Origin of the sequence: Bradyrhizobium sp. CIR48 (genome assembly GCF_014198315.1) — a bacterium.
In the GTDB taxonomy this organism is placed as follows: domain Bacteria; phylum Pseudomonadota; class Alphaproteobacteria; order Rhizobiales; family Xanthobacteraceae; genus Bradyrhizobium.
This window is the reverse complement of sequence record NZ_JACIHG010000006.1, coordinates 1-433177: the sequence shown is the minus strand read 5'-3', so window position 1 is coordinate 433177 and position 433177 is coordinate 1. Positions and strand designations below refer to the sequence as shown.

The 433177-nt window shown below is 63.5% G+C and carries 361 protein-coding genes, 4 pseudogenes and 3 riboswitches; of the genes and pseudogenes, 123 read left to right on the top strand and 242 right to left on the bottom strand.

Annotated elements, in window-relative coordinates; all coding sequences use genetic code 11:
• On the bottom strand, positions 1–2952 hold a 2952-nt coding region (locus tag GGD66_RS21045), incomplete at its 3' end, for a LuxR C-terminal-related transcriptional regulator (RefSeq protein WP_183258867.1).
• A gap of 191 nt (positions 2953–3143) precedes the next feature.
• On the opposite strand from GGD66_RS21045, the gene GGD66_RS21040 reads away from it, so the two are divergent.
• Both GGD66_RS21040 and GGD66_RS21035 read left to right on the top strand, forming a co-directional pair.
• On the top strand, positions 3144–3455 hold the full coding sequence (locus GGD66_RS21040) for a nuclear transport factor 2 family protein (RefSeq protein WP_177237550.1): 312 nt from the start codon (positions 3144–3146) through the stop codon (positions 3453–3455).
• Between the two features lie 333 nt (positions 3456–3788).
• Entirely contained in the window at positions 3789–4577 is a 789-nt protein-coding gene (locus GGD66_RS21035; protein ID WP_018319900.1) for a Crp/Fnr family transcriptional regulator, read from the top strand.
• Between the two features lie 602 nt (positions 4578–5179).
• Here GGD66_RS21035 and GGD66_RS41580 read toward each other — a convergent pair.
• Positions 5180–5536, bottom strand: a pseudogene (locus GGD66_RS41580) (hypothetical protein); the annotation flags it as partial.
• 546 nt (positions 5537–6082) lie between these two features.
• A complete protein-coding gene (locus GGD66_RS21025; RefSeq protein WP_049814957.1) occupies positions 6083–6772 on the bottom strand; it encodes a response regulator transcription factor in 690 nt (229 codons plus the stop codon).
• Positions 6773–7719: 947 nt separating this feature from the next.
• Here GGD66_RS21025 and GGD66_RS21020 point away from each other — a divergent pair.
• Positions 7720–8064, top strand: coding sequence for an H-NS family nucleoid-associated regulatory protein (locus tag GGD66_RS21020; RefSeq protein ID WP_179731073.1), 345 nt, complete (start codon positions 7720–7722; stop codon positions 8062–8064).
• Between the two features lie 49 nt (positions 8065–8113).
• On the opposite strand, the gene GGD66_RS21015 is transcribed toward GGD66_RS21020, so the two are convergent.
• A complete protein-coding gene (locus GGD66_RS21015) occupies positions 8114–8335 on the bottom strand; it encodes a hypothetical protein (RefSeq protein WP_026202269.1) in 222 nt (73 codons plus the stop codon).
• Between the two features lie 329 nt (positions 8336–8664).
• Between GGD66_RS21015 and GGD66_RS21010 the strand changes: the two genes are divergently transcribed.
• Positions 8665–9762, top strand: coding sequence for a hypothetical protein (locus tag GGD66_RS21010; RefSeq protein WP_246788936.1), 1098 nt, complete (start codon positions 8665–8667; stop codon positions 9760–9762).
• 226 nt (positions 9763–9988) lie between these two features.
• On the opposite strand, the gene GGD66_RS21005 is transcribed toward GGD66_RS21010, so the two are convergent.
• A complete protein-coding gene (locus GGD66_RS21005) occupies positions 9989–10612 on the bottom strand; it encodes a GNAT family N-acetyltransferase (protein ID WP_143109202.1) in 624 nt (207 codons plus the stop codon).
• Between the two features lie 132 nt (positions 10613–10744).
• Between GGD66_RS21005 and GGD66_RS21000 the strand changes: the two genes are divergently transcribed.
• The 3 genes from GGD66_RS21000 (at position 10745) to GGD66_RS20990 (ending at position 17806) form a co-directional block, all read left to right on the top strand.
• Positions 10745–12619 carry an HAD family hydrolase gene (locus GGD66_RS21000; RefSeq protein ID WP_092263304.1) on the top strand — a complete coding sequence of 625 codons (1875 nt, stop codon included), beginning with the start codon at positions 10745–10747 and terminating at the stop codon, positions 12617–12619.
• Complete coding sequence (locus GGD66_RS20995) at positions 12606–12848, top strand: acyl carrier protein (RefSeq protein ID WP_018319893.1); 243 nt, start codon at positions 12606–12608, stop codon at positions 12846–12848. Before GGD66_RS21000 ends, GGD66_RS20995 begins: the two co-directional genes overlap by 14 nt.
• Positions 12849–13159: 311 nt before the next feature.
• Complete coding sequence (locus GGD66_RS20990; protein ID WP_183258865.1) at positions 13160–17806, top strand: DUF4082 domain-containing protein; 4647 nt, start codon at positions 13160–13162, stop codon at positions 17804–17806.
• A gap of 40 nt (positions 17807–17846) precedes the next feature.
• Here GGD66_RS20990 and GGD66_RS20985 read toward each other — a convergent pair whose 3' ends face one another.
• The 6 genes from GGD66_RS20985 to GGD66_RS41565 all read right to left on the bottom strand — a co-directional run bounded on the left by GGD66_RS20985 (position 17847) and on the right by GGD66_RS41565 (position 28488).
• A complete protein-coding gene (locus GGD66_RS20985; RefSeq protein ID WP_092261969.1) occupies positions 17847–18461 on the bottom strand; it encodes a transglutaminase-like cysteine peptidase in 615 nt (204 codons plus the stop codon).
• Between the two features lie 823 nt (positions 18462–19284).
• Entirely contained in the window at positions 19285–20601 is a 1317-nt protein-coding gene (locus tag GGD66_RS20980; protein ID WP_018322876.1) for an HlyD family type I secretion periplasmic adaptor subunit, read from the bottom strand.
• Positions 20598–22355 carry a type I secretion system permease/ATPase gene (locus GGD66_RS20975; RefSeq protein WP_092261968.1) on the bottom strand — a complete coding sequence of 586 codons (1758 nt, stop codon included), beginning with the start codon at positions 22353–22355 and terminating at the stop codon, positions 20598–20600. The genes GGD66_RS20980 and GGD66_RS20975 overlap by 4 nt, the downstream gene beginning before the upstream one ends.
• 270 nt (positions 22356–22625) lie before the next feature.
• A complete protein-coding gene (locus tag GGD66_RS41570; RefSeq protein WP_244550817.1) occupies positions 22626–25787 on the bottom strand; it encodes an Ig-like domain-containing protein in 3162 nt (1053 codons plus the stop codon).
• 640 nt (positions 25788–26427) lie between these two features.
• Complete coding sequence (locus tag GGD66_RS20965) at positions 26428–27546, bottom strand: hypothetical protein (RefSeq protein ID WP_183258864.1); 1119 nt, start codon at positions 27544–27546, stop codon at positions 26428–26430.
• Between the two features lie 270 nt (positions 27547–27816).
• The gene (locus GGD66_RS41565) at positions 27817–28488 is read right to left on the bottom strand and encodes a methyltransferase domain-containing protein (RefSeq protein ID WP_312014166.1); all 672 of its coding nucleotides are present in this window, start codon (positions 28486–28488) and stop codon (positions 27817–27819) included.
• A gap of 194 nt (positions 28489–28682) precedes the next feature.
• On the opposite strand from GGD66_RS41565, the gene GGD66_RS20955 reads away from it, so the two are divergent.
• The 3 genes from GGD66_RS20955 to GGD66_RS20945 all read left to right on the top strand — a co-directional run bounded on the left by GGD66_RS20955 (position 28683) and on the right by GGD66_RS20945 (position 32780).
• Positions 28683–29735 (top strand): glycosyltransferase family 2 protein, encoded by a 1053-nt coding sequence (locus GGD66_RS20955; RefSeq protein WP_143109138.1) that lies wholly within the window; start codon positions 28683–28685, stop codon positions 29733–29735.
• A gap of 572 nt (positions 29736–30307) precedes the next feature.
• Positions 30308–31426, top strand: coding sequence for a glycosyltransferase family 4 protein (locus GGD66_RS20950; protein ID WP_018316142.1), 1119 nt, complete (start codon positions 30308–30310; stop codon positions 31424–31426).
• A 34-nt stretch (positions 31427–31460) separates the two neighbouring features.
• Positions 31461–32780 (top strand): O-antigen ligase, encoded by a 1320-nt coding sequence (locus tag GGD66_RS20945; RefSeq protein ID WP_183258863.1) that lies wholly within the window; start codon positions 31461–31463, stop codon positions 32778–32780.
• A gap of 108 nt (positions 32781–32888) precedes the next feature.
• Here GGD66_RS20945 and GGD66_RS20940 read toward each other — a convergent pair whose 3' ends face one another.
• The 12 genes from GGD66_RS20940 to GGD66_RS20885 all read right to left on the bottom strand — a co-directional run bounded on the left by GGD66_RS20940 (position 32889) and on the right by GGD66_RS20885 (position 45905).
• Positions 32889–33875 (bottom strand): glycosyltransferase family 2 protein, encoded by a 987-nt coding sequence (locus GGD66_RS20940; RefSeq protein WP_183258862.1) that lies wholly within the window; start codon positions 33873–33875, stop codon positions 32889–32891.
• On the bottom strand, positions 33872–34603 hold the full coding sequence (locus GGD66_RS20935) for a bifunctional 2-polyprenyl-6-hydroxyphenol methylase/3-demethylubiquinol 3-O-methyltransferase UbiG (RefSeq protein WP_183258861.1): 732 nt from the start codon (positions 34601–34603) through the stop codon (positions 33872–33874). The genes GGD66_RS20940 and GGD66_RS20935 overlap by 4 nt, the downstream gene beginning before the upstream one ends.
• On the bottom strand, positions 34600–36045 hold the full coding sequence (locus tag GGD66_RS20930; protein ID WP_183258860.1) for a bifunctional 2-polyprenyl-6-hydroxyphenol methylase/3-demethylubiquinol 3-O-methyltransferase UbiG: 1446 nt from the start codon (positions 36043–36045) through the stop codon (positions 34600–34602). Before GGD66_RS20930 ends, GGD66_RS20935 begins: the two co-directional genes overlap by 4 nt.
• Before the next feature lie 16 nt (positions 36046–36061).
• Complete coding sequence (locus GGD66_RS20925; protein WP_183258859.1) at positions 36062–37201, bottom strand: DegT/DnrJ/EryC1/StrS aminotransferase family protein; 1140 nt, start codon at positions 37199–37201, stop codon at positions 36062–36064.
• A complete protein-coding gene (locus GGD66_RS20920) occupies positions 37198–38223 on the bottom strand; it encodes an NAD-dependent epimerase/dehydratase family protein (protein WP_049814763.1) in 1026 nt (341 codons plus the stop codon). The genes GGD66_RS20925 and GGD66_RS20920 overlap by 4 nt, the downstream gene beginning before the upstream one ends.
• Entirely contained in the window at positions 38196–39374 is a 1179-nt protein-coding gene (locus GGD66_RS20915) for a DegT/DnrJ/EryC1/StrS aminotransferase family protein (protein WP_183258858.1), read from the bottom strand. Before GGD66_RS20915 ends, GGD66_RS20920 begins: the two co-directional genes overlap by 28 nt.
• 122 nt (positions 39375–39496) lie before the next feature.
• Entirely contained in the window at positions 39497–39991 is a 495-nt protein-coding gene (locus GGD66_RS20910) for an acyltransferase (RefSeq protein WP_183258857.1), read from the bottom strand.
• 103 nt (positions 39992–40094) lie between these two features.
• Positions 40095–41570 (bottom strand): oligosaccharide flippase family protein, encoded by a 1476-nt coding sequence (locus tag GGD66_RS20905; protein ID WP_049814762.1) that lies wholly within the window; start codon positions 41568–41570, stop codon positions 40095–40097.
• Between the two features lie 52 nt (positions 41571–41622).
• Positions 41623–42687 (bottom strand): Gfo/Idh/MocA family protein, encoded by a 1065-nt coding sequence (locus tag GGD66_RS20900; protein WP_049814775.1) that lies wholly within the window; start codon positions 42685–42687, stop codon positions 41623–41625.
• A 40-nt stretch (positions 42688–42727) separates the two neighbouring features.
• A complete protein-coding gene (gene wecC, locus GGD66_RS20895) occupies positions 42728–43990 on the bottom strand; it encodes a UDP-N-acetyl-D-mannosamine dehydrogenase (protein ID WP_092261941.1) in 1263 nt (420 codons plus the stop codon).
• The gene (wecB, locus tag GGD66_RS20890) at positions 43983–45107 is read right to left on the bottom strand and encodes a non-hydrolyzing UDP-N-acetylglucosamine 2-epimerase (RefSeq protein ID WP_018316130.1); all 1125 of its coding nucleotides are present in this window, start codon (positions 45105–45107) and stop codon (positions 43983–43985) included. The genes wecC and wecB overlap by 8 nt, the downstream gene beginning before the upstream one ends.
• Positions 45108–45110: 3 nt before the next feature.
• The gene (locus GGD66_RS20885; RefSeq protein WP_183258856.1) at positions 45111–45905 is read right to left on the bottom strand and encodes a WecB/TagA/CpsF family glycosyltransferase; all 795 of its coding nucleotides are present in this window, start codon (positions 45903–45905) and stop codon (positions 45111–45113) included.
• A 192-nt stretch (positions 45906–46097) separates the two neighbouring features.
• Here GGD66_RS20885 and GGD66_RS20880 point away from each other — a divergent pair, with 192 nt between their 5' ends.
• Complete coding sequence (locus GGD66_RS20880) at positions 46098–46985, top strand: glycosyltransferase family 2 protein (protein WP_183258855.1); 888 nt, start codon at positions 46098–46100, stop codon at positions 46983–46985.
• 15 nt (positions 46986–47000) lie between these two features.
• Here the strand turns inward: GGD66_RS20880 and GGD66_RS20875 are convergent, their stop codons facing one another.
• The 9 genes from GGD66_RS20875 to rfbC form a co-directional block, all read right to left on the bottom strand.
• Positions 47001–48179, bottom strand: coding sequence for a hypothetical protein (locus GGD66_RS20875; protein WP_246788934.1), 1179 nt, complete (start codon positions 48177–48179; stop codon positions 47001–47003).
• Between the two features lie 18 nt (positions 48180–48197).
• Complete coding sequence (locus GGD66_RS20870; RefSeq protein ID WP_183258854.1) at positions 48198–49514, bottom strand: HlyD family type I secretion periplasmic adaptor subunit; 1317 nt, start codon at positions 49512–49514, stop codon at positions 48198–48200.
• A gap of 104 nt (positions 49515–49618) precedes the next feature.
• Positions 49619–51832: a peptidase domain-containing ABC transporter gene (locus GGD66_RS20865; protein WP_246788933.1), complete on the bottom strand. Its 2214-nt coding sequence runs from the start codon at positions 51830–51832 to the stop codon at positions 49619–49621.
• Entirely contained in the window at positions 51810–52127 is a 318-nt protein-coding gene (locus tag GGD66_RS20860) for a hypothetical protein (protein WP_183258853.1), read from the bottom strand. The genes GGD66_RS20865 and GGD66_RS20860 overlap by 23 nt, the downstream gene beginning before the upstream one ends.
• Positions 52128–52137: 10 nt before the next feature.
• Positions 52138–59043, bottom strand: coding sequence for a DUF4082 domain-containing protein (locus GGD66_RS20855; RefSeq protein ID WP_246788932.1), 6906 nt, complete (start codon positions 59041–59043; stop codon positions 52138–52140).
• Between the two features lie 113 nt (positions 59044–59156).
• Positions 59157–60044: a glucose-1-phosphate thymidylyltransferase RfbA gene (rfbA, locus tag GGD66_RS20850; protein WP_183258852.1), complete on the bottom strand. Its 888-nt coding sequence runs from the start codon at positions 60042–60044 to the stop codon at positions 59157–59159.
• A complete protein-coding gene (rfbD, locus tag GGD66_RS20845) occupies positions 59953–60942 on the bottom strand; it encodes a dTDP-4-dehydrorhamnose reductase (protein ID WP_183258851.1) in 990 nt (329 codons plus the stop codon). Before rfbD ends, rfbA begins: the two co-directional genes overlap by 92 nt.
• 7 nt (positions 60943–60949) lie before the next feature.
• A complete protein-coding gene (rfbB, locus tag GGD66_RS20840) occupies positions 60950–62008 on the bottom strand; it encodes a dTDP-glucose 4,6-dehydratase (protein WP_092261960.1) in 1059 nt (352 codons plus the stop codon).
• A 14-nt stretch (positions 62009–62022) separates the two neighbouring features.
• Positions 62023–62580: a dTDP-4-dehydrorhamnose 3,5-epimerase gene (gene rfbC / locus GGD66_RS20835; RefSeq protein WP_092261937.1), complete on the bottom strand. Its 558-nt coding sequence runs from the start codon at positions 62578–62580 to the stop codon at positions 62023–62025.
• Between the two features lie 349 nt (positions 62581–62929).
• On the opposite strand from rfbC, the gene GGD66_RS20830 reads away from it, so the two are divergent.
• From GGD66_RS20830 to GGD66_RS20820, 3 genes are all read left to right on the top strand, one after another.
• Positions 62930–65269: an AAA family ATPase gene (locus GGD66_RS20830; protein ID WP_092261959.1), complete on the top strand. Its 2340-nt coding sequence runs from the start codon at positions 62930–62932 to the stop codon at positions 65267–65269.
• A gap of 75 nt (positions 65270–65344) precedes the next feature.
• A complete protein-coding gene (locus GGD66_RS20825) occupies positions 65345–67357 on the top strand; it encodes a hypothetical protein (protein WP_183258850.1) in 2013 nt (670 codons plus the stop codon).
• Positions 67358–67465: 108 nt separating this feature from the next.
• Complete coding sequence (locus tag GGD66_RS20820; protein ID WP_210321618.1) at positions 67466–68935, top strand: exopolysaccharide biosynthesis polyprenyl glycosylphosphotransferase; 1470 nt, start codon at positions 67466–67468, stop codon at positions 68933–68935.
• A gap of 55 nt (positions 68936–68990) precedes the next feature.
• Here the strand turns inward: GGD66_RS20820 and GGD66_RS20815 are convergent, their stop codons facing one another.
• Positions 68991–69359: an H-NS family nucleoid-associated regulatory protein gene (locus tag GGD66_RS20815; protein ID WP_018316114.1), complete on the bottom strand. Its 369-nt coding sequence runs from the start codon at positions 69357–69359 to the stop codon at positions 68991–68993.
• A 694-nt stretch (positions 69360–70053) separates the two neighbouring features.
• Between GGD66_RS20815 and GGD66_RS20810 the strand changes: the two genes are divergently transcribed.
• Entirely contained in the window at positions 70054–70437 is a 384-nt protein-coding gene (locus GGD66_RS20810; RefSeq protein WP_018316113.1) for an H-NS family nucleoid-associated regulatory protein, read from the top strand.
• 128 nt (positions 70438–70565) lie between these two features.
• On the opposite strand, the gene GGD66_RS20805 is transcribed toward GGD66_RS20810, so the two are convergent.
• From GGD66_RS20805 to GGD66_RS20795, 3 genes are all read right to left on the bottom strand, one after another.
• A complete protein-coding gene (locus GGD66_RS20805; protein WP_246783312.1) occupies positions 70566–71642 on the bottom strand; it encodes a nucleotidyltransferase family protein in 1077 nt (358 codons plus the stop codon).
• Positions 71629–72846 carry a serine/threonine protein kinase gene (locus tag GGD66_RS20800; protein WP_183258849.1) on the bottom strand — a complete coding sequence of 406 codons (1218 nt, stop codon included), beginning with the start codon at positions 72844–72846 and terminating at the stop codon, positions 71629–71631. Before GGD66_RS20800 ends, GGD66_RS20805 begins: the two co-directional genes overlap by 14 nt.
• A 105-nt stretch (positions 72847–72951) precedes the next feature.
• Positions 72952–73173, bottom strand: a complete 222-nt coding sequence (locus tag GGD66_RS20795) for a hypothetical protein (RefSeq protein WP_245283133.1) — start codon at positions 73171–73173, stop codon at positions 72952–72954.
• A 684-nt stretch (positions 73174–73857) separates the two neighbouring features.
• Here GGD66_RS20795 and GGD66_RS20790 point away from each other — a divergent pair.
• Together GGD66_RS20790 and GGD66_RS20785 are read left to right on the top strand one after the other, a co-directional pair.
• Positions 73858–74073: a hypothetical protein gene (locus GGD66_RS20790; RefSeq protein WP_049814761.1), complete on the top strand. Its 216-nt coding sequence runs from the start codon at positions 73858–73860 to the stop codon at positions 74071–74073.
• An 851-nt stretch (positions 74074–74924) separates the two neighbouring features.
• Positions 74925–75122: a hypothetical protein gene (locus GGD66_RS20785; RefSeq protein ID WP_143109136.1), complete on the top strand. Its 198-nt coding sequence runs from the start codon at positions 74925–74927 to the stop codon at positions 75120–75122.
• Positions 75123–75153: 31 nt separating this feature from the next.
• Here the strand turns inward: GGD66_RS20785 and GGD66_RS20780 are convergent, their stop codons facing one another.
• The 10 genes from GGD66_RS20780 to GGD66_RS20735 form a co-directional block, all read right to left on the bottom strand.
• Entirely contained in the window at positions 75154–76155 is a 1002-nt protein-coding gene (locus tag GGD66_RS20780) for a formate dehydrogenase subunit gamma (protein ID WP_183258848.1), read from the bottom strand.
• Positions 76156–76194: 39 nt separating this feature from the next.
• On the bottom strand, positions 76195–76791 hold the full coding sequence (fdh3B, locus tag GGD66_RS20775; RefSeq protein ID WP_018316106.1) for a formate dehydrogenase FDH3 subunit beta: 597 nt from the start codon (positions 76789–76791) through the stop codon (positions 76195–76197).
• 12 nt (positions 76792–76803) lie between these two features.
• A complete protein-coding gene (locus GGD66_RS20770) occupies positions 76804–79746 on the bottom strand; it encodes a formate dehydrogenase subunit alpha (RefSeq protein ID WP_183258847.1) in 2943 nt (980 codons plus the stop codon).
• A 14-nt stretch (positions 79747–79760) separates the two neighbouring features.
• Complete coding sequence (locus GGD66_RS20765; RefSeq protein WP_026201605.1) at positions 79761–79970, bottom strand: twin-arginine translocation signal domain-containing protein; 210 nt, start codon at positions 79968–79970, stop codon at positions 79761–79763.
• Positions 79971–79999: 29 nt separating this feature from the next.
• Entirely contained in the window at positions 80000–80779 is a 780-nt protein-coding gene (locus GGD66_RS20760) for a molecular chaperone TorD family protein (protein ID WP_183258846.1), read from the bottom strand.
• Positions 80780–80916: 137 nt separating this feature from the next.
• Positions 80917–81552: a DUF3306 domain-containing protein gene (locus tag GGD66_RS20755; RefSeq protein ID WP_018316103.1), complete on the bottom strand. Its 636-nt coding sequence runs from the start codon at positions 81550–81552 to the stop codon at positions 80917–80919.
• Positions 81549–82064, bottom strand: coding sequence for a DUF3305 domain-containing protein (locus tag GGD66_RS20750; protein WP_183258845.1), 516 nt, complete (start codon positions 82062–82064; stop codon positions 81549–81551). Before GGD66_RS20750 ends, GGD66_RS20755 begins: the two co-directional genes overlap by 4 nt.
• Positions 82061–83068, bottom strand: a complete 1008-nt coding sequence (locus GGD66_RS20745; RefSeq protein WP_183258844.1) for a DUF6352 family protein — start codon at positions 83066–83068, stop codon at positions 82061–82063. The genes GGD66_RS20750 and GGD66_RS20745 overlap by 4 nt, the downstream gene beginning before the upstream one ends.
• On the bottom strand, positions 83065–83604 hold the full coding sequence (locus GGD66_RS20740) for a DUF6505 family protein (RefSeq protein WP_183258843.1): 540 nt from the start codon (positions 83602–83604) through the stop codon (positions 83065–83067). Before GGD66_RS20740 ends, GGD66_RS20745 begins: the two co-directional genes overlap by 4 nt.
• The gene (locus GGD66_RS20735; RefSeq protein WP_312014152.1) at positions 83601–84287 is read right to left on the bottom strand and encodes a biotin/lipoate--protein ligase family protein; all 687 of its coding nucleotides are present in this window, start codon (positions 84285–84287) and stop codon (positions 83601–83603) included. The genes GGD66_RS20740 and GGD66_RS20735 overlap by 4 nt, the downstream gene beginning before the upstream one ends.
• A gap of 218 nt (positions 84288–84505) precedes the next feature.
• On the opposite strand from GGD66_RS20735, the gene GGD66_RS20730 reads away from it, so the two are divergent.
• Together GGD66_RS20730 and GGD66_RS20725 are read left to right on the top strand one after the other, a co-directional pair.
• Positions 84506–86476, top strand: coding sequence for a 4Fe-4S binding protein (locus GGD66_RS20730; RefSeq protein WP_183258842.1), 1971 nt, complete (start codon positions 84506–84508; stop codon positions 86474–86476).
• 52 nt (positions 86477–86528) lie between these two features.
• Entirely contained in the window at positions 86529–86828 is a 300-nt protein-coding gene (locus GGD66_RS20725; RefSeq protein ID WP_038970411.1) for a hypothetical protein, read from the top strand.
• Between the two features lie 7 nt (positions 86829–86835).
• Here the strand turns inward: GGD66_RS20725 and GGD66_RS20720 are convergent, their stop codons facing one another.
• On the bottom strand, positions 86836–88125 hold the full coding sequence (locus GGD66_RS20720; RefSeq protein ID WP_177237461.1) for a c-type cytochrome: 1290 nt from the start codon (positions 88123–88125) through the stop codon (positions 86836–86838).
• Positions 88126–88649: 524 nt separating this feature from the next.
• Entirely contained in the window at positions 88650–89027 is a 378-nt protein-coding gene (locus tag GGD66_RS20715) for a hypothetical protein (protein ID WP_177237460.1), read from the bottom strand.
• Positions 89028–89623: 596 nt separating this feature from the next.
• Here GGD66_RS20715 and GGD66_RS20705 point away from each other — a divergent pair.
• Entirely contained in the window at positions 89624–90784 is a 1161-nt protein-coding gene (locus GGD66_RS20705; protein ID WP_183258840.1) for an iron-containing alcohol dehydrogenase, read from the top strand.
• A 92-nt stretch (positions 90785–90876) separates the two neighbouring features.
• Here the strand turns inward: GGD66_RS20705 and GGD66_RS20700 are convergent, their stop codons facing one another.
• The 7 genes from GGD66_RS20700 to GGD66_RS20670 all read right to left on the bottom strand — a co-directional run bounded on the left by GGD66_RS20700 (position 90877) and on the right by GGD66_RS20670 (position 97597).
• Positions 90877–91488 (bottom strand): TetR/AcrR family transcriptional regulator, encoded by a 612-nt coding sequence (locus GGD66_RS20700; protein ID WP_183235989.1) that lies wholly within the window; start codon positions 91486–91488, stop codon positions 90877–90879.
• Between the two features lie 118 nt (positions 91489–91606).
• Positions 91607–92611, bottom strand: a complete 1005-nt coding sequence (locus GGD66_RS20695; protein WP_183258839.1) for a nitronate monooxygenase family protein — start codon at positions 92609–92611, stop codon at positions 91607–91609.
• A 23-nt stretch (positions 92612–92634) separates the two neighbouring features.
• A complete protein-coding gene (locus GGD66_RS20690) occupies positions 92635–93822 on the bottom strand; it encodes an acetyl-CoA C-acyltransferase (protein WP_183258838.1) in 1188 nt (395 codons plus the stop codon).
• A 15-nt stretch (positions 93823–93837) separates the two neighbouring features.
• Positions 93838–94968 (bottom strand): acyl-CoA dehydrogenase family protein, encoded by a 1131-nt coding sequence (locus GGD66_RS20685; protein ID WP_183258837.1) that lies wholly within the window; start codon positions 94966–94968, stop codon positions 93838–93840.
• A gap of 24 nt (positions 94969–94992) precedes the next feature.
• On the bottom strand, positions 94993–96174 hold the full coding sequence (locus GGD66_RS20680; protein ID WP_183258836.1) for an acyl-CoA dehydrogenase family protein: 1182 nt from the start codon (positions 96172–96174) through the stop codon (positions 94993–94995).
• A gap of 13 nt (positions 96175–96187) precedes the next feature.
• The gene (locus tag GGD66_RS20675; protein WP_183258835.1) at positions 96188–96925 is read right to left on the bottom strand and encodes an SDR family oxidoreductase; all 738 of its coding nucleotides are present in this window, start codon (positions 96923–96925) and stop codon (positions 96188–96190) included.
• 42 nt (positions 96926–96967) lie between these two features.
• Entirely contained in the window at positions 96968–97597 is a 630-nt protein-coding gene (locus GGD66_RS20670) for a 2-hydroxychromene-2-carboxylate isomerase (protein ID WP_183258834.1), read from the bottom strand.
• A 236-nt stretch (positions 97598–97833) separates the two neighbouring features.
• Here GGD66_RS20670 and GGD66_RS20665 point away from each other — a divergent pair, with 236 nt between their 5' ends.
• Positions 97834–98346 carry a helix-turn-helix domain-containing protein gene (locus tag GGD66_RS20665; RefSeq protein ID WP_018316086.1) on the top strand — a complete coding sequence of 171 codons (513 nt, stop codon included), beginning with the start codon at positions 97834–97836 and terminating at the stop codon, positions 98344–98346.
• Positions 98347–98452: 106 nt separating this feature from the next.
• Here the strand turns inward: GGD66_RS20665 and GGD66_RS20660 are convergent, their stop codons facing one another.
• The 3 genes and pseudogenes from GGD66_RS20660 to GGD66_RS20650 all read right to left on the bottom strand — a co-directional run.
• The gene (locus GGD66_RS20660; protein ID WP_246788931.1) at positions 98453–100255 is read right to left on the bottom strand and encodes an AMP-binding protein; all 1803 of its coding nucleotides are present in this window, start codon (positions 100253–100255) and stop codon (positions 98453–98455) included.
• 108 nt (positions 100256–100363) lie between these two features.
• Positions 100364–101563 (bottom strand): ABC transporter substrate-binding protein, encoded by a 1200-nt coding sequence (locus tag GGD66_RS20655; RefSeq protein ID WP_183258832.1) that lies wholly within the window; start codon positions 101561–101563, stop codon positions 100364–100366.
• Positions 101564–102023: 460 nt separating this feature from the next.
• Positions 102024–102249: pseudogene (locus tag GGD66_RS20650) on the bottom strand (aldehyde dehydrogenase family protein); the annotation flags it as partial.
• Positions 102250–102328: 79 nt separating this feature from the next.
• On the opposite strand from GGD66_RS20650, the gene GGD66_RS20645 reads away from it, so the two are divergent.
• The gene (locus tag GGD66_RS20645; protein WP_183258831.1) at positions 102329–103153 is read left to right on the top strand and encodes an SDR family NAD(P)-dependent oxidoreductase; all 825 of its coding nucleotides are present in this window, start codon (positions 102329–102331) and stop codon (positions 103151–103153) included.
• Between the two features lie 57 nt (positions 103154–103210).
• Here the strand turns inward: GGD66_RS20645 and GGD66_RS20640 are convergent, their stop codons facing one another.
• On the bottom strand, positions 103211–103948 hold the full coding sequence (locus GGD66_RS20640; protein ID WP_246788930.1) for an efflux RND transporter permease subunit: 738 nt from the start codon (positions 103946–103948) through the stop codon (positions 103211–103213).
• Between GGD66_RS20640 and GGD66_RS20635 the strand changes: the two genes are divergently transcribed.
• Together GGD66_RS20635 and GGD66_RS20630 are read left to right on the top strand one after the other, a co-directional pair.
• Positions 103948–104115, top strand: coding sequence for a winged helix-turn-helix domain-containing protein (locus tag GGD66_RS20635; protein ID WP_183258830.1), 168 nt, complete (start codon positions 103948–103950; stop codon positions 104113–104115). The genes GGD66_RS20640 and GGD66_RS20635 overlap by 1 nt on opposite strands.
• Before the next feature lie 67 nt (positions 104116–104182).
• Positions 104183–104926, top strand: a complete 744-nt coding sequence (locus GGD66_RS20630; RefSeq protein WP_409362377.1) for a class I adenylate-forming enzyme family protein — start codon at positions 104183–104185, stop codon at positions 104924–104926.
• Between the two features lie 187 nt (positions 104927–105113).
• Here the strand turns inward: GGD66_RS20630 and GGD66_RS20625 are convergent, their stop codons facing one another.
• The 4 genes from GGD66_RS20625 to GGD66_RS20610 form a co-directional block, all read right to left on the bottom strand.
• The gene (locus tag GGD66_RS20625) at positions 105114–106091 is read right to left on the bottom strand and encodes a HEAT repeat domain-containing protein (protein WP_183258829.1); all 978 of its coding nucleotides are present in this window, start codon (positions 106089–106091) and stop codon (positions 105114–105116) included.
• A gap of 2 nt (positions 106092–106093) precedes the next feature.
• On the bottom strand, positions 106094–106327 hold the full coding sequence (locus GGD66_RS20620; RefSeq protein ID WP_007593252.1) for a ferredoxin family protein: 234 nt from the start codon (positions 106325–106327) through the stop codon (positions 106094–106096).
• A gap of 34 nt (positions 106328–106361) precedes the next feature.
• The gene (locus GGD66_RS20615; RefSeq protein WP_183258828.1) at positions 106362–108104 is read right to left on the bottom strand and encodes a fumarate reductase/succinate dehydrogenase flavoprotein subunit; all 1743 of its coding nucleotides are present in this window, start codon (positions 108102–108104) and stop codon (positions 106362–106364) included.
• Between the two features lie 104 nt (positions 108105–108208).
• The gene (locus GGD66_RS20610; RefSeq protein ID WP_183258827.1) at positions 108209–108982 is read right to left on the bottom strand and encodes a ferredoxin--NADP reductase; all 774 of its coding nucleotides are present in this window, start codon (positions 108980–108982) and stop codon (positions 108209–108211) included.
• 188 nt (positions 108983–109170) lie between these two features.
• Here GGD66_RS20610 and GGD66_RS20605 point away from each other — a divergent pair, with 188 nt between their 5' ends.
• The 5 genes from GGD66_RS20605 to GGD66_RS20585 all read left to right on the top strand — a co-directional run bounded on the left by GGD66_RS20605 (position 109171) and on the right by GGD66_RS20585 (position 113741).
• Positions 109171–109479 carry a gamma-butyrobetaine hydroxylase-like domain-containing protein gene (locus tag GGD66_RS20605; protein WP_183258826.1) on the top strand — a complete coding sequence of 103 codons (309 nt, stop codon included), beginning with the start codon at positions 109171–109173 and terminating at the stop codon, positions 109477–109479.
• 120 nt (positions 109480–109599) lie between these two features.
• Positions 109600–110376, top strand: coding sequence for a Crp/Fnr family transcriptional regulator (locus tag GGD66_RS20600; protein WP_092261903.1), 777 nt, complete (start codon positions 109600–109602; stop codon positions 110374–110376).
• A gap of 181 nt (positions 110377–110557) precedes the next feature.
• A complete protein-coding gene (locus tag GGD66_RS20595; RefSeq protein ID WP_183258825.1) occupies positions 110558–111979 on the top strand; it encodes an ABC transporter substrate-binding protein in 1422 nt (473 codons plus the stop codon).
• On the top strand, positions 111976–112872 hold the full coding sequence (locus GGD66_RS20590; protein ID WP_183258824.1) for an ABC transporter permease: 897 nt from the start codon (positions 111976–111978) through the stop codon (positions 112870–112872). The genes GGD66_RS20595 and GGD66_RS20590 overlap by 4 nt, the downstream gene beginning before the upstream one ends.
• Positions 112869–113741: an ABC transporter ATP-binding protein gene (locus tag GGD66_RS20585; protein ID WP_177237457.1), complete on the top strand. Its 873-nt coding sequence runs from the start codon at positions 112869–112871 to the stop codon at positions 113739–113741. The genes GGD66_RS20590 and GGD66_RS20585 overlap by 4 nt, the downstream gene beginning before the upstream one ends.
• A gap of 28 nt (positions 113742–113769) precedes the next feature.
• Here the strand turns inward: GGD66_RS20585 and GGD66_RS20580 are convergent, their stop codons facing one another.
• From GGD66_RS20580 to GGD66_RS20545, 8 genes are all read right to left on the bottom strand, one after another.
• Positions 113770–114897 carry a mandelate racemase/muconate lactonizing enzyme family protein gene (locus tag GGD66_RS20580; RefSeq protein WP_183258823.1) on the bottom strand — a complete coding sequence of 376 codons (1128 nt, stop codon included), beginning with the start codon at positions 114895–114897 and terminating at the stop codon, positions 113770–113772.
• Between the two features lie 48 nt (positions 114898–114945).
• Positions 114946–115983: a tagatose 1,6-diphosphate aldolase gene (locus GGD66_RS20575; RefSeq protein ID WP_183258822.1), complete on the bottom strand. Its 1038-nt coding sequence runs from the start codon at positions 115981–115983 to the stop codon at positions 114946–114948.
• Complete coding sequence (locus GGD66_RS20570) at positions 115980–116939, bottom strand: sugar kinase (RefSeq protein WP_183258821.1); 960 nt, start codon at positions 116937–116939, stop codon at positions 115980–115982. The genes GGD66_RS20575 and GGD66_RS20570 overlap by 4 nt, the downstream gene beginning before the upstream one ends.
• Positions 116936–118009 (bottom strand): ABC transporter ATP-binding protein, encoded by a 1074-nt coding sequence (locus tag GGD66_RS20565; RefSeq protein ID WP_183258820.1) that lies wholly within the window; start codon positions 118007–118009, stop codon positions 116936–116938. Before GGD66_RS20565 ends, GGD66_RS20570 begins: the two co-directional genes overlap by 4 nt.
• A 6-nt stretch (positions 118010–118015) precedes the next feature.
• A complete protein-coding gene (locus tag GGD66_RS20560; RefSeq protein ID WP_183258819.1) occupies positions 118016–119020 on the bottom strand; it encodes a zinc-binding dehydrogenase in 1005 nt (334 codons plus the stop codon).
• Positions 119021–119027: 7 nt separating this feature from the next.
• Positions 119028–119855: a carbohydrate ABC transporter permease gene (locus GGD66_RS20555; protein ID WP_183258818.1), complete on the bottom strand. Its 828-nt coding sequence runs from the start codon at positions 119853–119855 to the stop codon at positions 119028–119030.
• Positions 119856–119859: 4 nt separating this feature from the next.
• A complete protein-coding gene (locus GGD66_RS20550) occupies positions 119860–120747 on the bottom strand; it encodes a carbohydrate ABC transporter permease (RefSeq protein WP_049814758.1) in 888 nt (295 codons plus the stop codon).
• A 62-nt stretch (positions 120748–120809) separates the two neighbouring features.
• On the bottom strand, positions 120810–122111 hold the full coding sequence (locus tag GGD66_RS20545; RefSeq protein ID WP_092261892.1) for a sugar ABC transporter substrate-binding protein: 1302 nt from the start codon (positions 122109–122111) through the stop codon (positions 120810–120812).
• Positions 122112–122279: 168 nt separating this feature from the next.
• On the opposite strand from GGD66_RS20545, the gene GGD66_RS20540 reads away from it, so the two are divergent.
• Positions 122280–123320 carry a LacI family DNA-binding transcriptional regulator gene (locus GGD66_RS20540; protein ID WP_092261891.1) on the top strand — a complete coding sequence of 347 codons (1041 nt, stop codon included), beginning with the start codon at positions 122280–122282 and terminating at the stop codon, positions 123318–123320.
• Between the two features lie 9 nt (positions 123321–123329).
• Positions 123330–124064: an SDR family NAD(P)-dependent oxidoreductase gene (locus GGD66_RS20535; protein WP_092261890.1), complete on the top strand. Its 735-nt coding sequence runs from the start codon at positions 123330–123332 to the stop codon at positions 124062–124064.
• A gap of 39 nt (positions 124065–124103) precedes the next feature.
• Here GGD66_RS20535 and GGD66_RS20530 read toward each other — a convergent pair whose 3' ends face one another.
• From GGD66_RS20530 to GGD66_RS20490, 9 genes are all read right to left on the bottom strand, one after another.
• Complete coding sequence (locus GGD66_RS20530; protein ID WP_183258817.1) at positions 124104–125435, bottom strand: MFS transporter; 1332 nt, start codon at positions 125433–125435, stop codon at positions 124104–124106.
• A 76-nt stretch (positions 125436–125511) separates the two neighbouring features.
• Positions 125512–126318 (bottom strand): enoyl-CoA hydratase/isomerase family protein, encoded by an 807-nt coding sequence (locus tag GGD66_RS20525; protein WP_092261952.1) that lies wholly within the window; start codon positions 126316–126318, stop codon positions 125512–125514.
• Positions 126319–126347: 29 nt separating this feature from the next.
• Positions 126348–127892, bottom strand: coding sequence for an AMP-binding protein (locus tag GGD66_RS20520; protein WP_183258816.1), 1545 nt, complete (start codon positions 127890–127892; stop codon positions 126348–126350).
• Positions 127885–128403 (bottom strand): (2Fe-2S)-binding protein, encoded by a 519-nt coding sequence (locus GGD66_RS20515; protein WP_183258815.1) that lies wholly within the window; start codon positions 128401–128403, stop codon positions 127885–127887. Before GGD66_RS20515 ends, GGD66_RS20520 begins: the two co-directional genes overlap by 8 nt.
• Positions 128400–129215, bottom strand: coding sequence for a xanthine dehydrogenase family protein subunit M (locus GGD66_RS20510; RefSeq protein ID WP_183258814.1), 816 nt, complete (start codon positions 129213–129215; stop codon positions 128400–128402). Before GGD66_RS20510 ends, GGD66_RS20515 begins: the two co-directional genes overlap by 4 nt.
• Positions 129212–132220 carry a molybdopterin cofactor-binding domain-containing protein gene (locus GGD66_RS20505; protein ID WP_183258813.1) on the bottom strand — a complete coding sequence of 1003 codons (3009 nt, stop codon included), beginning with the start codon at positions 132218–132220 and terminating at the stop codon, positions 129212–129214. The genes GGD66_RS20510 and GGD66_RS20505 overlap by 4 nt, the downstream gene beginning before the upstream one ends.
• A 129-nt stretch (positions 132221–132349) precedes the next feature.
• Positions 132350–133189 carry a helix-turn-helix transcriptional regulator gene (locus tag GGD66_RS20500; protein WP_183258812.1) on the bottom strand — a complete coding sequence of 280 codons (840 nt, stop codon included), beginning with the start codon at positions 133187–133189 and terminating at the stop codon, positions 132350–132352.
• A 124-nt stretch (positions 133190–133313) separates the two neighbouring features.
• Positions 133314–134747 (bottom strand): UbiD family decarboxylase, encoded by a 1434-nt coding sequence (locus tag GGD66_RS20495; protein ID WP_183258811.1) that lies wholly within the window; start codon positions 134745–134747, stop codon positions 133314–133316.
• A gap of 28 nt (positions 134748–134775) precedes the next feature.
• Positions 134776–135396 carry a UbiX family flavin prenyltransferase gene (locus GGD66_RS20490; RefSeq protein WP_183258810.1) on the bottom strand — a complete coding sequence of 207 codons (621 nt, stop codon included), beginning with the start codon at positions 135394–135396 and terminating at the stop codon, positions 134776–134778.
• A 173-nt stretch (positions 135397–135569) separates the two neighbouring features.
• Here GGD66_RS20490 and GGD66_RS20485 point away from each other — a divergent pair, with 173 nt between their 5' ends.
• Together GGD66_RS20485 and GGD66_RS20480 are read left to right on the top strand one after the other, a co-directional pair.
• On the top strand, positions 135570–136538 hold the full coding sequence (locus tag GGD66_RS20485) for a LysR family transcriptional regulator (protein WP_183258924.1): 969 nt from the start codon (positions 135570–135572) through the stop codon (positions 136536–136538).
• Positions 136539–136749: 211 nt separating this feature from the next.
• Entirely contained in the window at positions 136750–137790 is a 1041-nt protein-coding gene (locus tag GGD66_RS20480) for a tripartite tricarboxylate transporter substrate binding protein (protein ID WP_183258809.1), read from the top strand.
• 129 nt (positions 137791–137919) lie between these two features.
• Here the strand turns inward: GGD66_RS20480 and GGD66_RS20475 are convergent, their stop codons facing one another.
• The 18 genes from GGD66_RS20475 to GGD66_RS20390 all read right to left on the bottom strand — a co-directional run bounded on the left by GGD66_RS20475 (position 137920) and on the right by GGD66_RS20390 (position 153498).
• Complete coding sequence (locus GGD66_RS20475; RefSeq protein WP_026201594.1) at positions 137920–138969, bottom strand: LacI family DNA-binding transcriptional regulator; 1050 nt, start codon at positions 138967–138969, stop codon at positions 137920–137922.
• On the bottom strand, positions 138966–139610 hold the full coding sequence (locus tag GGD66_RS20470) for a ThuA domain-containing protein (protein WP_183258808.1): 645 nt from the start codon (positions 139608–139610) through the stop codon (positions 138966–138968). Before GGD66_RS20470 ends, GGD66_RS20475 begins: the two co-directional genes overlap by 4 nt.
• Before the next feature lie 10 nt (positions 139611–139620).
• Entirely contained in the window at positions 139621–140718 is a 1098-nt protein-coding gene (locus tag GGD66_RS20465) for a Gfo/Idh/MocA family protein (RefSeq protein ID WP_183258807.1), read from the bottom strand.
• Positions 140719–140740: 22 nt separating this feature from the next.
• Positions 140741–141589: a carbohydrate ABC transporter permease gene (locus GGD66_RS20460; RefSeq protein ID WP_092261880.1), complete on the bottom strand. Its 849-nt coding sequence runs from the start codon at positions 141587–141589 to the stop codon at positions 140741–140743.
• Complete coding sequence (locus GGD66_RS20455; protein ID WP_092261879.1) at positions 141582–142523, bottom strand: carbohydrate ABC transporter permease; 942 nt, start codon at positions 142521–142523, stop codon at positions 141582–141584. Before GGD66_RS20455 ends, GGD66_RS20460 begins: the two co-directional genes overlap by 8 nt.
• Positions 142524–142525: 2 nt before the next feature.
• On the bottom strand, positions 142526–143785 hold the full coding sequence (locus GGD66_RS20450; RefSeq protein WP_183258806.1) for an extracellular solute-binding protein: 1260 nt from the start codon (positions 143783–143785) through the stop codon (positions 142526–142528).
• A 154-nt stretch (positions 143786–143939) separates the two neighbouring features.
• A complete protein-coding gene (locus GGD66_RS20445) occupies positions 143940–145025 on the bottom strand; it encodes a YeeE/YedE family protein (RefSeq protein ID WP_183258923.1) in 1086 nt (361 codons plus the stop codon).
• A gap of 106 nt (positions 145026–145131) precedes the next feature.
• Positions 145132–145575, bottom strand: coding sequence for a DsrE family protein (locus GGD66_RS20440; protein ID WP_183258805.1), 444 nt, complete (start codon positions 145573–145575; stop codon positions 145132–145134).
• Between the two features lie 8 nt (positions 145576–145583).
• The gene (locus tag GGD66_RS20435; RefSeq protein WP_183258804.1) at positions 145584–146489 is read right to left on the bottom strand and encodes an alpha/beta hydrolase; all 906 of its coding nucleotides are present in this window, start codon (positions 146487–146489) and stop codon (positions 145584–145586) included.
• A gap of 14 nt (positions 146490–146503) precedes the next feature.
• Positions 146504–146968: a hypothetical protein gene (locus GGD66_RS20430; RefSeq protein ID WP_409362376.1), complete on the bottom strand. Its 465-nt coding sequence runs from the start codon at positions 146966–146968 to the stop codon at positions 146504–146506.
• Positions 146965–147657, bottom strand: a complete 693-nt coding sequence (locus GGD66_RS20425) for a c-type cytochrome (RefSeq protein ID WP_210321615.1) — start codon at positions 147655–147657, stop codon at positions 146965–146967. The genes GGD66_RS20430 and GGD66_RS20425 overlap by 4 nt, the downstream gene beginning before the upstream one ends.
• On the bottom strand, positions 147641–148903 hold the full coding sequence (gene soxC / locus GGD66_RS20420) for a sulfite dehydrogenase (RefSeq protein ID WP_092261873.1): 1263 nt from the start codon (positions 148901–148903) through the stop codon (positions 147641–147643). The genes GGD66_RS20425 and soxC overlap by 17 nt, the downstream gene beginning before the upstream one ends.
• A gap of 6 nt (positions 148904–148909) precedes the next feature.
• Positions 148910–150601, bottom strand: a complete 1692-nt coding sequence (soxB, locus tag GGD66_RS20415; RefSeq protein WP_183258802.1) for a thiosulfohydrolase SoxB — start codon at positions 150599–150601, stop codon at positions 148910–148912.
• Positions 150602–150628: 27 nt separating this feature from the next.
• On the bottom strand, positions 150629–151450 hold the full coding sequence (soxA, locus tag GGD66_RS20410) for a sulfur oxidation c-type cytochrome SoxA (protein ID WP_092261871.1): 822 nt from the start codon (positions 151448–151450) through the stop codon (positions 150629–150631).
• Positions 151451–151479: 29 nt separating this feature from the next.
• Positions 151480–151806 (bottom strand): thiosulfate oxidation carrier complex protein SoxZ, encoded by a 327-nt coding sequence (gene soxZ / locus GGD66_RS20405; protein WP_092261870.1) that lies wholly within the window; start codon positions 151804–151806, stop codon positions 151480–151482.
• Between the two features lie 18 nt (positions 151807–151824).
• A complete protein-coding gene (gene soxY / locus GGD66_RS20400; RefSeq protein WP_183258801.1) occupies positions 151825–152277 on the bottom strand; it encodes a thiosulfate oxidation carrier protein SoxY in 453 nt (150 codons plus the stop codon).
• An 18-nt stretch (positions 152278–152295) separates the two neighbouring features.
• Positions 152296–152751 (bottom strand): sulfur oxidation c-type cytochrome SoxX, encoded by a 456-nt coding sequence (gene soxX, locus GGD66_RS20395; RefSeq protein WP_092261868.1) that lies wholly within the window; start codon positions 152749–152751, stop codon positions 152296–152298.
• A 129-nt stretch (positions 152752–152880) separates the two neighbouring features.
• Positions 152881–153498, bottom strand: a complete 618-nt coding sequence (locus GGD66_RS20390; protein ID WP_246788929.1) for a thioredoxin family protein — start codon at positions 153496–153498, stop codon at positions 152881–152883.
• Between the two features lie 140 nt (positions 153499–153638).
• Here GGD66_RS20390 and GGD66_RS20385 point away from each other — a divergent pair, with 140 nt between their 5' ends.
• Positions 153639–154265 (top strand): hypothetical protein, encoded by a 627-nt coding sequence (locus GGD66_RS20385; RefSeq protein ID WP_246788928.1) that lies wholly within the window; start codon positions 153639–153641, stop codon positions 154263–154265.
• 2 nt (positions 154266–154267) lie between these two features.
• On the opposite strand, the gene GGD66_RS20380 is transcribed toward GGD66_RS20385, so the two are convergent.
• Positions 154268–154999: a cytochrome c biogenesis CcdA family protein gene (locus GGD66_RS20380; RefSeq protein WP_183258799.1), complete on the bottom strand. Its 732-nt coding sequence runs from the start codon at positions 154997–154999 to the stop codon at positions 154268–154270.
• 101 nt (positions 155000–155100) lie between these two features.
• On the opposite strand from GGD66_RS20380, the gene GGD66_RS20375 reads away from it, so the two are divergent.
• The 3 genes from GGD66_RS20375 (at position 155101) to GGD66_RS20365 (ending at position 157012) form a co-directional block, all read left to right on the top strand.
• Positions 155101–155472, top strand: a complete 372-nt coding sequence (locus GGD66_RS20375) for a thioredoxin (RefSeq protein ID WP_183258798.1) — start codon at positions 155101–155103, stop codon at positions 155470–155472.
• Positions 155473–155507: 35 nt separating this feature from the next.
• Positions 155508–155858, top strand: coding sequence for a metalloregulator ArsR/SmtB family transcription factor (locus tag GGD66_RS20370; protein WP_092261865.1), 351 nt, complete (start codon positions 155508–155510; stop codon positions 155856–155858).
• Between the two features lie 74 nt (positions 155859–155932).
• Positions 155933–157012, top strand: a complete 1080-nt coding sequence (locus GGD66_RS20365) for a YeeE/YedE family protein (RefSeq protein WP_092261864.1) — start codon at positions 155933–155935, stop codon at positions 157010–157012.
• Between the two features lie 807 nt (positions 157013–157819).
• On the opposite strand, the gene GGD66_RS20360 is transcribed toward GGD66_RS20365, so the two are convergent.
• The 13 genes from GGD66_RS20360 to GGD66_RS20300 all read right to left on the bottom strand — a co-directional run bounded on the left by GGD66_RS20360 (position 157820) and on the right by GGD66_RS20300 (position 175796).
• The gene (locus GGD66_RS20360) at positions 157820–159139 is read right to left on the bottom strand and encodes a DUF3422 domain-containing protein (protein WP_183258797.1); all 1320 of its coding nucleotides are present in this window, start codon (positions 159137–159139) and stop codon (positions 157820–157822) included.
• A gap of 146 nt (positions 159140–159285) precedes the next feature.
• On the bottom strand, positions 159286–161598 hold the full coding sequence (locus GGD66_RS20355) for a TonB-dependent receptor (RefSeq protein ID WP_183258796.1): 2313 nt from the start codon (positions 161596–161598) through the stop codon (positions 159286–159288).
• The gene (locus GGD66_RS20350) at positions 161579–162658 is read right to left on the bottom strand and encodes a HoxN/HupN/NixA family nickel/cobalt transporter (protein WP_183258795.1); all 1080 of its coding nucleotides are present in this window, start codon (positions 162656–162658) and stop codon (positions 161579–161581) included. The genes GGD66_RS20355 and GGD66_RS20350 overlap by 20 nt, the downstream gene beginning before the upstream one ends.
• A 201-nt stretch (positions 162659–162859) precedes the next feature.
• A complete protein-coding gene (locus GGD66_RS20345; protein ID WP_246788927.1) occupies positions 162860–164785 on the bottom strand; it encodes a TonB-dependent siderophore receptor in 1926 nt (641 codons plus the stop codon).
• Positions 164786–165738: 953 nt separating this feature from the next.
• Positions 165739–167238, bottom strand: coding sequence for a tripartite tricarboxylate transporter permease (locus tag GGD66_RS20340; RefSeq protein ID WP_183258793.1), 1500 nt, complete (start codon positions 167236–167238; stop codon positions 165739–165741).
• Positions 167239–167250: 12 nt separating this feature from the next.
• On the bottom strand, positions 167251–167718 hold the full coding sequence (locus GGD66_RS20335) for a tripartite tricarboxylate transporter TctB family protein (RefSeq protein WP_092256024.1): 468 nt from the start codon (positions 167716–167718) through the stop codon (positions 167251–167253).
• Positions 167715–168521 (bottom strand): carboxymuconolactone decarboxylase family protein, encoded by an 807-nt coding sequence (locus GGD66_RS20330; protein WP_183258792.1) that lies wholly within the window; start codon positions 168519–168521, stop codon positions 167715–167717. The genes GGD66_RS20335 and GGD66_RS20330 overlap by 4 nt, the downstream gene beginning before the upstream one ends.
• A gap of 13 nt (positions 168522–168534) precedes the next feature.
• The gene (locus GGD66_RS20325) at positions 168535–169308 is read right to left on the bottom strand and encodes an SDR family NAD(P)-dependent oxidoreductase (protein ID WP_026201585.1); all 774 of its coding nucleotides are present in this window, start codon (positions 169306–169308) and stop codon (positions 168535–168537) included.
• Positions 169309–169319: 11 nt separating this feature from the next.
• On the bottom strand, positions 169320–170348 hold the full coding sequence (locus GGD66_RS20320) for an acyl-CoA dehydrogenase family protein (RefSeq protein WP_183258920.1): 1029 nt from the start codon (positions 170346–170348) through the stop codon (positions 169320–169322).
• Positions 170348–171559, bottom strand: a complete 1212-nt coding sequence (locus GGD66_RS20315; protein WP_183258791.1) for an acyl-CoA dehydrogenase — start codon at positions 171557–171559, stop codon at positions 170348–170350. The genes GGD66_RS20320 and GGD66_RS20315 overlap by 1 nt, the downstream gene beginning before the upstream one ends.
• A 57-nt stretch (positions 171560–171616) precedes the next feature.
• Positions 171617–172834 carry an ABC transporter substrate-binding protein gene (locus GGD66_RS20310; protein ID WP_312014151.1) on the bottom strand — a complete coding sequence of 406 codons (1218 nt, stop codon included), beginning with the start codon at positions 172832–172834 and terminating at the stop codon, positions 171617–171619.
• Between the two features lie 63 nt (positions 172835–172897).
• On the bottom strand, positions 172898–175024 hold the full coding sequence (locus tag GGD66_RS20305) for an acetate--CoA ligase family protein (protein ID WP_183258790.1): 2127 nt from the start codon (positions 175022–175024) through the stop codon (positions 172898–172900).
• A 1-nt stretch (position 175025) separates the two neighbouring features.
• Positions 175026–175796, bottom strand: a complete 771-nt coding sequence (locus GGD66_RS20300) for an enoyl-CoA hydratase/isomerase family protein (protein WP_092256041.1) — start codon at positions 175794–175796, stop codon at positions 175026–175028.
• Between the two features lie 188 nt (positions 175797–175984).
• Here GGD66_RS20300 and GGD66_RS20295 point away from each other — a divergent pair, with 188 nt between their 5' ends.
• Entirely contained in the window at positions 175985–176965 is a 981-nt protein-coding gene (locus tag GGD66_RS20295) for a tripartite tricarboxylate transporter substrate binding protein (RefSeq protein WP_183258789.1), read from the top strand.
• Between the two features lie 21 nt (positions 176966–176986).
• Here the strand turns inward: GGD66_RS20295 and GGD66_RS20290 are convergent, their stop codons facing one another.
• Complete coding sequence (locus tag GGD66_RS20290; protein ID WP_026201583.1) at positions 176987–177673, bottom strand: TetR/AcrR family transcriptional regulator; 687 nt, start codon at positions 177671–177673, stop codon at positions 176987–176989.
• A gap of 108 nt (positions 177674–177781) precedes the next feature.
• On the opposite strand from GGD66_RS20290, the gene GGD66_RS20285 reads away from it, so the two are divergent.
• Positions 177782–178666, top strand: a complete 885-nt coding sequence (locus GGD66_RS20285) for an SMP-30/gluconolactonase/LRE family protein (protein ID WP_183258788.1) — start codon at positions 177782–177784, stop codon at positions 178664–178666.
• Positions 178667–178678: 12 nt separating this feature from the next.
• On the opposite strand, the gene GGD66_RS20280 is transcribed toward GGD66_RS20285, so the two are convergent.
• Positions 178679–179593 (bottom strand): LysR family transcriptional regulator, encoded by a 915-nt coding sequence (locus GGD66_RS20280; RefSeq protein ID WP_183258787.1) that lies wholly within the window; start codon positions 179591–179593, stop codon positions 178679–178681.
• Positions 179594–179741: 148 nt separating this feature from the next.
• On the opposite strand from GGD66_RS20280, the gene GGD66_RS20275 reads away from it, so the two are divergent.
• The 3 genes from GGD66_RS20275 (at position 179742) to GGD66_RS20265 (ending at position 181742) form a co-directional block, all read left to right on the top strand.
• A complete protein-coding gene (locus GGD66_RS20275) occupies positions 179742–180833 on the top strand; it encodes an LLM class flavin-dependent oxidoreductase (protein WP_183258786.1) in 1092 nt (363 codons plus the stop codon).
• A 52-nt stretch (positions 180834–180885) separates the two neighbouring features.
• Entirely contained in the window at positions 180886–181380 is a 495-nt protein-coding gene (locus GGD66_RS20270) for a flavin reductase family protein (protein WP_177237087.1), read from the top strand.
• Positions 181381–181442: 62 nt separating this feature from the next.
• Complete coding sequence (locus tag GGD66_RS20265; protein WP_018316021.1) at positions 181443–181742, top strand: hypothetical protein; 300 nt, start codon at positions 181443–181445, stop codon at positions 181740–181742.
• 132 nt (positions 181743–181874) lie between these two features.
• On the opposite strand, the gene GGD66_RS20260 is transcribed toward GGD66_RS20265, so the two are convergent.
• Positions 181875–182870 (bottom strand): tripartite tricarboxylate transporter substrate binding protein, encoded by a 996-nt coding sequence (locus GGD66_RS20260; protein WP_183258785.1) that lies wholly within the window; start codon positions 182868–182870, stop codon positions 181875–181877.
• A 374-nt stretch (positions 182871–183244) separates the two neighbouring features.
• On the opposite strand from GGD66_RS20260, the gene GGD66_RS20255 reads away from it, so the two are divergent.
• Positions 183245–184381, top strand: coding sequence for a GNAT family N-acetyltransferase (locus tag GGD66_RS20255; RefSeq protein ID WP_092256063.1), 1137 nt, complete (start codon positions 183245–183247; stop codon positions 184379–184381).
• A gap of 27 nt (positions 184382–184408) precedes the next feature.
• On the opposite strand, the gene GGD66_RS20250 is transcribed toward GGD66_RS20255, so the two are convergent.
• Positions 184409–185632, bottom strand: a complete 1224-nt coding sequence (locus GGD66_RS20250) for an NAD(P)/FAD-dependent oxidoreductase (RefSeq protein WP_183236050.1) — start codon at positions 185630–185632, stop codon at positions 184409–184411.
• 465 nt (positions 185633–186097) lie between these two features.
• Here GGD66_RS20250 and GGD66_RS20245 point away from each other — a divergent pair, with 465 nt between their 5' ends.
• The 3 genes from GGD66_RS20245 (at position 186098) to GGD66_RS20235 (ending at position 190423) form a co-directional block, all read left to right on the top strand.
• Positions 186098–187444 carry a lipopolysaccharide biosynthesis protein gene (locus GGD66_RS20245; RefSeq protein ID WP_183258784.1) on the top strand — a complete coding sequence of 449 codons (1347 nt, stop codon included), beginning with the start codon at positions 186098–186100 and terminating at the stop codon, positions 187442–187444.
• Positions 187445–187682: 238 nt separating this feature from the next.
• Positions 187683–188858: a glycosyltransferase family 4 protein gene (locus GGD66_RS20240; RefSeq protein ID WP_183258783.1), complete on the top strand. Its 1176-nt coding sequence runs from the start codon at positions 187683–187685 to the stop codon at positions 188856–188858.
• A 29-nt stretch (positions 188859–188887) separates the two neighbouring features.
• On the top strand, positions 188888–190423 hold the full coding sequence (locus GGD66_RS20235; RefSeq protein ID WP_183258782.1) for a hypothetical protein: 1536 nt from the start codon (positions 188888–188890) through the stop codon (positions 190421–190423).
• Here GGD66_RS20235 and GGD66_RS20230 read toward each other — a convergent pair.
• The 7 genes from GGD66_RS20230 to GGD66_RS20200 form a co-directional block, all read right to left on the bottom strand.
• Positions 190406–192106 carry an FAD-dependent oxidoreductase gene (locus GGD66_RS20230; RefSeq protein WP_183258781.1) on the bottom strand — a complete coding sequence of 567 codons (1701 nt, stop codon included), beginning with the start codon at positions 192104–192106 and terminating at the stop codon, positions 190406–190408. The two genes, GGD66_RS20235 and GGD66_RS20230, sit on opposite strands and share 18 nt — an antisense overlap.
• A 67-nt stretch (positions 192107–192173) precedes the next feature.
• Positions 192174–192641 (bottom strand): MarR family transcriptional regulator, encoded by a 468-nt coding sequence (locus GGD66_RS20225; RefSeq protein WP_183258780.1) that lies wholly within the window; start codon positions 192639–192641, stop codon positions 192174–192176.
• 156 nt (positions 192642–192797) lie between these two features.
• Positions 192798–193745, bottom strand: a complete 948-nt coding sequence (locus GGD66_RS20220; protein WP_018316013.1) for an ABC transporter substrate-binding protein — start codon at positions 193743–193745, stop codon at positions 192798–192800.
• Positions 193746–193808: 63 nt separating this feature from the next.
• Entirely contained in the window at positions 193809–194849 is a 1041-nt protein-coding gene (locus tag GGD66_RS20215; RefSeq protein WP_018316012.1) for an ABC transporter permease subunit, read from the bottom strand.
• Complete coding sequence (locus GGD66_RS20210) at positions 194842–196365, bottom strand: sugar ABC transporter ATP-binding protein (RefSeq protein WP_183258779.1); 1524 nt, start codon at positions 196363–196365, stop codon at positions 194842–194844. Before GGD66_RS20210 ends, GGD66_RS20215 begins: the two co-directional genes overlap by 8 nt.
• A 130-nt stretch (positions 196366–196495) precedes the next feature.
• Entirely contained in the window at positions 196496–197941 is a 1446-nt protein-coding gene (xylB, locus tag GGD66_RS20205; protein WP_092256085.1) for a xylulokinase, read from the bottom strand.
• Positions 197942–197953: 12 nt separating this feature from the next.
• On the bottom strand, positions 197954–198877 hold the full coding sequence (locus GGD66_RS20200; protein WP_018316009.1) for a LysR family transcriptional regulator: 924 nt from the start codon (positions 198875–198877) through the stop codon (positions 197954–197956).
• 107 nt (positions 198878–198984) lie between these two features.
• Here GGD66_RS20200 and GGD66_RS20195 point away from each other — a divergent pair, with 107 nt between their 5' ends.
• From GGD66_RS20195 to GGD66_RS20145, 11 genes are all read left to right on the top strand, one after another.
• On the top strand, positions 198985–199308 hold the full coding sequence (locus GGD66_RS20195) for a Dabb family protein (RefSeq protein WP_038947956.1): 324 nt from the start codon (positions 198985–198987) through the stop codon (positions 199306–199308).
• Positions 199305–200384: a maleylacetate reductase gene (locus GGD66_RS20190; RefSeq protein ID WP_179731271.1), complete on the top strand. Its 1080-nt coding sequence runs from the start codon at positions 199305–199307 to the stop codon at positions 200382–200384. The genes GGD66_RS20195 and GGD66_RS20190 overlap by 4 nt, the downstream gene beginning before the upstream one ends.
• A 2-nt stretch (positions 200385–200386) precedes the next feature.
• Positions 200387–201751, top strand: a complete 1365-nt coding sequence (locus tag GGD66_RS20185; RefSeq protein WP_183258778.1) for an amidohydrolase family protein — start codon at positions 200387–200389, stop codon at positions 201749–201751.
• Positions 201752–201771: 20 nt separating this feature from the next.
• The gene (locus GGD66_RS20180) at positions 201772–202674 is read left to right on the top strand and encodes an NAD(P)-dependent oxidoreductase (RefSeq protein ID WP_183258777.1); all 903 of its coding nucleotides are present in this window, start codon (positions 201772–201774) and stop codon (positions 202672–202674) included.
• Positions 202675–202690: 16 nt separating this feature from the next.
• Positions 202691–203575 (top strand): intradiol ring-cleavage dioxygenase, encoded by an 885-nt coding sequence (locus tag GGD66_RS20175; protein WP_179731276.1) that lies wholly within the window; start codon positions 202691–202693, stop codon positions 203573–203575.
• A gap of 58 nt (positions 203576–203633) precedes the next feature.
• Positions 203634–205028 carry an FAD-linked oxidase C-terminal domain-containing protein gene (locus GGD66_RS20170; RefSeq protein WP_183258776.1) on the top strand — a complete coding sequence of 465 codons (1395 nt, stop codon included), beginning with the start codon at positions 203634–203636 and terminating at the stop codon, positions 205026–205028.
• Complete coding sequence (locus GGD66_RS20165; RefSeq protein ID WP_183258775.1) at positions 205025–206548, top strand: sugar ABC transporter ATP-binding protein; 1524 nt, start codon at positions 205025–205027, stop codon at positions 206546–206548. The genes GGD66_RS20170 and GGD66_RS20165 overlap by 4 nt, the downstream gene beginning before the upstream one ends.
• A complete protein-coding gene (locus GGD66_RS20160) occupies positions 206541–207491 on the top strand; it encodes an ABC transporter permease (RefSeq protein WP_092256105.1) in 951 nt (316 codons plus the stop codon). The genes GGD66_RS20165 and GGD66_RS20160 overlap by 8 nt, the downstream gene beginning before the upstream one ends.
• Positions 207488–208465: an ABC transporter permease gene (locus GGD66_RS20155; RefSeq protein ID WP_183258774.1), complete on the top strand. Its 978-nt coding sequence runs from the start codon at positions 207488–207490 to the stop codon at positions 208463–208465. Before GGD66_RS20160 ends, GGD66_RS20155 begins: the two co-directional genes overlap by 4 nt.
• Positions 208466–208509: 44 nt before the next feature.
• Complete coding sequence (locus tag GGD66_RS20150) at positions 208510–209484, top strand: sugar ABC transporter substrate-binding protein (protein ID WP_183258773.1); 975 nt, start codon at positions 208510–208512, stop codon at positions 209482–209484.
• Between the two features lie 73 nt (positions 209485–209557).
• Positions 209558–209845, top strand: coding sequence for a YciI family protein (locus tag GGD66_RS20145; protein WP_038970499.1), 288 nt, complete (start codon positions 209558–209560; stop codon positions 209843–209845).
• Between the two features lie 90 nt (positions 209846–209935).
• Here GGD66_RS20145 and GGD66_RS20140 read toward each other — a convergent pair whose 3' ends face one another.
• From GGD66_RS20140 to hydA, 13 genes are all read right to left on the bottom strand, one after another.
• A complete protein-coding gene (locus GGD66_RS20140) occupies positions 209936–210928 on the bottom strand; it encodes an ABC transporter ATP-binding protein (RefSeq protein ID WP_028142478.1) in 993 nt (330 codons plus the stop codon).
• Positions 210925–211914, bottom strand: coding sequence for an ABC transporter ATP-binding protein (locus tag GGD66_RS20135; protein ID WP_018315996.1), 990 nt, complete (start codon positions 211912–211914; stop codon positions 210925–210927). The genes GGD66_RS20140 and GGD66_RS20135 overlap by 4 nt, the downstream gene beginning before the upstream one ends.
• Before the next feature lie 15 nt (positions 211915–211929).
• A complete protein-coding gene (locus tag GGD66_RS20130; protein WP_018315995.1) occupies positions 211930–212853 on the bottom strand; it encodes an ABC transporter permease in 924 nt (307 codons plus the stop codon).
• A complete protein-coding gene (locus GGD66_RS20125) occupies positions 212850–213791 on the bottom strand; it encodes an ABC transporter permease (RefSeq protein ID WP_018315994.1) in 942 nt (313 codons plus the stop codon). The genes GGD66_RS20130 and GGD66_RS20125 overlap by 4 nt, the downstream gene beginning before the upstream one ends.
• A gap of 17 nt (positions 213792–213808) precedes the next feature.
• Positions 213809–215410, bottom strand: coding sequence for an ABC transporter substrate-binding protein (locus tag GGD66_RS20120; protein ID WP_183258772.1), 1602 nt, complete (start codon positions 215408–215410; stop codon positions 213809–213811).
• 141 nt (positions 215411–215551) lie between these two features.
• A complete protein-coding gene (locus GGD66_RS20115) occupies positions 215552–217222 on the bottom strand; it encodes an ABC transporter ATP-binding protein (RefSeq protein ID WP_183258771.1) in 1671 nt (556 codons plus the stop codon).
• Positions 217219–218067: an ABC transporter permease gene (locus tag GGD66_RS20110; protein WP_183258770.1), complete on the bottom strand. Its 849-nt coding sequence runs from the start codon at positions 218065–218067 to the stop codon at positions 217219–217221. Before GGD66_RS20110 ends, GGD66_RS20115 begins: the two co-directional genes overlap by 4 nt.
• Positions 218064–219098 (bottom strand): ABC transporter permease, encoded by a 1035-nt coding sequence (locus GGD66_RS20105; RefSeq protein ID WP_183258769.1) that lies wholly within the window; start codon positions 219096–219098, stop codon positions 218064–218066. The genes GGD66_RS20110 and GGD66_RS20105 overlap by 4 nt, the downstream gene beginning before the upstream one ends.
• A 28-nt stretch (positions 219099–219126) precedes the next feature.
• Positions 219127–220746, bottom strand: a complete 1620-nt coding sequence (locus GGD66_RS20100; protein ID WP_183258768.1) for an ABC transporter substrate-binding protein — start codon at positions 220744–220746, stop codon at positions 219127–219129.
• A gap of 107 nt (positions 220747–220853) precedes the next feature.
• Positions 220854–222290: an NAD(P)-binding domain-containing protein gene (locus GGD66_RS20095; protein WP_183258767.1), complete on the bottom strand. Its 1437-nt coding sequence runs from the start codon at positions 222288–222290 to the stop codon at positions 220854–220856.
• Complete coding sequence (locus GGD66_RS20090) at positions 222287–223036, bottom strand: SDR family oxidoreductase (protein ID WP_183258918.1); 750 nt, start codon at positions 223034–223036, stop codon at positions 222287–222289. The genes GGD66_RS20095 and GGD66_RS20090 overlap by 4 nt, the downstream gene beginning before the upstream one ends.
• Position 223037: 1 nt before the next feature.
• Complete coding sequence (locus GGD66_RS20085; RefSeq protein WP_183258766.1) at positions 223038–224012, bottom strand: NAD(P)-dependent oxidoreductase; 975 nt, start codon at positions 224010–224012, stop codon at positions 223038–223040.
• 16 nt (positions 224013–224028) lie between these two features.
• The gene (gene hydA / locus GGD66_RS20080) at positions 224029–225498 is read right to left on the bottom strand and encodes a dihydropyrimidinase (protein ID WP_183258765.1); all 1470 of its coding nucleotides are present in this window, start codon (positions 225496–225498) and stop codon (positions 224029–224031) included.
• 56 nt (positions 225499–225554) lie between these two features.
• Between hydA and GGD66_RS41170 the strand changes: the two are divergent.
• A pseudogene (locus GGD66_RS41170) lies at positions 225555–226205 on the top strand (aspartate/glutamate racemase family protein); the annotation flags it as partial.
• 9 nt (positions 226206–226214) lie between these two features.
• On the opposite strand, the gene GGD66_RS20070 reads toward GGD66_RS41170, so the two are convergent.
• The 5 genes from GGD66_RS20070 to GGD66_RS20050 all read right to left on the bottom strand — a co-directional run bounded on the left by GGD66_RS20070 (position 226215) and on the right by GGD66_RS20050 (position 232835).
• Positions 226215–226883, bottom strand: coding sequence for a flavin reductase family protein (locus GGD66_RS20070; protein ID WP_092256140.1), 669 nt, complete (start codon positions 226881–226883; stop codon positions 226215–226217).
• On the bottom strand, positions 226880–227812 hold the full coding sequence (locus GGD66_RS20065; protein ID WP_183258763.1) for an N-carbamoyl-D-amino-acid hydrolase: 933 nt from the start codon (positions 227810–227812) through the stop codon (positions 226880–226882). The genes GGD66_RS20070 and GGD66_RS20065 overlap by 4 nt, the downstream gene beginning before the upstream one ends.
• A 130-nt stretch (positions 227813–227942) precedes the next feature.
• Positions 227943–229238, bottom strand: a complete 1296-nt coding sequence (locus GGD66_RS20060) for an aminotransferase class III-fold pyridoxal phosphate-dependent enzyme (RefSeq protein WP_183258762.1) — start codon at positions 229236–229238, stop codon at positions 227943–227945.
• Between the two features lie 10 nt (positions 229239–229248).
• Positions 229249–230829 (bottom strand): hydantoinase B/oxoprolinase family protein, encoded by a 1581-nt coding sequence (locus GGD66_RS20055; RefSeq protein WP_183258761.1) that lies wholly within the window; start codon positions 230827–230829, stop codon positions 229249–229251.
• A complete protein-coding gene (locus GGD66_RS20050; protein WP_183258760.1) occupies positions 230826–232835 on the bottom strand; it encodes a hydantoinase/oxoprolinase family protein in 2010 nt (669 codons plus the stop codon). The genes GGD66_RS20055 and GGD66_RS20050 overlap by 4 nt, the downstream gene beginning before the upstream one ends.
• Positions 232836–233452: 617 nt before the next feature.
• Here GGD66_RS20050 and GGD66_RS20045 point away from each other — a divergent pair.
• From GGD66_RS20045 to GGD66_RS20035, 4 genes are all read left to right on the top strand, one after another.
• On the top strand, positions 233453–233926 hold the full coding sequence (locus GGD66_RS20045) for an AraC family ligand binding domain-containing protein (RefSeq protein ID WP_246788926.1): 474 nt from the start codon (positions 233453–233455) through the stop codon (positions 233924–233926).
• On the top strand, positions 233904–234017 hold the full coding sequence (locus tag GGD66_RS41560; RefSeq protein WP_312014150.1) for a hypothetical protein: 114 nt from the start codon (positions 233904–233906) through the stop codon (positions 234015–234017). Before GGD66_RS20045 ends, GGD66_RS41560 begins: the two co-directional genes overlap by 23 nt.
• Positions 234018–234121: 104 nt before the next feature.
• On the top strand, positions 234122–234814 hold the full coding sequence (locus GGD66_RS20040; RefSeq protein ID WP_092256158.1) for an O-methyltransferase: 693 nt from the start codon (positions 234122–234124) through the stop codon (positions 234812–234814).
• A 122-nt stretch (positions 234815–234936) separates the two neighbouring features.
• The gene (locus GGD66_RS20035; protein ID WP_246788925.1) at positions 234937–235605 is read left to right on the top strand and encodes a siderophore-interacting protein; all 669 of its coding nucleotides are present in this window, start codon (positions 234937–234939) and stop codon (positions 235603–235605) included.
• 30 nt (positions 235606–235635) lie between these two features.
• Here the strand turns inward: GGD66_RS20035 and GGD66_RS20030 are convergent, their stop codons facing one another.
• Both GGD66_RS20030 and GGD66_RS20025 read right to left on the bottom strand, forming a co-directional pair.
• Complete coding sequence (locus GGD66_RS20030; RefSeq protein WP_183258758.1) at positions 235636–237075, bottom strand: PepSY domain-containing protein; 1440 nt, start codon at positions 237073–237075, stop codon at positions 235636–235638.
• Between the two features lie 12 nt (positions 237076–237087).
• A complete protein-coding gene (locus tag GGD66_RS20025) occupies positions 237088–239436 on the bottom strand; it encodes a TonB-dependent siderophore receptor (protein WP_183258757.1) in 2349 nt (782 codons plus the stop codon).
• A 116-nt stretch (positions 239437–239552) separates the two neighbouring features.
• A riboswitch (cobalamin riboswitch) is annotated at positions 239553–239755 on the bottom strand.
• Between the two features lie 72 nt (positions 239756–239827).
• Here GGD66_RS20025 and GGD66_RS20020 point away from each other — a divergent pair.
• Positions 239828–240400, top strand: a complete 573-nt coding sequence (locus GGD66_RS20020; RefSeq protein ID WP_183258756.1) for a histidine phosphatase family protein — start codon at positions 239828–239830, stop codon at positions 240398–240400.
• Here the strand turns inward: GGD66_RS20020 and cobT are convergent.
• The 8 genes from cobT to cbiE all read right to left on the bottom strand — a co-directional run bounded on the left by cobT (position 240393) and on the right by cbiE (position 247595).
• Complete coding sequence (cobT, locus tag GGD66_RS20015) at positions 240393–241445, bottom strand: nicotinate-nucleotide--dimethylbenzimidazole phosphoribosyltransferase (protein WP_183258755.1); 1053 nt, start codon at positions 241443–241445, stop codon at positions 240393–240395. The two genes, GGD66_RS20020 and cobT, sit on opposite strands and share 8 nt — an antisense overlap.
• Positions 241446–241455: 10 nt before the next feature.
• Complete coding sequence (gene cobF, locus GGD66_RS20010; protein ID WP_183258754.1) at positions 241456–242205, bottom strand: precorrin-6A synthase (deacetylating); 750 nt, start codon at positions 242203–242205, stop codon at positions 241456–241458.
• Between the two features lie 47 nt (positions 242206–242252).
• Positions 242253–242930, bottom strand: coding sequence for an energy-coupling factor ABC transporter permease (locus tag GGD66_RS20005; protein WP_183258753.1), 678 nt, complete (start codon positions 242928–242930; stop codon positions 242253–242255).
• Positions 242931–242966: 36 nt separating this feature from the next.
• A riboswitch (cobalamin riboswitch) is annotated at positions 242967–243186 on the bottom strand.
• A gap of 45 nt (positions 243187–243231) precedes the next feature.
• Complete coding sequence (cobA, locus tag GGD66_RS20000) at positions 243232–243963, bottom strand: uroporphyrinogen-III C-methyltransferase (RefSeq protein ID WP_183258752.1); 732 nt, start codon at positions 243961–243963, stop codon at positions 243232–243234.
• Positions 243960–245270 carry a cobyrinate a,c-diamide synthase gene (locus GGD66_RS19995; RefSeq protein ID WP_183258751.1) on the bottom strand — a complete coding sequence of 437 codons (1311 nt, stop codon included), beginning with the start codon at positions 245268–245270 and terminating at the stop codon, positions 243960–243962. Before GGD66_RS19995 ends, cobA begins: the two co-directional genes overlap by 4 nt.
• On the bottom strand, positions 245270–246052 hold the full coding sequence (gene cobM, locus GGD66_RS19990; protein ID WP_183258750.1) for a precorrin-4 C(11)-methyltransferase: 783 nt from the start codon (positions 246050–246052) through the stop codon (positions 245270–245272). Before cobM ends, GGD66_RS19995 begins: the two co-directional genes overlap by 1 nt.
• Positions 246049–246417, bottom strand: coding sequence for a cobalamin biosynthesis protein (locus tag GGD66_RS19985; protein WP_183258749.1), 369 nt, complete (start codon positions 246415–246417; stop codon positions 246049–246051). Before GGD66_RS19985 ends, cobM begins: the two co-directional genes overlap by 4 nt.
• The gene (gene cbiE, locus GGD66_RS19980; protein ID WP_183258917.1) at positions 246414–247595 is read right to left on the bottom strand and encodes a precorrin-6y C5,15-methyltransferase (decarboxylating) subunit CbiE; all 1182 of its coding nucleotides are present in this window, start codon (positions 247593–247595) and stop codon (positions 246414–246416) included. The genes GGD66_RS19985 and cbiE overlap by 4 nt, the downstream gene beginning before the upstream one ends.
• A gap of 10 nt (positions 247596–247605) precedes the next feature.
• On the opposite strand from cbiE, the gene GGD66_RS19975 reads away from it, so the two are divergent.
• Positions 247606–248352, top strand: coding sequence for a cobalt-precorrin-6A reductase (locus GGD66_RS19975; protein ID WP_183258748.1), 747 nt, complete (start codon positions 247606–247608; stop codon positions 248350–248352).
• Here GGD66_RS19975 and cobJ read toward each other — a convergent pair.
• The 7 genes from cobJ to GGD66_RS19940 are packed head-to-tail and all read right to left on the bottom strand — an operon-like array spanning position 248328 to position 256235.
• Positions 248328–249062, bottom strand: coding sequence for a precorrin-3B C(17)-methyltransferase (cobJ, locus tag GGD66_RS19970; protein ID WP_183258747.1), 735 nt, complete (start codon positions 249060–249062; stop codon positions 248328–248330). The genes GGD66_RS19975 and cobJ overlap by 25 nt on opposite strands.
• Positions 249059–249790: a precorrin-2 C(20)-methyltransferase gene (locus tag GGD66_RS19965; RefSeq protein ID WP_183258746.1), complete on the bottom strand. Its 732-nt coding sequence runs from the start codon at positions 249788–249790 to the stop codon at positions 249059–249061. The genes cobJ and GGD66_RS19965 overlap by 4 nt, the downstream gene beginning before the upstream one ends.
• 2 nt (positions 249791–249792) lie before the next feature.
• Positions 249793–250422 carry a precorrin-8X methylmutase gene (locus GGD66_RS19960; protein WP_183258745.1) on the bottom strand — a complete coding sequence of 210 codons (630 nt, stop codon included), beginning with the start codon at positions 250420–250422 and terminating at the stop codon, positions 249793–249795.
• On the bottom strand, positions 250422–251585 hold the full coding sequence (cobG, locus tag GGD66_RS19955; RefSeq protein ID WP_183258744.1) for a precorrin-3B synthase: 1164 nt from the start codon (positions 251583–251585) through the stop codon (positions 250422–250424). The genes GGD66_RS19960 and cobG overlap by 1 nt, the downstream gene beginning before the upstream one ends.
• A complete protein-coding gene (cobN, locus tag GGD66_RS19950; RefSeq protein WP_183258743.1) occupies positions 251582–254830 on the bottom strand; it encodes a cobaltochelatase subunit CobN in 3249 nt (1082 codons plus the stop codon). Before cobN ends, cobG begins: the two co-directional genes overlap by 4 nt.
• Positions 254830–255864 (bottom strand): cobalamin biosynthesis protein CobW, encoded by a 1035-nt coding sequence (cobW, locus tag GGD66_RS19945; RefSeq protein WP_183258742.1) that lies wholly within the window; start codon positions 255862–255864, stop codon positions 254830–254832. Before cobW ends, cobN begins: the two co-directional genes overlap by 1 nt.
• A complete protein-coding gene (locus GGD66_RS19940; RefSeq protein ID WP_018315957.1) occupies positions 255861–256235 on the bottom strand; it encodes a DUF1636 domain-containing protein in 375 nt (124 codons plus the stop codon). The genes cobW and GGD66_RS19940 overlap by 4 nt, the downstream gene beginning before the upstream one ends.
• 94 nt (positions 256236–256329) lie before the next feature.
• Positions 256330–256551: riboswitch (cobalamin riboswitch) on the bottom strand.
• Between the two features lie 41 nt (positions 256552–256592).
• On the opposite strand from GGD66_RS19940, the gene cobO reads away from it, so the two are divergent.
• Positions 256593–257228, top strand: a complete 636-nt coding sequence (gene cobO, locus GGD66_RS19935; RefSeq protein ID WP_183258741.1) for a cob(I)yrinic acid a,c-diamide adenosyltransferase — start codon at positions 256593–256595, stop codon at positions 257226–257228.
• A 4-nt stretch (positions 257229–257232) separates the two neighbouring features.
• On the top strand, positions 257233–258681 hold the full coding sequence (locus GGD66_RS19930) for a cobyric acid synthase (RefSeq protein ID WP_183258740.1): 1449 nt from the start codon (positions 257233–257235) through the stop codon (positions 258679–258681).
• On the opposite strand, the gene cobD is transcribed toward GGD66_RS19930, so the two are convergent.
• Both cobD and cbiB read right to left on the bottom strand, forming a co-directional pair.
• Positions 258670–259635, bottom strand: a complete 966-nt coding sequence (cobD, locus tag GGD66_RS19925) for a threonine-phosphate decarboxylase CobD (RefSeq protein WP_183258739.1) — start codon at positions 259633–259635, stop codon at positions 258670–258672. The two genes, GGD66_RS19930 and cobD, sit on opposite strands and share 12 nt — an antisense overlap.
• 11 nt (positions 259636–259646) lie before the next feature.
• Entirely contained in the window at positions 259647–260588 is a 942-nt protein-coding gene (gene cbiB, locus GGD66_RS19920) for an adenosylcobinamide-phosphate synthase CbiB (RefSeq protein WP_183258738.1), read from the bottom strand.
• 121 nt (positions 260589–260709) lie between these two features.
• Here cbiB and cobU point away from each other — a divergent pair, with 121 nt between their 5' ends.
• The 3 genes from cobU to bluB are packed head-to-tail and all read left to right on the top strand — an operon-like array spanning position 260710 to position 262629.
• Positions 260710–261213 (top strand): bifunctional adenosylcobinamide kinase/adenosylcobinamide-phosphate guanylyltransferase, encoded by a 504-nt coding sequence (gene cobU / locus GGD66_RS19915; RefSeq protein ID WP_183258737.1) that lies wholly within the window; start codon positions 260710–260712, stop codon positions 261211–261213.
• Positions 261210–261992, top strand: coding sequence for an adenosylcobinamide-GDP ribazoletransferase (cobS, locus tag GGD66_RS19910; protein ID WP_018315951.1), 783 nt, complete (start codon positions 261210–261212; stop codon positions 261990–261992). The genes cobU and cobS overlap by 4 nt, the downstream gene beginning before the upstream one ends.
• Positions 261993–261996: 4 nt before the next feature.
• Positions 261997–262629 carry a 5,6-dimethylbenzimidazole synthase gene (gene bluB / locus GGD66_RS19905; protein WP_183258736.1) on the top strand — a complete coding sequence of 211 codons (633 nt, stop codon included), beginning with the start codon at positions 261997–261999 and terminating at the stop codon, positions 262627–262629.
• A 164-nt stretch (positions 262630–262793) separates the two neighbouring features.
• Here the strand turns inward: bluB and GGD66_RS19900 are convergent, their stop codons facing one another.
• From GGD66_RS19900 to GGD66_RS19890, 3 genes are all read right to left on the bottom strand, one after another.
• Positions 262794–264482: a ShlB/FhaC/HecB family hemolysin secretion/activation protein gene (locus tag GGD66_RS19900; RefSeq protein ID WP_183258735.1), complete on the bottom strand. Its 1689-nt coding sequence runs from the start codon at positions 264480–264482 to the stop codon at positions 262794–262796.
• A gap of 11 nt (positions 264483–264493) precedes the next feature.
• A complete protein-coding gene (locus GGD66_RS19895) occupies positions 264494–281473 on the bottom strand; it encodes a leukotoxin LktA family filamentous adhesin (RefSeq protein WP_183258734.1) in 16980 nt (5659 codons plus the stop codon).
• A 69-nt stretch (positions 281474–281542) separates the two neighbouring features.
• Entirely contained in the window at positions 281543–282292 is a 750-nt protein-coding gene (locus GGD66_RS19890) for a hypothetical protein (protein ID WP_183258733.1), read from the bottom strand.
• Between the two features lie 293 nt (positions 282293–282585).
• On the opposite strand from GGD66_RS19890, the gene GGD66_RS19885 reads away from it, so the two are divergent.
• The 3 genes from GGD66_RS19885 to GGD66_RS19875 all read left to right on the top strand — a co-directional run bounded on the left by GGD66_RS19885 (position 282586) and on the right by GGD66_RS19875 (position 287486).
• Positions 282586–283617 carry an ABC transporter substrate-binding protein gene (locus GGD66_RS19885; protein ID WP_183258732.1) on the top strand — a complete coding sequence of 344 codons (1032 nt, stop codon included), beginning with the start codon at positions 282586–282588 and terminating at the stop codon, positions 283615–283617.
• Entirely contained in the window at positions 283614–286307 is a 2694-nt protein-coding gene (locus GGD66_RS19880) for a hybrid sensor histidine kinase/response regulator (protein WP_183258731.1), read from the top strand. The genes GGD66_RS19885 and GGD66_RS19880 overlap by 4 nt, the downstream gene beginning before the upstream one ends.
• Positions 286308–286526: 219 nt before the next feature.
• The gene (locus GGD66_RS19875) at positions 286527–287486 is read left to right on the top strand and encodes a c-type cytochrome (protein WP_246788924.1); all 960 of its coding nucleotides are present in this window, start codon (positions 286527–286529) and stop codon (positions 287484–287486) included.
• 142 nt (positions 287487–287628) lie between these two features.
• Here GGD66_RS19875 and GGD66_RS19870 read toward each other — a convergent pair whose 3' ends face one another.
• Positions 287629–288102 carry a hypothetical protein gene (locus GGD66_RS19870; RefSeq protein ID WP_183258730.1) on the bottom strand — a complete coding sequence of 158 codons (474 nt, stop codon included), beginning with the start codon at positions 288100–288102 and terminating at the stop codon, positions 287629–287631.
• Positions 288103–288119: 17 nt separating this feature from the next.
• Complete coding sequence (locus tag GGD66_RS19865) at positions 288120–289031, bottom strand: LysR family transcriptional regulator (protein ID WP_183258729.1); 912 nt, start codon at positions 289029–289031, stop codon at positions 288120–288122.
• A 130-nt stretch (positions 289032–289161) separates the two neighbouring features.
• Between GGD66_RS19865 and GGD66_RS19860 the strand changes: the two genes are divergently transcribed.
• A complete protein-coding gene (locus GGD66_RS19860; protein ID WP_183258728.1) occupies positions 289162–290100 on the top strand; it encodes a ring-cleaving dioxygenase in 939 nt (312 codons plus the stop codon).
• Entirely contained in the window at positions 290097–290723 is a 627-nt protein-coding gene (locus GGD66_RS19855) for an alpha/beta hydrolase (RefSeq protein WP_183258727.1), read from the top strand. Before GGD66_RS19860 ends, GGD66_RS19855 begins: the two co-directional genes overlap by 4 nt.
• A 200-nt stretch (positions 290724–290923) precedes the next feature.
• Here GGD66_RS19855 and GGD66_RS19850 read toward each other — a convergent pair whose 3' ends face one another.
• On the bottom strand, positions 290924–291859 hold the full coding sequence (locus tag GGD66_RS19850) for a LysR family transcriptional regulator (RefSeq protein ID WP_183258726.1): 936 nt from the start codon (positions 291857–291859) through the stop codon (positions 290924–290926).
• Between the two features lie 97 nt (positions 291860–291956).
• Between GGD66_RS19850 and GGD66_RS19845 the strand changes: the two genes are divergently transcribed.
• The 3 genes from GGD66_RS19845 to GGD66_RS19835 all read left to right on the top strand — a co-directional run bounded on the left by GGD66_RS19845 (position 291957) and on the right by GGD66_RS19835 (position 293610).
• On the top strand, positions 291957–292832 hold the full coding sequence (locus GGD66_RS19845; protein WP_092256250.1) for an aldo/keto reductase family oxidoreductase: 876 nt from the start codon (positions 291957–291959) through the stop codon (positions 292830–292832).
• Between the two features lie 348 nt (positions 292833–293180).
• Complete coding sequence (locus GGD66_RS19840) at positions 293181–293339, top strand: hypothetical protein (RefSeq protein WP_177237098.1); 159 nt, start codon at positions 293181–293183, stop codon at positions 293337–293339.
• A gap of 118 nt (positions 293340–293457) precedes the next feature.
• Positions 293458–293610, top strand: coding sequence for a hypothetical protein (locus GGD66_RS19835; RefSeq protein ID WP_018315939.1), 153 nt, complete (start codon positions 293458–293460; stop codon positions 293608–293610).
• Between the two features lie 148 nt (positions 293611–293758).
• On the opposite strand, the gene GGD66_RS19830 is transcribed toward GGD66_RS19835, so the two are convergent.
• The 8 genes from GGD66_RS19830 to GGD66_RS19795 form a co-directional block, all read right to left on the bottom strand.
• Positions 293759–294964 (bottom strand): calcium-binding protein, encoded by a 1206-nt coding sequence (locus tag GGD66_RS19830; protein WP_092256252.1) that lies wholly within the window; start codon positions 294962–294964, stop codon positions 293759–293761.
• A gap of 240 nt (positions 294965–295204) precedes the next feature.
• A complete protein-coding gene (locus GGD66_RS19825) occupies positions 295205–296488 on the bottom strand; it encodes a hypothetical protein (RefSeq protein WP_312014149.1) in 1284 nt (427 codons plus the stop codon).
• A gap of 492 nt (positions 296489–296980) precedes the next feature.
• Positions 296981–298477, bottom strand: a complete 1497-nt coding sequence (locus GGD66_RS19820) for an ABC transporter substrate-binding protein (protein ID WP_183258725.1) — start codon at positions 298475–298477, stop codon at positions 296981–296983.
• A gap of 56 nt (positions 298478–298533) precedes the next feature.
• On the bottom strand, positions 298534–299538 hold the full coding sequence (locus GGD66_RS19815; protein WP_183258724.1) for an ABC transporter ATP-binding protein: 1005 nt from the start codon (positions 299536–299538) through the stop codon (positions 298534–298536).
• Positions 299535–300548 carry an ABC transporter ATP-binding protein gene (locus GGD66_RS19810; protein WP_183258723.1) on the bottom strand — a complete coding sequence of 338 codons (1014 nt, stop codon included), beginning with the start codon at positions 300546–300548 and terminating at the stop codon, positions 299535–299537. Before GGD66_RS19810 ends, GGD66_RS19815 begins: the two co-directional genes overlap by 4 nt.
• 2 nt (positions 300549–300550) lie before the next feature.
• Positions 300551–301444, bottom strand: a complete 894-nt coding sequence (locus GGD66_RS19805) for an ABC transporter permease (RefSeq protein WP_183258722.1) — start codon at positions 301442–301444, stop codon at positions 300551–300553.
• Entirely contained in the window at positions 301441–302391 is a 951-nt protein-coding gene (locus GGD66_RS19800; RefSeq protein ID WP_018315931.1) for an ABC transporter permease, read from the bottom strand. Before GGD66_RS19800 ends, GGD66_RS19805 begins: the two co-directional genes overlap by 4 nt.
• An 84-nt stretch (positions 302392–302475) precedes the next feature.
• A complete protein-coding gene (locus GGD66_RS19795; protein ID WP_183258914.1) occupies positions 302476–303897 on the bottom strand; it encodes an amidase in 1422 nt (473 codons plus the stop codon).
• Positions 303898–304023: 126 nt separating this feature from the next.
• Between GGD66_RS19795 and GGD66_RS19790 the strand changes: the two genes are divergently transcribed.
• Positions 304024–304911: a LysR family transcriptional regulator gene (locus GGD66_RS19790; protein ID WP_092256273.1), complete on the top strand. Its 888-nt coding sequence runs from the start codon at positions 304024–304026 to the stop codon at positions 304909–304911.
• 7 nt (positions 304912–304918) lie between these two features.
• Here GGD66_RS19790 and GGD66_RS19785 read toward each other — a convergent pair whose 3' ends face one another.
• From GGD66_RS19785 to GGD66_RS19715, 15 genes are all read right to left on the bottom strand, one after another.
• Positions 304919–305854 carry a carbohydrate kinase gene (locus tag GGD66_RS19785; RefSeq protein ID WP_183258721.1) on the bottom strand — a complete coding sequence of 312 codons (936 nt, stop codon included), beginning with the start codon at positions 305852–305854 and terminating at the stop codon, positions 304919–304921.
• 5 nt (positions 305855–305859) lie between these two features.
• On the bottom strand, positions 305860–307506 hold the full coding sequence (locus GGD66_RS19780; protein ID WP_183258720.1) for an FGGY-family carbohydrate kinase: 1647 nt from the start codon (positions 307504–307506) through the stop codon (positions 305860–305862).
• 40 nt (positions 307507–307546) lie between these two features.
• On the bottom strand, positions 307547–308320 hold the full coding sequence (locus tag GGD66_RS19775) for an SDR family NAD(P)-dependent oxidoreductase (protein WP_183258719.1): 774 nt from the start codon (positions 308318–308320) through the stop codon (positions 307547–307549).
• 20 nt (positions 308321–308340) lie between these two features.
• Positions 308341–309348, bottom strand: a complete 1008-nt coding sequence (locus GGD66_RS19770) for an ABC transporter ATP-binding protein (protein ID WP_018315925.1) — start codon at positions 309346–309348, stop codon at positions 308341–308343.
• A gap of 15 nt (positions 309349–309363) precedes the next feature.
• Positions 309364–310194 (bottom strand): carbohydrate ABC transporter permease, encoded by an 831-nt coding sequence (locus tag GGD66_RS19765; protein ID WP_018315924.1) that lies wholly within the window; start codon positions 310192–310194, stop codon positions 309364–309366.
• A 3-nt stretch (positions 310195–310197) separates the two neighbouring features.
• Positions 310198–311070 (bottom strand): carbohydrate ABC transporter permease, encoded by an 873-nt coding sequence (locus tag GGD66_RS19760; RefSeq protein WP_026201575.1) that lies wholly within the window; start codon positions 311068–311070, stop codon positions 310198–310200.
• An 85-nt stretch (positions 311071–311155) separates the two neighbouring features.
• Positions 311156–312469 (bottom strand): sugar ABC transporter substrate-binding protein, encoded by a 1314-nt coding sequence (locus GGD66_RS19755; protein ID WP_183258718.1) that lies wholly within the window; start codon positions 312467–312469, stop codon positions 311156–311158.
• A 325-nt stretch (positions 312470–312794) separates the two neighbouring features.
• Positions 312795–313745, bottom strand: a complete 951-nt coding sequence (locus GGD66_RS19750; protein WP_092256280.1) for a sugar-binding transcriptional regulator — start codon at positions 313743–313745, stop codon at positions 312795–312797.
• 7 nt (positions 313746–313752) lie between these two features.
• Positions 313753–314415, bottom strand: a complete 663-nt coding sequence (locus tag GGD66_RS19745; RefSeq protein WP_179737517.1) for an HAD family hydrolase — start codon at positions 314413–314415, stop codon at positions 313753–313755.
• A 72-nt stretch (positions 314416–314487) separates the two neighbouring features.
• A complete protein-coding gene (locus GGD66_RS19740) occupies positions 314488–316404 on the bottom strand; it encodes a nitric oxide reductase activation protein NorD (RefSeq protein WP_183258717.1) in 1917 nt (638 codons plus the stop codon).
• A gap of 10 nt (positions 316405–316414) precedes the next feature.
• Positions 316415–317224 carry a CbbQ/NirQ/NorQ/GpvN family protein gene (locus GGD66_RS19735; RefSeq protein WP_018315918.1) on the bottom strand — a complete coding sequence of 270 codons (810 nt, stop codon included), beginning with the start codon at positions 317222–317224 and terminating at the stop codon, positions 316415–316417.
• Between the two features lie 65 nt (positions 317225–317289).
• Positions 317290–318636 (bottom strand): cbb3-type cytochrome c oxidase subunit I, encoded by a 1347-nt coding sequence (locus GGD66_RS19730; protein WP_092256289.1) that lies wholly within the window; start codon positions 318634–318636, stop codon positions 317290–317292.
• A gap of 100 nt (positions 318637–318736) precedes the next feature.
• A complete protein-coding gene (locus GGD66_RS19725) occupies positions 318737–319189 on the bottom strand; it encodes a cytochrome c (RefSeq protein ID WP_018315916.1) in 453 nt (150 codons plus the stop codon).
• A 114-nt stretch (positions 319190–319303) separates the two neighbouring features.
• Entirely contained in the window at positions 319304–319564 is a 261-nt protein-coding gene (locus tag GGD66_RS19720; protein WP_177237115.1) for a cytochrome C oxidase subunit IV family protein, read from the bottom strand.
• Positions 319564–320142 carry a cytochrome c oxidase subunit 3 family protein gene (locus GGD66_RS19715; protein WP_183258716.1) on the bottom strand — a complete coding sequence of 193 codons (579 nt, stop codon included), beginning with the start codon at positions 320140–320142 and terminating at the stop codon, positions 319564–319566. Before GGD66_RS19715 ends, GGD66_RS19720 begins: the two co-directional genes overlap by 1 nt.
• A gap of 173 nt (positions 320143–320315) precedes the next feature.
• Between GGD66_RS19715 and GGD66_RS19710 the strand changes: the two genes are divergently transcribed.
• Entirely contained in the window at positions 320316–320483 is a 168-nt protein-coding gene (locus GGD66_RS19710) for a hypothetical protein (protein WP_092256296.1), read from the top strand.
• A gap of 99 nt (positions 320484–320582) precedes the next feature.
• Here GGD66_RS19710 and mmsB read toward each other — a convergent pair whose 3' ends face one another.
• The 19 genes from mmsB to GGD66_RS19615 all read right to left on the bottom strand — a co-directional run bounded on the left by mmsB (position 320583) and on the right by GGD66_RS19615 (position 340885).
• A complete protein-coding gene (gene mmsB, locus GGD66_RS19705) occupies positions 320583–321806 on the bottom strand; it encodes a multiple monosaccharide ABC transporter permease (RefSeq protein WP_092256298.1) in 1224 nt (407 codons plus the stop codon).
• Positions 321803–323380 carry a multiple monosaccharide ABC transporter ATP-binding protein gene (gene mmsA / locus GGD66_RS19700; protein ID WP_092256301.1) on the bottom strand — a complete coding sequence of 526 codons (1578 nt, stop codon included), beginning with the start codon at positions 323378–323380 and terminating at the stop codon, positions 321803–321805. The genes mmsB and mmsA overlap by 4 nt, the downstream gene beginning before the upstream one ends.
• 184 nt (positions 323381–323564) lie before the next feature.
• The gene (gene chvE, locus GGD66_RS19695) at positions 323565–324638 is read right to left on the bottom strand and encodes a multiple monosaccharide ABC transporter substrate-binding protein (protein ID WP_092256304.1); all 1074 of its coding nucleotides are present in this window, start codon (positions 324636–324638) and stop codon (positions 323565–323567) included.
• Between the two features lie 76 nt (positions 324639–324714).
• Positions 324715–325593, bottom strand: coding sequence for an SMP-30/gluconolactonase/LRE family protein (locus GGD66_RS19690; RefSeq protein WP_183258913.1), 879 nt, complete (start codon positions 325591–325593; stop codon positions 324715–324717).
• Positions 325593–326669, bottom strand: coding sequence for an aldose epimerase family protein (locus GGD66_RS19685; RefSeq protein WP_092256309.1), 1077 nt, complete (start codon positions 326667–326669; stop codon positions 325593–325595). Before GGD66_RS19685 ends, GGD66_RS19690 begins: the two co-directional genes overlap by 1 nt.
• Positions 326670–326671: 2 nt before the next feature.
• Positions 326672–327598, bottom strand: coding sequence for a Gfo/Idh/MocA family protein (locus GGD66_RS19680; RefSeq protein WP_092256313.1), 927 nt, complete (start codon positions 327596–327598; stop codon positions 326672–326674).
• Positions 327595–328359, bottom strand: a complete 765-nt coding sequence (locus GGD66_RS19675) for a FadR/GntR family transcriptional regulator (RefSeq protein WP_092256316.1) — start codon at positions 328357–328359, stop codon at positions 327595–327597. The genes GGD66_RS19680 and GGD66_RS19675 overlap by 4 nt, the downstream gene beginning before the upstream one ends.
• Positions 328356–329336, bottom strand: coding sequence for a galactofuranose ABC transporter, permease protein YjfF (yjfF, locus tag GGD66_RS19670; protein WP_183258715.1), 981 nt, complete (start codon positions 329334–329336; stop codon positions 328356–328358). The genes GGD66_RS19675 and yjfF overlap by 4 nt, the downstream gene beginning before the upstream one ends.
• Positions 329333–330325 (bottom strand): ABC transporter permease, encoded by a 993-nt coding sequence (locus GGD66_RS19665; RefSeq protein ID WP_183258714.1) that lies wholly within the window; start codon positions 330323–330325, stop codon positions 329333–329335. Before GGD66_RS19665 ends, yjfF begins: the two co-directional genes overlap by 4 nt.
• Complete coding sequence (locus GGD66_RS19660; RefSeq protein WP_183258713.1) at positions 330322–331866, bottom strand: sugar ABC transporter ATP-binding protein; 1545 nt, start codon at positions 331864–331866, stop codon at positions 330322–330324. The genes GGD66_RS19665 and GGD66_RS19660 overlap by 4 nt, the downstream gene beginning before the upstream one ends.
• Before the next feature lie 117 nt (positions 331867–331983).
• The gene (gene ytfQ / locus GGD66_RS19655) at positions 331984–332949 is read right to left on the bottom strand and encodes a galactofuranose ABC transporter, galactofuranose-binding protein YtfQ (protein WP_183258712.1); all 966 of its coding nucleotides are present in this window, start codon (positions 332947–332949) and stop codon (positions 331984–331986) included.
• A 379-nt stretch (positions 332950–333328) separates the two neighbouring features.
• Positions 333329–334501, bottom strand: coding sequence for a fumarylacetoacetate hydrolase family protein (locus tag GGD66_RS19650; protein WP_183258711.1), 1173 nt, complete (start codon positions 334499–334501; stop codon positions 333329–333331).
• A 95-nt stretch (positions 334502–334596) separates the two neighbouring features.
• Positions 334597–335655 carry a putative sulfate exporter family transporter gene (locus GGD66_RS19645; RefSeq protein WP_183258710.1) on the bottom strand — a complete coding sequence of 353 codons (1059 nt, stop codon included), beginning with the start codon at positions 335653–335655 and terminating at the stop codon, positions 334597–334599.
• A gap of 110 nt (positions 335656–335765) precedes the next feature.
• The gene (locus GGD66_RS19640; protein WP_018315898.1) at positions 335766–335984 is read right to left on the bottom strand and encodes a hypothetical protein; all 219 of its coding nucleotides are present in this window, start codon (positions 335982–335984) and stop codon (positions 335766–335768) included.
• 165 nt (positions 335985–336149) lie between these two features.
• Entirely contained in the window at positions 336150–336863 is a 714-nt protein-coding gene (locus tag GGD66_RS19635) for an ABC transporter ATP-binding protein (RefSeq protein ID WP_183258709.1), read from the bottom strand.
• Entirely contained in the window at positions 336860–337615 is a 756-nt protein-coding gene (locus GGD66_RS19630) for an ABC transporter ATP-binding protein (protein WP_183258708.1), read from the bottom strand. Before GGD66_RS19630 ends, GGD66_RS19635 begins: the two co-directional genes overlap by 4 nt.
• A gap of 2 nt (positions 337616–337617) precedes the next feature.
• The gene (locus tag GGD66_RS19625) at positions 337618–338637 is read right to left on the bottom strand and encodes a branched-chain amino acid ABC transporter permease (RefSeq protein ID WP_183230969.1); all 1020 of its coding nucleotides are present in this window, start codon (positions 338635–338637) and stop codon (positions 337618–337620) included.
• Entirely contained in the window at positions 338634–339536 is a 903-nt protein-coding gene (locus GGD66_RS19620) for a branched-chain amino acid ABC transporter permease (protein WP_091952957.1), read from the bottom strand. Before GGD66_RS19620 ends, GGD66_RS19625 begins: the two co-directional genes overlap by 4 nt.
• An 89-nt stretch (positions 339537–339625) precedes the next feature.
• A complete protein-coding gene (locus GGD66_RS19615) occupies positions 339626–340885 on the bottom strand; it encodes an ABC transporter substrate-binding protein (protein WP_179737500.1) in 1260 nt (419 codons plus the stop codon).
• A gap of 171 nt (positions 340886–341056) precedes the next feature.
• Between GGD66_RS19615 and GGD66_RS19610 the strand changes: the two genes are divergently transcribed.
• From GGD66_RS19610 to GGD66_RS19600, 3 genes are read left to right on the top strand one after another with little or no spacing between them, the layout of a single operon-like run.
• Entirely contained in the window at positions 341057–342550 is a 1494-nt protein-coding gene (locus GGD66_RS19610) for an AMP-binding protein (protein ID WP_183258707.1), read from the top strand.
• Positions 342547–343194: a TetR/AcrR family transcriptional regulator gene (locus GGD66_RS19605; RefSeq protein WP_183258706.1), complete on the top strand. Its 648-nt coding sequence runs from the start codon at positions 342547–342549 to the stop codon at positions 343192–343194. Before GGD66_RS19610 ends, GGD66_RS19605 begins: the two co-directional genes overlap by 4 nt.
• A complete protein-coding gene (locus GGD66_RS19600) occupies positions 343191–345101 on the top strand; it encodes an NAD(P)/FAD-dependent oxidoreductase (protein ID WP_183258705.1) in 1911 nt (636 codons plus the stop codon). The genes GGD66_RS19605 and GGD66_RS19600 overlap by 4 nt, the downstream gene beginning before the upstream one ends.
• Positions 345102–345176: 75 nt before the next feature.
• Here GGD66_RS19600 and ald read toward each other — a convergent pair whose 3' ends face one another.
• On the bottom strand, positions 345177–346292 hold the full coding sequence (gene ald / locus GGD66_RS19595) for an alanine dehydrogenase (RefSeq protein WP_183258704.1): 1116 nt from the start codon (positions 346290–346292) through the stop codon (positions 345177–345179).
• 145 nt (positions 346293–346437) lie between these two features.
• Here ald and GGD66_RS19590 point away from each other — a divergent pair, with 145 nt between their 5' ends.
• The 3 genes from GGD66_RS19590 to GGD66_RS19580 all read left to right on the top strand — a co-directional run bounded on the left by GGD66_RS19590 (position 346438) and on the right by GGD66_RS19580 (position 349934).
• Positions 346438–346917 carry an Lrp/AsnC family transcriptional regulator gene (locus GGD66_RS19590; RefSeq protein ID WP_026201569.1) on the top strand — a complete coding sequence of 160 codons (480 nt, stop codon included), beginning with the start codon at positions 346438–346440 and terminating at the stop codon, positions 346915–346917.
• Between the two features lie 80 nt (positions 346918–346997).
• Positions 346998–349352 carry an Orn/Lys/Arg decarboxylase N-terminal domain-containing protein gene (locus GGD66_RS19585; RefSeq protein WP_092256364.1) on the top strand — a complete coding sequence of 785 codons (2355 nt, stop codon included), beginning with the start codon at positions 346998–347000 and terminating at the stop codon, positions 349350–349352.
• A 6-nt stretch (positions 349353–349358) separates the two neighbouring features.
• Positions 349359–349934 carry a GNAT family N-acetyltransferase gene (locus GGD66_RS19580; RefSeq protein WP_183258703.1) on the top strand — a complete coding sequence of 192 codons (576 nt, stop codon included), beginning with the start codon at positions 349359–349361 and terminating at the stop codon, positions 349932–349934.
• A 3-nt stretch (positions 349935–349937) separates the two neighbouring features.
• Here the strand turns inward: GGD66_RS19580 and GGD66_RS19575 are convergent, their stop codons facing one another.
• The 3 genes from GGD66_RS19575 to GGD66_RS19565 all read right to left on the bottom strand — a co-directional run bounded on the left by GGD66_RS19575 (position 349938) and on the right by GGD66_RS19565 (position 351885).
• Positions 349938–350150 (bottom strand): hypothetical protein, encoded by a 213-nt coding sequence (locus GGD66_RS19575; protein WP_092256375.1) that lies wholly within the window; start codon positions 350148–350150, stop codon positions 349938–349940.
• A gap of 121 nt (positions 350151–350271) precedes the next feature.
• Positions 350272–350721: a flagellar basal body rod protein FlgC gene (locus GGD66_RS19570; RefSeq protein ID WP_183258702.1), complete on the bottom strand. Its 450-nt coding sequence runs from the start codon at positions 350719–350721 to the stop codon at positions 350272–350274.
• A gap of 114 nt (positions 350722–350835) precedes the next feature.
• Entirely contained in the window at positions 350836–351885 is a 1050-nt protein-coding gene (locus GGD66_RS19565; protein WP_038947133.1) for a hydroxyacid dehydrogenase, read from the bottom strand.
• Between the two features lie 253 nt (positions 351886–352138).
• Here GGD66_RS19565 and GGD66_RS19560 point away from each other — a divergent pair, with 253 nt between their 5' ends.
• From GGD66_RS19560 to GGD66_RS19550, 3 genes are all read left to right on the top strand, one after another.
• Positions 352139–352696, top strand: a complete 558-nt coding sequence (locus GGD66_RS19560; protein WP_018315879.1) for a thiamine pyrophosphate-binding protein — start codon at positions 352139–352141, stop codon at positions 352694–352696.
• An 8-nt stretch (positions 352697–352704) separates the two neighbouring features.
• Complete coding sequence (locus GGD66_RS19555) at positions 352705–353301, top strand: thiamine pyrophosphate-dependent enzyme (RefSeq protein WP_026201568.1); 597 nt, start codon at positions 352705–352707, stop codon at positions 353299–353301.
• A gap of 77 nt (positions 353302–353378) precedes the next feature.
• Positions 353379–353756: a VanZ family protein gene (locus GGD66_RS19550; protein WP_092256390.1), complete on the top strand. Its 378-nt coding sequence runs from the start codon at positions 353379–353381 to the stop codon at positions 353754–353756.
• Between the two features lie 45 nt (positions 353757–353801).
• On the opposite strand, the gene GGD66_RS19545 is transcribed toward GGD66_RS19550, so the two are convergent.
• The 10 genes from GGD66_RS19545 to GGD66_RS19500 form a co-directional block, all read right to left on the bottom strand.
• Positions 353802–354185 carry a DUF1236 domain-containing protein gene (locus GGD66_RS19545; protein WP_018315876.1) on the bottom strand — a complete coding sequence of 128 codons (384 nt, stop codon included), beginning with the start codon at positions 354183–354185 and terminating at the stop codon, positions 353802–353804.
• Between the two features lie 113 nt (positions 354186–354298).
• The gene (locus tag GGD66_RS19540) at positions 354299–355186 is read right to left on the bottom strand and encodes a 2-hydroxy-3-oxopropionate reductase (protein ID WP_018315875.1); all 888 of its coding nucleotides are present in this window, start codon (positions 355184–355186) and stop codon (positions 354299–354301) included.
• Positions 355187–355397: 211 nt separating this feature from the next.
• Positions 355398–356183, bottom strand: a complete 786-nt coding sequence (gene hyi / locus GGD66_RS19535) for a hydroxypyruvate isomerase (RefSeq protein WP_183230976.1) — start codon at positions 356181–356183, stop codon at positions 355398–355400.
• 11 nt (positions 356184–356194) lie between these two features.
• On the bottom strand, positions 356195–357979 hold the full coding sequence (gene gcl, locus GGD66_RS19530) for a glyoxylate carboligase (RefSeq protein WP_183258701.1): 1785 nt from the start codon (positions 357977–357979) through the stop codon (positions 356195–356197).
• Positions 357980–358132: 153 nt separating this feature from the next.
• Positions 358133–359935: an adenine deaminase gene (locus GGD66_RS19525; RefSeq protein WP_183258700.1), complete on the bottom strand. Its 1803-nt coding sequence runs from the start codon at positions 359933–359935 to the stop codon at positions 358133–358135.
• Between the two features lie 119 nt (positions 359936–360054).
• Positions 360055–361554: a tripartite tricarboxylate transporter permease gene (locus GGD66_RS19520; RefSeq protein ID WP_183258699.1), complete on the bottom strand. Its 1500-nt coding sequence runs from the start codon at positions 361552–361554 to the stop codon at positions 360055–360057.
• Positions 361554–362039 carry a tripartite tricarboxylate transporter TctB family protein gene (locus tag GGD66_RS19515; protein ID WP_018315869.1) on the bottom strand — a complete coding sequence of 162 codons (486 nt, stop codon included), beginning with the start codon at positions 362037–362039 and terminating at the stop codon, positions 361554–361556. Before GGD66_RS19515 ends, GGD66_RS19520 begins: the two co-directional genes overlap by 1 nt.
• Positions 362036–363004, bottom strand: coding sequence for a tripartite tricarboxylate transporter substrate binding protein (locus GGD66_RS19510; protein WP_092256416.1), 969 nt, complete (start codon positions 363002–363004; stop codon positions 362036–362038). The genes GGD66_RS19515 and GGD66_RS19510 overlap by 4 nt, the downstream gene beginning before the upstream one ends.
• A 106-nt stretch (positions 363005–363110) precedes the next feature.
• Entirely contained in the window at positions 363111–363953 is an 843-nt protein-coding gene (locus tag GGD66_RS19505; protein ID WP_177237117.1) for an IclR family transcriptional regulator, read from the bottom strand.
• A gap of 201 nt (positions 363954–364154) precedes the next feature.
• Positions 364155–366284, bottom strand: a complete 2130-nt coding sequence (locus GGD66_RS19500) for an acetate--CoA ligase family protein (RefSeq protein WP_179737468.1) — start codon at positions 366282–366284, stop codon at positions 364155–364157.
• Positions 366285–366633: 349 nt separating this feature from the next.
• Between GGD66_RS19500 and GGD66_RS19495 the strand changes: the two genes are divergently transcribed.
• From GGD66_RS19495 to GGD66_RS19470, 6 genes are all read left to right on the top strand, one after another.
• The gene (locus GGD66_RS19495; RefSeq protein WP_161966556.1) at positions 366634–367329 is read left to right on the top strand and encodes a GntR family transcriptional regulator; all 696 of its coding nucleotides are present in this window, start codon (positions 366634–366636) and stop codon (positions 367327–367329) included.
• 66 nt (positions 367330–367395) lie between these two features.
• The gene (gene oxc / locus GGD66_RS19490; protein WP_028143042.1) at positions 367396–369129 is read left to right on the top strand and encodes an oxalyl-CoA decarboxylase; all 1734 of its coding nucleotides are present in this window, start codon (positions 367396–367398) and stop codon (positions 369127–369129) included.
• 65 nt (positions 369130–369194) lie between these two features.
• Positions 369195–370472, top strand: a complete 1278-nt coding sequence (frc, locus tag GGD66_RS19485) for a formyl-CoA transferase (RefSeq protein WP_018315863.1) — start codon at positions 369195–369197, stop codon at positions 370470–370472.
• 281 nt (positions 370473–370753) lie between these two features.
• Positions 370754–370951 (top strand): hypothetical protein, encoded by a 198-nt coding sequence (locus tag GGD66_RS19480; protein ID WP_018315862.1) that lies wholly within the window; start codon positions 370754–370756, stop codon positions 370949–370951.
• 144 nt (positions 370952–371095) lie between these two features.
• Entirely contained in the window at positions 371096–371785 is a 690-nt protein-coding gene (locus GGD66_RS19475) for a hypothetical protein (protein ID WP_183258698.1), read from the top strand.
• A gap of 132 nt (positions 371786–371917) precedes the next feature.
• On the top strand, positions 371918–372361 hold the full coding sequence (locus GGD66_RS19470; RefSeq protein WP_091953031.1) for an SRPBCC family protein: 444 nt from the start codon (positions 371918–371920) through the stop codon (positions 372359–372361).
• 236 nt (positions 372362–372597) lie between these two features.
• Here GGD66_RS19470 and GGD66_RS19465 read toward each other — a convergent pair whose 3' ends face one another.
• On the bottom strand, positions 372598–373929 hold the full coding sequence (locus GGD66_RS19465; RefSeq protein WP_183258697.1) for an Hsp70 family protein: 1332 nt from the start codon (positions 373927–373929) through the stop codon (positions 372598–372600).
• Positions 373930–374316: 387 nt separating this feature from the next.
• Between GGD66_RS19465 and GGD66_RS19460 the strand changes: the two genes are divergently transcribed.
• The 16 genes from GGD66_RS19460 to GGD66_RS19385 all read left to right on the top strand — a co-directional run bounded on the left by GGD66_RS19460 (position 374317) and on the right by GGD66_RS19385 (position 394529).
• Positions 374317–374454 (top strand): hypothetical protein, encoded by a 138-nt coding sequence (locus GGD66_RS19460; RefSeq protein ID WP_018315855.1) that lies wholly within the window; start codon positions 374317–374319, stop codon positions 374452–374454.
• Positions 374455–374910: 456 nt separating this feature from the next.
• Positions 374911–375915, top strand: coding sequence for a tripartite tricarboxylate transporter substrate binding protein (locus GGD66_RS19455; protein WP_018315854.1), 1005 nt, complete (start codon positions 374911–374913; stop codon positions 375913–375915).
• A gap of 84 nt (positions 375916–375999) precedes the next feature.
• Positions 376000–376497, top strand: a complete 498-nt coding sequence (locus GGD66_RS19450; RefSeq protein ID WP_026201562.1) for a tripartite tricarboxylate transporter TctB family protein — start codon at positions 376000–376002, stop codon at positions 376495–376497.
• Positions 376498–376539: 42 nt separating this feature from the next.
• A complete protein-coding gene (locus GGD66_RS19445) occupies positions 376540–378039 on the top strand; it encodes a tripartite tricarboxylate transporter permease (RefSeq protein WP_028143032.1) in 1500 nt (499 codons plus the stop codon).
• A 405-nt stretch (positions 378040–378444) separates the two neighbouring features.
• Positions 378445–379734, top strand: a complete 1290-nt coding sequence (gene oxlT / locus GGD66_RS19440; protein WP_026201561.1) for an oxalate/formate MFS antiporter — start codon at positions 378445–378447, stop codon at positions 379732–379734.
• A gap of 260 nt (positions 379735–379994) precedes the next feature.
• Positions 379995–381329, top strand: coding sequence for an oxalate/formate MFS antiporter (gene oxlT / locus GGD66_RS19435; RefSeq protein WP_018315850.1), 1335 nt, complete (start codon positions 379995–379997; stop codon positions 381327–381329).
• 177 nt (positions 381330–381506) lie between these two features.
• On the top strand, positions 381507–381935 hold the full coding sequence (locus GGD66_RS19430; protein WP_018315849.1) for a CBS domain-containing protein: 429 nt from the start codon (positions 381507–381509) through the stop codon (positions 381933–381935).
• A 98-nt stretch (positions 381936–382033) separates the two neighbouring features.
• Positions 382034–383053, top strand: a complete 1020-nt coding sequence (locus GGD66_RS19425; protein WP_183258696.1) for a 2-dehydropantoate 2-reductase — start codon at positions 382034–382036, stop codon at positions 383051–383053.
• An 11-nt stretch (positions 383054–383064) separates the two neighbouring features.
• The gene (locus tag GGD66_RS19420) at positions 383065–383838 is read left to right on the top strand and encodes a fumarylacetoacetate hydrolase family protein (RefSeq protein WP_177237102.1); all 774 of its coding nucleotides are present in this window, start codon (positions 383065–383067) and stop codon (positions 383836–383838) included.
• Positions 383839–384578: 740 nt separating this feature from the next.
• Entirely contained in the window at positions 384579–385985 is a 1407-nt protein-coding gene (locus GGD66_RS19415) for a hypothetical protein (protein WP_183258695.1), read from the top strand.
• Positions 385986–386173: 188 nt separating this feature from the next.
• Positions 386174–386371: a hypothetical protein gene (locus tag GGD66_RS19410; protein WP_018315845.1), complete on the top strand. Its 198-nt coding sequence runs from the start codon at positions 386174–386176 to the stop codon at positions 386369–386371.
• Positions 386372–386418: 47 nt separating this feature from the next.
• Positions 386419–387069, top strand: coding sequence for a hypothetical protein (locus tag GGD66_RS19405; RefSeq protein ID WP_092256450.1), 651 nt, complete (start codon positions 386419–386421; stop codon positions 387067–387069).
• Positions 387070–388399: 1330 nt separating this feature from the next.
• On the top strand, positions 388400–389395 hold the full coding sequence (locus tag GGD66_RS19400) for a nitronate monooxygenase family protein (protein WP_183258694.1): 996 nt from the start codon (positions 388400–388402) through the stop codon (positions 389393–389395).
• Between the two features lie 25 nt (positions 389396–389420).
• Entirely contained in the window at positions 389421–390392 is a 972-nt protein-coding gene (locus GGD66_RS19395) for a zinc-binding dehydrogenase (protein ID WP_183258693.1), read from the top strand.
• A gap of 206 nt (positions 390393–390598) precedes the next feature.
• A complete protein-coding gene (locus GGD66_RS19390; RefSeq protein ID WP_018315841.1) occupies positions 390599–391972 on the top strand; it encodes a cation-efflux pump in 1374 nt (457 codons plus the stop codon).
• A gap of 226 nt (positions 391973–392198) precedes the next feature.
• The gene (locus GGD66_RS19385; protein WP_092256462.1) at positions 392199–394529 is read left to right on the top strand and encodes a PAS domain-containing sensor histidine kinase; all 2331 of its coding nucleotides are present in this window, start codon (positions 392199–392201) and stop codon (positions 394527–394529) included.
• A gap of 3 nt (positions 394530–394532) precedes the next feature.
• On the opposite strand, the gene GGD66_RS19380 is transcribed toward GGD66_RS19385, so the two are convergent.
• Positions 394533–395426 carry a LysR family transcriptional regulator gene (locus tag GGD66_RS19380; RefSeq protein ID WP_018315839.1) on the bottom strand — a complete coding sequence of 298 codons (894 nt, stop codon included), beginning with the start codon at positions 395424–395426 and terminating at the stop codon, positions 394533–394535.
• Between the two features lie 225 nt (positions 395427–395651).
• Here GGD66_RS19380 and GGD66_RS19375 point away from each other — a divergent pair, with 225 nt between their 5' ends.
• The 5 genes from GGD66_RS19375 to GGD66_RS19355 are packed head-to-tail and all read left to right on the top strand — an operon-like array spanning position 395652 to position 401629.
• Positions 395652–396128, top strand: a complete 477-nt coding sequence (locus tag GGD66_RS19375) for a formate dehydrogenase subunit gamma (protein ID WP_183258692.1) — start codon at positions 395652–395654, stop codon at positions 396126–396128.
• Complete coding sequence (locus tag GGD66_RS19370; protein ID WP_183258691.1) at positions 396125–397681, top strand: NADH-quinone oxidoreductase subunit NuoF; 1557 nt, start codon at positions 396125–396127, stop codon at positions 397679–397681. The genes GGD66_RS19375 and GGD66_RS19370 overlap by 4 nt, the downstream gene beginning before the upstream one ends.
• A gap of 10 nt (positions 397682–397691) precedes the next feature.
• The gene (gene fdhF, locus GGD66_RS19365) at positions 397692–400577 is read left to right on the top strand and encodes a formate dehydrogenase subunit alpha (RefSeq protein WP_183258690.1); all 2886 of its coding nucleotides are present in this window, start codon (positions 397692–397694) and stop codon (positions 400575–400577) included.
• Between the two features lie 4 nt (positions 400578–400581).
• On the top strand, positions 400582–401409 hold the full coding sequence (fdhD, locus tag GGD66_RS19360) for a formate dehydrogenase accessory sulfurtransferase FdhD (RefSeq protein ID WP_183258689.1): 828 nt from the start codon (positions 400582–400584) through the stop codon (positions 401407–401409).
• Complete coding sequence (locus tag GGD66_RS19355) at positions 401399–401629, top strand: formate dehydrogenase subunit delta (protein ID WP_018315834.1); 231 nt, start codon at positions 401399–401401, stop codon at positions 401627–401629. The genes fdhD and GGD66_RS19355 overlap by 11 nt, the downstream gene beginning before the upstream one ends.
• Here the strand turns inward: GGD66_RS19355 and GGD66_RS19350 are convergent.
• On the bottom strand, positions 401589–404573 hold the full coding sequence (locus GGD66_RS19350; protein WP_183258688.1) for a bifunctional [glutamine synthetase] adenylyltransferase/[glutamine synthetase]-adenylyl-L-tyrosine phosphorylase: 2985 nt from the start codon (positions 404571–404573) through the stop codon (positions 401589–401591). The two genes, GGD66_RS19355 and GGD66_RS19350, sit on opposite strands and share 41 nt — an antisense overlap.
• Positions 404570–406030 (bottom strand): ATP-binding protein, encoded by a 1461-nt coding sequence (locus GGD66_RS19345; RefSeq protein ID WP_092256474.1) that lies wholly within the window; start codon positions 406028–406030, stop codon positions 404570–404572. Before GGD66_RS19345 ends, GGD66_RS19350 begins: the two co-directional genes overlap by 4 nt.
• 283 nt (positions 406031–406313) lie before the next feature.
• Between GGD66_RS19345 and GGD66_RS42235 the strand changes: the two genes are divergently transcribed.
• Positions 406314–407567, top strand: a complete 1254-nt coding sequence (locus tag GGD66_RS42235; protein WP_179737435.1) for a site-specific integrase — start codon at positions 406314–406316, stop codon at positions 407565–407567.
• Positions 407568–408343: 776 nt separating this feature from the next.
• Here the strand turns inward: GGD66_RS42235 and GGD66_RS19335 are convergent.
• The 9 genes from GGD66_RS19335 to GGD66_RS19295 all read right to left on the bottom strand — a co-directional run bounded on the left by GGD66_RS19335 (position 408344) and on the right by GGD66_RS19295 (position 417806).
• The gene (locus GGD66_RS19335; RefSeq protein ID WP_179737433.1) at positions 408344–409747 is read right to left on the bottom strand and encodes an amidase; all 1404 of its coding nucleotides are present in this window, start codon (positions 409745–409747) and stop codon (positions 408344–408346) included.
• An 84-nt stretch (positions 409748–409831) separates the two neighbouring features.
• Complete coding sequence (locus tag GGD66_RS19330; protein WP_179737431.1) at positions 409832–410593, bottom strand: SDR family NAD(P)-dependent oxidoreductase; 762 nt, start codon at positions 410591–410593, stop codon at positions 409832–409834.
• A 46-nt stretch (positions 410594–410639) separates the two neighbouring features.
• Entirely contained in the window at positions 410640–411365 is a 726-nt protein-coding gene (locus GGD66_RS19325) for an ABC transporter ATP-binding protein (RefSeq protein WP_179737429.1), read from the bottom strand.
• Positions 411355–412074: an ABC transporter ATP-binding protein gene (locus GGD66_RS19320; protein ID WP_183258687.1), complete on the bottom strand. Its 720-nt coding sequence runs from the start codon at positions 412072–412074 to the stop codon at positions 411355–411357. The genes GGD66_RS19325 and GGD66_RS19320 overlap by 11 nt, the downstream gene beginning before the upstream one ends.
• Positions 412075–412076: 2 nt before the next feature.
• Positions 412077–413144 carry a branched-chain amino acid ABC transporter permease gene (locus tag GGD66_RS19315; protein WP_183232641.1) on the bottom strand — a complete coding sequence of 356 codons (1068 nt, stop codon included), beginning with the start codon at positions 413142–413144 and terminating at the stop codon, positions 412077–412079.
• Between the two features lie 13 nt (positions 413145–413157).
• Entirely contained in the window at positions 413158–414024 is an 867-nt protein-coding gene (locus tag GGD66_RS19310; RefSeq protein WP_018321010.1) for an ABC transporter permease subunit, read from the bottom strand.
• 93 nt (positions 414025–414117) lie between these two features.
• On the bottom strand, positions 414118–415359 hold the full coding sequence (locus GGD66_RS19305; RefSeq protein WP_026202469.1) for an urea ABC transporter substrate-binding protein: 1242 nt from the start codon (positions 415357–415359) through the stop codon (positions 414118–414120).
• A gap of 33 nt (positions 415360–415392) precedes the next feature.
• The gene (locus tag GGD66_RS19300; RefSeq protein ID WP_018321012.1) at positions 415393–416388 is read right to left on the bottom strand and encodes an acetamidase/formamidase family protein; all 996 of its coding nucleotides are present in this window, start codon (positions 416386–416388) and stop codon (positions 415393–415395) included.
• Between the two features lie 17 nt (positions 416389–416405).
• Complete coding sequence (locus GGD66_RS19295) at positions 416406–417806, bottom strand: amidase (RefSeq protein WP_183232640.1); 1401 nt, start codon at positions 417804–417806, stop codon at positions 416406–416408.
• A 428-nt stretch (positions 417807–418234) separates the two neighbouring features.
• Between GGD66_RS19295 and GGD66_RS19290 the strand changes: the two genes are divergently transcribed.
• Together GGD66_RS19290 and GGD66_RS19285 are read left to right on the top strand one after the other, a co-directional pair.
• Complete coding sequence (locus GGD66_RS19290; protein ID WP_018321014.1) at positions 418235–419410, top strand: transporter substrate-binding domain-containing protein; 1176 nt, start codon at positions 418235–418237, stop codon at positions 419408–419410.
• Complete coding sequence (locus tag GGD66_RS19285) at positions 419407–419994, top strand: ANTAR domain-containing response regulator (RefSeq protein WP_018321015.1); 588 nt, start codon at positions 419407–419409, stop codon at positions 419992–419994. Before GGD66_RS19290 ends, GGD66_RS19285 begins: the two co-directional genes overlap by 4 nt.
• Before the next feature lie 42 nt (positions 419995–420036).
• On the opposite strand, the gene GGD66_RS19280 is transcribed toward GGD66_RS19285, so the two are convergent.
• The 6 genes from GGD66_RS19280 to GGD66_RS19255 are packed head-to-tail and all read right to left on the bottom strand — an operon-like array spanning position 420037 to position 425364.
• Entirely contained in the window at positions 420037–420414 is a 378-nt protein-coding gene (locus GGD66_RS19280) for an NUDIX hydrolase (protein ID WP_183238268.1), read from the bottom strand.
• 3 nt (positions 420415–420417) lie between these two features.
• Positions 420418–421257, bottom strand: coding sequence for an endonuclease/exonuclease/phosphatase family protein (locus GGD66_RS19275; protein ID WP_183238266.1), 840 nt, complete (start codon positions 421255–421257; stop codon positions 420418–420420).
• Positions 421257–422066: a carbohydrate ABC transporter permease gene (locus tag GGD66_RS19270; RefSeq protein WP_183238265.1), complete on the bottom strand. Its 810-nt coding sequence runs from the start codon at positions 422064–422066 to the stop codon at positions 421257–421259. Before GGD66_RS19270 ends, GGD66_RS19275 begins: the two co-directional genes overlap by 1 nt.
• On the bottom strand, positions 422063–422983 hold the full coding sequence (locus GGD66_RS19265) for a carbohydrate ABC transporter permease (protein WP_018321019.1): 921 nt from the start codon (positions 422981–422983) through the stop codon (positions 422063–422065). The genes GGD66_RS19270 and GGD66_RS19265 overlap by 4 nt, the downstream gene beginning before the upstream one ends.
• Positions 422984–423040: 57 nt before the next feature.
• Positions 423041–424288, bottom strand: a complete 1248-nt coding sequence (locus GGD66_RS19260; protein ID WP_183258912.1) for an ABC transporter substrate-binding protein — start codon at positions 424286–424288, stop codon at positions 423041–423043.
• A 56-nt stretch (positions 424289–424344) separates the two neighbouring features.
• Positions 424345–425364, bottom strand: coding sequence for an ABC transporter ATP-binding protein (locus tag GGD66_RS19255; protein ID WP_183238264.1), 1020 nt, complete (start codon positions 425362–425364; stop codon positions 424345–424347).
• 222 nt (positions 425365–425586) lie between these two features.
• Between GGD66_RS19255 and GGD66_RS19250 the strand changes: the two genes are divergently transcribed.
• Positions 425587–426390, top strand: coding sequence for a DeoR/GlpR family DNA-binding transcription regulator (locus tag GGD66_RS19250; protein ID WP_018321022.1), 804 nt, complete (start codon positions 425587–425589; stop codon positions 426388–426390).
• Between the two features lie 114 nt (positions 426391–426504).
• Positions 426505–427617, top strand: coding sequence for a sugar ABC transporter substrate-binding protein (locus GGD66_RS19245; RefSeq protein WP_018321023.1), 1113 nt, complete (start codon positions 426505–426507; stop codon positions 427615–427617).
• Here GGD66_RS19245 and GGD66_RS19240 read toward each other — a convergent pair.
• Positions 427599–429104, bottom strand: a pseudogene (locus GGD66_RS19240) (glucan biosynthesis protein G). The gene GGD66_RS19245 and the pseudogene GGD66_RS19240 overlap by 19 nt on opposite strands.
• Before the next feature lie 435 nt (positions 429105–429539).
• Here GGD66_RS19240 and GGD66_RS19235 point away from each other — a divergent pair.
• From GGD66_RS19235 to GGD66_RS19225, 3 genes are all read left to right on the top strand, one after another.
• Positions 429540–430586, top strand: a complete 1047-nt coding sequence (locus GGD66_RS19235) for a transglycosylase SLT domain-containing protein (RefSeq protein ID WP_026202471.1) — start codon at positions 429540–429542, stop codon at positions 430584–430586.
• A 323-nt stretch (positions 430587–430909) separates the two neighbouring features.
• Positions 430910–432496, top strand: a complete 1587-nt coding sequence (locus GGD66_RS19230) for a lipopolysaccharide assembly protein LapB (RefSeq protein WP_018321026.1) — start codon at positions 430910–430912, stop codon at positions 432494–432496.
• Positions 432497–432526: 30 nt separating this feature from the next.
• Positions 432527–432910 carry a hypothetical protein gene (locus GGD66_RS19225; RefSeq protein ID WP_157644419.1) on the top strand — a complete coding sequence of 128 codons (384 nt, stop codon included), beginning with the start codon at positions 432527–432529 and terminating at the stop codon, positions 432908–432910.
• Positions 432911–433177 lie beyond the last annotated feature (267 nt).

Below are 433177 nucleotides of genomic sequence, written 5' to 3'. Positions count from 1 at the left end.
GCCAGCTTCAGTCAACTCCGGTGGCTTCGAAGCGTGCTGGGAGTTACCGCGGCCCGGGCTACCAAGGCCTGGCTCACCAGGGTCGGCTGCTTCCGGTGGTTTTGCAGAGCTTGAGTGCCCCGAATTGCCGTGCTCCACGCCATCTGCTTCTGCCGTCTTCGCTGCCCCTCGCGAAGCGTCCGAAGCGGGGGGATGATGCTCGTTGTCATTGCCGACGCCATTTCCCCGTATGAAGCCAGCTTCAGTCAACTCCGGTGGCTTCGAAGCGTGCTGGGAGTTACCGCGGCCCGGGCTACCAAGGCCTGGCTCACCAGGGTCGGCTGCTTCCGGCGCGTTTGCAAAGGTTGAGTGCCCCGAATTGCCGTGCTCCACACCATCTGCTTCTGCCGTCTTCGCTGACCCTCGCGAAGCGTCCGAAGCGGGGGGATGATGCTCGTTGTCATTGCCGACGCCATTTCCCCGTACGAAGCCAGCTTCAGTCAACTCCGGTGGCTTCGAAGCGTGCTGGGAATTGCCGCGGCCCGGGCTAGCAAGGCCTGGCTCACCAGGGTCGGCTGCTTCCGGTGGCTTTGCAGAGGCTGACTGCCCCGAATTGCCGTGCTCCACACCATCGGCTTCTGCCGTCTTCGCTGACCCTCGCGAAGCGTCCGAAGCGGGGGGATGATGTTCGTTGTCATTGCCGACGCCATTTCCCCGTATGATGCCAGCTTCAGACAACTCCGCTGCCGCCTTTGCAGACCCTGGCTCCGAAGCGTGCTGTGAACTACCGCCCGCTTCGGTGCTAGAGCCCCCGTTGATCGGCTCATTCTTCGATGTGAGATTTTCAACTGCCGTCACCGTCGCGCTATGAGCAAGCACGATCGGTGATACATGAGCCGACGGGGCGGACCCATCATCGTTCTCATCCGTTGTATTCACCGAATCGCTAGTGAAGGTTCTGAACCTGGTCGCTCCCCCTAAGCCGGTCCGAGCCTGCCCGAATTCGAACCTCAGGCCGTCATCGGCAAGAGTGTTCCAGACTGCAGCGGCTCCGAATGTGCTCTCGCTCGTCCCGATAATTATGTGGGTACTGTCCGCATCCAGAACAGCTTCGGTTGCGGTCGCCGATGTCAGCGCTTCTTCGAGCTGCTCCAAGGTGATCGCGACAAACGTGCCTTCCGGCTGGCCGGCGAAATCCGCCTCTGCAATGGAGACGATCCCCTGCAGATGGATTTCCAGCAGGCCCCGGTCCCCGACATCAAGAGTCCGATCGGTCGGATTCACGTAGACGATCGTTTCGTTGGTTGCGGGATTGTAGATCCAAGCGAGGGTATGCGGCGGTATAGACTTGCTTGCTGCTGTCATATGGAGCCAGGCAAGCGCTCCGAAAGCGGCAAGATTGATCCTGCTCGATCCAGATGCGAAATCGAAGCCGGAGTGGGAAGAGGTCGAATGGGAATCGATCGGGGAGCGAAAAACAACGTTTTCGCCAACGTTGCCGCCCATCAGTTGATCGCGGCCATCTCCGCCAATACCGGCATCGCGACCAGAGCCCAGTGAGCCAAGAGGTTCCTGCAGGTTGTCATCCGCAGCACCATGGCTCATTTGGCTCGAAGTGCCTTCTCCAGCGACGCGTTCGTCGCCGGTGGTCACAAGCGCGGCAGGCAGGCGCAAATCGTGCAAAGGGAAAGCCGGAGGCGAGCCGTCTACATCATTGGTATCAGCATCGGTTATTGCGGCCAGTTTTGTGTTCGCATTCTCGCCGGTGACCACCACGAAGCTGTCGATCGGCGCCTTGCCCGGGTCATGCGATTGCACGGCAAGATGGGGGTCGTTCAGTGCGTAGATCAACGCACCGGTCAGAGTGGCGAAGGTGCCATACCCTCCGTGAGTCAACGTCGGCGTTGACGCAAGCCGCGGGAATTGATGTTCCGCAGTCGGGTCACCAACGATCTGTGTGTCGCTGGCTCCCCGCAGTAATGGCGTAGGAAGATTGGGCGTGCTCGATCCAACTGGGCCGCAGTCTTTCCATGGTTTGGAGCCTACGGATTGCTCAGCCGGGCGCAGCCCTTCCGTTGCCGCCATCGGGTTCGTGACCAGGCTCGCCTTGGCGAAGAGGTCCCTCTCGGTGGGCGACTCGCCGGAGTCCCAGAGCACGAGGTGTCGGAGAATAGCTCTTTTCCAGGGCTCATATTCGGCATGCTCTCCAGCGCGACCGGCGCTATCGTCATCCGGATCCACATCGTTCGCTTCCGACGCCTTGAGTTCGTCCGCAATTGCGAACGCCAGAAACGCCAGCGCAGGCAGGCCGAAACCGGACGGGCGCTGCAACAACGCGAGGGTAGCGAGCACAGTTCTGTTGGAAATTTCAAGCTTCTGAAATATGTTGTACAGGTGTACTTTGACTGTCCCTGGGGAAACGTTTAGCTGGCGCGCGATCTCCTTATTCGACATTCCTTCTGAGACTAGCTGTACAATTTGACGTTCCCGGTGCGTCAACAGCTCCAGCATCGTTTCAATTTTGCCGCCGCCGTCAGTTCCCTCGCCGGCTGGAAAGAGATCGGATTGCTCGGGCGACACGCTGCGCTCTGTCATCAGCCGCAGTAATCGCAGCATAGTGGCCGAGGAAGCATGCTTCGAGATTGCGCTGGAGGCGCCAGCAGCAATAGCTGCGGCCAGATCGTGATCTGCTTCGGATTCGGTAAACAACACCAAGCGCGTGGAGAGATTCTCAGCTTTCGCAATCGCGAGGATCTCGGGTACCGTCAGATCTGGCAGGTTGTCAGCAACAAGCGTGACGTCGGGTGTCAAATTCCGAATTGCTTCGAGGCACCTTGTCCCATCGCTGCATGATGCGACAACGTCGAAGTCCTGCTGTGCCCCGAATACCGACTTCAGTCCCTGTAGAACGATCGGTTGTCGATCTACGATCAGAAGCCGGATCCGTCTCTGCTTCACAGACACGTCTAACATTGGAACTCTGCCTCGGCCCGGCCATCTATGTACTTCGGCATATGGCCGGGGCCAAGCGGGATTATTAAAATACAATTAATAGAATAGGGAAAGAGGGTAATAGAGTAGGGAAAGAGGGCCCAACGGCTTAAAAATGACCCAAAATCGCAAGCTTTTATGGTATTTAGGTGAGAAATATATCATTTGACCCAATGGCCATTGCGATTGACTGGCTTGACGCTTACCGCGCGGGCGACATCGAGGCGATCTTGGAAATGTATGCTGAAGGTGCCGTGGTTCGCTGCGGCTGCGGGGGCGTCAAGACCGTTACCGGCCACGAGGCACTTCGTGCCTATTGGATTGATCGCCTCCGAGAATATCCGGCGGGTACATTGAACGATCTCAATCCTTCGCACGACGGGACCATTATCTCGTACGTCACCAAGAGTGGTGTCATGAGTGCGCTCTTCTCGTTTGACGTTACCGGGAGGATCAAGGAGCTGGACTGCAGTCCCTGCCACTAGACCCGCGGCGCGATCCAAGCCCGCGTTGGGTCACGTGTTAGCCTTGCAGTGCAAAGCCGGCTTTCCCGTACGAACGCGTCGTTGCGAGCCCGTTGCGTGCCACTCCTTAGCGATGGCATGTCGAAGGACGATACGCCTTCAGCGTCTTCAACGCGGATATCAGTGGGCCATATGCCTACGTCGCGGCATGCGATTGTCGGGCCGCCCCCGCGCGCCATCGATCATGGGAACCATATCTGCGGTGGTCGGTTGGCTTGCTGTTGAGCTGCACTCCGCAGAGCAGCTCACATCGGCATGAGTTCTAGTGCCGAGTATCCGTCGGGAGCCAATCCCATGATGGACCATGCGACTAGAATTGGTAATCGTTTGTTAGCAGCGTTGCCGCCAGCGGATTTTGCTTTGCTAGCGCCTCATCTGCGGAAAGTCGTGATCGAACGCAATTCCGTGCTCATCCGATCGGGCGATCGGATCGAACATCTTCTCTTCCCCCTCAGCGGCGCGATCGCCGCGATCACGGAGCTGCCGAACGGGCAGACAGTTGCCACGGCGATAATCGGGCATGAGGGCGCTGTGGGTTTGACGTCAGCATTTGGCGCATCCGCCGCGCCCGCGACCGCGGTCGTCCGCCTATCCGGGGCCGCGCTGCAGATCTCGCCTGCGCAATTCCTGGCAGCCCAGCATCGCAGCCCCGCAATCGCATCCATGGTGCAGGTCTTCACGATGTCGTTGTTGACGCAACTCCAGCACGTGGCGGCCTGCAATGCGCTGCATTCCGTCGAAGCGCGCTTAGCGCGCTGGCTTCTCCACATCCACGATCGTGCGAATGAAGGTGACCTGCTCCCGCTGACGCAAGAAACATTGTCGGAGTTGCTCGGCGTTCGCCGCACCACCGTCACGCATGTCGTGTGCACAATGCGCGCGTCAAGAGCGCTGAAATCCAGTCGGCGCGGCCAGCTCGAGATTGATCGGCCGCGGCTCGAAGCCGTGGCATGCGAGTGCTACAAGGTCATGAGCCGCAGAATCGATCGGATAGTCTCGCACGGCGCGGTCGGGCTCATCCCTGGGGCTCCAGCGCGGCACCCCCGCTCACCCGGTAGCCGAATAGCCGGGACAGGCTCGTAGGCCGGTTCGCTTTCCCGAGCCATCCGCACGCACCGCTTCGGTCATCCATTTGCTTTGGGACGCTCGCTACAACACCGCGATTTATTGAAACCAAGCAGCACGGGCATGAGCTTCGCCTGTGCGAAGCTGGAACGACTGCCCGCGGTCCGAGCTCGACATGGGGGACTGTCCGCCTTGCGCAGCTTGCGCTGACGATTTTCTTCTCGACCTACCCGGTCTCTGAGCTTCTCGAGTTCTGCGAGCTGGGCGACAAGCGCTTCGAGACGCTCTCGAAGAAGGGCCGCAGGATTCTGCGCTCGAATGCGGGTATTCATGACACGCCTCCTGACCGAGTCTCCCGGGAGGCCGCTCGGCTGGCCAGATATGCTTTCGGCCTCGCGTTTGACCTGTCGGAGCACAAGGCCCCGGCCCGGCTTGGCCGCACGGCAGCCCATCGAGCTCCTTCATGGGATGAGAAGATCTTACCGGCTGGATTGGGTTGCGCTGGAAATTTGAGTACTAGCTCCGGGGCAATCGGCCTTGCGCTTTTCCTCGTCTTCTTCTGCGCAATCGACCCCACCATCTGCACTTGGAATTCCAGAGCCGCCGCCGGTTGCGAAGGGCCCTTTTGCATTGCCTCCGCCAGCACCGGCCCCGCCGCTACCGCCGGATCCGCCGCCGGATGTCCCTCCGGCACGAGAAGATCCAGCAGAGCTACCACCAGGTGCTCCCCCACCCCCTGATGATCCGCCGCTGGAGCCCTCCGGGGCGGCCGCGGACGACCGATCATTGTCGAAGAACGACTGGCCGCTGTCGCTTTGCCTCGGCCCGTGCAGGCCGCCCGAACGGGCAATGGCTTTTGAGGTCAGGGAGGTGGACAGAAGCAGCGTCATGGCAGGGGGCGTCACGGCTGCAAATCTTCCGCAGGTCTTCAAAAACTCCCGCCGGTCGTCATCCTCGTTGCCGTCACGGGTCACGATGCGCCTCCTCGATTTAAAACGATATTTAGATTATTATATATTAAATAGATTTTCAACCAAGAATTTTCTTTACCTGGCGAGAGGTTGCTGAACGTGCGCATGCTCGGGACCGAAACTCGGCAATTTGCCGCGCTTCCCCCGATTTTCCGAGCACACTCGCCCGACGCACCGATTTGAGTTGCTTCCCGGAATTTAATTTAGTTAAATTAATTAACCACCGGGCGGGGCCCGGTTACAATGGATCACTGCGATGCCACTGCAATTCTATCGGTCCGTCCGGGACATGGAGATCTGGAGTGCGAGCAGCCACGGCTTCTCGTTCGTGATCAGTTTCGAAAGCCCGGGAGGTCCGGGCTTTCACGGACGCTTCGGCTACCTGGCGAGTTGGCGTCCGCTCCACATCAACCAAGCCGCAATCAAGATTGGCGGCTCGCCCTTTCGAACGTTGTCCGAGGCCGAAGGGGCCTGCCTCAACATGATTGAGCATCTGGCACCGCGATAGGCCGCCCCTCGCGCAAACTCCCGAACGCGCGCCAGACGTACCCGTCAATTCGCGCTGGCGGGATCCTGACGCAACAGATTAGGGGAATCCGGCTCATCTGGCGCTGCATGCAGCTCCCTTCGCGAGATCGCCAATGCTGCGAGAACCGTACGATTGCTGATTTCCAGCTTCTGGAAGATATGATGAAGGTGGACCTTGATCGTACCGTCGGCAAGATTCAACCGACGCCCAATCTCCTTGTTCGATAGCCCCTCCGATACGAGCCGCATGATCTGCCGCTCCCGGTCCGTTAGTTGCGTCAGGGGCTTCACACCGGCGAGGTCGTCCTCGCTGATGTGCCCAGTGCTCGGCGAGGCCGCAGCTTGGCCCTGGGCAGCTTTCCGCAGGGTTGCGACCAGCATCTCCACGTCCGAATCCTTCGAGAGGACGATGCAGGCGCCGTCCAAGGTCAGCCTTTTTAACTCACTGTCGCCCGTGATACCGGTGAAGAAGATTACCGGAGCGCGTGCGCCGACGGCGTTTGGACGAGCGAGGATCTGCTGTCGACTGAAGTCGGGCAGTGCAGCATCGACAAGCGCCACGTCCGGTGCAAGAAATCGAATTGCCTCGATACAGCTTGCGCCATCGCCGCAGGAAGCAACGACCGCAAAATCACGCTGCGCCGCAAGAACGCTCCTAATTCCTTGCAAGACGATCGGGTGTCGATCAGCGATAACAATTCTGATGCGGCGCATGCTTCCCTTGCCTGTTGCTAACAACCCCCCTTGCGGCCGTTTAATCCCACTCTCCTTTTGAGACGCGCGGGTTATAGCCAGCCAGCTCCGTCAATAATGTCGCAGGTCTTAGATCGGAGACAGCACCTGACGGCAACGCTCGATGGCCACACTATCGTAACTCGCCCAGAGAATGCGTGCAGCACCGTAAGAATGCGGTGCTCGATCCAAAATTCGAAACCGCGAATTCTACGAGGATAATGACATTCCGACTACAATTTCTGATGGTTTCAATCTGAAAATAATCGCCAGGAATGTCCATCGGCGTACTAAGGGGCGAGTCGCTATTATGGTCAACATCCAACTAACTTAGTTAGAGCCGAATATTACGAACGATATATAGGGACATTCACGATTCAAATCTAACATTCGACGAAGTTTCATTGAAGCGAGGCCGTTCGTGAACGCCCTCGCTCCGGGAAGGGAGGCGAGAAAAGTATTACTATTCATCAAAGCAACGGCTGGTAACAGAACAAGGCCGCGGTTGATCGTGGCACGTGTAGTACCGCTGGAAGTCCAGCAATGCGTTTGAAGCCGTATTTCGATAATTCAGCAACTTCAATGATTAGCACGGACGTCGTTGGCAATGAGTAGGTGTTCACATGTATTCTTCGGCAGTTTTGCGTCAAACACATAAGGCCCTCATCGTTCAATTCACCGAATTGCAGAACTTACGTAGTCGCGTATTGAAAGCAGAGGAGCGATTGCTCGCGCCCAAACGACGAGCCCACGGACGGAGGGCGTTTAGGAAGCGACCGCCCGGTCGGAGACACGGTCTCAACCGCTAGCACCAGGTACTGCGCTGCACACGAGCGCGGCCGCGCGGCCGGATCGCGCTTGCCCAACCCTGCTATGACCTGATAATGCCCGCTCTTGATTCGGTTGGGAAGTAGCTGGGGACGGCTTCCATGGAGAAGAGTGACTGGGCCAACTCGACCACGGCCGAGCTGTGGCGGCTTTACGATGAGGTCACGACCGTTCTCAGTCGGAGGATGACCGCGGAAAAGGCCAAGCTTGAAGAGCGGCTGCGCAAAATTGAGGGGACCGCCGTTTCGTCCCCGAACGGGGAACGTCCGCGCCGCCCCTACCCCCCGGTGTTGCCGAAATACCAGAACCCAAAGGACCCGGCCGAGACCTGGTCCGGTCGCGGCAAACAGCCCCGCTGGCTGAAAGCGCAGCTTCGAGCCGGTAAGAAGCTAAATGATCTCCTAATCGACCGCTCGTCGGCCCAAAGGCGCCGCCGGACCGGCTGAGCCTCCGATTCTCGGACGTGCGCTCGGAGCGGTGAGGCTTCCTTTGCCTTTAGCGGTTGCCATCCGGTTTCCCATTGGGACTGCCATCGCCACCGTTGTTGCCGTAGCCATTGTTGCCCTGCACAATTCGACCGCCGGAACTGGCGATGGCGGTGGAGGTCAGCGAGGTGGACAGCAACAGCGTCATAGTCGGAGGTGTGACGGCTGCAAATTTTCCACAGCTCTTCAAGAACTCGCGACGATCTTCACTGGCGGGGTCGAGGTGGGTCATCAGCATTATCCTGCAATCGTCGGTCAGCAAAATTAGACCGAAATTGGATCTACGGCAAATTAAATTTGTTAATTCAACAATTTCAAATTACCGAGTTCTCTACCACGTTGTACCATGGCAAGGTTCTGATTGAGGCGCTGCAGTCGCGTCCTTGAGGGCACCGCTGCACATTATTGACATCAATAAATAGATTTATTATTATAATAAATATATTATTTAACTTGCAATCAACTTCACTCATAAAGTCCGTTCGGCGCGCAGGGGCTCAGCGTAACTCGACCATATATTTACGCGCGTTGTTCCCAAGGTGGCAAAGCGAAAGGCAGTTCATGACAGCAACCGAGGCCGGAGCAGCGTTCAGGCAATTGCGATCCGGCTTCGATACGGCCTTGCGACCAGGATTCTCATTGCCGCGTCTCGGTGGCCTGATGAGCCGAGCCCTTGCGGGAACACTCTTGGACCTCTCTGAACTAACAGTTCTCACGGAGGCCGCGACCGGGGCCTACGCCGTGACAGCCGTCCTTGCGGCCATGGCCGGAGCCAGGCACGTCTATGCCTTCACGAAAGCTACACGGCACGGCACAGCAGCCGATGCCAGGCAACAGACGCTAGAGCTTGCAGATTCGGTCGGCGTGGCCGATCGCATCGACGTCTTGGAGCAGATCACCCCGGATATCCTCCAGCAAACCGATATTGTAACGAACAGCGGCCATCTTCGGCCCCTTACCGCCGCGCTCATTGATAAATTACCGAGGGACGCCGTCATCGCCTTGATGTTTGAGACCTGGGAATTTCGCCCCGAGGACCTCGACATGGAAGCATGCTTGCGGCGCGGAATTCCCATCGTCGGCGTGAACGAACGCCACCCGTCAGTCGATGTCTTCTCGTTTCTCGGTCCGCTGTGCGTGAAGCAACTCCACGATTGCGGCTTATCCGTTTACAAGAATCGCATTGCTGTGCTGTGCGACAATGATTTTGTTGGCTCGCTCCGCGCTGGTCTGGCGAACTCTGGAGCGAGCGTGGACACCTTCGACAACGCCCAGGCCATGTATCGCGACGAGTGGGATGCTGTCATCGTCGCGCTGCGACCAGCGGCTGAGCCACGCATCGGTTCGCCGGAAGCGACGCACCTCGCTGCTTGCGTGCCCGCTGGTGCCATTGTCGTGCAGTTTTGGGGCGATATGGATCGGACCGTATTGTCAGCAAATGGATTGGGCGTTTGGCCAACAGCGCCTCCGGCATCGGGGCACATGGGCATCCTCCTGTCGGAGATTGGCCCTGAACCGATCGTGAGACTGCAGGCAGGCGGCCTCCGCGCTGCTGAGTGGGTGCGGCGCAGTAGACCAGTTTCATCTGACGGAGTCGCGCAAATCGTCGTTCAGCCCCGATCGAGCTTTCGCCAATTCACGCCCGATCCTCGCCGATAGAGATCGACGAGCAGGAGCATAGCCTAGGCGAGAAACACCATGCGACGGATGTCGAATGCAACCGCAGGCGCAACAGTCAACGATGGGAATCCCGTCGGGGGCCGCGCAGGGTCCGTGATCCACGAGTGGCCATGAAGGGCTCCTGCGCCAGACAACACCCAAACTTCATCGTGAGATCGGTCGCCTCCAGAAGCGCAATGCGCTGCTCTCCCTGACTTGGGGACGATCAATCTTCCCGCGCATCGAGGAGCAGCGCCGACCAGGCCTGTTTCAACCGGGGATAATCTTCGCGTGTCATTCGAAATGTAATGACGTCGTCGCCGTTCCACCAAGCCTTCGGGGCAATCTTTTCGATTTGGAAACCAAGGCGAATATGGAAGTTCTTCGAGGCAACGTTCTTGCTTTGCACGCTGGCAAACACGACCGAGAGCCCTAGCTGCACGAACGCGAACGAGAAAAGCAGATCGAAGATCTCGGCTAGAAAAAGGCGCGCACCCGGATCGACGATCAACCGTGCCACATCGCCGCGTTTTGTCGCGAAATCCAGGTTTGCGAGGGCGATGCTGCCAGCCGGTTTCTTCGAGCGCTTGAATTCGGCAATGAAATAGTAGTCGTCCGCCCTAGCCTGGTAGCCTCGGAAAAACGCTTCCTGCTGAGCCAAAGTTAGCCTTTCTCGGGTCAGGAACTTGCCCAGAACGGGATCGTTCCGCCAAGCAACGATTTGCGCGGAATCCTCCAGCTGGATCTCTCGGAGGACCAGGTTATTTCCCTCGGGGAGCCGTTTGAGGTTCTCAGCCTTGGCGGAAAGCGTACACGAGCCCGACGGCTCTAACTCAATGTGGCCGGCCATGTATTTATTCAACCTCCACTTTAACATTTAAATATATTTAATTGACCCAAGGGATAGCATTATTTATTGTGAGCGCAAATCAAATGATGCTTTCCTTGGTGGAGGCTTGCCATTCTCGCTACTGTACCCGTCTTGCCCGACCGGCACGTAGATGATGCCGAACTCAAGTCCTTGGCGCTATCCGGCGATGCGGCGTTCTGGGGACACCTCGCCGCCCGCTCGCGGCAAGCGACGAGCTTTTCAGAACTGTTTTTTCTGTCGACGCTTCGAAAAAAGGCCAAGCTACCTGCGAACGAAAGTGTCCAGCCGAAACTCCGCCTCGCCTTGATCGGCGGCTACAACCTGTATCCGTTGCACGAACTGGTTGCGCATCTCTTGGTCACTCGTGGAGTCGAATGCGAACGCTTTCTCGGGGAGTACGATAATTTCGTCTCGGAAATCCTCGACGCCTCGAGCCGACTGTACGCCTTCAAGCCGGATCTCGCCTTCATTCTGCCGAACGCGAGCCACTACCGGTTTTCCGGCTCGCTGCTCGATGCTGTGGAGCATCAGCGCGAAGCTGCTGTCGGCGCCGCGGAGCATCTCCTCAACCTCGCGCAGACTTTCATCAAACGCTCGGGCGCGGCGGTGATTCTCGCCAATCTTGCGCTGCCCGGCGACCTCGATCTCGGCTCTTTTCGTTCACGCACGCTCGGTGCCGATTGGAGTTTCCGCAAGGCGGTGAATCTTGAGCTCGGGCTCCGGGCCCCGGCCGGAGTGCAAATCTGCGACGTCGAATTCCTCTCGGCACGCCGAGGGACCATGGCCGCGGAAGATTCGCGAGCGTGGTACGAATCGAAGCAGCTCGGCTCACCCGATTTCCTGGTGGACATCGCACAAGAGCTAAGCCACCTGATCGCCTCCCGCAAGCAAGGCCCCAAGAAGGTTCTGGCGGTCGATCTCGATAACACGCTATGGGGCGGTGTGATTGCGGAGGACGGCGTCGAGGGAATTGAACTTGGTGACACGTCTCCCCGCGGCGAAGCATTCAAGGCTTTCCAGAACCACCTCCTTGCCCTTTCCGAGCGCGGCGTCCTACTTGCGGTATGCAGCAAGAACGACGATGCGCGCGCCCGCGAGGTATTCGAGAAGCATCCCGAGATGGTTCTCCGGCTGGAGCACTTTGCAGCCTTCCAAGCCAATTGGAACCCGAAGTCCGACAACCTGCAGCGGATCGCGGATGAACTCCGCGTCGGCCTGGACAGCTTCGTCTTCGCCGATGACAATCCGGCCGAGATCGAGATCGTGCGTCAGTTTCAGCCTCAGGTCGAGGGCGTGCTCCTCGGGGCGGATCCCGCCGAATTCATCCGTCGCCTCCAGGCCGGGCGTCATTTCGAGCCGCGGAACGTCACCGAGGAGGATCTCGAACGGACGGCGCAGTATAGGCAGGAACGGCGACGTACGGAGCTCGCGGCGAGCGTAACCGACATGCCAGCCTACCTCGCCTCGCTGGAGATGCGAGGTACGATCAAGGAATTCGACCCGCTGGACCTGCCTCGCATTGCCCAGCTGATCGCGCGCAGCAACCAGTTCAACCTGACGACGGTCCGTCGATCCGAAACCGAGATCCAGGGGCTCCTGGGAAGACCGGACTACCGGTGCTTCACGATGCGGCTCGAGGATCGCTTCGGTGATTCCGGGCTCATCTCTGTGGTCATTGCGAAGATCGAGGGCGGAGTCCTCGTTCTGGATACCTGGCTGATGAGCTGCCGCGTGCTCAAGCGCCAGGTCGAGAACGAGATCATGAATGAGATTTTTCGGCTTGCAGAGGCCGCCGGCTGCGCAACGGTGCGCGGCATTTATCTTCCGACGGCCAAGAACGGAATGGTTGCCGGCATCTACGAGGAGTTTGGCTTCGTGCGTACGGAAGACTCCGCCGCCCGAAAGGAGTTCGAGCTCAAGGTGGAGAAGTATCAGGGGTGTTCGACAAAGATCCGCATAACCCGGAGGGCTTATGAAGCAAGCTGAAGTACTGACGAAGTTGCAGGAGGTATTCGACGGAATCTTCCTTGAGAAGGTCGCGGCCAAGCCCGAACTTTCGGCAGCCGACGTCGAAGAATGGGACTCGCTCATGCAGATCTCGCTGGTCATCGCTGTCGAGCAGAAATTTCGCGTGCGATTCCGCGTTGGCGAAGTCGAGGCGGCCCGGAACCTGGGTGAATTCGCCGACCTGATCGCGAAACGGATGGAGCCATAAGAACTGGAGTCGCGAGCGTTCGAGGCCGGGGGTAAGCGCGCAGCCCCCTGCATCCGAATTTGCAGCGATTGTTCCCCCCGGAATGGCGGGCGCAACTGGTGCACGGGTTGGTCACGCGCCTGCTTCTTTCAACTTCAAGAGAAATTGACGAGGGTCGCTTTTCCGACAACGAAAACAGTTTTGATTTAATTTATTTTGTGATATTTAATGTTTTAAATTCGAACGCTACGGCAGATTACTCCGGCGACTCATAAGTCGGCCGGCAATTTCAAATCATAGACCATTGTGCTGACTAGCCCGGAGTACAGAAAGTGGCCACCACCACTCTGTTCACCACCCAGACGCCGTCCATCACCAATGCCACCGACGGGACAGGGGCCGACTATGAGCTGGGGATGCGCTTCACCAGCGGCACGTCCGGCGTGATCCAGGCGATCCGGTACTACAAGGCCTCGAACGAGACCGGCACCCATATCGGCCACATCTGGTCGGCAACGGGTCAGGAGCTGGCGACGGTCACGTTCACCAACGAAGGCGCATCGGGCTGGCAGCAGCAGGCGCTCGCCATGCCGCTCACCATCGCGGCCGACACGACCTACGTGGTCTCGGTCAATATCAACAGCTATTACGTCTCCACCCCGCAGAGCTTCGCCTCGGGCATCAGCAATGGTGGCCTGAACGCTCCGGCCGGCGCCGGCGTCTTCGACTACAGCGCGGGCGTTTTCCCGACCGCCACCTATCAGAATACAAACTACTTCCGCGACGTCGCGTTCGCTGCGGGCTCGAAGAAACCCAACAATCACCCCGGTACGGTGAGCGTCAGCGGGACCCCGACGCAGAATCAGATTTTGACCGCGACGGTGAGCGATGCGGATGGAGTGCCGGGCACCGTCACCTATCAGTGGCAGAAAAGCACGAACGGCACCGCGTGGAGCAACATCGCCGGCGCGACGGCGAGCACGCTGACGCTCGGGCAGGCCCAGGTCGGCAGCTTCATACGTGTCACCGCCTTCTACACGGACCTGCTGGGCAGCAGCGAGACCCCGGTGAGCGCCGCGACCGCCACGAAGGTGGCCAACGTCAACGACGTCGGCATCGTTACGATCAGCGGCACGGCGACCCAGAACCAGACCCTGACGGCCAGCGTCACGGACCCCGACGGCGTCCCGGCGAGCATCACCTATCGCTGGCAGAGTAGCCCCGACGGCACCACCTGGACGAATCTGTCCGCCACGACCTCGAGCCTCACCCTCGACAGCAGCCTGGTCGGCAAGCGGATCCGGGTGAATGCCACCTACACCGACCTGCTCGGCGCCGGCGAGAACGCAACCAGCACCGCCACGGCGACGGTTACCGCTGCGAGTGCCACCACCACCCTGTTCACCACCCAGACGCCATCCAACACCAATGCCACCGACGGGACAGGGGCGGACTATGAGCTGGGGATGCGCTTCACCGCCGATAATTCCGGCGTGATTCAGGCGATCCGGTACTACAAGGCCTCGAACGAGACCGGCACCCATGTCGGCCACATCTGGTCGGCAACGGGCCAGGAGCTGGCGACGGTCACGTTCACCAACGAAGGCGCATCGGGCTGGCAGCAGCAGGCGCTCGCCACGCCGCTCACCATCGCGGCCGGCACGACCTATGTGGTCTCGGTCAATATCAACAGCTATTACGTCTCCACCGTGCAGGGCTTCGCCTCGGGCATCAGCAATGGTGGCCTGAACGCTCCGGCCGGCGCCGGCGTCTTCGACTACAGCGCGGGCGTCTTCCCGACCGCCACCTATCAGAATACAAACTATTTCCGCGACGTCGCGTTCGCGGCGGGCTCGTCGACGCCCAACAATCACCCCGGTACGGTGAGCGTCAGCGGGACCCCGACGCAGAATCAGATTTTGACCGCGACGGTGAGTGATGCGGATGGAGTGCCGGGCACCGTCACCTATCAGTGGCAGCAAAGCACGAACGGCACCGCGTGGAGCAACATCGCCGGCGCGACGGCGAGCACGCTGACGCTCGGGCAGGCCCAGGTCGGCAGCTTCATACGTGTCACCGCCCTCTACACGGACCTGCTGGGCAGCAGCGAGACCCCGGTGAGCGCCGGGACCGCCACGAAGGTGGCCAACGTCAACGACGTCGGCGTCGTCACGATCAGCGGCACGGCGACCCAGAACCAGACCCTGACGGCCAGCGTCACGGATCCCGACGGCGTCCCGGCGAGCATCACCTATCGCTGGCAGAGTAGCCCCGACGGCACCACCTGGACGAATCTGTCCGCCACGACCTCGAGCCTCACCCTCGACAGCAGCCTGGTCGGCAAGCGGATCCGGGTGAATGCCACCTACACCGATCTGCTCGGTACCGGCGAGAACGCAATCAGCGCGGCCACGACGACGGTTACAGCTGCGAGTGCCACCACCACCCTGTTCACCACCCAGACGCCATCCAACACCAATGCCACCGACGGGACAGGGGCGGACTATGAGCTGGGGATGCGCTTCACCGCCGATAATTCCGGCGTGATTCAGGCGATCCGGTACTACAAGGCCTCGAACGAGACCGGCACCCATGTCGGCCACATCTGGTCGGCAACGGGCCAGGAGCTGGCGACGGTCACGTTCACCAACGAAGGCGCATCGGGCTGGCAGCAGCAGGCGCTCGCCACGCCGCTCACCATCGCGGCCGGCACGACCTATGTGGTCTCGGTCAACATCAACAGTTACTACGTCTCCACAACCCAGGGCTTCGCCTCCGGCATTAGCCATGGCGGCCTGAACGCTCCGGTCGGCGCAGGTGTCTTCAACTACAGCGCGGGCGTCTTCCCCACCGCCGTCTATCAGAATTCAAACTATTTTCGCGACGTCGTGTTCGCTCCCTCCAACGTCATCGCACTACTCAACACTTCTACGATCTATGTCGGCGAAGCGTCCGGCACGGCCACCATCACCGTCGTGCGCTCCGGCGACCTCTCGTCTCAAAACACCGTAGAGTACACGACGAATGAGATCGGCACCGGCGGTACCGCGACTGCTGGATCGGATTTCATCCAGCCCACCTTCAATGGTCGGACGAACACCGGCCAGGTCGTCTTCGGACCGGGAGAGAGCACCAAGAGCTTCACTATCCAGATCGTCAACGATCAACTCACCGAGGGCAATGAGACGTTCGCAATCGGACTTCAAAATCCGGGCTCCGGATCCCTCGGAGCTCCACGCACCGTCCTCGTCAGCATCATCGACGACGACTCACCCGCCTCGATCGCAATGGCAGACGTCGTGTTGAGCGTTGCCGAGACTAGCCCAACGGCGACGGTCACGCTGCTGCGCAGCGGGAACGCCAGTCAAGCAGCCACGGTCGGCTTCACGACGAGCAGCGGCAGCGCAATCGCGGGGGCCGACTACACGACCACGACCGGTACGGTCACCTTTGCCGCCGGACAGGTGAGCCAGACCATCTCCGTGCCGATCATCAATGATACGACACCGGAGAACGACGAGACCTTCACCGTCACCTTGAGCAACCCAACCGGCGCCACACTCGGCTCCCAGGCGACGACGACCGTGAAGATCCTGGATAATGACAACCCCGCTCTCGGCAACCTGGTGGGCGAGACCGCGGTGTCGGGTCTGAACCAGCCTGCGGCGATGGACTGGACGCCCGACGGCCGCTACATGCTGGTTGCGCAGAAGGACGGCGTGGTGCGCGTGGTGGACAACGGCACATTGCGATCGACTCCGCTCATCGACCTTTCGAGCGAGGTGAATGATTTCGGCGATCGCGGGCTGCTGGGAATCGCGGTGAACCCGAATTTCGCAAGCAACCACTATGTCTATCTGCTGTACACTTACGATCCGCCCGAGACGACGACTCAGAGCGGGCTCGCAGCGGCCGATGGGGGTGGCAACAGACCTAGCCGTCTGGTGAGGGTGACAGTCGACCCCACCACGATGATTGCCGATCCGTCCAGCGAAGTGGTGCTGGTCGGCAAGAACAGCATCTGGGCCTATACCAGCCGTCCCGACGCAAACAGCGGCGGTGATCCCAGCATCGTTCCTTCGGGCATCGTCAACGGCACCACCATCACGGCTCCTGCGAGCCAGATCGAGACAGGAGCGCAGGACAACGATCCCGATAGGGCCGGCATCCAGAACCAGAACATCCGGGACTATCTTGCGACCGACAGCGATTCCCATTCGATCGGTGCCGTTCATTTCGGTCCCGACGGCTATCTCTACCTCACGGTCGGGGATGGCACGTCGTACAACTTCGTCGATCCCCGCGCAGTGCGGGTCCAGGACATCCACAATCTCTCGGGCAAGCTCTTGCGGATCGATCCTATTACGGGTGAGGGAGCGCCCGGCAATCCGTACTATCAGGCTGGCGACCCAAACAGCAATCAGTCGAAAGTGTTCTACTACGGCGTCCGCAACGCGTACCGCTTCAGCTTCGATCCCGTTACGAATCTGCCTGTGCTCGGAGACGTGGGCTGGAACAACTGGGAAGAGATCGATACGGGCCCTGCCGGCTCTAATTTTGGATGGCCATACTTTGAAGGTCCGGACAAAACCGCCAGCTACCAAAACCTGTCCCAGGCGATCACTTTCTATAATAACGGCAACCGCAACAATCTGTCAGACCCGCCTGCCGCCTTCCCGATCCTGTCTCTTAGCCACGGCGCACCCGACAACGCCCATGTAATCACCGCTGGAGATTTCTATAATCAGAATACGATGTTCTTCGACGACGTCTATAACGGAACAATCTTCGCTGCGACGTTGGATGCGAACCGGCAGATCGCAAGCGTTCAGTTGGTGGACAACGTACAAGGCATCGTGGACCTGCAGAAAGGGCCCGACGGCTGGCTCTACGGTGCCGATATATATGACGGTACGATCCGACGTTGGCTGGACTCGACGGCCGCCGCCGGGAACACGCTGGGCCTTGCGGCGTCCTGACGGCGGGCGAGCCTGCTCTCGCCTGTCGCCACCGCAGAAATCATGCTCCTGAGCGGCCAGTCGTCGCCCACATTCGGTTGTCGCGCGGCGTCTGCATCCGGATCCAACCGTACTGTGCCCGCGACCAAGGCTTTATCTCGGGCGTTAAATTATCGAGGACCAAATCGCCAGTCCTGGCACGCACCACGAGCACAAGGTGATGGTCTCCAGAACCTCGCACCACTTCGCTCAATAGCAGAACCCGCGCGGGCCAGCCACGTTGCAGCAGTTCATGACGCTTGCTCACTGCGTAGTCGTTGCAATCGCCGCGAGCCGGATTAATGAGCCACTCCTCATGTGCAAGGCCGAGTTCGTTAGGTTGCGGAACAATGGCCCGGTTCACTGCGCGATTGACTGCATCCAGTTCCGCCCACCGTTCCTTCGTCAACCGGATCGGCCCGCCGCGGAAGAAGCGTCGCGGACGACACTCGGCCTCATAGCGCAGGCAAAACACCGTGTAAGTGAGGGGCGGAAGAGCGGGACGCCCCAGCTCGATGTGTGCAAGGTCCGCACGGGGAGGCTTTGGCATGACCAGCAATGCTGCACGCGCCCACTGAACGCCCCCGATCACGAGAGCTATGGCGCCGGCGATGACCGGGCCCGAGGTTCGCTGAATCACCGCCCCTCCGTACGCTGGCCGGCGCGCCGCCTGACCACCAAAAGGGTATTTAATGACTTATTGTAATATATTTAATTTAAATAGCAATAATATTTAAATATCCGACTGAGCGCAAAAGACATAACAGTGAGGGCCGCAGAGCGTCCTACACGGGTGAGAATCAATAGAAGGGATGGCGCCGAGAGAGAGAGAGAGAGAGAGAGAGAGAGAGAGAGAGAGAGAGAGAGAGAACCTCAATCGCCCTCGGGGAAAGCCGCTACTGCGCGGCGGATGCTGGTCCCGCCGAGCGCGCGAACAATCATTTGCCATCGATATATTTTCATGCTGATTTAAATATTCGCCGGAGCTAGACCGTCGAACAGGCTTTCTCGGGCAGGACCTATCTCAATGCCGGTCGAGCTACTCGTCATTCTCGGAGCTGAGGCTGCAATACTCGGTTTCGTGGCCGCAATGAGCCTGCATACCAAGCGAATGGACGTATTGAGCGGACGATCGTTTCGAGCACCCCATCGCCCCTCCTGGAGAAAACAAGCGTCCGGCGCGGTCGCTCAATCGAAGGCCCACGATTTACTGCGTTTCACCGGGAGTTGGGCGGTCTCGTCACGTTCGCTCCACCCGATTTCTTGGATGCTGCGCCGGATATTTCAAATCAGGCTGCAGACGCCGGTCCGGATTGAGACGCCCGCTCGTTGGACCGGCACCCCCGCTTCCGGCGCTTGCGACCGCCCGCCCGTGCTTTCCAGCGCTGGTCGCGACGCCCAGGGGAATGGCGCCGGTCCCGAACACATGCAATCGAGCGCTGCTTCCATCTTGCACCAGCTCAGCGCTCCTTGAATGCACGCTCCGCTTGATCGTGCAGCGGCTTGAGCAGATAGGACAGCGCGGTCCGACCAGCCGTCTTGATGAAGACCTCGACCGGCATTCCTGGCAGCAGCTTGGCCGAACCGAGCTTCGCCAGCTCCTCCGGCTTCAACAGGATGCGACCGGTGTAGTAACTCGTGCCGGCACGCTGATCCTGCGTGATGTCTGCCGAGACCATGCTCACTTCGCCGTCGATCTCGGGCGTGGTCTTCTGGTTGAACGCTGCGAAGCGCATCGTCGCTGTCTGCCCCACATAGACCTGGTCGATGTCCTTCGGTGCGATCTTGACCTCGACGGCAAGCGAATCCGCGTCAGGCACGATCAGCATGATTTGCTCGCCGGGTGAGATGATGCCGCCGACCGTGTGGACGCTGAGCTCGTGGACGCGGCCGGATTGTGGCGCCCTGATATCGATCCGATGCAGTTGATCGACCGCCGCAGTCTTGCGCTCGCCCAGTTCGGAGAGTTTTGAGCGCGTTTCGATGAGGTCCTTGCCGACTTCCGTCCGCAGGTCCTGGTCGATCTGAATGCTCTGGAGGCCGATTTCGGAGATCTTGCCTTTCGATTGCGCAATCATGCCGGCCAACTGGCTGCGCTCGCCTTCGATGCGTGCGGAGTCGCGCTCGAGGGAATTGAGCCGCGTGATCGGCACCAGATTCTTCTGCCAGAGGCTGCGCACGCCCTCGAGCTCCTGGCGGATGAACTCGACTTCCTTCTGCTTGGCCTCGGTCTGCCCCGTATAGCCCTTGATCTCGTTCTCCAGCTGCGCGCTTCTCTCCTGCAACTGCGCTTTTTGGCCGCTCCTTGCCTGACGGCGGAGGTCGAACAGCTTCCGCTCCGCAGCGATTGCACGGCTCGCCTCGGAGTTGCTCTCCTTGGCTCGGTCGAGCAACACCTTGGGAAAAACGACCTGCTCGGCACCATCGCGCTCGGCCTCGAGACGAGACTGGCGCGCGAGCAGCTCATCGATGCTGTTCGTGACGATCGTCGCATTGGCGAGCGTCTGAGTCTCGTCGAGGCGGATCAAAACGTCGCCTGCATTGACCCGATCGCCCTGGCGCACGCGCAACTCACCCACGATCCCACCCGTGGAGTGCTGAACCTTCTTGACGCTCGAATCCACCACGACCACGCCCTGGGCGATCACCGCGCCCGACAATTGGCTCGTTGTCGCCCAACCGCCGATCCCAAATGTCACCAGACCGAACAGGATCATACCGACGATCATATAACGCTGGATGGATTGCAATGCCGGCGCCACCACCTGGCCGTTCATCGGTTGCCTCCTTGAGCTTCCGCGACCACCTTGAGCGGCACGGGATTTCGCAAGACCTTCTTGAGGACCTCCTCCCTCTTGCCGAAGGACTGAACCCTGCCTTCCCCGAGGCACAAGACATGATCGACGCCTTCAAGCGCCTTCGGACGATGGGCGACCACGACGACGATCCCGCCGCGACGGCGCACGTTCAGGATCGCCTCGGTCAGCGCCTCCTCGCCCTCGGCGTCGAGATTGGACGAGGGCTCATCGAGCACCACCAGGAACGGCTTGCCGTAGAAGGCGCGAGCGAGCCCAATGCGCTGCCGCTGCCCCGCCGACAGTGCTAATCCTCCCTCGCCGATCTTCGTGCCGTAGCCATCCGGAAACGAAAGGATGAGATCGTGCGCGCCCGCGGCATGCGCGGCCTCCAGAACAGCGGCGGCGGTCGCCTGCGGATCGAAACGCGCAATATTCATCGCGATGCTGCCGTCGAACAACTCCACGTCCTGAGGCAGGTACCCGATGTGCTTGCCGAGGGCGTCAGAAGACCAGTGATCGAGTGCGGCGTTGTCCAGCCGTATCCGGCCTCGAATGCCCGGCCATACCCCAACCAGCGCACGTGCCAGCGTCGATTTGCCGGATCCGCTCGGACCAATGATTCCAACCGCCTGCCCGCGCCGCAACTGGAACGACACGTCATTGACGGTGGGCTGCTCCGAGTTCGGAGCCCCGATATAGAGATGCTCGACGGTGAGAGTTTCAACAGGAGGAGGCAATGCCAGCCGCTCCTCCTCGCCGGGCAGAAGTTTCAGCAAAGCATCGAGCCGCCCCCCGGATTGCCGGGCAGCAACGAACCCTTTCCAGTTCGCAATGGCCATTTCGACAGGCGCCAACGCCCGCGCCGTGAGGATTGATCCGGCAATGATGATCCCGGCCGTCGATTCCTGGTTGATGACGAGGACTGCGCCGACGGCGAGAACCAGCGATTGCAAGATCGCTCGAAAGAGCTTGGAGACGCCTCCGAGCCCGTTAGCGACGTCGCTGGCCCGCTCATGGGCCGCGAGGTACTTCGCGTTGACATCCCGCCAACGCAACGCCGCCTGCTGCCGCATGCCCATGGCCTGCAGAACCTCGGCATTTCGCCGTCCCTCGAGCGCCAGTGCCGCTCGCGAGACTGCGAGACGCGAGGACGCCTTTGCCGGCCCACGCGTCCGGGTTTCCGTGAGCATGGTAATGCCGATCAACACCAACGCGCCGGCCAGCGCAGTGACGCCAATCCAGAAGTGAAAGAGGAAGCAAACGCCGAGATAGATCGGCATCCAGGGTAGATCGAAGAGCGCAGTCGGCCCGCCGCTCGACAGAAAGCTGCGGACCTGATCCAGATCCCGCACCGGCTGCAGGCCGTCGCCATCGGCCCTGGTCTTCAAAGGCAGACGAACAAGCGCGTCGAATATGCGAACGCCGAGCCTTTCATCCAAATACCGCCCGACCCGCGCGCTGATCCTGCTTCTGACGAAGTCGAGCCCACCCTGAAACACGTAGAGGACCGTGGCCAGAACCATCAAGGCGACCAGCGTCGGTATGCTGCGTCCGGGCAGCACGCGGTCGTAGACTTGCAGCATGAAAAACGAGCCGGTGAGCATGAGGAGATTGCTCATTCCGCTGAAGGCCGCGAGAGCCCAGAAAATCCGGCGGCAAGACCGCAGGAAAGCCGACATCTCCGACTGCGGTTCCTCATAGTGCTCCGCCGGTCCGGACCGACCAGCGAACATCCGTTGCCGCAGGGCCTCGACCGGCCGCCTCGCCAAGCCGATCAGTCGCGTGGGCCGCAGTTCGGCGTCATCCGCCCACTGTCGTCCGGACGCCCAGAGCTCTGATATGTGAAGAAGTGGAATCCGAATGAGATTCGCGGGCGGGGGGAATACCCCCCGCCGTCCAAAGTCAATCATGGTAGTCGCCCTTGAACCATGCCTTTGACGGAAGATCCCCCAAGAGATCCCCAAGGCAGTTGTTGAGTACTACTCGGTGTGGATGCCCACACCTTACGCGAAGTGGAAGTCCTGGCTGGTCAACGAACCGACCTTCATGTTCTTCAGCGTGAGCGTGTCGTCCCCCGTCGCGATGACGACGTCGCCGCCTGATTGGGTCGCGTGGGAGAGAACACTGGCAAAACTGTCGAACACGCTCTTACTGAACTCGATCGTGTCGTGAGCAGGTCCGCTGGCAACGAAGCCCTTGATGACATCGTTGCCGAAATTCGCGGCAAACGAGAAAGTGTCGGCCTTGCTGGTGCCAACGAACACGTCATTGCCTGAAGTGCTCGTCTGTGTGTTGCTGGTCGTTGAGCTCGAAGTAGCAATGGTCTGCGTGGTGCTCGTGGACGACGTAGCCAGGCTCGAAGTACCGACCTGTCCATCACCGTTGAGATCCTGATGGAAGCTTGTCTCAAGCGACTTGAGGCCAGAGTCCGTACCCGACACCGAGCCGCCCGAGGTGGAGCCGGTCAGGGTGCTGACATGGGAGACGTAGTTGCCGTCATTGTCGGTGTTCCACGCCGTGTATTGACCGGTGCTCGCCTCCTTCCAGGCAACCTGATAGCCCGTCGCCGTCTTCTCCGCGGCGATGGGAGCCCAGGTACCGTCCGACCCGTCGACAAAATCCACACCGCCATACTTCAGCGAGGGACCGGTCTCGGTGCTGGTGTTGAGGTAGTATTTGTCGCCACTCTCGACGAGACGTGTCGCACCAGCCGACTCGATTACCGTACCAGCGGTCGGCGTTGATGACGTCGGTGCGGCTGCACTGGAAGCACCGATCTGTCCGTCACCGTTGAGATCCTGCTGGAAGCTCGTCTCAAGCGACTTAAGGCCAGAGTCCGTACCCGACACCGAGCCGCCCGACGTGGAGCCGGTCAGGGTGCTGACATGGGAAACGTAGTTGCCGTCGTTGTCGGTGTTCCACGCCGTGTATTGACCGGTGCTCGCCTCCTTCCAGGCAACCTGATAGCCCGTCGCCGTTTTCTCCGCGGCGATGGGAGCCCAGGTACCATCCGACCCGTCGACAAAATCCACACCGCCATACTTCAGCGAGGGACCCGTCCCGGTGCTGGTGTTGAGGTAGTACTTGTCAGCATTCTCAACGAGCCGTGTCGCACCAGCCGACTCGATTACCGTACCCGCAGTTGGCGTTGGCGATGTCGGTGCGGTTGCACTGGAAGCACCGACCTGCCCGTCACCGTTGAGATCCTGCTGGAAGCTCGTCTCGAGCGACTTAAGGCCAGAGTTCGTACCCGATACCGAGCCGCCCGACGTGGATCCGGTCAGGGTGCTGACATGGGAGACGTAGTTGCCGTTGTTGTCGGTATTCCACGCCGTGTACTGACCGGTGCTCGCCTCCTTCCAGACAACCTGATAGCCCGTTGCCGTCTTCTCGGCGGCAATGGGAGCCCAGGTGCCAATTGACCCGTCGACAACATCCACACCGCCATACTTCAGCGAGGGGCCCGTCCCGCTGCTGCTGTTGAGGTAGTACTTGTCAGCATTCTCAACGAGACGTGTCGCACCAGCCGACTCGATTACCGTACCGGCAGTTGGCGTCGGCGACGTCGGTGTGGCTGGGAGCGTCGAGCTACCGGTGCTGGCCGTGACCGCGGTGGACGCCGCGCTGGTATTCCCTGCCGCATCCGTTGCCTTCGCGGTCAGGCTGTGCGAGCCGGCCGCAAGGACGCCGGAGGTATAGCCCCACAGGCCATTGCTGTCGGCGGTCGCGGTCCCGATCTGGGTCGTGCCGTCGAACACCTTTACGACGCTGCTCGCTTCGGCCTTGCCGGACATCACAGCCTGATTGGCGCTGTTCACCGTTTGGCTGACAATCGTCGGCGCAGCCGGCGCTTGAGTGTCGACGGTGACTGCCAACGCAGACGACGCCGCGCTGGTCTGACCCGACGAGTTGGTCGACGTTGCGGTGAGCGTGTGCTTGGCGTCAGTCAGGACCTTTGTGATGTAATCCCAGGCGCCTGCAGAATCGGCGGTCGTTGTACCGATCTGGGTCGAGCCATCATAAATCTTGACGGTGCTGTTTGCTCCCGCGGTACCCTTGAGCTCGAGCGTATTGTCGCTCGTGATGCGGTCGCCGGCGACACCGCTGTCGGCCGAGAAGGACGCGATGACAGGAGCGACAGGCAGAGTAGAACCGGTCGAATCGGAACCAGACGATGTGCTGCCTGACGAGCCATCAGCTCCTGCCGGCACCACCACTGGAGAAGATGTTGGCGCCGACTCGGTATTATTCGAATTGACCACCTGACCGGTGCGCATATCCATATTGTTGGAGAAGGACCAGCCGCTCGGAGCGGAGTAGAATGCCCCCCACGCCGCCTGCAGATCAAAGAAGTTGTCGTGCACGCTGCCACTGAGGGCAGAACTGTCGTCGTTATAGGAATTGGCATGAACCATATACGACATCGCTGAACCGGCGGATCCACCGGCCGCAATCATCGTGTTGTATGCCATGACGGCATCCTGGATCACCCCGCCCTGAGTATTGCTGTAGAACTGGAAGCCCTCGCCTCCCGAGGCTTGCGGCGTCTGATAGGTGGTGTTGAACTCGACATCCACCGAGCTCGCGGTACCACCGCCGAACTGCAGGAAGTTCAGATGGGCGCCGTCTTCAATCGCCCCTTGCTCGATCAGATTATATTTGTAGACGACGGAGAAGCTTGGGCTGCCGTTTGCCTGCGTGAATTCGACGATGTGCTGCGGAAATTCCTTGAACCAGTTGTACTCCATCGTGACCTGGCCCGAACCAGCGAAGCCGATGAACGATGTCGCGTTGCCGATGGCGCTGCCATCAAAGGTATTATGTGTGAGGGTGAGATTGGACGCTGCGGAGGTCCCGTAAACCAAATATGATCCCGGGTTGGTGCCAATCGCAAAATTGCTGTTTGAGATCGTCGCATTCGATCCAGCGACCGTCACCTGATAGCCGCCGTGAAGCGAAAAATCATACCCATCGAGCGTGATGTTGCTTCCGCTGATTGTGATCGTGCGGCTCGACGAATCTACCGAAACACCCGCCATCGAGATCGTCGCTGGATCCTTGAGCGATGTTGACGTCGTCCCAACTGCATAATCGACGCCGGCGACATTCCAGGTCGGCCGCACAGCATAGCCGTCAAGCAGGTTCGGAAGTTGCGAAGTTGCCATTAAGGAGAGTCCCCTATTCGAGTTTAATCTGGTCTGCCACGCACTGCGCGATCAAATAACCCCCATTTGAGTCCGCAGCGATTTCAGATCATGTAGAGCCAAGCTCGGATGCAAGGCGGCCTCCGTATGGCTCATCACCAAAGGCTTTTTTTGGACAACAACACGACTCAGCAAAGGTAATTCAGGGATCTAAAGTAGTGACTGCGCGTTCAAACTTATCCACCGAAAAATAACAATATACTGGAGTACGTATTTATTCGATTATTTACGCCAGATGAAGCACCTGATCATTCGCGTTCAACTACAAGACAAAGCTCGCGAATTCGCAACGGATCGAAATTTGCGAAAGCTGCGCGCGAAAGATCTGATTTAGTCATGCCAAGCGAAAATGATGGCAGTCGAACCAGCTCGCATCTGGCGCACAATGTCGCAGCCGATGAAGAAGAAACCTAGATCAGGAGTGAGCTGCACTACTGAGCACTGATCCATTGCACCGGCTCGGCCGCGGATCTAGGGGCGGCCAAAAAGAGCTAGACGCGCGCGTGCCGTGAGTTCGCGTCTCGGGATGCGTTGCGTCCCAGGCCGCGCATTTGAAGCGGGCCGGATTCGGCAGTCTTGTTGAAGATGCGCAAACGAACCATCAGCGCGACGTTGGCCGTGGTGGCGATGCTCGGTTTAATTTTGCGGATGACCTCGCATTATTCGAATTGACCACCTGGCCGGTGCGCATATCCATATTGTTGGAAAACGACCAGCCGCTCGGAGCGGAGTAGAATGCCCCCCACGCCGCCTGCAGATCAAAGAAGTTGTCGTGCACGCTGCCACTGAGGGCCGAACTGCCGTCGTTATAGGAATTGGCATGAACCATATACGACATCGCTGAACCGGCGGATCCACCGGTCGCAATCATCGTGTTGTATGCCATGACGGCACCCTGGATCACCCCGCCCTGAGTATTGCTGTAGAACTGGAAGCCCTCGCCTCCCGAGGCCTGCGGCGTCTGATAGGTGGTGTTGAACTCGACATCCACCGAGCTCGCGGTACCACCGCCGAACTGCAGGAAGTTCAGATGGGCGCCGTCTTTAATCGCCCCTTGCTCGATCAGATTATATTTGTAGACGACGGAGAAGCTTGGGCTGCCGTTTGCCTGCGTGAATTCGACGACGTGCTGCGGAAACCTCTTGAACCAACTGTACTCCATCGTGACCTGGCCCGAACCCGCGAAACCAATGAACGATGTGGCGTTACCGATGGCGCTGCCGTCAAAGGTGTTATGCGTGATGGTCAGATTGGACGCCGCCGAGCTCCCGTAGATCAAATATGATCCCTGATTGGCGCCAATCGCAAAATTGCTGTTCGAGATCGTCGCATTCGCTCCTGCGATGGTCACCTGATATCCGCCGTGAAGCGAAAAATCATACCCATCAAGCGTGATATTGCTTCCGCTAATCGCTATGGTGCGGCTCGATGCATCTATCGAAACACCCGCCATCGAGATGGTCGCCGGATCCTTGAGTGATGTTGATGCCGCTCCGACTGCGTAATCGACGCCGGCGACACTCCAACCCGGCCGCACGGCATACCGCCTTAGCACTTCCGGATGCTGAGGTGCTGCAGATGAAACCCTTTGCTCGCTGACATCGCAACGGTTGGCCGTGCATTCGACCTTGCCGCTGCTCTCTTGCGCAATGCGGACGTCATCTTCATCGGAAGACGCGACCATCATTAGCGCGGCGACCCAAACGAGCAAGGATTTCATTCTAAACGACCTCGGACGCGCCTGCTACCACTGATGCGACTCGCTCGCTCGCCATGAACAAAAGACGAGAAGCCCGATCAACAATTCGTTCGGGGGGCCTTGCATACGCAACATTGAACCGCGGTGCGGCTCAAGTTCTCTTGCGCCAACCGTCGGTTATTCGGCTCCGTCAGGAAGACGTCCTCTGTTGGTCAACACCGCAACCGCTCTCCTCTCTCGGCGATAAATCGACCTCTCTGAGCTGACCGTCCATTTACGCTCCCTCACATATCAAGAGCGCTTTCGTGCAGCCATAAGGGATTTAGTTACGCCGAGGATCTTCTCTGAGATGATCGACGCGTCGGGAAACAATGCAGCGAACATACGCTTGTCCAGCAGGGACGAGCTTTGTATCGTCTTCATCGCCTCGTCGACGGTCGCCGCTTTGGACCAGTAAGGGCCACACTTCCGAGCCATCACAAGCCGGAACTTTAGCGACTCGGGAAGCCAATGCAGAAAGGGCGTTCTCGCGTGCGGCTCGATCGGAAACCAATAGTAGGGAGTTTGCACGAAATAATTGGGAGCGATGCGCCGGATCTCATTCGCCATTGCCATCATGCTCGACCATTGACCGACGTGCTCAATGACCGAATTCGAATGGATCACATCAAAGCTATTGTCCGCGAATTCCGGCATATGGCAGGCGTCGCCCTGGCAAAATATGAAGCCCGCCTTCGGCGGCCCGCCGCCGTCCAGATTGAGTAGGGTTATTTCAGTCGGTCGGGCTATTAGGCGCCTCTTGTCCGACCAATAGGCTTCGACTCCGCCAATATCGAGAATACGCAACGGACGATCGGTCCTCGGGATCGAGTTCACCAGATCGAGAAAGATCGAAAACCGCGCCAGCCGGAAACGACTCGACGCAGCCTTCTCGTACCCGCTATGTTCAATGACTTGTGACACTTCGATCAATCGCCATTCCTTACAGCCAAGGGATCATAGGCCGTCTATTTAATCAATTCAATATTATATTGATTACCGCGCACATTTAATTTATCACGATATTTAACATGGCCAGCGGGGCGAGGCCGCCATTTCGACCCATGACGGGTGCGGCAAGGCTTGCGATGGCCGTCCATCACCCGAGCGAGGGAGCGATGTCAAATACCGGGCCAGAAGAAGCCACAAAGCTAGCGGTCCTCATCGTATCGTACGGAAACCCCGACGATGTGGATCGTTGCTTGAAGTCACTTGCCCAGTCCGACCTCGAGAATTTTGATGTTTTCATCTGCGAGAATGCCGGCCGGGAAGCTTATGCCTCCTTGATGGAGGTCATTGCACACGAACACGGCACATTGCAGCAAATGAAAGATTGCTCGAATGAGCTGGATCGACCGGGAGGGCGACTGGCCCGCGTGGCGAAATGTCGATTTCGATCCCGCTCCAATTTGGTCAGGATAGCGCTCGCAATTGATAATCTCGGCTACGGCGGCGGAGTTAATGCCTGGCTCGAGAGATTGCTCGGTCAACCCGGGTGGCACGCCGTGCTCGTTCTCAATCCGGATACCGAGGTTGTTGAGACGTGCCTATCACAGTTGGTGGCCAAAGCCGCCGAAGGATACGGCATGGTTGGCGGCGTTCTGGTGTTCGACGATTCCCCGAACAAGGTCGCCAATTATGGGCTTCGATGGTCCGCTCTCACGGGACGTGTGACAGCTCTTGGCCGAAACTCGCCTGCGGGACGTCGCCTCACACCGGAAATGGTTGAAAAGATCGATGCGATTAGCGGCGCTTGTGTGCTCGTGACAAGAGACTTCATCGCTGATGTAGGATTAATGATGGACGATTACTTCCTCTATATGGAAGACCTTGACTGGGGCCGGCGACGAGCCAACCACCGTATCGGAGTTGCTGAAGGGGCGCTGATACGCCATGTGGGAGGCACGACCATCGGATCGGCCGTAGACCCAAGAGATCAGTCCCATTTGTCGGTCTACCTGTCCGCCCGGAACGGTATCCTCTATTCCCGGCGTCGAGCCGGGTGGCGCTGGGTCTTTCACTCCGCGATTTGGATGCTGTACGCGCTGAGATACCTTCTGCTTGGTGCTCCAGCGGCTGCCATGCTTACGATCACGGGCTTGTGGCATGGAATGAACGGCAGAACGGGCCGGCCCGAAATTTCCTTCGATAGACGACACGGTTATCGCTAAAGGTGCCTGAACTGAACGTTCAATAGGCCCCGGCCGTTTGTGACAGAGCCAGGTTCTGGGCAAGCCATCTCCGCATCCGCCGAGGAGCGTTCGCATGTCGAATGCCCACGCAAGCCGCAGCAGCCCGCGACCTCTGTAACGATAGGTTTTGTTGCTCGCGCTTATTCATTAATCAGCGGCACACCCAAAAGTCCGTTTTATTAAATATTGAATATATGCTATAAATCGACAAGCACCATTTTAAATGATGACTCAGGATTTTCCCGGCCGAGGAGCCAATTGTGAGCCAATTTTCGGTATCCCGCTTTTCCCCGGTGGTCACGACCGCCCTCTGGGCACAGCGCCGCTCCTGGCTCATCCCGCGCATCCTAAGGCAAATGGGACTTGCGATGCTCTCGCGTCTTCAGGGTGGTCCTGCACCTCTCGAAGGTTGGAATTCGCCGCTGATCGTCCGCGAGAGCGGTGCCCGTCCCGCAATTGACTTGAACCAGGCCGCCGCGTGCCTCCCCTCACGTCTTGAAAGGCCAGACCGACTTCATCGACGACTATCATGCTTGATTTCGACGAGCGTCTTGGACGCCGGCGGAATCGATGAGTTCGTGGCATTTCTTGCTCGGCGGCTGCCCGACAGAGGCATCAGATCCACGGTCATGGTAACAGACCCGGCTGTATCCGGCGGGCGTCTCATGCGTGCGCTGCAAGAAGAAGGGATTGAGGTCATCCATGGATACCCATCTGAATGCCTTGGCTGGCTCAGGGAACAACGGCCGGACGTCATCAGCGCTCATGCACCTCCAGACTGGCTGGTCCAGGCGGCTCACGAGCTGGGAATACCGGTAGTAGAAACGCTGCACGCCGCTCCGACCCCAATTGGAACCGATTGGCGAGCAGAGGGGCCGAGAAGTCGCAATATTCGTTTTCTGATCGCCGTAAGCGACCTGGTACGACGGCAATATTTGCGCGGCAACCCGGCATTCAGCGCCGATGCGATTTACACGATACCCAACGGTTTCAATTCTACCCACCGGCAGATGACTGACCGGACCGCGGCAAGGAAGTGGCTGGGTCTTCAAGATGAGTTTCTGTTCGTATCGTTGGCCCGTCACGTCATGCAGAAGAACGCATACGGCCTGCTGGTCGCCTTTGCAGAGGTCGCAAAATTGTTCCCGCACGCACATCTTGTCCTGGCGGGTAGGGCGGATGATCCCGTCTATATGAAGCAGCTGCAACTCCTTCACAAGAAGATCCCCGAGCGCCATAGAATCCATCTTCGCGACAATATTTCCAACCCGTCCCCATTGCTCTCAGCGGCCGATTGCTTCGTTCTCAACTCCTTCTTTGAGGGATGGCCCCTCGCCCCAATGGAGGCTCTTTGTGCAGGCCTACCCGTTGTGATGAGCGATGTCGGGGGAGCCCGCGAACAAATTGGTCTGGACGGCAGACATGGCTGCCTCGTGCCCAACCCCCTAGAAAATCCCGAGGCCGTAACATGGGATAGTGTTGCGCGTGAGAGATTTCGGCCTCAGCGCAACAGAGCCGCCCTTGTCTCAGCGATGAATTCTATCATCGCAAATCGAGAGTATTGGGCGACTTCTCGCGCGACCCTCTCAAGTGAGGCGAAGGTCCGCTTCGACACAGAAGCGTGTATTCAGCGATACGCGCAAGTTCTCGAACGAGCCGTTGTATCCTGATTGCAGCTTATCCAGAACATTGGACGCGAGAGCAATGAAGTCACCGCTATCCCATTCGACACTTGCGAGTTGCGAACAACTGCGGCCGGAGCCCCGAAATGTAGGCGCCTTCGCGTGCTACGTTGTCCTCCTAGCAATCCTGTTTCCAGGAGGACTCGTCGCCGTCGACGTGTCTGGCGCCAAACTCACGGTCGGCAGGATTGCCATCCTGATACTGCTCATACCAGCCCTCGTCCGACTTACTAAGGCTGATCGCCACCTTATAGCAAGTGACTATCTCGCGGCCATAACCGGCATCTGGATGATCGGGGCGGCGGCTTATGTCGGAGGAGACGGCAGCCTATCATCCGCGTCGGCAGTGTGCCTGGAGTACGTCGGAGGGTACTTTGTGGCTCGAGGGCTGCTCTTCGGAGCCGCCGTTTCCACTTTCATTCGGGTGCTGAAGACATTCGTGATCATCGTCGTGTTCCTGGCACTCGCAGACAGCGTCACCGGAAGACTCGTGGTGCACACGACTCTGGCCGGCATTTTCCAGAGCGCCCCCCTGCTGCAGGCTGATTTTCGCGCGGACTTGCTGAGGACCGCATCGACATTTGACCACCCCATCCTGTTCGGCACGTTTTGCACTCTATCCGGCGCAATGTTGATGTCTTACGAACAGACCTTTGCAAAGCGAACATGGTGGGTGGGCGTGTGCCTTCTCGGATGCATACTATCAATGTCCTCTGCACCTTTGCTGTCGTTCATCATTGCCATAGTGGCCTTTGCATACGAATGCCTTATGAAGAATTATTCATCTCGTTGGAGCGTGTTCTGGCTTGCCGTTGCGGGAGGCATACTGGCTATCTTCATCATTGCCAATCATCCGATCGGCTGGATCATCACCCATCTGACACTCGATCCAGTGTCAGGATACTTCAGGTTGATGATCTGGGATCTGGCCCTACTGAAAATTGGCCAGGAGCCATGGACCGGATTCGCTTTTAACCCATTGAACAACGAAATATTGGACTACACCGTCGATTGCGTCTGGCTGCAGCTGGCGATACGCTTCGGCATTCCCATGATTGTGCTAGTGGCCCTCACCAATATTGCAGCTATTCTGCCGGCCAGGCGAAACGCCAGCAAGGTCACTAACGACCCGCCACATTGGGGATTTACGACAGCGCTTGTACTGACGATGCTCACCGGCCTGACAGTTCATTACTGGCACTTTCTTTGGATATTCTGGGCTCTTTGTCTAGGGCTTCGCGCGTCTCTTCGCGAGGCATCTATGACCGAATACCGAATGCCCGCCGACGAGCCGATGCCGTTGATGGCCGCTGACATTTCCCTAGTTCACGCGCGACGATAAGCGTGCCTGAATTGGGGCGCGACCATGCTCACAAGATTCCGTCAAATGGGAGAAAACTGCGCCCCGGGGCGCGTCCGCGCAGCACAAGGGCCAGGCAGGCTTTACCAACTATCGCGCGAGCATCTGTCGTACTCGATCGGCGGCCGGCTGTAGAAGCTGCCACGCACGACGGCCCAAACGCCGTTTGCAAGCCAGAGCCAACCAAGGCGGCGTTCCTTCGACCTTTGGGTCGATTTTCAATGCAGCCTCACAAAGCCGATCGGAAAGTCCCATTGCTCCTTCGTTGAAGGCACGGCTCGCACTTCTGACCGCGTCCAGCGCCAGTTCGTTGACGAACCAGGTCCGAAGATCGTCGACGTTTGCAAGCACCGGAGCGCAACTGCTAAGGAAGACTTCAAATGCCTCCTTTCGTTGCGCGAGATCCTGCTCCGGCGAGTACGTCGTTGACATATTGGCCGTATGCCGTCGATAAACAGCCTGAGCCCGGTCAATGAATCCGACCTCGGCGTGCGCGGCAAATCGCAACCACATGCCCATGTCCCCACTGTGCGTCAGTTGCGCTGAATATCCGCCCAGCTTTTTTTGTAAGCTCGTCCGAACCATTACAGTAGGCGCAATCACGATGTTCTTGGCCCGGCTGAGATGGATGAACTCAGTTCCAGATAATATCCGTGTTCCCTGCCCCAAACCTGCGGGAGCAGCTACGACTTCCCTTCGATCATCCTCTTGTACAATCGCTCGACCGAACACGAGACCGACAGAAGGGTGATCATCCATCATGCGGGCTGACCTCGCAAGGGAACCAGGCAACAGATAGTCATCCGCAGAAAGCAACACCAGGTAGTCGGCCGCCGCCCAGGCGATCCCTTCGTTGAACGTTGCGATGTGACCCCGATTAGATGCGTGTTTGAGAACGGTGACCCGTGAGTCCGCGCGAGCCAACTCCTGCGCAACTTCGGCCGTGTCGTCCGGCGACGCGTCGTCGATAATCAGCACGCGCAACGTCACACCGGATTGGGTCAGGACGGTTTGGACACAATCCCTTAGAAAATGCCCATATCGATAACAAGGGATGACTACATCTGTCGAGCTCACCGGCGTCCCTCCGTTACGCGCACGCTGCCCGCCCGCCTCCAATCGATTTTCGATTGTGCCGGAGCATCGCCGCGTCGTTGTCCGGCCATGATATATTGCTTGACGAGGTGGTGACGAAGGACCCCGAGCGAGAGACAGTCGATCAGCCTCGATTTTGGTCCTTCGATGCCGGCAACCAAACCATCTGTGACAATCAAATCAGCATCATTCAGAAGTTCGACGGCCGTTCCTTCGACAAAGAACCTTAAATGCGTCCGGTCAAGAATCCCGGAATCCCGATATGTAAATTTTCGCCGGAAGAGCAGCGGCAACGCTACACTCAAATGCGCAACGTTCGGCACCGAAACGATAATGCGGCCGCCTTCCGTTAGAAGCCCGCTGATCGATCGAAGCGTCCTCCCGGGATCCGGCAGGTGCTCCAGGACATCAAGCAGTAAGACGAGGTCGAACTGGCCGAGGTCGGAAGCACAATCATCGATATTGCCGATGACGACTGTATCCGCGTTTTCCTCCAACTCTTCCTTCAGCTCGCCGTTGACCTCGACCCCCACAGTCTTGACGTTTGGGTAGATTGATCTCAGCCAACGCAGCGTGTAGCCGCCGCCCGGCCCTACCTCCAAGATCCTCGATGCTCCATTTGGCAAGAGCGACCTAATTTCCTCGCGTGAATGCCTGTAATATTCGGTACGATCCGAGTTACAGGCGCGAGCGTCTTTTCTTTCTGTCATAGCGGCCCGCTCGCGTTTCCTACGCCTCTCTTCGAACCCCTGCGTTCATTCGGATCAGGCACTCTCTTTGCCAGCGCGACGACCTCCGAGGCAAAAAGGGCGGACAAACGATTTTGTTTGGATCCGTTGGCTCGAGGTGAATCGACTTTCGATGTCCTCTCCATCGAGAGCCCCGATTCGACACACCAACGTCGAATTACTGAGCTCGATGTGTTGTGAATTCTCGTCGTTTCGAAGCTAAGCCGACTATGGCGCGGTCCGCCTTTGCGCTGCCACCGATAACGGACATATGGCCTGTTCGGTGCCGTAATGAGGACTACTCCTCCGGGCAAGAGAGCATCGACAAACAGTCTCAGTAAATGCTCCGGACGATGTACGAACTGCAAAACGTTGAGAAACAAGATGCAGTCAAATCTCATTGAGGAAATCTTTGCACGAGCGGTATCGAGATCTCCCGACACCACCTGGAGCCCTCGCGCGGCTGATTTGTTGCTTATGACATCATCAAGTGGTACCGCTACCACCTGTTTCCCGGTCTCGAGCAGCCAGAGTTCATTAGCGCCGGACGCTGACCCGATCGACAGGATGCGTTCGGCGCTCTTGGGGATCAGGCTCAAGACCTCGCTTCTGATCGGTTCATAGCAATCCTTCGAATACATCTTGTGCCACAAGCTGGTCTCGGTATTCAGCAGGGGACGACGTCTTTTCTCCTGAGAGGCGATCAGCAACAACGCCGATATTTGAGAGCCTAGTTCGCGTTGGTCGACACCAAAATGGCCGATATACTTGTTCGGCAAATGATGCACCCAGAATTGCTCTATGTGCGATATGGGAATAAGTTTCCTGAAACCGCATTGGGTATACGGGTCGGTGGCAGCGCTGCAAAGAAGATCGTATTCTCCCTCGTGCGGTGCGACCAGGAAGCCGCCTGAAGCAATCGCTTTCGTCAGCTGTTGCCGGGTTAGTATGTAGCAGGCTGAGTGTTCGTTCGTGAAATGGGCGAGAGTATAGCCCCCCCTTACTCTGACCGATTCACAATCCCAGCGGAAATGACCATGCACCTCCGGAAAGTTGCGCTCCCCATCCGGACCATATTCAACCCGCAAGAATCCGACGATCTCGTCTTCCTTCAGGGCAGAGCCAACGTCCAGAAAGGCACTGATATTCTCTTCGGTTATTAGAATGTCATCTTCCGAGTAGATGAACAGATCGTACAGATTGAGCCGGTCCAGAAACAGCTTCTTATGCAAAAACGGAAGAGACCAGGGGTCTTTGGTTGGGAGCCCAACTAGACACTCGACAGCGGGCGGAACGGCCTTTTCGATATTTGAGAGAACTACCACGTCGACATCGAACTGCATGGATCGGTATTCATTGATCACCCGATCCAGGTACAGGTCATTTGCATGGCCGTAGCTGGCTATTGCGACCAGGATTCTCATAGATACGCCGCACTCATCATTGGGCTATCTCGGCCTTCAGCGCCTCAACAACACTCAACAGGTCCACGTCCGTCATCTGAGCGTAAAGGGGCAGCAGGATCGACCTGTCCTGCGCAAGTTCGGATTGACGAAGATCGTGCCGTTGCTTCGACTCGGCGTAAGGCGGCTCACGGTGCGAGCACATGATCCCGCGGCGGCTCGCGATTCCCTTGTCGAGGAGGTTTTGCATGACGGTGCGTTGGTCGAGGCGATCGGGGAGACGCACGCAATAGCTCTGCCAGTTCGATCTCGCCCAAATCGGTTCCGTAGGCAGTCGCAACCCTTCCAAATTGCCGAGTAGCTCGGCATATTTGGCGGCCACCGCGCGGCGCCGCGTCACCAGTTCTGCCAGCCGCTCGAGCTGTTTGCGACCGATCGCAGCCTGCATATCCGTCATTCGATAATTGTAGCCGACGAGGACGTACTCCTCGAAGATGACACGCTGTGATCCGTGACGCACGATATCCGGAACGCTCATACCATGCTGGCGCAGCAGCCTGAACTTGCGATCAAGCTCGGCGTCCGCGGTGGTGAGCATTCCACCCTCACCTGTCGTGATCACCTTCCGCGGATGAAAGGAAAAGCAGGCAATGTGTCCATGCGGCCTGCCGATCGCTTCCCATTGCCCGTTCACCCGGATCTGCGATCCGGCGGCACAGGCTGCATCCTCGATTACCGTGATCCCGTGGCGCCCCGCCACCGCCATGAGCGCGGCCATATCACAGGGCATACCCATCTGATGAACCGCGATGATCGCACGCGTGCGCTCGGTGATGGCGTCAGCCAGCCGGTCGCAATCCAAGTTGTATGTCTCCGGATCAATATCGATGAAAACCGGAGTGGCGCCCTGGCTGCGGATGACGTTGGCGGTCGCGATGAAGGAATGGCTGACCGTGATCACCTCGTCGCCGGTGCCGATGTCCAACGCCGCCAAAGCGAGCTGCAGGGCGGCCGTGCAATTCGCGACAGCGCAGGCGTGTGGAGCGCCGACAAGTGCAGCGAACTCGCGCTCGAACGCGGCCACCTGCGGACCTTGCGACACCCAGCCTGACAGCACGGCCACGCGCGCAGCATCAGCCTCTTCGTCCGCAAGCAACGGCGTCGCGATCGGGATCATGATGCCGCGGCCTGCCGCCGGCGGTCCGAAGCGAGATCGCGTTCCGATCGCCACCATTTCACGAGATCTGCGAGCCCCTGCTCAAGCGAAACCGTGGTGCGGAAACCCAACAAACGCTCTGCCTTGCCCGTCGATGCCAGTCGGCGCGGCACCGGATTGACCGAACGCTCCGGCGCGAATTCAGGCGTCAGGCCACGGCGTCCCATCACGGACGCAAGCGCCGTAGCCAGCTCCGTCAGGCTGGTTTCGGTGCCGCTTCCGACGTTAAAGACCTCATCGGTGATCTTTGACCTGGCCGCGAGGATGTTGGCGCGCGCGATGTCGCGGACGTGAACGAAATCCATGGTCTGATGGCCGTCACCAAAGATGACGGGAGGCAATCCGGCCTCCAGCCGCTCCATCCAGCGGATCAAGACCTCGGTGTACCGTCCGTGGATGTCCATCCGGCTGCCGTAGACGTTGAAATACCGGAATGCCACATAGTCGAGGCCGCATACATCGTTGAAGGCCCGCAGAAGGCCTTCGTTAAACGCCTTGGCGGCTCCATAGAGAGTTCGGTTGTTGTACGGATTCTGCCGCTCTGTTGTCGGAAATTCCTCGGCCATGCCATATACCGATGCCGAAGACGCCGCGATGATCTTCTCAATATCGTGCTTGATGCACAGCTCCAGCAGGTCGTAGGTGGCGTCCACCATAACCTCCTTGGCGAGGCGTGGTTCGGCCGCACAATGAGTGATGCGAAGTGCGGCCTGGTGGAAGACGATATCGGCCGCCTTGACCAATGCTTCCATCAGCTTGCGATCGCGTATGTCGCCGTGAACCAGTCTCACCGGTCCGCGCCCGAGCGCGCGCCGGAGATTTTCCGGCCGGCCTCTGACCATGTTGTCGAGAGCAACAATTTCAATGCAGCCCTCGTCGCAGAGCAGATCAACGATGTGGGACCCGATGAAGCCTGCGCCGCCGGTGACCAGAACGCGCTTTCCCTTGAGATCAATCAAGACGCTCTCCTGTTGTGGGACCATGTCATGACGCTTTGTGGATGCTCCGCTCGGGCGCCGGCCGCTTCACTGGGCCGCAACATCGCTGCGCTCCTCAATGTTGCGACAACCTCGGCTGCCTGTTCCGGCAGCAGCTCCGGATAAATGGGAAGAGAGAGGAAGTCGTTCGCCAGCATCTCGGTGACGGGGAGATCACCGGGACGGTAGCCGAGTTCTGCGTAGGCTCTTTGCAGATGCACCGGAACGGGATAGTGAATCCCGGCGCCTATTCCGGCATCGCGCAACAGCGACAGTGCGTGATCGCGCTCCTCCAACCTGACCGCATAGACGTGATACACGTGACGGGCGTGCCCTGGCGGCTGGGGACGCGCGAATGGGAGCTCAGACAGCAGTGCATTGTATTGCTCAGCCGCCGACCGGCGCGCTTCCGTCCAGCTCTCAATGTAGTCCAGCTTGACGTTCAATATCGCACTCTGAATCTCGTCCATACGATAATTATATCCGGGGATGGCGTGGTCGTACTTCGCCTCCTGCCCCCAATCTCGCAGCAGTGACACGCGGTGCGCGAATTCAGGCCTATGAGTTACGACGGCTCCGCCCTCGCCGAACGCCCCCAAATTCTTGCCAGGGTAAAAGCTGAAGCATCCCAGATCGCCAATCGAACCTGCTCGACGTCCCCGGTATTCGGCGCCATGCGCCTGCGCGGCGTCCTCGATGACGACCAGGCCGTGACGACGCGCGATGGCCATGATCGGATCCATGTCGGCCATCAACCCGTGGAGGTGAACCGGAAGGATCGCCTTGGTTCGTGGTGTTATCGCAGCTTCAATCAAGCCGGGATCCATCGTCCACGTTACAGGGTCAACGTCGACAAACACCGGCTTGGCACCGCTGTAGATAATGGCCGCGGTGGTCGCGACGAACGTCATGGATACGGTGATGACCTCGTCACCGGGTCCGACACCCGCCGTAAGCAAGGCAAGGTGAAGCGCCGAAGTGCCGGTGTTCACCGCGCGGCAATGGGCAGTCCGGCAATAACCCGCAAAGCGCCCCTCGAAGGCGGTCACCTCCGGCCCGAGCACAAAGTGCCCGCTCCCGATGACTCTCGCAACCGCGGCGTCGATTTCCGGCTTGATCTGGCTATATTGGGCTTTCAGATCCAGGAAGGGTATCAAGATTCAAGACCTTGGTTGGACCAAACATTATAATAAAATATTAACTCTCATAATCATATTAAATCAAGCATTAAATTGCGACGCATATATATCGCGCTTAAAAATGGTTTATGGAGCAGTTCTTACGAGCGACGATCGCTCAGGAGCGTATTTTCAGCTGCGGACAGGACCCGAGCGGGCACTCCCGCGACGATAGCGCCGGGCGGAACATCCTTAGTGACCACCGCACCGGCACCTACGGAGGCGCCCTCTCCGATCGTCACACCGCACAGGATGGTGGCATTCGAGCCGATCGAAGCCCCCCGACCGACCCGCGTGCGCTGCAGCGTCCAATCCGAAGCTTGCTGAAGACGACCGTCCGCGGTTGTTGCCTTAGGATATTTGTCGTTCGTGAACATCACTCCATGACCGACGAACACCTCATCCTCGATCGTAACGCCCTCGCAAATGAAGCTGTGCGACGATATCTTGCAACGCGCACCTATCTCTGCCCCCGCCTGGATCTCGACGAAGGTACCGATCCTGCTCTCGTCACCGACGACGCAACCATACAGGTTGACCAGATCCGGATGCACGATGCGCACGTCGCGGCCAAGCGCGGTGTCCTTTATTGGCATGTCAGCTCTCTCTCTCTCTCGCTCTCTCTCTCTCTCTCTCTCTCTCTCTCTCTCTCTCTCTCTCTCTCTCTCTCTCTCTCTCTCTCTCCAATCACGCCAGCCTTTACAGGACCGGGCGTGAGGGCAGCAGCCTGGGCGCCATCTCGGCAAGACCCGCTGCAGCATGACGAAGGTGCCCCAGCAGAGGATGCCCCGTCAGGATCAGTGCGCACCACCAGCAGAACGTGGCGACCACCAATGCTGTTATCAGGCCTGCGACGAAATTAAGAGCTCCTGCCTCGATCAACACCGCACAGACGGCTACGCCCGAAGCGGTCCCCATCGTGACGGCACCGCTCTTCAGCAGGGCCCGGCCAAACTCGCTTGGCCGCAGCGCCAGATGCGGACTGAGGTAGTAAATCGCCACCGCTGCCTGGAATGGCAATGTCAGCAACGCGCATGCTGCAACTACTTCCACGCCAAAAAAGGACGCAGATAGGAGGGCAAGCAGTGAGGGTGGCAACGAGATGAAGGACGAGACAAGCGCGTCGCGCACGCGTCCAACTGCCAGGAACACAGGATAGGTCAGACACGCAGCGAACAGCGCCAGATTTGCAATGCAAAGAATGCGCACCAATGGCACGACTTCGAGCCAGGCTCCACCAAGCCAGATCAGGACGATCGGCTTTGCCATAATCGCCACGGACGTGAGAAATGGCCACTGCACGGCGGAAAGCAGTTGGACCGCATCCAGATACACGCCTTTTAGATCTGCCCCAGCTGCACGTTTGGTCACAATGGCCGGCATGATAATCGGGTTCACGACTTGCGTGACAAGCCTGTCGAATACCTGGGTCAGGTTGATTGCCCTGCTATAGAGACCCACAGCCGTGAGATCGAGGATCTTCGCCAGAAAGAGCTGAGGCGCGAGGTTGTAGAAGACATTGATGACGCTGACGCCGCTGGAATAGAGACCGAATTCGATGACGTCTCGGTACTCGGACAGCGAAGGGCGTAACACGCTGAAATCGCGATGCCAGCTCAGCAGCATGCCCGCGAGAACGATGCTCCCAGCCACACCACCCCAGATTGGAGCCATGTAGCTGAAGTTCAGTACTGCCAGTCCGATCGAAACCAGCGCAACCGCCACGTTGCTCGCAAAATTGCAGATCGCAAGGGTGCCGAACTGCATGTCACGGCGGAACAAGGCGATCAACGTTCCGGAGACCGGTATAACGAGAAGATTCAGCGCAGAAACCTCAATACCCCGCCTTAGACTGTCTTGCGCAAAGAGCCGCGATACAACGTCAGCCGTGACTAAAAGAATCAGCGCAATTGCCAGTGAGATCCCCCAGGTGATGGTGAACGCCGTTCTAATAGTCCCGCGCGACAGCTCACGCTTCTGAATCAGGTAATTTGCCCCTCCAAATTCCTGAAAAGCGGCCGCGATCACGGCGGTAAGCGCATTGACAACCGCATAAACCCCAAACTCGCTCGGCGTCAGCAGGCGCGAAAGTACCGCGGTGGAGACGAAAAACAGCACAAGACCCGCATAGCGGTCCACCGCAGAGAACAAGACTGAACGCTGTACTGAATTCATCGCGGCTCCCGACGCCGGGCTTAGCTGGCGAACAACCACGACCAACCGCCAACTAAGCCGTGGCCCGAGCCCGCTCCGCTTTCACGCTCGGCAATTGCCGAATCGCGACTGGCTTGCCCTGTTCCGTGATCGATCGCGAAGCCGCTTCAAGCACCTCGATTACTCGCAGCCCAGACATGCCGCTGGAAATCGGCTGCCCGCCGTTGCGCGCGCAGTCGATGAAATGCTCAACCTCGGTCTGCAGCGCCTCCCTAGGCGAGATATGCGGAGCCCACATGTCGCCGGCGCGATATCCGATTCGAAATTGATGTGCACTCTCGGGGGGCCTATCGAGAGTAATTCCCTTGTCATAGACCTTGATCTTTTCGGTCGGCTCGAGATCGTCATAGACGATCATCTTTTTGCTGCCGCCAATGAACGTCTGGCGTACCTTGACAGGCGAGAGCCAGTTAACGCTCACGTGGGCCACACACGCGTTGGCGAAGAACAATGTGATGTGAGCCATGTTTTCGGGCGAACCGACAACATGGCACGACCCCGTCGCCGAAACCGCGACCGGCTCCTCATCGAGGATATGATGGATGATCGAGATGTCGTGCACCGCCAAGTCCCAGATCACATTTACGTCTTTCTGAAACAGCCCGAGGCTCGCGCGTGTGCTATCGTAGTAGTATACGTCTCCCAGCTCTCTCTTCAGCACGAGCTCACGAATCTTCTGAACCGCCGGCGTGTAGAGAAAGGTGTGATCGACCATCAGTGTCAATCCGCGCCGATCCGCCTCGTCGATCAGGCGCATCACCTGCTCTGAGCTCGGCGCAAGGGGCTTCTCGACCAACACGTGCTTGCCAGCCCGCAACGCCGCAATCGCCAGTTCGTAGTGCGTGTGCACCGGGGTAGCGATAGCAATTGCATCAATCGAGGCGTCCTTCAGCAGATCGTCATAGTGCGTGGTCGTTGCTACCGCGGGGTAAAGCTGCGCTATAAGCCCAAGCCTGCCCGGATCGAGGTCGCTCACGCTGACAACGCGGGCGGCAGGATTGGCTGAGAAATTTCGAACGAGATTGGGACCCCAATAGCCGTATCCCACGACCCCGATTCCAAGCTGGCTATCTCGCATGCTAACCTCGATCCATTCGGGGGTTACGGCCTTATGCCTCTTACGTCCGCGCTGGCATATCCTGCCATATGCCGCGCGTATCGATGACATCGAGATGCCGTCGCTCTGACAACGGCACCATTTTGAACTCATCGTGATCGACGAGTAGAATCGCGATTTCGCAACTGCGTAGAGCTTCCTCTATATTGACCAATGCGACATGGTAGTCGGCCAACTGAGGCGGTAGACGGCGCAGGTTCGGCTCGACGACCTTGATCCGTTCTCCGTACTTTGCCGCTAGATGCGTGGCTATCTCCATGGCCGGACTCTCGCGCAAGTCGTCGACATTGGCCTTGAAGGTCAATCCACAACAGGCGATGTTTGCATAAGGATGATCGTCGATCAGCGCGTCAGTACGCTCGATGATCTTCTGCGTTTTGGCGTTGTTGACTTCCCGGCTTGTTCGCATCACGCGCGCTAGATCCGGCGCCGAGTCGATGATGAACCAGGGATCGACCGCAATACAGTGCCCACCCACTCCCGGTCCCGGCCGCAAAACGTTTACGCGAGGATGGCGGTTGGCGATGTCGATCACCTCCCAGACATTGATGTCGAACCTCTCGCAGATCAACGACAGTTCGTTCGCAAATGCTATGTTGGTATCTCGGAAGGCGTTTTCCGTCAGCTTGACCAGCTCGGCTGCCCGCGCCGTAGTACCGACGCAAGCGCCGCGAACGAACATCTTGTAGAAGCGCTGAGCACGCCGCGTGCACGTCGGCGTAATTCCTCCAATGCACCGGTCGTTGTTGATAAGCTCGGTCAGGATCCGTCCCGGCAGCACGCGCTCTGGACAGTAGGCTACGTAGATCGCTCCGTCCTCCTTGCCGTTGACACCTATATGCAGGTCCGGCCTGCGTTCAATAATCCGCTTCGCCATGGCCTCGGTGGTTCCGATCGGCGATGTCGATTCGAGGATCACGAGATTGCCTGGAGCAAGGATATCCACGATATTGTCGACTGCGGCATTCACACTTGACAGGTCTGGACGGCTTTCGCGGTCGATCGGCGTCGGTACTGCGATGATAAAAACGTCGGCTGGCTGCGGCTTGCTGGACGTTGTGAGCGCACCGCTCGACACGACTTTGGAGACAAGTCCATCGAGATCGGGCTCGGCGATGTGAATCTTGCCCGATGCCACCGTATCGACGATACGTTCGTTGGTATCGATACCGAGCACCTGCATCCCTCGGCTCGCAATCAGCGCCGCGGTCGGCAGCCCGATATAACCAAGTCCAACGACATTGATCTTTTGGAATTCAGGCATCGAGAAGAACCTTCACGATACGGTCGCTTGCGTGCCCGTCACCAAACGGGTTATGCGAACGAGCCATGGCAGCATACGTCTCGTCATCGTCGAGCAGACGAAATGTCTCCGCAACGATTCGCTCGTAGTTCGCCCCGACGAGGCGCGCGGTTCCCGCTTCCACTCCTTCGGGACGCTCGGTCGTTTCTCGCATCACCAGGACTGGCTTGCCGAAAGTGGGGGCCTCCTCCTGGACACCTCCCGAATCCGTCAAGACCAAATATGATAACGAGAGCAGGCTCACGAAATCCGTATATTCCTGAGGGGAAATGAGAACGACCCGCGGATGATCCGAGAATCGAGACGCAAACAGGTCCCGGACATTCGGATTCGGATGTACCGGGAGAACCACGGCAACGTCCTCCCGTTGCAGAATGGTCTCCAACGCGTTCACGATGTTGACGACGCCGCCGCCGAAGTTTTCCCTGCGATGGCAGGTCACCAGGATGATGCGGCGATTGCCGTGGCGCTTTTTTATGCCGTCCCAGCGGCACGAGAGTCCTGGATCGGATTCGACCATGGCTTTCGCGAGGATGAGAGCGTCCACCACCGTGTTTCCGGTAACGTGAATGCGGTCACCGGAGACGTTCTCGGAACGCAAGGCTCGGGCCGCGCGCTCTGTTGGGGCAAAATGTTGATCGGCGATCGAGCCGACGATCTTGCGGTTCACCTCCTCGGGCCACGGTGCGAAGATGTCGCCGCTGCGCAGTCCGGCCTCGACGTGTGAGACCGGTATACGGTGATAGTAGGATGCCAATGCACCAGTCATGGCAGTTGCCGTGTCGCCCTGAACAATGACCCTGGTGGGCTTCACCTTTTCGAGAAGGTCGCCGATTTGTCCGAGCAACCGAGAAGTCAAGTGATCCAGCGTCTGATTTGTCGTCATGACGTTCAGATCGAAATCCGGGACCACTTTGGCCAACTTGAGGACTTGATCAAGCAGCTCTCGATGCTGTGCAGTCGCACAGATCGTTACTGAGATGTCCTTGCGCCGCTCAGCCTTCAGCCGGTTGATGACCGGAAAGAGCTTGATTGCTTCAGGCCGGGTTCCCAGAAGAATGAAGAAATGCTTGCGCACGCCTCACCCTCCGATCCGGCTCGGACCCGGCGGAAGGGCTCCGGGCGCACCAAGGGGGTGTCGAAGCCCCTGCCTGATGAGAGCTTGTGCCAGGACGCCCGCAAACAGCGCGTTTGTCTTGGCGTATCGCCACCACATCCGCCCGGGCTCCTGATAGATGCGATATACCCACTCGAGGCCCAGCTTCTGAAGCCGTACGGGCGCGCGCCGAACGGTACCTGCCAGGACATCGAATGCACCACCCACCCCCATGATAAAGGGCACGCCGAGATCATCGCGATGGGCGGCGAGGAAACGCTCCTTCCTGGGCGTCGGCATGCCGATGAAAAGACAATCGGCCGCGCTGGACTGGATGTCCCGGACGACGTCATTCTCCTGCTCGCGTTTGAAGTAGCCGTCGTGCCAGCCCGCAAAGACAAGTGAGGGATGCCTCTCGCGTGCGACTTGCAAAGCCCGATCCAGAACGGCGGAAGTGGCTCCCAAGAAATAGGGCTTAAAGCCTTCCTGGGCACATACCGCGAGCAACTCGGCAAGGAGATCTACGCCCGCCACCCGCGATGTTGCTGGAAGCCCCAGTGCTCGAGCGCCCCAAAGAATGCCCATGCCATCGATGCCGACAACATCGCTGTTGGCAACATCGGCCGCGAGTACGGGGTCAGATTGCATATTGACGAATTTGGCGACGTTCAGCGCCACATGTTGCAGCCGCTGGCGGCTGCGCATGGCTCTGTGCGCCAGCTCGACGGTTTCCGCCATCGTCAGCAGGTCGATCGGGCACCCCAGGAATGCTGCACGCATTGGAACCTATCTCCCAGAAAGATCGACCATATTTAAGTTGGCATTTAAGATTATTATTGAGATAATACGCGGACGCCATTTAATTGCAAGTTTTAAATCGCCCGAATTTGCTATGCGATGCGGAAAAACGAGGGCGCCCCAGCTACGAGTGAGACAGCAGATCTAACGGGAATTAAATGAAGGATTTAACCGATGATCTCGGTCGTTATTCCCCACCTCAACCAGCCTGACGCACTGGAAGCCTGTTTACGCAGCCTGGACGCACAGACCCTGAACCGGCGCTCGTTCGAGGTCATCGTGGTAGATAACGGCTCGGCAACGCCGCCAGCGGACGTCGTTGCCGGTCATCCTGGCGTACGGCTGCAGCACGAACGGCAACCAGGTCCCGGCCCTGCGCGAAATGCAGGCGTCGCCGCTGCCAAAGGCGAGATCCTCGCCTTCATCGATGCCGATTGCAGGGCCCATCAGGATTGGCTTAGCAACGTGATGAAATGGTCTTGCTTGTCGCCGGCTGGCACTGTCCTCGGGGGCGACGTTCGTATTTGGCGGCCGGAGAATGCGAGGCTTGATGCCATTGCGGCTTATGAGAGCGTCTTCGCTTATCGCTTCAAGCTCTATATCGAGCGCCACGGTTATTCCGGCACTGGCAATATGGCGGTGTTTCGCCACGACTTCGATCGCGTCGGCCCTTTCGCTGGCATTGATGTAGCCGAGGATATGGAATGGGGCGAACGTGCGCTGCGCGCCGGACTTCGATTTCGGTATACCCCTGAAATGATCGTCTTCCATCCGGCCCGAGGCTCTCTCCAGGAGCTCTACGCCAAATGGGATCGACACATTGCGCATTACCGCAACATGGCGGAAGGTAAACCTGTTTGGCAATTGCGCTGGCTCGCGCAAGCGTTGCTCGTCTTCGCATCTCTCGCGCCAAACGCCGTGACTGTGCTAACCAGCGACCGTCTACATGGTAGCGGCGTCCGCCTCAAAGCAATTGCCGTATTATGTGCCGTCCGGGCGCACCGCGCCATGACGATGCTTTCGCACCTACGGGGCCGGCGAGCAGTAGCTTGGAATCGTTAGTGCAACGGCAATTCTTCAGGCGCCGCCGAAGGCACAGTTGTTGGTCAGCTCCGGCAAGTCAGTACGCTGGCCGAATGACCACAGAATCCAGCCCAATTCGTAGCTACGGCACTCAAGCCGAACTTCCACGTCAGTGCCGTCGATCAGTCGGCCCCCGTTTCCGAGCCAGGCGTTCTTGATTGCGCGCAATACGCGCGGCGCCTTCGTTGTCAATTCGCCTTTGCGAACCTGCGAGCGGAGGGTCAGGCTCAGTTCAGGCACGAGCATGGCCCGGTCCAGCTGGTTCTGACCAAGTACCCAGTTGAACCCCTTGACCAGGGCGTCCCGCGATCCCCTCTGCCCAAAGCGCTCCGCCCATTCCAGCAGTGCCGGGGCCATTCCATACTGATGAACCGAGTAGACCTCATAGAAATCAAGGACGCGGCCGCTCATCGCGTCGAAAAACCAGGGCCATTCACCTTGTCGGCCTTGAAGCGCTATCAGATTGCGCACGCAAGTATCGGCCATGACAAGCGCGGACGCGTCTCCGGCGAATTCGCCATATTGATAGCAGGCGATCGAGAGATAGGTTTGCGTCGCAAATGACGAGAAGCGGCGGCGAAACCCGAACGGTGCATCGAAGAACAATCCCGATTCGCTGTGGAAGCGTTCCTTCAGGAAACGAAAAAGCGGCCCGGCGTAGCGCCACCACTCGTTCTCGCCTGCCCTCGCCTGAGCCACGACTCCCGTGAGCAGCATGCCAATATCCTGCGCACGAAAGCTCTTCCACCTGGACTCATCGGCGAGAATGGCCGTCAGCTCGCGTTTGACCGGCTCGGGCGTTTCGAGGCCGAGCTCGGCGGCGCTCCACAGCGCCATACCGAAGGCGTACTTGCGCATCGGAAGCCTCGTGAGTAGCGAAGCGTTGCGGCTGAATATTTCGGGCAGATCTAGACCACTCGGAATTCCAGCGACGCGCGACAACCCAAGTAAGACATTGAGCGTATAGAATACGTCGCTGTTCGGTATCGACTCGTTTGGCGAAGGACGTCCATCGAGATGGAAAATGTGCGACCACCGGCGATGTTCAGGTAACCAACAGCGTTCCAGCCCATTGAGCGCATAGTTCACCAGCGGTGAATTGTGCGAGAGCTTACTCGAAGCCGTGGGCACCAGGAGCTTCACCCCAAAATTTGGACTAATGATCATGGTCATTTACCATCCCTAGCCGGGTCAATATTCCCGGATGCTCTCATCCAATCCGCGCAGCAATGGATAGAGGAAATAGGAAATCACGGTGCGCTTGCCGACTTTCAGTTCGGCCGTCACCGCCATCCCCGGAATCAGTTGAATACGCTCAGGAGGAAGCCGAAGGTGCGTGTCCGACAAATCGACCAGTACGCGGTAATAGGGAGCTGGCGCACGGCGCGCACCTTCGGCCTTCGTATCCGGCGAGAACGTGTCCTGACTGATGACGCGGACTTCTCCCGTCGCAGTTCCATACTTTTGAAAAGGAAACGCTTCGAACTTGATCCGAACCGCTTGTCCAAGCGCCACCTGACCGATATCCCGCCCCTCGACGTTGACCTCCGCCTGAAGAGGCACGTCACGCGGAACAAGGACAAACAGCGTTTCCGCTTCGCGAACCACCGAGCCGACTGTCCGGTTCGCGATATCCAGCACCACGGCATCTGCCGGCGCCTGCAGGACGATCAACTGTCGACGAAGCTCGGCCTTCTTCAATTCCTCTGCTGCGCCGTTACGCTTCGGCACCGTCTCCACCAATTCCTGATAAGTGGTACGACGAAACTCCTCGGCGAAGACCTTCTGGTCGGCGCGGGCCTTGTCCAGCCGATGCGTCGTGTCGGCGATACTGCCACGAACACGCGCCAAATTGCTCTCGACCTCGAGCCGTGCATCGCGAGACAATAGGAAGTTCAGCCTCGAACCGACTTCCTTGTCCATCAGTGTGGTGCGCATGGCTTCAATTGAACGCATCGTGTCGAGACGCTGAAGGAGAACCGCCTCTTCGTTCTGTGCTGTCTTGAGATTGGCCTGAGCGGAAGCGATCTGCGCGTCGTAATTCTGGATCTGCGCTTCGTAAGCGGCCCTCCTCTGCAAGAACAACTTGCCCTGCAGGATCTGGTCCGCGTTCGCGAGCTCCTTGACGGCGTACTCGGCTCCATTCAATTCGGCGCCCAGCCGATCGATCGAGGCATCGAAACCGGCCACTCTGCCGCGCAATTGATCGAAATCCGCTTGCGAGAACGTCGGATCGAGGGTCGCCAGAACGTCGCCGCGGTTCACGCGGTCACCGGCCTTGACGTGGATCTCGCGTATGACCGACGTTTCTAGCGGTTGCACGACTAGGTTGGGACGTGTCGTGGTCAATTTTCCCTGCGCCGTGACGATCATCTCCACTTGCGAAACGGATGCCCAGGTGACCGCAAAGGCAATCAGTGCAAGTACGGCGTAGAGGGTGAGCCGCGCGAGCCGCGGAGGCGCTTGCTGCTCAACTTCGGTTGCATCGGACTGGAATTCGGCGATCACGGGTGCTTGCCTGGGCCCTGGCCTGAACCTTCGCCGTCGCTCGATCGTTCTGGCCGAAACCAGACCGTCCGGCTTTGCATCCGCCCGTGATTGTCTTGTCTCCTTCATGCGATCTGCTTCATCTGTTGGTTCCACAAAAGCCTGTAGATGGTGCATTTCGACAGGAGATGGTCGTGGCGATCCACGTCCACGATACGGCCGCGGTCCATCACCAGAATCTGGCTCGCTTCGGTTAGCATCGACAGCCGATGCGAGACGATGATGACGGTACGCCCAGCCGCCAAACGGCGCAGATTGCGCCTGATGATCATTTCGCTTTCGGAGTCGAGGGCACTCGTCGCCTCATCCAAAATCAAGATCCGTGGATTGACGATCAGAGCTCTCGCAATCGCGAGCCGCTGCTTCTGTCCGCCGGACAGGTTGGAGGCGTCTTCCTCAAGCATGGTGTCGAAGCCTCGGGGCAACCGCTCGATGAACTCGTCCGCACCTGCGAGCTGCGCCGCAGCGACCACCTCGGCAAAGGTCGCATCGCGTTTCGCGCACGCTATATTGTCGCGAACCGTCCCGCGAAACAGGAAATTATCCTGCAAGACGATTCCGAGGTTTCGGCGCAGGTGGGCCAGGTCGAGCTCCCTCGAGTCATATCCGTCGACGCGCAGCAGCCCCTGCTGCACCGGATACATGCCGGAAATCAGCCTTGTGAGCGTCGTCTTGCCGGAGCCGCTGCGGCCCACGATTCCGAAGATCGAACCTGGCACGATGGTGAAGGAGACGTCATCAAGCGCCGGCGCTCCCTCAGCTCCGTAGCGAAAGGAAACACCCTCGAACTCGATTTTGCCGACGAGGTCGGGCCGAAGCCCATCTTTCCTACCATCACGCTCAGGCTTCTGATTCATCACCTCGCCAAGCATTTTCACGGCAAGAGCCACTTCCTGGTACTCGTGCACCATTGTCACGAGCTGGACCAGCGGTCCGGAGACCCTCCCGGCTAACATGTTGAAAGCGACCAGCGCGCCGATTGTCATTTCCCCGGCGAAGACATCGAGTGCGCCGACAGCGATAATGCCAAGCGTCATGATCTTCTCGAGCAAGCCGGTGAGCGCCTGAGCACCTGCGGAGATTTTCTCGACGCCGAATCGCATGGCCACGGACTGCGCACAGCGGCTATCCCAGATCCGGCTCTGCACTGGTTCCATCCCAAGCGACTTCACCGTGCGCATACCGTGAACTGTTTCGACGAGAAGAGCCTGCCGCGCACCTTCCGCCTGGTAGAGATCGTACAGACGCCGCCGGAAAGGACCCATGAGCAGGCCGACAACAGCGCCGCTCGCGGCAGTGAAGGCCAGAACCATGAGCGTCAGCTTGACGCTGTAGAGTGCAAGTACCGGCAGGAAGACAAATAGCGAGAGCGCGTCGAGGGTCGTTAAGAATAGTCGCCCAGTCAGAAACTCACGGATTCGCGCCGCTTGTTGCATGTGCTTGACGAGGATCCCAGCTGCCATGTGTTCAAAGAAGGTGACCGGCAGCCCGAGGAGATGACCGAAGGTCTTCGTGGCAACTCGAATGTCGACCTTGTTGGTCGCATAAAGCAGCAAGTAGCGCCGCAAAAAGCCGAATATCGCATCAAAGACGAGCGCTACGCTCGCACCGCAAGCGAGTACGTAGAGCGTGGTGAAGCTCTCGTGAACCAGAACCTTGTCGATCACGAGCTGGAAAAAGATCGGGATGATGAGGCCCAACGCATAGAGCAGGACCGCGGCAATCGCGACGTCCCTAAAGAGTCGCCATTGACGAAGTAGCTCCGGTACGAACCACCGGAGGCCGAAACTCCTCCGACCATCCTGCGCAAACTGCTCGCGCTTGATCAGGATCGTGTCGCCGGCCCATTGGGCACAGAATCGGTCCCGGTCGACAACCAGGACCTCGTGCTTGCGGTCCGCGAGCGGGTCGAAGATGCTGACGACCTCCGCTCCCTCAGCTCCCCGCCCCGCATCAAGAACCACGATCCAGTTGCCATTGGTGAGTCGAGCCAGCGCCGGATAGGCTTCGCCGAGACGAATCAGCGAGCCCCAATCCAGTTTCGTGCCTCTCGCGCGTAGGCCAGCATCCTTCGCCATCTGCAATAGGAGATTCAACGAAAGCGGGCCGGCCACGGCGTAAGCGTGCTTCAAGCGCTCGACCGGCAGATCGATGCCATGATGACCGCAAATCTTGGACAGGCATTCCAACGCCGTTTGCGTTGCCAATCCGGGGGCATCCGCAACCTGCTCCTTCACGCCGCCAGCGTCGTCAATTTCAGCGGAAGTTTGATGAGACATTCAAAGGCCGTGTGTTGGACGCGAGCGCATCACGTGAACCCGAGGCACTATTGTGCGACTCGGCTGGATTCCGCCGGACCACGCCGGCGTCAACCAGGCCCTGAAGCGCCTTCTGCATCACATCGACCGAATTGGCGAAGGATTCGACCGAAAAGATCAACCGCTGAGAAAACACTCGTTTGGGGACATTGTTTGCGTCACGCTCCGTCGGTGAAAGACTGACCAGATCGACGCGGACGATGGTGCCACTGACGGTGATTTCTTCAATTCCGTCGGTATAAAGTTCGGCGTGCATTTTACGTCTCCTATGCTGCCAGCTGCGGCCTAAAAACTACGTCAACGCCATAGCTCGTCGCGTTGTAGGTGTTGGTCGGAAACAGGCTATCTGTCCCGTACGCAAACACGCCGTTGCCGCCGATTGATGCGGAGGATGGCGCTGATAGAGGTCCGTTGGTAATTGCGTTGGCGAGCAGGCCTGGATCGGCCGCGTAATTGCCGGCAGTGTGATAGGAGGCAACGTATGTAGTGCCCGGCATGATAGTCACAGGCGTGGCGAAATTGACCTGCTGCCAGCCGTTCGCCGTTTCATTGGTGAAGGTCGCAGTTGCCAGCAAAGACCCGGTGCCGCTCCAAAGATCCGCAACGTGGATGCCCGTGTTGGAAGGCCCCTTGTAAAAGCGAAGTCCGATGATATCGCCTGGGCTGGAGGTCTGAAATTTGATGCCCAATTCTACCGACTTTGGATCATTGGCCGCCACAATGCTGGGCTCCTGACTTGCGCTGAACAGGCGCACAGTTGTCGAAGACGCAGCGGTCACATTGAGAGCGACGGATGCACTGGCGATGCCGCCCTGGCCATCGGAGATGCTATAGTTGAAGGAAGCCGGTCCCGTATAGCCAGTCGTCGGAGTGAAGGTCACGCTGTTGCTTTGGACGTTGAAGCTGGCGGTGCCATTCACACCGTTGCTCGCGCCTGTGATCGTGAGCGTATCGCCGTCGGCATCGGTATCGTTGGCAAGAAGAGCCGAACTAGGGATCCCGAAGGGGACGTTCTGCGTGGCGTAGAAGCCGCTGTCGTTCGCAGCGACCGGTGACTGGTTGGCGCCACCACTCGAGCTTTTGAACAGGACATCAACCCAGTAGTTGGTTGCGTTATAGGTACTGGTCGGGAGCAGATTGGCTGTTCCGTAGGTGTAGACGCCATTGGTATTCGCAGGGGCTGTGAGCGGGCCGTTGGTGCGAGCGGTCGTGAAGTAGTTGGGACTGGAAGCATAATGGCCGTTGCTGTGGAAGCTCGCGACGTAGGTGGTGCCCGCCGCAATGGTCACGGGATTGCTGAACGTGACGGACTGCCAGCCGCTGCTGCTCTCGTTGGTGAAAATTGCGGTTGCCAGCAGCGTGCCGGTGCTGCTCCACAACGAACCCGTATGGGTGCCGAGGTCATTTGCGCTCTTGTAGTATTTGATGCCGGAAATCGTGCCTGCCACGGACGACGAGAAGTTCACTCCGAGGTTGACTTGGGAGGTGTCCGAACCCGACCCCACCGCCGGGGCATCGGAGCTCGAGAACAGGCTCACCGTCGAAGGAACTGCCGACACTGCGATATCGAATGTCTCACTGCTGGTGAGACTACCGAGATCGGTCGCAGAGACCTTGACGCTGAGCGTGCCGACGTCAACTGACGTTGGCATGCCGCTAAAACTTCGGCTCGACGCGTTGAACGTAAGCCAGGCTGGAAGCGGCGAGCCGTCAGCGGCGGTTGCGGTATAGGTGAGCGAGTCGCCGGCATCGACATCGGTGAAGGTGCCGGCGGGCAACGTCAGTGAGAACGCCGAGCCAACGGTCACGGCCTGGTTGGCGGTCTGGATCGCCAGTACCGGCGCGTCGTTGGCGCCATGAATGGTGACAGTAAGTGTGCTCGACGATGCAACGCCCGCGGCGTCCCGCATCGTATAACTGAAGACATCGGTCAGCGTATTGGTCGATTGCCGCAAGGCTTGCACGGCCGTATCGTTTTCGTTCACCGTGTAGGTGAAAGCACCCGAGGCGCCGAGCAAGAGGGCGCCGTGCGCGCCTGCGATAGCTGAATTGACAGTCCCGTTGGTCGAGCCGAAGCTGACAGCCGTGACGGTCTTTGTGTCACCGGAATCGGGATCGGTATCGTTGGTCAGCACGTTGCCGACGGCGGACGAACCGCCAGTGCTGTTGCCCGTGCCGCCTTTCTCGGTGGCGTTCGTGGTGTCAGCAACCGCGGTTGGCGGGTTATTGTTGTCGGCGGAGGAGCCGTTGAAGACGACATCGACCCAGTAGTTGGAGGATCTGAAGGTACTCGTCGGGAACGCGCTTCCCGATCCATAGCTATAGACGCCGTTGGCGCCAGCAGGAGCGGTTAACTGGCCGTTGGTGAGCGACGTCGCGAAATAGTTCTGAGTACCGGAATAATTACCATTGGTGTGATAGGACGCGACGTAGGTCGTGCCTGCCGTGATGGCGACCGGATTGGCGAAATTGACTTGCTGCCACCCGCTGGGTGTCTCGTTCGTGAAGGTGGCAGTTGCAAGCAGGGTTCCGGTCGAACTCCAGAGATCCGCAATGTGGGAGCCCGTATTCAACGATCCTTTGTAGAATCGCAGGCCGGTTATTGTCCCGTTCACGGATGCGGTAAACTTGACTCCGACTTCGACGGGACTGGTATCGCCGGAATTGGCGACGTTCGGCGCATCATTGGTGCCGAACAGGCTCTGCGCGGAGGCCGGATAGTTGACCTTGAGCGACACCTGACCGGATCCGCTTTGGCCGCTCGTGTCCGTGATCGTGTAGGTGAAACTTGCCGCCCCGGCATAGCCATTGGCGGGGGTAAAGGTCACGGTCTGGTTCTGCGAGTTGTAGCTTACGCTTCCATTGGCCGGGTTGCCGACGCTGGTAAGCGAGAAGGCCAGCCCGGACGGGTTGGTGTCGTTCGCTAGCAGCGTCGATGCCGGAATGCTCAGCACGCCATTTTGGCTAACGGTGAAGCCGCCGTCGGCGTTTGCTTGCGGCACGCTGGCAGCGGAGGAGCCGTTGAAGACGACATCGACCCAGTAGTTGGAGGATTTGAAGGTACTCGTCGGGAACGCGGTTCCGGATCCATAGCTATAGACGCCATTGGCGCCAGCCGGAGCGGTTAACTGGCCGTTGGTGAGCGACGTCGCGAAATAGTTCTGAGTACCGGAATAATTACCATTGGTGTGATAGGACGCGACGTAAGTGGTGCCTGCCGTGATGGCGACAGGATTGGAGAAATTGACCTGCTGCCATCCGCTGGGTGTCTCGTTCGTGAAGGTGGCAGTCGCAAGCAGGGTTCCGGTCGAACTCCAGAGATCCGCAATGTGGGAGCCCGTATTCAACGACCCTTTGTAGAAGCGCAGCCCTGTTATTGTCCCGTTCACGGATGCGGTAAACTTGACCCCGACTTCGATGGGGCTGGTATCACCGGAATTGGGGACGCTTGGCGCATCGCTGGTGCCGAACAGGCTCTGCGCAGAGAGCGGATAGTTGACCTTGAGCGACACCTGCCCGGACCCGGTTTGGCCGCTCGTGTCCGTGATCGTGTAGGTGAAACTCGCTGCCCCAGCATAGCCATTGGTGGGGGTAAAGGTCACGGTCTGGTTCTGCGAATTGTAGCTTACGCTTCCATTGGCCGGATTGCCGACGCTGGTAAGCGAGAAGGCCAGACCGGACGGGTTGGTGTCGTTCGCTAGCAGGGTCGATGCCGGAATGCTCAGCACGCCATTTTGGCCAACCGTGAAGCCGCTGTCGGCGTTGGCTTGCGGCGACGTCGTCCCTGAATCGGTGAAAACGACGTCGACCCAGTAATTCGCGGCCTTGACATAGGAGGTGTTGCCGGGGAAGACCGGGCCACTGCCATAGGCATAGACGCCGTTGAGGCTGCCACCGGGCGCGGTGAGCGCACCTTTCGTAAGGCCCCCATAATCGATGAAGTAGTAATCGGTTGAGGAATAGTGGCCAGTGTTCGTGTGATAGGAGGCAACATACGTGACGCCGGCCTGCACGTTGACGGGCGTCGCGAAATTAACCTGCTGCCAGCCGCTCGCGGTTTCGTTAGTGAAGGTGGCGCTCGCGAGCAGAGTGCCGTTTGAGGTCCAGAGATCACCAATGTGGGTGCCCGTATTCTGGGGCCCTTTGTAGAAACGGATACCGGTGATCTTGCCAGACGCGGTAGGGATGAACTTGACGCCAAGCTCAACTGAGTCGGAATCGCTGTTTGAGATCACCGCAGGCGTGTCGGTACTACTGAAGAGCGTCAGGTTGGATGACGGCGTGACCGTGTAGGTAACGCCCGCCCCCGGCGTTTCCAGGTTCAGGCTGTCGTCGATCGCCCTGGTTTTGAGACTATATGTCCCCTGACCGGTTGTGACGAACGTGTATGACCACGTCACGTTCGCCGCACCGACATTGCTGTTGGCCGGATGCCACGTTGTGCCACCATTCGTGGAGACTTCAACGCCGGCAATCTTTCCGCCAGCATCCGCGGCCGTCCCCGTCACTGTGATCGATTGCCCCTCCGCAACGCTCGCAGCTGAGAGATTGGTGATGCCAGAAGTCGGCGCCGTACCGTCTGTGGATTTGAACGCGGCCGCCAAGCTCGCTTGCAGCGTCGCTGGTTGAACCCCCATGTCGGCGAACAGGTTCACCATCGCCTGCTGTACATTGGGATCTACCGGAGTTGCCGGTCCGTCGTGGTCGCTAGCAAGCCCCCAAGACCAGTTGATTGAACCGGCCGAAAATATCAGTGCACCACTAATAGGATCTCGATGCAGGACAAGATTATGCGTCGCCGTGCCTGCACCGAAGGTGTTGCCATAATCAAGCAGATACTTTCCGTCCACCTGCACTGTTGAAGAGGATACATTGATCAATCCAGCTGGGCGAAATCCGTTATCCGGCGCGATGTCCCATTCAACGCCTAATAGGCCCGGCACGAGCGAGGCGGTCTGCCCGGATGACGTTTGCGCGACAGCTGTATTGCGCCAGAAGCGCAATTGGGTCATCGGGTACGGTATCGTGATCGTGTCATACCGGAACGCGTTGACAGCGAACAACGTACCAGTCAGGGAATTTGCGGGAAGAGCAGGGCCGAACCGCGGGTCGGCGAAATTGCCGGTCGCCTGCCCTGTTGGATCAATAAGGGCATTTGCGTGCGTGTCCTTGTAGCTAATCAGTGTGCGGTTGGCTGATCCGCTGCCGTCGATGCTGGGTGCCAACCTTGTTTTCCAAAAAATCTCGTTACCCACGAGAAACGCAAGGTTCACGCCAGCATGCGCCGCGGCCTCTACGTTGGCGCGCTGAGCTTCGGTCCAATACTCGTCATGCCCCGCATCCATGAACAATTTGTGATTAAGCAATAGCGAGCCGTTTGTCGCAGCATCGATTCCAGAGATGTAGGAGACATCGTACCCATTCTGCTCCAGCCAATAGATTGCCGCGATCTCCGCCGCGAACGGGGAGTCTCCTCCCTCGGCAAAGGTGCCGGTGCCATCACGCGTTACGAGGGGTCGATTGTAACTGACTGCGTAGGCTGATCCGTTGACGCCAGGACCGTTGCCGAAATACAGATTGGCCCCTCCCCAACCGTTGTAGGCTTGCCAGTCCTGATCGCTTGTCTGGAGCACGATGTCGCTGTGCGAAGCGTCATTTCTTATGATGAACGGGATCTGGAATATCTGGGTGCCGTTGACGACGTTGGCGATGTAGACGCCCGAGACTGCATCGGTCGGCACGCTCCAGGAGTCCGTCACGCTCCAGTTGCCGGCATCTACGAGGCCGGTCGACGAGTCACGTAGGGGGGCGGGCTGGACGACCGCGGCAGCGGCCTGATGCTGTAGGCTCGTAACCAGTCTGGCACCATTGCCACCGTAATAACCCAGCCGGTACACATCGACACGATAGTTCGGGTTGCCGGTTTGGTTGCTGATCTTGAATTGGACCGTTCCCCCAACATTGGTGCTGATTGCTGTTGTAAACCCTTGAGTCTGAGTCGAATTGTCTCCCGGCTGGATCTGCCAGACACTTTTCGGCGTACCCGGCTTCTGATTTTCCAGTACGATGGAGTTTGTGGGTGGATCAGAGACAAGGGTGCCCCCCTGCCCATCACTCTTGAAATTCCAATTCAGGTCCATCCCCGAGAACAGCAAAGTGGCACTTGCGGCACCGTTGCTAAAATCGACCGTGCTGATATTCGAACTGTTGTCATAGTGGACGGCTGCCGACATCGAGGATGTGAAGGGTAGATCTTTCAGGTCGATGAGGTTCCCCGGCGAAAGCGGCGCCCCAGGGGACGAACCTGCGATCAACCCGTGGAATTTGGCCGACTGATCGAGGACCAGCGTGCCAGCCTCCGTGCCGAACGACACGGTTATGCCGGAGAACGATCCATTCAAGAACTGCCCCGAAACCGAAGCTCCGATCTCCAGGATCGCCTTGTCTGCAATTTCGAAAGATCCCGTGCCTTTGACGTCGCCCTTAAAGTCCCCCGTAGCAATGCGATTGCCAAGGAACGCCCCAACTTCGACGGTCCCGTTGTTCAGTACATCGCCTTCGACGACAAAGGGCGACCCACCGATCGAAAGCGTCGCGCCTGCATCAACGACCAGGCTCCCGATATCAACACGGGCAGTGCTGGTGACGACATACGCTCCCGCCGCATCGAGGACCGCGGAGTCAATGATCCCTGGGACGCCGGCGCTCCAGTTCGTAGCGACATTCCAGACCCCGTCGCTCGAATTGGTCCAGTGTGTGGTGCTCGGGGTCGACACCGATGATGATGTCGGCGGCGTCCGCTCGTTTGCCACAGTTGGGATCGTCGGGGCCAAGCCCGGATGGCGGCTCGTCAAAGACGTCGAAGACAGCAGAGCAGACAATCGCGACTGGAAAGATGGGAAGAGACTGGGCAAGGCGCCGCGCAAGTCTGGCGGATCGCCCGAGCCGGCCCCAGACGACGCGCGGGCGAAATCGGCGACCCTAACCGGAAGCGGCAGACGCGAAGCCACGCTCGCTGAGGGATCAGCAAACAGTTGGCTCCAGAGGACGGATGGATCGGGGCCATCGAACGCATTCCAATACGCCGATTCTGGCCAAAAGGCGGGGGTAAGTTCCCCTGGCAAAATGGCCCGGGCTCCCCGACCAAAGACGCTCGCCTTTTGCACCAGCATGGCTAGACCGATTAATTAAACTAACCCTATCGATTTAATTCTATTTTAAATCGCCAGTCAATTCAATGCATATATCATTCAGGTGATTTACAATTATCGGCTTGGTAGAGCGGTCATTGCGAAGCGTAATGCGGCAGCCGAGTGATTTCGTTCAGATATTTGCCATAACCGCTCTTCTCCAGCGGCTGCGCGAGCGCGAGCACCTGATCACGATTGATGAAGCCGAGTCTGAAGGCGACCTCCTCGAGGCAAGCAATCTTCATTCCCTGCCGCTTTTCTAGGGTTTGCACGAACATCCCTGCATCGACGAGAGACTCGAACGTGCCGGTATCCAGCCAGGCAAACCCCCGTCCCATGCGCTCGACATGCAGCGCGTTGGCCGAGAGGTAGCGCATCTGAAGATCGGTAATCTCGAGCTCTCCGCGAGGCGATGGCTCGACGCGACGAGCGTAGCGGACAACCCGGTTGTCGAAAAAATAGAGCCCCGTAATTGCCCAGTTCGAAGGCGGTCGTTTGGGTTTCTCCTCGATCGATACAGGGCGGTCCGCCTCATCAAACGCGACCACGCCATATCGTTCTGGGTCTCGCACGTGATAAGCGAAAACCGTGGCGCCTTCCTCACGTCCCGCCGCCTTGGCAAGCAGTTCACTCAGGCCATCCCCGAAGAAGATATTGTCCCCAAGAACCATCGCTACACGATCGTTTCCGATGAAATCGGCACCAACGATGAAGGCGTCCGCGAGACCGGCGGGACGGGCTTGCTCGGCGTAGCTGAGCCGAATGCCCCATTGGCTCCCGTCGCCCAGCAACCGCTCGAACTGACACCGATCGGACGGCGTGGTAATAATCAGAATTTCGCGGACCCCTGCCAACATCAGCGTCGACAGGGGATAATAGATCATGGGCTTGTCATAGATCGGGAGCAACTGCTTGCTGACGACGCGCGTGATCGGATAGAGGCGCGTTCCGCTGCCGCCAGCCAGCACGATTCCCTTCAGCATTGGTTTCTCCTTCTCCCGCTAGCTGATCGAGACAGGCTTCGAGCGAATGGCGCCAGGGCGCCAGTCGAATCCCGAACACGCGTTCGGCCTTGGATGAGTCGAGGCGCGAGTTTCGAGGCCGACGCGCAGCGGTCGGAAACTCTTCCGTCGTGATCGCCTCGAGCGCCGGAATCCGCTCTCCGCGACGGGAGCGCGCGTCGAAGATCGCCTGCGCAAAGTCATACCAGTTCGTCTCGCCTCCGCCAGCAAGGTGAAAGATGCCGGCCGTCGCCCTGCGATCGTCCGTTACTGACCGTTCTGCGATCCGAAGCACGGCCTCCGCGAGGTCGAATGCACAGGTCGGATTTCCATGTTGGTCCCGAACAACCCTCACAATGGGCTGGCTCTCACATAGCCGCAGCATCGTTCGAACGAAGTTGCTGCCATAGGGAGAGTAAATCCACGAGCTCCTGATCACGGTCGCGAGCGGGTGCGCGGCCAAAACAGCAGCTTCGCCGGCGAGCTTCGAGGCACCGTAGACATTCAACGGCGCAGGAATGTCACTTTCGTCGTAGGCATCCGGTTTCGCACCGTCGAACACATAGTCGGTCGAGAGATGGATGAGTGGAATGTTCATCTGCCACGCGACATCTGCCAGCGCCGCCGCGCCATCGCGGTTGATGCTGAAGGCTTTCGCTGCTTCGGTTTCGGCCTGATCTACCGCGGTGTAGGCTGCCGTATTGATGATCGCAGCCGGCGCGACCGACGCGATGAGCTTGTCGATCCCCTCGCGGTCCTCCAGATCGAGCTCTCGACGCCCGAGGGCCACCACAGGCAGACCGCGCATTGCACCGAGATCAAGAAGACACCTTGCCAGCTGACCATTCCGTCCGGCAATGAGGATGGGGCGATCTGTCATCTTCACCTCAGTTTTGGGCAGCCAGGAGACCCAGACGCGTGCCGTCATAGACACCGCAGCGAGCACGCTCCCACCATGCGCGATTCTTGAGATACCATCCGACGGTTTCGGCCAAGCCCTCTTCAAAGGTTCTCGTCGGTCCCCAGCCAAGTTCGCGATGTGCCTTCGACGCGTCGATCGCATAGCGCGCATCGTGCCCCGGACGATCCGGCACGAACGTAACCAGAGATCGTCTCGCTCCCGCGCCCGGGGACAATCGATCCAGCACGTCGCAAATCTGGGTGACGACCTCCAAGTTGGATCGCTGGCTGTCTCCTCCAAGATTGTACTTCTCGCCCGGTTTCCCATCGTAGAGCAGTCTTATCAAGCCGGCGGCATGATCATCGACGTGAAGCCAGTCGCGAATATTTCTGCCGTCGCCATAGACTGGTAGAGGCTTCCGGTCGATCGCATTGAGGATTGTCAGCGGGATGAGCTTTTCCGGGAACTGGTACGGCCCGTAATTGTTCGAGCAATTCGATACGATGACCGGCAGACCGTAGGTTCGAAACCACGCGAGCGCGAGGTGATCCGAGGCGGCCTTGCTGGCCGAATACGGCGAACTCGGCCTGTACGGCGTGTCTTCGCGAAACAAGTCGTCGGGCCCTAGTGAACCGTAGACTTCGTCCGTCGATACATGGATGAAGCGGAATTTCTTGCGTCTCAGAAGCGGCAGGTGCTCATAGTAGGTCCTGGCGGCCTCCAACAGCGTGTAGGTGCCAACTATATTGGTGTTGACGAAGGCGTCGGGCCGGGTGATCGAACGGTCGACGTGGCTTTCTGCGGCCAGATGTATGACCGCATCCGGCTCGTAATCGGCGAATGCGAGATCCATAACCTCGCGATCGCAGATGTCGGACTGCAGGAACGCATAAGATTCCCGCGTCTCGATGCTCGCCAGCGCAACTGGGTTGGCTGCGTATGTCAACTTGTCGATGTTGATGACTGCGGCACCAGTCTGCAGCACCAGACGGCGACACACCGCAGAACCGATAAAGCCCGCTCCGCCGGTCACCAGGATACGCATTCTACTCGTCTCCACTACTCAAAAACGAAACCAAGCTGGTTGAACGCAGGAAGGGTTTGGTCCTTTGGTGACACCTGAGCCTGAGGGATCGTCACGGGCCACTTGATCGCTAGCGTCGGATCAGCCCAATAGACGCCGCCGTCGTGGCTCGGGGCATAGACCTGGTCGACCTTGTACAAGACGACGGTCTTGGGTTGCAGCGTACAGAAGCCATGCGCGAACCCCTTCGGAATGAACACCTGCTCACCACTTTCACTATCCAGCTGGATGGCGATATGCTTGCCGAAGTTGGGCGATGACCGCCGGAGATCGACGGCAATATCGAGAATGGCCCCGTTCAACACCCGTATGAGTTTCGCCTGGGCGAAGGGCGGTCGCTGGAAGTGCAGGCCACGTACCGTGCCGATCCGGTCTGAGCTGGACTGATTGTCCTGCAGGAAGTCGTGGAGGATACCCTTTTCGGCAAAGGCCGATCGCTGGAAGGTCTCACAGAAGTAGCCGCGGCCGTCGGCAAACCGATCTGTTCGAACTACTTTGACATCAGGGATCGCCAAGGATCGCAGTTCCAGCATTAGGTACTCCTGCCGGCCCTCACTTCAGAATCGGGTTTCCATGCGGAGGGCATAATCCCCGATGGAATTAATTCTTTGCCAGGCCAAACCGGCCCCTAACCATCGCATTATTTTTGATAAAAACACTGCATAGACCTTAAGTGACGGAAATATAATACTATTTTCCCACGATTTGGCCCAAAATGACGCGTTCATTGATTTTCGGTCTCGTTTCAATTAATAGATGATTCATTTAATTTGGCAAGTAGATTTTTATAAGGTATATAATCCCTCGCCGCTTGGTACGTCCTTCTTGAACGCTGGTCTGCTGGCGGGCGGCCTCAACGTGGCTCAGTCGGATAGGTACGTGATGCTCCAGAACAATCTTCAACACACGGATAAACTACGGCTGGCGGTGAACGGGCTTGCTCAACCCGTCCAGGCAGACAGCGGAGGGATCAACGACGTCATCAATTTCGCGATCGGGCTTCTGCGACGCCAATATCTCGTGATCCTTGTCACTGCTGGACTCATCACTGCGGCCAGCGTGCTCTATCTCCGGCTGGTATCTCCAACCTATACGGCGCAGGTTCAGATCCTGTTAGCCAATCCAAGGCCCCAGTTTGTCCAGCAGCAATCGCTCGTCGCCGAGCCGGCATACGATCTCGGTCAGATCGAGACCCAGCTTCAGCTCCTGAGATCAAGGGCAATTGCGGTTGCGGTGATCGATCAGTTGAAACTGACGGACGATCCAGACTTTAAGGCGTCGGGGCCATCTCTACAGTCGCTCTGGCAGCGAATCCGGTCATTTGCCTCGAATGGACCGAAGAAGGAAGCGCCCTCGGATACGCAGGGCGAACCATCGGACGCTATGGTAGACGCATTTCTCGGCCGACTTTCAGCGGGACGTGTCGGGTACAGCAACATCATTGAGATCAGTTTCAATTCGAGCAACGCGGTTCGAGCCGCGGAGATCGTCAACGCCGTCGCCAAGACCTATGTTGCGGACCAGCTCAACGCAAAGTTCGACGCAAATCGCAGGGCAACAAGCTGGCTGCAGGAGCGGCTGCGCGACCTCGGTGACCAGGCCCTCGCTGCACAACGTGCCGTCGACGTCTACAAGGCTCAGAACAATATTGTTTCTTTGGATGGAAAGCCCATCGACGAGCAGCAGATCACGGAGATCAACAATCGATTGGCTGCCGCACGCGCCCAGACCTCCGAGGCCACGGCCAAATTGGCTCGCTATCAAACTCTCCTTACCACCTCCGATCCGAAAAATCCGGCCTCAATGGCCAATCTGGATGCCGTCGGGGCCGATGCGCTGAACAGTCAGATCATCACGGGGCTGCGTCAGCAGTATCTAGAACTCATGAGACGCGAGGCCGAGTTGTCCGCCAGGGTCGGTCGCGACCACTTGGCAGTCGTTAATGTCCGCAACCGCGCGCGGGAGTTTCGCGTCTCCGTCTTCGACGAAGTCAGGAGACTTGCCGAAGTCAGCCGAAGCGAGTTCGAACTCGCCAAACAGCGCCAGGAAGAAGTCGAAAAGCAGCTGTCCAAGGCCGTTTCGCAGTCTCGTTCAGTCAATTCTGCCGAGTTGACTATCAAGGATCTAGATAGCCGGGCGAAGGGCTTGCGCAGCCTGTACGAGACCTTCTTGCAGCGTTACATGGGCTCCGCACAGCAGGAGACATTTCCTGTCTCAGAAACGCGGGTCCTTTTTCCCGCTTCGCCGCCGCCAAGCAAGAGCAAGCCAAAGACGAGGCTGGTACTGGCGCTGGGCATCCTTGGCGGTCTTGGAGTGGGCATCGGCTTGGCGCTCCTCAGAGACCTCATGGACCGCGTCTTCCGTACCTCCTCCCAACTGGAAACTGTGTTGGAATTGCCTTGCCTATCTATGGTCCCGTTGTTACCCGCCCGCAAGTCTCCGAAGCCGTCAGTTCGGCTCCTGAAAACCGACGATGATAACCAGCAGCGGATAGTTTCGTCTCCAACCGCAATTCACCGAACCGTGGTCGGGATGCCGCTATCTCGATATACGGAGGCAATTCGTTCTATCAAGCTGGCCATCGACCACAATCCGGCGAAAATCTCCTCCCAGGTCATCGGCATTACCTCGGCCCTGCCGAATGAGGGGAAGACCACGATTGCGGCCTCGCTCGCGCAATTGATCGGGCACACCGGCAAGAGAGCCATCATCGTCGACTGCGACCTCAGGAATCCCTCACTAACAGCTATCTTTGCGCCCAAGGCTGTCAGCGGAATCATCGAAGTTGCAAACGGCACCCGGTCCCTGGCGGACGCCATTTGGCGGGATCCGACAACCAACCTTGCATTTTTGCCCGCCGTGCGGCGGGGACCCCTGCTTCACACCAGCGAAATTCTTTGCGCGGACGCGATAAGCAAGCTGTTCGACCGTCTGCGAGCAGACTATGACTACGTCATCGTCGACCTTCCTCCCCTGACCCCGTTGGTTGATGTCCGAGCCACTTCTTCTCTCATCGACTGCTACATTCTGGTTGTTGAATGGGGCCGTACCAAAATAGATGTCGTGCAGCACGCGCTGCACACAGCACCCAACATTCACGAGTCGCTCATTGGGGCAGTGCTCAGCAAAACCGATACCAAGGCAATGGCTCGATATGACGGTCATCGGAGCTACTATTATCATGACAGCCACTACATCCGTTACGGACTTTCCGGCTCTTGAGGCTGTCTCGTAGCGGCCTCCGCGTTCTCCGGCCGGTGGATCGGCGGAGTGGCCGCACCACACGATGAGGTTCACATGATTATCCGCCTTGTCATGTTGGCCGAGTTCGTGGCGATTACCGCGGCGCTCGCGATGCCGGAAAGCCTGCAAAGCTGGGTGTTGGCATCCTTCGTACTTGCAACGGCCGCGCTGGTCGTAGCGATCTTTCCATCGTCCACCTCCCTCGGGCTCTCCAAGCTGCTCCGGCCCGGTCTCGTCGCTGTACTCGTGGCTCCGGCGCTCTGGATGGCGTTACAGGCAGTGCCGATGCCCATGGGCACATTCGGCAATCCCATTTGGGCCACTGCATCGGCCGCCCTGAACGAGTCGCTCGCCGAAATAGTCACGGTCGATACCAGGGCGACTATGGTCTCGCTCTCGCAGTATTGTGCAGTGCTCGCCGCGGCCCTCCTCACCGCGGTCATCGCGCTTGATCGATACCGCGCGGCGCAAGTCCTTCATATTCTCCTGTCGATAGCCACGATCGCCACTGCTATGTGGTTCCGTAAGGAAACAACTGGTATTGCCGGGCCCGATGGCTCAACCGTCGCTGTGCTCGGCGTTTTGCTTTCCTGTGCGACGGCAATACGAGCGTTCGATCAGCTACGACGGCACAGTCGGCCCGGAACAATCGCGCCAGCCCCGCTCCCGGCTCTGTTCGCGGCGATCATCGCAATGATCGTCTGCCTGGCCGCGCTTCTCAGCCGGGCCAACTCCACCGCCATCGTTTCTGCCCTCCTCGGATCAGGAATCTTGCTATCGGTATTCGCTATTCGCAGGTGGTTCTTGGGCTTGTGGGGTACCGCCGGCATTTTCGCAACAGCCGCAATATTCTCTATCGCCAGCGTCACGGTCATTCCGTTCAGAACGAACACCGATCTGACGATCGCCTTGTCAACGAGCAGCCAGATCGCGACAGAACGGATGCTGCAGGACGTCGCGCCGGCAGGATCCGGTGCGGGCGCTTCGGCGGTCCTCTTGCCGATTTATCGCGACGTTGGAACCGGCGCGACAACAGAAAGGCCAACCGCCGCCGCAGCCATTGTCATAGATATGGGCTGGGCCTTCCTTTGCGGCCTCGTAATTATAGCAATGCTCGGCGCCTGTATTCTGGTCAGGCGTTCCCTTTCTCGAGCTTACGATTACGTGTACCCGGCCCTGGGCGCGGGCGCTTCGATAGCGCTGACGATACTAGCCTTTGCCGATCACGGAATTCTGGGTTTGGGCGCGTCGCTTTTGGTCGCTGCGCTTTTTGGACTGGCGTTTGCTCAAAGCCTCCCCGGCGCGGGCCGAGACGCCATATCCGCGGAATGGAAGGCGCCTTCGGAGCGGATGGCCGGTCCGGCTCCGGCGCCGCTTCCAAAGTTCGCGTCATCATTGACCGCCATTTGGCCCCGCGCTGCCCTGATGCTGCTTGGAATCGTGCTGATCATGCAGGCAGTATGGACGGTCCCTCACGAGTGGTATCTCGGTGGTCAATCTTCTTTGTCGACAGCCCTATCGACAATAGCACCATGGCCGTACGGGATCTCGAAACCGGTTTCAGTTGCGGCGACACGTGAAGACTTATCTCTCCGAGGAGAAGCGAGATCCAGTTGGGATTTGACACCAGCTGCGGACGAGCAAAAGACGGATTCTCCAGCGGCTTCAAAAGCGTTTGCTCGTACATTGCGCTCTTCGCCCCTCCGCGGCGACATTTGGCTCTTGCTCGCGGCGGCATCGAAGCACAATTTGGCTCAGTCTAGCACGGCAGCGATGCTCAAGATGTCGTGGTACACCGCGCCCAACGAGTTGGATCTGCTTCCGTTGAGGCTGTCCATCGCACTCGCTACAGATGCAGTGCTACGGGACTTCGAGTTCCGTGACTTGATCAAACGAGACGTCAGCCTCGTCGTTACGCATCAGCCTATCGTGAGCCCAGTGCTTGCGGCCGCATACCGGTCGGCTTCGGCCGACGGAAAGGTCTACCTCGAGAGCCTGATTTCGGAGCTGGATCCGTCGTACCTCGACAAGATACACGCGCGGAACTCCCGACAGGGATCTCGATAAACCCCTCCGGGCGGCACGGAATGCTAGATAGCCAAGGTCGGTATTTTTTTCTTGATAAATTCAGTTAATTAATAATATATTAAATATTAACTCGCTGGTGCCCGAGAAATGAACTTCGTGAACCGACATTTTCCCGATCGGGAGGTTACGGATCGTGTCAGTCCCGGTCCGGCTGTGTCCCGCCAGCACAAATGGCCCCTCCGTTATGACTCGGTTGAATACGTGGCGCTCTGCGCGGATATTGCGACCATTTTGTTTGCGAGCGTCGCTTCCACATTGCTGCATCAGGCTAAAAATGGACAAGCCGCAGGCGACTTGGGCGCTGCAACTGGCTTGGCGCTAGTAAGCGCGGCCTATCTCGTTTGCGTGCTGAAGACCCAGGGCCTTTATCAGCCAGTTGAGCTCCTCGCCCTCCGAAACCAAATACGCGTCGTCTGTATGGCTTGGACGTCGTTGTTGCTCTTCATCTGGGCCGTGTCCGGCTTTGCGGTTCGCCCGGAGTCTTCTCAGCAAGCAGCCCCGCTTTTCGCCGTCTTGGGCCTCGGCTTGCTTATGGCCGAGCGGTGGGGGGTCAAGGCGCTTCTCGGAAGGGGACTCAGCGGCAGAAAGTTCGCCGAGACAAATATTGTTCTGATCAGCGATCAACCACTATCGAAGAACGCGGGGCTGTCTGAAGCGCTCGCCATGCACGGTTATAGCGTCAAGGGACGGTTCAGCTTGCCTCCAATGGGCTTTGGTCCGGTCTGTCGAAGGCGGCTCACCGCCCGTGTGATCGATTACATTCGCAGTTGCCAGCTTGAGCAGGTAGTGGTGGAAGCTAAGCCGGAACGATGGCACGAACTTCGGGCCCTCATTGCCGATTTACGGGTATTGCCGTTCCCGATCATGTTTGTGCCGGTCGGCACACCATCCGAATTGCTTCGACATCATACGCGAAGTCTTGGAAGCGCCGTTTGTGTAGAACTTCAGCCCGGCCCCCTCACACCGCTGGAATGCGCGACGAAGCGGATGATTGATATTATTGGCGCGGGACTCGCGCTGGCGATACTTGCGCCGCTGCTTGCGTTGGCCGCGGTCGCGATCAAACTGGATTCTCCAGGCCCTGTATTCTTTCGGCAGAAGCGCTGTGGCTTCAACGGCCGGACCTTCTTGATCCGCAAGTTCCGGACCATGCATGTGCTCGAGGACGGGCCCGTGATCCTTCAGGCCCACCACGCCGATCGACGTGTCACCCGCATCGGCAAATGGCTACGGCGGTCAAGCTTCGATGAACTGCCACAGCTGCTAAATGTTCTTGACGGCAGCATGTCGCTGGTGGGTCCGCGTCCCCATGCCTTGGCCCACGACGGGGAATTTGACAAGCTCGTGCGAAACTACGCGTTTCGCCGCAGGGTCAGGCCAGGATTGACCGGATGGGCCCAGATCCACGGGTGCCGCGGTGCAACACCCACAGCGTCCATGATCGAAGCACGTGTACAGTACGATCTCTGGTACATCGACAATTGGAGTCTTCGGCTGGATCTCGCAATCGTGTTGCAAACTCCGATGGAGGTCTTGCGGGGCCGCAACGCCTACTAGGGTTGATCCCCGCCCAAAGCCCCAGACTCCGCAACCCCGCTGGCGCAGCGAGGTTTCACGCCCGCTGCCGGAGCTTCGGAGCCGCTGCCCCTATGCGAAACTCTTCGATCCGACGGCCGGATTTCATGGCAGCAACCAACCACCGCGGCCGCTTGCCACGCCCTGACCAGGTTTCGGAAGTCTGGGGGTTACGATATTTCGGCAGCACGCGCGGATATTTGCGCCTCTGCTTGCCGGTCGGCGAGACGCCCGGCCCACCTGCTTCGGCCAACACAGCCATCCCCCCGCCGAGAACCGCCAGGCGTTTCTCGAGTTCCTGCTTCTCGGCCTTAATCCGATCCGACAAAATGCCGCTAATTTCCTCATGAAGCGACCATAGATCGTCGAGAGACATCGCTTCTAGTTCGAGCTTCTTGGTCGACATGCTAGCATCCTGTAGTTGCGCCCATTTAATATTGTCCCGGCCGGGTAATCAAGAACCAAGTGGTCAGCTTATTCAAAAATATGTGGAACCGAACGGCAGGTTCGTGCTCCACATAACTGCGCCGCCGGTTCTGATCAAGACAAAAAAATGAACTTATCCGCTGAATTTAATAGCGGCCGAAGTAACATTACGCGCCTTGCGTGCACCGACGTCTCGACTCAAGTGAAGAATGACACGTTGGGTCGGGCGTGGGATCGACCTCCCATGCCGCGCCCTCGAAAAACATATCCGGCACGCGGGCCGCGCTGCTTCGTTCTTACTGAAATGCGACCATGGACCCGCGGCATCCGGGATGCTGAGGGACTGCAATACGCCTGAGGGCTAGCCGTCGCAGCTGGATTTGCTTCAAAGCCTGGCTATCAGTCTATTCAGCCGCGGGAGCGATGAACCGGCTGATCGCCTCCTGAAGGCGCCCAGAGGGCAATCGATAACATCCGACCCCTTTCTTCGGAGGCATTAAAAATAACGAAAATAATCCTCGCAATAAATATTAAATAATATATTATTTATTTATCGTCACGCTAATTTGAAAAACCAGCCTTGGATCTATCCCCAGATTTGGCGCTCGGAAACGATACTCGGCGTGGAGATGACAAGATAGTCGGGGCGTGGGTCGAACGGTGACCAGAATCGTATGCGCAGGCAAGATCTCGAAACCATGGATTTTGAGGAACTTTGGCTCCTCCACGAGGAGCTAACAAAGATTCTTGCTGAAAAGATCACAGCCGAAAAGCGGGAGTTGGAGAAGCGCCTGGCGCAACTCAATCAACCGGAACAGGTCGGTGAGCCCGAGAGCGGGGCGGCAGAGATGGGCCTAGGCCAGCCTCCCCGCCGCAAATACCCAAAGGTCGTACCGAAATACTTCAACCCTCTCAAGCCGACAGAGACTTGGTCTGGACGTGGCAAACAGCCGCGCTGGCTGGTTGCCGCACTACAATCAGGGCACACATTGGAGGAGTTCAGGATTCACGAGAACGGTGAAGCCTCCGACCAGAATGCTGGTGGTCAGGGGCATTGATTGCCCTGCCACTGCAAATCCCGCATGCGCGAAATCGTTTGATCCACGGAAGCTGGCAGCCGCTCGGAACGCGGGCAATTGAAAGCGTTCGCTTCGGAGCTGCCGCCTTTACGGAGAAGCTTGTGATTCTAGGCCTTCCCTGCGCGCACCGCGACGGCCGCCTTCAACAGAAACTGCAGAGTTCCCATCCTCGGCAGGGACCACAATCCACGCCGGCGCGCAGTGGGTTGGATGGTGTCATTCGCCATCTTCCGGTAGTTTCCGAGATCCAGCATCATCATTGCGAGGAAGGGCACGCGTGTGGCCGGAAATCGTGCTTGCATCAACTGTCGCATGAACTGCAGACGGGGAATCAGCCGAGAGCGCAACTCTTGCGGAATCTCGACGCCAAGCAACTCAGAAAGAGCGAACAGCTGAGTTTCAACCGCGTTCTTCATCAATTCGCCTGACACAAGAGAGGCAAGCTCTTTCCAATCCAGGCCCTCAGCAGAATTGCTCATATCGCGCAATTCCACAAGGTGCCGCAGATCGAGATCGCCCAGCCAATAACCGTAGTCTTGAAATTGATCATGGATGATCAACATGAGCGCCCGGTAGGTGGGCGCGGGGATATACACGCGTCCGCGCCCCAGCGGCGCCGGCACACAATGGTTCAGCGGGTGCCCGAAGCTCTGGTAGAGGTACGCAGGACCTGGAGCTGCCCGCTGCAGGTCGATGGTCCCGACATCCTGCGAGCGATTTAGCTCGACATGCCATCTAGGGCTTTCAGGAGGGGTCTCATAGTCTACATCGTAGCCAATTGCGCATAGGGCGGAGACCGCCAATCTGGCGTCGTCCGGCATAACCATAATATCCAGGTCAGACATTAGCCGAACGCCTCGTCGCTCCTCGGGCGCGGTCACCAGGGTCGATGCCCCCTTGAGCATGATTGGCGTAATTCCCAGGTCGTTCATCGCAATGACGGCTTCTTCGAGTTGAGCGACGAGCCGATTGTTCCGCAGCACGTTCCGGCGGTGGATCTGGCGAATATATCCGCAGACGTCCTCCGAAAGGATCGGTGCAAATTTGTCTACAAAATCGATGAGCGCCGGCGTCGTCAGTGTCTGATTTGCGAGCGCGATTACGGACGTCCACTCGACATCGACAGGTGGCATGCCTCGCAGGCAATTGCAGAGGCTCGTCAGCGCCGCGCTATGCCTTGCCATTGCATAGATCCATAAGCACGCGCCGAGCCTCCACGGCCTCGCAATAGGTGAGTTGAAGCGAGCGCGCGCCCGCGATGATCCGCTTCAAGGCGAAAAAGCCGGCCTGCGAAAGTCTTCCGTCAGCAGCAAACGCATTATCGATGAGCCGCTTCATCGAATCCAGTCGATCTATCGCGGTTAGTTCGGCCGGACCGCTCGCGACACGGTTCAAGAAGATAATCCAGCTTGCGGAAAAGCTCTGGCGGTACGCATCCGCAATGGGTACGTATCGCACCAGAACGCCGTCGGAGCGGCAATGCGTCGCATCGTACCGGCCGCCATGTAGTCGCGAGAGCAAATCCCACGATCCCTCCTTGAGGGTGAGTGCAAACGGGATGCCGCAGATCGCTCCGTCCGCGCCAACCAGCGCAACGTCATCGCCGGCGTACCGAAGTCCGGCATCCACCAGCTGCAATGAGAGGGTAGACTTTCCAGCTCCCGGTTGGCCGCACAACAACAGGCCCATACCGTCCTTCACAAGAGAAGCGGCATGAAGGGAGAAGGTCCAGCGATCGCTTCGAATAAGCCGCTCGGTGATGTGAGCTTTGATCGTTGGGGCCAGAGCCTCGACTTGACATCTGGAGATGCTGGAATCCTCTCCGCGCAAGATCACTTGCTCGTCCAGCATCATTGCCTCGATCGCAATGTCGTCATCGCCGCCGGCGCTCTGGTCTGAAACACAAAACAGCGAACACAGCCGCCCCAACAGGTCCCGATTTGCAGCTCGGACCCCTATTCGGTGCCGGCCCAGTACCGCTGAGAAGGCACAATCGGTCCGCATTTGCCAGTCGACCTCGAGCAACGCTCGATCGATCCAGGCATCTACGACCTGTCGCGTGAACTGGCGCGCCGTGTGCTCGTCAACGCCTAGCGTCCCAAGCCCCTTACAGGCGTCTTCCAGAGAGGCGCCTTGCGCCAGCTTACACCAGATGAATGCCCCTATTCGGTCCAGTTCAAAGATCTTCTGCCCTGCTCCGCTGAAGAGCACTGATCGACCGTCCAGCAGTGCGAACACTGCGTCCGAAGCCGGTCTCAACACCATCTCTGCCGACGATCTTTCCAGCACGGCTCCAACCAATGTGAAGACATCTGCCTCGCTGTACCAACGAAGCGACGACAGCGCCTGGGATGCTATCGTCGCGGCCTCGGCAGCCCACGAAGTCAATCCGAACCGTCCGCGGCGCAGCAATTCCCGTCTGCCGGGCACAAGTGACCCAATCGGCCTCGTTTCGAAGCGACAATCCGGTCCGTCATGCCACAGCTGGCCGCCCTACCCCCTCCCTCCGGAGAAATGTTCAACACCTGCTCTCAAAGAAAGTGCGCTCGCGCTCAACCGATGAGCATCCAGGAGGTACCGATAGGCTTCGCGATCGGCACTGCGTTCTCGCAAAATGCGCTCCTTCTCGCCAATGCCTATCAAATCCGCGCGCATCTGGGCCAACTGCGGCGCATCGGGGGCGAAATCGTACTCGCTAAGAGTTAAATCCCACATTGTCTCCTCCAGCCGAACGAAACCTGGACGAGCTTAGCTTACGTGATCGGCAGCAATTAACAACGATATTTACAGCAGCGCCATATAATCAAAATTTATTTCATATTTGAACCGAACCTAACCACCCGTTACCAAAGCTAATTGGCGGCGCGCACCGGACTGATGGCAGGTAGTGAGGGATGGGCCGAGCGTGCGAAGGGCCCGACCTTTTCGATGACGACACCCGCCGCGACAGCCCACAAAATAAATCGGCCGAGAGTCGCAAACCGGACCGACAACACGAATTTAATTGCGCATTAAATGCGAAAAGATAATGTTAACGAGTTGCGTGAGGGGGAGTGAGACCAGTGATCCGGTTGGCCGATCTGTCCGTCAAGAGGAAGATATTTAGCAGAATATTTGGCACGAAGCCGCAGGGATTTGGACATGCTAATTGTGAGGGGCCTCCCAGAAGCCTTCGGTTGAAGCCGAAAGCCTCATTTCATAGGCCTGCCGGCTAAGCCGGCGGTATCCCGAGAATTCGCCAAGCAGGAATCCGGTCGGTTGGAGAAGCGTCGTCACGAGCAAGCTGCCCTTTGCTCGACAACGACCCCAGGTGCGATGCCCCCCAAGTAACCCGCACCGACGAGAGCGCACTCCAGCCGACCGGCCCCTTTTTCAGCAGTATGTTTCTGGGAGGGTCACATGGGTATGGTCATGGTCGAGTGTCCGCAAACGGGTCGCGCGATTCCTACCGGCATCAAATCCGATCGCGAGACTTTCCTGCGGAGCATCGTGTTTTTCGGCAATACTCTTTGCCCAATCTGTGAGGCCAATCACAACTGGTTCGCCCGCGAGGCCTGGGTCGAAGAATCAATCGCCCGGACGGTGGATATCCTTCGTGCGGCTCCTTCGCGCTGATGTAATGCCAAGGCCGTTTCAAAGCGCGCGTCCAAACTCCCTTTTCCGATGCAAGCATTTTGATGCAATGCACTAGAGTGCTCGAAAATATTTCTGCGTATCGTCGTAAAGCGAACGGACGACTCCGGGATCCATTGCTTAGAAATTATTGTCACGTCGTCACAAATTCGATCTTCCCGTCACGGATTCGGCAAGGCCTGTTGGGGTGTTATAGTGAGTACTGGGGTTTGCAGCCTGGCTGTTCTGCATCATACAGCGATCGAGCTCGTTAACCTGCTCGCTCAATTGAAGCGGCTCCGGGAGAGAGTACGAAGGGCGGAAGCACGGCGCTCGGGAGACAGACGACCATCGGCGTCGCGTGCGCGAAAGCCACGAGCAACGAGATATCGCACGCGAACGATTCCCAAGTTAGTGCATTTCTGATCACCATGCTGGCTGAATCAAAGACCAGCATGGATGCGCAACGCCTATTCGCCGCAAGCGTGCCGTGTCCTCTCTAGCCCGCCTTCGACAGGCGCCAATTGCCTTCGATGGTCCCTTTGGGGTCTACCGGTGCCCACATCGCGCCCACGAGAGCAAGGCCATACGGCCACTTGCACAGCGGCATACATCGCAGCTTAGACCCTGATTCCGGCTCTCATCACGACCAAAGCCGCATCACAACAGACAGCGCCGAACGTATTCGTGCGAGTCTGATCCAGCTCTTCCCGTTTCCTCGCTTCGTACTTCCGGCTTCGTTGGACGAGACGCGTCGATGACTTCGGAACCGCTAGCTGTGAAGTGGCTCACATTGCGTAAGACAATATACGTGTATCCGTTGTGCTGGGTGGACATGGCAGACGGAGATGCGCATGAAACGCCTCATGCTCTCGCTCATTGCAGCCTTGCTTCTCGCCGGAGCGGCCAGCAGCATGCTCAGATCGCACGCACTGTTCGATCAGAACGGCATGCCATCCATCCAAGAACTGCAGACGGGTCAGGCGAACAAGCTCCCTGAACAGGAGATGCAAGACCGTTCGATCTTGTTTGCGAAAGAACCGGCGCAATAGAGCGAACCACCCGCTTTCGCGGCTGTCCGTCTTACTCTGCCGCCTCGGTTGCGGGTCGTGACTGTCCGTCGTCGGGCCCCGCTCGTGCCGTCTCCTGGTCGAACCAGAGGCTATGGTGCTCGCGCGCCCAGTTAACGTCGACCTCGCCTGAGCCCATCGCCTCGAACGCACCTTCCATTCCGATCGTGCCAATATAGATGTGCCCGATCATCGCAGCGACAAACAGTACGGCCACAATGGAGTGGACGATCTGGGCCATCTGCATGGCCTCGATCCCGGTCATATAGAACGGGAACATGAGCGCGTACCCGGTGATTGCAACCAAGCCGCCGCCGATCACGACGATCCAGTAGATCATCTTCTGGCCGGCATTGAAGCGATAGGCCGGCGGATGATCGAGACCGATCAGGCCGCCGCCGCGCCTCGCCCAATCGACATCCACCTTGTTCGGGATATTGCCGCCGATCCACATCAGGAAGATCAGGACGACGCCGATGGTGAAGGGGAAGCTCAGATAGTTGTGGGCGTACTTGGCCCATTGCGACCATTCGGAGAAAGCTTCGAAGCCGATCAGCGGCAGCAGCAATGGCCGGCCGAACGTGATGTTCAGCCCGGAAATGGCCAGGACAATGAAGCAACTCGCGGTCATCCAGTGCACGAAGCGTTCAAACATGTTGAAGCGCACGATGGTGCGGCCCGACCGTCCGGCTTCGAGACGTACCATCCCGACGGAGAGATAGAAGATCACGATGATCGCGATCATGCCAAGGATGGCAACGCCCCCGACCCAGCGCAATGTCACGTTGCGGAACTCACGCCATTCCCGCCCCTGCGGCTGCTCGAGAACGCCCGACCGCTGATCGGGAATGCTGACGCGCCCCTGGATCCGGTTGAGCTCCTGCAAAAGCTGCTGCTCCTTGACCGCACTCGCGGTCGGATTGACCTGCTGAGCAGTTGCGGGCGCCGCCATGACCAAGAGGAGCAGCGCGCACGCGCCGAAAGCCAGGCGAATGATCCTTTCAATTGACGCCATCACGTCCTCCCGGTGTTGTGCGCCCTTCGGTTGTCCATTTCAGGACTCGATCGTCTCGCGATACGCGGTCTTCCAGCCCCACGCGCCCGAGCCGTAGCCGCGCTTCAAGACGCGCTCCTTGTAGATCTGGGCGATGATCTCGCCGTCGCCCGCAAGCAACGACTTGGTCGAGCACATTTCGGCACACAGCGGCAGCTTGCCCTCGGCGAGGCGGTTCGCGCCGTACTTCTCGTATTCCTCCTTGCTTCCGTCGGCCTCCGGGCCGCCGGCGCAGTAGGTGCATTTGTCCATCTTGCCGCGCGAGCCGAAGTTTCCGACCTTCGGATATTGCGGCGCGCCGAACGGACAAGCGTAGAAGCAATACCCGCAGCCGATGCAGAGATCCTTGGAATGCAGCACCACGCCATCGGCGGTGGTGTAGAAGCAGTTCACCGGGCACACCGCCGCGCAGGGCGCGTCGGTGCAATGCATGCAGGCCATCGAGATCGAGCGCTCGCCCGGCTTGCCGTCATTGATGGTGACCACGCGGCGCCGGTTGATGCCCCAGGGCACCTCATGCTCGTTCTTGCAAGCGGTGACGCAGGCATTGCATTCGATGCAACGGTCGGCGTCGCAGAGGAATTTCATACGTGCCATCGTCGTTGCTCCTTATGCCGCCGCGATCTGGCAAAGCGTGACCTTGGGCTCCTGCATGCCGGTCGCGGGATCGTATCCGTAGGTGGTGATGGTGTTCGCGCTTTCGCCAAGAACGATCGGATCGGTCCCTTTCGGGTAGGCGCTGCGAAGATCCTTGCCTCCCAGCCAGCCTCCGAAATGGAAAGGCATCCAGGCGACGCCCTTGCCGACGCGCTCAGTGACGAGCGCCTTCATCCTCGCCCTGGAATTGTTCTCGGCGCCCGTGACCCAGACCCAGCCGCCATCCTTGACACCGCGATCGGCAGCATCGGCCGGATTGATCTCGATGAACATGTCCTGCTGCAGTTCGGCAAGCCACGGATTGGTCCGCGTCTCCTCGCCACCGCCCTCATACTCGACCAGACGGCCCGAGGAGAGGATGAGCGGGAACTGCTTGGCAATCCCCTTTTCCACGGCAGCCTTCTGCACCGAGAAGCCGATATTGGGCATGCGGAACTGCTTGGCATCGGGCAGCGTCGGATATTTCTCGACGAGGTCGACGCGTGGCGTGTAGATCGGCTCGCGATGGACCGGAATCGGATCAGGCAGGCCGAATGCGTTCATGCGAGCCTTGCCATTGCCATAAGGCACGCAGCCGTGCTTGAGCGCGACCCGCTGGATGCCCCCTGAGAGATCGAGCGACCACGACACCGAATCCGGATTGGTCGGATTGACCTTCATGATCGTGGCCATCTCCGTTTCGGTGAGATCGGTGTCCCAGCCGAGCTTCTTCAGGCTCGCCAGCGTGAATTCGGGATAGCCGTCCTGGATCTCGGAATCCTTGGAATAGGATTTGTCGGCCAGCATGCTGACCTTGCGCGTGGTTCCGTCCGGCAGCTTCTCCTCGCGCTCGATACCGAACCGTGGTCGGAACGTGCCGCCGCCGTCCATCACCGCGAGATTGGTGTTGTAGAGCAGCGGCGTGCCGGGATGCCTGACTTCCGGCGAGCCCCAGCACGGCCACGGCAGGCCGTAATAATCGCCGCCGACTTCGGGATCGTCCTTCGGCGCGCGCATCGTCAGCATGTCGAACTTTGCCTGGTTCTTCATGTGCGCCTTGAGCCGCTCCGGCGACTGGCCGCAATAGCCGGTCGACCAGCTGCCGCGGTTCATCTCGCGCAGCACGTCTTCTGCTTCAGGCAGGTTGTTCTCGACCTTGATCTTCTTGAACATCTGGTCGGCGAAGCCGAGCTTCTTGGCCATGAGATAGATGACCTCGAGATCATCCTTGGATTCGAAGATCGGCTTCACGATCTGCTCGCCCCATTGCAGCGAGCGGTTCGAGGCGACGCGAGATCCCTTGCACTCGAATTGCGTGGCCACCGGAAGAATGTAGATGCCGTCCTTGCGGCCAGCCTCCACCGCCAGCGACGCCCAGGTCGTGGGATGCGGGTCGGCAATGACAAGCAGGTCCAGCGCCTTCAGGCCCTTGAGAGACTCCGGAATGCGGGTGATGCTGTTGCTGGCGTGTCCCTGAACGAACACGGCCCGCACGTTGTCCTTCTGAGCGACTTGATCTTTCGGCAGCGTCACCGCCTCGAACCAGCGGGTCAGCGGAATGCCGGGAGTTTCCATGATCTGCTTGGAATCAAAGCGCGACTTCAGGAACTCGTAGTCGACTTCCCAGACCCGCGACCAGTGCTTCCAGGCGCCTTCTGCAAGGCCGTAGTAGAACGGCAGCGTCACGATATCGAGCCCGACATCGGTCGCGCCCTGCACGTTATCGTGGCCGCGGAAGATGTTGGCGCCCATGCCCGGTCCGCCGACATTGCCGGTCATGAGCAGCAGGATGCAGCTCGCCCGCACATTGGCGGTGCCGACGGTCTTCTGGGTCTGGCCCATGGCCCAGATCAGCGTCGACGGCTTCTCGGTGGCGAACATCTTTGCCACCCGCTTGAGCTGTTCGCCGGGAATGCCGGTGACGCGCTCGACCTCTTGCGGATTCCATTTCTCCACTTCCTTGCGGAGATCGTCGAAGCCGTAGACGCGCTGCTTGATGAATTCCTTGTCCTCCCAGCCGTTCTGGAGGATGTGCCACATGATGCCATAGAGCACGGGAATGTCGGTACCCGGACGCATCCGCACGTATTCCGTCGCGTGCGCGGCGGTGCGCGTCATGCGCGGGTCGATGACGATGAAGTTGGCCTTTTGCAGCTCCTTGCCCTCGAGCAAATGCTGCAACGAAACCGGATGCGCCTCGGCCGGATTGCCACCCATGATCATCTGGGTCTTGGCATTGCGAATATCGTTGTAGCTGTTCGTCATCGCACCGTAGCCCCAGGTGTTGGCGACGCCGGTGACGGTGGTGGAATGGCAGATGCGTGCCTGATGATCGGTGTTGTTGGTGCCCCAGAACGCCCCGAGCTTGCGGAACAGATACGAGCCTTCATTGGTCATCTTGGCCGAGCCGAGCCAATAGACGGAATCCGGCCCCGATTTTTCGCGAACCTCGAAGATCTTGTCGCCGATCTCGTTGATCGCGGTGTCCCAGGAGACGCGCGTCCATTGCCCATTCACGAGCTTCATCGGATAGCGCAGACGCCGCTCGCTGTGCACCAGCTCGCGCACCGAAGCGCCCTTCGCGCAATGAGATCCGCGATTGATGGGGGACTCCCAGCTCGGCTCCTGGCCAATCCAAACCCCGTTCAATACCTCCGCGGTCACGGTGCATCCGACCGAGCAATGCGTGCAGATGCTCTTCTTGACGGCGGCGCCGGCGGTCAGCGGACCCGTCACGGCCGCTTCCGCCTTGCGCACGCCTGAAACCGGCAGGGTGCCGAGGGCTGCGAGCGCGCCACCCGCAAGACCGGACCGGCGCAGGAAGGTACGGCGATCGAGACCGGTGGTCTGGCTTGCAAGGGTGTTCGCGACAGAACCGCGGCGATTGGAATTCTGGTGGGTTCGCTTGATAAGCACGGGCGGCCTCCCTCTCAAGTCGGGTAGCGATTGACGCGGTAATAGGCCTTCACGTGGTCGGATTCCTTGTAGCGCGCCTTGCGCTTCTCATCGTTGTTCTCGCTGTCCGCTTGCGCGGAGCCGACCAGCGGCGTCGCGAGCGTCGCGCCCGCGCCGACCGTACCGATGCCGACCTTGCGCAAGAAATCGCGGCGTCCGACCTTGGCTTTGGTTTCTTCACTCATCGCATCTCTCCCGGACCGACGCGCGTCGATCAGTTGGCGAATGTGAATGCTTCCGTCTCGATCCCGATGAAGGTGCGACCGAGCGCGCCGACCGCCCGATAGAAACGGGCGTTCCCGGCACTCTCGATGTCGGCGAACAGCCGCGCCATCCAGGGCGACACATGTTTTTCGAAGAAGGCGCGCTGGGCATCGGGCGAGACGCCGAAGCGTCCGTCGGCAAGGCCCGACATGATCTCGCACAGGATGGCGGCGGAATCCTCAGGTTCGGAGTTGTTGGCAACCCGCTCGATGCCGAGCCCCGCCAGATCCGCACGCAGGCGCGACAATGGCCGTTCGTTGAGGAAGCCAGTGAGGTAATAGGAGGCGTAGGGCAGCAATTCGCCGCGGCCGAGCCCGACGAACAGGTCGAAATATTCGCGCTCGACTTTCGCCGCGACAGCGCTTGAGGCCGCCTCAGCCAGCGCAACATGCGCGCGCCCGAGCGGCGTCGCGTCGCCCGTCAACATGGAAAGCTGGTCGAGCAATCGTCGCGACGGCGGCGCAGACAGCAGCATTGCCAGCAGCGCGTATTCCAGCGCCCGCGCAGCATCGACGGGATCGACGAGCTCTGAGGAAACGGCTTGTTCGCTGTAGAGGTCGGGCCGCAGGTCGTTGCGAGGAACGCCGGTGGCGGTTTCGACCGCAATCACCCGTTGTGCGGGCACGCGCGTCCAGTTCGAGACGGACGGCTGGCTGATGCCGATTTTGCGCGCAAGCTGGGCGATGCCGCCCGCGGCATCGATCGCACGATCAAGCCCGTCATCACGCACGTGGACCTCCCATCCAAGAGTCCCGTCTGCTTGATTTTTGCTTTTCTAACAAAGCACTAGGAAGAAGCGTAATCCCGGTTCCACGAACCGTCAATCGCCCGCCCATAGCCCAAGCCTATAGTCTTTGGTCGTGCTGCTCAGTGCGGCAGTGCACCACCGTGCGTACGCGGCCTGACGGGCTCGGCAAAATCCGCAGGTCTGTCCGCCACCGTCAGTTGCGCTGCAGCAGGGATCGCTGGGCATTCCGCCTCGATCGGGGGCTCGACGACGTCGGATACGGCTGTCGAATCGGCTTGATGCAAATGCGCTGAAGAATCCGCAGTTTCAATCGACGCCTCGGGGAGGGATCGGACTGCCTCACGCACCCCGCCGACGATGCGATCGACGAGTGCGGCCAGTTCCTCCGAAGAGCAATCGAGCGGCCCAAAACCCGGCATCGCGGTCGGATCGTTGAAGTCCCACGCATTCTCCGCGAGCCCGATGAAGTCGCGAATGGCGGGATCGGCCGCCCAGGCGCGGCGAAGGGCCGCACGGCTCAACTCCTGCGGAATACCCTTGCGCAGGAACGCGGTGACGTCGGTCGCAGCGTTGATCTCGTCGATCGATGGCAGGCTTGAGAGGTCGAACTCGCTCTCGCCGTCCTTCGCGACGTCCTTTGCACCATCCTTGGCCTCGGGCGGCGGCGCGGGCTGCGCCTCGGCAGGCTTAGCCGGCTCCGGTCGCGACTCGCGCTTGCGGCGGGACCAACGCGCAAGGAACTCTTCCTCGCTCATTCCTGTCCGCCTTCATGTTCGCGCCGGGCGAGCGCCTCGGGGTCAGCCCGGCGCCGCTTGCGCTTGACGAACTCCCGCTCGACATGGTGCTCGACAACGAAGCTTTCAATCACCTCCCGCAGCACCTCCGGCATCGGCACCGCCTCGACGAGATTGTCGGCAGCCTCGGTAAAGCTCTCGCCTTCCGCGGGATCGGCGGTAACGGTCGTGACGACATAGGGCCAGGCGCCTTCCGAGGGCGACAGCACAATCCAGATGCTCGGACTGCCGGAGGCGAGATTGTCGCGATAGCGCGCAGTCTCGGACGGATAAAGATCCACGGTCGCGCTTCCGGCATAGAACAGCGTCGTGCCGTCCTGCTCGCGAAGCACGGTCCAGGGTCTCGTGGCGGGCTCGTCCGGCAGGATGGCGACGCCACGCCAGATGAAATCGACCCAAGGAGAGTCGGCCTTGCGCCGCTCCACCACGACACCGACCGGAATCGACAGCAATGGCAGCGCCGCGGGGCTCATGTCACCATCTCCAGACGTTTGACCGGCAAGCCTGTCAGCAGATTCTGGGGCTTCATGCGCAGTTTTTGATCCGCCGACATCGACAGGATCAGGTAGACCGGCTCGTCCTCGACATCGTCGAGCGCGAGCGCTGAATCGACAAAGGTGAGGCGGAACAGCGCGAGCACACGGTCGGCGCTGGGCCCGTCGAGCTCCTCGCCGTGCCAGAGACGATCACCGAGCCTTGTGGCATCGGCATCGAGCCCGACATACCAGGTGAGCTTTGCGTCCTGCAGTGCGCGCAGCGGTTCGATCGTGACGTCCAGACCGAGCAGATGAGAGAGCCAGCGCCTCATCACCTGCGCCAGGGCAGTCGGCCCCATACCGTCGGCCGTGAGGTCGAAGGCCATGTCGAACTGGTCGCTGCGCTGCCAATAGGCAGCAACATTCTCCGCGTTCAAGACATCGACCACCGCATCGGTCGTGGCGCCCAGCATCGACATCAGCGAGAGCACCGGAGTTGGGCTAATTCCGCCGACGATCTCCTCGTCGCCGAGCAGCAGGGCCTGCTCATGCGGCAGAATCCGCTGGGCCCGGAAGAACAGTTCGGCCGCGCGCAGCACGAACGGATCGTCGCAACCGTCGAGCGCATTGCGCAGGATGACGTGCACGAGCTGATTGACGAACAGCGGCGGCAGATCGTTCGCGCCTGCGCGCACCGTTGCAAGATAAGCGGCTTCGAGCGTCGGATGCCGCAACAGGAGATCGCGAAAGGCCAGCACGAACTGCCAGTTCTCCCGGGCGTCGGGGTCGGCAATACCGGCGATTTCGCCGGCGCTGACCGGTTGGCGCGGATCGGAGAGCAATTCCCGGTGCAGCCGGCGTTCGACCTGACACGCATCCTCCGGCGGCATCAGCTCGGGACGGGCAAAATAGGCCTTGAGGAATTCGTCGGTAACGCGGAGCCCACCGCCCTCGTCGCGATCGAGCAGATGATGGCCGCAGGCAATCCAGAAATCGTTCATCTGGCGGTTGGCCTCCGGCCCAGATCCACAAGCTTGAGATTGCCGTCAGGCTCGATGTCGTCCTCCAATTCCATGAACGAGAACGCCTTGCCGTGCCCCTGCCCTTCGCGCAGTTGCAGTCGGCGGAAGGACTCGCGAACCTCGCCGTCGCTTACGGCCCGGTGCACCGCAACAAGGGAGCTGATCGGATGGCTGCAGAGCGACTGCGAAAACGCTACCTCCTCCTCTGCGGCGCTCTTCGCGGCCGCCATATCCGGCGCGCCGAAACGATCGACCAGTTGCCCGGCAAGGAGATCGACCAGGCTGCGGTAATCGTCCTCGGTGGCCGGAACGATCTGCGCCAGCGTCGACCAGCCCCAGGATTGCACCCCGAGGAAACCGCCGCGGAAAGCCGCGCGCGCCTTTCCCTCGAGCATCGCAGCATCGCAATCCCAAAAGCGGAAAACGCCGGAGACAGCCCATTCGCCCGGCTCCGCCGCCACGTCGAACACGAATGTGTCGGAAGGATCGAGCGCGATGGTACGCAGGAGCTTCACAGCCGCGGCCCCCCGAGTGCCGGATCGAGCCAGGATGGGGTCGCGAGCGCCTGAACGAGGTCGCCACGCTCGATCGCGCCGATCCCGATCCGGCGCGTGAGGAGATCGCCGCGATCATCGATGCGCTGAACGGTCTGCCGCTCGCGCGGCATGCGGGACAGATATTCGCGCGCGACGCCGTCAAAACCGTCGGCCTGCCAGCCATCGAATGCCAGCATCAGGTGCCGGGCAAAGCTCTCTGTGATCTGCGCCGCGCCGGCCTCACCAAAGCCTTCCAGGTCGAGCGCCGAGGCGAGCGGATGAACACCAGGCTCGTCGTCATTCATGGCAATCGTCCGGATCATCGCGCCGAACACCAGCCACGGCGACGGCTCCTCCTCAACGGCCGCGAGAGGCCACCCCATGCGGCCGCCGCCGACCAGACCTCCGTCGATCCAGACGGCGTCCGGCCAGCCGATCGCGATCGACTTGCTCGGCGGCGCGTAGGCGCGCAGGGCATCAGTGAGCGCGACCATGCTGGCGTAGAACGCGCGTCGCGCGCTGCGCAGCGGCTCAGCCGGCTCGAGCACCACGGCGAACTCCGCCAGGTCAAAGCGCCCAACGTAGACGAGCGTGCCGGCGCCACTCTCCGGTGCAATGCGGCATGCTTGGGCAAAAGCGTCGCCACTCTCGCGCAACCGCACCAATGTGAACGGCGGCGGCAGATGGATCGGTTCCGCCACGGAAACGTGGCTGACAGGGGTCGACGTCAGGCCGTCCTCCGCTTTCCTTTTCTTCCCGATGAATAATGTCTATACGAGGCGAAGGGTCGGCGCGAGTCCGTCGTCGGCGCCCGAATGGCGGAGGGGTCAACCTGGAACAGCCATCGAAGACCGTCCTGGCCTGCTCGTGCGAAGACACGATGCGTCTTGACGTGGCCACGATCCGGCGAGGATGCCCCAACAGCGAGATCAGAGGCTTTCGCCATCTCTGCGGGCCCGAGCTCGATCATTTCCGTAACGCGGCCGCCGCTGGTGGCGCGCTGACGGTGGCTTGCACGCAGCAGGCGGCGCAGTTTGCTGAGGAGGCCGGCGAACGGCCTGATGCGATCAGCTTCGTCAACATTCGCGAAACGGCCGGATGGTCGCGAGACGGCGCACGGACCGGTGCGAAAATGGCCGCCCTGCTCGCTTCCGCCTCCATCCCGGCCCCCGACTATCCGCTGGTCACCCTGTCGAGCGACGGCGTGATCCTGATCTATGGGCGCGACGAAGCCGCGATCGAGGCCGGCCGGCTGCTTGCGGATCACCTCGACGTCACGGTCATGCTGAAGCAGATCAGTGACACCGTGCCGCAGGCGGCAACGGTCTTCCCGATCGTGAGGGGCACCATCCGCTCCGCAAAAGGGCACTTTGGCGCCTTCGAGCTCACGATCGACGACTATGCCAGGCCCCGCCCCTCCTCGCGCGATCGCTTCATGCTTGACGCTCCCCGAAACGGAGTGACGTCGCACTGCGATATCGTGCTGGACCTTTCGGGCGGAATGCCACTGTTTCCCGCACACGACCTGCGCGATGGGTATCTCCGCGCCGACCCGAACGATCCCGCCGCGGTGCTGCGTGCCGTGCTCGCCGCACGCGATCTCGTCGGCAGCTTCGACAAGCCGAAATATGTCGACGTTACGCCCGGTCTTTGCGCCCATTCGCGCTCGAAGCGCACGGGGTGCCATCGCTGCCTCGATCTCTGCCCGACCGGCGCAATCACGCCCGCCGGCGATCATGTCGCTGTTGACCCGAACATCTGCGCGGGCTGTGGGCAATGCGCCGCCGCCTGCCCGACCGGCGCTGCATCTTACACGTTGCCGCCTGCCGATACGCAGCTTCAACGAATTCGCGCCATGCTGCTCGCCTACCACGAAGCCGGCGGCGCCAACGCGGTGCTGCTGTTCCATGACGGCCCGCACGGCACACCGCTCATCGATGCTCTGGCACGACATGGCGACGGTCTTCCGGCGAACGTGCTTCCCTTTGTCGTCAACGAACTCACGCAGGTCGGGCTGGAAGCGATCGTCGGCGCATTCGCTTATGGCGTAACAGCCGTGCGCTTCCTGCTGCGCGCAAAGCCGCGCCACGATGTGACCGGACTATCGCAGACGATCGGCATTGCCGATGCGATCCTTGGCGGTCTCGGATTTGAGGGCCAGCGCGTCGCCACGATCGAGACCGACGACCCTGACGGGCTCGGCGGCCATCTGACCGGCATCGGCACGCTTGCGGCGGTTGCAACACCGGCGACCTTCAAGACCGTCGGCAAGCGGCGCGACCTCCTGCGCTTCGGCCTCAGCGAGCTGCATCGCCTTGCGCCAAAGCCGGTGGACGTGATTGCGCTGCCGCAGGGCGCACCAGTCGGCGCGATCAGCGTCGACACGGGCGGCTGCACGCTGTGTCTCTCGTGTGTCTCCGCCTGCCCGACCGGCGCGCTGCGCGACGACCCCGAGCGGCCCGTGCTGAAATTCATCGAGGATGCCTGCGTGCAGTGCGGCCTGTGCCAGACCACCTGTCCGGAAAAGGTCATCACGCTCAAGCCGCAGATCGATTTCCGCGCCGCCCGCGCACCCGCCGCGGTCATCAAGGAAGAGGAGCCCGCGCTCTGTGTCCGCTGCGGCACGGCCTTTGGCGTCAAAAGCACGATCGACCGGATCGCCGCCAAGCTCGAGGGGCGGCACTGGATGTATCCCGCCGGCGACAAACGGATCGAGGCACTCAGGATGTGCGCCGACTGCCGCGTCATCGTCATGAGCGAGCAGCAGTTCAATCCGTTCAAGGGCGTTCCCGAACGCACGCCACCGCGAACCACGGACGACTACCTACGTCAGCGCGAGGGCAAGGACTAGACAAGACCACCAGACATCTACGCAGGGGCAGGAAACCAGGGGAAGCATCACCATGTCTCGTTTGATCACAGCTCTGTCGACGTGCTTGATCTCCATCGCTTTCGCCGGCGCGGCGGCCGAGGCTGCCGCTCCTCCACTGACCAAGGCACAAAAGGTTGCCGTGAAACAGGCGATCGCCGCCTGCAAAGCCGAGGCCAAGGGCAAGAAGATCGCATGGCTGTCGCGTCGCAAATACGTCAATCACTGCGTCGCGGAAGCGCTCAAAGAGCACCCCAGCATCGACGTCATTCAGATCCTCAAGCAACATCCGGAGATGAGGGATCTTCCGATGGACAATTGGGATTCGATCTGAGAGGCAGCTATCGCGATGTCACGCGGCCAAGGAAATCGGTGAGCGCGCGGCGATCCTCGGGTGAGCCAATGCGCTGCTCCGGCATCTTGGTACCGGGGGTGTAGGCGTTCGGTCCAACCTCGAACAGCTTTGCAACCGTCTCCGGGGTCCAGACGATGTCCATCGTCTTCAGGGCATCGGAGAAGCGGTAGCCCGGCAGCGATGCGATCTTACGGCCAAACAATCCGGCAAGGGTCGGGCCTGCGCGCTGGACCTCCTTGTCCGACAGCGTGTGACAGGCAACACACGCCCGGAATACGTCGGCGCCATGATCGCCGGCATAGGCAGCAAGCGGATCGGCCGGTGAGCCCATCAGACTCGAGCCGACGGGATCACCAGTGCGTGCATTCCACCGCCTGATCTTGCCGTCCGCGCCCCCCGTCATCAGCGTCTCGCGATCCGGAAGAAAGGCAACCGACCACACCGGCAGCCCAGGCCCGACCAGCGTGCGTAGCAGGCTGCGCGACTTGCGATCGATGATCGCCACTGTGCCTCCGATGCTGGCCGCGGCAATCAGCTTGCCGTCGGCCGACATCGCCAAGGCCACCACTGGTGTTGGGCCGGCCGATACCTCGCCGCTGACCTTGCCGTCCATGGTCAGCATCCGCAGCATGCCGTCGACCCCGCCTGTGACGATTTCACCGTCCGGCGCCACGGCCACCACGTTGAGCGGAGCCGGCAACGTCACGACTTCAGGCTGGCCGTCCGACAACCGCCAGATGCGCAACGTAAGGTCATAGCCGGCGCTGACGAGCGACCTCCCGTCCGACGTGAAGGCGACACCGTTGACGTTCTGCGAATGCCCTTCGAGCACGCGCGACACGCCGTCCGACAGCGACCAGAGCCGCACCGTCCGATCCCATGAAGCCGACGCGAGCAGCGCGCCGTCGGGAGAGACCGCGAGTGCGACGATTGGACCGACGTGTCCCTCGAACACCCGGTCCGGCTGCCGCCTGCCCGCCATCCAGACCGCAATTCGTGCATCGGCACCCGCCGTGACCATGCGGCCGTCGCTCAGAAAGGCGACGGCATTGACTGCATCAGCATGATACCGCAGCACCTCCTCCGCTGTCTCCGCCTTTAGCGACCACCGAATGGCGGCTGAGTCGAAGCTGCCGGACAAGAGTCCGTTCCCATCGGGGGAAATAGCAAGAGCCCGCACGGGGCCGCCGTGTCCCGCCATGTCGGCGTGCACGGATGATACGGCAAAGATGGCCCACAAGGCTGCGGCGCCGCCCGCGCAGAAAGGTAGTTTCATTGACCCTCGCCGCGTCACGTTCACGCTCTCAGATTGCCAGAACAGCGGACGGAGGAGAATATCCTAACCGATCTACTTGGCTGGTGCCGTCGTGCTCTTGGACGATCCGTGAGGCGCGGCCTGCATTCCAGGCGGACTCTGACCTTGGGGACTCTCGGCGGGCGCGCCACCCGAACCTGTATTGATTGGGCCCGTCCAGCCTTGCGGCTGTGGTTGACCCTTCTCCTCGGGAGGGCTTGGTGGCGCAGATGAGTTGGTTTGCGCGGGTTGGGCGGAGGCGCTCTGGAAGAAGCAGAGTGCTGCGAAGCACAAGATCGTTGTTGGCAATTTCACGTCGGATCCTCCGGTGCGTGTACTCAACCGGGCAACACGGCCTTCCGTTCCGGAGCGTGCATTGCAATAACCTGACTTCCCGCCTCCTCCGCTTGAACGCCGGTGGTCCGAAGACTAGTCTCTTGCTGGTCACGTCAAGGACGACTGACATGCAGGGGCCAACGCGGCCATTTCTGCGGATGATGGCGCGGCTACGCGCTCTGCGCGCGCTTGATGGGCCGGAAGATCCTATTTCTTGGGAAGCCTCGCCCTTCCTGATCCTCGTTGCCATCGTGCTTGCGCTTCTTCTTGCGATATTGGAAGTCGACCTGAATAGCGCGGCGCTTCGGTCCGTAGGCTTGTTGGGCGATGGATTTTCCATCGATCCCATCTTGAAGAGCCCATAAGATCGCCTGTGCCTTGGTGCGATCAACGAGTTTGCTCGCGGCACGCCGTGTTGTATAAACACCTCGACGTTCGATCGAAGGAGGCTGCGGATGAAGGCTTTTCTTCTTGGCTGCGTCGCGGCCACGGTGATCGCGATTGCGGGAGTGGTGGTCTTGAATCGGGTCCAGGAGCCCGTCGCCCAAGCGTTTGCTACGACCGGGGTGCGTCTCTGAGACACTCAAATCTCGCAGAGCGTTAGGCCCCGTCGGCCGGTGCCATTCTCCACGCTTCTGCGTGCGAAAGACCCCAGGATCGTCTCGGCTTTCGAGACCGTCGGGGCATCCTCTATCGGCAAGACGGCACGCGAGGAGTTCGAGAGCATCGAGCAACACTCGTGCACAGGCCTTGGTGGTTGCGGTGCAAGGTATACTGCGAACGCCGAAGACCATCGCAGCGTTCGGCGTCAGCCTTTCTCGACCAGCCCTACCCGTTTTGCCCTTTCGGTGCACACGAAAGCTGAGTGCACATGCGTAGTGGCCTTCACTCAATTGGCATCAGGAACTGGCGCGGCCGAGTCCGCTGCAAGAGAACATGATGTGGCTGAGACTTTTCGACGGGGCAAGGGCGGCGAAGGGTGATGGAGTGCGAAGCCGGCAAGTCCTCGCCAGTGCGTCGCGTGGAACCTGGCGAAGGCAGTCTAACCCCGAGGTGGTGCGATATTTTTGAACCACTATTGCATGATACTCATAATATAAAAGACTATGTCGGCTTCGACCGCAGTTCCGATGGGAGGATAAAAATGCGCAGCACTGGAGCACACAATTTTCCGGCAATTGATCGCGTGATCTATGGCAGACCGGCGGCTGAGGCCATCAACGAAGAAGCGGAACGACTAAAGGCAACGCGCGTCTTCCTTATCGTCAGCCGCACCTTGAACACCAAGACCGGCGAGATTGAGAAAATCCGGCATACGCTCGGCGACAAGCATGCCGCGACCTTCGACGGAATCGCACAGCACACCACGCGCAAGCAAGCCGCCGAAGTTGCCCTCCACGCCAAGGAAGCCCACGCTGATCTCGTCGTGGCCGTCGGCGGCGGTTCTGCCGTTGACCTCGCCAAGATCGTCATCATGGCGATGGAGCACGATATCCGCGATGAAGCGGGCTTCGATCCGTTCCCCATGGGACCGGGCGTGAGCCATTCCCCGTTCCGCGCGCCTGCAGTCCGACAGATCGCCGTGCCATCAACGCTAAATGGCGGCGAATATAATGCCGCAGCGCTTGTCACCGATGAGCGTAACAAGCTGAAGCAAATATTCTTTCACCCCCACATGATGCCGGTGGCAGTCATCCTCGACCCTGCCCTCACGCTTCACACGCCTTCGAATCTCTGGATGGGATCGGGCACTCGCTCCATGGATCACGGCATCGAAGCATTGTGCTCGCCAGCTGGCACTCCCCTTGCTGACGAAGTGGTTCTGGCGGGTATCCGCAAGCTGCGCGAGGGAATGCTCCGGACCCTGCAGCAACCTGACGATTTCGAGGCGCGCCGCTTGTGTCAATACGGCTCATGGCTTGCGTCCTTTGGACTGCAGGCACGCGTTCCCATGGGCGCAAGTCACGGCATCGGCCACGTGCTTGGCGGGACTTTCGGGGTACCCCACTACTATTGCACGCCCGTCATCATGCCGAGCCTTCTTCGCTATAACAAGCCGTTCACCGATGACGCGCAGAAGCGTTTGGCGGCAGCTTTGGGTGCTCCCGGTGGGGACGCGGCAGACGCCTTTGCGGAGTTCGTCAGGCAACTTGGACTACCGGGCCGCCTCGCCGAGGTCGGCATCGGCGAAGACAAGTTCGGCAAGATCAGCGAAATCGCGATCAACCATCGCTTCGTCAAAGCCAATCCGCGCCCCTTCAACGACCAAGCCGAAATCGTCGATCTGCTGCGAATGGCTGCGTAGCCGCCACGGCTGCGGCCGATGGTGGAGGCACGGTCGTTTGCCTCCGCCATCGGCCTGCACCGCCCTGAAGCCAACATCGGTTAAGACAGGTCTCAATTGTCGGCCGAATGCGCTCTCTCGCAGTCGCACGCAACGGAATTACCCAAAGCCTGCCGTCCGGCCTCCAGCAGGAGGTCAGACAAACGCTTGTCGTCGACCGCACGCGCCAGCACGACCGAACCGACCATGGTCGCAATTGCGCCGGCAGCCGTCTGTCTCACATCCGATGACGGCCTCGCCGAGGTCAACCGCGCGATGATATCGATCATCTTGCCGAGCCCCCTTTCAAGGGTGCGCCGCGCCTCCGGACCCGACCGCCCGATATCGGCCGCCAAGGCCGGCAGCGCGCAGCCCCGCCCCGGATCGTCACGGTGGCGGGGACTCAGGTAAGACTCGACAAGTGCGTCGAATCCCTTCCCGGCGGGCAGCCCCTGCGTAAGACTGAGCCAATGCACGATCGTTCGATCCATGGCCAGGGCGAGCCCTTCGACGACCAACGCATCGCGCGATTTGAAGTAGGCGTAGAAGCTGCCATGCGTCAGATTGGCAAGCTTCATCAGGTCGGCCACACTCAAGCCATCGGCCCCGGCCTGGCGCAGGCCGCGGGAAGCGCTTTCGACGATGCGTCTGCGGGTATGCTGCCCATGGTCCTTTGCGTAACGCATCGCCTGCTCCGGGATGGCCCAAGATATTCGCTGATGACGGTCCCATCACGGCCGGAGCTTCCAGCCCGCGCAGAGACGACGAAATGTCGTCTGCAGCGCGGATCGCCAAGCCGTGGCTTCACGCGACCCGGAGATTGGCCCCGCTGTCGGCGTCAAGGAATCCCGTCAGCCTGCCCCTGATCAATCGCTCGGCGTCCGCCATGATGCGGTCGATCAGCTCCTTCACGGTCGGAATATCGCGAATGAGTCCGACGACCATACCGCAGCTCCAGGCGCCCGCGTCCATGTCGCCGTCGATCATCACCCTGGGATAGACGCCCGCCACCTGATCATGGATGTCGTCGATCTTGAGGCTCTTGCCCTTCTCGCGCTCGATTTCGAGCAGATTCTCGACGCCCCTGTTGTTCAGGACTCGCTCCGTGTTGCGGAGCGCGCGCATGACGAGCCTGGTGTCGAGCTCGGACGCTGCGACCAGCGCCTTCTTGACGTTCTCGTGCACCGGCGCTTCCTTGGTGGCGATGAACCGCGTACCCATGTTCATTCCCGCGGCTCCCATCGCCAGCGCCGCAACCAGGCTGCGCGCGTCGGCCATGCCGCCGGAGGCCACGAACGGGATCTTCAATTCTTCGGCCGCACGTGGCAGCAGGATCATGTTCGGCATGTCATCTTCGCCGGGATGACCGCCGCACTCGAAGCCGTCGACGCTGACGGCATCGCAGCCGATCTGTTCGGCCTTCAGCGAATGCCGGACGGAGGTGCATTTGTGGATCACCTTGATGCCGCCCGCCTTCAGCGCCGGCATATACTGTTCAGGGCTGCGCCCGGCCGTCTCGACGATCCTCACGCCGCCCTCCCTGATGGCAGCGATGTACTCCGGATAAGGCGGCGCGCTGAAGGTCGGCAGGAACGTCAGATTCACGCCGAACGGCCTGTCCGTCATGTCCCGGCAGCGCGCGATCTCCTTGGCAAGCAGTTCCGGCGTCCGCTGGGTGAGGCCTGTGATCAAGCCGAGCCCGCCGGCGTTGGATACCGCGGCTGCCATTTCGGCGAAGCCGACATAGTGCATTCCGCCCTGGATGATCGGATGTTCGATACCGAACAGTTCAGTAATCGCTGTCTTCACGAATGATCTCCCCGCGTTTCCGCTCAGTGGATGATTTCAAACAAGCCCGCGGCGCCCATGCCACCACCGATGCACATGGTCACCACGCCGTATTTCGCCTTGCGCCGCCGTCCCTCGATCAGGAGGTGGCCGGTGAGCCGCGAGCCGGTCATGCCGTAGGGGTGGCCGATCGCGATCGAGCCGCCATTGACGTTGAGCTTGTCCGGATCGATGCCGAGCTTGTCGCGGCAATAGATTACCTGCACCGCATACGCCTCGTTGAGCTCCCAGAGATCGATGTCGTCGATCCTCAAACCATGGCGCTTGAGCAGGCGCGGGATCGCAGCGACCGGGCCGACACCCATCTCGTCCGGCTCGACGCCGGCGGCAACGAAGCCGCGGAAGATGCCGAGCGGCTTCAGCCCCTTGCTGGCTGCAAACTTGCCGCTCGTGATCACACAGGCCGAAGCACCGTCCGAGAGCTGGCTGGCATTGCCCGCGCTGATGGTCTTGCCCTCGAACACCGGCTTGATCTTGGCAAGGCCCTCGGCCGTGGTTTCCGGACGCGGACCCTCGTCTTTCGTGAGCGTCACCTGTTCGTAGGTGACCTCCTTGGTGTCCTTGTTGACAACCGCCATCCTGGTCGTGAACGGCACGATTTCGTCGCTGAAGCGGCCGGCCTGCAATGCGGCACCGACACGGCGCTGGCATTCGAGACTGTACTCGTCCTGCTTGTCGCGGCCGATCCTGTACCGCTCGGCGACGACCTCCGCCGTATCGAGCATCGACATGTACATTTCGGGCTTCATCGCCATCAGCTCGTCGTCGACGGCGTGAAACTTGTTCATGTGCTCGTTCTGCACGAGGCTGATCGACTCGATCCCGCCGCCGATGGCGACTTCGACCCCATCAAGCATCACCGACCGCGCGGCAACGGCGATGGCCTGCAGGCCGGACGCGCATTGCCGGTCAATCGTGGTGCCGGCCACCGTCACGGGCAGGCCAGCGCGGATCGCGCCCTTGCGCGCCACATTCATCACCATGGTGCCTTGCTGCATCGCGCAGCCCATCACCACGTCTTCGACCTCGCCCGGCGCGATGCCGGCGCGCTTCACGGCTTCGGCCATCACATGCCCGGCCATGGTCGGGCCGTCCGTGTCGTTGAGCGCGCCACGATAGGCCTTGCCGACGGCCGTCCGGGCGGTGGAAACGATGACTGCTTCAGTCGTCATGCTGACCTCTTCTCTTTACGCGGCCGCATCCAGCTGCGCGTAGCGCAGCACGTGGAATGCGGGATCGCCGAACTGGATGTTGATGGAGGAGATTCGTTTGAAATAGTGTCCGACGTTCAGCTCGTCGGTCATTCCCATGCCGCCGTGAAGCTGCACCGCGTGGTCGGCTACGAACTTTCCGGCATAGCCAATCTTCGACTTGGCCCCGGAGGCGAGCCGCGACAGGCCTGAATCACCGGCGTTGAGGCTGAGATTGAGATGCTGCATCAGGGAGAGCGCCTCCTGATGGGCAATGAACATGTCGACCATGCGATGCTGCAATACCTGGAAGGAGCCGATGGTGGTGCCGAACTGCTTGCGGGTCTTCGAATAGTCCAGCGTTGCGGCATTCAACTCGCCGATCGCGCCGACGACCTCGGCGCAGAGTGCGCCGATCGCGCGGTCACGACAGGTTTCCAGCGCGGCAACGCCCTCGCCTTCTGCTCCCAGCAATTGACCGCGGACCTCGCGTAAACTGATCTCGGCGGCGCGGCGTCCGTCGATCGACTTGAAGCTCTGGAGATTGACACCCGCGGCATGGCGCTCGACCACGAACAGGCTGACGCCGCCGCGGTCGCGATTATCGCCGGCGGTCCGCGCCGAGACGATCAGATGATCCGCCCAAGGCGCTGCCATCACCATGGTCTTCTCGCCACTCAGAACGTAGTCGCCTCCCTCACGCCGCGCCTTGGTCGCGACATTGGCGAAATCAAACCGGGAGGCTCTCTCGGTCCAGGCCAGCGCCCAGATCCTGGAGCCGTCGATGATGCCTGGAATGAATCCCTGCTTCTGCTCGGACGTACCAAGCCGCTCGATCAGGCCGCCGGCGAGCACCACCGTTTCGACGAAAGGCTCGACGACGAGGTGACGGCCGAACTCCTGCATAACGATCATGGTCGACAACGGACCGCCGCCGAGGCCGCCGGCGTCCTCGGAAAACGGCGCAGCGAGCAGGCCGAGCTCGGCGAAGACCTTCCACCGCGTCCGGCTGAACCCCTCCTCGCTCGCCACGATCTTGCGTCGCGCCTCGAAATCATACTGGTCGCGCAGAAGGCGCTGAACGCTGGATCGCAGTAATTCCTGCTCTTCCGTGAACTGAATATCCATCCGATCCTCCCGATCCGCCTTTGCTTAGAGCCCGAGCACGGCTTTGGCGATGATGTTTCGCTGGATCTCGTTGGACCCGCCGTAGATGCTGAGCTTGCGCGCGTTCAGATATTTCTCGGACGCGGTGTGGCCGTAGTCCGGGCCCGGCATGAAGCGGTTGGAGCTGATCGGATGCTCGCGGATCGCAAGACCATAATTGCCGATGGCGCGGTGCGTGAGCTCGGTGATGTCCTGGAAGATCTCGGTGCCGCGGATCTTGAACAGCGACGCCGCCGGACCGGGATCGATACCACGCGCCATCTGGGCGACGACGCGCAGTTCGGTCGCCTCCAGCGCCAGCACGTCCAGCTCGACGCGGGCGATGTCGCGTAGAAATTCCAGATGCGCCGGATCGTCGGCCGGTATCTCGGCCTTCACGATCTGCTTCAGCTTCCGGAGATAACGGGTGGACCGGCCGATGCCCGCCATGCTGGTGCGCTCGTTGCCGAGCAGGAATTTGGCGTACGTCCAGCCCTTGTTCTCCTCGCCGACCAGGTTCTCGACGGGCACCCGAACGTTTTCGAGAAAGACGTCATTGACCTCGTGACTGCCGTCGATCGTGATGATCGGCCGCACGGTGACGCCGGGCGACTTCATGTCGATCAGCAGGAAGGAGATTCCGGATTGCGGCTTCACATTCGGATCGGTTCGCACCAGGCAGAAGATCCAGTCGGCGTGCTGTGCCAGCGTGGTCCAGGTCTTGTGCCCGTTGACGACGTAGTGGTCCCCCTCGCGCACCGCCTTGGTTCTGACGGTTGCGAGATCGGAGCCGGAGCCTGGCTCGGAATAGCCCTGGCACCACCAATCCTCGCCGGACAGAATTCGCGGCAGAAACTTCTTCTTCTGCGCCTCGTTGCCGAACGTGTAGATCACCGGCGCGACCATGGTCACGCTAAAGGCAAGCGGCGGCAGCGTTCCCGCCCGGGAGGTTTCCTGCTCAAAGATGAACCGCTGTGTGACCGTCCAGCCCGGCCCGCCATACTCCTTGGGCCACAGCGGCGCGATCCAGCCCTTCTTGTGGAGGATCCGGTGCCAGAGCAGTGACTGCTCCTTGGTCAGGTCGGTCTCCGGATTGGGAACGCGCATCTCCGCCGGATAATTGTCCGCGATGAAGGCGCGCACTTCATCGCGGAAAGCCGCGTCCTCGGCAGACAGCGCAAGCTCCATCGTAAGGGCCTCCTTACCACTTCTCGCCGAAGGGGCGGATTTCCAGCTCGAACGTCCACGCGCTCTTCGGCTGCTGATAAAGCTGCCAATAGGACGCAGCGACGGACGACGGCGGCATCAAGAGATCGGGATCGTCGAGAGCATTCGGACCGAGCGCCTCGAGCCGGCGCTGCCGCACCCATTCCGTATCGACGCCGGAATCGATGATGAGATGCGCGACGTGAATGTTCTTGGGGCCGAGCTCGCGCGCCATCGCCTGAGCCACCGCCCGCAGGCCGAACTTCGCGCTGGCAAAGGCGGCATAGCCGCTGCCGCCGCGGAGAGACGCTGTCGCGCCGGTGAAGAAGATGTTGCCGCCGCCGCGAGGCAGCATGAGCCGCGCGGCTTCGCGGCCGGCGAGAAAGCCGGAATAGCAGGCCATCTCCCAGACCTTGCGGAACACCCGCTCGGTCGTATCGAGGATCGGAAAGTTGACGTTGGCGCCGATGTTGAAGATGCAGACCTCCAGCGGCGCTTGCTGGTCGGCATCAGCGAGGAAGGAGATAACCTCCTCCTCCTTGCGGGCATCGAGCGAGCGCGCGTGGATTTCGCCTCCGGTGGCCTCGATCTCCTTGACGAGCGGCTCGAGCTTGGCGCCGTTCCGGCGCCCGGCAAACACCGTGAAGCCCTCAGAGGCGAACTTCTTGGCGATCTCGCCGCCGATATAGTCGCCGGCACCGATCACTGCGACAGTTGCGTTTCTCTTTTGCACGGATCGTCTCCCGGTTGAATTGAACTTCGTTAACTCGGCAGCTTATGCCGTCCTTGCGACTGGCCTCGTTTGCTCGAGGATGGACTCCTCGACGTCACGAAGCTGATCCTTGCCGAAGAACATCTCCTTGCCGACGAAGAAGGTTGGTGAGCCGAACGCGCCTCGGCTGACGGCATCGTTGGTCAGATCAATCAACCTCTTCTTGACGTCGTCCTGTTGGGCGCGAGCGATCAATCTGTCGATATCGAGCCCCGAAGCGATGAACGCATTCCGGAAGATTTCGAGGTCATCCATCTTCTTCGGCTCCTCCCACATATGGTGATAGGCCGCACGAAAATAGGACTCGAACACACCCTCGAACTGGGCCGCCACGGCACCCCGCATCAGCATCAGCGTGTTGACGGGAAAGAAGGGATTCTGGCGGAATTTCGTGACGTTGTGGCGGCGGATAAACCGCTGGGTCTCGAGCGCCTGATATTCCGGCTTGTTCTTGATCCCACGAAGCGAGTCGAACGGCGACATATTGCCCGTCGCCTTGTAGATGCCGCCGAGCAAGACCGGAACATAATCGAATTTCGCACCGGTGCGCTGCTCGATGCCCGGAATCGCCACCTCTGCCAGATAAGCGTTCGGACTGCCGAAATCGAACTGGAATTCAATCTTCAAGGTCATCTCGGCTCCTCCCGCGGAACATGTGCTTGCCCTGGCGATCCCGTCGCCGGCCTGACTTTCCTCAAACATACAGTTCTAAAATAGAACTGTCAAACCCTCCCGCAATCTGCTGCTGTCGTCTTGGCTGGAAGGGTATTGTTTGGAGTTTAGTACCTATCTAGAATGGCAAATCCCGCGCCGGCCTCCGCAACGATTCGAGACGAGGTCCGTGCCGCGGCGGCGACTGGAGTGCATGGATGAAGTGGAAGGAACTCGAGGAAGAGCCGTGCTCGATGGCCCGCACTATCGGCGTGATCGGCGACCGCTGGACTCTTCTGATCCTGCGCGAGTGTTTTCTGCGCACGCGCCGCTTCGAGGGATTTCAGTCGGCACTCGGAATCACGCGGCATTTGCTTGCCGAACGTCTGAAGAAATTGGTTCGGCAGGGCATTCTGCGCCGCATTCCCTACCAGGAATCCCCCAAAAGGCACGAATATATCCTGACCCAGAAGGGGCTCGATCTGTATCCGATCATGATGGCAATCGTGCATTGGGGCGATACTCACATGGTCGACGAGCGCGGCCGCCCCCTGCTGCACCAGCATCGCAAGTGCGGAAAAGATTTTGATCCGGTCATGGTGTGCTCCGAGTGCGGCGAGCCGCTGTCGGCCAAGGAGGTTCATACTCATCCCGGGCCGGGTGCTCGCAGCGCCCCGGCGGCAGTGGCGCCGACGACCTCGAAAACAAAGGCGCGCTCGCGGGCCGCCTGAGGCCTGCACCGAAGCCGTTCCGCGGCAAACAATCCCGCAGAAGGTACCGGCAGACGCGATCTGGCGGCAGGGAGTCCGTAACGGCCGCACAGCGACAAGCTCGCTCTTAGACCCGGATCACGTCGGCGCCAGCCTCAAGTGTGTAGAGACGCTCAACATGCTCGGATCGAACTTTCAGCACAGCGCGTTGGTTGACATAGGCCTTGTCGGTGATCTCTCCTGCCGCCATTGATGGCGGATCTTTCAGCAGAACGAAGGAGCAGATCCGTTCGCTGCTTCCGACAGTCTCGTTGTAGTCCCGAAAGCGATCCTGCAGGAATCCGACCACGGCGGGATCCGAGGTCAAATCCGCACCCGGAGTTTTCGAGATTCGCGCGGCCTCCGTGGGGTTCAACCAGCAGAGCAGCGCGCACGCCTCACGATTTTCGCCCGCGACCACCATGTCGAGCAAGACACCGCGCGTTGCGGCCAGGATTGCCGCGCGCATATTGCCGATCGAGACCCAGGTCCCATTCGCAAGCTTGAAGTTCTCGGAAATTCGACCGGTAAAGCGTAGCCCGAGCTCAGGCTTCTGCGGATCCAGAAACGAGACAGTATCGCCGATGCGATAAAAGCCTTCCTCGTCGAAGGCCATTTCCGTCAAATCCGGTCGCCCGAGATAACCCGGCGTGACGTTGGGTCCCTTGACCCTGACCTCGTAAGTATCCGAGACCGGAATGAGCTTGAGCCGCAGTCCCGGCGCGGGAAGACCGATCTCGCCGGGTCGATCTGTCGCCCAATGGGTCGTACTGATGGTCGGGGCGGTTTCGGTCGTACCGTAACCCGACATGACCGGAATTCGCCGGCCGGTCACCGAGAGTGTCAAGCGATAGAGCTTCTCCAGCGTGTCCTTTGAAATTGCAGCGCCGGCATAGCTCATTCGGTCCATCCGCTTGAATACACTGGCGCCCAGATCGAGATCCCTCTCGACCGCGTCACACAGGAGATTATAGCCGGCAGGCACGTTGAACATGGCGGTCGGCGACACTTCCTTGAGATTGGCGACCGTCTTGTGAAAGAGCTGCGGCAGCGGACGGCCGTCGTCGATATAGAGCGTACCGCCGTTCTTGAGGATGCCGTGAAGAATGACGTTGCTGCCCATCGTGTGGTGCCAAGGCAGCCACTCCACCTGGACTGGCGCAGCCGGAGGAGACACGAGCTGGCTGCCCATTTGCAGGGAGCTTGCCATCATGCGATGGGTGTTGAGCACGCCTTTCGGAAAGCCTGTCGAACCCGACGTGAAGAGTATCTTGGCGACAGCGTCGCACGAGACCGCACGAGATGCCCCGGCAAATCCGTCGCACGCGGTTTTGGCTGTCAGGGTCTGGAAGGGTACCGTGTCCGGCGCGCCATCGACACTGATCCAGGTCGCGGCCGCCAATTCCGGAATAGTGCGGCCTGCGGAAAACTCACGTCCGCTTTGGACGAACACGAAGCTCGGGCGCAGCACTTCGGCAATGTCCTTGAGACGAGCAAGTCCACCGGGCATCAGCGTGTAGTTTGGCGATATCGACGCCAGGATGACCCCGATTGACATCGCCGCAAACGAAACCACGGCGTTCTCGATCGAGTTTCCGGAGAGGATGGCCAGCTTGTCCGCTGGCTTTGCGCCCAGATCGAGCAAACTCTGGCCCACCGCCTGGACCTGAGACCATGCCTCGCCGTAGGTGATCTCGTCCCACCCGCCTTTCGCATTGCGCTGCGCGAGGAATATCCGGTCCGGCGTGGCGCTCGCCCAACTCGGCAAGAAGTCCGTGATACGCCAGTCACACGGCTTCCACTCGAGGGGCGAACTCAATATGAGCGCGCCATCTGGTCGGCGCTCGATTGAAACCTCGCGCGGCGCAAACGTCAGTGCCTTCGTCGACATCGAATTGATCTCCTGAAGTACCGGGATGGCGATCGCACCCGTTGCGCTCAAGTCGCGCAGGACGACGGCGCCGGCTCAATGCCGCTCCGCCCCTCGCCTGTTACCTGCTCATTCGGACCTGGCGTCCAGCACCTCTCCGAAGGCTTCCCAAGTCGATCCGGTCCATCGCTGCAGGCGCATCTGAGTCCAGATCATGTTCTCGGTTTCGCTGGTGCTGATCTTGATGCCCGGCAGTGCGGTCGGGACGACGAAGTCCCGGAGGTTCTTGGCCTGCGCCAGGATGTTCTTGCGGGACAGGTCATCCCCGCATTGCTTCAGGATTTGCTCGAGCAGGATGCCTTGCTGATAACCGGTGAGATAGCTGCCGTTGGTGATATCGACGCCGGGTAGATATTTGTCGATAAACGCCCGATAGGCTTGCATGCCGGGATCATCTTTCCACTTCGGATCCACGACATCCTTGTTGATGGTGCCGACGATCACGCCAGTCGACTTGTCGAGGCCGGCCGGCGTGAGCGTGCCCCCAACCGAACCGGACGGAAAGTTGATGATCACGGTCGCCTTCCAGCCGATCAAAGAGGCCTGCCGGATCGCCTGCGCAGCGAATTTCGGCGTGCCCGCGATCATCAGGGCATCCGCACCGGAGCTCTTCAGGTTGGTGATCTGCGAATCGACGGTCGGTTCAGTGACCTCGTAGGACGCGGTGACGACCCTGCGATCGTAGTCCTTGCCGAGAAACGCCTTGAAGGCGTTGACGTAGTCTTTTCCGAGGTCGTCATTCTGGTAAAGGATCGCATATTTGGCGTTCGGCAGGGCCTTCGTGAGGTATTTTGCGTAGATCTTTCCCTCGGTATCGTAGCTGACGAGGCCTGTCGTGATCAGCGGGTAACTGGCGACGTCGGTGAACTTGGACGATCCGCTGACGATCGCGATGCTGGGCACCCCTTTCGACTTCAGGTATTTTGACGTTGCCGAAATGGCGGGAGTGCCGAGCTGGCCGAACATGAATGCAACTTCATCGCTCTCAACGAGCTTGCGGACCTGCTCCACCGCCTTGGGCGGGCTATAGGCATCGTCATAGGCGACGTAATTGATCCTGCGGCCGCTGATGCCGCCGCGATCATTCAGGGACTGAATGTAGGCGATCAGCCCCTTGCCCACGAGACCGATCGATGAAGCCGGTCCGCTGAACGGAAACACCCCGCCAATCTTGATTTCGGTCGCCGTAACCCCGGGCTCGTCGGCCGCGAATGCCGGGCTGCCCAGCAGCACGAGCAGAACGGCAAGACTCTTCCATCTCGGCAACATCGGCATCCTCCCTGATGCGCACTCTTCCGGTGCGCCGTGTAATTTCTATGTGTCTCTAACGGCTCGCGAGGCGTCATGCCGTGCGAAATCGAGCGCGCTCGCCAGGCGTCGATGGCCAAGCGCGTCAACCGTTGCGGCTCTTGGATCGGCCGCCTCATTCTCCAAACTTACAGTTCTTTTTTAGAACTCGTCAAGCACTAGATGCATCTCCCCTTACAAAGGACGAGGCGCTTGGGATTTTGTGAGGAGTTATACGTTTGGTGCGGTAAATTCTGAGCCACCGGCTGGTATCGATGCCCAGTTACGGGGGATGCCCGCTCAGCCCGGATATCGCGCGTTACAATATCTGGTTACTTAATTCTATTATTGAACTTACAATTAAAGAAAAACCCGTGATTTGTCCTACCGCCGAACGATGAGCCTCGCCCAGGCGGCAACACGGAGTCTGGGACCATCGCACCTACAGACCGGTCTGGCTGATAAACTTGGTGTTGAGGTAGGCTTTCCATGGCCTCGGTGCCCCCTTCCGAGCCGTAGCCGGAATCCTTGATGCCACCGAACGGCACTTCGGGCAAAGCCAGACCGAAGCTGTTGATGGACATCATGCCAGCTTCAATCGCCGAACCGATCGCGGTTGCAGTCTTGGTCGAGCTGGTAAAAGCGTAGGAGGCAAGACCGAACGGCAGGCATTAGCTTCCTCGAGTGCAGGCGCTGGCGATCGGCCTCGACCTCGCGGCCGACTGACAATTCATAACGGAGAAGATCATGGCATCGCATGGCACTACGAAAATTCTGGCCGGCAAGGTTGCGCTGGTGACGGGCGCTGGACGCGGGCTCGGCCGCGCATTTGCGGAGAAGCTTGCCGCGCTCGGCGCTGACGTCGCCATCCACGGCATGCGCGAGAACGGGCCGGCGGAATATGGCGAGGGCACCACGCTGACCGCGGTGGCCGCGGAGATCGGCAAGGACTATGGCGTCCGCAGCCAACGCGTGCTCGGAGATCTCACGGAGGGAGAGGATATCGCACGCGTGATCGCCGAGACGGAAGGCGCGCTCGGCCCGATCGACATCCTCGTGCACAATGCCGGCGGCGATATCGCCGCTGCCGGCGGCAAGCCCGATCCAAACGACGCCGTGCACATCAGGGAAGCCGACGTGCGCGCGGTGCTGGAACGCAATTTGCTCTCGACCATCCTGACCTGCCAGGCGGTCGCGAAGGGCATGATGGAGCGGCGGCGCGGCCGCATCGTCACGCTCGGCTCGGTCGCCGCATTCAAGGGGCGCACCAACGGCTCGATCTATGCAGTGGCGAAGGCCGGCGTGACGCATTACACGCGTTGCCTCGCCGACCAGCTCCGCGCTTACGACATCGCGGTCAACTGCATCGCGCCAGGCGACACCCGCACCGGCCGATTTCTCGGCACCCGCGCAGTCGATCCGGGCCGGATGGTCGAGACCGGCACGCTCGACCGCATCGCCACCGTCGACGAGGTCGCGCGGGTCGTCGAATTCTTCGCCGGACCCATGGGCGCCTTCGTCTCGGGTCAGGTGCTGCGCATCGACGGTGGCGGCCAGGCATGGCCGGCGTGAGCTCCGGTGTGCATGCTCAAGGCCGACCCGACGCCTGGCTTCAAATGGATCACCGGTTCACCTAAAGCTTCTGCGAAGGCTTCTCCCGACCCAACGCTCGAGGTCGTCCATCACCGTGTAAAAGGCGGGCACGTATACCAAACTGAGAATTGTCGAGCTGAGTCCACCGATCACGGCGATCGCCATCGGCGCCCGCCTCTCGGCATCCGCTCCCATGCCCAGGGCTATGGGCAACATGCCGACGCTCATAGCTATGGTGGTCATCACGATCGGCCGAGCTCGTTTCCGAGCAGCGTCCAACAGAGCCTGCGTGCGATCAAGGCCACCATCGCGCCGGGCCACGATCACGTACTCGACGAGAAGAATCGAGTTCTTCGCCGCGATTCCCATGAGCATGAGCATTCCGATCATGACCGGCAAGGACATCGACATCCGCGTCATCAGCAACGATCCCAGAGCACCTCCGATCGCCAGTGGCAGCGCGGTGAGAATGGTCACCGGCTGAACGAAGCCATCGAAGAGCAAAGCGAGAACGACGAAGAGCAGAACGATGGCCGATCCAACCGCGAGCTTGAACCCATCGAACAGCTCCTGCATGCGTTCGGAATCGCCTGCGGGCTTGTAGAATACTCCCGCCGGCAGCCCCCTTATCGACGGCATCTGAGCCACCAAGTCCTCCGCCTCACCTACCGTCAGGCCACTCAGTTCCGCTTCGACCGTTTCGCTTCTGGTGCGATCGGTCCGCTCGATCTGGAGCGGACCCGAGCCAAAGCTGATATCGGCAATGGCGGACAATGACACGCGGGCGCGACGGAGACGTCCTCGACAGATCCATCGATGTGCTGATCAGTCGACTGCGGCGCAAACTTTCAGAGAATGGCGCGAACCACATTTTCAAGACGGTGCGCAATGGTGGCTATCAGCTCGCCGCCAAAGTCACGTATCTGGACGAGCACTCTTAAGGCTGCTGCCCCGCAGTCCTCCGGCCAGTGATGCTGGGTTTGAATTCCTGCTTGGTGCGACCGAGGCATGAAGCTGCGGGATCGCGCCGACATCCACGCCTCTGGTCGGCTCATCGAAGATGATCAGCGACGGCGGCGCGCCGATGCCGGTTGCCCCATCGAGATGCTGGCGGCGAAACTGCCGCATCTGCAGCTGCTCAACGCCTATGGGGCAACTGAGACAACCTCGCCCGCGACCATCATGCCGCGAACGCAGTGGCGCGGACATATCGACAGCGTCGGAATGAGCGTACCTTGCGGCCGGATCAAGGTCGTCGATGACACCGGTATCGAAGTTCCCAGGGGCACGCCGGGCGAGCTGTGGATCGCCGGACCGATGGTTGTCCCCGGATATTGGCAGCGGCCCGATGCGAACCAAAGCGAGTTCGTCGATGGGTTCTGGCGCTCAGGTGACATAGGCACGATGGATGCCGAGGGATTTGCGCGCGTGTTCGACCGCAAGAAGGACATGATCAACCGCGGCGGCTTCAAGGTGTTCAACGCCGAGGTCGAGAATGTCCTCTGCAGCCTGGATGGCGTGCTGGAATGCGCCATTGTCGGTCGTGCCGACCCGGTTCTTGGAGAGCGCGTACATGCGATCGTCGTCGTTTCCGAAGGAATCACGCTTGCGGAGACAGCCGTGAAGGAATTCTGCGCGGAGCGATTATCAGACTACAAGGTGCCGGAAACGATCACGCTGCGCACGACACCGCTGCCGCGCAATGCAAACGGCAAGGTTCTGAAAGCTGAGTTGCGCGAGAGCAAGACATGAAACCGCCCCGATTGTCAGGGGCCTGCAAATCTTGAGACGCCTGCTGACGTTACTGTCGGAAGACTTTCCTTGATCCAGGTGCGCACGTCGTGCAAGCTATTCGACAGGCGGCAGGTGATCGAATTGACCTGGCACGTGTCGCGGCCTGGCACAATGGTGCAATAAAGTTGTACTGGCCCTTTCCACCCTACGACCCCGCCTTCCCCTTGCGCGCAGCGATCTGCTGAAGCGCCCAGCGCGCATTCTTGCGCACGTCGGGATCGGGATCGTTGGCGATCACCACGAGGAATGCCTCGCCCTCGGGGGCGGCGATCTCGCCGAGCGCGGCAGCCGCCTCCTTCCGCAAATTCGCCTGCTCATGGTTGATGCAGTTACCGATCGGACGCAGGGCGCGCTCGACCTTCATCTTGCCGAGGCTGCGGATCGCCTTGAGCCGCACCTGCCAAAACTCGTCGGCAAGTGAGACGATAAGCTGATCGGCGGCGAGCGAACCATTGACGTTGAGCCCGAGCGTCTCGGCTGCCATCTCCCGGACCATCCAGTCCGCATCCCTGAGTGCGCGGGTGATCGTCTCGGCCGCCGGCTTCATCTGCGAGAAGGCGAGCGCGCTCACGGCGGCACGGCGTACATGGGCGTCGGGATCATGGATCAGCGCGGTGAGCGCCGGGATCGATTCTTCGAGCTTCAGGAAACCGATGACGCCGATCGCCTGCACGCGGACGGCCGCGTCACCATCCTGGAGCGCTTCCAGCGCGGGCTTCAGCGTGTCCTTGCGGCGCAACTCCTTGAGCGCGCGCAGCGCGCCCATGCGGACGAAGGCGTGGGCATGCTTGACCAGCGGCAGGATGATTTCGGCGCAGGCGGGATCCTTGAATTCGGCCAAACTGTCGGCTGCGGCCGACGCCACGATTCGCTCAGGATCGACGAGCAGCTTGACGAGTGCACTCGCCGCTTCCCGCCCGTCGAACTCGCCAAGCGCCATCGCGACCTGCTGGCGCACGCCCGCGTCGGGATCTGACACCATGTTGGCGAGATGCGCAACCGCAACCGGATCGCCGGAATGGCCGAGCGCAATGATGGCGACGCGCCGCTCGGCTGGATCTGCGGCTTGCAACCGCTCGTCGGCGTCTTCGAGATCGTCATAGGATTCGAACGGGCTCGACATGACTACCTCAAGAGATAGGGAATGTTCACGGTGACGGCGCCGGTCGGGCAATCAGCCTCGCAGGGCATGCAGTACCAGCACTCGTCATAGGCCATATAGGCCTTGTTGGTCATGTCGCTGATGCGAAGCACGTCGAGCGGGCAGACGTCGACGCAGACGGTGCAGCCCTTGTCGGCGATGCATTTGGCGTCGTCGACGACCACCGGGACCGATGTCTGATAGGACGCGAGAGGCATCGTTGATCTCCTGTTGCTTGTCGTTGGCGGTGGATCAGGCGGTCGCGCGGATGCGCTGCTTGTCGTAGAGATCCTTCTCGTCGTCCGCGATCGGGACGACATAGGGCTCAACCGCGCGCTTCTCACTGGTCATCCTGCCGTTCTGTTTGCTCAGCAAGGTGTGGCAGAACCAGTTCTCGTTGTCCTTCTCCGGGAAGTCCGTGCGCCAGTGATAGAGACCCCAGCGGCTCTCCTCGCGGTAGAGCGAGGCATGTACCGCCATGTCGGCGCAGTCCATGATCGACTGCACTTCAAGCGCGCGGAGCAGCTCGTGTGCGTTACGCGCAATCATGTGTTCCTGCATGTCTTGCCGCGCCTCGGCGAGGCGGCGCATGCCGAGCTCGTATTTGCGCGTGACCTTCGGCGGCTGGAGATAGTCGTTGACGAGACGGCGGGTCTTGTACTCGACCTGGTTCGGCGGAATACCGTCCTCGCGCCTGGTCGGCGCCATCACGCGGTCGCGCTCCCTGGCCACGTCGGCGGCATCGAACTCCGCGAAGTCGTGGCTGTCGGCGAACTCCATCGCATCGATGCCGGCCACTGCGCCGTTGGTGAAGGCCCCGAGCATGTAATTGTGCGGCACGCTCGCCATGTCGCCGGCGGCGTAGAGGCCGGCCACGGTGGTGCGCGCATTGTCGTCGACGAACACGCCGGAGGCGCTATGGCCGGAGCAGAAGCCTATCTCGGAGATGTGCATCTCGATCGAATCGTTGCGGTAATCGACCCCGCGTCCCTGCTGGAACAGGCCACGCGTCGGCCGCTCCACCTTGTGCAGCGTTGATTCGATTTCCGAGATTGTATCCGGGTGGAGATGCTTGAGCTGGAGGAACACCGGGCCCTTACCCGACAGCAGCTCGTTGTAGAATTCGAGCATCATCTGTCCGGACCAGTAATCACATTCGATAAAGCGCGATCCCTCGTTGTTGGCGGTAAAGGCGCCGAAGGGACCGGCGACGTAGGCGCAGGCGGGACCGTTGTAATCCTTGATCAGCGGATTGATCTGGTAGCATTCGAGGTTCGCAAGCGCGGCGCCGGCGTGATAGGCCATCGAATAGCCATCGCCGGAATTGGCAGCATTCTCGTAGGTTCCGAACATGTAGCCGGAGGTCGGCAGACCCAGGCGGCCGGCCGCGCCCATGCACAGGATCACGGCCTTGGCCTTGATCACCAGCATCTCTGCGGTACGCGTATTGACGCTGATCGCGCCAGCGATGCGCCCATCTGCCGACTTGAGCAGACGCGTCGCCATGTATCGATTTGAGATCAGGATGCGGGCACGCCGGAGCTGGCGGTAGAGCGCCTTTTTCACTGTCTCGCCGTTCGGCATCGGCAGCACATAGGTGCCGATATGATGCACCTTCTTGACGGCGTAGTCGCCGTTCTCGTTCTTCAGGAAGCGGATGCCGAAACTGTCGAGTTCTTCGATGATGCCGTAGCAGTTCTGCGCGTATTTATAGACCGCCTTCTGGTCGACGATGCCGTCATTGGCGATGGTGATTTCCTTGGTGTACTGCTCCGGCGTCGCATAGCCGGGAATGACGGCGTTGTTCAAGCCGTCCATGCCCATCGAGATCGCGCCGGAGCGCTTGACGTTGGCCTTTTCGAGCAGGACGACATTGGCCTTCGGATTCTTCAGCTTCGCCTTCAGCGCAGCCATCGGGCCGGCCGTGCCGCCGCCGATGACCAGCACATCGCAGGAAACCTCCGAAAGTCCGTCGACGATCTGATCTAGTGCCATCGCTTGCTCCTGGTTCGCCGGCATTTCCGGCGCCTTTGCATCAGATTTGTTCAGAGGGCGTCTCGGCGATAGCAATTAGTTGTCGCCGGGACGCGATTTGCGCCTCAGCGCTCGACGAAGGCTTTCTCGATTACGAAATGGCCGGGCTGGCTGTAGTTTCCTTCGACGAAGCCGTGCGCGGAGAACATCGCGGGGAGCTCCTCCAGCATCGCCGGGCTGCCGCAGAGCATGATGCGGTCGGTCTCGATATCGAGGCTGCCCTGCCCGATATCGTCGAAGAGCTGGCCCGAGGCGATCAGATCGGTGATGCGGCCACGATTCCTGAACGGCTCTCGGGTGACGGTCGGATAGTAGACGAGCTTGTCGCGGATCAGCGGTCCGAAGAACTCGTGATTGCGGAGGCCTTCGACCACGTGCTCGCCATAGGCGAGCTCGGAGACCTGGCGGCAGCCATGGGCGAGCACGATCGTCTCGTAGTTATCGTAGACGTCGGGGTCCTTGATCAGGCTGGCGAACGGCGCGAGCCCCGTGCCGGTCGAAAGCAGCAGGAGGCGCTTTCCCGGAATGAGGTTGCCGGTGATCAACGTCCCCGTCGCCTTGCGACCGACCAGGATGATGTCGCCTTCGCTGATCTTCTGGAGGCGCGAGGTCAGCGGACCGTCCTGCACCTTGATCGAGAAGAACTCGAGCGCTTCCTCGTGATTGGCACTCGCCATGCTGTAAGCCCGCATCAAGGGCTTGCCCTCGACCTCCAGCCCGATCATGGCAAACTGGCCGTTCTGGAAGCGAAAGCCGGGATCGCGCGTCGCGGTGAAGCTGAACAGGGACTCGGTCCAGTGCCTGACCGACAGAACCGTCTCTTTCTGAAATGGGCTCATCCGCCGTCTCTCCATGCCTCGTTTGCGCACAAGGTTTCGGAGAGACGAGAATCCGGCAACGCGGAAGTGAATTTCCCGGTCGATTAGTTTCACATTTCGCGGGCGATGATCGGAGAGCAGCCGGCGTTGGCAACTAGTTGCTATTCGCGCGCGTCCGCGACGACGTAGAAGGGGGTCGGAGATACGCCATGACCGCGACATTGGTAGCACCGACCGTGGCCGACTACGAAGCGAGCGCCGATCTGGCGACGCTACTCGTCCGCACCTCACAGGATGGCGCGCTGAGCGTCCCTGCCGAAAAACTTCGCCTCTCCTGCAAATGCGCCCACTGCACCCGCGCCCGCTTTGACGGCCGCTTCCCCGAGCAATTTCCCGGCATCGCCATCACCGAGATCGGCGACCTCGGCTATGGGCTGAACATCTCGTTTTCGGACGGGCATAACAGGGGGATTTATCCGAAGCCGTATCTGCTGAGTTTGGCGGGGGATGACCCATAACTGGGGTCGTCATTCCGGGGCGCCCGAAGGGCGAGCCCTGAATGACGCAGAAAGTTAATCACCCCCAATCTGGCACGGACATTGCTCCTCTTTAGAACGATTTGAACGTTCCGGAGGCAGATGATGTTGCAGGCGGCGAATGCGGTTCGCGGGGCTGTTCCCCCGGCAGTCCGGCCTGCAGGCAGCTCCTCGCTGCTGCTCACCGAGAACCAGCAATGGATCGGCGGGCCCCCGCCGCTGATGGACAAGCTCTCCCCACGCGAGCGGGAGCAGGTGCTGAAGCAGGGCCGCCGAAAAGTGCTCAACCGCGGCCAGACGCTGTTCAGCCAGGGCGGCAAGCATGACGGCATCTGGCTGATCGAGAGCGGCCGTATCCGGGTATTCTACACCTCCCCGCTCGGACGCGAGATTACGCTGGCCTATTGGCATGTCGGCAATTTCGTCGGCGGGCCGGAAGTGTTCGAAGGCACCGTGCATCAATGGTCCGGTGTTGCGTCCAGCAATTGCAGCGTCGTGCACCTTCCCGGAAAGGAGCTGCGATCCCTTGCCGTCGAGATCCCGAACCTTGCGATCGGCCTGATCGAAGGCCTGACGTTCAAGGGCAAATGCTATTCGGCTCTCGCGCAGATGCTGGGAACGCGCTCGATCACGCAGCGCCTTGCGCATTTGCTGCTGCATCTCGTCGAGCTCTATGGCGTCGAGGACGCCGATGGCAGGGTGATCGCGGCCGCCTTCACCCATGCCGACATTGCACACATGGTCGGGGCCACCAGGCAATGGGTCACGATCAGCCTGAAGCGGATGCAGGAAAAGGGAATCGTACAGACCAAGCGGTCACAGATCGTGGTCTGCCGGACGGACGTGCTGGAGGAGATGCGCGGCCACGCATCCGACTGACCGAATTTGCGACCATCGCCCCTGCACAGGCAAGCGGCTTTATAGTGCAGAACTGCTCAAGGAGTATGCAATCAGCTTTTCCCGGCAACTAATCGACTGCAGCGCTCATTCCGGATTTGCCCTGTCCGGGCCCTCACCCAATCATGGCAACCACAGCACATCCAACCGAATGAGGATGAGAATGGTCCGCCGTCTTCCCACGCTCTCGATCGCGACGTCGGCGACGTCGCTGGCCCTTCTGGTCGCGCAGCCGGCCTCGGCGGAAACCGTCACGCTCGGCATTGGAACGCAGGATACGACAACCAACACGGTGACCGCCGGTGTCGTCATCCGCCAATTGCACCTGCTCGAGAAATATCTGCCGAAAGACGGCAAATACAGCAACATCAAGTTCGAGCTGGAGTGGCAGAACTTCACCTCCGGCCCGCCCGTCACCAACGCGATGATGGCGAACAAGCTGCAGATCGGCATGATGGGCGACTATCCGCTGATCGTGAACGGCTTCACCTTCGAAAGTAACCCGGAAAGCAAGAGTCGGCTGATCGGTATCGCCGCCTACAGCCTGTCCGGCTCCGGCAACGGCATCGTCGTTCACAAGGACTCGCCCTATTATGATCTCGCCGATCTCAAGGGCAAGCTCGTCAGTGTGCCGTTCGGCTCCGCCGCCCATGGCATGGTGCTGAAGGCGATGCAGGACCGTGGCTACACGTCCGACTTCTTCCAGCTCGTCAGCCAGAGCCCGGAGGTCGGCTCGACCAATCTCCAGGAAAAGAAGATCGACGCCCATGCCGACTTCGTTCCCTTCGCCGAGCTGCTGCCGTTCCGCGGCTTCGCGCGGAAGATCTTTGACGGCGTCGAGACCAATGTCCCGACCTTCCACGGCATCGTGGTCCGCACCGATTTCGCCGAGAAATATCCGGAGGTCGTAACCGCCTATCTGAAGGCGGTCATTGCCGCCAATCAGTGGCTGCGCGACGATCCCAAGCTCGCCGCGGAAAAAATTCAGGAATGGACCGGCATCAGCAAGGAAGTCGTGTACATCTTCCTGGGACCCAGCGGCAACATGACCACCGATCCCACGGTCAAGCCGGCATTGATCGACGCCGCCACCGCCGACGTCAAGGTTCTGCAAAACCTCGGCCGGATGAAGGAATTCGATCCGAAGAAATGGGTCGACGATGGCTATATCCGCAAAGCCTATGCCGAGATGAAGCTCGATTACGACGCTCAGCTCGCGCGCACCAAGAATTACGAGATCGCCGGCGAGGACGCCTTCTGCAAGAAGCCGATCACCGATCCGCGCAAGGCCGGCGAGGTCTGGGTGGATGATGCCGGCATCATGCCGTTTGCGTCCGCGGCGTGCACCTTGGGGGCCTATGCCGACTTCAAGGCCAAGGGCAAGAAGATCAACGTGGCCTACGTCTTCGACACCACGCGCGGCATCAAGCTATTCGCCGACCAGGCCTTCTTTGCGGTCGGCGATGGCGACGTCGCGCCGTTCCTGCTGAAGAAGGACGCAGAAGCCTATGCCGCCAAGATCGGCGGCAAGGTGCTGGGCTTTGACGACGCGGTGAAGATGGCGATCGGCGGAGGCAAGACGTGAGCAGTCCCGCCATCCTCAGACATCCCGAGGACAGCATGCCGGCAACAGCCATTGCGGAGACGGGTCCGGAGCCCGTCGCCACCCCGCCCTCCTTCGGAACGCTCGCGCTGCGCTGGTATCGACTGAACCGCAGCGGCCTGCGCGCGATCGCGATCGGCATCACCTCGCTGCTGGCGTTCCTCCTGTTCTGGCACCTGCTCACGACCTATCGCGTCGTGTTCTTCGTGCGCTTCACCAACGTGCCCTCGCCGCTCGCGGTCTATGCCAGCTTCATCAAGGCGATCCACGATCCCAAATTCCTGATGCACATCGTCTTGAGCTGCCGGCGCATCCTCGTCGGCTTCTCCCTCGCAGCCATCGTCGGGGTGCCGCTCGGTCTGGTGATGGGTCGCTTCAAGCTCGTCCATGAGGTCATCTTCCCGGTCGCCGAAGTGCTGCGACCGATCCCGGCAATCGCGTGGGTGCCGATGGCGATCATGCTGTGGCCGACCAACGAGCAGAGCATCGTCTACATCACCTTCCTCGGCTCGTTCTTCCCGATCCTGGTGAACACACTTCACGGCATGACGCTGGTCGATCCCGTGCTAGTGCGCGCTGCGCAGTGCCTCGGCGCGAGGGAGCGCTCGATCTTCCGCGAGGTGTACTTTCCGGCATCGCTGCCGCACATCTTCACCGGCCTTACGGTCGGCATGGGCGTGGCCTGGGTATCGCTGATCGCGGCCGAGATGATCTCCGGCCAATACGGCATCGGCTACTTCACCTGGGAAGCCTATTCGCTGGTCCAATACGCCGACATCGCGCTCGGCATGATCGCAATCGGCGTTCTCGGCCTGGGATCGAGCCTGCTGATCCGGGGCGCCGGACAATTGGTGATGCCGTGGAGGGCGAAATGAGCGAGATCCCCGCCAAGGCACCGCAAGGCCATATCGAAGTCAGAAGCTTCTCCCTCAGCTATGACAGTATCGAGGGACCGGTCCAGGCCGTCACCGATACACAGATCCATGTGAAGCCAGGCGAATTCGTCTCGATCGTCGGGCCCTCCGGCTGCGGAAAGTCGACGCTGCTCAACGCGGTCGCCGGCTTCCTTAAACCCACCACAGGGATCGTCACCGTCGACGGCGAGCGTGTGAGCGGTCCCAGCGCCGAGCGCGGCATGGTGTTCCAGCAATATTCGCTGTTTCCCTGGAAGACGGTGCGGGAGAACGTCGAGTTCGGGCTGAAGATGCGCGGCATGCCGCGCTCGCAGCGCGAGCGCGCCGCCCGGACGCTGCTCGGGCTGGCGGGCCTGGAAGCCTTCGAGAAGCACTATCCGGAAAAGCTCTCAGGCGGCATGAAGCAGCGCGTCGGCATCGTCCGCGCGCTCGCCACGGGGCCGAAAGTGCTGCTGCTGGACGAGCCCTTCGGTGCGCTCGACGCCCAGACCCGCGTCATCATGCAGCAGATCCTCACCAATATGTGGCAGCGGCTGAAGATCTCGGTGCTGTTCGTCACACACGACATCGACGAGGCGATCTTCCTGTCCGACCGCGTCTACTGCATGACCGCACGCCCCGGCTCGATCAAGGCGGAGATCCCAATTCCGCTGGAACGGCCGCGGCAGCAATCGATGATGATGTCCTCGGAATTCTTGGCGCTGCGCCGCGGGCTGATGTCCCTGATCCGCGAGGAGAGCCTGAAGGCGATGGGCGGCGAGATCAACGACCTTGGCATGCGAGGATTGAACATCGAGCTGCACGGCCAGTCTTTGGCCGAGGTGCTTTAGGGGAAGAACACCCCAAACCCGCACTGATCTAGATGCTGCGATAGCGCTCGATAGCTGAGAGATCCGGCACTATTCCGAGCCCCGGGTCGTCACTCAGCTGAACCATGCCTTCACGCACGTCGATCAGGGAGCCGCAAAACAAATCGCGCAGCGGATTATCGTTGGCGTCGACCTCCAGCCAGCCATCTCCTCCGATACCGGCCAGCAGATGAGCCGAGGCAAGCAGTCCGATGCCGCCGCCGAGATAGTGCGGGCAAAACGTCTTGCGCACGTCGAGAATGTCACGCGCCAGCCCGGCACAGACCGTGAGCCCGCCCCATTTCGCGATGTCCGGCTGAACCACGCCGAGCACGTCCTCGGTCAACACCTGCCTGAAGCCTTCGACGCTCGAGATGTTCTCGCCGGCCGCAATCGGCATGTCCGCGCCTGCCCGCAGTCTTTGCCATTCTTCGCGTGGCCGATCGGCGCGGATGGGCTCTTCCAGCCAGCGCAGATCGAACCCGCCGAGCCGCTCCAGCATCTGAAGCGCCTGTTCGACCGACCAGCCCTGATTGGCGTCCGCCGCGAGCATGCCCGCGCCGACGATCTGGCGCAGGGCTGCGAGATTGGCGAGGTCGACGTCGGCGCCGAATCCGACCTTCAGCTTCAACGCGCGATGACCTCGCTCGACTGCGGTTTCGGCCGTCTGCGTGGCGCCGCCGGGATTGATGCCGCTGGCATAGACCTTGATCGTGCTGCCGTGCCCACCGAGCAGCCGCCACAGCGGCAAACGCCGACGGCGCGCCGAGAGGTCCCATAGCGCGAGATCGATGCCCGCGATCGCCTGCGCAAACGGACCGGGTTCGCCGCATTGCAGCGCCAGCACTTCGGTGCCCCCACTCAGGCTCTCGAAGGCTTGAGCCGGACCGTCGAACTTGCGCCCGACGAGACCGGGCGCGAGCACCTCGTTCACGAGCCGTGCGCGATGCTCCGCACCCGGCGCGGGAAAATTCGACCAGGCTTCGCCCCATCCCTCGACGCCATCTTCATCGACGGCACGAATGAAGACAGCGGGGCGGTTGAGCATGCGGCCGAACGACGTCACCACCGGCGTTGCCAACGGATAGCGATAGCAGAACGCTTCGATCGAGCGGATTGTGAAGCTGTCAGACGTCATGTTGCAGATCCTGCGATCGGGATCAGACCACGCGGAACGGCCATCAGCTCAATACGCGCGCGCGAAGTCCCCTTCCCGCTTGATATCAGTAAATACGGGAAAGCGCGCCTTCCACGGCGTTCCCTTGGCCTTTGTCAGCTCGTTGAGCCGTTCGAGCACACCAAGGCCGTCCTTGCGCAGGCTGGCGGCAACCGCCGCGCGGTCCGGGAAATTCTTCAAGACGGCATCGAGCCAGATCGTGCGGCCCGCCAAAAACCCGCCCGCGCCCGCGGCATAGGCAAAGTCGAGCACCCGTTCGAATTTCTCGGGCGCAGCACCGCCGGAGAGCAGCACCCAGGGGATGCTGCGCGCGCGGCAGATGTCGCCAATCGCATCGAACTCCGTCTGCGCGGCTTTCGCCTCGGCGCTGCCATCCCGGGCAGGCAGACTGTTGGCCGCCAGCGGGCTCTCCAGCTTCAGAAGGTCGACGCCATATTCCGGCTTGGCGAACTCGCGCACGCTCTCGATGACCAGACCTGGAAGTTTTCCGGGCGACTCCACGTAGTCGGCGGTGTGATTGGCGCTACCGAGGAACGGATAGACCAGCAGTTCCAGGACGTAGGGAATGTCGTGACGGGCGCAATCCTGCCCGATCTCGCGAACGAACCGCTTCTGATGCTCAATGACCGCAGCATCGGCGTCCGGCCGGTACCACGCCAGCACCTTGACGGCGTCGCCGCCCATGGCGCGGATCTTCTCAACGCTCCAATCGGTGATCGCCCGCGACTTGCGTCCGCCCGACGTCTCATCCACCCGGTGCTCTTCAAGGGTCATGATGAGACCGCAACGCGGCGGCAGAAGATCGATTGCCGCGGGCACCGCGAAATTCGGATCGAACAGCATCGAGCTGCAATGCGGCGCGAGGTTCTCGACGAGCAGACGCTTTGCTGCCGTCACGTCGGAATATTCGACCTGGTCCCGCGTAATCCCCTTTGCTTTCGCAATAGCATCAAACAGCGGCGGCCGCTGATCCAGCGCGACCATGCGAAAATGACCGTCCGCGTCGGCCAGACGCGCCAGGCCGCGGTTCTTTCCAATCGTTCTCATGGCTTCGTCCTCATGAATGCAAGACACTCGTTGATGGTGGGGATTCCGTTGCGTCCGCCTGCTCGGCGGCATTTCATCGCGGCCGCCGCAGCCGAAAATGCCATCGCGTCGCGCACGTCGAGACCGGCGCCGATCGCGAGGGCATAAGCGCCATGGAAGACGTCGCCGGCGCCGGTGGTGTCGACCACATCGACCGCGAAGGCCGCCTGTCGGTGCAGGCAGCCGTTCTCGTACCAGCTCACGCCCTCTTCACCGCGCGTGACGGCGATGATGCGACACCCGAAGCGGGCGAGCGCGGCGAGGGTTTCATCCTTTGCCGAGCCGCCAAAAGCCGTGAGCGCGGGCTCGGAGAAGATTGCATGGTCTGTCAGGGGCAACAGCCGCTCGAACACCTCGGCATCGGCCATGTCGCCGTCGAGCACCGTCGGGATCCCGCGCGCGCGGGCTTCGCGGAACAACGTCGCGGCCCCCTCGACCCAGCGCGGATCCGCCAGCACCGAGGATGCGCGGGCAACGGTCTCCAGCGGCAGCCAGTCGGCTGCTTCCGGATAGAGACCGCGGAAATTGACGATCTGCCGTTCGCCGGAATTGTCGACGATGACACCGGAGACGGACGAGCGGCCGTCCGCAAACAGCCGGAAATTCTCGATGTCGACGCCTTCCGCGGTGAAGGCCGACTTCATCTCGTGCCCGGCAGCATCATTCCCTGCCCGCCCCCAGAACGCGACGGATGCGCCGAGCTTTGCGACCGCAACGCTCGCATTGGCGGCCATGCCGCCGCCGAGCGTGCCGTACTCGACGGCCTTGATCTTCTCGCTTCCACCCGAGAACGGCCGGTCGACGCGCCAGACCTGGTCGAGCGCGGACAACCCGAGACAGATCACGTGCACGGGCCTCGCCTTGGACGCGACGTCCGCCAGCGCCGAGAGATCGCCGATGTTGACCAATGCGCTCACCGCACGACCTGTCCATTTGTGGCATCGAACAGATGCGTCTTGCCGGGCTGCGGTCGCAGATTGATGCGATCGCCGACCTTCGGTCGTAGCGACGGATCGACCCGCGCGATGGATGCCGCGCCGGCGAGATCGAAATGGATCAGCGTGTCCGAGCCGAGCGGCTCAACGAGCTTGACGTTCACTGTAATGCCGTCGGCAGCATCGGTGGCAACGGCAAAATGTTCGGGGCGAATGCCAAGCACAGCGCTGCCGGCATGCCGCAGCCCGTTTGCCGTCTCCTCGCCCAACGGCACCACCGTTCCGCCTTGCGAAAGGATCGCACGCTCCTGTCGCCATTCGACCGGGAAGAAATTCATGGCTGGCGAACCGATGAAGCCGGCGACGAACTGGTTGGCCGGCCGCTCGTAGACCGCCTCGGGCGTGTCGTATTGCTGGATCGTGCCGCTCTGAAGCACCACGATGCGGTCGGCCATGGTCATGGCCTCGATCTGGTCATGCGTCACGAAAACCATGGTGGTCTTGAGCTCCTGCGACAGCGCCTTGATCTCGGCGCGCACCTGCCCTCGCAGCTTGGCGTCGAGATTTGAGAGCGGCTCATCGAACAGGAAGGCTTTTGGATTGCGCACGATCGCACGTCCCATGGCGACACGCTGGCGCTGGCCGCCGGAGAGCTCCTTCGGCTTGCGGTCGAGATACGGCTCGATATGCAGCAGCGCCGCCGCGCGCTTCACCCGCGCGTCGATCTCCGCCTTCGGCGTTCCCCGTAGCTCCAGCGCAAAGGACATGTTGTCGTAAACCCGCATGTGCGGATAGAGCGCGTAATCCTGGAACACCATCGCGATGTCGCGCTGCGCCGCCTGCACGCCGTTGACGCGCGTGTCGCCGATGTAGAGGTCGCCGGAGGAAATGGGCTCGAGACCTGCGATGATCCGGAGCAAGGTCGACTTGCCGCAACCGGACGGGCCGACGAAAACCACGAATTCGTGGTCCGCGATCTCCAGATTGAGATCGGGGATCACAGTGAAATTGCCGTAGCGTTTGGTAAGGTTGCGGATCGAGATCGAGGCCATGATCGCTTAGTCCAGCGCCAGTACAGGCTTGATCAACTCGCCCTTGGCGAAGCGGGCGAAATTCTCGGGCAAAGCGGACAGGCCGAACTCGCCGTCGACGAGAACGCGGTATTCGTCCTTGTACCGGCGCAGCAGTTCGACGTTCGGCTCGAAATCCGAGACCGGGAAGTAGAAGGTCCGGATCATGTAGAAGTCCTTGCGGCGGAACACCTTGCCTTCCTCGATGGTCCAGGGCGCGGCGTTCTCGCCGACCAGCACCAGCGCCCCGCGCGGCAGGACGAGCTCGATGCCGAGATTGCGTGCCGCATGCGCACCAGAGCATTCCACGATGAGGGCGAACCGTTTCGATGTGTCGCCGACCGGATGCGGTTTCGCGCCGAACGATCGGGCGATATTCAAGCGTGCGGCGTTCGGATCGGCCACATGGATGTCATCATAGCCGAGACTGCGGAGTGCCAGCACGACGCCGAGACCGACAGGCCCCGCTCCCATCACGAGGACCGCACCTGCCTCGTCCGGCGGCACGACACGACTGACGAACCGAACGCCGTGGCCGGAGGTGCCGATGGTGTCGAGCAAGAGCGGCGCGAGGCTGTCCTCGATATCGTCGGGCACCGGCAGCAGGCAGTTTTCCGGCACCGGCACGTATTCGGCATAGCCGCCCGGCCTGTTCCAGCCGATCAGGCTCGAGACCTCCAGGCACATCTGGGTGTCGCCGCGTTTGCAGGCCGCACAGTGGTCGCAGTGCAGCGGGATATAGACGGCGCAGCGGCGGCCATGCAGGCGGTGGCCGGGCTGCTCGACCACGCCAAAAATCTCGTGACCGGCGGTGAACTCGGCGCCCTTGTGCCAGAGCTTGAAGTCGGAGCCGCACAGCGCGGTGCGCGAGACCCGCACCAGCACCTCGCTTGCCCCAACGTCGGGCATCCGCACCGGCTCGATGGTGATGCGTTCGTGACCATGGAACACCGCCGCCTGCATGATCGCGTTCGGACGAGGCATTTCGTTCATCAGATACCTAACCTTTCACCGCGCCGAGCGTCAGCCCGGACACCAGCCAACGCTGAACCAGAGCCGCCAGCACCAGCGGCGGCAATGCGATCAGCGTCGCCGCGGCCATCAGGGCGCCCCATTGCGTCGAGCCCTCGCCGATGAAATTGAAGGCGGCCGCGATCAGAGTCTTGGTGTCGCCATTGGAGAGCACCAGCGCAAACAGGAAGTAGTTCCACGAGAATACGAAGGCGAGTATGGCCGAGACGGCGATGCCGGACGCCACCAGCGGCAGCGCGATGCGCCAGAGGATGCGGGTGACCCCGCATCCATCGACCTGCGCCGCCTCGAACACGCTGCGTGGAATGGCATCGAACGACGGCAGCAGCACCCAGATCACGATCGGGAGTGTGATCACCGCGTGGCTGAGGATCAGCGCCGTGTACGACCCGATCATGCCGACCTGCCGGAACATGACGTACCACGGCAGCAGGAATAGCGTTCCCGGTGCCATGCGCGCCGCGAGCGTCAGGATCGCCGGCCACGAAATACGCGTCCAGGAGACGGCAAACGCGGCAGGGATTCCGAACAGGAGCCCAAGCGCGGTCGAGCCGACGGTGACGATCAGGCTGTTGAGGGCGTAGCTCAGGAACGGCGTCGTCTTGGTCAGCTCGACATAATTGTCCAGCGTCGGCGTGAAAATCAGTGTCGGCGGATAGGCCGTCACCTCGAAGGACGGCTTGAAGGAGGACAGCACCATCCAGACCGTTGGCGTCATGATGATCACGCCGGCCAGCACGAGCTGCACCAGGTTGAGCCAGCGTATCCAGCGGTCGGTGCTGACTGCGTCGGTCATGAGATCACCACGCTACCGCGCCGCGCAGGCGGTTGAAGGCGAGCACGGCGCCGAACACGATCGCGGTCAGCGTCAGCATCAACGCGCTGGCATAGCCGATGTTGAAAAACTCGAAGCCGACCCGGAAGCCGTAGATATTGAGCGTATTCGAGGCGTTGCCGGGGCCGCCCTGGGTCGTGATGTAGATGATGTCGAAGAAGCGCAGGAGATCGACGCTGCGCAGGATGGCTGCAGTGACGATGGTCGGCAGCAGCAGCGGCAGCGTGATGCGCTGGAAGGTCTTGAACGCAGATGCGCCATCGATCTGCGCGGCCTCGTAGACGCTCGGCGGCAGAGATTGCAGGCCGCCGAGCACGATCAAGGCGACGTACGGCGTCCATTGCCAGCTATCGATCAGCGCGACCGTCGGAATGACCCATGTCGGCGACGCCAGCCAGTCCGATGGCGGCAAGCCGAGCGATTGCAGGATGTAATTGGCCGCGCCCAGCGACGGATCGAGAATCACGAGCCACATCATGCCGGCGACCACCGGCGGCATCATGAAGGGCGAGATGAACAGCGAGCGCACGATCCCAGGAAGGCGCTTGGCATGAAACAGCACCAACGCAAGCCAGACGCCGAAGACGAGCTGCAGCACCAGCGAGAGCACGAACAATGCAATGGTGATCCACAACCCATGCCAGAACTCGACGTCGGAGATCAGCTTGGTGTAATTGGCAAGGCCGGCAAAGGACTGCTTGCCGGTCGAAGAGAAAGTCTGGAAGCCGAGCCAGATCGTATAGACGACCGGAAATGCGATCATCGCGACCGTGAAGATCACGGCCGGTGCCGAGAGCGCCGCCATTTCCAGCTTCTGCCGGTCCTGCGTGAGTGTCGCAGCCGTATCAGACATGTATTCCTGTCCTCGATCGAGTTAGGTGCCGGCCGGCGCGGACACCAGCCGGCACCAGGCGGTCAGTTCAGCGCGATCAGCGCGTCCAGCGCCTTGTCGGCGTCCGCACAAGCCTGATCGACGGTCTTCTGCTTCAGGATCAAATCCTGCACCGCCTGACCAATGAACTCGCGCGATTGCGGATTGGCGACGATGGGATAGCCGACTTCGGACGAGCCCTTGGTGGCGAGCACATCGAGCGCGGCCTGCCATTCCTTGCGCACCGGCTCCTCGTCGATCCATTTGCGATATTCGGGATCCTTGGCGACGGACGGACGCGGCGGGGCAATGCCCTGCAGGGCCATCTTCTTCTGCACCTCGGGGCTCGTCGCCCACTGCACGAAGTACCAGGCCGCATCGGGCTGCTTGCTGTGCGAGGACACCGCCATGCCCCAGCCGATCGTGGTCGGCACCTGGCCGGCCTCGCCCGCCGGGAACGGCAACAGGCCGGTGTCCTTCAGGCGCGCGCCGCCTTCCATCACCGTGCGCAATTCATTCGAGGATTCGAACGCCATCGCCGCGCGGCCGCCGCGATACAGCGCCGAAATCTGCTGGAAGCTATAATTGACGACGCCGGGCGGTCCGAAGTCGCGCAGCAACCGGCTATAGGTGTCGAGCGCCTCCTTGCCCTTGGCCGAGCACAGGCTCGACTTGCCGCTCGCGATATACGTGCCGCCGATATTGTGCAGCATGTTGCTGAAGGTGTAGGCGATCGCAGGCTTGAGGCCACGCGAGACGAACGGCGTCACCGTGCTGTCGCAGGTCTTGATCTTCTCGGCGGCGGCCTCGACGTCCTTGATGGTCTTCGGCGCCTCGAGGCCACACTTCTTGAAGATATCGGTGCGGTAATAGAAAATCGGGCCCTCGATGTTCATTGGCATGCTGGTCAGCTTGCCGCCGAACGTCGCGGCCTTCAGCAAGGCCTGGCTCAACCCCGCCGGATCGTAGTCCTTGGCGACCTCGTTCTTGGCCATCGCGGTGAGATCGCCGTACCAGCCGGCAGCGGCGAATTGCTCGCCTTCGCGCGAGGGCAGCGTCATGAACACATCAACCTCGTCGCTGTTCGCATTCATGACGGTGACCAGACGCTGGCGCATCTGCTGTTCCTGATAGCCGTCGACCTTGAGGGTCATGCCGGTCAGCTTCTCGAAATCGGCCTTATAGGTGAGCAGCGCCTGCGAAACCGGATTGTTGTTGGCGAGAAAGGTGACGGTCTTGCCCTTGAACTTCATCCAGTCGAAATCGGCTGCGCGCGCCTGCGCGCTGACGGCGGCAATCGCAAGAACGGGCAACGCGACGCGCGTCGCGAGCATCCTGACTTTCATCGAACTCTCCTCCCGCTGGCCGCATTATGCTGTCGGCACTTTCTGAAAACGGTTACATCCTAAGCGCCAACGCACCTCTGTCAAGCGATAGACAATCGATCCTTTGTGCGGCATTATCGCAATTATTCTGCTTACCTCGCTCGTGAGACGATATTGTAACGTTACATTATGAACGCACCGTCCGCCAAATTGACGAAGCAAGGCATCCGCGCCGTCGCGGCACGAGCCGGCGTGTCGACGGCATCGGTCTCGCGTGCGCTCAACAATCCCGATGCGGTGAGCCCGTCCCTGCGCGCGCGCATCGCGCAGGCAATCGAAGCCGTCGGTTACATCCCGCATGCGCCGGCCCGCATTCTGTCATCGCGGCGATCGCGTACGCTTGGCGCGATCGTGCCGACGATCGACAACACGATGTTCGCGCGCGGCATCGCCTCGCTGCAAAAATACCTCTCCTCGGTGGGTTACATGCTGTTTCTCACCACGAGCGGATACGATCTCGACGTCGAGCTGCAACAGGCCCGCAACCTGATCGGCCGCGGCGTCGATGGCCTCGTGCTGCGGGGCGACTGCCATCACGAGGGGTTGCGCAAGCTACTCGCGGACAATGCGGTGCCTTTCATCAATGTCGGGATCTATCAGCCCGACCGGCCCTACCCTTGCGTCGGCACGAACAACGAGGCCGCCGCCCATCGGGCGGCCGAGCATGTTATCGAGCTCGGCCATCGCCGGATCGGAATCGTTTCCGCGCTTCAGCGCAACAACGACCGCGCCGGCGCCCGCGTCGCCGGCTTTCGCCGCGCGCTCGCGGAGAACTGCCTGGAGCTGCCTCCGGAATGGCATGTCGAGGTGCCCTATACCCTGGACGACGCGCGCGAGGCGGCCCGCCATCTCCTCAACCTCAAGAATCGCCCGACGGCCGTGGTCTGCGGCAACGACGTCATTGCCTATGGCGTCCTGTTGGAAGCGGAGCGCAGCGGCTTTTCGGTGCCGCGTGATCTGTCGGTCGTCGGCTTCGACGACCTCGACTGGAGCCGCCATTTGCGACCGAGCCTGACGACGATCCAGGTCCCAACCGACGAGACCTGGCAGCGGGCCGGAGAATACCTGGTGCGCAGCCTCGCCGGCGAGCAGACCATCATGCATCGCGAGATCGACTTCTCGCTGGTGGTCCGGGAATCGACGGCTCCGCCTCCTGCAATCCCGAAGTGAGATCCTCCGATGAGTGCCAGCTTTTCTCTCACCCCCGGCTTTCATGCCGTCGTGATCGGTGGCGCCGGCGACATCGGCGCCGCGATCAGCAACCAGTTCTGCGACCTCGGGGCGACGGTGACCGCCACAGGCGTCAATGACGCCGATCTCGCACGCTCCCTGCTCAAGCCGCGCGCCGGACTTGCGCTCACGACGCTCGATGTCACGAGCGATGAAGCCGTCGGGTCACTCGCCGGGCAGCACCAACGCGTCGACGCGTTGATCAATTGTGCCGGCATCCTGGCGCGGGACAAGGAATACGAAATCGAGACCTTCATGAAAGTGCTCGACGTCAATCTCACGGGCACGTTCCGGACCTGCATGGCGTTCCGCTCGCAGCTGGCGAAGATGAAAGGATCGATCGTCAACATCGCCTCGATGAATGCAACTCTGGCTCTGCCGCGGATTCCTGCCTATTGCGCCAGCAAGGGCGGCGTCGTGATGCTGACCAAGGCGCTGGCCCTGGCGTGGGCCGAAGACGGCATCCGCGTCAACGCCGTTGCGCCCGGCTATGTCGAAACCGCGATCAATGCAGCCGGCCGCACCGACCGCGCCCATTATCAGCGCATCGCCGACCGCACCGCGTTCAAGCGCTGGGGCCAGCCCGAGGACATCGCCGGTGCCGTCGCCTTCCTCTGCATGCCGGCCTCGCAATACGCGACCGGAACGGTGGTCGCGGTGGATGGCGGGTTTCTTGCGGGGTAGTGGCTGGCGCGGCCGCAGGTGCAGCCGCGCCGATCCAGCTCAGCGGAAGTTGCCCTTGGTTTCGGGGATCACGATCGCGCCGATCAAATAGATCACGAACACGCCGACTGCGAAGGAGGCCAGCGACATCGGAATCTCCGCGGGGCTGCCGCTTACCAGCGAAACGAACGTCGGCATCATACCGCCCAGCGCAAAGCCGATGTTCCATGACAGGCCGGTGCCGCTGGCGCGGAGCGCCGTGGGGAAACGCTCGTTCAGGAAGATCAGCACCGGCGCATAGCCGGCATTGCCGATGAACGCGATGGCAAGCGCAAGAAGCGTGATCTGCGTGGTGTCCTTGGTCGCGGCGAGGTTCAGATAGCACAGCGGCAACAGCACCGCCGCCAGGACGCCGATCAGCAGGAACGTCTTCTTGCGGCCGATGAGATCGCTCAGCGCGCCGACCAGCACCGCGGCGAAGAACGCCGAGACGCTGGCGCCCATCAGGATCAGCGAGGAGGTCTGGTTCGGAACCGCGTTGATGACTTTCAGGAAGCTCGGCAGGTACCCCGACGTCAGATAATAACCGGCGCCGCCGCCGAAGGTAATGAGCAGGTTGATCAGCAGGACGCCGCGATACTCGCGGGATAATACGTCCTTAACTGGCGCCTTCGAGACCTTCGCCTGCTTGTTGCCCTGCTGGCGCTTGAGCTCCTTGAAGTAGGGAGATTCTTCAAGATTACGGAAGATGAACCAGCCGAGCAGCGAGCTCAGCAGACCCGAGAAGAACATGAAGCGCCAGCCCCAGACGGCAAAGGCATCTCCGGGGAATACCGAGGACGTGATCAGGAAGATGAAGGACGCCAGCAGCGCGCCAATGCCGGCGCCGCCGCCGCCGACCAGGCCCGACATCGCGCCGCGCCAATGCGGCGGCACCGATTCCGTACCGATCGTGTGGGTCGAGGCTACGACACCACCGACGAACACGCCCTGCACCAGGCGTAGGATCAGGAACACGATGGGAGCGATCACGCCGACCTGCGCAATGGTCGGCAGCAAGCCGAACGCGGCCGTGCTGATGCCGACGCCGATGATGGCGATCAGCATCGCCTGCTTGCGGCCGTGCACGTCGGCGTAGTGCCCGAACACCGCCGAACCGAGCGGTCGCATCAGCAGCGTAACGGCGAACGAACCGTAGACCGCGGCGAGCGACAGCGCCGCATTGCTCGACGGGAAGAACAGCGCGCCAACCACCGGCGCCACATAGAGCAGAATGAACAAATCGAACAGGTCGAGTGCCCATCCGAGCACTGATGCGATGATCGCATTGACCATCTGCTTGTTATCCGTCGATGCCCGTGCACCGGCGACCGGCATATCCATCTCAGCCATTTTGTTTTACCCTCCCCGTTTGAATAGGGCCGCGATCCGCGCCATTGCGAACCGCGGCAGCTTGTTGCGTCGCGTATCAGCGACCGGCGAATTTCGGCGGACGCTTGGCGTTGAAGGCCTCGACGCCTTCCCTGAAATCTTCCGACTGGCGCAGACGGCTGTAGCAATGGCCTTCGAGCTCGATGGCGATGGCTAGCGTCGAATCCTCGGTGTCGTTCAGGAGTTTCTTGGCGGTGCGCTGCGCCAGCGGCGAGAAGCTGCGGAGCTCGTCGACGAGCTTGTCCGTCGCCTTCTCCAGTTCGGAATCGGGCACGCATTCGGTGGCGATGCCCCACTCCAGCGCCTGCTTCGCCGAGATGCGCTTGGAGCGCATCACGATGTCCTTGGTGCGGGTGATGCCGACCATCTTCTGCAGCCGCGCCGACCCGCCGGAGCCCGGGATCTGGCCGAGCTTCTGTTCGGGCAGCGCGTACTGCGTGGTCTCCGAGGCGATACGGAAATCGCAGGCCAGCGACAGCTCGAAGCCAACGCCGAAACAATAGCCGCGATTGGCGACGATGACAGGCTTCGCGCAACGCGCCGGCGCGGCGATGTTCCAGGCGAGCTTGGAGACGTGCTCGGGGCTCGCTTCCATGAAGCCTCCGATATTGCCGCCGCTCGAGAAATGCTCGCCCTCTCCGCGCAGCACGATGATGCGCACGCGCGGATCCTCATCGAGAGTCTCGAAGGTCAGTCGGAGCTGGTCGCGCTGCGGCATCGCCACGACGTTGTAGGGCGGACGTCCCAGGATGATGTCCGCGCGCTCATGCGCCTCATCGATCTCGACCTTGAACCCATCGAGCTTGGCGAGCCGAGGATCGGCAAAAGTATAGGGTGACGGCATTTTCGCTTCCTTCTGTTGATGCGTGACGATCAAGCGGCGTCCGATGGCGGCCGGCGCTCGGTCTCGTATTCTCCGGCGACGAGCAGGCGCCGCAGCAGCTTGCCGACCGGCGATTTCGGAATCGCGTCGACGAAGACGTAGCGGCGCGGCCGCTTGAAATTGGCGAGGCCCGAGGTGCGGCAGAACTTCTCCAGCTCGATCTCGGAAACGTTGCGATTGCGCTTGACGAAGGCGGCGACGACCTTGCCCCATTTTTCGTCGGCGACGCCAACCACCGCGACCTCGTCGACGGCCGGGTGCAGCGACAGGCAGCTCTCGATCTCGACCGGCGAGACGTTCTCGCCGCCGGTGATGATCATGTCGTCGACGCGGCCCGTGACGAACAGGTCGCCGTCCGGATCGACGAAGCCGGTGTCGCCGGTGAAATACCAGCCCTCGCGCAGCGACTTGGCGTCGGCCTCGGGGCGGCGCCAGTAGCCCTCAAAGGCTTCGTCGCCCGCGAGCGTGGCGATGATCTCGCCCTCCTCGCCCACCGCGGCAAGCTCCGTCACCGAACGCGCGCCGATGCGCACGACCTTGACGTGCTGGTTCAGCCCGGCCTTGCCCGCCGAGCCGGGTTTTGCCGTAGCGTTCTGATCGATCGTGAAGGTGTAGATCTCGGAACTGCCGTAATGATTGACAAACAGCTCCGGCCTGAAGGCCTCGTTCAGCTTCTTCAGCAGGCCATCCGTCATCGAGGCGCCGGCAAAGCCGAGCTTGCGCACGCTGGAGACATTGGTCCGGGCAAAGGCCTCGTGATGGACGAGATCGTGATAGAGCGTCGGCACCAAATAAAGATTGGTGATCCCTTCTCGCTCGATCAGCTCCAGCGCCTGGCGGCTGTCATAGCGCGGCAGGCAGATGAAGCTGCCGCCGATCAGCGACATCGCGAGCAACGAGCGGACGCCCATGGTGTGGTAGAGCGGCATCACGCCGAGCGTGCGCTCGCCGCGGCCGTAGAGATTTTGCGCGACATGGGCGATCGCCGCGGCACGCTCGGCGCGATGACGCCGCGGCACTCCCTTCGGCCGCGAGGTCGTGCCCGATGTGTAGAGCATGATCGACCAGGCATCAGGGCCGACGCACGGCTCGGCGTCGGGCGCGCTGCCCCTGATCAGATCGGCAAAGCCGACCGCCTCGCCTGTGCCCGGATCGACCGACACGCGTAGCAGCCGGCCGGCAAGCGCCGAACCCTGCACCGCCTTAGCGGAGACATCCTGGTAGAAAACCGCGCGGGCTTCGGCGTTCTCGATGCAGAAGTCCAGCTCGTCGGCCTTGGCTCGCCAGTTGATCGGCGTGATTAAGAGTCCTGCGAACTGGCAGGCCCAATGCAGCGTCGCGGCCTCCCAGCGGTTTTGCAGCAGCGTGACGACGTGGTCGCCGGGCTTGAGGCCCAGGCGGCCGAAGGATGCGACCAAAGCAGAGATCTTGTCGTACCATTGCCGGTAGGTCAGGCGGAGATCGCCATCGACCAGCGCGATGGCGCGCGGATCGCGCGCGGCGCTGGCCATGAAGCTGCTGGCGAGATCAAGCATCTGACGTCTCTTTTTTCGATGAAGCGAGCTGGGCGGCGGCTTCGAGGGCCGCCTGGATGATCGGCGTGTAGCCGGTGCAGCGGCACAGATGCCCGCTGAGAAGATCGCGAATCTCCGCCTCGGTCGGCGCCGGGTTCCTGGCGAGATAATGATCGAGCGACATCAGGATGCCGGCGGTGCAGAAGCCGCACTGGAGCGCGTGGTGACGGCGGAAGGCCTGTTGCAGCACGCCGAGGCGATCGGCCGCGGGTGCAAGCCCTTCAACCGTCTTGATCTCGCAGCCGTCGACCTGCGCTGCCAGGGTGAGGCAGGAACGGGTCAGCATGCCGTCGACGACGACCGTGCAGGCGCCGCAGACGCCGTGCTCGCAGCCGACATGGGTGCCGGTGGCGCCCAACTGGTGGCGCAGGAAATCGGACAGTAGCGTCCGAGGTTCGGCTTCCCCCGCGACGGGCTCGCCATTCAGCGAGGCGTGGATGGGATGGCGGGCGTCGGATTTGAAACGGGTCATCGCAGAACCTCGCCGATCAGATCGCGGCCGATCATGCGCACGAGGTCGTGGCGATAGCGCGCGGTGGCATGGACGTCGTCGCGGGCGCCGAGCTCGTAGGCAAAGGCGTTGAGGGCATCGTCGACCGCGCTGCCCTCGAGTCGCGGCCAGTCCCGCGCGGTCGGGACGTCCGCAACGCCACCGACCGCGAGGCGGACGCCGGATGGCGTCTTCATCGCGGCGCAGGCCACGATGGCAAAATCGCCGTGCCGGCGTGCGACCTCGCGGAACGCGAAGCGAGATCCATTGATGACCGGAAGCGAGATGCCTTCGATCAGCTCGTCGTCGCTGCGCGCCGTCAGCATCATGCCGGCGAAGAAATCCTTGGCCGCGACGCGGCGACGGCGCCTGGCACTGCGCAAAAGCACCTCGCCGCCGAGCGCGACCAGCGCGAGCGGCATCTCGGCGCTGGGGTCGGCATGCGCGAGCGAGCCGCAGATGGTGCCGCGGCTGCGGGTCTGCATGTGACCGACGCAGGGCAGCGCCAGCGCCACCAGCGGCAATGCCTCGGCCAGATCCGGCCAGGCCAGCAGATCGGCCTGGCGCACGCCGGCACCGATGACGACGGCATCAGTTTTCCGCTCGATCTTGCGGAGCTCCGGGATCCGCATGATGTCGATCAGAAGCTTCGGCTTGGCCAGGCGCATGTTGAGCATCGCCATCAGCGACTGTCCGCCGGCGAGCACACGGGCATCGCCGCCTTGTTGCGCCAGCCCGTCGAGGACTTCGCCGACGGTCTCGGCGCGGAGATAGTCAAATGCGGGCGGCTTCATCGGCGCCCCCCGAACCGGCCGGCGACCTTCGCCAGCAGAGCCAACAGCGAGAAGCCGCCCGAGGCGCCACCGCCGCCGGCCCTGCGGGCAAGCGCTGCGAAGAACTGGCCGATGATCACCCGCGTCGCGCCGTCGAGCAGCCGGCCGCCGATGCTTGCGATCTTGCCGCCGATCGCGGCGTCATAGCTGTAGGTCAGCTTCGTCCCGCCGCTGCCGTCGGGCGCGAGCGTGACGCGCCCCTCAGCGCTGCCGAAGCCGAGCGCGCCGGTGGCGCCGCCGCGCAAGGTGACCGCGCGCGGCGGATCGAGATCGAACAGCTCCACGTCGGCGCGATAGCGCCCGGTGACAGGGCCGATGCCGAGCGTGACATCCGCGCGGAAATGCGTATCGGTGATCTTGTCGACGCGCTGGCAGCCGGGAATGATCGATTGGAGCGTGGCGGGATCCAGCAGCATGGCCCAAACCTGCCCGGGCGTCCCCCTCACCGAGGCCTGCCCTTCGCCGCGGAGCCGCCGATCTCCTTCGCGCGCAGGTGCCGCGGCCACGCCATCCGCGGGAGGCGGCGGCTCGGCGCCGCGCACCAGCTCGGCAAGCCGGGCGGGCACCAGAGGCAACGTGATGTCGGCAACGCCGAGCGCATCCGCGACCGCATTGGCAAGGCAGACCGGCGTCGACATGCAATTCCCTTCGCCGACGCCTTTCGCGCCGAGTGGCGTAAACGGCGACGGCGTCTCCATGTGGAAGATCTCGGGCTCCGGCACCTCGGTGGTGGTCGGCAGCAGGTAGTCCGCGAGCGTTCCCGTGAGGAAACTCCCGTCCTCGGCGTAGGCATATTCCTCGTAGAGCGCGGCACCGAGCGCCTGCGCGAAGCCGCCTCGGATCTGGCCATTGACCATGCCGGGATGCAGGATAGTGCCGCAATCGTGCATGGTGACGTAGCGGTCGATCCGCGTCTGCAGAGTAATGCGGTCGATCTCGACGCCGCAGAAGTCGAAGATGAAGCCATGGCACAGCGAGGAGTTGATGCGGTCGTCCTCGCCGGGCGGCGTCAGCTCCGGCGGTGTCCAGAACACGGTCTCACGGATGGTCTGGCCGGCATCGTCAGGCAGCGATCCCGGCGACCAATGACTGAGCGCTGCGACGCGCGAGAACGCGATCCGGTTCTCCGGATTGTGTTTTGAGGCCACGAAACCTTTCGCGAACACGATGTCCGCGGCCTCGACGTTCAGCTGGCTGGCAGCAATACGGGCGAGACGGCCGGCGACGCGCTCGGCCGCTATCTTGGCGGTGCCCGCCACCGCCGCAGCAAAACGGCTGGCATAGTTGCCCGACGCGATCGACCAGGCGTCCTTGGCAGTGTCGATCTCGGTGTTGACGCGGATGTCTTTCGGCTCAAGGCCGAAGACGTCGGCAACCACCTGCGACAGCACGGTGCGATGGCCCTGCCCCTGCGGCACGGAGGCGACGTGAACGGTGACGCTGCCGACCGGATCGAGGCCGACAGTGGCGGTCGCCTGCGCCCCGTTCTTCGGCCCGGCCTTGCGGCGCTCGGCGGCAGTCAGCACCGTTGTGATGTAACCCATATTGGAGACGCTGGGCTCCACCACCGCCGTGAAACCGATCCCGTAGAGACGCCCCTCTGCCCGCGCAGCGTCGCGCCGCGCCTTCAGTTCCGCGAGCCTGCCCTGCTCGACCGCGCGCGCGATCGCATCCTGGTAGTTGCCGGAATCGAGCAACGCGCCGGTTGCGGTACGATAGGGAAAGGCACCTGCCTCGATCAGATTGCGCTTGATGACATCGAGCGGATCGAGACCGAGTCCGATCGCGATGCGCTGCACCAGGCGTTCCAGCGCGAAATAGACCTGCGGCCCGCCAAAGCCGCGGTTGAGGCCGGTCGGTGTCTTGTTGGTGACCACGACGCGGTTGCGAATTCTGACGTGGTTGATGTCGTAGGCCCCCGTCATGTTGCCGTGCATGCGGTAAAGCGTGGCGGGCTCGGGCGCGCGCAGATGCGCGCCGCAATCCTCGACCTGGTCCCAGTCGAGCGCGAGAATCTTGCCGTCGGCCGCAACCGCCGCGGCCAATGTCGTCGCGCGGTTGGTCGCTGACACCGACGCGGTGAGATGCTCGAGCCGATCCTCGATCCACTTCACCGGCCGGCCCGTGACGCGCGCAGCAGCCGCGATCAGAACGATGTACGGAAACACGCCCTGCTTGACGCCAAAGCTGCCGCCGGAATCCGGCGGCGTGCGCAGCCGCAGCCGATTGCCCGGCACCTTCAGTGCACGCGCAATCACGGTGTGAATGCTGAACGGCCCCTGAAAATTCGCGAGAACCTCAAAGGCTTCCTCGCCGGCATCATGCGAGGCGACGACGCCATAAGTCTCGATCGGCGTGCAGGAGTTGCGGGGATAGCGGATGTCGATGGAGAAGCGATGCGGCGCATCCGCAAACGCTTTTTCAGGATCGCCGTAGCGGAACGCGCGGTCGCTGGCGAGATTGCCGGGAAAACCGTCGTGCAGGACCGGTGCACCCGGTGCTATCGCCCCGAGCGGGTCGACTGTGGCCGCTCGCGGGCGATACGCGACATTGATGAGTTCGGCTGCATCTTCAGCACGGGCACGATCAGTCGCCACGATCACGGCGACCGGTTCGCCGACATAGCGCACACGCTCGACCGCGATCGGCCAGCACTCGACCGGCGCCTTCACGCCGACGACGAGACTTGTGGTGACCGCCTTGATCTGCTCGCCGGTCAGGACCGCGGCAACGCCCGGCAGCCGCCTGGCCGCTTCAACGTCGATCGAAACAATATCGGCGTGGGCGTGCGGCGAGCGCAGGATCGTCGCATGCAGCGTGCCGGGCTGGACGCCGAGATCGTCGATGAAGCGGCCGCGACCGCTGAGCAGCGCGGCATCCTCGACGCGCTCGATTGAACGCCCGACCCACGGCTTGTCGCCACCCTGATCAACCGAATTTGCGGATTGAACCGCGGCCTGCACCATGTCCCGGCATACCTCCCGACGCGTTCTCTGACGCGACGGCGACGTTTGTCAGGACAAGAGGCGCGAGGGCCATACCGCCCGCTCTCACGACTTACCAAATCGTCTCATTCGAGAGCGTGCAGCGCAATATCAGCCCGCGAGGCGCGAGACGTTGCGAAACTCGCGCGGGCTGACACCGGCATGATCGCGGAAGAAGCGCGTAAAATGCGCAGGCTCCGGAAAACCAAAGCGCTCGCTGAGCTCGCCGAGCGGCGTGTCCTCGCGCATCACCGCGTCGAGCGCGCGCTCCATACGGACGACGTTGAGGTAAAGCTTTGGCGAAACGCCGAGCGAGGTCTCGAACAGGCGGAAGAACTGCGCGCGCGACAGGCCCGCGCCCTTCACGAACTGATCGACGTTGGCATAGGAATCGTTCACGCGCATCGCGTCCATCGCGCGGCGGATCCGCCAGTCGCAGCTCACCGCGGTCATGCCGCGGATCGAGGTCGGAAAGCTGCGCCAGGGCGTGAAGCGCTCGATCACCGCGATCATGAGGTCCGAAAGGGTCTGCTCGTGGGTTCGCACCGCATCGGGATTCGCCATCATTTCGGCCGCAAGATGCAGCGTGAGTTGCCGAATGCGCGGCGAGACTTCGCCCGAGGGCCGCTCGAAAAAGCCCGGCGCGCCACTCGCGGCCCATCCGGGCCGGAACTCCTTCAGCCATTCCGGCTCGATATAGAGCGCCATGATGAGCGTGCGCGGGCGATTGACGTCATGCACATAGGCATGCGGCTTCCAGCCGTCGACCAGAACGGCGGCCGTGTCCGTCAGCGGCGTGACTTGGTCGCCGACCAGAAACTGGGTGTCGGCGCCCTCGACCTTGAGCAGGACGTGGCAGTGATGATGAGCGTGGCGGACCAGCGAACGGTCCATGTCGAGCAGAGCGACCCTGCCGAAAGCGCCATGAGCGATGCGCAGGGCCGTCGACATCAGTTTCTTCCTCCCGGCGTTGCGCCGCAAAATGGTTGCCTTGCTGGTGCGGCACTATAGGCCGCCCCAGCTACATATTCCAACGGCGCAAACGGACGCAAGCCGCTTCCGGGCGGCAACCCGCTCACATCCGCGCCTCCGCAAGAAGGCGCGCGACCGCAGCGCCCGGATCGGCCTGCAGGGCTGTCGTCAAGTCGACGTCCTCCTCGCCCTTGACGCGGATGCGCTTGAAGGCGAGCTCGGACGCCCTGACCGGCGCGGTCGCGTCGAGGCCCATCTTGGCGCCGATACCGTCATCCGTGGTCGGATCAAGTTTTGAGCCGAGCGCGCCGGCGACGACCATGAGATCGCGGTCGGCCTGGAAGCGCGTCGCCACCGCCCATTCGATCTCCTCGGAGGAAGAGATATCGACATCCTTGTCGACCACAACCACTTGCTTGATGTCGTAATGCGCGCCGAAGGCGCACATCATGACGTTCTTCGGCTCGCCGTCATTGGTCTTGTCCATCTTGATCGCGAGATGGTAGCGGCAGGTGCCGCCGCGCGTGAGGCGAACATCGAGCACGGTCGGGAAGCTGCGGCGCAGATGCTGGAGCAGCGTCGCTTCGCGCGGCACGCCGCCGAGGATCAGGTGCTCGAAACCGCCGCCGACGATGGTGTGGAAGATCGGCTTTGCGCGATGCGTGATGGCATCGACTTCGATCACCTCGCGATTGGCGCGCGGGCCGTAATATTGCGGGAATTCACCGAACGGACCCTCCGGCTCGCGTACGCCTTGCAGAATCCGTCCTTCAATCACGATCTCCGCATGGGCGGGCACGCGAACCGAATTGGTGCGACATTTGACGACGTCCACGGGCGAGCCGAGCAGCGCGCCCGCAATCGCCATCTCGTCCTCGTCAAGCGCAGCAATCGCCTGCGAAGCCAGCAGCAGCGCCGGATGCGCGCCGATGACGATGGCGATCTCCAGCGCCTGGCCCAGCTCCTCCGCGAGACGATAGTAAGAGAAGGTATGCCGCGGCAGCAGCAGAACGCCGATACGATTCCTGCTGCTGACCTGACAACGATGAATCGAAACGTTCTGAACGCCGGTCCTCGGATTGCGGGCGATCAGCAGGCCGGCCGTAATATAGGGACCGCTATCGCGTTCATTGTGCTTCGGCACTGGAAGCTGTCGGAGCAGATCGACGTCGTCGTGAACGACCTCTTGCACTGGACCGTCGGGAACCTCGCGGGTCGGCAGCGGATTGCTTGCGGCAGCAAGGAATCGTGGCAGCAACTGGTCCTCGGTGACGCCGATGGAATCGGCGACCCAATCACGGCCGGCAAACAGGTTGGCGATGACGGGGATCTCGTGCCCGTCGGGGCGCGGGAACAGCACCGCGCTGTCGCGCTCCAGCCGCTTGGCGATGGCGGCGAGTTCATCGGTCAGCGCAATGGCCTCGCGGGCAATCGCGAGCTTGCCGCGCTCGGCGAGGTAAGCGAGCCAGGCACGCAGATCGGCCGGTGCGTTCGTGCTCTTCGCCGAATTTTGCCTCGCCGAATTTTGCATTCGCATATGAGCTATCTCTCCTCGGGCGTTCGGGTCAGGGCGCGATCTTGCGTAGCGACCGCGAGCGGCGCTTGAGCGCTTCGTCCTCGCCCCAGCGGCGCACCACGCCGATATCGATATCGAAGAGGTCGAGCACCCGGCCGACGGTGTGCTCGACCATGTCGTCGAGATTCTCGGGTTTTGCGTAGAAGGCGGGCACAGGTGGCGCGATGATCGCGCCCATCTCTGATAGGGCCGTCATCGTCCTGAGATGCCCGGAGTGCAGCGGGGTCTCGCGCACCATCAGCACCAGGCGCCGGCGCTCCTTGAGCACAACATCGGCGGCGCGGGTCAAAAGCGTCGTGGTGACGCCCGAGGCGATCTCGGACATCGAGCGCATCGAGCACGGCGCCACGATCATGCCGGCGGTACGGAACGAGCCGCTCGAGATTGCCGAAGCCATGTCGTCGATCGCATGGCTGACATTGGCGAGCTCCCTCACCTCCGCGATCTTCAGGTCGGTCTCGTAGGCAAAGGTCTGCTCGGCCGTCTTCGACATCACCAGGTGAGTCTCGACGCCAGCATTGCGCAGGAGTTGCAGCAGGCGCACGCCATAGGTGACGCCCGAGGCGCCGGAAATGCCGATGATCATCCGCTTGGGCGCTGCGTGCTGCATATGTCTGATTTCGCTCCCGTAGGCACGTACCCTCGAAGTCACGTGGCCGGCCGCAAAACTAGGCAATCTCTGCCATCACAACAAATAATGATTGATTATATCATTCATCATCAGAGATGATGGATCGCGAGCGAGTTGGCGAACGAAGGACTGGCCTCGTGGAACTCAGGCAGATGCAATATTTCCTGTGCCTGGCCGATGAAAAGAACGTCACGCGGGCCGCGCGCCGGCTCAACATCGTGCAGCCGGCGCTCAGCATGCAAATCGCCAAGCTCGAGGCCGAGCTCGGCCAAAAGCTGTTCGACCGCAGCGTCCAGGGCATGACGCTGACCAGCGCCGGCGAGGCGCTGGTGCGGCTGACGGCGCCTATCGTGCGCGATGCCGAGTATGCGCGCCAGGAGATGGCCCAGATCGGCGGGCGGATTTCGGGCCGCGTCTCGGTCGGCCTCATCACCTCGGTCGCGCAGAGCACCATGGCAAGCTCGTCGGCGACCGTCGCGCGCCGCTATCCCGAGATCATCCTCTCCGCGTGCGAAGGCTACACCGAAACGCTGGTCGACTGGGTCAACAGCGGCCAGCTCGATTTCGCGCTGATCAACGTGCCGCGCCGAAGGATGCCGCTCGCCGCGCATCACATCATGGACGAGGAAATGGTGTTCGCCTGCCGCAAGGACGGCCCGATCAAGCCGCCCGCAAAACTGCGCTTCGACCACATCGCGAATTTCGATCTGGTGCTACCATCCAAGCGCCACGGACTGCGGCTGATCCTCGATGAGCACGCCGCAGCCCTCGGCATCGACCTGCGGCCGCGCCTGGAGCTCGACACGCTGCCCGCCCTCTGCGACGTGATCGCGACCACCGACTTCGCGACCGTGCTGCCGACCATCGCGCTCCGGCAGTCACTGGCAAGCGGAACCATTCGAGCCCATCGTTTCGACGCGCAACGGATCGTTCGCTCGATCGCCTGGATGCATCACCCGCGGCGAGCGGTCTCGGTTGCGGCCAAGGCCGTGCTGGACGTCATCAGCCACGATCTGGCGCAGGCCGCGGCGGTGGCAAAGGAGTTGGCTGAACCTGGCTTCGGCGGCGCAGCCTCGTCATCCCGCAAGCGGCGTCACAAGGCTGGGAAGATGATTTCCTGAATTCCGAACGCTCATTCGGACAAGATGTCGCGCCCGTTGCAAAATGAGACGGGTTGGTAAGTTTCGAGACGAGCCGGCATGACGGTCACGTCAAGCCGCTAACTACGGTCCAGGCGCAGAAAATCGCGGCCTGGCGCTCCTCCCGGACATTCTTGTCACGGACGCTCCCAAGGCTTGCAGAACAAGACACGGTCGGGAGATTCAGTCCGAGATGGCAAGGTTCGGTCACAGCAAGATCACGGACGGCACAGCGCCGCGCGTTGAAGGATTTCACCCTGACCGCAGGTCTTTGCTCTCGCTCGGCCTGGGCGCAGCTCTCTCCGCCACCGGGCTGCGTCCTGCGCAAGCGCAAGACTACCCCGCGCGTCCGATCCAGGTGCTCGTGCCCTTCGCAGGCGGCAGCGCCAGCGACGTCATCACGCGCATCCTCCTTAACCGCATGTCGGCGTCATTGGGACAGGCCTTCGTGGTCGACAATCGCCCTGGAGCCGGCGGCAATATCGGTACCGCGGCCGCTGCACATGCCGCCCCGGACGGCTACACGCTGCTGATGAGCACCTCGGGCCCACTGGCCGCGAACCGATCATTGTACAAGGAGCTGCCCTACGATCCGCTGAAGGATCTTGCCCCGATCGGACTGTTTGCCACGCTGCCGAATGTCATTGTGATCAATTCGAGGCTGCCGCCGAAATCGCTGCGCGAACTGATCGAGTACACCAAGGCGCGCCCCCGGGAGCTGAACTACGGGACGGTCGGAGTCGGCTCGTCGCAGCACCTCGCGGCCGCCTATTTCGAGCAGCTCACGGGCACCGAGATAACCCACGTTCCTTACCGCAACATCGCCGCTTACACGCCGGACTTCATCGCGGGCCAAGTCCCACTGGGCTTCCAGCTCTTGCCGAACGTCATCGGTCTGATCAGGAGCGGCGACGCGCGCCCGCTCGCGGTTGCCAGCGACAAACGCATGACGGCGCTGCCGGACGTGCCGACCGCGGCCGAGGCTGGCCTGAAGGATTACGAGAGCGCGGCGTGGCTTGCCCTGCTCGCGCCCGCGGGCACCGGCACTGCCGTTATCGACAAGCTCTATGCCGCCATGATCGAAGCCATGAACGATCCGAAGGTGCGCACCCTCCTGGTGGAGCAGGGCGCCGAGCCCCTGGTGATGGACCCCCGAGGTCTTAAGGATTTCATGACCGCGGAAACCAAGAAATGGGCCGGGATCATCAAGAAGATCGGCATCGAGCCGATGTGACTTACAGCTTTTGGGTAGTCGTCAGCCCCGTCCGCGTGATCCGCTATCCGCGCTCTGCTCGCCCAAAGCTCGCTCGCTGACCGGCCCGCGCCTGGCTCAACGCTGCGGCGCTCGCGGTATGAGCTCGCGTTACGGCAGATTGTCCCGCAGAAAAATGTCGATGCGGATGCGCTCCTGGTCGGCGCTGATTGGCTCGCCCGAACAGTGCGCGAGCAGAATGCGTGCCGCGGAGCGCGCCTCGTGCCCGGGATCCTGATTGATCACGGCATCGAGGGTGCCGCGAACCAGGAAACGCCGTGTGTATTGGGTCAGCTCATGGGTAATCCAGACCACTTCGCGAGCGCGGCCCGAAGCCTCGAGCGCATCGGCGATGCCGCGGTTTCCGGCACCGCAGCAGTATATGCCGCGAAGATCTGCATGGCGCGCGAGCAGCGCGGCCGTGAGCTCCCGTGTGCGATCGCTATCGTCGCGGCCCTCGATGACCGGCAGCGCGGGCAGGTTTGGATACTCGCTGGACAGGATCTGGTGGAAACCGAACTGCCGTTCGGTGTGATCGCGCAGCGACAGCGACCCCGCGATCACCGCGACCGTCCCCTCGCGCCCGGCGAGGAAGCGCCCCATCAGCGTCGCGGCAGTGCGGCCTGCGGCGGGATTGTCGATGCCGACATAGTGCAGGCGGCGCGAACTTGGCGCGTCCGACACGAGGGTCACCACGGCGACCCCGCGTCCGACGAGCTCGTCGATCGCGGCCCGAACCCTGGGATGATCGAGCGCGATGACGGCAACGCCCTGGTAGGCCGGCGACAGGGTCTCCAGCGCGCCGGCAAGCACATCCGCATCGAACACATCGACATGGAGAATGTCGATGAAGCCGCGCTGACCGGCGAGCCAGTCCGCGGTGCGCAGGACCTGCTCGCTCAAATTGGTCATGAAGCTGTTGCTGCCGGTCGGCAGCACGAAGGCGAAGCGGAATGTTTGCCCACGGGCGAGCCGCGCCGCCGCGAGGTCGGCGCGATAGCCGAGTTTTGCCACCGCGGCCTCGACACGCGCGACGGTCTTGGCGCGCACGCCCTCGCGCCGGTTGACGACTCGATCGACGGTCGCAAGCGAAACGCCGGCCGCACGCGCGACGTCCTCGAGCGTGGCGCGAATCGCCGGCTGCGTCGCCCCACCCGTCATTCGCGCGCCGCCCACAGCATGCCGCGGGTCATCAGTGTCCGGATCTCCGGCACGTCGAGCTCGTAGGCACGGTGGCCGAGCGAGGAATAGAACACCCTGCCCGCGCCGTAGCGCTTCTTCCAGACCACGGGCATCACCACACCCTCGATCCACGGCGCGTGCTCGCCGGTGAAGGTCGTCGTCGCCAGCACCTCGTTGGCGGGGTCGACATGCATGTAATACTGCTCGGAACGATGTTCGAAACTGTTCAGGCCCTTCATGATGGGGTCATCCGGCTTCGTCAAGTCGACCTTGTAGTCGATGATGTTGCCGGGATGGGCAACCCACTGCCCGCCGCACATGAACTGGTAGTCGACCGAATCGCGGAACGCATCGCACATGCCGCCATGATGGCCGGCGAGCCCGACGCCGCTCCGCACCGCCGCGCAGAGATTGAGCGCTTCCGCCTTCTCGATCTTCGACATCGTGTAGATCGGGATGATCAGCGACATGTCGTGGATCTCGGGATCGGCGAATGCCGCCGTCGTCGTCTCGATCCGCACCTCGAAACCTTCCGCCCTCAGCCAGCCGCGAATCAAAGAGGCGCAGAGATCCGGATCGTGTCCCGGCCAGCCGCCCCATACAATCATTGCCTTGCGCATGGTCATTCCCTCAGTCGATCTGTCCCGTTTCACGTCCCGCCGGCAGCATCGCCGGCCGCTCGACGCTGCTCTCGATCTCGACGCGGCGCCCCTCATCGGCGGAGGTCTGGAACGCCTCCATCACCTCCAGCACGTGGAACGCAAGCGCGCCGCTGGCGCGGTGCGGTCGGTTGTTCAGGATCGCGGACGCCATGTCGGCGACCCCGATGGAGCGGAACTCGCCTTCGACATGGCCGTGCGTCAATGGCATTGCTTCCCATTCGCCACCGGTCCTGGCGAGGTGCACCTCGCCGCCGAAGCGGTTCGGGTCCGGCACCTGCAGGCTGCCCTTGTCGCCATAGATCTCGATCGGCGCGTGCCGGTGCTTCGGTACATCAAAGCTCATCGCGATCGAGATGACCGCTCCGCTCTCGAATTCAAGCGTGCCCGCGACATGGGTCGAAACCTCGACCGGGATCAGCGTGCCGTTCATCGGCTGGCTGGTGACCAGGCGCTCCGATTTCGGCCGCGCGGTTGAGCCCATCACGCTCGCGACCGGGCCGAGCAATTGCACGAGATCGGTGATGTAGTACGGCCCCATGTCGAGCATCGGCCCGCCGCCGCGCAAGTAATAGAAGCCCGGCGCCGGGTGCCAGCGCTCATGGCCGGGGCAGCCGAAGAAGGCACTGCCCGCCACCGGCGTGCCGATCGCACCGTCGTCGATCAGCTTGCGGGCGGTCTGATGCCCGCCGCCAAGGAACGTGTCGGGCGCGCAGCCGACGCGCAGGTTCTTCTGTGCGGCGAGATCGATCACCTTGCGGGCTTCGGCGGCGTTGATGCCGAGCGGCTTCTCGGAATGGACATGCTTTCCGGCATTCAGCACCGCGAGACTGACATCAGTGTGTGCCAGCGGCACCGTGAGATTGATGACGACCTCGACGTCATCGCGTTTGAGTAATTGATCGACCCGCATCGCCGGCAGCCCGAAAACGGCACCCTGCCGCTCCGCGACTTCACTGCGCATATCGGCGAGCGCCCTGACCTCCATGACCGGGAAGCGTTGCGCCGCCTTGAGGTAGGCAGTGCTGATGACACCGCAGCCGATGATTCCAATTCCGACTTTTCTCATTGTGATCTCCGTAAGGGTTCATTCATCCCTTGACCGCACCCGCAGTGAGGCCGGCAACGATGTGCTTCTGCGCCAGAAGGAAGAGAATGATCGTCGGCAGGATGGTCAACGTGATGAAGGCCAGGATCAGGTGCCATTCGGACGAATACTCGCCCTGATAGACCATGATGCCGAGCGGCCAGGGATAGAGCGCATCCGTGTTGAGCATCACCAGCGGCAACAGATAGGCGTTCCAGCTGTTGACGAAGGTGATGGTCCCGACGGTCGCCAGGATCGGCCGCGACAGCGGCAACGTCACATAGCGGAAGAACTTGATGTAGCTGCAGCCGTCGACCAGCGCAGCCTCGAGCAGTTCGTAGGGAATGTCCTTGAAGAACCGCCGTAGCAGCAGCACGCTCATCGCGAGGCTGAAGGCCACCTGCGGCAACGCAACGCCGAAATAGGTATCGAGCAGCCCGAGATCGCGCACCTTGATGAACAGCGGAAGCACCGCGGTCGCCGCCGGAAACAGCAGGCCGAGCGTGAGATAGCTCAGCAGCATCGAGCTGCCGTAGAACTTGACATGGGCAAAGGTGAACGCCGCCATCGATGCGGTGATCAGGGTCAACACCACCGCGAGCGACGATATGATCAGCGAGTTGCGCAGGAGCTGCCAGTAGCGCGCGGAGAACAGGATGTCGGAGTAATTCTGCCATTCCCATTGACGCGGCAAACCGAACGGGTTGACGCGCAATTCGCCGAGCGATTTGAAGCCGCCGAGCAACGTCGCGAGCAGCGGCACCAGCACGAAGATGGCCACGATGGCGAGGAACACGGCCTTGAACAGCACGGCAGGATCGACCGGGCTGCGGGAAATCTTCGCACTATTCATCGCGCATGAACCAACGCTTGTAGGTAAAGGCAAAGGTCACGCAGATCGCGAACAGGATGACGCCGATGGCGCTGCCATAGCCGACCCGCATGCGCGAGATGCCGTTGTTGTAGAGGAAGCTCACCATCGTGTTCGAGGAGTCCGCAGGCCCCCCGCGTGTCAGCGGCATGACGAGGTCGAACAGCTGCAGCGAGCCGACAATGGCGAAAAACACCGAGAGGCGGATCGTCGGATAGAGCAAGGGAATGACGACATGGCGCAGGGCTTGCCAGCGCGTCGCACCGTCAATGCGTGCCGCCTCGATCAGGCTCTTGTCGAGACTCTGGAGCGCCGCGATGAACAGCATCATGTGGAAGCCAAAATACTTCCACACGATCACGATCAGCACGGCCAGCATCGACGTGTCGGTCGAGGCCAGCAAATGCGGCGGCTCGGCGCCGAAGCTGCGCCAGATCGAGGCGACGAGGCCGTAATCGCCGTCATAGACGAAGCTGAAGATCAGCCCGGTCGCGATCTCGGCCAGGATATAGGGCATGAAGAACAGCATGCGCAGCGCCACCGACCCGCGAAAGCGTTCGGCGAGCATCAAGGCGAGCGTCAGCGCGAGCGGAAGCTGGATCGCGAGCGAGACCGCAATAATCAGCCCATTGTTGCGCAGCGCGAGCCAGAAGGCGCGCGTCTCCAGCACGAAGCGGTAATTGTCGAAGCCGATCCAGTTGGTCGGCCTGCCGAACCCGTTCCAATTGAAGGCCGAATACCAGGCGGCCTCGCCGATCGGCAGCACCACGAACAGCGTGAATAACAGCAGCGCCGGCGGCAGGAACAAGATCAGAACCGTGAAGCGGCCGTCCCAGGCCGGGCCGCGGACCGCGAGCGAAGAGAACGGTGTCCCCGCAACGCCAATCGCGGGCGAATTCGCGATACGCCGCGCCACCGTCAGTTGCCCTGCTTCCACGCCGCCTCGATCGCCTTCGCCGCATTCTGCGGGCTCATGCTGCCACCGGCGATCTCCGCGGTGACGTCGTTGACGACGCGGCCGACCGACGGACCAAGGCTCTGGTCATAGAAGTTCTGGTGGTAGTTCGACTTCGCCAGATTGGCCGCGATCAGCTTCATGAAGGCATTGTTGAGACCAGCGTCCGCGCCCTGCACCACCGGGATGATGAAGTTACCCGCCGCAAGCCGCGTCTGCACATCCTTCGAGACGAAGTATTTCAGGAAATCGACCGCCTCCTTCGGCGAACCTTTCGTGACCAGCCAGCCGGTAATGCCGCCGAGCGTGTCGGTCGGCGCGCCCTTGCCGCCGGCCACCACCGGGAAGTCGAACCAGCAGATCTTGTCTTCGCTCAATCCGACCTTGTCGGCGGCGAGAGCGCGCTGCAAATGATAGACAGTGCTGATCGCGAGCGTCATCGCCGCCTTGCCGTCGCCGAAATAGCCGACGGCCTGAGGATTCTTGAAACCAAGGAAGCCATTCTGGAACGGCTGGAGATCGACGAGTTGCTTGAACAGCTCGCCGGATTTCTGGAAGGTCTCGCCGGCGAAGCCGCTGTCCTCGCCGCGCAATGCCGCGTCGAATGCCGGCTTGCCGCCGATGCGCACCGCAAGATGGGTCCAGTAGAAGTGCAACGGCCATTTGTCGGCGCCGCCGACCACGATCGGCGTCACACCGGCGGCCTTCAACGTCTTCACCGCCGCAAGCAGATCGTCCCAGCTCTTGATCCCGGCAGGATCGACTTTCGCCTTGGCCATCAGCTCCTTGTTGCAGAGGAAGCCGACCTGCGATAGCGCGGTCGGCAGACCATAAACGCGGTCGTTGGCGGTGAACGCGGCGAGCGCGGCCGGCGTGAGACTATCGCTGTAACCCTTCACCTGTTCGGTGATGTCGTCGAGAACACCTGCCTCGATCTGGGTCTTCAGGACGCCGCCGGCCCAGCTGTAGATGATGTTCGGGCGATCCTTGGATTGCAGGATGGTCGGCAGCTTGGCCTTGTAGGCTTCGTTCTCGAGAAACTGCATCTCGACCTTGACGCCAGGATGGGAGGCCTCATAGGCGCGCGCGACCTCCTCCCAGATTTTCACCTGGGCCGGATTTGCCTCGATGTGCAGCCACTTTACGATCGTATCGGCTGCTGCGGCGTCGGCCAAAAGCAGGCATGCGGCAGCGGCGAGTCCCAGCTTCCTGAGCAGTCTCATCACATCTCCTCCCGACCGATCCTATTCTTTGCCGCGATCCTGCTCCCGATTTTTGAGGTACGCAACTAAAATTCTGATCTACGTACCTCAGAAGCAAGCACGCGCATTCGCCAAAACGCTCGATGTTGTGTTTAGCAATGCGACAATGTTGATTTCAGCCGCTCGCGGCCGGCAAGCCCGTCGTCTGCTGCGGCACGCCGGCGCGGTCGACAAGCAGATCCGTGAGTCCCGCCCCCAGCCACATGCCGCCGAGCACGAGCCAGGCGGTGAGTGCGAATACGGAGGCACCAGTCACGCCGGCGCCGACCGCGCAGCCGCCGGCGAGCATCGCGCCAAACCCCATCAGCACCGCCCCTAACAGGTAGCGCCGCATGCCGAGCCCGTCCGAGAATCCCTCAAGCTTAAGTTCATGCGCGCGCGCCGCGGCCAGAAACGAGCCGAGGAATACGCCGGGGACGATGCCGAGGTCGAAGCCGAGCCGAAGCTGCGCGCTGTTGAGCACCAGCATCAGCAACTCGGCCGACGGCCCGCTGAAGGTGAGGCTCTTCAAGGTCACCGGCGCGAAGGAAGCCTGCGACAGCTGGTAGGTGAAGAGCCAGCCGGCGACGACGGCCGTTCCGGTCGCAAGCGCGGCAAGGATCAGCCGGCGCGGCAACCGGCTGCGAAAGGCGAAGGCCAGCCCCGCAATCAGCCACAAACCTCCGAATGCAAGCTTCTCGGGCGTGCCGGCACCGAACATGGCCATGATGTCGCGCGACGGACCGCCATCGACCAGCCACAGGTTGGTCACCCATTCACGCGCGGGCGACAGCAGGCCGCGATAGGAGGCTTGCGCAGTCACCGCAAACACCAGCCCCGACAACAATGCCCGGAGATTGCCATTGGCCGAGAGCACCAGCAGCCGGCTGGCGCAGCCTCGCGCCAAAATCATCCCGCAACCGAACATCACACCGCCCAGGAGAGCGCCGGAGATGCTGCCCTGCTGCGCGAGCTGGCGCGCCTCGGATATGTCGAGCCAGCCGAGCGCGACCAGGCCTTGCGTACCCACCAGCGCCGCGGCAAAGGTCAGGAGCCATACGGCAAGACGGGGCCCGCCCTCGCCGCGGGAGAATTCGACCGCCGCGGCACGCAGACAGAAGCGGCTGCGCTGCGCGAAGAACCCGAACAGACCTCCGACCATGAGGCCGCCGAACCATGACAGCGGATCTTCACCCAAGAGATCGATGATCGACGTCAGCACGTCCGCCTCGGCTGTTGCTGCGAGCATGCAATTCTAGCGATCGCGTCGTCGCGACCCATGAGCCAGATCAAAGCTCGACGTCGCAGGATGCCGGAACACAGCGGCCTCAGGGGCGCAAATAGGCAAATCCCTGCTGTTGCAGCTCGACGAGCCGCACCACGCCGCCCTTCTCGGCCACCACGAAACCGGGCGTGAGATCGTCCAGCTTGACGCCCTGCGCCTTCATCGTATTGGCGCAGGCATCGAAGCCGACGCCGGCATCGACGAGCTTCGTCATCATCGCAACGGTGTGGTCCTGCGCCGCGAGCGCGTGGAAGGCACGCAGCGCCGGTCCGTGCACGACCAGCCTGATGTCGGCCTTGCCGGGTCCACCGACGCCGTCGACATGGTTTTGCAGATTGCCCAGAACGAAGACGACACGATCGGCATCGGCCAGATGATAGACGACGCGCTGTCGCGCGGCCGTTTCCGTCGCCGCGGACGCCTGGCGCACCGCGAACGCACCAAACAGCCCGGCAACGCTCGCGCCAAGCATGGATCGACGCTGCATGGTCCCTCCTATCGTGCCTGCTTGATGAACTCGGCGATTCGATCGGCAACGTCTTCCGCGAACAGGTCGCGGAAGAAATGATCGGCGTCCTCGATCTTGTCGAGATGCACCCTGCCCCCGCTCGAACCGGCAAGCGACGTGAAGGCGGCCGCCACGTCGGGCACGACGGTGTCCTTGGTCGCAGCGAGCACCAGCACCGGCAGCTTCACGCGCGCCACCAGCGCGGCCGTGTCCTGGCCGGCATCGGGACCGTAGAATGACGCAAAGGCCCGCGCGGAAACCACGGCATTGCGACAATAGACGAAGCCCGGCACGTCCATCCACTCCCCGCCCCGGCCCGCCGCAACCGCTTTCATCGCCAGCTCCAGAACCGGCTCGAGCGGCTTGCCATAGGTCTTGGCGTAGGAGGCGCGCAGATCGGCCTCGGCTTTTGCGGTCACCGGCGCCAGCACCACCCCACCCGCCACCGGCGAAGTCTCGTTCGCTGCAAGATACCGCGCCACCTGGTTGCCGCCGCGCGAATGGCCGAACGCGAAGACGAGCCGGGACACGCCCCTCGCCCGCGCGACCCAGGCGCCGATCTCCGCGACTGCATCCTCAACGACATAATCATGCCGTGCGGTACAGTCGTACATGCCTTTGCGGCGATCGAGCCCCAGCGACAGCGTATGGGCGAGCGAAGCGATGCCGCGCTGCTCAAGCGCCTTGGCAACGCCCTGAATGACCTCCATGTCCTTGTGCGCGAGCGTGCCGTGGGTCATTACGACGAGCGGCGTGTCGGGTGTCATCGCGGCTGGCGTGCGCAGTGTCGCGAGCGTGGTGCGGCCGTCGACCGACAGTTCGAGCTCCTGTTCGGTCGCATATGCGGACCCTGCGAACGCGAGCAAGACGGCCAGTCCTATCAACAATCGCATCAGCGGCTTTCTCCTCAGGGCCGGACAATCGTCCAGTTCTTCTCCGCCAAATCCATCAGCGCGGCAACCCCGACCTGCGTGACGCTGACGCCCTCAATCAGCGGCGGCCGCTTGTCCTCCTTCGCCGCCAGCGTCTCCAGCGTGTTGCCGCAGGCGATGAAGCTCACATTCGGCATCGATTTCAGGAAATTCACCAGGCGCTCCTTCACCGGCGAGCGGTCCTGAAGCAGCATGTCGAGGCCGCCGTTGAAGGCGACCACTGCGATTTCGACATCCTCGCCCTGCCCCGAATAATGCCGCGAGACGTTGGCCGCAACATCGAGCACGGCGCGCATCTTGACCGGGTCGTCGTCGCTGATCTGCAGCGCGAGCCTGTGAGGTTCGGCCGCCTGGGCCACGGCCGGATGGATTACGATGAGCGAGCCAACAGCGAGAGCCGCGTGCAGCACCGCGCGGCGGCTCGCCCGGCCGTGTCTCACTCCACACCCCGCGACTTCTTCTCCTTGCCGTCCTCGGGCGTCACGTCGATGGCGGCAGCGCGCCCCGTAATCTTCACCGGGGCGATGCAATTCTTCATGCAGGGGTCTTTCTGCCAGAACGACTTCTCGCTGGTGGCGCGGTCGTCCATCACGAACCCCTGCTCGTTCGGCATCTTGATCGTCGCAAGGGACTTCTTGTTCAGCTCGAAGTTCTGATCGGTGACGACGTCGTTCAGATAGAGGACGTAAGCGACCAGCGCATAATATTCATCGACGGACAGGGATCCCGTATTGCCATAAGGCATAGCGTGACGGACGTAGTCGAACACGGTGGACGCGTAGGGCCAGTACGAGCCGACCGTCTTGACCGGGTTGTCAGACGTCAGTGAGCCCTTGCCGCCGGCCAGCACCGGCCAGCGGCCGTTGCCCTCGCCGAACTCGCCGTGGCAGGACGAACAATTGTCCATGAACAGCTTTTCGCCCTGCATGGCCGTGCCCTTGCCGTCCGGCAGGCCCTGGCCGTCCGGGCGCACGTCGATATCCCAGCCGCTGATCTCGTCCGCGGTCGGCGCGCGGCCGATGTGATAGCGTGGACCGTTCTTGGCGTCCGCCTTCTGCTGCGCGAGCGCCGGCACGCTCAGCGCGCATGCGAGCAGCGCGGCTGCAGTGAACTTAAGCGACTTCGACATTCTCGACCTCACCATTGGCCTGCACATGCCAGGTCTGGATGCCATTGTTGTGATAGATGGAGTTGACGCCGCGGATCTTGCGCAGCTCCGCCTTGCTCGGCTGCACGTAGCCGGTTTCGTCCTGCACGCGCGATTGCAGCAGCAGCGGCTCACCGTTCCAGTCGAACTCGTAGTAAAAACGCGTCAGCGCCTTGTCGAGAACCGGCCCGTCGAGCCGCGCCGGCCACCAATTTCGGCCGCCGTCGAGTGACACGTCCACGCGCTTGACCTTGCCGTTGCCGCTCCAGGCCAGACCCGAGACGATGGTAAAGCCTTTGCCGTGCTTGATCGGTGCTTGCGGGCTCGGGCTCGTGATCACGGACTTGGCGTCCATCGACCAGGTGAAGCGGCGCGCCTTGCCGTTCGGCATGAGGTCCGTGTATTTCGACGTCTCCTCGCGAGTGTGCCAGGGCTGGTCGCCGACCTTGATGCGGCGCAGCCACTTGACCCAGAGATTGCCCTGCCAGCCTGGCACCACGAGCCGCATCGGATAGCCCTGTTCGGGATAGAGCGCCTCGCCGTTCATCTTGTAGGCGATGATGCAGTCGTCGAGCGCTTTCTCGATCGGCAGGCTGCGGTCCATCGCCGCCGCGTCGGCGCCTTCGACCAGCAGCCACTTGCCGCTCGCCTTGACGCCGGCTTCCTCCAGCAGGGTGCGCAGCGAGACGCCGGTGTACTGCACGCAGTGGATCATGCCGTGGGTGAACTGGCAGCCATTAAGCTGGGCGCCGCGCCATTCCATGCCCGAATTCGCCGCGCATTCCATGAAGTGGATGCGGTTGACGCGCGGATAGCGCTTCAACTCCTCCAGGGTGAGAATGAGCGGACGCTCGACCAGCCCGTGGATCATCAGGCGATGATCGGCCGGATCGATCTCGGCGATGCCGCCGTGATGCCGCTCGAAACAGAGGCCGTTCGGGGTGATGATGCCTTCGAGCTCATGCAGCGGCGTGAAACTCACCGAGGATTCGCGCGAGGCGGTCAGCCATTCGACGTCGCGCCGGACGACGTCCTTCTCGAATTTCGACGGCTTACCATACGGGCGCACCGCGACGCCCTCGCCGAGCGACTTGGTCCATTCCGGCACATTGGGCGGCTGGTTGGCGGGATTTCCGCCTGCGGCCGCCGGCCTTGCCAGCATCGAGGCTGCGACGCCGGCGCCGGCGGCCAGGAAGCTGCGACGGGATTGACTGTCCATCTTCGACATCGCTTCTTACGCTCCGGTAACTTTGACGGCCCGGTTGGGCTCGAGCCGAACGGTTTTCTGTCGCGTCAGGTAATTCGCGACGACGTCCCAGATCGGCGGCCCTTCGGTTCCTTCGTTGACGCTGGCCCAGCCGGCGACCTGATATTCCCTGGCGGGCTCGATCGGTGTGCCGGTCTTGAGGACCTGCATGTCGGAGATGCGCTGCCCCTGCGGCTTGGTGACGTCGATCGCGTAGGAAAGCCCGCCGATCCGCACCATGTCGCCGCCCTGCTGATAATAGGGGTCGACATTGAAGAGGTTATCGGCGACGTCCTCGATGATCTCCTTCAACCGCGAACCCGTCATACCCATGCGGTAAACCGCCGGATACGTGATCGCGGTCGCGTTGGTGACGTCCTCGAAAGTGATGTCCTGTCCGGGCAGCACGCTGGTGCCCCAGCGGAAACCGGGCGAGAGTGCGATCTCGGCATCGCGCTCCTGCAGCAGCGCCTGGCAGATCAGATCGTCGAACGTGCCGTTGAAATTGCCGCGCCGGTAGAGCAGCGAGTCGGTCTTGCCGAGTACCTTGGCCAGATCGGAGGCGAAGGGTTTGCGGACCTCGGCGATCTTCGCGGCCATCTCGGCGTCCGCCGTGATCACATCGGAGAACAGCGGAATGAGCTTGTAACGGAACGCTTTGACCTCACCGTCGCGGACGTCGAGATCGAGCCGCGAGACGAACTTGCCGGAGGAGCCCGATGCGATCAGCAGGGTCTTGCCTACCTTGACCGCCTCCGGCAGCGCGTCATGGGTATGGCCGGTCAGGATAACGTCGATGCCCTTGATGCGGCTCGCGAGCTTGCGGTCGACATCGAAACCGTTATGCGAGAGCAGCACGACGAGCTGCGCGCCGCCCTTGCGCGCCTTGTCGACTTGCGCCTGGACGTCCTCCTCGCGCACGCCGAACGACCAGTTCGGAATCAACCACCGCGGATTGGCGACCGGCGTATAGGGGAAGGCCTGGCCGAGCACCGCGATTTTGACGCCGCCGCGCTCGATCATGGTCGAGCCCTCGAACGCCGCCTCGTTCCATTCGGTGTCGCGGATGTTGAGACCGAGGAACGGGAAGCCGAGGCCTTCGATGGCCTGCTTGACCCGCTCGCTGCCGTAGGTGAACTCCCAATGCCCGGTCATGGCGTCGGGCTTGAGCAGTGCCATGCAGTCGATCATGTCCTGACCGCGCGTCTTCAGTGACGACCATGAGCCCTGCCAGGTGTCGCCGCCGTCGAGCAATGCGACCTTGTCGCCGCGCTCGGCACGGATCGCCTTGATCACGGTCGCGGCGCGATCGAGGCCGCCGATCCGGCCATAACTCTTGGCGAGCGCCTCGAAATCCTCCGAGGTCAGGGCGTAGGCCGCCGAGGAGCCGGGCGCGATGCCGAAGCGGGCGAGAAACTCCTTGCCGGTGACGTGCGGCGGAAGGCCCTTGGCCTCACCCACGCCGAGATTGGTCGAAGGCTCGCGGAAATAGAGCGGCATCAGCTGACCGTGGATATCGGTCACATGCACCAGCGTGACGTTGCCGAGCGGCTCGAAGGCCAACAATTCCTTTTCGGTCAAGCGCTGCTGGGCGAACGCACGGTTCAGGCTGGAGCCCACACCGGTCGAAAGTCCTGCCGTTGCCGCGGCAACCTGAATGAACTCGCGGCGAGAGATCATGCGCAACACTCCTGCAAGCTCAACGTTTCAGTTGCGCACCGACGGCGTCTCGACCGGAAGGCCGATGCCGCGCCAGGCCACATAGAGCTCGAGCGCGAGGAACTCGTCCGATAGCGGCTTGAACGGCTCGGCGCGCACGTCGAACATGCAGCCTTCGAATCGCTCATGCAGTGGCACCAGGCGCTGGTCGCGCAGCCGATAGGTCGGAAAACCGTTGGTCTGGCCCTGGCTCAGGAAGTCCGCGCGCATGAACTTGCCGTTGTTGCGCTCGTGGCAGGACTCGCAGGCGAGATCGAGTTGGCCGTAGCGCGTGTAATAGATCTGCTTGCCGCGCTCGAACCAGGGCGACATCGGCCCGTCGGTCTTCACCGAGACTTTCATGCCGCGCGATTGGTAGCGCACGAACGCTGTCATGTCGGTCAGCTCACGGGATTTGAATTTCCAGGGCTCGGCCTTCATGTGCTCGCTGCGGCAGATGTTGATGCGCTGTTCGAGATTGACCGGCTTCTTCAGCTTGTCGTCCCATTTCGGCATGGCGGCGCCGACGCCCTTCATGCTGGTCTCGGCCTCGCCGTGACAGCTCATGCAGGACTTGCCCTCGCTGCCCTCGACCTTCTTCCAGACGTCAGCCGCGCGCTCCACGGCGAGGAAGCCCGGATTCTCGAGATCGTCGTCCTGCAGCGCGCGGGTCTCCTTGCTGCGAAATTCGTAGCCGGAGATGATGGTCTTGAAGACGTGGCCGGGCGGCGCCGCGATGCCCTTGCGCTCGGCGTCCTCAGCGACCGCGAGCGTCGCAACCGACGCGGCGGCCGCGACCAGAGCGGCCAACCCAACATATCGTCGCGCCATTGCGTGCCTCCCTCAATGCGCGATGCGCATCATGCCTTGAACGCAATCTTCTCTTCAGCCGTGATCACCGTGCCATCGTCGTCCGTCCAGGAGAACTTGAACGTGCCGGCTTCGTCGACCCGCGCGTCGAACTGGACGTAGGGATTGGCCGAGATCGCAGGCTCGAGCGCGCAGGAGAACACCGGCTTTCCGTTGAACTCGCAGGCGAACTTGTTGATGATCTTGCGCGGAATGGCCTTGCCCTGCGCGTCCTTGCGCTGGCCGGATTCCATGACATGCGAGACCAGGGTCTTGATCTGGATCACCTCGCCTTTGGCCGCTTCCTTGGGAAGCTTGATGCGCGGTTTGTCTGCCATTGTTCCTCTCCTGACGCCCTAGCCGCCGCAGCCGCCGATGGTGACCTTGACGGTCTTCTGCTCCATGAACAGCGAACCGTCACTCATCTTCGCGACCGCAATCACGTTCTGCGTGGTCGCAAGCCGGATCCGGATCGAAGCTTCCGCCTTGCCCGACAGCGGCGTAAACGACAGCGTCGCCACGCCCGCATTGGGGTTGCCGTCGGCGATGATCAGAACGTCTTTCACATAGGCGTCTGCCGTCATCGGGCTCTCGATGTTGATCGAGAGCGGCACGGTGTTGCCGTTCTCCGCGATCTCCGGCAGGTCGAGCGCGATCTTGCCCTTGGCAGGCTGCTTGCCGCCGGTGAACGTCTCGATCCACTTCGCCGCATCGCCCGTCACCTCGGCATCGGCTGCGATGGGCATCAGCGTCAGCATGACGAAGCCGCCCCCGAGCGCAAATGCCTGCCGTCGATTGATGGCTCTCATTCCTGATCCTCCTCGCCGTCAGTTCAGCGTCTTGAGAAAAGCGATGACGTCCTCGACCTGCGCGGCCGTCAAAATGGACTTGCCGACGAACTCCGGGCGCACCCGGCTGAGGCCATCATTCCGGAAGAACGCCGGCATGACGGTGTCGGTAAAGATGCGCTTGGGGTCGGCGATGATGAGGCGCAATTGCTCCTCGGTGTAGCGGCCGGCCACGCCGTCCAGGGATGGACCGAACTCGCCGTGGAAATCCTCGGACTTCAGGCTGGTGACCTGGTGGCAGGCCAGGCAATTGCCGAGCGTGCGCGTCAGAAATACCTTCTTGCCGGCGGCGGCATTACCGGGCGCGCCGGTCAGGGATTTCGGCAAGGAGTCGTTGACGATATCGAGCCTGATCGGCTCCTTGTTCGGATCTTGCGCCAGAGCGCTTCCGGCCGACAGACAAAGTGCAAACGCAGCTGCAAGCGAGCGCCGCATGTTCCCTACCCTCGGATCGCGGGGTGACGCCCGCTCTTGGTCACAACGGACTCACAGTCCATCAAATTCAGTTATTATGATATGTTCATATAAACGCTGGCGTCAAGCGGAATTCGACGGCGTTCCGCATCAGCCGTTCGCGGCCAGGAAATCCCGGAACGAGCCGCGCTCGTAAGCGCGCTCCCGCACGAAACGAAACATCGCCAGGAAGTGCGGCGGCTTGAGATAGCCGGGTGCCCTCGCCACCTCGCGCGCCATTGCATCCTTTGTTTCGAGGCCATCGGCGGATGGTGGAAAGAACTGAAAGGTCGGCGTGAACCGGATCCCGTATTTCTGGGCGAGCTCTTTCTCTGTTAATTCCTGGCGGTCGAAGTCCGTCACCTTGCGCGCGCCGATCAGGTTGAGCTGCAGCACCTCGAAATTGTCGCGGATATAGCTGGCGATGCCGGCATCGGCGAAGTTCACAAGATGCGTCTCGCGGCAATAGGGGCAGCCGCGCAGCTCCCACATGATGGCAAGCCGCTTGCCGCCGGCCGCAGCGCCCTCCAGATCTTCGCGCAGATCAAGGAAGCTCTGCAGAAACCAGGGCTCGTGATAGAGCCCGTCTTCTCCGACGGCGGGCTCGGCCGCCGCCGCGCCGCGGCCGGCCAACGCCGCGCCTGCAGCGAATGCGAGGACGCCGCGTCGCGTCGGCGTGCGAAGCGAGGTCGGGGTTTCGTGCCTCGGAAGGTCTTGCGCGTTGCTCATTTTCATTATGATATTCGAATACACGAATGTGACAAGGAGATCCGATCTTGCGCTGCACCATCGTGCTGCTGGCATGGCTGGCCTCGAACGCGCTCGCGCTCGGCGCGGAAGCCGATAGACCTGCGGATTTCGCATCGGCGATGGCGCCGATCATGGCCAATCTGCGCACCGCCGCGAGCTATGCGCGCACTGGAAATTTCGCACTGGCGCAGATCGAGACGGACGAAGCGGTCGCCGGGTGGAAGCGGCTTGTGCCGAGCACATCCGGTCCCCCGCCCGCTTATGCGCCGGCCGAATTGACGCGATTTCTCGACGGAGGTCGCGAGAGACTCACGGCGATCACGGGCGCGCTGGACCGCGGAGACAATGTCGCCGCCGGCCGCGAGTTGCTTGCGGTTCGGCAGGCTTTTCACGCGCTCAGGCGTCACGCGGGCCTGTACGATCTCGGCGATTGCATCTTCGAGATCGCGCCCGCCATGGAAGCGTTGCGTATCGCCGCCACCAGGTACGGCGAACAGCCGGCATCGGCGAATGCCGAGGACACCGTCGCCGCCGCGAGCGCGTTCCGCGATCGGCTTCAACGCTGTAACGAATGGGCAAACAGCGAGATCGCCGCCCAAGGTGAATTCCGCCGCCTGATCGACGGCGCAATCGCCAGCAGCGGCGAGATCGCTCATGCCGCGATGGCGGGCGACGGCCCCCTCGTGCATCGTTACCTCATCGAACTGCAATCCTTTGCCCAGTTGCTCGACTTCCGTTACGGCTAGCCTCAGCCGATGCTGGTCAATGCAGGAAAATGCTCGAGCAGCCATTCCGAGACCACGGGCATCAATCCGGTCAGGAACATCAGACCGGTCACGACGAGGAAGACGCCCATCGACTTCTCGATCAGGCCGAGATGCCGGCGCACACGACCGAGCGCGGCAATGAAGCGGCCGGTGAAGGCCGCCGCGATCAGGAAGGGAATGCCGGTCCCGACCGAATAGGCGAGCAGCAGCAATGCGCCCCGCCCGGTCGTGTCCTCCGAGCCCGCCATCAGCAGCACGGCGGCGAGGATGGGGCCGGCACAGGGCGTCCAGCCAAACGCAAAGGCCAGGCCCATGACGAAGGCCCCCGCCACGCCGGCCGGGCGGTTGTCGACCTGCACGATCGCGCTGCGATAGAGCAGCGGAATCCGGAGCAGCCCCAGGAAATGCAGGCCCATGACGATAATCAGCCCGCCGGCGACGATGCCGAGCGTCGACAGGTGCGCGGAAATGAAGCGTCCCGCGATCGAGGCGGTCGAGCCGAGCGCGACGAACACCAGGGAAAAGCCCGCCACGAAGGCCAGCGCGGAGATCAGGATCCGCGGCCGCAGATCCGGGCTGTCGCCGCACAGATCCGTGACCGAGACGCCGGCCATGTAGCACAGGAACGGCGGCACCAGGGGCAGGATGCAGGGCGACAGGAACGACAACAGGCCCGCGACGAAGGCCGCACCCAGCGTAACGTCCAAGGTCATTTCCGCCCCATCCCTAGCACATATACGAGTTTAATGATATAAAGCGTCGATCGACGTTTGGAAAGCATCACGAGGAAGTCTGCAAAGGCCGGTTACGCAGCATGAACAGAATCATCGTTTTGCTCGCGCTCGCCGTCGGGCTCACGCTGCCCGCGACGGCATCGCGCGCCGCCGAGCTCGTCATGTTCGAGCGCGCCGGCTGCGCCTGGTGCGCGCGCTTCAACGCCGAGATCGCCCCGATCTACGGCAAGACCGACGAAAGCCGGGCTGCACCACTGCGCCGGGTCGACCTGAACAGCCCCCTTCCCGCCGATCTCGCCGGAATCGATCCGGGTCCCTTCACGCCGACCTTCGTCGTGGTACAAGAGGGCCGTGAGATCGGGCGCATTCGCGGCTATCCCGGCGATGCCTTCTTCTTCGGCCTGTTGGACCGAATCCTGTCAAACACGGGATCGGAACCCGGGAGGTCGTGACCATCTTGCGGATTTTCTGAGAGGAACTTGACGCGATGCCGTTGCCAAAGCTGAAGGATATCGAGGGCTCCGCCGAACTCGAGCAGATGATCGAGAAGGCGCGCGAGGCCAGCGACATGCTCAAGGCGCTGTCGCACGAGTCCCGATTGCTGCTGCTCTGCATCCTCTCCGAGGGCGAGAAGTCCGTGACCGAGCTCGAGCAGTTCCTTGGCGAGCGCCAATCGACCGTCTCCCAGCAGCTCGCGCGGTTGCGGCTCGATCGGCTGGTGACGACCCGCCGCGACGGCAAGACGATCTACTACAGTCTCGCCAGCGAGGACGTCCGCAAGATTCTCACCGCCGTTTACGACGTGTTCTGCGAGCCGGTTCGCCGGCGCCGCCGGTAGTTCTCCACGCTGGATTTTCGCGCCCCACCGGGGCAGACTACCCGCAAGGCAGAACCAAAAACGAAGCGGGAGGAATGCTGAGCCCTTCGACCATAGCGTTCGCATGCGGGCTTGCCGCCGGTGCCGTGCTCGGCGTTGCCGGCCGCGCGGGTCGTTTCTGTACGCTGGCGATGCTCGAGGACGCATTCTTCGGATCGGATTTTCGTCGGCTGAAATCCTTCGCGCTGGCCGCGGCAGTCGCCCTGCTCGCGACCCAGGCGCTCGCCGCGTTCGGCATTGTCGATCTGTCGCGGTCGATCTACCTCACGGCGTCGATCGGACTTGGCGGTGCGATCATCGGCGGGCTGATGTTCGGCGTCGGCATGGCGCTGGTCGGCACCTGCGGCTTCGGCACGCTGGTGCGCGTTGGCGGCGGCGATCTGCGCGCCATCGTGGTCTTTCTCGTGCTCGGCCTGTCGGCGCTCGCGACCATGCGCGGCATCACCGGCATGCTGCGCCTGATGCTGATCGAGCCGTTGTCGTTGCGGCTACCCGAGGGAAGCACCCAGACCTTGACGTCGCTGCTCGGCGCAGGCAGCGCGATGCGCGCGATCCTCGTCGTGGCGATGTCCGCCGCGCTCGCCTTCTGGGCCCTTGCAGATGGCAGGCTGATCCGGTCGCCGCGGCTGCTGGCCTCCGGCATTGCCGTCGGCGCCGCGATCGCGTTCGGCTGGTTTGCCACCGGATGGCTTGCCGACGACGAGTTCGATCCCGTGCGGGTCTCCTCGCTCAGCTTCGTGGCACCGCTTGGTGACGCCATTCTCTACGTCGCCACCTTCTCCGGCGCGCGGCTCAATTTCGGCATCGGCTCGGTTGCCGGCGTCGTCGCAGGCTCGTTTGCCGCCGCGATGCTCGCGCGCGGCTTCCGCTGGGAAGCGTGCGACGACGCACGCGAGCTGAAGCGTCACATGATCGGCGCGCTGCTGATGGGCATCGGCGGCATCATGTCGATGGGCTGCACCATCGGTCAGGGCCTCAGCGCGCTGTCGACGCTCGCGGTTTCGGCCCCCGTCACGATGGTGGCCATCGCCTGCGGCGCCCGCCTCGGGCTCGAGTTCACGATGACCGGCGAGTGGCTGCCGGCCGTTCGCAGACTGTTCGGGGTCTCGACCTGACTCGAAAAACGCGGATCGCCGTCGAACTGCCGGCCTCGTATCCTCCTGTAGTCCGGTTGCCCTTTCAAGCATGACGGCAGACACACCTTCGCATTCTCGCGGCTGATTTCGCCCGAGCTTTGCTTGGTCTCGCTACCCTCTAAGGCCAAGAGGGCGCAGGGAAGGCCGGGTGCTGGCGCGCACCCGCGGTCCGCTGCGCGAAATGCACACGCAGGAAGAACCGCACAGCAGCATACAGGTGGTGCCGATCACTCGGCCTTCCCTGCGCAGTGGCTGGACGGCTTATGCCGTGATCTCCCGGGAGCCGACCATTCCTTCTGGCCTCCCTCGCCCCGCGAATTTGGATGATGCAGTCTGCCCGGTTGGGCTCGCTCGCACCTTCGCAAGGACTTGACCGTGGCAACGACGGCCTGGACCACACGGTTTTGCCGTACGCGCGTTCGCTGGTCACCACATTATCTCCCGGCCTTGTCGACGTTGCCGAAAGAATGGGGCGAGACGAACTGAACAGCGCCGCTCATCCGCACGAAGCCTCGGGCTCACAGGGACTACCCGCCCTGCCCGCGCCTCTCGTGCCGACGCTGCCGCGTCCACCGCAAGCCCGGCTCGCGACAGTGACGACACATAGTCGCCCCTCTTGGGTGAGCCGGGATGCGCGACACATACGCCGAAACCGAATTTCGGTAAAGTGGAATATTTTTAGCGAAGCGGATTGACAGCGGGCGACACAGGCTCGGCCCCGGAGCCCGGATGAGCGTAGCGACATCCCGGATCGGCGCGGGAGCGCAAGGGCTCTCGTTTGCGCCCTCAGTCGTGAGCGCCGGACATTTCGTCGTGCTTCAAGTGCCGCCTGCGGATATTGCGGGTGACGATCCAGACCACCGCCACGGCGACCGGCACGAAGATCGCGGTTGCAAGCGAAGGCTCGACATGCAGGCCGCCGTCATGGGCACCCTTGGCGAGGTAGCCGAACAGGCTGACGACGTAATAGCCGATGGCCGCCACCGACAAGCCTTCGACCGTGCTCTGTAGCCTCAATTGCAATCGGGTGCGCTCATCCATCGAGCGCAGCAGATCGCGATTCTGCTCCTCGAGCTCGACATCGACGCGTGTGCGCAACAGATCGGCCGCGCGCGCGAGCTTGATCGACAGATCGGCCTGCCGGTCCTCCATCGTCGCGCAGGTGCGCATCGCAGGTGCCATGCGGCGGGCGAGGAAGGAGGACCAGGTCGGATAGCCCGCGATCTCGCCGCCTTCGATCACGGCGAGGCGCGCCTGCACGATGTCGTTGTAGGCGCGGCTGGCGCCGAACCGAAACGAGCTGCCGGCAGCTCCCCTTTCCAGCGAAGCCGCCAGTGCGGTCAGTTCCGTCAGGAGATGATTGTTGAGCTTGAGATCCTCGGCGCCCTGCATCTCCTCGAGCACTTCGACGAGCCGCCTACCGATATGATCGACAGTCGGCGCAAGCTCGAGCGCGGCGGGCAGACCGAGCAGCGCCAGCGTGCGATAGGTCTCGATCTCCAGCACACGCTGCACGAGGGCACCGAGCCGGCCGGGCGAGAGGCCGTCGTTGCAGACGAGAATGCGGACGAAGCCCTGATCGTCCGTGCGAAAGTCGGATGCGACGACGGCAGGTCCGCTGCGGACCGCGGCAATGGCGAGACTGCCTCTCTCGAACAGCTGCTGCGCACGCTCCAGCGCCGCCGAAGTCTGCTCGACCTCGAGCTTGACGGCGACCAGCAATTGGCCGGATTGGCGCAGAGACCGGATCAACGCGGCCGACTCTTCACCGATCTCGCCGAACCGGCGCGCGGGCGTCTGCGGGCTGCTCAGGATCCAGGTGAAGGTGCTGAACTCCGAGTGTTGCTCCCAGCGGAGCTGGGTGTCACCGATCATCACCTGATGATGCTTGGTTCCGGCGTCCGGCGGCGCCTGGCCGTGCGACATGCAGAATGCCACGAAGCTCTGCCGGTCCGCCTCAGCGACCTCGCCCTGGCCGAGAAAGGCAAAGCGCAGCACCGTGACCGGCGCTGTCAGCCTGGTGAATGGGCGGGCATGCACCTCGGCCAGCACCGCACCACGCTGCGGGTGCAGTTCGAAGTCGGCGAGATCGAGGTCACGGTTCATCGACGGTCCCCCTGCTGGGCTTTCAGGCCGCGACGTGTCGCCAACCTCGCCGTTCACTACCACAACACACCTCGCCTGCAACGCATCGCTCGTTGCGGGACCATTTTTTCGCGCGGAGACTCTCGCGGCCCATGGCCTGCCGCGACCTAGAACGTCCCGGCGATGGTAAGACGGAACGTCAACGGCTCCACGGGGTGCAGCACGTAGTCCATCACGCCGTTCTGACAGACTGAAGTTGGCGCAGTGCCCGATATGCAGAGGTTGTAAAGCGTATCGGTCTTGAGCAGCGAGCCATAGGCATAGCTGATCTGGTTCGCCCTCGTGTTGAAGAGGTTCAGCACGTCGAGCTGAAGGTGCCAGCCATTGTCGATGCGATAGCCAAGGCGGCCGTTGAAAATGCTGGTCGCAGAGGAACGGAATGCGTTGTCCTCCGTCAGCGGGCTCGACGCCAGATAGCGCCAGCGCAAGGTTCCGAACCAGCCGGTCCTCTCGCCCAGCGTGACGCCTGCCGATGCCACCATCGCCGGCGCGTTCGGAATGTAGTTGCCGGGCGCGTTACCGATCTGCGCCTCGGGATAGCCGGCGAGCGAGGCATAGACGTCCGCCTGCTCGCTGTCATAGCCGCGGAAGCGTGCATGAGTCATTGCGAGATCGGCATCGATGTCGATCCAGGATCTGGGCCGGTAGTGGTTGGTCCATTCGAAGCCGTAGCGGCGGCTGGCGCGGGTTGCCGACGTGTCCCCGGCATCGCCGGAGAACAGGATCTCGGAATCCTGATCCAGCATGAAGACGCTGAGCGAGGTGTCGAGGCCGGGAACGATCCTGCTGCGCACGCCGACCTCTGCACCCCTGGTGCGCACCAGGAGCGGCGATGGCGTCAGCCTCGTCGCGGGATCGCTGGGATCCTCCGTCGTGGTCGCGCCGCGGGCGTCGTTGGAGTGCATGCCGTAGCCGACGCCGAAGAAGAATTCGGTCTGGTTGAACGGGCCGAGCACCATCCTGAATTTCGGGCTGCCGAGCGCGGCGTCGGTGCGGCCGGAATTGTTGGCATTGAACCGCGACGTGACGTCGGCGGCATAATAGTCGCCGCGCCATCCCACCGTCGTCCTGAGCCAATCGGTCCATCTCACTGTGTTTTCGGCATATACGCCGACGCTGCCCTCGCCGACCTTGTCGCTGCGAATGTTGGCGAGGAAGCCGCGCTGGAAGGTGTTGGTGAGCGCGAGATCGATCGCATCATAGCGCGACTGCAGGCCAAAGCTGGTCTGCATCGGCAAGCCCGCCAACGAGCCGTTCAGCGTGCGCGAGATGTTGGCGCCCGCCATCAGGCGATCGTCGTGCTGGTGGAACTGGTCGCCGAGCACGGGATCGCTGAGGAAGTAGGTGAAATTGTTGAAGAGGTCGAGCTGGCTCTTCACGACATAGGCGTTGGCTTTCCAGGAGCCGAGGTCGTCGCTCTGCGCGATGCGGCCCGAGAGCGCGAAACGGTTGGTGTTGCCGCCGTCGCTTGGATCTTCCGAGCCGAAGCGATCGAGAAAGCCGGATGCGATCGCGCGCTGCGGGACCTGGTCCGTCGAATTCCATTTGTTGGCGTAGGCCATGCCGGTGACGGAGACGCCGTCGGTCGCGGTGCCCTGGCTGTAGCGCACGAGGCCGTTGAGCTTTCGCACATTGTCCGGGTTGTCCCACGGGCCGTTGTAGGTCCCGATCTCGCCGACCACGAGCAAGGAGCCGTCACCGACCTTCGCGGAGTCCATGCCGAGCAGGCGGCGATAGCCGAAGCTGCCGGCGGTCAGCTGCGCTATTCCCCTGGTGCGGTCGATCAGACCGATATGGACGCTGCCGGCCGAAGCGAAATCGCCTTCGTCGGCGAAGTACGGCCCCTTGCGCGCGTCCACTGCGGCGATGGTTTCCGGGATTAGCCAGTTGAGATCGGCATAGCCCTGGCCGTGCGCGTGGGTGCGCATGTTCACGGGGACGCCGTCGACAGTGATGGCAAGGTCGGTACCGTGGTCGAGATTATAGCCGCGCAGGAAATACTGGTTGGCTTTGCCCTCGCCGGAATGCTGCGTCACGATGAGACCCGGCACGGCTTCGAGCGCTTCGCCCGGCCGCGTGAAAGGGCGTGCATTGATCTCCTCGCCCGAGACGGAGATCTCGCTGGCCATGCCAAGCTGAACCTTTGCACCCGAGGCGACGCTGCGCACATCCGACGCTTGCGCCGCTGCCGGATACGCGGGGATGCGGTGGTCGGCCGGGGACGGCTTGCCGGCCCGGCGCGATGCGACCGGCTTCTTGCGCCCCGCCGTCTCGCCGCCGCCGACCTGGATTGCCGGCAGCTCGCGTGAGGTGCTCTCGCCCTGCGCCAAAGCGCGGCCATCATCCGCGAGCAGCACCAGGACCGAGAGTGTCGTCAGCGCGCCGCCGCCACGAAAGGGCTCATGCCGCTTCGGTTGCATCGGCGCATGCCAGAGCTTTCGTCGCGGCCCGGTGCCGGCCGTCCGCAAAGATGCGGCGATAGAGCACGACCGAGACGAGCCAGGCGATTGCAAACAGCGCGATCACGGCAAAGCCGACATTGGCGAGCGACTCGTTGAGGCCCTCGACCAGCGTCCACATCCCTCCGGACAAGTCGAGCCGGTCGGCGATCAGCCCGAGCGCCTCGATACCGCCGATGAACAGCGCGACCGCCACGGAGGCGCCGGTGATCGTGAGGTTGTACCAGAGCTTTCGCAAGGGATCGACGAAGGCCCATCGATAGGCGCTCACCATCAGCGCGGAGTCGGCGGTGTCGACCAGCGCCATGCCCGACGCGAACAGTGCAGGGAAAACCAGCACGTCGGCGACCGACGCGCCGCGCGCGGCTTCGGTTGCTGAGATGCTGAGCAGGCCGATCTCGGTCGCCGTGTCGAATCCCAGCCCGAACAGGAAGCCGAGCGGATACATGTGCCAGGGTTTCGTGACCAGGCGGAACAGCGGTCCGAGCAGTCGCGCGAGGAAGCCGCGGTTGGCGAGCAGCGTCTCAAGACCTTCGGCGTCGTGAACGCCCTGCTCCCGCGCCGCACGAAACGTCCGCCACAGGCCGGCGAAGATGACGAGATTGATGGCCGCGATCACGAGCAGGAACAGCGCCGACACCGACGTTCCGATGAGGCCGCCGATCTCCTTGAGCAGACTATCGCCGCCAAGGCTCACCACGCCGAGCGCGAGCAATATGGTCGCGACCACGACGACGGTGGAATGGCCGAGCGCAAAATAGAGGCCGACGCTACGCGGCGCGCCACCCGTCTGCATCAGCTTGCGCACGACGTTGTCGATGGCGGCGATGTGGTCGGCATCGACGGCGTGGCGCAGACCGAACACCCAGGCCAGCAGCGCAGTCGCCAGCACCGTCGGCCGATCGCCGAACAGCGCGAAGGCCCAGGCCCATGCGGCGATGTTGGCGGCGATCAGCCCCCCGAACAGCACCACCGTTCCGGGCTCGACCACCCGCGAAGTCCGCCTCACCGCCTGCTCCATCCACCTGATCCCGCAGTATGACGTTTATCAAGAACCCTCATACTGGCAAGAGCAAGAGCCGCGCCACTTTTCGGCCTGGCGGCCGAAAGGGCTCACCGAGACGGAAGTCACCTCGTTGATTCAATGGAGACTTTTCTAGTCCGGCGCATCACGGCGCCGGAGCGGAATGCTGGGCTGCGTTTCACGCAAGCGCGTGCGCGATCACATATCCACGGTCATCGACAGGAGATATGTGCGCGGTGCTCCCAGGAAGAACGTTCCGAACGAAGCCACGCTGGACCAGTAACTCTCACCGGTCACGTTCTGGATGTTTGCGCGGAAAACCGTCTTCTTGCCGTTGATCGCGGTGGTGTAGCGAGCGCCGAGGTCGAGCCGCGTCCACTCGGGAATCGGCTGCTTGTTCGCGGCGTCGACGAACTGCCTGCCCGTGTAGATCACGGCTCCATTCACGGTGAGCCCCCTCATCCACGGGAGGTCCCACTCCGCGCCGATATTGGCCTGTATGTTCGGAACGCCGATCGGCGTGTTGCCCACATTGGCCGCGACGGCGGTCTTGGTCAGGGTGCCGTCCAGCAGCGAAACGCCTCCGAGGATACGAACATCCGGCGTGAGCTCGCCGGATACGTTGAATTCGAGCCCGCGGACCCGTTGTTCGGCTGTCGCCGCGAAGCGCCCGGCGGAGAGCTCGCCGCTCGCCTTCGATATCTCGAAAGCGCTGAAGGTGGTTGCAATCCGGCCAAAATCCACTTTGATGCCGGCCTCGTACTGCTTGGCGACGTAAGGCTGCAGCACTTCGCCGAAATTGGACGCGTTCTGAGGAGCCACGTCGCCCCGGGCGAGACCTTCAACGTAGTTCGCGTACAGGGAAATATTGTCCACGGGCCGGACGACGAGGCCGACCACAGGGGTGACCGCGCTCTTGTCATAGGACGACGTCAGTGTCCCGACGTTGGAGAGGTAATTGTGCGCCTCGATGCCCTGGCGCCGGACGCCCAAAGTCAACAGGACGTGCTCATCGAGCACGGACAAGGTGTCGGCAATCGAGAGCCCGGTAAGCTCGCTGTCCGAGAGCCGGGGACGGTCGCTGATCTCGTTCGCGAACTGCGTCGGCGCGACAGTGGGACTGTAGATGTTCGAGGTGACCAGACTGCCATTGGTGAGCCGCCGGTGCAGCGCGTCGTGATAGACCGAGGCCTGGAAGGCGACGGCATGGTGGACGAAGCCGGTATCGAAGCGGGCGCGAACACCGCCATCATATGTGGTTCGATCGATGCTGAGGCCGAAGTACTGGGGCGTTGAGGTCGTATTGCCGCTCGTGCTGACGATGGTCGGAAGACCGAAGAACCGCTCGACGTTGGTCTTGGAGCCGCCGACATCCGCGAACAGCGTGACCTGCTCGGTGAGATCGTACTCGGTCCGCAGCAAGGCGGACTGGTCGTTGATGCGCGACCATTCCCAGGGCTGGGTCACGTTCAGCTTGCCGTCCGGCGCCTTCGGCACCTGCAGGCCGGGAGCCATCAGAAAGGGACGTGACGGCGCGTCGAACCGATCGGTCTGGGCGATGAGATAGAGCCAGGACCTGAACCGTTCGCCTTGATAGTCGAGCGCCAGCGATCCGACACCTGTCGTCTCGGATTGGCGGTCGATGGGCGTGTCGCCGCCGCGGACGCTTCCGCTGGCGCGTACGCCCCATTCCTTGCCATCGCCGTAGCGCCTCGCAACATCCCAGTGACCGCCGAAACGTGCGGTCGAGCCGTAGCTCGCGGTCAAGCGGGTCAAATCCTCTTCCGCGCGCTTGGGCACGACATTGATGACGCCGCCAACGCCGCCATTGGGCGCCATGCCCGAGAGCGCGGCCGAGGGACCCTTGAGCACTTCGATGCGCTCGACGTAGTCCGTGAAGATCCGATATGTCGGCGCGATTCCGTAAAGGCCCTCGAAGGCGAACTCACCGTTATTGCCTTCGTTGATCGGGAAGCCGCGTATGTTGAAGGAATCGACGATACCGCCGGTCGGGTGGGAACTTCGCACGGAGGGATCGAGGATCAGGGCATCCGCACCCGTTGCCGCCTGCTGATCCCGAATGAGCTTGTCCGTGTAGCTCGTCACGCTGAACGGTGACTTCATGGTGTTGGTATTTCCGAGCATCCCCAGTCGTGCGCCTTGAGCGACCTGCCCGCCGGCAAATGGCGGGACGACAGCCGGTTGCGATTGCACTGCGACCGTCGGGGCTTGCGGGGCGCGCCGTGAGGTCGATCGGACCCGCGCGTCGTTTCGCCTGGTTGGCGCACGGCGAACCGACTGTTGCGTCGGGGCTTCGACAGTCACGGGCGGAAGGGAATTACCGCCCTGGGACGTTTGGGATTGAGCAGGCGATTCGAACCACGTCAACCACGCCACACCACCCAGCAGCGCCGCACCGAAGCGAGCTACCGTCTTATCCCCACCCGCACGTCGCATTCCAGAAAGTCCTTCATCAATAGTGCGCAGCCCGCCGTGAAGCGGCTTCCGCGTCTGGCCAGCAACGACCATGGATCGAAGAGCAGCTCTTCGTATCCGAGCTCGGCCGGCATGCATGGCCCGTCAATCAGTTGCTCTGCAGACGCGCACGCGCGTTTGCTGCCTTCGTCTTGGCGGCAACATTCGAATGTCAGCGATCTGCATCGCCTCTTTAAAAAGACGCCATTGTGACGGCAACGCAAATGCGTGCGCGCGACTTAGAATGCCTCGATCATCGCCAACCGGGAGGAGAATGTCTGGAACGATTCAAATGCGCTTTCGATGATTGCAGATCGGTGCGGTCAAAATGCCGCAGGAAGATTCGCCGGGAGTGCGGTCGTCAGGAATGCTTCGGCGCCATCACTTCGTTGCTGTGGCCTTTATTGCGACGACATCTGCCGCTGACGCGCTCGATCTCAGCGAGATCATGATCCGGCTGATGGTGGCTGCAATGCCGATACGTCTGGGGTCGCGACAGGACTGACGGGGCTGCTCAGGTCGGCGAAAATTGCCGAGCGTTGCGACATTCTGGTTGTGAGACGCGCGATGTTGAGCTGGTGGATCCGGCTGGTGCCCTCATCTCATTCCTGCAGCGCCTCCTCGCGCCGCGCCCGGATCGTGGGTAGCATGATCAGGATAATCGCGATGGCGGCCGCGGCCAGGAGGCTCGCCGAGAGCGGCGATGTGAGCAGCACGGTGACGTCGCCGCGCGACAGCACCATGGCACGGCGAAAATTCTCCTCGATGGCAGGGCCCAGAGCCAGCCCCAGCAGCAGCGGCGCCGCCGGCAATTGCAGCTTGATCAGGACGTAGCCGAACACGCAGAACATTGCGGCCTCGTAGACCTCGAATGTTCCGCTGTTGATGGAATAGACGCCGATCGAACAGAACACCATGATCGCCGGAAACAGATATCGGTAAGGAATGATGAGCAGCTTCACCCACAGCCCGACGAGCGGAAGATTGAGGATCAGCAGCATCAGATTGCCGACCCACATCGAGACGATGAGGCCCCAGAACAGGGTCGGGTTCTTCGTCATCACCTCCGGGCCCGGGTGGATGTTGTGGATGTTCATGGCGCCGACCATCAGGGCCATCACGACGTTGGAGGGAACGCCGAGCGTCAGCAGTGGAATGAACGAGGTCTGCGCGCCTGCGTTATTCGCCGATTCAGGCCCTGCAACGCCTTCGATGGCTCCTTTGCCGAACTGCTGGGGATGCCGCGACAGCTTCTTCTCGAGCGTATAGGACGCAAAGGACGAGAGCACCGCACCGCCGCCGGGCAGGACGCCCAGCAACGTGCCCAGGGCCGTACCGCGCAGCATCGCCGGCACCATGCGGCGGAAGTCGTCGCGGGTCGGAAACAGATTGGTGATCTTCTGGGTGACCAGCGACAGCTTGTCGTCCTGCTCGAGATTCTTGACGATCTCGGCAAAGCCGAAGATGCCCATCGCCAACGGCACGAAATCGAGACCGTCGAACAGCTGGGGAATGCCGAAAGCAAAGCGCTGGCTGCCGCTGTTCAAATCGGTGCCGACGAGGCTGAGGAGCATGCCGAGCACGACCATGCCGATGCCCTCGATAAACGGGCCGCTCGACAGCACCGAGGCGAGGATCAGCCCCAGGATCATGAGCGCGAAGAATTCCTTTGGGCCAAACAGCAGCGCCGTCGCGGTCAGCGGGCCTGCAAGGGCGGCCAGCGCGAGCGTGGCCACGCATCCTGCAAAAAACGAGCCGATGGCAGCGGTGGCGAGCGCGACGCCGGCGCGGCCCTGCTTCGCCATCTGGTAGCCATCGATCGTGGTCACGACGGAGGAGGATTCGCCGGGCAAATTGACGACGATGGCAGTGGTCGAGCCGCCGTACTGCGCGCCGTAATAGATTCCGGCGAGCATGATCAGCGCGGCGTCCGGCGGCAGCGCATAGGTGATCGGCAGCAACATCGCGATAGTTGCGAGCGGGCCGAGGCCGGGAAGCACGCCGATCAAGGTCCCGAGCAGACATCCGAAGAAGGCGTAGAGCAGGTTGGCGGGCTGGGCGGCGGTCGCAAAGCCGATCGCCAGATTGTGGACGAGATCCATCGATCGGCCCGTTCAGTTGAGAAGGGACGGCCAGACGGGCAGCTGCAACCCGAGACCGTAGACGAAGACGGCAAGACACAGCGCAATGAGCACCGCCGCATTCGCCAGCGCGCCTGTCCAGGTGAACTCGGAGCTGGCCCGGCTCGACACCATGATCAGCACGAACAATGCGCCGACCAGACCGAGCGGAAACAGCAAGGCTGCGAACAGGACCACGGACCCGGTCACCCAGGCGAGCCCCTTGAAATCCCATTTGCGCAGCAGCTGCCGTTCCGCGGCGGGCTTCATGGCACTGAGAATCACGACGAGGCCGATGGCAGCGAGCACGATCGCGAGCAGGCGCGGGAAATAGCCCGGCCCCATTCGCGCGACCGTGCCCGCGGGGTAGCCGAGCGCCGCCACGAAGAAGAAGATTGCAAAGGCGAGGAACAGGGCGCCGGACGCGAAGGCCCTGTGATTGCGGATCGCCAATCCCTTCATGCTCGCTCTCCCTCGCCCGGCCCTTCCCCGCTTGTGCCGGCCATCGACGAACGCTCATCGAGGGCTTCCATCAGAACCGGCATGCCGATGGCGCAGGCATGAACGCCTAGATGCGCGGTCATCTGGAGAACCTGAAGCATCTCTCGCTGGCCGATGCCGAGCCGCAGGGCCCGTTTGATCTGCACACGCAGCCCTTGCGGGTTGAGCGCCGTGAAGCAGGCGTTCAATGCGATCGAGATCAGACATTGCGACCGTTGGTCGAGGCCCTCCCCGGCCGCTCCGCCCGCGAGGAGATCGAACAAGAGGGCAAAATAGCCGGGATCGTGTCGCAGCCACTGCTCGCAGAAGTCAGGCCAATCGCCGAACCGCGCGACATAGGCATCCCGCAGCACCCTCTGCTCGTCCGAGAGCTCGCCTTGATCGACCTCCAGGCCCGCGCTTGCCAGTTCTTCCGCGAGAATGGCGACGCCGACGTTGCAGCCGTCGAGCCCCTGGGCCGTTGCGAGACGGAATACATCGACGATCTCCCGCGCCGACGCCCCCTCCTGAAGCGCGAGGCGGAGGTGCAGTGCGAGCCCTGAGCGGAACAGATGCGTCGCTGAGCCATCGAGCGCGACATAGATCAGCTCCCGCATCTTGGGCGACAGCGGCCCCTTCTCCGCGGCGTAGCCCGCATACTTGCCGTAGGTCTGAAGAAATTCGGGATCGAGGCGCAGCAGGCCTTCCGTCCAGGGCCGCCAATAGCCGCGCGCCTTGATATAGGCCTCTTTCAGCACCTGCTGTTCCGGCGTCAGACTGGACATGGCGATCGCACCGTCAGGCAATGTTGGTGAGGGTGATCCCGCCGTCGACGGTGAGCACCTGTGCCGAGATGAATCCGCTGTCGTCGCCGGCGAGGAAACAGATCGCCTTGGCGATGTCGTCGACCGTGCCGAGCCGCCCCAGCGGAGTTCGTGCGATCCGGCGCGCATCGAGCTCGGCGTTGCGGTTGCGCATGGTTCCCTCGGTCGGAATCGCCGAGGGCGCCACTGCGTTGACACGGATGTTGCGCTCCCCGAGCTCCGCCGCGGCTGCGCGTGTGATGCCCATGACGCCGGCCTTGATGCCGCTGTAGACGATGCTGTTCTTGGCCGAAAGCAGACCGGCCACCGAAGCGACGTTGACGATCGCGCCGCCACGTTCGGCATCCATGACTTCCGCGGCCGCCTGGATACCCCACATCACCGACTTGAAGCCGATATTGAGCATGCGCTCGACGGTCTCCGGCGCGATGTCGGCGACCGATTGATAACGGACCCAGGCTGCGTTGTTGACGAGGATGTCGAACCGTCCCTGCCGCTCCGCCACTCCAAGCACCGCCTGCCGCATGCCGTCGCGACTGGACACGTCCTGCGTAACGGCCAACGCCTCGCCGCCGGAGGCCTTGATCGCATCGACCGTGCCGTTCACGAATTCCGGCTTCAGATCATTGACGCCGACAATCGCGCCGCGTGAGGCCAATTTGAGCGCAGTCGCACGGCCGATGCCGTTTCCGGCACCGGTGACGAGTGCAACGCGGCCCGCGAGCGTCTGATCCCTGGTCTCGGTCATGGTCATCTCCTTCATGCTCCTGCCTCAGTGAACGGAGCAATTTCCGATACGTAACGGCGGCCAAATGCGCTGATCAGGCCGCTGGCATCGCCCTGCGCTTGCAGCGTGCGGATCCGGCGCAAATGACGATGCACCGGAATGTCCCAGGTGAAGCCCATACCGCCATGGATCTGCAGCGCGCCTTCGCTGATCGAGCTGCCATAGGTTGCCGCGGCCAGGAACGCCGCATCGCGCTGAACGGAACCACTCCCCTCGGACAGGCTTCGCGTGATCGCATGACGAATGCTCTCCAGTCCCAGCTTCTGTCGCGCCAGCGCATGACGAATGGCTTGATTGTAGGACAGAGCGTGACCGAACTGCCGGCGCGTCGACGCATGCTCCTGCGCCAGCGACAGGCAGGCCTCGGCAGATCCCAGGATGGCCGCGGCACGCAGTACTTTGGCGTCTGAGCTGAGCATATCCCACGTGTTCGCCGGCAGGATCGAATCGATGGGGATGCGGACCCTCTGGAGACGCACCGCGTGTTCCGGCACAGTCAGATCGAGACCTGCCGCGTCTTCCACCACAACGCCTTCGGCATCGATTCTGACCAAGGCCGCAGCACCTTCGCCGATCCGGGCCAACAGATAGTCGACCTTGTCCGCGCAGGGGGCTCGCGCAACCCAGCCGCTCAGCACGACAGCTTCCCCTTCCCGCTCGGCGACAGCCTCGCCCTGCCACGCGATGGACACCAACGTCTCGCCCGAGATGATCGCGGTGGCGAGATGCGGCAGCGACTGTTGGAGCAGGCGGCCGGCAAAGAGCGTCTCGAGCAGCGGAAAGCCGAGCAGTCCGGAATGGGCGGCCGCGATCACCGGCACCGCGAAGCCGAGCGGCAGGGCAAGTCCCCCGACCTCTTCGTCCGCGATGACGCCGAGCAGCCCGTCACCGGCGAGATTGCGCGCCTGCGCCCGCATCTCCTGCCCCGCACAGGCGACGACCGCACGCGTCGCGGTTGCGGCGAATTCGGCGGGCTGAAGTCCTTCACCGGCCACGATCATCACTTGCCTCGCGAGAGCTGGAGGATCCGATCGGCGATGATACCGAGCTGTATCTCGGTCGTGCCGGCATAGATCGTTTCGGCGCGGGCCTGCAGATAGATCGCCTCGAACCGCCGCCGCGCCACCTTGATCGCCGCGAGCTGCGGCAACATGGCCTGCTGGAGCAGCTCCAGGGCGAGCGCGGCAAAGCGCTGATGCGATTCGCTCCAATAGAGCTTCGCAAGGCTGCCCCGCGCGCCGATCTTGTCACCATTGACGAGCGCCTCGACGGCGGTCTCGACATGTGCTTTCAGCACCTCGATCTCGACCGCGACCTCGCCGAGCCTGACGGCGTAGTGATGATCGTCGACCATCTGCGACAGCGCGGCGTCCGCCTTGCAGGCCGAAATCAGATGGCGCAGCTCGTTCTCGAAGCGCCAGGCGCGATACATGCGGTTGGTGGCGCGCTCGATCTCCAGCACGCGGATCGCCGCGGCCCAGCCCTCATCGGGCGCGCCGATCGCATCGGTCTGGGCCACCTCGACCTCGTCGAAGAAGACCTCGCAGAAGCTCTCGCGGCCATCGATCGACTTGATGGTCCGCACCCGCACGCCCTTCGCATCGAGCGGCACCGCGAACATCGCAAGGCCGCGATGGCGGTCCTCCAGCGGTCCGGTGCGGGCGAGCACGAGACAGCGTTGAGCCCGGTATGCGCCGCTGGTCCAGATTTTCTGGCCGGTGATGCGCCAGGCGTCACCGTCCCGGGTGGCGCGGGTGCGGAGCCCCGCCAGGTCGGAGCCGGCTTCGGGCTCGGAAAAACCCTGACACCAGATGTTGCGCATGTCGAGGATCGCGGGCAAGAAACGCTGCTTCTGCTCTTCGGTCCCAACTGCGAGAATGATGGGACCGGCAAGCTCCTTGCCGATCGAGTTGACGCTTTCGGGCATCGCGAGCGCACCGATCTCCTGATTGGCGACCAGGTGCTCACGCAAGGAGCGGCCGTGCCCGCCATAGGCCTGCGGCCAGGTGATACCCGTCAGCCCGGCGCGGTACATCGCCGCCTCCCAAGCAATGGACTGCTGAAGTGTGGGCGATGCGAATGCGGCGCTGTCGCTGCGGAAACTGGCGGGCAGATTGCCTTGCAGCCAGCGGCGCATCGCGCCGCGATAGGCTTCACCCGTCAGGTTCTCCGCCGCGACGGCTTGCATCGATACCGCTTCAACCACACTCATCGCACGCTTCCTGCTTTCGCCATATCTGCCGACATGTCCCGCCCGGCTGCCAGTCCTTCACTGCGACTTGAGAAGGTCGCAGGCGCTTTCCGATGCCGGCCGCCACGCATCCTCGGGCGCGATCGTGCCCGTGATGTCGTAATAGTCGTAGGTGTATTTGGATTCCGCCGGAGCCTTGATGCGCGCGACATAGAGCGGACGCATGACCTGGCCGTCAGCCCTGATGCTGACATTCTTCATTTCGAAGTCGTTGATCGGCGTGTTCTTCATCTGCCGCATCACGGCGTCACCGTCGTCGGAACTGGCCGCGGCGACCGCCTTCAGATAATGCGTGATGGCGCTGTAGGTGGCGGCTTTGCCCTCGTTAAGAAGCTGACCATTCGTCGCCTCGGCATAGCGCTTGGCAAAGGCCCGGCTCTCCGGCGTCATGTCCCAGTAGAACGGCGTCGTCAGCCGCACGTTCTGAAGATCCTTGAGACCAATTCCATGCGTCTGGCTGATCATGAGGCCGAGCGGAACAAGCAGTTGCGATTTGGTCAGCCCGAACTCCTGCGCCTGCTTGATCGCATTGGCGAAATCCGCGCCCGAATTGGCGAGCGCAATCGCCTTGGCGCCGCTGGCCTGTGCCGTCAGCAGGAACGAGGAGAGATCCGACGAGTTGAGCGGATGCAGCACCGAGCCCACCACCTTGCCGCCGCCCGCTTCGATGAACTTGGTTGCATCCGCCTGCCAGGCCTTGCCGAAGGCATAATCCACCGTCAGGAAAAACCAGCTGTCGATCCCTTGCGCGAGCAGGGCTTTCACGGTGGCCTTCGGCTGGGCATAGGTATCAACCACCCACTGCGTGGTCATCGGCGAGCATTTGTCGTTGGTGAAGAACGAGCCCGCGGTGCCGGCCAGAAGATAAGGCTTCTTGCGGTTCTTCATGATATCCTGCACGGCCAGCGCGATCGACGACGCCGAGCAGCCGACAATGGCGTCGACACCTTCATTGTCGACCCAGCGCAGCGCGATGGCGACGCCGATATCGGGCTTGTTCTGGTCGTCAGCGATCACGAGCTCGATCTTCTTGCCATTGAGCGTTCCGCCAAAGTCGCCAACCGCGAGCTTCGCCGCGGCGACCGAGCCGAGGCCGCAATTGTCCGCATAGGGGCCGTTCTGGTCGTTCATGATGCCGATCTTGACGACGTCGCCGGAGATGCCCTGTGCGGACAGCGGCGCATTCGTGAGCAGCAAGGCAATCATGCCGAGCGCAGTGATCGTCGATCTCTTCACCGTTTCCTCCTGCTTTGACGCGCTTCCTCTGGACCGGCTTCTGCCGGTTCTCTTCGTTTAGATTCAGTGTGGGACCGGCCGCTCTCCGTGCGGGATCAGCAGCGCATCGAGCGCCACGGCCCCCTCGCCCTCCGCCCGTAGCAGCAGCGGGTTGACGTCGATCTCGGCGATCTCATCGACATGCGCGGCGGCAAAACGCGACAACGCGGCAACGGCCGAGGCCGCAGCTGCGAGGTCGGCCCGCGGCCGGCCGCGCGCGCCGTCGAGCACCGCGAACGCCTTGAGCGATTTCAGCATCGCCATGGCCTGCGTCTCGCTGACCGGCGCCATCTCTACGGCGGAGTCCTGCAGGATTTCCGCGAAGATCCCGCCGAGGCCGACCATCACCACCGGTCCGAAGACGGGATCGATGCGGCTGCCCAGGATGAGCTCGGCGACGCCCTTGGCCATTGGCGCCACGATCACACCATCAATCGTTGCATGCGGCGCGCTAGTGGCGACGCGATCGCGCATCTGGGCAAAGGCCCGCCGGACCTCGGCTTCCGAGCCCAGGCCTAAGACCACACCACCGGCCTCGGTCTTGTGCGGCAGATCGGGCGAGGCAATCTTGAGCACCACGGGATAGCCGATCTCGGTGGCGGCACGCGCCGCCGCATCGACATCCTGCACGAGACGCTCGGCAAGGACAGGAACGCCGGCCTCAGCCAGCGCGCGCTTGGCTCCGAGCTCGTGGCGGAAGGCATCGGTCGGGAGCGGCCCCGCCAGCGCGACGGCCGCGGGCGCGTCCTGCGGACGCTTCGACACCGCCTGCAATCGCACCAGCGCGGCGATGGTTGCGCAGCAGCCGTCGAAACTTTCCACCGTCGGAAAGCCCAGTGCGTGCAGCTTGGTCAGCGCATCCTCCGGACCGTCGACGCACAGGATGACGGGACGGTGCGGAAATTGCGTGCGGATGTTGCGCAGCGTGTCCATATAGATGGATCGCAGGCGCGGCAGGTGCAGCGAGAACGGCAGCGGCAGGATCACCGCATCAGCGCTCTCGTCCGCCACGACGGCGGACATGATCTTCTCCAGAAGATCCGGACGGCTCGACATCTGCGCCGTGGCGTCGACCGGGTTGCGGGCCGATGCGAACGGCACCAGCTCAATAATCTGCCGCTGCGTCTCTTGTCGGAGTTCCGGCAGGGTCAGCCCGACCGCTTGTGCCGCATCCGCGAGCAGCACGCCGAAGCCGCCCGACGCCGTGAGGATCGCGATGCCCGGCCCCTTCGGCAGCCGGTCCGGCAGCAGGATCGATGCGGCGTGGCCGAGATCGATCAGCTCGTCGATGCTGCGGACGCGCACCGCGCCGCAACGGGCAAACAGTGCGTCGAATACGGCGTCCGATCCGGCCATTGCTCCGGTGTGCGACGCCGCGGCAGCCTGCCCAGCCGCCGACGTCCCGATCTTCATCCCGATGACCGGCTTGCCGGCATCACGCGCCTCTTCCAGCGCCGAGATCAGGCGGCCGGCGTCACGGCAGGCTTCGAGGCAGCACAGGATGACCTTGGTGGCGGGATCACGCGCCATCCAGGCGATGCCGTCGGCGATGTCGATGTCGCACTCGTTGCCCGTCGTGATGAAGCGGCTGACGCCGACACCGCGCTCGCTGGCGAGCTGCATGGTGTAGCTGCCGAGATTGCCGCTCTGCGACACGATTCCGAGCGAGCCGGCAACCGGCATGCTGTGCTCGAGCACGATCGAAAACGTCGCGATGCTCTTCTCGGCGATGCTGACCGCGCCGAGGCAGTTCGGCCCCAGCAGGCGCATGCCGCCATTGCGCGCGGCGACGCGCAGCCGCTCCTGCATCGCGCGGCCCTGCTGGCCGAGCTCGGCAAAGCCGGACGAGAACACGACGACGCTGCGGACGCCACGCGCGGCGCACTGCTCCACGGCCTCGCCCGCGCGCTCCGCGTCAACCGCGATGATGGCGAGATCCGGCGCCTCCGGCACCTCGGCAACGGAAGCATAGGCCTTCAGGCCCTGCACCATCGCGGCCTTCGGGTTGACCGGATAGATGCGGCCTGCGTAGCCGTGGCGACGCAACAGATCGACCGGCCGGCCACCGATCTTTGTCGCCTCTTGCGAGGCGCCAATGATCGCGATCGAACGCGGCGACATCAGCGCGTCGAGACCTTCGCCCGGCCGCATCTCAGCGCCCCTTGAACACCGGCGCGCGCTTCTCCAGGAACGCCATCCGCGCTTCCTTGGCGTCTTCCGTCTTCGACAGCGCCATGGTGATGTTCTGCTCGAAGCGATAAGCGTCGCGCGGCGGCATCAGCTCGACCATGTTCGCCGCGTTCTTGGCGTATTCCATCGCGATCGGGCTCTTGGACGCGATCTCCCGGGCGAGCTTCATCACTTCGGGAATCAGGTTTTCCTTGGTCGTGCAGGCCTCGATGATGCCGAGGCGGTAAAGCTCGGCGGCCGGCACGCGATAGCCGGTGAAGAACATGCGGCGCATCAGGGAGCGGCCGAACAAGGTGTTCAGCATGGCCGCACCGCCGGCGAGCCCCACATTGATCTCGGGCATGCCGAACACGGCCTCTTCGCTGGCGTAGAAGATGTCGCAGGAGGCCATCAGGCCAACGCCGGCCCCTAGCGCAACGCCGTTGATGGCCGCAATGACGGGCTTTGAGCATTCGCGGATGCAATTGCCGGTCTCGCGCGTGATCCGGTTGTGGCTGTGGAACGCACCGATCTTGGTCGGATCCGGACGATCCTTCAGATCCGCGCCGCTGCAGAACACCTTTCCGGCTCCGGTCAGGATTGCGACCCTGACGTCGCTGCGCTCGGAAATCTCGTCGAACACCGCGACGATGCGGTCGCGCATCGCGCGATCGAGCGCATTCACGGGAGGCCTATTCAGCGTCACCAGCGCGATGTGGTCGGACACTTCGAGGGTGACGATATCTCCTGACATGGCTTCCTCCTGGGCTTCTGCTTGCCTGGTTTGTCTTGCTTGTTATCGCCTGACCGATCGGTCAGCTTTTCGCGGTGATAGCACCGAACGTCGCAGCTGGCAATATCCTGCCGATGTCCTATTGACCGACCGATCGGTCAGCCGATAGATTCACATGCAATCAAAGAACGACCTTGAGGAGGACTCGCATGCCCAGGATCAGCCGACGCCAGGCGGCAACTCTGATCGCCGGCGCCCTCGCCGCTCCGCTTGCCGCACCTGGCATCGTGAGAGCGCGCTCCTCTCAGACGGTTTTCATCATTGTGCCTTATGCGCCCGGCGGCTCCATCGACAGCCTGATGCGCTCGATCGCGAAGGCGATGGCGGAAAACCTGGACCAACCGGTTCTGGTCGACAACAAGCCCGGAGCCAACGGCATCGTCGGATCGCAATATGTGGCGCGCGCGCCGAAGGACGGATCGGTTCTCTTGGCCGGCGGCACCGGCCCGATTTCGCTGAACGTCCTGCTGCGCAAGAACCTGCCCTACAAGCTCGCGGACTTCGCCTCCGTCGCCATGCTCTGCAACGGCCCGCTGTCGCTGACCGTCAACGCGCGGACGCCCGTCGCCGACGTGAAGGGCTTCGTCGCCTATGCCAAAGGGCGCGACAAGCCGCTGTTCTACGCCACCCTCGGTCCGGGCAGCGTCACGCATCTGTTCGGAATCATGATGAGCAAGTCGATGGGATTTGCCGTCACCGACGTCGCCTATCGCAACAATCCGGCCTCCATCATGGAAACGCTGTCGGGAGAATGCGACCTCAATTTCGCAACGCCCGCCGCAGTCATCGAGCACGCGCGCAGCGGTCAGCTTCGCATCCTCGCGGTCTCCTCGGACAAGCGCATGGCCAGCTTCCCGGAGATCCCCACCCTGGCCGAATCCGGCTATTCCGACCTGACGGCATCGTTCTGGACCGCGCTGCACGCGCCTGCGGGCACGCCGCGCGATGCGATCGCGCGGCTGAACGCGGCGGCCAACGCCGCGATGCAGAAGCCCGAGATCGCAAAACAGCTCGAGACCGACGGCTTGATGGTCGATACCGGCGCACCGGACCGGCTCGACGCGCAGCTGACCAAGGATGCCGCGCTCTGGGGACCGGTGATCAAGGCGCAAAACATCGTGTTGGAATGAGGCCCGGCCGCCAGCCGCCGCTCAGCGCGATTTGCGCCGGCCTGTCTTGAGCGGCTCCTTGGGTGGCACCGCTCCGGGAAGCTCGACCAGCTCGCCGCTTCGTAGCCCATTGAAGATCATGTCGAAGAAGATCTCCGCGATCTGCTCGGGGGTCGCGGACTTGTTGGGGTTGTACCAGCGATGCATCCAATTGAGCGAGGACAGGATCAGCCGCCCGGTCATGGGAACGTCGACCTTGCGGATTTCGCCGGCATCGATGGCTTCCTGGATCAGGCCGCGGAGAAAATTCTCGAAACGGTCGCGGCGCGTCAGCCGCTCCTTGTGCCTGTGGCGATCGGGATCGTTCCAGAAGGCGGTCGTGGAGGCGATCCAGGCCCAACGATAGCGCCGGAAGTATTCGGCCGTGGCGACCATGAACGCGCGGATCTTCTGCGAGGGCGCCCCGTCGGGAATGCGATCGCGCACGAACAGATAGAGCTCGAGCGTCGAGCCGACCGCCACGCGCGCGTAGATCTCGTCCTTGTTGGCGAAATGGTGGTAGAGCAGCGACTTGGAGATGCCGCAGGCGAGCGCGATATCGCGCATCGACGTTCCCTCGAATCCCTTGCTGGCGAACAGCCGCCCGGCTTCGGCAAGAATCTGCAGCACGCGGTCGGAGGCCTCGGCCTGGTTCGCAACGCCGTCCTTCATCGTTGACAGTTCAGTCATGAAGCCTGCAATCCATTCGGCGGCCCGGCGCCAACCAGAGAACCCTGGAATGAAACTAGTTTTTCACAGACCGATCGGTCAAGCCCGGCGACCCCCTCGAGAGGAACCATGAGCGCAATCCGGATTATGCGCCTCGGCGCGACAAAGGACCAACTCGGCGAGAGCCCCGTATGGGATGAGCGGCGGAAGCGCTTCTTCTGGATCGACGCGCTGGCCGGATTGATCCGCATGCGCGACCTCGCCACCGGGATGGCGGACGCGTTCAGCGTGCCTGCGCCGATCGGTTCGATGGCCCTGCGAGAGGATGGCGGCGCGGTGCTGGCCATGCGCCACGGATTTGCCAGTTACGATTTCGACAAGCGCACGCTGATCGAGGGACCGTCGATCGGGCTCGACCACCCGAAGCTGCGGCTGAATGACGGAAAGGCCGATCCCCATGGTCGCTTCCTGGCAGGCACGATGCACAGTGACCGCGCCCAGGATGAGACGCCGCTGGGCGGTCTCTACCGGCTGGACGCAACAGGCGCGGTGGAGCTGCTGGAGACCGACCTTGCCGTGAGCAACGGACCGTGCTTCAGCCCGGACGGCCGGACATTCTATCTCGCCGACAGCGCAAGACGGATGATCTGGGCCTATGACTACAGGGCGGAGGGTCCCCTCGCGAACAAGCGCGTCTTCGTCAAGACGGAGGCGCAGCAGTCGGGTTGCGACGGTGGAACGATCGACTCGGAAGGCTATCTTTGGTCCGTCCTCGTGCGCATCGGCAAGATCGCGCGGTTTGCACCTGACGGGACGATGGTGCGGACGATCGACATGCCGATCCGTCACCCGACCAGCCTCACCTTCGGCGGACCCGATCTCGACGTCCTCTACGTGACATCGATCTCGCGCAGCCACGCGCTCGCCGACGATCACCCGGATGCCGGCGGCCTGTTCGCGGTCGAAGGCCTCGGCGTGCGCGGGCTGCCGGCGCACAGATTTGCTTCGGGCTAAGCGCGACCTCGATTACTGCGATCGCTTGACCTGCTTCAGTACGTTCTCCGCCATGTAGTCCACGAACACCCTGATCTTCTCCGGCAGATAGCTGCTCTGGAGAAACGTCGCGTAGATGCCTTCATCGAAGGTGGAGTTCGTCACCCGGAAGCCCGGCAGCAGGCGGATCAGACGCCCGCTCTTCAACTCCTCCGCCACGGTGTAGTCGTCCAGCAGGGCAATGCCGTGCCCGGAAACGGCGTGATCGCACAGCACCACGCCGTTGTTGCTACTGAGGGACGAAGGCACGACGATCTCGCGCAGCCGGTTCTTGCGCATGAACTTCCAGACCACGTCGTCAGGACCCATCCAGTAGGTCAGGCAATTGTGGCGGGTGATGTCCTCCGGTTCGCGCAATTTCGGCATGCGGCCGACATAGTGCGGTGAAGCCACGAGAATCCGCTCGCTCCTCAGCAGCCTTCGCTGCATGAGGCCCGCGTCCTTCGCCGCCTGGATCTGGAAGTCGACGTCGAATTCATCTTCGCGAAGCTGGGGACGCCGCTCGGACAGGCGCAGCTCCACCTTCAGCTCCGGATAGAGCTTCTGAAAGCCCGGTATCAGGGGCGAAAGCACCTTGATGCCGAACAGCGTCCGCGAGTGCACCCGCAGGGTTCCACGCGGTGCAGTCTGAAGCGCAAGCGCCGCGGCTTCGGCATCTTCGATGCCGTGCAGCACCTGCTCGGTGCGCTGGAAGAAGATCTTGCCGGCATCGGTCAATCCGAGATGGCGCGTGCTGCGGTTCAACAGCTGCACGCCGAGCTGCGCCTCGAGCTCGCCCACGTAGCGCGACACCGACGCCGGCGAAAGTCCGACGCGGCGCCCGGCCGCGGAAAAGCTGCCCTCACGGACGGCGCTGACGAACAATTCCATGGCCTGAAGGCGATTCATTCGATCTTTTCAGATTTTGCAAAGGACATGCTCAGATTACGTCAATTGTTCGAAAAAGCTCAAGCCCCTAGCTTGCTGAGAACGCGTCGCAAAAGCGACGAGCGGCCGCAAGCGCGGCCGAGAAGCAATCCGGTGGAGGACGCAATCGATGGAATTCGGCGTATTCATTCTGGCGCAGCAGCGCGGCTATCATCAAAGCTCGCAGCTGGTCATCAACAACGCTGTCGAGCAGACGGTTACCGCCGAGCACGCCGGTTTCGACACAGCGTGGTACGCCGAGCATCATTTCAACAATTACAGCCTCTGCCCCTCGCCGCTGATGATGGTCGCGCATTGCGCCGGCCTGACCAGGCGCATCCGCCTCGGCACTGCGGTCTGCGTGCTGCCACTGTACAATCCGGCACGACTGCTCGGCGAGATCGGCTTTGCCGACACCGTCTCGAACGGCCGCCTCGATCTCGGCATCGGCTCGGGCTACCAGAAATTCGAGTTTGATCGCTTCGGAGTCGATCTCGACCATTCGCACGCGCTGTTCGCCGAATTCTACGACGTGCTCGAGGCCGGCATGCGCGAACGCATCTTCTCCTATGACGGCGAGCACCTGAAGATGCCGCCGACCGCGATCGCCGTGCGCACGGTGCAGAAACCGATGCCGCCGATCTGGGTCACGTCCGGCCATGGCGAGACTCTCGGCCGCGCCATCCGTGACAACCACAATCTGTTCGTCACCGCGCTGCTCAACGGCCTCGACGCCATCAAGGCGCTGCGCGAACGTCTCGAGGGGATCGCGGCTAACGAAGGCCGTTCCATCGACGACACGCATTTCGGCTTCCTGCGCTGCGCCTATGCCAGCGACAATGACAGTGAGATCCAGTCCTATCTGGACAATGGGCGCTTCCAGCGCCGGCTCTCCGAAAGCCTGAAATTCCGACGCGCCCAGAGCGACGACGGCTATCTGATCAAGGAAGAGGCCGGCCCGAACGATATGAGCCTGGAAACGATGCGCAGCAACCTGCCCGTCGGCAGCGTCAACCAGGTGATCGACCGTATGCTGGAAGAGATCAGCATTCTCAAGCCGACCCATATCGCGCTTCAGACCCAGCTCGGCGATTTCGATCAGCGCACGATGCTGCGCCAGATCGAATTGTGGGGCAGCAGGATCATCCCCGCGATCCGGAAAGAGCTGAAATCCGCCCCTGCGGGGCGCGGCACGATCGCGGGCGATACGGTTTCGGCATAGCGCGGCGCCAGGGCGAGCCCGGAGGTACGTCATGGGATGCCAGATCACTCAAATGACCGATGTCCGCTCAGTCGAAGCTGCCGAATTTCGCCTGGCCATGCGCAACCTAGCGAGCGGCGTGGCGATCGTGGCGACGGGAACAGGGACCGCACGGCGCGGGCTGACGGTCAGCTCCGTCACCTCGCTGTGCATGGAGCCGCCCTGTCTGCTCGTCGGCGTCAATGCGAGCTCCGAAACGCATGCCGCCATCCTCGCCAATGGCTGCTTTGGCATCAGCCTCCTCGGCAGCGGACAGGAAGATCTGGCGCTGCGTTTCGCCGGCGGCGCCAAGGGCATTGACCGCTTCGCGACGGCGCCATGGGCACAAGGCGTCCTCGACGTGCCGCTGCTCGAACCGGCGATCGGCGTCCTGGAATGCGTGCTGCATCATCACCAGATGGTCGGCACGCATGGTCTCTTCATCGGCAGGATCGTGGCGACGCGCGGCGGGGACGGCGACCCTCTCGTCAATTTTCAGGGCGCGCTGCGGGCCTTGCCTCAGGCATAGGCGGCTCGGGCGGTGCCAAATCGGCATCGTCGCCCAAGGGCCAGAACACGGGGAGCGGCATCGTGATCATCGAATGCTTCGACGGCGGAATTGTCCGGCTCACCGAGCCGTTCGACTTCCGCAACTTCAAGCTGGCGCTGCATGCCGACGCGAATTCCGAAACGCAGGGCTGGAAAGGGATCACGCTTCTCGACGATCGTGATGCGCTCGTCTCGATCGATCTGGTCCCGACGCTGGCGGGCCGCCCTGATGACGCAAGCTGGGATCGGCGCTATGCGGAGATGGTAGCCAAGGCGCGCCAGCATGGCTGGATCGATGCCGAGCGACAGGCGATCCGGGCTCATATCGAACGAGCGCGGTAAGGCTGGCAGTTTGATTCAGCGGGCAGACCTGATGGCACTGACCACCACCGGCAGAACATCCCGAAGAGCTCTCGCTCAGCGACGGCTTCCGTCGGCATTCGTTCCGGCTTCACACGCAGGCCTGGCGCGATCTCAATCGCGCTTGAGCCCGGTCGACCTGACGATGGGAGCCAGGCGGACCAGTTCGTCCTCGACCAGGCGCTGAAATTTGTCTGGACCCGAATCGATGTCCGGCTCCAGACCTTGTGAGCGATAGCTTTCCTGCAAGTGAGGATCGGCCATCGCCGTGCGGGTCGCCGCTGCGATCCGCTCCACGATCGTATCCGGGGTCGCTCTTGGAGCGAACAAGCCAAACCAGCCGGCGTATTTGAGGCCCGGCATGCCGGATTCAGCCACCGTCGGAATCTCCGGCGCGCTGCTCAACCGCTGTTCGCTCGTCACGGCGATCAGCCGCAGCTTGCCCGCAAGGTGCAACTGCAGGATCTGACTCGATACCACGGCAATGACGGCAGAGATCTGGCCGCTGACCAGGTCGTTGGTAGCGGGGCTCATGCCCCGATAGGGGATGTGGACGACGTCCGCTGCGAGGCCGGATTGCAGCCTGAACATTTCCCCGACGAGATGATTGCCGGTGCCGACGCCTGGCGTGCCGTAGGAGAGCTTGCCCGGGTGAGCCTTCGCAAAGGCTATCAATTCCTGCAGATCTTTCACCGTCAAGGAGGGATGAACCGCGAATGCGAGCGTGCTGGTAATCAGGCGATAGATGGCGCGGAAATCACGAACCGTGTCGTAGGCGGGTTGCGGCGACGATAACGGAATCATCACCTGCGTGCTGCCATTACCGAGCAAAATCGAATAGCCATCGGGAGCGCTCTGCGCCACCGCGGCGGATCCAATCGCACCACCGGCGCCGCCGATATTCTCGACATAGATCGGCCCCAGCAGCGAGCCCATCCTGTCCGCCCAGGGACGTCCGATCTGATCACCAGCGGCGCCAGCCGTATAGGGAATGACCAGCTTGATGGGACGGGAGGGATAATCGTCGGCGGCGGCACAGCCGGGCCATGCGGCCAGCGCCGTGATCCGCGCCGCCATATCGAACAGCTCTCGCCGTGAAAGGGGGGACATCTTCCGCATATTCCGAACTGAGCTGGTCATCATACACGAATGAGGGACCTTGGAAATCCGTGCAGGACGATCGCTGCCGCGCTTGGCGCAAGCGCACATTCACGACCACCACCGGCGTCAACGACGAGGTTTCGTTGGGGCGGGTGAACTTCAGCTGCCCGGAGCCTTGTCTGGCATCAGGCCGCCTCTGCACAATCTCATCCTGAGACCAAGCCCAAACGGCTCTGGAATTTAAGAATTTGGTAACGATACGAACGTGGTTGAGCGCGTTAATGCAAATCGCACGCCGCCGGTGTCTTGCCCGTAACGGCCTGCTATAAGGCGTAGCCACGGCTCGATCGACTTCGCGAATTATCCGGTTTCCCTGATTGCGCATGAACAAGCTTAGCAACACGTTCGACATCGTCATCGAGCAGGCGTTCGACTTTCTGTCTCCGGAATATGCCGAGCTGTTTGATCGCTCGGCTGCCACTGCGTTCCAGCATCCGATCTGGCTGCACAGCCTCTACACCAGGCTCGCGTCGGATGCGGGTGCGACACCTCTGGTCGTCGTGGTCCGCCACCGCGCGACGGGCGCCCTTGCGATGGTGCTGCCCTTGCTCCGGATCCGGCGCGGTCCGATCCGAACCGTCGAGTTCGCCGACCTCCGTGTCTCCGATTATCTGGCGCCGGTTTGCAGCCCGAAATTGTTTTCACAACTGCTCGACGACGCCGAAGCATGCGCGGAGATCCGGCGCCTCGTTCGTCCTTTCGATCTGCTCCGGATGACCAAGCTGCCCGACGGGCGGCTTCCGATCGAGAACCTCCTGGCTACATCCCGCCGCGTATCGATGGACACCAATGCCTACGCGACGGTGCTCGTCGCGCCGTTCGAGCAATGGCGGGCCAGTGCGATCGATCGCTCCTATCAGAAGGAGCTTGCAAAGAAATATCGTCAGCTCCAGAAGAAGGGCGCGCTGAGCTTCTCATGCTGCAACGACAGCGCCTCCGTGCTCGAAGCGCTGGATGTGATGAGGAAGTTTCGCGGACCGCGCTTTCAGGCGCAAGGCGACGGAGATCTGCTCCAGCGTCCCGAATATTTCGGCTTCTATTCCGACGTGGCCCTTCGTGGTCTCGGCTCCTTTGTGCGTCTCTATGCCATGAAGATGGATGGCGAAGTGATCGCCGCCGTGCTCGGCCTCTGCCATCAGGGCAGTTTCCTCATCATCATGAGCGCCTTCGACATTGCCGGGTACAAGAGCCAGTCGCTCGGCGCGCTGATGTTCGAGCAGGTCGCGCGGGATTGTATCGAGCGCGGCGATCAGATGCTCGATTTCACCATTGGTGACGAGCCATACAAGAAACTGTTCGGCGGACAGCCCTCGCCGATGTGGGCGATCACGAAAGCCGGCAGCACCGCAGGTGCCGTCGCCCTGTTCGCGCTGAAGCAGGCTCCCTGGCTCAAACTGGCGGCCAAGCGGCTGTCGGATTTGCGGCTCCTGCCCGCCCGCACTCCAACGCCCACGCGCTGAAAAACGGCAGGCGAAGGGCTACGGAGCTCAGGCGCGCAACGCCCCGCGAACTCGCCCGAGCCAGCCGGGATGCATTTGATCGACGCGGTGCGCCAGGCTGCGTCGCAGGAAGTGCAGCCGGCGCCGGACATCCCAGCCGATATCGTTGCGGGATGTCAGGGCCTGGCGGAAGCGCGCCATCTTCAGGGACTGCTGGTCCGCCGCGATCTTGTCGCGGTCGGAATAGAACTGCGGGATCTTGTCCAGGCCCATGCCTGGGGTCGCGAGCCACTTCGGAGCATATTCAGTGCACAGACGATCGACGTCCACCAGCAGGCGCGCGACGCCCGTGCCGGCGGCGGGACAATTGGTCTGGAACGCATCGCCGATGAGCACGATGCCGGGCTGGAGATGTCCCTCGACCACGGTCAGATCCATCACCCAGTTCTGGACACGGTCAGTGACGCGGAAATCGCCGAGATAGGGCCGCAATCCCGGCAGCAGACGCAGAACTGTCGCTTCCGGCTCACGACGCAGCTCGCGCATGATCGGATCGGTCGGGTCGCGGAACATGAAAAGATTGGCCCGCATGCCGGCGCGTACCGGAAACAGGCTGAGATAGTCGATGCCGTCGGCGGTGCGCTCGCCATAGCAGGTCAGCGCCTCGAAATCGAACGGCGCGCCATCGCGGCGGGCGATCGTGAAGCCGAACGAAACCGAATGGCGTTCGGCCAGAATCTGCCGCTTGATACCGAGTTTGTAACCGAGAGCCGCCGCCATGCCCGTGGCCAGAACGACGAGGCGCGCAGTCACGCGCCGTCCGGAGGCCAGCTCGAGATGCTGGACGTCGTCGCTGCAGCTGATCGCGGTGACCTCGTCGACGATCAGATCGGATGGATCGGGGATCCGGCTGCGCGCCATGGCGACGAGATCGGCATAGGGAAATCCGTAGGCCTGGCCGACGCTGACATCGACCACCTTGCCTTCCCGGATATTGAGCACCTGATCATATCGACAAGCGACATTTTCGAGCGCATCGAGGAAGCCCAGCTTGCGGAGCATCGCCAATTGATGGCCACCGATCTTTTCGACCCGGAACTCATCCGGATGGACTGCCCGCTTGTCGATCAGGGCGATGCGATGCCCTGCCCGCGCCAGCACGGCCGCCGCAAGCGATCCTGCGAGGCCGCCGCCGACGATCGCGATATCCGCAACGATCGTCGAAGTGCCAGCAGTGTCGATCGGCTCGGTCACAGTTCTATCCGCCGTCATGATCCAGGCTCCCACGGTCAACCAAAGCCGCACGTGCAATTCTCCGGCCTGATGTCGCATCGCAGGACCAAACGCGATCATTTCTCGGTATCGAGGTTAATGAAGCAGAGAGCCGGGCTACCCAGACGATAACCGGCACGCCTCTTGCTCGGGATTCTCGGTAAATTCCGGCTTCCGGCAGTTCTGCGGCCGATCCCGGCGAGCCATTCCGCATTCAAGCGCCTGATCTCGCCTTTATCGGCCGCCGATGCGGCACTATGCCGTCAGTCGGCCTGAGCTCGGCGCTGCTCTATTTGGGACAACGGGGACGGCGATGTTCCACAGTGGAGCAACCGGCATCATCGCGGTATCGAGTCGCGGGCGAGATCCTGGACGCCCGCATTAACACTCGCTGTTTTTCGGCATGCTAGGTTGTCACCGATATCGGAACATGTTTTTCAGGGGAGAGCAGCTCCTTAAACTTCCATGATTAAATCCATCCTCCAGCTCATGCGGCGCGATGTCACGCGCGGTGTCGTCGGTACCATCCTGCTCAAGGTTGGTAGCGGCGCGCTCGCGTTTGCGTTGTTTTCGCTGGCGGCGCGAACGATGTCGCCCGACGGTTTCGGTATCTTTGCAACCTGGCTTTCGGTTGCCCAGATCGCCGCCGTCGTGGGACTGGTCGGCCAGGAATCGTTGCTGGTGCGGTTCCTGAACGAGTATCAGGTCGGCGACAGGCCGGACCTCACCAAAGGTGTTCTCCTGTCGAGCTTCAAGATTACCTCGGTCGCAATGCTGATTGTGATCATCGGGATCGCCATCGCGGCGGACATGAGAGGCGACGGGTGGCTGCTCATACTTGCGGTGTCGGCCTATACGGCCGCGACTGCCGGAGTGATGCTTGGCAGCCAGATCGCACGCTCCCTGGTCAGCATTCTCACAGGCGAAGGAAATCGCGAGTTCTTCTGGCGAGTCATCGTCGTCCTGTTTCTGCTCGCCGTGCTGCTCGGTCATCGGCAACTCGATCCCGCCGAGTTGATGGCGGTGATGACACTTGCCATATCGGTGGGCCTGGTTGCGCAGATCGTTTCGATCGCGCGCGTGCTGCCGGATTTGCGCGGTACGCCGGCGCGCTCCGAAACGTCCCGCTGGCGCTCGAGCGCCCTGCACTTCTGGCTTGCATCCATCCTTGAAGCTGCAAACCAGTATTTCGACGTCATTCTGGTGTACTGGATGCTGGATCCGGTGACTGCCGGTATCTACTTTGCCGCATCGCGCCTTGCCAACATCTTCGCCATGCTGTCGGCAGCGCTATACACGTTCGGAGCCCGCCGGCTTCCCTCGCTGTATTTCAGCAAGAACCACCGGGAGTTCGAGCGAACCTTGCAGCTGATGGCGGAGGTGACCGCGCTATGCGTGATCGCCGGGCTGGCAACGATCTGGATCGGCGGCCCCTATCTCCTCAACCTGTTCGGACCTCATTTCACCGCGCAGCACTCGGTCTTGATCGTGCTCGCAATCGGGACGGCCATCCAGGCCGCAGGCGGCCCGTCTGCTGCGATCCTGCAACTGACCGGCCATGAACGAATCTACGTCCCCGTCGTTGCCGCCAATGTCGCGCTGCGGCTCGTGGGATTTCTCATCCTCATTCCCTGGCTCGGTGTGCTTGGCGCCGCGATTTCGGCGACCGTATCGCTGGCGTTCGCGACCATTGCCCTGAACGTCCTCTGCCGCCGCCGAACAGGGGTGGATCCTTCGATCCTCGTGCTGCTGCGCTTCTCCGCCTTGAAGCGCGGCAATTATGCAGTGCGCGGCGCCGACTCCAGCGACTAGGCCTCAATCACGCCCTCCCCCGGCAGTTCGCGATCACGCGCTGGTAGCGCTCGGGATCGATTGGTTAACGCGCTCGCTGCGCAGCATCCTGGAACCCGTGAAATGCCTGCGGGAGCGATGTCGGCGGCCAGGCCTGGCATTAACTCCGTTTGTTGCTAGTCGGTGTCCGCGCGATGCCCGCATGATAGGTACGGAGTTAAGAAGGTGAAGATTTCGTTTCTTTAGCGGGTCGGGATCGGTGCTCCACTATCAGCCGAACAAGGAATTGGGCGAGACGACCGCGACGGCACCCGCGCGGTCGAACGGCGGCGGACGAAAGCTGCACGTGCTTCTCGCGCAGACCCAGGCCGAGAACGCCGGTGCGCAGGAGATCTCCAGGCTTCTCGGCGCCGGGCTGACCGCGCGTGGCTACCGCGTCACCAATCTATTTTTCTTCCGCAAATCGGATTCCTTCGACGAGCCGCCCGATACGCTCTATTGCGCGCCGAGCCGACCCGGCAATCCGGTGGCACTGCTGCGGATGCTGTGGGCGCTCGGCCGCCATATCAGCACCATCAGGCCCGACGCCGTCCTGACCTTCCAGCATTTCGGCAACGTCATCGGCGGCGGCGTGACGCGCCTCGTCAGCCGCGCACCTGTCATCGCCAATCAGGTGTCATCCGCATTGTCGATGAGCTGGCCGGTCCGCACCGCCGACATCGCCATGGGCAGCCTCGGCTTCTTCGATCGCATCACGCTCAATTCGCAAGACATGGAGCGCGAATATTCGCGCTACCCCGCGGCCTACCGGTCGCGCATGGTGCATGTCCCGCACGGCTTCGATGACAAGGCCCTGATCCTGTCGAAGGAAGCCGCACGACAAAAATTCAGCCTGCCGCCGGATCGTATATTGCTCGGCTGCGCAGCGAGGCTGCATCCGCACAAGCGTCTCGACCTGGCGATACGTCTGCTGCCGGATCAACCGTCCTGGCACCTCGCGCTTGCCGGCCAGGGAGCCGACGAGGCCCGGCTGAAGCTGCTCGCGAGTGAATTGAAGGTGTCAGACAGGCTGCATTTGCTGGGGGAAATCCCGCCCAGCCGGATGGCGGAGTTTCTCGCCTGCCTCGACGTGTTCGTATTCCCGACACAGGCCGAGACCTTCGGTCTGGCCGCGGTCGAAGCTGCGAACGCCGGTGTTCCCTCCGTCGTCACCGATCTTCCCGTCTTGCGCGAAGTGTTGTCCTACGAAGGAAAGCCGACTGCGCTCTTCGTCGACGCCTCCGATCACGCGAAGCTCTCTGCAGCCGTCTCCGGGCTGTTGACGGACCAACATTTGAGCGACCAACTGCGACAAAACGCCAAAGGCCTGCGGCTGCGCTATTCGGTAGATGCCATGGTGGAGGAATACGTTCGAATTCTCGGCCAGGTCACTTGACCTGATACGTTGGAATAGATGGGCTCGACATGATCATCGAGTTTCGCTGTGAACGCGACTACGCGCGGCGGTGGATGGATCGCCAGACACTGTCGATCGACGGCCGGGACGTTCCGGTTCAAATCGCGTGGACGGCGACTGCAGAGCCGCGCCCCACAGGTCTCGACGCCCTGTTCGAGCTCGAACACCTGGTGTTGCACAAGGGCAAACACAGCGGCGCCAACAGGCTGAACATTGTTGCGGAACGGACGCAGGCGCCCACCGGGACGGCCGACGTGATCGTCGATTTCACCGGCGGCGCGCGCGATCCGAACGGCTCGGCCCGGCTGTATCTCCGTCCGCTGTTCAATGGAGTAGCAGGCGAAAACGCCGCGCTCGCCGCCATCCTGGCCGGCGACCTGCCGGTGATCGACATCGTCAACGAGATCGACGGCTCGGTCGTCGATCGCGGTCATCCTTCCGGCGAAATTGCCGCAGGCCTCAGCGGCGCACTCGAAACCGTCATGGCGCGAACGCTGACTATGGTGTCGGCGATCCTGTCGGGACGGCCGCGGATTGTGCCGCAACTGGCGCGTCCCGCCGGAGATGGCCCGCGCCGGGGCCCCGCCGGCTATGTCGCGCGCGGCCTTGCCGTGTCGATCGCCAAGGAGATCTATCGCCTCTGCTGCTACGCCCCGCATTGGCATATCGGGTGGCGTTTCAACGACGGCGCAGGCGTCTGGCAGACGGGCGACCTGTCTGGACCAGGCTGGAACATTCTTCCCGATCCCGGCAATCACTTCTACGCCGATCCCATTCCCGTCACGTGGCATGGCCGAACATTCGTCTTCTTCGAAGACCTCGATCACCGGGTTGGAAAGGGCATCATTTCGGCGATCGAGTTCGGTGACAATGGGCCGACCGGCGAGGTCGTGCCCGTGCTCGAGGAGCCCTGGCACCTCTCCTATCCCTTCCTGATCGAAGACGGCGGCGATTTGTGGATGATCCCGGAGAGCTCGATCCACGGCGACGTTGCCCTCTACAAAAGCGTTCGCTTCCCGGACAAATGGGAGCGACACGCGACGCTCCTGTCAGGCCTCGAGCTCGCCGACGTCACGATCACGCGGCACAACGGCCTGTATTATCTGTTCGGCGCCTGGCGCGATGGAACCGGCGGTTATTCGGACTCGCTGGCGATCTATTACGCCGAGCACCTGCTGGGACCCTGGTTGCCGCACGCCAGCAATCCGGTCCTGATCGACCGTGCAAGCACGCGGCCGGCGGGGAATTTCGTGACCATCAATAACCAATTGTGGCGCCCGGTCCAGAACTGTGCCGACGGATACGGTGCGGCGCTCGCGCTGGCGGAAGTAATCGAGCTGTCGCCGACGGCCTTCAAGCAGATCGTCCGCCATTCCCTCAAGCCCGGACCGGTGTGGCCGGGCAGAAAGCTGCACACCCTGAACCGCTGCGGCCGTCTCGAGGTGATCGACGGATCGCGCGTCCAACCCAAGACCCGCGCCTTCGCGAGCAAACTTCCGTCCGCCGTTCAGTCTCCGCGCACCAGTTCATACACCGCCGGCTGAAGCCGCCGGCGCGCCGTCGCTTGCGCCGTGCCCAAGCGCGCGGGCGAGGACACACCCGATCGTTCCGACCTGTGACGCGCTGCCACGCCAGGCCACGATCTGATCGGGACGTATCAAAGCAAGGTCGGCGTCATAGAGTTCGCGCAAGGATCCCGGCAGCGTGACGAGCTTCACATCCGCCCCGAGCACGCGGACGGCGTCGGCGACCGCAGCGGGCGCCGGCGCGACCTCGCCGAACTGGAGCAACGTCCATTCGAATCCGAACAAATCGTACAAGGACACGCCGTCCTCCAGCCACGCATGCGGTGCGCGTCCGCCAGGACAGGCGCTGGGAATGTAGACGTTCGCAGCATCAGGCGGCGGCCGGCTGCCGTCGGAGACGATGATTGGAGAACCGTCGTAACGCCCACCGAAGGTAACACCGGGGATGTTGAATTCGGCACGAGCGTGCTGCTCGAGATAGACGCCTGCCGTACGCCGCGCTTCGTTGCCTTCGTCCGTGGCGTCCTCGATGTCAGGCGCGGGCGCGAAGAGACCAAGGGAGTCCGCGAAGCGCCGGGCATAGTCGGTGTTGCGGAGCGCCACCGGACGCCGCTCGACCTCGTAGCTGTCGAGCAGCGATACCGGGCTTACTCCCTTGACGACGCTTGCCAGCTTCCAGCCGAGGTTGACCGCGTCCTCGATCGCAGTGTTGTAGCCGAGCCCGCCGGTCGGCGTGAACAGATGCGCCGCGTCGCCGCCGAGGAGAACCCTGCCCCGCTGCATGCCGTTCGCGACCAGCGCGTGACCTGCGGTCCAGGTCACGAAGGACAGCACCTCGCATTCGATGGGAGCGCAGCAGGCGCGCTGGAACGCGGCCTTGGCATCATTGATCGTGATCGCACTCGCGTCTTCACCCGGCCGCAGCTGGGTGTGAAACGCGAATTCGTCGCGTCCGTTCACCGATGCCATGAAGGCCCGGCGGTCACCATTGAAGCAATTGTACATCCACGCCTTGGCGTGCGGGATGCTGGCGTAGAACTCCGGCGAGCGGAGATACACCGCCAGCATGCGGCCGCCCATGAAATCGCGCTGCGTCCCGGTCTCGCCGCCGTAGACGATGCCGAGCGATTGCCGGACTTGCGAGCGCGGCCCGTCCGCCCCGACGAGGAAGTCGGCCCGGACCTGAAAGCGCCTGCCATCATCGAGACATTCGATCTCGCCGACGATGCCGTCACTGTTTTCGGTGTAACCGACGAGCCGGTGGCCATAGTTGAGCTGGATACCGGGAAGCCGCTCGGCATGGCGGCGCAGCACCGCCTCGACATATTTTTGCGAGACGCGATGCGGCAGCTCCGCTGCGCTCCAGGAACCCGACATGCCCTTGATCAGCTCGCCCGCGCGGGACGATGACGGCAATGCAAAACGCGCCAGCTCGTAACCGGTATAGCGGGTGAAATACGCAACGTCGGTCGGGTAGTCCGCGGGCAGGCCCTCGCGCCTGATCTCGTCGGCAAAACCCAGCCGCCGATAATGCTCCATCGAGCGCGCCTGCGTTGCGTTGGCTTGCGGATTGAATGCGGTGCCCGGCTTCTCGTCGACCAGGATCGCGGACACGCCGCGCCGGCCGAGCTCGTTGGCCAGCATCAGCCCGCAGGGTCCCCCGCCGACGATGAGCACCGAGGCCGTCAGACGTGTTTCCAATAGGCTTCTCCCCACCAGCACTATCTTGCATGGTAAGGCTGCCTGACGATATCGTCAAGTTACCTGACTAATCGGCATCGTCGAGCGTGTCGAACTTCGCCCCGTAGACCGTCAGCCCTTTCAGGATCGCGTCCATGGCGGATTTGCCGAGCTCGACGCGCATCTCCTGCTCGGCGATGTCGACCGCATCGCGGAACGCGTCGAGCCATTTGCGGCCGGCCGGCGTGAACATGACGATGCGGGCGCGCCGGTCGGTCGGATCGGCGATGCGATCGACCAGGCCGAGCTCGGCGCATTGATCGACCAGCTCGCCCATCGCCTGCTTGCTCATGGACGCACGGCGGGCGAGCTCGGTGAGCCGCGTCCCCTCCACGTCGAGATTGCGGGTGAGGCTGACATGGGCAATGCGCGTCTCGTCGTGTCCCCGCTCGCCCATCAATTCGAGGACGCGGCCTTCAAAGCGGCGAACCGCGTTGTTGAGCAGGCGGCCGATATTGGCATGCCGCCAGGCGGTACCGGATGTCCTGGATTTCACGAGATCGCTTCCGAATCGGCCGATCGAGATTCCGTGAGGTTAACACAAGAGGCGGCCTCGCGCGCTCGGACAGCCGATCGGCGCTATGACGCTATGGGGCGGCGTAATTCAAAACGCCGCCCGCCATTCTCGCATCTGCGCACCGGCGATGCGCGTTTACTGCGAACGATCCGAGGTCCAGCCCTTATACTCGGCGACGTTGTCCCGGGTCACGAGCTTGGACGGCAGCAGCTCAACGGTCGAGGCCGGTTTCTGGCCGTTGAGGATGCCGACACCCACCTGCACGGCCCGCCGTGCCATGAAGAACGGGTCCTGCGAGGCCGAGGCCTGGATCTGCGGCGACTGCGGATCTTTCAACGCGGCCTCGATATCGGGCGCGCCGTCGACCGCGGTGATGACGATACCGCTGCGGTTTTGCTGGCGCGCCGCAAGGTCGGTGCCGATCGCCTGCGGATCGTTGATGGCGAAGATGGCGTCGATCTTGGGGAAGCGGGTCAGATAGCCCTGCGCGACGGTGAGGCCGCCTTCGCGCGAGCCTTTGCCGTCCTGGTCGTTGGACAACACCTTGATGCCGGCGTTCTTCGAGAAGACGTTCTTGCAGCCGACGACGCGGTCGATCACCGCCGAGACCTGCGGCCCGTTCTCGATGATGACATCGCCCTTGCCTCCCAATTTGTCGACGATGTACTGGCAGGAGATCTCGCCGGCCTGCACGTTGTTCGTGGTCACGGTGGCATCGGCGCCTTCGGCCGCGGTGTCGACCGCGACGACGACGATGCCTGCCGCCTGCGCCTTCTTGATCGCCGGCCCGATCGCCTTGGGATCGCCCGGATTGAGCAGGATCAGGTCGACGCCGGCGGCAATGAAATTGTCGATCTGGGTGACCTGCTTGCCGAGGTCGTATTCGAAGCCGACGGTCGTGATCTTCACATTGGGATTGGTCTTCTTCGCCTCGAACTCGGCGCCCTTCGACAGCGCGACGAAGAACGGATTGCCCATCGACCCCAGCGAGACGCCGATTGACTTGAGCTCCTTGGCGAAGGATGGCGCGGCGCTTAGGGCAAGCGCCGTCGCGGCACCGGCGAGCGTGATCGTCTTCAACATTGGCTTCCTCCCTGGTCTGTCTTCATGTCAGGCACGGCAGACCAGTAGCCGCACCGGAACCTTTCACGTCCTGGCGGAGCCCTGCAGCCGATAGCGGTCGAGCGCGACGGCACCGATGATCACCAGGCCCTTGATCACGTATTGCCAGATGTCGGAGACGCCGACGAGGATCAGGCCGTTCGAGAGCACCGCGATGATCAGCGCGCCGACCAGCGTACCCCAGATCGAGCCGATGCCGCCGACGAATGAGGTGCCGCCGAGGATCACGGCGGTGATGGCGTCGAGCTCGTAGGACTGGCCGAGCTGCAGGCCGTTGGCGGCGTAGAGCCGCGCCGCCTGCATCGCGCCGCCGAGCCCGGCGAAAAGCCCGGAGACGCCGTAGACGAAGATCAACACCGCCCAGACCTTGATGCCGGCAAGCCGCGCCGCGCTTTCATTGCCGCCCACCGCGTAGATGTGCACGCCGAGCACCGTCCGGCGCAGCACCAGCCATGAGACGAGAATGACGAGCAAGGCTATCACCGAGAGCCATGGGATCGAGACGACGCCGGGAATGAGCGTCAGCGAGCCGTTGCCGATGAAAGCATAGGGAATCGAGGGATTGAACACCGTGGTGTCGGCGCCGAGCAGTCGCGCCAGGCCCCGCACGGCGGTGAGAGAGCCGAGCGTGACGATGAAGGGCGGCAATCGGAGCAGCGCGATCAGCGCGCCGTTGACGACACCGAAGCCAAGGCCGGTGAGCAGCGCGGCCGGCAGCCACAGCATCCCGAGCTCCGGCATCTTGGAGAGCGTCAGCCCGGCCATCGCGGAAGCCGCCAGGATCGAGCCGACCGAAAGATCGATGCCGCCGGTGAGGATCACGAAGGTCATGCCCGCGGCGAGCACGGTGTTCACCGCTGCCTGCTGCAGCACGATGCCGAGATTTTGTCCGGTGAAGAAGCGGCCCTCGGACAGGAAATGGAAACCGCCGCACAGGATCAGCAGCACCGGCAGCATGCCGAGCGCGCTGATCAGCACCCTCACCCGCTGGCGCTTTGACTCTGCGGCAGCACCGTTGGTCGTCGTCGATGCCGGCTTGGCCTGCGAAGCACCATTGTCAGGCATCGAGATGCTCCATCCCCGTCGCAAGCGCCATGATGTCTTCCTGGTTCAGCGCGACCGCCGCTTCACGCCTGACCTCGCCGGCGATGTGCCCGGCTCGCATCACGACGACGCGGTCGCAGATGCCGATAATCTCCGGCAGATCGGACGAGATGACGAGGATGGCGGTGCCGGCCTTGGCGAGATTGTCGATGATCGAATAGATCTCGGACTTGGCGCCGACGTCGACGCCGCGCGTCGGCTCGTCGAGGATCAGCACCTTTGGCGCAATGGCAAGAAGCCGCGACAGCAGCAGCTTCTGCTGATTGCCGCCGGACAGGCCACCGGCGGGGACGCCGACATTGGCGGCGCGAATGCTGAGCCCTGCGAAGGCTCGATCGGCGCGCTCGCGTGCCTTGTCACGATCCAGGAACCAGCCGAGCTTCGCATCGCGGCCGAGTACCGCGAGGTTGATGTTGTCCAGACACGACATGTCCAGAAACAGGCCGAGCGCCTTCCTGTCCTCGGTCAGATAGGCGATCCCGGCCTCGAGCGCCTCACCCGGTGTATGGATCTCGACCGGGCGCCCCTCCAGCTCGAGCCGGCCGGAGGTTTTTGGCAACGCGCCGATGATGAGATGCGCAAGCTCGGTGCGGCCGGCGCCGATCAGGCCGGCGAGACCCACCACCTCGCCAGCGTGCACGGTGATCGAGCAGCCCTTCACGCGAAATCCATCAGCCATGTCGATGGCGGCGAGCACGGGATGGCCGCGTCCTGCCTCGGGATCATGGTCCTTCTTGTAGAACGATGAGACGTCGCGCCCGACCATCAGCCGCACGATGGTGTCGGCACGGATCTCGGCCTTGTCGAGCGAGCCGACCAGCCGGCCGTCGCGCAGCACGGTGACGCGGTCGCCGAGCGCGTAGACCTCGTCCATGCGATGCGAGATGTAGATGATGGCGAGCCCCTCCGCCCTGAGCTGGCGGATCAGCGCGAACAGCCGCTCGCTTTCGGCGGCCGACAAGGAGGTGGTCGGCTCGTCCATGATCAGGATCTTTGATCTCGCATGCAACGCCCGCGCGATCTCGACCAGTTGCCGCTGGCCCATGGAGAGATGCGCCACCAGCGTCGACGGCTGGAAGTCAGCGCCGAGCCGTTTCAGGATCGGACCGACGGCCTCGCGCATGGCGCCGCGCGCCAGCAAGCCTGTCCGCGATATCTCCCGTCCCAGATAGATATTCTCGGCAACACTGAGATTGGGCGCGAGCGACAGCTCCTGATAGATGATGGAGATGCCCGCCGCGCGGCCGCCGAGCGGGCCTTCGATCCGGACCGGATGTCCTTCGATGCGGATCTCGCCGCCGGGATCGGGTCTGTAGGCGCCGGACAGGATCTTCATCAGCGTCGACTTGCCGGCGCCGTTCTCACCCATCAACGCATGAATTTCGCCGGCATAGACGGTGAGATCGACGGCACGCAGCGCCTTGATGCCGAAGAAGGATTTTGAGACCCCACGCATCTCGAGGATCGGATCGTTCATCGTGCCTCCCGGCGCACAATGCGTTTCCCACCCGCGTCTCAATCATTCTGTCAGCGCGGCTTGCGCATTAAACAAAAGGCCGCGGCACAGGGCAATACCGAACAGGCCGGAATGTAGCATCGAGGCGATGCTAGTGGCGCGGCCGATACAGTTCGCGCCACGCGGGAAGCCGCTCGGCATAAGCATCCGTCAGCCCAGCGTCAGGTTCGAACGTCTCGATGCGTTGCGGCCGCGTGCACACGGTTTCGATTGCCTCACCCGTGACAGCAAGTCGCCCCAATCTCGCCGCACCGAACGCGGCGCCGGTCTCACCTCCGGCGAAGCGGTGGATCGGAACGTTCAGCACGTTCGCCAACACCGAGAGCCAGAAGCCGGACCGTGAACCACCGCCAATGGCATCGGCTTCCGCAATCACAATGCCAGCATCGGCGAGTGCGTCGCGGCAATCGGCGAGCGCAAACGCAACGCCCTCGAGCACCGCCTGCACGATCATCCCGCGATCGGTGCCATGGCTCAAGCCATCGAGCATGCCGCGCACGACGGAATCGTCGTGCGGCGTCCGCTCACCCGCGAGATACGGCAGGAAGCTCACGGGCGAAGGTGCCCGCGGGCGCGATCCGAGCGGTGCCAGCAATTCAGCCTCGGTAACGCCGAACACGCGCGCGGCCCAGGCAAGGCAGGAGGCAGCCGACAGGATCGCGCCGGCTTGAATCCACATGCCGGGAATGGCGTGGCAGAACGTGTGCACGACGCGGTCGGGGTTGGCGGCTATCCTGTTGGTCGGGGCCAGCAAGGCACCCGAGGTTCCCAGCGAGATGAATGCGGTTCCCGGCTCGATCGCGCCGATGCCGACGGCGCCGGCCGGATTGTCGCCGGCGCCGCCCGCGATCACCGGCTGCCGGGTCATACCCCAGCGTTCCGCGAGCTCGCTGCGCAGCGTCGTTGCAGGCGCGCATCCCTCGACCAGACGCGGCATGTGATCGCGCGACAGTCCAGTCGCGGCGAGCGCTGCGTCCGACCAGTCGCGGCGCGCGGCGTCGAGCCACAGGGATCCCGACGCATCCGAGACGTCCTCGATGGCTTCGCCTGATAGCACCAGGCGCAGGTAGGCCTTTGGCAGCAGCACCAACTTCGTCGCTGCAAAGACTTCAGGTTCGTGCCTCGCGATCCAGAGCAGTTTTGGCGCGGTGAATCCCGGCATCGCCTTGTTGCCCGTCACTGCACGCAAGGCGGGCCAGCGCTGCTCCAGGACGCGACACTCGGCGGCGGCGCGTCCGTCGTTCCAGAGGATACAAGGCCGCAGCGGTCTCAAGCTCGCATCGAGCAGCATGGCGCCATGCATTTGTCCGGACAGCCCGATGCCCTCGACCGCCGCGAGTTCTCTTCCATGCGATACCTTCAGGGCATCGAGCGTGGCGAAGGTCGCCTCGATCCATTGCGCGGGATCCTGCTCGGAATAGCCTGATTGCGGCGAGGTGATCGTCAGCGGCCGGCTCTCGCTTGCAATCACGCGCTGGGCACCGTCGACGAGAATGGTCTTGACTGCGGAGGTGCCGAGATCGATGCCGAGATACATGGATGCTTCCGCTCACTTCGCCGCGTCGATCCAGATCCCCGGCTCCGAATGCTCGCGGATGTGGCTGACCAGGAAGTCGGAAAACACCCTGATCTTGGCGGGCAGCCGGACGCGGTTTTGATAGGCGATGTTCATGGTGAGCAGCGGCAGCTCCCAGCCCATCAGGACAGGCACGAGCCGGCCGGCCGCGATATCGCTCTGCACGATGTAAAGTGGCTGGATCAGGATGCCGAGCCCCGCGCGTGCCGCACCGCAGATGATCTGGCCATCATTGCTGTCGAGCGTCGGCGCGATCCGCACCGTCTGCGTCGTGCTGCCCTGGCTGAGCCGCAGCGAATAGGGATCGTTGGCGAGATTGTAGATCAGCATGTTGTGGCGGGCGAGATCGGCAGGGTGCTCCGGCCGGCCGTGCTTCTCCAGATATGACGGGGCCGCCGCGAGCACGCGGTGCATCTGGCCGATACGGCGGACGATGATGTTGGAGTCCGGCTCGTGCTCGCGCGTGCGGATCGCGACGTCAATGCCGGCCTCGATGAAGTCCAGGTAGCGGTTTGCGCTGATGATCTGCACGCTCAGATCAGGATAGAGCGCGCGGAAGGCGGGCAGCATCGGCGCGAGATAGATCATCGCAAAGGACAGCGAGCTCGTCACGCGCAGCATGCCCTTCGGCGACAGCGCGCGGTCGGAGACGGCATCCTCGGCTTCGGCGAGCTCGTTCAACAATGTGCCGCACCGCTGCAGGAGCTCCTGCCCTGCCTCCGTCAGCCATAGGCGGCGCGTGTTGCGCTCGATCAGCCGGACTGCGAGTCGTTCCTCCAGCGCGCTGAGGTGGCGGCTGGCGGCCGCGTTCGACATCCGCAGGATTTCGGCGGCCTTGGACAGGCTGCCGAGCTCGGCGGTTTTGGAGAAGACTTCGAGTTGGAGCAGCCGGTCCATTTTTGCGAAAATAGGAAAAGAGACTTACAAATTTTGGCCTTTATTTCCGATTTCTGCAAGGCAAAATAGCGCCAACAAAGCACAATGGCAGGCGAGGAAATCAGGAAATGTCGGGCCCGATCAGGCACATCGTGATGTGGCGGCTGCGCGGGGAAAGCCCCGAGGAGCGCTCCGCCGCCCGGGTCAAGGTCAAGACCCTGTTCGAGGGCCTCAAGGGCCGGATCGACGGCCTCACCCATATCGAAGTCGGCATGGACGTCAGCGCGGTCGACTACGCCTGCGACGTGGTGCTGTTCTCGGAATTCACCGACCAGGCCGCGCTCTCGGCCTATGCCAACCATCCGGAACATCTGCGCGTGCGCGAGGCGCTTGGCGACTTGCGGATCGGGCGCTTCCAGGTCGATTATCCCATCAAAGAGACCGGCGCATGATCGGTTCGTTCACCTTTGAAAACCTGCCCTGCCGCGTCGTGTTCGGCAGCGGTACGCTTGGCTCCGCGAAGGCCGAGGTCGAGCGGCTCGGCGGCAAGCGCGCCCTGGTGCTGACGACGCCGCAGCAGGAGGCGCAAGGCAAGAGCCTTGGGTCGGCGCTCGGCCCGCTCTATGCCGGACTGTTTTCCGGGGCCACCATGCACACGCCTGTTGAGGTTACGGAGCGTGCGCTCGCGGCGATGAAGGCGTGCGAGGCCGATTGCGTCGTCTCGCTCGGCGGCGGCTCAACCACCGGCCTCGGCAAGGCGCTGGCCTTGCGCACCGGAATCAACCAGCTCTGCATCCCCACCACCTATGCCGGCTCGGAGATGACGCCGATCGTCGGCCAGACCGAGAACGGCCTGAAGACCACGGTGCGCGATGCGGCAATCCTGCCGGAGACCGTGATCTACGATGTCGATCTCACCTTGACGCTGCCGGCTAGCCTGGCCGCGACATCGGGCATCAACGCTATCGCCCATGCCGTTGAGGCCCTCTATGCGCGGGATGCCAATCCCGTGACCTCGCTGATGGCGGAAGAAGGCATCCGCGCACTGGCCCGCGCCCTGCCTGCCATCGCGGCCAAGGGCGATGACCGCGAGGCCCGCACCGAAGCACTTTATGGTGCATGGCTATGCGGCGTCTGTCTTGGTACCGTCGGCATGGCGCTGCATCACAAGCTCTGCCACACGCTCGGTGGAACCTTCGACCTGCCGCACGCCGAGACTCACACCATCGTGCTGCCGCATGCGCTCGCCTACAACGCGCCAGCCGTGCCCGACGCGATGGCACGCGTCTCGCGCGCAATCGGCGCTGCCGATGCATCGCAGGGACTTTTCGAGCTTGCGAAGCGGTTGGGTGCGAAGACGGCACTGCGCGATATCGGGATGCCCGAGGGCGGCATCGACAAGGCGGCGGATCTTGCCGTCACCAACGCCTACTGGAATCCGCGCCCGCTCGAGCGCGGCGCCATCCGCGACCTGATCGCGCGCGCCTGGGCTGGCGAGCCGCCGGCCCCAATCAAGGCGGCGGCTTGACGATGCAGCGCACCTTGATCAGATCCGCGACCGTCATCAGCATGGATGACGCGATCGGCGACCTCGGCAACGGCGACGTGCTGGTCGAGGGCAACCGCATCGTCGAGGTGCGGCCATCGATCGACGTTGCGGCCGACACCGAGGTCATCGACGGCGCAGGGCGCATCGTCATCCCCGGCCTGATCAACGCGCATATGCACACTTGGCAGACCGGCCTGCGCGGCTATGCCGCGAACTGGACGCTGCTGGAATATTTCCGCCGCATGCATGCGGGCCTTGCGACCGTGTTCCGGCCCGACGACATTTACATCGCAACCCTCGTGGGCGCGTTGAACCAGATCAATTGCGGCATCACCACGCTGGTCGACTGGTGCCACAACAATCCGACGCCTGATCATACCGACGCCGCCGTGCGCGGCCTGATCGAGAGCGGCATTCGCGCCGCGTTCTTCCATGGCTCGCCAAAACCGGAACCAAAGCCCGGCGAGCCGCATTTCTCGGAAGTGCCGCATCCGCGCCGCGAGGTCGAGCGGCTGCTGGCCGGTCCCCTCGCCGACCGCGACGGCCTCGTCACGCTCGGGCTTGCGATCCTCGGCCCGCATTATTCGACGCTCGAGGTCGCCATGCATGACTTCCGCATGGCGCGCGAGCTCAAGCTGATCGCATCGATGCATCAGGGCGGCGGTCCGGCCAAGACACCCGGCGGTTGGGAGAAGCTGATCGAAGCCGGCCTCGTCGGCACCGGCATCAACATCGTCCATGGCAACGATCTGCCCGACGATCTGCTCGATCGTCTCGTCGATCTCGGCGTCTCCTTCTCGGTGACGCCCGAGAACGAGATGATCCAGGGCCATGGCTTTCCGATCACCGGACGGTTGCTCAGGCGTGGCGTGCGACCGACCATCGGCATTGACCTCGAATCCATCCTGGCCGGCGACCTGTTCTCCGCCGCGCGCATTGCGCTCTCGATGCAGCGATCGCTCGACAATGCGGAGTCCCGCAAGACCAGCGGCACCATCCCCGCAACGACCACGATCCCGGTGCGCGAGGCGCTGCGCTGGATCACGACGGAAGGCGCCCGCATGCTCGGCCGCGAAGATCAGATCGGCTCGCTGACACCCGGGAAACTTGCCGACCTCGTCATCATCAACGCCTCCGATCTCAACCTCGTCCCGGTGCACGATCCCGTTGCGACCGTGGTGATGCAGACCAGCCTCGTGAATATCGAGGCCGTCATGATCGGCGGCGCCTGGAAGAAGCGGAACGGCCGACTGCTGGCTGAGGGGTTGGAGACGAAGAAAGAGCTGCTGGCGCAATCCGGCCGGCGGCTGGTGCAGGACATCGAACGACAGGGACGCGCCGCCTGAGGCGCCAACGGACAACAACAATGACAGACACCTCGAAAAACATCGCTTTCATCGGGATCGGCAAGATGGGCCTGCCGATGTCGGCGCTCGTCACCAAGGCCGGTTATGCCGTCACCGCGTTCGACCAGAGCGCGGCGCGGATCAACGAGGCACGCGCGCAAGGTATTGCGATTGCCGCATCGCCGGCCGACGCCGTGAGCAGCAAGGCGGCTGTCGTCACCTCCCTGCCCGACGACACCGCGTTGCGCGGCGCGCTGCTCGGCACCACCGGCGTCATCGCCGCCATGGCGCCCGGCGCGGTTTTGATCGAAACCAGCACTGTCAGTGTCGAGGCTTCCACTGAAGTTGCGGCCGCGGCACAGGCCCGCGGCATTGCCTATCTGCGCGCACCGGTCTCTGGCAATGCCAGCATCGTTCATACGGGCGCGCTGACCTGCTTCGTCTCGGGGCCGAAAGACGCCTTCGAAAACGCAAAGCCGCTGTTCGCCGCCTTCACCCGCGCGCAGACCTATCTCGGTCCGGCCGAGGAAGCCCGTTACGCGAAACTCTCGGTCAATCTGATGATCGCGGTATCGGCGGCGATGATGGCGGAGAGCCTGGCTCTGGCGCGCAAGGGCGGCATCGCCTGGCAGGACATCTTGAAGGTGCTCGACGACAGCGCGGTGGCCTCGCCGATGGTGAAGTACAAGACCGCGCCACTGCGCAACCGCGATTTCGAATCCACTTTCTCCTGCAAGCAGATGGCCAAGGATCTCGACCTGATCCTGGGAGCCGGCCACGCCGTCGGCGTGCCGTTGCAGCTCGCGGCGCAAGTGCGCGAGACCTACGGCTCGCTGGTCGCACAAGGCGACGGCGACACCGACTTCATCGCGACCGTCAAGCACCTGGAACGGCTGTCCGGGCTCGGCGAGCCCAAACTCTGATCGGCGGAAGGCACATATGCGCAATTTCAACGAGAACACGATCACCGACGCGGTGCTGGAGCGGATCAAGGACGCTGGCGATCCGCGCATCAAGCAGGTCAGCGAAGCGCTAGTGCGCCACCTTCATGCCTTCGTCCGCGAGATCCGTCCGACCCAGAAGGAATGGGAGCTCGGCATCGACTTCCTGACCCGCACCGGCCACATGTGCGACGACAAGCGCCAGGAGTTCATCCTGCTGTCGGACACGCTCGGTGTCTCCATGCTGGTCGATGCGATCAACCACCCGGTGCCGGAGGGCGCGACCGAGACAACGGTGCTCGGCCCATTCTTCGTCCAGGCCGCACCGGAAAAGGACAGCGGCGCGGATATCTCCGGTCCGATGGAGGGCGATCCGATGCTGGTCACCGGCTCGGTGTCGACCGTCGACGGAAAGCCGCTCGCAGGGGCCGTCGTCGACGTCTGGCACTCCGACGATGACGGCTATTACGACGTGCAGCAGCTCGACGCCATCGGCGATCTCGCGATGCGCGCGCGCTTCCACACCGACGCCAATGGCAGATTTCATTTCTGGTCGATCAAGCCGGCCGCCTACCCCATTCCGCATGACGGGCCGGTCGGCGAGATGCTGGAGGCGCAGGGCCGTCATCCCTGGCGGCCAGCGCATGTGCATTTCATGATTTCCGCGCCCGGCTTTGAGCAGCTCGTGACACACGTGTTTGTCGCCGGCGACCAGTATCTCGATTCGGACGTGGTGTTCGGCGTCAAGGACAGCCTGATCCGTGAATTCGCGAGGCATCCGGCCGGCCGTGCGCCTGATGGTCGCATGGTGGACAGCGAGTATTTCCATCTCAACTATGATTTCGGCCTGAAGCAGGCCGCGAGCAACGCAAGAGCCGCTTAAGCTAGAGCGGCGACGGACCAGCAAGAGTCCGGCAACAGGGAGCAGACGGGAGCTGAGGATGGGACCGCGGGTCAGCGCAAGCATATTGGCCGAGCGCCTCACGGGCATGATCGGCCCGCGCGCGAGCGTTGCGCGCGGCGTGCTCGATCAGCACGGGCAAAGCGAGTCGCATTATCGCAATTTGCCGCCCGACATCGTCGTCTTCCCTGAGACCACGCAGGAGGTCGCGGAGATCGTCAAGCTGTGCGCGAGCGCGGGCATGCCGATCGTTCCGTTCGGCGCCGGCACCTCGCTCGAAGGCAATGCGGCCTCGGTCGCAGGCGGCGTCTGCTTCGACTTCGCCCGCATGAACAAGGTGCTCGCCGTGCACGACAGCGACATGGATGTCGTGGTGCAGCCTGGCATTACCCGCAAGCAGCTCAATGCGGAGCTGCGCAACACCGGCCTGTTCTTCCCGATCGACCCCGGCGCCGACGCCTCGATCGGCGGCATGACCTCCACGCGCGCCTCCGGCACTATGGCGGTGCGCTATGGCACCATGAAGGACAATGTCATGGCGCTGGAAGTGGTGCTGGCCGATGGCCGCGTGATCCGGACCGCGAAGCGTGCGCGGAAGTCGGCCGCCGGTTATGACCTCACCCGCGTGTTCGTCGGCGCGGAGGGCACGCTCGGAATCATCACCGAGATCACGCTGAAGGTGCATCCGGTGCCGCAGGCGATCTCGGCCGCGGTCTGCAGCTTCGACACACTCCATAATGCCGTCGACACCGCGATCTCCGTGATCCAGTCCGCGATCCCCGTGGCGCGCATTGAGCTGCTCGACGACGTCATGATGCGCGGCATCAACGCCTACGCCAAGCTCGGCTATCGCGAGGCCCCCACCCTGTTCTTCGAATTCCACGGCTCCGAGATCTCCGTCGCCGAACAGGCCGAGGCCGCGCAGGCGATCGCCGCCGACAATGGCGGCCACGGCTTTGCCTGGGCCAAGGCGCCGGAAGACCGCAGCCGACTCTGGCACGCCCGTGACAACACGCTCTATGCGGGCCTGGGCCTGCGGCCCGGCGCGCGCGCCGTGATCACCGATGTCTGCGTGCCGATCTCGCGGCTGGCGGAATGCCTGACAGAGACGCGGCGCGACGCCGACGAGCACGGCTTTACCGCACCGATCGTCGGCCATGTCGGCGACGGCAATTTCCACATGCTGATCCTGATCGACCCGACAAAGCCCGAGGAGGCCGAAGGCGCCAAGGCGCTGCAGGCCCGCATGGTCGCCCGCGCCATCGCCATGGACGGAACCTGTACCGGCGAGCATGGCATCGGGCTTGGCAAGATCGATTATCTCACCGACGAGCTCGGCGAAGCCGTCGACGTGATGCGATCCATCAAGACCGCGCTCGATCCGAATGGTCTGATGAATCCCGGAAAGATCTTTTCAGGCGGAGCCAAAGTATGAGCGACGCGCTCCCGATCGAGGTCACCTCGCCGACGCCGCTGCTGGAGCTGCGCGGCATCAGCAAGGAGTTCCCCGGCGTCAAGGCGCTGGATGACGTGTCCTTTGCCGTTCACCCCGGCGAGGTCCACATGCTGCTGGGCGAGAATGGTGCCGGCAAGTCGAGCCTGATGAAGGTGCTGTGCGGCGCCTACCGCGCCGATGCCGGCGAGTTCTACTACAAGGGCGAGAAGGTCGCGATCTCCTCGACCGCCGATGCGCAGAAGCTCGGCATTGCTGTGATCTTCCAGGAATTCTCGCTCGTCCCCTATCTCGATATCGCACAGAACATCTTCCTCGGCCGCGAGCCGAAAGGCCACATCCCCGGCACCATCGACCGCCGCAAGATCCTAGGCGACGCAAAGCGCGTGCTCGACACCATCGGCTTCGACATCGATCCCTCCACCATTGTCGACAAGCTCGGCGTCGCGCAGCAGCAGATGGTCGAGATTGCCAAGGCGATCAGCCAGAACGCCCGCATCCTCGTCATGGACGAGCCGACCGCGGCGCTGTCCGACCGCGAGACCGAGCTGCTGTTCGCCTTGATCGCGCGGCTGAAGGCCGACGGCGTCTCCATCGTCTATATCTCGCACCGGATGGCCGAGGTGTTCGCGCTCGGCGATCGTATCACCGTGCTGCGCGACGGCCGGCGCATCGACGGCGTCCGGCCCGCCGACGTCACGCCCGACCAACTGGTCCGCATGATGGTCGGCCGCAACGTCGACATGACCTATCCGCGCAATTTTGCCGACAAGCCCGGCGATCTGCTGCTCGAGGTCAAGGGTCTGACCGCCTCGACCGGCATCTCCGACATCAACATCGAGGTGCGCCGGGGCGAGATCGTCGGCCTGTGCGGCCTGGTCGGCTCGGGCCGCAGCGAAGTCGCGCGCGCCATCTTCGGCGCCGATCCCGTCAGCGCCGGCGAGATCATCTTCGACGGCAAGACCATCTCCGGCGAGCCTGACCTCGCCGCCCGCCGCGGTATCGCGCTGATCCCGGAGAGCCGCAAGAGCGAGGGCCTCGCGCTGCTGCGCTCGGTGAGCGACAATCTGGTGGTCTCGGCGCTGCGAAAACTGTTCCCGAGCGGGCTTTTCGATTCCCGTGGCGCGCAACGGACGTCCGACGGCCTGATCCGGCAATTGAGGATCGCGACACCGAGTGCGCGTCAGACCGTCGGCCTGCTCTCGGGCGGCAACCAGCAGAAGGTCGTGATCGGCAAATGGCTGGCGGCCGGCTCAAAGCTCTTCATCTTCGACGAGCCGACGCGCGGCATCGACATCGGCGCCAAGTCCGAGATTTTTGCGCTGATCGACCGCCTGGTCGCGGAAGGCGCGGCGGCACTGATGATCTCGTCCGAGCAGGTCGAGATCTGCCATGTCTGCGACCGCGCCTATGTGATGCGCGAGGGGCGCATCGCCGGCCACCTGAACCGCAACGAACTGACCGAGGAAAACATCGTGCGATTGGGGATGCATCATGCGTGAGGCCGCGGTCGTTTCACAGCCCAATCCGTTGCAACGCATTCCCGGCGTTGCCATCGTCCTGGTGCTCCTGATCACGCTGTTCAGCGTGATCGCGCCCGGCTTCCTGTCGGTCGCCAACCTCTCCAACGTGCTGGTGCAGTCGACCATCCTGACAATGCTCGCGCTGCCGATGACCCTGATCATCATGACCGAGGGGCTGGACTTGTCGATGGGCGCGGTGCTGACCCTGACCTCGCTCTGTGTCGCGATCGTGTCGCTGGCCACCAAATCGATGTTGCTGGGTTTCGGCGCCGGCCTGCTGGTCGGTGCGGCCTTCGGCGTCGCCAACGGCTGGCTGGTCGCCATCCTCGGCATTCCGCCCTTCGTCGCGACGCTGGGCACGCTCGGCATGGCCCAGGGCCTGTCGCTGATCGTCAGCGACGGCCAGAGCGTGGTCGGCATCCCCCACAGCGTCCGCGACATCTATTCGGCGACACTGCTCGGCATTCCCGTGCCGATCGTGATGGCGCTCGTCACCTACGCTGCGTTTCACGGCCTGCTCTATCACACCCGCTTCGGCACCTACATCTTCGCGCTCGGCGGCAACCGCGAGGCCCTGCGCTATGCCGGCCTCTCGCCGAACAAGCTGCTGATCGCGGTCTACGCGCTCGGCGGCGCCATGGCCGGCATCGCGGGCCTGCTGATGACCGCGCGGATGAATTCCGGCCACCCCACCGCCGGCCTTGGCCTCGAATTTGATGCCATCGCCGCGGTCGCCGTCGGCGGCACCTCGTTCGAGCGCGGCAATGGCTGGCTGCTCGGTACCCTGCTCGGCGTCCTCTCCGTCGGCGTGTTGCGCAACGGGCTCAACCTGATCTCGCTGCCCTCCTCCGTGCAGGTCGCAAGCGTCGGCGTGCTCGTCATCGTCGCGCTGTTCCTCGATGGTCTCAGGAGCCGGGCATGACCGACATCACGAAAGACGCCATGATGCCGCCCCGCTCATTCCTGTCGCAGGACGCGATCCAGGTGTTCTATCGCCTGCTCGCAGCTCTCCTGATCTGCGCGGTGCTCGCCGTGCTCAGCGATTCCTTCCTCAGCCTCGGCAACATCCTCAATGTGCTGAGACAAGCGAGCCTGACCTTCTTCATCGCCTCCGGCCTGACGCTGGTGGTGCTGACGGCCGGCCTCGACCTCTCCGTCGGCGCCAATGTTGCGCTGTCGGCCTGCATCGCCGGCACTGTGATCCACAAGACCGGTTCGCCCGCACTCGGTATCCTCACCGGGCTTGCCTGCGGCGGCATCGTTGGCCTGCTCAACGGCATCATGGTCACTGCGCTGCGCATCCCCTCCTTCATCGCCACCTATGGCATGCTGTGGGTGCTGAACGGCCTCACTTACTGGTACATGGCAGGCGAGACCCTTCACGGCTTCCCCGCGGGCTTCCGCCAGATCGGTAGCGGCTATCTGTTCGGCCTGCCGATCCCGGTCTATCTGCTGCTGGTGTTCCTCGGGATCGGGACGCTGTTTGCGCAGCGCACGATCTGGGGCCAGGAGATCTATGCGATCGGCGCCAATCCGGTCGCGGCCCGCCTCTCCGGTATCCCCGTCGCGCGCCGCCTGCTGCTGGTCTACGCGGTCTCGGGCACCATGGCGGGCCTTGCATCGATCATCTTCCTGTCGCGGCTCAATTCGGCCGAGGCCGACATTGGCGAGAGCCTGACGCTGCCCGCGATCGCGGCCGTGCTGATCGGCGGCACCTCGCTGTTCGGCGGCGTCGGCACCGTGTTCGGCACCTTCATCGGCGCGCTGATCCTGACGCTGGTGCTGAACGGCATGAACCTGCTCTCGGTCAGCGCCAACTGGCAGCCGCTGGTCACCGGCATCATCGTCATTCTCGCGGTCTGGCTCGACATGAAGACCCGCCGCCGCGCGAAGTAAGTGTTTTTCGATATCCAACAAGCAAAACGAGGGATGGAGGCAATATGAGACAGAAACTGACTTACCTTGCGCTGCCGCTGCTGATGGCGGCTGCGCTCACCAGCGAGGTGCGTGCCGACGGCGAGACCATCGCCGTCTTCACCAAGAACCAGACCAACCCGTTCTTCCAGACGGTGCGCGTCGGCGCCGACAACATGGCGAAGACGCTGAACGCCAAGACGCTGCAATACATCCCGACCAAGCCGGATTCGATCCCGGAGCAGCTGAGCCAGATCGAGGATGTCGTGGTGAAGAAGCCGAGCGCGATCGTGTTCACGCCGGTCGACTACAAGGCGATGGTACCCGGGGTCGAGAAGATCAACGAAGCCAAGATCCCCGTCGTCAACATCACCGACCGTTCCGCGGGCGGCAAGTTCCTCTCCTTCGTCGGCGCCGACGATTACAGCCTTGGCCTGGAGACCGCGCGGTTCCTGCTGAAGACGCTGGGCGGCAAGGGCAACATCGTCATCATCGAGGGCGTCAAGGGTTCGCTGACCAATGTCGACCGCGTCCGCGGCTTCAACGACGCGCTGAAGGAGACCCCCGGTGCGAAGCTCCTGGCCTCTCAGCCGGGCAACTACCAGCGGCTCCAGGCGCTCCAGGTCATGGAAAATTTAATGCAGTCGAATTCGCAGATCGACGGCGTGCTGGCGGCCAACGACGCCATGGCGGTCGGTGCGATCGAGGCGCTCGACGGCGCCAACCGCAAGGCCCAGGTGATCGGCATCAATGGCACCAAGGAGGCCATCGACGCGATCAAGTCCGGCAAGCTGCTCGCGAGCGGCGATTACAACGGATTTGCGCAAGGCTGCCTCGGCACCATGATGGCGATCCGGTCCCTGCGCAATCAGCCGGTCATCGCCGAGATCGTGCTGAAGCCGACCGTCATCACCAAGGACAATTTTGGGCCTTTCGACGTGCCGCTGGAGCAGCGGACCTGCCCGACCTTCGAGGATGCCGGCAAGCTCAGCGCGAAGTAAGTCCACCCATCACGTCCGGACGGCCGCCTCTCGCGGCCGTCCCAAGAACCAAAGTCAAGAAACGGAGACCACCATGCTGTTCGCCATTCACGCCGTCGACCGCGCCGGCGCGCTGCCGACCCGGCTTGCCAATTACGACGCCCACAAGGCGTTCCTCAGCGACACCTCGCGCTTCGGCGTCAAGATCGTGATGTCGGGGCCGCTCGTCTCCGACGATGGTCAAACGATGATCGGCAGCCTGTTCCTGATCGAGGCGCCCGGCCGTGGCGACGTCGAGGCCTTCAACCGTGCCGACCCCTTTGCCGCGGCCGGCATCTGGGAAAAGGTCACGATCACGGGGTTCCTGCGCCGGCAGGGTTGAAGCCGGCCCCATCAAAAATGCGAAAACAACCCCATGCACAGTAGAATGGGGTTGTTTTTGCTGACGAATTTCCGGCGCGAATCTCACCCTTCAGCCGCTCGTCGCCACAGCTCCGTCTTCGAGATGACAGGCCACCCACTGCTCGGTCCCAACTGCGCGAAGCACCGGCTCTTCGACCCGGCAGCGATCGAAGACGAGCGGGCAGCGGGTGTGGAAGCGGCATCCCTTCGGCGGATTGATCGGGCTCGGCACGTCGCCCTTGAGGATGATGGGATTGCGCTGGGCGCCGGGCTCGGGGAGCGGCACCGCGGACAGCAGCGCTCTGGTGTAGGGATGCCTTGGCGCGGCAAAGATCTCTCGGCGCGGCGCTATCTCGACGATCTTGCCGAGATACATCACGGCCACGCGGTGGGTCATGTGCTCGACGATCGCGAGGTCGTGGCTGATGAACAGCAACGCGAGGCCGAACTCGCTCTGGAGATCCTGCAGCAAATTGACGATCTGCGCCTTGACCGAGACGTCGAGCGCCGAGACCGCCTCGTCGCACACGATCAGCTCGGGCTCGGCCGCGAGCGCGCGGGCGATGCCGATGCGCTGGCGCTGGCCGCCGGAGAACTCGTGCGGCCTGCGGTTCAGCGCCTCGCGCGGCAGGCGCACGGTGTCCATCAGAGAGGTGACGCGGACCTCGAGATCCTCGGCGGATTTGGCGAGGCCGAAATTCCGGATCGGTTCGGCCAGGATGTCGCGCACCCGCATGCGCGGATTGAGGCTGGAGAACGGGTCCTGGAACACCACCTGCACGCGCCGGCGCATCTGGCGCATCGTGCCCGGATGTGCGTCGTCGATACGCTGGCCGTCGAGGATGACCTGCCCTGCGGTGATGTCGAACAGCCGCAAAATGGCGCGCCCGACTGTCGACTTGCCGCAGCCGGACTCACCGACCAGCGACAGCGTCTCGCCGCGCGCGATCTCGAAGGAGACGCCATCGACCGCATAGACGAATTCGGACTTGCGGCCGAACAGGCCGGACTTGACCGGAAAGTGCTTCTTGAGGTCGTTGACCTGGAGCAGCGGAGGGCTCATGCCGCGACAGCTCCTTTGGCTGCGTAGTGGCAGGCGGCGACGTGACGAGGGCCTTTCTCTTCGAGCCCCGGCGCATATTGACGACAGAGATCGGTCGCAAGCGCGCAGCGGCCGGCAAAGACGCAGCCGGTGATCGGCTTTCTGAGATCGGGCACCTGCCCGGGAATTTCGGCGAGCCGTCTTGCCGTGCCCGTCAGCGACGAGCCGAGCCGCGGCACCGCACCTAATAAGCCTTGCGTATAGGGATGCCGCGGCGCGCGGAACAGTTCTGCCACCGGCGCCTCCTCGACCTTGCGGCCCGCATACATCACCATGACGCGCTCAGCGATCTCCGCGACGACGCCGAGATCGTGGGTGATCAGGATGATGGCCGCGCCGACCCGTCGCTTGAGGTCCAGCATCAGCTTCAGGATCTGCGCCTGGATCGTCACGTCGAGCGCGGTGGTCGGCTCGTCGGCAATGAGAAGCTTGGGATTGCAGGCCAGCGCAATGGCGATCATCACGCGCTGGCGCATGCCGCCGGAGAGCTGGTGCGGATATTCGCGCACGCGGCGTTTCGGCTCGGGGATGCCAACCAGCGTCAGCATCTCGATCGCGTGCGCCTCGGCGGCCTGCTTGTCCAGGCCCTGATGGATCATCAAGGTCTCGCGGATCTGCCGGCCGACGGTCAGCACCGGATTGAGGCTCGTCATCGGCTCCTGAAAGATCATCGAGATGTCGTTGCCGCGGATCGCGCGCATCTCGCGATCGGAGAGTTGCAGCAGGTCTCTCCCTGCAAAGCGGATCGCGCCTGCGATCCTGCCCGGCGGCTCCGGGATCAGCCGCATCAAGGACATCGATGTCACCGACTTGCCGCAGCCGGATTCACCGACGATGGCGAGCGTCTCGCCCTCGTTGACATGGAAGGACACCCCGTCCACCGCGCGGTTGATGCCGCCGGGGGTACGAAAGTGGGTCTGGAGGTTTTCGACTTCGAGCAGCGCCATCGCGATCAACCCCGGTCAGAGACGCTTGGCCATGCGCGGATCGAGCGCATCGCGGAGACCGTCGCCGAGTAGATTCACCGCTAGCACGGTGACCGAGAGGAACGCCGCCGGAAAGAACACGATGTAGGGCTTGACCTGCCACAGCGCGCGGCCCTCGGCCATGATGTTGCCCCAGGACGGAATGGTCGGCGGCGTGCCGGCGCCGATGAAGGACAGGATCGCCTCGGTGATCATGGCGCTGGCGCAGATATAGGTCGCCTGCACCAGCATGGGCGCAAGCGTATTGGGCAGGATGTGGCGCAGGATGATCATCGGCGTTCGCGTGCCGCAGGCGATTGCGGCATCCACATAAGGCTGCTCGCGCAGCGACAGCACCACGCTGCGAACGAGGCGCGAGACGCGCGGAATCTCGGCAACGGTGATGGCGAGGATGACGTTGCCGACGCTCCCCCGCGTCAACGCCATCAGCGCGATCGCCAGCAGGATCGGCGGGATCGACATCAAGCCGTCCATGAACCGCATCAGGATGCCGTCGGCCCAGCGGATGAAGCCGGAGACCATGCCGATGGCCAGGCCGGCCACGGATGCGAAGATAGCGACCGACAGGCCGACCGTGAGCGAGACCCGCGCACCGAACAGTACGCGTGAATAGATGTCGCGGCCGAGTACGTCGGTGCCGAACCAGAAATCGGCCGACGGCGCCCGGGTGCGCTTGGCGGGGGCGAGCGCGGTCGGGTCGACCGTCCAGAGATAGGGCGCAAAGATCGCGATCAGGACGAGCGCCAGCAGCAGCGCGCCGCCGATCGCGACCGTCGGATGGCCGCGCAAGAACCCGACGAAGCCGCGCCGGATCGTGACCGGCCGCAGGATTTCAGGCAGTTGTGGCGCAAGAACGAGCCCGGCCGGAAGCGATTGCGGATTGACGGTCGTATCGGTCAATAGCGGATCCTCGGGTCAACGAGCGTGTAAATGACGTCGATCATCAGATTGACGAGGACGTAGACGAAGCTGAACAGCAGGACGATGCCCTGGATGACGGGATAGTCGCGGCGCAGGATGGCATCGATCGTGAGCCGGCCGAGGCCGGGAATCGCGAACACGCTCTCGGTCACCACCGCGCCGCCGATCAGCAGCGCGATACCGATCCCGATCACGGTCACGATCGGCACCGCCGCGTTCTTCAGCGCGTGAATGAACAGGATGCCGCCCTGCCCCAAGCCCTTGGCCTTGGCGGTGCGAATATAGTCCTGCTGCAAGACTTCGAGCATGGCGGCGCGGGTGATGCGCGCGACCAGGGCAATGTAGACGCAGCCGAGGGCGATCGCCGGCAGGATCAGGTTCTCGAGCCAGGGCCAAAAGCCTTGGTTGAGCGGCGTATAGCCCTGCACCGGCAGCCATTCGAGCTCGAGCGCGAAGATGTAGGCGAGCATGTAGCCGACCACGAAGACGGGCAGCGAGAAGCCGAACACGGCGAAGCCCATGATGACGCGGTCGATCAGGCTGCCGGCCTTCCAGGCCGCCACCACGCCGAGCGGCACCGCCACCACGATCGTGAGCAGCAGCGTGACGATCATCAGCGACAGCGTCGGTCCGAGGCGCTGCCCGATCATCGCCGAGACCGGCAGGTTGGTGAAGATCGAGGTGCCGAGATCGCCGTGCAGGATACGCCAGACCCAGCTTCCGAACTGGACCAGGAAGGGGCGATCGAGACCGAGGCTCTGGCGGATGCGCTCCACATCCTCCGGGCTCGCCTGGTCGCCCGCGATCACCACGGCGGGATCGCCCGGCGCGATGTAGAGCAGGCTGAACACGAACAGCGCGACGATGGCCATCACCGGCAGGGTCGCGACGATGCGACGGAGGATGTAGGAGAGCATCTGGCCTCAACGCACGATCATGCAGACTTCGACACGCCCCAGAAGAACGGCAGCGGCCCCTTGGTGATGCCGGAGACGTTCTTGCGCCAGGCCGTGTAGGTCAGGAAGAAGCCGGTCGGCGCATAGACGACATCCTCGAGCGCGGCCTTGTTGACCCGCCCGATCGCCGCCTTCTCCTCCTCGAGATTCTTGGCGTCGAACCAGGTCGTGATCTCCTTCTCGGTAGTCGGGCTATTGGGCCAGCCGAACCAGGCCTTCTCGCCATTGGCGCGGATGGCGGTGTAGGCGGCGGGCGTGATGCAGTCGGCGCCGGCATGCCAGCTGTGGAACATGTTCCAGCCACCCTGCCCAGGCGGCGTCTTCGCCGCGCGGCGCGAGCCGACCGTGCCCCAATCGGTCGCGACGAAGTCGACATTCATGCCGAGCCGCTTCAGGAGATCCGCGGTGACGTCGCCTTGCGCCTTGGTGATCGGCTGATCCTGCGCCACGAGGCACGTCACCGGCTGGCCGGAATAGCCGCTCTCGGCCAGCAGCTTCTTGGCCGCATCGAGATCGCGCTTGCCCTTCAGGATCTCGCCACCCAACTCGCTGTAGAGCGGGGTGTCCGGCGTGAAGAAGCCAGGCAGCGCCTTCCACAATGCGTTGTCGTCGCCGACGATCGCGCGCATGTAGTCTTCCTGGCTCATCGCCATCAGCACCGCGCGCCGCGCCCGCACGTCGTTGAACGGCGCGAACAGATGGTTCATGCGGAACGAGCCGATATTGCCGAGGGGATCGCCGATATCGACGCTGATGTTCTTGTTCTTCTTCAGCACGGGCACGAGATCGGCGATCGGGTTCTCCCACCAGTCGACCTCACCGTTCTGCAGGGCGGCGGCCGCGGTGGCCGGATCCGGCATCACGATCCATTCGATGCGATCGAGCTGCATCTGCTTGCCGCCTGCGAGCCACGACGGCTTCTCCTGGCGCGGCACGTAGTCGGTGAACTTCTCGAACACGGCCTTGGCGCCTGGCACCCATTCGCCCTTGGCGAACTTCATCGGCCCGGAGCCGACATACTCGGTGATCTGCTTGAACGGATCCGTCTTGGCAATGCGCTCAGGCATGACGAAGGAGCACGGCGCGTTGTTCTTGGCGAGCGCGTAGAGCATTTTCGGGAAGGGCTGCTTCAAGACCCATTTGAAGGTGCGGTCGTCGACGACGGTCAATTCCTGCTGGTTGGCGAGGATCATCAGTCCCATCGGATCGCGCGCAGCCCAGCGCGACAGGCTCGCGACGACATCCTTGCTCAGCACCGGCTCGCCGTCGTGGAACTTGAGACCGGGGCGCAGCTTGAACGTCCAGGTTTTGCCGTCGTCCGAAGTCTCCTCGGACTCGACCATCTGCCGCTGCGGCTGCAGCTGCGCGTCGATGCCGTAAAGCGTGTCCCAGACCAGCGCGGCGGCATTGCGCACGACATATTGCGTGCCCCAGATCGGATCGAAATTGGCGAGATTGGCTTGCGGCACGAAGCGGAGGGTGCGGGCTGATGCGCCCTGCGCGATCGCCGGGGCCGAGAGGCCCGTCAATGCCAGACCGCCCGCGCCAGCCAGTCCTTTCAATACGGTCCTGCGATCCATGAAGTCCTCCCGTTAATGCCGTGATGCCGGCCATCGTTGGCCAAGAGCAGGTGAAACCAGAACCCGTTGGCCTGCAAATGGTATGCCACTAACCGGACCTTCGCCAGCGGGATCTCAATGTCTTTTGGGCTGGCCCAGGCCTCACAGAGCTGCCGCCAGCATCTCGCCGGTCTCGATATGCGGGATGGCCTCGACCAGCTTGCGCGTGTAGTCCGTCTTCGGATTGTCGAACAGCGCCCGGCTCTCGCCCTGCTCGACGATTCCGCCATTGCGCAGCACGATGGTGCGGTCGCAGAGCATGCGCACCACGTTGAGATCGTGGCTGACGAACAGCAGCGCGATGTCGTTCTCGCGCCTGAGGCGATCGAGCAGTTGCAGCACAACCGCCTGCACCGAGACGTCGAGCGCGGCAGTCGGCTCGTCCAGCACCAGAAGCCGCGGCCGGCAGGCGATGGCGCGGGCGATGCCGACGCGGGCCTTCTGGCCGCCGGAGAGCTGGTGCGGAAAGCGCGGCAACAGATCCAGCGGCAGCCCGACCCGCTCCGCGCATTCTTCCACCCGTTCGCGCAGCGCCTCACCCGCCCGCATGCCGCCAAGCCGCATCAGGGGGTGGGCGATACAATCGAAGGCCGTAAAGCGCGGGTTGAGGCTCTCGTTCGGATCCTGGAACACCATCTGGATGTCTTTGCGCAAGGGCGAGCGGTGAAAGTCGCGCGAGGCCACGTGGCCGATCGAATGCCCGTCGAACACGATGTCGCCTTCGCTCTGGTCGATCAGCCGGCAGATCATCCGCGACGTCGTGCTCTTGCCGGACCCGGACTCGCCGACGAGACCGACGCTCTCGCCACCGGCCATCGTCATCGAGAAGTCGGCCACCGCAGCAGAGCCCTGGTCGAAACGCTTTGCCAGTTTTCGCACCTCCAGAAGTGGCGGCGTGCCGTGCGCGAGCTCCGCTCGGGGCTTGCCGACGACAGTCGCGTAGCGCTCCCGCTCGTCTTCCGTCACGAGATCTTCGATACGGGACGTCGCGGTCGGCGATGCCGCGACCAGGCGCCTGGTATAGGCGTGCAGCGGCGCGCTGAAGAGTGTCCTGGGACTCGCCTCCTCGACGATGCGGCCACGTTCCATCACGGCAATACGGCGGCAATAGCGCGCCGCAAGCCCGAGATCGTGCGTGATCAGGATCGTGGCCATGCCGCGCGCGGCAGCGATATCTGCCAGGAGATCCATCACCACCTTCTGCGTGGTGACGTCGAGGCCGGTGGTCGGCTCGTCCGCGATCAGCAGCGCGGGATTGCAGGAGATCGCGATCGCGATCATGACGCGCTGGCACATGCCGCCGGAAAGCTCGTGCGGATAGGCGTTCATCCGCGCCTCGGGCTCGCGGATCTGAACGGCGCGCAGCAAATCCAGCGCTTCTGCGCGCGCGGCATCCTTGGATATCTTCTTGTGGGTGAGGATCGCGTCCGCGATCTGCAGGCCGATGGCCCGGATCGGATTGAGCGCCGCCCGCGGGTTCTGGAAGATCATCGACATGGCGGCGCCCTGGAGCTGACGAAGGTCATCGCCCCTGAGTTTTGTCACGTCCTGCCCGCGAAACAGGATCTTGCCGCCGGTAACGCGGCCGGCCGCGTCGAGCAGCCGCGTCGTGGCAAAGCCGGTCACCGACTTGCCCGAGCCGCTCTCGCCGACAAGGCCAAGCATCTCGCCCTTCTCGACCGTGAGGGTCACGCCGCGCACGGCCTCGACCATGCCGCGTCGCGTCCAGAACGCGACGTGGAGGTCGTCAATGCTGAGCAGCGCCTCGCTCATGTGCGCATGCGGGGGTCGAGAATGTCCCGCATCCCGTCCCCGAGGAGATTGAAGCACAGCACGGCCATCATCAGCGCCAGACCCGGAAATGCGACCAGCCACCACCGCCCGGTCGAGATGAAGCGCGCGCCTTCCGCGACCATGATGCCCCATTCCGGCGTCGGCGGCTTGACGCCCAGACCGATGAAGGACAGGCCCGCGGCGTTGAGAATGGCCCAGCCGAGGTTGAGCGAGATCTGCACCGCCATCGCCGGCAGGATGTTCGGCAGCAGGAAGCGCAGCACCACTGAGAAATGGCTCTCGCCGCAGGCCCGCGCCGCCTCGACCCAACCGACATTCCGGCGGACATTGACCTCGGCCCGCGCGAAGCGGATGTAGAAGGGAAGATTGATGATCGCGGTTGCGATCACGATGTTCTCGATCCGGTTGCCGAGGGCTGCGACCATGGCCATCGCCAGCACGAACAGCGGAAAGGCCATCATCACGTCGACGAAGCGGCCGACGCCGCGATCGAGCCGGCCGCCGGCATAGCCACAGAACGAGCCGACCACGGCACCGATCGCGAAGGAGATGCCGACGGCCGAGACCGCAATGGCGAGATCAAGCCGCGCGGCAATGATGAGACGGCTGAACACGTCGCGTCCGAGCTGGTCGGTGCCGGCAATGTGCGCCGCGCTCGGCGGCAGCAACGCCTCCGAGACGTTGGAGGCTACGGGATCGTAAGGCACGATCCACGGTCCGAAGATCGCAACCAGCACGAACAGGATCACACCGGTGGCGGCAACGGCGGTGAGCGGGTTGCCGCGCAGGATCCAGACCGAATGGCGGAGGGTTGCGCTCGTCATCCGATCGAGACCCTGGGATCGGCGATGCCGTAGCAGATGTCCACGACCAGGTTGACCAGCACGAACAGGCTGGCCATCAGCAGCACAAAGCCCTGCACCGGCGCATAGTCGGAGGACAGCAGCGCATCGAGCGCGTAGGAGGCAACGCCCGGCCAGGAGAACACCTTCTCCACCAGCACATTGGCGCCCAGCATGGTCGAGAACACGATGCCGGCGATGGTGATGACGGGCAGGATCGCATTGCGCAGCGCGTAGGTCACGACCACCTTGCGCCAGGACAACCCGACCGAGCGCGCGGTGCGCACGAAGTCGCTGCCGAGCGAGACCAGCATCGAGGCACGCGTGATCCGCGCCAGCGGCGCGATCACGAACAGCGCCATGCTCACGGCCGGCAGGATCAATTGCTTGCAGGCCGCCCACCAGCCCTCGAAATCACCGGCGAGCAGGAAGTCGATCGAGAGAAACCCGGTATGCTGCGGCGGCAGCGAAGTAAAAACGTCGATCCGCCCCGTCGGATCGGGTGCAAGGCCGAGCAGATAATAGAAGACGTAGATCAGCAGCAGGCCCGACACGAAGGTCGGCACGCAGACGCCGAGCGCGCAGAACAGCCGGACGCCGTGATCGACGACTGAGCCCGGCCTCGAGGCCGCGACCACGCCGAGCGGCACCGCGGCGATCAGTGCAATCAGGAGCGCGGTGAAGGTGAGCTCGAGCGAGGCCGGCAGCCGCTCGCGCAGATCCTTCAGCACCGGCTGCCCGGTCATCATGGAGCGGCCGAAATTGCCGCGGCCGATGTCGGAGAGATAGAACACGAGCTGCTCCGGCACCGATTTGTCGAGCCCCATCTGCTTGCGGATCTGCTCGATCTCCTCCTTGCCGGCATTGGGCCCGGAGGCGAAGAACACCGCGGGGTCGCCGGGCAGGACGCGCATCAGGAGGAAAGTGAAGACCAGCACACCGAACAGCGCCGGCAGCGACGACAGCAGCCGCCTGCCCGCCCGTACCATCGTTGCACCAAGTCCGGTCCTCACCTTCTAGAGCTCCTTTGGACTGACGCTATCACTTGCGGCTGACGTCGCGATAGTCGACCTGGCGGTGGAACTCGTAGGTGTAACCCTCGATCGAGGACGCCATCACCGCATCCTGGTTTGGCTGCCACAGCATGATTTGCGGCATCAAATCGAAATGCATCGCGTTGAGCTTGCGGCCTGCTTCCTCGTACTTCGCCTTATCCGGCTCGAAGCGGGCTTCCTGCGCGATCGCGGCAAGGTCCGGGTTGTTGATCGAGCTGTAGTTCCAGCGCTGATTGCCGGTGTAGAAGTTGCGGTAGAAGTAGTCCGTGGACGGCAGCCAGGCGACGATGCCTTCGGTGTAAAAGGGCAGCTTCTTCTCGTTGATCTGCGTCGACATCTGCGCATCCGGCAGCTTCTGGATGTCGACCTTGATCCCGATCTTGCCGAGCGATTCCTTCACCAGCGCCGCCATCGGCTCGGCGGTCGAGGCCTGGCCGACATTGAAGCTGAAGGTGGTCGAGAAGCCCTCCGGCAGCCCTGCGGCCTTGAGATATTCCCTGGCCTTGTCGAGATCGATCTTGACGGGTTGCTGGAACGGATAAATCCCATTCAGCGGCTTGCCGTCCGGCCAGCTTGCACCGAACAGCGGCGCGCCGCGGCCGAACAGAGCGGCCTTGAACATGTCGTCATAGGGCAGCGCAAAGGCGACGGCGCGGCGGACATTGACGTTATCGAAGGGCGGGATCTGGTTGTTCATCGAGACGAAGGTGATCGAATTGTATTGCGGGGTCGAGATCACCTTCAGCTTGCCCTTGGCCTCCAGCGACTGCACGTCGCTGGCCTGGAGATCGACCACGAGATCGGCATCGCCGCGCTCGACCAGATTAGCGCGCGTCGCCGGCTCCGGCACTGATTGGATGATCACGCGCTTGAAGAACGCCGGCTTGTCGGGCGAACCGCGATTCCAGGCCTCGTTGCGCTTGACGATCACCTGCTCGCCCGGCTTGAACGTCTCGATCACATAGGCGCCGCTGCCGGCAGTGTGCTCCTTCAGCCAGGCGGTGGCCCAGGGATCATCCGCGGTCGCATGCTCCTTCGCCACCTTCGAATTGATGATCATGGGATAGACGGTGGCAAGGTTCGGCAGCGCGAGCTTGTCGGGCTTGGGCAACGTCACCTCGATGGTGAGGGGATCAATCACCTTGAACTGATCGGCCGACGTCAGGGAGCCCGTGAGCAGCTGCGCCTTGCCGAGGATCGGCGCGGTGACGCAGCGATCGAGCGACCATTTCACGTCCTCCGCCGTGACAGGCGAGCCGTCCTGGAATTTTGCGTCCTTGCGCAGGCGGAAGGTGAGCTTCAACCCGTCGGGACTGACGTCGTAGGATTCGGCGAGCTCGCCGGTGATCTTGTCGAGATCGAACACCCATTTGTCGTTGAGCTGCTTGCGGCCGAACGCCACGAGCCGGTCGTACGTGCTCATGCTCAGCGCGAACGATTCGCGGGTCGAACCGGGGATGTTGGGATCGAGCGTGTTGACGGATGCGCCGGTGACATAGCGCAGTGTCTCCGCCCGGGTTTGCGCCTGCGAAGGCGCGGTGGCGATGAGCAACAGCGCAGTGGCGGCGAGCACGGAGGACGCCGGCCTGAAAGACACAAAACGCATTCGTTTTCCCCAAGATTTCGACAACAACGTCAACAAGGCAGGTTAAGAAAGAAGCAAGTTGCGCGCCAGTCTCGCAGAGGCGCATCGTCGCGGCGGCGCATGGATAATCATCGCGCTTCTCCTATCTTTCCCGCCCTCCGCGTGACCACGGCCTGCGGCACGTCGTAGGCGCTGAGCGAGGCCCAGTGCCGCGCAACATCGGCGCGGAACAGGCCACGCGTCAGGCCGTGGACCAGCTTCGGCACGGCCGTCGTCATCGCGTTGATTGATGACCCCGACGGGCCGAAACTCATGGTCGAGGCGATGGCGAACAGATGGATGTCGGAGATCCAGGGCGTCTCGCCCGGCACGCGCTCGGTGAAGGCGTAATCGTCGGCGAGATAGGGGAAGCGGCCGAGCCGCGCGTTGCGCTCGTTGTCCGGCGGCTGATAACGGTCGGCCCAGGTCGCGATATTGCCAGAAAATCGACTGAGCTCGCCGCGCGCGGCAAAGTTCATATCGATGCCGGTGCCGCAGATGACGAAGTCCGCCGCGATGGCGCCAAGCGGCGTGTGCAATTCAATACCTTTTCCGGTCGCGCACGCGGCCTCGAGCGGCGCACCCTCATGCAATGTGAAATTGGCGTGGCGCGCGCAGCGGTCGTAGGTCGCTTGCGGAAATCCTTCCCGCATTTCCAGGATGGCGCGCATGAAGCGCCAACGCCAGGCATCGTCGAGATCGCTGAGGTGGCGCAGGAAGCCGCGGAAGGTCAGCGAGCGATAGGGCTGGATCACCTGGATCTGCTCGCGCCGACAGAGCAGGTGCACCTCACTGGCGCCCGCCTCCAGCGCCGTGGCCGCATTGTCGAACGCTGATGCGCCGGCACCGATCACGGCGACGCGCTTGCCGCGAAGCTTTTCGAAATCGATCTCGTCGGCGACGGTTGCGACCGAACGTGTAGGAAGATCGCGCAGCGGCTCGGGGATCATCCAGCCGCCCATGCCCTCCTGTCCCGTCGCCAGCACGATCTTGCGCGCATGGAGCGTCTCGACTTCTCCGGATCGTTTCACGATGGCAGCCAGCAGGCCATCGGCCGCCGGCGCAATCTCCAGAAGCTCGCAGCCGTTGCGCACAGGCAGGTCTATCGTGCGTCGCAGCCAGAGCAGATAGTCCGCCCAATGCTCGCGCTCGATCAGGCCAAGCCCCTGCCAGCTCTCCTTGCCGAAGCGGGCTTCATGCCAGGACTGATATGTCAGGCTCGGGATATCGAGGTCGGGCCCCGTATAGTCCTTCGGGCTGCGCAAGGTCGGCATGCGGGCATAGGTCAGCCACGGCCCCTCCATCCCCTCCGCGGCCTTGTCGAGCAGCAGGATGTTGCTGACGCGGGAGCGCATCAGACCGAAGCCGATGGCCACGCCGGATTGGCCAGCGCCGACGATGAGCACGTCCAGAGCGGGCTTGCCGTCCGGCCCCATCTTCGGTTCGAGCCAGGCGGCGCCGGGATGCGCGATCCTGGCGAGATCGGCGCGAATGCCCGCTTCGAGCTGTGTCAGCGCATCACTCATGCCGCGAGCCAACCTCCGTCGACCACCATCACCGTGCCGGTCGTGAACGAGGATGCGTCGCTCGCCAGATGCAGCGCGGTCTGCGCGATCTCCTCAGCCACGCCGAACCGCTTCATGGCATGGCGGTTGCGGGAGGCTTCGCGCACCTCGTCGGCATTGCCATGCCGGGCAAAGCTGCGGCGAAGCATCGGCGTGTCGATCGCACCCGGCGCGATGGCGTTGACGCGGATGCCGTCGGTGGCGAAATCCACCGCCATCGTCCGCGTCAGGCTGACGATGGCGCCCTTGGCAGCGATGTAGGCACTATTGCCCTTGCCGCCGGCGATCGCGAGCTGCGAGGCCAGCGTGATGATGGAGCCGCTGTTCTGCCGCTGCATCTGCGGCACCGCAGCCCGCGCCCACAGCCAGGTGCCACCGACATTGGTGCGGAACACGGCATCCCAATCGTCCGGGTCCGTGGTCAGCACCGTGCCGCCGACGGAAAATCCGGCCGCCGTCATCAGGATGTCGAGCCGGCCGTGCCGAGAGACGATGTCGCTTACGATGGTCTCGGCGAATGCGGCATCGCCGACATCGCCGATATGCGTCGTGGCCTCGCCCACCAAGCGCAACGTCTCTTCAAGCCCCGCGGCGTCGCGATCGACCAGAGCGAGATGTGCGCCTTCCTCTACGAACAGCTTTGCGCTGGCGCGGCCGATGCCCGAGCCCGCTCCGGTGATAATGGCCGTGCGCCCCTGCAGCCGCATGTCAGATCCCATCCTTGTGCTGCATCCACCAGGCACTCATCGCAGCGGCCGACTCCGCGCAGCCGAACCGGGCGCGCCAGCCGAACTCATCGGCCATCCGCTCGACCGACAGCGGCGCCCGATCCCCGCCGTGGAGCTTGATGAAGGTCTTTTCTCCAGGAGACGCGAGCCGACACACCAGCCCTGGATGCAACGCCGCAAAGGCCTCGCCCCATTGCAGCGCCGACCAGGCCGCACCACTGGAGATGTTGTAGAGCCGGTGGCGCGGCCGCTCGGCCTCGATCAGCACCGCCACCGCTTCGGCGGCGTCCGGCGCATAGGTCCAATCCTTGGTGCCCGGCGCGGGAAGGAGCGCCGGCTCACCACGCGCGAACTCGGCGAGAATCTGGAACTGGAGGCTTGGCGTATCGCGCACCTTCCCGATCCGTTCCCACGGACCGAACACCGCACTCAAACGTACGCTCAGGAAATCGCCGCCCCACAGCTCGGCAAGGCGTGCCACCGATCGCTCCGAGGTAAACTTGCTGATCGCGTAGAAGGAAACTGGATCGCAGGGCGTCTCCTCGTCCAATACCGGATGGCGCTGCCCCGCAGCACCATAGGCGGAAGCGGAAGAGAGGTTGACCACGCGTCGAACGCCACGGCTGTTCGCCGCGCTCAAGATCGGTATCTGAGCCATCACGTTGATCTCGAGGATATTCGAGGTGACGGACCGTTCGAGCTGGTCCCCGGCCGTTATGGCAGCGCCAAGGACGATCGCATCGCAACCGTTCTTTATGAGCGCGTCGATCCTCTCGACGTCTGTGATCTCGCCCTGAACAATCGTAAGCCGCTCCCGGTGATCGGCAAAGGACCGCTCCGCTCCCGCTGGAAGTTGCTTACGATCATACACTGTCACCTCGTGCCCGCGCGCGAGCAGCACCTCGGCGAGGTTGAGGCCGACAAAGCCGGTGCCGCCGAAGATGACGATCTTCATCGCGCGCGATCCACGATCACAGCAGTTTTGCCCCGAAATTCCGTTCCGGGTCCATGTCGGCGACCAGCCGGCCCGTCGACTTCGCCGCCTCGCCGCCGCTGCGCGCCAGGAATTTTCCGCTGCCGGCGCTCGCGAGGCACTTGTCGCCGTCGATGATGACCCGGCCGCGCGACAGCACCGACACCGGCCAGCCCTTCAGCTTGCGGCCCGCGAACGGCGTGTAGCCGGCGAGGTCGTGCATTATCTCGTCGGCGATCACGGTCTCGCGGTTCGGGTCCCAGATCGCGATATCGGCGTCTGCGCCGACCGCAATCGAGCCCTTGCGCGGATGCAGATTGTAGATCTTTGCCGGCGCGGTCGAAGTCAGCTCGACGAACTTTTCCAGGCCCAGCCGCCCCTTCGAGACCATCGCGTCGAACAGCAGCGGCAGCCGCAGCTCCAGCCCCGGCAGCCCGTTCGCGACCTGCTTGAAATTGGGGTTGGATCCGGCGCGCAGCTTGCCGGTCTCGTCGTAGCGATACGGCGCGTGATCCGACGAGATGGTCTGGAGATCGCCGAGCGAGAGCGCCTGCCACAGCGCCTCCTGGTCGGCATGCGTGCGCGGCGGCGGGCTGCACATCCACTTGGCGCCTTCCGAGCCAGGCTTGTCGAGATCGGCGGCGGTGAGGAACAGATATTGCGGACAAGTCTCCGCGAACACCTTCAGCCCCTGCCCGCGCGAGTCGCGGATCACCTTGGCGCCTTCGGCGGTCGAGACATGGAAGATCATGATCGGCTGGTCGATCAGCGCCGCCATGCCGATCAGCCGGGTGAAAGCTTCCGCTTCCGACACACGGGCATGACTGACGGCATGGTATTTCGGCATGGTGTAGCCGCGCGCGAGCAGCCGCTTGACCATCCAGGCGATGATGCCGTGGTTCTCGGCATGGGCGCACAGCATCGCGCCGGACTGGCGCGCCGCGAGCAGGATGTCGAGCAAGGGCTCGTCGTCGACCTTGAGCCGGTCATAGGTCATGAAGATCTTGATCGAGGCGTGGCCCTGCTTCACCAGCGCCGGAATGTGCTCTTCGACTGTCTCCTTGGTCGCGTCCGCAATGATCATGTGAAAGGCGTAGTCGATCACCGCGCCCTTCTTCGCCAGCGCGTGATAATCCTCCACCACCTGCGGCAATTTCATGCCGACATGCTGGGCGGCGAACGGGATCACCGTGGTGGTGCCACCGAAAGCGGCAGAGACGGTCGCGCTCTCGAACGTGTCGGCATTCATGATACCGGCGGCCGACAGCTGCTCGATATGGGCGTGACTGTCGACGCCGCCAGGCAGCACCAACTTGCCGCGCGCATCGATCTCGCGCCTGGCCGCCGGAAGCCCGCGGCCGATGGCCGCGATGGTCTCGCCGGAGATGGCAACGTCGGCCTCGAAGACATCGGTGGTCGTGGCGACGCGTCCGCCGCGGATGATCAGGTCGTAGGTGGGTTCAGTCATGAGGCACTCCGTGATAGGCTTTGGGCAAATGATCTCCATTTCGCAGGAAGACCATCATGTCCCGGCCACGCATTCTCGTCATCAATCCGAACTCCAACCCTGCAGTCACGCAAGGGCTGGAGGAGGCCTTGAGGCCGCTCGGTTTCGAGGGTGGGCCGGAACTGGTGTGTCAGACCCTGGCGGAGGGCCCGTTCGGCATCGAGAGCCAGGCCGACGTCGATAGCGTTACGATGCCGCTGCGACGGCTGGTGGAAAGCGACAACAGCTCTTCGGCCTTCGTCATCGCCTGCTATAGCGATCCCGGCCTTCAGGTCTGCCGCGAAGGCACGGAACGGCCGGTATTCGGCATTGCCGAGTGCGGCGTGCTGACCGCGCTCGCCCGCGCCGAAACGTTCGGCGTCATCGCCATCGCGCAGCGCTCGATCCCGCGCCACATGCGCTATCTCAGGCAGATGGGCCTGACCGATCGCCTCGCCGGCGAGCGGCCGCTCAACATGAGCGTTGCCGATACCGCCTCGGGCGAAGGCACGCTGGCGAAGATGATCGAAATCGGCCGTGCGCTGCGCGACCAGGACGGCGCCCGCGCCATCGTGATGGGCTGCGCCGGCATGGCGCGCCATCGCCGCCCGCTCGAAGATGCGCTGGGCGTTCCCGTGATCGACCCGACACAGGCGGCCGTCACGATGGCGCTGGGCACGGTGCAGTTTCTCGGCTCACTAGGCGTCCTTCAGCTCTTTGGCGTCCTGCCGCGCGCGCCATTGCGCGTGGCTCTCGCGCGTCAGCGAAAAGACATCCCGCTGGGTGGTGTAGAGATTGCCGAACATGCGGCCGATCGGCCGGTAAGCGTCGAGATCGACATACATGTTGGCCTCGTCGACCAGGCCCTCACGGGCGTGAATCCTGAGCACCTCGCCAACCAGCAGTTCCCGGTCGGGCGAGAAGTTCAGCACCACATGGCGCCGGCATTCCAGCGCAAAGGGCGCTGCCGCGAGGCGCGGCACTTTCACATCGACGGAGGGAAGCGTCGCAAGCCCGGTCGCCGCGACCTCGCTGTCGCCCGAGGGGAAATCGACCGCGCAATCGTTCATCGCGACCGACAGCGCCTCATCCACCATGTGCACGACGAACTCGCCGTCGCGATGGATGTTGCGGGTGGTATCCTTCGGGCTGTGATCCGGCTTGTGCTGAAGACCGAGCACGATCAGCGCGGGGCTCTCGGAGAACACGTTGAAGAAGCTGAACGGGGCCGCATTGACCGCCCCGTTCTCGTCCAATGTCGTCACCAGCGCGATCGGCCGCGGCACGATTACGCCGCAGAGCAGCTTGTAGCGATCGCGCGGATCAAGCTCGCGCAAGGAAATGCCATTATCCGACATCGGCGTCATTTCTCCGGCGGCGGCACCGCGCCGGTTTGGCTGGTGATCAGGCCGTAATGCTCGATCCGGCGATGCTGCGCGAAATTGAAGATCGTGGTCTTGCCAAAATTTGTGGCATCGAGATCGCAGGGATGGAGCAGGAGTTCATCGTCCTCCGTCCTGGCTTCAGTGACGATCTCGCCGTTGGGATCGACGATCAGGCTGCCGCCGAACAGCGGGTGGCCATCCTCATTGCCGGCCTTGGCGACCGCGACGACCCAGGTCGAATTCTGATAGGCGCCGGCCTGCACCGAGAGGCGGTTGTGAAACAGGCGCTTCTCGACGCCCTCCTCGCTTCGCTCCGCGTTGACGGAGGGCGTGTTGTAGCCGATCAGCACCATCTCGACGCCCTGCAGGCCCATCACGCGATAAGTCTCCGGCCAGCGCCGATCGTTGCAGATGGCCATGCCGATGATGCCACCCAGCTCGCGCCAGACGTTGAAGCCGAGATCGCCCGGCTCGAAATAGCGCTTCTCCAGATGCTGGTGCGAGCGCTTGGTGTCGTACTCCACATGGCCCGGCAGATGGACCTTGCGATATTTGCCGACGATCTTGCCGGACTTGTCGGTCAGGATCGCCGTGTTGAAGTGATGGCCGTCCGGTGTCAGCTCCGCATAGCCGAAGTTCATCGCCATCTGGTGCTGCGCTGCGCGCTCGAATAGCGGCTTCGTCGCCGCGTTCGGCATCTCGCGCTCGAACCAGATGTCGAACTCGGCGCGGTCCTCCGCGTACCAGCGCGGAAAGAATGTCGTCAGCGCCAGTTCCGGATAGACGATCAAATCGGCGCCCTTGCTCTTGGCTTCGTCCATCAGCGCGATCATGCGCCTGACCACGACCTCGCGGCTGTCGGCCTTCTGGATCGGCCCCATCTGGGCGGCGGCAACATTGACGATGCGCATCAGCGATTTCCCGGTGATCTCTTGGAGGAAGTGAAAGCTTCAACGAATTGCCGGCGCGTGCAGCATAACGCGGCATCGCCGAAGGTTTCCAGCCGGATGGGCCGGACAGTTTTTGTGGCGCGATCGGCGCTCATCGGTGCTCCTCGTCGGCGACATCGAGGCCATGATCGAGCGCGTCCAGAAGCTGGTCGGCCTCACGTTCGGACATGACGAGCGGCGGTGCCAGGAACAGCGAAATCTGCTCGCCGCTGGTTCCGATCACCGCGCCGGCTTCCAGCGCCCGCGTCGCGACGCGCGAGGCGATCGGCACTTCGGTGGTGTCGGCGTGCCAGGAGCGCCAGTCCGGTCCGTGCAGCTCCACCGTCCAGTGCAACCCCTGCCCCGCCACACGCTGGACGCTGGGATGTTTCCGCGCGATCGCGAGCAGGCGGCGGCTGAACAGCTCTTCGAGGCTCTTCACATGCTCGAGAATCTTCTCTTCGCTGATGACCTTCAGGTAGGCGCTGACGGCGGCCATGCTGATCGGGTGGCCCCGCAAGGTGCCGTAATTCTGCCAGCTCGTGCCATTCAACCGCTCGACGATCTCTTTCGACACCACGACCGCCGCCACTGCGGCCGCACCGCCGCCGAGCGACTTTCCGAGCGTCACGATATCGGGGCGACTTTCGGCGCCCTGAAACGCGAACCAGCGCCCGGCGCGGCCCGCGCCGGTGACGACCTCGTCGGCGATCCAGTATGAGCCTGCTTGTCGCGCGCAGCGCGCCACCTCGTCCTGATAGGCGCCGTCGTGATAGATGCCGCCCTGGGTGTAGTCGATGATCGTTGCGGCGGTATCCGACAACAAACGCGTGGCGTCGGCCAAATATTCGCGTGGCGGCTTGTTGCTGGCCGGCCCACCGTAGATCGCACCATCCGGCGCCGGCAGAATTCGCACCGGCGCCATCGGCGCCGGCAGCCTGGAGCCGCCGGAGTGCACCGCAAGGCCGCCATGCCATTGCGGCTGCACGGTCATGCTGCGCGACAGGCCCGTGATGCCGTGATAGGCACGCTCACGCGTCGCCAATGGAGAGCGTTGCGTCAGCGCCTGGCAGAGCGATAGCGCCATGTCATTGGCCTCGCTGCCGCTGATGCAGAAGCGCACCGCGCCGACCCATTCCTCTTCGCCGCCGAACGCCGTCGCCATCAAATCGTCGGCGGCCTGCTCGCGGCCGACCCAGGTCCAGCCCTCGTTGACCACGGGCGTATCCGCCGCGCGGCGGATCGCCTCCACCATCGCGGGATGACGGTGACCGAGACCGCCGCCGGTGTTGCTGCCGTCGATGAGCTTGCGGCCGTCCGCAAGATGAAAATAGACGCCCTCGCCGCCGACCACGGCCATGGGCGCGCTGTCGCCCGCGTTCAGCCCGGTTCGCAACAATTTGCTCATCGCAATCCCTTCACTCCGCAGCTTCAGCGCCGTAGCCGCCGCCGCCGCAAGTCTCGACGGTGACGAGATCGCCGTGCTGCAGCACGAGGTTAGATTTGCCGTCGATCGCGACGTTTGCGCCCTGCCTGACAAGCGAGATGCGACAGGCCTTGCCGGGTTCACCGCCCTGCATGCCGAACGGCGGAATCACCATCCGCTCGATGCAGGTGGTCAGATGCATCGACGGAGCCAGAATGCGGTAAGCGCGTACGACGCCATCGCCGCCGCGGAAGGCGCCAGCGCCGCCGGATTGCCGGCGGATGGCCTGCTGCTCGAGGCGGATCGCGTAGTTCGCCTCGATCACCTCAACCGGCGTGTTCGAGGTGTTGGACAGATGCACCCGGGTCGCCGAGATGCCGGCCCGATCGTGACGCGCGCCTTCGCCGCCGCCGTGGACCTCATAGAGCATCTTCCAGGAACCGTCCTGCCGCGGCTGCGCAAAGAACAGGACGCCCGCGGTGGTCGCGCCGCCCGCCGACAATCGCTCCGGAATGGTGTCTTGCATGGCGCGGAAGATCGCATCGACGATGCGCATCGACGTCTCGTGGTTGCCGGCGGCGACGGAGGCCGACCAACCCGGCTCCAGGATCGAGCCCGGGCGGGTGATAATGGTCAGGGGGCGCAGCGCGCCGGCATTCTGCTGCATGTCGCGCCCGCTCATGATGCGCGCGGCATAGGCGACGGCCGAACGCGCCATGAACGGCGTCGTGTTGCAGAAATTCGAGACGCGGTCACAGCTCCCCGAAAGGTCGAAGGTCGCCTCGTCGCCGGCAATGGTAATCTTGACGTGGATACGCGCGGGCGCGTCGTTCGCGCTGCCGTCGTCGAGGTGATCTTCGCCTTCGTAGATTCCGTCCGGCAAGGCGCGCAACGCCTCGCGCATCTCGATTTCGGAGAGATCGTGCAGGCGCGACTGTGTCGCGGTGAACACCGCCTTGCCGTGCTCGCGGCAGAGATCGACGATGCGCCGTTCGCCGGCTTTGGTTGCCGCGATCTGCGCGAGAAGATCACCCTCGCAGGATTCGGCGTCGCGGACGTTCGCCTTGAGCAGCTGCACGATCGGCGCGTTGACGCCGGCTGCGGTCGCGATCAGCACCGGCGGGATACGCATCGCCTCCTGGAACGTGTCGATGGCTTTTGCAAAATAGCTGCCGGGCCAGGTGCCGCCGATATCCGGCCAGTGCGCGAGGCTGACCGCGAACGCCACGATCTCGCCATCGACGAAGACGGGGCGCACGACCTTGACGTCGTTGAGATGATTGCCGCCGAGCGCGCCGACATTGTAGATCACGACGTTGCCGTCGTTCAGGCTGTCGCGCGGCACCACCTTCAGCAATTCGGGGACCGTGTAAGCCATCGCGCCAAGGTGGATGGGGATGTCGCGGCCCTGCCCGACCAGGCCGCCATGGCCGTCCGTGATCGCCGACGACAAATCGCCGGCCTCGCGCAGCAGCGGCGAGCGCGCCGACCGCGTCATCACCAGGCTCATTTCCTCGGCCGCAGCGGAGAGCCCGTGCCGGATGACCTCGACGACGAACGGATCGAGCTTCATGTTGCCCTCCGCGTCAGGAACAGATTGCCTGCGGCATCAGGCCTCGCCTGCCAGCCGGGCGGCACCACCACCGTCGACCACGCGTCTTCAATGATGGCCGGGCCGCGGACGGTGTCGGCCAGCGAGGCGCGGTCGATGATCCCTGTCGCGATGTCGTGGAAGCCATCGAACGAGCAAAGGCGTGTGCCTGACGACATCGCCCTCGCCGCCGTCGCCGGCCGACTCACCACCGTTGTCGACGGCCGGCGCGCCTGCACCCGCACGGATTCGATGACGCAGGGCTCGCTCGTCGCATAGCCGAAGAGTTCGTGATGCCGCGCCAGAAAATCCTTCTTGAGGCTGATCACGTCGAGCGGCAGTGCGAGCGGGACTGGAATGGCGTCATTCTGCGCCGCGTAACGCATCAGCGCCACCAGCTCGATCTCGATCTCCGCCTGTGCGACACCGTTGGCGATGAGCGGCGCCGAAGCATCGTCGATCAACGCTCCAATGCGCTCCGATACGCGTACGAGATCGATGCCGTCGAGGCCAGCGCGCAAGGTCTGCTGCTGCAGGAAGCTGAAGTCGGCGGTGAGACAGCCCAGCGCCGAGAACGCGCTCGATGCGCTGGGCACGACGACCTGCGCAATCCCGTAGAGATCGGCGAGCCCCGCGGCATGCATGGGGCCACCACCGCCGAAGGCGAGCAGCGTACAGTCGCGCCCGTCGATGCCGCGCTCGACCGTGACGCGGCGCAGCGCGCGGGCCATCGTCGCGTTGGCGACCTTGATGATGCCGAGCGCCGTTTCGGTCAGGCTCAGCCCCAACGCCCGCGCGATCGGCTCGATGACGCGCCTGGCCGCCTGGACGTCGATGCCGATCCGGTCGCCGAGTTTGGTTTCGGGATTGAGATAGCTGAGCACGGCGTTGGCGTCGGTGATGGTTGGCTCGGTGCCGCCGCGGCCGTAGCAGGCCGGACCCGGCTCGGAGCCGGCACTCTCCGGCCCGACGGTCAGACCACCCGGGCCGTTGCGCACGATCGATCCGCCGCCCGCCCCGATGGAGTGAACCGCGAGCATCGGCTGGCGCAGCGGCTTGTCGCCGAGCATGCGGCCGTCGGTCATCTCGGCCTGGCCGTCGACGATCAGGCACACGTCCGTCGTGGTGCCGCCCATGTCGAAGGTCAGCATGCGCGGCGTGCCGAGCTGGCGCGCGATGCTGACCGACGCCGAGACGCCGGCGGCCGGGCCCGACATCGCCATCACAAGCGGGCGACGCTTCACCGCGGAGATCGGGATCATCGCGCCGGCGGAATGAAACACCTGCAATCCTGGCCCGATCGGCAGCCGCTGCTCCAGCTCGCTCAGATATTCCACCGCAATCGGCATCGCGGCGGCGTTAAACACGGTCGCCGAGGTCCGCTCATATTCGCGTGCCTCGGGATTGACCTCGTGCGACAGCGAGACATGGGCGACGACATCCTTGAGGCGCTCGCCAAGCATTTTTTCGTGCACCGGATTGGCATAGGCGTGAAGCAGAGCCACCGCGACGCTCTGAACGCCGGCCTCCTTCAGCCAGGCCACCAAGCGCTCGATCTCCGCTTGTTCCAGCGGCTTCAGCACGCGTCCCTCGTGATCGAGGCGCTCGGCGAGCCCGAAGCAGCGCTCAGGTGGCACGAGCGGCGGCGATTTCGGCGGAACGTCGAGACGGTAGAGATCGCGGCGGCGATAACGCGCAATCTCGAGCACATCGGCAAAGCCCTCGGTCGCAACCAGCGCCACCTTCGGCAGCCGGCCCTCGACGATAGCGTTGGTCACGCGCGTGGTGCCGTGGACGAAGCGCCTGACCTCGCTTTTGCGCAGGCCCACCGCCTCGATCGCTTCCAGCATCGCCTGAACCGGAGCGCCGGGGCGCGACGGCACCTTTGCGATCCGCGCCTCCGATGAATCGCGCCGGATCGCGATGATATCGGTGAAGGTGCCGCCGATATCGGTGCCAACCTCCCAGTGATTTTCGGAGGAGCTCATGTGCGAGGGCGGCGACGGATGAGGTCCGAACCGGACGCCGGGCTGTTACCGTCCATCGCGACATCCAATGCCCAACCGAGAGCGCTCATCATGCATCCCTTGTCTTGCCATTGTCCGCGAGTGTGCGACAGAGCGGTCAGGTCGGGATAGAGCCAGAGTTGTCGCAAACCACCGGGCCGGCGCCGCGAGCCGCAAATTCGGTTGCACGTTTTGGTGCAGCTCTGCCCGCGCGGAGAGCATGCAGATGTCGACTGCTGGACACCAGCAGAGTGCATCGCACCACGGATTTTTCGGCGCAAACCGTCACGTCCGTTGCAGTGCAATCGCAACGTCAAAGATCATCTGTCTAATTTGCAGGCGATCGGACGCGAGGTTTGTATCCTATGAGCTATGCACGGCAGGCGGCACAGCCTTTCTTTATTGTACGGTCAGTAAGCGAGGATATCGTCTCGCAAGCAGCGCCGCGATCCGGTGGGACGAGCTCGTTAGAAACCATCGAGATTCGAACGTCCTGCGTTGAAAGTCGCGATCGCGGGCCAGATATTGCCTGAACCCGCCAGTCATGTTCGGATCGACCATCGCCTGCCATGCCCTTCTTCCGGCTCAACGACGACCATATGAACCCCGATGATCTCGGGGATTTCGATCCTGAAACCGTGCCGCGCGCCGTTGCCGCTTTCGGGGGCCAGATGGTCACCAAGGGCATGGAGCTGGCCATGCACGAGCATCGCAAGGACGAGCTCGTCCTGACCATGCGCGGCCTCGTCAGGCTGGAGGCCGGACACGGCGTCTGGATCGTCCCGCCGCGCTGTGCGGTGTGGATTCCCGGGCATGTTCCGCACAGCGTCAGCGTCGCCGGCGACGTCGAGATGCATTGCCTGTTCGTCGAACCGGAGGCGGTGCCGGCGCTGCCGCGGCAATGCTGCGCGCTGACGATCTCGCCCTTGCTCGAGCGTTTGCTGGTGCATGCCACCCACATGCCGGTGATGTACGATCTCGACGGCGCCGACGGCAGGATCGCCGCGGTGTGCGCTTCAGCGCCTCGACCAGGGCGCATCGGTCCAGGCGGTGGCGCTGGATCTCGGCTATGAGGGAGCCAGCGCCTTCGTCACCATGTTCCGCAAGGCGCTGGGCAAGCCGCCGGCGCGATATCTGGCCGAACGCCGCATCGGCGCACACTGACCGGAATTCGCAATCGATTGTCCCGTTCGCGGAATGCGGTCTGAGGGACCATTTCGTATCCAGGCTCCGAAGCGCCCGGCGGGCGCATTAAGGAGCCGACCGACATGGATTCACTCAGCAAGGGCGCCGTCGCCGACGTCCTCCTTCGTCTTCACCAGGAAGCGGAGGTCGCCGACGGACAACTGATGCAAACCTTCGCGAACGAAGCGAAGAGCCGAGATGAGATCATCAGCAAGACCATCGCCGCCGAGAGCCGTGATCTGAACGAAGTCTATCGTGGACTTGCGGACAATTTCCTGAGCGTCTCTCCGCGGTTCGGACGCTTCCTCTACATGTGCGTCCGTGCCACCAAGGCACAGCGCATCGTCGAGTTCGGCTCCTCGATGGGGATTTCCGCGATCTACATGGCGGCGGGCCTGCGCGACATCGGTGGCGGCCGTCTGATCGGGACCGATCTCGAACCCGGCAAGATCGAGCGGGCGCAAGCGAACCTTGCCGCCGCGGGGCTCGCCGACCTCGTCGAGTTCAGGCACGGCGATGCGCGCCAAACGCTCAGCTCCGGCCTCGGCGGCGAGGTCGACATGGTGATGCTCGATGGCGCTTTCACTCTCTATCTTCCCATTCTCAGGCTGCTGGAGCCGCACCTGAAGCGCGGCGCGCTCATCGTCGGCGAGAACGCGCTCGAGGAAGCTTCGGGCTATATCGACTACGTGCGCGATCCCGAGAACGGCTACCTCTCACTATCGCTGCCGTTCGAGCCGGGACGTGGCAACGAATTCACGATCAAAGCCAGATGATCGGCACGGCGGTGAACCCTGTGATGGAGCCAAACTTGAACGAGCCCGCTCACGAGCCACAAACGTCCGAGCCATCGCGGGCACCGCAGGGACGGCTCACGCGGATGTTGCTGCGATGGCTGATGCGTCCTGCACACGTTGCCGGCGTCAGGACGCTCTCGCCGCATTTCCGGCTCGTCGAGCTCGAAGGCGAAGCGCTGGAGAACGTCGCCTGGACGGCCGGCGACAAGATCCAGGTCGCGATGGGCTCGGGCCTGAGCGCGCGCACCTATACGCCGATGTCGTGGGACGCCGGCAACGGCAGAACGCGGCTGCTCGCCTTTGCACATGGCGATGGCCCCGGCAGCCGCTGGGCCAGCGGCTTGCGCGCGGGCAACGCCTGCCAGTTCTTTGGTCCACGCCGCTCGTTCGACCTCGCGGACCTCGGAGCGCCCATCGTTCTGTTCGGCGATGAAACCTCGTTCGGCCTTGCGGCCGCGTTGCGCGACAGCCTGCAGGCTGGCGGCACGCTCCATGTGTTCGAGGCCACCGATGTCGCGGAGTCGAGACTGGTGCTGGATTCCATCGGCCTCGGCCAGGCCAGATTAATCGCACGCAGCGCCGATGACACCCATCTTGCAACCGCCGAATCCGAGCTGCTGCGTCTTGCCGCAAACGGCGCACAGTTTGTCCTGACCGGCAAGGCACCCTCGATCCAGCGCGTCGGCCGCACCCTGAAGGCCGCCGGCGTCGCATCATCGCGGATCAGGGCGAAAGCCTATTGGGCACCGGGCAAGACCGGTTTGGATTAGAGAGGAACCGATGGAACGGCCGGCTGTCGGTCAGGACCCACGGGTCGGTCGGGGCCGCAGACGCCGCCAGCCAATCGCGAGCCCGGTGACGGAGAACACCAGTCCCAACGCACAGAGTCCGACGATGATGGTATCGCGCAGACGCGGGTGCGCCAGCAGAAAGGGAAAATCGAGGCTGTGGAGCGCGCTGTAGAGCCAGCGATAGGCCCGCCGCGATGAATCCAGTCTTTGCAGCACACTGCCGTCGGCACCGTCGATATCGAACCAGAGGTCGCCGCAGCGCGAACGGTAGACGGGCGCACCGGCAATAGCCGATTGCGCGGGGTAGTCGTCGTTGACAGCAAGAACGGACGCGGCGCCGCAGCCGGCAGCAAGGTGCGCCACGAGACTCTGGATCTCATGCACGTCCAGAAATTCCGTTGGTCCGTCGCGGGACGCGTCCCCTGCCTTGATCAAGACCTGATGGTCAAGGCTCATCCGATCGCGGCGATAGACGTTGCCGTTGAAGGCAAACCATTCGATCTCCCGAGCCGAGGGCGATATCGGCTGCCGATCGAGCAATGAGGCAGCCGCCCAATCAGGCGGCGCGTTCATCACGCCGGATTCGGCCAAGGTCAATTGTCCGCGCGAGAACAGCCGGCCGTGATCCATCGAGAGCCAGCCGCTGAGACTCCATGTCAGCACGAACGTTGTTGCCGCGAGGCCAATGACGTGGTGCAACGCGTGCCAGCCACGATAGGGCGAGGACATCCGGCGCCCTCGCAGCTTCACCCGCGCGATCCCGAGCACCGCACCAAGTATCGCCGCGATCAAGGCCAGCAATGACAGCGTCCAGACGACGCGATCCCACAGCGACCAGTCGCTTCTCAGGACCGTCGGATAAATCCAGTGCAGCACACTGCCGGCCCAATTCCAGCCTCGCTCGCGCCGCGTCGTATCCAGGACGATCTCGCCGGTGGGCGAGGAGACGTAGACTTCCGTCCCGGCAGCATCGCCTAGCGCCACACGAAACAGCGGCCGGTGGCGATCGAAGCCGTTCGGAACGCTCCACTGATCATAGTCCGAACGGGCAACGACCGCGGTCCGCACGGCATCGAGCCCGCGATTGCGCGCGTGCTCCCGCGCGATGGCAAGCGCGGCATCGGCAATTGCGACCGACGCATCCGCTCCGTCGGAGGCGCGGACCGCGCGCACGCGCGATGATCCCGACACAATGTAGACCGCAGCATCGCTCCGCTGGATCAGCCGGACGCGCACGGCGTCCGCGACCCCGCTCACAGCGACCGCCGCCGCAACCGGGATCCTCGCCGCTTCGCGATCCACCGGCGCAAGGCCGGCAAACCGTTCCGCTTCCGTCAGCGACGGAAACGGCACGAAGTGCATCACGATCCCCGTTGCGAACCACATCGCGAACAGCAGGCAGAACGCGATCCCGAGCCAGCGATGCGTAAGGACGATCGCGCCCATCATGCGTTCATGATCCTACCATTTGAACGCGGCCGAGAGCTCGTAGGTCCTGGGCGCGCCGAGCAGGATCTGGTCGGGATAGAACGGATCGCCCCAGATCGCATAGCGCTTATCGGTGATGTTGCGGACGCGGAAGGTCAGGCGGGCCTGGTCGACCGCGTTGAACACCGTCTTGGGAATGTCGACGAAGGCGTAGACGTCGGCGACGGTATACGCCTTCATCGTCACGACATTGGCATCGGTGTTGTAGCGGTCGCCGACATGACGGCCGGTGATGCCAAGCTCCACCGGCCAGGGCGTGAAGAAGCGCCAGGACGCACCGGCATTGGCGACGACGCGCGGCACGTTCGGCGGCGTGTTGCCGGAGAACGAGCCGCCGGCGAAATTGTAGTCGGCATAGCGGGCATCGACATAGGCGATGTTGCCCCACAGACGCAGCGGATCGATCGGACGAACCGAAGCGGCAAGCTCGACGCCCTTGGACTCCTGCCGCCCGGCGATGTTGAGCGCCATGCCGCCGGCCGCTGCATAAACGTTCTTGCGCACGATGTCGTAGGCCGAGAACGACCACTCCGCCCTGTTGTCCCAGAACAGGTGCTTGACGCCGGTCTCATAGGTACGCGCGGTCGTCAGGTCGAGCGGCTGGGTCGGCAACAGCAGGAAGCTGGTGTTCGCGGAGACGTCGGCGCCGGTGGCGTACTGACTGAAGAAGGTCAGGCCGGGCACGGCCTCCCAGGTGTAACCGATGCGGCCCGTCACCGGCGCCCAGTCTTTCGTGAACGGAAAGCCGGCTCTCACAAGCCCGGCGGAATCGGTCGAATTGCGGTCGAGCCCGATATGCTCGACGCGCAGGCCGCCGATCAGCGCGAAGGTCCGCGTCAGCTTCAGCCGGTCCTCGAACGACAGCGCCTCGTTGTTGATGCGCGCGGTCTGCTGCTGCGTCGTGAGCGAGCCGTAAAAGCCGCGGTTGGGATCGACCAGCGAGACATAATCGTTCGGGAAGTTTGCCGCGCCCGGCCTGACGAAGTCGAGATAGCTCGATGACAACGTCGTGACCAGCCGATTGTCGAAACCCGCGATATCAGCGTCCCAGATCAAATCGGTGATGTTGCCGACGAGGCGCTGGCTGTGCGCGACATAGAAGCGCTCGCGATACACCTGGTTGTTGGTGGAATCGAACGCCTCGATCTCGTTGTTGAACCAGGTGCGCTCGGCGCCGTAGCCATAGGCTTGACTCTTCAGCGTCAGGTCCGGCGCCAGCTTCAGCTCGAAGCCGCCGCGCAGCCACACCTCCTGCGCGACATTGCGATTGTCGAGGACGTTGTAGTTGGTATTGAAGGTGCGGTCGTCGATCGTGACCGCGCCAAGATCAGTCCTGTTGAAGTAGTTGCCGGAGACGATCCCCGTCGTCGCGTGCGAGCCGCTGAAGGCGATCGGCACCAGCGGCGCGCCCCAATAGGCTTTCGAACGGTCCTCGCGATACTCGATCGCGCCCCAGATCTTGAGACTGTCGGAGATGCGGTAATTGAGCTGGCCCGACACGTCGAGCATCTTGGTATTGGTGTCGTCGGCAAAGCCGTTGAGCGCGGAACGGCTGATGTCGAAGCGATAGTCGAGGCCTTGGACGTTGGTGCTGCCGCCCGAGCCGTAATGCGCGCGGAACGAATTCAGCGAATCCCAGGAGAAATCAGCTTCGTTCCGGATCGGTCCCGTGTGCGGCTGCTTGGTCACAAAATTGATCGCGCCGCCGGCGGCGCCTTCACCCGAGATCAGCGAGGCCGGGCCCTTCAGGAATTCCACGGCTTCCAGATTGGCGGTGTCCATGATCCGCGAGGTCATGTTCTGCGGGCCGATCTTGATGCCGTTGTAGAGCGTGTTGATCTGGCTGTTGGTGAAGCCGCGCATGGAGAAGGCGGAAGGTTCGGCCGGATTATCGCCGGCGGTGACGCCGACCGCGCCCTGGGCCACGTCGGACACAGTGCGATAGCCCTGCTCGCGCATGGTCTCGGCGGAGATCACCTCGACGGTCGCGGGCGTCTGTCGCACCGTCAGGCCGAGCCGCGAAGCGCTTTCGGCCACGGCGTTGCTGTTGAGCGGCGTCGGGGGTGCTGTAGCCGGTACGACGGGCTTCGGCATCGCTGCCGCGGCCGCCGGCCTGCGCGCTGCTGCCCGGCGCGTGCTCTGCGCCTCCCGGCCGGCAGGCTTGGCCTGCTTGCGGGATTGGGCCGGCGATACTTCGACGGGCGGCAGGGGTTCCCGGGCCTGCTGCGCCAGCGCAGCGGGCAGATCGAGCGCGGCAAGGGATGTGAGCGCGGCGGATGCGAGCAGGAATTTTCGCGGTCGTACGATACGGAAGGAAGACACGGTTTTCGGACCTCGGTATGACGTCAGTGGCACGTCACAGCGAACGAGGTCTCACCTTTTGGCTCTTCAGCCGTCCGATGAAGCCGAATGTCTGTACTCCCCGACCGACATCTTCGCGTGTGACCACGGCTGACGGCAGGTCTCCTGGCTCGCGGGTCATCACCACTTCGTCGCCTTCCCGGGACCGAGGACCCAGTGGCTTCTGACGAAGGATTATCCGCTCACAGTTGCGGGGGCAGCCACGGCGTTGGGGACAATGTTCCCGCACCGTATTCCCTTTTCATCCCCTCTCGGGGAAACCGTCGCGAGCATCTAGGATTACCATCACAACAGAGTCAATGTGCCAGTTGCGGCGTTATGGCCACAACGACCAACTTCCTTGGAGATGAGCATGGAAGGCGAGACCTTCCTCTGGTTGATACGGCACGCGCCCGTCGCGGGCGTCACAGGCGCCATCCATGCCGCCGACGCGCCGGCCGATCTCAGCGATCGCGTGCAACTGGACGCTGTGCGACGGCGCCTGCCACCGGATGCCGCCGGCTATGCCAGCCCGTCGCGGCGCACGATCGAGACGGCACGCGCGCTGGGACTCGAACCGAAGCTGGTCAGTGAATTCCGCGAGCAGGATTTTGGTGACTGGACCGGCCATCGCCATGACCAACTCGAGGCGACCCGCGGTGAGGCCTATGCGCAGTTCTGGAGCGATCCGGCTGGCGGACGGCCGCCGGGCGGCGAAAGCTTTGCGGATCAGGTCGCGCGTGTCCGGCTGGGTCTGTCGCGGATCGCAGCCGGATCGGCCACGCTCGTCGTGCATTCCGGCACCATCCGCGCCGCGCTCTGCATCGCGCTGGATCTGACGCCGCAGGCCGCCTTGCGCTTCGTGGTCGATCCGCTGTCGCTGACCCGGATCGATCGCCTCGCGGCCGGCTGGCGCGTCGTCTCCGTCAATCGGCGGATCAGTTAGGTCTGTCAGGCACATTGGCCTGCGCGAACGTCGCCATGCCGTTGTGAAGGCTACAGGCGAGCCGCACCAGCGGCAGCGCGATGGCGGCGCCCGATCCCTCGCCGAGCCGGAGATCGAGGCTGATCAAGGGCTGCACGTTCAGCGCGCGCAGCACCAGCCGATGCCCCTGCTCCGCCGATTGATGCGACGGCAGCAGGAACGGCCGGCACGACGGATTGAGCCGCACTGCTGCGAGCGCCGCCACCGAGACGATGAAGCCATCGATCAATACGGGAATACGGCGCTGCGCCGCCGCAATGATCGCACCTGAGATCGCCGTGATCTCGAGGCCGCCGACGGCACACAGGATTTTTTCGGGCGAGGCGCTGCCAACGCCGTGACGCGCGATCGCCGCGTCGATCACGCGGGCCTTATGTGCGCGGCCGGCCGCATCGACGCCGGTGCCGCTGCCCGCGATCTCTTCGGCGCTGATGCCGAGCAGGCCTGCAGCAATCGCCGCCGACGTCGTCGTGTTGCCGATCCCCATCTCGCCGAAGATCAAGAGATCGGGCTGATTGGCTTGCGCGCGCGCAACCGCGCGCTGGCCGACCTCGAAGGCATACGCCAGCTCGGCGGGTGCGAGCGCGGCTTCGACGCTGAAATCGCGCGTGCCATGGCGCGGCTTGTCGGAGATGACACCCGCCATCGCCTCTGTTGCCAGCGTGCCGGCATCGACGACGTCCAGGCTCGAGCCAAGCTCGCGCGCCAGCACCGAGATCGCGGCGCCGCCGGAGGCAAAATTCGCCATCATCGCGATGGTCACGGCTTGCGGATAGGCCGAGACGCCCTGCGCGACGATGCCGTGGTCGCCGGCGAAGACAATGATCGGCACCCGTGCGGCACGCGGCTGTTCGGTCGCCTGCAGGCCCGCAAGCTCGATTGCGAGCTGCTCCAGCCGGCCGAGTGCACCGGTCGGCTTTGTCAGTTGCGCCTGCCGTGCGATCGCGGCCTCGCGATGCACGGCGGAGACATCGGGGCAATTTCGGGTGACCCATTCGGGGAGCATGCTGCCTCGCTTACGGCCTGCGCTTGAGAATGTAGCTGTCCATGATCCAGCCATGCCGCTCGCGCGCTTCCTGCCGCGCCGCAACGATGCGCGGGCCAACCTCGGCGAGCACGCCGGACATGACGATCTGATCGGGCATGCCGAGATAGGCGCCCCAATAGATTTGAATCCCGGCTGGATCAAGCGACTGGAATGCCGTGCCGCCGTCGAGCATCACCACCACGGTATCCACACCCGCCGGCCAGCCGCCTTCGCGCAAACGCCGCCCCGTCGTGACCAGAAAGGGCTCGCCGATGTCGTTGAGCGGCAGCGCATGCGCCGCGCACAGCGTCTGGATCGAGGTGATGCCGGGCACGACCTCGATGTCAGGCAGGGGATTGAGCCGCCGCGCAATGCGCAGCGAGGAGTCATAGAGGGAAGGATCGCCCCAGATCAGCAGCGCAACCTTGCCCTCGCCTTCGAGATGGTTCGCAATCGCTTTCGACCAAGTCGCGGCAACCTCATCGTGCCAATCGTCCACGCCCTTGCGGTAGTCAGCTTCAGCGACGTCGCGTACGGGAAGGTCGAACTCAGCGATGGCTGTGTTATCGCTGGTGAGCACATCCGCGCAGATCGTCCGCCTGAGATCGGCGAGATCGGACTTCGCCGTTCCCTTGCGCGGGATCAGGACGAGATCGGCGGCGTTGATCGCTTGAACAGCGGCGCGCGTCAGCTGGTCGGGATCGCCGCAACCGATGCCTATCAAAGAGAGCGTGAGCATCGCGAAACGCGACGGGCGGCCCTGCTGGCCGCCCGTTCGCTTGTCTCTCAGGCCGCGTTATGCAGGCGCGGGGTGACGAGACCGGGCGCGGTGACGCCGCGCAGCGACTTCGCCAGTGCCAGCACCGCGAGATCGGCGAGTGGCTCGATCACGATGACCAGCGCATAGGACGCCGCGAACGTCGCGATGTTGGCGAGGTTGCTCATCGCAAAGCCCGAGCCATAGAGCGCCCAGAACGCCACCCAGGCGATCACGCCGGCCTGGTAGGTCGTCGAGAGCGCCAATGCCTGCCGATACTTCAAATCGACATAGGCGGCGTTCCGCGAGATGATCCGTGCGGCGATCGCCTGGATCGCGAACAGCGGCACCAGCAGCGTCGTGACGTTCATGCCGTATTGCGGGATGTCGACCGGCTCGAAGAATACGCCCTGGAGCAGCAGGCCAAATGCGAGGCCGAAAGCCGCGGGCGCTGCGCCGAACAGCAGGAACAGTGTCGAGCCGAGAATGAAGTGCACCTCGGAGACGCCGACCGGGAAGTGCGGCAGGATCTCGAAGAAGATGAACACAAGGACTGTGGTGGCGAGCGTCCGCGCTGCGAACGACGTGATGCCCTGCTCACGCACGGTCTCCACCGCGAGCTTCAGCGCAACGCCGCCTGCGGCGATGCCGGTTGCGTAACTCAACACGAGCTTGGCGCCCGTCACGACCCCGGGTTCGATATGCATGGCTCAATTCCTTCCTGCCGTCACACCCGACGGCCTTGGCCTCAAAACGTGCAGGGCCGGTCTCCTGGCTCGCGGTTCCCCCGGATTTCCGGCCTTCCCGGACCTTGCGGCCCAGTGGCTGATCGGAGTCCCTCACCGCTTACAGTCGCGGGGGCGGCTGGGGTTTTGGGCGCCGCAACTGGGTCCGCCCACCCCCATTCCCGATTATGCTCCGGCGCTTTGCGCCGCGTCGAGCACCATGCCTCTCTTGTGTGCCCCTTTCGCTGAGCCTGCGTCAAGGGGCGAACGGCGGCCAAGGCTGTCATGACGGATAATCCCCCGCCAGCGCCCCAAACAGGATCACGGCGGCCGTCGAGGCGGCGCCGCCGCGCGCAAGCTGCTCGGCAAGCTCGGCGATGGTGGTGCGGACCAGCCGTTCGTCCGGGCGGCCGAGAGATTCGGCGAACAGCGCGGGGGTATCCGCAGCGAGGCCGTGCGCGATCAACTTTGCCACAAGCGCGGGGAAGGTGCGCCGACCCATATAGACCACGGTCGTCGCCTCAGGATCGGCCAGGGCCGCCCAATTCAGATTCGGCGGCAACTCGCCGGTGACATCAGCGCCGGTGACGAATTGCACCCGGCGCGAGGTGTGGCGCCGGGTCAGGGGGATGCCGGCTTGCGCCGCGGCAACGCAGGCCGATGTGACGCCCGGGACGATCTCGTAGCCGATGCCGGCCTCACGCAGCGTCTCCAGCTCCTCCTCGAGCCGGCCGAAAATGCCGGCATCGCCCGACTTGAGCCGAACCACGCGCGCACCTGTTGCGGCATAGTCGATCAGCAGGCGGTTGACGTGGTGCTGCTTGGTCGAGGGACGCCCTGCCCGTTTCCCCACCGCGACGAGATTGGCGCCGGGCCGGGCGAGATCAAGGATCGCGCCGGAGGCGAGATCGTCATAGAGCACGACGTCGGCCTCGCGCAGCCGCGCGGCGCCCTTGAGCGTGAGAAGCTCGGGGTCGCCGGGGCCGGCGGAGATGAAGGAGACGAATCCGCTCACCGGTCCTCCGCGATCAGATGAAAGAACGTGCCGGTGGCGTGGCCGCGCTGCGAGCCGGTCTCGGCAATGACCGCGCCGGTTGCATCGTGCACGACTGCCAGCGGCGTATCAGGCTGGGCAAGAATGGTCGAATAGTGGAACTCATGGCCGCGCAGACGTGCACTGGGGCGATGTCCCGGCATCGGCGCGGCCAGCGTCGCGAGACGATAACCGAGATGCATGCGACGTTTGGCAAAGCTGGTCTCGAGGCCAAGCAGGCCTGTCATCTCATGGCGAACACCGTCCGCATCGGTCAAAGCGGTTCCCAGCACCATATAGCCTCCGCATTCGCCGTGCACCGGTCGCGTTTCGGCGAAGGCGCGCAGGCCGCTGCGAAAACGCGTATTGGCCGCGATCTTGCCGGCATGCAGCTCGGGATAACCGCCGGGCAGCCAGCACACATCGGCGCTCGCGTCGGGCGCTTCATCGGAGAGCGGCGAGAATGTCGAGATCTCCGCGCCCGCCCCGCGCCAGGCTTCCAGCATGTGCGGATAGACGAAAGAGAACGCCGCATCGCGCGCGAGCGCGATGCGCTGGCCCGGCGGCGTCACGTTCAGCCCATTCGCGGCGGGTTGTGGTGTCCAGGACGCAGCCGATCGCAGCACCGCATCGAGATCGACATGCTCGGCAACGAAGCGCGCGGCCTCGTCGATCAGCTTGCCGATCTCGGCCTGCTCCTCGGCCTGCACCAGGCCGAGATGCCGCTTCGGCAGGCTGATCTCGGCATGGCGCGGCAGCGCGCCGAACACGGCAATGCCGGCGTCGCTGAGCGCACGCCGCACGAGGTCTTCGTGGCGCGGGCTGGCAACGCGGTTGAGCACGACGCCGGCGAGCCGTACGCCGGGGCGATAATCACGAAGACCCGCGGCGATCGCCGCCGCGGTCTGCGCTTGTCCGGAAGGATCGATCACCAGCACCACCGGCCAGCCCAGCATCTCCGCAATGTCGGCGGTGGCACCGGTGCCGGAAACACCGCGCGCGGCGACGCCGTCGAACAGGCCCATCGATCCCTCGGCAAGCACGACATCGGCGTCCGCGCCGCGGCTGACGAGATGCGAGATCGCCCCGCGATCCATCGCCCAGCTATCGACGTTGACGGAAGCGCGCCCCGTGGCGGCGGCGTGGAAGGCGGGATCGATGTAATCGGGACCGCTCTTGAAGCACTGCACGTTCAAGCCGCGATGGCGCCAGGCGCGCGCGAGCGCCAGCGTCAGCGTGGTCTTGCCGACGCCGGAGGCCGGTGCGGAGATGACGAGGCCTGCCGCCATCACGAGCCCTCCGGAAAACGCGGCTCGGCGCCGACCGGCCGATAGCGGCGATCGTAATCGGCGGCGTAAAGGCGGCTCTCGTCGAAATCCGCAGCGCCGAGCGTCTTGCCGACCAGAATGATCGCGGTGCGCTCCATCTCGGTGCCGACGGCAGCATCGAGCGTAGCCAGCGTGGCGCGGATGATGCGCTGATCCGGCCAGCTCGCGCGCCAGACGATCGCGACCGGACACTCCGCGCCGTAATGCGGCGCGAGCTCGGCGACGACCTTGTCGAGCAGATGGATCGACAGATGAATCGCGAGCACTGCACCGGTCGCGGCGAAGGCTGCCAACTTCTCGCGCTCGGGCATCGCGCTGGCGCGGCCCGGCGTGCGCGTCAGCACAACTGTCTGGGCAAGGCCCGGCAGCGTCAGCTCGACCTCGAGCGCTGCCGCTGCGGCGGAGAAGGACGGCACACCAGGCGTCACAGTGAACGGAATGCCAAATGCGCGCAGGCGGCGGAGCTGCTCGCCCATCGCCGACCAGATCGAGAGATCGCCCGAATGCAGGCGAGCAACGTCCTTGCCCGCCGCATGCGCGGCGGCGATCTCGGCGATGATCTCGTCGAGCGACAGCGGCGCGGTATTGACGATGCGCGCGCCGGGCGGGCAATGCGCCAGCACGCCCTCGGGGACCAGCGAGCCGGCATAGAGGCAGACCGGACAGGCCGCGATCAGGTCGCGCCCCCGCAACGTCAGCAGATCGGGAGCGCCCGGCCCCGCGCCAATGAAATGCACCGTCATGCGCCGTCTCCTTCCGCGATCGCGGCCGTCGCCGTGCGATCCTGCGAGACAACGCGTGTCGAAATCAGCCGTGCACGAGGCCCGGCCGCAGCGAGAGCTGCTGCTTCGGCGACCGATCCGGTGCCGAACTTCTCCGTCACGAGATTGGACTGGGTCGGCGTGGCGATACCGGCCAACATGTCGGCTGGAACAGCCTTGATCGGCACACCGCACTCACGCGCGAGCTCCTGCAGCGGCTCCGCATCAGCCTTGTCGCTAACGGTTGCAATCGCCATAAGACCTTCGGGATCACCCGCCGCCAGCAGTGCTTCGCGCAGCGAAGCGAGACTGACATCTCTCCTGAACCCAAACCCGGCCACCTTCATCGGACCGTACTCCACTGCACCACCGGCCGTGCCGTCTCCCAGGAGCGGTAGCGGCCGAGCGGGCCAGCATAAGCGATGTCGACCCGCATCAGCTCGCCGCCGTAGCGCTGGTGCAGATCGCCGAGCAACGCTTCCGTCTCCAATGTGACTGAATGTGCAACCAGCCGCGTGCCCGGCGCAAGCCGCGACCAGATCTCGTCGAACATCGCGCTATCGAGGCCGCCGCCGATGAAGACCGCATCCGGTGCTTCCAGGGCAGCAACAGCCTCGGGCGCCCTCCCTTTGACGACGGTGATCCGGTGCGAAAGTCCAAACGCCGCTGCATTGCTGCGGATGTTTGCGGTGCGTTCCTCGCGCGCCTCGATCGCAGTCGCCGTCCCGCCGCACAGCGCCCACTCGACCGAGATCGACCCCGAGCCGGCGCCGATATCCCACAGTCGCTCGCCCGGACGCGGCGCCAGCGCCGACAGCGCCAGCGCGCGCACCGGCCGCTTGGTGATCTGGCCGTCATGGATGAACAGATCGTCTGACAGGCCCGAGCTGCGGGGCATGCCTTGCGTGCCCCTAGCCAGCAGCGCTACCGCAACCAGATTTCCAGCGATATCATCAGCAAAGAGATCGACGCGATGCTGATCAATGTATTCCCGTGGGCCGCCAAGTGCCACGAGGGTCCACAAGAGTGAAGCGCCCCATCCGCGTTCGGTCAACCATTTCGCGAGATCGTCGACCGCCGCTGCGTCGCGTACCAGGCAGATGATGCGTGCATCCCGCGCCAGATGCGGCACGAGACGCTCGAACGGCGCGGCATGAAGCCCGATGCAGGTCACGGACTCCAAACGCCAGCCCAGACGCGCTGCCGCGAGCGAGAAGGTCGACGGTGCCGGATGCGCGATCCACTCGTCCCCTCCGAGCTTCTCGGCAAGACCTGCACCGGCGCCATGCCAGAACGGATCACCGGAGGCGAGCACCGCCGTCGGCCTGCCGCGGCTGCTCAGAACGATATCGGCGTCGAACGGCACCGGCCACGGACGGCCGCGGCTGCCGACGCCGGCAAGCGCGAGATGCCGTTCACCACCGAAGACGGTTTCGGCCTCATTGAGCGCCTTTCGGCTTGCTTCGGACAGCCCGGCAAGGCCATCTTCGCCAATACCAATGATGGTCAGCCAGGGATCAGCCAAGGGATCAGCCATGACGCGCGCCCTCATTCTGGGCGGAACTGCCGATGCGAGCTTGCTCGCCGCGGCGATCGCGCGAGCAGGCATCGAGGCCGTCTACTCCTATGGCGGTCGCACCCGCGCGCCTGCGGATCAGCCGCTGCCGACCCGCATCGGCGGCTTCGGCGGCGTTAGCGGACTGGCCGATTACATCCGCCGCGAAGGCATCACGCACGTGATCGACGCGACCCATCCTTTCGCCGCGGAGATGAGCCGCAATGCGGTCGAGGCATGCGCGCAGACGAGCACGCCGCTGATCGCCCTCGAACGCGCGCCTTGGACCAGAATGCCCGACGACATCTGGATTGAAATCGCCAATGTCGATGCCGCGGTCGCCGCGCTGCCCGAGGCGCCCGCAAAAGTGTTCCTCGCCATCGGCCGCCAGCATATCGCGCCGTTCGCGAGTAAACCGCAGCACACCTATACGCTGCGGTTCGTCGATCCGCCGGAGGCGCCGCTGCCCTTCGCCGCCGATGTGATCGTGTCGCGCGGGCCGTTCACATTCGACAGTGAGCTTGATCTGATGCGTACGCGTGGCATCGGCTGGATCGTCGCCCGCAATTCCGGCGGCGATGGCGCGCGCGCCAAGATCGACGCGGCGCGCATGCTCGGCCTGCCCGTGATCATGATCTCGCGGCCGGAGCGGCCCGCGCGCCGACGGGTTGAGAGCGTGACCGAGGTGATGCAGTGGCTCGGTCATTCTACCCGCCTCGGCGCATAAACCCAGCGGCCGACGCGGCGCGTCTGCGAATTGCAGACGATCACCAGCGTCCGCATGTCGGCCATCTCGGGCCGGGCTTCGTTCAGCGTGACAGTCTCGATCCTCTCGTCAGAAGCGCTGATCGCGCGTGCAAAAATCGCGAGGCGCTCGCCGCAGCCGGCGTCCTTCAGCAGCGCAAGCGCGCGGCCGAATCCTTCGGGCCGGCTTGCCGAGCGCGGATTGTACATCGCAATCGAAAAATCGGCTTCGGCGGCGAGCCGCAGCCGCTTCTCGATGACTGCCCACGGCTTGAGATTGTCGGAGAGATTGATGGCGCAGAAATCATGGCCGAGCGGCGCGCCCACGCGTGCGGCCGCCGCCAGCATCGCGGTGATGCCAGGCAGCACGTGAATCGAAAGATCCCGCCATTGCGGCGCCTGTTCGAGCGCCTCGAACACGGCAGAGGCCATCGCGAAGACGCCGGGATCGCCGGAGGAGACGACGACGACCTGCCCGCCTTCGGACGCAAGCCGCAGGGCTTCGCTCGCGCGCTGCAGCTCCTCGCGGTTATCCGAGGGATGCAGCTTAAGCCCAGCACGCGGCGGCACGCGCGCGACATAGGGCGCGTAACCCAGAATGTCGGTTGCGGAAGCCAGCGCGGCCGTGACCTCGGGCGTCACCAGCGCATCGCTGCCCGGCCCGAGGCCCGCGATGGTCAGCGTGCCCGTCATTCGGCGGCGTCCAGCTGCCGGCCCTTGCCGTGCACCAGCACGATCGCGAAATAGGGACAGTCCGCGCCATCGACCTCGGCGAGCCGCACCACGCGCTCGCCCGGCATGGTGCCGCGCTCCACCAGCCAGGCATCGTCGAGCCGGCCGGCAGAGCTGAGCGCACGGCGCACCTTTGCGAGATTGCGGCCGGTCTTCATGACGACGAGCGCATCGGAATCGCGCATACGCCGCTCGAGCTCGTCTTCAGCCAGCGTCCCCATCAGCACCGTCGTCACGTCATCGCCGAGCGCGATCGGCTGTCCGACACCATTCCAGCAGCCGACCATGCCGGGAATGCCCGCGATCACCTCGATCTCGACGCGGCCCTGCAGGCGCGTGTGCAGATGCATGAAGGAGCCGTAGAAGTAGGGATCGCCCTCGCAAAGCACGACGACATCGACGGCGCGCGCCAGCCGCGCCAGACGCTCGGCCCATTCGTCATAGAAGCCGGCCAGCAACTGAACATATTCGGGACTGTCGAATGCGATCTCCGTGGTGACCGGATACTCCATCGGATATTCGGTGACATCAGCAGCCAGGATGCCTTCGACGATGCGGCGCGCCTGACCCGACCTGCCCTTCTTGCGGAAATAAGCGACGTGCCGTGCGGCGCGCACGGTGCGATCGGCGCGCACGCTCATCAGATCAGGATCGCCGGGGCCGAGACCGCAGCAGATGATGCGTCCCATCGCTATTCGCTCCGGCTCGCCAGCGCGTTCACGGCGGCAACCGTGATCGCGGAGCCGCCGAGGCGGCCCTGGACCGTCAGCGCCGGCACGGGCGGATCGGCCATCAGCGCGGCCTTGGACTCGGCCGCGCCGACAAAGCCGACGGGACAGCCGATGATCGCCGCAGGCCGCGGGCAGTCGCGGTCCTCCAGCATGTTGAGCAGATGAAACAGTGCGGTCGGCGCATTGCCGATCGCAACCACCGCGCCATCGAGATGCGGCCGCCACAGCTCCAGCGCCGCGGCCGAGCGGGTGTTGCGCATGGATTGTGCGAGTGCAGGCACGGTCTCGTCGCCAAGCGTGCAGATCACAGCATTGGCTGCGGGCAACCTTGCGCGCGTAATCCCTTCCGAGACCATGCGCGCGTCGCAGAGGATCGGCGCGCCCTTCTGCAAGGCGGCGCGCGCAGCGATCGCCATGCCCTGAGTGAAGCGGATATGCGCCTCAAGACCCACCATGCCGGCGGCATGGATCATCCGCACCACGATTTGCTCCTCGTCGGGCGAAAAGCGCGCGAGATCGGCTTCGGCGCGGATGGTCGCAAAGGACTGCCGGTAGATCGCAGCGCCATCGGTCTCGTAAGTGTGCGGCATCAGTTCCCTCCCACCAGGATGGAGGGATCGCTGACGATGTCGGCGCCGTTCAGGCCGCGCAACACCGGCTCGTCGCGGATCGAGCCGTCACGGACGAGATCGAATCCGGCACGGGTCGCCACCAGCGTGACCGCGGCCGTGCCGGAATGGGCACAGCCCTTGCCGCAGCCGGAGACGTGCAGCCGCGTATCGGCGGCGATGCGCGGGGCGAGCGCTGCTGCGAGCGCGCGCGTATCGGCATGGGCTTCGCGGCAGCGCGGTGCGCCGCTGCAGGCGATGACGCGCAACGCGGGATCGAACGGCTCGGTGATGAGGCCCGGCGCGCTCGGCATCTCGCGCTTGCCCTCGCTCATCACCATCCGCCAGGGCGTCATGCGCAGCGCATGACCGCACCCGGCGAACTGACGCAGCGTCGTGTGCAGCATCTGCCCGAACGCGACACCCACCATGGCGCCTTGCGGATAGTGCCCGGGGCGCGAGGCGGCCATCACGGGCGCGGGCTCGGTCTCGCCGCGCAGCGATTGAGGCAATGCCGCGCCGGAGGCGACGTGGGCCGCCATGCGCCCTCGGCCGCCCGTCGCGCCGCCGGAGACCAGGAACCAGCTTGCGAGCGCGAGCGCCGTGCTCACGGCCTCTCCACGTGCGACGGAGCGGCCGAGCTTTGCGCCGTCGGCCCGCACCAGCAGACCGCCTGTGCGATCACGCTCGATGCGTATGTCGGCGGAATCGCCGGCGAGCACGCGCGAGGTCCCGTCATCGATCGCGAAGCCGAACTTCGTTGGAAGCGCGAGCGCGTTATCCTCGAGCGCTTCTTCGAGCTCGGCTGCTAGCGATTGAGTCGCGTCGCCAGCGCGCCAGAACGGCGTGACGAGGATGTTGCGACGGGCTTCCGTCGCCGGATCCGGATCGAGCAGCGCCAGTCGCGCAAGGCCGTCGATCAACGGCCGATGGCCTTCTTCACTGACGCCCCTGATCTGCAGATTGGCACGGCTCGTCACGTCGATCAGACCATTGCCGTGTTGCCCGGCGAGCTCGGCAAGTCCTGTGATTTGTGGTGCTTCGAGCCGCCCACCGAACGGACGCACGCGCACCACGAGCCCGTCGCCCGAGAGCATCGGGCGCAGCGCGCCGGGACACCAGCCCTTGACCGTGGCCGCGCTCATGAGGCCTCCCGCAGCGCCGCCGCGATCGAATTGCGGCGCGTTTGCCAAAGCGCCGCATCGTGCAGGCGCGCGAAACAGGTTTCCATCGCGGCGAGAGCGGACGGATTTTCACGTGCCATGAAGACGCGGACGTCGTCATTGCCGAGCGTCGCATCATAGTAGAGATCGAACAGATGCGGCGGCACGGCACCGGCCAGATGAGCGAAAGCGGCCATATGCTCCAGCGTCGCAGTGATCTCGGCGGCGCCGCGAAAACCATGACGCATCATGCCGGCAATCCACGCCGGGTTGGTGGCGCGCGCTCGGACGACGCGCGAGATCTCCTCGGTCAGCGTGCGCGCGTGGGGCTGCTCGGGACGCGTCGTGTCGAGGTGATAGAGCGAGGGTCCTGCCGCGCCGAGATGCGCTGCAGCCGCCGCAACGCCGGCTTCATGCGCGGCATAATCGGCCGCGAGCAACAGATCAGTTTCCGGCAAGTCCTGGACATGGACAAAGCCATCAGCCGAAGCAAGGCGCTGCTCGATGCCGGCGCGATTTGGCTGCATCTCGCCGTCGGCCGAGAACGCCCAGGACGATGCCGACAACCAGGCTTCGCCCGCGGCTTCGCGTGTCTCGGGCGTGAAGGCATCGGGGATCGCCGATAGACCGACGCCGTATTGTCCGGGACGCGGCGCGAACACGCGGGAGGCGCGGTGGCGGTACGGATTCTCGTCGCCCTCGTCCTCGCGCGTCGCAAGCGCTTCGGAGGCGGCCTCGAACAATTGCGCAAGGCCTGAGAAGACGTCGCGGAAGAGGCCCGACACCCGCAACGTGACATCGATGCGGGGACGGCCGAGCTCGGCCGGCGCGACGATGTCGTATCCGATGACGCGGCCGGAGGCGTGATCCCAGCGCGGCGCAAGGCCGGCCAGATGCAGCGCCATCGCAAATTCCTCGCCCGCGGTGCGCATCGTTGCAGAGCCCCAGAGATCGACCACGAGGCCCTTCGGCCAGTCGCCATGATCCTGCAGATGGCGGCGCAGCAGCTCTTCGGCAAGCTTGATGCCCTGCGCATGCGCCGACGGCGTCGGCACCGCGCGCGGATCGACGGCAAAGAGATTGCGTCCGGTCGGCAACACGTCCTGACGGCCGCGATAGGGCGAGCCCGACGGTCCCGGCGCAACGCGCTTGCCGGCAAGTGCCGAACGCAACGCGTCGCGCTCCGCATCGCCGCAGGCGCCGCGGCCGAACACATGCAGGCCGTCGCCGAACTGGCTTTCCTTGAGATCGCAGACGAAGCGATCGATCCGCGGAATGGCTTCGGCGGGCGCGGCCGAGGCATCCAAACCGAGATCGTCCTCGAGGCCCGCCACGCGCGCCTCATCACGGATCGCTGCGATCAATCGCTGACGGCGCGCGGGATCGAGACCATCGGCGGTCGAATATTCGTCGAGGAGCTGTTCGAGCCGGCGCAAGCCTTCGGGCACGGCGGATGCGGTGAGCGGCGGCGGCAGATGGCCAATGGTGACGGCCCCCAAGCGCCGCTTGGCCTGCGCGGCCTCGCCGGGATCGTTGACGATGAAGGGATAGATGATTGGAAGATCGCCGATCAGGGCTTCCGGCCAGCACGCGGACGACAGCGCCACGGATTTCCCGGGCAGCCATTCCAGCGTGCCATGTGCGCCCATGTGCACGACGGCGTCACAGGCCTGCTGCCGAAGCCAGAGATAGAACGCGACATAGGCGTGACGCGGCGTGCGGGCGAGATCGTGATAATCGGTATCGCGCGTGGTCGCATCGCCGCGTTCCGGTTGAACCGCGATGATCGATCGGCCGCATTGGATCGCGGCGAAATGAAACGCGCCGTCGCGGCAGCTCGGATCACTCTCCGGCGCGCCCCAGGCTTGCGCAAGATCATCCTGCAAAACTTGCGGCAGGCGCGAAATCGCCGCGCGATAATCGGCGATGCCCCAGGTGAGCTGCTGCCTCAGCAGCGCCTCGCCGAGCGCATGGACCGGCGCAACATCGAAGCCGGCCTCAGCGAGATCGGACACCAACGCCTCGACCGAGGCCAGCGCATCGAGCCCGACCGCATGCGCGATCTGGTGCGGCCGGCCCGGATAGTTCGAGAGCACGAGCGCCAGCCGCTTCTCGGCAACCGGCTTCACCGCAAGGCTCCGCCAGGCCGCGACGCGCGCGGCGGCGGCTGTCACGCGCGCCTCATCGGCGCGATGCGCCAGGTGTGCGAACTGCAGATCGGGATCGCGCCCGGCTGCCGACTTGAAGCTCACCACGCCCGCGAACAGACGGCCGTCGACCTCGGGCAGCACCACATGCATCGCGAGATCGCCGGGCGACAGGCCGCGCAGCGACTCCGCCCAATCCTCGCGCCGGGCCGTGGAGAGCGCGACCTGGAACACCGGGCACGATGCGGCATCGAACGGCGTCGTGCCGTCGTCGCCAGCCGCGGAGAACGCCGTCGCGTTGACGATCGCGGCGGGAGGATTTTGCGCAAGATGCGCCCGCAACCAATCCGCGACGCCCGCGGCCTTCAGCGAGGTCACGAACACGCCGCAGGCTTCAAAGCCGCGCCCGCGCAGCGCTGCGATCAGGGCATCGACCGGGTCCGTGTCCGCAGCGGTGAGATATGAGCGATAAAACGTTACCAGCACACGCGGCTTGCCCTCGCCGTGCGCCGGTGCAGCAATGACGCCGCGGGCGGGATCGTAGAACCCCATCTCGGGCACGGTCGTCTCGCCGATAACAGGCCCGGCATAGAGTCCCGAGGCCAGCGCGAGCTGTGCGATCGCGGCTTGCGCGGCGACCGGTCCGCCGGTGTCGCAGAGCACCTTGAGCCGGCGCAGCGTCGAGACCGGCAGGGTCGAGTATGCATCGAGCCGCGGGTCGTCGCGGCCGTCGGCCGGCAGCACGGCCAGCACAATGCCACGGTCCTTGGCGAGCTGCTGGAGCACAGCCAGACCATACGGCCAGTAGGACTCACCACCAATCAGACGAACCAGAATGCCACGCGCCTGAGACAGCGTGCGCTCGATATAGGTGTCCACTGACAGCGGATGACGCAGCTCCGCGAGATTGGCGAGCCGCAGCGACGGCAGGCTCTCGCGGCCACGCCGCCAGCCGGCTGCGAACGCCGCAAGATCGGAATCCGAATACGAGAGCACCACGAGATCGGCCGGGTCCTGGCCGATATCCCTTGGCGTCGCGGTCTCCTCCAGACCGCGGCTCTCGCGGAAGACGACGTGCATCAGATACCTAGTCCTGCCTTGATGGCGGCCTCGTCGATATCGCCGTGCTCGCCGATCACGACGAGCTTCGACCGCCTGTGACCTGCGCCCCAGGGCTTGTCGAACTGGTGGCGCACGCGCTCGCCGACCGCCTGCAGCAGCAGCCGCATCGGCTTGCCCGCGACCGCGATGTAGCCCTTAGCGCGCAGCACGTTCTGCTCGCGCGCCAGCTTCTGGACGGATGCGACCAGCGCATCGACGTCGGCGACTTCCGGAAGGTCGACCACGACCGAGGCGAAATCATCGTGCTCGTGCTCTTCCTCGCCGTCATGATGCGAGGGACGCGCGGCGAGATCGTTCTCGGCGGCAGCGCCAAGACCGAGGATGACGCGCGCATCGATCGCACCGTCGGTCACGGGGAGCATCGGCACGCGGCGCGGCATCTCGGCGGTGATGGCAGCCTTGGCCGCTTCAAGTCCCGCCGCGCCAGCGAGGTCGGCCTTGGTCAGCAGCACGATGTCGGCGCAGGCGATCTGATCCTCGAACACCTCCGACAGCGGCGTCTCGTGGTCCAAATTCTCGTCCGCCGCGCGCTGCGCTTCGACGGCGTCAGGATCCGGCGCAAAGCGGCCAGCGGCGACAGCCTCGGCATCCGCGAGCGCGATCACGCCGTCGACGGTGATGCGCGAACGGATCTCCGGCCAGTCGAATGCCTTAAGCAGCGGCTTGGGCAGCGCCAGGCCCGAGGTCTCGATCAGGATGTGATCGGGCCGCACGGGCCGCGCCAGTAGTTTTTCCATGGTCGGAATGAAATCGTCAGCAACGGTGCAGCAGATGCAGCCATTGGCGAGCTCGACGATGTTCTCCTCCGGGCAATTGGCGTCGGCGCAGGATTTCAAGATCTCGCCGTCGACGCCCTCACTGCCGAACTCGTTGACGAGCACCGCGAGCTTCTTGCCGCCGGCATTGCTGAGCAGATGCTGGATCAGCGTCGTCTTGCCCGAGCCGAGAAAACCCGTGACCACCGTAACCGGGACTTTTGCGAGCGAGTTCATTCGGCGGCCTCCGGCACGACGGCAATGGGGGGAATGCGGGCAAGCGACTGCTTGCGGAATATTTCCGGCCGGCTGCGCCAGGGCACAAGGCCGTCAGGCGCGGCCGCATAGGCCGCGGCGCCCGCGACCACATCCTGCGCATTTGCATCCGAGAGGCGGCCATAGACGTAAGACCACCGGCCGGGCGCGCTCAGCGCGACCGAGCAACCCTGGTTGCATGCCGACAGGCATTCGACGGGAACCACATTGACACCCTCGGGCACGCCCGCGTCGAGGATCGCCCCATGCAGGCGCTTGCCGGGCGTCGCCTCGCCCTCGCCAGGCGTCTCGCCGGCACGGCAGGTGATGCAGACGTGAAGTGTGACGGTCATCGCCTCTTCCAGATAACAGCGGGAGGCGATGAGGCACACGGACCGCTCTTTTGGAGGCCCGTTTTCCCCGTCGCGGAACACCCCGTCCGCCGGTCCAAAACTCGTCCGCGCTGGCAGGTCTCCCGGCTTGCGGAGCAGGGTTTTCCCCTTCGATCCCCGCCTTCCCGATTCCCTGAGGGAATCAGTGGCTTCGGACATCTCTCCGGTCACGGTCGCGGGGGCGGCTGCATTTTGGACCCAAATCTTGCCGATTCGGACCCTATCGCATTCCCTCTTCGCCTGTCATAGGACAGGAACCAACGCCGGGCCACCATTTGCCGGTGGCCGCCACTTGTCAAGCCGAAGGACCGGGACCCGATGACGCCTGAACCGGATACAAAAACGGCCGAAGAAACCGACGCCCGCCACGCCACGAAAATGGCGAAGAAGAAGGCCGCCCGCGACAAGATCATGGCGACCAAGAGCGGCGAAAAGGGCCTCATCATCGTCCACACCGGGGCCGGCAAGGGCAAGTCCTCGTCGGCCTTCGGCATGATCGTCCGCTGCGTCGCGCACGGCTTTCCCTGCGCGGTCGTGCAATTCATCAAGGGCGCCTGGGATACCGGCGAGCGGCGCCTGCTCACCGGCCATTTCGGCGACCTCTGCCAGTTCCACGCCATGGGCGAAGGTTTTACGTGGGAGACGCAGGACCGCGCCCGCGACATCGCCGCCGCGCGCGCCGGCTGGGAGAAGGCCAAGGAGCTGATCCTCGATGAGAGCCTGCGCATGGTCGTGCTCGACGAGATCAACATCGCGCTGCGCTACGACTATCTCGACATCGCCGAGATCGTCGCGTTTCTGACCACCTCGAAGCCGCCGATGACGCATGTCGTCCTCACCGGCCGCAACGCCAAGGACGAGCTGATCGAGATCGCCGATCTCGTCACCGAGATGACGCTGGTGAAACATCCCTTCCGCTCCGGCATCAAGGCACAGGCCGGCGTCGAGTTCTGATTCGATGGCACGCGCGCTGATGATCCAGGGGGCCGGCTCGGACGTGGGCAAGTCGCTCATCGTCGCCGGTCTCGCGCGCGCCCTCACGCGGCGCGGCCTGCGCGTGCTCCCGTTCAAGCCGCAGAACATGTCGAACAATGCCGCCGTCACCGTTGATGGCGGCGAGATCGGCCGCGCACAAGCGTTGCAGGCCCTCGCCGCTGGCGTCGAACCGCACACCGACATGAACCCCGTGCTGCTCAAGCCCGAGACCGACATCGGCGCGCAGGTGATCGTCCACGGAAAGCGCATCGCGACCGCGCGTGCCCGCGACTATGCCGCGATGAAGCCCTCACTGATGGGCGCGGTGCTGGAGAGCTTTGAGCGGCTGAAGGCGCGGGCCGATCTGGTGCTGGTGGAAGGCGCCGGCAGTCCGGCCGAGGTCAATTTGCGCAAGGCCGACATCGCCAATATGGGCTTTGCGCGCAAGGCGGGCGTGCCGGTCGTGCTGGTCGGCGACATCGACCGCGGCGGCGTCATCGCCCAGCTGGTCGGGATCAAGACGGTGATCGACCCCGACGATGCCGCGATGATCCAGGGTTTTGTGATCAACAAGTTCCGCGGCGATCCCTCGCTGTTCGACGACGGCTACAGGCTGATCGAACAAAGAACGGCCTGGCTCGGCTTCGGCGTGCTGCCCTGGTTCGCGCGCGCCGGCGAGCTGCCGGCCGAGGACGCGCTCGGCCTCAGCGACGCGCGCAAGCCGGGCCAGTGCAAGATCGCCTGCCTGGCGCTGTCGCGGATCGCCAACTTCGACGATCTCGATCCGCTCAAGCTCGAGCCGGGCGTCGACCTCGTGATGGTGCGCCCGGGCGAGCCGATCCCGGGCGATGTCCGCCTCGTCATCATCCCTGGCTCGAAATCCACCCGCGGCGATCTCGCCTTCCTGCGCGCGCAAGGCTGGGACATCGATCTGCTCGCGCATCACCGCAGGGGCGGCCATGTGCTCGGTCTCTGCGGCGGCTATCAGATGCTCGGACGCAGCGTCGCCGATCCTGACGGCATCGAAGGCACTGCAGGCGACACGCCGGGCCTCGGGCTGCTGGACGTGGACACGGTGATGAGTCCGCAGAAGACGCTGACGCGTGTCGCGGCCGTGCATGCCGACACGGACCAGCCAATCCAGGCGTACGAAATCCACATCGGCCGCACTGACGGGCCGGACCGCGCGCGCCCGTTTGCGAAGCTGAACGGCGAGCCAGAAGGCGCGATCTCGCGCGATGGCCGCGTGCAGGGCAGCTATCTGCACGGCCTGTTCACGTCGGATGATTTCCGCAAGGCCTATCTGGCCAGGCTCGACATTCCCGCAGGTGGCGAGCCCTATCAAGCCAGGGTCGAAAGCGCGCTCGATGCGCTGGCCGATCACATCGAAAAGCATCTCGACGTGGAAGGACTGCTCGCGCTAGCGCGCTAGCACCTCGGCAAGCCGCGTCCATTCGGCTTCGCTGCCCGGAAGCCCGAGGCGCAGCCATGTCGGCCTTTGTGCAAAGACGCGCGACCAGATCTGGCTTCGTGCCAATCTCTCTTGCGCGGCGAGCGCGCCGGGCGTCTCGTAGAGACGGAACAGCGGCGTCCCCCCAAGCAGCATCCAGCCTTGCGCGTGCGCGATGGCATCGAGGCGAACACAGTCCCGGGCGAGTCGCGCTGACGTGGCCTCGGCCCAGGCGTCGTCACGCAACGCGCGACAGCCGATCGCGATCGCCGCTCCCGAAACCGGCCATGGACCCGACATCGACGCAAGCTTGCCTATGTCGGCGGCATTGCCGATCGCGAAGCCGAGCCGCAGGCCGGCAAGACCATAGAACTTTCCGAACGAGCGCAGGATCAGCAGTCCCGGCCGACCGGCTTCCGATGCAAGTGACAGCAGCGGAACGGCGTCGACAAAGCTCTCGTCGACGACGAGGCGGCCGACGCGCGGCAGCAGTGCGAGCAGATCCTTCGGTGCATGATGCTGACCGCCGGGATTGTTGGGATTGACGACGATGGCGAGATCCGCGCCTGCCAGCGCGTCGAGCTCGCTGGCCTCCTGGACATCCCAGCCTGCGGCCGACAGAACCCCTGCGTACTCGTTATAGGTCGGCGCGAGAATGCGCGCGCGGCCGGTCGGCACCAGTTGCGGCAGCAATTGAATGGCAGCCTGCGCGCCGCCCATCGCAACGATCGGTGCGCTGGTGCGATAGGCCTGCTGCGCCGCCTGATGCAGGGCGTTGAGGTCGGATCGCGAAGGCAGTGCGTTCCAATAGCGCGGATCGATCTCGGCCACGGGGTAAGGCAGCCGGTTGATTCCTGTCGACAGGTCAATCCAGTCTTCCGCGCGCCCGCCAAAATGCTGCTGTGCCAGATCCAGATTTCCACCGTGCTCGCGCATGCCCCGTTCTTTCACGCGAAGGCCAGGATCGCAAGGGTGCCAGCGAGCAGCACCATGGCGCGGCGGTAGACCGTCAGTGCCTCGGCGATATCAGCGGCGCGCGGATCGCGTGCGCCTTCGTTGAGCCAGGGCTCGTCGGTCGCGCTGCCGTGATAAATGCGAGGGCCGCTGAGCCGGACGCCGAGCGCGCCGGCCATGGCCGCTTCCGGCCAGCCGGCATTGGGCGAGCGGTGACGGCGTGCATCGCGCGTCATGCATGACAGCGCCTCCGATCGCCGCGGTGCCAGCAGCACGAACAGACATCCGGTCAGCCGCGCCGGAATGAAATTGGCGACATCGTCGATGCGCGCCGCCGCCCAGCCGAAGGCCTCGTGCCGTTCACTGCGATGGCCGATCATGGAGTCCAGTGTGTTGATCGCCTTGTAGCCGATGATGCCCGGCAGCCCGAGCAGCGCGCCCCAAAACACCGGCGCCACGATGCCGTCGGAGGCATTCTCCGCAAGGCTCTCGATCGCCGCGCGCGCGATCCCGGCTTCATCGAGCGCTGCGGGATCACGGCCGACGATGCGCGAGACTGCCTCGCGCGCGGCGGTGATGTCACCGGCCATCAGAGGATTCGCGACGGCGGCGACGTGGTCATGTAGCGAGCGCGAAGCGACCAAGGGCCAGGCCAGGATGCCGATCAGCACGATCTGGATCCAACCCGAGGAAAGCAAGGCCTGAAGCCTCCAGCCGAATGCGACGGAGAGCGCAATCACCAGAAGCGCGCCAGCGACACCAGCCGCGCGGCGAAATGCCGGCGGATCGGACGAGCGGTTCCAGGTGATGTCGATGGCACCGATCAGCCGACCCAACCAGGTCACGGGATGACCGATCCGCGCGAACAGCCACGACGGCCAGCCCAGGAGGGCATCCACCGCCATCGCCACCACCATCGCGCCCGCAAAGCCCACACACGCCTCCTGTCCCGCCCCTGTTGCGCAAAGCAAGTCCCAAGCGCAAGCCCCTACCCGCCTGATTTCGGCTTTGTCTTTGGCCGCGTTTGGTGATTAGTCAGGCCCACAGGAGACCTTTATGGCCGTCATCTTGATCACCGGCGGAGCGCGATCGGGCAAGAGCAAGCGTGCGGAAACGCGCACGCGCGCTTTTCCCGGGCAGCCCGTCTATGTCGCGACGGCCGAGGCACTCGATACCGAAATGGAGGCGCGCATCGCAAAGCACCGCGCGCGCCGCGGAACCGACTGGATCGAGCGCGAAGTGCCGCTCGATCTCGTGCCCGCGCTGATCGCAAGCGATGGCGGCGGCGCACGGCTGGTGGACTGCCTGACACTGTGGCTTTCCAACCTGATGCATGCGGAACGCGACTGGGAGCGTGAAGTGACCGAACTCGCGGCCGCCCTGCCCCGCCTGAAAAGCCCGGTCGTCCTCGTCACCAACGAGGTCGGTCTCGGTATCGTCCCCGACAACGCGCTGGCGCGCAGCTATCGTGACGCCGCCGGCATCATGAACCAGATCATCGCCGAAGCCGCCGACGAGGTCGAGTTCGTCGTCGCCGGTTTGCCCATGAAATTGAAATGATGCCGCGCGCCGAGCTCTTCAAGGACGTCGTCGCCGATCTCAGGATGGCAGCGTCGTTCGTCACGATCCTTCCCGTCGCATCGTCGAAGCCTGCAGGCGACGGCGCCGTCGCGCGCGCGACCTGGGCACTACCCGTCGCGGGACTGCTGGTCGGCCTTGCCGGCGCTTTCGTGTACAAGGTGGCCATCCGCTTCGGACTGACGCCGAACATTGCTGCCCTGCTTGCACTCGCGACGACCGCCCTCATCACCGGCGCGCTGCACGAAGACGGTCTCGCCGACACCGCCGACGGGCTCGGCGGCGGTCGCACGCGCGAGCGCAAGCTCGAGATCATGCGTGACAGTCGGATCGGGACCTACGGCGTCTGCGCGCTGATTGTGTCGTTCGGCCTGCGCTGGAGCGCACTCGCAGCGATCGCCGATCCCTTGCTGGTTGCATTTGCACTGTTGTCAGCGCATGCCGCCGCCCGCGCCGGCGTGCCGGCCTTCATGTCATTGGTACCGCCAGCGCGGCCTGACGGGCTGTCGGCGAGCGCGGGACCGCCGCCGGGCCGCAGCATCGCCGTCGCCTTCGCTCTTGGAACGCTCGCGCTCGCTCTCGCGTTGGGGCCGGGCAAGGCGCTGGTCGGCCTGATCCTGCTGTCGCTCGCCGGCCTGTTGCTGGCGCGGCTTGCCGTGCGCCAGATCGGCGGGCAGACCGGCGACATCCTCGGTGCCTTCGAGCAGATCGGCGAGATCCTCATTCTGCTGGTCGCGGCATCCTTCCGGATGGGAGGCTGATCTCATGGTCGAGTTCGACGACACCTTCCGTCAGCACTTGCGCGAGCTGTTCGTGTGGCGCCGCGACGTCCGCCGCTTTCGAGCTGACCCGCTGCCGGCCGGCGCCATCGATCGCCTGATCGAGACCGCTTGTCTCTCGCCTTCGGTCGGCCTGAGCCAGCCCTGGCGCTTCGTCACCGTCGATGATGTTGCACGACGTCGCGCCATCATCGACGATTTCACGGCGTGCAACGCCGACGCGCTGAACTGCTATTCCGGCGAACGTGCGGCCCGCTACGCCACGCTGAAATTGTCGGGCCTCGAACAGGCCCCCGGCCACCTCGCCGTGTTCGCCGACAAGGCCAGCGACATCGGCCACGGCCTAGGCCGCGCGACCATGCCGGAAACGACCGAGTATTCCGTGGTCGCTGCCATCACCGCGATGTGGCTCGCCGCACGCGCAGAGAGCATCGGCATCGGCTGGATCTCGATCCTCAATCCGAATCGTATCCACGCCGTTCTCGACGTGCCCGATACCTGGAAGTTCATCGCCTATCTCTGCATCGGCTATCCGGAAGTCGAATGCGACCAGCCCGAGCTGGAGCAGGCGAAATGGGAGCACCGGCGCGGCGCGGATGAGTTTACGTTGCGGCGTTGAGCGGATCGCGCTCCCAGCTCGCCAGTCAGATATCGGCAGTCGATCCATCCTCCGTCATTACGAGCGAAGCGAAGCAATCCAGAATCTTTCCGCGAAAAGACCCTGGATTGCTTCGTCGCAAGGGCTCCTCGCAATGACGGCGGAGAGAGCGGCACATCCTTCCGCTACGACCTGCTCCTGCCGGCCACCGCCGCCACAGGCGCGGGTGGCTCCGGCTTCTGGAACATCAGCAGCGGCCGGAAGATGACGCGGCCATAGGCCTCGTAATGGTTCTGGGTCGAGACCGCCATCTTCAGCGGCGTCGCGTAATTCGCCTCGAACGTCATGAACGACGCATAAGTCCAGGAGAAGCCGACGCCGACAGAGGCCATTTCGGTGACGCCGGGGAAGGTCGAATACACCGCACCCCAGTCGGTGAAGACGTAGGTGTCGAAACCCCTCAGCCATTGCGACCAGTTGTAATGCAGTTCGGCGTTGAGATAATAGCCGCTGTCGCCGGAGGCCGCATTGGAGGGATAACCGCGTACGGTGGTGGGGCCGCCGATCGAGAAGATCTGATCGCCCGGCAGCAGCTTCTCCTGCGTGTACTGCCAGCTCGCCAGCACATTGGCGCTGAAGTTCTGGGGCCCTGCAGCGCTCGTCGCGATCAGCGAGCCGGTATAGGTGTTGAACGCGCGGTTGTTGCCGAGCACATAGTCATGCCACGCGATGTAGTTCACTGCCGGCGAGACCGTGATCGAATAGGTGTTGCCGGACTTGGTCACCGAGATTCCGGCCGTGGTCTTGTCGTAGTGGTCGTCGGTGACGGCGACCGTGGCAAAGCGGCTGACGGTCTTGCCCTCGGTCAAGGCGGCGTTGAGCAGCACCAGCCAGTCCTGCGTCACCCAGACCGGCTGGCTGAAATTGACAGCGGCCTGGCTCGAGCGGCCGGTGACGTCGAGCGCGACGAACGGTCCCTGGACGATCTTGATCTTGCCTTCGGTATAGCTGACGCCGGCGCGGCCGCCCCAGGGATTGACTGGGATGCTGTAGGCGACGTTGCCGTTGAGATTGCCGTCGGAACGGACGCCGTAGAAGGTCAGGCGGTCGTCGACGCCGAACAGGCCGTGGCGCTTGTAGAAGGCACCACCTTCCCAACGCCCCGTGTTCTCGGAACCCTGGTTGTCGGTGAAGAGCTGCAAGGTGTCGACCGGCGGCTCGATCACCGCGAATTGGAGGTCGGTGAGGCCGAAGCTCGTGCCGGGCTGCAGCAGCGCCTTGATCTGGACGTCGTTGGTCCGGTTGAACCAGATCACGTCGCGGTTGAGCTTTGGAACGTCGAGGACCTCGCCTTCGGGCTCCTTCACGCGATCGAGGATGTAGTCGGTGCGGGTCTGCTTGTTGCCCTCGACCGTCGTCTTCTGCAGCCGGCCTTCGGTCAGCTTGACGCGGACGACGCCGCCCTTGGCGTCCTGCTCGGGCAGGGTCGCGATGCCCGTGACGATGCCGCGCGCGGCATAGACCGCATTGATGTCGGCAACGAGCTGCAACAGCGAGGCGATGTCGACGTCCTTGCCGACATACTTCTTCGCGATCTCATCCAGCTCCGCCGGCGTGATGAACTTGGACTCGTCGAACGTGACCTTGCGCAGGCGAAATTTCGGCCCGCCCGGCTTCAGGAGCTGGGACTTTTCCCGCTCGGCGCCGATCACCGCCGGCCCGGTGAGCTTGGGCGGCGCGCTCTGCTGTTCGAGCTGCCGCCGCTGCCGGTCGACGTCGTTCTGGATCACGCCGGGATTGATCGACTGGGCGCGCGCAGACGCGATGCAGCAAGCTGCAAGCCCGATCCCCAACGATGCCCCCAGAATCCGCATCCCGAATCCAATTACCATGCCTGTGCGAGACGGCCAACGGCCGGCTTCGCCGATTCAACCGCCGCATCCTTCCAGCCCGGACGTCCCGCACGCTGCCCCTTCTGGCGCAGCTTGCGCATGTCGCTGAGCCCTTCGATGTTGACGGCGGGGCCGGACCCGACGGCCTCGACCGGCCGTGGCGTCAGCAGCGCATCGAGCCGTGCCTGACCGGAGAGACCGAGCAGGTAGAACGTCCCCCCATCCTTCTTCGCCAGCCAGGTCTCGATGCTCTCTTTGCCCTCGCCGTCGACCGAGATGTTGCGCGCCATGCTGGCGCCGGTGAAGACATTGCAGCAGGTGTGGGTCGGGCCGTAATTGGTGACGGTCGCCGAGACGTCCCCGGTGTAGAACACCACATAGGCGTTGCTGATATTGGCGTTGCCGTTCTGGCTCATCGTGAACACGCCGCCCGGCTGGTAGAGCTGGAGCGTCGGCCAATTGGACGGCGCCGGCGTACGGTTGTTCAGGAGTATCTGCTGGGTCGCCGTGGTGAGCATGAGCTGGCCCGGCACGTAGCCGTTCAGGATCGAGACAGCCGGCGCATCGGTCCAGAAGGTTGCGTCCACCACCCTGAACTGGTTGACGATGATGTGGTCGGGGTCGATCGAGATGTTGGCGGACTTCGCGACGCCGCCGTTGTAGCCGGTGACGTTCAGGATCAGCGGGACCGCCGGGTTCGAACGAATCTGCTCGCCCTTGACGTTGATGGTATCAGCCGCGAGGTCGAGCTCCCGCACGACGCTGACCCAGTTGATCGTCAAATCACCCGACGAGGTCATCTTGACGATGTCGCCGCTGATCCGGTCAAGCGAGACCGGTCCGACCACATCGAAATGCGTATCGCCGTGCGCGGAGATCGATCCGCCGCGGAGCGAGCCGGTGTCGGACTTGATGTTGAGATCGCCGGCATCGCCCGGAATCCCCGTCGTGGTGAGTTGGCTGAAGACGACGTCGTTCACGGCATGCAGGGTCTGCGTGCCGCCGCTGATGGCGGTGCCGACGGTGATCCCTCCGGTCGTCGCGGTGACGTCGAGCGTGCCGCCAACGTTGAGATTATCCCAATGAACGACCGTGCCGCTGAGGACTGCGTTCCCGGTCGCGGCCGTGAGGTTATGGCCGGTGTTGGTACCCGCCGCGATCAGCCTCGCCGAGCCGTGGGCCGAGACCGAGCCGAGTGTCGGCACGCCGCCTGACATCACCGTCTGCGCGAGGATGAAACCGTTGTCCGCGGTGACGTTGATGCTGCCGGCATCACCGTTGATGCCCGTCGCCGTCAACGCGTTGAAGCTGACGTTGTCGTGGGCGCGGATGGTCTGCGTGCCGCCACTCTGCGCGGTCTGGAAGGTGATGCTGCCCTGGCTCGCCGTCGCGCCCAGCGTCGTCCCGACGTTGAGCGTGTTCCAGTTGATCGGGCCGCTATTAGCCGTCAGCAGGCCCGAGCCGGTCGTGGCGGCGAGCGTGTTGCCGGTGATGGTCGTGGCGGCGAGCAAGCTCGCCGAGCCGTGGGCCGAGACCGAGCCGAGCGTGGTCACGCCGCCCGAGGTCACGGTCTGCGCCAGGATGAAGCCGGTGTCGGCGGTGACGTTGATGTTGCCGGCATCGCCATTGATCCCCGTCGCCGTCAGCGCGTTGAACGTCACGTTGTCGCGTGCGCGGAGGGTCTGCGTGCCCCCGCTCTGCGCGGTCTGGAAGGTGATGCTGCCCTGCCCCGCGGTCGCGCCCAGGCTGGTGCCGGCATTGAGGACGTTCCAGCTGATCGGGCCGCCATTGGCGGTCAGCAGTCCGGAGCCGGTGGTGGCGGCGAACGTGTTGCCGGTGATGGTCGTGGCGGCCAGCAGGCTCGCCGAGCCATGGGCCGAGACCGAGCCGAGCGTGGTCACACCGCCCGAAACCACGGTCTGCGCCAGGATGAAGCCGGTATCGGCGGTGACGTCGATGTTGCCGGCATCGCCGCTGTTGCCGCTGGTCGCGAGCGACTTGAACGTCACGTTCTGGCTGGCATGAACCGTCTGCGAACCGCTGCTGTCGGCGGTGCCGATGACGATGCTGCCGTTGTTCGTGACGGCGCGGAAAGATCCGCTCGCGCCGGCCGCTGTGCCCGCCAGCACCTGGGCCAGCGTCAGCTCGCCGGTGCCGATGATGTCCACGCTGCCCTTCGCCGCGGACAATAGGCTCGCCTCGGCGTCGGTGAGGACCTTGACGTAGATGTCGCCGGCGCTTGCGCTCGCCGACAGGCGGGTGGCGCTGAGGACGAGCCGGTTCGCCGCGCTGCCGATGCCGTTCGACCCGCTCAGCGACACTTCGGCGCCCGCGCCGGAGGCGACAAACTTGGTCTGGCCGTCGCCATTGTCGATGATCGCGCCGAGCGAGGCGACGCCGCCGGCGGTGACGACGATCGAGGGCGCGTTGGAGGCCGCCGCATAGGACAGCGACGAATTCAGCTGGCCGATCGTCGCGTCGCCCGTGGTGGTCACCGAGATCAAGCCGGGAGCGTTGATGGCGGAATAGGCCCCCATCGACAGCGTCGCGGCAACCAGCGTCACTCCGCCCGTGTTGCTGGTGGCAAGCACCGGCGCCGCGCTGGTGCCGCCTGCGAAGGTCATGCCGCGATTGGCGAGCAGCTGCATCAGGCCGTCGCTGGTGATGCTGCTATTGATGGTCAGCGCGCCGCGCGCCACGTCCAGCGTCATCGCGCCGCCGGCCGTCAGGTCCCCATAGGCGCCGCTCCGGCCGATCGCGAGATCGCCCGTCACCGCGAGGATGCTGAGATCGCCGACCGCCGAGCCGGTCACAGCGCCCGAGATGTTCACCTGCAGCGGCTGGAAGGCCGAGCCATTGAAGCCGATCTTGCCGCCGGCGCGCAGATCGAGGTCCGTGCCGAGGATGTGAATCGCGCTCCGGTCGGTGAAATCGGCTTCGGCGTAGATGCTGCCGGTTGCGGCGAGCTGGATGGCATTGCCGGCGGCGATGTTGCCGAGGATGAGATCGCCGGTGGTCTGCTTCACATAGATGCCCTGCGCCGACGAGACCTGGTCGAGCTGGTCGTTGGCGGGATCGGCAAAGGCGATCTGGATCGCGTTCGGATTGCCAACGGGATTGGCGGTTCCCGAGGGAGCGCCGACATTGCCGCGCTCGGCGATCAGGGTCAGGTTGGCGATATCGCCCGAGATCACGGCGCCGCCCACATTGGCGGTGATGCTGTTGACGGCGTCGAGCTTGACGTCGCCGCGGCCGGTCACCTGGATGCCGTTGGCCTGCGCGGCCGCGATCGGGCCGTAATTCGCGGTGACGCCGCCGAGCGAAAGGCTGTTCTTGCTGCCGAGATAGACGTTGGTCAGCGCCTTCGCCGAGATCGCGATCGGATTGTCGACGACGACGAGGTTCTGCTGCGACAGGCTGACCGTATAGGTCGTGACATGGCTGGTCGGATCGGTGACCGCGCCGACGGTGAGCTGGCCGGGACCGGCGGTCGCCAGCAATCCTCTCTGCTCCGGCGTCAGCGAGGACGCATCGACGCTGGTGAAGGTGAACGTCTGGGGGGCCGCGGAATTGCCGACCGAGCCGCGCGGCGCGTAGAGCATGATCTGGTTGGCGCTGACATTGGCGACGACGTTCTCGTCGATCGGCGGCGGCGCCGCGCCGATCGAGGACGACGAGACGGTGTAGGCCAGCTGGCTCTGCGTCCACTGCGCACCCGCGGTGATGATGCCATAGACCCGCTCGGTCGATGCCAGCGTGTAGCTGTAGCTCGCATTGTACGTGTTCAGCGCGGTCTGCAGCGCGGTGTTGGTCGGCATGCGCTGGTTGGCGGTCGAGACGCCGTCGAACAGCTTCGTGAGCAACGTCGTCGACAGCGAGCTGCCGAACAGCGTGCCCAGCGGATCCGAAGGTGCGGTGCCGAGCAGGCTCGTCAGCGAGGTCTTGAGCTCGTCGGTGGTGATCTTGCCGAGCAGGAACTGATCCCGCAGGAACCGCGTCGTGGCCTCGGTCTTCATCTGCGCCGTCGTGACGTTCGCGGGGTCGATGCCGAGCTTGGCCGCCACCTGCGCCCGCAGCACCGTCTGCCCCACCGAGGTCGGGGCGTAGGTGCTGCCGTTCGGGAAGGCAATGTTCTTGAGCTGGAAATAGTCGTTGTAGGCTGACGTCACCATCGACTGATAGCTGTTGACGGCATTCGTGGCGGCGTTGCCGCTGAGCAGGTCGAGGCTGGCCCAGACGTCCTGCAGATGCTGGCTCTGCGCCTGGGTGAGACCGACTGACGCCCGGCCGTTGAGGATGCTGGCCTGGTTGCCGTCGGAGCCGGCAGCCTCCAGGAACACCGGACCGCCGGTCGACTGGATCGTGCCGAGCCGCAGATCACCCTTGGACTGGATGATGTAGGTACCGGTGGCCGAGGCACTGTCGAGCACGCCGCCATCGACGGCGCCGCCCGCCTGCATCGTCCCCGTCGCCTGGATCACCAGCGGATTGATGTTGGTCAGGGTGGACGCGCCGTTGACGACGGCGCTCCTCGCGCCGATCGCACCGGAGGTGGAGTTGATCTCGATGTTCTTGCCGATCACGACGGGTGTCGCGACGTTGTAGGCGGCGGCCGAGTTGATGTCGCCGGTCGCCGAGAGGAAGACGCTGCCCTGCGGCGTGGCGCCCGCCGAATTCACCTTCACCTGGTTGATCGACAGCGCGCCGACGGCCGAGATCGCGATGTCGCGGTCGATCGAGCTGGCGGTCAGGCTGCCGCCATAGAGCTGCACCTGGACGGGAGCCTTGGTGGTGCCGAGCGTGCCGATGCCGCCGTCACCCCGGAGCGAGACGCTCGTGCCCGAGATCACCGGGTTATTGGCATTGGCGCCGACCGTGATCGACGAGTTGACGCCGGTGGCGGCCAGCGTCGTCGTTCCCTGCTGGTTGTTGATCGACCCGTTGATGACGATGCCGGAGGTCGAATTGACCACGACGTCGCTGCTGCTGCCACCGGTGAACTTGATGTTGATCGGGTTCGACGCCTTGACCGTGTTGGTCAGGGTGAGCGTCAAATGATCATAGATCGCCTGGTACCAGTTGAACTGGGCGTCCGCGCCGCAGCACTTATCGGGGTGGGTGTTGAGCGGATTGATGTTGCCTTGCGCGTCTACCCCGTCCGCCCAGTGATAGCTGCCGGTGGCGGTGGTGACCTTCTGGTAGTTGCTGGCCTGCGTGCCCGAAACCAGGCTGATCGAGCGGGTCCAGTTCTCCCCGGTGGTCTGATTGGGCGTGAAGCGCCAGCCGTAGTCGAACTGCGTGCTGTTGGTCGGCCGATCCACTGTGGCGGTGTCGACCCACTGATAGAGCATGTTCGCCTGCGTCGCGTACTGGATACCTGCCGTACCAGTCCGGGCTGTCAGCATCGACGGATCGATCGCGGCCGCGGTGACGCTGTTGGCCTCATACTTCGAGACCTGCTGGTTGCTCGCCGCCTTGGGATCGTAGACCCACCACGTCGTTTTCCCTTTCAGCTGGTCGACGATCTCGACCACGCTTTGGGCGGTGGCGGTGGTATTGATGGCGTTGGTGACGAGCGCAAGCCCGCTGGTGTTGTTGACCGTGACCGTGCCGGCGCCGCCCTTGATCTCGATGTTTCCCTGGGTCTGGGTGCTGTCGGTCGAGGTCGAGATGATCTTGCCGTTCAGATAGACGTAGCCGCCGGCGCCCTGCGCCACGCCGTTCAGGATGAGCTGGTCGGTCAGAGCGTTGTACCTGACCCCGATCTTGGCGTCGCCGCCGGCCGACGCCGTCACGGAGCCCGAGATGTCGTAATAGACGCCGTTGCGCGCATTGGCCTGGGCCGCGGCAAAGTCCGCGCCGCCGTTGCGGTTCTTGAGGCCGTTGCTGCCATAGATGGCATCGTACGCCGCGGCGCCGATGTTGACCGAGTAATTGCTGCTGGATCCGGCCTGGATGGTGCCGTTGATGTTGATCACCGACGCCGAGATGATCACCGCCTGTCCGGTGATCGTCCGGGTGGACGTCGCGGTGGCCGGCGTATCCGCGGTCTTCGCCGTGATCGCATCCGGCTGGATGTTGATGACCTGGAAGAAGGCCGAGCAGCCCGCGCAGTTGAACGGCGTCTTGTACGGACCGCTGTCCGCGTAGACGTTCCGCCCGTCATAGGTCGTTTTCTCCCACGGCGCAGTCGAGATGACCTGACTGGTCGGCCCCTCGATCTGCTGGAGCGTGCTGACGCTCGGCACGCTGCCGGCGTTGGCGTTGCCGTTGCCGGGCGCGCCCTGGCCCATCGGCAGGAAGATCGACGAATAGAGCGAGGTGCCGTCGTAGAACGTCATCAGCATGCGCGCCGTGAAGATCGTGCTGGCGTCGGCGTTGCCGACCGGTGCATAGATGCCGCTACTGCCGCTGGCGCAGCAGTAATAGAAATATGGGTGATCCCCTCCCGAGCCGATATGCGGAGAGCTCGCGTAATCGCCATAGGCGCCGAGATAGGTCGCCGCCGTCATCACTGCCGTCAGCGCGTCTTCGGGCCTGTCTTCAGTGGTGGCCCATTGCGAGGTGACCGCGCTGCCGCTGTCGTAGAAGCTGCCGATGCCGCCGAGGAAGGTGAAGGTGCCCTTGGGCACGACGATCTGAACGGTCGCGGCGCTGAGCGACTGCGATGCGACCACGCTGCCGAGATTGTTGATGATCTTGAGCAGACCGTTTGCGTTATTGACGGCCCCGTTGAAATAGATGTCCGGCGTGCGGGTCAGCACGTTGCCGTTCTGGTCGATGCCCTGGCCGCTGTCGGGATCGAGGCGGTTGTAGGTGGCCGAGACGTCGATGGTCGGCGTGGCGCTCGGCATCGCGGTGAAGGTCACGTTGGAATGCGAGTCCGGGTCGACATGGTCGGTCTGGCGATAGGTGATGTTGCCTCCGCTCACATCCGTGACCGTGAGGTTGCCGAGGCTCATGAAGTCGAGGCCCTTGTTCTCGATCTTGATCAAGGGCGAGCTGCGGGCGATCACCGCCGGCGCGGCCGGATTCGTGCCGCTGTTTCCGGTCAGCTTCTGCGCGAGGATCGAGACGTTACCTGCCGATACCAGGATGTCGCCGAACGCGAAGGCGTTGCCGGGCGCGTCGGAGGTGAATGGCGCCTGCTTGATCAGGGTGTCGATCTGGCGCTGCACGTCGCCGGTCGGATCGGTGCCGGACGGCGACATGGTGGCGGGGTTCGTCGCCGTCGCCGCCGCGAGCTGGGAGCGAACCTGGGTTTCGCTCAGGCCGGTCAGCGTCACCAGCTGGTTGACCACGAGCTGGTAGGGATTGAAGTTGCCGACGATGGTGTACTGGACCGTCTGGTGGTTCCAGCTCATCGTCGGGTTGAAGTGATTGACGTCGGCGACGGATTCGAGCGTCAGCGCGGAGTACGGGCTGGTCGTGCTCAGGGTCGGCGTGGTCGCGCCGAGGTCGATCGTGAGGGTCACGTCGTTGTTGATGCCCGCCACAACCAGGCCATTGAGCGCGACGTCGCCAGTTCCGCTGGTGTGGCTGTGGTTGTCGCTGTTCTTGGCGCTGAAGATGTCCAGATACGGGTTGTAGTTGCTGCCATTGCCGGCGGCCGTGACCTGCCCCTGCGTGGCCCCGAGATAAATGTCGCGCGCGCCGAGCACGCTCGAGGTGGGCGCGAGCGTCAGGCTCGTGGTGTCGTCGGCATTGGCGGTGCCGCGGTAGAGCGTCGAGATCGGAATGGCGGTGTTGTTGTAGACGACCGTCGTTGCCGTCGCCTGCACGCTGCTGAAGACGAGGCCATCGCCGGACAGGCCCGCATACATGGTGATGTCGCGCCAGGCCACGATCTTCGCGCCGTCGCCGACATTGACGGACTGGTTGGCGTGGACCCAGCTGTTGGTGCTGGCGCCAACACCTGCGATCGCGCCGTAGAGGCTGGCATTGGCATTGTTGGCAGCCGCCATCTTCGCGGCCGTGCCGACATAGATCTTGCCGGCACTGAACAGCTCGCGGGCGTTGATGTTGACCGCCAGCGTGGCATTCGCCGTCATGTTGGATTCGGCGCCGCCGCCGGCGAAGAAGCTGGCCGTGGCGAGGCTCGCCGTGTCGTTGGTGTTCAGCGTGTTGTAGGCCTCGATGTTGATCACCGCGGTCGAGGTCCTGGGATCGTCGTTGAGGCTCAGCACCGTGCCGGCGCCGATATTGGTGGTAACGGTCTGGGTGACGGTCGACGTGCTGAGCGCGGCCGCTCCCGAGAACGAGCCGCCGGAGCCTGAACGCGCACCGCCGCCGGCCTGATTGACGATGTCGTTGGCGATAACGACCATGTCGCCGGCCGCCGAGTTGATGATCAGATGCGTCCCGACTTCCGCCGTGGTGGTGGAATCGACGTCATTCCTTGTCTTGCCGGCGGACACGCCGGCCGTGGAGGCCTGATAGGCGTCGCCGCTCGCGAGGTAATTCGTGGTGTGCTTGGCATCGATGCGGAAGCCTCCGAAATAGAGCGTGTCGTCCGTCGAGCCGCCATCGAACTGCGCATTGGTTACCGCGGTCGAGCCGGTGGTGGCGACCGCCGCCGCGCCGGCATAGGTGCCGCCCGCGCCGACCTTCGCGTTGGAGACGTTGGTGTCCGTGCCGGTGGCCTTGATCCAGAGGACGCCCGTGTAATTGCCGTGACTGAGGACGTCCATGTCCGCTGGCGCACCCAGATAGGCATAAGTGTGCGCGCTGGACGAGGTCTGCGCGACGGTAGCGCCGAGCGCGAGGAAGCCGCTCGAAAGGCCGGTTGCCTCGGCGTATTGGGCACTGTCGTTTTCAGCTTCGATGGTCACGTTCGCGTTGGGCAGCCTGATCCCCGTTCCGCCATAGGCATTGACGGTCGCGTTCTGCGAGGCCTTGGCGTAGCTGCCCTGCGCGCCGATCAGCGAGCCGCCGCCGCCGGCGAGCGCCTTGGCCCAGGTCGTCGTCCCGCTGGTCGGAACCAGCGCCTTGGCGCTCACGTCGAGCGCGCCGCCCGAGAAGCTGACGGCGTCGCCGACATCGGCGGTCACCGTGGCCCCGACCGTCGACTGGGCGATGGCGACGCCGACGGCACCGCCGCCGACGGAAACGCCGATCGCCTCGCTCGACAGGTTGGGCGCGATCGCCGCTGCCACCAGCGTGCCGATCCCGGTCGCGGACGTCGTGATCGAGGCGCTGGCGCCGATCTCGGCCAGCACCGAGGAGTTCTCGGTGGCCTCCGCATCCGCACCTGTACCGGCGATAATGCCGCCACCGAGGGCGGTTGCCGTTGTGCTCAAGGTGCCTGCGCCGGCTGCGCCAATCAGCAATTGCGAGGTGTTGATGGTGGCGCCGTCAAGAACCCGCGCTGCGACCGAGCTGTGCCGGCTTGCCGTCGCCACCGAAGCGCCGACGGCCGCGGCACCCGCGGAGACGCCGCCCGTGAAGACCACCTGGGTCGTGGAATCCTGCGCCATGACGGCAGCACCGGTCCCGCCGGTGCCGTTAACATTGCCGCCGAGCAGCGCCGTGACGGTGTTGGTGACATTGCCGACCGCCACGGCGGCCTGGGCGCCGAAGTAGAGAGCTGCCCCGCCGGCGATCGCCTCGGTGTCGATGGTCTTGCCGCTATAGGGACCGGTGTTGGCGTCCTGGACGACCGCGGCGACGGAGATTGACGGCGCCACGACAGCCAAAGGCGTATCCGCGGCGACCAGCACGCCGGAGCCGTTGCGTCCGTAATCACTGAGATTGGCGAGCACGGTGCTGTTGACGCTGGTGTAGCCGATGCCGGCACCAATGCCGACATTCTTGGCAAAGCCCGCGCCGAGCAGATACATCTTGGCTGCGTTGGCGCTGGTGGCCGAAACGTTGACTTGCGTGCCCGCGACATTGCCGCCCGCAATCTGCGCGACCACGACGTCGCTGCCGCCGCTCAGCACATTGCTGACGTCGTAGGTCGAGCTGACATTGGCACTGTTCGGATTGCCGGCGGTGCCGCTCGCGACGGCGCCACTGCCATGCGTGGTGCTGGTGCCGCTGTTCACGGACGCGATGGTGCCGCTGCCGCCCTGATTAAGCTGGCCGGTCTGTTGGCCCTGGGTGTCGGCGTCGGCGGTGTTGGTGCCGATGATGATGACGCCGACGGTCGCGCCGATGCCGACGCTGCCGCCGATGCCGGCGGTGACCGCGTAGGACAGCACCTCCTTGGTGCTGAGCGCATTGACGTTGATCGCGCCTGACGAGTTCAGATTGCTGTTCCAGCTCTCGGCAACGGTCCGGCTCTTGAACACGATGACGTTTGCGGCTGCGCCGACGCCGACGCCTCCCCCGCTGGCGCCGACCGCGAGCGCACCCGCGATCTCCTTGATCGCCACGTCCTCGTTCGCGTTGATCGTCACCGCGCCGGCTGTGCCGCCCGTCACCCCTTGCAGCGTGGTGTCATAGACGCCAGCGATGGTGGTGTTGTTGGCGACCTCGATGTTCGCCATGCCCGCGATCGCAGCCGTGCCGGTCGAGAGCGCGCCGCCGATCGCATAGGCCTCGAAACGGTTCTTGGTCTTGGCCTCGACGTCGAGCGCGCCGCTCAAATTGAGCGCGGTGGTGTGTGCGGCGCTGTTGCCTTGATAGTGGAACTCGTCGCCGACATAGGCCAGAGTCCGGTTCGAGGAGACCTGGACCAGGAACGCCGCGCCGATCGCGGCCTGGCTGCCATAGGCGCCCGAGCCGTTCGCGGAGAAAATACCGGTGTTGTTGGTGGCGTTCACCGTCAGTGACGCGGCCGTCAGCGCGCCGCCGTCGACATAGGCTTCCGTGGTCGCCTGGAAGACGTTCAGCCCGACCGAGCCGGTGTTGAAGCCGACGGCGATCGACGAGGCATCCTGCTCGGCATTGGCCTTCACGGTGACGGCGCCGACGGTCGCGCTCGACGACTGCACGCCGCCGACCGTGGCATTGGTGATATAGGCCAAGGTCTCGCGTGACATCGTCGTCGAGATGATCGTCGCGCCACCGCCGCCGCTGCTGCCGTAGGCGATGCCGGCACCGAACGCGCCGGAATAGGAGAAACTGGACGCGGCGACCTCGATCTGCGGCGCCAGCGTCGACGAGGCCAGGCGCGTGTCAATGGCCGCGCTATCGATATAGGCCCTCGTTGCTCCGCTCATCACGTTGGTGATGGGATTGATCATGATGGCGATGCTGGAGCTCGCAGCAAGCGAGGCGACGTTAGTCACGACCGCCTGGTGCGAGCTCGCGACCACGGCAAGGCCGCGCACGGTGTCCTGGTTCTCGGAGAGGTCGGGCGTGGTGTCGGTCGGCGCGTGGGCGGTGCCGAGATCGAACGCGTGGACGAGCGTGCCGTTGTTGACCGAAAGCGTATCGGACGAACTGGTTCCGAGCGCATCGACCTTGGTGTTCGCCCCGCTGATATAGGCCGCGGTGGTTCCCGTGATCTGGTTGGTCACCAGCGAACCTGCGCCGCCGGCCGCCCCCTTGCTGATCGACAAGGCGCCGGCGAACACGGCGGCCTTGTCGTTGTTGCCGGCGATCACGCCGACATTGTTGGCGGCGGTGACGTCGGCACCGTTGATGCCGTTGATACCGGCAGCGGTGATGCTGGCCGTGACGTTGGTCCCCATCAGATTAGTGGCGACCGAGCCGGCCAGCCCGACCTGCGAGGACATCGCAATACCGACGGCGACGGTCGAGATGCTGGCATTCGAGTTCGCATTGACCCCGACATTGCCCGAGGCGGTCAGCTTCGAGCCGGTGACGCCGGCACTGACATTATTGGCGATGCTGCTGTAGACCAGCGCGAGGCCCGCGGCGCTGCCTTGCGTCGAGGCGCCGGCGATCGCGGCGGTTCCGGTGATGCTGGAATTGTCGGTCGCGTTGACGGAAATGTTCTTGGCCGTGACGCTCGACTGCGTCGTGCTGGACAAATTGTTTCCGATCGCCGCCGAGACGGTGTTGGCGATCGAGCTGATCGTCGTGCCGCCGACGCCCGCAAACTGTCCGGTCGCAAGACCGAAGCCAATCGTGACCGCCTGGATCTTGGAGGAATCGACGGCGCTCACGCTGACAGTGCCGTTACTGCCGGCCGTCATCAGGACGTTGGCGATAGAGGCCGAATGCGTGGTGGCGATCGTGTTGTAGACAATGGAGGCGCCGACATTGTTCTTGCCGGCCTGGATCAGGCCCGCGACGGAGACGATGCTGGCGCCCGGACCGTTCCCCGTGCCGTCGTTGAGCGCGGCCGCGCTGAAGTCGATGCAGTTCTGCCCGCCCGTGCCGCCGGCGACCGTGCAGGTGTCGGTGGCGAGATGATTGTTGTTCGACTTCTTGACGAGATTGCCGAGCGCAGTGTCCAGCGCCGACACCGCGCCGCTGTCCGCCAGCACCGTCACGCGGCCGACATTGATGCTCACCGTCGAGCCGCTGTTGATATAGGCCGTCGTGGTGGGCGTGATCTCGCTGACGACGACCGCGCCGGCAAGACCGTTGGACGCCGCCCCGCCCGAAGCCGCGCCGGCCGCAATCACGCTGGCGCTGTCGGCCAGCACCAGCAGCGAGTCGTAGTTCGAGATCGAGGTGCTGCGGATATGCGCGTCGGTCGCGTTGCCGCCGGTGGGATCGCCGATCGACGCATAGGTCAGCCCGATGCCGACGCCGGCCTGGCCGCCCGAGATATAGAGCGAGCCGCCGCCGATCGCGATGTTCGTGGTCTGATAGGCGTCCACCTCGAGCGCGCGGTTGACGCCGCTCGCCTGCCCCGTGATCGTCGAGCTCTCGATATAGGCGTTGGCGCTGTCCGTGATGATGCCGACGGACGCCGACAGCGACGCCGCATTGGATTTCGATCCCGCCACGCCGATGGCGACGATGGTCTCCGAGCCGCCATTGAGCGCCTGCACCGTCACCGAACTCTGGTTGTTCAGGGTGGTGCCGTAGATGTAGGCGAGCGTCGCGTTGTTCGACATCGCCGCCGCGATCGCGCCGCCGATTGCGGCGCCCTGGGCGGATGCCCCGGCCAGATTGAGCGCCGCCGAACCGGAACCACTATTGAGCATGGTGTCGTTCAGTGCCTGAACGATCGTGTTGGTCGTGACGGTGCCCGCCGTCGTGTACTTGTTGACCGTCGTGTTCCTGATATAGGCGCTGGTGCCGAGCGCGACGTCGCCGATCGCCGAACTGCCGGCGAGATCGATACTGAAGCCGTCAGTGCTCGATCCCGAGGTCGAGCCGATCTTGCTCGCGGCCGTCGCCACGCCGGCGGCCCCGCCGGTCGCACCTGCACCGGCGGCTCCCGCCTTGTCCGAGAAACTGGAGGCCTGCGGCTCGGAGATCGAAGCCGCGACCGCGGCGGTAGTGATGCGTCCGGAGGTGGTCGCGCTGAGCGTGAGATTGTCGACGTTGACGGCGCCGCTGCCGCCGCGATTGCCGGCGAATGGATCATCGGCGCTGAAGGGACCGGGCCGGATATCGGAATGATTGTCGCCGATATAGGCCGACGTGTCGGTGTTCGCACCGAGATAGGCGACCGCCAACCCGACTGCCGAACCGCCGCTGGTGTTCCGGCTCATTGCGCCGGCCAGCGTGATGACCGATAGGTCCTGCTGCGCCAGGATTCCGACCGTCGGAGCGTACACGGTTGCCTGGCTCGATATCGACGCATGGGTCGTGTTGTTGAGGAAACCGAGCGCGGTGATGCCGTTGAGCGCCAGTGCGCCCGCAGCCTTGCCGGACGTCGGGGCGACGGCAATGAACTGATCAGCGGTGATGGCGTTGACGGCGATATCGTCCGCCGCTCGCACCGTTGCGCCGTCCGAAATGCCGGCGATGGTCTTGGTGTTGAACTGAACGAGATTGAGCGCGCCGCCGACCGCGGAGCCGCCCGACGTGTTGCCGGACAGGAAGCCGAGCGTACCGACATTGCCTGCCGCGTCGATCGACGCCATGGTCGTCGTCGCTGCGACCTGCAGGCTGGCGTTGTAGGTGTGGACGTCGCCATTATCCATGCCCACCGACCAGCCGGTGCCGCTGCCGCAAGCCGCGGCCGCGCAGGTCGTGGTCAGGTTCGCACCGCCCGCGACCCAGGCCGTCGTGTTGTTGTTCACGACGAAATGGTTCAACGAGCCGGCGATGCCGATGGTATCGCCGGCATCCGCAGTGGCGTTGGCGTAACTGGTTAGAATGTTGCCGCCGACACCGAGATTGCCGTTCAGGTGGCTCAGCACGGCGCCCAGGCCGTCCCATTTCAGCCAGGAGTTGGTGATCGGCATCTCGGTGGTGGCATCGACAGCGATATTCGCCGCGTTGATCAGCGTTCCGCCGCCGATATAGGCGTTCGAATTATGCGTGAAATTGCCCCAGGCGACGGCCGCGCTGATCGCCGTGCTCTCACCCGACACCGGGTCCTTCGTGATCGCGCTGGACGTTGCATTGCTGCGAACGCCGCGATCGATGACGTTGCTGGCGACAGCGACGTTGCCGCTGGCATAGATGCTCGGCGCGCCGCCACTCGGATTCTGCGCGATCGCAGCGGTCGCGCTCTGGGCACTGTTGGCCAGCGACAGCGCGCCTGCGACCTTGAAATCGAAGCTTAGCGGCACCAGCGATCCCATGTGGTCCCTGATGATCGACGTCGGCGAGGTGACGGAGCGCAGTCCTCGTTCGATCGCCGCAATCAGCGCGGGCAGACCGGCGATGGACGAAGCCATCGTGGAATTGCTTGTGGTGTCGGACGTCGCTTCGACCAGAACGGAGCCGTTCATCCGGTTGTTGACGTCGGTTCCGAGCGATGCGCCGAGCGTTGCGGTCGCAGACGTCGTGATGTCGCTAATGGCGAACGCCCCGCCGACGGCGCCGCTCGCGCCCGTCCCGGGCGCCGCTACCGACGTTGCGCTGGTCGAGAACGAGTTGTTGTTGATCGCGCGCACCTTCAGGGTGCTGCCGCTCGTATTCACCAGACCCGCCGCAAGATGCGCGCCCGTCTCGACATTGGCGGTCGTCGTCACCGAGCCCTTCGAATAGGCCACCGTCGGGACGATCTGCGCGCTCGTCGATGCCGCGAGGGCGGAGACGGCAATGGTCGCATCGTTGAGCGCCTTGATCTCGAGGTTGCCGCCGGCGTTGATCGTCGCGCCCGAGGCCACATTGGTCGTGACGTTGCCGTCGATCTTGCCGACGACCACACCGGCCGCGACCGGCGTGAGGCTGCCGAGCAAGGTGCTGGCGACCGCCGGATCCGACGCGGTCTCGGTGGCATGCGCGGAAATGGTGACATCGCCGCGACCGTTGATGTCGGCATGGCTGTTGATGTTGATGGTCGCCGTGGCGCTTGCCGCGACATAGCCGCCGTTGAGCCCGAGCAGCGAGGCGGCAAGTGTCGAGCCGACAAGGGCGAAATCACCGGCCACCGAACCGTTCAGGAAACTCGATACCGCCGTCGAGGTCGCGGAGATCGAGATGATGCCGCCGGTGATCTTGCCGTCGACCGTGATCGACGTCGCGGCGGTGGCTTGGCCGGACAGCTTGATGTCGCTCGCCGTTGCCGTCAGCGCGACGTTGCCGTCGGTGTAGCTGGTCCCACCGAAATTGACCGACTGCGCCAGGATCTGCGCACCATTCTTGATATCGATGTTCGGCGCGTCGATGATGATGTTGTTGGCGTTGCCGGTGGAATGGCCGGAGCCGTCGAGGCGGCGGGCATCGATCACTGCATGTGCGGCGAGTGTGATCGAATGATCGGCTTGGATGAGGTAGTTGGCACCGGCGCTGAGCCCGGCGAGCGCAGCCGCGATAGAGCTGTTCGACAGGGTCACGCCTGTGTCGCCCTGGGTGGCATCGCCGACCACCAGATCGATCGGATCGAACAGCAACGTGCCCGCCTTGCCGTTCGGCGCAGCAACGTTGACGGAAACGCCGCTGCCGACGTCGATGACGCCGTTGGCGCTGAAATCGACCAGGCCCGCGTTGCCGGCCTTGGCGCTGGCGTTGAACCTGGCCCCGCCCGCCACAGTCAGGTTCTGGGCCGCCTTCAGGCGGACCTCGCCGGCATCGCCGGTCTTGCTGGCGATGTTCAGCCTGGCGTTCTTGCCGATATCGATGTTGTTGCCCGCCTGCACCGTGATGTTGCTCGGCGTCGAGGTCTTGCTGTGCGCGGTCAGGCGGCCGTTGACGCGAGCGTTGTTGACGGCGCCGATATGGATCGAACCGTTGCTGACGGTGATCGAGCTGGCGCTGCGCAGGCCCTTGGAATTGACGGATGCCGCGAACTTTGCGGCGTGGTCGAGATTGGCAATGTCGCGCTGGGTCGCGCCGCCGACGAAGACGTTCTGCCCGGTCAGGCGCACGCCGTCCTGGGCATTGACGCGGCCGTAGATGCGGATATTGCCGTCGGGCGAGACCGGGAACGAGCCCGCCATGAGATTGCCGACCGCCGTGCCGTTGATCGCGCCGCCGGGACCGATCAGGCTGTCGGTGAACTCGCGCGTCGGGGTCGAGACGTTGAGGCTACCGACATTGACCACGCCGCTGCGGCCGACCACGAACCCCTTGGGGTCGGCGAAATAGACGTTACCGCCGATCGCACCGTTCATGTAGGAGTTCAGCGTGCCGTTGACGTAGACCGGCGCGTCGCGAACGATGTTGACGAGGTTTCGCGTCCCGGTCGGCAGTTGCAGGTTGACGGTGTTGCCCTGCCCGACGCTGAACTGCGAGAACGAGTTGAAGGCGTTGTTGCCCGAGACCGTCGACGTCGTGACGTTGGTGACGCTGCCGGAGGTCTGAAGGCTGGTCCCGGTCCGTCCATCGGGAACGATGACGTTCGCCGTCTGCGCCTGAAGGCGGACGCTGAACACCGGCAGGAAGACCATCTGCATCGCGCAGAGCAGCGACATCGAACGGAACCGCGCCAGCCGGCGCAGCGTCGTCCGCTCGTCATCGTTTCGCGCCGCAGATGGTCCGCGCATTTCAGATCCTCGTCATCGGCATTGGCGCCGATCCACAACCGGGTGGGAGAATGTCGTGCGATCCAGACATCAGAACTGGCCGGGCGGCAGCTTGAAGATATCGGGGCTCTTGGCGTCGGCCACGTAGAACAGCAGCAGGCTGGTCGGCGTCAGCACACGCTGGTTGTTCTCCTTGTTCTCGAACGTGCCCTGGAGCAGCAGGATCACCGAGCGATCCTTGGCGTCGCTGCCGCGGAACATCACGATGCCGCCGGCGACGGGCATGTTGACGGCGATGGAGTCCGGTTTGAAGCCTTCGCCCATGAAATGGGCGCGCAGGATGTTGGCGTTGGAGAACAGCTTCTCCGGCGTGATCGCCGCGTCAGTCCCCTTCGACCAGACCGCGCCGACCTGGATCAGCGACTTCGACTTATAGCCGAACACGTAGGAGAGCTCGGCGGTGCCGCCGTTCGGCAGCAAGTCGGGAGCCGAATACAGCAGGCTGTGCGTCAGCTCGGACGCGTTGTCCTGCGCCTTGATGGCGTCGGGCTTGGCGTTGAAATCCTTCGTCATCGCCGCGCGCACATCGGCCTCGTTCATGCCGAACTTGGCGGAGCGGAAACCGTCGATCGCCTTGATCTTGTCGTCCGCGGCCGGTGTCTCGGCTGAATTCGCCCCGGCGGCGACGGACGTGCCGGCTGCAGCGGGAGCGCCGGCCGCAGCGGCTCTAGGTGCCGGCGCAGCCTTCTGCTTCGGTACGGCGCCCTGGGCCGCGAGCGGTCCGGCTGCAATGGAGGTGAGCAGGCCGACGACGGCCGGAATGAGATAGATTTTGCGCATCGAAACCTTCGAAAAAACTGAAACAACGCTTCAAAAATCGGCAGCTGCGAAATCACCTTCCGCGAACCGTCGTCGCAACCGAGACGGAAAATGTTGCAACGCGACAAGGCGTTACAAGGCGTCACGAAGGAGACAGCGCTCGAAACAGCGACTCTTTGGCAGCGTAGGAATACGGTATCGGGCTGCCAAACGCTGCGAATGAGCATTCATAAGCGCATTTTTTCATCAATTGTGGATGCCGGCCGTTCGCGCTAAGCATCCGCTCCGGGGCAAGCCATCATGCAAAGAGTTTCATGACCGAACGGCCTTCCGCTCTCGCGGTCGATCGCCGCGGGTTCATTCGCCTTGCGAGCGCAACCGCCGCGGGATGGGTCGCGCTCGGCGCAACATCGGATCGCATGCGGATCGTCGCGTCGTTGACCGCATTGCCACTCGACGACGAGCTGACCCGGCGGAGCCTGATCGACAGCACGACCTCCCGCCTCGGTGGCCTCGTCGCCGGCTTGAGGCAGCGCGGCTGGGTCGAAGGCGCCAACTTCCGCCTCGAGCTCCGTTCGACCTTCGGCGGACCGGACCGGCTGAAGGCCGCGATTCAGGAGTTGCTGGAGCTGAAGCCGGACGTGATCCTGACGGGGTCGACGGTCGAAACCGCTGCGGTCCTTGCCGCCACCAGGACCATCCCGATCGTCTTCGCGACCGCCAACGATCCCGTCGGCAATGGCTTCGTCGAAAGCCTTGCACATCCCGGCGGTAACGTTACCGGCTTCACCAACAGCACCGCCGAGATGGGCGGCAAATGGCTGCAGCTGATCCGTGAAGCCGTGCCCGACCTCGCGCGCGTCGGTATCCTGTTCAACCCGGCGACCACCCCTCGCGGCGGGCGTTTCTTCCTCGACTCGATCGAGCAAGAGGCGGCCGGGTCCGGAGTGACCGCAATCCCCGCCCCCGTCAACGCGCCGACGGACATCGACGAAGCCGTCAAGCGCTTCTCCGAGCCGCCCAAGGCGGCGTTGATTGCGCTGGTCGACAGCTTCCTGGTCGTCAACCGGAAGGCGGTCGTTGAGGCGGCCGCCAAGTATCGCGTGCCCACGGTCTATCCATTCCATTACTTCATGGAGGCCGGCGGATTGATGAGCTACGGGCCGACGCTGGAAGTGCGTTCGGCCGACTATGTCGATCTCATCCTGCGCGGCACCAAGGCCGGCGACCTGCCGGTGCAATCGCCGCGGAAATACGAGCTGCTGATCAACCGCACGGTCGCCCGCACGCTGGGATTGACCATACCATTCACACTGCTCGCGCGCGCCGACGAGATCCGCGAGTGAACGAAACGGTCGACCAGGGACATTTGCGAACGCCTCCCGGCCGGCTGTTCCGCAAATATCTCTACTCGATCGTCGCCCTCGCCTTTGCCGCACTCGCCATCAACACCGGCTTCGACGTCTGGTTCTCCTATCGCGAGCAGAAGCAGCTTCTGGCGGCGACCCAGCGCGAGCAGGCGGCGTCCGCGGCGATTCAGATCGGTCAATTCATCGGCCAGATCGAAAACCAGATCAGATGGCTCTCGCGCCTGCCGCCGGAGCTGTCGACCAATGAAGACGAACGCCTGAACGCCATCCGTCTCCTGCGCCTCTCTCCGGCGATCGCGGAAATCGCCGAGCTCGACTCGCACGGGCTTGAACAGATGCGCGTGTCCCGCCGTGTGGCGGACAGGATCGGCAGTAAAGCCGACCTCTCCGCCTCGCCCGCCTTTCGCGGCGCCAATGAAAGCCGGGCCTATTACGGGCCGGTCTACTTCTTCGGCGACACCGAACCCTTCATGACGCTCGCCACCCGCGGAACTGGCCGCAACCCCAATGTGATCGTCGCCGAGGTCAATCTGCGTTTCATCTGGGACCTCGTCGCCGGGATCAGGGTCGGCAACACCGGCAAGGCCTACGTGGTGGACCGCACGGGAGTCCTGATCGCGCATCCCGATTTGTGGCGGGCCCTGCAGCGCAGCGATCTCTCCGGCTATGCCGACGTCCGCGCCGCACTCGACGGCGTGGGGCCGCCCTCCGGCGGCCTGGTCAAGGAGGACCTGTCCGGTCAGCGCGTGCTGTCGACCTATGCAACGGTCCCCTCGCTCGGCCTGCTGGTGTTCGTCGAGCTGCCGCTCAGCGAAGCCTATGCGCCGATCTACGCGTCGATTGGCCGTTCCACCTTTCTCCTCGTCGTCCTGCTGGCCGGTGCGGTGCTGGTCTCTCTCTTTCTCAGCCGCCGCATGACGGGGCCGATCCAGCTCCTGACGCAGGGCGCACGGCGGATCGGGAGCGGCGATCTCGGCCTGCGGCTCGCGATCAAGACCGGTGACGAGCTGGAAGCGCTCGGCGACCAGTTCAACCGGATGGCCGCGCATCTGCGCGATTCCTACGCGACGCTGGAGCGCAAGGTGATCGAGCGCACCTCCGAGCTGGAGAAAGCGCGCGATCAGGCTCTTGCCGAGCACGATGCCGCCGAACGCGCGCGTAGCGCGGCGGTGGCGGCCAATGAGACCAAATCGCGCTTCCTCGCCGTCGTCAGCCACGAACTGCGTACGCCGCTGAACGGCGTCATGGGCGTGCTGCAGCTGCTCGACGACGGCAAACTGGGCGAGGCGCAGCGGCGCCACCTCACGACCGCGGCGGCATCGGGTGAGACGCTGATCGCGCTGGTCGATGCCATCCTGGAATATGCGCGCCTGGAGGCCAGCGCCGAAACCCTGGAGCCGCGTAATTTCCACCTCGACCAGCTGATCGAAACGGCCGCCGACCTGATGCGGCCCCAGGCCTTCGGCAAGGGACTGACCTTCGACCTTGCCTGCGATGCCTCGGTCAGGACCTCGGTGCACGGCGATCCTGTCAGGCTCAATCGCATCCTGCTCAATTTGATCGGCAACGCCATCAAGTTCACGCCGTCAGGCGCGGTCGCCGTCAACGCAGCCGCCGAGCGCCGTGACGGTCATGTCCTGCTGCGCGTTACCGTTCGCGACACCGGCATCGGCATCGCCCCCGACATGCATGAGCGGATTTTTGAGGATTTCGTCCAGGCGGACGACAGCATCGCGCGGCGGTTCGGCGGCACCGGCCTCGGACTTGCAATCGCGCGGCGCCTCAGCCGTTTGATGCGCGGCGAGCTGACGGTGGAGAGCACGCCGGGCGCGGGCAGCACGTTCACACTTGAAGTACCGCTCGATCCGGCCGCCAGCGGCATCGCCCAAGGTTCGCTTCCGCCGCCATCGCGTCGGCTTCGCGTGCTGCTGGTCGACGACGACCCCGTCAATTGCGAGGTCGGCGAAGCCATGCTGAACCGGCTCGGCCATCATGCCACGGTCGCCAGAAACGGCGCCTCGGCCATCGAGCTCGCCCGCGATCAGGCGTTCGACGTCATCCTGATGGACCTGCACATGCCCGACATGGACGGCGTCGAGGCAGCATCGCGGATCGGCAAGCTCGGCCTGCCGAGAATGCCGCGCATCATCGCCGTCACCGCCGACGTGTCCTCCAGCGCGCGCGAACGGCTCGCCGAGGCAGGCATTGTCCAACTCGTCAGCAAGCCTATCCTGATCAACGCGCTGCGCGAGGCGATCGAGGACGACCCGGAGGTGGAGCCGGCCGCGGCGCAACTCGCTGCAGGTGCGTTGATCGACCGGCATTTCCTCGACGACCAGAAAGAACTCCTGGGCGCGACCCAAATCGCGAAACTCAACCAGCTTCTCCAGCAGACGAGCGAGCAACTGATCGGCGATATCGTCAAGGCCGCGGACATTGGCGATCACGAGAAGCTCGCGCGGTCCGCCCATCAGCTCGGCAGCGCCGCGAGCGCGCTCGGCCTCGTTAGCATGTTCGAGCGCTGCCGCGAGATCGAGCTGGCGGCAGCCACGATGTCTCCACCCGAGTGCCAGAGTGCCGCGCGTGAGCTCGCTGCGCTGCGAGCAGCCTCGATGAGCGCGCTCGACGATCTGCTCGGGCCCGCCGAGCAGCGGTCGGTCAGCTAGAATTGCTCAGGTCGAGCTCTTCGCGTTTGACCCTGAGCAGACCAAGACGGCTGAAATCGCACATTGACGTCTGCGAGTCCCCGGCGTTGAATGGTGTTTTCGATGTGGCGGAGGAGCTGCGGCGTCCCGTCGCCCGACAAGCGGTCGGTTAGCCGCTCCTGATCTTCGCCTTCGGGAAGTACAGTTTGGCTTCACCGACGCGCTGGGAGGTCGAGAGCCATGAGATTTCCAACTGCTCTATGTGTGTTCTCGTTGGCATTGCTCACCGCGGCGGGGGCGCGTGCGCAAATCCAGGAGGGCCCGCCAGCATGGGCCTACCCGGTCAACCCGCCCAATTTTCAACGCACGCCAGACGATGGCACGATCAGGCACGTTCCTGACAGCGCCGCCGGTTTTACGCTCACGCAAGTGCGCGATCTGTTCGCCGCGCCCGACTGGCATCCGGACGATCATCCACCAATGCCAGACATCGTGGAGAGGGGGAGAAAGCCAGAGGTGTTCGCGTGCGGCGTCTGCCACCGGGCAGACGGACCGGGCGGTCCTGAGAATGCCAGCCTATTTGGCCTCTCCGCGGAATACATCATTCAGCAAACGGCGGAGTTCAAGACGGGCCTGCGCACGAACTCCGCGCCTCGCGTCGCCACCGACCTGATGATCAAGTTGTCCAAAGCGGTGACAGATCAAGAACTCGCAGAGGCGGCAGCCTACTTCGCCTCCATCAAGCCGAGATCGAATATTGTCGTCGTTGAGGCCGAGGCGGTGCCAAAAACACAGGTGAGAGACCTGTTTCTGGCTCCGCTGGACGGCGCCGAGAAAGAGCCCATCGGCCAGCGCATCATCGAGATACCGGAAAACGTTGAACACTTTGTCAGCCGGGACTCGCGCGCTCGTTTCATCGCCTACGTCCCGGTAGGCAGCATTCAGAAAGGACGGACGCTGGCAACGAACAGCGATCCGCGCGTCCAGTGCGGGACCTGTCACGGTGCTGACCTCAACGGGACTGCCACCGCGCCGGGGCTTGCGTCCCGTTCGCCCACCTACATGTTCCGGCAGCTCTATGACTTCAAATCGGGCGCGCGGAAGGGCGCCAATAGCGAACTCATGAAACCGGTTGTCGAGAATCTCAGTGTCGACGACATGATCGCGCTGGTCGCCTTTTCAGCGTCGCTCAAGCAATAACATTCTTCGGGGGCTGTGCAGAATGGGCCAGCCGGCGCGCTTGGCGCGGTGGGTTCTTCGGCAGGTCGGCCGGCCGGCAATCTGCCGCCGGCCGGCTAACGCGCCGCGTCAACTTCCTTTGCGACCTGTGACCATTGCGCTGTCACGAACCGGACGTTTTAACGACGAGCTTTATGTTCAGCAGGTTGACGCCTTTGAACGGGTTCGGCGCGCTTTCGATCGTTCCCGTACCCGTGGCGTTCGCATAGGCACCTGTGCCCGACAAGATTGTGTATTCGCCCGTTGATTTGCCGTCCTTGGCCGAACCGGTGTAGCGCGCGGTAATCGAGCCTTCCTCGAACGTGTACGTGCTGTAGCCGAAGAAGGGGCCCGATCCTTTGAGCAAGTCCGAAGTATTGACGAACTCTTTCACTCCGATACGGCCATCGGTGAAGACAGCGACCCCAAAGAATTTCCCAGACACAACCGTCTGTCCTTCGACGTTTGCGGCCTCTATGACCTTGAGGTCGATCGGCTTCGTGATCAGCTTGAACTCGAGCACCCGCTCACCGGCCACGGCTGTTGACGCCGCGACGGCCGCGATAGATCGCTGCGAGCCGTTGCCGGGCAGAGTCATGGCTTCCCGACCCAGCCTCAGCCCGCCTGCGCGCCGGCTTCTTCATCGCGCCCAAACCGCTCGACGAGAAAGTCGATGAACAGCCGCACCTTCACCGACAAATGCCGCGTCGGCGGATAGACCGCATAGAGCGCGAGCGGCGGCGCGAAATAGTCTTGCAGGACGGCGCGCAGCTTGCCTGTCCGCAACGCGTCAGCGGCGATGAACTCCGGCAGCAGCGCGAGCCCCCTGCCCTTGATCGCGACGTCGCGCAGCACCTCGGCATTGTTGACGCAGAGCGACCAGGCCGGCTGGATCCAGTGATCGCCATCGGCGCCTGTTAGCTTCCACTGATTGCCGGTGAGCAGGAAGCCGTATGTCAGCGAGGCGTGCTCGCGCAGATCCTGCGGGTGCTTTGGCGTGCCGTGACGTGCGAGATAATCCGGCGAAGCGCAGATCATGCGCGCCACCGGCATGATTTTCCGCGCGATCAGGCTCGACGATTCCAGTTCCGCGATCCGCAAGGTCACGTCAAAACCGTCCTGGACGGGATCGAGCAGATCGTCGCTGAGCACGATCTGGAGCTGAAGCTCGCCATAGCGCGCCATGAAATCGGCCAGCACCGGCCCGAGCCGCATCGTGCCGAACGACATCGGCGCGTTGACGCGGAGCAGGCCGCGCGGCGCCGACTGGGCCTGCGTCACCGCCTGGTCGGCGGCCTCGATCTCCGAGAGGATGACGAGTGCGCGCTCGAAATAGCGCTGGCCGTTCTCGGTCGGGCTGGCATGCCGCGTGGTCCGGTTCAGGAGCTGCACGCCGAGGCTCTCCTCTAAGTCGGCGACGTATTTGCTGATCGCCGAACGCGACAGCCGCAACTGCCGGCCCGCTTCGGCAAAACTGCCGCTTTCGACCACTTTCACGAAGGCCCGGAGGCTGGCGACCTTATCCAAGGGCCGGCCCCGGTGATTGTTTCCAAATCATAGACATAGCCGTCATATTTGCATGGATTGTCTCCAATCCAAAGCGGAACGATATCTCCGGCCAGAGCAAGACGCTCCCCGAACACTCTGGAGGACGACAATGTCTGGACTGCACCATGTCACCGCGATTGCCGGCGACCCCATCAGGAATTTCCGCTTCTACACGCGGGATCTCGGCCTGCGCTTCGTCAAGAAGACGGTCAATTTCGATGATCCCGGCACCTATCACTTCTATTATGGCGACGAGACCGGCCGCCCCGGCACCATCCTGACCTTCTTTCCGTGGGCGGGCGTTCCGGCCGGGCGCCGCGGCGTCGGCGAGACCCATCAGACTGCCTTCCGCGTGCCGCAGCGCTCGCTCGGCTACTGGACCCAGCGTTTCACCGAGAAGGGCATCGCGTATGAGGCGCTCGAAAAGCGCTTCGGCGAATCCGTGCTGCCGTTCACCGATCCCGATGGCATGGCGCTCGCGCTGGTCGGCGTGCCGGGTGCGGAGAACGAGCCCGGCTGGAGCAATGGCGACGTGCCGGCCGAGCACGCGATCCGCGGTTTCCATGGCGTGACCTTGCTGCTCGACAGCGCGGCGAAGACGGCAGCCGTCCTCACCGACGTGTTCGGCTTCAAGGAGACCGGCCGTGAAGGCTCGGTGATCCGCTTCAAGGCGCCCGGCGATGTCGAGGGCAGCGTCGTCGACATCTACGAGGCCAAGGGCTTCCTGCGCGGGCATCAGGGCGGCGGCTCGGTGCATCACATCGCGTTCCGCGCGGCTGACGATGCCGAGCAGAGCAAGATGGCGCAAAGGCTCGTGAGCAATCACGGCCTGCATCCGACCGAACAGAGGGATCGCAATTACTTCCGCTCGATCTACTTCCGCGAGCCCGGCGGCGTGCTGTTCGAGATTGCGACCGACATCCCCGGCTTCGCCGTCGACGAACCTGTCGCGACGCTGGGGCAAGACCTCAAGCTGCCTGCTTTCCTCGAAGCACAGCGCAAGCAGATCGAGGACGTTCTGCCGAATCTGGAAGAGACCGTGTCATGACCGAGACTGAATTCATCCATCGCTTCGAGCCCGCGGCCAGCGCGGGCTCCCCTCCGCTGCTGCTGCTGCACGGCACCGGCGGCGACGAGAACGACCTGCTCGGGCTCGGTAAGATGATCTCGCCGGGGTCCGCCTTGCTCTCGCCGCGCGGCCGCGTGCTCGAGCACGGCATGCCGCGCTTCTTCCGCCGCCTCGCCGAAGGTGTGTTCGACGAGGACGACGTCCGCCGCCGCGCGAACGAGCTCGGCGACTTCGTCAACGAGGCTCGGCAGCGCTACGGCATCGCCGCGCCGGTCGCGGTCGGATTCTCCAACGGCGCCAACATCGCAGCCGCGCTGTTGCTGCTGAAGCCGGAGGTGCTGGCCGGCGCGATCCTGCTGCGCGCGATGGTGCCGCTGTCGGATCCGCCTACGGCCGATCTTGCCGGCAAGCCGGTCCTGCTGCTGTCCGGGCAGGCTGATCCGATCGTGCCGGCCGGCAATTCGGCCAAGCTTGCGGCTCTGCTCTCGCAAGCAGGCGCGAGCGTGACCCATAGGGTCCTGCCGGCAGGCCATCAATTGTCGCAAGCCGATTTGACACTCGCCCGCGACTGGATCGGCAACGTCCACGCCAGGGCAGCATGACCTATAGCGGCGCATCGTTTCCAAACGGTGCGCCGCCGCCTTCACTCGAACCGCCCGTCGTGGGTCGCACCCATACGGCCTTGATCGCGCCGAAGGGATGCTCGACTGTCTCACGTCGCGTCCGCATAGCGTCTGGAGTGGAATCGAGCAGTCTCTCAACTCTCAAGAAGCGAGCGTCTCGCTACTAGCAAACGCATTGCCTACGCGGTGGGCGTCGCGCCGAGCGCTGAGTGCGATGCTACACCCCTTACGAAGTCTATGAATGCGCGCAACGGCGCCGGCACGAGACGTCTGCCAGGATAGTATAGAAAGGGACCCGAAAAGCTTTGCCACCAGGGTTCGAGGACCGGCTCGAGCTGACCACTGGCGAGATGGGGACGAAGCCAGTCCTCGAAGAGGGTGACAATGCCGGTACCGGCGATGGCGGCGGCAACGGCGAGATCTGTCGCTGCCCCGACGCTGACCAGCAGCGGCCCTTTGGGTTCAACGCGAACCATTTCGCCCTCCCGTTCAAACTCCCAGGGAGCCACCATCGCGCCGGACGAAAGACGACTGCCAAGGCAAGCGTGGTTGACAAGCTCGCGAGGATGATTGGGCCGGCCGTAGCGATCCAGGTAGTTTGGAGAGGCAGCGGTTGCAAAGCGCTGAACGCGAGGACCGATTGGAATCGCCATCATGTCCTGCTCCAGACGCTCGTCGTATCGGATGCCAGCGTCACAACCAGCGGCCAGAACGTCGATAAAGTTATTCTCCGCAATCACTTCAAGCCGGATGTCAGGATAAGCGGCGAGAAAGGGCGGCGCGATGGTGGGCAGCACGAGGCGTGCCGCACTGACCGGTACGTTCAGACGCAGCGTACCTGCTGGCCTGTTGCGGGAGCTGTTGACAACATCGACGGCAGCTTCCACCTCGGCGAATGCTGGCCCGAGCCGCTCGAGGAGACGTTGACCTGCCTCAGTGGGCACCACGGTTCGCGTCGTCCGGTTCAACAATCTGACGCCGAGTTGCGCTTCCAGCCTGGTTACCGCTTCGCTGAGTCCTGACGCACTGGCTCCGCTCGACCGAGCTCCGTCCCGAAAGCCTCCGGCCCGCGCGACGGTCACAAAAGCGTTCAGTTCACCCAGATCGACTTTCACTGTTCGCTTCTCCGAACAACCCGTTCGGATTGTACCCGGTTATCGAGCGCGCGGGCAACGTCTACCTACCGGCCATTGGTTCTTATGGAGATGACCTATGCCCAACACCGGCCTAACTGCCAGCTTTGACCTCGGAGACCGCCGCGTGAAGCGGCTTGGCTACGGTGCCATGCAGCTTGCTGGCCCGCACGTGTTCGGTCCGCCCAGGGATCGCACCGCCGCATTGGCTGTGCTGCGAGCGGCCATCGCGTCCGGCGTGAACCATATCGACACAGCCGACTTCTACGGCCCACATGTCACAAACCAGTTGATCCGTGAGGCGCTGCACCCCTACCCCAGGGATCTCGTCATCGACACCAAAATCGGGGCTCGGCGTGGCGCGGACGCCTCATGGAATCCGGCCTTCTCGCGCGAAGAGCTCACCCAGGCGGTCCACGACAATCTGAAAAATCTCGGGGTCGACGCACTCGATGTCGTCAACTTCCGCGTCATGATCGACCGGCATGGCCCCGCCGAAGGCTCGATCGAAGCGCCGCTGAACGTCTTGGCCGATCTCCAACGTCAGGGCCTGATAAGGCATATTGGGCTGAGCAACGTGACCGCGACGCAGGTCGCGGAAGGACGCAAGATTTGCAAGATCGTCTGCGTTCAGAACCAATACAATCTGGCCCACAGGTCTGACGACTCCTTGATCGACGACCTTGCCCGGGACGGCACTGCCTACGTGCCGTTCTTCCCGCTCGGCGGGTTCACCCCCCTGCAATCGTCCACTCTAACCGATGTCGCCGCTCGCCTCGGCGCAACGCCCATGCAGGTCGCGCTTGCTTGGCTCCTTCGTCGCTCACCTAACATCCTGCTTATCCCCGGCACTTCGTCCGTCGCGCATCTGCGCGAGAATCTCGCCGCGGCCGAACTCGATTTGCCGGATGATGCGATCGATGAGCTGAATGGCCTTGCCGGGAGCCCCGGTTGAGGCGGTTTCCGGGCGCAGCATGGTGACAGTGCTGCCTCGTGCCAAATTGGGGCCGACAGTATGAAAATGGAAACGCTCAAGGACATCGGACGTCGCCATGCCCTCAAGACCCTGGCCGGCGCCGAGGTTGGGGTATGGCGCTGCGGCGGTTGGCGCAGCCGCTGCGGCCGGTGCTTACGGTTACTACAACTCCGGCTGCGACTATGACAGCTACGGACAGTATATTTGTCCGGGGCAGTATACTTACCGGTATTTGATCAGCCAAAGTTTAGGTCGGCGGTTCGAAGCCGCCGTACTCATGCCTCGGCCAGAGCGCCGCTTCGTCAGCGGCCATCGTGAGTTTGTAAGATGGCCAAGATGCCCACCCGTGGCGGCGTCTACAATCTGAGACTGGGACCTGAGTTGCAGCTTTTGCAGCAGCCGCTTCCGCTGTTCGCCAACTTGATCAGCTCTTCCGCCGATCTGAACCGCAATGGTGCGATGAACTCGGGGAGCAACAGCCGATAATGCTCCTTCCGTCACCGCGAGACTGTTCACTTTTGGCCACAGCCGCCATCGCTGATGCAATTCGCTTATGCGCAGCAAGCGCGGGACGAACCGATCATAATTCGATAGAAACGGTCATATGACCGACCAAACTGCTGACGTCCAGGCTGCTATGCAGTATTTGACCTGGGCACTGGAAAAGATCGAAACGGTGGGCAACCAGAAAGCAGCCCACCACGCCCGTATAGCCTTAGAGGCGCTGCGCAAGGGTTCAGCTGATAAGACTGAATAATCAGCTTCGGCCTGGCACAGCAAGCCCGCTTCGGGTCAGAAGCGGTCGTCCAAGCGCCGAAGTGGTAGCGCTGCTAGGCGGCCAAGATGCAACCCGAGTCTCGCCCCGCCGCAGGCGGGGCGAGATCGTTGCTTCCAGAGCAACTCGCTCAGATGAGGAAGTCGGTCTGGTGCAGGCTCGCCGCGTGGACGCCGTCGAGCGTGATGCTGTCGCTCGCCGATAGATGAATCACGGCGTCGCCGGCGGCATTGTCGCTGATCAGGCTCGACAGCGCCGTCCAGTCCGCAAACCCGTAATCGTGCACATTGATCAGGTCGTGCTCGGTCACCGTGCTGCCGACCGCCTTGTTGCCCTGATCGAAATCGGTGATCAGGTCATTGCCGGAGCCGGTGTTGAAGACGAAGGTGTCGCTGTTTCCGCCGCCGGAAAGCTGGTCATCGCCGGTGCCGCCGTTGAGAATATCCCTGCCGCCGGTGATCGAGCCCGGCGTCGCGGGGGCATAGTTCGCGGCATCACCATAGAGGTGATCGTTGGTTGCTCCGCCGGTGAGAATATCGTTACCGCCTTGGGCATTGCCGGACATGGTCCGCGCATCGCCGAAGAGCTCCGGGTTCGTATAATGGAGGCTGTCGACGCCATCGAACTCGATTGTGAGAATATCATCTCCCCCTTGGGCATTGTCGGTCAGCGAGGTCGCCGAATCTCCGTAGCCGAATCCAGCGGTCCAGACGACGTCGGTGCCGAAGGTAAAGGTGATGTTGTCGTTGCCACCATGCGCATCGCCGCCGATGGAGCCGATGGAATCGCCGCTAGCTGTCGCAAAGCCCTGCATGGTGTTCACAGTGATGTCGAGCGTGTCATTGCCGCCCTGCGCCGTGCCGCTCATGGAACCGCCGGCATCGCCGGCGTACACATGGTCGTAGCTTCGCCAGCCCACCGCGCTCGTGATGGTGTCACTGCCGCCGTGCGAATTGCCCGACATGTCGCCGGCGACATCACCGAAAACATGCACGTCGGTGTAAAGCGAATCGGCCCCGACACTGATCGTGTCGTTGCCGCCCCTGGCGTCGTCGGTCATTGCCCGGGCGTCGCCGACCACGAGGAAGGCATTCCAGCCGTAGCTCCCGGTAACGGTCAGGGTGTCGTTGCCGCCGCGGGAGTGGCCATGCAACGTCGTGTCGTCCTCGCCGAAGATCGTGACGTCAACTTCCGGCTGGGTGACGGTGACCGTCACGGTGTCGTTGCCGCCCCAGGCATCCGTGGTGGTCGGAAAATTCGGATCGCCGTAGAGGGTTTCGATCTGACCAAACTGGTCGAGCAGGACGTCGATGGTGTCGTTCGGCAGATATTGCATGGCGTAACTCCCATTTCATTGTCGGAAGCGGGGCTCACGTCGCTGGAATTTTTGCGCGACGTGCTGTGACCACGCTTCACGGAGACGAATTTAGTTCTGGTCGATGGCGGAGGTTTGCTGGAATTCGGGACAGAGTTTGATGGCGACGGGTTCGCTGCGCCGTGCGGCGAAACTCGTCATTGCGCAGCCGCGATGGCGCTCCGCGTCGCGGGGCGACACCGCCGCTCTTGCTCTGCGCCTTCAGATGATGAAGTCGGTTGGATGCAGGTTCGCCGTGTGAACCCCGTCCAGCGTGATTGAATCATTGGCGGAAAGATGGATCACGGCATCGCCGGCGGAGTTGTCGCTGATCAGTTTCGACAGCGCCGTCCAGTCTGCAAAGCCGTAGTCCTGCACGTCGATCAGATCCTGTTCCACCGCGGTGCTGCCGACGGCCTTGTTGCCCTGACCGAAGTCGACGATCGTGTCGTTGCCCGAGTCGGTGTTGAAGACGAACAAGTCGCTGTTTCCCCCGCCCCACATCCGGTCGTCGCCAGCCCCGCCGTTCAGCGTGTCGACGCCGCCGGTGATCGAGCCTGGTGTCGCCGGTTCGTAGATTCGCGCGTCGCCATACATGAAATCGCGGCCCGCGCCGCCATTGAGGACGTCGTTGCCGCCATGGGAATTGCCCACCATGGTCGGCGCATCGCCGTACATCTGCGCGCCGGCTTCCGCATACTGGCCGTCGAGCTTGACGGTGAGCACATCGTCGCCGCCTTGGGCGAAGTCCATCAGGGTTTCAGCCGAATCCCCGAACAAGGCTCCGCTCGAGATGGGGCTGCCACCGTTCAAGGTGACGGTCAGGTTGTCGTTGCCGCCCTGCGCGAGCCCCCTCAGGGAACCGATGGCGTCTCCGCTGACAGTCGCCCCGCCGTCCGTCGTGAGCACGGCGACATCGAGTGTGTCGTTGCCGCCGTGCGAAGTGTCCATCATTGAACCGCCGGCATCGCCGGCGAACAGGTTGGCGCCGCCGCGCCACGCGATTGAGCCGGTGATGTCGTCATGGCCGCCCTGCGCATTGCCCGACATGTCGCCGGCGACATCCCCGAACGCCGAGATCGTCGTGTAGATGGTGCGGCCGGCATCCGCGACGATGGTGTCGTTGCCGCCCTTGGAATCATCGATCATCGATTGGGTATCGCCGACCACGAGGGCGGTGTCCCAGCCGCCGTCGATGTCGGCGATCAACGTGTCGTTTCCGCCCTGGGAATGACCAAGGAGCATCGTGTGGTCGTCACCGAAGATCGTGAGTTTTGCATTGAGCGCGGCGACACTGGCCGTCACGGTGTCGTTGCCGCCCACGACGTCGGTGGATGCCGGAAAGCCGGGGTCTCCATACACGGTCGCGATTTGGCCAAATTGGTCAAGCGTGACGTCGTAGGTGTCGTTCGGCAGATGCTGCATGGCGTAACTCCCATTTTCATTGTCGGAAGCGGACCTGACGCCTGCAGAGCTTTCTTTTTTGCAAGACGCGTTGTTGACCACGCTTCACCGGGAGCGAATCTACCTTTGGTAGATGGCAGAGATTTGCAGGAATTCGGGAGAGAGTTTGATCGCGCGCATGGAACCGCGGCGGCGGCGTGCGGATCGTCACCTCAGATTGCGCATCCGTGAAGGTTTGATGACCTGCCGGCAAAAGCAGCCGAGCGAACGCCGGGGAATCTGCTTGCGACTCCACCAGGCGGCATCGGCATCTTCACGGCGTGCCTTGCCCGACAGCGGCCCGAACCACGAGACCGCGATGATGGAATATTGCCGGTGTTTTGCCCGACGGGTCAATGTTCCAGCGTATCGACCATTGAACGACGCAACGCACAAGCCATTGCGACGCAACGTGCAAGCCATTGAAATGACTATGCCCGGCTACTGTGCATGGGGTTGTTTTTTAGTTTTTTGTTTGGACGCGTCAAACGAATGGCCTCTCCCCGATGGGGAGAGGCCAAGATTGACGCGATACGCTCGACTTGATGGAGCGCCCTACTCCCAGGACCATGTCGAGAAATCGTTCTCGTACTGCGGGACGTCCTTCCAGACGCCCTTCAGCTTCTTGGCTGTAATGGTGATCAGCTGCGGCTGATAGAGGTAGGCGGAGACGGCGTCGGTGGCCAGCATGCGCTGGGCGTCGCCGAGCAGCTTGGCGCGAGCGGCCTCCTCGGGCGTCGACACGATCTGCTTGTAGAGTGCGTTGAACTTCTCGTTGTTGTAGCCGAGGTAGTAATCCGGCTCGGTGATCTTCACGAGATCGAACGGTTCGACATGGCTGACGATGGTGAGGTCGAAATTGTGCGGACCGTTGCCGGCGAACACCTGCGACAGCCATTGCGCCCATTCGACGTTCTCTATCTTGGCGACGATGCCGACCTTGGCGAGCTGGGCTGCGGCGATCTCGCCGCCCTGCCGCGCATAGGACGGCGGCGGCAGCTTGAGCGACAATTCGAGCGGCGTGGTGACGCCGGCTTCAGTGAGCAACTTCTTGGCCTTCTCGGGGTCGTAGGGATTGATGCCGGTGGTGTCGACATAGCCGAGCGCCCCCGGCACATAGAAGCTACCGATCGGCGTGCCGAAGCCGTCGACGGCGCCGTCGATCATGGCCTTGCGGTCGATCGCGGCGAGGATGGCGCGGCGGACGCGGACGTCGTCCAGCGGCTTCTTGCGATGGTTGATCGCGACGATGGTCTTGGCCCTGGAGCCGCCGACCAGCACCGTGAAACGCGGATCGGCTTTGAACTGGGCCAGGGCGCGCGCCGCGGCGACGCGCGGGAACGCATCGACGTCGCCCGACAGCAGCGCCGCCACCTGCGCGGCCGGATCGGAGATGAAGCGGATCGTCACCTTCGAAAGCTTGATCGCCGAGGCGTTGCGATAATCGGCCCACTTATTCAGCGTGATCGAGGAGCCTTTGGCCCACGCGCCTAGCTGATAGGGCCCGGTGCCGACCGGCTGCGTGACGTTGGTGGCAGCGCTCTTCGGCTCGACGATCGAGCCGCCCGCCTGGCCGAGCAAGAACGGCAGGTTCGGCTCGGAATATTTCACCGTGATCACGACCGTGTCGGCATCGGGCGCCTCGACCTTCTCGAAGGCCTGGTACAGGCTCTTGTCCTTGTTGGTGCTGGTCGGCGCGGCGTTGCGCTCGAACGAGAACTTCACCGCGGCGGAATCGAATGCCTCGCCGTTGTGGAATTTGACGCCCTTGCGCAGCTTGAACGTATAGGTCTTCAGGTCCGGCGAAGCGGTCCAGCTCTCCGCCAGCAAGGGCGAAACGGAGCCGTCCTCGTTGATCTTGGTCAGGGTCTCGTAGATGTTGTAGAGCGTGACCTCGGCGATCGCGGCGGCGGCGGCGTTGGTCGGATCGAGCCCCGGCGGCTCCAGCGCCATGGCCATGACGACGCTGTCCTTCTTGCTCTGCGCCAGCACCGGCAGAGGCGCCGCGACCAGCGCGGCGGCAAATGCGACGATGGATAGTTTCCTGAACATCTCGTAACTCCCCGGCCTGCTGTCTTCGTGAGCCTACGCCAATCCTGCTCCGGACACTAACCTTCCATGGCCGCCTGCGGCAACGCCATCACGGCTTCGGCCTTGTGGCAGGCGGCAAGGTGCCCCTCGCCCACCTTGCGTAACGCAGGCAGGGCCTCGCGGCAATGCTGGTCGGCGAGCGGACAGCGCGCGACATAGGGGCATCCGGCTGCCGCCGCCGATTGCGAGGCGATCGCCTGGCCCCCGCGCCGCCGCCGGCCGCCGCCGGCGCGCGCCCGCGGCACCGCTTCCAGCAGCGCCCGCGTATAGGGATGGGCGCAATGCTCGAACAGGTCGTCGGGCCGACCCTGCTCGACGATCCGGCCGAGATACATCACCGCGACCTCGTCGCAGAGATAGTCGACGACAGCGAGGTCATGGCTGATCAGGATGTAGCTCAGCCCGAACTGCTCCTGCAGATCCTGCATCAGGTTCAGCACCTGCGCCTGCACGGAGACGTCGAGCGCGGAGACCGGCTCGTCGGCGACAATCAGCTTCGGCTGGGTGATCAGCGCGCGCGCAATGGCGATGCGCTGGCGCTGGCCGCCGGAGAATTCGTGCGGATACTTCTCCATGTCGGCATCGCGCAAGCCGACCTGGCGCAGCACTGCGGCGACGCGCGCACGAAAAGTGGTGCGGTCGGCCTCTTCCAGCACAGTGAGCGGCTCGGCGACGATGCGGGCTATGGTCTGGCGCGGATCGAGCGAGCCGTAAGGATCCTGGAACACCATCTGAAAATCGCGCCGCGCGCGGCGCAGTTCGTCGGGCGGGATACGGTTGAGATCGCGGCCGAGCAGCGCGACCTGGCCCGACGTCGGCCGCTCCAACGCCATCACCAGCCGCGCGAAGGTCGACTTGCCCGAGCCGGACTCGCCGACGACGCCGAGGCTCTTGCCGGCGGCAACCTGCACGCTGACGCCATTGAGCGCGCGCACCTGGCCCGGCGGGCGAAACAGGCTCTCCCGCGGCAGGGCGTAGCGCTGCTCGAGATCCTTCACGTCGAGAAGGGGCGCAGCGATCATGCGGACAGCGCTCCGACGTTTTCAGCCATGGAGACATCCGTCCTGATGCAACGCACGACGTGCCGGGGTCCGACGTCGACCATCGGCGGAAGCGCGGCGCGGCATTGATCGATCACGAGCGGACATCGGTCGGAGAACGTGCACCCCGCCGCCAGATCCGCAAGCTCCGGTACGGTGCCCGAAATCGTCTTCAGCCGCGTCCCCTTGCGCGCGCCGAGCTTCGGCCGGGCGCGGAACAGGCCCTGCGTATAGGGATGCCCCATGCGGCGGAACACCTCGTCGGTCGGCCCGCTCTCGACGACGGTGCCGCCATACATCACCATCATGCGCTGCACGTTCTCGGCGATGACGCCGAGATCGTGCGAGATCAGGATCATCGACATGCCGCGCTCCTCGACGAGATCGGCGATGAGGTCGAGGATCTGGCCCTGGATGGTGACGTCGAGCGCGGTGGTCGGCTCGTCCGCGATCAAGAGATCAGGCTCGCAGGCGAGCGCCATCGCGATGGTGATGCGTTGGCGCTGACCGCCGGAAAACTGGTGCGGATAGGCGTCGACCCGCCGCGCCGGATCGGGCAGTCCGACGCGGTCGAGCAAGGCGATGGCTTCTTTGCGCGCCTGCGCCGCCGAGTGCTTCTTGTGACGTCGCAGCGGCTCGGCCACCTGATGCCCGATCGTGTGCATCGGATTGAGCGCGGTCATCGGCTCCTGGAAGATCATGCTGATGCGGTTGCCGCGCAGGCGGCAGTAATCGGCATCCGATAAGCCCGCGAGCTCGTTGCCGTCGAGCTTGATGCTGCCCGAGACCACGGCGCTATCGGGCAACAGCCCCATCAGCGACATCGCGGTGACCGACTTGCCGCAGCCGGATTCGCCGACCAACCCCAGCGTCTCGCCGCGCTTGAGGGAGAAGCTGACGCCGCGCACGGCCTGTGCCGGCCCGCGGCTGGTGTTGAGGCGGACACCGAGATTGTCGACCTCGATCAGCGGCATGGTGGAGCGCTCGCCCATCGTCATCGCTCCCGTGCCAGTCGGGGATCGAGCAGGTCGCGCAATCCGTCACCGAGAAGATTGAGGCCCAGCACCGCGATCGCGATCGCAGCGCCCGGATAGACCGCGAGCATCGGCGACTGGAACAGCAGCGTCTGCGCATCGTTCAGCATCCGTCCCCAGGACGGCTGTGGCGGCTGCGTGCCGAGACCGAGATAGGACAAAGCGGCTTCAGCCAGGATGGCGAGCGCGAACTGGATGGTGACCTGCACGATCAGGATCGACAGAATATTCGGCAGTACATGCTCGATGGTGATGCGGAAGGCCCCCTTGCCTGCCGCGCGCGCGGCCAGCACGAATTCGCGCGCCCAGATCGCGTTGGCCGAGCCGCGCGTCAGCCGGGTCAGCGTCGGGATCTGGAAGATGCCGATCGCGACGATCGAGGTCACCATCCCCGGCCCCACCACCGCGGCGAGCATGATCGCGGACAGCACCGCCGGAAAGGCGAAGGTGAAGTCGGAGAAGCGCATGATGATCTCTTCGGTCCAGCCGCGCCGGGCCGAGGCGATCAGTCCGAGCGTGACGCCGAAGGTGAGACCGATGCTGACGGCGATGACGCCGACCATGATGGTGGCGCGGGCGCCGGCGAGCAGCAGCGAGACGATGTCGCGGCCGAACGAATCGGTGCCGAGCCAGTGCGCCGCCGATGGCGGCCGCAGCTTCGAGGCGATGTCGATCTCGTAAGGAGACCATGGCGTCCACACCAGCGAAAGCAGCGCCGAGGCGAGCACCAGAAGGCTCAGCGAACCGCCGAGCACGAAACTGCGATGGCGCAGCGCGCGGCCCCAGAAGGACTTGGCCGGCACGCGGCGCGCCGCGACCGGCGCGTCAACCGGAGTGGTCAGGGGCGCGCTCACAGGTCGTGGACCTTGATGCGGGGATCGATGAAGGCATAGAGCACGTCGACCACGAAATTGACGATGACGACCATGGTCGCCAGCAGCATCACGCAATTGCGCACCACGATCAGGTCGCGGTTGGCGATCGACTGGAAGATCAGGCGGCCGAGGCCTGGCAGATAGAACACGTTCTCGATCACGATGGTGCCGGCGAGCAGGTTGGCGAATTGCAGCCCCATCACCGTCATGACGGGGATCATGGCATTGCGCAGCACGTGGCTCCACAACACCTCGCGCTTGCCGAGCCCCTTCGCGCGCGCCGTTCGAACAAAATCCTCGCGCAGCACTTCCAGCACGGCCGAGCGCGTGACCCGCGCCAGGATCGCCGCCTGCACCACCGCGAGCGAGATGGCCGGCAGCAGCAGCGACTTGACGCCGAGCCAGATGCCATCCTCCCAGCCGGAAAATCCCCCTGCCGAGAGCCATTGCAGCCGCACCGCGAACAGGAGCACCAAGAGGATCGCGAACCAGAAATTCGGCAGCGCGATGCCGACCTGCGTCAGCGACATCACGCCGACGTCGCCGAGCTTGTTGTGATTGGCGGCGGTATAGATGCCAGCCGAGAGCGCCAGCGTCACCGTGATCGTCATGGCCATGATCGCGAGCGGAATGGTCAGCACCAGCCGCTCCGCGATCAGGCTGGCGACCGGCGTGCCGTAGACATAGGAGTTGCCGAGATCGCCGACGAGGAGGCCCTTGATCCATTGCAAATAGCGAACCGCCAGCGGCTGGTCGAGCCCAAGCTTGACGGTGAGCGCGCGGACCGCGTCCGGCGAGGCATCCGCGCCCATCAGCATCTGCGCGGCGTTGCCGGGAAGCGCGTCCAGCACCAGGAAAATGATCAGGGATGCGCCGACCAGGGTCGCCAGCAAGGTCAACAGACGTCGGAGGACAAATACGCTCATACGCGCTCGGCTTCAGGGCTCAGCTGCGGCACGATCAACATGTCCGGACGCCGGAGGCAAGCCCTTTGCAGCATGCCCATCTCCTCAAGCCGGCCAGCGGGACAGAAGGTCGTGCGAGGCTTCGAACAGCGCGCTGACGCGCAGCAATTCCGCATCGGCGCGGAAGCGGCCGACGAGCTGAAGCCCGATCGGCAGGCCGTCGCGGCCGAAGCCAGAGGGCAGGCTGAGGGCGGGATGGCCCGTCATGTTGAACGGCATGGTCCAGGGGAACCAGTGCGGCCGGACGCTATCGAAATGCGCTCCGTCGATCTCGATGGAGCCGAACAAATCCTGCTTGATCGGCAGCGCGGTGCGCGTGAGCGTCGGCATCGCCAGGAAGTGTCCGCGCGCAAGCAGCGATTGCACGCGGCGGAACAGCGCGGTACGCGCGAACATCGCCTCCTGATAGTCGACGCCGCTGACCTCGGTCGCAAGCGCGAGCTGCTTGAGGAAGGCCTCGCTCAGCTCGTCCTTGTGGTCGGCTGCGAGTTTTGCAAACCGCGTGCGCCAGACCGTGTGGTTGATGGCGCGCCAGATCGGCTCGATGTCGAAACCGTCGCCGGAAAATTCCTCGAGCTCGGCGCCGAGCCCCGCCAGCCGGTCGAGGCTCGCCTTGAAGCTGGCTGCGACCTCGGCGGACACCGGACGGCCCGGCGGCGTCAGGCAATACAGGATCCGCTGCCCGCGCAGATCGCCGCGCGGCGCGGCCGTGCCGATGAAATCGGGCACCCGGACGCCGATCGACCAGGGGTCGCAAGCATCCTCGCCTGCCATCGCCTGCATCATCAACGCCGTGTCGGCGACGGTCCGCGTGGTCGGCGTGACATAGGTCTGGTTGCCGAACGCATCGAGCGCCTGACTATGGGGGATGACTCCGTTGCTCTGCTTCAAGCCGACCACGCCGTTGCAGGCGGCGGGAATTCGCGTCGAGCCGCCGCCGTCGGTCGCGATCGCGAGCGGCGCGATGCCGCTGGCGACGGCGACGGCCGCGCCGCCGCTGGAGCCGCCGGAAGACCGGCACCGATCCCACGCATTGCGGGTGCGGCCGAACAAAGGTGAATCGGTCAGGCACTTGCTGCCGAATTCCGGCGTCGTGGTCTTGCCGATCAGGATCGCGCCTTCGGCGCGCAGCCGCGCCACCGCGACGGCATCCTCGTTCGGCACATTGTCCTTGTAGGGAACGGCGCCGAAGGTGGTCTTGACGCCCTTGGTGTTGACGATGTCCTTGACGGTGACGGGGATGCCGTGGAGCAGACCGAGCGGCTCGCCGGCCATCATTTTGCGCTCGGCGACGCGCGCCTGCGCCATCGCCTCGTCGCCGCAGAGCGTGATGAAGCAGTTCAACTCGGGCTGGAGCGCCTCGGCGCGCGCGAGCACGGCACTGACGATCTCGACGGGCGAAATCCGCTTTTCGGCGATGAGGCCGCGCAGCTCGGTTGCGGACAGGAGACAGGGATCGCCATTCATCGTCGTCACATCACGCTCCGAAGCGGGCCGCCGTTGGCCCAAAGCATTGACAGCGAGAATGACAGTTTTGTTAACTCGCCGTCCAATACGATTTTGATGGCCAACCCATACGTTTTCGGTATGCCAATGGATCTTCGCCGCCTCCGCTATTTCGTCGCCGTCGCCGAGACACGCAGCGTCGGCAAGGCCGCCGAGCGGCTACGGATGGCTCAGCCTCCGCTGTCCGTCCAGATCCGCAAGCTCGAGGCCGAGATCGGTGCGCCGCTGTTCCGCCGAGGCACCCGCGGCATGGACCTGACCGAGGCAGGCCAGGCGCTGCTGGCGCGTGCGAGCGAAGCTCTGGCGCTGGCCGTCGACGGCGCCGAAGCTGCGCGCGCGGTCGCCGCCGGCAAGCGCGGGCGGCTCTCGGTCGGCTACATGTTCGTACTGGCGAATGCGATGCTGCCGCGGCTCATCCCGGAGCTGCGGCGGTCCATTCCCGGCGTCGATCTCGACTTTGCCGAGCTCAGCGCATCGACGCGCGAGGCCAGGCTGCTTGACCGCAGCGTCACGGTTGCGCTGTGCATGCCGGCCATCAACCATCCTGAGATCCAGGTGGCTCGGATCGGTGCGCAGCCATTCATGCTGGCAGTGCCGATCCGCTCGCCGCTCGCGCGTCTCGGCGCCGTGCCGATGGCGCGGTTGCAGGGCCGTCCGCTGATCGCGTTGCCGCCTCCGGAGCAAGATCCCGCCTCCTCCGCGGTCGCAGCCCTGCTGCGACGACATCAGATCGTGATGCCGATCGCGAGTCGTGTGGAGACGGTGCATTCGGCGATGAGCCTGGTTCTCGCCGGCGAAGGTCTTGCGATCGTGCCGGCCTGCGCCCAGCTCGGCGCGCCACGCGGCATCGTGTTCAGGCCGCTGCGCGATGCCGCCGATTCCATCGACATCGCGGTTTGCTGGCGGAGGGATTCCCAGAGCCCGCTGATCTCAAGGTTCATAAAATGCGCCGAGAAGGCCGTTGCGCGGATGTGAGGCGGCGCTACCAGCTCCAATTGATCTCATGGCTCCAGGGCGGATCGGCGCCCGGACGGGTGCAGGTCAGGCCGGCGCAATTGGCGGCAAAGGACAGGGCCAGGCGGAGCTCGACGGCGCTGATGTCCTTCAATGCTTGCCGGGCGAGCCTCCCCTGCTTGTGCAGGGCAAAGAGCAGCGCCGCCTGAAAACTGTCGCCCGCGCCGATCGTGTCGGCGACTTCGACCTTGGGCGCGGCGACCTCGATCTGCCCTGCCCCCGCGTGCCATGCGATCGCGCCGTTGTTGCCGCGGGTGATGACGACGAGGCGCGTGCCCTGCCCGAGCAGCGCCTTCGCCCGCTGCTCGTAAGGCTCGTCGCCGAAGAGATAGGCGAAGTCGACGTCGGACATCTTGATGAGATCGGCACAGCCAGTGAACTCGGCCATGCGCGCCAGGTAAGCCGGCTTGTCCTTGACCAGATTGGGCCGACAGTTCGGATCGAACGAGATCGTCGACGACGCCCGCGCGTCCGCGATCAGCGCTGTCGTCTCGGCCGCGCCCTGGTCGTTGACGAGTGTGGTCGAGCCGACATGAACGGCGTCCACATGCGCGAACGGAATCGTCCCGCGCCGGTAGGTCCAGTTCCGCGTCGCGGTTCCGGCGTCGTAGAAGGCATAATGCGATTCGCCCGCGACGATGCGGACGAAAGCGAGCGTGGTCTGGTGATCACTGCGGGTGGCGAGATTGAGGTCGACGTTGGAGGCCGCCGCATGATCTGCAATCATCCGCCCGAACAAATCGGTCGAGATGCCGCCGACGAATCCAGTGGGTGCGCCCAGCCGGGCCATGCCGATGGCGACGTTGAGACAGGAGCCGCCGACCGCCGGCATCACCGCCTCGCGTCCTTGCGCATTTCCCGTCGGCACGAAATCGATCAGCGCATCGCCGCAGGCAATCAGCATGTCCTTCAACCTCTCGCGATGTCGGCCATCGCCGCGCGGCTGCCGCGATCGACGTCGCGCAGGAGCTTATAGACCTCGCGCTTGCGGGCGTGAAACGCGGCCATGTCGGGCGCAGTCGGCTCGCTCTTCCGTCCCAGCGCCGACATTTTTGCCATGGTCTCGCCGATCGAGGCATAGGCGCCGCCGGCCACCGCTCCCAGCATCGCAGCGCCCAGCAGCACCGGCTCCCTGGTCTGCGGCAGCGCGACGGTGAGGCCGGTCGTATCCGCCATGATCTGCCGCACCAGCGGGCTGCGGCTCGCACCGCCCCCCATGATCATGATGCTGGAGCGAACGCCATGCGCGGCAAAAGCCTCGATCACCTCGGCGAGCCCATAAGCGAGCCCGCACAGGCCGGCGACGAACAGCCGCTCCATCGCGGCGATGTCGGTGTCGAGATCGAGGCCCGCGATCACCGCGCGCGTATCAGGGTCGGCGTACGGCGAGCGGTTGCCGATGAACTCGGGGAGAACATGGATGTCGCGGGCGAGCAGCGCGGCACGGCTGGCGCTGCCTGCGCGCGCGATGATACGGCGCTCGAGGAAGTCGATGAGGTCGAGACCCTCGCTGCGCGCCGCCGCGCTCGCCTCGGTATGGCCCGGATGCGATTTGAGGAGATGGTCGATTGCTGCGCCCGCGGCCGACTGGCCGCCCTCGTTAAGCCAGAAATCAGGAACCATGCCGGAGTAATAAGGTCCCCACACGCCGGGCACGAAGCACGGCTCCGTCGTCGTCGCCATGATGCAGGCCGACGTTCCCATAATGTAGGCAAGCCGGTCACTGACATCGCTCGCCCCGCCCGATCCGTCGCGGCCGCCGATCGCACCGATGCCGCCGGCATGCGCATCGATCAGCGACGCGCCGACCGGTATGCCCGGCGACAAGCCGAGCTCGGCAGCGGCCGTGGCGGTGAGCCCCGCGCCGAGTCGCGTGCCGGGGGCGACGATCTCGGTGCCGATGCGGGCGTATTTCTCATTGACGAAGTCGGACAGGCCAATGCGCTTGAAGAATTGCGCGCTCCAGCCGCCGCCGTCATGGGCGAGATAGTTCCATTTGCAGGTGACGGTGCAGGTCGAGCGCTGGAGCGATCCCGTCGCGCGCCAGGTCAGATAATCCGCGAGGTCGAAGAAGTGTCCGGCGGCGTCGAAGCTCGCGCGCAGGTGCCGCTTCAGCCATAATAGCTTCGGCATCTCCATCTCGGGCGAGATCGAGCCGCCGACATAGCGCAGCACGGCGTCCTCGGTCTCGTTGATCAGCCGCGCCTCGGCCGTGGCGCGATGATCCATCCAGACGATGACATTGCGTTGCTTGTCGCCGGATGCGCTGACCGTGAGCGGCTCGCCCTGCTTATCGAGGACAACCAGCGAACAGGTCGCGTCAAAGCCGATGCCGCCGACACTGTCGGGCGCGATGGCGGCTTCCGCCATCGCGGCCCGCACCGATGTCGCGCAGGCCTCCCAGATGTCCTGGGACGACTGTTCGACGATATCGCCGGCCTCGTGCCAGATGCGGATCGGATGCCGGGCGGTGGCCAAAAGCGTGCCGGCCTCGTCAAACACTCCGGCCCGCGTGCTCGTGGTCCCCACGTCGACGCCGATATACGCTCGCGGCATTGTCGCTCCCGGTCGCTTTCCGTCAGCTTTGACGGTGAACCTACCAGCAAGTATAGCCGCCATCCACCAGCACGATGCTGCCGGTCATCAGGCTCGCCGCTTCGGAGCTCAGGAACAATACGACCGAGGCGATCTCCTCGACCTGCCCCATCCGTGCCATCGGGGTTCCGCCGATCCAGGCGTCATACATCTTGGCGTTGCTCTTCACGAAGGCGTTGAGCGGGGTCTCGATATAGGTCGGCGCCACCGCATTGACGCGGATGCCGCGCGCGCCCCATTCGGCGGCCAGCGATTTGGTCAAATGATGCACCCCCGCCTTGGAGGCATTGTAGAAGCACTGCTCCTGCGGCTTGTTGACGATGAAGCCCGACATCGAGCCGACATTGACGATGGCGCCGCTCCCGGCCTTGAGCATGTGCTTGCCGAATTCGCGGCAGCACCAGAAGGTGCCGTTGAGATTGACGTCGATGACGTTGAGCCAGTGCTCGTCGGTAACGGTCTCCGCCGGGGTTTCGCTGCGGGCGATGCCGGCATTGTTGACGAGGATGTCGACCTTGCCGTGGCGGGCGACGAGCTCGTTCGCGACCTCCGCCACGCGCTTGGTGTCGGTCACGTCCATGATCGCGGTCTCCACGTCAAAGCCCTTCGCCTTCAGGCTGGCCTTGGCGCTGTCGGCGACCTTGCTGTCGCGGTCGCCGATGATGACCCTGGCGCCGGCTTCGGCCAGCGCTTCCGCGCAGCCAAGGCCGATGCCCTGCCCGCCGCCAGTGATGAACGCGGTCTTGCCGTTCAGCTTGAATTTTTCCAGGTACATGGTGGTCTTCCCGTTTCTTGTTAGTTCCGAAGCGCGTTGCCGCCGTCGTCGAAGCGATGGATGCGCGCGGGGTCCGGCACCAGCGACACGCGGTCGCCGGCATGCAGGCTCAGCTCGCCGATGTAGCGTGCGGTCAGCATGCCGAGCGGACCGGCATCGACGTAAAGGAAGGTGTCGCTGCCAAGATGCTCGGCCACCGCGATGGTCCCCTGCCAGCCTCCGGTGCCATCGCGGTCAATCTTGAGGTGCTCCGGCCGGACGCCGATGGTGGCCGCACCACGTTGCAGGGCGAGCTCGCCGGTGACGAAATTCATCTTGGGCGAACCTATGAAGCCGGCAACGAAGAGATTGGCCGGCCGCTCGTAAAGCTCCAGCGGCGAGCCATATTGCTCGATCTTGCCGCCGTTGAGCACGACGATCTTGTCGGCCATGGTCATGGCTTCGACCTGGTCGTGTGTCACGTAGATCGCGGTGGTGCCGAGCTGCTTCTGCAGCCGCGTCACCTCGATGCGCATCTGCACGCGCAGCGCCGCATCGAGGTTGGAGAGCGGCTCGTCGAACAGGAAGGCCTTGGGCTCGCGCACGATGGCGCGGCCGATCGCGACGCGCTGGCGCTGGCCGCCGGAAAGCTCGCGCGGCTTGCGGTCGAGATAGGGCGTGAGGTTCAGCGTCGCGGCGGCCGCCTCGACCTTGCGGTTGATCTCGTCCTTGGCGAGGCCCGCCATCTTCAGGCCGAAGCCGATATTGCCGCGCACGCTCATATGCGGATAGAGGGCGTAGGACTGGAACACCATCGAGAGCCCGCGCTTGGCGGGCGGCGTATCGACGACGTTCTTGCCGTCGATCAGGATCTTGCCGCCAGAGACGTCTTCGAGCCCTGCGATAAGCCGCAAGAGCGTGGTCTTGCCGCAGCCGGAGGGGCCCACGAACACCACGAAGGAGCCGTCGGCGATGTCGAGGTCGGCGCCCTTGATGATGTGCACCGGGCCGAAGGATTTCTGCACGCCCTGAAGTGTGATCTGACCCATGATCCGGCAGCCCTTCTACTTCACCGCGCCGAAGGTGAGCCCGCGCACGAGCTGCTTCTGGCTGAACCAACCGAGGACGAGAATGGGCGCGATCGCCAGCGTCGAGGCCGCCGACAGCTTTGCCCAGAACAGCCCTTCCGGGCTCGAATAGGAGGCGATGAACGTGGTGAGCGGCGCAGCGTTCGACGTCGACAGATTGAGCGTCCAGAACGCCTCGTTCCAGGCCAGGATCAAATTGAGCAGCATGGTCGAGGCCAGGCCCGGGATCGCCATCGGCGTCAAGACATAGACGAGTTCGCGGCCGATGGTGGCGCCGTCCATGCGCGCGGCTTCAAGGATGTCGCGCGGGATCTCCTTGAAATAGGTGAACAGCATCCAGATCACAATCGGCAAGTTTCCGAGACACAGGATGAAGACGAGGCCAATGCGGGAATCGAGCAGGCCGAAAGTCTTGTAGATCAGGTAGATCGGCACCAGCACGCCGACCGGCGGCATCATCTTGGTCGAGAGCATCCAAAGCAGGATGTCCTTGGTGCGCTTGGTCGGCGAGAACGCCATCGACCAGGCCGCGGGGATCGCGATCAGAAGCGCAATCAGCGTCGAGCCGCCTGCGATGATGACCGAGTTCATGGCGTGGTGGAAATAGTCGCTGCGCTCCTGCACGGTCGCATAGTTTTCGGTGGTCCAGTGGAAGAACAGGAAGGATGGCGGGATGGCGAAGGCCTCTAGCTCGGTCTTGAAGCTCGCCAGCACCATCCAGAGGATCGGGAAGAAGATCAGGAAGCCGAAGAACCACGCCCCGATTGTCGATATCACCACCCGCCGCGTCGTCGCCATCCGAGCCATGCTTCAAGCCTCCAGATTGCGGCCGACGATGCGGACGAGGAAGAAGGCGACGACATTGGCGATCACGACAGCAACGAGGCCGCCCGCGGAGGCGCTGCCGACGTCGAACTGGATCAGCGCCTGCGCATAGATCAGGAAGGCGATGTTGGTGGTTTGCAGGCCCGGGCCACCGCCCGTGGTGACATAAATTTCCGCAAAGACCGTGAGCAGGAAGATCGTCTCGATCAGGATCACCACGGTGATGGGCCGCGCCAAGTGCGGCAGCGTGATGTAGATGAAGGTCGAGACGGCGCTGGCGCCGTCCATCTCGGCGGCCTCCTTCTGCTCCTCGTCGAGCGATTGCAGCGCGGTCAGCAGGATCAGCGTCGCGAAGGGCAGCCATTGCCACGTCACGATCAGGATGACGGCAAACAGCGGTACGTCGTTGAACCAGTCGATCGGCGTCAGATGGAACAGCGAGGCGAGCCAGGCGAACAGGCCGGACACCGGATGCATCAGCAAATTCTTCCAGACCAGTGCGCTCACCGTCGGCATCACGAAGAACGGCGCGATCACCATCAGCCGGACGAAATTGCGTCCGATCACCGGCTGGTCCATCAGCAGTGCCAGCGGAATCCCGAGCAGGATCGTCAGCGCCAGTACCGAGCCGACCAGCACCAGCGTGTTCTGGAGCGAGGCCAGGAAGGCGGGATCGGTGAGGAAGTAGCGGAAGTTCTCCAGCCCGATGAATGATTCCGAGCCGGGATCGAGCAGGCTGTAATGCAGCGTCGAGAAATAGATCGTCAGCGCCAGCGGGACGATCATCCAGATGAACAGCAGCCCGACGGCCGGCGTCAGGAGCGAGCGCGCAAGGGTCTGCGTCTGCCGGGTTGCCATCAACGCTTCTCCGCTGGCGGGAAGAAGGCGGCCATCCATGACGCCGGATGGCCGCTAGTCTGAGCTCAGGAGGAAGAGCTCGGGTTCACTTGATGTAGCCGGCGCGCTTCATCTCGCGCTCGGTTGCCGATTGCGCCGCGGTCAGCGCGGCGTCGACGGTCATCGAGCCCGCAAGCGCGGCGGAGAATTGCTGGCCGACCTGGGTGCCGATGCCCTGGAATTCGGGGATCGCAGCGTATTGCACGCCGACATAAGGCACCGGCTTCACCGTCGGCTTGTTCGGATCGGCCGCGTCGATCGAGGCCAGCGTCAGCTTGGCGAACGGGGCGACCTTCAGATATTCATCGTTCTTGTAAAGCGAGGTCCGCGTGCCCGGCGGCACGTTGGCCCAGCCCTCCTTCGACGCCACGAGCTTGGTGTAGTCCTTGCTCGTCGCCCAGGCGATGAACTTCTCGGCGGCTTCCATCTTCTTGGAGCCGGCGGGGATCGCGAGGTTCCAGGCCCACAACCAGTTGGCGTTCTTGCCGAGCCCGGTGTTGGGCGCGAGCGCGAAGCCGACCTTGTCGGCGACCTTGGAATCCTTCGGATTGGTGACGAAGGACGCCGCCACCGTGGCGTCGATCCACATCGCGCATTTGCCGGCGTTGAACAGCGCCAGATTCTCGTTGAAGCCGTTGGAGCTTGCGCCGGGAGGGCCGGCTTCCTTCATCAGATTGACGTAGGTCGTGAGCGTCGTCTTCCATTCCGGCGTGTTGAACTGCGGCTCCCACTTCTCATCGAACCAGCGCGCACCGTAGGAATTGGCCATGGCCGAGAGGAACGCCATGTTCTCGCCCCAGCCGGCCTTGCCGCGCAGGCAGATGCCGTAGGTGCCGGCGCTCTTGTCGGTGAGCTTCTTGGCGGCGTCGATCACGAAATCCCAGGTCGGCTTTTCCGGCATCTTCAGGCCGGCCTTCTCGAACAGATCGGTGCGATACATCACCATCGAGCTTTCGCCGTAGAATGGCGCGGCATAGAGCTTGCCGTCGACGGAAACCGCATCCTTGATCTTGGGCAGGAGGTCGGCGACGTCGTAATCGCCGCCGAGATTGGCGAGCGGCACCAGCCAGCCCTTCTTGGCCCAGATCGGCACCTCATAGGTGCCAATGGTGAGAATGTCGAACTGACCGCCCTTGGTGGCGATGTCGGTGGTGACGCGCTGGCGCAGCACGTTCTCCTCCAACGTCACCCATTTCACGGTGATATCGGGGTACTTCTTGGTGAATTCAGCCGTCAGCCCCTGCATGCGGATCATGTCGCCATTGTTGACGGTGGCGATCGTCAGGGTCGTTTCGGCCATCGCGGGGACGGCCAGCAACAGAACATACGCGCCACAGACGGCGCCCAAGACATGTTTCACGGTGACCTCCCTCAAACTCGCGTTTTGAGCATATGCCCACGCATTGGGCGTATGTTCAACGCAAGGGAGGAGGATTGTCAAGCAGGCGCAGAGCCGTTTGCGCAACTTATGAGTGCTGCGGTGCGGGAGTGGTGCGAGCGAATGGAAGAGGATGGCGCGGCTTGTCCACCTCTCCCGCTTGCGGGAGAGGTCGGATCGCATCGAAGATGCGATACGGGTGAGGGCTTTCACCTCTTGGGGAGTCTTCCCAGCGGAAAGACCCTCTCCCCACCCCTCTCCCGCAAGCGGGAGAGGGAGCCGAGTCCCGCAGCCGCGCCAGTTCGCCCTACCGCTCCAAAATCGCCTGCGCGGTCGTCTCGTCGGTGATCAGGCCGCTGATCAGCCGCCCATTCAATGCCGCCGCGATGGCCGGCACCTTGGCCACACCGACCGCGGCGGCAATCGTCGTGGTCTTCGCCGGCACTTCGGGCGGGATGCTGGTGAGGCGCTTGTTGGTGCCGGCCTTGAGCAGGCGGCCCTTGGAATCATAGGCCCAGCCGGTGATCTCGCCGATGGCACCCAGCCGCATCATCTCGAACAATTCGTCACGGGTGACGAAACCGTCGACATGCACCTGCGCCTTCTGGTCCATCTGGCCGATGCCGACGAGGCGCAAGTCCGCCTTGGCCGCGACCGCCTTCACCTTGGCGATCGGCTCGATGCGGACCATCTTGTTGCGCTCGTCCTCCGACGACATCAGGAACGGCAGCGGCATCGGATAGTGCCGCGCACCGGTGCGGTCGGCGAGCCGGCCGACGGTATCATAGAAGCTCGCCGAACCATCGGCGGAGATGTTGCCGACCAGTGAGACGATCTGGTGATTGGGCCGGTCGATCGGCGTGACACGCTCGACTGCGGCGCGCACTGCACGGCCGGTGCCGAGCGCGACGATCACCGGCGTCTCCGAACGCAGCGTCGCATCGAGCAGATTGGCGCAGCGTTCGGCGATGCCGGAAGTAGCCTGCGGCGCAGCCGGATCTGCCGGCACCACCTCGCAGTGAGCGAGATCGAAACGCTCCTTCAGGCGCGCCGCAAGCTCCATGCAGGCGGCGATGGGGTGTTCGAGCCGGAAGGTGATGAGACGCTCGGCTAGGCACAACGAGACCAGCCGCTGCGCCGACGCCCGCGAGACCTGGAGCATCTTTGCGATCTCGTCCTGGGTGTGACCGGCGATGAAATACAGCCAGCCGGCGCGCGCGGCGTCGTCGAGTCGGGATTTGTCGTTCTCGGCGGCCATGCGGGCCTCACGCCTCCCAGAAATCGCTCATGCGCGCAAAGACCCGGTCGGCCCCCGCCTCGGACAATATAGCCCGGCCGTCGCGACCGCGATAATGGTTGCCGCCGACAAATCCCCAGACCGTCATGCCGGCCGCCTTGCCCGCCTGCACGCCGCTGACGCTGTCCTCGATCACCAGGGTACGCGCAGGTTGCGCGCCCATCTTCTCGGCCGCAAGGAGAAAGAGATCGGGCGCCGGCTTGCCGTTCCTGACCATTTGCGCGGTATAGATCCGCTCGCCGAAATGCGCCCGCAAGTCCGTGACGTCGAGAGAGAGCGAGACGCGGTCGATGTCGCTCGACGACGCCACGCAAAACGGCATTCGCAGGTCGGACATGATGGCGGCAACGCCGGGGATCGGCCGGAGTGAGCCCGCGAACGTCGCCAGCACATGCGACTTCAGGCGCGGCAGAAAGCCATCCGGCACGATCTGCCCGAGATCACGATAATGCTGCTCGATCGCCTTGGTGCTGCGCCCGAGAAAAAGCTCGAGCGCCTGCGTCTGGGTGAGCGCAATGCCGAATTCGGCCAGCACCTCGGACAGACACTGGCAGCTCAAAAGCTCGCTGTCGACGAGTACGCCGTCGCAGTCGAAGATGATCAGGTCGGGTTTTGACCGGAAGTCGTCCATCCGGCCATTCGATCATATACCCAGCTGATGAGCAATAGTTCGAGTGGGAAGCGTCGCCGGGGGCTTCCCCTGTTAGTGCGCGACCTGCCGGTAGATCGCCGGCAGCGCCGCGGGCAGCCGCTTGATGTTGCCGACGATGGCATAGCCGCCGCGCCCGAACAGGGTCGGGAAATAGGATTGCGCGGTTGCGTCCACCGTGACGCCGAAGGCGGCGATGCCGAGCCGGCGCGCCTCTTGCACCGACTTGCGGGTGTCTTCGAGCGCGAAGCGGCCCTCGTAATGGTCGACGTCGTTCGGCTTGCCGTCGGTGAGGACGAGCAGCAGCTTCTTGCGCTGCGGCTGGCGGGCGAGCTCGGCTGCGGCGTGGCGCACCGCCGCGCCGATCCGCGTGTAATAGCCCGGCTTCAGCGCGCCGATGCGGCGCTCGACCGTCCCGCTCATCGGCTCACCAAAGGCCTTGACCGTCTCGAGCCGCACCCAGGACCGCCGACGTGAAGTGAAGGTGAGGATGCTGTGGTGATCGCCGCAGGCCGAAATCCCATGGGCGAGCGCCAGCAGCGCCTCCTTCTCGACGTCGAGCACGCGGTAGCCATCGACCCAGGCGTCCGTGGACAGCGAGACGTCGACGAGCAGCGTGACGGCGAGATCGTGCCCTTGCGGGCGCATCGCGACGTGGATGCGATCGAGACCGCTGCTGCTGCCGGCGCGGAGGTCGCAGCGCGCGCGCACCAGCGCGTCGAGGTCGAGATCGTGTCCGTCGAGCTGGGCGCGCATCAATTCGTGACGCGGCCGCAACACCTCGAAGCGGCGGCGCACCTGGCGGATGTGCCGGCGCATGGCATCGTCGGGGGTCCAGCTCTCACCCTGCTCGGAGGCCGCACCCGCCAGCACGCGGCAATGATCGGGCAGATAGGCGCCGCTGCGGTAATCCCATTCGGGATAAGTGAGGTCCGCGTTCAATCGCGACGCATCGAGGGCCTCCGGCGGCAGATCGAGATCGAACTTGAACCGGCTCGCCGGCTTACCGGTGCGGCGGCTGAGCGTGATCTCCTCGAGATCGTCGGCCGCTTTCTGCGCATCGTCGTCTTCACTGTCGTCGGCCGGACGGTCGACATTGACCATCTCGGCCATCGCGAGGATCTTCTCGAAGCGGTTGAGCACGAAGGGATCGCGGCGGTTGGCATTGTCCTCGCGCTCGCGGACGGCAAAGCGCTTGCGATTGTCCTGGGCCTCGGGCTCGGCGCCCGGGGCACATTCGTCCTCGCCTGCATGCGCGGGCGAGAGCTCGCGCGTCCAGCAATCCCCCCAGAGCGGGCACGGCAGGATCGAGTGATAGCCTGGCGGCGCCTTGTCCGGCAGCGGGCCCGTTCCCATCATCGCCGGCCACAGACTACCCGCAGGCGCCTTGCCGGCGCCGAGCAAGGCCAAGACGATCTGCTCGACTTCCTGCTCGATGCGCGGCAAGGGGCGACGAGGCCGGGCCTCGGCGGTTGCTGCCGCGAGTTGGGTGTAATCGGCGACGAGCCCGGGGAATTGCGTGAGCACCCAGACCGCCGTCTCACTTGCCCGGCGCAACACCAGAAGATCCCGCCGCAGCGGATCGGCTTCCGTGATCGTCTCGATCGGTGCAGCTGCGAACCATGCCGCAAGCCAGCGATAGAGCGCCGCGTTCAAGGCGCGGTCGGGAAAGATCGAGATCCGATCGGGCAGGAAGATGGTCGCCGCGTCACGGCCCGGCTGCTCGAGGCGCTCGTCACCGAGGCCGATGCGCTGCCGCCAGCCGAGACGGTGCCCCGATTTTCGCGCGCCCGCGCTTGCGATCTGAACCCCGGTCTCGCCGCCGAGCGCGCGGAACATCACCGCGAGCCGGCCTCTCACCTCGGTCAGTGCCACGGCGTGACCATCGTGAACCGGATAGCTCGCGGTGCCGCCGACCATCCTGTGCCAGGCGCGGCCGACCGTCTCCTCCAGTTCGAGGAAGTCGAGCATGGGCGCGGCCTCACCCGATGACGGCGCGTGAGACGTCCAGCAGCGCCGCCTTCACGTCGGAATCGTCGGTCAGCGGCTCGATCATGCCGGCCAGCACGGCATCGGCAATCGGCGTGCCCGCGGCAATCAGGGTCGCGCAATAGACCACGAGCCGGGTCGAGACGCCCTCCTCCAGGTCGTGGCCCTTCAGCGCGCGCAGCCGACCAGCCAGCCCCACCAGCGGCCGCACGCGCTCCGGCGACAGTCCGCTTTCGGCGGACACGACGGCGATCTCCTGCTCGGGCGGCAGGAAGCCGAATTCGATGGCGATGAAGCGCTGGCGCGTCGATGGCTTCAGCGCCTTCAGCAGCGTCTGGTAGCCGGGATTGTAAGAGACCACGAGCATGAAGCTGTTCGGCGCCACCAGCTCCTCGCCGGTCCGCTCCAGCGGCAGGATGCGGCGATCGTCGGTCAGAGGATGCAGCACGACGGTGACGTCCTTGCGGGCCTCCACGACCTCGTCGAGATAGCAGATGCCGCCCTCGCGCACGGCGCGCGTCAGGGGACCATCGGTCCACACGGTGTCGCCGCCCCTGAGCAAATAGCGGCCGGTGAGATCGGCGGCAGTGAGGTCGTCATGACAGGCGACGGTGTGAAGCGGCAGGCCCAGCCGCGCCGCCATATGCGCGACGAAGCGGGTCTTGCCGCAGCCGGTCGGCCCCTTGAGCAAAACCGGCAGACGACGCCGCCAGGCATGTTCGAAAAGCTCGCATTCGTTTCCGGATGGAACATAGGCCGGCAGCTCGGGGGCCGAGGTTACCGTGTGAAGGGCAGCTTTCATGATGTCTCTCCGGATTTTCCAGGAAGCAGGCGGCCGCGGCGAACCGCGGCCGCCCTTTCTCTCGTTTACTCGGCCGGCTGCAGCGCAGCGGGAATGGTCGCCTGCCTCTCGCGGCCCGGCACCAGCACGGCCCAGACGAACATCAGCGCGGAGATCGCGACGAACACGCCGGAGCCGAGCCGGACCCAGTAGAACATCGCGAGCTGGTCCTGGACGTCCATGTAACCCTGGCCGAGCACGCGCTGCAGATGAACCTGGACCACGCCGGCAAAGGTCAGCGCGAAAGTCATGGTCATCATGGCCGTGCACATGATCCAGAAGCTCGTCATGGAGAGCCATTGGTTATAGGGCGCACGTCCCTTGATCTGCGGGATCGCATAGGCCATCACCGACAGGTTCAGCATCACATAGGCGCCGAAGAAGGCGAGATGGCCGTGCGCGGCGGTGACCTGCGTGCCGTGGGTGTAGTAGTTCACCGAGGACAGCGTGTGCAGGAAGCCCCACACGCCAGCACCGAGGAATGCCATCACCGAGCAGCCAACCGACCACAACAGCGCAGCGCGATTCGGATGCTTGCGGCCGGCCTTCCAGGTCATCTGCACGGTGAAGATCACCATGGTGAAGAACGGCGCAACCTCGAGCGTGGAGAACAGCGAGCCGATCCACTGCCAGTAGCCGGGCGCGCCGATCCAATAGAAATGGTGGCCGGTGCCGAGGATGCCCGAGAACAGCGCAAGTCCGATGATGACGTAGAGCCACTTCTCGACGACCTCACGATCGATGCCGTTGAGCTTGATCATGAGATAGGCGAGCACGGAGGCCATGATCAGCTCCCACACGCCCTCGACCCAGAGATGGACGACGTACCACCAGTACATCTTGTCGACGGCAAGGTTCGCCGGGTTGTAAAAGGCGAACAGGAAGAAGATCGCAACGCCCCACAGGCCGAACAACAGGATGTTGGTGACCGTGGTCTTGCGGCCCTTCAGCGCCGTCATCGTGACGTTGAACAGGAACATCAGGCAGACGACGACGATGCCGACCTTGATGATGAAGGGCTGTTCGAGAAACTCCCGGCCCTCGTGGTAGTGGAAGAGATAGCCGACCACGGCGACGCCGGCTGCGCCGAAGAACATCCAGAACTGGATCTTCGCCAGCAACGGGCTGTAGAGCTCGTTCTCGGTCTCTTCCGGGAGCAGATAGTAGGTCGCGCCCATGAAGCCGATCAGCGACCACACGATCAGCGCGTTGGTATGGATCATCCTGACGATGTTGAACGGCAGCAGCGTCGACAGCGTATTGGGTAGGACGTAGATGGTCCCGGCGAGCAGGCCGAACACGACCTGGGCCAGGAACAGGGTCAGCGCGCCGTAGAAATACAGCATCGCGACTTTCTGGGTTTGGTACTTCATCTCGGGTTCTCTCTGTCTTGAAAGAGGAAAGCTGTGCGCCTTGCTTGTTGTTTGAGCATGATCTCTTCGGAAAACCGCTTCACACTTTTCCGGATCATGCTCAGCCGGCCTTGTTCGGCGGCCAGCTCTGACGCTTGATCGTGCTGGTCCATTGCAGGAAGTCGGCGAGATCGTTGAGTTCCTGGTCGGTGAGGTTGAACTGCGGCATCTGCCGCCGGCCCTCTGCGCCCGAGGGCTGCGATTGCATCCAGGCCTTCAGCGTCTCGCGCGCGGCGGCCGGATCCTCGTTGCCGCCCCAGCGATCCCAGACGTTGCCGACCTCTGGGGCGAAATAGGCGCCCTCGCCCAGCAGCGTGTGGCAGTTGATGCAGGAGTTCTTCTCCCAGACATGCTTGCCGCGGGCGACCGACGACGTCAGCGTCTTCGCGTCGGTCGAGGTCGTCGCCATGTAGTAATGGCTGTGCGCCGTCAGCCCTATGAAAATGGCGAAGAAGAAGGCCGAACCGCCGTAGAAGACATTTCGAGCGGCCGACTTGGTCAGGCGTTCAGCCATTGCCAATCCTTTCCGTTTGATTCCTGAGAAAGATGCGATGCTGCGATTTATTGCCGATTGCCCGGGGGTACTCTTTGACGAAGCGCAAGCAGCGCGACGATGCGCAACCGCCAGTCAGATCAGAGCGACGATGGCGGATGCGAGCCAGGCGAACAGCACCACGATCACAACCCAGGCGCTGATGAGACCGCGCCAAAGCGCGGGCGCTGAGCGAAGATCGAGAAAATCGAGCACGATGCGACGGCCCTTGAGGGCAGCGAACGTCAGCAGCAAGGCATTGGCGAACAAGGGACGCAACACCAGCGGCGGGACCAGAATGGTCGCGAGCGCGAGGCCGATCAACGTGATCCAGGTGATGTCGAGACGATCCGGAATCACGGGTGCACCAGATAGATGATGGGAAACATGACGATCCAGAGCAGATCGACCATGTGCCAGAAAGCGGTTCCGGTCTCGACGCCCGACGCCCGGGCACCCCGGGAAACTACGGCCAGGATGACGATGCCGAGGCCGACATGCAGGAGATGGAAGCCGGTGAGGAGGAAGTAGAGCGTGAAGAACGGGCTGGTCTCCAGGCCGTTTCCTTGCGCGATCTCGCCTGCATATTCGGTCAGCTTGACCGCGATAAAGATGCCGCCAAGGGCCATGGCGCCGAACAGCCAACCGCGCGCGCGCCCTCTTTCGCCCGCCCGTGCAGCAGCCGTCGCCCGCGCGGCGGCCCAGCCACTGGTCACGAGCACGATGGTGTTGAGTCCCGCCAGATGCGCGTCAAGCGTGACCTGTCCGGCGGCGAAGAGCGCCGGGTGAAGCGCGCGGGCGATGACGAAAGCCCCGAGGAACAGCCCGAAGGCGGCGAGCTCGCTGAAGATGAGCACCCAGATCATGGGATCGCCGGGAAGATCTTCCAGGATTCCCCAACCAGTGCCTTGTTGCTCGCAATCCGTCGCCGACATCTGATTTCCAAATCAAGTCGCCGAACAGATAGTCCACCGGCGCGATTCCGACTTTGTCGCCGGACAAATAGTGCAACCGGCCAGGGACACGTTTGCGCTATCGCAACGTTCCGGCCGCCCCGCCGTCATAGGGTGGACATATAGAGCGGTTCCGCAAAACAGTGAGCGATGAGATGAGCGATGCACAAATCGGGCTGCTGACCGCGACCCCCATCATCATCGTCTTCGCGATCGCCCTGCGGCGAATGGGGGTACTGTCGACCGTGGCAACCGTATCGGCGGTGATCCTCTCCGTTGCGATCGCGACGGTGCTGTTCACGACGCAATCACCGCTGCCGTAGGGTGGGCAAAGCGAAGCGTGCCCACCATAGTGCCACAAGAGAAGATGGTGGGCACGGCGCTTACGCGCCTTTGCCCACCCTAGCAGACCGTCAATGCGGCTACCGCCGCTGGTTATACACGTCGATACACACCGCCCCGAGCAGCACCAGGCCCTTGATGACCTGCTGATAGTCGATGCCGATGCCGAGGATCGACATGCCGTTGTTCATCACGCCCATGATCATGGCGCCGACCACGGCGCCGCCGACGCGCCCTACCCCGCCATAGGCCGAGGCCCCGCCGATGAAGCAGGCAGCGATGACGTCGAGCTCGAAGCCGAGGCCGGCCTTTGGCGTCGCCGTGTTGAGGCGCGCGGCGAAGACGAGGCCGGCGAGTGCGGCGAGCACGCCCATGTTGACGAAGGTGAAGAAGGTCAACCGCTCCGTCTTGATGCCTGACAGGCTCGCCGCCTTGGCGTTGCCGCCGACGGCGTAAATCTGGCGGCCGACCACGGTCCGGCGTGTCATGAAACCGTAGAGCGCGATCAGGGCGCTCATGATCACCAGCACGTTCGGCAGGCCGCGATACGTCGCGATCAGGTAGGTGAAGTAGAGCACCGCACAGGCCAGCACGATGCTCTTGCCAAGAAAAAACGCGTAAGGTTCGACTTCGATGCCGTGCGACTGCTCGCGCGCGCGGCTCTTAGCGCTGGCATAGACCAGCGCTAGCGCCAGCACGACGCCGATCAGCATCGACGTCGGATGTAGTGCGCCGGGGTCAAGCAGAACTTCAACAACATTACCATTTGCGTCGAGCCGGAGTTCCGGAATGAAGCCCGACGACAATTTTTGGAAGGTCGCCGGGAACGGCCCGAGCGACTGGCCCTGCAACACCGCGAGCGCAAGGCCCTTGAACACCAGCATGCCCGCCAGCGTCACGATGAACGACGGGATCTTGAAATAGGCCACCCAATAGCCCTGCGCCGCACCGATGGCGGCGCCGAGCAGCAGGCAGGCAATGAAGGCGAGCGTGTAGTCGACCTTGTAGGTCACCATGAGAAGCGCGGCCACGGCGCCGATGAAGCCCGCGACCGAGCCGACCGAAAGGTCGATATGGCCGGTCACGATCACCAGCAGCATGCCGAGCGCCATGATGACGATGTAGCTGTTCTGGAGCATCAGGTTCGTCAGGTTGAGCGGCTGCAGCAGCGTGCCGCCGGTCATGACCTGGAAGAACAGCATGATCGCGATCAACGACATCAGCATGCCGTAGTTGCGCAAATTGTTCTTGATGAAGCTGCCGTGCCGGCGCTCCTCGGGCAGCGATACCGTCTTGTCGGTCATGGCTGCATTCCTCCCATTTCCGCGGCCGCGGGCGCTGCGTTCCCAATGTTTCGTTCGTTGCGCATGATGGCGCGCATGATCTTTTCCTGCGTCGCCTCGGCTCCGCTGAACTCGCCGACGAAGGCGCCGTCGTTCATGACGCAGATGCGGTCGCAGATGCCGAGCAGCTCGGGCATCTCCGAGGAGATCACCACGACGCCGCGGCCGGCCTCCGCCAGCTCGTTGATGATACAGTAAATCTCGTATTTGGCACCGACGTCGATGCCCCGCGTCGGCTCGTCCAGGATCAAGACCTTGGGATCGGTCATCAGCCATTTCGACAGCACCACCTTCTGCTGGTTGCCGCCGGAGAGCTGGCCGGTCTCCTGGTAGACGTCGGAGCAGCGGATGCGCATGCGGGTGCGATAGTCGCTGGCGATCTTCAGCTCGGCGATGTCGTCGATCACGCGGCTTGGCGCGACCTGGTCGAGGCTGGCGAGCGTGATGTTCTTGCGGACGTCGTCGGCCAGGATCAGGCCGAGCTGCTTGCGATCCTCGGTGACATAGGCAAGACCGGCGTCGATCGCCGCCGCGACGCTCGGCAGCACCATGTCTCTGCCTTCGAGCCGGATGCTGCCGCTGATATTGGTGCCCCAGGAACGGCCGAACAGGCTCATGGCGAATTCAGTGCGGCCGGCGCCCATCAGGCCAGCAATGCCGACGACCTCGCCGCGCCTGACGCCGAAATTGACGTTCTTGATCACCTGCCGCTCGGGATGGATGGGGTGATAGACCGACCAGTTCGCGACGTCGAGCACGGGCTCGCCGATCTTCACGCTGCGCTCGGGGAAGCGGTGCGCCATGTCGCGATTGACCATGCTGCGGATGATGCGGTCTTCCTGAATCGGCTCGGCGCGGCAATCGATGCTGTCGACGGTGCGGCCGTCGCGGAGCACGGTGATGTGGTCGGCGACCTTGGCGACCTCGTTGAGCTTGTGCGAGATCAGGATCGAGCCGATGCCCTGCTCGCGGAACGCCATCAGGCGTTCGAGCAGCGCGGCGCTGTCAGCCTCGTTGAGGCTCGCGGTCGGCTCGTCCAGGATCAGCATCCGCACCCGCTTGGACAGCGCCTTGGCGATCTCGACCAGTTGCTGCTTGCCGACGCCGAGATCGGTGATCAGCGTGTCAGGGGGTTCCTTCAGGCCGACCTGCGCCAGCAGTTCACGCGTGCGCCGGTACACCTCGTCGCGGTCGATCACGCCCAGCTTTGAAGGCGGATGCGACAGAAAAATGTTCTCCGCGATCGACATCAGCGGGATCAGCGCCAACTCCTGGTGGATGATGATGATGCCGAGCGCCTCGGAATCGTTGATGTCGCGGAAGCGCCGCTCCTCGCCATCGAAGACGATGGTGCCCTCGTAGCTGCCTGCGGGATAGACCCCGCTCAATACCTTCATCAGGGTCGACTTGCCGGCACCGTTCTCGCCGACGAGCGCGTGGATCTGCCCGGCGTGAACCGAGAAGTTGACGTCGCGCAGCGCCTGCACACCGGCAAAGCTCTTGCTGACGTTGCGCATCTCCAGCATGGCGGTCATCGTGTCATATCCCTCGATCGCTGTCGTTCACCTCTCCCCGCTTGCGGGGAGAGGTCGGATCGCATCGCAAGATGCGATCCGGGTGAGGGGGAGTCTCCGCGAGTCCCACTGCCACCTCGCTCGCGGAGGCTCCCCCTCACCCTTCCCCTCTCCCCGCAAGCGGGAAGAGGGGAAGGAAAGAGTATTACTGGAACTGCGCCTTCTTGTAGTAGCCGCTGTCGACCAGCACCTTCTCCCAATTGTCCTTGTAAACCACGACCGGCTTGAGCAGGTAGGACGGCACGGTCTTGACGCCGTTCTCGTAGGTCTTGGTGTCGTTGACCGTGACCTGCTTGCCGGCAAGCGCGGCGTCGACCATGTCGGCGGTCACCTTGGCGAGGTCGCGGGTATCCTTGAAGATGGTCGAATATTGGTCGCCGCGCAGCATCGCCTTGATCGAGGGCACCTCGGCGTCCTGACCCGAAATGATCGGCATCGGCTGATCGGCGCTGCCGTAGCCGACGCCTTTCAGTGAGGAGATGATGCCGATCGAGATGCCGTCATAGGGCGAGAGCACGGCGTTGATCTTCTTGTTGCCGTAGTAGGCGCTGAGCAGATTGTCCATGCGGGCCTGGGCGGTGGCGCCGTCCCAGCGGAGCGTCGCGACCTTGTCCATGCCCATTTGGCCCGAGGCAACGACGAGCTTGCCGCTGTCGATATAGGGCTTCAGCACGCTCATCGCGCCGTTGTAGAAGAAGTAGGCGTTGTTGTCGTCGGGGGAGCCGCCGAACAGCTCGATGTTGAACGGGCCTTTGCCGTCCTTCAGCCCGAGCCCCTGCTCGATCGACTGCGCCTGGAGCACGCCGACCTGGAAATTGTCGAAGGTCGCGTAATAGTCGACGTTCGGCGTGCCGCGGATCAGGCGGTCATAGGCGATCACGGTGATGCCTTTCGCCTTGGCCTGCTTGAGCACGTCGGACAGCGTGGTGCCGTCGATCGCGGCGATCACCAGGGCTTTCGCGCCCTTGGTCACCATGTTCTCGACCTGCGAGAGCTGGTTCGGGATGTCATCCTCGGCATATTGCAGGTCGGTGTTGTAACCGCGCTCCTTCAGCACCCTGACCATGTTGTTGCCGTCGTCAATCCAGCGCGCCGACGATTTGGTCGGCATCGCGATGCCGACGGTCGCCTTGTCCTGGGCGGAGGCGGTGAGGCCTGTGGCCATCGTCGCAGCGCCGGCCAACGCCAGTGCGAGGAATGTCGTCTTCAGTTTCAGCATGTTTTCACTCCCTTGGGTGTCAGACTGTTTCTTGATGTCGTCGAGAACGTCGTCGTCGTGGACTGCCTCTGGTCTCCTATGCGAGCTTGACGTCGGGCTCCGCGCGACCGCGCGCGGATGGCTCCAATAGAAAAGTGCAACCGGCTTGCGGATCGGCGGCACGCGCCGCCGCGTCCATATCCTGCCACGCTGACGTGACGAGGAGGCGCGACAGATCGGGGCCGACGAAAGCGGGACAGCTTGCCTGTTTTGCCGGCACGCTCAGCGAGCGCAGACGCTCGCCTTGCGGAGAATAGACATCGAGCCGGCTCGCGCCCCAGCAGGCATTCCAGATGTTTCCGTCGGCATCGCACACTGAGCCATCGAGGCCGCCGATGCCGGTGTGTCGCAGCAGCACCTCCGGCTCGCCGCGCGGCAGGCCGGTCGCGGGATTGAGCGGGACTGCGTAGAGCACGGCGCGTGCGGTGTCGGTGAAATAGCCAATGGCGCCGTCCGGCGAGAAGCAGATCGAATTGGGAATGCTGATGCCGGGAAACAGCGTCGAGATCTTCCCGCGATGGAACGCGTAGATCGCCCCCGCCTTCGGCTCGGCCTTCTTGCCCATGGTGCCGATCCAGAACGTGCCGGACTGGTGCACACGGCAATCATTGGAGCGCGTGGCAGGATTGTCCGCCTCGAGCGGACAGAACAGCGTCATCGCGCCATCGGCGAGCGTGCGGATATAGAGACCGTCCTCGGCGACGATCAGCTGGCGCTCGGCATCGATGCGCCCGAGCGCGCTCGCCATCCGGCCAAGCGCGTGGACGCGGATGCTGCCGCTGTCGAGTTGCGCCTCGAACAGCCGTCCCTCGCGAATGTCGAACCACCAGGCGGTGTCTGTGGTCACGTCATAGGTCGGGCCCTCGCCGAGATGACAGGGATCGTCCGAGAGAACTGATGTCGGCACCTGTTCCATCATGACGCCCTCACACCGAAGCGATAGACTGTGTGATGCCGATAAACTCCGCCGGGATCGAGGCGCGGGCTCGGGAAATCCGGCCGGTTCGGCGCGTCAGGCCAGATGTGCGGCTCCAGGCACATGGCATCCGATTGCCGGATCAGCTTGCCGCCCTTCCCCGAAATCGTGCCGTCGAGATAGTTGCCGGAATAGACTTGCAGGCCGGGTTGGTCGGTGAACAGCTCCATGACACGCCCCGAGCGCGGTGCCTCCAGCCGCGCCGCGAGCGCAAGCTCGCCGTCGCGCGCAAGGCAGTAGGTGTGGTCGTAGCCCCTGCCATTGCGCAATTGCTCATCGCCTTGCCGGATACGTTCTCCCACGGGTCGAGGCTCGCGGAAGTCGAACGGCGTTCCCGCCACCGCACGCGGCGGTCCAGGCAGCGGAATGGCGGTGGGGTCGATGGCGAGGAAATGCTCGGCGGCGACCGTCAGCCTGTGATCGAGAATGGGCGTGCCTGACGTCGCGCCTTCCAGATTGAAGAAGCTGTGGTTGGTGAGGTTGACGATGGTGGGACGGTCGGTCCGCGCCTCCATGCTCAACGACAATTCGGTCGGGCCGGTGACGCGATAGGTCAGGCAGACATCGAGCTGGCCGGGATAATTCTCCTCGCCATGCGGACTTGTGTAAGTGAGCGTCACCCCGGGCGCGGCGCCGTCGTCGAACTCCGCAATCTGCCAGAGCTTGCGGTCAAAACCGTCGAGGCCGCCGTGCAGCGCATTCGGGCCGTTGTTGACCGGGAGCTGTACCGTTTCACCGTCGAGCGAGAACTGTCCGTTGGCAATGCGGTTGGCGTAGCGGCCGACGGTGGCGCCCAAGAACTTTCGTTCCGCGAGATAGCCGGCGAACGCGTCATGGCCGAGCACGACGTCATCGTGACCGCCCTTCGCATCCGGCGCAATCAGCGCCTGGATCACCGCGCCGTGGGTGATGATCCGCGCCTCGAAGCCGCCCTCGCCGCGCAGCACGATGCGCTCGACTTCGCGGCCGTCGGGCAGTGTTCCGAAGATGTCTTTTGTGATTTTTGATGCGGCCATGTCTAATCCACAAACGGTTCGACCACGGTGCGCCTGCCGAGCAGGAACGCGTCGGCGACGAGGCGAAGCGGCGTCAGATCGACGTCGCTTGCGCCGGTCGCCGCGAGCTCGACGAAGCGCCGGTAGAGTCCGCGATATTCCTCATCGGGCGCCTCGGCAAGCACCTTGCCGTCGACCTCCATCCGCGCGCCACCGCTGGACAAAGTCATCCGGCCCTGGTCGGTTTCGACGACGATATCCCAGCTCTGCGGTCCGGTCTGGCGGAAATCGAACTCGGCGGTGACAGCAAGGCCATCGATGTCGGTCAGCGTCAGGTTCGCCGCAATCGGCGCCTGGCAATTGGCGGGAAACGCCAGCTCGGCCGCGGTGACGAACACAGGCTTCGGCAGGATCCTGGTCAGGATCGACAGCGCGTTGATGCCGGGGTCGAACACGCCGAGGCCGCCCGGCTCCCAGATCCAGCCTTGCCCGGGATGCCAGACGCGGACATCTTCCTTCCAGCTGATGTGCACCGACTTGATGCGACGCTCAGTGAGCCATTGCCGCGCGGGCTCGACCGCCGGCGCATGGCGTGAATGCCAGGTCGCAAACAGCGTGCGCTTTGCCTCCGCCGCCATCGCGATCAGCGGATCGAGCTCGGCGACACCGATGCCCGGCGGCTTCTCCAGCATGACATGCTTGCCGGCGGCGAGCGCCGCGGCCGCCTGCGCGCGCCTCACCTGCGGCGGCGTGCAGAGCGAGACCGCATCGATCGGCGGTCCCTTTTCCAGCAGCTCCTCGATGGTCGCGAAATGCGGCAGTCCCGGCAGCGAGGCGTTACGGCTGGCAATCGCCGCCAGCGCCGCGCCCGGCACGGCGGCGATCGCGCCGACATGCTGGTCACGCGCGATCTTGCCGAAGCCAACGATGGCGATGCGAAGTTCCGTCACGATCTCTCTCCAGATTCCACGGAGGCCGGTGCGCTCTCGATGACCGTGCCCTCATGGCGATGCATGCCGTTGTGAATGACGAAAATCATCGCCTCGGAGGCGGCCTCCGCATCGCCGACCGCAATCGCATCGACGATCTTCTGGTGCCAGAGCAGCACCGTGTCGCGGTCCTCCAATTCGACCGGCGCGCTCAGCAGGAACGAGGCGCGAAGCGCGGCCTCGATGACGTGGCCGATCGAGCGCATGAACAGGTTGCCGGAGGCGCGCGCCACGGCGACGTGAAGTGCGAGGTCGGCATCGGCAAAGCCGACCGAATCGGACGCTTCGAGCCGCATGCGCTCCATGCTGCGCCGAAGGTCGGCCAGATCCTCCTCCGACCGCTGCTTGGCCGCCAGCATGGCCGCGCGCGGCTCGACCGCGAGACGGATCTCGGCGAGGTCATTGAGGAAACGCTTGTCGATACCGGCGTCCAGATGCCAGGCCAGCACGTCGGCATCGAACATGTTCCAGGCGGCGCGTTCGCGCACGACGGTTCCGACGCGCGCCTTGGTGGTCAGCAGGCCCTTGGCGACTAGGGTCTTCACGCTCTCCCGCAGCACCGGCCGCGACACGCCGAACATCGCGATCATCTCGGCATCACCAGGCAAGCGCGTCCCTTCCGCGTAGCGGCCGGCGATGATGTCGACGCCGATCGAGCGGGCGACCTCCGCATGGTTGGAGTGAGCCCGCCGCGTCGGGATGACGACGATGCGCGATGTCATGTGGCGGCTCCTGCGCTCTTCGCCAGCGGCCGGCGCGCGAGCGCGACGAGACCCTGCTGCAAGGCAATGAAGGCGAACAGCAAGATGCCGGTCGCGATCTTGGTCCACCAGCTCGACAGCGTGCCGTCGAAATTGATGTAGGTCTGGATCAGCCCCTGGATCAGCACGCCGAGGAAAGTACCGATCACCGAGCCCTGCCCGCCCGTGAGCAGCGTGCCGCCGATCACGACGGCCGCGATGGTGTCGAGCTCGACGCCGACGGCGGAAAGCGAATAGCCGGCGCTGGTGTAGAACGAGAAGACGATGCCGGCGATGCCTGCGAGCAGGCCCGACAGCATGTAGATCTTCACCGTCATCTTGCCGACCGCAACGCCCATCAGGCTCGCTGTCGTCCGGCCGCCGCCGAGCGCATAGACATTGGCGCCGAACCGGGTGAGATGCAGCAGCAAGGCTCCGCCGATCACGATCGCGAGCATGATGATCGCAATCGCCGTCAACCGCCCGCCACCCGGCAATCGCAAGGCGAAGTCCGACACGGTGGAATAGATCGGCGCGGTGATCGGTATGGATTCGGTGGAGAGCAGGAAGCTCGCTCCGCGCGCCAGGAACATGCCGGCGAGCGTCACGATGAAGGGTGGCAAATCAAAGACATGGATCACCGCGCCCATCGCCGCACCGAAGGCCGCCGAGAGTGCGAGGACGGCGACGAAAGCAACCAGCGGCGGCATGCCCCAGCGCTCGATCGCGAGCGCAACAAAGACGGTGGTGAAGCCGATCACCGAGCCGACCGAGAGATCGATGCCGCCGGAGATGATGACGAAGGTCATGCCGGCCGCGACGATGCCGAGGAAAGCGTTGTCGGTGAGGAGATTGCCGACGACGCGGGTCGAGGCGATGTTGGGAAACTGCACCGCGCAGGCGGCGAAGCCCGCGACCAGCACGATCGCCGTGATGAGGGCAGGCGGCAGACCTCTCATGCTTTCGTCCTCCGCAGCCGCGCGGCGATGCCGGCAAATCCGGTCAGCTTGGGCGATTGCAGCAACAGCACCGTGAGCACCACCACCGCCTTGACCAGCAGGTTGAACTCCGGCGGATAGCCGGACAAAAGGATGCCGGTGTTCATGGTCTGGATGATCAGCGCGCCGAGGACGGCCAGCAAGAGGCTGAAGCGGCCGCCGAACAACGAAGTGCCGCCGATCACCACGGCCAGAATGGCATCGAGCTCGAGCCAGAGGCCGGCATTGTTCGCGTCCGCCCCCATGATGTCGGCCGCCGCGATCACGCCGGCCAGCGCGGCGCAGACGCCGCACCAGACATAGACCGACAGGATCATCGCACGGGTGCCGACGCCGGCAAGCTCGCTCGCCCGCGCGTTGCCGCCGGTCGCCTCGATCAGGAGCCCGAGCGCGGAGCCACGCACCACCGCGCCGGTCAGGATGAGCATGCCCAGGGCAATCACCACCGGTACCGGCAGGCCGAGCACCGAGCCATTTCCGAGCCAGACCAGATCCGGCGAGGAGAACGTCACGATGCGTCCCTCGGTGATGAGCTGGGCGATGCCGCGTCCCGCCACCATCAAAATCAACGTCGCCACGATCGGCTGCATGCCGAGCACCGCGACGAGGAAGCCGTTCCACAGGCCGCAAATCAAGCCCGCGCCGAGTGCTGCCGCCAGCACGACGGCCAGACTGTGAGTATCGGCGAGGCTCGCTGCGATCGCGCCGCAGATCGCCATGACGGCGCCGACCGAGAGATCGATGCCACGCGTCGCGATCACCAGCACCATGCCGAGCGAGAGCAGCGCCACCGGCGTGCCGCGGTTGAGCACGTCGATCAGGCTGCCGAACAGCCGGCCGTCCTGCAGGCGCAGGTCGAAGAATTGCGGCGACACCACGCGATCGACCGCGAGGATGACGATCAGCGCCAGGATCTGGGCAAGGCCGCGGCGCGGCAGCAGCGCTGTCATGTGTGGGCCTCAAGCGCAACAGCGACGCTATCGGCGGCAATGGCGGCGAGAATGTTGCCGACGTCGATCGCCTCGCCCGCGAGCTCCTCGATATGGGCGCGGTCGCGCAGCACGACGACGCGGTCCGAATAGGTCACGATCTCGTCGAGCTCGGAGGAGATCACGAGCAGCGAAAGCCCGTCGTCGCAGAGCTCGCGGATCAGGCGGATGATTTCGGCATGCGCGCCGACATCGATGCCGCGGGTCGGCTCGTCCAGCACGAGAAGCCGCGGCGAGGTCGCGAGCCAACGCGCCAGCAACACCTTTTGCTGGTTGCCGCCGGAGAGCAGGCCCACGGGGCGCTCCGGATCGGGCGGGCGGATGTCGAGCATCTTGACGTAGCGGCGCGCGAGCTCGTCCTGCTCGCGGCGCGACAGCGGCCGATGCAGGCCGCGCTTGGCCTGGAGCGCGAGCACGATGTTCTCGCGCACGGTGAGCTCGGCGACGATGCCGTCAGTCTTGCGCTCCTCCGGGCAATAGCCAAAGCCGTGGCGGACGCCGTCGCGGGGCGACTGCAGCCGCACCGGCGCACCCTCCACCCTCGCCTTCCCGACATCGGCGCGCTCGGCGCCGAACACCAGCCGCGCCGTCTCGGTCCGGCCCGAGCCGAGCAGGCCGGCGAGACCGACGACCTCGCCATGGCGCAGCTCGAGATTGAACGGCGCGACATAGCCGGCCTTGCCGTAATTCTCGAAACTCGCGCAGACCTCGCGCACCTTGTGCTCGCCCACTGATGCGCGCGCGCTGGTGGTCTCGGCCAACTCGCGGCCGAGCATCAGCCGGATCAGCTCGAGCCGGGGCAGCGAGGCGGTCTCGCGCTCCCCAACGAGGCGGCCGTTACGCAGCACCGTGATGCGATCGGAGATCTCGTAGACCTGGTCGAGGAAGTGGCTGACGAAGACGATGCCGATACCGCGCTTCGCGAGCTGCCGCATGATGCCGAACAGGATCTCGACCTCGTGGCGGTCGAGGCTCGCGGTGGGCTCGTCCAGGATCAGCACGCGCGCGGAGAGATCGACGGCGCGCGCGATCGCAGTGACGTGCTGCACAGCGACCGAATAGTTGCCAAGCGGCGCGGCCACGTCGATGTCGAGGCCAAACTCCGCAAGCAGCGCCTTGGCGCGGCGGCGCATCTCGCCCTCGCGCACGATGCCGAAGCGCATCGGCTGGCGATCGAGGAACAGGTTCTGCGCCACCGACAGGTTCGGCAGCAGGTTGACTTCCTGGTAGACGGTGGCAATGCCCGCTGCCAGCGCTGCCTTGGCCGAGCGCGGCGCGACCTCTTCACCGCCGATCCTGACGATGCCGGCATCACGCGGGAATACGCCGGTGACGACCTTGATCAGCGTGGATTTGCCGGCGCCGTTCTCGCCGAGCAGCGCATGGATCTCGCCGGCGCGCAGCGTGAAGTCGACCTCCTGCAGCGCGCGCACAGCGCCAAAGCTTTTGCTGATCCCGCGCACCTCAAGAAGAGGCAGAGCAGGATCGGGGCTGTTCTGCATGGCAAATTCACTCCCACGGGTGCCCGCCATTGAAGCGGACACCCAGCCTAGCCGTTCGTGCAGCGGTTTCGAAGGGGGGGGCCGAACCACTGGAAGCGGTCCGGCGCGGAGCCCGCCTCAGTAACCGAGGCCCTTCTTGCTGTCGTAGATCTTCTGCGGATCGTCGGCGGCAGTATAGAGCTTGGACTCGGTCTGGATCCACTTCGGCGGAACGGTGCCCTTGCCCTTGAAGGCCGCGACGGCATCCAGTGCCGGGCCCGCCATGTTCGGCGTCAGCTCCACCGTGGCGTTCGCTTCGCCGGCAACCATCGCCTTGAAGATATCGGGGACCGCGTCGATCGAAACGGTGAGGACGTCCTTGCCGGGCTTGAGGCCGGCTTCCTTCATCGCCTGAATCGCGCCCACCATCATGTCGTCGTTGTGGGCGTAGACTGCGCAGATGTTCTTGCCGCCGCCTTCGGCCTTGATGAAGCTTTCCATCACCTCCTTGCCCTTGGCGCGGGTGAAGTCGCCGGTCTGGCTGCGCACCACCTTCAGGTTCGCGTGCTTGGCGATGGCGGTGTCGAAGCCTTTCTTGCGGTTGGTGGCGACGCTGGCGCCGACCGTGCCCTGCAGCTCGACGATGTTGCAGGCCTTGGCGCCGACCGTCTTGGCCAGCCAATCGCCGGCGACCTCGCCCTCATGCACGCTGTCCGAGGTTACGGCGGTGAGATAGAGCTCCTTGCCGGAGGGATCGATGTCGCGGTCGAGCAGCACGACCGGGATCTTGGCTTCCTTGGCCTCCTTCAGCACCGAGTCCCAGCCGGTCGAGACCACGGGCGCAAGAAAGATCGCATCGACGTTCTGCGCGATGAAGGAGCGGATCGCCTTGATCTGGTTCTCTTGCTTCTGCTGCGCGTCGGCGATCTTGAGATTGACTTTGCGCTTGGCGGCCTCCTGCTTGGAGACCGACGTCTCGGCGGCGCGCCAGCCGGATTCCGATCCGATCTGCGAGAAGCCGATGGTGAGCTCGGCGGCATTCGCGGGCAGCGCGAGCAACAAGGCGGCCGTGGCGCTGGCCGCAAAGAGGGCTTTGAGGATCATCAGGCGAGTCTCCCAAGATGTTATCCGGGGCGCCGATTGGTAGCATGGCACCCGCAGGCCGGCCTTTGAGGCGGCGGGACGGACTATTTCACGGAAGATGGGTTCCGACTAGTCATATTATTTGACTATTTGGAGGAAATTGCGCCGAGCGGCGGCAAGCGGTTCTAAGACACGCCAAGCGCGATCTTGTTCCACAGGTGCAACGGGAAGATGAAGGAAGTTTGTGGTTGGGTCCAGCCGCAGACACCGTCATGGCCGGGCTTGTCCCGGCCATCGACGCCTCATCTCGCATGACGAAGAACGTTGATGCCCGGGACAAGCCCGGGCATGACGGCCTCATAGACGTTCGCTTGGGAGGTCAGCTGCGAGACGTGATGCGCTAAATCAGCTTCCGCTGCGCCAGGTTCTTCATCAGCGCACCGATGCCGAAGGTCCAGGGCTCGCACTCGTCGCTGGTGCGCATCCGGTTGACGAGCTTGCCGAGTTGCGGCGCTGCGATCGTGACGATGTCGTCGCGCTTGTGGGTGAACCCCTGCCCCGGCGCATCGCGATCCTTGACCGGCGCGAACATCGTGCCGAGGAACAGCACGAAGCCATCAGGGTATTGATGCACCTTGCCGATGGTCTGCTCGACCAGATCGGTCGGATCACGGCTGATCTTGCTGATCGAGGAATGGCCGTCGAGAACGAAGCCGTCCGCCCCCTTCACGTTCAGGCTGATGTCGAGCTTGCGCGCGTCGTCGAGCGTAAAGCTGTCGTCGAACAGGCGCAGCAGCGGTCCGATCGCGCAGGAGGCGTTGTTGTCCTTGGCCTTCGACAGCAGCAGCGCGGAGCGTCCTTCGAAGTCGCGCAGATTCACGTCGTTGCCGAGTGCGCCGCCGACGATCTTGCCGCGGCTCGACACGAACAGCACGAACTCCGGCTCCGGGTTGTTCCAGGTCGATTTCGGATGCAGGCCGGCATCCATGCCGGTGCCGACCGAGGACATGGTCGGCGCCTTGGTGAAGACTTCGGCATCGGGACCGATGCCAACCTCGAGATATTGGCTCCAGGCGTTCTGATCGATCAGCACCTGCTTCAGATGCATCGCCTGGTCGGAGCCCGGCTTGAGCTTTGACAAATCGTCGCCGATCAGCCGCGTCACTTCCTTGCGGATCGCTTCAGCAGAGGCCGGATTGCCCTTCGCCCGCTCCTCAATCACGCGCTCCAGCATCGAGATGGCAAAAGTCACGCCGGCCGCCTTCAGCGTCTGCAGGTCCACGGGCGCAAGCAGCCACGGCTGTTGGCGATCGCGCTGGTCTGGCGCCGTGTTGGCCACGATTGCGTCGAGATCGCCGATGCGCTCGCCCTTGGTCAGGCTCAGCGCCTTGGCTGGGTTGTCCTCTTCGCAGAGCGCGCTGATGGTCGGAAATCTTGCGGTGACGTCGAACACGCCATCGCCACGGACGGCGACCACGGCCGGACCGTTCGCCTGCGGCAGCCAGACGCGGCCGGCGAGTGTGCCGCGTGTTCCGTCCTCGGGGAGAAGGTCCTTCACCGTCAATGTCGTCATGGCCGCGCCCTCACTGTTTCTCGGATCAGCCGCAGCCGATCATATTGGCGAAGAGCAATAAACGTCTGGCGGGGGAAGTCCAGAGAGCGCGCCCCTCACTTGAACCAATGCACCAGTGCGATGCTGATGCCGAGCAGCAGCATCAGCGACAGCGTCACCGCGGCCGTCACCCGCCCGCCGACATTGGCGAGCACGCGCACGTCGACGCCAAGTCCGAGCGCCGCCATCGACACCACAGTGAGAAAACTCGTGATCTTGGTCACCGGCCCAACCACCGTCCCCGGCACGATCTCGAGGGAGCGCAAGGTCGCCAGCGCCAGAAAGCCGAGGATGAACCAGGGCACGAGGCGGAAGAAGCCGACGCTGGTCTTCTTGGCATCGCTCCGCCAGCGCGAGGCAACCAGCGACAGGCCGACGACGACCGGCCCGAGCATCAGCACACGCATCAGCTTCACGAGCGTGCCGATCTGCGTCGAGACGAGCCCGGCCGGGACCGTCGCGGCCAGCACCTGCGGCACCGCATAGACCGTGAGGCCGGCGAGGATGCCGTATTGCGTGGCAGACAATTGCAACAGCGGAATCAGCAGCGGCAGGCCGAGCACCATCATCACGCCAAGGATCGCGGTGAAGGAGATCGAGGATGCGATCTCGTCATTGTTGGCGCCGATAATCGGCGCCACGGCGGCGATCGCCGAATTGCCGCAGATCGAGTTGCCGCAGGCGATCAGGATCGACAGCCGCGTCGACAGGCCCAGCATCCGGCTAATGCCAAAGGACACGCAGAGTGCAATCACCACGACGGCTGCGATCGACGCCAGCAGCGCGACGCCGGAAGCCGCGATGGCGGCGAAGCTGATCGAGGCGCCCAGCAGCATGACCGCGACTTCGAGCAGCTGTTTCGCGCTGAAGGCGATGCCGGCCTGCCAGCGCGGCGCGGGTTTCCAGAAGCTGCGCAGGGCCATCCCGAGCAGGATCGCCATCACCAGCGCCTCGACATAGGGATGCTCGAACACCCCGAGCTCAGCCCTTTCTAGCAGGGCCGAGACACCGGCGACGGCGATACAGAGGAGGACGCCTGGAATCAGCGCGAAAATACGGCTTGCGGCGGTGGCCGGCTTGGCATCGGCCGGGCTGGATGCTTGATTCTGCGACACAAATCTCTCCCAGGGGAGAAAGATTTATACGCAGCGCCAGCTCAATGGGGAATAAGTTTTCGACATATCAGGGCCGAGGGAAGTTCTGTCCTCAACCCGGAATAACGGCCTCAGAAGATCAGGCTCTTGGCGAGCGAGGCCACACGGCTGAACCCGTCGTAGACGCCGGGTTCGAAGAACGCTGCACGCGCGAGCACGATTCCAGCCACGAGCGACCAGAACAGGCCAGTGCCGACCCGCAACAGGAGCTTTGACGCGCGCGACTTCGGCTGGGCATCCGTTGCGGACACCAATTGCTCGCCGAAGGGCTCAAATCCAGTGCGTTCCATAGCAGGCCAATCCATCAATTCGTGGCTGAAATGTCGTCTTTTCGACCCCAAACAGCAATGGAAGCGATTGGCTTTTTTGGTCCCCCGCGGGGAAACTCCTTCCGCCGGAATGACCCCGGACAACCGTTTTCTTCTTCGGGCCTATTCGGGCACCGCCCGCCCGGCTCAAAGGGCCAGATAACGCCGGCGGATCGCCTCATTGGCTTTCAGCTCGTCGATTCCGGCGGCGTAGACGATCTGGCCCTTGTCGATGATCGTGGCGTGGCTCGCTAGCCCCAGGCAGAAATGCATGTTCTGCTCGGCGATCAGCACGGTCGATCCGATGCTTCGAAGCTGCCGCAACAGCTCGCCGATCCGCTGCACGATGATCGGCGCGAGCCCCTCGCTCGGCTCGTCCAGCAGCAACAGCGCCGGATTGCCCATCAGCGTGCGCGCGATGGCCAGCATCTGCTGCTCGCCGCCCGAAAGACGGCCGGCAATGCGATGGCGCAGCGGCTCCAGCAGCGGGAAGACCTCATAGATGCGCTTGATCGGCCATTCGTCCTGCCCCTCCGCCCCCCTCTTCTTTCCGATCACGAGATTGTCCTCGACGGTGTGCTCCGGAAAGATCTGGCGATCCTCCGGCACGAAGCCGAGACCCGCGCGCGCGATCGTATGCGGCTTCTGGCCCGAGATCACCGCGCCGCGCAGGCTCACCCTGCCTCGCCGCGGCGGCACAAGCCCCATGATCGCTTTCATGGTCGTGGACTTGCCGGCGCCGTTGCGGCCCAGCAGTGCCATGGTCTCGCCCTGCCGCACCGAGAGGCCGACGCCGAACAGGATCTGGCTGGTGCCGTAATAGACGTCGAGATCGGCGACTTCGATGACGGGGGCGCTCATGCGGTCGCTCCCGCATGCTCGGTGCCAAGATAGGCCTCGATCACGGCGCTGTTGTTGCGGATCTCGTCGGGCGTGCCGGTCGCAAGAATGCGGCCATAGCAGAGCACGACGATTTTGGGCGCGATCTTGAACACGATGTCCATGTCGTGCTCGATGAAGACGACGGTGATCTTCTGGGTCTCCCAGAGCTCGCGCACCTTGTCGATCATGCGCCAGCGCTCTTCCGGCCCCATCCCGGCGGTCGGCTCGTCCAGCAGCAGCACTTTTGGTTCGAGCACCAGCGCAAGGGCAATATCGAGGAGTTTTTGATCGCCATGCGACAGTGTCGCGGCCGTGCGATGGCGTTTACCCGCAAGGCCGAACAGCTCCATCACGTGCTCGGCGCGGTCGCGTGTCTCCGCCAACGGAAAGCGCTTGTGCAGCACCGCCGAGCTGCGCTGGTCGGCACTGACCGCAGCGAGCATTGTTTCCTGCACCGTCAGCGACTTGAAGATGCTCGCAACCTGGAAGGCGCGGCCGATGCCGTGCCGGACGATCTCCGGCGGCGAGCGGCCGGCGAGATCGACGCCGTCGAGCAGCACCTGGCCGGTGTCAGGCTTCAACGCGCCGGTGATCAAATTGAAGAACGTGCTCTTGCCGGCGCCGTTCGGACCGATCACCGCGGTGAGCGAGCCGTCGGGGAAATCGAGCGAGACGTCGTTGGTTGCCTTCACGCCGCCAAAGGACTTTGCGAGGTTGCGGATCTCCAGCATCGCTAGCGGCCCTCGCCTGCGTCGCGCCGCTGCGAAAACCATTCCGCGACGAAATCCAACAAGCCTTTGCGCAGGCCCAGCGCGAAGAACAGGATGACGACGCCAAGCACGATGCCATGGTACTCGGTGAACCGCGTCACGGTGTCGTTGAGCAGCAGCAAGAGCACGGTGCCGACCATCGGCCCGAGGAAGGTTGAGACACCGCCGAGCATATTGATGAAGATGCCCTCACCCGAGATGGTCCAATAGGCGAATTCCGGATAGGCGCCGGAGACGAACAGCGCCATCACCATGCCGCCCATTGCCGCGAACAGCGCTGCCAGCACGAACACGGTGAGCTTGGCGCGCCAGACGTCGATGCCGAGGAAGCTCGCGCGCGCGGCATTGTCGCGGATCATGCGCAACGTGTAGCCGAACGGCGATTGCGCGATCTGGCGCATCGCGAGCAGGCCGAGGATCAACAGCGCGCAGCTCGTGACATAGAGATGGACGTGGTTGGCGAGATCAATGCCGAGAAAGACCGGTCGCGGAATGCCGCCGCGCAGGCCCTGGTCGCCGCCGGTGAAGGAAGCCCAGGACAGGATGGTCGAGTGGATCAGCATCTGGAAGGCGAGCGTGACGAAGGCGAAATAGATCTCCTTCAGCCGCACGCAGATGGCGCCGATGACAGCCGCAACGAGCGCCGTGATCGCCAGCGTCGCCACGAAGGCGACCGGAATGGGCACCCCAAGCTTCTGCATGATCAGGCCGAAACTGTAGGCGCCAAGGCCGAAGAACATGCCATGGCCGAATGAGGTCAGGCCGGTGTAGCCGACCAGCAGGTTGAGCGAGGTCGCGAACAGCCCGTAGGCGGAGCAGCGGATGACGAAATCGAGCAGCGCCTTGCTGCCCGTCAACAGCGGCACGCTCGCCAGCACGGCAAAGGCGACCAGCGCGATCAGGACGTCGCGATAACGTTGCAGCACCGAGCCACCGCGCACGGGTGCCAGCCCTTGCGCACGTCCGGCCTCCAGCTCGGTCATGCCGCCTCCTTGCCGAACAGGCCGGTGGGTTTCGAGACCAGCACGATCACCATGAACAGATACATCAGGCCTTCGGTGAACAGGGGAAAGCCGAGCGAGCCGAACGAGCGGATCAGGCCGAGCAGCAGCGCGCCGATCAGGGCGCCCAGGATCGAGCCCATGCCGCCGATCACGGTGACGATGAAGGATTCGATCAGCACCGAGAATCCCATGCCGGGCGTCAGCGAGCGCACCGGTGCGGCGAGCGCACCCGCGAGCCCCGCCAGCATGCCGCCGAGCGCGAACACGCCGCCATAGATCAAGCCGGTGTTGATGCCGAGCGCGGACACCATGCCGGGATTCTGCGCGGCGGCGCGGATCACCTTGCCGATCCGGCTGCGCGACAGCCCGATGCCGAGCACGATCGCTGCGACCAGCGCGACACCGATCAGCAGCAGGTAATAAGGTGGCACCACGCCGCCGGCGATGAACAGCGGCATCACCTGGAACGCGGACGGCATGCCCATCGACTTGAATTCCGGCCCCCAGATCAGGCGCACGACATCGTCGAAAATCAGCACGAAGGCGTAGCAGACGAGGAGCTGCATCAAGACGTCCGCGCCATAGACGCGGCTCATGAAGACCCGCTCGAAGATCAGGCCGAGAATGGCCGTGCCGGCCGCGCCCGCCAGCATCGCCAGCGCGAAGCTCCCCGTGAGCTGATAGGCGGTCATCGCGAAATAGGCGCCAAACATGTAGAAGGCGCCGTGGCTGAAATTGACCACCTTGAGCACGCCGAAGATCAGCGTCAGCCCAACCGCGACCAGGAACAGCAGCATGCCGATGATGAGGCCGCTGGTGGTTTGCGTCACCAGGCAGGCGGAACTGGAGAGGCAGCCGGCAAGCGCGTCGAGATCCACGAGAGCACTTTCATTATCGGGCGCCTGACACGGCGCGAAAACTCAAACGAAACGGCGAAGACGGTCACCCGTCTCCGCCGCACATCAGATCAGGTGTAGCCCTTGCTCTTCTTCCACTCGGCCTCGAGCTCGAAGATCGTCTTCCAGTCGCCGGCCTTGACCTCCGGCACATACGGCTCCTGCGGGATCGTGGTGCCCCAGCCGATGGCGTAGCCGACCAGCGTGTGATCGTCGCCGCGCATCGTCACGGTGCCGTCGGCACCGAACGGGCACTTGATGGTGAGGCCCTTCAACGCCTCCGCGATCTTCTTGCCGTCGGCGGAGTTCGCCTTCTTCGCGGCTTCCGCCATCAGCATGATGGCGGTGGCGTTCTCCCACGACCAGTTGGTCGGATATTCGTTGTACTTCGCCTTGTAGGCGTCGCCCCAGGCGGCATTCTCCGGCGTGGTCGGGAAGGTCTTGATGTAGCGGTTGCCGGAGTGGATGCCCTTGGGCAGGTTCTTCACGACAGTGAGCGCGGTGTAGTCGGCCATGTTGACCGCGAACACCTCCATCTGGCCGAACATCGCGTAGATGTTGGCCTGATCGATATAGGAGGTGAGATCGCCGCCCCACAGGCAGGAATAAAGCGCCTGGGGTTTGGCCTGAAGGATCTTCGTCACCACCTCGGTGTAGTCGGGCTGGAACAGCTTGGGCCAGGACTCGCTGATGATCTCGACTTCGGGCGCGAAGCGCTTCAGGTACAGCGTGAACTCCGCCGTTGTGTCGCGGCCATAAGCATAATCGGGCGAGCAGGTCGCCCATTTCTTCAGACCCTTGGTCTTGGCGATCGCCGCGGCATAGCTGCCGCCGATGATGGAATCGTGCACGCCCTGTCGCGCAGTGCGGAAGGCATTGGGAATGTGCTGCTTCGGGTCCGCAGTCAGCGACGAAGTTTCCGAATTGGTGTGGATGCAGAACACGCCGAGATCGCGTGCAACCTCATGCACCGCGAAGGCGCCAGACGAGGCTTCGGCGTCGATCAGCAGCTCACAGCCATCGGTATTCACGAGCTCGCGCGCGACGCGGGCGGCTTCCTGCGGCTGGCCCTTGGAATCGCGGATCACCATCTCGATCTGCCGGCCGGCCAGGCCGCCGGCGACGTTGACCTTTTCGACCTCGAGCATCACCGCATTGCGCGAGGACGTGCCGAGCTGGGCCACGCGGCCCGACAGGATCGTCGGCATACCGATCTTGATGGTCTTGGCTTGCGCACGCGCCACCCAAGGCGCGGCAACACTCATCGCACCGGCACCCATCAGCGCCAGCGTTGAACGGCGGCTGATGCCCGGCGTGCGGGTCCTCGTCATTTTTCCCTCCCTCTGTCGGGTCGGCGTTTCAAATCCCTGTCGGAGATCGTGTCGTCTCCGTATTCCGGAGGATTTCAGAGGGTGGGGGGTGACGTCAAGCCGAAGATGAATTACGAGTCAGAATTCATCCAGGGAGGAAGCGAGGCCGGTAACAGGCCCAAAGTCCGCAAAATGATCAATCTTTCGAGCTTCATCGCCTTTCATGCCCGGCGCACGCCCGACCGGCCCGCGCTGAAATATCGCGGCGAGGAGATTTCCTACGCGGCGTTCGATGCGCGTGTCCGGACGGTGGCGGGCTGGCTCGCTGCGCGGGGCATCGGCGCCGGCGATGTCGTGGCCGTGCTGATGAAGAACAGTGCGGCGTTCCTGGAACTCGTCTTCGCCGCCAGCCATCTCGGCGCGGTGTTCTTGCCGATCAACTTCCGCCTCTCCCGCGACGAGGTCGGCTACATCACTGGCAATGCCGGCGCGCGGCTTCTGATCGTCGACGAGGAATTGGCTGCGAATGCCGCGGGCACAGAGGTTGTCGTGCTCGACGAGGCCGCGCAGCAGAGCCTTACGCGTCTTGCTGGCGATGCGCCGCCCGCGCCGATGCATGTCCGCGCACCATCGGACCTGATGCGGCTGATGTATACCTCGGGCACGACCGACCGCCCCAAGGGCGTGATGCTGTCTTACGATAATTTCTACTGGAAGTCCGCCGACCAGACGATCGCGCTCGGCCTCAGCGCCGAGACCCGGCTGCTCGTCGTCGGCCCACTCTATCACGTCGGTGCGCTCGACCTTCCCGGCCTCGCCGTGCTCTGGCACGGTGGTTTCATTCGCATCGAACGCAATTTCGAGCCGGAGACGGCGCTTGCAGCGATCGCCGAGGACAAGCTCAACGCCGCCTGGTTCGCACCTGTGATGACCAGCGCGATGCTCACCTGCCCGACGCGCGAGCGCTACGACGTCTCCAGCCTGCAATGGGCCATCGGCGGCGGCGAGAAAACGCCGGAGCTGCGCATCCGCGCCTTCGCCGAATATTTCCGCAACGCGCGCTATATCGATGCCTATGGCCTCACCGAAACCGTCGGCGGCGACACCTTCATGGAGGCCGGCCGCGAGATCGAGAAAATCGGCTCGACGGGGCGCGCCATTGCCCATGTCGAGATCGAGATCCGCGACGAGGACGGCAGGGCCGTGCCGGCGAACGTCAACGGGGAGATCTGCCTGCGCGGTCCGAAAATCACGCGCGGCTACTGGAAGGATCCGGACAAGACGGCGTCCGCCTTCTTCGGCGACTGGTTCCGCAGCGGCGACGTCGGTTATCTCGATGAGGATGGCTTCCTGTATCTGACCGACCGCAAGAAGGACATGATCATCTCCGGCGGCGAGAACATCGCCTCCTCCGAGGTCGAGCGCGTCATCTATGAATTGCCTGGGGTGCGCGAGGTCGCGGTGATCGGCCTGCGCGACGCACGCTGGGGTGAACGGCCGGTCGCGATCGTCGTGCTGACCGAGGGCGCCAGGCTCGAGCTCCCTGCCCTCACCGAGCATTGCCGCGCGCGGCTCGCGAGCTTCAAGGTGCCGAAAGAGCTGATCATCCGCGACAGCCTCCCGCGCAATCCATCTGGAAAAATTCTCAAGCGCGTGCTGCGCGCCGAACTGGAGACCGTGGCATGACGCAAGGCCCAGCCACCGCGAAAGTCACAAAGCTCAACCGCGTCGAGCGCAACGCCTGGACCAAGCAGAAGATCTTCGAGGCCGCCACCAAGGTCGTCGGCAAGCATGGCTATGCCGAAGCCTCCGTCGCCCGCATCACCGAACAGGCCGGCGTCGCGCAAGGCACCTTCTACAATCATTTCGAGAACCGCCAGGAGCTGCTCGACCAGCTGCTGCCCAAGATCGGCCTCGACATGGTCGAGTTCATCCGCGTACGCACCGGCACGGCGGATGCGGCGCGGCAGGAGATCGAGCGCTTCGCCGCCTTCTTCGACTTCATCCGCGAGGTGCCGGAATTTTTGCGCATCCTCAACGAGGCCGAATTCTTCGCACCCATCGGTTACCAGAAACATCTCGACAACATCTCGGTCGCCTATGTCCGCATCCTCCGCCGTGCGCGCCTTGCCGGCGCCATCGCGGATTTCAGCGACGAGGAGTTCGAGGCGATCGTCCACATGCTGATGGGTGCGCGCGGCTATCTCAGCCGCCGCTACTCCTACTCGGCCGGCGGCGTCACCGCCGTGCCTGAGCACGTCATCTCCGCCTATCGCAAGCTGATGACGCGCGGCCTCTTCACCGGCTCCGGAGACCAGGACACGCCATGAACATCGAATCTCCGCACAGGCCGCTCGACCTTGCCTCGACCATCGCAGAAGGCGACATCCGCTGCCTCCTGATGGTGCTGGTGCATATGACCGGCGACGAGAAATGGCTCGCGGCGCCGTACTTGCCCAAGCGCGACATCCGCCTCATTCCCGATCCCGAGGCCGGCGTGCCCAAGGAAATCCAGGACGAGATCCGCGCCGCGGTGGTGAAGCTCTTCGCCAATGGCACGCCGAAGCCCGTCATCACCGACCCCGGCGACGAGCTGCTGCTGAAGATGATGCGCGGCTGCCTCGGCGAGAATGTCGCGCCGGAATACGCCCAGCTGATGCGCGAGGAGATGGGCTTTGTGCCGCGCGAGGCGCGCTGGACCCAGCGTCCTTCCGACGACAAGCTCGCGGAGCGGCACGTGCTGATCGTCGGTGCCGGCGTTTGCGCCATCGCGCTCGGCGTGGCGCTCGGTCATCTCGGCATTCCCCACACCATCGTCGAGAAGAACGCCGAGCTTGGCGGCACCTGGTGGATCAACCGCTATCCCGGCTGCGGCGTCGATACGCCGAACCATTCCTATTCCTATTCCTTCGGCTCCGGGAATGCATGGACCCGCTACTTTTGCCAGCGCGAGGAACTGCTCGGCTATCTTCAGAAGGTCGCCGACGAATACGGCATCCGCGAGCACCTGCGCATCAAAACCGAGCTGACCTCGTCGCGCTGGGACGAAGGCAAAAGGCGCTGGATCTCGACGCTCAAGACCGAGAGCGGCGAAGAGACCTTCGAATCCACCGCGATGGTCTCGGCCATCGGCCAGCTCAACGATCCCTCCCGCGCACACTTCGAGGGCGAGGACAAGTTCACGGGAACGATCCTGCATTCGGCGCTGTGGTCCGATGACATCAACATCGACGGCAAGCATGTCGCCGTGATCGGCACCGGCGCGACGTCGATGCAGCTGGTGCCGTCGATCGCCGGCCGCGTCGCCTCGGTCACCGTCTATCAGCGCAGCGCGCAATGGGCGCGGCCGGTGAAGGGCTATGCCGATCCGATCAGCGAGGGTGCGCGCTGGCTGTTGGCGCATCTGCCTTTCTACGTGCAATGGTACCGCTTCAACATGTTCTGGCGCTATGGCGACGGCCTCTTGCCTTTCCTGCGCAAGGACCCGACCTGGCCGCATCCCGAGCGTGCCGTCAACAAGGGCAACGACCGGCACCGCCAGGAGCTGACCGACTTCATCCTGTCGGAATTACAGGGCCGGCCGGACCTGATCGAGAAATGCGTGCCGACCTATCCGCCCTACGGCAAGCGCATCCTGCTCGACAACAACTGGTTCAAGACGTTGACGCGGCCGAACGTGGAGCTCGTCACCGACGCAATCGACCATTTCGACCAGCGCGGCATCGTAACCGCCGATGGCAATCACCGCCCTGCCGACGTCATCGTGGTCGCAACCGGCTTCAAGGTGACGGAAATGGCGGCGCGCCTCAACATCAGCGGCCGCAAAGGCAAGGATTTGCGCGAGGCCTGGAGCAACGACAATCCGACCGCGTTCCTCGGCCTCACCGTGCCCGATTTCCCCAACTTCTTCTGCATGCTCGGCCCCAACTCCGGCCCGGCGCATGGCGGCAGCGTCATCTTCCAGTCGGAATGCCAGAGCCGCTACATCGCCGCCTGCCTCGCCGAAATGATCGAGCACGACGTCGCTGCCATCGACGTCCGCCAGGACGTGCTCGACGACTACGTCCGTAAGGTCGATGTCGAGCACGAAGCGATGATCTGGACGCACCCGGGCATGAGCACCTACTATCGCAATTCGAGTGGTCGGGTGTTTTCGGCGATGCCGTGGCGGTTCGTGGACTATTGGCGCATGACCCATGATCCCGATCTGCGGCAGTACAGGCTGACGAAGGCGTGAACGTTGACCGCTCGGCAGAACCGGTGCACCCTCTCCCTTGTGGGAAAGGGTGAGACATCCGCGTACGCCGCGCCGCTAAGCCGCCAGCCCACTCTCCACCGGAGCAAACTCCAGCCCGAGGCTCTCCGCCACCGCCTTGTTGGTGATGCGCCCGCGATGGACGTTCAGCCCATTTCGCAAATGCGGGTTTTCCAGCACCGCGGCAAAGCCCTTGTTCGCGAGCATCAGGCCGAACGGCAGTGTCGCATTGTTCAGCGCCTGGCTCGACGTCACCGGCACCGCGCCCGGCATATTGGCAACGCAATAGTGCACGACGCCGTCCACCTCATAGGTCGGGTCGGTATGCGTGGTCGCGTGCGAAGTCTCGAAGCAGCCGCCCTGGTCGATCGCGACATCGACCAGCACCGCACCCGGCCGCATCGACTTCAGCATCGCGCGCGTGACCAGCTTGGGGGCGCTGGCGCCCGGCACCAGCACCGCACCGATCACGACGTCGGCGGTGAACACCTCGTCCTCGACCGATTCGATGGTCGAGAAGCGGGTACGCACGCGTCCGGCAAAAAGATCGTCCAGTTGGCGCAAGCGCGGGATCGAGCGGTCGATCACGGTGACTTCGGCACCGAGGCCTGCGGCCATGCGCGCCGCCTGCGTTCCGACCACGCCGCCGCCGAGCACGACGACGCGCGCCGGCTGCACGCCGGGCACGCCGCCCAGCAACAGGCCGCGGCCGCCGGCCGAGCGCTTGAGCGCGGCGCCGGCGGCCTCGATGGCGAGTCGGCCGGCGACTTCGCTCATCGGGGCGAGCAGCGGGAGTTGACCGTTCGCGTCCGTGACGGTTTCATAGGCGATCGCGGTGCATCCGGAGGCAAGCAGGCCCTTGGCCTGCTCCGGATCCGGCGCAAGATGAAGATAAGTGAACAGGATCTGGCCGTCCCGGAGCTGGGCCCATTCGCTCTTCTGCGGCTCCTTTACCTTCACGATCATGTCGGACTTGGCAAAGATGTCGCGGGCGCTCTCGGCAATGGTGGCCCCTGCCCGCCGATACACCTCGTCGGATGCGCCGATGCCGCCGCCGGCACCGGTCTCGACCGTGACCTGGTGCCCGGCCGCGACATATTCACGGACGGCGCCCGGGGTGAGCCCGACGCGATATTCCTGCACCTTGATCTCCTTGGGCACACCGACGCGCATCTTCCGGGCTCCTTTGCCGACGCCTTGATTCTGTTCCTCATCGTAGCGACGGGACCGGTTTGGTTTCGTGCAAATATCCGCTAGTTTCGGCAGGCGCGCGCCGGTTTCCGGCGCCAAGCTGCCCTTTCACGCTGGAAACGAAACATTGGCCCTCGACCGGAAAGACCTCGCGATCCTCGCGGAACTCACGACCAATGCGCGTGCCAGCCACACCGAGCTTGCCAACAAGGTCGGGCTCTCCAGCACGGCGCTGGCCCGGCGGCAGAAGGCTCTGGAGGACGAGGGCTACATCCAGGCCTACCAGGCCGCACTCGATCTCGCCCAGTTCGGCCTCACCATCACCGTGTTGGTGCGCATCGCGCTGGAAAGCCAGAGCGACGACGCGTTGAAGGCGTTCGAGGCGGAGGTGGTGAAATGCCCTTCCGTCGTGCGCTGCTTCCTGATGTCGGGAACCGACGACTACATCCTGATCGTGCTTGCCCGCGACATCCAGGATTTCGAGCGTATCCACCGCACCGAGCTGTCCCGCCTGCCGCGCGTCGCGCGCGTGCAATCGAGCTTTGCCCTGCGCGAAATCGTCAACCGCGCGGTGCCGACGGTGGTATTCGGCGAAGTGAAGCGCTAGCCGGGGCCATCCCGCCTCTTGTCATCCAACTGTCATCGAATGTGCAGAGAGCTGTATCTCCTGCACATTCGGGACAGACCATGGATTATTTCAAGCGCTTCAACTTCCTGTTCGCCGCACCAATGTTCGACGCCGACGATCTCGAAGGCGTCCGCTTCAACCAGATCATCGAGGAGATCCAGCGCTCCGGCTTCGAGGTGGTCCGGGCGCGCAAGCTCGAGGATGCCGAGATGGCGGTGCAGACCGACGCCGCGATCGGCTGCATGGTGGTGGACTGGGGCAAGAAGGGCCTGGAGGGCAAGACCTCGGCGCTGATCAATTTGATGCGCCGCCGCGGCCTCGATTTCCCGATCATCCTCCTGATCCGGCGCAAGCGCTTCGAGGACCTGCCGGTCGAGGTGCTCGATTTCATCGACGGCTATGTCTTCCTGTCCGAGGAGACGCCGACCTTCATCGCCAAGAATCTGATCAGCCGGCTCAAGCAATATGCCGAGACCCTGAAGACGCCGTTCTTTGGCGCCCTGGTCGACTATGCCGAGGAAGGCAACCAGCTCTGGACCTGCCCGGGGCACAATGGCGGCGTGTTCTACAACCGCAGCCCGATCGGCCGGGTCTTCGTCGAGCATCTCGGCGAATCCGTGTTCCGCGACGACCTCGACAATTCCGTGCTCGATCTCGGCGACCTCCTCACCCATGAGGGGCCGGCGCTGAAGGCGCAAAAGGAAGCCGCCCAGATTTTTGGCGCGGAGAAGACCTATTTCGTGCTCAACGGCACCTCGACCTCGAACAAAGTCGCGCTCGGCGCCCTCGTCACCGACGGCGACCTCGTGCTGTTCGACCGCAACAACCACAAGGCCGCCCATCACGGCGCCCTGATGATCAACGGCGGCGTCCCGGTTTACGTGCCGACCATCCGCAACGCCTGGGGCCTGATCGGCCCAATGCGCTGGGACGTGCTGGACGAGAAGACCTTGCGCGAGGCGATCCGCAATCACCCGCTGGTCACGGACAAGGAGGCCTGGCGCAAGGAGCGGCCGTTCCGCGTCGCCGTCGTCGAACAGTGCACCTATGATGGGACGATCCACAGCGCCGAGATGATCCTGAAGCGCATCGGCCATCTGTGCGAGTACATCCTGTTCGACGAAGCCTGGGCCGGCTTCATGAAATTCCACCCGCTCTATGCCGGCCGTTTCGCCATGGGGCTGGCGAACCTTCCGCCGGAAGCACCGGGCATCATCGCGACGCAATCGACCCACAAGCAGCTGGCCAGCTTCTCGCAGGCCTCCCAGATCCACATCAAGGACCGCCACATCCGCGGCCAGAAGCGCCGCGTCGAGCATCGCCGCTTCAACGAAAGCTTCATGCAGCACGCCTCGACCTCGCCGTTCTACCCGCTGTTCGCCTCGCTCGACGTCGGTGCGCAGATGATGAAGGGCCGCTCGGGCGAAGTGCTGTGGGACGACACGATTCGCCTCGGCATCGAGCTGCGCAAGAAGATCCGCGCGATGCGCAGGGAGTTCGAAGAGAAGGAGCAGAACGCCGATCGGCGCTGGTTCTTCGAGCCCTTCGTTCCCGACCGCGTCGCGATTCCCGATGTCGGCCGCCCGGGCGCCGTCCACAACGTCGCCTGGGAAACCCTCTCCACCGATGAGCTCGCCACCAACGCCGCGCTGTGGCAGCTCTCGCCCGATACCAACTGGCACGGCTTCCCCGGCATGGCCGAGGGGTTTGCCATGACAGATCCGAACAAGCTGACGCTGCTCACCCCCGGCTTCGACCGCTCAGGCGCCTATGCCGAGCACGGCATCCCCGCCCCCGTCGTGGCGCAATATTTGCGCGAGAACCGCATCGTCCCCGAGAAGAACGACCTCAACTCCCTGCTCTTCCTGCTGACCCCAGGCGTCGAGGCGAGCAAGGCCGGCACGCTGATCTCCGGCCTTGTCGCCTTCAAGAAGCTCCACGATGACAATGCACTGCTGGCCGACGTCATTCCGGAGTTCTATCAGCGTCGGCAGGCGCGCTATGCCGGCGTGCGCTTACGCGATCTCTGCGGCGAGATGCACCGTTTCTTCCGCGCCGCCGACGTCAGCGCGCTTCAGGCCCGGCAGTTCATGCCCGAGCACATGCCTGAGATCGCGATGTCGCCCCGCGATGCCGCGCGCTATCTGTTCAAGAACGATGTCGACTATTTGCCGATCGAGGCCATCGCGGGCCGCATCGCGACCACGCCCTTCGTGGTCTATCCGCCGGGCATCGCCACCATCGTGCCCGGCGAGCGGCTGACGGAACGGGCCAAGCCCATGGTCGATTATCTCAAGATGTTCGAAACCTGTTTCAACACGTTTCCGGGCTTCGACGTCGAGATCCAGGGCGTCTACAAGGAGATCGATGCCCAGGGGCGCATCGGGCTCTATACTTACGTCGTTGCCGAGTAGGTGCGAATGAACGAAACAGCTGCGCGCGCGAGTGACGAACCCGTCCTGGTCAGACCGTCACGCGACAGCGATGTCGAGGCGATGCTGGCGATCTACCGCCATCACGTCCGCAACGGCGTGGCGCGCGACATCGAAGGAACCGGTGCGCCCGAGCCGGATGATCTGCGCGACCGGCGCAAGAACCTCAAGCAGACCCGCCTGCCGCATCTGGTCGCGACGTTTCGCGGCGAGGTGGTCGGCTATGCCTACGCAGTGTTGTTCCGCAAGCGCCCGGCCTATCGCTACACGGCCAAGCATTCGATCTACGTCCACCACGAGCAGCTCGGCCGCGGGGTCGGACGGCTGCTGCTGCACGAGTTGATCGATGCTTGTGCGGCGGCCGGCTTCCGCCAGATGATCGGCTATATCGACGCCGACAACGCGCCCTCGCTGGCGCTGCACGAGAAGTTCGGCTTCGCGCGCGCCGGCCTGCTTTGCGGTGTGGCCTATCGCCACGGCCGCTGGTCCGACACCGTCATGGTGCAGCGATCGCTCGGCGCGGGGACCACGGCGCCCCCACCCTTCGTGGCGCCGGGCCGGTAGACCTCAGGACGGAAAGTCGGCCGCTCTCACATGGATGCGGTCGGCATGCAGCGACCAGTGATGCAGGGCCTGGTCCTTGCAGAACCTGGCCTTCGCCCGCTCCCTGGCCTCGTTCTCGTCGGAGGCGTCGATTTCCAGCGTACCCTGGCAAATCTCGCTCTGCCGGCCGTACTCGCCGAGCACATCTTTCATGAACTTGACGACATAGGTTGACATGGGACCTCCCTGCTGCCCCGGCCGCACTCTAATCCCATTTAAGCCGGACCGGGGAAGGAGATTTTGACGCGGATCAAGGACCGGCAAGGTTCCCGCCGCCCATCCGGGCGGCAGTCCGCCCTCATGTGGTGATGTCGAGAAGCGACTCTGTCGTTTCCGCGTAAGCCTGAATGACTTTCGCATTGGCAATGAAGCTGTACTTGGCGGCCGCCAGTTGAACGAATTCGCTGGCGATATCGACATTCGGCGCTGCGACCAGCCCATCCTGGTTTGCGAAGGGAGCGCTTGGGTCGGATTGCGCGGTATAGCTCGGCGATACCGTCGACACCTTCGCGATCGTGCCGCCCGGCGTCGAGCCGCTCGATTGGTCGACCTGATCGACGCGCAATGGCACGTAAGCCGCAGGAAACGTCGGAGCAATGCCCGGACTGCCTGTAACGGCCGACGGGCTCGACCCGCCCGACCCCGGCAGCGGGCCGGTCGTTTGAACATTCGCGATGTTGCTCGCGGCCACGTTCGCGCGCAAACTCGCCGCGGAAAGTCCGGATGTCGCAATCGAAAATATGCTCATGGACTTTCAACTACAGGACAAGTGATACGCGTTCACTTACCCGCTCGATAAGATGCGGCGCTTTGCCTTTCCGTCGTGGTAACCAATGATCGGAGCGCGCTGAGCCTTCGCGCCCTACCCCGGCGTCACGCCAAAAGCCTGCTTGAAGCGCTCCGCATAACGCGGCCAGACCTCGGGATTGATGATGCGCGGCGGGCGCTTGCCGTCGAGCGTGTCCAGCACCTGCTCGGCCGCGATCCGCCCCATGTTCTGCCGCGCTTCGATGGTCACTCCCGCGGTGTGCGGGCTCGCCAGCACGTTGTCGAACTGGAGCAGCGGATGCTCCGGCGGTGGCGGCTCCTTGGACCAGACGTCGAGGCCGGCACCGGCGATGCGCTTGTCGCGCAGGGCCTGGAGCAGCGCATCCTCGTCATGGATGAAGCCGCGCGCCGTGGTGATGAAATACGCATGCGGCTGCATCAGCCCGAACTCGCGCGTGCTGATCATGTTGCGGCTGCCCTTGTCGAGCGGACAGGAGATCGAAACGAAATCGGCGCGGCGCAACAGCTCGTCCAGCTCGACCTTCTCTCCGCCTCGCTCGGCCATCACCTCGGCCGACAAATATGGGTCGTAGGCCAGCACCTTCATGCCGAGCAGGCCCTTGCACAGCGCGGCGATGCGGCGGCCGACATTGCCGAGGCCGATGATCCCGACGGTCTTGTGCTCGACCTCGTTGCCGACCAGATCGTTGCGGTTGACGTCGCGCTCGCGGCGCAGACGGCGGTCGGACTGGATGATGCGCTTGGACAAGGTCAGCATCATCGCCAGCGCGTGCTCGGCAACCGAATGGGCATTGCCGCCGGACTGGTTGACGACCAGCACGCCCGCATCCGTGCAGGCCTCGACGTCGACAGGGTCGAAGCCCGCGCCATTGCTGGAGACCAGCAGCAGGTTCGGCGTCCGCCTCAGGAAGGTGGCATCGACATGGAAATGCGGGGCGAGCTCGTCCCGGGCGGCTCCGATCTGGTAAACGTGCGCCGCATTCAGGATCGGTGCGTAGACATCTTCGGGACTCCCGTTCTCGATGCGGTCGAGCCGGACGTCGGGCCGCGCCTTCAGGATGTCGACATAGATCGGATTGGCCAAATAATTGGAGTAGAAGACGCGCTTGCTGTTGACGGACATCAGGACCCTTCCGGCTCTCCAGGGAGATCCGCAAGGTCAGCGCGATGCGCGCCCGTCCGTGCCCCCTCCCGTTTTCTCGTTGTCGCCGCTTATGACATGGCGGCGCCGACCGCGGCAGGCCGTCCAGCGCAGATCACGGTGCGGCCCGGACATGTTGACAATCCCGCCTGCTCCGTCAAGTTCGACCGATCGCCGCGACGGCCAGAACCAAGAAGCATGCGCGGCCCAAGAAAATACGCCAAGGGAGAACGCAATGGCGATTGCGGAACAGCAGACGCAGGGACAGGCGTCCGGTGACCAGAGCTGGCACGGCATCGTCCTGCAAACCCTGAAGCGCAACGAGATCAGCCTCATTCCTTACGTGCCCGACCGGGTGCTGACGCCCCTGATCAAGAACCTGCACGCCGATCCTTTCTTCACCACCTTCGCCACTGCCCGCGAGGAGGAAGCCGTCGGCATCGTCTCGGGCGCCTGGATGGGTGGGCGGCGCGGCGCGGTGCTGATGCAGACCTCCGGCTTCGCCACCCTCGCCAATGTGCTCGCCTCGCTCGCGGTGCCCTACCAGATCCCGCTGATCATGTTCGTGTCCGAGCGCGGCACGCTCGGCGAGTTCAACTACGGCCAGTCCCTGGTCTGCCGCACCATGCGTCCGGTGCTGGATTCGCTGGCGCTGGAGCACCACACCATCACCCGGCTCGACGAGCTCGAATTCATCGCCGACCGTTCGATCAAGCAGGCCGTCACGACACAGGCGCCGGTGGCCCTGATCCTCAACCCGCTGCTCACCGGCGGCAAGGTTTTCGACAAGTGAGCGCCACCATGAACACTGGCAATACCAAGGTGATGAACCGGTTCGATGTGACCTCGCGCCTGATCGCAAAGCTCAAGCACGAGGAAGCGGTGATCGGCGGCATCGGCAACACCAATTTCGACCTCTGGGCCGCCGGGCATCGCCCGCAGAATTTCTACATGCTGGGCAGCATGGGGCTCGCCTTCCCGATCGCGCTCGGCGTGGCGCTGGCGCAGCCCGACCGCCGCGTCTTCGCGCTCGAAGGCGATGGCTCGCTGTTGATGCAGCTCGGCGCACTCTCGACGATCGCGACGTTGAAGCCGAAAAACCTCATCATGATCGTGATGGACAACGGCATCTATCAGATTACCGGCGCACAGCCGACACCCGCGGCCAGCGTCGCGGATATCGTTGCCATCGCCGCAGGCTCTGGCCTTGCGAATAGCGCCTGGGCTGCGGACGAGGAGGATTTCGAGCGCCTGGTCGATACGGCGATGTCCGCCGCCGAGCCGAGCCTGATCGCGGTCCGCATCGACGACAAGCCGGGCGTCGGCACCACAAGGCGCGATCCCGTACAAATCCGGGAGCGCTTCATGCACGGGCTCGGCGTGCGCGAGCCGCTTTAACTTTTTGTCATTAACTACACAGCGATCTGATGGAGGGACTGTACCGGCCCGCTGCCAATCTGTGCTAAGCGAACCGGATGTCCATTTTGATCCGTTCCTTTGCCTGGCTGCTCGCGGCCGCCGTTACTTTCGCCACCCTCGGTCCCCCTGGCCTGCGGCCCCATTCCGACCTCGGCCAGGACGGCGAACACGCTCTCGCATTCATCCTGGTGGGGCTGGCCTTCGGCCTCGCCTATCCGCGGCGGCGCCTGCTGGGTGCGGGGGCCGCAGTCGTGCTGATTGGCGTGCTCGAACTGATGCAATTTTGGGCACCCGGACGCCACGCCCGGCTGGAGGACTTTCTGGTCGACGCGCTGACGGCCTGCCTTGGCTTTGCGCTCGCGGCGATCACCGATTGGGTTGTGACACGCTTTCTCGCAAGCCCCTCTGCAGCAAGCGAAGGCCCCGCGGAGTAGAACTCCCCAGGGCCCTTTTCTCTCCACGCCTGTGGTCGGCCTGGATCAGTCGATGATCTTGACGACGCGACGCGTGCGCGGTTCGACGATCACGCGGCGATCGTTCACGACCGCATAGCGATACTCGGTGTAGTTCGGCACGGGGCGGAGCACCACGGTCGGCGGCAACGGCTCGCCCACCACGACGCGCTCCTCGACCACGACGGAGTCACTCCGCGGGATTCCGCCCAGCACCGCATTCGGAATCTCGAGGCCGGCTCCGACGGCCGCACCAACGGTGCCGCCAACCATCGCGCCGATCGGTCCGCCGATGTCGCCACCAGCACGCGCGCCGTCCCTGGCGCCTTGTTCGGTCGTCGACTGAGCAAAGGCTGCGCTCGACGCCAGCAGCGACGCTGCAGCCAACGTAATCGCAAGACGGGTTTTCATGTTGTTTTGTCTCCAGTGATTGTCCTGCGCCTTCAACCGCGGGGCCGGAGCATTGTTCCGGTTCCCCCGTGGCGAAGAGGCTTCAAAACTGGAGAGTGTTACCGCGTAACAGTTCAGGCCGCCGCGATCTCGTGGCCTGCCATCAGTTCCAATGCCCGCACCATCGCGGAATGATCCCAGCCCTTGCCGCCATGCGCGGTGCAGGCCGAGAACAATTGCTGCGCCACCGCCGTGCTCGGCAGCGACAGGCCGAGCGTGCGCGCGCCCTCGAGCGCGAGATTGAGATCCTTCTGGTGCAGCTCGATGCGGAAACCAGGATCGAAATTGCGCTTCACCATGCGCTCGCCGTGCACTTCGAGGATGCGCGAGGAGGCAAAGCCGCCCATCAGCGCCTTGCGCACCAGCGCCGGATCGGCCCCGGCTTTGGATGCAAATAACAGCGCCTCGCTCACCGCCTCGATCGTCAGCGCGACGATGATCTGGTTGGCAACCTTCGTCGTCTGCCCGTCGCCATTGGCGCCGACGTGAGTGACGTTCTTGCCCATCTTGTCGAACACCGGCTTCATGGTGCCAAAGGCCCGCTCCGGCCCGCCAACCATGATGGTGAGACTCGCCGCCTTGGCGCCGACCTCCCCGCCCGACACCGGCGCGTCGAGATAATCCGCCCCGAGCGCCTCGATCTTCTTGGCGAACTCCTTCGTCGCCAGCGGCGAGATCGAGCTCATGTCGACGACGATCTTGCCTTTCGAGATACCGCTCGCAACACCATCCTTGCCGAACAGCACCGCTTCCACATGCGGCGTATCCGGCACCATGATGATGACGGCATCCGCGCCCTCCGCGACTTCCTTGGCCGACTTGCAGGCGATGCCGCCCGCGGAAATCAGCTCAGCCGCAACCGGCGCAACATCGTGCAGGAGAACACGATGGCCAGCGCTAAGGAGATGGCCGGCCATCGGCCGTCCCATGGTGCCAAGTCCGATGAAGCCGATGTTGGTCATGTCTCATTCCTCCAGATTTAGGCCAAGTCGATCCACAAGCTCGGTGCACCTCTCCCGCTTGCGGGGGAGGTCGGCGCGTAGCGCCGGGTGGGGGCTCTATCCGCTTGGGGGCTTTCAGCGCATCTCGATCGAATCTTTTCGCGGAGATACCCCCACCCCAGCCCTCCCCCGCAAGCGAGAGAGGGAGCGCACCGTCGCTGTGGGTGCGTTCTCAGGTCTCAAAGGTCTGCGCAGCGTGCCAGGACAGCCCTTCCAGCGTCGTGGTGCGCGGCTTGTATTCGCAGCCGATCCAGCCGCGATAGCCGATCGCGTCGAGATGGCGGAACAGGAAGGGATAGTTGATCTCGCCGGTGCCGGGCTCGTGGCGGCCCGGATTGTCGGCGAGCTGGATGTGCGCGATCTCAGGCAGATATTCCTGCATGGTGCGGGCGAGATCGCCCTCCATGATCTGCATGTGATAGATGTCGTACTGGACGAACAGATTGTTCGACCGCACCTCGGAGATCAGCTGTATCGCCTGCTCGGTGCCGTTGAGGAAGAAGCCGGGAATGTCGAGCGTGTTGATCGGCTCGACCAGCAGCTTGATGTTCTCACGTGCCAGCGTCGAGGCCGCAAAGCGCAGATTGCCCACCAGCGTCTCGTTCAGCTCGCGTGGATCGGTATCGGCAGGCGCGATACCCACGAGGCAGTTGAGCTGCTCGCAATCGAGCGCCTTGGCATAGTCGATGGCGCGAAACACGCCGTCGCGGAATTCAGCTGTGCGATCGGGCAGGATTGCAATGCCACGCTCGCCCCCCGCCCAGTTTCCCGCCGGCAGATTGTGCAGCACCTGCGTCAGACCATGGGCTTCCAGCTGCTCGCGCAGCTGCGCCTTGTCGAAATCATAGGGGAAGAGATACTCGACCCCGGAAAAGCCCGCCGCCTTCGCCGCTGCGAAGCGGTCGAGGAACGGCATCTCGTTGAAGAGCATGGTGAGGTTGGCGGCGAATTTCGGCATGATGCTCTCCCCTATTCCGCCGGCTGCAGCACGCGCGTGGCGCCGACCTCGTCGAGCGGCAGGTCCAGCACCTCCTCGAACTCGACGATGTTGTCGATCTCCGTTCCCATCGCGATGTTGGTGACGCGTTCGAGGATGAACTCGACCACCACGGGCACGCGGTGCTTGGCCATCAATTCACGCGCGGTCGCGAACGCGGCCTGCGCGTCCTTTGGATCGGTGACGCGGATCGCCTTGCAGCCGAGGCCTTCGGCGACCGCGACGTGGTCGACGCCGTAGACGCCGATCTCGGGCGCGTTGATGTTCTCGAAAGAGAGCTGGACGTGATAGTCCATCTCGAAGCCGCGCTGGGCCTGGCGGATCAAGCCGAGATAAGAATTGTTCACGACGACGTGGATGTAGGGCAGATTGAACTGCGCCCCGACGGCGAGCTCCTCGATCAGGAACTGGAAGTCGTAGTCGCCGGAGAGCGCGACGATATCGCGATCCGGGCACGCCGCACGCACGCCGAGCGCGGCGGGCAGTGTCCAGCCGAGCGGCCCCGCCTGCCCGGCATTGATCCAGTTGCGCGGCTTGTAGACGCCGAGGAACTGGGCGCCGGCGATCTGCGACAGGCCGATCACGGTGACGTAGCAGGTGTCGCGACCAAAGGCCTTGGTCATCTCCTCATAGACGCGCTGCGGCTTGATCGGGACGTTGTCGAAGTGGCTCTTGCGCAGCATCGTCTTCTTGCGATCGCGGCAGGCCGCGGGCCACGCCTGGCGCTCGCGCAGCTTGCCCGACCGGCGCCACTCCCTGGCGACGGTGACGAACAGCTCGAGCGCGGCCTTGGCGTCCGAGACGATGCCGAGATCCGGATTGAACACGCGCCCGATCTGGGTCGGCTCGATGTCGACATGCACGAAGGTGCGGCCCTTGGTGTAGGTCTCGACCGAGCCGGTGTGGCGGTTGGCCCAGCGGTTGCCGATGCCGAGCACGAAGTCGGATTCAAGCATGGTGGCGTTACCGTAGCGGTGGCTGGTCTGAAGACCGACCATGCCGGCCATCAGCACATGATCGTCAGGGATCGCGCCCCACCCCATCAGCGTCGGCACCACAGGCACGTTGGCGATCTCGGCGAATTCCACCAATAGGTCCGACGCATCGGCATTGATGATGCCGCCGCCGGCGACGATCAGCGGCCGCTCGGCGACGTTGAGCATCTCCAGCGCCTTCTCGACCTGTTTGCGCGTCGCGGTGGGCTTGTAGACCGGCAGCGGCTCATAGGTCTCATCGTCGAACTCGATCTCGGCCAGCTGCACGTCGAGCGGCATGTCGATCAGCACCGGCCCGGGCCGGCCCGAGCGCATGACATGAAACGCCTGGCTGAACACGCGCGGCACCAGCGCCGGCTCGCGCACGGTAACGGCCCATTTCGTCACGGGCTTTGCGATCGACTCGATGTCGACAGCCTGGAAATCCTCCTTGTAGAGCCGCGCCCGCGGCGCCTGCCCGGTGATGCAGAGGATCGGAATGGAATCGGCAATCGCGGAATAGAGGCCGGTGATCATGTCGGTGCCGGCCGGCCCCGAGGTGCCGATGCAGACGCCGATATTGCCGGCCTTGGCGCGCGTATAGCCCTCGGCCATGTGCGAGGCACCCTCGACATGCCGCGCCAGAATGTGGTGGATCGAGCCGCGCTTCTTCAGCGCCGAGTAAAGCGGATTGATCGCGGCCCCGGGAACTCCGAAGGCGGTGGAGATGCCTTCCTTTTCCAGAATTCGCACGGCAGCATCGATAGCTCGCATCTTCGCCATATCGGACCTCGCTCGGTTCAAGTCAGCGAGCGAGATCATCGGGTGCGCGTGATGCGATCTCAACGAGATCGATTTTATTTTCCACGATGTGGCAGCCGCGGAAAAATCTTGGGCGTCTCAAGCGGTTAGATCGAGAGTCGCGTGAAACGCGGATCACTCGAACAGCGGCGCCAGCTCCATCTGCGGCACCAGCACGAGGCCCTTGTCGGTGATGCGAATTTCCGGAATGACCGATAGGGGAATCAAATTGAAGCCCATGTAGGGGATGGTGCAGCCGGCCTCGGCCCATTCCTTCTTCAGCGCCTTGACCTCTTCGGCCACCTCCGTGACGCGCTTGTCCGAGAGAAGCCCCGCGATCGGCAGCGGGACCAGCGCCCTTACCTTGCCGTCGGCGACGACGCAGACGCCGCCCTGCAGGTCCTTGATGGCCGCGATCGCGACTTGCATATCGGGCTCGTTGGTGCCGGCGACAATGATGTTGTGGCTGTCGTGTCCGACGCTGGAGGCGACCGCGCCGCGCTTGAGGCCAAAGTCCTTCAGCAGTCCATAAGCGACGTTGCCGGACGACTTGCCGTGGCGCTCGATGACCGTGACGAAGCAGAGGCCGTAGCGCGCGAACAAAGACGGCCAGTCTTTGGCGGGTTCGATCGCGACTTTGTCATGGATCAGCGTGATGCCCGGCAGCGCCGTCTTGATGGCATTGACGGTGCAGGCCTTCGCCGGGAGATCCGGCGTCAGCTTGACCTTCTTCGGCAGCTTCACCGTCGCGTAAGCCGCCTTTGGATATTGATAGCGGTGCGACAGCGCCTGATCGAGCAGCCCGGTGATCTTGCGGTTCTCGACCACGAGCTCGCCGCCATACCAGGTGCATTGTGGCTTGAGCTGGTCGTCCATCAGCACGAGGTCGGCGCGGCGGCCGCCGCCGAGGCCACCGATGTCGCCATCCATGCCGAAGCGCGTAGCGCCATGCAGCGAGCCCATCGACCAGGCCTGCTCCGGTGACATCCCGGCCTTCACGGCTTCGCGCACCACCCAGTCGAGGCCGAACATGAGCAAATCGTCGGCGTCGCGGTCGTCGGTGCACACGGCCGTGCGCTTGTGCGACGCACCGAGCTCGGTGATGGTGCGGATCGCCTGCGGCAGCGAATGCCATGGCGTCGTCGGCGGTCCGCCGCGCAGGAATACCCAAACACCGGCATCGAGCAGATCGTCGGCGATGTCGCGCTCGATCGCCTCATGGGTGTCGCTGACACCGCTCGCCGCATAGGCCGCGACGAATTCGCGGCCGTAGACGTGGCCGGACACCGGACGTCCCCGCTTCAAGGCGGCCGCAAGGATGGCATGGCTGCGCTCGTCGCCCATCGTGACAGGCACGAAATCCATCTTCTCACCAAGCCCCACGGCTTCGGGCCAGCGGTCGAACAGGCCGGCGATCTTGTCCGGTGTGAGGTCGCCGCCCGCCGTTTCCAATTCGGCCGACGTTGCCGGCACCGTGCTCGGCACCGTCAAAAAGATCGAGAGCGGCGCCTCGCGCGCGTCCTCCAGCATCGCCTCGACGCCGGCGACGTCCATGACATTGCCGATCTCGTGGCTGTCGCAGAAGATCGTGGTGGTGCCGTTGAGCAGCGCGGCCTCGGCATAAGCGCAGGCCGTCACCATCGAGGATTCGATGTGGATGTGCGGATCGACCAGGCCCGGCGCGACGATGCCGCCAGCGGCATCGTAGAGCGGCACGCTGGGCCAGACTTTCTTCGCCGCACCTGATGGCTTCACCGCCGCGATGCGCCCGCCGGTGATCCAGATCTCCCGACCGGGATGAATGCGTTCCGAATAGGTCGAGAGCACCCGCGCGCCGGTGATGACCAAATCTGGCGCGAGGCGAGCGGAAGCGACGTCGGCAAGGCGCCGGGTCATCGCATGCAGCGGGGCGACGGTGAAGCGGGTGAGTTTGGGCATCGGGACCCTCGCGATTGGACAGTCCAACGATGATCGACCCCGCAGGCCGGCGGGGGCAATTCAAATAAAGCGGCACCTTTGCTTACGCACTGGGCAAACGTGCCGCGTGGCGAGTTCCGCTAATCCTCGGTCGCTTTGAACCGGCCCAGCCCCTTCAGCACAAACGGCGCCAGCAGCGCGATCAGGGCCAGCGCCAGCAGCGTCGCCGAGATCGGGCTCTGCAGCAGCGTCATGGGATCGCCGAGGCTGATCGCGAGCGCCCTGCGCAACTGGCTCTCGGCGATCGGGCCTAGGATCAGGCCGACCACGACGGGCGCGATTGGAAAATCGAACCGGCGCATCAGGAAGCCGAGCACGCCGAAGCCGGCCAGCATCGACAATTCGACCACCGACGGCTTTGCGGCGATGGTGCCCATGGTCGCGAACACGAGGATGCCGGCATAGAGCCACGGCTGCGGGATTGCGAGCAGCCGCACCCAGAGGCCGACCAGCGGCAGGTTCAGCACCAGCAGCATGCAATTGGCAATGAACAGACTGGCGATCAGGCCCCAGACCAGGTCAGGCCGCTCGGCGAACAGCAGCGGTCCCGGGTTGAGGCCGTATTGCTGGAAGCCCGCCAGCATCATCGCGGCAGTTGCCGAGGTCGGCAGCCCGAGCGTCAGCAGCGGCACCAGCGTGCCGGCGGCGGAGGCGTTGTTGGCGGCTTCCGGCCCCGCGACGCCTTCGATCGCGCCCTTGCCGAACTCCTCGGGGTGTTTCGTCAGCCGCTTCTCGGTCGAATAGGACAGGAAGGTCGGGATCTCCGCGCCGCCTGCCGGCAGCGCGCCGATCGGAAAGCCGAACATCGTGCCGCGCAGCCACGGCTTCCACGACCGCTTCCAGTCCTCCCTGGTCATCCACAACGAGCCGCGCACCGGCTCGAGCTTTTCCTCGGTGTGGTGGCGGCGCGACGCGACGTAGAGCGCCTCGCCGACCGCGAACAGGCCAACCGCCAGCGTCGTCACCTCGACGCCGTCGAGTAATTCAGGAACGCCGAACGCAAGCCGCGCCTGTCCGGTCAGCTTGTCGATGCCGACGAGGCCCAGCGTCAGGCCGATGAACAGGCTGGTCAGGCCGCGGATCGGGGAATCGCCGAAGGTCGCGGACACCGTGACGAAGGCGACGCACATCAGCGCGAAGTAATCCTCGGGGCCAAAACGCACGGCGAAATCGACCAGCCACGGCGCGAGGAAGGCCAGACCGATGGTGGCGATGGTTCCGGCGACAAAGGAGCCGATCGCGGATGTCGCAAGCGCCGGCCCGCCGCGGCCGGCCTTGGCCATCTTGTTGCCTTCGAGCGCAGTCGCCATCGAGGCGCTCTCGCCGGGCGTGTTGATCAGGATCGCGGTGGTCGAGCCGCCATACATGCCACCATAATAGATGCCGGCGAACATGATCAGCGAACCGCCGGGGTCGAGCTTGTAGGTGACGGGCAGCAACAGCGCGACCGTCAGCGCGGGGCCGATGCCGGGCAGCACGCCCACGGCAGTGCCGAGGAACACACCGATCAGCGCGTAAAGCAGGTTCATCGGCTGAACGGCGACCGCCATGCCGTGGGCCAGCGCGGCAAAAGTGTCCATCACAGCAGTCGCTCCAGCGGGCCGGTCGGAAGGCTGAGCGTGAGCAGCCGGTCGAACGCGAGATAGATCAGGGTCGACATCACGAGGGCGATGATGGAATCTACCAGGATGGCGCGGCGGCCGAAGGCGGCCGACGTCGTCACGAACAGCGCCGACGTTGCCAGGATGAAGCCGCCGCCAAAGCCGATGATGGCGATCAGCAGCGCAAGGCCGATGAGGATCAGAACCACGGGCACCGGATCGGCGCTCTCGCGCGCCGGCAAATTGCCGCGCAGCGCGTCGATGAAATTGCCGATCGCGAGCAGCGCGAGGCCGCTGGCGACTACGACCGGCATCGCCTCGGGCCCCATGCCGTACATCGCGGTGGATGACAGGCCGCGGGCGTCGAAGACCAGCAACGCAGCGAGACCTGCGAGCAGTGCAGCGATGACGATGCCGGCGCGATCGACGCGCCGCGGCGGCTGGGCCGGATCGCCCGAGGTCATGACTTGACCAAGCCGACCGATTTCAGCACGTCGGTGACGCGCACGGTTTCCTTCTTCAGGAAGTCGGCGAAGGCGTCACCGCCGAGATAGGCGTCTTCCCAGCCCTTCTGCTTGAGGATTTCCTTCCAGGCGTCCGACTTCACCATCTTCTCGACCGCATCGCTCAAGGTCTTGCGCTGCTCCGGCGTGATGCCGGGAGGCGCCACCACCGAACGCCAGTTGGCGATCACGAGGTCGATGCCCTGTTCCTTGAAGGTCGGGATGTCGCTGCCGGAGATGCGCTTCTCCGAGGTCACGCCGATCGCGCGCAGCTTGCCGGACTTGATCTGCCCTTCATATTCGCTGAGGCCCGAAATGCCCGCGGTGACCTTGCCGCCGAGGATCGCAGCCAGCGACTCGCCGCCGCCGGAGAACGGGATGTAGTTGATCTTCTTGGCGTCGGCACCGACCGCGCCGGCGAACAACGCCGCCATCACGTGGTCCACGCCGCCGGCCGAGCCCCCGGCGAAAGTCACCTTGGCAATATCGGCCTTCACCGCGGCGGCCAGATCCTGCGCGGTCTTGATCGGCGAATTCGCGGGAACCACGATTACCTGGATTTCCTCGGTGAGGCGCGCGATCGGCGTCACCTGCTCGAGCGTCACCGGCGACTTGTTCATGGCGAGCGCGCCCACCATGACGAAGCCGTTGACCATCAGCTGGTTGCCGTCGCCCTTGGCGCCATTGACGAACTGGGCGATGCCGACGCTGCCGCCAGCGCCGGGAACGTTGGTGACCTGCACGCTGCGCGCGACGCCCGCAGCCACCAGCGCCTGCTGCATCGAGCGCGCGGTCTGGTCCCAGCCGCCGCCCGGGGCCGCCGGTGCCATCAGCTTGAGCTCGAGCTGCTGGGCAAGGGACGGCGTCGCTGCCGCAAGGGTCAGCGCGACGGCTGCGCCGGCAAGGCGCGCGGAAAATTGGAACATAAGGACGCTCTCCAGGCTCATGCGGACGTTTGCCGCATTGTGTCGTTTGGTCGCATATCAGCCAAAACGGCCGATGCTGTCCAGCGACAGTGCCCGGGTTCCCCAATTAGCGCGGTATCGGCATCACCCCGCCGAGCGCGACCGTCAGCTCGCCGGCGACCTCGCGCACGATTTGGCCAATCTCCGGCAGCCTGTCGTCGGTCAGGCGGCTGGTCATGCCTGAGACGGAAATCGCCGCGAGCGGCTCGGCGCAGTCGTTGTAGACCACTGCGGCAATACAGCGCAGCCCCATGCAGGCCTCTTCATCGTCGAGCGCAAAACCTTGCTTGCGGATTTTTTCGAGCTCCTTGAACAGGTCGCTCGGCCGCACGATCGATTTCTCGGTCAGCCGGGGCATGCCGTGATGGCGGATGACGGCGCCGACGTCCTCATCGGAATAGGTTGCGAGCACGGCCTTGCCGACGCCCGACGTCACCATGGGAACGCGACCGCCGACCTGGGTCAGCGAGCGCATGATCTCGCGGCTCTCCATGCGGGTCAGCACGATGATGAACTCATCGTCGACCACGGCGAGATTGGCGGTCTCGCGGGTGAGATCACGCAGCTTGCGCAAGTAGGGAATCGCCTGCGTGGAGAAATTACGCCGCCGCGCGAAGCTCGCGCCGACCGTGAAGGCGCGCGAGCCGACGTGCCATTTGGATTCGGCGCGGTCGAACTGCACGAAGCGGCGGCTTTCCAGCGTCGCCAGCAGGCGGTGCACCGTGGAAGCCGACAGGCCGGTGCGCACCGCCAGATCGCTGAGGCGATAGCCTTCGTCGTCCTCGGCCAGCGTTTCCAGGATCGACAGCGCGCGATCGACGGACTGCACGCCGCCGTCGCGCGTGTCGTTATCGGCCTCCGATGCCGATCGAGGCTCGAGCGATTTGCGCCGGATCACGTTCTTGCTCATCGCGACCTGCATTCGTTCTTCTTCCCCTCTCCCCGCTTGCGGGGCCGAGACGAGCTCCGCTCGCTCTGAGAGGGTCAGGGTGACGGGGAGCCTCCGCAAGGACGGCAGCAGTCAGACTCGCGGAGAGTCCCCCTCACCCGGAATTTGCTGCGCAAATTCCGGCCTCTCCCCGCAAGCGGGGAGAGGCGAAGGTCGTCATACTCAGAGCAGCCCTGCCCCGCGCGCCCATTTGTACTTAGCGCCGAGGACCTCGACCGGCAGCTCGGTCGAGTAGGCGTAGGCCGGAATGCCGTTCTGGTAGAGATATTCGGCGGCTTCCTCGACCTCAACGTCGCCCGCGAGCGAGGCGACGATCGGCTTCACGAAGCCTTTCGCCTCCATCTCCTTCTTCACCTCGACCATGTTGCGGGCGAACACCATCGGCGGCGTGACGATGGTGTGCCAGTAGCCGAGGATCAGCGAATGGATGCGCTCATCGGAGAGGCCGAGCTTCACCGTGTTGACATAGGTGATCGGCGGCTCGCCGCCGGTGATATCCACAGGATTTCCGGCAGCCCCGAACGGCGGGATGAACTTGCGGAAGGCCGCATCCAGATCCGCCGGCATCGACATCAGCGACAGGCCGTTGTCGACGCAGGAGTCCGACAGCAGCACGCCGGAGCCGCCCGCACCGGTGATGATCAGCACGTTCTCGCCCTTCGGCGTCGGCAGCACCGGCACGCCGCGGGCGAATTCGAGCAGTTGCCGCAAGCTACGAGCGCGGATCACGCCGGACTGCGCCAGGACGTCCTCGTAGATCTTGTCGTTACCGGCGAGCGCGCCGGTGTGCGACGAGGCCGCCTTGGCACCAGCCGAGGTACGACCGGCCTTGAGCACGACGACAGGCTTCTTCTTGGAGACGCGCTTGGCGGCTTCCGCGAAGGCGCGGCCGTCCTTGAGGTCTTCGCAATGCTGCGCGATCAGATTGGTGTTCGGATCCTGCTCGAAGAAGGCGAGCAGATCGTCCTCGTCGATATCGGATTTGTTGCCGAGACCGACGATGGCCGAGACGCCCATCTTGGCCGAGCGCGAGAAGCCGATGATGGCCATGCCGATGCCGCCCGACTGCGACGACAGCGCCGCGTGGCCCTTGACGTCGTAAGCCGTGCAGAAGGTCGCGCAGAGATTAGCGGGCGTATAGTAGAAGCCGTAGATGTTCGGCCCCATCAGGCGGATGTCGTACTTCTTGCCGACCTCGACGATCTCGGCCTGCAGCTCGGGCGCACCGGCCTCCGCAAAGCCCGACGGAATCAGCACCGCGCCCGGGATTTTCTTCTCGCCGCATTCGGTGAGCGCCGCCGCGACGAACTTCGCGGGGATCGCGAACACCGCCGTGTCGATCACGCCAGGCACGTCCTTGACGCTCTTATAGGCCTTGTAGCCGAGGATCTCGGCGGCCTTGGGGTGGATCGGGTAGATGTCGCCCTTGTAGCCGCCGTTGATGAGGTTCTTCATCACGGAATTGCCGATCTTGCCGTCCTCGGCGGAGGCGCCGACCACGGCGACTGCCTTGGGCTGCATGATGCGGCTCATCGCCGCGACAATCTCTTCGGTCGGGCGCGGCTTCGGCTTCGGCACATAGGCGAAGTCAACGACGATGCGCACATCGGCGGCGGTCGCGCCCTTCGCCGTCGCGAATACCGGGTTGAGGTCGAGCTCGACGATTTCAGGGAAATCGGTGACGAGCTGCGAGACCTTGACGATGACATCGGCGAGGGCGTTGCGGTTCACCGGCTCGCCGCCGCGCACGCCCTTCAGGATCTCATGCGCCTGGATGCCGTCGAGCATCGAGAGCGCGTCTTCCTTGGTCGCGGGCGCGAGGCGGAAGGTGATGTCCTTGAGCACCTCGACCAGCACGCCGCCGAGGCCGAAGGCGACGAGCTTGCCGAACGAGCCGTCGGTGATCGAGCCGACGATGACCTCGGTGCCGCCAGCCAGCATCTGCTGCACCTGGACGCCGTCGATCTTGGCATCGGCCTTGTATTTCCTGGCGTTGCCGAGAATGGTCTCATAGGCCTTCTCGGCTTCTTCGGCGGTCTTGAGGCCGACGATGACGCCGCCGGCTTCGGTCTTGTGGAGAATGTCCGGCGAGACGATCTTCATCACGACCGGGAAGCCCATCGACGAGGCCATCTTGCCGGCCTCGCCCGCCGACTTCGCCACGCCCTCCTTCGGCACCGGAATGCCATAGGCGTCGCAGACCAGCTTGCCTTCCGGGGCCGTCAGGCTGGTGCGGTTGTCCGCCTTGACCTGGTCAAGCACCTTGCGGACGGCTTCTTTGGAATTGGACATGTGGCTTCTCCCTTGACCTCAGTTCGTTCTTTTCAAAGCGCGCGCGTGGTTTTGCGGCTGCCCGTGATGCTTGCCATTCGCCGCGCTCTGTTCCATTCCGCGGAACGGAGCGGCATAAGCCAGACTACTCCGCCGCCGTGGATCAAAAATGGCTGGCGATGGCATTTGGTATGCCAGAAGCCAACTTGTCAAGCTGCAGCATTGCTTGGAACGCCGCAAAAAATAGCCAGCTTGACATTCTGGCATGTGGTATGCCAAAAACTTTCCCGTTAATAATCCTGTAAAAGACGACTCCCACTGGAGGAGATTCGTCGTGTCACTGCGGAAACCAACCAAGGCGTTGCCGAACATGGCCGAGGCAGATATCGCAATCGTTCGTATTGCCCCGGAGAGCAGCTTCAAGAACAAGGCGTATGACGCCTTGAAGGAAGCCATCCTCAGGATGGACATCTATTCGACGCCCGAGCCGGTGATGCTCGACGAGCGCGCGCTGTCCGAACGTCTGGGTGTCAGCCGCACCCCGATCCGCGAAGCGATCGCGATGCTCGAGCAGGACGGCTTCGTGAAGACGGTGCCGCGCCGCGGCATCATGGTGGTGCGCAGGACCAAGAGCGAGATCGTCGACATGATCCGCGCCTGGGCGGCGCTGGAGAGCATGGCCGCGCGCCTCATCACCACCACTGCGCGCAAGAAGGACATCACGGCGCTGCGCGACTACTTCAAGGACTTCGGCAAGGACCGCCTGCCCGAGGATCACGTCGAGGAATATTCGCGCGCCAATATCGCCTTCCACCAGGCGCTGATCTCGCTGTCGGAATCGCCGGTGCTGGTCGATCTCACCAACGACCTGCTGCTGCACGTGCGCGGTTATCGCCAGCTGACCATCGGACGCAAGGACCGCACCGCGACCTCGCTGCCCGAGCATCTCGGCATGATCGAAGCACTGGAGGCGCGCGACACCGAGCTCGCCGAGAAGCGCGCCCGCGACCACACTCTCGGCCTTGCCGCTTACGTCGAAGCGCACGGCCAGGAACTGTTCACGTAACCAAGCAACGTTCACCAGAAGGGCGAACAATTCGCCCCGCTATATGAGACCAGGGAGACAAGGCCCATGCTGAATACCGCGACCAAGTCCGAGGCACCGGGCACCGAGCAGGAGCTGACGGATGGCTTTCATCTCGTCATTGACGCGCTCAAGCTGAACGGCATCAACACCATCTATAATGTGCCGGGCATCCCGATCACGGATTTGGGCCGCATGGCGCAGGCCGAGGGCATCCGCGTGATCTCGTTCCGCCACGAGCAGAATGCCGGTTACGCCGCAGGCATCGCCGGCTACCTCACCAAGAAGCCCGGCGTCTGCCTCACGGTCTCCGCGCCCGGCTTCCTCAACGGTCTCACCGCGCTCGCCCACGCCACCACCAACTGCTACCCGATGATCCTGGTCTCGGGCTCGTCCGAGCGCGAGATTGTCGACCTGCAGCAGGGCGACTACGAAGAGATGGACCAGCTCGCGATCGCAAAGCCGCTGTGCAAGGCGGCCTATCGCGTGCTGCACGCCCAGGACATCGGCATCGGCCTGGCCCGCGCCATCCGCGCTGCGGTCTCGGGCCGTCCGGGCGGCGTCTATCTCGACCTGCCGGCAAAGCTGTTCGGCCAGGTGATGAGCGCCGATGCCGGCCAGAAGTCGCTGGTCAAGGTGATCGACGCTGCGCCCGCGCAGATCCCCTCGCCCGCTTCGGTCAAGCGTGCGCTCGACGTGTTGAAGGGCGCAAAGCGTCCGCTCATCATCCTCGGCAAGGGCGCGGCCTACGCCCAGGCCGACGAAGAGATCAAATCCTTCGTCGAGAAGAGCGGCGTGCCCTTCCTGCCGATGAGCATGGCCAAGGGCCTCCTGCCCGACACCCATCCGCAATGCGCCGGTGCGGCCCGCTCGACCGTGCTGAAGGAATCCGACGTCGTCATGCTGATCGGCGCGCGGCTGAACTGGCTGCTCTCGCACGGCAAGGGCAAGAGCTGGGGCGAAGCGCCCAAGAAGTTCATCCAGGTCGATATCGAGCCGCGCGAGATGGACTCCAACGTCGAGATCGTCGCGCCCGTGGTCGGCGACATCGGCTCGGTCGTCTCCGCCTTCAACCAGGCGATGGCTTCGGGCTGGACCGCCCCGCCTGCCGAATGGACCAAGGCGATCTCGTCCAAGCGCGAAGAGAACGTCGCCAAGATGGCGCCGAAGCTCATGAACAACAAATCGCCGATGGACTATCACGGCGCGCTCGGCGTGCTGAAGAACGTCATCAAGGAGTACCCCGAGGCGATCCTCGTCAACGAAGGCGCGAACACGCTCGACCTCGCCCGCGGTGTGATCGACATGTACCGCCCGCGCAAGCGTCTCGACGTCGGCACCTGGGGCGTGATGGGCATCGGCATGGGCCAGGCGATCGCGGCCGCGCTCGAGACCGGTCACCCCGTGCTCGCAGTGGAAGGCGACTCGGCCTTCGGCTTCTCCGGCATGGAGGTCGAGACCATCTGCCGCTACAACCTTCCGATCTGCGTCGTCATCTTCAACAATGACGGCATCTATCGCGGCACCGACGTCAACGGCGCCAACGCCGATCCCGCGACGACGGTATTCGTCAAGGGCGCTCGCTACGACAAGATGATGGAAGCCTTCGGCGGCGTCGGCGTGAATGCCACCTCGCCGGACGAGCTCAAGCGTGCCGTCAACGAAGCCATGAAGTCCGGCAAGCCGACGCTCATCAACGCGGTGATCGATCCGGCCGCGGGCTCGGAGAGCGGCCGCATCGGCAATCTCAATCCGCAGAGCGTTCTGCAGAAGAAGAAGTAAGTCCACCCCTCAACCCTTAATTCCCTGCGGTTGGCGGGGGCAGACACAGAGTACGGAGCAACACGATGACCAAAGCGCTTACGGGCGTTCGCATTCTCGACTTCACCCACGTTCAATCAGGACCGACCTGCACGCAGCTGCTCGCCTGGTTCGGCGCCGACGTGATCAAGGTGGAACGTCCGGGCGTGGGTGACATCACCCGCGGCCAGCTGCAGGACATCCCGAACGTGGACAGCCTGTATTTCACCATGCTCAACCACAACAAGCGCTCGATCACGCTCGACACCAAGAACCCCAAGGGCAAGGAAGTCCTCACCGAGCTGATCAAGAAGTGCGACGTGCTGGTGGAGAATTTCGGCCCCGGCGTGCTCGACCGCATGGGCTTCCCCTGGGAGAAGATCCAGGCCATCAACCCGAAGATGATCGTCGCCTCGATCAAGGGCTTCGGCCCCGGTCCGTACGAAGACTGCAAGGTCTATGAGAACGTCGCGCAGTGCACCGGCGGCGCCGCTTCCACCACCGGCTTCCGCGACGGTCTTCCGCTCGTCACCGGCGCGCAGATCGGCGACAGCGGCACCGGCCTCCACCTCGCGCTCGGCATCGTCACCGCGCTCTACCAGCGCACCGTCACCGGCAAGGGCCAGAAGGTTACGGCTGCGATGCAGGACGGCGTGCTCAACCTCGCCCGCGTCAAGCTGCGCGACCAGCAGCGCCTCGCCCATGGCCCGCTGAAGGAATACAGCCAGTACGGCGAAGGCATTCCGTTCGGCGACGCCGTGCCGCGCGCCGGCAATGATTCCGGCGGCGGCCAGCCCGGCCGCATCGTCAAGTGCAAAGGCTGGGAGACCGATCCCAACGCCTACCTCTATTTCATCACCCAGGCGCCGGTCTGGGAGAAGATCTGCGACGTGATCGGCGAACCCGGCTGGAAGACCCATCCCGACTACGCCAAGCCGCCGGCCCGGCTGTCGCGCCTCAACGAGATTTTTGCGCGCATCGAGCAGTGGACGATGACCAAGACCAAGTTCGAGGCGATGGAAATCCTCAACAAGGACGACATCCCCTGCGGCCCGATCCTGTCGATGAAGGAGATCATCGAGGACCAGTCGCTGCGCGCCACCGGTACCTTGGTCGAAGTCGACCACCCCACCCGCGGCAAGTACATTTCGGTCGGCAACCCGATCAAGCTGTCGGATAGCCCGAGCGACGTCGAGCGCTCCCCGCTGCTCGGCGAGCACACCGACGAGATCCTGCGCTCCGTGCTCGGCTTCAGCGACCATCAGGTCGCCGACATCCACAAGTCCGGCGCGCTCGACCCGCCGCAGAAGCAGGCCGCGGAGTAAGCGAACCTATCAGTGAACGACGAAAGGCCGCCGGTTTCGGCGGCCTTTTTGTTTCGGACCGAAGGAACTGAACCACACGCCGGCCGTTACTCCTTCGACCGGCATGCTCTCAGAAGTGCGAACGTGCCGCCTCCACGGCGAGTGACCAAACCTCGCGCCAAACCGCCCAACACTGAAGGATTGTCCACCCTCCCGTTCAGAGGGTGACTAATCCGCTCGCAAGCGGGTGGCGTCGCGTTCGGCGCTCGCGGGCCACGCCCATTGATCGAAGTGAGGTCGAAATGTTGAGAGATCAATCCTCTGATCGGGCCAGGCGTGAAGCCAACAAGGCGTTCAAGCCTGTCAAGACGCAGAAGCCCATGACTGACTATGCGAAACACCAGCACTCCCTCAACGAGAACCGCGAGCGGCTCAAAGCAGAGCGATTGGCCCGCGAGGCAAAGTCGAAAGAGCTGCTCGAAAAAGGCTTGCCCGAATAGGAAGCGTAGGTTTGAGGCGACTACGCGAAGCCTCCTCTGGCGAAACACTTAGGAGTTGAACGAGGAACGGCTGCGGAATTGTGGCTTCCGTTGACGCGGCGTAGACATTCGGGCTGATCTTGCTGCTCAGGATGGGAGGTCACCATGTCACTACTGGGCAAGGCCGCCGTCGCGATGTGGTGGAGCGTTCGCCCCGAGCAGCGCACCGAGTTCGGCGACTGGCATTCGCATGAACACTTCCAGGAGCGGATGAGCATTCCCGGCTTCCGGCGCGGGTCGCGCTGGACCAGCACGACGGACGCCGAAGGTTTCTTCGTGCTCTACGAGCTCGAACAATACGAGGTCCTCACGTCGAAGGGATATCTCGACCGGCTCAACGCGCCAACGCCGTGGTCGACCAGGATGATGCCGCATCATCTCGGCATGGTCCGCAGCCAATGCCGGATCGTCGCGAGCTTTGGCGGAGGTGTGGCGACCTCGCTTGCCACCATCAGGCTGTCGCCGGAAACCGGACGGGATGCGCAATTGCAGACGCGCCTGTCGGAAACGCTCAGCGCATTGGCGCTGCAGCCGGGGCTGACAGGCGCCCACCTCCTCTTCACCGACACGCCTCGCACGAGCGCGCCCACGACTGAACAACAGATCCGCGGCAAGGACGGCGCTGCCGACTGGATCGTGCTGCTCTCAGGCTACGATGCCGATGTGGTTGAGGCTGTGATCGCCAGCCCGCTTTCGCCAGGATCGCTTGGCGATCTCGGCGCACAGAACAATGCGACGATCGGCCGCTACAGGCTGGCATTCACGATGACGCCACAGGATGTCGCAGCGACCTAGCAACCCGGCCAGAAGGACCGTCGACAAAAAAACGAGATGCCATGTCGGATCGGCGCCTTCCCGGTCGTCCTCGTGACATGAATGGGCCATAGACGCCAATCTCGGGCCCATCAATCACTGAGGATAACAACCATGCCCAGCACGATCCGCCTGCATCGCGTTCTCGCCACCAGCCCGCAAAAAGTCTATCGCGCTTTCCTGGAGGCCGATGCGATGGCGAAATGGCTGCCGCCGAACGGCTTCACCTGCACCGTGCATCATTTCGAGCCCAAGGTCGGCGGCACGTTCAAGATGTCGTTCCGGAATTTCACGACGGGCAACAGCCATTCGTTCGGCGGCGAATATGTCGAGCTCGTGCCCGGCGAACGTCTCCGCTACACCGACAGGTTCGACGATCCCAACCTGCCCGGCGAAATTCAGGTCACCGTGATCCTGAAGAAGGTCTCGGTTGGCACCGAGATCGACATCACGCAGGCCGGCATCCCCGACGTGATCCCGCCGGAGGCCTGCTATCTCGGCTGGCAGGAATCGCTGCGCAATCTGGCGAAGCTGGTCGAGCCGGAGATCAATCAGTAGCGACGGCCTTGACGTCGTAGTGCCGTAGAGTGGGCAAAGGCGCAACTGCGCCGTGCCCACGATCTTCCGATACGGCGACAGACGCGTGGGCACGCTTCGCTTTGCCCACCCTACGGCACTGGTCGAGCCTATGCGCCGTTCTACCCACGCCGTCATTGCGAGCGTAGCGACAATCCAGAGACTTTCCGCGGAGGGATTCTGGATTGCTTTGCTGCGCTCGCAATGACGGAGAATCGTTAAGCCCCCGCCTTCGCCTCGAGCCCGCCGCCGGCAGTCCAGCGGTCCGGGTTGGGGCTGTGCCCGATCAAGGCGAGCCCATAGGCGATCGACTCGAACTGGTCGCCCGACATCAGCCGTTCGTTGCCGAACCGCTCGGCGAACAGTTTTCGGACCGCCGGTACGAAGGACGTGCCGCCGGTCAAGAACACCTTCTCGATCTCGTGCGCAGTGATGCCGGCTTCGGCCAGCACCTTGTCGACGGTGGCCCCGAGCCGGGCGATGTCGTCGGCAATCCAGGCTTCGAAATTCTTCCGCGTGATGGCCGCGCCGATGTCGACGCCGCCGCCCCTGAAGCGGAAATCCACCTCGTCCTGCGCCGACAGCGCGACCTTGGCATTTGACACTGCACGGTACAGCGAAAAGCCGAGGTCGAGATCGACGATGGTGATGAAATCCTCGAGCAGTTTTGGCTTCAGCGCGGTGCGCGCAAGTTCCCTCAGCTCGCGCAGATCGCCGTTGCTCTTCATCATCGCCAGTTGATGCCAGCGCGCGAGGTTGGTGTAATGGCCGCTGGGGATCGGCAGCACCTTGTCGAACGAGCGGAAGCTGGAGCCCTTGCCGAGCCGCGGCGAGACGACGTGGTCGACGATCCGGTAGTCGAACGTGTCGCCGGCAATGCCGATGCCGGCGTGGCCGAGTGGCTCGGCGCGAAGGCTGCCGCCCGCGCGCGAGAAGCGCATCACGGAGAAATCGCTGGTGCCGCCGCCAAAATCCGCCACCAGCACGGTGGCATCGCGCTCCAGCCTTCGGGCAAAGGAGAACGCGGCGCCGACGGGCTCGTAGACGTAGCGCGCGTGGCCGGCGCCCAGGCGCTCGAACGCGGCGCGGTAGCGCTGCATCGCCAGCTCTTCATCGGGATTGCCGCCGGCGAAGCGCACCGGGCGGCCGACCGTGACGGTCGAGGTCTCGAAGCCGAACCTGTCGCCGCCATGGCGCGCCAGCGTCCGCAGGAACGCCGCCAGAATATCCTCGAACTTGAATCGCTGCCGGAACACTTGCGTGGTGTTGAAGCTGCTGCTCGCCGCAAACGTCTTGAACGATTGCAGGAAGCGGTAGACGTGGCGTCCTTCGAGGAATTGCTCGATCGCCCAGGGGCCGCCTTCGGCCTGGGCACCGGCGCCCGGCCGGTCCTCCCAGAAGCACAAAGCCGATACATAGACGCTATGGCGCTGTCCGCCGTGGTCGAAGCGGATGGCCTCGACCCGGCGGTCGTCCGCGGCAAGGGCGACGACCGTATTGCTGGTCCCAAAATCGATGCCGATCGAGACGGCGGGCGAGGCGCTCGACATGAACCACTCTGACAGATGATTGGAAGGGGGCAGACCACTAGCGACTTTGACCTGCCCTGCCAAGCCTTGCCCTGCCAAGAAAGCCCTTGCCCTGCAAAGCCCTCGGCCATAGAGGCTCGCGTCAGGTTCGCGCCGGAGGGCACCGTTTTCCGCATGAATTTGCCTCTGATCGACATGCTTTCGGCGTCCGAAGATGGCGTCTAAGACGGAAAAGCCTCTTTGGTGGGCCTTTTAAGCCCAACCGGCCGGATTAACCCGGCATTATGCTGCAATGCGGGACTTTGTATGCTGCTATGCAAACAAACGCGTAGACAGTGGCATCTGGTATACATAGTTTCATCCCCAGACGAGACGCCAAGACCGATCGTCTCAAGAAATGGAATTCCAATGTCCAAGACCGCTTCCGTCGCTTTCGCCCCCTCCTCCTCGCTGTTCAGCCGCTTTATGGCTGCGGTCGATCGTTTCCTGATGGCGAGCGCCGCGATCTCGAACCACAACGGCGACCTGCCGCGTTTCGGCCTGTAAGAAAGGCCTTTCTCGCGCAGCCGAAACGGCGCGCGGCCGGCAATCGCAGGCGCAAAGTTTGATAATGGCCCCCTCGTCGGGGCCATTTTCTTTTGGTCCCGCTTCGCCCGCGGACACAACTGCGACGATTGGTCCGCCGATCTGGCCAGCTGTCCAATTGTGAGCCAGCTGGTATCTCGCATACCATTCGACAACCAAAAACGATTGCACGACCAAGGTGCTAGATGGGGATGCAGAGCGCGGGACAGGAACGGCCAAGGACATGGCACGTTTGCCAATCATGGCGGAGCCTTAGCCCAAAGGAGCGGATGTCGCGCCTTGTCCCCGCTCATAAACTTCTGGTTGGTGAGACTGCAATGGGAGATCGACCGCAAAGGTGACCCCAAGCGTGTGAATCCGGATGGGCTGACGCGAGCCGGCAAAGAACGGCCGCGTTTCGACAGGGAGTGAAACGAGATGAAGTCATTCGTTCTGAATGTCGCTTTGGCGGCAATGGCGATGTCGTGCGCAGGCAGCACCGCAAGTTTTGCGGCTTGGGAGCCGGTTCGTCCGGTCGAGTTCATCGTGCCCGCGGGCACCGGCGGCGGCGCCGATCAGATGGCACGAACCATCCAGGGCATCGTCACCAAGCATAATCTCATGAAGCAGCCGCTGGTCGTCATCAACAAGGCCGGCGGTGCAGGCGGCGAAGGCTTTCTCGACGTGAAGACGTCGTCGGGCAATCCGCACAAGATCATCATCACGCTCTCGAACTTGTTCACGACACCGCTGGCGACGGGGATTCCGTTCAACTGGAAGGATTTGACTCCGGTCGCGATGCTGGCGCTGGATGAATTCGTGCTCTGGGTGAATGCCGAAAAGCCGTACACCAGCGTCAAGGATTATGTCGACGCCGCGAAGAAGGCACCAAGCGGCTCGTTCAAGATGGGCGGCACCGGCTCGAAGCAGGAAGACCAGATCATTACGGTCGGCATCGAGAAGGCAATCGACGCGAAGTTCACCTACATCCCCTACAAGGGCGGCGGCGAGGTCGCGGTTCAGCTCGTCGGCAATCACGTCGATTCCACCGTCAACAATCCGATCGAGGCGGTCGCGCAATGGCGCGGCGGCAAGCTCCGTCCGCTCTGCGTCTTCGACGCCCAGCCGATGGCCTATGACGAGCCGATCGCCGAGGGCAAGGCCTGGAAGGATATTCCGACCTGCAAGTCGCAGGGCCTCGCAATGGAATATCTCATGCTGCGCGGTATCTTCATGTCGCCCAAGGCCACCAAGGATCAGGTCGAGTATTACGTCGAGCTGTTCAAGAAGGTTCGCGCCACGCCGGAATGGCAGGATTTCATGAAGAGCGGCGCCTTCAACACGACCTTCCTGACCGGGGCCGACTACGCCAAGTGGGTCGAGGCGGAGGAGAAGCGGCACGAGGGCTTGATGAAGGAAGCCGGCTTCCTCGCATCGAATTGAGCCACGGCATCGATGACGGCCGAGGATGCTGTCGTCCTCAGGCCGTCGGCGAATGCGACGACTGCATTTCTGCGCGGAGGTCTCATGACTGAACGATCCGGATCCGAATCTGGCCCGGCACACAAGACGATGGAAATCGGCATGGCGCTGTTGATCGGCGCCTTTGGTCTCGTCGTGATCTTCGGCAGCCTGAAGGCCGGCATCAACTGGGGCGCGGAGGGTCCGCGAGCCGGGTTCTTCCCCTTCTATATCGGCGCCGCAATCGTCGGCGCGAGCGCCATCAACCTGTGGCACGCGCGACGCGACGACGACGGCCGCCTGTTCGCGGAATGGGGACAGCTTCGCCAGGTCATGAGCGTCGTCGTGCCCACCGCGATCTATGTCGGCTCGATGCCGTTCATCGGCCTCTACATCGCCTCGATGGTCTTCATCGCCTGGTTCATGCGCTGGCTCGGCGGCTATCGCTGGCTGACGGTCATCGCGGTGGCGGTCGGCATGCCGGTGGTGACCTATCTCGTTTTCGAGCGCTGGTTCCTGGTCCCGCTTCCCAAGGGGCCGTTCGAGGAATGGCTCGGTCTGTAAGGGCCACGCATTCATTCAATTGCTGCTGCAGGACGTATCGATATGGAAGAGTTGGCCAATCTATTTCACGGCTTCGCGGTCGCCCTGCAGCCCTATAACATCATGCTGATGATCATCGGCATCACGCTCGGGGTCATCATCGGCGTGCTGCCGGGGCTCGGGGGCGCCAACGGCGTGGCGATCCTGCTTCCCCTGACCTTCAGCATGCCGCCGACATCGGCGATCATCATGCTGTCATGCATCTACTGGGGCGCATTGTTCGGCGGCGCCATCACCTCGATCCTGTTCAACATCCCCGGCGAGCCCTGGTCCGTGGCGACCACCTTCGACGGCTATCCGATGGCGCAGCAGGGCAAGCCCGGCGAAGCCCTGACCGCCGCCTTCACCTCCTCCTTCGTCGGCGCGCTGTTTGCCGTCATCATGATCACGCTGGTCGCGCCGCTGGTCGCGGGCTTTGCGCTGCGATTTGGTCCGGCGGAGAAGTTCGCGGTGTACTTCCTCGCCTTCTGCAGCTTCGTCGGCCTCAGCAAGGAGCCACCTTTCAAGACCATCGCGGCGATGATGATGGGCTTCGCGCTCGCGGCGGTCGGCCTCGATTCGATCACCGGGCAATTGCGGCTCACCTTCGGCGTCACCGAGCTGCTCAACGGTTTCGACTTCCTGATCGCCGTGATCGGCCTGTTCGGGATCGGCGAGATTCTGCTGACCATGGAGGAAGGGCTCGCCTTCCGCGGCGGGAATGCCAGCATCAACCTTCGCGTCGTGCTTCAGACCTGGCGCGAGCTGCCCACCTACTGGATGACCTCGCTACGCTCCTGCCTGATCGGCTGCTGGATGGGCGTCACGCCCGCCGGAGCGACGCCGGCCTCCTTCATGAGCTACGGCATCGCCAAGCGCCTGGCGCGGCGCGGCAACAATTTCGGCAAGGGCGAGATCGAAGGCGTGATCGCGCCGGAGACGGCCGCGCATGCGGCGGGCACCTCGGCGCTGCTGCCGATGCTGTCGCTCGGCGTGCCCGGCTCGCCGACGGCTGCCGTGCTGCTCGGCGGCCTCCTGATCTGGGGCCTGCAGCCGGGCCCGATGCTATTCGTCGAGCAGAAGGAATTCGTCTGGGGCCTGATCGCCTCGATGTATCTCGGCAATCTCGCCGGCCTCATCGTCGTGCTCACCTGCGTGCCGCTCTTCGCCGCGATCCTGCGCGTGCCGTTCGGCATCATCGCCCCGCTGATCCTGGTGCTGTGCGCGATCGGCGCCTATTCGGTGCACAACAGCACCTTCGACGTGATGCTGATGCTGGTGTTCGGCGTGCTCGGCTATCTCCTGAAGAAATGCAACTACCCGCTCGCACCTCTCGTGCTCGCCATCGTGCTCGGCGACAAGGCGGAGGAAGCCTTCCGCCAATCGCTGCTGGGATCGCAGGGCTCGCTCGGGGTGTTCTTCTCCAACGGCCTCGTCAGCACCATCATGGCGCTGGGTCTGGTCGCCCTGTTCTGGTCCGCGATCCAGGAAGGCTACAGCCGGCTCCGCATGTCGATGGCGTGAGGCGCGCGCCGGCGCAATCGCGTCGGCGGCCGCCGTTGAACCCGGCCATGCGGCCGAACTTCTGGAATACAGAATTCCACGACGCAGCAGTCACGGCATAGCCGCGCACCGATGTGCGAGGGGGCCGCGCGCTCGACCGACCCAGAAGCTGAAAATTGTGGATGCGTAGGTTCCCACCAGCTGCTTGCGGCTTCGCCGCAACGGGGAAGACTTCTCACGAAATCAATGCGTTGATCACAGGCCGAAAGCGAATTGGGCTTTACAATCGCCCAGCCATGGCGCATGTGATAAAGCCGCGATATTTCGCCGCACCCTCCAGTCCTTCGCTTGAATCTTGGCATAATGAATACCAGGATGCGACCAGCGCACGCATAAAAATGATCGGCGCCTTCGGGAGGGTTTTTTATGACAGACATGGTGCAGTCAACAGCGGCCCCAAGCGTCGCGCGCGTCAGCGACGCCTATCGCTGGACGCAGTTGGCAGTTGGCGTCGCCGCGATGGTGATGATCGCCAATTATCAGTACGGCTGGACGTTCTTCGTCCCTGACATCCAGAAGAAGTTCGGCTGGGATCGCGCGTCGATCCAATGGGCCTTTACGCTCTTCGTCCTGTTCGAGACCTGGCTGGTCCCGGTCGAAGGATGGTTCGTCGACAAATACGGTCCGCGCATCGTCGTGCTGGTTGGCGGCGTGCTCTGCGCCATCGGCTGGGCGATCAACGCCCAGGCCACCTCGCTCAACGGCTACTATCTCGGCATGATCATCGCCGGCATCGGCGCCGGCGGCGTCTACGGCACCTGCGTCGGCAACGCGCTGAAGTGGTTTCCGGACAAGCGCGGTCTTGCCGCGGGCATCACCGCCGCGGGCTTCGGTGCGGGCTCCGCGCTCACCGTCGCGCCGATCCAGGCCATGATCAAGGACAGTGGATTCCAGACCACCTTCCTCTATTTCGGCCTCGGACAGGGCATCATCATCTGCATCCTCGCCTTCTTTCTGCTCGCGCCGAAAGCAGGCCAGGTGCCGACCGTGGTGGCCAATGCCAACTTGCTGCAGACCCGGCGCAACTACCAGCCGACCGAAGTGCTGCGTCAGCCGATCTTCTGGCTGATGTACTTCATGTTCGTGATCGTCGGCGCCGGCGGCTTGATGGTGACGGCCAACCTGAAGCCCATCGCGGCCGACTGGAAGGTCGACAACGTGCCGGTCACGCTGATGGCGGTGACGATGACGGCAGTGACGTTCGCGGCCACGATCGACCGCGTGCTCAACGGCCTGACGCGTCCGTTCTTCGGCTGGATCTCCGACATGATCGGCCGCGAGAACACGATGTTCATCGCCTTCGGCATGGAAGGTTTCGGCATCTGGATGCTCTACCTCTGGGGCCACGATCCGATCTGGTTCGTGCTGCTCTCGGGCTTCGTGTTCTTCGCATGGGGTGAGATCTACTCGCTGTTCCCCTCGACCTGCACCGACACGTTCGGCGCCAAGTTCGCGACCACCAATGCCGGCCTGCTCTACACCGCGAAGGGCACCGCCGCGCTGCTGGTCCCGATCGGCAACTACATGCAGCAGTCGTCGGGCACGTGGGACAGCGTGTTCATCATCGCGGCCGGTGCCAACATCCTGGCTTCGCTGCTAGCGATCGCGGTGCTCAAGCCCTGGCGCAAGGTCGTGGTGGCCAAATCGACCATCTGACACGCTCCATCACAGCTCTTCATCAAGCAGACGCCCGGCCTCACGGCCGGGCGTTTTCGTTTTGGCGACGTCTTGCTGCGCCGTTCCCCTCCAATGGAACCGCAGATTTGTGACAATCCGCCGCAGTTAGGGCTTGCATTCTGGAATATGGTATACCAAGCTCCGTGCCGCGCTTGCGACGATAAGCCACAACATTTGCGACACTGGGTCATCTTGCCATCCAAAGTCGCGATCAATCAGGCGCGTTGGGAGGTTTCTTGATGATTTCCAGCACGGACGGCGCCGTCACGGCCGCGCCTCTTCGCACCGGTTTCCGTTGGCTCCAGCTCGTCATGGGCATCGTCTGCATGGCGATGATCGCCAATTTGCAATATGGCTGGACGCTGTTCGTCGATCCGATCGATGCGGCCCACCACTGGGGACGCGCCGCGATCCAGCTCGCCTTCACCGTCTTCGTCGTCACCGAGACCTGGCTGGTGCCGATCGAAGCCTGGTTCGTCGACAAATACGGCCCGCGCATCGTCGTCATGTTCGGCGGCGTGATGATCGCGCTGTCCTGGATTCTCAACTCCTATGCCGACAGTCTCACTTTGCTCTACGCGGCCGCGATCATCGGCGGCATGGGCGCGGGCGCGGTGTACGGCACCTGCGTCGGCAACGCGCTGAAATGGTTTCCCGACCGCCGGGGCCTTGCCGCCGGCGCGACCGCCGCCGGCTTCGGCGCCGGCGCCGCGCTCACCATCGTGCCGATCGCGACCATGATCGCATCGAGCGGCTATCAGCACGCCTTCTTCACCTTCGGCATCGGCCAGGGCGTGATCGTGTTCGTGCTCGCCTTCTTCATCCAGCCGCCGCGGCTCTCGATCCCGCCGAAGAAGAAGCAGCTCAACCTGCCGCAGACCAAGATCGACTTCACCCCGCCGCAGGTGCTGCGCAGTCCTATTTTCTGGGTGATGTATCTCGTCTTCGTCATGGTCGCATCCGGCGGCCTGATGACCGCGGCGCAGATCGGCCCGATCGCGCACGACTTCAAGATCGCCGACACCCCGGTCACGCTGGCCGGCTTCCAGATGGCGGCACTGACCTTCGCGATTTCGCTCGACCGCATCCTCGACGGTTTCGGACGCCCCTTCTTCGGCTGGGTCTCCGACACGATCGGCCGCGAGCACACCATGTTCATCGCCTTCGGCACCGCGGCGCTGATGCTGCTGACGCTGTCGGCTTACGGCCATGTCCCGGTCGTGTTCGTGCTCGCGACCGCGGTGTATTTCGGCGTGTTCGGCGAGATCTACTCGCTGTTCCCCGCGACCTGCGGCGACACCTTCGGCTCGAAATTCGCGACCACCAACAACGGCATGCTCTACACTGCGAAGGGCACCGCCTCCCTGCTCGTCCCGCTCGCCAGCGTGATCTCGGCGACGTACGGCTGGAAGGCCGTGTTCGTGGTCGCGGTCGCCCTGAACGCGACGGCGGCGCTGACGGCGCTGTTCGTGATCAAGCCGATGCGCCGCTCCTTCATCCTCGGCAAGGAAGTCGAGAGCGCGAACACCGCAACCGGCAGCGCCAAGACCACTGCAAAGACCGAGACGGCGTAGCCGCCACTTACATTGCAGGGATCAACCAGGGGGCGCAGCGATGCGCCCCTTTTCTTTTTCGCGCACGGCAAACGTCAGTATTACTGTCGCAAGATTTTTCGGATCGCCCAAACCAGCGCTTGACGATTGGCATTATGTATACCACACTTCTCGCAACATTCACCCAGGGAGGTTGCAATGCTGGTCGGAGACATTCTGCGCAAGAAGACGCCGCGCGTTGTCACGGTGCGAATGAACGAAACGGTAGGTATCGCCGCCAAGCTGATGCGCGCCAACAACATCAGCGCTCTCGTGGTCAAGGACGTGGTCCGCTCCGAGGGTAATACCGCCGTCGGCATGTTCACTGAGCGCGACGTGGTGCGCGCCGTCGCCGAGCACGGCGCGAACGCCGTCAACGTCAAGGTCTCGCAGCTCGTCTCGGTGCAGCAGCTGGTGTCCTGCAGCTCCAGCGATACGATCGAGCAGGTCCGGCATCTGATGAACCGGCATCACATCCGCCATTTGCCTGTCATCGACGATTACAGCCTCGTCTCCGTCATCAGCATGCGCGACATCGCAGCTGCCATGGACGAGGCCATCAACGGCAAGCCGCAAGCGGCAGCCTGAAGCGACGCACTCTTCCCCTGTGACTACCGGCCGGCTCGGACGCGTTCGAGCCGGACCGGATCTTTCGTCCCAAAATTCCGGTCTCCCGCGAGGATTTCATGAAGATCTGCATCTACGGCGCCGGCGCAATCGGCGGATATCTCGGGGTTCAGCTTGCGCGCGCAGGCGCCGATGTCAGCCTCATCGCGCGCGGCGCGCACCTTACCGCAATGCGCGAGCGCGGCCTGACGCTGCTCGCGGGCGAGGAGAAGCACACCGTGCATCCGCGCTGCACCGACGATCCCGCCGAGCTCGGCGCGCAGGACTACATCATCATCACGCTGAAGGCCCATTCCATCACCGGCGTGATCGAGAAGATGCAGCCGCTGCTCGGGCCGCACACCCGCATCGTCACCGCCGTCAACGGCATCCCCTATTGGTACTTCTACAAGCACGGCGGCCAATACGAGAATTCGACGCTGGAGAGCATCGACCCCGGCGGGCGGCAGTGGCGCGAAATCGGCGCCGAGCGCGCCATCGGCTGCATCGTCTATCCCGCCACCGAGATCGAGGCGCCCGGCGTGATCCGCCACGTCTACGGCAACAACTTCCCGCTCGGCGAGCCCTCCGGCGAGATCACCAGCGACGTGCAGCGCCTCGCGGATCTGTTCGTCGCGGCCGGGCTGAAGGCGCCGGTGCTCGACCGCATCCGCGACGAGATCTGGCTCAAGCTGTGGGGCAATGTCTGCTTCAACCCGATCAGCGCGTTGACCCATGCAACGCTCGACGTAATCTGCACCGATCCGTCTACCCGAGCGCTGTCGCGCGCGATCATGGTGGAGACACAAGCGATCGCCGAGACCTTCGGTGTCAAGTTCCGCGTCGACGTCGAGCGCCGCATCGAGGGCGCCCGCAAGGTCGGCGCGCACAAGACCTCGATGCTGCAAGATCTCGAGCGCGGCCGCCCGATGGAGATCGACCCGCTCGTCACCGTGGTGCAGGAGATGGGCCGCCTCACCGGCATCGCGACGCCCGCGCTCGATTCGGTGCTGGCGATGGTGACCCAGCGCGCCCGCATCGCCGGGCTCTATGACGGCGTTTCGACGCCGTCAGATCCCCGCGCACTGGCGGTGGCGTGATGGCGGGCGAGATGAAGCAGTGGCTGCGCTTCCGGAATAATGGCGCGACCGGTTTCGGCACGCTGACGTCATCGGGCATCAGCGTGCACGAGGGCGAGATGTTCGGCCGCAACACCGCGACCGGCAAGATCCTGGCGCTGTCGGAGGTCGAGCTGCTGGCGCCTTGCGCGCCCAGCAAGATCGTCGCGCTCTGGAATAATTTCCACGCGCTCGCCGCCAAGCTGAACCAGCCCGAACCGCCGGAGCCGCTTTATCTGCTCAAGGCCACCACCACCATCACGACGCCGGGCGCCGTGATCCGCCGTCCCTCCTATTACGACGGCAAGACCACCTATGAAGGCGAGCTCGGCATCGTCATCGGCAAGACCTGCGCGCGTGTCTCCCCCAGCGAAGCCAACAGCTTCATCTTCGGTTACACCTGCGTCAACGACATCACCGCCAACGACATCCTGACCAGCGACCCTACCTTCCCGCAATGGGCCCGCGCCAAGGGCATCGACGATTACGGCCCGTTCGGTCCCGTCATCGCAACCGGCCTCGATCCGGCCAAGCTGACCGTCCGCACCATCCTCAACGGCGCGGAGCGGCAGAACTACCCGATCTCCGACATGATCTTCTCGGCGCAGCAGCTGGTCAGCAAGATCTCCCACGACATGACCCTGCTCCCCGGCGACCTCATCGCCGTCGGCACCTCGGTCGGCGTCGGCGTGATGAAGGAGCCGGTCAACACCGTCACCGTCGCGATCGACGGCATCGGCGAGCTCACCAACGAGTTTCGGCTGTAGCCGCGAACACCGTCCCGTAGTCCGGATGAGCGCAGCGACATCCGGGACGGCTCTTCGCTTGGTCCCGCATGCGCTACGCTCGTGCGGGCTACTCACTTATTCTCGCTGCAGCGCGGCAAAATTGATCCGGCGCAAATCGCGCCAGCACGGCCGCCTTATCCTTCCCGGCAGTCAATTTCTGACGCCAGGGAGGATGCCATGACGAATGCAGGTAATGCACTTTTGTGGACAGCTCTGTACTTTGCTCTCGCGTTCGGTGCGATCTTCGCGGTCTGGTTCGCCGACAAGATGCGCTCGAACTTCCTCGGGAAATGATAGCGCGCACGGCGCCGCAGTCCGGATGAGCCAAGCGACATCCGGGACGATTCTTCGCATGGTCTCCCATGTCGCTCCGCTCATGCGGGCTACTAATGCTGCTCGCTCCGTCATGGCCGGGTTTGTTGTTTAGAGTCCGGGGACATGGCTGACACCTGTTCGGACACATCACTGACAGGTTGGCCGGGCCTTCGCCGCGCCGAAGCGGCTTCGGCCGCGCAGGCGGAACAAGCCCGCGCATGACGCGTGTGGGGGAACCTCTGTCCGGGAAAACCCGGCACTCCCGCGCCGCCTCCACCCATAGGCCAACGCAACCAGCCGTGGATCACGCCGCCCGAAACAGCCTACAAGCCTCCCCGCCCCTTGCGCTCGGTTCCGCTCTTGGCAATCATGGCGAAAATGTGCGCCGGCGTGAGGAATTCACGATGTGGCTGTTTTTCCTGGTTGCCTGGTTCGGCCTGTTGGCCATCGTCGCGGTCTTCGCCCAGCAGGCGCTCGGTCACGACTTCAGTCACCTGCCCGCCTGGTTCGCGGGCCTGCCGGTGCCGCAACGCGTCGCGACCGGAGTCTTCCCCGCCCTCGCTTTGGCCCTGATCGGCGCTTCAGCCTGGCGGCTGTCGCGCCAGGACCGCAGCCTGAAGACGCTGCGTGACCGGCTCAAGAAAACCCGCGAGGACGTCGTCGTCGCCCACGCCCTGCAAAACCATCTCGACGCCACCGTCCAGCATTTGATCGAGAGCGACCCGAGGGAGGCGGTCTCCGCGCTCCACGACAAGCTGGGCGAGACCGAGCAGCGCGCGCTGCTCCAGCAGGGGCGCAACCAATCCACCGACATGCACGACCAGCTCGCCGAAATCCGCAGTCGCCAGCAGCACCTGCGCGACATGGTCGGCAAAATCGCCGAGCAGCGCCGCGCGGTCGAGCCGGTCTTCACCGAGATCCGCGACCGCCAGAATCAGCTCGAACGCTCCCTGCACGATCTCGAGACCGACGATCGCAAGAACAACCTTGCCGACCGGCAAAGGGACATCGCGCGCGACGTGGCGGCGCTTCTAGGACGGGTGAACAGCGTCCAGGAGACATTTGCGACCCTCAACCAGTACAAGGAGGATCTGGCCAAATCCCACGCCGAGCTGGTGCCGCTGCGGTCAACCGACGCCGGCATCAACGCCCTGATCGGCGAGCTCAGCCTCGGCCACGAGCGCCTTGCCAAGACCATCGACGAGCTCGAGACCGGCGGCGAGACGCCGCTTCCCACCCGCGTCGAGACGCTGTCGAAGAACAAGATCGAGATCGAGCAGCGCCTCGCCCGCATCGACGACAGCTTCAACATTCTCAAAAGCATCCGGCTCGACTTCGAAGAGCTCGGCCAGCGCCAGGTCCAGCTCGAACGCTCGCTCGCCGACGTCGAGACCGACCCCGACGGCAAGACCCTTGCCGACCGGCAGAACGCGCTGAACGATTTCGTCCTGCAGTCGCGCCAGCGCCTCGGCGCCCTGCAGGAGACGCTGGCGACGCTGAACGCCTTCAAGGCGGAGCTGTCGAAATCGCAGGCCGACCTCGTCCCGCTGAAGGCGCCGGTGTTCGGCATCGAGGCCCTGATCGCGGAGGTCGGCAGCACCCGCGACCTCCTCGCCAAAACCGTCGGCGAGATCGAGGCGAACGGCGACGTCACCCTCGCCTCGCGCGTCGACGCGCTCACCAAGAGCAAGCGCGAGGTCGAAGACCGCCTCGCCCGCATCTTCGACAATTTCAACGCGCTCGATGCCTTGCGCAAGGACATCGGCGGCATCTTCTCGACGATCAGGAATAGCCTCAACCGGATCGGGTGAGTTGCCGCGTAGGACTGACAGCAGCACTCCGAAACATCCAGACACATCACATCTGCGCGCGTCAGAGATATGCCGCCAACATGTCCCGCGCGCGCCGCAACTTGGTCGCATTCGGCCGCCCTTCTGTGAGGCGTGTCTGGGGGGCACGGCACTGCCGTGTTTGGACCAAACCTTCTAGGGGTATCGCTGTGAAGAAGATTGTAATTGCTCTGGGTGCCACGCTTGCTCTGGTGACGGCTGCGAACGCTGCGGATCTGCCGCGCCGCCAGCCCGTGCCGGTCTATCCGGCCGAGCAGGCGCCGATCGGCAAGATGCCGATTGGCAAGAGCCCGGTTGGAAAGGCCCCGATCGGCAAGGCGCCCGGCCCGGTCGCTGCGCGTTACTGAAACGCAAGCAAGACTAGCGTAAGCGGCCGACAGTCGAGGGGCACAGCGTGACGAACAAACCTGATCGATCGGGACCCTGCATCCTTGCGGGGTTCGCCCTCGCGGCCATGATCGCGTGTACGACGCCCTCGGCCTCGGCCCACGAAGCGAACAAGCGCGTTGCTGACGCCAACGCGCTTGCCACGACCGACTCCACATCGCGGCCTCAGCCGCAAGCGGCGCGGCGCTCCGTCGCGCGTGTGGAGAAAGGTCCCTATTACGTCGACTTCCGCGCCCGCACGGCCGCGAGCTGGGGCCATGCCTTCGTCTGGTACGGCAAGACCAGCGAGAAGGCGGTCGAGGTCGCAGGCCTCACGCCCGCCGGCGACACGCTGGCTTACGTGCTCGGCCACATCACCTTCGTGCCGTCGGAGACCGGTGCGAGCTACGGCGATCTCGATCCGGAATATCTGACCGCGAGCTACCGCGTCTATCTGAACGAGGCCGACGCCAAGCGCGTGTTCGCCTACATCAAGAAACTGCAGGCGAGCTCGCCGGTCTGGAACGCCGAGACCACCAACTGCACCGGCTTCATCGGCGACATCGCCGAGTTCATGGGCCTGAAGGTCCCGTATCGCTGGCAGCGCCCGGAAAACTTCGTCAACAGCCTCAAGGACATGAACGGCGGCCGCCAGATGGTGCGGCTGTCGGCGGAGTAGCTGCCCTGTAGCGGCGGCCTCGTAGCCCGGATGGAGCGAAAGCGAAATCCGGGACCGCCTTCGCTCGTCGCACAGGCCCCGGATTGCGCTACGCTCCATCCGGGCTACGAACCCGCCGCCGTCACCTCCGGCGTCATTGCGAGGCAAGCCCTTGCGAAGCAATCCAGAGTGTTTCCGCGGAGGGATTCTGGATTGCTTCCGCCTTCGCCAAAGGCTTCGGCGGACAAGTCGCTGCGCTCGCAATGACGGTGGTTGACGCAGCGGTGCGCATAGCGCTCCGGCACGTTCGGAGCGCCCTCGCCCGTCGGGCAAAACACCCTGCCGATGTCCCCACTCCGCCTGTCAAGCCCGCCCGCCAAAATATTCCACTTTACCGAAATTCGGATTTGTCGTACACACAAGCCACCCTGGCCCGAGACAAGGGGCGGATCGCGATCGTCACGAACCGCGGGCCGGGGTGCGATGGACGCGACGGCGTCGGGCGCGAGCAGCAATTGCGGGGCGGGAAACCGTGAGCAAAGCGCTTCGCGCATACGACCCGGCGCCGACAGCGTCTTCGCATGGCTTCGGGCGTGAGCACGCGCCAGCACTCGAAGCGACATGCGAGGACGTGCGCGGACGGTCAAGTCGTGTGGTCCTGACGCCCGGGGTCTGTGCGTCAAGTCCTGCGGTGATGTGGCGGCCAACCGGTGCGCGCATCAATCATCCGCAAGGCGACGGGGGCAATAGTGCATCGCTCCCCGGGGAGAGCACGAAGTACGCCGTAAACCATCGCGCAGGGAAGGCCGGGCGTTCGGCGCACCTGTGGTCCACCCCGTGTGCATCTTTTTCGCGCACGGACTTACGGGTGCCAGCCGGCGCCCGGCCTTCCCTGCGCCCTTGTCTTTCATGAGGGCAACGCGATGAAGCAAAGCTCGGGCCGGGATGCCGCGAGAGCGCGAAGGCGTGTCTTGATTGGACAAGAATTGCACATGGCCCCGCGAGCGCAAATCTACAACCGTCACCCTGAGGTGCGCGCTCGGGGGCGCATCGCGCCACTGAGCAAGCCTCGAAGGGCGACAGCCCGGCTTTCGCAGCGTGGCCGCTCATCCTTCGAGGCTTGCTGCACCTTGCTTCGTACCGTGCAGCTCGCACCTCCAGCGACAACCGCTTCGCGGTTGCGCGGGGATGACGGAACAAAATTATCCGCCCCGCGGAATCATCCCCACCGCCCGCATGATCGCCCCGCCCCCACCGCACGCCCGCGCAATAGACATTTCCCGACCCGGGCGGCATCCTTGCGCCATCAACCGACAACAGAGCCTGCGGGCCATATCAGGGGGAACACATCATGTTGCAGACACGGTTCACGAAACTCGTCGGCGTCGAGCACCCGATCGTCCAGGGCGGCATGCAATGGGTCGGCCGCGCCGAGCTGGTCGCCGCTGTTGCCAATGCCGGCGCGCTCGGCTTCATCACGGCGCTGACCCAGCCGACGCCGGAGGATCTGACCAAGGAGATCGCGCGTTGCCGCGACCTCACCGACAAGCCGTTCGGCGTCAACCTCACCATCCTGCCCGCGATCAAGCCGCCGCCCTATGCCGAATACCGCGCCGCCATCATCGAGAGCGGCATCAAGGTGGTCGAGACCGCCGGCAACAAGCCGCAGGAGCATGTCGACGAGTTCAGGAAGCACGGCGTCAAGGTCGTGCACAAATGCACCAGCGTCCGCCACGCGCTCTCGGCCGAACGCATGGGCGTTGACGCCATCTCGATCGACGGCTTCGAATGCGCCGGCCATCCCGGCGAGGATGACACGCCCGGCCTGATCCTGATCCCCGCCGCCGCCAACAAGATCAAGATCCCGATGATCGCCTCGGGCGGCTTTGCCGACGCCCGCGGCCTCGTCGCCGCGCTGGCGCTGGGCGCCGACGGCATCAACATGGGCACGCGCTTCATGGCGACCAGGGAAAGCCCGATCCACCAGCTCATCAAGGAGAAAATCGTCGCCAATGACGAGCGCGAGACCGAGCTGATCTTCCGCACCATGCGCAACACCTCGCGCGTCGCCAAGAACGAGATCTCGACCAAGGTCGTCGCGATGGAGAAGGAAGGCGCCAAGTTCGAGGACATCCGCGAGCTCGTCGCCGGTGCCCGCGGCAAGATGGTCTACGCGACTGGGAATTCCGACGAAGGCATCTGGTCGGCCGGCCAGGTGCAGGGCCTGATCCAGGACATCCCGACCTGCGCCGAGCTCATCTCCCGCATCGTGCGCGAGGCGGAAGCGATCATTCGCAGCCGGCTGGAGGGCATGATCGTTCAGCCGCAACGCGAAGCCGCCGAATAATCACCGCAAGAAGCGAGAGCAATCCATGAAGGCTTACGTCTACGGCCCTGAGGGCGCTAGGATTTCCGACGTCGCTCAACCAAAGCCGAAAGGCAAGCAGGTGCTGGTGCGCGTCCGCGCCTGCGGGCTCAACCGCGCCGACACCGGCATGCGCAAGGGGCACGCCCACGGCGCGGCCGGCGGCGCCGGCACCGTGCTCGGCATGGAATGGGCCGGCGAGGTCGCCGAGCTCGGGCCGGATGCCAAGGGCGTCAAGATCGGCGACCGCATCATGGGCTCGGGCGGCGCGGCATTTGCCGAGTACACACTGGCCGATCACGGCCGGCTGTTCCGCGCGCCCTCGAACATGAACTTCGAGGAAGCCGCCACCCTGCCCGTCGCGCTCGCGACCATGCACAACGCCGTCGTCACCGTCGGTGGCGTGCAGGCGGGCCAGAGCGTGCTGATCCAGGGCGCCAGCTCCGGTGTCGGCCTGATGGCGATGCAGATTGCAAAACTCAAGGGCGCAAAGCTCGTGATCGGCTCGTCGACCGACGCCACGCGCCGCGGCCGGCTGAAGGAGTACGGCGCCGACCTCGCCGTCGACAGCTCCGATCCGAAATGGGTCGACGAGGTGCTGAAGGCGACGAACGGTGAAGGCGTCGACCTCATCGTCGACCAGGTCTCGGGCAAGGTCGCGAGCCAGAACCTTGCGGCGACCAAAGTGAAGGGCCGCATCGTCAATGTCGGCCGGCTCGGCGGCACCCATGCCGATTTCAACTTCGACCTGCACGCCGCGCGCCGCATCGACTATGTCGGCGTCACCTTCCGCACCCGCACCATCGAGGAGGTCCGCGAGATCTTCGAGGAGGTCAGGAAGGACATCTGGGGCGCGGTGGAGTCGCGAAAACTGCAGCTGCCGATCGACCGGGTGTTCGCATTCGACGACATCGACCAGGCGTTCGAGCACATGGAGGCGAACAAGCATTTGGGGAAAATCGTGGTGACGGTGCCGTAGAGCGCCGACAGCGGTCCCGTAGGGTGGGCAAAGCGAAGCGTGCCCACGATCTGTATCCATCACGGACGAATGGTGGGCACGGCGCCAACGCGCCTTTGCCCACCCTACGAGGCCGGAGCAAGACACGGATCGCTCCTGCAAATCACTAGCGACAACAGCTGTGGATCGCCGCTTGATGTTCACCCCCGGGCTGCTAAATCCCCGCCATGACCTCCCAGCACAACAAAACCTCGGTCGCCGCGATCTCGATCTTCGCCAGCGGCGGCATGGCGGCGGCCAAGTTCGTGGTCGGGATCGCGATCGGCTCGCTCGCGCTGATCTCCGAGGCGCTGCACTCCTCGATCGACCTGGTCGCGACCATCATCACCTGGGCGGTGGTGCGGGTGTCGGACAAGCCGGCCGACGAGGAGCACCATTACGGCCACGGCAAGCTGGAGAGCGTTTCGGCACTCGGTGTTACCGCCCTGCTCTACGTGCTCGCCGGTGGCATCCTGGTCGAGGCCTATAGCCGGCTGCGCGAGGGAACACCGCCGCCGACCATTTCGGCCGTGCCCTTCGTCGTGCTGGTGATCGACATCGTCGTCAATCTCTGGCGCGCCCGCGCCCTGCACCGCGCCGCGCGCGAGACCAGGAGCCAGGCGCTCGCCGCCGACGCGCTGCATTTCGCCTCCGACGTGATGGGCTCGTTCGCCGTGATCATCGGCCTGATCCTCGCCGCCCTCGGCTTCTGGTGGGGCGACGCCGCGGCGGCCGCCGCGGTCGCCGTGATGATCGCAGCGCTCGGCCTGCGCATGGCCGGCTCGACCGTGCAGACGCTGGTCGACCGCGCCCCGGAGGGCGCGCAGGAGAAGGCTACGGCCGCGATCCGAAGCGTCCCGGGCGTGATCGACGTGGAGCGGCTGCGGGTGCGCATGGTCGGGGCGACCACGTTCATCGACACCATCGTCAAGGTGCCGCGGACCTATCCGATCGACCGCGTCGAGGACATCAAGCACAACGCGCAAGCCGCCGTCGCCAAGGCGTTCGGCGACACCGACCTCTCCTTCACCGCCGTTCCCGTCGCACGCGACAACGAGACCGTGCGCGACCGCATCATGGTGATCGCGCGCAATTCGGGCCTCGCCGTCCACCACGTCACGGTGCACGATCTCGGCGCCAAGCTGATCGTCAGCATCGACCTCGAGGTCGACGCCGGGATGCAGTTAGAGGCCGCCCACGACGTCGCCAATACGCTGGAGCGCAACATCCAGGAGGAGTTCGGCGAGGACGTCGAGGTCGACGTCCACATCGAGCCGCTGGAACCGGAACTGCCGTTCGGGGTCGATGCCGCGCCGGAACGCGTCCAGGCCATCGCCGCCGCGCTGACCGAATATGCCGCCGGCGGCGAGATCCACGACATCCATAATGTGCGCGTCCGCAACACCGACGCCGGCGAGATCGTCAATTTCCACTGCCGCGCCGCGCCCTCGATGAGCGTGATCAAGGTGCACGAGCACGTCGACGCCATCGAGCGCGCGCTGCGGCGCGCGTTCCCGAGCGTGAAGCGCGTGATCAGCCACGCCGAACCGCCGCGTGCGTGACGGAGAGCGTGCGAGGAGTCACACGTTCTCGTTTCGGACTCCTCGCGCCCGTGCGTTTGCGGACGCGCGCTGCGCAAACTGCGCGTGGGATAAGAATAATTTCGCGTTAACGATTCATTGACTCTCGACACCCCGCGAAAACTGGATTCAAATCGCTGTGATTCGGAAGCGATGTGGGGCTGCCTCCGAACTTCAGTTGCAAGCAGGTTTTTAGGGGGCCGAAGGCATGTCGCGTGCAGACGCCGCGAACGCGTGCGTCCAATCCGATTCGATCAAGGGATTGGCGCAATCGATCGCGAAACCTGCCTATCATCGGCTCTTGATTGCAGAGCCGGCGCTTCGTCGCGCCGTGCCGACGCTCATCATCGCGTTCCTGATCACGATCTGCCTCGGCGCGTTCGTGCAGGTCGTCGATCAGACGCGTCAGAAGCGGCTGGTGATCCGGCACGACATCTCGGCGCTGGCCGACCTGCTCGCCGAACGCATCGACCGCCTGACCTCCGCCCGTCAGGAGCGGCTCAAGAACATCGAGAGCCTGCCGGCGCTGTTGCCGGATATGATCCCGTCCTGGGGCACGGCCTCGGGCCGCCACGTCATCGTCACCTCGGCCGGCGTCGATCGCCGTCTCCTCGCCCGCGTTCCGGTCGACAGTGACCCTTCCGGCAACGACCGCCTGCTCGATGCCATCACGACCGCACAATTGCTCGCAGCGCCGACGCGCGACGGCAACGTCTCCGACATGACGCTGCCGAGCGGCAATGCCGCGATGGCGACCTCGCGGCAGATCAAGTCGCTGCCCGGCTTCGTCACCGTGATCCAGGAGCGCAACGAGCCGATCTGGGGCTCGGACGCCGCGCTCTCGGTGACGCTGTCGGCGACCACCGGATTCGTCGTCCTGATCCTGGGCTTCGCCTTCCACTGGCAGTCCACCCGCGCCCGCGAAGGCGACCTCATCAACGACGCCGTGCGCGGCCGGATCGACACCGCGCTCAACCGCGGCCGTTGCGGGCTGTGGGACTGGGACCTGTCGCGCGGCCGGATCTTCTGGTCGCAGTCGATGTTTTCGATGCTGGGCCTCGATGGCCGCAACGAGCTCCTCACCTTCGGCGAGGTCAACGCGCTGGTGAAGTCCGACGACATCGACCTGTTCGCGATCGCCGACCAGCTCATCTCCGAGAAGATCGACCACATCGACCAGACCTTCCGGATGCAGCATGTCGACGGTCACTGGATCTGGCTCCGCGTCCGCTGCGAGAAGACGCGCGGGGCGACCGATTCCAGCGTGCACCTGATCGGGATCGCCGTCGATATCACCGAGCAGAAGAGCCTCGCCGAGAGGACCGTGGAAGCCGACCTCCGCCTGCGCGACGCGATCGAGACCATCCCGGAAGCCTTCGTGCTGTGGGACGCCAGCGACCGCCTCGTGCTCTGCAACTCGCACTTCCAGCGCCTGCACAAGCTGCCCGACACCGCCGTGATCCCCGGCACCTCCTACGAGACCGTGCTCGAGGTCGGCCGCATGCCGGAGGTGCGCACCCGCCACAACGAGACCGCTGCCCAAGGCCCCGGCGCGCGCACCTTCGAGGCGCAGCTCGACGACGGCAGCTGGCTGCACATCAGCGAGCGCCGCACCAAGGACGGCGGCTACGTCTCGGTCGGCACCGACATCACCCGCATCAAGGAGCACGAGCAGAAGCTCGTCGACAACGATCTGCGCCTGCGCGCCACCGTCATCGACCTGAAGCGCTCGCAGGCGGCGCTGGAGCGCCAGGCGGTCGAGCTCGCCGACCTCGCCGAGAAGTACCAGCGCGAGAAGACCCGCGCCGAGGAAGCCAACCAGACGAAGTCGAAATTCCTCGCCAATATGAGCCACGAGCTGCGCACGCCGCTGAACGCCATCATCGGCTTCTCCGAGATCATGGGCTCGGGCATGTTCGGCGAGCTCGGCAGCGAAAAGTACCAGGAATACTGCCAGGACATCCTGACCAGCGGCCACTATCTGCTCGAGGTCATCAACGACATCCTCGACATGTCCAAGATCGAGGCGGGCCGCATGAAGCTCGACATGGAAGAGCTCGACCTGTCGCGGACGCTGGCGGAATCCCTGCGGGTCGTCACCGGCCGGGCCCAGGACAAGCACATCACGTTAGATGCCGACATCGCAAAATCCATCTCCGTCGTCGCCGACCGCCGCGCCACCAAGCAGATCATCGTCAACCTGCTCTCCAACGCCGTGAAATTCACGCCGGACGGCGGACGCGTCGTGGTGCGCAGCCGGCAACTCGACGACCGGATCGTGCTGATGATCGCCGACACCGGCATCGGCATCGCGCCGCATTCGCTGGCGCGGCTCGGCCGCCCGTTCGAGCAGGTGGAGAGCCAGCTCACCAAGACCTATCACGGCTCGGGCCTCGGCCTTGCGATCGCCCGCTCGCTGGCGCAGCTCCACGGCGGCTCGATGCGGCTGCGCTCCAAGATCGAGGTCGGCACCGTCGTCCGCGTGACCCTGCCGCGCGACGCGATCAAGGCGGCGTCCGGGATTTCGGCGGCGGCGTGATCCCTACAGCTGCAGCGACGGCGCGACTTCCCGCGCGACATTGACCAGCGCTGCGATCAGCGGCGTCATCGGATCGCGCTGCGGGATCACCATGCCGATGCTGTAATTGACGTCGGGATCGGTGATCGGGATCGAGCGCACCGTGTCGGACAGGCCGAGCGTCTCGGCGAGCTTGGCCGGCATCACGCTCGCCCAGCGCCCCGTCTTCACATGCGTGAACAGCACCAGCAACGAGTTCGAGGTCAGCGTCGGCGTCGCCTCCGCGCCGACCGAACGCAGCGCGCGGTCGATGATGCGGCGGTTCTGCATGTCGGGCGTCAGCAAGCATAGCGGCACCTGCCCGACCTCCTTCCAGGTCACCGTCTCGCGATCGCCGAACATTCCGTCCGGCGACGTCAGCAAACGATAGCTCTCGTTGTAGAGCGGAATGGTCCGCACCTTGCCGATCGGCTCGTTCTCGATATAGGTCAGCCCCGCATCGACCTCGAGATTTTCGAGCAATCCCAGCACCTCCGATGAGGTCGTTGAGCGGATGCTGAAACGCACCTCGGGATGCCTTGCGCGAAACGGCGTCGTCAGCGCGGCGACCATGCCGAGCACGGTCGGGATCGCCGCGATGCGGATCTCGCCGGAGAGCTGATGCTTCAGCCCGTTGATCTCGTCACGCATCGCGCGGGCATCGCCGACGATCCGCCGCGCCCAGTCGAGCGCCCGCTCGCCTTCCGGGGTGAACCCCTGGAAACGGGAGCCGCGCTGCACCAGCATCACGCCGAGAATCTCCTCGAGCTGCTTGAGCCCGGTCGACATCGTCGGTTGCGTCACGCCGCAGACCTCCGCCGCGCGTCCGAAATGCCGCTCCTTCGCCAGCGCCAGCAATAGTTCAAGTTTGTCGATCAACCGGCCGTCCCCTCGAATTCCATCGTGGCATGCAAGCTAGCACGCCGGGCCTGCGCCAACACGCAAAAACCGGCAGCCGATCCAACTTCCATTACCAATTCGTATCGGTCGATTGCGGTTGCAAATCGATCCGAATTCGCAATCGCAGCACGGGACAGCTTTATTGATCTTCGAATGATTCCAACTAGTTTGCGCCCAAGGAAACGCTCTGGTTGAGAACGAAGAATGACAGCGGTTTTTGAGCCTTGGAACGAGACGCGCGGCGCCGAAATCATCGCCGAGCACGCCAACCAGGAGGGCGCGACGCTCGTCATCTTGCACGCGCTGCAGGAGGCGTTCGGCTACGTGCCGGAGGCCGCCATTCCCATGGTCGCGCAGGCGCTCAACCTGTCGCGCGCCGAAGTCCACGGCGTATTCACGTTCTATCATGATTTCCGCCACAAGCCGGCCGGCCGCCATGTGCTGAAGCTCTGCCGCGCGGAGGCCTGCCAGGCCGCCGGCGGCGATGCATTGGCGGCGCGCGCCGAAGCAAAGCTCGGCGTGTCGCTCGGCAGCACCACGGCCGACGATCGCGTCACGCTGGAGCCGATCTACTGCCTCGGCCTGTGCGCGACCGCACCGTCCGCGATGCTCGACGGCCGCCTCATCGGCAGGCTCGATCAGAAGCGCCTCGATGCGTTGATTGTGGAGGCACAGCGATGAGCTTGCGTCTGTTCGTCTCACGTGACGCCGGTGCAATCGCCGTCGGCGCCGACGAAGTTGCTCTGGCGCTGGAGCAGGCAGCAGCCGGGCGCGGCATCGCAGTCGAGATTGCCAGGACCGGCTCGCGCGGCATGTACTGGCTGGAGCCGCTGGTCGAGGTGGCGACGCCACAGGGCCGGATCGCCTTCGGTCCGGTTACTGAAGCCGATGTGCCCTCCCTGCTCGACGCGCTCGCGAACAACACGCCGCATCTGCTGCGGCTGGGGGCAACCGACCAGCTGCCCTGGCTCAAGCGTCAGACCCGCCTCACCTTCGCCCGCTGCGGCGTGATCGACCCGCGCTCGCTCGACGACTACCGCGCCCATGGCGGCTACAAGGGGCTGGAGCGGGCACTGCCGCTTGGCTCCGACGCCATCCTCAACGAAGTCACGGCCTCGGGCTTGCGCGGCCGCGGCGGCGCCGGCTTTCCGACCGGCATCAAATGGAAGACGGTCACGCAGGCCAAAGCCGACCGAAAGTTCATCGTCTGCAACGCCGACGAAGGCGACAGCGGCACTTTCGCCGACCGCATGATCATGGAAGGCGATCCCTTCCTGGTGATCGAGGGCATGACCATCGCCGGCATCACCGTCGGCGCGACCAAGGGCTACATCTACATCCGCAGCGAATATCCGCATGCGGTGGAAGCGATGAACGCTGCGATCCAGACTGCGAAGCGCGGCGGTTATCTCGGCGACAAGATCGGCGGATCCATCCACAGCTTCGACCTCGAAGTGCGGGTCGGCGCTGGCGCCTATGTCTGCGGCGAGGAAACTTCGCTGCTGGAGAGCCTCGAAGGCCGCCGCGGCATCGTGCGTGCAAAACCGCCGCTGCCGGCGCATCACGGCCTGTTCGGCAAGCCGACCGTCATCAACAACGTGCTGTCGTTCGCGGCCGTCCCCTTCATCCTCGCCGAGGGTGCCAATGCTTATGCGGATTTCGGCATGGGCCGCTCACGCGGCACGATGCCGATCCAGCTCGCCGGCAACATCCGCTATGGCGGGCTGTATGAAACCGCGTTCGGCGTGACGCTCGGCGAGCTCGTCGACGACATCGGTGGCGGCACGTTCACGGGCCGGCCGGTCCGCGCCGTGCAGGTCGGCGGTCCGCTCGGCGCCTATTTCCCTCGTGCCCTGTTCGACACGCCATTCGACTACGAGGCCTTCGCAGCGCGCGATGGCCTGATCGGCCATGGTGGCATCGTCGTGTTCGACGACAGCGTCGACATGCGCAGACAGGCGCGCTTCGCCATGGAATTCTGCGCCGTCGAATCCTGCGGCAAGTGCACGCCATGCCGGATCGGCTCGACCCGCGGCGTCGAGACCATCGAGAAGATCATCAACGGTGAGCGCGTCAGCGAAAATCTCGCGCTGGTCGAAGACCTCTGCAACACCATGAAATTCGGCTCGCTCTGCGCACTCGGCGGCTTCACGCCCTACCCCGTGCTCAGCGCATTGAAGCACTTCCGGGAGGATTTCATTCCGGCGCCGACCACGCTTCAGGCCGCGGAATAGGAGAACGACAATGTCTCTGATCGAAGAAATCGACTTCGGCACGCCGGCTTCCAAATCGGAAACGATGGTAACGCTGACCATCGACGGCAATGAGGTCACGGTGCCCGAGGGCACTTCCATCATGCGCGCAGCGATGGACGCGGGCCATCAGATCCCGAAACTCTGCGCGACCGACATGGTCGATGCGTTCGGCTCCTGCCGGCTCTGCCTCGTCGAGATCGAGGGCCGCGCCGGCACGCCGGCGTCCTGCACCACGCCTGTGATGAACGGCCTCGTCGTGCACACCCAGACCGAGCGGCTGAAGAAGCTGCGCAAGGGCGTGATGGAGCTCTACATCTCCGACCATCCGCTCGATTGCCTCACCTGCGGTGCCAACGGCGATTGCGAATTGCAGGACATGGCCGGCGCCGTGGGCCTACGCGACGTGCGCTACGGCTATGAGGGCGAAAACCACGTCTTCGCCAAGACACCTGGCAAGAGACACGGCTGCGACAACGACCATTGGATGCCGAAGGACGAGTCCAATCCCTATTTCACCTATGATCCCTCCAAGTGCATCGTCTGCTCGCGCTGCGTCCGCGCTTGCGAGGAGGTGCAAGGCACCTTCGCGCTGACCATCTCCGGCCGCGGCTTCGACAGCCGCGTCTCGCCGGGTATGAGCGAAAGCTTCCTCGGCTCGGAATGCGTCTCCTGCGGCGCCTGCGTGCAGGCCTGCCCGACCGCAACGCTGACCGAAAAGTCGGTGATCGAAATCGGCCAGCCCGAGCACTCCGTCGTCACCACCTGCGCCTATTGCGGCGTCGGCTGCACTTTCAAGGCCGAGATGCGCGGCGAGGAAGTCGTGCGCATGGTGCCGTACAAGGACGGCAAGGCCAATCGCGGCCATTCCTGCGTCAAGGGCCGCTTCGCCTGGGGCTACACCAACCACGGCGAACGCATCCTCAATCCGATGATCCGCGAACGGATCGAGGATCCCTGGCGCGAAGTGTCCTGGGACGAGGCGTTCTCGTTTGCCGCCGCCAAGATGCGCGGCATCCAGAAGACATACGGCCGCGATGCCATCGGCGGCATTACCTCGTCCCGCTGCACCAATGAAGAGACCTATCTGGTGCAGAAGCTGATCCGCGCCGGCTTCGGCAACAACAATGTCGACACCTGCGCCCGCGTCTGCCACTCGCCGACCGGCTATGGCCTTGCCACCACCTTCGGCACTTCCGCAGGCACGCAGGATTTCGACTCGGTCGAGGACACCGACGTCGTCCTTGTGATCGGTGCCAATCCGGCCTCCGCTCATCCGGTGTTCGCGTCCCGCCTGAAGAAGCGGCTGCGCCAGGGTGCCAAGCTGATCGTGATCGATCCGCGCCGCACCGAGATGGTGGAATCGCCGCATGTGAAAGCGCTGCACCTGCCCCTGATGCCCGGCACCAACGTCGCGGTCATGACCGCGCTGGCGCATGTCATCGTCACCGAGGGCCTCGTCAACGAAGCCTTCGTGCGCGAGCGTTGCGACTGGAGCGAGTTCGAGGAATGGGCGGCCTTTGTCGCGCAGCCCAAGAACAGCCCGGAAGCCACCGCCATCCTCACCGGCGTCAACCCGAAGGATCTGCGCGAAGCCGCTCGCACCTACGCCACCGGCGGCAACGGCGCGATCTATTACGGCCTCGGCGTCACCGAGCACAGCCAGGGCTCGACCACCGTGATCGCGATCGCGAACCTTGCGATGGTCACGGGCAATATCGGCCGTCCCGGCGTCGGCGTGAACCCGCTACGTGGCCAGAACAACGTGCAGGGCTCCTGCGACATGGGCTCGTTCCCGCACGAGCTGCCCGGCTATCGCCACATCTCCGGCGACGCAGTGCGCGATCAGTTCGAGGCGCTGTGGAACGTCAAGCTCAACCCCGAGCCTGGCCTGCGCATTCCCAACATGTTCGATGCCGCGGTCGAGGGCACCTTCATGGGGATCTACGTGCAGGGCGAGGACATTCTGCAGTCCGATCCCAACACCAAGCACGTGGTGGCTGCACTGTCCGCGATGGAATGCGTCATCGTCCACGACCTCTTCCTCAACGAGACCGCGAACTACGCCCATGTCTTCCTGCCCGGCTCGAGCTTCCTCGAGAAGGACGGCACCTTCACCAACGCCGAGCGCCGCATCCAGCGCGTGCGCAAGGTGATGACCCCGAAGAACGGCATGGCCGACTGGGAGGTCACCATCGGCCTTGCCAAGGCGATGGGTTTCGAGATGAACTACAGCCATCCTTCCGAGATCATGGACGAGATCGCGGCGCTGACGCCGACCTTCTCCGGCGTCTCCTACGCCAAGCTCGACGAGCTCGGCTCGGTGCAGTGGCCCTGCAACGAGAAGGCGCCGGAGGGCACGCCGGTGATGCATATCGACGGCTTCGTCCGCGGCAAGGGCAAGTTCGTCGTCACCGAATATGTCGCGACCGACGAGCGCACCGGCCCGCGTTATCCGCTGCTGCTCACGACCGGCCGCATCCTCAGCCAGTACAATGTCGGCGCGCAGACGAGGCGCACCGAGAACGTGGTTTGGCATGCCGAGGACCGGTTGGAGATTCATCCGCACGATGCCGAACAGCGCGGCGTGCGCGACGGCGACTGGGTGCGGCTGAAGAGCCGCGCCGGCGAGACCACGCTGCGTGCGGAGATCACCGATCGCGTGGCGCCCGGCGTCGTCTACACCACCTTCCACCATCCGGACACGCAGGCCAACGTCATCACGACCGACTATTCGGACTGGGCGACCAACTGCCCCGAATACAAGGTGACGGCGGTCGAGGTCTCGCCCTCGAACGGCCCGTCCGACTGGCAGAAGGCCTATGACGCCCAGGCGCGCCAGTCGCGGCGCATTGCGCCGGCCGAGGCCGCGGAGTAACCGCATGCATGTAGCTGTCCAGGCGATCGATCGCGGAATCTGGCGCAACGGCGTCGCGTCCGAAGGAACGCGGTTCATTCCGGAGGAGACGCCGCTGGCTCTGACCTATAATGGCGGCACTTACGCCGTCATGATGGGAACGCCGCAGAACCTGGAAGATTTTGCGGTCGGCTTCAGCCTGAGCGAAGGCATCGTTAAATCGGTCGACGACATCCGCTCGCTCGAAATTGTTCGCCTCGACGACGGCATTGAGCTGCGGATGTGGCTGGCGTCGGATGGCGCGGCACTGATCAGCGAGCGCCGCCGCCACGTCGCCGGTCCCACCGGCTGCGGCATCTGCGGTATCGAGTCCATTGCCGAAGCCGTGCGACCCGCTGCGGTCGTGCCGCAGGGGCAGAGCTTCACGCCGGAAGAAATCATGACGGCGATGCAGGCGATCGCGCCGCTGCAATCGATCAATCTGCAGACCCGCGCGGTTCATGCCGCCGCGTTCTGGTCCCCTGCCGGCCACATCGTCGCGCTGCGTGAGGATGTCGGCCGCCACAACGCGCTGGACAAGCTCGCAGGCGCCCTCGCGCGCAGCCGCACCGACGCAGGCGCCGGCATGGTGCTGCTGACGAGCCGAGTTTCGGTCGAGATGGTGCAGAAGACTGCGGCGATCGGCGCGCCGGTGATGATCGCGGTGTCCGCGCCCACCGCGCTCGCGGTGCGTACCGCGGAAGCCGCGGGCATCACGCTGATCGCCATTGCCCGCCAGGATGGGTTCGAGGTGTTTTCGCATGGTGACCGGATCGTCGGTCGCCATGCCACGGAGGTTGCCGATGTCGCCTGACCGCCTGATCTACATGGCCAACCAGATCGGCAAGTTCTTCGAGAGCCAGGGCCACGGCAAGGCCGTGCCGGGAATTGCCGAGCACATCAAGAAGTTCTGGGATCCCAGGATGAAGCGCGCGATCTTCGCCCATCTCGATGCCGGCGGCGCGGGGCTCGAGCCTGACGTCCGCGAGGCGCTCAGCTCGTTGAAGGCAACGTCCCTTCCAGCAGCGCCCTGAACACGCGCCTCACCTCGCTCTGCGTCTCCTTCACGCGCGCCTCCAGCGACGAGAAATCCGGCGCGTCGCCGGCCCGCGCCATCACGCGTTGCAGATCGGTGCCCGCGGTTTCCGGCTTGAAGCGGTCGCTGACGCACAGCCGCAGGATCTGCGTGAGGTCGTGATAGAGCCGTGCGGCCGCACGCAATATCTCGGTCTCCGATTGCGGGAGGACGCCGAGCCTGCATGCATTGTCGAGCACCTGCAACGTGCTGACGTCGAGGATCTCCGGCTTATCGTGCGCGTGCACGAGCTGGAGATATTGCGCGATGAAATCGATGTCGACCATGCCGCCAGCGGCATGTTTGAGATCCCAGCAATCGGCCTCGCCCTTCTCCTGGGCGATCGCGCGTCGCATGTCGGCGACGTCGTTGGCGGTGATTGCGGAATCGCGGCGGCGGGTCAGGACGCCGCCGATGACGCGTTCGATCCGCATCCGGAATTCGGGCGAAGCCGACACCACGCGCGCGCGCGTCAGCGCCATGTGCTCCCAGGTCCAGGCCTCGTTGGCCTGGTAATCCGCGAATGAGACGAGGCTCGAGGCCACGGGGCCGGCGCGCCCTGAAGGACGCAGCCGCATGTCGATCTCGTAGAGCACGCCATAATTGGTGCGCGTCGTGAATGCGCTGATCAGGCGCTGGGTCAGCCGCGCAAAATAATGCGCGCCCTGCAGCGATTTCGGCCCATCGGAGTCCGGATTGTCGCTGTCGAAATCGTAGAGCAGGATCAGGTCGAGATCGGACGAGGCCGTCATCTCGCGGCTGCCGAGCCGGCCCATCGCGATGATCGCGGTCTCCTGCCCCTTGATCCGGCCATGCTGGGCCGCGAAGCGGTCGGCAACGAGGCCATGCACGGTGTGGACGATTCCTTCGGCGACGTCGGCAAAGGCCGTGCTCGCCTGCTGCGCCGAGACGGTGCCGGAGAGAATGCGCGTGCCGATCAGGAACAGGCTCTCCTGCCCGAACAGGCGCAGCCGATCGAGGAACTCTTCGTATGAGCCGGCGTCCTGTACGGTCGCAGCCAACCGCCCCGACAATTCCTGCCTGTCCGGCATGGCGCCGAAGAAGCGCGGATCGATCAGGCCATCCATCAGCTGCGGCTGCCGCGCCAGCATCTCGCCGAGCCGCGGCGCTGCGCCGAGCACCAGCGCCACCAGCGCGACGAGCTCGCGGTTCTGGCCGAGCAGCGTGATCAGCCGGCCGCCGCGCTGGAGCGCCCCAAGGAATTGATCGAACGCGACGACGGCGCGATCCGGCTCCTCGGCATGGGCAAGGCCGTCGATGAGGGCCGGCACGAACTCGACGAAGGCGCTGCGCGTCACCTCATTGCGGAACACGCGATAGTCGCCGGTGATCCAGTCGCGCACCGTCTGCGCGACCGCGGCAGGCTTCTTGAATCCGAGCGTCGCGAGGTGCTGGAGCAGGCGCGGATCCTCGGGACCGACACGGTAGTCGAGCTCCGGCAGCTTTGCCGTGCCGGTCGGATCGTCGCCTTCGAACAGTTTTTCGTAGTGCCCCTGCACGATCTTGAGCTGTCGCAGCAGCTCGCCCGCGAAGGCCTCGCGATCCGCATAGCCGAAAAAGCGCGCAAAGCGCTCGACCGCGTCCTTGTCTTCGGGCAATGCGTGGGTCTGCTCGTCGGCGATCATCTGGAGGCGATGCTCGACCCGGCGCAGGAATTCGTACGCAATGGTCAGCTCGTCACGCGCCGCAACGGTGATCCAGTTGCTGGAGGCGAGAATGTCGAGCGCCTCGAGTGTCGGCCGCACCCGCAATTCCGGATGGCGGCCGCCGGCGATCAATTGCTGGGTCTGCGCGAAGAACTCGATCTCGCGGATGCCACCGCGGCCGACCTTGACGTTGTGCCCTTCCACCGCGACCTCGCTCTGGCCGCGATAGGTCTGCATCTGCCGCTTCATGTCGTGGACGTCGGCGAGGGCGGCGAAATCGAGATGCTTGCGCCAGACGAAGGGCGCGATCTCGGCGAGCAATGCCTCGCCCGCCCTGGCATCACCGGCGCAGGCACGCGCCTTGATCATCGCGGCGCGCTCCCAGGTGCGCCCTTCCCGCTCGTAATAATTCAGCGCGGCGTCACGGGAGATCGCGACCTGGGTCGAGGATGGATCGGGACGCAGGCGCAGGTCGACGCGGAACACATAGCCGTCATAGGTGCGCTGCTGCAGGATGCGCGCCATCCCCTGCGTGACCCGGACAAAGAACGGCTGCGGCTCGATGTCCGCTGCCAGCGTTGTCTCGTCGGGATCGAAGAACACGATGAGATCTATATCGCTGGAATAGTTCAGCTCGCCTGCCCCCATCTTGCCCATCGCGAGCACGATCAGGCCGCAGCCCTCCTCGGGCGCCTCGGGATTGGGCGGCGAGATCTTGCCACGTGCGGCTTCCTGCCGCAGCAGGTATTGGAGCGCCGCCTGCACCGAGGACACCGCGACATCGGTCAGCGCCGCCGTCACTCGCATCACCGGCCAGACCCCGCCGATGTCGCACAAGGCGGTCAGGAGCGCGGCCTCAGCCTTCATGCGGCGGAGCAGTCGCATCACCTCGGCCTCGTCAGGGGCCGCGAGCACCGCCCCCCTCGCCTCCGCGATGAGCGCCGTCAGATGCGCATCCGGATCGCATTCGAGCAACCGGATCAGGCGCAAGGCATCGGCGCGCACCAGATCGAACAGATAGGGCGAGAATTCCGCGACGCCGGCCAGGATGTTCCGGGCGAAGGGATGTGTCAGCAGCGTTTCGAGACGCGCCGATTGGGTCGGCTCGAGCTCGGACAGCCAGCTTTCAAGACGTCGTTCGTCGGTTGTGGAAGCGGCAATATGGGGAGCCTCCGCGAAGCGCGCGGCCAGCCTCTCACCATGCTTGTCCGCGTTTCCCGGCGCGGAGTGGTTCATGCCACCTTCTGTGGCACATCCGGTATTGGCGGAGCAACCCTGTCGCCGGCCCCGGCGCGCGCGGGCAGCGCCAGCGTTGCAACGAGACCGGGTTGGGCGTCGCCCAGCCTCAACTCGCCGCCGTGCAATGTCGCAACCGCAGAAGCGAGGCTGAGACCGAGGCCGGAGCCCGGCAGCGTGCGGCTCGCTTCCAGGCGAACGAATCGTTCGACGGCATGTGCGCGGTCGGCTTCGGGGATGCCGGGACCGCGATCGGTGACGCTGAGCAGCACCTTGTCGCCGTCGCGTCGGGCCTCGATGGTGATCGGCCTCGCGTCCATACTGACCACGGTTCCGCCGGCCTGCCCGACCGGCTTGCCGTATTTGATCGCATTCTCGACCAGATTGGCGAGCGCCTGGCTGATCAACTCGCGATTGGCGTGAACCGGCGTCGGCTCGGCCTTGACCTTCAAGGTCATGCCGTCGTCTTCGGCGAGTGGCTCGTAGAGCTCGTGGATGCCGTTGGCGACCTCGGCGGCGTCGAAATCATCCATGTTGCCGCGCGCCTGCCCTGACTCCGCGCGCGCGATCATCAGCAGCGCGTTGAAGGTGCGGATCAATCCGTCGGATTCCTCGATGGTCCGCTCCAGCGCCGCGCGGTAATCGGCTTCGCAGCCCGATTTCGCCAGCGCCTCCTCGGCGCGGTTGCGCAAGCGCGTCAGCGGCGTCTTGAGGTCGTGGGCGATGTTGTCGGAGACTTCCTTCAAGCCGGCCATCAGCGCCTCGATCCGCTCCAGCATGGCATTGAGATTTTCCGCGAGGCGGTCGAGCTCGTCGCCGCTGCGTCCCACCGGGAGACGCCCGCTGAGATCGCCGGTCATGATGCGCTGCGCGGTCCCGGTCATCGCGTCGATGCGCCTCAGCACGCGGCGCGCGACGAAGATGCCGCCGCCGAGACCGAGCACGACGACGATCAGGATCGACCATTGCGCCGCCTTGGCGACGATGCCGAACAGGCGACGCCGTTCGGCGAGGTCGCGGCCGATCAGAAGCCGGAAGCCGTTTTCCAGTTCGGTGACGCGCACGAGCGCGCGATGGTCGCGGTCGTCGGCGTCCTCGATCCGCCGGTAGGCCGTCTCCGACCAGCCCCGCGTCGCCATCACGCCGGGCGCCAGCGAGCCGACATTGCCGGCGATCGCCTGCCCCGTCGGCGTCGTCACGAGATAGAGGTTGGCGCCCGGGCGCAGCGCGCGGTATTCGATCGTGCGCACCAGGCGAAACATGCCGCCGCGGCCGTAGATCTCGTTGATTTCCGAGGTCTCGGCATTGACCGTCTGCGTGATTTCCTCGGTGATCAGCCGCCGCGTATTCCAGGCGAAATAGGCCAGCAGCGAAGCCGCGAACATCGCGAACAGCAGCAGATAGACCAGCGTCAGCCGGAACGCCGTGGTGCGGACGAGTTTACCGAATGCCGTCACGGATCATGTATCCAATTTCAGTAGCGCGTCTACTATCACCAAGCATCGTCACTCTTCGTATTCTACTTTATTTACAGCATCTTGGGTTTATAAGCTATCGTCTATCTTCGCTTAAAATCGCCGAACGCCAGGCGGCCCAGGCAAAAAAGTGGTAAGGAGGCACATACGTCCATTTGAAAGTATCCGTGACGGCCACACATCTGCACCGGTTCCCGTGGAATCACTGACCATGACGCAAAAAAGGATCCGTGACGGTAAGTGGTAAGCGAAAGGGAACGTTAAAGTGGCGCTCAATTCGAACCAAGTTAAATCCCTGCAAGCTGGCGTTCATGCGGACAGTGCGGGACTCTACCTGGTGGTACGCGCGAGCGGAGATCGGGTGTGGGCCTTCCGTTTCACCGACCCCGAGGGCAAACGGGCGCAGATGGAGTTCGCCAGGGCTGGCGACCGCGACAGCGCAGGGGGGGACGTTCTGACCCTAAGCAGCGCGCGCGAGAAGGCCCGCGATTACAAGGTTGCATTGAAGCGCGAGGGCATCGATCCGCGCGTCAAAAAGCGGGCCGCTGCTCAGAGCAGCAAGACGTTCAAAGAATTTGCAGACGAGCAGTACCCTGGTTGGTGCCGGGGCTTGTCCAAAGAGGAGTTAACCCAATGGCAGCGCTCCATCCGCGACGTGCCGAGCTTGCACGAGAAAAAGCTCCATGAGATCACCACCGAGCACGTCTTGGATGCTCTCAAAGCGATCTGGACCGTGAAGCCGGTCACAGCGTCGCGAACACGCCAGCGAATCGAGCGGCTGATGGACGCAGCCAAGGCGTTGAAGTTGCGCACGGGTGAGAATCCGGCCGCGTGGCGCGGCAACCTCAAACACCTGCTCCCGTCTCCCCGCAAGCTAAATCGCAAAAAGGGACATCGGTCCGCCCCTTACACGAAGATGAAGCAAATGATGACAGGGCTGCGCTCTGATCCCGGCAATGCCGCGCGCTGCACCGAAGTCGGCATCCTCACGGTCTCACGCAGCCAAGAAATCCGGCTCATGGAATGGACCGAGCTCGACTTCGAAGCAAAGACCTGGATGGTTCCAGCTGAGAAGATGAAGATAAAGGGCGACCTAGAACCCAAACCGCATCTCGTTCCGCTGTCAGATCAGGCCATCGAGATCATCCAATCGATGCGGCGCACAGATAAATACGTATTCCCCTCCGACCACGCTGAGGGACATCAGCCGTTCCGCGCGAACGCCCTTGTTGGAGCTATCGAGCGCACTGCCATCAAATCTACCATGCATGGCTGCCGCACGACCTTCCGAAACTGGGGCGCAGACAATAAGGAGCACAATTTCCGCCGTGAAGTGCTTGAGTTCTGCTTGTCGCATCGTGTCGGCGATGAGGCAGAACTGTCGTATTGGGACAGCGAGATGATCCAACGGCGACGCGAGGTGCTCCAGGCGTGGGCTGACTTCATCAAGCCGCGCAAAGATCCGTCCGGCCAACAGCCGGTCGGAAGGAAGCGGCAGAAGCTCAGACTTGTCGTGTAAAGAGGCGCACAAAGCTTTCAGCCAGCGATCTATTTTTGACACCAGAATAAGACCAGATCGTAGGAGGCCGGAATTCAAATCTCCTGGCTCTCTTCCCGATACGCTTGTGTTGCGCAGACTGGAATTCCGCGCGCTGAGATGATCTGTTGGAGACGCAGATCGATTCCTCGAGTTTTCCTGTGCCTGCTCAAGGCTCGTTCTGACAATTCACAGCCTTTGCGCCTGGTGAGATCGTTACAGAATTTTCTCCTGCCAGAATGACTCTCGTGCCAGTCGCCGACTTCCGGCGCTGCAATGCTGACTGCTCATGGGCGCAATGGCGCTACACCTCAGTTTGAGTTCCCGGAAGTGAGCACGGTATCTCGCGCCCACGCTGCTGGGCCGGGCCGGTCAATTCTATCCAGCGACGGCCAACGTCAGCTAGCGTGGGTCAGCCCAGTCCATCATGGGCGAGCTTCAGGTGGGGCCAGGCATTGTAAACCAACGCAACCATCTTCGATCGATCATTACCCTTATCGGCAAAGCTCTACTTTGGAAGCGGGTGAGAACGTCAAGGAAAAGTGAGAGCTATTCGTCGCAATTTTTCGATCTTGGATTCACAGGATAATTTGCGCCGTTCGTAATACTCGAATTTTTTTACCTATCGGGATCAATCAACTGAATTGTCTTACAAAGGTAGAGCAACTCGCCACCGCTTGTACTGCCACAGTATACTTCACATACCGCCAGTGATCAGGAAAGCGGTGGTCCAGTCCACGAGCCGAGCCGACACTGGCTCAATCGATCAGAGCGCGCCGGGTATGCCAGTCCGTCGCCGACTGGAAGGCATGCCCGGCGCGCGCGAGCACATCCTCCGACAGATGCGGGCCGACGAGCTGCATGCTGAGTGGCAGGCCGTCCGACGCCACGCCATTCGGCAGCGTGATGGTCGGGCTGCCCGAGAAGTCGAACACTGCCGTGAAGCGCAGGATGCTGAGCAGCACGTTGGGATCGGCGCCGTACTCGCCCATCCTGGTCAGCGTCGGGATCGGCACGGGCATGGTGGGGATCAACAGCAGGTCGATATCGCCGAACAGGGCGGTCAGGCTGCCGCAGAATTTCAGCCGCTCGTGATGGATCTGCGCGATCTCGACGCCGCTCACCGACCTGCCCTGCTCGATCAGCTGCGCCAGGTCCGGGCCGTATTCCGACTTCCGCGCGGGATAGGTTTCGAGATGCGCCTCCGCGGTCTCGATCGAACACATCGGAATCCACATGCTCACGAGCTTCTCGTAGGCCGGGAATTTGACATCGCGGATATCGGCCCCGAGCGCCGCGAGCGTCCGCTCGGCTTCCAGCAACGCGGCGACCACCTGCGGATCGACTCCGTCCTGGGTGTAGCTGCGGTCGACGCCAATCCGCAACCCCCGGACACCGTCGACGATCCCTGCGAGATAGTTCGGCACCGGCGCCTGCAGCGCGGTGGGATCGTTGACATCTGCGCCGGCGATGACGCCGAGCATCGCGGCCGCATCGGCCGCGCTCCGGCACATCGGCCCGACATGGTCGAGCGAGTCGGCCAAAGGAAAGACGCCGTGGCGGCTGACGCGTCCCCAAGTCGGCTTGATCCCGGTCAGCCCGCAAGTGGCCGACGGAAACCGGATTGAGCCGCCGGTGTCGCTGCCGATCGAGCCGAAGCAGAGCCCCGCCGACGTCGCCACGCCCGATCCGCTCGAGGACGAGCCCACCCAGTAATCGACGCCCCAGGGATTGAGCGGTGCCTGATCGTTCGGGTGATGGCTGGTGTAGGCCCCCTCGGTCATCTTCAACTTGCCGAGCGTGACGGCGCCGGCCTGCTCCAGCCGATCCACTATCGTGGCGTTGAAGGACGGAATGAACTTCGCGTGGATCGTGGTGCCACCGGCCGTCGGCGCAAAAGTCGTGTAGCAGAGGTCCTTCAGCCCGATCGGCACGCCGTGCAGCGGTCCGCGCCAGATGCCCCTGGCCAGCTCGGCGTCGCAGCGCTTCGCCCGCGTCATGGCGCGCTCAGCGAGGAGAAGCGCATAGCCATGGAATTTGCCATCGAGCTTGGCGATCCGGCTCAGCATGGCCTCGGTGACCTTCGAGGGCAGCAGCTCACCACGGCGGAACAGCTCGGAGAGCTCTGTGATCGACTTGTAGTGAATTGGATCTGCTGACATCTGACAGCCCTGTTGTTGTCGAAACGGCTTCGCTCACCGGCGCCGCGACGGCCCGGTCTCGTAGCGGCGCGGCTCCGGATGCGCCTAGAACTGCACCCCGCGCGTGAGCGCCCCATCGACCACGAGATTGGTCCCGGTGATGAAGCTCGCCGCCTTGCTGGCAAGGAACACCGCGCCATTCGCCATTTCCTGCGGCGTGCCCATGCGGCCGGTCGGGTTCAGCGCCAGCGCGGTCTTGTACAGCTCGGGATTGCCGTCCTTGATCTGGTTCCAGACACCGCCCTCGAAATAGGTGTTGCCGGGCGACATTGAGTTGGCGCGGATGCCCTTGCCGGCCAGGTGGAAGGCGAGCCCTTGCGTGTAGTGGATGATCGCGGCCTTGAACGTGCCGTAGGGACCGCTGGCGAAATCGACCTCGCGGCCCGACACGCTGGAGATCGTGACGATCGCAGCGGCCTTGCTCTTCTCCAGATAAGGCATCGCGGCATTGACCAGCCGCACCGTGCCCATCATGTCGGTGGAGAACTCCTTCTCCCAGCTCTCCTCGTCCTGCCCGATCGACAGGGCGCTGACATTGGCGACGACGATGTCGATGCCGCCGAGCTTGGAGGCCATATCCTCCACCCAGGCCTTGAGCGCCGGACCATTGGAGACGTCGACCGAACTGCCGAACGCGGCGACGCCCTTCGCCTTGATCGCGGTGACGGCGCCGTCGACGTCCGCCTGGTTGCGCGCGCAGATTCCGACATTGGCCCCTTCCGCCGCGAAGGTGTCGGCGATCGCCCTGCCGATGCCCTTGGTGCTGCCGGTGACGAGAACCTTTGCTCCCTTGAGTCCGAGATCCATGTTCATTCCCTCCCTATTGACGACTTGAAAGCACGCCCGAGGCCCATCAGAGCAGAAGCTGTTCGCGCACGTTGTCCTCACTGACCTCGCCGCCAGCGAGCGACCGCGTAATCTTGCCCTTCTCCATGATGTAGCAGCGCTCGGCGATCGCCAGGATCGTGTCGAGGTTCTGCTCGACGAAGATGATGGTGGTTCCGAGCTCGTTCCGGAACGATCGCAGCGCCTCGCAAATGTGCTGCACGATCGAAGGCTGGATGCCCTCGGACGGCTCGTCCAAGATCATCAGGGACGGATTGCCGATCAGCGCGCGGCCGATGGCGAGCTGCTGTTGCTCGCCGCCCGACATGGTGCCTGCGGCCTGCCGCCGGCGCTCCTTCAGCCGCGGGAAATATTCGTAGATCAGCTCCGGCAGCTTCTTGCCGCCAGGACCGCCGATCAGTTCGCCTACCTGAAGATTCTCCTCGACGGTCATTTGCGGAAAGACGTCGCGCCCTTGCGGGATGTAGCCGAAGCCAGCCCTTGCCCGTGCGTCGGCCTCCAGCGCCGTGACGTCCTGCCCCATGAAGCTGATCGTCCCGCGCCAAGTTTGCAGCAGGCCGATCAGGCAGCGCATCAGGGTCGACTTGCCGACGCCGTTGCGGCCGATCACGCCGACGATCTCGCCGCGCGAGACCGACATGGTGACGCCCTGCAGGATCGGCGTCGCGCCATATCCCGCCCATAACTCGGCAACGTCGATGATCGGCTCAGAGGACGACGGTTTAGTGAGCATGGGTCTTACCCAGATAGATTTCCGCGACCTTCTCGTCCTGCAGGATGCTTTCGAGCGTGCCGCGCGCAAAAATCCTGCCGAGATGCAGCACCGTGACGCGCCGGGCGACCTGGCGGACGAAGGCCATGTCGTGCTCGACCACGAGCACCGTCATGCCCTCGGCATTGAACGACCTGAGCAGTTCGCCGGTCCTGAAGGTTTCCTCGGGCGACATGCCCGCGGTCGGCTCGTCCAGCAGCAGGAGCTGCGGCTTCAACGCCAGCGCCATCCCGATCTCGAGCCATTGCTGCTGGCCATGCGACAGCGCGCCCGCGAGCTTGTCGCCGTCCGCCGCGAGATTGAGCAGCGTCAGCAGGCGATCTTCCTCAGCGATGCGTTCCGAGCCGGACAATCGCTCCTGCAGCGCGGTCTGGATGTTCTGCCGGACAGGCAATTCCTTGAACACGCTCGGGGCCTGCATCTTGATGCTCATGCCCCGCTGCACGCGCGCGTAGGGCCGCTCGGCCGTGATATCGACGGTGTCGAACAGGATACTGCCCTCGGTCGGCGGATAGAGGCCGGCGATCAGCTTGAACAGTGTGCTCTTGCCGGCACCGTTGGGGCCGATCAGGCAGTGGATCTCCCCGGCATTGACCGTCAGGTCGACGCCGGAGACGGCCGTCAATCCGCCGAAGCGCTTCGAGACGCCTTTGACTTCGACCAGCGCCATGATCAGGACTCTTCCGGTTGCAAGCGGCCGGCCTCAGCCACCACGTCGCTGCGTCGCCGGCGCCCCTGCCACCAGTCGGCGGCGAGCTTGCCGATGCCGAGCACGAAGCCTTGCGGCGCCAGCATCACGGTCGCGAGCAGCAGCGCGCCCATCAGCACCAGCGCCGCCTGCTGGCTGTAGACCGTGATGGTCTGAAAGCCGAACAGCAGCAGGAACGACCCGACCAAGGTCGCGGTCAGATCGCTGCGCCCGGAGAACGCCACCCACACGATGGGCATCGCGGCGGCCGGCAAGCCGATGCTGGACGGCGTGATGAACTGTCCCCAGGACGTGTACAGCGCGCCGCTGAGGCCTGCGAGACCGCTTCCGATCACGAAGGTCAGCAGCTGATATTTGCGGACGTCGTAACCCAGCATCTCGGCACGCTGCGGATTCTCGCGCGTCGCCACGATGACGTTGCCGATGCCGGAATTCACCAGCATCCGCAGCGCGAGATAGACGATCACGATTAGGGCGATCATGACGTAATAGAGCGCCGAGCCCTCGATATAGAAGTCGCCGACGGTCAGCGGGTCCATGCCCTTCATGCCGTTGAAGCCGTTCAGCCGCGCCGGCCCGATATGCCATTCCGGCCCGGCCGTCTGGCCGAGGAAGAAAGCCAGCACCAACGTCGCGGACAACGTCACGATGCCAAAGAAGATGCCGTTGATGCCGCCCCAGATCATGAAATAGCCGAGGATGCCGGCCGCGATCATTGCCAGGACGACAGAGAGAACGAGCGCGGCGATCGTCGCGGTGCCGCCGCCCATGTTGATCGCGAGCACGCCGTAGCTGTAACCGGCAATACCGAAGAAAAGTGTCTGGCCGAAGGACAGCATGCCGCCATAGCCCCACATCAGGCAGAGGCCGAGCGCCATGAAGATCCAGATCAGGAAGTAGGCGAAATTGCCGACATCGTAGGAATCGGCGAACAGCGGATAGGCCAGCGCGCCCGCGAGCACGACCAGGAAGCACGACCAGAACATCTTGCCGCGTCCGAGCGTCTGTGGACCTTCGAGCAGCTTGAACATCACAGATTCCCCTTTAGCGTCCACGGCGAACCAGCACGCTGGAGAGTCCCTCGGGCAAGACGCGGATGATCAGGATGACGGCGACCAGCATGCCGATCTGTCCGATGATCTGGCCGTAGCTCGCGTTCAACGCCATCCGGATCATCGCCAGGAACACGGCGGCCGGCGCCGTTCCGAGCAGCACGTTGGCTCCGCCGATCACGACGGTGACAAAACTCTCGACCACGAAGGTCGCGCCCATGGTCGGGATCAGCGTCATGGTCGGCGCGTAGAGCGCGCCGCAAAGCCCGGCAAGGCCGGTTCCGATCCCGAAGCTGATCGCATAGATGCGGCCGGTGCGTGCACCCAGCGCCTTGGCCATTGCCGCATTTTGCATCGTCGCTCGCGCGATCACGCCAAAGCGCGTCTTCATGAAGATGGTGTAGAGGCCGGCCAGCACCGCCACGGCGCAACCGAACAGCACCAGGCGGTAGGTCGAGAACGTATAGCCGCCGATCGCAAAGCTCCCCTCGGGCGTCCCGATGCCGCGCACGGCGGAACCGACGATCAGGAGCATCGACTGCGTCACGATCAGGCTAAGTCCCCAGGTCGCGAGCAGCGAATCCAGGGGGCGCTTGTAGAACCGCCGCACGACGAGGAATTCAACGAGGACACCGATGAGCCCGGCCGTCACCGCGGCCAGCATCTGGGCAATCGCGAGCGGCACGCCGAGATTCACCAAGCCGACGGTCACATAGGCGCCGCACATTATGAATTCGCCATGCGCCATGTTGATGACACCCATCATGCCAAACACGATGGCGAGGCCTGCGGCCGAGAGAATGAGGAACGCGAAGACGTCGGCGAACTGGTAGAACAGCGAGAACACTTCAGCCGACATCTTGGTCCCCTTGCCGATCCCGACGCCGCGTCGTTGCGGCGCCGGTCTTGTTCAGAAACGTGACATCAAACACGAGCAAGATCCGTGCCCGCCTCAGGACTTCTTGGGGAGATGGCTCGGCGTGTACTGATCCTTGTCGTTCTTCTTGGTGAGATCGCACCCGATCTCGCCAAGCCAGTAAGGCTGGATCGTGCCGTAGTCCTTCTCGACCTTCACCTCGTGCTTCGGCCCGACCGATATCAGGCGCATGCGGTGAGAGGTGTGCTGGCTCTTCGGGTCGATGCAGACCTTGCCCTCGGGCGCGTCGATGCAGGCATCGCCGGTCGCGATCACTTTCCGCATGTCCTCGAGCTTGATCGATTTCGCCTTCTCGACCAGCGCCTTGTACATGTAGAGCGCGTTATAGGCGTTGTACCCCATGTCGTTGATGTAAAGCTCGTCAGGGAACTTGGCGTGCCAGCGCTTCTTGAACTCGGTGGCCTCGGGCGTATCGATCTCCTCGAACCAGTTCGCAGTCGCGTGCATGTTGTTGAGGGCCGGCGGCTTGAACCGCTTGTGCTCGAAGCCGAGCATGACCTTGATCGACGAGCCCATCGGCAAATTGAGGTTGGCCGCCGCCGCCTGCTCGAAGAACGAATCTTGGGCAGCGCCGACATTGATCGTCAGCAGCCAGTCGGGCTTGGCCTTCTGGATGTTCTGGATGGTCTGCGCGAACTGCGACACCCCGAGCGGGATGAACTCCTCGCCGACGACCTCGCCGCCGAGTTCCTTCATGATCTTGCGGTTCCACTCCGCCGAGATCTGGCCGAAATTGTAGTCGGCCGCGATGACATAGACCTTCTTGCCGAACTTCTCGACCATCCAGGGGATCAGCGTCGAGAATTGCTGCTCGGGCACCGCGCCCATGCTGATCATGCTGGCATCGCAGACGCCGCCTTCGTACTGGTTGGTGTAGAAATACGGCGTCGTGGTGCGATCGACGATCGGACGCAGCGCCTCGCGCGAGGCCGAAGTGATGCCGCCGATCAGTACGTCCACCTTGTCGCGATTGAGCAGGCGCCGGCCGAATTCCTGGTAGCGTGCGTTATCGCCCTGGGGATCGAGGTGGATCAGCTCGATCTGCCGGCCCAGAATGCCGCCGCTCTTGTTGATCTCCTCGACGGCGAGCTGCGAGCCGTGCAGCTTCGGCATGCCCATGAAGGCAAGATCGCCGGACACGTCTTCGAGCAGGCCCACCTTCAGCGGCGGCTCCGCGGCGTTGGCAATACTCATCGACGCCGCGGTTCCGAACATGGCGCCGAGCAAAACCATCCGTAGCTTGTGTCCCGAATTCATCGTGATGTCCCCTCTATGGAAAGCGGCTGGGTGTCATGGCTTGAGGTAATTCTTCAAGATGGACGCCCCCATCGTGTATTTGGGGTCGACCATGTTGCCGAGGCGCATGCGGCCGGCCTGGCTGAGCAGCATGTAGGCGTCGATCTCGTCGAAGCCGTAATCGGCCGCCATCCACCGCACCAGTTCGCGATAGGCGATGCGCGCGGCGTCCTCGAGCGGACGCGCGCTGCCGATCGTCATGATGAAGTCCTTGGTCTCGAGCCGCGGCCAGGCGAAGCTCCAATTCTTGATCAAATCGACCTGGAGCGTGACAGTCGCACGCTGCTCGAGCGCAACGCCGGAGAGTTCGCCGTCGCCCTGCGTTGCGTGGCAGTCGCCGACGTAGAGCATCCCGCCGTCGGTATGCACCGGGAAATAGATGATCGCGCCGGGCGCAACATCGGGCAAATCCATGTTGCCGCCGTGATAGTCCGGCTGCAGCGACGAGATCGCCTCGATCTCCGGCGAGACGCCGATGGTGCCGATGAAGGGCTCGTAGGGCAGCGTGAGCTTGTCGTTCCAGCGCACGCCGCTCCTGTCGACATGCAGCTTCTTTACGCGCTCCGGCAGCGGCGGATTGAGCAGTGCCGTCGACCCGGTCCCGACCAGCCCACCGAACTCCGGAATGATGCAGGTCGTGCCGGCCGGCTGCTCGCCCCGTGTCTCGACGTCGCGAATATAGATCGCGAGGCAATCGCCCTTCTTGGCGCCCTTCACCGCGATCGGCCCGCATTGCGGGTTGAGATAGGGAAAGTTCAACTTGGCGGTGGGACTGTCGGTGTCCTTGGTCAACACGCCGCCGAACGCATCTTCGGTCTCGACGACGACGACCCCGCCGGGGTCGATCGACAGGGTCGGCTTGGCATAGGGACCATAGACGTAGTGGAAGTCCCCCTGCTGCTCGATGGTCAGGCTATGTGTCGTGCCGGTCGCGCCCTTGGCGACGGCGCGCTTGGCCATGATGGATGTCTTCAACCAGTCTTCAGACATGAGATCGGCTCCTCGACTCAGATCGCGGGATGACGCTTGTGCCAGTCGGTGACGCGCTGGAACGCATCGCCCGCGCGAACGAGACCGGCCTCATCGAAATGACGGCCGACGAACTGGAAGCCAATCGGGCCGCCGTTCGCCGCGAAGCCGCCGGGCAACGTCACGGTCGGGCTTCCCGTCATGTCGAACGGGCATGTAAAGCGGAGCAGGCCTCCGATCAGCGAGGCGTCCTCACCGAGCGCTGCCATCTTGGCAAGCGTCGGCGCGGCGAACGCCTGGGCCGGGATCGCGAGGAGATCGACCGTCTCGAACAGCACACGCACGGCGCCGCGAAACGCTTCGCGTCGGAGCGCGATCTTCTGGTAATCCATGCCGGACTGTTGCCGGCCGAGATCGAGCAGGCCGGTCAACGCCGGGCCGTACTCGTCCTTGCGCGCTGGATAGGTCTCCTCATGCGCGACCGCGACTTCGATGCCGCAGAGCGGGAACCAGTCGTCGATGATCGCTTTGGGATCGGGAAAGGCAACTTCCTTGATCTTCGCACCGAGATCGGCCGCGACCCGCAACCCCTCGGCCAGCACCTTGCCGGCATCGCCGTCGGTGCCTTCGCTGGTCCAGCGCCGGTCGAGGCCGATGGTCACGCCGCGCAGATCGCCGGTCAGGCCGGCGAGATAATCGGGTACCGACAGCGGAACCGCCGTCGTATCCTTGGGATCTTGCCCGGCGATCACGCGAAGCATCGCGCCGCAATCGACCGCGCTCCGCGCCATCGGGCCGATGTGATCCAGCGTCGGTGCCAGCTCGAACGCGCCGTAGCGGCTGACCCGTCCCCAGGTCGGCTTGAGCCCGGTGACACCATTGGCCGCGGACGGAAAGCGGATCGACCCGCCGGTATCGGTGCCGAGCGAGCCGAAGCAGAGGCCGGCCGCGGTCGCCACGCCCGAGCCGCTCGACGATGCGCCGGGCCAGAGATCCGCGTTCCACGGATTCTTCGGCGGGTCGATCTTCGGATGATGATCGGCATAGGCGCCCTCGGTCTGCTGCAGCTTGCCGAGGATGATCGCGCCGGCCTCCTTCAGCCGCGCAACCACCGTGGCGTCCTCGGTCGGGCGAAAGTCGCGATGGATCGTCATGCCATGCGCGGCCGGCGCGCCCTTGGCCCAGCAGAGATCCTTCACAGCGACCGGCACGCCGTGCAGCGGTCCCCTGATCTTGCCGGAAGCGATCTCCTTCTCGGCCGCGGCCGCTTCCGCGAGCGCCGAGTCGGCCATGACATAGGCGAAGCTTTTGAGCTTGCCGTCGAGCTTCTCGATCCGGCCGAGCATCGCCTTGGTGGCTTCGACCGGCGACAGCTCCTCCGCCTGGATCTTCCGTCCGACGTCGACGAGACCGAGATAGTGGAGATCTGTTGCCGCCATCGTTCCTATCCTCCCACGCGATGTGACGCACACGCACGCTCGCGCGCGGACATGCGTCACCGTTCTGGCGACGCGGACGCATCGCCAGCTGTCCTGGCGGCAAAACGAAAAAAGCCACCCGCCCCTCCCGAATGAGGTAACGAATGGCTCAAATGCCGCGGCTATGATCTATCGCTTAGGGGCCGTGATCGAACGAAGCACTTGGTTAGCAAAGAGCTGGACGTCATCGGCCAGATCAGCGCACGCGAGGTTCGACAGGTCGCCCTGTAGGAGAAAAGTCTAAGTAACTGACCATCGTGTTGTCAACGATACTCCCTGCCTAAATTTCGAGAGTGCTGCGCAGCAAAACGGCAAGCCGACTCTAAGCCCCTTGCGCTCTCATCGGCGATGATGATTTCATCTTCGCGTTTCGCGATCGAAAGCCGCCAATGACAAAGCCGTCTGTTCCCGTTGGCATCATCTGCTCGCAGTCAGGGCCCTATCAGGCAATGGGCCGCGAGATCCTCAAGAGCGCGATGATGGCGGTCGACGAGATCAACACGCAGACCGAGTTCGCCTTCTCGATCACGCCCCACATCCGCGACCCCCGCGGCATCGTCTCCGAATATCACACGGTCTGTGACGATTTGATCCGCAATGTCGGCGTCGAGCACATCATCGGCTGCTACACCTCGGCCTCGCGCAAGCAGGTCCTCCCCATCGTGGAGCGCACCGATCGCCTGCTCTGGTATCCCGCCCGCTACGAGGGCTTCGAGTGCTCGGACAACGTGATCTATGTCGGCGCCTCGCCTAATCACAACGTGTTGCCGCTGGTCCGCTACGTGCTCGACAATCTGTCGCGAGAGTTTTTCTGTGTCGGCTCCAACTATGTGTGGACCTGGGAGACCAATCGCGTCACCCGTGAGCTGGTCAGCGCGGCAGATGGCCACATCCTCGCCGAACGGCTGCTCGAGCTCGGCGAAAGCGCCGTCGGTCACATCGTCGACGAGATCGTCCGCCGCAAGCCGCCGATCGTGTTCAACACGCTGGTCGGAAGCTCGAGTTACGACTTCATCCGCGCCTTTGACGCCGGCACCAAAGCCGCCGGCCTCGAGATACCCATGCTGAGCTGCAGCCTCTGCGAGCCGGAACTGGCGATCGTCGGTCCGGCATCGGCCGGCTGCATCACCTCGTCGGCCTATTTCGAGAGCATCCGCCTGCCGGAGAACCGCGCCTTCGTCGCACGCTGGAAGGCGCGCTACGGCGCGGACAGCAGTCCTTCCGTGGACGGGCAGTCCGCCTATGTCGCGGTCTATCTGCTGGCCCGCGCGTTGCAGCGCGCGGGGACGTCCGACATTGCCGAGGTGCGGCGCGCCGCGGCGGGCTATCGCTACAATTCGCCGCAAGGACCGGTGTGGATCGATGGCGGCAACAATCATTGCGTCCTTACACCACGGCTTGCCGTATCCAATCCGCAAGGACAGTTTGATATTTTCTGGGAAGCCGACGCGCCTGTTAAGCCTGATCCCTACCTGACGCAGCTCGACGTTGCCGTCAGCCCGTCGAAAGACACCTCGGCGGGCTGCGCATTGCCGAACGCGCCGCATTTGCGGGTTGTGAAATGAGCAGACCGTCTTCATTTTCGCTACGCGGACGCAAGGCGCTCGTCGCCATCAAGGACGAGCGCGACTCAACCATCGTGCGACGGCAGTTCGAACGTCTCGGGATCGAGGGTGTCGCATGGACGCCGGCGGAGCCCGTCGGCTTCGCCCCTGATCTATCGCTGATCGACGACGAGTTCCTGCCCCTGCTGCAACCGGCGCAACGCGCGTACCTGGCGCGATCGCCCGTCATCGCCCTGCTCGGCACCGAAACGCCGAGCCGCCTCAAGCTGGTGTTCGAGCTCGACCCGGCATCGTTCCTGATCAAGCCGCTGCGGTCCGCCGGCATTTACGCAGCGCTCGTCATGGCATTCGAGCGCAACGAACGCACAGGCGAATTGAAGCAGCAGATTCTCAAGCTTGAGCAGCGCCTGCGGTCGCGTCGCGTCGTGCTCGCCGCCGTTCTCCAGGTGATGCATTCGCATGCGCTCGCCGAACCTGCCGCCTTTGCCCTGATCCGCAGAACCGCGATGGAGCAGCGCAAGACGATCGAAGAACTCTCGGCGGAGATCACTGCCAGGGGCGTGCTCCCGCGCGCAACTGGTTAGACTGCCTGTACTGCTCCGCACAGCGAACAGCCAGGCCCCCGCCTATTTCGGAAACAGCTTGTCGCGAATGTAGCGCGAGGTTGGGGTCAGCTTCAGTCCGCGCGGTTTTCGCCAAGCCGCCCTGTCGATCTCTCTCTTGTCGCCGATCTTCAATGGACCTGTAACCTTCTTGGTCAGGAAGATCGCGTCGCTCATCTTTCGGCCGGACCGGCGATTCTTGCCGTTGACCTCCTTCCACAGCCTCAAGTCACCCAGTCTGAGCTTGGGCAGCTCCTCCGTGATCTCGCGCTGGAGACACCTTCTCTCGCTCTCGCCGGCCCGCTTGCGGCCGCCCGGAAACATCCAGCGCTTGTCGCGTCGCCGTCTGACCAGGAGCACTCTGCCCTTCCTCGCCACAACAAGCTTTGACGACTTAGCCATTCTCTATTCCCCAAGTTCGATCACAACAGGTTGATGATCGGAAGCATTGGTGGCTTCGTTGACATCGATGTTGCGAACCTGACCGATCAGATCTTCGGTCACGAAAATAAAGTCGCGACAGTCCGGCCCGTCGGGCCATTGCGCGCGGTCGTAGATTCCGCATGTTGGCGCCCGCTGGCGTCCCGGACGATTGGCGGTCCACGCATCGCGGTAATTCAGACCGCGTCGCCCGGAGCGGTCGATCAGGGTGTGCTGGGGATCGGCCACGTCGAAATTGAAATCGCCGCACATCAGGCTCGACGCAGCGACGGTCTGGCTTCCATATGGCTCATCGTGCCCGGAGCTGGCCTGCTTGGGACTCCCCGATGCGTCCTGCTGCAGATCGAGCAGCCGCGTGATCTGCGCGTGACGCTGATCGGCCGAATGAAACTCGAGATGCGTGTTAACGATGCGGATCGCGCCAAACGAGGCTTGAACTGTCACCTCCAGGGCGTGACGGCGCATGCTGCGCACCCCACCCGCGCCCGGAAACGGCAAGAGGTGATTGGCGATCTGCAACACCGGCAATCGCGACAGCGTCATGTTGCCGAAGCAATGGAGGCTGCCCGCGCGATCCATCGTCTCGATCGCCGGCCGGAATATCGCGGAGTAGCCGGGCAGCAAGGCCACGAGCTGGGCGCTCTGATCCGCGCCATCGCCAAATCTCGAGAAATTGGCGCTCACTTCCTGGAAGCAGAACACGTCGGCATCGAGCGTCTGCCTGGCGACGGCAACGATCCTGGACAGATCGGTGACGCCGTCGCACCCCTTGCCGCACTGTATGTTCCAGGTGAGAAGCCGCATCACCGGATACCCGCGCGCATGAATGACTGAACGAACTGGCGCTGAAACAACAGGAATGCGACCAGCAGGGGCGCCATCGTCATCACGGTCGCCGCCGTGATCACCGACCAGTCCACACCGGTTTCAGGCGCGCCGAACACGGCAAGACCCACCGTGAGCGGACGCGCTTCCACCGAATTCGTGACGATCAGCGGCCACAGGAAGTTGTTCCAGTGATAGCTGACGGAGACGAGGCCGAAGGCGACGTAGGTGGGGCGTGCCAACGGCACATAGACCCGCCAAAGGATCACGAGTGGGCCTGCTCCCTCGACCCGCGCGGCCTCGACCAGCTCCTGAGGCACGCTCTTGAAGGTCTGCCGCAGCAGAAAGATGCCAAAGGCGCTCGCCATGTAAGGCAGCGCGATGGCAGGGATCGTATCGAGCAAGCCCAGCTTGGCAATCGCGCGATAGTTCTCGACGATGAGGACGTCGGGCATGATCATCAGCTGGAGCAGCACGAGGGCGAACGCCATGCCGCTGCCTTTGAACCTGAAGCGCGCAAAGGCATACGCAGCCAGCGTCGACAGGATGAGTTGGCCAACAAGGACCAACGTCACCAGCACGACCGTGTTGAGATAGTACCGGGCGAACGGCGCCTGCTTCCAGGCCCGCGTGAAATTCTCCAGCGTCCAGGGCGCGGACAGGCTGAACGAGGTGGCGTAGGCAGCCGGATGCAGCGCGCTCCAGAAGGCATAGGCCAGCGGGGCGAGCCAAATCAAAGCCAGGAGCCATGCTGCGACGGCTTCGACGGGGTGTGTCCGGCCTCTCATTGGTAGTGGATCCTGCGATCGAGATAGCCGAACTTGATCAGCGCAATCGCGCTCAGGAGCATGAGAAGCACAACCGTCAACGTTGCCGCGTAGGAAGAATCCTGGAACGTGAAGGCGACCTCATAGATGTAATAGAGCAGTAGCGTGCTGGCGTTGTTGGGACCGCCCTTGGTCATGATGACCAGATGGTCCACCAGCTTGAACGAGTTGATGACCGCATTGATGGCCACGAACAGCGTGGTCGGCATCAGCAGCGGAAAAGTGATCCGGCGGAACGTGTACCATCGGCTCGCGCCCTCGATGGAGGCGGCCTCATCGAGGTCCGGCGAGAGCTGCTGCAGCGCCGCCAGATAGAAGATCATGAAGAAGCCGGCTTCCTTCCAGATCACCATAACGATCAGGCAGCCCATCACCGTCGAGGGATCGCCGAGCCAGTTCCGGCCGCCGAGGCCGAACAGCCCGCGCAGCTGATCGAGCGCGCCGTAATCCGGCGTGTAGAAGAACAGCCAGATGTTGGCGACGGCGATCATCGGCAGCACGGTCGGCGTGAAGTACGCCAGCCGCAGAAAGCCGCGGCCGCGCATGTTGCGATTGACCCAAACGGCCATGATCAGCGCGAGCGCGATCGACGTCGGGATCGTGCCGAGCGCGAACCAGAAATTGTTGACCAGCGCCTTCCAGAAGATCGGATCGGCCGCCATGGCCCGGTAGCTGTCCGCCCCGACGAAGACCTCGGTGCCGTTCCGCTTGGTGATGAACAGCGAATGCCGGATCGTCGCCAGGATCGGCCAATGCGTGAACGCAACCAGCAGCACCGCCGCCGGCAACAGCAGCAGCCACGCATTCACGGCATTCCACCACGCCTGCGACCGGGCGCGGCGTTCGGAGATTGGCGATGAGGCGGCGAAGTCGGTCATTCTAGAGTCGGCGGAATGGCGGCGAACCGCCACCCCGCCATGTCCCTTACTTTGCGCTTACTTGGCGGCGCGCAGCACGCGGTCGGATTGCGCCTGCGCTGCGGCCAGCGCTTCCTGCGGCTTCTGCGAGCCCGTGACCGCAGCCTGCACGGCATCGTTCACGAACTTGTAGATGCGACCGTTCTCGTGGACGGAGAGCTCCGGCACGGCATGCTCGAGCTGATCGCGCGCGACGGTCGCCTGCGGAAAGCCCTTGGCGTAGTCTTCCATCGCCTTGGTCTTGTAGGCGGCCGGCGACACCGCGACGTAGCCGGTCTTCATGCTCCATTCCGCCGCACGCTCGGGCGCCGTCATCCACTGGATGAACTTGACGGCGGCCTTCTGCTGCTCGGCCGAAGCGCTCTTGAAGATGTAGAAGCTGCCGCCGCCGGTCGGCGATCCCCGCCGCTCCTTGGCCGGCAGCATGGCCACGCCGAACTGGAATTTCGCGGCGTCCTTGACCGCCGTGAGGTTGCCCGTCGTGTGCCACATCATCGCCGTCTTGCCTTCGAGGAAGTCGGTGCGGAGCGTCGCCCAGTCGATGCTGCCGGTCGGCATGACGTTGTGCTTGCGCGACAGGTCGACCCAGTAGTCGAGAGCGCCGACCGTCTTCGGCGCGGTGAGATACACCTCGGTGCCGGCCTCGTTCATCATCTTCTGGCCGTTCTCAATGGCGAGCGCCTGCAGCATCCAGTAGCCGTAGCCGGTCGTCGGGATCTCGACGCCCCAACGCGTCGTGTTGGCGCCGTCCTTCCTGACCAGCTTCTTCGACATCTCGACCATTTCGTCCCAGGACGCTGGTGCCTTCTCGGGATCGAGGCCGGCTTCCTTGAAGGCGTCCTTGTTCCAGTACAGCACGATGGTCGAACGCTGGAACGGGATGCTCCAGGTCTTGCCGTCCACCTGGCCGTTGGCCATGAACGCGGGATAGAACTCCTTGAACCAGGCCTTGTCGCTGACGAGGTCGTCAAACGGCACGACGGCATTCTCGTCCATCAGCGTGAATACGTCGGTCGACAGCAACACCGACAGTTGCGGCGGCTGCCCGCCCTTCATGGCGGTCATCGCCTTGGTCATCGTGTCCGTGTAGTTGCCAGCATAGACCGCCGTCACGTTGATATCCGGATTGTCCTTCTCGAAGCGCGAAACCATGTCATCGATGATCTTGGTGACGGGACCTCCGACCGCGACCGGATAGTACATCGTCAGATCCACCGCAGCGGCGGGACGCATCGAGAGCACGGCAAGTGCGGCTGCCATCAACATCGTTCGTCGCGCAAACATCTCTCTCTCCCTCTGTAATCCGCCGAGCGCCACCGCTGCTATCCAGCGGAGGTCGCCAGCCGGCCCTCCCTGGCTGAAGTCTCCAATCGGCATTCCGTAGCCGGATCGAATCGATGCTCGTGACCGGCCTCCCAGGCCAGCCGGACATCCTCGCCGGGCTGAACCTTGCTGAAGCCGTCGAGCCGCACCGAGATCGGCTGACCGTCGATGTCGCACAGCACGATGCTGTCGGCTCCGAGATGCTCGACGGCCTTGACCCGCGCGGCATGATCGCCACCGGGCACGATGCGGATGTGCTCCGGCCGAACGCCGATGAGATGATTGCCCTGACGCACCAGATTCATCGGCGGGGTACCGATAAACCGCGCGGTGAACGCCGTCGCCGGCCGGTTATAGAGTTCTTCCGGGGAGCCGTTCTGCTCGACGCGGCCATCGCGCATCAGGACGACGCGGTCCGCCATCGTCATCGCTTCGGTCTGATCGTGGGTGACGTAGACCATCGTCATACCGAGACGCTGCTGCAACGCGCGGATTTCCGTTCGCATCTCGTGCCGCAGCTTTGCGTCGAGGTTGGACAGCGGCTCGTCCATGAGACAGACCCGCGCCTCAGCGATGATGGCGCGTCCCAGCGCGACGCGCTGGCGCTGCCCTCCCGACAATTGCGACGGCTTGCGATCGAGCAGGTGCGCAAGACCAACGATGTCGGCGACGCGACGAAGCCGGACGTCGCGTTCGGCGCGCGACACCCGCCGCACGCGCAGGCCGAAGATGATGTTTTCGGCTACGCTCAAATGCGGGAACAGCGCATAGGACTGGAAGACCATGGAGATCTTCCGGTCCGCCGGCGACAGGCGAGTCACGTCGACGCCGCCGATGGCGATCATGCCGGCATCGGCCTCCTCGAGCCCGGCGATCAGCCGCAACGTGGTTGACTTGCCGCAGCCGGACGGCCCCAGCAGCACCAGCAGCGAGCCCTCGTCCGCCGTCAGACTGATGTCATCGACGGCGCGCATCGCGCCCCACGACTTGGAGACATGATTCAGCGTAATCGCCGACATGGCCGGTTCGCTCGCAGCATGATGCGGCTACGCTGATGGCGGCTCGCTCCAACGGAGCAGCACAGTGCCAGTCAAAGACCAGTACATGCGTCCTCCCTCGAGCCACGCTCATTCATCGGCGTAGCAGCTATTATGTTCATATGAACATAGTGTGACACCATATGAAACAGAAAATTGCCTCTTGCCCCTTCAAATGATATTTTTGTCGCGAACGGAGGGCTCATGGCCAGGAGCGCCAGGACACGTCAGGTCCACATACTGGAGATCGTGCGCGAGCAAGGCTTCGCTTCCATCGAGCAGCTTGCGGCGCGTTTCGAAGTGACCCAGCAGACTATCCGCCGCCTTGTGAATGCGCTCTGCGACCAGGGATTGCTTCGGCGCGTGCATGGTGGGGTCAGCCTCCCCGTCCAGAATCAGAACCTCGCCTACAGCAGCAGGCACAGGCTGAACGCCGAAGCCAAGCGGCGGATCGCGCTTGCGACCGCCAAACTCATTCCCGACGGGACGTCGCTGATGATCGGGCTCGGCACGACTCCCGAATATGTCGCGCAGGCACTTTCCCGCCGACGGGATCTGCGGGTGATCACCAACAGCCTGAACGTGGCCGCAGCCTTCTCGCACAATCCGGACGTGGAGATCACCATCGCCGGCGGCACGCTGCGGCCGCTCGACCGCGACATCATCGGCGAGGCCGCCGTGCATTTCTTCTCTGGATTTCGCGCCGACTTCGGAATCTTCGGCGTCGGCGGCGTCGATGCGGACGGCTCGCTGCTCGACTTCCATGTCGATGAAGTCAAGGCACGCCAATCCATCGCCGCCAATTCACGAACGTCCGTGCTCGTGGCCGACATCACCAAATTCGGGCGCAATGCGACGGTTCGCGGCGGCCACCTCGACGAGTGCCACCATCTCGTTATCGACGACCGATTGCCGGCAGCGTTCGAGCTGAGCGCACAACGATATAGCGGCCAGATCCATACGGCCGGCGACGCTCGCGCAGATTTCGAGCTCCTCGGCGACATCTAGCCGACACTGCATCTGATCGCTGCTCGGCTTGATCGCGCCTCCCGGAGGCGAGGTCCGCGGTCGTTCCCCGCTCCGCGCTGGCAGCAGGTTTCCGGCGAGACCATCACGGTCGCCGTGATCCCGGCGAGCTATTTCGAAAACCTCATTGCACTGGCGCCGCAGTTCAAGGCGCTCACCGGCATCGACGTCCGCTTCGAGAAGATCCCGCCGGCGCAGATCCGGCAGAAGAGCGTCATCGACCTGACCTCGAAGACGGGCACCTACGCAACCCACGCTGCCGATCCCATGTATTACGCGCTCTATGCCGCGAACAAATGGGTCGAGCCGCTCGACACTTACCTCGCAGACAAATCGCTGACCGATCCGGCCTGGTTCAAGCTCGACGACATCATTCCGGCCTGGCGCAGCGCCAACGGCATCGACGGCAAGCTCTACGGCATGCCCTATGACGGTGAAGTCACCATTCAGGTCTATCGCAAGGACCTCTACGACGCGAAAGGCCTGAAGCCGGCCGACACACTAGAAGCCTACATGTCCAATGCCGCGGCGTTGAACACGCCGAACGATCGCGTCTGGGGGGCTGCGCTGCGCGGCGTCGCCGGTGCCGGCCAGAACATGTACATCTATCCGTCGATCTTCCGCGAGTTCGGCGGCGACTGGATGAAGGGCGGCAAGCTCACTGTCAATGGCCCCGAGGCCGAGGCGGCGCTCGCCTGGTACGTCGACATCATGAAGAAGTACGCGCCGACGGCAGCCGCCAACTGGAATTGGCCGGATGTCGCCGACGCCTTCTCGCAAGGCACCGTCGCCAGCTACATCGACGCGCATTCGTCGGCTTCGGTCATCAACAATCCTGAGAAGTCCAAGGTGATCGGCAAGGTCGCCTATGCCCGCTGGCCCAAGGGGCCCTCGGGCAAGCGCACCACGTCGATCTGGAACTGGGGCTTTCCGATCAATTCCGCGCTGCCGGAGAAGAAGCGGAAAGCGACCTGGCTGTTCATCCAGTGGGCCGCGAGCGCCGAGACCCAGGCGCGCACCGCGCATAAGTTCGCCGGTCCCACCAAGCGCTCGGGTGTCAACCGCACCTCGGTGTGGAAGGATCTTCGTTGTAGGTGGGAAGCAGCATGGCAGTGCGGCTCGCGATCGCAGGCAGCTCCGCCTCTGCCGCGAAGGCGCGTTATCGCCGGCGACCGGCTGGAGCGCTGTGTTCAGGGAGCCCATCGGTAGACCAGACTTCCGACAAGGGTTTGTCGCCCTCTGTCAGAAATGCCCGCAGCTCGATCGGCTCTCCCTTCACCTGGCACTGGAAGCTCAGCCGCCAACCGCCGGTGTAGGGATTGGGCTGCGTGACGATATTCTTCACCTCGGACTTTTCCGCCGTCACGACCCCTTTGACGCCGGCAGGATCGACGCCCTTCAGGTTGTCGCCGAACAGATCGAGGACGAAGAGGCGGGCGTCTTCGCCCCTCGCCCCTATTCCGCTTCGCGTGAAGCGGGCCAGCGAATGCGGCTTCGGGCTATCAGGTCCCCAGTGCAGTCGATAGGTGTAGTTGTGTTCGCCCTTGGCCTGTAGCGGATTCTTCGGGCGCCAGAGTGCGGCGATGTTGTCGTGAACCTCTTCCTTCGTCGGGATCTCGAACAGAACGACCCCGCCCTCGCCCCAATCGCCGATCGGCTCCATCCAGAGACTGGGGCGTTTTTCGAAGCTGGATTCGATGTCCTGATAGGCGAAGAAGTTTCGCTCCCGCTGCATCAGCCCGAACCCGCGGGGATTTAGATCCTGAAACGTGCTGATCTGGAGATCGCGGGGATTGTTGAGCGGCCGCCAGAGGCTTTCTCCCTTCCCGTTGAAGATCGCGAGGCCGTCGGAATCGTGGACCGACGGGCGGAAGTCGTCGATATCGTTGCGTCGTTCGGACCGTAGAAGAACGTGCTGGTCATCGGCGCGAGACCGGCCCGCTGCATTTCGACCCGCGGATAGACTGACATTTCGACGTCGAACACCGTGGTTTCGCCCGGCCGCACAGTGAAGCGGTAGCTTGCCGCGCAGCTCTTGCTGTCGAGAAGAGCGTGGATCACCATCGAAGTTGCACCCGAAGCCGGCCGCTCGAGCCAGACGGCCTTGAAGAGCGGAAATTCCTCGCCCTTTGCTTCGCCCGTATCGATCGACAGTCCCCGGGCGGAAAGGCCGTATGTCTGCCCTTTGGCGACAGCGCGGAAGTAGGTCGCGCCCAGGAAGACGCAGACTCGTAATAGTCGGGACGGTTCATCGGCGCATGGATGCGGAAGCCCGCGCACCCGAGATCGCTGTCCTCGAACGGCGGGAACTTCTCGCCGAAGGAAAAGTCCGCCTTGCGGTACTTGAGGTCGGTAGCCTTTCCGTCCGCGACCTCGAAGATGCTCACCCTGTTCTTGTAGAAGAAGCAGCGATGGAAGAGCTGCGCCTCGAACGGAAGATTCTTGCCGCGCCAAAGGGCGCGCTCGGGCTGGAAGCGGATCGAACGGTACTGATCGCAGTCGAGGTTCTTCAACCCGCCTGGCAGCTTCTCGTCTGGCGCCTCGTACGGTTTGCGCCCCAGCATACGGGCGAGGTCCCTCACGGTGGAAGGACCGAACGCGCCCTCCGGCGGGCCAGCAGCAGCGAAACCGCTCCGCGAAGCGAGCAACAATGCCGGCAGCAACGCCGACCCTCGAACAAACTGGCGTCGGTTCACGGGTTCTCCTACTCGCTACTGCTATCGCGGCCAAGCAACGGCCACCGCGCCCGCGAGTTCGACCCGACCGGCCATCACTGGCGGGAGGAAAGTTGAGCAGCCCAATCACGGGCATCTGCCGGAATCCGGGGTTCCGGTGCCTCAAAACGTGCTGGTTGATCAGGTTCAACGGAGGCCCGCCCGCAGTTGGTGGATTTCTCTCATCCAATTGTCGCCTATTGGCGCGTAGCCTGACTTTCACGGTGATGCCCGCTGAGCGACGCTTCTGGCCCATAGCCGACCCACAGCGTCTCCCGCCAAGGATGAGTGACGAGGCAGAAGGTCTGCTCTCATTCACCACATTTAAACCTTAAGATTTTACGAAGGAGGACTCACCACAGACCGCAGGAACATGCGAACAGCCTTTGTACAGAAGCCATCCGTGGACTTCGGGCAATGAAGGTTTGGCAGACGAGCTGCATCGCGGCTGCGGTCGCATCCGTGGGACTTTATCTAGCCGCCGGTAACAGGCCGGCCGGGACGGGGCCGAATGTCATACTGGGCGCTGCAGCGAACATAGCGGCTCCCGAGAACATGGCGGCTCCTGCGAACATGGTGACGCCCGCCTTGTACGCCGAGGCATCGGCCAGACTTGCGATAGCGCTTCGGGCAGAAGGAGCCAAGCTGGGCTCGGTGACGTCAGCAGGTTCCGGGCCGTTGAGCACCGGAGCCGAGATCGTCGATGAACCCGTCACGACCAAATTGGCGTCGTTGGGGCAGGATATCGTCAAACCGCTGCCGGCAGGACGCGATGCGTCCAACGATACTCCGAAAGCGGCGTCGACGCCGGATTTCCGTTATCTGGTCTACTACGTCTGGTCTGAACTGCCGTCCGCCGAGAAACCGGCGGAGATCGTCTTGCGTTCGTTCAAGGACATCCCAGTCGGAACGCCGGCCGAAGAGATCAAGCGCGCTTCCGACGCGTTTGGTCTCGATTTCAATTTCATGATGGCGGTTGCCAAGATCGAATCCGGTTTCAATCCCAATCAACGCACCGGGTCGTATATCGGCCTGTTTCAGCTGAGCCAATATGAGTTCGGGAAGTTCGGCTTCGGGCAGATTCGCAGTCCGAGGGATAACGCCGTTGCGGCCGCCTATAAGGTCATTACGGAAGGCATCCTGTTCGAGTGGATCACGCACCGGAAGCCGGATTTGAGCGATCTTTACCTGATCCATCAGCAGGGCTGGGAAGGCGCCGCTGAGCACATCAGCCAGCCCGCTCGCATCGCTTGGAAATCCATGTGCGCCACCAGCGAAGGCAAGGAGAAGGGCGGAAGGTGGTGCAAACGCGCTATCTGGGGCAATGCACTTCCAGCGTTCAAGCGTACTTGGAAATCGGTGGACAACGTGACTTCAGAGGCGTTCGTCGGTATGTGGCGCGGCCGGGTCGCCGAATTCTACACGAAATATGTGGCGACTGCCGCTGCGGCGGCAAGCCAATAAATCCGTTTTCGGCAGGCCCTGCCACCGCTTGCAGGCTATACCAAGTCCGCTCATGCCCCGTAGCTGACCATCCGCACTGCTTGAGCCGACGCCCGCAATGACCCAAAGCTGGCGTGACGCATCGCAGTTTGACTGCGCCAGCTGGCGCGACGTGTTCTGCGCTTTGTCGACGAGCTAAGCGCAGGTCCAATGTCAGGACAGCTGACGTGCCACACGGCCACGTCCATCTCTGGCTCTTCTCCGAACGGAATTGCATGGTCGGCCTGTGTGAACAGGCTTAGAATGCGCGCCTCGCAAAGTTAGTTCTCGCGTGGAGGCAGGTCATGATCAAGACGCCATTCGCTATCGCGGCTACGGTTGTGTTGGGCCTTTCGTTTGCACAACCTTCGTTAGCAGAATCGGACGGCGATCAGCTCGGTACGGTGCATTTCGAAACATCGTGCAAGCCGGAGGCGCAGAAGCTTTTCGATCGCGGGATGCTGTACCAGCACTCGTTCTGGTACCGCGCGTCGCAGCACGCGTTCGGAGATGCTCTGAAGGCCGATCCGGAGTGCGGCATCGCATACTGGGGCATTGCCCTCAGCCTCTTGTGGAATCCCCACGTTCCCACCCCCGCGAAAAACCTCGCCGAGGGTGCTGAGGCGATCGCAAAAGGAAAGCTCATCGGCGCCAAGACCCAGCGCGAACGCGACTACCTCGATGCGCTTAGTGCCATGTACGCCGACTACGACAAGGTCGATCATCGCACGCGCATGCTGGCTTACGCCAAGGCCATGGAGCAACTTGCGCAGCGGTATCAAAACGATGACGAAGCGCAGATCTACTATGCGCTGGCCCTCAACACCTCGGCGTCGCCGGCCGACAAAACCTACACTAACCAGCTCAAGGGTGCGGCAATCCTTGAGCCGATCGCAATACGGCAGCCCCAACATCCCGGCGTGGCGCACTACTTGATTCATCTTTACGATTATCCGCCAATTGCCGAAAAAGGGCTCGAGGCTGCGCGACGCTACGCCAAGGTTGCACCAGCGGCAGCCCACGCCCAACATATGCCGTCCCACATCTTTACCCGCGTCGGATACTGGAGGGAGTCGATTGCTTCCAACACCGAATCGTCGCGTGTGGCGAGAGCGGACAAAGAGGGCCACGATCAGCTGCACGCAATGGATTACCTCGTCTACGCCTATTTGCAACTCGGGCAGGACGAGAACGCAGCAGCCGTTGTCGACGAGATGAAGGGGGTCACAGGCTTCACCGAGACTTTTATCGCCGGGCCATACGCGCTGGCCGCCTCGCCGGCACGCTATGCAGTGGAGCGCGGCGATTGGAAGGCTGCTGCGGCGCTTGAGGTTCGTCCCAGCCTGCTGCCTCACGTGCAGGCGGTAACCTATTTCGTGCGGGCGCTGGGCGCGGCCCGTGCAGGCGAGCCAGAAGTCGCGAAGGCCCACATCGCCAAACTCGCCGAACTGCGCGACAAGCTACGTGCCGCCAAGGACACCTATTGGGCCGAACAGGTCGAAATTGAGCGGCAGGTTGCGACGGCTTGGCAGCTTTTCGCCGAAGACAATCGTGACGCTGCGCTGAATGCCATGAGCGCCGCCGCCGCTGCCGAGGACAAAACGGAGAAGCATCCAGTGACGCCGGGAGTGCCTAAACCGGCGCGCGAACTCTATGGAGAAATGCTGCTTGAGAGCGGCAAGGCAAATGAAGCGCTTGGGGCATTTGAAGCAACGCTGCGGAAGGAGCCAAACCGGCTCGGCGCTTACGTAGGCGCAGCCAAGGCGGCGGAAAAGTCCGGCGAATCCAACAAGGCTCAGCAATACTATAAAAAGGTCATAGCGATCGCTGATGCAGCTGATAGCACCCGAACGGAAGTTGCCGAGGCGCGGGCATTTCTGATGAAGCGCTGAGAAACGGGCACGAGAGGCATGGGAGCACACGTGAAATCAATATTGCTGGCGATCGTTCTGGGCGTTGTTGCGAGTGCGGGAAACGCTCAATCGCTCGAGGTTGTCGGATATTCCGGTCACCTCGGCGAATGGGAGTTGACAGCCACCGTCACGGAAGCGGCCTCCGGCCAAGTCATAAAGGAGTACTCCGGACCATTGACGATGAAGCACGTCGGGTTGTGCACTCAGGATGGTCCGGAGGAGAGGATCGGCGAAATGCGCCTGCGGATGTCAGTCTTAGCATCGCGATTGAACGCGACATTTTCGTTTTCTGGCGTCGAATGCACCTACACCGGAAGGCTGTCAGACTACTACACAGGCACGATGATTTGCCCTGATCGGCAGCCGGTTCCGCTCAAACTATGGGTGAAATAGTTGGGTCAGGAAACAGCCAGGTTCTTGGAAGAAGGACGAGCACTGCGCTGATCGCGAAGAGATGGGCTAATCGCCTGCCAAGGCTTTTACGTTTGAAGCGCTCGCCATTCCCCCGCCGGCGGGCACGTGGCTGCCGTAAGTCCGTTTTTGATGCTGTGGACGGCTCCTCCATGGGCACGAGAGTGCCAAGGATGGGGCGCCGTTTGAGGCTCCCACGATTCGGAGGAGCAGCCTATGCAATCAATTTCGACGATTGGTCTGGATATC

Coding starts and splice junctions, on each gene's coding strand:
- GGD66_RS21040 (WP_177237550.1), top strand. CDS start 3,144: ATGGCCATTGCGATTGACTGGCTTGACGCTTACCGCGCGGGCGACATC.
- GGD66_RS21035 (WP_018319900.1), top strand. CDS start 3,789: ATGATGGACCATGCGACTAGAATTGGTAATCGTTTGTTAGCAGCGTTG.
- GGD66_RS21025 (WP_049814957.1), bottom strand. CDS start 6,772: ATGCGCCGCATCAGAATTGTTATCGCTGATCGACACCCGATCGTCTTG.
- GGD66_RS21020 (WP_179731073.1), top strand. CDS start 7,720: ATGGAGAAGAGTGACTGGGCCAACTCGACCACGGCCGAGCTGTGGCGG.
- GGD66_RS21015 (WP_026202269.1), bottom strand. CDS start 8,335: ATGACCCACCTCGACCCCGCCAGTGAAGATCGTCGCGAGTTCTTGAAG.
- GGD66_RS21010 (WP_246788936.1), top strand. CDS start 8,665: ATGACAGCAACCGAGGCCGGAGCAGCGTTCAGGCAATTGCGATCCGGC.
- GGD66_RS21005 (WP_143109202.1), bottom strand. CDS start 10,612: ATGGCCGGCCACATTGAGTTAGAGCCGTCGGGCTCGTGTACGCTTTCC.
- GGD66_RS20995 (WP_018319893.1), top strand. CDS start 12,606: ATGAAGCAAGCTGAAGTACTGACGAAGTTGCAGGAGGTATTCGACGGA.
- GGD66_RS20980 (WP_018322876.1), bottom strand. CDS start 20,601: ATGAACGGCCAGGTGGTGGCGCCGGCATTGCAATCCATCCAGCGTTAT.
- GGD66_RS20975 (WP_092261968.1), bottom strand. CDS start 22,355: ATGTTCGCTGGTCGGTCCGGACCGGCGGAGCACTATGAGGAACCGCAG.
- GGD66_RS41570 (WP_244550817.1), bottom strand. CDS start 25,787: ATGGCAACTTCGCAACTTCCGAACCTGCTTGACGGCTATGCTGTGCGG.
- GGD66_RS20965 (WP_183258864.1), bottom strand. CDS start 27,546: ATGAAATCCTTGCTCGTTTGGGTCGCCGCGCTAATGATGGTCGCGTCT.
- GGD66_RS20955 (WP_143109138.1), top strand. CDS start 28,683: ATGTCAAATACCGGGCCAGAAGAAGCCACAAAGCTAGCGGTCCTCATC.
- GGD66_RS20945 (WP_183258863.1), top strand. CDS start 31,461: ATGAAGTCACCGCTATCCCATTCGACACTTGCGAGTTGCGAACAACTG.
- GGD66_RS20935 (WP_183258861.1), bottom strand. CDS start 34,603: ATGACAGAAAGAAAAGACGCTCGCGCCTGTAACTCGGATCGTACCGAA.
- GGD66_RS20930 (WP_183258860.1), bottom strand. CDS start 36,045: ATGAGAATCCTGGTCGCAATAGCCAGCTACGGCCATGCAAATGACCTG.
- GGD66_RS20925 (WP_183258859.1), bottom strand. CDS start 37,201: ATGATCCCGATCGCGACGCCGTTGCTTGCGGACGAAGAGGCTGATGCT.
- GGD66_RS20920 (WP_049814763.1), bottom strand. CDS start 38,223: ATGGTCCCACAACAGGAGAGCGTCTTGATTGATCTCAAGGGAAAGCGC.
- GGD66_RS20910 (WP_183258857.1), bottom strand. CDS start 39,991: ATGCCAATAAAGGACACCGCGCTTGGCCGCGACGTGCGCATCGTGCAT.
- GGD66_RS20905 (WP_049814762.1), bottom strand. CDS start 41,570: ATGAATTCAGTACAGCGTTCAGTCTTGTTCTCTGCGGTGGACCGCTAT.
- GGD66_RS20900 (WP_049814775.1), bottom strand. CDS start 42,687: ATGCGAGATAGCCAGCTTGGAATCGGGGTCGTGGGATACGGCTATTGG.
- wecC (WP_092261941.1), bottom strand. CDS start 43,990: ATGCCTGAATTCCAAAAGATCAATGTCGTTGGACTTGGTTATATCGGG.
- GGD66_RS20885 (WP_183258856.1), bottom strand. CDS start 45,905: ATGCGTGCAGCATTCCTGGGGTGCCCGATCGACCTGCTGACGATGGCG.
- GGD66_RS20880 (WP_183258855.1), top strand. CDS start 46,098: ATGATCTCGGTCGTTATTCCCCACCTCAACCAGCCTGACGCACTGGAA.
- GGD66_RS20875 (WP_246788934.1), bottom strand. CDS start 48,179: ATGACCATGATCATTAGTCCAAATTTTGGGGTGAAGCTCCTGGTGCCC.
- GGD66_RS20865 (WP_246788933.1), bottom strand. CDS start 51,832: ATGTCTCATCAAACTTCCGCTGAAATTGACGACGCTGGCGGCGTGAAG.
- GGD66_RS20860 (WP_183258853.1), bottom strand. CDS start 52,127: ATGCACGCCGAACTTTATACCGACGGAATTGAAGAAATCACCGTCAGT.
- GGD66_RS20855 (WP_246788932.1), bottom strand. CDS start 59,043: ATGCTGGTGCAAAAGGCGAGCGTCTTTGGTCGGGGAGCCCGGGCCATT.
- rfbA (WP_183258852.1), bottom strand. CDS start 60,044: ATGCTGAAGGGAATCGTGCTGGCTGGCGGCAGCGGAACGCGCCTCTAT.
- rfbD (WP_183258851.1), bottom strand. CDS start 60,942: ATGACAGATCGCCCCATCCTCATTGCCGGACGGAATGGTCAGCTGGCA.
- rfbB (WP_092261960.1), bottom strand. CDS start 62,008: ATGCGTATCCTGGTGACCGGCGGAGCGGGCTTTATCGGTTCTGCGGTG.
- rfbC (WP_092261937.1), bottom strand. CDS start 62,580: ATGCTGGAACTGCGATCCTTGGCGATCCCTGATGTCAAAGTAGTTCGA.
- GGD66_RS20830 (WP_092261959.1), top strand. CDS start 62,930: ATGCTCCAGAACAATCTTCAACACACGGATAAACTACGGCTGGCGGTG.
- GGD66_RS20825 (WP_183258850.1), top strand. CDS start 65,345: ATGATTATCCGCCTTGTCATGTTGGCCGAGTTCGTGGCGATTACCGCG.
- GGD66_RS20820 (WP_210321618.1), top strand. CDS start 67,466: ATGAACTTCGTGAACCGACATTTTCCCGATCGGGAGGTTACGGATCGT.
- GGD66_RS20815 (WP_018316114.1), bottom strand. CDS start 69,359: ATGTCGACCAAGAAGCTCGAACTAGAAGCGATGTCTCTCGACGATCTA.
- GGD66_RS20810 (WP_018316113.1), top strand. CDS start 70,054: ATGCGCAGGCAAGATCTCGAAACCATGGATTTTGAGGAACTTTGGCTC.
- GGD66_RS20805 (WP_246783312.1), bottom strand. CDS start 71,642: ATGGCAAGGCATAGCGCGGCGCTGACGAGCCTCTGCAATTGCCTGCGA.
- GGD66_RS20795 (WP_245283133.1), bottom strand. CDS start 73,173: ATGTGGGATTTAACTCTTAGCGAGTACGATTTCGCCCCCGATGCGCCG.
- GGD66_RS20790 (WP_049814761.1), top strand. CDS start 73,858: ATGGGTATGGTCATGGTCGAGTGTCCGCAAACGGGTCGCGCGATTCCT.
- GGD66_RS20785 (WP_143109136.1), top strand. CDS start 74,925: ATGAAACGCCTCATGCTCTCGCTCATTGCAGCCTTGCTTCTCGCCGGA.
- GGD66_RS20780 (WP_183258848.1), bottom strand. CDS start 76,155: ATGGCGTCAATTGAAAGGATCATTCGCCTGGCTTTCGGCGCGTGCGCG.
- fdh3B (WP_018316106.1), bottom strand. CDS start 76,791: ATGGCACGTATGAAATTCCTCTGCGACGCCGACCGTTGCATCGAATGC.
- GGD66_RS20765 (WP_026201605.1), bottom strand. CDS start 79,970: ATGAGTGAAGAAACCAAAGCCAAGGTCGGACGCCGCGATTTCTTGCGC.
- GGD66_RS20755 (WP_018316103.1), bottom strand. CDS start 81,552: ATGAGCGAGGAAGAGTTCCTTGCGCGTTGGTCCCGCCGCAAGCGCGAG.
- GGD66_RS20750 (WP_183258845.1), bottom strand. CDS start 82,064: ATGAGCCCCGCGGCGCTGCCATTGCTGTCGATTCCGGTCGGTGTCGTG.
- GGD66_RS20745 (WP_183258844.1), bottom strand. CDS start 83,068: ATGAACGATTTCTGGATTGCCTGCGGCCATCATCTGCTCGATCGCGAC.
- GGD66_RS20730 (WP_183258842.1), top strand. CDS start 84,506: ATGCGTCTTGACGTGGCCACGATCCGGCGAGGATGCCCCAACAGCGAG.
- GGD66_RS20725 (WP_038970411.1), top strand. CDS start 86,529: ATGTCTCGTTTGATCACAGCTCTGTCGACGTGCTTGATCTCCATCGCT.
- GGD66_RS20720 (WP_177237461.1), bottom strand. CDS start 88,125: ATGAAACTACCTTTCTGCGCGGGCGGCGCCGCAGCCTTGTGGGCCATC.
- GGD66_RS20705 (WP_183258840.1), top strand. CDS start 89,624: ATGCGCAGCACTGGAGCACACAATTTTCCGGCAATTGATCGCGTGATC.
- GGD66_RS20700 (WP_183235989.1), bottom strand. CDS start 91,488: ATGCGTTACGCAAAGGACCATGGGCAGCATACCCGCAGACGCATCGTC.
- GGD66_RS20690 (WP_183258838.1), bottom strand. CDS start 93,822: ATGACGACTGAAGCAGTCATCGTTTCCACCGCCCGGACGGCCGTCGGC.
- GGD66_RS20685 (WP_183258837.1), bottom strand. CDS start 94,968: ATGGATATTCAGTTCACGGAAGAGCAGGAATTACTGCGATCCAGCGTT.
- GGD66_RS20680 (WP_183258836.1), bottom strand. CDS start 96,174: ATGGAGCTTGCGCTGTCTGCCGAGGACGCGGCTTTCCGCGATGAAGTG.
- GGD66_RS20670 (WP_183258834.1), bottom strand. CDS start 97,597: ATGACCTTGAAGATTGAATTCCAGTTCGATTTCGGCAGTCCGAACGCT.
- GGD66_RS20665 (WP_018316086.1), top strand. CDS start 97,834: ATGAAGTGGAAGGAACTCGAGGAAGAGCCGTGCTCGATGGCCCGCACT.
- GGD66_RS20660 (WP_246788931.1), bottom strand. CDS start 100,255: ATGTCGACGAAGGCACTGACGTTTGCGCCGCGCGAGGTTTCAATCGAG.
- GGD66_RS20655 (WP_183258832.1), bottom strand. CDS start 101,563: ATGTTGCCGAGATGGAAGAGTCTTGCCGTTCTGCTCGTGCTGCTGGGC.
- GGD66_RS20645 (WP_183258831.1), top strand. CDS start 102,329: ATGGCATCGCATGGCACTACGAAAATTCTGGCCGGCAAGGTTGCGCTG.
- GGD66_RS20635 (WP_183258830.1), top strand. CDS start 103,948: ATGACACGCGGGCGCGACGGAGACGTCCTCGACAGATCCATCGATGTG.
- GGD66_RS20630 (WP_409362377.1), top strand. CDS start 104,183: ATGAAGCTGCGGGATCGCGCCGACATCCACGCCTCTGGTCGGCTCATC.
- GGD66_RS20625 (WP_183258829.1), bottom strand. CDS start 106,091: ATGTCGAGCCCGTTCGAATCCTATGACGATCTCGAAGACGCCGACGAG.
- GGD66_RS20620 (WP_007593252.1), bottom strand. CDS start 106,327: ATGCCTCTCGCGTCCTATCAGACATCGGTCCCGGTGGTCGTCGACGAC.
- GGD66_RS20615 (WP_183258828.1), bottom strand. CDS start 108,104: ATGGCACTAGATCAGATCGTCGACGGACTTTCGGAGGTTTCCTGCGAT.
- GGD66_RS20610 (WP_183258827.1), bottom strand. CDS start 108,982: ATGAGCCCATTTCAGAAAGAGACGGTTCTGTCGGTCAGGCACTGGACC.
- GGD66_RS20605 (WP_183258826.1), top strand. CDS start 109,171: ATGACCGCGACATTGGTAGCACCGACCGTGGCCGACTACGAAGCGAGC.
- GGD66_RS20600 (WP_092261903.1), top strand. CDS start 109,600: ATGATGTTGCAGGCGGCGAATGCGGTTCGCGGGGCTGTTCCCCCGGCA.
- GGD66_RS20595 (WP_183258825.1), top strand. CDS start 110,558: ATGGTCCGCCGTCTTCCCACGCTCTCGATCGCGACGTCGGCGACGTCG.
- GGD66_RS20585 (WP_177237457.1), top strand. CDS start 112,869: ATGAGCGAGATCCCCGCCAAGGCACCGCAAGGCCATATCGAAGTCAGA.
- GGD66_RS20580 (WP_183258823.1), bottom strand. CDS start 114,897: ATGACGTCTGACAGCTTCACAATCCGCTCGATCGAAGCGTTCTGCTAT.
- GGD66_RS20575 (WP_183258822.1), bottom strand. CDS start 115,983: ATGAGAACGATTGGAAAGAACCGCGGCCTGGCGCGTCTGGCCGACGCG.
- GGD66_RS20565 (WP_183258820.1), bottom strand. CDS start 118,009: ATGGCCTCGATCTCGATCCGCAACCTTACCAAACGCTACGGCAATTTC.
- GGD66_RS20560 (WP_183258819.1), bottom strand. CDS start 119,020: ATGAACGAAATGCCTCGTCCGAACGCGATCATGCAGGCGGCGGTGTTC.
- GGD66_RS20555 (WP_183258818.1), bottom strand. CDS start 119,855: ATGACCGACGCAGTCAGCACCGACCGCTGGATACGCTGGCTCAACCTG.
- GGD66_RS20550 (WP_049814758.1), bottom strand. CDS start 120,747: ATGTCTGATACGGCTGCGACACTCACGCAGGACCGGCAGAAGCTGGAA.
- GGD66_RS20545 (WP_092261892.1), bottom strand. CDS start 122,111: ATGAAAGTCAGGATGCTCGCGACGCGCGTCGCGTTGCCCGTTCTTGCG.
- GGD66_RS20540 (WP_092261891.1), top strand. CDS start 122,280: ATGAACGCACCGTCCGCCAAATTGACGAAGCAAGGCATCCGCGCCGTC.
- GGD66_RS20535 (WP_092261890.1), top strand. CDS start 123,330: ATGAGTGCCAGCTTTTCTCTCACCCCCGGCTTTCATGCCGTCGTGATC.
- GGD66_RS20530 (WP_183258817.1), bottom strand. CDS start 125,435: ATGGCTGAGATGGATATGCCGGTCGCCGGTGCACGGGCATCGACGGAT.
- GGD66_RS20525 (WP_092261952.1), bottom strand. CDS start 126,318: ATGCCGTCACCCTATACTTTTGCCGATCCTCGGCTCGCCAAGCTCGAT.
- GGD66_RS20520 (WP_183258816.1), bottom strand. CDS start 127,892: ATGCTTGATCTCGCCAGCAGCTTCATGGCCAGCGCCGCGCGCGATCCG.
- GGD66_RS20515 (WP_183258815.1), bottom strand. CDS start 128,403: ATGACCCGTTTCAAATCCGACGCCCGCCATCCCATCCACGCCTCGCTG.
- GGD66_RS20510 (WP_183258814.1), bottom strand. CDS start 129,215: ATGAAGCCGCCCGCATTTGACTATCTCCGCGCCGAGACCGTCGGCGAA.
- GGD66_RS20505 (WP_183258813.1), bottom strand. CDS start 132,220: ATGGTGCAGGCCGCGGTTCAATCCGCAAATTCGGTTGATCAGGGTGGC.
- GGD66_RS20500 (WP_183258812.1), bottom strand. CDS start 133,189: ATGTCGACGGCCCTGCGCATCGCTCATGGCGCTTTCGGCAGGGTCGCT.
- GGD66_RS20495 (WP_183258811.1), bottom strand. CDS start 134,747: ATGCGAATGCAAAATTCGGCGAGGCAAAATTCGGCGAAGAGCACGAAC.
- GGD66_RS20490 (WP_183258810.1), bottom strand. CDS start 135,396: ATGCAGCACGCAGCGCCCAAGCGGATGATCATCGGCATTTCCGGCGCC.
- GGD66_RS20485 (WP_183258924.1), top strand. CDS start 135,570: ATGCAATATTTCCTGTGCCTGGCCGATGAAAAGAACGTCACGCGGGCC.
- GGD66_RS20480 (WP_183258809.1), top strand. CDS start 136,750: ATGGCAAGGTTCGGTCACAGCAAGATCACGGACGGCACAGCGCCGCGC.
- GGD66_RS20475 (WP_026201594.1), bottom strand. CDS start 138,969: ATGACGGGTGGGGCGACGCAGCCGGCGATTCGCGCCACGCTCGAGGAC.
- GGD66_RS20470 (WP_183258808.1), bottom strand. CDS start 139,610: ATGCGCAAGGCAATGATTGTATGGGGCGGCTGGCCGGGACACGATCCG.
- GGD66_RS20465 (WP_183258807.1), bottom strand. CDS start 140,718: ATGAGAAAAGTCGGAATTGGAATCATCGGCTGCGGTGTCATCAGCACT.
- GGD66_RS20460 (WP_092261880.1), bottom strand. CDS start 141,589: ATGAATAGTGCGAAGATTTCCCGCAGCCCGGTCGATCCTGCCGTGCTG.
- GGD66_RS20450 (WP_183258806.1), bottom strand. CDS start 143,785: ATGAGACTGCTCAGGAAGCTGGGACTCGCCGCTGCCGCATGCCTGCTT.
- GGD66_RS20440 (WP_183258805.1), bottom strand. CDS start 145,575: ATGCAGCGTCGATCCATGCTTGGCGCGAGCGTTGCCGGGCTGTTTGGT.
- GGD66_RS20435 (WP_183258804.1), bottom strand. CDS start 146,489: ATGCGATTGTTGATAGGACTGGCCGTCTTGCTCGCGTTCGCAGGGTCC.
- GGD66_RS20425 (WP_210321615.1), bottom strand. CDS start 147,657: ATGTCGAAGTCGCTTAAGTTCACTGCAGCCGCGCTGCTCGCATGCGCG.
- soxC (WP_092261873.1), bottom strand. CDS start 148,903: ATGTCGAAGATGGACAGTCAATCCCGTCGCAGCTTCCTGGCCGCCGGC.
- soxB (WP_183258802.1), bottom strand. CDS start 150,601: ATGATCTCTCGCCGCGAGTTCATTCAGGTTGCCGCGGCAACGGCAGGA.
- soxA (WP_092261871.1), bottom strand. CDS start 151,450: ATGGCGCGACGATATGTTGGGTTGGCCGCTCTGGTCGCGGCCGCCGCG.
- soxZ (WP_092261870.1), bottom strand. CDS start 151,806: ATGGCAGACAAACCGCGCATCAAGCTTCCCAAGGAAGCGGCCAAAGGC.
- soxY (WP_183258801.1), bottom strand. CDS start 152,277: ATGAGAGCCATCAATCGACGGCAGGCATTTGCGCTCGGGGGCGGCTTC.
- soxX (WP_092261868.1), bottom strand. CDS start 152,751: ATGCGGCGCTCGCTTGCAGCTGCGTTTGCACTTTGTCTGTCGGCCGGA.
- GGD66_RS20390 (WP_246788929.1), bottom strand. CDS start 153,498: ATGAGCAACGCGCAAGACCTTCCGAGGCACGAAACCCCGACCTCGCTT.
- GGD66_RS20385 (WP_246788928.1), top strand. CDS start 153,639: ATGGCGCCGATCATGGCCAATCTGCGCACCGCCGCGAGCTATGCGCGC.
- GGD66_RS20380 (WP_183258799.1), bottom strand. CDS start 154,999: ATGACCTTGGACGTTACGCTGGGTGCGGCCTTCGTCGCGGGCCTGTTG.
- GGD66_RS20375 (WP_183258798.1), top strand. CDS start 155,101: ATGAACAGAATCATCGTTTTGCTCGCGCTCGCCGTCGGGCTCACGCTG.
- GGD66_RS20370 (WP_092261865.1), top strand. CDS start 155,508: ATGCCGTTGCCAAAGCTGAAGGATATCGAGGGCTCCGCCGAACTCGAG.
- GGD66_RS20365 (WP_092261864.1), top strand. CDS start 155,933: ATGCTGAGCCCTTCGACCATAGCGTTCGCATGCGGGCTTGCCGCCGGT.
- GGD66_RS20360 (WP_183258797.1), bottom strand. CDS start 159,139: ATGAACCGTGACCTCGATCTCGCCGACTTCGAACTGCACCCGCAGCGT.
- GGD66_RS20355 (WP_183258796.1), bottom strand. CDS start 161,598: ATGCAACCGAAGCGGCATGAGCCCTTTCGTGGCGGCGGCGCGCTGACG.
- GGD66_RS20350 (WP_183258795.1), bottom strand. CDS start 162,658: ATGGAGCAGGCGGTGAGGCGGACTTCGCGGGTGGTCGAGCCCGGAACG.
- GGD66_RS20345 (WP_246788927.1), bottom strand. CDS start 164,785: ATGAAGTCACCGTTCAGCGTGACGAGCTACACGGACAAGCTCATTCGG.
- GGD66_RS20340 (WP_183258793.1), bottom strand. CDS start 167,238: ATGGATCTCGTCCACAATCTGGCGATCGGCTTTGCGACCGCCGCCCAG.
- GGD66_RS20335 (WP_092256024.1), bottom strand. CDS start 167,718: ATGAAGGGATTGGCGATCCGCAATCACAGGGCCTTCGCGTCCGGCGCC.
- GGD66_RS20330 (WP_183258792.1), bottom strand. CDS start 168,521: ATGTCCAGTCTGACGCCGGAACAGCAGGTGCTGAAAGAGGCCTATATC.
- GGD66_RS20325 (WP_026201585.1), bottom strand. CDS start 169,308: ATGACCGAGACCAGGGATCAGACGCTCGCGGGCCGCGTTGCACTCGTC.
- GGD66_RS20320 (WP_183258920.1), bottom strand. CDS start 170,348: ATGATCGTGGCCGGTGAAGGACTTCAGCCCGCCGAATTCGCCGCAACC.
- GGD66_RS20315 (WP_183258791.1), bottom strand. CDS start 171,559: ATGAGTGTGGTTGAAGCGGTATCGATGCAAGCCGTCGCGGCGGAGAAC.
- GGD66_RS20305 (WP_183258790.1), bottom strand. CDS start 175,024: ATGCGGCCGGGCGAAGGTCTCGACGCGCTGATGTCGCCGCGTTCGATC.
- GGD66_RS20300 (WP_092256041.1), bottom strand. CDS start 175,796: ATGTCAGGAGATATCGTCACCCTCGAAGTGTCCGACCACATCGCGCTG.
- GGD66_RS20295 (WP_183258789.1), top strand. CDS start 175,985: ATGCCCAGGATCAGCCGACGCCAGGCGGCAACTCTGATCGCCGGCGCC.
- GGD66_RS20290 (WP_026201583.1), bottom strand. CDS start 177,673: ATGACTGAACTGTCAACGATGAAGGACGGCGTTGCGAACCAGGCCGAG.
- GGD66_RS20285 (WP_183258788.1), top strand. CDS start 177,782: ATGAGCGCAATCCGGATTATGCGCCTCGGCGCGACAAAGGACCAACTC.
- GGD66_RS20280 (WP_183258787.1), bottom strand. CDS start 179,593: ATGAATCGCCTTCAGGCCATGGAATTGTTCGTCAGCGCCGTCCGTGAG.
- GGD66_RS20275 (WP_183258786.1), top strand. CDS start 179,742: ATGGAATTCGGCGTATTCATTCTGGCGCAGCAGCGCGGCTATCATCAA.
- GGD66_RS20270 (WP_177237087.1), top strand. CDS start 180,886: ATGACCGATGTCCGCTCAGTCGAAGCTGCCGAATTTCGCCTGGCCATG.
- GGD66_RS20260 (WP_183258785.1), bottom strand. CDS start 182,870: ATGTCCCCCCTTTCACGGCGAGAGCTGTTCGATATGGCGGCGCGGATC.
- GGD66_RS20255 (WP_092256063.1), top strand. CDS start 183,245: ATGAACAAGCTTAGCAACACGTTCGACATCGTCATCGAGCAGGCGTTC.
- GGD66_RS20250 (WP_183236050.1), bottom strand. CDS start 185,632: ATGACGGCGGATAGAACTGTGACCGAGCCGATCGACACTGCTGGCACT.
- GGD66_RS20245 (WP_183258784.1), top strand. CDS start 186,098: ATGATTAAATCCATCCTCCAGCTCATGCGGCGCGATGTCACGCGCGGT.
- GGD66_RS20235 (WP_183258782.1), top strand. CDS start 188,888: ATGATCATCGAGTTTCGCTGTGAACGCGACTACGCGCGGCGGTGGATG.
- GGD66_RS20220 (WP_018316013.1), bottom strand. CDS start 193,745: ATGTTGAAGACGATCACGCTCGCCGGTGCCGCGACGGCGCTTGCCCTA.
- GGD66_RS20215 (WP_018316012.1), bottom strand. CDS start 194,849: ATGCCTGACAATGGTGCTTCGCAGGCCAAGCCGGCATCGACGACGACC.
- GGD66_RS20210 (WP_183258779.1), bottom strand. CDS start 196,365: ATGAACGATCCGATCCTCGAGATGCGTGGGGTCTCAAAATCCTTCTTC.
- xylB (WP_092256085.1), bottom strand. CDS start 197,941: ATGTATCTCGGCATCGATCTCGGCACCTCCGCAGTCAAGACCATTCTC.
- GGD66_RS20200 (WP_018316009.1), bottom strand. CDS start 198,877: ATGGACCGGCTGCTCCAACTCGAAGTCTTCTCCAAAACCGCCGAGCTC.
- GGD66_RS20195 (WP_038947956.1), top strand. CDS start 198,985: ATGTCGGGCCCGATCAGGCACATCGTGATGTGGCGGCTGCGCGGGGAA.
- GGD66_RS20190 (WP_179731271.1), top strand. CDS start 199,305: ATGATCGGTTCGTTCACCTTTGAAAACCTGCCCTGCCGCGTCGTGTTC.
- GGD66_RS20185 (WP_183258778.1), top strand. CDS start 200,387: ATGCAGCGCACCTTGATCAGATCCGCGACCGTCATCAGCATGGATGAC.
- GGD66_RS20180 (WP_183258777.1), top strand. CDS start 201,772: ATGACAGACACCTCGAAAAACATCGCTTTCATCGGGATCGGCAAGATG.
- GGD66_RS20175 (WP_179731276.1), top strand. CDS start 202,691: ATGCGCAATTTCAACGAGAACACGATCACCGACGCGGTGCTGGAGCGG.
- GGD66_RS20170 (WP_183258776.1), top strand. CDS start 203,634: ATGGGACCGCGGGTCAGCGCAAGCATATTGGCCGAGCGCCTCACGGGC.
- GGD66_RS20165 (WP_183258775.1), top strand. CDS start 205,025: ATGAGCGACGCGCTCCCGATCGAGGTCACCTCGCCGACGCCGCTGCTG.
- GGD66_RS20160 (WP_092256105.1), top strand. CDS start 206,541: ATGCGTGAGGCCGCGGTCGTTTCACAGCCCAATCCGTTGCAACGCATT.
- GGD66_RS20155 (WP_183258774.1), top strand. CDS start 207,488: ATGACCGACATCACGAAAGACGCCATGATGCCGCCCCGCTCATTCCTG.
- GGD66_RS20150 (WP_183258773.1), top strand. CDS start 208,510: ATGAGACAGAAACTGACTTACCTTGCGCTGCCGCTGCTGATGGCGGCT.
- GGD66_RS20145 (WP_038970499.1), top strand. CDS start 209,558: ATGCTGTTCGCCATTCACGCCGTCGACCGCGCCGGCGCGCTGCCGACC.
- GGD66_RS20140 (WP_028142478.1), bottom strand. CDS start 210,928: ATGAGCCCTCCGCTGCTCCAGGTCAACGACCTCAAGAAGCACTTTCCG.
- GGD66_RS20135 (WP_018315996.1), bottom strand. CDS start 211,914: ATGGCGCTGCTCGAAGTCGAAAACCTCCAGACCCACTTTCGTACCCCC.
- GGD66_RS20125 (WP_018315994.1), bottom strand. CDS start 213,791: ATGCTCTCCTACATCCTCCGTCGCATCGTCGCGACCCTGCCGGTGATG.
- GGD66_RS20120 (WP_183258772.1), bottom strand. CDS start 215,410: ATGGATCGCAGGACCGTATTGAAAGGACTGGCTGGCGCGGGCGGTCTG.
- GGD66_RS20115 (WP_183258771.1), bottom strand. CDS start 217,222: ATGAGCGAGGCGCTGCTCAGCATTGACGACCTCCACGTCGCGTTCTGG.
- GGD66_RS20110 (WP_183258770.1), bottom strand. CDS start 218,067: ATGACGAGCGCAACCCTCCGCCATTCGGTCTGGATCCTGCGCGGCAAC.
- GGD66_RS20100 (WP_183258768.1), bottom strand. CDS start 220,746: ATGCGTTTTGTGTCTTTCAGGCCGGCGTCCTCCGTGCTCGCCGCCACT.
- GGD66_RS20095 (WP_183258767.1), bottom strand. CDS start 222,290: ATGAGTGATGCGCTGACACAGCTCGAAGCGGGCATTCGCGCCGATCTC.
- GGD66_RS20090 (WP_183258918.1), bottom strand. CDS start 223,036: ATGCGGCTGCAGGGGCGCACGGCCATTATCACCGGAGCGGGCTCGGGC.
- GGD66_RS20085 (WP_183258766.1), bottom strand. CDS start 224,012: ATGAAGATCGTCATCTTCGGCGGCACCGGCTTTGTCGGCCTCAACCTC.
- hydA (WP_183258765.1), bottom strand. CDS start 225,498: ATGACTGAACCCACCTACGACCTGATCATCCGCGGCGGACGCGTCGCC.
- GGD66_RS20070 (WP_092256140.1), bottom strand. CDS start 226,883: ATGACGCCGATGTCGGATAATGGCATTTCCTTGCGCGAGCTTGATCCG.
- GGD66_RS20065 (WP_183258763.1), bottom strand. CDS start 227,812: ATGCGCATCGTCAATGTTGCCGCCGCCCAGATGGGGCCGATCCAGAAG.
- GGD66_RS20060 (WP_183258762.1), bottom strand. CDS start 229,238: ATGAGCAAATTGTTGCGAACCGGGCTGAACGCGGGCGACAGCGCGCCC.
- GGD66_RS20055 (WP_183258761.1), bottom strand. CDS start 230,829: ATGAAGCTCGATCCGTTCGTCGTCGAGGTCATCCGGCACGGGCTCTCC.
- GGD66_RS20050 (WP_183258760.1), bottom strand. CDS start 232,835: ATGAGCTCCTCCGAAAATCACTGGGAGGTTGGCACCGATATCGGCGGC.
- GGD66_RS20045 (WP_246788926.1), top strand. CDS start 233,453: ATGAACCCCGATGATCTCGGGGATTTCGATCCTGAAACCGTGCCGCGC.
- GGD66_RS20040 (WP_092256158.1), top strand. CDS start 234,122: ATGGATTCACTCAGCAAGGGCGCCGTCGCCGACGTCCTCCTTCGTCTT.
- GGD66_RS20035 (WP_246788925.1), top strand. CDS start 234,937: ATGCGTCCTGCACACGTTGCCGGCGTCAGGACGCTCTCGCCGCATTTC.
- GGD66_RS20030 (WP_183258758.1), bottom strand. CDS start 237,075: ATGATGGGCGCGATCGTCCTTACGCATCGCTGGCTCGGGATCGCGTTC.
- GGD66_RS20020 (WP_183258756.1), top strand. CDS start 239,828: ATGGAAGGCGAGACCTTCCTCTGGTTGATACGGCACGCGCCCGTCGCG.
- cobT (WP_183258755.1), bottom strand. CDS start 241,445: ATGCTCCCCGAATGGGTCACCCGAAATTGCCCCGATGTCTCCGCCGTG.
- cobF (WP_183258754.1), bottom strand. CDS start 242,205: ATGCTCACGCTCTCTTTGATAGGCATCGGTTGCGGCGATCCCGACCAG.
- GGD66_RS20005 (WP_183258753.1), bottom strand. CDS start 242,930: ATGCATATCGAACCCGGGGTCGTGACGGGCGCCAAGCTCGTGTTGAGT.
- GGD66_RS19995 (WP_183258751.1), bottom strand. CDS start 245,270: ATGGCGGCAGGCCTCGTCATCTCCGCACCGGCCTCCGGCGTCGGCAAG.
- cobM (WP_183258750.1), bottom strand. CDS start 246,052: ATGACGGTGCATTTCATTGGCGCGGGGCCGGGCGCTCCCGATCTGCTG.
- GGD66_RS19985 (WP_183258749.1), bottom strand. CDS start 246,417: ATGAAGGTGGCCGGGTTTGGGTTCAGGAGAGATGTCAGTCTCGCTTCG.
- GGD66_RS19975 (WP_183258748.1), top strand. CDS start 247,606: ATGACGCGCGCCCTCATTCTGGGCGGAACTGCCGATGCGAGCTTGCTC.
- cobJ (WP_183258747.1), bottom strand. CDS start 249,062: ATGACGGGCACGCTGACCATCGCGGGCCTCGGGCCGGGCAGCGATGCG.
- GGD66_RS19965 (WP_183258746.1), bottom strand. CDS start 249,790: ATGGGACGCATCATCTGCTGCGGTCTCGGCCCCGGCGATCCTGATCTG.
- GGD66_RS19960 (WP_183258745.1), bottom strand. CDS start 250,422: ATGCCGCACACTTACGAGACCGATGGCGCTGCGATCTACCGGCAGTCC.
- cobG (WP_183258744.1), bottom strand. CDS start 251,585: ATGAGCGCGGCCACGGTCAAGGGCTGGTGTCCCGGCGCGCTGCGCCCG.
- cobN (WP_183258743.1), bottom strand. CDS start 254,830: ATGCACGTCGTCTTCCGCGAGAGCCGCGGTCTGGAGGAGACCGCGACG.
- cobW (WP_183258742.1), bottom strand. CDS start 255,864: ATGAACTCGCTCGCAAAAGTCCCGGTTACGGTGGTCACGGGTTTTCTC.
- GGD66_RS19940 (WP_018315957.1), bottom strand. CDS start 256,235: ATGACCGTCACACTTCACGTCTGCATCACCTGCCGTGCCGGCGAGACG.
- cobO (WP_183258741.1), top strand. CDS start 256,593: ATGACGCCTGAACCGGATACAAAAACGGCCGAAGAAACCGACGCCCGC.
- GGD66_RS19930 (WP_183258740.1), top strand. CDS start 257,233: ATGGCACGCGCGCTGATGATCCAGGGGGCCGGCTCGGACGTGGGCAAG.
- cobD (WP_183258739.1), bottom strand. CDS start 259,635: ATGCGCGAGCACGGTGGAAATCTGGATCTGGCACAGCAGCATTTTGGC.
- cobU (WP_183258737.1), top strand. CDS start 260,710: ATGGCCGTCATCTTGATCACCGGCGGAGCGCGATCGGGCAAGAGCAAG.
- cobS (WP_018315951.1), top strand. CDS start 261,210: ATGATGCCGCGCGCCGAGCTCTTCAAGGACGTCGTCGCCGATCTCAGG.
- bluB (WP_183258736.1), top strand. CDS start 261,997: ATGGTCGAGTTCGACGACACCTTCCGTCAGCACTTGCGCGAGCTGTTC.
- GGD66_RS19900 (WP_183258735.1), bottom strand. CDS start 264,482: ATGCGGATTCTGGGGGCATCGTTGGGGATCGGGCTTGCAGCTTGCTGC.
- GGD66_RS19895 (WP_183258734.1), bottom strand. CDS start 281,473: ATGCGCGGACCATCTGCGGCGCGAAACGATGACGAGCGGACGACGCTG.
- GGD66_RS19890 (WP_183258733.1), bottom strand. CDS start 282,292: ATGCGCAAAATCTATCTCATTCCGGCCGTCGTCGGCCTGCTCACCTCC.
- GGD66_RS19885 (WP_183258732.1), top strand. CDS start 282,586: ATGACCGAACGGCCTTCCGCTCTCGCGGTCGATCGCCGCGGGTTCATT.
- GGD66_RS19875 (WP_246788924.1), top strand. CDS start 286,527: ATGAGATTTCCAACTGCTCTATGTGTGTTCTCGTTGGCATTGCTCACC.
- GGD66_RS19870 (WP_183258730.1), bottom strand. CDS start 288,102: ATGACTCTGCCCGGCAACGGCTCGCAGCGATCTATCGCGGCCGTCGCG.
- GGD66_RS19860 (WP_183258728.1), top strand. CDS start 289,162: ATGTCTGGACTGCACCATGTCACCGCGATTGCCGGCGACCCCATCAGG.
- GGD66_RS19855 (WP_183258727.1), top strand. CDS start 290,097: ATGACCGAGACTGAATTCATCCATCGCTTCGAGCCCGCGGCCAGCGCG.
- GGD66_RS19845 (WP_092256250.1), top strand. CDS start 291,957: ATGCCCAACACCGGCCTAACTGCCAGCTTTGACCTCGGAGACCGCCGC.
- GGD66_RS19840 (WP_177237098.1), top strand. CDS start 293,181: ATGGCCAAGATGCCCACCCGTGGCGGCGTCTACAATCTGAGACTGGGA.
- GGD66_RS19835 (WP_018315939.1), top strand. CDS start 293,458: ATGACCGACCAAACTGCTGACGTCCAGGCTGCTATGCAGTATTTGACC.
- GGD66_RS19830 (WP_092256252.1), bottom strand. CDS start 294,964: ATGCAATATCTGCCGAACGACACCATCGACGTCCTGCTCGACCAGTTT.
- GGD66_RS19820 (WP_183258725.1), bottom strand. CDS start 298,477: ATGTTCAGGAAACTATCCATCGTCGCATTTGCCGCCGCGCTGGTCGCG.
- GGD66_RS19815 (WP_183258724.1), bottom strand. CDS start 299,538: ATGATCGCTGCGCCCCTTCTCGACGTGAAGGATCTCGAGCAGCGCTAC.
- GGD66_RS19810 (WP_183258723.1), bottom strand. CDS start 300,548: ATGGGCGAGCGCTCCACCATGCCGCTGATCGAGGTCGACAATCTCGGT.
- GGD66_RS19800 (WP_018315931.1), bottom strand. CDS start 302,391: ATGAGCGTATTTGTCCTCCGACGTCTGTTGACCTTGCTGGCGACCCTG.
- GGD66_RS19795 (WP_183258914.1), bottom strand. CDS start 303,897: ATGAATGGCGATCCCTGTCTCCTGTCCGCAACCGAGCTGCGCGGCCTC.
- GGD66_RS19790 (WP_092256273.1), top strand. CDS start 304,024: ATGGATCTTCGCCGCCTCCGCTATTTCGTCGCCGTCGCCGAGACACGC.
- GGD66_RS19785 (WP_183258721.1), bottom strand. CDS start 305,854: ATGCTGATTGCCTGCGGCGATGCGCTGATCGATTTCGTGCCGACGGGA.
- GGD66_RS19780 (WP_183258720.1), bottom strand. CDS start 307,506: ATGCCGCGAGCGTATATCGGCGTCGACGTGGGGACCACGAGCACGCGG.
- GGD66_RS19775 (WP_183258719.1), bottom strand. CDS start 308,320: ATGTACCTGGAAAAATTCAAGCTGAACGGCAAGACCGCGTTCATCACT.
- GGD66_RS19770 (WP_018315925.1), bottom strand. CDS start 309,348: ATGGGTCAGATCACACTTCAGGGCGTGCAGAAATCCTTCGGCCCGGTG.
- GGD66_RS19765 (WP_018315924.1), bottom strand. CDS start 310,194: ATGGCTCGGATGGCGACGACGCGGCGGGTGGTGATATCGACAATCGGG.
- GGD66_RS19760 (WP_026201575.1), bottom strand. CDS start 311,070: ATGGCAACCCGGCAGACGCAGACCCTTGCGCGCTCGCTCCTGACGCCG.
- GGD66_RS19750 (WP_092256280.1), bottom strand. CDS start 313,745: ATGGCCGCCGAGAACGACAAATCCCGACTCGACGACGCCGCGCGCGCC.
- GGD66_RS19745 (WP_179737517.1), bottom strand. CDS start 314,415: ATGGACGACTTCCGGTCAAAACCCGACCTGATCATCTTCGACTGCGAC.
- GGD66_RS19740 (WP_183258717.1), bottom strand. CDS start 316,404: ATGCTCGACTTCCTCGAACTGGAGGAGACGGTCGGCCGCGCCTGGCAC.
- GGD66_RS19735 (WP_018315918.1), bottom strand. CDS start 317,224: ATGAAAGCTGCCCTTCACACGGTAACCTCGGCCCCCGAGCTGCCGGCC.
- GGD66_RS19730 (WP_092256289.1), bottom strand. CDS start 318,636: ATGAAGTACCAAACCCAGAAAGTCGCGATGCTGTATTTCTACGGCGCG.
- GGD66_RS19725 (WP_018315916.1), bottom strand. CDS start 319,189: ATGGCTGAACGCCTGACCAAGTCGGCCGCTCGAAATGTCTTCTACGGC.
- GGD66_RS19715 (WP_183258716.1), bottom strand. CDS start 320,142: ATGTCGGCGACGGATTGCGAGCAACAAGGCACTGGTTGGGGAATCCTG.
- GGD66_RS19710 (WP_092256296.1), top strand. CDS start 320,316: ATGAGCGATGCACAAATCGGGCTGCTGACCGCGACCCCCATCATCATC.
- mmsB (WP_092256298.1), bottom strand. CDS start 321,806: ATGACCGACAAGACGGTATCGCTGCCCGAGGAGCGCCGGCACGGCAGC.
- mmsA (WP_092256301.1), bottom strand. CDS start 323,380: ATGACCGCCATGCTGGAGATGCGCAACGTCAGCAAGAGCTTTGCCGGT.
- chvE (WP_092256304.1), bottom strand. CDS start 324,638: ATGCTGAAACTGAAGACGACATTCCTCGCACTGGCGTTGGCCGGCGCT.
- GGD66_RS19690 (WP_183258913.1), bottom strand. CDS start 325,593: ATGGAACAGGTGCCGACATCAGTTCTCTCGGACGATCCCTGTCATCTC.
- GGD66_RS19685 (WP_092256309.1), bottom strand. CDS start 326,669: ATGGCCGCATCAAAAATCACAAAAGACATCTTCGGAACACTGCCCGAC.
- GGD66_RS19675 (WP_092256316.1), bottom strand. CDS start 328,359: ATGACATCGCGCATCGTCGTCATCCCGACGCGGCGGGCTCACTCCAAC.
- yjfF (WP_183258715.1), bottom strand. CDS start 329,336: ATGAGAGGTCTGCCGCCTGCCCTCATCACGGCGATCGTGCTGGTCGCG.
- GGD66_RS19665 (WP_183258714.1), bottom strand. CDS start 330,325: ATGACAGCGCTGCTGCCGCGCCGCGGCCTTGCCCAGATCCTGGCGCTG.
- GGD66_RS19660 (WP_183258713.1), bottom strand. CDS start 331,866: ATGCAGAACAGCCCCGATCCTGCTCTGCCTCTTCTTGAGGTGCGCGGG.
- ytfQ (WP_183258712.1), bottom strand. CDS start 332,949: ATGATCCTCAAAGCCCTCTTTGCGGCCAGCGCCACGGCCGCCTTGTTG.
- GGD66_RS19650 (WP_183258711.1), bottom strand. CDS start 334,501: ATGACGACATTGACGGTGAAGGACCTTCTCCCCGAGGACGGAACACGC.
- GGD66_RS19640 (WP_018315898.1), bottom strand. CDS start 335,984: ATGGAACGCACTGGATTTGAGCCCTTCGGCGAGCAATTGGTGTCCGCA.
- GGD66_RS19635 (WP_183258709.1), bottom strand. CDS start 336,863: ATGAGCGCCCCCGTCATCGAAGTCGCCGATCTCGACGTCTATTACGGC.
- GGD66_RS19630 (WP_183258708.1), bottom strand. CDS start 337,615: ATGCTGGAGATCCGCAACCTCGCAAAGTCCTTTGGCGGCGTGAAGGCA.
- GGD66_RS19625 (WP_183230969.1), bottom strand. CDS start 338,637: ATGACCGAGCTGGAGGCCGGACGTGCGCAAGGGCTGGCACCCGTGCGC.
- GGD66_RS19615 (WP_179737500.1), bottom strand. CDS start 340,885: ATGACGAGGACCCGCACGCCGGGCATCAGCCGCCGTTCAACGCTGGCG.
- GGD66_RS19610 (WP_183258707.1), top strand. CDS start 341,057: ATGATCAATCTTTCGAGCTTCATCGCCTTTCATGCCCGGCGCACGCCC.
- GGD66_RS19605 (WP_183258706.1), top strand. CDS start 342,547: ATGACGCAAGGCCCAGCCACCGCGAAAGTCACAAAGCTCAACCGCGTC.
- GGD66_RS19600 (WP_183258705.1), top strand. CDS start 343,191: ATGAACATCGAATCTCCGCACAGGCCGCTCGACCTTGCCTCGACCATC.
- ald (WP_183258704.1), bottom strand. CDS start 346,292: ATGCGCGTCGGTGTGCCCAAGGAGATCAAGGTGCAGGAATATCGCGTC.
- GGD66_RS19585 (WP_092256364.1), top strand. CDS start 346,998: ATGGATTATTTCAAGCGCTTCAACTTCCTGTTCGCCGCACCAATGTTC.
- GGD66_RS19580 (WP_183258703.1), top strand. CDS start 349,359: ATGAACGAAACAGCTGCGCGCGCGAGTGACGAACCCGTCCTGGTCAGA.
- GGD66_RS19575 (WP_092256375.1), bottom strand. CDS start 350,150: ATGTCAACCTATGTCGTCAAGTTCATGAAAGATGTGCTCGGCGAGTAC.
- GGD66_RS19570 (WP_183258702.1), bottom strand. CDS start 350,721: ATGAGCATATTTTCGATTGCGACATCCGGACTTTCCGCGGCGAGTTTG.
- GGD66_RS19565 (WP_038947133.1), bottom strand. CDS start 351,885: ATGTCCGTCAACAGCAAGCGCGTCTTCTACTCCAATTATTTGGCCAAT.
- GGD66_RS19560 (WP_018315879.1), top strand. CDS start 352,139: ATGGCGATTGCGGAACAGCAGACGCAGGGACAGGCGTCCGGTGACCAG.
- GGD66_RS19555 (WP_026201568.1), top strand. CDS start 352,705: ATGAACACTGGCAATACCAAGGTGATGAACCGGTTCGATGTGACCTCG.
- GGD66_RS19550 (WP_092256390.1), top strand. CDS start 353,379: ATGTCCATTTTGATCCGTTCCTTTGCCTGGCTGCTCGCGGCCGCCGTT.
- GGD66_RS19545 (WP_018315876.1), bottom strand. CDS start 354,185: ATGAAAACCCGTCTTGCGATTACGTTGGCTGCAGCGTCGCTGCTGGCG.
- GGD66_RS19540 (WP_018315875.1), bottom strand. CDS start 355,186: ATGACCAACATCGGCTTCATCGGACTTGGCACCATGGGACGGCCGATG.
- hyi (WP_183230976.1), bottom strand. CDS start 356,183: ATGCCGAAATTCGCCGCCAACCTCACCATGCTCTTCAACGAGATGCCG.
- gcl (WP_183258701.1), bottom strand. CDS start 357,979: ATGGCGAAGATGCGAGCTATCGATGCTGCCGTGCGAATTCTGGAAAAG.
- GGD66_RS19525 (WP_183258700.1), bottom strand. CDS start 359,935: ATGCCCAAACTCACCCGCTTCACCGTCGCCCCGCTGCATGCGATGACC.
- GGD66_RS19520 (WP_183258699.1), bottom strand. CDS start 361,554: ATGGACACTTTTGCCGCGCTGGCCCACGGCATGGCGGTCGCCGTTCAG.
- GGD66_RS19515 (WP_018315869.1), bottom strand. CDS start 362,039: ATGACCTCGGGCGATCCGGCCCAGCCGCCGCGGCGCGTCGATCGCGCC.
- GGD66_RS19510 (WP_092256416.1), bottom strand. CDS start 363,004: ATGTTCCAATTTTCCGCGCGCCTTGCCGGCGCAGCCGTCGCGCTGACC.
- GGD66_RS19505 (WP_177237117.1), bottom strand. CDS start 363,953: ATGAGCAAGAACGTGATCCGGCGCAAATCGCTCGAGCCTCGATCGGCA.
- GGD66_RS19500 (WP_179737468.1), bottom strand. CDS start 366,284: ATGTCCAATTCCAAAGAAGCCGTCCGCAAGGTGCTTGACCAGGTCAAG.
- GGD66_RS19495 (WP_161966556.1), top strand. CDS start 366,634: ATGGCCGAGGCAGATATCGCAATCGTTCGTATTGCCCCGGAGAGCAGC.
- oxc (WP_028143042.1), top strand. CDS start 367,396: ATGCTGAATACCGCGACCAAGTCCGAGGCACCGGGCACCGAGCAGGAG.
- frc (WP_018315863.1), top strand. CDS start 369,195: ATGACCAAAGCGCTTACGGGCGTTCGCATTCTCGACTTCACCCACGTT.
- GGD66_RS19480 (WP_018315862.1), top strand. CDS start 370,754: ATGTTGAGAGATCAATCCTCTGATCGGGCCAGGCGTGAAGCCAACAAG.
- GGD66_RS19475 (WP_183258698.1), top strand. CDS start 371,096: ATGTCACTACTGGGCAAGGCCGCCGTCGCGATGTGGTGGAGCGTTCGC.
- GGD66_RS19470 (WP_091953031.1), top strand. CDS start 371,918: ATGCCCAGCACGATCCGCCTGCATCGCGTTCTCGCCACCAGCCCGCAA.
- GGD66_RS19465 (WP_183258697.1), bottom strand. CDS start 373,929: ATGTCGAGCGCCTCGCCCGCCGTCTCGATCGGCATCGATTTTGGGACC.
- GGD66_RS19460 (WP_018315855.1), top strand. CDS start 374,317: ATGTCCAAGACCGCTTCCGTCGCTTTCGCCCCCTCCTCCTCGCTGTTC.
- GGD66_RS19455 (WP_018315854.1), top strand. CDS start 374,911: ATGAAGTCATTCGTTCTGAATGTCGCTTTGGCGGCAATGGCGATGTCG.
- GGD66_RS19450 (WP_026201562.1), top strand. CDS start 376,000: ATGACTGAACGATCCGGATCCGAATCTGGCCCGGCACACAAGACGATG.
- GGD66_RS19445 (WP_028143032.1), top strand. CDS start 376,540: ATGGAAGAGTTGGCCAATCTATTTCACGGCTTCGCGGTCGCCCTGCAG.
- oxlT (WP_026201561.1), top strand. CDS start 378,445: ATGACAGACATGGTGCAGTCAACAGCGGCCCCAAGCGTCGCGCGCGTC.
- oxlT (WP_018315850.1), top strand. CDS start 379,995: ATGATTTCCAGCACGGACGGCGCCGTCACGGCCGCGCCTCTTCGCACC.
- GGD66_RS19430 (WP_018315849.1), top strand. CDS start 381,507: ATGCTGGTCGGAGACATTCTGCGCAAGAAGACGCCGCGCGTTGTCACG.
- GGD66_RS19425 (WP_183258696.1), top strand. CDS start 382,034: ATGAAGATCTGCATCTACGGCGCCGGCGCAATCGGCGGATATCTCGGG.
- GGD66_RS19420 (WP_177237102.1), top strand. CDS start 383,065: ATGAAGCAGTGGCTGCGCTTCCGGAATAATGGCGCGACCGGTTTCGGC.
- GGD66_RS19415 (WP_183258695.1), top strand. CDS start 384,579: ATGTGGCTGTTTTTCCTGGTTGCCTGGTTCGGCCTGTTGGCCATCGTC.
- GGD66_RS19400 (WP_183258694.1), top strand. CDS start 388,400: ATGTTGCAGACACGGTTCACGAAACTCGTCGGCGTCGAGCACCCGATC.
- GGD66_RS19395 (WP_183258693.1), top strand. CDS start 389,421: ATGAAGGCTTACGTCTACGGCCCTGAGGGCGCTAGGATTTCCGACGTC.
- GGD66_RS19390 (WP_018315841.1), top strand. CDS start 390,599: ATGACCTCCCAGCACAACAAAACCTCGGTCGCCGCGATCTCGATCTTC.
- GGD66_RS19385 (WP_092256462.1), top strand. CDS start 392,199: ATGTCGCGTGCAGACGCCGCGAACGCGTGCGTCCAATCCGATTCGATC.
- GGD66_RS19375 (WP_183258692.1), top strand. CDS start 395,652: ATGACAGCGGTTTTTGAGCCTTGGAACGAGACGCGCGGCGCCGAAATC.
- GGD66_RS19370 (WP_183258691.1), top strand. CDS start 396,125: ATGAGCTTGCGTCTGTTCGTCTCACGTGACGCCGGTGCAATCGCCGTC.
- fdhF (WP_183258690.1), top strand. CDS start 397,692: ATGTCTCTGATCGAAGAAATCGACTTCGGCACGCCGGCTTCCAAATCG.
- fdhD (WP_183258689.1), top strand. CDS start 400,582: ATGCATGTAGCTGTCCAGGCGATCGATCGCGGAATCTGGCGCAACGGC.
- GGD66_RS19355 (WP_018315834.1), top strand. CDS start 401,399: ATGTCGCCTGACCGCCTGATCTACATGGCCAACCAGATCGGCAAGTTC.
- GGD66_RS19350 (WP_183258688.1), bottom strand. CDS start 404,573: ATGAACCACTCCGCGCCGGGAAACGCGGACAAGCATGGTGAGAGGCTG.
- GGD66_RS19335 (WP_179737433.1), bottom strand. CDS start 409,747: ATGTCAGCAGATCCAATTCACTACAAGTCGATCACAGAGCTCTCCGAG.
- GGD66_RS19330 (WP_179737431.1), bottom strand. CDS start 410,593: ATGGATCTCGGACTCAAGGGAGCAAAGGTTCTCGTCACCGGCAGCACC.
- GGD66_RS19325 (WP_179737429.1), bottom strand. CDS start 411,365: ATGCTCACTAAACCGTCGTCCTCTGAGCCGATCATCGACGTTGCCGAG.
- GGD66_RS19320 (WP_183258687.1), bottom strand. CDS start 412,074: ATGGCGCTGGTCGAAGTCAAAGGCGTCTCGAAGCGCTTCGGCGGATTG.
- GGD66_RS19315 (WP_183232641.1), bottom strand. CDS start 413,144: ATGTTCAAGCTGCTCGAAGGTCCACAGACGCTCGGACGCGGCAAGATG.
- GGD66_RS19310 (WP_018321010.1), bottom strand. CDS start 414,024: ATGTCGGCTGAAGTGTTCTCGCTGTTCTACCAGTTCGCCGACGTCTTC.
- GGD66_RS19305 (WP_026202469.1), bottom strand. CDS start 415,359: ATGAATTCGGGACACAAGCTACGGATGGTTTTGCTCGGCGCCATGTTC.
- GGD66_RS19300 (WP_018321012.1), bottom strand. CDS start 416,388: ATGTCTGAAGACTGGTTGAAGACATCCATCATGGCCAAGCGCGCCGTC.
- GGD66_RS19295 (WP_183232640.1), bottom strand. CDS start 417,806: ATGGCGGCAACAGATCTCCACTATCTCGGTCTCGTCGACGTCGGACGG.
- GGD66_RS19290 (WP_018321014.1), top strand. CDS start 418,235: ATGACAAAGCCGTCTGTTCCCGTTGGCATCATCTGCTCGCAGTCAGGG.
- GGD66_RS19285 (WP_018321015.1), top strand. CDS start 419,407: ATGAGCAGACCGTCTTCATTTTCGCTACGCGGACGCAAGGCGCTCGTC.
- GGD66_RS19280 (WP_183238268.1), bottom strand. CDS start 420,414: ATGGCTAAGTCGTCAAAGCTTGTTGTGGCGAGGAAGGGCAGAGTGCTC.
- GGD66_RS19275 (WP_183238266.1), bottom strand. CDS start 421,257: ATGCGGCTTCTCACCTGGAACATACAGTGCGGCAAGGGGTGCGACGGC.
- GGD66_RS19270 (WP_183238265.1), bottom strand. CDS start 422,066: ATGAGAGGCCGGACACACCCCGTCGAAGCCGTCGCAGCATGGCTCCTG.
- GGD66_RS19265 (WP_018321019.1), bottom strand. CDS start 422,983: ATGACCGACTTCGCCGCCTCATCGCCAATCTCCGAACGCCGCGCCCGG.
- GGD66_RS19260 (WP_183258912.1), bottom strand. CDS start 424,288: ATGTTGATGGCAGCCGCACTTGCCGTGCTCTCGATGCGTCCCGCCGCT.
- GGD66_RS19255 (WP_183238264.1), bottom strand. CDS start 425,364: ATGTCGGCGATTACGCTGAATCATGTCTCCAAGTCGTGGGGCGCGATG.
- GGD66_RS19250 (WP_018321022.1), top strand. CDS start 425,587: ATGGCCAGGAGCGCCAGGACACGTCAGGTCCACATACTGGAGATCGTG.
- GGD66_RS19235 (WP_026202471.1), top strand. CDS start 429,540: ATGAAGGTTTGGCAGACGAGCTGCATCGCGGCTGCGGTCGCATCCGTG.
- GGD66_RS19230 (WP_018321026.1), top strand. CDS start 430,910: ATGATCAAGACGCCATTCGCTATCGCGGCTACGGTTGTGTTGGGCCTT.